Here is a 459208-nt window from a genome sequence, read left to right on the forward strand (position 1 = left end):
GGTCCTGCCGGTCGCCGAACTGCCCAAGACCCGCTCCGGCAAGATCATGCGCCGCCTCCTGCGCGATGTCGCCGAGAACCGCGAACTGGGCGACGTCACGACGCTGACCGACTCCTCGGTCATGGCGCTCATCCAGACGCAGCTCCCCACGGCGTCCTCCGAGGACTGAACCGGGCCTGAACGCCGGTACGTGACACCGGTGAATGAACACCGGTGAATGAACACCGCTGCGAGGGGCACCCGGCACTGCCGGGTGCCCCTCGTGCTGTCCGCGGGCACCGGCAGGGCGGGGCAGAGGCACGGAGGCAGCCCGCCCGCCGCGCCACGGACACCCGGGGGAACTCCACGCCCAGCCGGCCGGACGACGCCGGATACCGTGCGCGACCACACGGTGCAGTGGCGGATTCCGCCGACGGGGGCGTGCCACGCGTCCGCTTCCGCCGGACGCGCCGGACGCGCCCGTCGAGAACGTACTCACGCGGGCATACGCGCCCTTTCGGGCGACGAGCGTTACGATCCACTCGAGCGCGCACACGCGGGAATCGCACCCGCGCCGTGCCCACGACGAGCCGCACGCACAACGAACGGCGACACAAACGGCGGGCAAGCACAGCGCCAAGTGCCGGGACAACTTCATAGGACATCTTCATAGGGGCGCCGGGAAGTCTGGTCGGCAGGTGAATCCGCCATGCCATCACTGCCGTAATCCGACCCGGAGGTTCTCTCGTGGCCCCGCCCGCTCCCCCGACCGACCGCCGCGGCACTCTCTTCGGCAGGCTCTCGCTGCCCGAGCGGAACTACCTCGCCGAGGCGCTGCGCACCGAGACGGTCGGCGGCGTCATCCTGCTGGCCGCCGCCGTCGCCGCGCTGATCTGGGCCAACACCTACGACGCGGGCTACACGGCGGTCAGCGGCTTCCACTTCGGCCCGGAGTCCCTCGGCCTGCACCTGTCCGTGGCCCACTGGGCGGCCGACGGGCTCCTCGCCGTCTTCTTCTTCGTCGCGGGCGTCGAGCTGAAGAGGGAGTTGGTCGCCGGTGAACTCCGTGATCCCCGCGCGGCGGCCCTCCCCGTCGCGGCGGCGCTGTGCGGCATGGCCGTCCCCGCGGTCGTCTACGCCCTGACCGCCGTGCTCGGTGGCGGGACCGCCGCAGGCTGGGCCGTGCCCACCGCCACGGACATCGCGTTCGCGCTCGCCGTCCTCGCGGTCATCGGCACGTCGCTGCCGGCGGCACTGCGCGCCTTCCTCCTGACACTCGCGGTCGTCGACGACCTCTTCGCCATCCTCATCATCGCGGTCTTCTTCACGGAGGACATCGACCTCCTCGCCCTCGGCGGCGCGTTCGCCGGCCTCGTCGTCTTCCATCTGCTGCTGCGCACCGGTGTGAGGGGCTGGTACGTCTATCTTCCGCTGGCGCTGGTGGTGTGGGGGCTGATGTACAACAGCGGCGTCCACGCCACGATCGCGGGCGTCGCCATGGGCCTCATGCTCCGCTGCACCCGGCGGGAGGGCGAGGCCCGGTCCCCCGGGGAACGCATCGAACACCTGGTCCGCCCTGTGTCGGCCGGGGTCGCGGTTCCGCTGTTCGCGCTCTTCTCCGCCGGTGTCGTCCTGAAGGGCGACGCCCTCGCAGGTGTGTTCACCCGGCCGGAAACGCTCGGAGTGGTGCTCGGTCTCGTCGTCGGCAAAACGGTGGGCGTCTTCGGCGGCACCTGGCTCGTCACCCGTTTCACCAGGGCGCGACTGAACGAGGACCTGGCCTGGGCCGACGTCTTCGCGGTGGCCACCCTTGCCGGCATCGGTTTCACCGTGTCACTGCTCATCGGGGAGCTGGCGTTCGCCGGCGACGAGGACATGATCAACGAGATCAAGGCGGCGGTCCTCATCGGTTCCCTGATTGCCGCCGTACTCTCCGGTGTACTGCTCAAACTCCGGGTACGCAGATACAGGACCCTGTACGAGGCGGAGGAGCTCGACGAGGACGGATCGGGGGTCCCCGACGTGTACGAGCAGGACGACCCCGAGTACCACCTGCGCATGGCCGCGCTCTTCGAGCGGAAGGCCGCGGAGCACCGCCGCCTTGCCGAACGGGCGGGGGCAGCGAGCAGTGAGCCGGACAGTCCGGCATGATCTGACATCGGATGTACGCAAAAGGAGAGGGAGTCAGGGATGAGCGACCCCGGCAACTACGCGGGCAGCACCGACCGTAGTATCGGCCAGCTGTTCGCTTCGGCGACGGCCGAGATGTCCGCGCTGGTGCACGACGAGATCGCGCTGGCCAAGGCCGAGGTGCGCCAGGACGTCAAGCGCGGCGTGATCGGCAGCGTGGCGTTCATCGTCACAGGCGTGCTGATCCTCTTCGCCATTCCCGTACTGAGCTTCGCCGCGGCCTACGGGATCCACAACCTCGGTCTCGGCCTCGCGTGGTCGTTCCTCATCGTGGGCGGTGCGTTCATCCTGTTGGGCGTGCTGCTCGCCCTCTTCGGTCTGGCCAAGTTCAAGAAGGTCAAGCCGCCGGAGAAGTCCATCGCTTCGGCCAAGCAGACCGCTGCGGTGCTGCAGGGCGTCAAGCCGCACCCCCGCCCCGCCGTGACCACCGTGGCGATCGAGCAGACGAAGGGCAGCTCGATCGCCGACCGGGCGATCGAGGGCCGTCCGGTCCTGGACAAGCCTGCCGCTGTGACACGCTCATCCACATGACCGACCCCGATTTCAGCGCATCCGGCCCGGTTGGCCCGTTGGGAGCGGCCGCCAATTCCGGTGGCCCCGTCCGTATCGATGGGCCCTGGACCCACCGCGACGTGGCGGCGAACGGCGCGCGCTTCCACATCGCCGAGCTCGGTGACGGGCCGCTGGTGCTGCTGCTCCACGGCTTCCCGCAGTTCTGGTGGACCTGGCGCCATCAGATGACCGCACTGGCCGATGCCGGCTACCGCGCGGTGGCGATGGACCTGCGCGGGGTCGGCGGCAGCGACCGTACGCCCCGGGGCTACGACCCGGCGAACCTGGCGCTCGACGTCACCGGGGTCATCCGCTCGCTCGGCGAACCGGACGCGGCGCTGGTGGGCCATGACATGGGCGGTTACCTCGCCTGGACGGCGGCCGTGATGCGCCCCAAACTGGTGCGGCGGCTCGTCGTGTCGTCGATGCCGCACCCACGCCGCTGGCGCTCCTCGATGCTCTCCGATCTCGCCCAGTCGCGGGCCGGGTCGCACGTGTGGGGTTTCCAGCGCCCATGGGTGCCGGAGCGTCAGCTCGTCGCCGACGACGCCGCGTTGGTTGCAAAGATGATCCGCGACTGGTCGGGGCCGCGCACCCCGGACTTCCCCGACGACGCGACGGTGGACGTGTACCGCCGGGCGATGTGCATCCCGTCGACGGCGCACTGCTCGATCGAGCCCTACCGCTGGATGGTCCGCTCCCTGGCCCGTCCGGACGGTGTGCAGTTCAACCGCCGGATGAAACGCCCGGTGCGCGTGCCGACGCTGCACCTGCACGGTTCGCTGGACCCGGCGATCCGGACGCGCAGTTCCGCGGGATCGGGAGAGTACGTCGAGGCGCCGTACAGGTGGCGACTTTTCGACGGTCTGGGGCACTTCCCGCACGAGGAGGATCCGGTCGGTTTCTCGACCGAACTCATCAACTGGCTCAAGGACCCCGAGCCCGACCGGTGACCGATCCGCACGTCTGTCTGACGAACAGCCACTTGCCTGCCGCATAAGCCAATTGGCTGACTCGCACGCGATTACCGACCATGGGTCAGGGGCAGACGTCGGGGTATGGGCTGGACGCGCGACTTCAGTGACGCAGCACGCAACCGCCGCTCGACCGCTCCTGCTGGTCCGAGCATTCACGAGGGGGGCGGCTCCCGGAGCCGGGTGCACGATGTGAGCGAATTCCACGATCTCCGACTGGGGATTCCGCGCATTCTCACGCGCCGGGCGCGCTGGGTGTCCGCGCGGCTCCGTCATACCCGCGGGTGACGAACGCACCTGGATGACACACCGCAGGCGCGGGATACCGGACCGGTCGGTTCCGGATCCTGGGCGCGGGGGTGCGCCGACACACACCTGCTGGCGGCGCGGCCGCCGCACGTGCCGACGGCCGGCCTCCCCGCCCGCGATTCCTCCACGGCGCACACGCGGCGCTTTCCTGCATCCGCACGTGCCCTCCCCGGATCCGGGGAGGGCATACGGGCCCTCAGAGGGCGCAGCCCTGGCTGTCGACCTGCTGGGACGAGGTCTTGCCGAGGTCGATGTCCTGGCGGATCTCGTCGGCCGTCAGTGCGTACCCCGTGTCCGGGTCGTCGAGGGACTTGGCGAACACCACCCCGTAGACCTTGCCGTCGGGGGTGAGCAGCGGTCCGCCCGAGTTCCCCTGGCGCACGGTCGCGAACAGGGAGTACACATCGCGCCGCACGGTGCCCCGGTGATAGATGTCGGGGCCGTTGGCGTCGATGCGGCCCCGGATGCGCGCGGAGCGGACGTCGTATGCGCCGTTCTCCGGGAAGCCGGCGACGATGGCGCTGTCGCCGCTCTCCGCGTCGTCGTCCTTGCCGGTGAAGCGGAGCGGCTCGGCGTCGAGATCGGGGACGTCCAGTACGGCGATGTCGCGCTGCCAGTCGTAGAGGACCACCTTGGCGTCGTAGAGGCGGCCTTCACCGCCGATCTGCACGGTCGGCTCGTCGACGCCGCCGACCACGTGCGCGTTGGTCATCACCCGACGTCCGGAGAACACGAATCCGGTCCCTTCGAGGACCTTCCCGCAGCCCGGTGCCATGCCGACGACCTTGACGATGGACTTCTTCGCGCGGGCGGCGACCTCGCTGCCGGCCAGCGCCGGATCCGGAGGCTCGACCTCCGTGATCGGCTCGTTGGCGAAGGGGCTGAAGACCTGTGGGAAGCCGTTCTGCGCGAGGACGGAGGAGAAGTCGGTGAACCAGGTGGACGCCTGAGAGGGCATCACCCGGGAGACCCCGAGCAGCACCGAGGAGCTGCGGACCTCCTTGCCCAGGGTCGGCAGGGACGTACCCGCCAGCGCGGAGCCGATCAGCCACGCGACAAGCAGCATGGCCACCACGTTGACCAGGGATCCGCCCGTGGCGTCCAGGGCGCGGGCCGGCGACCACGTGATGTACCGCCGGAGCCGGCTGCCGAGGTGCGTGGTGAACGCCTGGCCCACCGAGGCGCACACGATCACGATCACGACCGCGACGATGGCGGCCGTGGAGGAGACCTCGGACCCGTCGGTCGCCTGGTCCCAGATGACCGGCAGCAGGTAGACGGCCGCCAGGCCGCCGCCCAGGAAGCCGATCACGGACAGGATGCCGACGACGAAACCCTGGCGGTAACCGATGACCGCGAACCACACGGCGCCGACGAGCAGCAGGATGTCGAGCACGTTCACCGTCTATAGCCTCGCAGATTCGTCACCTGGCCCGTCCGGTCGGACGGGGTCCGGGCCAGGCCCGGACCGCGCAGCACGGGAGTCAGCCTGTCATGCGCGCCAGTCGAGCGGCACCTGCTTGGTCCTGTCCCAGGGGCGTTCCCATCCCGCGTAATGCACAATCCTGTCGATCAGACCGGCTGTGAAGCCCCATACGAGTGCGGATTCGACCAGGAATGCCGGACCTTGGTGACCGCTCGGGTGGACCGCCGTCGCCCGGTTGGCGGGATCCGTGAGATCCGCCACGGGGACGGTGAAGACCCGTGCCGTCTCCGCCGGATCGACGGCGTCCACCGGGCTCGGAGTCCGCCACCAGCCGAGGACCGGCGTGACGACGAACCCGCTCACCGGGATGTAGAGCCGGGGAAGCACTCCGAAGAGCTGGACGCCACCCGGATCGAGGCCCGTCTCCTCCTCGGCCTCGCGCAGCGCGGCCCTGAGCGGTCCGGTGGTCGTGTGGTCGCCGTCCTCGGGATCGAGTGAGCCGCCGGGGAAGGACGGCTGGCCGGCGTGGGAGCGCAGGGAGCCGGATCTCTCCATCAGGAGCAGTTCCGGACCGCGCGGGCCTTCGCCGAAGAGGATCAGGACGGCGGACTGGCGTCCCGCGCCGCTGGCCGGCGGCAGGAAGCGGCTGAGCTGCTGGGCACGAACGGTCCGCGCGGCGTGGGCGACCGGGTCGAGCCAGCCCGGCAGCCCTTCCGTGGTGACGGCGATCGCGTCGTCGCTGGCCGTGTCCGTCTCCTCTGCGGCCGCCTGGCCGGCGGCCCGTGTCTTTTGTGCGTGCGTCATGTGCACCCCCGCCGGTCCAACGCGTGCCGTCGGTCGATTCGTTCCGCAGGTGCCCCGTCCGGCGGGTCCGCCGAGGCCGGACTCACCCGGCTCCCAGGGGCGGAGCGGGGCGGCCCGGGTAGTCCGGGGGCGGGCTGAGGCGCTGCCCCGGGTAACCGCCCATCTCGTACTTCAGGAGCTTCTTCGCCTTCTCCGGGTCCGTCTCGCCCACACCGTAGGAGGGACAGAGCGAGGCGACGGGGCAGGCGCCGCACGCCGGTTTGCGGGAATGGCAGATGCGGCGGCCGTGGAAGACCACACGGTGCGAGAGCATGGTCCACTCGCTCTTCGGGAAGATCGCGGCGATCTCCGCCTCCACCTTCTCCGGGTCCTCCTGCTCGGTCCACTTCCAGCGCCGGACCAGCCGGCCGAAGTGGGTGTCCACCGTGATGCCGGGAACTCCGAACGCGTTGCCGAGGACGACGTTGGCCGTCTTGCGTCCGACGCCGGGCAGCTTCACCAGATCGGCGAGGCGCCCCGGCACCTCACCGCCGAAATCGTCCCTGAGGGCCGCGGACAGACCCATCAGGGACCGGGCCTTGGCCCGGAAGAAACCGGTCGGACGGATGACCGCCTCCAGTTCCTCGGGAACGGCCGCGGCCATGTCCTCCGGGGTCGGATAGGCGGCGAAGAGCGCGGGGGTGGTCTGGTTGACCCTCAGGTCGGTGGTCTGGGCGGAGAGGACCGTGGCGACCAGGAGCTCGAAGGGGTTGCGGAAGTCGAGCTCCGGGTGGGCGTACGGATAGACCTCGGCGAGCTCGCGGTTCATCCGCCTGGCGCGGCGGACCATCGCGAGATGCGACTCCTGCTTCGCGGGCTTGGCCGCCGATGCCCCGCTCTGCCCTTTTGCTGCATTTCTGCCACTTCGTGCACCCTGTTCGCCCACGGCGGAATTCTCGTCTCCCGACACCCCATCAGCCCCCTTGGCCTGCGCTGTCACCGGCGTTCCGGACACCCGGCCAGCCTAGAGCCCGCCGCCGACATCCGCCCCGGTCACCGCGCATCCGCGCCCGATCGGCCCCCTGCCGTAGGGTCCGGCACGCCCGTGCGTCAAACTGGTTTGTGATCGATCGCACTGTTTTACCGTCCGGCATCATGGAAACCACGCTTCCCTGAACAGGCCGACAAGGAGAGAACTCGTGGACGACGTTCTGCGGCGCGCCCCGCTTTTCGCGGCGCTCGATGACGAGCAGGCCGCGGAGCTCCGCGCCTCGATGAGTGAGGTGACCCTCGCGCGCGGCGACGCGCTGTTCCACGAGGGCGACCCGGGCGACCGCCTGTACGTGGTCACCGAGGGCAAGGTGAAGCTTCACCGCACCTCTCCCGACGGGCGGGAGAACATGCTGGCCGTCCTCGGCCCCGGTGAGCTGATCGGCGAGCTGTCGCTCTTCGACCCCGGCCCGCGCACGGCGACCGCGACCGCGCTCACCGAGGTCAAGCTCCTCGGCCTCGGCCACGGGGACCTCCAGCCCTGGCTGAACGCGCGTCCCGAGGTGGCCACCGCGCTGCTCCGCGCCGTCGCCCGCCGACTGCGCAAGACCAACGACCAGATGTCCGACCTGGTCTTCTCCGACGTGCCGGGCCGTGTCGCCCGCGCGCTCCTCGACCTGTCGCGCCGTTTCGGCGTGCAGTCCGAGGAGGGCATCCACGTCGTGCACGACCTCACCCAGGAGGAGCTGGCCCAGCTGGTCGGCGCCTCCCGCGAGACGGTCAACAAGGCGCTCGCGGACTTCGCGGGACGCGGCTGGCTGCGCCTGGAGGCGCGTGCCGTGATCCTGCTCGACGTCGAGCGGCTGGCCAAGCGGTCCCGCTGACGCTCCGGCGCGTGCGCGACACCCGGACGGGCCACCCGGCCGCCCGTCCGCCGGCAAGCCCCGGGAGCGGCCGTGACCGTCGAGGAAGGCCCCACCGCACGGTGGGGCCTTTTCCGTGCAGCCGACGGTCAGATCAGGCCGTGTTCCGTCAGGTAGTCCATCTGGGCCCGCACCGACAGCTCCGCCGCGGGCCACAGGGAACGGTCCACGTCGGCGTACACGGCCGCCACGACCTCGGCCGGCGTCCGGTGCCCCGTCTCCACGGCCGTCTCGACCTGCGCCAGGCGGTGGGCCCGGTGCGCGAGGTAGAACTCGACCGCACCCTGGGCGTCCTCCAGCACGGGCCCGTGCCCGGGGAGGATCGTGTGCACGCCGTCGTCGACCGTCAGCGACCTCAGCCGCCGCAGGGTGTCCAGGTAGTCGCCGAGCCTCCCGTCCGGGTGGGCGACCACGGTCGTACCGCGCCCGAGGACCGTGTCGCCCGTCAGCACGGCCCCGTCGGCCGGCAGGTGGAAGGACAGCGAGTCCGACGTGTGCCCCGGGCTGGGCACCACCCGGAGTTCGAGTCCGCCGGTCGTGACCACGTCGCCCGCCGCGAGCCCTTCGTCGCCCAGGCGCAGCGCCGCGTCCAGGGCCCGCACCTTCGTACGCGTGAGCTCCGCGAAGCGGGCGGCCCCCTCCGCATGGTCGGGGTGCCCGTGCGTGAGCAGGGTGAGCGCCACACGTCTGCCCGCCCGCTCCGCTGTCTCGATGACGGCCCGCAGGTGTGCGTCGTCGAGCGGCCCCGGGTCGATCACGACGGCGAGGTCGGAGTCCGGTTCCGCGACGATCCAGGTGTTCGTCCCGTCCAGGGTCATCGCGGAGGGGTTCGGGGCCAGGACGTTCACGGCGCGGGTCGTGGCGGCACCGGAGAGCACCCCGCCGCGTGGCTGCCCCGGCAGCGCGGCCGCGTCGCTCATACGGGTCCCCCGCCCGGGGTCGCGGCCGGCGAGGCGGGTGCCGGCCCGTCCCCCGCCGGCACGTGCTTGGTGAACTCCTCGTGCCCCGGCCAGGTCAGCACCAGCTCGTCACCCTCCATGCGGGCCTCTGCGAGTACGGGAGCGAGGTCCTGGGATTCCGCGGCCTTCAGCGCCTCCCCGGCCGTCCCGTACGGCCTCAGCGCCCGCAGGGTGGCCACGGTGGGCGGCATCATCAGCAGTTCGCCCCGGTCGTAGCCGTCGGCGGCCTCACCGGGGCTGATCCAGACCGTGCGGTCAGCCTCGGTGGAGGCGTTGCGGGTGCGCTGTCCCTCGGGAAGCGCGGCGACGAAGAACCAGGTGTCGTACCGGCGCGGTTCGAACGCCGGGGTGATCCAGCGCGCCCACGCCGCCAGCAGGTCCGAGCGCAGCACCAGGCCCCGGCGGTCGAGGAAGCCGGCGAAGGACAGCTCACGGGCGACGAGAGCCTCGCGGTCGGCCTCCCAGTCGGCGCCCGTGGTGTCGCTGACGACCGTGCCGGCGCTCGGTCCGGCCAGCAGGACACCCGCCTCCTCGTACGTCTCCCGGACCGCCGCACAGACGACTGCCTGCGCCTCGGCGGCCGTGCCCACACCGAGCCGCTGCGCCCAGCTCTCCAGGGACGGCCCCGCCCAGCGCACGAGCAGGTCGTCGTCGCGCGGGTCGACCCCGCCACCCGGATAGGCGTACGCGCCTCCCGCAAAAGCCATCGAGGTGCGCCGTCGCAGCATGTGGACGGCCGGCGACGCCGCACCCGGGCCGGACGGGTCGTCCCGGAGCAGCATCACCGTGGCCGCCCGCCGAGGCGTGACGGCCGTCAGCTCGCCGCTGGCGAGGGCCCTGATGCGGGCGGGCCATTCCGGTGGGTACCACTGACCGTTGGGCATGGCCGGAGGCTATCCGGAACCGCGCCGATGTTCGAGGGGTGCCGGGCACCGCCGGCCGCCCCGTACACGCGTGATCCCGCCCGGTCGGAGGACCGGGCGGGATCAGGGACATGCGACGGATCAGGCCTCGGTGAGCTCGACCTGGATCTCGACCTCGACGGGCGCGTCCAGCGGCAGCACCGCCACACCGACGGCGCTGCGGGCGTGCACACCCTTGTCGCCCAGGACGGCGCCCAGCAGTTCGCTGGCGCCGTTGATCACGCCCGGCTGCCCGGTGAAGTCGGAGGCGGAGGCGACGAAGCCCACGACCTTCACGACGCCCGCGATCCGGTCCAGGTCGCCGGCGACCGACTTCACGGCCGCCAGGGCGTTCAGCGCGCAGGTCCTGGCGAGCTCCTTGGCCTCGTCCGCCGTCACCTCGGCGCCGACCTTGCCCGTCACGGCGAGCTTGCCGTCCACCATCGGGAGCTGGCCGGAGGTGTACACGTACGCCCCGGACCGGACCGCCGGCTGGTAGGAGGCCAGCGGCGGCACGACGTCGGGGAGCGTCAGGCCGAGTTCGGCGAGCTTCGCCTCGACGGCGCCCGCCACTAGCCCTTCTCCCGCTTCAGGTAGGCCACGAGCTGCTCGGGGTTGTTCGGGCCGGGAACGACCTGGACCAGCTCCCAGCCGTCCTCGCCCCAGGTGTCCAGAATCTGCTTGGTCGCGTGCACGAGAAGGGGCACGGTCGCGTATTCCCACTTGGTCATGAGCCGACTGTAATGCCTGGCACATGCGGCCTCGTGCGTAGCCTGCCTGCCGACTGGTTAGGCTCGAAGACGTGAGCAGGTTCCAGGTCGTCAGCGGCAAGGGCGGGACCGGTAAGACCACGGTCGCCGCCGCACTCGCGCTCGCCCTCGCGACCGAGGGCAGGCGCACCCTCCTGGTCGAGGTCGAGGGCAGACAGGGCATCGCCCAGCTCTTCGAGTCCGAGGCCCTCCCCTACGAGGAACGCAGGATCGCGGTGGCGCCCGGCGGCGGCGAGGTCCACGCCCTCGCCATCGACGCGGAACGCGCGCTCCTGGACTACCTCCAGATGTTCTACAAACTGGGCAGCGCCGGCCGGGCGCTGAAGAAGCTCGGCGCGATCGACTTCGCCACCACCATCGCCCCGGGGGTCCGGGACGTCCTGCTGACCGGCAAGGCGTGCGAGGCCGTGCGGCGCAAGGACAGGCAGGGCAGGTTCGTCTACGACCACGTGATCATGGACGCCCCGCCCACCGGGCGCATCACCCGCTTCCTCAACGTGAACGACGAGGTGGCCGGGCTGGCCCGGATCGGCCCGATACACAATCAGGCACAGGCCGTGATGAGGGTCCTGAAGTCGCCCGAGACCGCGGTCCACCTCGTGACGCTCCTGGAGGAGATGCCGGTCCAGGAGACCGCGGACGGCATCGCGGAGCTGCGGGCCGCGGAACTGCCCGTGGGCCGGGTCGTCGTGAACATGGTGCGGCCGCACCTGCTGGACGAGGACGCGCTGCGCACCGCGTCGGGCGGCCGCCGCAAGGAGATCGCGAAGACGCTCACCCGCGCGGGCGTGACGGGTTCCGCGGCACTCGTGCGGCCCCTGGTCGCACAGGCGGCCGAGCACGCCCAGCGGGTCGGCCTGGAACGCGAGCAGCGTGCGGTACTGGCCGGGCTGGGACTGCCCATGTCCGAGCTCCCGCTGCTGGGCGAGGGCGTGAGCCTGTCCGGGCTGTACGAGCTGGCCGAGGAGTTCCGCAAGCAGGGCGTCGGAGACGGGTCGGCGGACGAGGCGGGGCAGAAGCCCGGGGCCGGCGGGCCACGCGCAACGGGAGAAGGGGCGGAGTCATGACGCTGGACACGGACATCGCACCGGGACTGGACACCGACGCGCTCCTGGACGATCCCGGGATCCGCATCGTCGTGTGCTGCGGTTCCGGGGGCGTGGGCAAGACCACGACCGCGGCGGCCCTCGGCGTGCGGGCGGCGGAGCGCGGCCGCAAGGTCGTCGTCCTCACCATCGACCCGGCCCGGCGCCTCGCGCAGTCGATGGGTATCGACCGGCTGGACAACGTCCCCCGCCGGGTCGAGGACATCGAGGGCGAGGGCGAACTGCACGCCATGATGCTCGACATGAAGCGGACCTTCGACGAGACGGTCGAGGCGCACACGGACGCCGAGCGGGCCCGCGCCATCCTGGAGAACCCCTTCTACCAGTCCCTGTCGGCCGGCTTCGCGGGCACGCAGGAGTACATGGCGATGGAGAAGCTGGGGCAGCTTCGGGCACGCGACGAGTGGGACCTGATCGTCGTCGACACCCCGCCGTCCCGGTCCGCCCTCGACTTCCTGGACGCGCCGAAACGCTTGGGATCGTTCCTGGACGGCAAGTTCATCCGGGTGCTGATCGCCCCGGCGAAGATGGGCGGCCGGGCGGGGATGAAGTTCCTCAACGTCGGGATGTCGATGATGACGGGAACGCTCGGCAAGCTGCTCGGCGGGCAGTTCCTGCGCGACGTACAGACCTTCGTCGCGGCGATGGACTCCATGTTCGGCGGATTCCGTACCCGGGCCGACGCGACGTACAGACTGCTCCAGGCGCCCGGTACGGCGTTCCTCGTGGTGGCCACGCCCGAGCGGGACGCGCTGCGCGAGGCCGCGTACTTCGTGGAACGCCTGGCCGCGGAGGAGATGCCGCTGGCCGGCCTGGTCCTCAACCGGGTGCACGGCAGTGAGGCCTCACGGCTCTCGGCGGAGCGGGCTCTGGCCGCCGCAGAAAATCTTGAGGGCGGCGGCATTGTGGATCAGGCGGCCGGGAAGGCTGGCCTTGGTGACACGGCGGACCCGGCGGCCGCAGTCACGCCCGAAGCCCCTGAGCCACCGCTCTCCCCCGAGCCCGGCAACGAGCCGCACCGACACGAGCCGACGCAGGACGACGGGACGTCCCGCGAAGGCGAATCACGCGGCGGCGCATCGTCCGCCCCGTCCACGCACAGCAAAACAGACCGGCACGACACGACCGCCACGGACGACGTGTCCGTCGAGCAGCTGACGGCAGGCCTGCTCCGGCTGCACGCCGAACGGATGCAGGTCGTCGCGCGCGAACAGCACACACGTGACCGCTTCACGACGCTCCACCCCGAGGTCCCGGTGACCGAGGTGGCCGCGCTGCCGGGTGACGTGCACGACCTCTCAGGCCTCAGGGCCATCGGGGAACGGCTCGCGACCGGTTCCGCCCCGGCCGGAGCTGCTTAGGGCCTTCGCCGGGCCTCCCCTCAGGGAAGCCCGCGTGGCACTACCCCACAGCGGCGAACGTCTCGTGCAGTTCGTCGTCGTGCAGGCCGTCGTCATGCAGTCCGTCGTCCAAGCCCACCCCTGCGGGCATCAGGCCGCTGGACCGCTCGTACTCTCCGCGCGCGGTCTCCAGCAGACGGCGCCAGGACGTCACGGTGGGCCGCCGGCGCAGCAGTGCGCGCCTCTCCCGCTCCGTCATCCCGCCCCACACGCCGAATTCGACGCGATTGTCCAGCGCGTCGGCCAGGCACTCGGTCCGCACCGGACAACCGGTGCACACCGCCTTGGCCCTGTTCTGCGCTGCCCCTTGTACGAACAGTTCATCCGGATCGGTAGTGCGGCAGGCTGCCTGCGCACTCCAGTCGGTTACCCAGCCCATGCCGGCGCCGTCCTCTCCCGAATCGAGGCTCCCCCACGGCGGTAGCGGCATATTCACCGCTGCCAGTTGAGGACGTTACGGAAGGTGGCGACAGCACAACACCCCCTTCGGGCCCAATCTTGAATGGCCCGAACGGACTATGCGTACGCGGCAGATCACCCAGAGGAGTGACGCAAGGACATGCGCGACTATCCCGACAGAATCGGGACAGGATACCCAATTCGCAACGGACATTCAGCGACACACAAGGCGAATTCGGGAGCGCCTCCGGCCGTGGCTGAAATCCGTAAAGGGCCGTGCATGGGGGTTGATACAAAATCGGACTGCTGTGACAGTTGAGAGCAGCTTAGGCCAACGCCTGTGCGCCTGTCCGGCGAATGGGAACCTGGGCGCCTCGCATTGCCACGCCGTCATGCCCGCGTGGCCCGCCCGTCCGAACAGGCAACTGCCGCGAGGCCCCGGCACCGCCCGCCGGCCGGTCCGTGAGCAGGGAAATCGGCCCGGCCCCGCCCGCATGTCACGGTCTGGTACTCGAACGCTCCGAGGAGCCCCTGCCCCTGCGGATCACCGCTGACTACGGATTAGGCTGCCCCCATGCCAAAGAAGCGCTCAGGCGGGGGTCTCACGACGACCCAGCAGGCCGCCAAGTTCCTCGGTGTCGCCGCACTCTCCGGAGCCGTACTGGCAGGCATCGCACTGCCGGCCGCCGGAGCCCTGGGGCTCGCAGCCAAGGGAACGGTCGAGGGATTCGACGAGATCCCCTCGAACCTCAAGACCCCACCGCTGAGCCAGCGGACGACGATCCTGGACAACGAGGGCGGCATGATCGCCACCGTCTACTCGCGTGACCGTACGGTCGTCCCGCTCAAGGACATCTCGCCGTACATGCAGGACGCGATCGTCGCGATCGAGGACTCACGCTTCTACAAGCACGGCGCGGTCGACCTCAAGGGCATCCTGCGCGCGATGAACCGCAACGTGCAGGAGGGCGGAGCCGCGCAGGGTGCGTCGACGCTCACCCAGCAGTACGTGAAGAACGTCTTCGTCGAGGAGGCGGGCGACGACCCAGACAAGGTCGCCGAGGCCACCCAGCAGACCCTGGGCCGCAAGGTGCGCGAGCTCAAGTACGCGATCCAGGTCGAGGAGGAACTCGGCAAGAAGAAGATCCTGGAGAACTACCTCAACATCACGTTCTTCGGGCAGCAGGCCTATGGTATCGAGGCCGCGTCGCAGCGCTATTTCTCCAAGCACGCCAAGGACCTGACACTGGAGGAGGCCGCGATGCTGGCCGGTCTCGTCCAGTCGCCCACCCGTTACGACCCGGTCAACGACTCGGAAGAGGCGACCAAGCGTCGTAACACCGTCCTGCAGCGTATGGCGGCGGTGGGCAACATCTCGCAGGACGAGGCCGACAAGGCCATCGCCGCCCCGCTCAAGCTGAAGGTCAAGCAGCCCAAGAACGGCTGCATCACGGCCGTGGAGGGTTCCGGCTTCTTCTGCGACTACGTGCGCAAGACGATCCTGACGAACCCCGCCTTCGGGAAGACGGACGAGGAGCGCACCAAGCTGTGGAACCTCGGTGGCCTGACCATCAGGACCACACTGTCCCCGCGGGCCCAGGAGGCGGCCAACGAGGCGTCCACCCTGAAGGTCAACAAGACCGACAAGATCGCGGCCTCGGTGGTGCAGGTCCAGCCCGGCACCGGCAAGATCCTTTCGATGGGCCAGTCACGTCCGTACGGCCTGGACCAGAAGAAGCACGAGACCGTGCTCAACCTGGCCGTCAACAACAAGATGGGCGGCAGCACCTACGGCTTCCAGGTCGGCTCGACCTTCAAGCCGATCACGGCCGCGGCGGCACTGGAGAAGGGCGTCAGCCCGGCACAGACCTTCTCGACGGACTGGAAGATGTCCGTCCCGAAGAACAAGTACACCAACTGCTCCGGAGCGCAGGGCGGCGGCGACTGGTCCGTCCAGAACGAGCTGGAGGAGGAGAAGGGCACCTGGGACATGACGAGCGCGCTCGGCAAGTCCATCAACACCTACTTCGCGCTGCTGGAGCAGAAGGCCGGACTGTGCGAGACGGTCACCATGGCCAAGAAGGTGGGCTACGAGCGCGGTGACAGCAAGCAGCTCGTGGAGGAGCCCGCGATCACGCTCGGCAGTGAGGTGAGCACGCCGCTCTCCATGGCAGCGACCTACGCCGCGTTCGCCAACCGGGGCACCTACTGCACGCCGATCGCCATCGAGTCGATCAAGGACGCCAACGGCAAGAAGGTGCGGGTGCCCAAGTCCGCCTGCACGTCCGCGATGAGCGAGAAGACGGCGGACACGATCAACGCCATGCTCAAGGGCGTGGTCGAGGACGGCACGGGAACGCTGGCCGGCCTGTCGGACCGCGACAACGCGGGGAAGACGGGAACGACGGAGGAGCGCAGGGACGCGTGGTTCGTCGGCTACACCCCGAACCTCTCCACGGCGGTGTGGGTCGGATCCGACGGCGCCAAGAAGGTGCCGATGTACAACATCACCATCGGCGGCCAGTACTACGACAAGGTCTGCGGTGGCTGTCTGCCCGGACCGATCTGGCGGACCGCGATGACCGGTGCGCTGGAAGCGTCCGAGACCCCCTCCTTCAACCAGGTCGCGCTGCCCCGCGGCGAAGAGAAGAAGGACAAGGACAAGGGACAGGACAAGGGCCGCGGCGACGGTGACGACGGCGGCAAGCCGGACCCCATCGGCGGCATCACCCTCCCGCCCGGCGTCATCGGCGGGAACCACGGTGGCGGGAACCACGGCGGCGGACGGGGCGGCAACGGTCCCTGACCTGCTGCGGACCCGCTGACCACTGCATGAGGAAGGGGCACCCCCGGGCGGGGGTGCCCCTTCCTCGTTCCCGGGAGCCGCAGTGGCTGCCGTCCTTCACAGGGGCGGCACCGCGCTTCCGGTCCCGGCCGCTCAGCCCGCGAGCAGCTTCTTCACCGCGGCGGCCACCCGGCCCCCCTCGGCGAGCCCCGCCACCTTCGGGCCGACGATCTTCATGACGGCACCCATGGCCCGCGGGCCTTCGGCGCCGGCGCTCTTCGCCTCCTGGACGGCCTGCGCGACGATCACGTCCAGTTCCTCGTCGGTGAGCGGCTTCGGCAGGTACCTGTCGAGCAGCTCACCCTCCGCCTTCTCCCGCTCGGCCTGCTCGGTCCTGCCACCCTGCGCGAAGGCCTCGGCCGCCTCGCGGCGCTTCTTCGCCTCCTTGGCGATCACCTTCTGCACCTCGTCGTCGGAGAGTTCGCGCGCCGTCCTGCCGCTGACCTCTTCCTTCGTGATCGCGGTGAGGGTGAGCCGGAGGGTGGACGAGGTGAGCTCGTCACGCGCCTTCATGGCCGTGGTGAGGTCTTCCTTGAGCTTGGACTTGAGCGTGGTCATGCGGCGATTGTGACAGGTACGGGGCACCCGCCGCCCGCCGGTTTTCGTCCGCCCCCTCCGTGTCTGCGACGATGGGCGCATGCGCGCACGCTACGGAGTACCCCTGAAAGCAACGGCAGTCGGCGCAGCGGTCGGCGCCGCCGGTCTCGTGTACGCCGCCGGATTCGAGGCACGGTCGTTCCGGCTCCGCCGGATCGCGATTCCCGTACTCCCGCACGGGGCACGCCCGTTGCGCGTACTCCAGATCTCCGACATCCACATGGTGAGCGGTCAGCGCAAGAAGCGCGCGTGGCTGCAGTCGCTGGCGGGCCTGAGGCCGGACTTCGTGGTGAACACCGGCGACAACCTCTCCGACCCGGAGGCGGTACCCGAGCTGCTCGACGCGCTCGGCCCGCTGATGGAGATCCCCGGGGTCTACGTCTTCGGATCGAACGACTACTACGGGCCGAAGCTGCGCAACCCCGCGCTCTACATCCTGGAGAAGATGCAGGGCAAGCACGGGCTCAACGGCAACGCCCCGGCGGTCAACGTGGTCCACAACCCGTGGGAGCCGATGCGGGACGCCTTCGACGACGCGGGCTGGCTGAACCTGACCAACACCCGGGGACGGATCAAGGCCGACGGCCTGGAGATCGCCTTCACCGGCCTGGACGACCCGCACATCAAGCGGGACCGCTACGCCGAGGTCGCCGGCGGCCCCGAGACGGGCGCGGACCTGTCGATCGGCGTCGTCCACGCCCCCTACCTCCGCACCCTGGACGCCTTCACGGCGGACGGCTACCCCCTGATCCTGGCGGGGCACACCCACGGCGGCCAGCTCTGCATCCCCTTCTACGGAGCCCTCGTCACCAACTGCGATCTGGACACGGACCGGGTGAAGGGCCTCTCCGCCCACACCGTGGGCGAGCGGCGCGCCTACCTCCACGTGTCGGCCGGCTGCGGCACCAACCGCTACACCCCCGTCCGCTTCGCCTGCCCGCCCGAGGCGACCCTGCTGACTCTGACGCCCCGGGACTGAGAACGGCGGCCGAGCCGTAATACCGGATTTCGCCTCCGGGCGCCGGTGGGCTAAAGTAATCGATGTCGCCGGGACAATCGGTGGACATCGGGGTGTAGCGCAGCTTGGCAGCGCGCTTCGTTCGGGACGAAGAGGTCGTGGGTTCAAATCCCGCCACCCCGACAGCTGAAACACCAGGTCAGGGGCCTGATCCGCTTAGCGGGTCGGGCCCCTGACTCGTTCCTGGGGGCGTCTTGGGAGCCGTTTGGGAGCCGATCTCTGGATCCGGCTCCCCGCCGGCTCCCAGAGGGTGCGCGTGGAGGCCAACTGTGGAACGGGGCTACCCCAGGGCCGTACCTGTCGCTCGGCGCGCTCGGCTCATGCCGCTCGGCCGTTAATAGACACGAGGAATCATCTCTTCATAGCTGTTGGCCGAGCGCGCCGATTCCGCTCTCCGACCGTCAGGGAGGGACTGCGGCTCAGCTGCCAGCGCGCCGATACCCCACGGGCCTCTCACTCACCTTCACGATCACCCCGGCATCAGCAAGATCGCGAAGCATCTGGCGTGCCCGCTTCTTCCCGATCGCCACGTCAGCGGGACGGTATCCCGCTCCGAACAGGGCCGCCAGGACGCGTTCGGCATCCCATGTCCCCTGGAGGACCTGGATGGCCTCGCTAAGGATCTCAGCGTGCGTTTGGGTACTGCTCACATGTCCTCCGCAGTTGCCTACAAACTCACCCCCAAAAATAATCGCCAGTCGGGCACTCAGGTTGCCCATATGGCGCATTCACTCGCGACAGGGTGGACGGGCAGCGCACACGGTCGGCGCCGGGAGACGAGGTGGGCCTGCTTTCCGGAGCGAACGGCACCTACCTCGCTTGTGACGTTGCTATCGTCGTCAGCGCCATCGAGTGAGTCCGAGTCCTTTCTGGATCGGCCCGTTGGCACCCGCTCGACTGGTGACCGCATACAGGTCGGCGACCTCTTGAGGAGCCCGGCCATCCACGAGAGGACTTCAGTGAGCGGTCAGCTCCCACCGATGCCTGAACAGCTTCCCGAGCGACCCAAGAGCGTCAGGAACCCGTGGAAAACGGCCACGTTCTGCCTGGCTGGCGCGCTTATGGTGACCGCTGCAGCACTCGCCTACACCGCTACGGGAAGCCAAGGGGACGCTCCCAACGCCTCAGCCGATCCGTCGCCCTCGATCTGGCAGGACGATCGCCCCAGCGCCGACACTGCCCCCGTCGAGACGACGTCCCCCATCCCGAGTCGACCGGCCGATTTCAAGATCGGAGACGAAGCGCGCAACGGCGGCGCCGTCGTCACGGTCACCAAGGTCCGGGAGGCTGAGTCGATCAACGTGGCCGGTGGAGTCAAGAAGGCGGGAGGCGACGCCAAGTACGTGATCTTAGAGACCGTGGTATTTAACGACTCCAAGGCCAGCATGGACCTGACCTGCTCGCTGCCCATCGTGAATGGCCTGCTGGACGAGCAAGAGCGGCGCTACGACACCATCGATGACCTGTACGAAGTGACAGGAAATCCCGAGTGCAACGAGCAGCTCCAGCCCGGCTTCAAGGATGAGATGCAGTTTGTCTACCGGGTCCCGAAGGGCGCGAAGATCATCGCCTGGGAGTTCTCCGAGTACGATCTCGCCTCGGACCGGGAGCCGTCGATCATCGCACTGGCCAGCGCCTGAGGCTTCAGGGGGCTGGATGCAACATGGGCAGCCTGTGCCGACATCGAGCACAGCTGGCGTTTACCCCCGGCCTGGCTGGCCTCGGCTTTTCTGCCGTGCTAGCGCGGCTTCCCAAACGACCGTGTGAGCGATTGTGGTAGCCGCAGTGTCACTGTACGTTGCCGCGTACGGATTGGTTTGGCTCGGAGGGGGCGGAATGCCGGAGTACGGCCGCGCAGACAACGAGTGGGGCATGCTGGTGGAAGCGGGGCGGGGATTTCTCGTCGAGCGCGCGAAACTTGGCAGGCTCACCTCATACACAGAGCTCAGCGTCACAGTGGCCCGGAGAACCGGCTGCCGTGCCTTCGATTTCGAGCGTGCTGATGAGCGGGCGGCCATGGGGGAACTGCTGGGACGGATCGTGGTCCGAGATCAGGAGATCACCCCCTCCGACCCTCGTGTCATGCTCTCGGCCCTGGTGAACTATTTGGGTGCCAACGACGCTGGACCGGGTTTCTATCAGTTGGCCAAGGACCTGCAGCTCCTGCCCATGAGTGCGTCCTCGGACCAGAAGTTCGAGTTCTGGATCAAGCAGGTGAAACAACTCTACGAACGCCATGGGGCCAAGCCAGCCGTGGCCTGAGCACGTCGCGCCATTGCAGCGCGTGCTCAGCAGCGTACTAACGGTCGGTCACAGGCTTGGCTCCTTTCGGACGAAGAGAACGGCGCCGACCTGCGTGTCAGCGCTGGCGCCGGTTCCCTTCGGCTTCGAGGGACGCCCAGCATTGCCCTCAGGGGCGCCGTCCCCGAAGCGCTTACGGGGAAGGACCGTGGCGGCGAAGTGTTCTCCTGGCTGGTCTCGCCCCGAGGCCGGTTCGACTTCGACCACCACAATGCCTGCGGCGTCGACCGCGAGCATGGCGCCTATTGCGGCGAAGTCGGCAACCATCCGGGCGTGCGCAACCGTCCTTCGGGTATGTCACACCCGAGCCCCGAACCGTCCTTGACCTCGCTTAGTTGGGTGCCCTGCGGTCACGGCACCACCCCGGAGGACCCGGTCGGCTGCCGCGGTGCCCAAGTCCCCGGCCATACCGCATGCCTCGCCCACCTGGGCGACCCCGAACGCGACGCCTACCTGTACAGCCTGACCCCCGGCGCCGCCATCGACCACAGCGGCACCACCTTCACCGAACCGCTTCTGGACGCCCTCCTCAATGCCCTCCGCGACCCCACCACCGGATACCCCCGCCTCGGCGACGCCCGGTTCATATCGACAACCTTCCAGGGCGACGCCGAGTTCGATTTTGCGAGTTTCCAGGGCGAGGCCGTGTTCCGGTCGGCGATCTTCAAGGGCGACGCCGTGTTCGGGGCGGCGACCTTCCAGGGCGTCGTCGGGTTTCGGTCGGCGACGTTCCGGGGTGACGCCGTGTTCGAAGCGGCAGCCTTCGAGCGCGACGCCGAGTTCAGAGTGGCGACCTTCCGGAGCGACGCCCGGTTCTCGGGAGCGACCTTCCGGGGCGGCACGTGGTTCACGGGCACGACCTTTCAGGGCAACGTCGAGTTCGTGCGGACGGCCTTCGAGGGCGGCGCCCAGTACGAAGGTGCGACCTTTCGGGGCGACGCCGAGTTCGAAGCAGCGGCCTTCCAGGGAGACGCCTCGTTCATAAAGGCGGTGTTCGATCGGGCGGCCAGTCTCGGTCCGTTGGTGTGCGCCGGGAGAGTGATGTTGTCGGGGGCGGTATTCAGCGGCCCGGTGAACCTCTCGTTGGCCGCGCGCCGTCTGGAGTGCCGACGGACCCGCTGGTCGTCAACGGCCGAGATACGTCTGCGCTACGCCACGGTGGACTTCGCCCACGCGGTCTTTGAGTATCCCCTCACAATCGCCGCAGAGGCCGAGCCCTTCGTTCTCTCCTATGGACAGCCGTTGGCAGAGCAGACTCTTGCCGCCACGCCCGACGACGGGGTGCGGGTGGCCTCGCTGAGGGGGGTGGATGCGGCCCATCTGGTCCTCGCCGACATCGACCTGTCGGGGTGCCTGTTCGCAGGGACCGTGCACTTGGACCAGATCCGGCTGGAGGGCACGTGTTCCTTCGACAGGGTCCCGCCCCGCACGCACGGGCGGCGCTGGTACCTGCTGCGGTTCACCGCCCGCCGCGCCCTCGCCGAAGAGCACCACTGGCGCGCGAGCCGCGACGCGGCTGTCCGGGGCTGGAACGTGGCAGTGCTCGGTGCCGGACACATTGGGCCGGCGCAGCTGGCGCCGGTGTACCGGGCGCTGCGCAAGGCGTTCGAGGACGGCAAGGACGAGCCGGGGGCTGCGGTCTTCTACTACGGCGAGATGGAAATGCGCCGCCATGACCACACCGGCACCACCCGCGCCGAACGGGGACTCCTGCGCGGTTACTGGCTGCTGTCCGGCTACGGTCTGCGTGCTTCCCGAGCTCTGGGCTGGCTTGCCGCCGCCATGCTCGTCACCATCCTGCTACTTATGGGCTTCGGGCTCCCGAAAGACTCCCCGAAGCAGGAAGCGACCGGCACCGTGCCTCCTGCTGGCGGCAAGGTCACCTTCGAGATCGGCAAGACTGATCCCCAGAATCCCACAGCGGACAGGTACACCGGCGAGCGCTTCGACAAGGCCCTGAACGTCACGCTCAATTCGGTGGTGTTCCGTTCGTCGGGCCAGGACCTGACCACCGCCGGCACCTACATCGAGATGGTCTCCCGCGTCACCGAGCCCGTCCTTCTGGGCCTGGCTGCCCTGGCTGTCCGAAACCGCGTCAAACGCTGACCCAACCCGCCCACGGCCCTGGGCCGACGCAATGCCGCAGCCGCCGAGCACGGAAAAGCTGGTGTGACCGAGCCCGCCATGAGTCGCCGCACGGAGAATTTCAGTGCCCAGGTCACAGCCCTGCCCACTGAGCTCTTCCGTGCGGTCCGGCACCTCACCGTCCAGACTTCGCCTCAGCTCGTGCTACTGGCGTACGCGCAGGAGGCCGTTGAGCCCGGGCACAGGCGACGTAGGACACATGGCCAGCCGCGAGTCGAGAGCTGCCTCCCACTGCTCTGTCATCCCGGCCATAAGCCGCTTGCGCATGCCCGGCGTAACGTGGGCATAACGCGCCGACACAGAGCCGTCAATGTGGCCCATGCGCTGGTCCATCAGGACCTTCTCGGTGCCGAGGTCCTCCATCACGGTCCTGTGGGTGTGGCGCAGTCCGTGGGGTGTGAGGCCCTTCGCGATCGGGAGCCAGCAGGCGTCGGCCCGGTTGCCGGCGCCACGTCCCCGTACGGGGACGCCGGGCCACGGCTCGCCGAGCAGAGGCACGGGGCGCGCCTCCTGCGGGGCCTTCTTCGGGTACCAACCTGATACTGCCGGGGTGAACAGCCAGGTCCCGAAGCCGTTTCTGCGCCAGTGCGCCGCATGTTCCGCCACAACTCCGCCACGCACGAACCCGAGGTCGCTGACGGCCCTCTCCACCCGCATTCGGGTGGCCTCGGCGACGCGATCAGGGTGGTTGAGGACGTTGGACACCGTCCCAGTGGAGACCTCGGCCCGGCGTGCGACGTCGACAAGTTTCGCGCCCTGGTGCCCTCCGGTACGAGCCGCGCCCTGGCCACGGAAGACGTAGGTCCTGCCGTGGCAGGGGCAGGGCGTCGGCTTCGTGCGGGCGACGTGGTTGGCGACCAGGGCGGACAGCCAGTCCATCGAGTCGAGGGTGCGATAGCTGTCATCCTTGGGCGGGCAGCGCACCATCTCACCCGAGTCGAGCTCGTAGAGCTGCCACTCGACACGGACGGATCCGGCGCGAACGAACTCGGTCTCCAGGCCGACGACTTCGCCCCAGCGCATGCCGGTGTATCCCTTGAGCACCACGGCGACGAACTCGTCGTCGCGGCCGGACAGCAGGGCTGCCCGTTCGGCGGTGAGCAGGACGCCGAGCGGATCGGTGACGACCTTCTCCGGGCCTCTGTCACGAGAGCGGCCCGCGCGCTTGCCCCGCCCGCGTCGCCTGGTCGCCGGGTTCGACGTGATCAGACCTTCGTCGATCGCGTCCTCGAAGATCAGGTGGAACGTGGAGCGCCAGGTCTTCACGCTGGAGGCCGCGTACAGGGCCCTTTCCTTCTTCTCCCACCGGTCGACGTCCGAGCGCAAGATGCCGGCGAGCGCATGGTCCTCGAAGTCGGGGAGGAGGTGCTCCTCGATGTGGCGCTTGTAGTTCTGCATGGTCGAGGCTGCCAGATCCTGGGCCTCGTACCAGCGACTCGCGTACTCGCCGAACGTCTCCTGCCCCAGGGCGGGGTCGCGCCAGTCGCCACGTCGGTACTTGTTCTCGGCCTCGCTCGCCGAGCGTTGGGCCTCGCCCTTGGTGGCGAACTTGATCGTCTTGCCTTGCTCGTCGACGACCGTGAGGTGCTTGCCGGGAGCGGTCTTGTAGCGGGCACGCCAGTAGTTTCCGCGCTTCTCCGCGAAACCCAAGTGCGTTTCCTTCCTCTTCGGTGCGGTGTTCTACGCGGCGGTGTCGAATGCGGCTCGGTCGGATCGGCGCGGCGGCCTGGCGCGCAGGCGGCCGGAGGGTGCACCCGGCTCGGGTGCGCTGGAGCGTCGGGCAGGGGCCACAGGCGGGGCGTCGGGGGACGGTGGCCGCGCAGCGACGGTCGGTCGCTCCTCGTGGAGACGGATGATCTCGGCGAGATGGGCGGCGGTGAAACGGTAGGCACGACCCACTCGGGCGAAGGGGATCTGGCGACGGCGGGCGCGGTCCTTAACCCACCAGGCAGAGCAGCCGAGCACGGCGGCAACCTCGTCGGGGCGGTAGAGGCGGGCCGGTGCGACCTCGGCGCCTGTTTGCTCAGCCACGTGAGATCGCCTCCTTCGTGGTCCTACGGCGGAAGGGCGACAAGGCAGGGGGAATGGCCTCTTGGCGCAAGGGGGTTCCTTCTCTGGCGCGGCGGTGTGACCCGTGACGCGCTGGTTGATCGCTTGGTACGGGCGAGGTGATGTGAGCGGACGCTGCCGGGTGTTGGCCCACCCGGACAGCGCTGCGAGGGCTTCGCTAACTCGTCTCGGCGAGCAGCGTGAGCGGCGAGACATCGAGGGCGGCTGCGATGGCGACGAGGTCGTCGACGTCGCAGCGGCGCTGCCGGCATTCGATGCGGGACAGCATCGTGATGGTCATGGGACGGCCGAGCGCAGTCACCCGTTCGGCCAGCTGGCGCTGAGCGAATCCGCGCGCTGCGCGGGAACGGGTTATGGCTTGGGCGGTCAGCACGCCGGCCGGACCAATTCCCAGGGGGATTTCAGGCATGCGTCTGTTGTAGCTCCGCATTGCCGGTTTGGGTAACCGGCGATCTGCTGCTATGTTCCACGTCTTTTTTGTCAGATCTGGTCCCCCGCATCCGCGAGCGACGCAACATAGACCGGAATTCGGCGCTGTCCAAATCCCTGTGCTCGTCCGGAAGGAGCGCCGCCTTCGACTGCCCTGGCGTGGGTTGTTGCATCACGCGGTCATGTCAGACCGATCGCTGATGCAGGCAGACAGCGATTCACCAGTCGCCCCATTTGTGCCGCTTCTAGGTCAACCGCTAATTCGGGTCTACCGTTATAGGGAAGCCGCGCACGACGGCGTTTCGCCGAGAGCTGTTTGCTTTCTCGGCGGAATGCTGGACTTGTGCGGGGAGGGTGTGGCTGTCTTGGCCATGCAGCCGGAACACCTGGCGACTCCGGGAACATGAAAACCCCCGGCGGGCCAACGCCGGGGGTCAGGGAGCCCCTACCGATATCGCCCGTACCTGAACGATCAAGACGGTGGCGATCACAACGCCACCGGGTGAGGAACCGTCTATGCCCCAACAAGCTACAGCCCTCGCGGCCGTAGTCGCATCCTCGTCGCCGAAGTCGCCCGCTCTGCCCACGAAGGCGGGGCGATAGGCATGGCGCGGATACGCACGATCAAGCCGGAAGCCTTCATCTCCGAGTCGCTCGCTGCGGTGAGCGTCCACGCCGAGCGGACCTTTTTCGGCCTCCTCACCCAGGCAGACGACCACGGCCGTTTCCGGGACCAGGCTGCTGTCATCGCCGGCGCCCTGTGGTCCCTCCGCCCCGAACACGGCCCTCTGGAGGTCGAGGACGACCTCACACAGCTCGACGGCGCCGGTCTGGTCTGCCGGTACGAGGGTGACGACGGCAAGCGCTACCTGCACATCGTCACCTGGGCTCGTCACCAGAAGATCAACCGGCCGAGCGGCAGCCGCTGCCCGGCCTGCCCGCGCCATCAGGGAAGCCGATCTACCGAGCCGGCCTCGCCTGTTCACGGTGTCCTCCGTGAACAGGACGCGAGCCCTCACCGTGGAGGACCTGAGGGGTCCGGTGAATGCAGCGAGCCGTCCGTGAACCGGGAAGTTGCAGGTCAGGGCAGTTTCAGTGAACCCTCACCACAACGCCGGGAGATGGTGGTGAGGAATCAGGGTCCGGATCTAGGACCTAGGATCCTGGATCTAGGATCACCTCCGGTGGGGAGCGCAAGCGCCCCCGCGCCACCCGCCATCTCGGGCGCGATCTCGGCCAGGGACTTGGTCGGCGAGTACGTCGCATCCTGCGAGCACCGGCCGCCCAGCGACGTACTGGGTCGCCTCGGCAAGGTGGCCGGCAAGCTGCTCGGCGAGGGCATCTCGGCCGAGCACATCCGCGCCGGGATGAGCCGCATGCGGGCCAAGGGCCTGTCCGCGAACCTGCTGCCGAGCCTGGTCAACGAGGCCATGAATGCTCCTCAAGCAGCTGCTGCCCCGCACCGCGCGTGGACCAACCCGGCGTCCTCTGACGTCGAGGCGGCCTACGGAGGCCAGCTGTGACCACAGCCACCACCAGCCGGGAGCCGCAGCGCATCAGCTCCCTGGCAGCCCGCCTCGACACGATCCTCGCCGACCGGGGCATCGACGCGACCGCCGCACCCGCCGAGGCGCCTTCGGAGCGGGTGACCGCACTGGAACTGGCCGAGGCACGCATCCCACCTCGCTACCGCGACGCCCTCGCTGGTCACGAGCAGGTTGCCGCCTGGGTTGACGAAGTGGCCCTCGCCGCACGGCCCGGCCCGAGCGGCACCCGGGGCATCGCGCTCGGACCGTCCCTGCTGATCGCCGGCCCCACCGGCACCGGCAAGACGCACCAGGCGTACGGCGCGGTGCGGTCGCTGCTGACCGCCGGTGTGCGCCTGCGGTGGGAAGCCGCCACTACGGCCGACCTGTACGCCCGCCTGCGCCCACACGCCGGCCACGACGCCGAGCGAGACCTCGCCACTCTCAGCACCTGCCCGCTGTTGATCCTGGACGACCTCGGCGCGGCCAAGCAGTCGGAGTGGACCGAGGAGATCACGTACCGGCTGATCAACCGCCGCTACACCGACCTGCTCCCCACGCTCCTCACGACCAATCTGCCGACCGCCGCGCTGCGCGATGCCGTCGGCGACCGCGTCGCCTCCCGTCTCGCCGAGATGACCACCACCGTCGTCCTCACCGGCGCAGACCGCAGGCGCCAGCCCCGCGCCTGACCGCACGGCGTCGACCACCTCACCCCTTCCTCACTCCGCTCGCCCGCGTCCACGCCTGCCCAAACGGCGCGGCGGGCCACTTTGGAGACCCCTGCATGACGCAACTCGCCCTGCCCGCACTCGGACACTGGACCTCAACGTCTCTCACGCTTACCGCCCTCCTGGGCACTTCCACGATGCTGCTGGTCGGCTTCCTGATCTGCCGACGCACTACCCGGAACCGCAGCAAGCACCAGCCCGGAACGCCTGCGGTCAGGGTCGCCGCACTGGCTGCGGTCGGCTGTACCGCCTACAGCGCCGACACCAGCTGGCGGTTCGCCGCCGACTACCTGGACATGAGCGGTACCACCGAGCGCATCGCGATGTTCGCCGCGGCCGAACTCGCCCTCTTCGCCACGGCGCTGCTCGCCCGGCAGAATCTGCACGGGCCCAAGCAGGCACCCGGCCTGCCCGGAACCCTGACCTGGGTGATCACCGCCGTGCAGGTGATCCCCGCGTACGCCGAGTCAGGCGTGGTCGGCGGCACAGTGCGAGCCTTCGTCGGCCCCATCATGGCCGCCCTGCTCTGGCATCAGGCCATGGGCATCGAACTGCGCATCCGCACACCCGAGGGCGCTTCCCACAGCGTGCTCGCCCGGGTCGGGCGCGAAGCACGTGAGCGCCTTCTCTCCCGCCTCGGTATCGCCGCACGCGATCGTGATGCCGCGCAGATCACACGCGACCGGGCCACTCGCAAGGCCGTCGCCCTGGCCTCCCATCTTGCGGAGCGGACCCAGAAGCAGCGCGCCGGCTGGCGAGGTCGGCGCACTTCACGACGGCTTTCACAGGCCATCGCCCAAGCCGCAGTGGGCATCGACCAGCAGCAACGCGAACTGCTGCTGCAACAGCTCGCCGTCCGCCGTCACGCGGCAGCGCTGGCCACCATCGAACTCGAATCGCCCTGGACTGCTTCCACGCTGGATAGGGGCGCGACGCATCGCGGCGAGACGACGACGCTCCGGCGCGATCAGCCGAGTGCCGACTACGACTTGCCGGGCGAGGAGACCACGGAACACCGCACCTCTGGTCTTCGCTCCGAGCTCCTGCCTCCTCGATCCGTGCAGGACCGACTTCCCCTGCACGATTCGGCCCCCACTCGCGAGATCGCCGAGCCGACCCCAGAGGTCGACGTCCCCGCCGCGCAACGCTACGGACGTCCTCCCGGCGCCGAAATGGAGGAACTGCTCGCGATCGGCCGCAGGGCCATCGCTACGCACGGAACAGCCACGCGCGCCGTGCTGCGGAACGCCATTCGCGCGGCCGAGCTCACCATCTCCGAAGACCGGCTCACCGAACTCAAGGCCCTCCTGGCCGCAGAGCCGGACACCAAGAGCGGCATCCCGACGGGCTGACCGGATATCCGGTCAGCCCCCCCGGACGCCCGCACGGGGGCCCGTGGACCAGCCACTCCGTCTGGTCCACGGCCCACCTGATTCGCACCCCTACGCCAGACACGCACGGCCCTCCCCCGCGCTCTCCCACTCGGACCAGCGGGAGGCGGGGCTGCTGCCCGTCCGACGGCCTGGTGCGCTCTCCCCATCCCCTACCAGGAGCTGATCTCCATCCAGGACTCGTACCCCAACAGCCTCGTGCATCAGAACGCGACCCACCCCACGCCAACCCAAAGCGGAGCAAGTTGGAGGTTCGGACACTCCCCCGCAGGGGGAGCGTCCGAACCCGCACCCGCCCCGGGGGTGGCGGGGTCCGACCAGCGCCAGGGGGCGCCGGACGGAAAGGCTGCAACCGGGGGCGGATCGCAGCCGACTACGGCCGTCCGCAAGCGTCGGCCCAAGGGAAAATCGCGACCGCGCGACAAGAAGCAGCGTCCCGCCCAGAGCGTCCGCCTCAACGAACGCGAACACACAGCCATCCAGGCCGGCGCCGACGCCGTCGGCATGAGCGTCGCCGGGTTCCTCGCCCACTCTGCCTTGGCCGCCGCCCGCGACCAGACCCGCACCGCCGCAGCCATCGCCGCCGACCAGGACATCCTCACCGAGCTCTTCGCCACCGGACGCAAGCTCGGCTGGGCCGGCAGCAACCTCAACCAGATGACCAAGGCCCTCAACTCCGGCGGCGATATCGCCCGCATTGAGGAAACCCTCGCCGCCGTCCGCCACGCGGCCACCGCGACCAGGGCGGCCGTCGAGCGGATCAACAACCGGTAGAAAGACGAGACCGCTTGATCCCCCGCATCCACAAGCAAGGCAGCAGCACTCGCGGGCTGCTCAATTACCTCTACGGCAAGGGCACCCGCGAGGAGCACGTCGACCCGCACCTGGTCGCTTCCTTCGACTCCATGGCACCCGACCCCGGCCGCGACCCCTCCGCAACGAAAGAGGATCTCCAGCGGCTTCTCGACCAGCCACTGCACCTGCTCGACGAAGGCCAACGACCCGACCAGCACGTGTGGCACTGCTCCGTACGCGCAGCAGGCACCGACCGCATTCTCAACGACGAGGAGTGGGGTGACATTGCCCGCCGCATCGTGGCCGCCACCGGCATCGACCCCGGAGGCGTGGACGACGCGGGGTGCCGGTGGGCCGCCGTCCGTCACGCCGACGACCACATCCACATCATCGCCACCCTCGTACGCGAGGACGGCCGCCGCCCCAACCACCACCGCTCCGGCCAACGCGCACAGGCCGCTGCCCGCCTCATCGAAGCCGACTACGACCTGCACCGTGTCGCCCCCGGCGACGGCACGGCGCCCAAGCGCCCCACCAGCGCCGAGCGCCACAAGGCCGAACGGCAAGGGCACGAGCGCACAGCGAGGGAGAAGCTACGCGAGACCGTACGCACTGCCTCGGCCGGCGCTGCCTCCACGGATGAGTTCTTCGACCGTCTGGCCGCCGACGGTCTGCTGATCCGTAAGCGGATCGCACCGTCGGGCGACCTGCTCGGCTACAAGGTCGCGCTGCCTGACGACCGCAACAAGGACGACGAGCCGGTCTTCTACGCCGGCTCCACACTCGCCCCAGACCTGTCCCTGCCTCGCATACGCGAACGCTGGGCCCTTCACGCGGAGGCGGTCACCGAGGGTGAGCGTGAGCCGGTGCAGCCCGCTCTGCCACCGGTGACTCATCCCGCGTTCGCTCGGCGCCGGGCTGCTGCTGCGACCTGGCAGGCTCTGCTGATCATTGATCACGGTGACGACGGCATGGCAGCAGCGCAGATCGCTGCGGCGGGAGAAGTCCTGGACGCACTCGCCAAGACCTCTGCCGTCCACACGCGTGCTGAACTCCGGCAGGCTGCCTTCGCGTTCGAGCGGGCCAGCCGCTCCCACATCCATGCCGTACGCGGGCATGACCACGCCCTGCGACAGGCCGCCCACGATCTCGCCCACAGCGGCCCCGCCCTCGGCCGCGGCGAAGACGGAGCCACCACGGCGATGGTCATCGACATGGCCATTTTTCTCGCCATCACCGCGGCCAACTGGCACGCCAGGAAGCACCACGGCCAGCAAGCCGCCGCGGCCCGGCAAGCCGCCGAGCACCTGCGCGCCGCCTACCAGGCTGCCGCAGCCCACCCCATCGCAGCCCTCCGCCAACGTGGCCAGCGTCTGACGCCGCAGATCCGGCAGCGGCACGCCGATCTCCTGCACCACGCGCTGCCGGAGCTCGCGGATCGAATCCAGGGCGAGGCCGGCTGGCCCGCCCTGTCCGCCACACTCGCCGACGCCCGGCAGGCAGGCCACGACCCGGCCGCGCTGCTCGCCGAAGTCACCCGACGTCGCGAGCTCGACACCGCTGACTCCATCAGCGACGTCCTCGTCTGGCGCCTGCGCCGAAGCGCCCATCTGCCTGCCGCGCCCGAAAGCCCTCCGGCGACGACCGCCCGAAACAGCCGCCGCGCCTCGCCGTCAAGCCCCGCCACACCACCGGCGGCCAGGGCAGCGAACCACTCCAGCCGTCGGCCCTGACCCGGAAAGCGGGCGCAACATAGCCGACGATCGCCGGCTAGCCAAACCGCCGATTCTCCAGACCATTGATGTACCCCAACCGATCCGCGAGGAGCGCGACACCTGTATGGCCAATCCCGACTTCAATCCCTGGATTTTCGCCCTTCTCTGCGACTCGGACTTCCAGCCCCGAAAAAAGACCGGGACGTGGTCCCACCGCGACGGTCGCCCGTTCAGCAAGGAGGAACAAGCCCTTGCCGACAGTGCAACCCGCGCCGAAGTCGAAGAGCTGAGTGCGCAGCGCACGCGGTACATGAAGTACGTGCGTGAGATATGCGACGCCCCTGACGTCACACAGCGCTTTCTTGGCCCGTTCATGGAGCGGCTCACCGAGAAGAAGCTCGGAAACGCAGTCGAGCTCATGAGCGAGGACGAAATGGCGGAGTTCAATCGCCTGCTCGCCCTCGCGGACGAACCGATACGTCCGTTCACCCCTTACGCCTTCTGACACCGGGTGTGTCACTCACCGGCCGGAGCAAGAAGCTGACCAGGCGGAGCCTCGCCCTCCCGGTAGTCGCAGTCAAGGAAGGTCACACAGGAACCGTCTCTCCCCGATGCCCACGAGCTGACACCGCATCCAGCACATGCGCCAGCCCGCCCCGGTAATTGTCCGCCAGACACAGAAGCTGCCGCTGCGGCGCGAAGCCGGGCCTCCCGAACGGAGGCCCGGCTTCATCGCGCGGGAGTACTGCTCAGCAGGCAGGGGCACACAGGAGCCGGTCCCGTGAGCTCTCCGGCAACACCCGGCGTAGAACCGGTGCGGTGGAGCTGAGCGATGAGGCGAACGCGGCAACGAGGCCGTGCGGCACGCTGGAACTGAACGACGCAGCCCACAAGCACGGAGCACCCGCGCCGAGCTCGGCCCACGCCTGCCAACCCGCCACCCCCGGCACATCGCCCTCAACGATCAGGGCACAGGGATCGGCATCCTGGATGAGCGGTGGCAGCTCCCCAAGGCCGAGGCGTGCGGTGAAGGTGGGATGCATCGCCGCCGCATGCGGTTGGTCGGCGTCGCGGAGCCAACCATGCACGGACGCCGCATCGAGAACGGTCTCGGGGCCGGCGGCCGCGTCGGTCGGCTCACCGCATACATCGAGCGCGAGAAGGAAGTCGGCGATGGCCTCGCCGGGGATGCCGGAGGTGAAGTAGGCGGACCAGTCCGCGAGCGACCTGCTCGCATCCGAGCGGGCAGAGATCTGCCACGCGATCGGCAGCCCACCGAGGTGAAACGGTTCGTCCGACAGCGTCCACTGAGCCCACCGACGGGCGTCGGGACTGATGTGCAGGACGGTGCTGCGCAGGACCTGGCGGTCCTCCCGCGACTCCTCGAGCTCACGTCGCCCGCGGACGGTTGTCAGGCTTGTCCAGCCGAAGCCGGCGAGAGTGTCCGCGACGACGTCGTAGAGACATCCGTCGTCGCCGGCCAGGTGCCGGGGGCCGACCCAGTACGCAGGCAGTGCGCCCTGGTTCGGGGTGGACGGGTTGAGCTGAGGGTTGGGATACAGGGCGCCTCCAAGGGCTGGGTGCGGGGCTACTGACATCGTTTTGCTTTCGCACAGTCGGCTGACGGGCTCGGAGCGCCACCCGTCCATGAGCCAGGCAGCGCCGGGTCGGCTGACGCCGACTGCCCTGCCTACCGAGGAAGGGCGGTTTCCAGCACGCGCGTCACAGTGGCGGCGACGATGTCGGCCGGCGTCTCGGCGTCGAAGGAGATGCTGTAGCCAGGCACCTTCGTGGTGCCGGTGACGGCGATCTTCCAGCCTTCGCCGTCGCCCCCAGGGCGGCCGAGCGGAAACCAGCCCAAGTAGAACCGGCCGTCCTTCGAATTGACGTGGACGTCAGCGCGGTCATCCACAACCATGTGGAAATCCTCGGCAGAGAACTGATCCATCACGAGAGTGGGCTGGCCCGGGCCAAGCTGCCAGGTGCGCACTTTCAGGGACTCGGCGGCGGTGGAGAAACCGGAGCTCGTGGATGCGAAGGTCACGACGAATACCTCTCTGACCTGGGGTTCCGGAAGGTCGTCTACGTTGACATCCGTCTGCGCTCGCTGGCCAGTCCTTCGCGACTCTTTCCTGTCTGCCCCCGGCGAACTTGTTTTCTGACAGTGACCCCAGTCGCTCCGTCATCCAACCCGGTCGAGGCCGACAACGCCGCTGGCGTCGCCCGCCGCAGATCAGCCGACCGTGTCAGAGCCCGGTCGCATACTGACGCCCATGCAGATATCGGCGTACACACTCAAACGAGCCTGGCACCAGGTGGTCGCGGGCTCCGACGTGCTCGACGACGCGATGCTCCCGCCCACCGGCACCTCACCCGACCAGTACGAGCAGCACGTGGGCGAGCGGCACGGTCGTCTCTTCCTGGTCCTGGACGAAGATGGCACGGTGCGCGGCCACATCGGGCCCTACCGGGAGGTCTTCGTCACACAAGACCTGGATCAGGTGCTGTACTTCGCCGCCGAGGACGCGGTCCGCGCACTCGCCGAGCACATCGCGGCCCGGGCACCGGGCCGCGGCCCGGTGACCAATCTCGTCTCCGGGCAGGCCGAACTGCTGGACCGCATAAACCCCGCCTGGGGCAGACGATTCCGCAACGGCGGCATGGACAGTACACAGCCCTCCGCCGCGTGCGGACGCGACCCGCTGGAGCGCCTCGCCTGGATCGCCGGCAGTTGGCGCGAGCAGGACCCCTACACCCATCTCGCCTTTTTCCGCGGCGAGAACATCAGCGCCGAACAGATCGCGCTGCTCCACGGAGCCGACCCCGCACAGATCGCCGCCGGGACCCGTCTCGCGGATCTGCGCCGCATGGACGGCGGGACCTTCGACTACTGGGACATTGTCTGGGAGACCTGCTGCTTCGGGCAGGCCGGCGGCTGGGCGTTCCTGATGTACCACGAGACCCCCGGCCTCAGGCCCGATCCTGAGGCTCTCGCCCGGCTCGGCGTCACCGAGACGGTGCACCTGACCGCCACCTCCGCGAAGGCCATCTACACCTTCGACTACATGCGTGACGGCCGCCGTATCGACGACGACTGGGGCGTCCTGGAGCTGATCTGGTACGACCGCGGCCGCGCCCCCTACTTCCGAGGCGGCCAGCTCGACTGCCTCAACCAGGCCATACGCCGCGCCGAACTGGACCATCCCGAACTCACCAGCGAGTTCGAGCTGTACTTCCACGCCCTGGAGGACGCTTTCGGCCTCCAACTGCCCCGGCAGGACTTTCAGGACGGAATGGTCCGGGCCGCGCAGTGGGAACGCCGCAACAGTTGACAGTTCCGCACTGCGAGCTGCAGCGATTGCTCCCGGGCAGCCGGGCCTGAGCCAGTGATCAAGAGGGAGGGTTAGCCGCTGGGCGTGGGGCAATGGTGGAGACGATTCGGCGCTGCGGTGGCGACCGGAGTCGTGATGAGCACTGTCATGACGTGGGTGGGCGACATGACCTGGGGATGGGACTTCGCGGCCCGATGTCTGCTCATCTCGGCGGCTTACGCGGTGATGGGGCCCTTGGTAGCGCGGTCTCGGCGGAATGCTGAGGAGCAGGATCGCCACCACATGCGGGCGGTTCAGGAAGCGCGGCGCGATCGGCGATGACCCACGCCCTCGGGCAAGCCAGTCGCAACAATCGCGGTCATGACGTCGATGCCGAGTATCTTCCGCCAGGCCCTGCAGACTGCACTGGCCAGCCAAGAAACGGTGATCTCCCTGCTTCGCCATCAGACTGGCGCCGGCGCCCCTGAAGAAATCCCTGTGCGCACGGTGGACAGAATGCCGATAGTTGCTGCATGGATGCGATCGCCGCCGCGCGTGCCGTTGTAGAGGAAGACCACCCCGACGCTCAGGCTGCGTTCCTGGGCGGCAGCGTTGTGACGGCCCGCCGCACGCCGATGTCGGACCTCGACATCGTGGTGATCCTCCACGGATCCCCGGCCCCATACCGGGCAAGCTTCCGGAGCGGTGAGTGGCTGGTGGAGATGTTCGTGCACACCGAAGCGACGTGGCACTCGTACGTCGACCGGGAAGTGCGCAAGCGCCGGTCGCCGCTGCTCTGGATGTGTTCCGACGGGCTGTTGCTCTTCGACACCGATGGGGTCGGGGCGCGCATCGCCACTGAGGCTAGGGCGCTGACCTCTGTGGGACCGCCCAAGATGTCGGCTGACGAGATCGATGACTGCCGCTACGCGATCACCGACCTCCTCGACGACCTCGCCGGGAGCCCGGACCAGAGCGAACGGCTGTTCATCGCCACCGAACTGGTGCGACGGGCTGGCGAACTGGCTCTGAACGTCAGCGGGTCGTGGTGCGGAGGCGGGAAGTGGCTGGCCCGCCGTCTCAAGACGGCGGCGCCGGGACTCAGCGAGCGCCTGCACGATGGCCTACGTGACGTCTTGGCAGGGCGGATTGAGACTCTTGTGGCCGCCGTGGACGAGGTACTGAATCAGGCTGGCGGACGACTCTGGGTCGGCTACAAGCGTGGTGGAACTCTGTGAACGAGGTCAGCACGCGGCAGCAGGGGCGCATCGGAAGGTCGAGCGCCGCGCACCCATGGCCCTGCCTCGCGGAGGGGGATCAGGAAGGCAGGACTGCATCAAGGTGTTCCTGCACGGGCTCGAACAGGCCGTAAGGCACGTACTGCGGGATGTCTCCGTGGGTTACCCAAGCCACCTCAGCTACCTCCTCGGTGGACGTGACGTGGGCGACTCCACCCTCCACTTCACAGGCCGTATAGGAGATCAGTCGGCCCGTCATGGGGTGAATCCGCTCACCAAGCAACTTCACCGCAGCCACGTGCAGTCCTGTCTCCTCACGGGCCTCCCGCACAGCGGCTTCCTCTCGCGACTCACCCGGCTCAACCTTGCCGGCCGGGAACTGCCAGGAGAGCTGGCCCTCCCCGACCCGGCGGCGCACCATGAGGACTCGTCCCTCTTGGACGATTACAGCTGCGGCGACGCTCGGTACCTTCGCCATGCTCTGTGTCATCACGTTCACCCTTCACGGACGCCAGGACTTTCATCACAGACGTATCGAGGAGAGCCCTCGCTCAGCTGAGGGAAAGGAGCTTCCGAGTCGCCTCGGCGCACCCCCACGACAGCGTGACGCCGGCGCCTCCATGCCCGTAGTTGTGCACGACCAGGACTCCGTCCTGCCGCTCCGCCTCCACGCGGACCATGGAACGGGTCGGCCGAGCGCCGATCCGCTGCTCCAGAACGCGGGCATGGCCGAGGCGGGGTTCGACCTCGGCGCACCGGGCGAGGATGCGGGCCGCCGCTGTGTCGTCTGGGGCAAGGTCGCCTTCGTCGTCGATGGCCGTGCCGCCCAGGACGACGGTCTCTCCATGCGGATAGAAGCACAGCAGATCCGGCGAAGTGCCGGTGTCCTCGGAGAAGAACTCGGTCAGCCCCGGGTTGGCGACGACTACGTGCTGGCCACGAATCGGCCGCAGGTCTGAATCCACGGCCAGGTCACGGGCGCCCAAGCCCGCGCAATTGACGATCAGAGGGGCCGGGCCGACGTCCGCGAGCGAGGTCAGACGTCGCTGCTCGACCGTTCCACCGCCCGCTCGCAGCCGGCGCAGGAGATAGTCGAGATAGGCGGGCATGTCGATCAACGGCACCGTGAACCGGTAACCGGCCGTGAACCCGTGCGGCAGTTCGGTCGACTCGCACGGTCGGAACCCGGGCAATGTGGTTGCCCAGTCCGGTGGGGCCTCGGCAGTACGGGATGCCTCGATGCCGCTGGTGAGCCGGACGCCTGTGGCCTGGTCCTGGGACAGCTCCCGGAAGACTTCCAGGGACCGCTGTCCCCACCGGTCGACCTCGTCCTTCGGCTCGACCAGGTATGGGCCCCACATCGCGCCGGCGGCCAGCGAGGTGACACCGGGCACCTGCTCGGCGATCACGTGCACCGATACCCCGGCCTCGGCGAGAACAACGGCGGAGGTCAGCCCTGCCACCCCAGCGCCGACAACGACAACGCGCTCCCCTGCGGTCATGATCTCGACCCTAACGGCCGGGTGGCGTCGACGGAGCATGTCGGGCGAGTGCGTCTTCGAGGACCGGCAGGAAGCTGCGGACGTGCGGGTTTCGCTGGCGGCGGCGTAGGTCCGCCGCAAGCTGGTGGAGCAGCGCCGCGCTCCTAGGTGAACGTACGGCGTCAAGGCGGTCAGCCGCGATCTGGCCGATCTCGCAGGCCGCCTCCAGGTCTCCGTAGGCGCTGTGTCCCAAGGCCAGCCAGGCTCCTTCGAACATGGCCCTGCGCTGGCTGGGGTCGCCACGCGGAACGTCGTACGCCCCGGAACGGAGCATCTCGGTCCCTTGAGCGAGAAAGCGACGGCCCTTGGTGCCGCCGTCCTCCTTCTGCCGGGCGCGCCCCATCTGAACGAAGCCATAGCCGGCTTGGCAGTCGAGGTGGTTGTCGGTGAGGAAGTACATCCAGCGGGGCTCCTCCCGGCTGCCGTCTCGACTCGCGATCAGTTCTCGGGCAGAGCTGCGGGTGTGGGCGAAGTCGTTGTCACGGCCGGCGGCCGCATACGCGTAGGCGAGGCGGGAAAGGACGGATGCCCGGGCGGCAGGCGGGGCGGCTTCGCTGGCGCGGCGGGCTGCCTCTCCGAGGGCGATGGCATCCGCCGGATGTCCCCGGCTCGCCGCCTGGAAGGAGAGGTCGCCAAGAATGTGCGCGCACAGGGGCAGGTCGTTGACCTGATGTGCGGCTCGCAGCGCAGTGGCGAAGTAGCGCTGGGCCAGACCGTGATCTGCCGCGTCGAAGGCCATCCAGCCGGCGAGCTGCCCGATTTCCGCCAGCGCGCGGATGAGCCTGCTCGCCACAGCGGGCGGATGCCCGCCCTCGTGAATCAGTAGCCCCACAGCGCGGAACTGGGCACCGACGTAGGGGAGATGCCTCGCGCCTCCGTGTTCGTCGTCAAGCAGCTGGAGCATGGGCAGGTGCTGCTCGACCTGGTCGACGAGCGGATCAGCGCCGGGCGGCGGGGCCATCCGGGACGTGTACTGGCCTCGCCCTGCGGTTCCGTCGAGGTACTGGGCGACGATCGCCAGAAGCCCCGCGCCTGAGATCGCGAGGAATCGGCGTCGGTCGACAAGCCCTCCCATCACCCAGTCCTCCACGATCGCCTCCATGCCCTGCACGGTCCAGGGCCGTGCGAGATCCGTGTCCGCCGGGACGAGCGCCGAGGAGTCGCCCGCGCGGCCTTGCCACAGTTCGGCTACGGAGACAGCTCTACCCAGTTCCTGGGAGAGCACATAGGCAGCCATCATCGGTAACGGCGAACGCGGCAGCGAGCCGCCGTCCCTCCAGTGGTACGGCGCGGACTCGGCGACGGTACCCGCTCCGAACACCCTGTTGAGCTTTCGCGCGAGCGCCTTGGGACTCCATCCGAGTTCGTCGAGGCACCGCGACAGCTCGGCGTTGGGTCCCCCTGCTTGTTGCCCCACGTTCGCCCACCTCACGTCCCCAGCGGTTCGTCGACCGCCCCACGCTCCTCATGGTGATGCAGACCGCAGCCGAATCACCTGCGTCTCGTGGAAGTTGACCGAGTTGACCCACTGATCGGGTGCTGCCCGACCGGTCTCCTCCGGTGTTCTTGAGTCACGACGGAAGGCGCCGCCTTCGACGCCGGCGGAGAGAGAGGTGGGCCTTGAGACACCACACGAGCACCTCCCGAGACCGTCCGGGCAGCGTGTTGGAGCGCGGCACCGGGCATCCGGGCTCAGCGCCACTACCCAAGCACTCCGATCGCGGCGGCACGACCACGCTGATCACGGATCTGCCGTACGGACTGAGGGCGGCCGATGTCGCTCGGAAAGCCGTCGCGGTGGCACTCCACGGCACCGAGGCTGATCTCCTCGACGACGCCCGACTCATCGGGTCGGAACTCGCAACGAACGCCTTCGCCTCGGGAAACCCACCCCTGGTCCTGTGCGTAGACGTCAGGAGCTCGGCCGTCGACGGCCTGGAGGTCGAGATCACCGTCACCGACGGAGGCTGCCCTGACCTGGCACCTACGTCTCCCCCGGGTCCCCAGGAGGAAGCCGAATCGGGACGAGGCTTGGTCATCGTCGACGCACTGGCCGATGCCTGGTCCTTGAGTATTGGTGCCCACGGAACCCGTGCCTGGTGCCGGCTGAAGCGCCTGGCCAGCCCGTCGCCTCCCGGTACGCACTGATGCTCACGTCCACGAGACCCGTCTTCCAAGGAGGCACCACACGGTGCGCATCGACCATGCGACCCCGCCCTCGCCCACTGACGCGCCGGCGGCCGGTCGCCAGCCCCGCGTCGTCGTAGCTGTCCACGAGGGCGTCTACGGTGCCGCGTCGGGCACCGGCTTCAGCAACCGCGCCTTCCTGACAGCCCTCGCCCGCATCCTGCCTACGGGCCGCCTCTCCGTGATCACCCCGCACGTCCCCGAAACAGCGGGAGCGCACGATCGGCGGTGGACCTGCGAGGTCCAGCAGATGCTGAAGAAGGCCGAAGCCCAGGTGATCACGATCCCTGCGGTCCCTGCGCCGCCGGGCTCGGTCCACGGCGCCATGCAGCTGTGTGACCTGGCCGGCGAGGCTGCCTTACGCGTCGCCCATCGCACCAGCCGCTGCCTGCTCGTCGGCCTCGACGCCCCCCTCCTCGGCCTCGCCCCGTACACGTCCCCCACCATGGACCTGCTCCTCGTCCCGCGCTCCGCAGCGGCCCTCACGCGGCCAGGAGACCGGTCGCGGATCCGCTGGGAACGTGAAGCCCTACGAGCGGCGATCGCCCGAGGAGGGCGGATCGGGGCCATCTCCGCCCACATGCGAGTCCACCTCGTCGCGGGCTGCGGTGTCCCTCGGGCGAGCATCGTGAACATCCCGAACGGACTGATCCGGGAGGAGCTGACCAGGCCGACGGTTGTTCGCCCCTTGCCGTTCAAGGCCCGAGGCGGATTCCTGCTTGCCATGGGGCGCGCGGTGCCCACCAAGGGGTTCGAAGACCTGCTGGAAGCGCTGCACGTCCTGAAGGAGCGTGGGGTTCGTATTCCGCACCTGCTCCTGGCGGCCGTCACTTCGGAGGGGCACGAGCGCCTCACCTCTCATCAGAAGGACCTAGCGGCAGGCATCCGCGCCTACGGCTTGGACGCGACGCTCATCACCCGCTTCAGCCCCTCCGTCCGCTCCTGGTTGCACAGTCCGGCGCTGCGCGCGGTCGTCGTTCCCTCACGCGAGGAGCCCTTCGGACGGATACCCCTGGAGGCGTTCGCAGCAGGCGCCGGGCCAGTGGTCGCGACCAGCGCCGGCGGTCTGGCCCAGACCGTCATTGAGGGCGTGACCGGCTTCACCTCCGCACCCCGGGACTCCAAGTCCCTGGCATCCGCCCTGCACAGGGCCTTGACCGTCCTGCCCCGAGAACGCGAGCGGCTCCGGAACGGCGGAACCGCTCTGGTGCGTTCGCGCCACGATTACGAGGCCAGCATCGGCTCCGTCATCGGCCGCATCGCCCCGTGGGTTCTGGCTCCGTCGTCCACCGGGGAAGGCGGGACTCGATGAGCAGGCCGGTGGTGCTCGTCAGCCTGGAATCCCCGCACTCCTTCTGGCGGCTGTCCGCCGAACACGAGCGTTCCCTACGTATCGCCTTCCCGGGTGTCGACTTCCGTACGGCCGGAGAGGAGGACGTGCCGTACCGGCTGGCCGAGGCACACGTCTACCTCGGCTGGCGGTTCGAGCCGTCGTGGCTCACCAACGCGCCCCACCTGAACTGGATCGCTTCCCCGGCCGCCGGCACCGACCATCTGCCCGTCGCCGAGGCTCACGCCGCCGGGGTGACCCTGACCCGCTCGTACGGGTTCCATGGCCGACCCATGGCCGAGCACGCCATGGGGCTGATCCTCGGCTTCTCCCGCGGGTTGTTCATGAGCCAGCGCGTCCAGCGAAACCGGACGTGGTGGAAGGACGACCTCGCCGCAGAGTTCTTCGACCTTGCCGGGTCGACGATGACCATCGTCGGCTGCGGCAGCATCGGAGGCCATCTCGCTCGCGCCGCCCGCGCTTTCGGCATGAACGTGATCGGAGTGCGCCGGACACCGCCTGCGGTACCCAGGGCCGGGATCACCTGGATGCTCGCCTCGGCGGTCCACCAAGCCGTCGCCGTCGCAGACGTGGTGGTCAACCTGCTGCCCGCCACCCGCGCCACGGACCGCCTCTTCGACCACCGCCTCTTCACCGCCTGCAAGCCCGGAGCGCTGTTCCTCAACCTCGGTCGTGCGACAACCGTCGACCAGCAGGCCCTCCTGGCCGCCCTCAACGCCAGCCACCTACGCGGCGCCGCCCTGGATGTCTCGGACCCGAAACCGCTGCCGGCTCGCCATCCACTCCGGCTCCACCCACGGGTCGTGCTCACACCGAAGAGCTCGACGCTCTGCCGCACGTACATGAACGAGGCGGTCGACTTCTTCGCCGCCAACCTGCGCCGATACCTCGCCGGTCAGCCGCTCAACGGCCTGGCCGAAGTGCCCGACGCCCGCTCTTCCCTCGCTGGAGGCTGACCGATGCCCACCACCCGCCACGACCTGGCCGCCGCTTTCGCGGCGACCGGCCGCAACCACCCCTACCTGGCCTTCACCCTGAACTCGCTGTGCAACCTCGACTGCGTTTTCTGCAAGCCCCGTTGCATGCCGGACTACGGGCACAAGGACCGTCCTCTGACAACCACCGACTACGCGGCCATCGCCGCCGAAGCCGGCACCTGGAAGATCCGGAAGGCGCACTGCTCCGGAGGCGAGCCGACCCTGAGGGCGGACATCCTCGACGTGATCGCGGGACTCGCAGACGGCCTCGGGTCCGGTGCCGCGATCGGCATGACGAGCCACGGCAACCTGCGCCGCGGGCTGAGCGTCGAGAAGCTCCGTGACGCCGGCCTGACGTACCTCAACCTCAGCCTGCACAGCCTCGACCCGGAACGGTCCGCCACGATCATGGGAGGCGGCGACCCACGCACCACCCTGAGCACCCTCGACGACGCCCTCGCCCTCGGCCTGCAGGTGAAGGTCAACTGCGTTCTCCAGCGCACCTACCTGGACGACGCCTTCGCCGTGGCCGAGCTCGCCCGCGAGCTGCCTGTCGCCGTCCGCCTGATCGAACTCCAGAACATCGGGCCCGCGCAGGCGCTGTTCGACACCGAGTTCATCAGCGAGGCGGACGTCCGCGACCTTCTCCACGAGTGGTTCGCGGGCGCGGGCGAGGTCTCTCGTGACCAGCTCGGGGTCCGTAGCCCCGGGCAGTACCTCCGCCCCGACGGCTGGGCGGGCTCGATCGGCTTCATCTCCAACTCCAGCTGCGCCACATGCTCCGACGCCAACCGAATCAAGATCACGCCCACCGGTGTGGCCCGCCCCTGCATCCTCCACAACCGTGACATCCCCCTGAAGCCCCACCTCGCCGACGACACCCTCGATGACGCCTTCGCCCACCTCTTCCAGGCCATGCTCGACCGCAACACGAACGACGCCTGGCAGGGCTTCCACTACGTCGACTACGACCTGCGCTGGGACCGGATGGAGCGCCCCGAGGGCGCCCCGGTCCTGCCCCTGCTCCCCGTCCTGACCACGGGCGCGGCTCAGTCCTCCTGCACCCGAGCCTCCACCGGGGAGCGGTGATGGTCGTGGCCGAAGCGCCGCCCCTCTACCTGGGACTCGGAGCGCTGTACGAACGCGAGCTGGACGCCCATGACGTCGGGGCCGTGATGCTCACCCACAAGTGGCAGTCGGCCGATCTGCTGAGTCCCCACTCGGACATCGACGTGCGTGTCCTCCTGCCGGAGTCGCCAGAGGACTGGGAGGATTGGAACCACCACCTGGCCTCCGCGCACAGGTCCGCGGTCCGCCGGGAGGTCTCCCACGGACGGCTTCTGGAGCATCCGCCCGGATTCGCGTTCACCGTGGCCGAGGCGGACGGACGACTCATCTCCGCACCCGAGCTCGCGACATGGTCGCTGGTCAGCGGGAGCGCCCGGGACTTCCAACGCTGGAGGTCCCGAGCCCAGATGGCGCCCTGGTGCGAGGTCGACGAACGCTTCTACCGAGGAATCCTCCAGGCGCGGCTCGGCGGCCGGTACCAGCTGGCAGCGGACAGTACGGACAACGTGGTCGAGGACATCACGGCGTACCGGCGCCACTGCGTGGCCTGGCACTACCTCGCCCCCTGCTGGTTCGCCGCTGCCGCGCTCGCGACACGGACCCGCTGTCCTGGCAAGACAGCCGCGCTCACCCAGTGGCGCCCGGACGGGCTGGACGCCTACGCCGAGTTGTTCCTCCGGCACTCAGAGAGCGGACCCAACGGGCGACCCCGTAGCCCGCGCCACCTGCTCCGCGCGGCACATGTCTCCCTGGAGGCTGCCATGCGCCGCATTCCTGATGCGAGCCATACTCCCGACACGGGCAAGGAGTCCACGGGGACCGACTGGGTCATGACCGCCGGGATGCTCCGCGTACGCGTCGCCCGCTGGCTGTACTACCTCGATCCGCCGTCCGGCGTCGCGACTGAGTACTTGATCCGGCGGGAGGCGAAAGAGCTTCGTTCCGCCGCCCAGACCCTGTACACGCTCGCGGAGGACGGGACCAGTCCCGCCCAACGTCTGGCCGCCCGGATGGCCGGACTGATCCCCACCGGCCCCACGACCGCCGACACCCTGCGCGCCACCCTCGCCCACTGGCATCGGCAGAAGCCCATCGTGCGGGACTTCCTCAGCCTCACGCCCGAAGACGTCAACCCCTGACACAAGGAGCCTCGCCATGCCCGCGCGCGCGTCTCATCCCCGCGTCCTGAAAACAGCGAAGATCAAGATCACGACGAAATGCAACCGGTCCTGCGACTTCTGCATCTTCGCCGACGGCGCCCAGGGCGAGAACATGTCCCTGGATCTGTTCTCCACCATCCTGGCCCGGCTGGAGACCATCCCGTTCCAGCAGCTGCACATCAACGGCGGCGAGCCCACCGTGCACCGCGACTTCCCCGCGCTCAGCGACGCTGCCCGCACTCGCCTGCCGGACAAGGTCATGGTCCTGGGCACGAACGCCATCACCCTTGCTCGCAACCAACGGATCATGGAAGCCACCCTCCGCTCGTACGACCAGATCCTCATCGGCTGCGACGACGAGCACGAGAACTACGCCGAAGTACACGCCGTCGTGCCCCGACTCCGTGAAGCCGGCAAGACCGTTGTCATCAACAGCGTTCTGGAAGGCATCAGTTCCTCCCGGCTGGTGGAGCTCGCGAGCCTGTGCGACGCGTACGGCGCGATCCACGTCACCAACCACGTGCACCACGTCGACGTCGGCCAGCCGTCGAACGAACTGCGCGGCATCTGCGACCGCTACCTCGACCAGCACCTGATGATCGAGATGGACGGGTCCTGCTACCGCTGCTTCAACGCCATGGCGAAGGACGACAGCGAGTTCAGCATCTGGGACCAGGACTTCGCGGCCAAGGTGTTCGCCCCGCGAGCCCACCACTTCCGGTTCTGCCTGCGCTGCCACGAGTACGCCGACTCCGGCGCCGCCCCCTACCCGCCCGCATTCCGACCGCCTGACCCCAGACCGGAGGTACACGACCATGTCCGCAGTCCTCGGGCTGAACTTCCATCACGACACTGCCGCCGCCTTGATCGTCGACGGCCGCCTCTACGCGGCCGAAGAGGAACGCTGGAGCGGTGTCAAACACAATCACCCCACCCGCAAGGGCACGCTCGCCGCACCGGCCCGAGCACTCCAGTGGTGCCTGGAGGCCGCCGGCATCGAACCGCAGGACATCGACGCCGTCTGGGCCGCCTCCATGCGCCCCAATCCCGCCGCCGGCTGGTGGCTCACCGAGGAACGGGAAGAGCTCGCCGCCCTCCTGCCCGCCCCGCTCGATGAACGCCTCCGCCTTCTGTCCCATCACACCGCCCATGTGCTCTCCGGCTACCTGCTCTCCGGACACGATCACGCGGCGGGCCTCGTCATCGACGCCGGCGGCTCCGCCCTCGGCGCCGACTTCGGCCCGGGCAGGGAACGCATCACCGGCTACGACCTGCGGCCGGATCGCATCGACCGCCTCCACCAGAGCATGCCGGCCGTGGTTCCCGGCCCTGTCGGCCCTCGCCGTGTCCACTCCTCCCTCGGGCACTTCTACCGGAACCTCGCCCGGAGGGTGATCCCACCCGGCGACGAGCCCGAGGGCAGCATGATGGCGCTCGCCGCATTCGGCGACCCCCAGCGCTATGGGCCGCAGATCCGCGAACTCGTACGGCTCAGCGACGACGGCGAGGTCCGCGTCGACCATCCTTGGGGCTCGGCGGACAGCACCACACCTCTGCTGCTCCGCGGCCACGTCTGGACCGCCGCCAACGCCTTGGAGCAGCCCGAACACGAACGGGCCGACCTGGCCGCCGCGGTCCAGGATGTCTTTTCCGAATCGGTCGTCCACATCGCACGCCATCTGCGGCGGCTTACACGGGCCTCGTCGCTGGTGTTCTCGGGCGGATGCGCCCTGAACTCCCACCTCAACGGCCGGCTGGCCGCCGACAGCGGCTTCGACAGCCTCTTCGTGGCGCCGGCGCCACACGACGCGGGCACCGCCGTGGGCGCCGCCTTGTACGCCTGGCACTACCAGCTCGGGCAGGAGCGCCTTCCGGTACCGACCGATGCGGCCTGGGGCCCGAACCCTGGCACGCTAATGCCTGATGCGGTGCCATCCGGCTACCGCGCTCTGACTGGCCTCGGGGCGGGCCTGGCACCCGCAACAGCCACGCTGCTCGCTGAGCACCGCATCGTCGGCTGGGTACAGGGGCCGCTCGAATTCGGGCCCCGGGCCCTCGGCCACCGTTCAATCCTCGCCCACCCGGGCCACGCCGCCACCCGGGACCGGCTCAACGCGATCAAGCGACGAGCCGATTACCGCCCGTTCGCCCCGGCCGTCCTCGCCGAGCACGCCACAGAGTGGTTCATGTCGGAGGGTGACCCCTTCATGAACCGCGTCGCCCACGTCCGCCGCTGCCGAGCCGACCGGATAGCGGCAGTCACCCACCACGACGGCACCGCCCGCGTCCAGTCCGTGGCCGCCGACCACCAGGGCCTGCACGAACTCCTTGAGCAGTTCCACGAGCACACCGGACTGCCGCTGCTCTTGAACACCTCCTTCAACCGCAAAGGCACCCCGATCCTGCGGACCTCCCCGCAAGCCGTACAGGCGGCAGCGGACCTCGGCCTCGACGCTCTCGCCGTCGGAGACACCCTCCTGATCGCCGACCACGTCTCCGACCCCCGTGCGCAGTCCCAGCCGTTCTTACGAGAGGGGTGACGGAGATGGCCGCCACCGATCTGCCACACATCCTGACCACGCTCGGCGCCACCGCATGGTCCGCCAGGGCAAGTTCGCGCGCCCGTGTGGCCGCCGGCCTGGCCCTCACGATCTACGCCGGCCATACGCGGGATCAGGGCACCCCGTACCTCCAGCACCCACTCGCCGTCGTCGCGATCCTGCGGCACGAACTCGGCGTTACGCAGCCCGAGACTCTCCTCCTCGGCCTTCTGCACGACGCCCTGGAGGTCGATCCGAGCTCAGAGGCCCTCGTCACCCACCAGCTGGGGGCGCCCTTCGCCGAGCGCCTGCGTGCGATGACGCCCGACCACCGGCTCGAACAGCGCCCCAAAGCTCCCGGTGACGAGACCCGATGGCGCACGAAGACGGCGGCCCTCCCCGCAGAGGAACTCCTGGTACGGCTCGCCGACCGCATCCACAACCTGCGCGACCTGGCCGCCTCGCCGAACCAAGAGCGCCGACGGAAGTTCGTACGGAACCTCAGCGACTTCCACCTCCCCCTCGCCGGCGCCGCACGCCACCTCAGCCCCTACCTGGAAGCCGCGCACACACTGCTCAACGCCGAGTACGTCCACCATCAGCAGGAGGCACGTCCGTGAGACGGATCGCGTACTCGATGGAGCCGGTCGGCCGGACCGGCGGCCGGGTATACCTTCGGATGCTTCACGAGGCAACCGCCGACGACGTGGAATGGCGCACGGTCCCGGACCACAAGCGCACCTACCGCATCCGCCGCTGGCGGAAGCTCCGCCACCTCGCGCAGCTGGGCCCAACCGTCCGAGCGCTGCATTCCGCCCCAGGTACCTTCGTGTGGGACGACATCAGCCTGCTGATCTTCACGCCGGAGATGCGGGCCCGCACCGTGTTCCTCCTGCACCACTACGAACCGTTGCAGCACGACTCCGCCCCCGTCGAGGCCATGCTCTGGGAGCGGCTGTTCCGGGTGCTGCCGCAGTGTGCGGCCGTGGTCTGCGTATCCCCGTACTGGGCTGACTTCCTCCGCGCCCGCGGCGTCCGCAACATACGGGTGATCTACAACGCCTTCGACATGGCCGAGGTCGAGCGGGCGCGGGGCTTCGTCCGGGCCGAGTGCCGCGCCGAATTCGGTCTGGCCCCGGAGACGATCGGCGTGTACGCGGGCAAGGCCGTCCACTGGAAGGGCACCGAGGAAGTCGCAGCGGCCCTGACCGGCGTACCCGGGCTACGGGTGATCACCAGCGGTAGCAACACCATCGGCCTTGACGCCGCGCACTACGACGTAGAGCGCGAGCGGTACCTACGGCTGCTGCGGGCGTGCGACGTCGGCGTCTTCCTGCCCCGCATGCAGGAGGGCTGGAGCCGCTGCGCGGCCGAAGCCCTACTACTCGGCCTGCCCTGCCTGATCCGGCCGATCGCGGGCCTCGGCGACCTCGCCGCTCTGACCGGCCAGCCCACGCCGGACCTCGACCGTCTGCCGGCGCAGGTCCGGGAACACGCTGCGGCACGCCGGACCGAAGCCAAGACAGCGTACGAGACCCTGGCTCGGTTCGACCTGAACTACTTCGGAAACGCCTGGGGCGACCTTCTCGCACAGGTCGCCTGACCAGAGCGACTACGCCCGGGCGGCCAACTTCTCGGCCGCGGCGTCCAGACGGGCCAGCACGCGGTCCCGGCCGAGCAGCTCCATGGACTCGAACAGCGGGAGTCCGATCGTTCGGCCGGTGACCGCGACCCGGATGGGCGCCTGGGCCTTGCCCAGCTTCAGCCCGTGCTTCTCTCCCACGGCGAGCGTGATGGCCTTCAGACCGTCCGCCTCCCAGCCCGCGACGGTGGCGAACTCGGCACGAGCGTCGGCCAGGATGTTTTCGGCGCCGGCTTTCATGGCCTTGTTCCACGACGCCTCGTCCTCGACGGGCGCGTCGAGGAACAGGAAGTCCACGTAGCTGGTGATCTCCGACAGCAACGCCAGCCGCGTCTGGGCCAGCGGCGCTACCGTCTCGAAGAGAGCCTGGTCGAACGCCTCCGGCTGCCACGGCGCGTACGGGGCCACGAGCCACGGCGCACAGGCTGCGGCGAACTGTGCGGGCGCCAGAGCACGGATGTAGTCGCCGTTGAAAGCCGTCAGCTTCTTCACGTCGAAGAACGCCGGGGCGGTGTTGACGTCCTCGATCCGGAAGAGCTGCTCCAGCTCCTCGTACGGCATGAGCTCCCTGTCGCCGCCCGGGCCCCAGCCCAGGAGCATCAGGTAGTTCACCATCGCCTCGGGAAGGAAGCCCTCGGCGAGGTAGTCCTCCAGCGCGACCTTGTCCCGACGCTTGGAGAGCTTCTGCCGCTTCTCGTTCACGATCACGGGCAGGTGCGCCCACACCGGCGGCTCGGCGCCGAGCGCCTCCCACAGCATCTGCTGCTTCGGCGTGTTCGACAGGTGCTCCTCGCCGCGGATGACCTGCGTGATGCCCTCGTCCAGGTCGTCGACCACGTTCGCGATCAGGAAGACGGGGGACCCGTCACCACGGGCGATCACGAAGTCCTCGATCGCGCTGTTCGGGAACGCCGGCTCCCCGCGGATCAGGTCGACCACGACGGTCTCGCCCTCGTCCGGTGTCTGGAACCGCAGCGCCCGGCCTTCCTCGAAGGCCAGCCCGCGGTCCCGGCAGAACCCGTCGTACCCGAGGTGCTCCGACCCCGTGCGCTCCTTCAGCTGCTCCCGGGTGCAGTCGCAGTAGTACGCCTTGCCCGCCGAGTACAGCTGCTGGGCGGCCTCACTGTGCCGGGCCGCGTTGTGCGACTGGAAGTACGGCCCCTCGAAGGCATTGTCCTCACCATGGATGCCGATCGCCGCGAGCGCGCTGATGATGCCGTCGATCCACTCCGGCTTGTTCCGGGCTGCGTCAGTGTCCTCGATCCGCAGGACGAAGGTGCCGCCGGACTGTCGTGCCACGGCCCAGTTGTAGAGGGCGGACCGCGCCCCGCCGACATGGAACATGCCGGTCGGAGACGGGGCGAAACGAACGCGAACCGGGGCAGTAGACATGCGATCCAGAGTACCGATGCTCGACCGGAGCCCCGAACCACTCATGCCTTGGTTCGAATGGTGAATCAGTGCGCTCGACTTCCCAGAGGGACCTACTCCGCGGTATGGTTTTACAATGTCTGAGCAGCGAAAAGAACGATCTCCTGACCGCACGGCGGTTGAGCTGTTCGCCGGCGGAGGCGGCCTGGCTATGGCCGTTGGGCGAGCGGGGTTTCGGCCGCTCCTCTATAGCGAGGTCGCCACCCGCGCCTGCGAGACGCTTGAGGCCAACGGCGCCAAGGAACGGGGTGACGAGGAATGGATCCCCGACCCCGGCGGGCCCGTACCTCTCATCAGGGGCGACGTCCGGACGCTCGACATGAACTACCTGTGCGGCAAGGTCGACGTGCTGGCCGGCGGCCCGCCGTGCCAGCCGTTCAGCCTGGGAGGAATCGCTAAGGGCGACGAGGACAAACGGAACATGTTCCCGGAAATGTTCCGGGCGGTCCGCGAGATTAAGCCCAAGGCCGTCATCTGCGAGAACGTCGTCGGGCTTCGACGCAAGTCCTTCGAGCCCTACTTTCAGTACATTCTGCGGGAATTGTCTTACCCCTACCTGAAGCGCGACCCGGACAGCACGTGGCAGGAGCACGACGCCCTCCTGCGCGCCTACGACGCGGGATTGAGGGACGGTCGCGTCCTTGATCCGTCCGGGGGCCATGAGCTGTACGACGTGGTGGCCACAACCGTCAACGCGGCGGACTACGGCGTACCGCAGATCAGGAACCGGGTGATCATCGTCGCGTTCCGTCGAGACCTCGGTGTGGACGTCGAGGAGTTCAAGCGGAGCGTCAAGCGCACACACTCCTACGAGGCTCTGATCCACTCAATGCGGAAGGGCGACTACTGGGAGCGGCACCGTGAGCTTCGCGGTCACGCAGTGCCCGACCACGTGCGTGTCCGCGCTCTCGCCGGGCTCCCCAAACAGGTCAATCTCGAAGCCGAGGAAGCTTCACTGCTCCCGTGGCGAACCTTCCGTGACGCCCTCGCCGGAATGAACGGCGAGCCGCCGCTCACCCAGGACCTGTGGAGCCGCCTAGACCGAGAGGAGCGCTATCTGAACGGCGTGACGAACCACATCGGCTGGCCCGGGGCGCGCATCTACAAGGGACACACGCCGAACGAGCTCGACCGGCCGGCGAAGACCGTGAAGGCCGGTGTCCACGGAGTACCAGGCGGGGAATCGGTGATGCTGACCGATGACCGCGTTCGTGATGCCTCCGTACCGGACGGCTGGACGTACAGGCATCGCTACATGACCGTACGAGAGACGGCCCGCGTGATGACCTTCCCTGACAGTTGGGTCCTCGAAGGCCCGCGGGGAGAGCGGATGCGTCAGCTCGGAAACGCCGTTCCCGTCCTGTTGGGTGAGTTCTTCGCGAAGGCAGTGGCCAAGGCCCTGGACAACGCGCGGAGCCTGAGGTGACCTCCGGGAAGGCGGCCCCCCACCAGGCGCGCTGGAAGGACAAGCCTCCACCCACGAAGGCGTGGAAAGGGCGGCCCGGCAGGACGAGAGCCCAGGCCACGGCGGAGCAGGACAAGGCCGCTGGCGGCCCTGACCGACGCTGGGTAGATCTGGGGGACGGGCGCCGGGCGCGTGCCTCCGTCGAACTGAAGGTGCTGACGAAAACCCGACGGATCCGAGCCTATTTGCGCTGGTCCGACAGAGGGTCCACTCGCAAGCCGATCTACCTCGGAGAAGTCGAGCACGAGGCCCGTCGCGAGAACCTCGCCGAGGCTTGGCGCAGAGCGATCAAGGGCGGCCACGTGCTGCCCGAGGAGGAGACGCCGGCGTCCTCCTGGGCGGCGAGCCGCTCAGTTCGCGCCTCCATGCGGGGCAATCGGTCACGCGACACGGCTCCAGAAAAGCTCCTACGGAAGCACCTGCACGAGCGGGGGGTGCGATACCGAGTCTCGCACCGCCCGATGGCTGGCGTGCGGCGAACCGCTGACGTCGCCTTTCCAGGCGCGAGGGTGGCCGTGTTCGTGGATGGCTGCTTCTGGCACGGCTGTCCGCTTCATTGCCGGTGGCCGGGAACGAACGAGGAATTCTGGCGAGACAAGATCGAGGGGAATCGCGCGAGGGACTCCGAGACCAACCGCCTGTTGGAGCAGTCTGGGTGGCTGCCTGTACGGGTCTGGGAACATGAGGACTCGTCAGAGGCGGCCGACAAGATCATCGCTCTTGTGAAGGTCCGGCGGCGCGTCACGGCCTCCGAGAAGCGCGCCTCACAGGTCACCGTCAACCAGAAGGTCGGCGATGGCGTCCTCAGCGCGCCGCAGCATGATGCGACCGTCGCCCGCGCTATAGGCGAGCAAACTACTACCGCAAGCAAGGCCGGCCTCCGCCAGTAGCCCGATGGGCAACTCGACCCGACCGCCCTCGTCGATGGTTACCTCGGCTGGCTCTCGGATCATGAGAACCAGTCTGGCATGACCACGGGCGGATCGTCGGCGATGCATCGCCGCTGGTGCACGGGCTGATTCCGCAGATCCCCAACTGATTGTCAGTGGGCGTCAGTAGAGTAAACGCATGCTGACGCGAGGTAACTCGGGGGGCGAGTCGCGGGCAACGCGAAGCTCAATCCCCACTGGTCAAACGCACTTCATCAAGCACGACGTGGCCACCTGGGGAGCGACGACGCATGTCTGACGGCCAGTACATCAACGTGATGCCGCACCCCCGCATCCTCGGTGTCCTGGGCGACATCGAATTCGCGGCCTGGCAGTGCCTCGCCGAGCTTGTGGACAACGCCTTCGACGTGTTCCAAACCTCTCCCGAGACGGGCGGCGAGAGGCCAACCGTGAGCATCTCACTGCCGACCGCGCAGGACTCCCGGTCCACGGCTGAAGTGGTCGTCCAGGACAACGGCCGAGGCATGAGCCTCGACGAGGTGCGCAAAGCGATCAGCGCCGGCTGGAGCGGCAACGGTCGGCACGGAGCGCTGGGTCTGTTCGGCATGGGATTCAACATCGCGACCGCTCGTCTCGGCCGCAAGACCGTCGTCCGTACCGGGCGGGCTGGCGACACCTACTGGACCGAGGTCACGCTTGACCTTCCGCAGATCGAGGCGTCGGCCGCCTACCAAGCTCCATACCGCCAGGTGCCCAAGGCGAACCTCGATGAGCACGGGACCGTCATCACCATTAGCGACCTCAAGGGGGAGCAGTTCGAGGCGCTTCGTCGCCCCAACGCCCTCAGGGTGATCAGGGAGAAGCTGGGCGATGTGTACAGCTATCTGCTCACTGAGCGAGGCTTCCGGCTGACGATCAACGGCAAGAAGCTGCCTCCCCGGACACTCTGCGTCTGGAGCGAAAAGCGCACCGTCACGCGCCGAGGCGTGGAGATCAGCGCCATCCAGCCCATAGACGTCTCTCTCTCGGACAAGAAGGCGTGCATGGCCTGCGGGTATTGGAACCCGCTCGACGTTGATCACTGCCGCGAGTGTGACCAGGACCGGCTTGAGGTCCGCTCGCGCCGAATCTGGGGCTGGCTCGGTATCCAGCGCTACGTGCACCGCACGGACTATGGCGTCGACTTCCTGCGCAACGGCCGGAAGATCCTTCTCAAGGACAAGCGGATCTTCTACTGGACTGATGAGGACGGCCTTGGCGAACCGGAACTCGAGTACCCGATCGACTCCAAAGCGGCGACTGGCCGCATCGTCGGGGAGATCCACTGCGACCACGTCACCCCGAACTACCAGAAGACAGCGTTCGAGTTCGAGACCGCCGAGTGGCACCAAGTGCTGCGTGCCATTCGTAAGGAAAGTCCGCTACGTCCGGAGATCGCCAAGCGTCGCCAACTTCCGGAGAACGACAGTCCGCTCGCACTCCTGTACTCGGGCTTTCGCCGACAGGATCCCGGCCTGAACTACTTGGTGCCCGGAAACGGCAAAGAAGCCATCCACGAGAAGACCATTCAGTGGGCGAAGCTGTTTCGGGACGCCCATCCCGACTACCAGAGCGACGAGATCTGGTACGAGGCGGCCCACAGCCACGACCATCCGCACCAGGACGAATCGGGCCCTGACTCGGACAGCGGCACGGACGAGCTCCTGCCCGGCCTGGGACCCGTATCTCCTGGCGAGGACGACGCGCAGGACGTTCCCCGGACTGAAGATGCGCCCCCGGCCGACGATCCGGCGCCGGTAGAAACCTTCGCCCAACGGCTGCAGCGTTACCGCGATACCGCAGACCAGTTCCCCGACCTCGCTGGCGAATACCTGATTCCCGAAATGGGTCGGATCGAACTGAGGGTCTGGGCTGTACGGGGCCAGCGACTCACCAATGCCAAGGATCAGGAAACGCCAGCCTTCGCCATCATGCTGCGTTCCCCGCAGCTGGAGGTCTTCGTCGACTCCGATCACCAGCTCTATCGGGAGCACGGGGCCGACATGCGTGACATGGCGCTGCTGGAGGCAGCCGAATACATGCGCGTCCGGCAGAACGACAACTCCACACCTCTGTCGCGATTGCTCCTCCTGTTCAAGGAACGCTCCTCCAGCCCTCGCCTCACACCAACCGCGATGGCCGACGAGGCCGAGCGGTTGTTGGAGCGGATCCGCACCCTGATGGCGCCGGTGATCGCGGAGACGCCTGCTGTTCACTGGCTGCAACTGCGAGCCCACGAGAGGGAGGCCGCCGAGGAGCGTTTCGCCTTGGAGTCGGAGCCCGGCCTCGACTGGAACGAGGCGGTAAACAATGGAGAGTTCATCCGTTTCACTCCCGCCAGTGCCGTCCTGCGCGTCATCAGCGAGTCGCCGGCGCTCTTCATGGACGGAAAGGTCTTCCGACGCTCCTATGCCGCGCTGTCGGCCTCGGACGCCCGCGACTTGATCGTCGAGCGCTTGATGAACCCCCTGAGTGATCTGGCGCTGCTCGCGCAGCACCGACCGAAGGTCACCCCTGAAGAGTTGGGGCGCATTCGGGTCAGCTGCCGCTTGATCGCCCGTGACCTCGCGGACGACAGCTGACGATGGGAGAGGCGATGCACAGCTTCCTGGATCCGGGCCCTCTTCTCGACGCCGGGCCGCTGCAGTTCCCAAGGCGTGTCGAGCGGCTCCTGTGGCATCTCGGCTTCACGGACGTCGCCGTCATCGATGGCTCCGGTGACGAGGGTGGCGACGTCCTCGCTCGCCGCAAGGGCGAGCTCTGGGTCTTCCAATGCAAATGGAAGCGCCGAGGAGTTGTCGGCGCTGACGCTGTGGACGAGGTCGACAACGCGCGTGACCACTACAGCGCGCATCAGGCCGTCGTCGTGACAAACAGCCGCTTCAGCTCAGACGCCCGGCGCCGGGTCGACGTTCTCTCGCGTATCCGCCCCAGCATCCACCTCTGGGAAGGCGGTCACCTCGCCCGCAGCTTTGATGGGGTCCCACCCCGCTTCGGTGAGGTGACGCCTCGTCCCTACCAGGCCGAAGCTCTGTGGGCCTTGGGCAAGGACCTAGACTCACACGGCCGCGCCATGCTCATTCTCGCTACCGGGCTTGGCAAGACCGTGGTCGGCGGCGAGGTCGTTGCGGCGCACCTCCGCCGGCATCCCGCGGATCAGGTTCTGGTCGTCGCTCACGCCAAGGATCTTGTCCAGCAGCTGGAGCGCGCCCTTTGGCGACACCTCCCCAAGAGCATCCCGACCCGTCTCCTCACCGGGGACACTCGACCGGACAACCTGTCCGGAGTGACGTGCGCCACAGTCGGCTCCGCCCTGCCAGCTGCCCGCTTCGGCTACCGGCCAGCACTTGTCATGGTTGACGAGGCTCACCACGTCGGCGAGGACGGTCAGTACGACGAATTGCTCGACGTGCTGTCCGATGCGAAGCAGTTCGGAGTCACGGCCACACCCTGGCGAGGGGACTCGCACGACATCAGCCACCATTTCGGGCCAGCGAGCTTCACACTCGGTATCGAGGAGGGCATGAAGCGGGGTTACCTGGCACAAGTGGATTACCAGTTGTTCGTCGACAACCTTGACTGGGACGTCGTGAGAGCGGCTAGCGAGCACGAGTACGGTCTGGGTGACCTCAACGCCCGCCTCTTCCTGCCACAGCGAGACGAGTCCATCCGCGATGAGCTGGCTGCCGCCTGGGCGGCAACGACGAACCCACGAGCCATCGTGTTCTGCCGCACGGTCGCGCACGCGGAGCGACTGGCCGAACTACTGCGTCGTACCCCCTTGTGGTCCGGCGCCCTGGCTCTCCACGCCGACCTGACCAAGCGTGAGAGGCAAAGCCGCCTCCTAGCGTTCCGTAACGGCGATGTCCCCATCCTCACCTCAGTTGACATCCTCAATGAGGGAGTCGACATCCCCGACGTCAACATCCTCTGCTTTGCCCGGGTGACGCACTCCCGGCGCATCTTCGTCCAGCAGCTGGGGAGAGGGCTCCGACTGCGGGAGGGCAAGGAGCGCGTGACAGTGCTCGACTTCGTAAGCGATCTACGCCGGATCGCAGCGGCCCTCAACATGAAGCGAAGTCTGGAGGGGAGTGAGGTCGAAGTCCTGGACCAAGTGGCGCCCTCACAGATCGAGTTCAACGACCAACGGGTTGCGACCCTTATGGAAGAGTGGATCAGAGACGCGGCCTGTCTCGAAACCGCGTACGACGAGCACCGCTTGCAGTTCCCCTCCGCCCTCGCCGCCTTGGAGTAGACGCCTTGCCGCAGCTCAACCTTCCGGAATCTCTTCGACGTCGCATCCTGCTCGACATGTACAGCACCGCCGACGTGCTGGATTGGGAGTTCCTGGGCAATCCCGGGAAGACCGCTCAGTACCGCCGATGGTTCGATGCCTCCGGCATTGGCGGGGAGCTCCGAAGGTTCGCCAGCGATCAAGACGTTCGGGTGTGGATCAAGGACGTCCCGATGAAGGAGTACGCCAGGGCCCATGAAGGTATCGGCAACTTCGTCCCGTACGTCCGTCGCCGTTTTCGCGGGGCGGACGAGATCGTCCAGTTCTTCTGCGGAGCTGAGTGGTCAGTGGTGCGGGACTCGGTAGAGGGCAAGCCCAACCACTGTCTCGCCACTGATGGCAAGGCCACGCGCTACATCTGCTGGGGTAAGGCTGGGGTCTTGAAGGACCTCATCTGGGCGGCGCTGAACGAGGGAATCGACTCACCCACCCGCCCCGGCATCGTGATCACAACCAGGGACGGCGAGACCATCCCCCAACGCGCGCGCGAGCGTCATGCCCTGCTGGCCAATCGCTGTGGGGTCGATCTCGCTCACCTGCACCGCACCATGATCGATAACCCAGACCTCATCCAGATGTCATAGATAGAGATCCTCCGGATCACCACAGTCGCCCAACTCCACAGGCCACAGACCTATAGCAGGCAGCCAGCGCTCGCCAAACCTGGTTGGCAGGGCGAGCGCCGGGGTGATGGCATTCGACGTTACGGCTTGTGGTGTGGGGAGGGGGCGAGGAAGCCGTCCGGGCCGAAAAGGGCAGTTCGGTTCAGGTAGCGATTGAAGTGGTCGCACGCCGGCTCGCCCAGGTGCAAGCACGCGGGGCATGCGCCGCCATTACGTTCGCAGGCTGGATCCATGGCACACCGGGATTCGGCTCCAGCGATGCTGCCGAGCAGCATGTCTAGATCGTTCTCAAAGACGGCTTGCAGACCGCCGAGAACGAAATCGCCTCGGCTGGCTGCGAAGACGAAAAATCCATTGTGCCGAGGGATAAGGTATTCACCCAATCCTTCTCGGTCGACACCAGCAAAGACGGCGAGTTGTCGGATAGCCCGGTGCGCGTAGGAGTGGATGAGGGTGAGAAGGTCCCGGCCGGCAGGTGACGCGTCCTCCGGGTCGCTGAAGCGAGAAGGCGGGGTCACGTGAGCGGCAAGGACAGTGCGGGCGGTGCGCTCGTCACGTGCTGGCGGTAGCACGTGCTCGCGTTGACGCAAGGCGGTATGAACTAGGAGTGGATCGAGCCGAAAGAACAGCGCCTCAGTGGATCGTAGGTCAGCATAGATCCGTCGTCCACTCTTTCCCGTAAACAGGCTCAAACGAGATGTACCAGGCTCTCCACCACCTCGCGTATACCCATATACAGCCTTGAGGACTGGGAAGTCTGTAAACAGATCTACCCCCGAAAGACCAGCGCGCCGCAGAGCTGCGGGATAATCGACTTCATAGCGGGTCCGAACGGCGAGCGGGGTGACAGGGCTGATGAGGTCGGCGACGCGCTGGCGGGATCCCCTCTCGGTCGCCGCCAAGGCGACATCTACGGCCTCCCGTTCAGCAGCTTCGATTTGCACGCTGTGGGCGTTGGCGAGTTCACCGAGGTCTTCCTCGGCACCCAGTTCACCTGCTGCGCCAGCGACAGCGGCCATCTTCTCGGCAACCGCACGGGTCAGCCCAGCAGCGACGAGCTGGTCGACTAGGGAGGTCTCCGTCTGGCGCCCCGCGCCCGGTTGGGAGTCCTCAAAGCCACCCAAGGCCCAGGTCAAGGCACGACGCGGTCCCCCAGACTCGGTGACACGACGCATCGCGGCGCGACTAGCTGGGTTAATCTGTGTGAATGCCTGGGGCGTATAAACGCTGGCAGATCGGTGGACGTTGTAGCGCAGGTACTCGGCGTTCTTGGCCTCGGAGTACCGACGCCCGCAAGGACACTTGCGCCACGCGAAGCCCTTCTGGATTTCCCTCTGGCACACCGGGCATTCAAAACGGATGCGCGCGGCGTCCATGCTCGACTGATGGGGCATGCGGACCTGTCGGTGCTCCCGGCACAGAGGAATCGATGGTTGTTCCAGCAGTCCGCAGTCATGGAATCCGACGAAGTGCAGTTGCCGCCAGTGTTTGTTCCCGCACTGGCAGGTCTTGGCGTCGCCGGTCTCAACACGTCGGCACGCCCTGCACACCCAAACCAAAGGAAAGCGCTCGACGCGCACTCCCTGTTCGGAATTGACTCCGACAACTTCGACAGGTCCGCCCGCGCGCAGGTAATTGACTGCGGTAGCGTCCAAACCGCGGCCCACCCAGCCCTCGAGCTCGGAGATCAGCCGTCCCCTGACGATCGTGTCCTCGACATCAACGGGGCGCGGGTCCTTCCATTCGGTTGTGCGCCAGATTCCGCCCTTGAGGTCAGCGGTCTGCTGCGGGAGAAAGTTGTAGAGGATCTGGGATCCGCTGCGCTGGTCCTTCATCGATATGCCTTCCCTGCTGGTTAGTCGTCGCTGACGGGGATCTGGGCTTCGACATCGCGCAGGGAACGCATGGGGGCGCGCGCAAGCAGCTGATTGGGCCACTTGGCTCCGTCTCCGGGGTTCTCGAGGCGCATGAAGTACGTCTCGAGTTGCCGGGACACGTCGGCGAGGGCCAGATGGTGTTGATCGGGGACTCCCAGGGCGGCGGCGCAAGCGCTGGCCTCCTCCTCGGCGGACAAGCCGGACTGGGTGGTGTACTTGCGGAGCAGGTCTACGGTGGTCAGCCGTCCGCCAGCTGAACGAGGTTCGTGGACGAACAGACGGCGAGATTCGATTGCCGCGCTGGTAGTCAACTCCAGTACACGCCGGCTGGCGCGTGTGATGGGAATGGGTTCCACGAAGCGGTCGCCCTGTTCGATGAAGGGCCGGAACTGGGAAAAGATGGCTGAGTCCCGTTCGCGGCCGATCTTGTGAATGACGTAGACCAAGCCGGGATGAGCGCGTCCTACGCGAGCCGTAGCCTGGATGAACTCCGCAGTTGTCAGTGGCACACCGAGCACCGTCATCACGTTCAGTCGGTCGACGTCCACGCCGTGCGAGATCATCGAGGACGCGGTGACGACGTGCAGGCGGTCCAGGAAGTCGGACTCCGGGCCCAATAGGCGCTGTAGGGTTTCGCGAACTTCTTCGAAAGGAGTCTGCCCTGTGAGTTGGGCAGAGTTGAGTGGGCTGACGGGAACCTGGGTTCCGAGGGAGCGTCGGGCTGCCTCGACATCACGCACGGTATTGCCGTACACGACATGAGTGCCGTAGAGGTTCAGGAGCATGGGGACGTGGACGAGGTCGACGCCGGCCTGAGCGCAAACGGCATGGGGATCGTCGAGTAGGCGGCGTACGGACTGCTGGAGGATGGTCGTGGTGCGGTCTGAAACCCACTCGAGTGTGACCCCGCGCGGCCACACCGCGACGAATCTGCGCAGCAGGCGATCCGTCTCACGAGACCAAAAGGACTCGCTAGCGGAGGGCCCCGGAACCGGGAAGACGCGGCCTCGTCGGTTGTACAGGACCTCAACCTGGCGCTCGAACCCAGTGAGAGTCGCCGAGGAGGCGACAATTTTCGGAGCTCGGCCTGTGAGTTCCGTCTGCAGGGCGTCCAGCAATGACTCGTAGTGAGAGTCCACCGCGCCAAGGGAGTCCCGGAGCAGGTGCAGTTCGTCCTGCAATCGGAAAGAGGGGGCGAATCGCGCACGGTCCCGAGCTGCCACAGGGGTGGCGTCACCCGGGCAATCGGGGACCAGACAGCCGGTTGGCCGTTTGGCTCGCTTCGCGTAAGTGAACCCATGGCCCGGACGGGAACAGCGTCCGGCTGGCCCCTCGAAGAATCCCCGCATGCCTCCCTGCATGGCGATCAGTGCGGCCTTGTCCAACGTGCCGATCACGACGGTGGGCAGGAAGCGATAGATCTCCTGGTCGACGACGTACACCGGTAGCGGCTTGCCTTCGCTGGGGCACCCGGTTGCGACGCACAGGTGGCGCAGGGTCCAGTCACCGCGGTGGAACTTCATGCGGATCTCCTTGGACCCGCAGAACGGGCAAGCGGTAAGGACCTGGTAACGGTCCGCCATACGAGGTTCGTCCACGTCGATGGGGTTGTAATCGGTTGGCGCGGTAGGGACTTCGTTCGGCGTCGCGCCAGCGCCGATGAAGTAGCCCAGGGAAATAGGATCTCCACCGATCGCGCATTCGCGACGCACCAGCTCTGCTGCGGCCAGGGCATCCGCAAAGCGCTGAGTCTGCTGGAGGGATAGCATGCGTAGCGGGAATCGACTCCAGGCCGTGATGCCTGCGAGCTTCCCGCGCAGCCGATCGTAAAAGGCGGCTAGAACGAGCAGACCGAGATACGTCTCGGTCTTGCCACCACCGGTGGCGAACCACACGATCTCAACCAGCTGCCAGTCCTCACCTTCATTTGTCAGGGAGGGCAGCACTGAAAGGATGAAACCGATCTGGAACGGGCGCCAGCCGGCGTAGCGCCCACGGGCCGCACGGCGCATGGCGCGATTCATGAGCTGGAAGGCTTGGCGTAGATCGGCGTCCCGTGCCAGAACAGCCACGCCCGCACGTAGCCGCTGGAGTTCGGCCGTATGCTCCGCAGCGGCTCCCACGGCTTCTTGAAGCATCTCCGGCTTCCAGGATTCCTCCTTGGCGCGGTGTTGCAAGGCTTCCGAAGACCAGTGCTCAAGCCCCCATGCCTCGTACGCCTCTACCAGCCGCGCGAGGGTGGCCACTGGCTCTTGGACGAGCTTCTCGAAGGCCAACGGTAAGAGCCGTGCGTCGGTTCGGTCAAAGGTGTATTCAGGGCGGTATCGATCGACAACCACCTGATCGGTCGTTCTGAGTTCTCCGGCGGACCGGACATTAACGCCGCAGTTGATGCCGATGGCTGGTAGGCGCCGGTCGTAGCGAAAACTCTCGGGCAGGGATTCGAGCAGGAAGGGAGTGGTCAACAGATCGAGGACTGTCAGTTCCACCTCGAAGAGATGGCGCTCGCCTCGCTGACGTGAACCCTCAGGCGTGGTGTTCACAAGTTCCACAACGAGCTCAAGACTGCCGCGCCAAGACTCGTCTGTTACGCGCACTTCCGCACACGAGCCCACCGCCCCCGCGGCATCAAGGGCTTCGGCGATCTGGAGCCCGCCGAAGGCCGCACCCGCCGCGCCCAACGGGACTTGGATTGGCAAAATTACGTCAATCGACGCCGTCTTCTCCCACTTCTCGCCTCGTCTCTCCGGACCCCGCACCTGGTTCCAGGCCAGCGCCCGCACGCGCGCCCGCAAGGACCATGGCCCCTCTCCCTCCGGCCGCAACCGCAGGCCAATTGCGCACGGGTCCATGCGCCGCTCCCTGCGTACTGCGGCTGCCTCACCCTCCGGAGCCAGTCGCCCCAACCAGTAGACCCCGGCAGGGTCTGCGTCCAGGACGTCGTCCCGATCACCCCGGCCCTCTGCGGTTACCTGGCTGTCGAGCCAGTCCACGAACCGGCTCTCTGCATCCACTGCGTCCTGCGTCACGCCGCCTCCATTGCCAAGAACTCCAACATCAGCCGCTTAAGGCGGCAGTTATCCCGGAGACGCTCGAGCAACTTCTTCTCCAGTTGCCGCACCCGTTCACGAGTGCAGCCGAATTCCTTGCCCAGCGCCTGAAGTGTCATGGGGTCCTCGCCGTCTAGGCCGAACCGCCCCTCCAGTAATCGCGCCAAACGCGGGTCGGTATCCGTGAGAATTTCGCCGATCATCTCAAAGATCTGGTCTTTCAAGAGTCGCCGAATAATCTCGTCCTCCGGCCGTTCCACCCTGGATGCAAGTACCAGATCACCGAGCGTGGCACCACCCTCCTCGCCTACCGGAATATCCAGGTGGATAACCGGGGCAGAGTAATCCAGCAATGCGCGGACACTCTCCGGCTTCTCCCCCAACCCCTCGGCCAGTTCCGCGACGGTGGCAGAGCGACCATTTCGCTCCTCGAAGCGGCGCGCGTACTGCTCCACGCGGCGTAGGTCGTCACGGACGTGCACCGGCAAGCGCACCACGGAGCCGGTATTCGCGATAGCTCGGGTTACCGACTGCCGAACCCACCAACTCGCGTACGTCGAGAACTTGTACCCCATGGCCGGATCAAACTTTTCCGCCGCGCGGTTGAGACCGAGAACCCCTTCCTGGATCAAATCATCAAGTTCCAGGTCGCCAGCGCTCGGCAGGTAGCGCCTCGCGATGCCGATAGCAAGGCGTACGTTGTGCCGGACCAGATTTTTTCGAGCTGCCTCGCCGTCACGAATCAGCTCAGCCAAATCACCGGACGCCTCCCAGCCGGCCGCAGACTCTTCCGCCCGCAGGCCCATCTGGATGCGTCGCCCCAGTGCCACCTCTTCCTCGGCCGCCAGGATCCGGTGGCGCCCCAACCACTCCGGGTAGGAATCTGGCTGTTCTCGACCACTGAACGCCGTGGATTTGACGTCCGTCTCGGTCCCGCTGCTGGCCGAAGTGTTGTTCTGCGGCTCTTCGCTCAACACCCTGTGCTCACGCAGGGTGGCCAGGACACGGCCTAACTGCTGCGGATCGATACCCCGGCGGCTAGCCACCTGCACCACGTGAGTGCGCTCAAGTCGGCCGAGGCGCTCACTGTCCTCCAGCAACGCCTCGACGCATGCTTCGATCACGTCTTCCACGCTGAAGACGCCCTCCCCTTGAATTAAAACGAGTTCCCTGGACGCCGAGCGAAGCTGTTCCCCGCCCCCTGAGCCCAGTGAAATAAAGCTAGGACCGCAGACCAACCGAGCGCAAGCGGAAGTTCCAATTATGGCTACTCAACGCCTTTTAACGTCGACTGCCGGAATGCTACCGAGGAAGGCCAGTATGAGAGTTAGGACCGACTCGTTGACTCGCCGCCTTCGGGCCGCTAGATTTGCCGCACAGGCTGAAGCCCGACATTAGATCATGCGTTCGAAAAGTGTCGAATCAACGCCAGCAACCTTCGCCGTGTACGAGCTCGAAGCCGCTCGTCGCATACGGAACTCCCTGCTCACTAACACATTCACTTTTTGCTGTTCCGCTATCGCGCGTGGCCATAAAGTCCGCGATCGGCGTCCGCCGAGGCCAACTCGCCCTTTGCAGACTTGGGCACTCCCCTCAAAGGCAGGGAGGGCTCATGTATCTAGCAACGCAGAATGAACGTGGGGTCGGCAGCCATTGGGAGAGGACGCTGGGAGCCATCTGGGAGCCGACCCGCTCCCCGAGCCCCTTCCAGGCCACGCGACACCAGCCGATACCACTCATCTGACCTGCGAAAACGGCATCGAGATTGGCAGGCTCACTGACCGACCCTCATTCGGGACGAAGAGGTCGTGGGTTCAAATCCCGCCACCCCGACAGCTGAAACACCAGGTCAGGCGCCCTCTGCAAGCAGAGGGCGCCTGACCTTTTCTCGTGTGTGTGCGAGCTAGTCGGCGGGCAGGCCCGCGCGCATCGCCTTCGCGGTGGCGGTCGAGTCGTATCCCTCGGGGACGCCCTCGACCATGATGATGTCGCCCTCGATGTGCCGTGAGCGCAGGGGGGCGATCGCCTGGTAGGCGGGCGAATCCCACCAGGCCCGCGCCTCGGAGATGCCCGGGAAACCGATCAGGACGACGTGCCCGGGCCAGCTGCCCTCCTTCACCTCGTGCGGGGTTGCGTGCACCAGGAAGCGGCCCCCGTACGGCTCGAAGGTGCCGGCGATGCGCTCGATGTACTCGATGACCTCCGGGTGGGGATCGGCTTCCGCGAGGTGGGCTATGGCGTATGCGGGCATGGCGTCCTTCCGGCGGGGCGGGCTTCGTACACCAGGATCATGGCATTCGGTCCGGCCGGGGTCGACCTGCTTTCCGGGCTGCGGGAACCACGGCCCTCCGGCGCACGAGCCCTCACGGCCGGCCGCACGAACGACGTGTGGGCCCGCCCCCGCCCCCGCCCGAATGAGGGGGAGCAGGACCGGGCCCACACGAGCCGGTCATGGCTTTTGCGGCGGTGCCGCGTCCTCGGCCGTCGGCGCCGAGGGGTGGATCAGGCGGCGGCTGCCGCGGCGCCCTGGGCGACCTGGCCGAGCACCTCGGTCAGCGAGGTGACGACCTCGGCGTCGTCCGCCGGGTGGAGCTCCGCGAAGCGGGTCACGGAGCCCGGGATGGAGAGCTTGACGTCCGCGAGGACGGTCGCACCGGCGACGCCGAGGGCCTTCCGCGCCTCGTCCTGGGCCCACACGCCACCGAACTGGCCGAAGGCGGTACCGACCACGGCGACCGGCTTGGCGGTCAGGGCGCCGGCGCCGTAGGGACGCGACAGCCAGTCGATGCCGTTCTTCAGGACGGCCGGCATCGTGCCGTTGTACTCCGGCGAGAACAGCAGGAACGCGTCGGCCTGACCGGCCGCCTCGCGCAGCCGGGCGGCCGCGGCGGGCACGTCGCCCTCGACGTCGATGTCCTCGTTGTAGAACGGGACGTCCGCGAGGCCTTCGTAGAGCACGACCTCGACGCCCTCGGGCGCGTGCTTGGCCGCTGCTTCTGCGAGCTGGCGGTTGTGGGAGCCGGCGCGGAGGCTGCCGACGAGAGCGAGAATGCGTACAGACATGGGGGAAGCTCCTGGGGAGACCGAGACTGCAGAAATAAGCGGACCGTAGTCCGTTTAGAGTTGTACCACCCTAAGCGGACCACGGTCCACTTCCGTTTCCGGCGCTACCCTTGGAGCCATGACCGCCCTCCTGCCCCCGCTTCCCGGGCCGCCCGACGCCGGGGAGACGCGCACGAGCCTCACGCTCGCGGCCACAGGGGAGACCGAGCACCTCCGGGCGGACGCGGCGCGCAACCGCACCCTCCTGCTGGAAGCCGCTTCACGGCTCCTGGCGAAGAGCGGCGCCTCGGACCTCACCATGGAGTCGGTGGCCACCGCGGCAGGGGTCGGCAAGGGCACCGTCTTCCGGCGCTTCAAGGACCGCACCGGCCTCCTGATCGCACTCCTCGACCACCGCGAGTCACTGCTCCAGGCGACCTTCCTCTCCGGGCCTCCCCCCATGGGGCCCGACGCCCCGGCCGCCGAGCGGCTGCACGCCTTCGGCCCGGCCGTCATGCGTCACGAGCGGGACCACCACGAGCTCATCCTGGCCTCCCGCAACGATCCCCTGCGCACCTTCGCCATCCCCGCGTACCGGCTGCGGCTCAGCCACGTCGCGATGCTGGTGCACGGTACGGGCGTGGCCGGGAACCCGGAACTGCTCGCCCACTCGCTCCTCGCGACGATCGACACCCCGCTGGTCCACCATCTGACCTGCGAACGCGGCGTGCCGCTCGCACAGTTGGAACAGGGCTGGCACGACCTCATCACCCGGCACGGCGTGGCACGCTGAGGGGGCTCAGCGGTCGGCGCGCACCTGCACCAGGGCGTGCGTGCCGCTGGTACGCCATGCGCGGCCGGAAGCCTCCAGGCGTTCCAGCGTGCCCTCGTCCAGGCCCACGACGACGTCGGACTTCAGTGTCCGCAGCGCCGCGACGGAACCGGGGAAGTACCCGGTGACGTCGGCGAACGGGGTCGTCGGCGCCCAGAGCCGGTCGCCCACGAGCCGGCGGTAGTTGAGGTCGCCCTTCAGGATCGTCAGCGTGGCGGCGGCCAGCTCGGCCCGGAGATCCCCGGGCATCGACTCGTACGGGAACGGCGCGCAGAAGAAGGCATGGGTGCGCACGTCGGCCCGGCCCTCTCCCATGGCCTTCCACAGACGTCTGCCGATCACACCCGCTTCACCGGGGGCTCCGCTCAGGCGGCGGAGGCAGTCGACGACGTCGGCCGTCATCGCGTCGGAGACGTAGTACGGACGGGGCTTCACATGGAGCACCACCCGCTCCGCGTGCCGGTGCTCGAGCAGATGGTCGAGGAGGATCAGGTCGGGGATGAGCTCGCGTCCGGTGTTGTCCGCGATGACCGCGACGGTGGAGCCCCCGTCGGCGGGCAGCAGCGACCACAGGTCCTGCGTGTCGTCGGCCACCAGGCTGTGGTCCGGCTCTCCGAGGGGCGGCTCGTCCGCGGACGAGTGGAAGCCCAGGTCGGCGCGGTTCCCCCACAGTGATGCCTGGAGGAGGGCCGCGGCCCGCTCACCTGCGGGGAGAGTGGCGAGGTCGTCCAGGGATCTGAGTTCCTCGTCCACCGTGGCACCGTGCAGTTCGGCCCGTTTGAACGGTGCGAAGGGGTCGATTCCCTGCCACGGACCCTCGTCGAAGTACCCGACGGCCTGCAGAAGTCTGCGGTAGAAGTAGCTCTCCGCCCAGAGGAACGGGGCGTCGAACCACGGGCGCCCGAAGTGCTCACGACCCTGTTCCAGCCAGAACCCCCGGTCCGGACTCGCGGGACCCGGCGGTTCGACGACACCGTGGATGATCTCGTGCCGCAGGTCGTCGAGGGCACGGTGCGGGCCGGGGCCGTAGGGGAACGCCTCCCGCACCTGTTCGATGAGCGCCGGATGGCGTTCGGCAAGCACGCTCCGGGCGAAGGTGCCGGGCTCCCGGCATGTGATCACCGGTGGCAGCCCGGAGTCGTGCGTGGTCCCGGAATCCGCTCGCTCATCGCCCATGCGTCCAGTCTGCCCGCCCGGGGTGCCGGGCCCCGGCTGCGGGTGCCCGTGTCTGCCGACCGCTGTCCGCAGCCCCGCCCGCCTGGCGCGTCACACGGCCAACGGCCCCGGGTGGACCAGCACATGAGCCCACCGGGGGCTGGTTACGATATGTGTCGACTCAGATGATTTAACCAAGAGAGGGAACCCGCACCCATGCCGGCCGAGACATTCGAGTTCCAGGTAGAAGCGCGCCAGCTCCTGCAGATGATGATCCATTCGATCTACTCGAACAAGGACGTTTTCCTCCGCGAGCTCATCTCCAACTCTTCGGACGCGCTCGACAAGCTGCGACTGGAAACTCTCCGCGACGACACGCTCGTAGCCGACTCGTCCGACCTCCACATCGCCATCGAGACGGACACGGAGAAGCGCACGCTGACCGTGCGCGACAACGGGATCGGAATGTCGCACGACGAGGTCGTGCAGCTGATCGGGACGATCGCGAATTCCGGTACGGCCGCATTCCTCCAGGAGCTGAAGGAGGCCAAGGACTCCAGCGCCTCCGAGGAGCTCATCGGCCAGTTCGGTGTCGGGTTCTATTCGAGCTTCATGGTGGCCGACGAGGTCACCCTGCTGACCCGGCGCGCGGGCGAGGAGACCGGCACCCGCTGGCAGTCCGGTGGCGAGGGCACGTACACCGTCGAGCCCGTGGACGACGCCCCGCAGGGCACTTCGGTCACGCTGCGGCTCAAGCCGGAGGACACCGAGGACAAGCTCTTCGACTACACCTCGCCCTGGAAGCTCAGGGAGATCGTCAAGCGCTACTCGGACTTCATCACCTGGCCCATCCGCATGGCGGCGGTGTCGGGCGAGGAGGACGCCGAGCCCACGACGGAGACGGTCAACTCGATGAAGGCCCTGTGGGCCCGGTCGAAGGACTCCGTGACGGACGAGGAGTACAGCGAGCTCTACAAGCACATCAGCCACGACTGGACCGACCCTCTCGAAACCATCCGCATGCAGGCGGAAGGGACCTTCGAATACCAGGCCCTGCTCTTCCTCCCGTCACACGCACCGCAGGACCTGTTCATGCAGGACCACAAGCGGGGGGTGCAGCTCTATGTGAAGCGCGTATTCATCATGGATGACTGCGAAGCCCTCATGCCGACGTATCTGCGGTTCGTCAAGGGCGTCGTCGACGCGCAGGACCTTTCGCTCAACGTCTCGCGCGAAATCCTGCAGCAGGACCGCCAGATCGAGATGATGCGGCGCCGCCTCGTCAAGAAGGTGCTCTCGACCGTCAAGGACATGCGTTCCAAGACGCCCGAGAAGTACACGACGTTCTGGAAGGAATTCGGCCGGGTCCTCAAGGAGGGCCTGTTCCAGGACTTCGAGAACCGGGACGCGATCCTGGAGATCGCCTCCTTCTCCTCGACCCGGGACGAGGAGGAGCAGACCACCCTGCGCTCGTACGTGGAGCGGATGAAGGAGGGGCAGGAGCAGATCTTCTACATGACGGGTGAGTCGCGCTCCGCGATGGAGAGCTCGCCCCACATGGAGGCGTTCCGCGCCAAGGGCTTCGAGGTCCTTCTGCTGACCGACCCGGTCGACGAGGTCTGGGTCCAGTCCGTGCCGGAGTTCGACGGCAAGCAGTTGCAGTCCATCGCCAAGGGCGAGGTCGACCTGGACAGCGACGAGGAGAAGAAGGAGATCGAGGCCGAGCGCGAGAAGCAGCAGCAGGAGTACGCCGGACTCCTCAGCTGGATGACGGAGCAGCTGGGCGACACCCTGAAGGAGGTGCGGCTCTCCTCCCGCCTCACCGTCTCCCCGGCCTGCATCGTGTCGGACACCCACGACGCCACCCCGGCTCTGGAGAACATGTACCGCGCCATGGGCCAGGAAGTGCCGCGCACGAAGCGGATCCTGGAGCTCAACCCGTCCCATGGGCTGATCAGCGGGCTGAAGAAGGCTCACGACGCGCGGGGCGAGAACCCGGACGCGTCCGCCGAGCTGGCCGAGACGGCCGAACTCGTCCACGGGCTGGCCCTCCTCTCCGACGGTGGCGAGCTGAGCGACCCCTCCCGCTTCAGCAGGCTGATGGCGGACCGGCTGGAGCGCACGCTGTAGCCGGTCCGACCGTCCAGACGCGAAACCGCAGCGGCCGCCAGGACTCCTGGCGGCCGCAGTCGTGTGCGGACCCGGCGGCACGGACGTCGGTCGGCAGCGCGCTCCGAGGACGGGACCGCCCCGGAGACGGAACAAGCCCCGGCGGGCGCGGGACGCGGGCGGTTCCCCCTTGGGCTCCGACTCCGACTCCGACTCCGACTCCGGCTCCGGCTCCGGCACCGGCTCCGGTGAACGCGGTACGGGAACGCCCACCGCCTGACCACTCGAACGTACGGCCACCCGCTGAGCGTGACGCACAGCAGTCACGGAGAGTGGCGAAACCCCTCGGGACTTCACCACTTCGAGGGCCCGTCGGAGGTTTATCTACGCGCGGAGCATCGACCCCCGAACGATCATTCGGGCATATCAGACGACTTCCAGCGAGGCCACTTACCGACGGGTACCGGGAGCTGCTAAAAACATGCTCGCCCCACGAACTCCCCCCTCGTCCCCCACATTTCGAAGGGCTGGCAGCCATGTCAGTACGAACCTTCCGGGCCTCCGTCTTCACTCTCGCGATCGCCGCCGCAGCCGCACTCGGCCTTGCCGCACCCGCTTCCGCCGCAGGGGCCGACTACGTAGCTCTCGGTGACTCCTACTCCTCCGGAGTGGGCGCCGGGAGTTACACGTCGGAGAGCGGCAACTGCATGCGCAGCACCAACGCGTATCCGTACCTCTGGAAGAACGCGAACAACCCGTCCTCCTTCAAGTTCGTCGCATGCTCGGGCGCGACGACGGCGTCCGTGGCGAGCGGTCAGCTGAGCGCGCTGACATCCTCGACCACGCTCGTCAGCGTCACGGCCGGCGGCAACGACGTCGGATTCGCGGACGTCATGCAGACGTGCGTCCTGCAGAGCGAGGCCACCTGTGTGAACCGCGTGAACACCGCGGTCTCGCAGATGCAGAGCTCACTTCCGGGCGCGCTCGACTCGCTCTACGCGGGCATCCGTTCACGCGCCCCACAGGCCCACGTGGTCGTCCTCGGCTATCCGCGCTTCTACAAGCTGTCGGGCAGTTGCATCGCCGGGCTCACGGAGACCGAACGCGGCTCGATCAACAACGCGTCGGACGTGCTGAACGGGGTGCTCGCCAAGCGCGCGGCCGACGCGGGGTTCACCTACTCGAGCGTGGTGGACGAGTTCACCGGGCACGAACTCTGCTCGGGAGACGCCTGGATCCACAGCGTGTCCATCCCCATCACCAACTCGTACCACCCGAAGGCGGTCGGGCAGTCGAACGGCTACCTGCCGGCCTTCCGCTCCGCGGCATAGCGCGCAGCAGGCAGCACGGTTGTCCTGCGGTGGCGCCACCGGTCCGTGCCGGGGGCGCCACCCTCGCGGTTCCTCCGGGCCGGTGCGGGTGCACCGGGTGCACCACGCCGGGCTCCCCTCGGCGCGGGGGTCCGGTGCAGGCGGTCCGATGCAGAGTGGTCCGTCGCAGAGTGGTCCGGCACGTATGGATCCGGTGCGGACGGGCCCGGTGCACACAGGTCCGGCGCATGGGGCCCGCTGGGCTCAGTACCGCTCGACAAGGTGCTCCCGGCCCGTCGGCGGCTCGTACGGCTCGGGCCAGAAGTCCGTCACCTCCGTGATCCGGCCGGAGGGGTCGAAGGCGAAGAAGTGGACAGCCGGTATCTCTCCGCCCGCCACGGTGAAACAGGTCCGGGCCGCGGCCTGACGGCCGTCCCCGTCGGCGACGATCCGCTCGACGCGGACGCGCCAGTCCCCCGGATACTCCCGGTTGAACCGGACGTACCGGTCCCTGCCGAGAACACGCTCGCGGGTCTGCGGCAGGTCGTACACCACGTCGGCGGAGAGGGTGGCGGCGAACGCCTCCCAGTCACGGGCGTCCGCTGCCGCCCAATACGCCTCCACCGCCGCGCGCAGCCCGGGGGCTCCCGGCGTCGTGCCGGTTCTGTCGGCCATCTCAGTCATGGGTCCGAGTGTGGCGCCCGCCACTGACAATCGGCCCGGAACACGGATCTCAGCGCTCGATCGGCCGCGAGGCCTTGACCGAATACAGCATCGGGATGCGGGGCCGGCCGGCCGGGAAGCGGTAGTACCCGTCCGAGTGCCGCTCGAGTACCGGATACCTCGGGAAGAGCGAGGCGTCGTGCTCGTGCAGGAAGTCGATGCGGAGCCCGGCCGCCGCGAGCGCCGACACCACATCACCCACCGGGTGTTGCCATTCGACGCTGCGGTTGTGGACGGTCCGGGCGTCGAGGTCCGCGTAGGTGCCGGGTGTCTCGTCCACCCACGGATCAGGGCTGAAGTAGTCGTACGCGACCCGGGAACCGGTCTCGTCGTCCAGGCAGTCCGTCAGCGGGTGGAACTCCGCGACGTAGAGGAATCCGCCGGGGGCGACCAGCGACGCCACGGTCTCCGCCCACCGCCGTATGTCCGGCAGCCAGTTCAGGGCTCCGAGCCCGGTGTAGACGATGTCGTACGCGGAGTCCGGAACCGCTTGTGCCGCGTCGTACACATCGGCGGCGACGAACGTCGCGCGCTCCGGCGTCAGATCCAGCGTGCGGGCCAGGCCGCGGGCGGTCTCGACCGCGGGTTCGGAGAAGTCGAGGCCGACGACCTGTGCGGCGCCGTGGCGGGCCCAGGACAGCGTGTCCACGCCGATGTGGCACTGCAGGTGCAGGAGCGTCCGGCCGGTCACGTCCCCCACCTCTTCGAGCTCGAACGGGCGCAGGGCGTCCCGGCCGGCCAGGAAGGCGTCCAGATCGTAGAAATCGCCGGCCGCGTGGATGGGCACGCGTTCGTCCCAGCGCGCACGGTTGGTCTCGTGCCAGTCGTCGGGTGTGGGTGCGTACATGCCGCGAAAGTTACCCACAGGGCGGGGGTGCGCGCGAGCGGTTATCCACAGGCCGCCCGGCGTCGCGGTCACATCGGGTTGGATGGGGGCATGAGCGACACACAGAACGACGCGTCCGTGCCCGACCGGGAGAAGGAACCGCCGCAGTGGGAGCAGCGCTTCCGCGCCGCCCGGGTCTCGCTGCCCGACTGGGCCGAGGACGCCCCCGACCGCGCGCTGTTCGTGTCGAACGCCACCGGCACGTACGAGCTGTACGCGTGGGACCGGGCGACGGGAAAGCAGCGGCAGGTCACCGACCGGCCCAACGGGACGACCGACGGCGTGCTGACGCCGGACGGCGAAGCCGTCTGGTGGTTCGCCGACACCGACGGCGACGAGTTCGGCGTGTGGATGCGCCAGCCCTTCGACGGCGGCGCGGACGAGGTGGCGGCGCCCGGCCTCGAAGGCTCCTACCCGGCCGGGCTGGCGATAGGGCGGGACGGGACGGCGGTCGTCGGCCGCTCGACCGACGAGGACGGCACGACCGTGCACCTGGTGCGCCCCGGAGCCGAGCCCGTCGTGATCTACCGGCACCGGGAGTCCGCGGGTGTCGGCGATCTGAGCCACGACGGGGATCTGATCGCCCTGGAGCACACGGAACACGGCGATGCGATGCACTCCGCGCTGCGGGTGGTGCGTCCCGACGGTTCGACGGTCGCCGAACTGGACGACACCGAGGGCGGCACGAAGGAACTGGGCCTGGCCGTGCTGGGTTTCGCCCCGGTCTCCGGCGACACCCGGCTGCTCGTCGGACACCAGCGGCGCGGTCGCTGGGAGCCGATGATCTGGGACCCGGTCGCCGGGACGCAGACCGATCTGCCCATCGATCTGCCGGGTGACGTGGGTGCGGAGTGGTATCCGGACGGCTCCGCCCTGCTGATCGAGCACAGCTTCGAGGCGCGCAGCGAGTTGTGGCGCCACGAGCCGGGGTCAGCGGAAGCGGTCCGGGTCGAGACCCCCGCGGGCACGGTGTCGGGCGCCACGGCACGGCCGGACGGCACGGTGGAGTACCTGTGGTCGTCGGCCGAGCAGCCGCCCTCCGTCCGTTCTACGGCGGGTTCGGTCGTCCTGGACCCGCCCGGGGCGAAGGCACCCGCGTCGGTGCCCGTGCGGGATGCCTGGGTCGACGGCCCCGGAGGCCGCATCCACGCCCTGGTGCAGACTCCGGCCTCCGGTGACGGGCCGTTCCCCACGGTCTTCGAGATACACGGAGGCCCCACCTGGCACGACAGCGACGCCTTCGCCTCGGGGCCCGCCGCATGGGTGGACCACGGATTCGCCGTCGTGCGGGTCAACTACCGCGGCTCGACCGGATACGGCCGTGCCTGGACCGACGCCCTCAAGCACCGTGTCGGGCTGATCGAGCTGGAGGACATCGCGGCGGTCCGGGAATGGGCGGTGGACTCGGGCCTCGCGGATCCTGACCGGCTGGTGCTGGCCGGTGGCTCATGGGGCGGCTATCTGACCCTGCTCGGCCTCGGCACGCAGCCGGACGCCTGGGCACTCGGACTGGCCGCGGTCCCGGTCGCCGACTACGTCACCGCGTACCACGACGAGATGGAGGCCCTGAAGGCGATGGACCGCACTCTTCTGGGTGGCACCCCGGAGGAGGTACCCGAACGCTTCGAGGCCTCGTCCCCCCTGACGTACGTCGACGCGGTGCGCGCGCCCGTCTACATCTCGGCCGGCGTCAACGACCCGCGCTGCCCGATCCGGCAGGTGGACAACTACGTCGACCGTCTCGCGGCCCGTGGCGCCGTCCACGAGGTGTACCGGTACGACGCGGGTCACGGCTCGCTCGTCGTTGAGGAACGCATCAAACAGGTCAGGCTGGAGCTGGACTTCACCCTTCGGCACCTAGGGGCGGCGGCGGCCGGCCTTGCCGGGGAGGACGGGGGGCCGAAGGCGTAAGGTCCGGATAAATGGTGCACCCCGCTCCGGTCTCCCGGACGGCGGAACCGTACCGTGGAGGGGTGTACCGGTTCCTGCTGACCCCGCGATGGTGGGGGATCAACCTCTTCGTCGTGCTGGCCATACCGTTCTGCGTGTTCATGGGCACCTGGCAGCTCGGCCGCTTCGAGGACCGCGTCCAGACCCATGAGGAGGCCGAGGAACGCCCGGACCCGGGTACCCGCGCCGCGAAACCGCTCGACGATCTACTGCCGGTGAGCACGGAGACCTCCGGTCGCCCGGCCGTGGCGACGGGGACGTACGAGGACCAGTTCCTCGTGCCCGGGCGCAAGCTGGACGACCGCGGCGGCTTCTACGTGCTGGATCTGCTGCGTACCGACAGCGGCAAGGCGCTGCCGGTCGTCCGGGGCTGGCTGCCTGGTTCGCCGGGCAGCACCGGGATCCCGGCGGCACCGTCCGGGCGGATCACCGTGACAGGTGATCTGCAGGCGTCCGAGAACAGCGGCACCAAGGGCGTGGACCTCACGGGTGGGCTGCCCGAGGGGCAGCTCGGCATGATCAGCGCCGCTTCCCTGGTGAATCTGGTCCCGTACGACGTCTACGACGCATGGGTCACCCTGCCGGACGGCGATGCCGGTGACCCGGGTGGGGCGAGTGGCGGCATGAAGCCGGTGCCCGCCGCGGCCGCGCAGGGCAGCGGGCTCGACCTGAAGGCCTTCCAGAACCTCGGCTACACCGGCGAATGGTTCGTATTCGGCGGCTTCGTGCTCTTCATGTGGTTCCGGCTCATGCGCCGCGAGGCCGAAGCGGCGCGGGATATAGAACTGGGCCTCGCAGCCGACGCCGACCGAGGCTCCGGCTGAGGCGCCGAAGGGGGCGCGCGGGCACCGGCTGGGTGAGGTGCGGGTGGTGTCGGGAACGGCACTGAGCGCCCCGCCCACCAGGTACGCCACTGAGCCCTGCTCCTGCTCCACACGACGCCGCATCCCCGACACAGGTACATCTCGCGCGCCGGGGCCCGAGGCGTGCCGTGCGGCGCCGGAACGTCTCGGGTTCCCTGCGTACCTCACACGGGTACGCAGGGCCCGCAGCGTGCCCCGCCCCGGTAGAGGTCCAACCCGGGGCTGCGCGCCACGCCCTGGCTCGTGTGCACAGACGCGGCGCCGTCGCGGTCGGCGAAACGGTGCGGTGCGGCCTGGCGGTTCGTTCGGCCCGGCCCGGCCCGGGCGAACGAAGACGAAGCGGCCCGCCGGAACCCGGGTGGGGTTTCGACGGGCGCGGATCGTGACGGCCTGCTCATGACGCCCGATCGTGGCCGACTACTCATGGCCGGCTGCTCATGTCGGGTGCGCGCGGTGCGTGCGCGGGGTGCTACGAGGCGTCCAGGACGCCCGTCCGGTAGATCGTGCCGGCGCAGGCGTTGGAGATCGTGGTCTCGGCGGTCGGCGCACCGGCCTCCGGAGTGTGCGTGACCGCGATGCTGCCGTCCGCCGGCCCCTCGTCGGCACTGCCGAACTGCGTCGAGGTCTCCGCCGCGCCGGCGGTGGTCCCGGTACTGTCGCCACCGCTTCCGCCGCCGTCCGTGGGCGTCGGGCTGGGCGAACCACCGGTGGTCGGGCAGGTGTCCGACGGCACCCAGGCGAAGCGCACCTCGTACGCCATCGCGGGCTTCAGGACCACGGTCCCCGGCTCCAGTGAGGGATCGGGCAGTCCGGACGCCGGGTCCCCCGCGATGTGCTGGACGACTTTGATCTTCATCGGGTCCGCGGCACCTGCCGCCTGGAAGCCGACGGTGCCGTTGGTGGTGACCGAACAGGAACTGCCGGACGCGTTGGAGATCTTGAACGCCCCGTAGACGGTGCCGTTCACACCGGCTGCGCCCGCCTCGGCCGAGGCGACACGGAGCTGACCCGGGTCACAGACGCCGGCGGCAGCGGCCTTGTCACCCGGGGTGTCGCCGAGGCCGGCGGTCCCACTGCCCTCGGTGTCGGGGCCGGAGCCCTCGGACGGCGTCGCGGAGTTGCCGTGTTCGCCCCCGCTCCCCTGGGTCCGGGAGTCCTCGGGACGGGCCGGCTGCGGGCCGTCGGGCCCGTCCCCGGCGTCCTCGCCGCTGCCGCCCTGCGCCTGCTGCCCATGACCGGCTATGGCCGGGCTGGCCGTGGCCGAGCCCTCCGAATTCGCGACGTGGACGAAGGCGGGAACCGCCGTACCGATGAGCAGTGCCGCGGCCGCCGCGCCCACCAAGGCCTGGCGCCGTCTGGCGCGTCGCGCCGGCACCGCCCGCTTCAGGTGATCAAGGGTTCCGCTCGACGGTTCGAGGCCCTCTACAGCGCCGCGGAACATGAGCCGCAGCTCGGCCTCGCCCATGTCCTCACCGTCGTGGGCGCCGCCGAAGAGGTCGCCCGGCATCCCGGCTGACGAGCCCTGGACGGACGAGCCCGTGACGGATGGGCCTGCGGCGGACGGGCCTCCGGCGGACACACGGCCCGTACCGCCTCCGGCCGAACTGCCTGAGCCGGCACCGGCGCCGGACCCGGAAGCAGCACCCGCCTTGCCCCCGAACAGCTCGGTCAGCGTGCCGCCGCCGCCCGGGGCACGCCCACCGCGATCGGCTTTGCGATCGGCACCGTCCTCGTCACCCTCGGGCGCGAGACGTCCGGTCTCCGCGAGACCGCCGCCCCCCGCACAACCGGGGGCGACGCCACAACCCTCGTCACCACCCGGCGCAGCGCCTTCGGCTGCGGCACCTGGGGCCGCTTCGGCGCCGTCGGCGCCGGCCTCGCCGGTCTGCGTCTGCTCGCCGTCCCGCTCGGACTCGCTGTGCGGGGTGTCGTCCGGCCCGTCGTTCACAATTCCGTTTCCAGTCCGGTCATCGTCGTGCCTGTGCTCGGGCCCGCTCATGCCTGCGCCTCCATCACCAGGCGCAGTGCCGCGATTCCCCGGGAGCCGTACGCCTTCACCGAGCCGAGCGATATACCCAGCGCCTCGGCGACCTGTGCCTCCGTCATGTCCGAGAAGTAGCGCAGCACCAGCACCTCGCGCTGACGGCGCTGCAGCCCCTTCATCGCCTTGATCAGCGCGTCCCGCTCCAGCTGGTCGTACGCACCCTCCTCCGCACTCGCCATGTCGGGCATCGGCTTGGAGAGCAGCTTCAGCCCGAGGATGCGCCGGCGCAGCGCGGAGCGGGAGAGGTTGACCACGGTCTGCCGGAGGTACGCGAGGGTCTTCTCCGGCTCGCGCACACGGTTGCGCGCGGAGTGCACCCGGATGAACGCTTCCTGCACCACGTCCTCGCAGGACGCCGTGTCGTCCAGCAGGAGGGCGGCGAGGCCCAGCAGCGAACGGTAGTGGGCGCGATAGGTCTCGGTCAGATGATCGACCGTCGTTCCTGCCGCCACGGTCTCCTCAGCGCCCTCGCGCTGCGAAGGCAGCCGGGCGGAGCGCGCAGCGGGCATGGGCGCAATCACCGGCATACCGCCGGGTGCGCGGGGCCGCCGGAGCGGGCGCACCGAAGCGCCCCGCAACGGGCCCACCACTGTGATGTCGAGAACCTCTGCCACGCCAGTTGGACACCCATCCCCCCGTCAGGGTTGTACGCCAACGGCACCGCGTTCGATGCTGTGCGACATGCCCTCATTCGTACCTGCTCTTCCCCAAATGCCCCGAAAACGCATCCAGCCACACAAGAAGTGACGAGGTAGACGCGCCGCATCCGACCAGCGGTTGCAGATGCCGGGGAGATCATCGTCGGATACGACAACGCCCCAGCTCAAGAGGTTCAGACCAGCGATTTACCCACAGGGCGCACACAGATCCTACAAAAGAGGTTCGATCAGGTCCGGGGATATTCTCCCGCCACGGATTCCGCGATCTGGGCCACGTTCAGGGCCGCACCTTTTCGGAGATTATCTCCGCAGATGAACATTTCGACCGCGCGCGGATCGTCCATCGACTGCCGCACCCGGCCCACCCAGGTCGGATCGGTGCCCACCACGTCGGAGGGGGTGGGGAAGTCCCCGGCCGCCGGGCTGTCGAAGAGCACCACGCCGGGCGCGGTCGCCAGGACCTCGTGCGCACGGTCGACCGCGACCTCGTTCTCGAAGCGGGCGTGCACGGACATGGAGTGCGTCGCGATGACGGGGACGTACACGCACGTCGCCGTGACCTTCAGTCCGGGCAGGCCCAGGATCTTGCGGCACTGGTCGCGGATGGCCAGTTCCTCGGACGACCAGCCGTCTCCGGCGTCGGTCCCGGCCCACGGGACCACGTTCAGCGCCACCGGGGCCGCGAAGGGGCTCTTCTCCGTGTCACCCACGGCCCGCCGCACGTCGCCGGGCCGTGTGCCCAGCTCCGTGCCCGCCACCAGCGCGAGCTGCTCGCGCAGCGCGGTGACGCCGTCCCGTCCCACGCTGCTCACGGCCTGGTAGGAGGAGACGATCAGTTCCCGCAGCCCGAACTCGGCGTGCAGCGCGCCGACCGCGACGATCAGCGACAGCGTCGTGCAGGTCGGGGACGCGACGATGCCGCGGGGCCTGCGCCGCGCGGCATGTGGATTGATCTCGGGTACGACCAGGGGCACCTCGTCGTCCGTCCGGAAAGCCGCCGAGTCGTCCACGACGACGGCACCCCGGGCCGCGGCGACCGGCGCCCACCTGGCCGACACCTCGTCCGGCACCAGGAACAGGGCCACGTCCACACCGTCGAACACGTCTTCGGAGAGGGCGAGGACCTCGGTCTCCTCGCCGCGCACGACCAGCTTGGTACCGGCCGAGCGCGGGGAGGCGACGAGTCTGACCTCGCCCCAGACGTCCGCGTGCTCCGAGAGGATCTGGAGCATGACGCCGCCGATCGCCCCGGTCGCTCCCACGACCGCGAGCGAAGGGCGGCGCACGGTCATCGGCCGGTGCCCCCGTAGACGACGGCCTCGTCCGAGTCGCTGTCGAGACCGAAGGCGGTGTGCACGGCGCGCACGGCCTCGTTGACGTCGTCGACCCGGGTGACCACCGAGATCCGGATCTCGGATGTCGAGATCAGCTCGATGTTCACGCCGACGTTCGACAGCGCCTCGAAGAAGCCCGCCGTCACGCCGGGGTTCGTCTTCATGCCCGCGCCGACGAGGGAGATCTTCGCGATCTGGTCGTCGTAGCGCAGGGACTCGAACCCTATGCCGGCGCGGCTGCGCTCCAGGGCGTCGATGGCCTTGCGGCCGTCCGCCTTGGGCAGCGTGAACGTGATGTCCGTCAGACCGGTCGACGCGGCGGAGACGTTCTGCACCACCATGTCCATGTTGATCTCGGCGTCGGCGATGGCGCGGAAGATCGCGGCGGCCTCGCCGGGCTTGTCGGGCACACCGACGACGGTGACCTTGGCCTCGGAGACGTCGTGGGCGACTCCCGAGATGATCGCGTGCTCCACCAGCTGGTCCCCTTGCGGCTCGTTGCTGACCCAGGTCCCGCGCAGTCCGGAGAAGGACGAGCGGACGTGGATCGGGATGTTGTAACGGCGGGCGTACTCGACGCAGCGGTGCAGCAGCACCTTGGAGCCGGACGCCGCCAGCTCCAGCATGTCCTCGAAGGAGATCCAGTCGATCTTCCGGGCCTTCTTCACGACCCGGGGGTCGGCGGTGAAGACGCCGTCCACATCGGTGTAGATCTCACAGACCTCGGCGTCGAGGGCGGCTGCCAGCGCGACTGCGGTGGTGTCGGACCCGCCGCGGCCGAGGGTCGTGATGTTCTTGCCCTCCTGGCTCACCCCCTGGAACCCGGCGACGATGGCGATGTTTCCCTCGTCGATCGAGGTCCGGATGCGGCCGGGCGTCACATCGATGATGCGCGCTTTGTTGTGGACCGAGTCGGTGATGACGCCGGCCTGGCTGCCCGTGAACGACTGGGCCTCGTGACCCAGGTTCTTGATCGCCATCGCCAGGAGGGCCATGGAGATCCGCTCCCCGGCGGTCAGCAGCATGTCGAACTCACGCCCGGCCGGCATCGGGGACACCTGCTCGGCGAGATCGATCAGCTCGTCCGTCGTGTCGCCCATCGCGGACACCACGACAACCACCTGGTTGCCGTTCTTCTTGGCGTCCACGACTCGCTTGGCGACGCGCTTGATGCCTTCGGCATCGGCTACGGAGGAACCTCCGTACTTCTGCACGACAAGGCCCACGTGCGCTCCTCGCTCAATAATGGTGCGGTCGGCTCAGTTTAACGAGCAGCCCGGAATCGACCTGTCGATACCGGATGGTGAGATGTCCCGCCCACCACACGGACCGGCATGCCGCTCCGAACTGCTCGTAGCGGGCTGTTGCCCTGCTTCGTCGAACCGCACGCCTCTTTGTGTCCCAGGACACAGCGGCAACGACGTCGGACAGGACGTCTGGAACCTCACGGGGAAGCCCTGCGTACGGCCGCGGAACGCCTCCCGCGGAAGCCTCCCGTACGGCCCGCCCGAACGCCTCCCGTGGAGCCGTCCGGGCCATCCCGTACGGCCGCGGAACGCCTCCCGGACCGCTACAGAACCGGCCGCAGACCCAGCGGCCCGGCGATCTCCGCGGCCATCACCCGGCCGGCCTCCTCCGCCAGGTCGCCGTCACCGGGGTCCTGGTCGGTGTCCAGGCCGTCGAGCTCCTGGAGCGGCTGGTTGAGCCGGATGTGCGCGATGAGGGACTGGAGGGCGCGCAGAGCGGCCGACGCGGTCGAGCCCCAGTTGGAGAAGTACGAGAACTGCCACCACCACATGGCCTCCGCCGTGCGGTCCGCCTCGTAGTGGGCCAGCCCGTGGCCGAGGTCGGTGACCAGGTCCGCCAGGTCGTCGGAGATGCGGTGCGGTACGGGGGCCTTGCGGGGCTCGTACGGGTCGAAGACCTCGGAGTAGACGTCGATGGGCTCCAGGAGCTCCGCGAAGCGCTCACGCAGCCCGTCGGCGTCCGGTTCGGGTCCGAGGTCCGGCTCGTAGCGCTCGTCCGGGAGGATGTCCTGGTAGGCCCCGAGCCTGCCGCCCGCCAGGAGGAGCTGGGAGACCTGGAGGAGGAGGACCGGGACGGCCGTCTCGGGCTCGTCCGCCTTGGACACCTCGGTGACCGCGACGATGAACGTCTTGATCTGGTCCGCGATCTGGACCGCGAAGTCGTCGGGGTCCTGCGTGACGGAATTCAGCGTGGCGTCAGACATCGAGGGGACCTCCCGTGGGCACGGTCGCGAACGGTGGGTAGAACATAGCGCCGCCGAACATAAAGCCGCCATCAGATGCCGGGTCACACATCGAGCAGCCGCCTCCCCTCGAAGGCACGGCCGAGCGTCACCTCGTCGGCGTACTCGAGGTCGCCACCGACCGGCAGTCCGCTCGCCAGCCGGGTCACCCGCAGGCCCATCGGCTTGACCATCCGCGCGAGGTACGTCGCCGTGGCCTCGCCCTCGAGGTTGGGGTCCGTCGCGAGGATCAGCTCGGTGATCGAGCCGTCCGCGAGCCGGGCCAGGAGTTCCCTGATGCGCAGATCGTCGGGGCCGACGCCCTCGATGGGGCTGATCGCGCCGCCCAGCACGTGGTAGCGGCCCCGGAACTCGCGGGTCCGCTCGATCGCCACGACGTCCTTGGGCTCCTCGACCACGCAGATGACCGAGCGGTCACGGCGCGCGTCGCGGCAGATGCCGCACTGCTCCTGCTGGGCGACGTTGCCGCAGACCTCGCAGAAGCGGACCTTGTCCTTCACCTCGAGGAGGGCGTGGGCCAGACGGCGTACGTCGGTGGGTTCGGCCTGCAGGATGTGGAAGGCGATCCGCTGCGCGCTCTTGGGACCGACGCCGGGCAGCCTGCCCAGCTCGTCGATGAGTTCCTGAACCACGCCTTCGTACAACGGAACGCCTTTCCTGTTTTCGCTGCTCGTACCGTAGACGGTACGTCCGTGCGGCTAGGGGTTCAGAACGGGAGCCCCGGCATACCGCCGCCGCCCAGTCCCTGGGCCAGCGGGCCCAGCTTCTGCTGCTGGAGCTGCTGGGCGTTCTCGTTCGCCGCCTGGACCGCGGCGACCACCAGGTCCGCCAGCGTCTCGGTGTCCTCGGGGTCCACGGCTCCGGGGTCGATGACCAGGGCCCGGAGCTCACCGGACCCGGTCACGGTGGCCTTCACGAGGCCGCCGCCGGCCTGACCCTCGACCTCGGTCCTCGCGAGCTCCTCCTGGGCCGCTGCGAGTTCCTGCTGCATCTTCTGGGCCTGCTGGAGCAGCTGCTGCATGTTGGGCTGGCCACCACCGGGAATCACGGTCACTCCTGGCACTTCGACGACGGATTGTTTCGGTACGCCGAGCCTACGTGCTCACCGGACGCCGCGCCCCACCCGCCGGGGAGCAACTCTTTCGAGTGAGTCCGGAAAGGGGCCTGCGGTGCTCCTATACCTGACCAGAGGCCGTGCACACCCGGGAATCCCGCGATTTCGACCCCATGCCCCACCATTCGGCGGTAGGAAGAGGACGCGTATCCGTACGCACACGCACACCGTAGGTAACGCAGAGTTACACGGGTGGGGCCCGGTCATATGCCGGAGATCCGTCCCTCCCGTGACCGACAGCCGTGCCGGTCCGCGTCGTCACGCGCCGAACGCAGAGTGCAGAGGAGTGCCCCGGTGAGTCAGCCGGAGATGCAGCCCGACGGGCAGCCCCGCAAGGAGTCCGGCGCTGGATCCGGCGCGAGTACCGGAACCGAACGGTCCACCTTGCGCCGGAGTCCGGGCCCCCGGGACCTGACCGGCCGCGCGTTCCCCCTCGGCGACTGGGGCGACCCCGCCGAACGGCTCGACGAGCTCTACCGCTGGGTCGAGGCGGGAGCCCTGGAGACCGCCGACTGGTATCTGCGGGACAGGGTCCGCAAGCGGCGCACGGCGCGGCTCCTGCGCGTGGGCACCGCGATCGGGGTGGTCGCCGGCGCGGCGCTGCCCCTGCTCGACCTGACGGGCGAGCTGCACGGCTCGGCGGGCTGGGGCTATCTGTCCCTGCTGCTGGGAGCCGCCTGCATGGCCTGCGACCGGTACTTCGGGCTGACCTCCGGCTGGATAAGGAATCTGGCGACGGCCCAGGCCGTGCAGCGCCGCCTCCAGGTCCTGCAGTTCGACTGGGCCTCGGAGTGCGTCCGGGAGATGCTCGGCCCGACCGAGGGCACGGCCAGCGAGGCCGCGGAGCGGTGCCTGGGCGTGCTGCGCCGCTTCTCGGAGGACATCACCGAGCTCTGCCGCATGGAGACGGCGGACTGGATGGTGGAGTTCCGGGCCGGACCCGCGCCCATGGGCATGCAGTCGCTGGTCTCGGGCGGCACCGGTGGCCGGCCTGAGCAGGGCGCGCCCCCGAGCCGCCTCACCATGCAGTCGGTGGCCCGCCCGAACATGCCGCGCCAACGCCCCCCGGAGCCGCCCCGCTGACCGAGGCGGCCCCGGGAGTGCGAACGGGCGGCCTCGGGGCCGCCGGCCGGTGCGCTCAGCTGAAGATGATCATCGAGCCCTGCGCGAGGCTGCGGGTGGCCGCGGCGTGCAGGCCCAGCCAGACGTGCCGCTCCCGGGCGAACGGGCTGTCGTCGTACGGCGCCGGGGAGGCCGGTTCCTCCAGCGTGGTCGGGCCGGCGGGCGGGAGCGGGGCGGCCGGCGGATTGGCCGGGTCGATGCCGAGCGCCGGGCCGACGAATTCCAGTTCCCTCAGCAGCCCGTGGGACGATCCCAGCGGACCGCCGCCCTCCAGCAGCTGATCGTTCGACAGCGGGTGCGGGAAGTCCAGCGGGACGTACGCCCCGGCGTGGTCGTAGTGCCAGACCAGGTGCGACTGCTGCGCGCTCTGCTCGAACATCTCCAGCAACTGCTCGTAGTCCCCGCCCAGTTCGTCGACGGGCGTGACCGCGAGGCCGCTCAGCTGCAGCAGATAGGCCCGGCGCAGGAAGTGCAGGGCGTCGTAGTCGAAGCCGGCGACCGGGGCGACGTCCCCGGTGAGGCCGGGCATGTAGGCGTAGACGGGGACGGGCGGCAGGCCCGCGTCGTTCAGCGCCTTGTCGTAGACGGCGATCTCTTCGGCGAACGGGTTGTCGGGGCTGTGGCACAGCACATCGACGAGGGGGACCAGCCACAGGTCACAGGCCACGAAGTCTCGCTCTCCAACGGGTTCGTGCGATGGTCGGGACAGCGTAATGCGACCGGGACCCCACGCACAGGGTCCGGGGCGGCGGCACGGTCCGGACCGGTGTGTCCGGGCCACGGCGGGCCCTGTTCCCCGGCGGCCCGGCTCCCGGTGCGGTGGCCGGATGCCGCGGCCCGGGCGCGGAGGACTCCGGCACCCCGGTCAGCCTCGGTGGCCCGGGTGCGGGGGGTTGCCGGCGGCGAGCCGGTCGGCCCAGTTGCGCCCGTGTGCGTAGTAGGCGTCCAGGGCCGCGCGTACCGCCGGTCCGTCGGCGGCCGTGATCGCCTCCACCAGTTCCTGGTGGCCGTTCCACAGCCAGTCGCAGACGTCGGCGTCCCCCCGGAGGTAGGGGACGGCGAAGACCCACGCCTGCATCCTGATGCGCTGCAGGAACTCGTTGATGTAGCTGTTGCCGATCACCGCGCCGAGCTCCCGCCAGAACCGCAGGTCGTAGCCGACGAGGATGTCGAGGTCGCCGCCGCGCGCGGCCCGTGTGGCCTCCTCGGCCCGGCGGCGTACGGAGACGAGGGCGGGCCGGTGGACGGCGAGCACGGTGGCCGCCGGGGTCGCCCCGTCGAAGATCGCGCGGAACACCCCGTCTATGACCAGGGCGCGCGCCTCGACCATCGCCCGGTAGTCGGCGACGGTGAACTCGCGGACCCGGAACCCCCGGTGCTGGTCGGATTCGAGCAGCCCCTGCGCGGAGAGGTCGAAGAGCGCTTCGCGCACGGGGGTCGCGGACACCCCGTACTGCTCGGCGATCTGCTTGACGGTGAATTCCACCCTCGGCTGCATACGCCCCGCGAGGACCTCGTCACGCAGCGCGTCGGCGATCTGCTGGCGCAGGGTACTGCGGGTCACACCTCCGCTCGCAGGCACGACGCCCCCTCCCGATCTCGGCTTGGGTCACCATAAGCCAGGCCCGTGTCCGCTTCCGGGCACGGGGGAGGGGGTCGTTCCGGTGCCCTCTACACGGTGTGTTCGTCGGCCACCGAGAGCGCGGCGTCCAGGAGGGAGAGGCCCTCCTTCGCCTCGGCCTCGGTGATGTTGCAGGCGGGCACGACATGGGTGCGGTTCATGTTGATGAAGGGCCAGAGGCCGCTCTTCCGGCAGGCCGCGCCGAAGGCCGCCATCGGGGCGTTCGCCTCGCCGGAGGCGTTGTACGGGACGAGGGGTTCGCGGGTCTCCCGGTCGCGGACCAGTTCCAGGGCCCAGAACGCGCCGAGCCCCCGCACCTCGCCGACCGACGGGTGGCGCTCGGCGAGTTCCCGCAGTCCGGGGCCCAGCACGTGCTCGCCCAGGTGCGCGGCGCCCTCGACGATCCGCTCCTCCTCCATGACCCTGATCGTGGCGACCGCCGCGGCGCAGGCCAGCGGATGGCCGGAGTAGGTGAGTCCGCCGGGGTACGGACGGGTGTCGAAGGTGGCGGCGATCTCGGCGTTGATGGCGACACCGCCGAGGGGCACGTAACCGGAGTTGACGCCCTTCGCGAAGGTCATCAGGTCCGGCACGACGTCGTAGTGGTCGGCGGCGAACCAGCGTCCGGTGCGCCCGAAGCCGGCCATCACCTCGTCCAGGACGAAGACGATCCCGTACCGGTCGCAGATCTCCCGGACGCCCGCGAGGTAGCCGGGCGGCGGGGGCATGATGCCCGCGGTGCCGGGAATCGTCTCCAGGATCACCGCCGCCACGGTCGCAGGTCCCTCGAAGGCGAGCGTGTCCTCGAGGTGCTGGAGCGCGCGGGCGCACTCCTCGGCCTCGGTCTGCGCGTGGAACGGGGAGCGGTAGAGGAACGGCGCCCAGAAGCGGACGACGCCCGCCGAGCCGTTGTCGGAGGCCCAGCGGCGCGGGTCGCCGGTGAGGTTGACCGCCGTGGCGGTGGCGCCGTGGTACGAGCGGTAGGCGGACAGCACCTTGGGGCGTCCGGTGTGCACGCGGGCCATGCGGACGGCGTTCTCGACGGCCTCCGCGCCGCCGTTGGTGAAGAAGATCTTGTCCAGGTCGCCGGGGGTGTGCCCGGCGATCAGACGTGCGGCCTCCGACCGCGCCTCGACGGCGAACGCCGGCGCGAACGTCACGAGTTTCCCGGCCTGCTCCTGGATCGCGGCGACGACCGCGGGGTGCTGGTAGCCGATGTTGGTGAAGACGAGGCCGCTGGCGAAGTCGAGGTAGCGGTTGCCTTCGTAGTCCCAGAAGTACGCCCCCTCGGCACCGGCGACGGCGAGCGGATCGATCAGTCCCTGGGCGGACCAGGAGTGGAACACGTGCGCGCGGTCGGCGGCCTTCACGGCCGTGCCCGCCGCGGTGTCGATGTACGGGGCGCGAGGGGTGTCGGAGCTCATGCCGCGAGCGTATGCGTTCGCGGCCGCCGTCATCCATGACCACTCTGTACGTCATGGGCCGCCCGGTTCGGCAGGGTGTCGCGTTCCCGGAGCGGCCCGGCCGAACAGTTGACAGCATTCTGTCATCATGACAGCCTTCTGTCATAAGGTCTTCCGTTCAGCCACCGGGGGTCACCATGACCGGCACGACCGTCCACCTCGCCGTCTACGACACGTTCGCCGACTGGGAGCCGGGCTTCGCCACGGCCCACCTCACCCGGCACGGCCACACCGTGAGGACGGTCGGCCTCACCACCGAACCCGTCACGACCATGGGCGGGCTGCGCGTCACACCCGACCTGGCGCTCGACGAACTGAGCCCCGGGGACAGCCGGCTGCTCGTCCTCACCGGCGCGTCGCTCTGGGACACCGGCACGGCCCTGGCCCCCTTCGCCGGCGCGGCTCGCACCTTCCTGGACGCGGGCGTGCCGGTGGCCGCCATCTGCGGGGCGACCGCGGGACTGGCCCGCGAGGGCCTGCTCGACGACCGGCCCCACACGAGCGCCGTGTCCTTCTACCTCGCGGCCACCGGCTACGCGGGCGGCGCGCACTACGTGGAGGCCGACGCCGTGACGGACCCCGCCACCGCCTCGCGCGGCGCCCTGATCACGGCCGGACCGACCGAACCGGTCGCGTTCGCCCGCGAGATCCTGGGCCTGCTCGGGGTGTACGGACCGGAGAAGCTCGACGCCTTCCACCGCCTCTTCCACGACTCGGACCCGAGCGCGTACGAGGTGCTCGAAGGATGAGCGGGAAGGACGGCGGGAATCCCGACCGCTTCAGCCGGACGGCGATCGGGGTGTTCCGGCTCAACGGCAGGTTCCTGGCCGTCGCCGAGGAGCTCGCCGGGCCGGCCGGACTCACCGCGGCCCGCTGGCAGGTGCTCGGCGCGGTCCTGGCGGAGCCGCTCCCCGTGGCGGGCATCGCGCGGTCGATGGGCATCACCCGTCAGAGCGTCCAGCGGATCGCCGACCTGCTGGTGGACGGCGGTCTCGCCGAGTACGTCGCGAATCCCGCCCACCGGCGCGCCAAACTGCTCCGGCCGACCGCCGAGGGGCGGGCGGCGGTGAGCCGGATCGGCCCCGGCCACGCCGAGTTCGCGGCCCGGCTGGCCGGGGAACTGGGCGAGGAGGAGTTCGCACGGACCGCGGCGACGCTGGAGCGCCTGTCCGAGGCGATGGACGCGCTGGCCTCCCGGCCCGCCGGACCGCCGGAGCGCTCCGGGGACTGACGACGGTGAACGGGGGTGTGCGCGCCGCTATTCTCGACCACGGTCCGCCATGACCGTACGGGGGAGGAAGCGCACCATGGAGAAGCTGGGACCCGGCGATCCGCAACGCATCGGCACCTACCGCCTGTTGCGCCGCCTCGGCTCCGGCGGGATGGGGCAGGTGTTCCTGGCCCGCTCGGACCGGGGACGTACCGTCGCGATCAAACTGGTCCGCCCCGAACTCGCCGCCCAGCAGCAGTTCCGCGACCGTTTCCGCGCCGAGGTGCAGGCCGCGCGTCGCGTCGGCGGGGCCTGGACAGCGCCGGTCCTGGACGCCGGGGTCGACGCCGCGGTCCCGTGGCTCGCCACCGGTTACGTCGCCGGCCCCTCGCTGCACCGCATCGTCTCGGGGCGGCCCGGCACCGCGGTGTCCGACTCGGGGGCCTACGGCCCGCTGCCGGAGCGCTCCGTCCGCGCCCTCGGCGCCGGACTCGCGTGCGCGCTCCAGGACATCCACACCGCCGGGCTCATCCACCGTGACCTGAAGCCGTCCAACGTCCTGATGACGATCGACGGGCCCAGGGTCATCGACTTCGGCATCGCCCGGGCCCTGGAGACCACTGCGGAGGGCGGTCTCACCCGCACGGGTTCGATGATCGGTTCACCCGGCTTCATGGCACCCGAGCAGGTGCGGGGCGAGCGGCTGACGACGGCGTGCGACGTGTTCTGCCTCGGCTCGGTGCTCGCGTACGCGGCGACCGGCAGGCTGCCGTTCGGCTCCCCCGACGACGGGGCGCACGCCCTGATGTTCCGGATCGCGCAGGAGGACCCGGACCTCGCCGGGGTACCGGATGACCTGCTCGGCCTCATCCGGGAATGCCTGGCCAAGGACCCCTCCGGCCGGCCCACGACGGACGCCGTCCTGGAGCGCATGGGTGACACGGACACGGCGGAGCCGTGGCTCCCCGGTGCGCTGATCGCCCAACTCGGGCGTCACGCGGTGGGGTTGCTGGACTCCGAGGATCCGGAGGAGGACCCGGCGGAGGATCCGGCCGGTGACGTGGTCCCGGGCGAGGGCGAGGTCCCGCCCCTGACCGGCGGAGCGCCCGGCGGCCCCGCACCGGCGGGCCGGGCGGCCGACGGACCGGCGGCGAGCGGTGCGGCGGGGACCGGGCCGGACGCGGCCGGCGGGGTCGGCGGGGTCGGCGGGGTCGGCGAGGTCGGCGCTGGATCCGTACCGCTCGTCGTGGCGCCGGTGTCCACCCCGGCCGGACGTCCGCCCACGGCACCGGAGAGCGCGGGGCCGTCGCCGGAGCCCGTCGCCGGTCCCCCGCGGCCCACTCCGGCGCCAGGACCGGGCACGCACCCGGACACACGACCCCCGGGCGGTGCGCGGGGGCTCCCCACCCTGGTCGGCCCGGACCAGCGGCCCGCCGCCCCGCCGCCGGGGCCCTCGTACGGCTACCCTCCGCGGCCCGTCCAGGGGCATGGGTACGGCGGGCCGCATCCGCCGTACGCCACGCCCCCGGCCCCCTTCTCCCCGGTCGTGCCGGGACGCCGCCGCGGGGCGGGTCCCGCCCTGACACTCGGCGTGGTCGCGGTGCTCGTCGCCGCGGGCGTGGGCTGGGGCGTCTACACCTTCATGCGAGGCGACGGCGACGCCGCGGCCTCGCCCACCGGCGCGGTGTCACCGTCCGGTTCGGCGGCGGGGTCCGGCGGGGCCTCCTCGTCCGGCTCCTCCGCGGACGGCAAGGGCCCGAACGCCGACGGCACGATCCCCTCCGGATACCTCGGCACCTGGACCGGGACCATCGGCGGCGGCGCCGACTCGTCCACCCGCCGGCTCGTCATCCGGCAGGGCGGGGCGGGCGACACCGTGCTGTCGCTCACCGCCGAGGGCCCGCTCGACGGCGGGGGCTCCTACCACTGCGTGTTCCAGGCGGAGTTGGAGAGCGATCCGGCACCGGGCTCACCGGTGCGCATCGGGCCCTCCGAGGTCACGTCCGGAAGGCCGGTCTCGTCCTGCACTCCGGGCAGGCCCACCGTCCTGACGCTGCTGCCCGACGGCTCGCTGCGCCGGGAGATCACGGACACCGGCGAGAGCCTGACGTACACGAAGGCGGGCTGAGCCGGTCCGCGATCACGCCGGGACCCCGGTCAGACGGCCAGGTCCGCGGCCCGGAACGCGAGCCACAGGTCGTAACGCGCGCTCGGCGTCCGGAGCAGTGATCTGTGCAGCAGGGCCTCGATCCGGTTGAGCCGCTTGCGCGCACCCGGCACGGAGATGCCCAGTTCGGCTGCGGAGACGCTCAGTTGGGCCTCGCAGCGCAGCCACGTCCGCAGGGTCTCCTCCCCCGTGGGCCCGGCCTGTCCGAGCAGCCGCAGCTGTGCGGCGGCCCAGTCCCGCACGCCCGGGGTGCGCAGGACCGCATCGAGGTCCTCCGGGGGCGCCTCGCCGTCCCCGCCGCTCGGGCGGTGGAGCGTGGGCGTGGCCCTGATGCGCAGGGCCAGGTCGACGGCGGCCTGGTCCGCGACCCGGTTCAGGTCCACTCCGAGGACCTCGCCGATCAGCTTCAGCCGCGCGGCCAGCGTGTTGCGGTGGATCTTCAGGTGGTGGGTGGCGTGGGACGAGAAGGCCAGCCAGGACGCGACGGTCGCCGCCAGTTCCTGGCTGCCCGGATCCTGCGGGCGGCGCGGCAGGTGGGTGAGCAGCGGCGCGAGCAGGGCGTCCGCCCAGCGCGCCCCGGCGGCGCCGACGAGCAGCGCGGGTTCCTGTCCCGCACCGAACCTGGCGTGCCTGCCGGGTGTTCCGCGGGCGACGGCGAGGGCGTGGAAGGCCTGCTGGTAGGCGGTCGCGGTGTCGGGGAGCCGTACCGTGTCGCTCACGCCGACGACGCAGTCGTCCACGATCCCGGCCACCTCCAGGTCGAGCGGGCGGGCGCCCTCCGGGCCCCCGGGACCGTCCTCTCCCCCGGGATCGTCCTCTCCCCCCGGACCGTCCTCCCCGCCGGCCGGCATGATCAGGATCAGGTGGCGGGCGTACACCGGGCAGCGCACGATCCACGTCCGGCCTCCCGACGCCTCCGCGCATATCCGGGCCACCTCGTCCCGCTGCCCGCCCGAGCACTCGACGACGCAGACGCGGACCGGATCGGGGAGCTTCGGCAGCAGGGCGCCCGCCACCTGGCGGGCGATGGAGAGCTGTCCCGTCATCAGGAGGTGCAGCACGGCCTCACGCCCCCGGGACTCCGCGAGGTCCACCCGGCGCCGTTTGCGCTCGACGCTCTCCGCCGCCCAGGACAGGGCCAGGGGCATCACCGCGTCGGCCAGCAGCGTGGACAGACCGGGGAGGACGGGTTTCGGCGCGAGCAGGGCCAGGACCGCCCCGTGGTCGTCGGACGCCCCCGCCAGGGGGAGCAGCAGTGCCGTGCTCCCGTCGGTGTCGAGGGAGTACGAGCCCGCACCCCGTGCCGTCATCTCCCGCGCCGCGCGTGAGGCGAGTCCGGCCGCCTCGTGGCCGGACCACCGCGTGTTCCCGGCCACGGCCCGCAGGACCGTGCCGTCGGCGCCGAGGATCCCGGCCCAGCCCCCGGCCCTGAGTGCCAGTCTGCGCAGCAGCTCGGCCGTCCCGCCGGTGCGGGCCAGCCGGTACATCAGCAGTACGTCGTCGGCCCGTTCGAGCGCACCCACGTGTCCCCCGTTCGTTGTCCGAAACGTTGCCGTACCCCGAAACCGGAGTGCAGAGTACCGGGACGGCTGTGCGGTTTGATACCCGTTCCCGGCCACACGGTGCGATGTGCACCTCCCCGTTCCGGGCCCCGCCCGCCTAGAGTCCCGAGGGTGTTCCGGAGTGCTCCGAGGACGTCGGGGGACGTCGGGGCGATCCGGGCCGGGGGGTCGGAGGGCGTCGGGGGGCGTCCGCACGACACGGCGGCAGCGGCTCACGGGGGTGGTCGCTGTCGTCGGCCTGCGGCGACTGTCAGTGGTGCCGCCTAGCGTGGGTCTCGACCGTGGAGTACGCCGGACGAGAGGCCCCTGCCGTGGAATTCCGCATCGAACGCGGCGCGTTGACCGATGCCGTGTCCCGGGCCGCCCGGGTGCTGCCCGCCCGCTCCCCCGTGCCGGTCCTCGGAGGTCTGCTCCTCGACGCGGGACCGGGCGGACTCAGCGTCTCCGGCCTGGACTTCGAGGCCTCCGCCCGCATCGAGACGGTCGCCGACACGCTCCGGGCCGGCAAGGTGCTCGTCATGGGCCGCCGGCTCCTCGACATCTGCAAGGTGCTTCCCGAGGGGCCGGTCGAGTGCGCGGTCGAGGGCTCGCGCTTCACGGTCGCCGGGGGCGGTTCACGCTTCGGCCTGTCCGTCCTGCCGCTCGACGACTACCCCGCCCTCCCTCCGCTGCCCGAGCTGCGAGGGACCGTCGACGCGGCCGAGTTCGCCTCGGCTGTCGGCGATGTGGCGGTGGCCGCCGGACGGGACGACACCCTGCCGGCCCTGACCGGGATCGGACTCGGGCTCGACGGGTCCACGATGACGCTCGCGGCGACGGACCGGTACCGCTTCGCGGTGCGCACCCTGCCGTTCGCGGGGAAGGCTCCGGACGTCACGGCCGACGTCCTGGTGCCGGCCCGTCGGCTCACCGAGATCGCCCGGTCGCTGGGCGGCGCCGGCCAGGTCAGCGTGGCCGTCGACGCGGGGTCGATCGGCTTCGAGTACGCCGGGACACGGACCACGGTGCGCCTCCTGGACGGCAGGCTGCCCCGCCACGACAAGCTGTTCGCGCTGTCGGACCCCGCTGTGGCCGTGCTCGACCGGGAGCCCCTGGTGGATGCCGTCAGACGGGTCTCGGTCGTCGCGGACGGCGGCAGCCCCCTGCAGATGACCTTCACCCCGGGACCGGACGCCTCGGTGCTCCTGCAGGCCGGCTTCGAGGACGACGTGGCGTCGCAGCGGCTGCCGGCGGCGCTGGAGGGCGCCGCGGGAATGACGGTCGCCTTCAACCCCGCCTACCTCATGGACGCGCTGTCGTCCTTCGCCGGCGCGAGGGTCCGGATGCGGCTGATGGGGCCGGGCCAACGGGCCATGATCACCGGAGGGGAGGGCACCGGCACACCCACGCATCAGCACCTGCTCATGTCGGTCAAGCCCGCGATGCTCTGAGGCCGCCCGGTGCGGGCGACGGTCGCGACGCAGGCCCGCGCCCTCCCTCGCGCCCGTCACCGCAGCCACCCCGTCCGAAGCGCGTCCGCGGCTCACGCGGGGAGCGCCGCCGCCTCCCCGACGGCGGCCAGCAGCCAGATGGGGAACTCGGGATCGGCCTGGCCCACGGCGAGAGAGAGCCACCGTGTGCCCCCGGGGACACGCCAGACCTGCATGCTGCCCGCCAGATTGCAGAGCTGGCCCATCGGCTCCGGAACGAGGCCGCCGTACCCGCCCTCACCGCCCGGGCCGCCGTCACCGGTGCCGTCCCCGTCGCCCGGATCGTCGTCCAGGAAGGGCCACAGGTCGACCGTCTCCGGCTCGCCCCACCGCTCGGTCAGGGCGGTGGCCAGGGCGCTGAAGTCGGCCTCGATCTCCTGCTCCGCCGGTTCGACCAGCTCCGGGGACCTGTCGTCCCAGAAGTCCCGGCTCGCCCGCAGGATCAGCAGGTGATGGCCGGGGCCGCTGCTGCGCACGCCGCTGTCCTCGCTCTCCTCCCCTGCCGGGTAGGGCCGGGCGAGCAGGTCGTCGATCAGTGCGAGGTGGGGCCCGGTGCCGGTGGGCGGGGTGTCGGCGCTGTCCGTGTCCATGGTCCGTGATCCTGCCAACCGCCCTTCCCCGAACGCGAATCGGGGGCGCACCCGGCGACTGCCGGACGCGCCCCCGTTCCCCGTTGTGGGGCCGGGCTCAGCAGCTCAGGTTCGAGCCGGGGGTGGTGCCGAGGATCTGGGTGAACGCCTTGTACTTGTCGATGCGGCTCTGCACCTGGGCGGGGTTGCCGCCGTTGCACTCGATGCTGCCGTTGATGGACCGGATGGTCTCGCCGAAGCCGGCGCCGTTGACGATGGCGTTGTGCGGGGTCATCGTGCCGGGGCCGGACTGCGTGTTCCAGTACCAGAGGCCGGTCTTCCAGGCGACGGAGGCGTTCTGCTCCACCTGCCACGGGTTGCCGAGCAGGTCGATGCCGAGGGCGTCACCGGCGGCCTTGTAGTTGAAGTTCCAGCTGAGCTGGATCGGGCCCCGGCCGTAGTACGCGGCCTGGCCGGCCGGGCAGCCGTAGGACTGGCTGGTGTCGCAGTAGTGCGGGTAGTTGGCCGTGTTCTGCTCCACGATGTGGACCAGGCCACCGGTCTCGTGGCTCACGTTGGCGAGGAAGGCGGCCGCCTCCTGCTTCTTGACCGTGTCACTGCCGCTGTTCGCGAAGCCCGGGTAGGCGCTCAGGGCCGCGGTGAGGCCGCTGTAGGTGTAGAAGGAGTTCCGGCCCGGGAACATCTGGTTGAACTGGGCCTCGCTGACGACGAAGCCCGAGGGCTGGCCCGGGTCCGTACCGCCGTTGCCGCACGTGCCCTGGTCGGCCCAGACGTCGGCCGTGCCGGGGCGTTCGTTCTGCGTCCACCACTTCGCGGACCAGTTGTGTCCGTTGTACGAGGCGGAGCCGCCGCCCCAGTAGACGGCGGAGGCGTTCCAGGCGGGAGCGCAGGCAGCGGCGGCGGCCGTGGTGGCGGGAAGAATGACGAGCGTGGCGATGACCGCGCCGAGCGCGGCAATCAGGCTCATGACACGTTTGAACACGTGATCACTCCTTCGGCGCGGCGCTCGCGCCGAGCGGGCGCCGCCATGGGGGGGTTGCAGCCACTCAAGCGTCGATGGTCTGGACCTGTCAAGGTCTAGACCAGAACTCGTCCTTCCGGTTTGAAATCCCCCAACTCCGTTTTCAGTCAGCCCTGTTGGGATTCCTGAACACCGGAAGAACTTCACCCGAAGGACCCGCGCACCCCGCCCCACCCCCTTCTCCCCGGTCGTACGGTGACGCGAACACACACATCGCGCCGCGCCGCACGTCACGAGGGAGCGCGAGAAGTATGGAGTGGCTCAGCCCCGAAAACGTCGTCGCGGTGCTCACCGCGGTCCTGGGCGTCCTGACCTCGGCGGGGGTGCTCTGGTACGAGCGCCGTGTCCCGCGCCGCAAACGCATCGGCTACCGCGTGCAGATGGACACCCCCATAGGGAGCGGTATCAGCCACGGCAGGGCCAATCTGCGGGTCGGACTCTTCGACGACACACCGGGCATGGCCGACGCGACCCTCGTCCTGCTGCGCATCGAGAACGACGGCTCGCAGTCGATCGCGGACGACGACTACACCCGGCGCGGCGATCTCCCCGGCCTCACCGCCGAGTTCACCGGCCGCACCGTCCGGGGGATCGCGGTGACCCATTCGCCGGGCGCCGGCCACCTGATGGACCACTTCACCCCGGCCGACGCCGTCCAGTACAGCGGCTCCCTCATCCGGCTGCCCCGCGTCCCGCTCAACCGCAACGAGCACTTCAAGCTGCTGGTGCTCCTCACCGGGTCCGACGTGGGCGGACCGATCAGCGTCTCCGGCGGCATCCGGGACGGCGTGATCGTCCGGAACACGGCCGCGCGACCCGACGAGAAGCCCCCGCTGTTCGGCCGGGCGTCCAGGATCATCACCGTCGCACTCACCGTCTGCGTCGTCGTGCTCGCCGGCATCATCGTCGTACGGGACGGGACCCCGCCCCCGATGGGCTGTGCCAGGGGCACCCTCACCGTCACGGGCTCCACCGCGTTCCGGCCGGTGGTGGAGGAGCTGAGGAAGAAGTACGAGGAGGAGTGCGAGGGCTCCGCCATCGTCGTCGACACCCGCGGCAGCAACGCCGGCGTGCGCGCGCTCGAAGCCGAGGGGTCGAAGCCCGGGGCGGCCGGCTCCCCCTCCCTCATCGCCCTGTCGGACGGCCCGAAGCCGCCCGGCTTCCGCGAGCTGCACGGCAGGCGGGTCGCGGTGTCGCTCTACTCCCTGGTCGTCAACGACACCGTCCCGGTGCGCGATCTGTCCCTCGACGAGATCAGACGGATATACGGCGGCGGGATCCGCAACTGGAAGGAGATCGAAGGCGGGCCCGACCTGGAGATCCTGCTGGTCAGCCGGGACGCCAACTCGGGCACCAGGGAGGTGTTCCAGCGGCGTGTCCTCGGTGGCAGCGAGCTTGCCGCGTCGTCTCGCGACTGCGTCACCAAGGACTATCCCAAGGCTCCCGTGACCCGGTGCGAACTCGACGGCACGGACCAGGTCCTGTCCGAGGTCGCCGCGCTCGACGGTGCCATCGACTACACCGAGATGCGCGCCGGCGAGGTGCCGGCCGGGACGCACCAGGTGTCCATCGACGGCATCTCCCCGTCCGTCGGGACGATCGCCACCAGCGGCTATCCGTACCGGGAGACCGAGTACGCCTACACCTACGGCTCCCCGCCCGCGAACTCCCTCGCGGCCGGCTTCCTGGACTACCTCGACACCTACGGCGAGGAGGTCATGCGCGTCAACGGCCACCTGCCGTGCGCGACCCCCGAGGGGATGCGGCTCTGCGGCGAGGACTGAGCCCCGCCCGGGCCCGGCCCGAACGGCCGGGCCGGGGGAGCACGACGGCGGCCGGCCCCTCCTCCCGGAAGGGCCGGCCGCCGTCGCCTCGTTCCCGCCGCCGTCCGGGCCGGATCACGCGGTGCGCGCGTTCCTGCCCGGACACGGGTCCTAGATGAAGGAGTTGATCTCGATGGTCTCGGTCCGGCCGGGGCCGACGCCGATCGCGGAGATCGGGGCGCCGGACATGTCCTCCAGCGCCTTGACGTACGCCTGCGCGTTCTTCGGCAGGTCGGAGAAGGTCTTGGCCTTGGTGATGTCCTCGGACCAGCCCGGAAGGTTCTCGTAGATCGGCTTCGCGTGGTGGAAGTCGGTCTGGTTGTACGGGAGTTCCTCGACGCGCTTGCCGTCGATCTCGTACGCCACGCACACCGGGATCCGCTCCCAGCCGGTCAGCACGTCCAGCTTGGTGAGGAAGAAGTCGGTGAGCCCGTTGACCCGGGTCGCGTAGCGCGCGATCGGGGCGTCGAACCATCCGCAGCGCCGGTCGCGGCCGGTGGTGACACCGCGCTCGCCGCCGATCCTGCGCAGCGCCTCGCCGTCCTCGTCGAGAAGTTCCGTCGGGAAGGGGCCGGCACCGACGCGGGTGGTGTAGGCCTTGAGGATGCCGATGACCCGGGTGATCTTCGTCGGGCCCACGCCGGCGCCGGTGCAGGCGCCGCCCGCGGTCGGGTTCGACGAGGTGACGAAGGGGTACGTGCCGTGGTCGACGTCCAGCAGGGTGCCCTGGCCGCCCTCGAAGAGGACGACCTTGCCCTCGTCGATGGCGTCGTTCAGGATCAGCGTCGTGTCGGCGACGTACGGCTTGATCTGCTCCGCGTACTGGAGCATCTCCTCCACGATCTTTCCGGCCTCGATCGCGCGCCGGTTGAAGACCTTGGCGAGCAGCTGGTTCTTCTGCTCCAGCGCCGCCTCGACCTTCTGCTCCAGGATCGACTCGTCGTAGAGGTCCTGGACGCGGATGCCGACGCGGTTGATCTTGTCGGCGTACGTCGGGCCGATGCCGCGCCCGGTCGTGCCGATCTTGCGCTTCCCGAGGAAGCGTTCCGTCACCTTGTCGACGGTGACGTTGTACGGAGTGATCAAATGAGCGTTGCCGCTGATCAGGAGCTTGGACGTGTCGACGCCACGCTCGTTCAGGCCGCTCAGCTCGGAGAGCAGGACCGCCGGGTCGACGACGACACCGTTACCGATGACCGGGGTACATCCCGGCGACAGGATTCCGGAGGGGAGGAGATGCAGTGCGTACTTCTGGTCGCCTACGACGACCGTGTGGCCGGCGTTGTTGCCGCCCTGGTAGCGCACCACATAGTCGACGGATCCACCGAGGAGGTCGGTGGCCTTCCCCTTGCCCTCGTCACCCCACTGAGCACCGAGCAGCACAAGTGCGGGCACAGGCGTACACCCCTTCCGGGCGGGGCATGTCCAAGGCCAGGGGGCGTACGTAAAGGTCGTACCTGCCGCACGACGATGTACGGCAAAGCCTGAGCCGTCGAACCGGGTGCCCCGGAATAGACGAAGCCCCTGGCGCAATAGCGCAAGGGGCTCTTGCACCAAGATGCTACCCGAGGAAGGACCGAGGTGTCGGCTGCAGAGCCCCCCGGCGACGGCGACCACCAGCTACTCGTGCTCATCGACCCCCTTGCCCGCCGCTACGACGGCGAATCCGTGCGCATCGCGAAGGACGTGCTGAGCGCCGGAGCGCACGCCAAGATCTGCCTCCCGGACAGCCCGGACGAATTCGCCCGGGCCCTGTCCAGGCGGGGCGCGAGACGGCCGGTGGTCGTCGGCGACGACCACGCGCTGCTGCGGGCCGTGTCCCAGCTCCACCGGGAGCGGGAGCTCTCCGACGGGGCCCTCTCCCTCGTCCCGGTCGGCGCCGCGCACACGCTGGAGCTCGCGCACGCCCTCGGCGTGCCCCGCGGCGCGGTCGCGGCCGCGCGCGCGGTCCTCGACGGGGCGGTCCGCAGACTGGACCTCCTGGTCGACGACAGCGACGGTGTGGTCCTGGGAGACCTGCGCATCCCCGCCGTGAGCCCCGCGCCGGACGCGCCCCACACCATGTGGGACACCTGCCGCACGCTGATGGCGTCCCTGGTCCGCCCGGCACCGCCCTCCCCGGCCACGCCGCCCGGCGCGCACCGGCTCCGCGTCGAGGCGGACGGCGTCCTGCTGAACGACCTGGACCGGCCGGTCGACGGCGTCTCGGTGACCACCCAGGGCGACGGCGGCGTCGCCGGCGTGGTGATCCACACGACCGCGGGGGACACCGTCACCGCCGAGGCCAAGGCGGTGACGGTCGCCGGCCCCGACTTCCGCTACCGCGCGGACATACAGACCGCGGGCCCGGTCAGGACCCGTACCTGGACGGTGCGCGCGGGGGCCTGGGGGCTGGTGCTGCCCGCGAACGGCTGACCCGCGGCCGGGTCGCACTCGCACGGGCCGGAGCCGTCACGACGCTGATCTTCCGGAGCACCTCGCGGCGCACCGGTCAGCACGTGAACGGCTCCTGCTAGGGCGAGGGCCGGGACCTCACCGTCCTGTGGACGGAGCTGCCGCCCTGCCGCTCGCGGGGGCCGTCGTCCCGTCGGCGGTCCGGCTCCCGGCGCTGCGCCTGATGACCGGCCGGGGAACGCGCGGGAGCCGGGTCGTGGTCGCCGCGACGTGCACGGCCGGAGTGCTCCTGCTGTCCGCGTGGGGCCCGAACGGCTGGGCGAATACGGCCCCCGGCACCGTACGGCTCTCCGGCCCGCCCGTTCAGACCTCGACCAGCAGCTCCTTCAGCCCCCGGATCACGTAGCCCGGCTTCCACTCGGGTTCCGCCGCGAGCCGCATGGCCGGTGCGCGGCGGAGCAGTTCGCCGAAGGAGGCCGCCATCTCGAGGCGGGCCAGCGGGGCACCCAGGCAGTAGTGGATGCCCGCGCCGAACGAGATGTGCGGGTTGTCCGCGCGGGACAGGTCCAGTGTCTCCGCGTCGGCGAAGCGCTCCGGGTCCCGGTTGGCCGACGCGAAGAGCAGCGCGACCTGCGAGCCGCGCCGGATGACGGTGCCGTCGATCTCGATGTCGTCCAGGACCCAGCGGGCGAACATGGGCACCGGCGTGTCGTAGCGCAGCAGCTCCTCCACGGCCGTGGGCAGCAGGCCGTGGTCGGCGCGGAGGGAGGCCAGCTGCTCCGGGTGCCGGAACAGCATCCACCACCCGTTGGCGGTGGCGTTGACCGTGGCCTCGTGGCCGGCGTTGAGCAGCAGCACACAGGTGGAGATGATCTCCTGCTCGGTGAGCCGTTCCTCGTCGTCGTGGGCGGTGATGAGCGCGGTGATGAGGTCCGTCCCCGGGTCCGCCCGCCGCGCGGTGATCAGCTCCCGCAGGTACGCGGAGAACTCCACCGAGGCGCGCACGGCCGCCCGCGCCGTCTCCGGAGGCGGGTTGAGTTCGAACATCCCGCAGATCGCCGCCGACCAGGGCCGCAGCAGCCCCCGGTCGGACTCCGGCACCCCGAGCATCTCGGCGATGACGGCGACCGGCAGCGGTTCGGCGACCTCCGCGAGGAGGTCACCGCCGCCGGCCGCCACGAAGTCCTCCACGAGTCCGGCGGCCAGCCGCTCCACCGTCGGGGCGAGCGCCTCGACCCTGCGGGGCGTGAAGGCCTTGGCGACGAGCCGCCGGATCCGGGTGTGGTCCGGGGCCTCCAGGTCGAGGATCCCGTTCCCGTTGAGCGTGTGGAACGGCTCGTGGGCGGCCGGTGGCGCGGTGACGCCGAACTCGTCGTGGCTGAAGCGGTGCAGGTAGGTCCGCCCCAGCCGCCGGTCGCGCAGCAGCGCCGAGACGTCGGAGTGGTGCGGGACGAGCCACTGTCCGGTCGGCTCGAAGTAGTGCGCCCGGCCGGTGGCGCGCAGCGCGGCGTAGGCGGGGTACGGGTCGGCGACGAACGCCGGGGACCAGGGGTCGAAGGACACGTGCATGGGGCGACGCTATCCGGGGGTGACCAGCCGCGCCTCGTACGCGAACACGGCTGCCTGGGTCCGGTCCCGCAGCCCCAGCTTCACCAGGATGCGGCTGACGTGCGTCTTGATCGTCGACTCGGCGACGACGAGGTGCGAGGCGATCTCCAGGTTCGACAGCCCCTGGGCGATCAGCACCAGCACCTCCGTCTCCCGCTCGGTGAGGTCCCCGATCCGTGCCATGGCGGGAGGTCTCGGCGCCTCCGCGATCTTCGAGAACTCGGTGATCAGCCGTCGGGTGACGGTCGGGGCGAGCAGCGCCTCGCCGGACGCCACCACGCGCACGCCGTCGGCGAGCTGCCGGGCCGAGGCGTCCTTCAGCAGGAAGCCCGAGGCTCCGGCGCGCAGCGCCTGGTAGACGTACTCGTCCAGGTCGAACGTGGTCAGGACGAGCACCTTGGCGTCCGCGTCGGCGGCGACGATCTCGCGGGTCGCCTCGATGCCGTTGAGCTCCGGCATGCGGATGTCCATCAGCACGACGTCGGGCCGGAGCGCCGCGACCTGGGAGACGGCCTGCCGGCCGTCGACGGCCTCGCCGACGACCTCGATGCCGGGCATCGCGTTGAGGAGCACGGAGAAGCCCTCGCGGACCATCATCTGGTCGTCGACGATCAGTACCCGGATGGGTGTGGCGTTCATGCCGCCCCACCGGACCCGACGCGGTCGTGCTCCACCGGCACGGGGAGGAACACGGCGACCTCGTAGCCGCCGTCGCCCGTCGCTCCCGCGGTCATCTCGCCGTTCAGCATCGCCACCCGCTCCCGCATCCCGGTGATCCCGTGCCCGGCGCCGGGCGAGGGCTTGACCAGCCCTCGCGCCGGACCGTTGACGACCCGTACGCCCAGCCCGCCGAGCACGTAACCGATCTCGACCTTCGCCGCGGCGCCCGGAGCGTGCCGGAGCGTGTTGCTCAGCGCCTCCTGGACGATCCGGTAGGCCGACAGCTCGACCCCCTGCGGAAGCTCCCGCACGGCGCCGGTGACCGTCTTCTCCGTCTCCAGTCCGGTCTCCCTGACGTTGTCCAGCAGCCGGTCGATCTCGGCGAGCGTGGGCTGCGGGGCGTCGGGCGCCTCGTAGTCCTCCGCCCGTACGACGCCGAGGACGCGGCGCAGCTCGGTGAGGGCCGCGACGGCGTTCTCCCGGATCGTGACGAACGCCTGCTCCAGCTCGGGCGGCGGATTCTCCACCCGGTACGGGGCCGCCTCGGCCTGGATCGCCACGACGGACATGTGGTGGGCGACGACGTCGTGCAGCTCGCGGGCGATGGTCGTGCGCTCTTCCAGGAGCGTGCGCCGGTCGCGTTCGACGGCGGTGACGGTGCGCTGGACGGTGACCTCGCGCTGCGCCTCGCGGCGTGTCTGCACGACCGTCACGACGAGCAGGGCGATCGCGGACGTGAAGGCCATGGCGCCGTTGCTGGAGCTGGGGTTCCAGGGGCCGATGGTCTCCATGAAGGAGCCGGCGAAGAGGGTGATCACCCACATCCAGGCCGCCGTGCGCGGCCGGGTCCGGGCGGCGACGACGATCAGGACGCCGAGGTGGCACGCGAAGGCGTTCGGCGACCAGGGCCAGTCACCGCTGCCGACCACGGCCATCACCGGGGCCGAGGCGATCGACACCCAGAACGCGAGGACGGGGCGGGCCATCGTCATCAGCAGGGTGGCGGCGGGGAGGAACGCGGTGATGGCGGTCGCGATCCCGAAGGGCGAGTAGGTGTTCGTCTCGAAGACCCCGGCCAGCAGCGAGATCAGCGCGACCGCCCCGATCACCGCGTGCGGCGTCCAGACCGCCCACGCGCGGACGGTCGCCGGAAGCCGCCGGATCACCGGGCCGCCCGTCCCCAGGGGGCCCAGCGGCCGGTAGTCGAACACGTTGTGGAACAGGTCCTGCCGCAGGCCGCCTATCGCCCCTGCGGCCAGCCGGTACTCCGGGCTTCGCGTCTTGGTCTCGGTCACCCGTCCAAGGTAGGCGCCTGCCCGGTCCGCGGTCGTCAGCAGTGATGCGGATCCCTCGCCGTCCGTCGCAAGTACTACCAGGCCAGCTGGGCGATCTCCTCGGCCACCACCGCGCAGGCGTCCGCGGCCGGATCGATCAGCGGAAAGTGCCCGACACCGTCGAGCAGCGTCAGCCCCACCACCTCGCCCGCCTTCGCCGCGGCGTCCACGAAGGTCTCGCCGACGGCCGCCGGGACGGTGGTGTCCTCCACCCCCTGGACGACGGTCGTCGCGATGCCGGTGGGCAGCAGCAGAGCGGGGTCCACGTGCGCGCTCCGCGTCTCGAAGTCCCCGCCGTCGCCCAGCAGCTGGTGCAGCGCACCGGAGCACACGTCCAGCTCCACGGCGCTCGCGAAGTCGGCGATCGGCGCCAGCGCGACCACCCCGCGCAACGGGGGTGACGTGGGCAGCCGCCACGGCGAGCCCTCCGGCAGCACGTGCCTGGCCGCGGCCCAGAGAGCCAGCTGCCCGCCCGCCGAGTGCCCGGTGACCACGGTCCTGCGCACATCGGCCTGGGGCAGCTCCCGGGCGGTCAGCCCGGGCAGCGCGTCCATCGCGGCGGCCACGTCGTCGAAGGTCTCGGGCCAGCGTCCCGCCACGGGTGCGTCCCCGCCCTGCCGGGGGATCCCGCCGCCGCGCCGGTACTCGACGCTGGCCACCGCGAACCCGCGCCGGGCCAGGAAGTCGGCGAAGGGCGACACGTGCTGCCGGTCGTACGGGGCGCGGTACGCCCCGCCGTGCAGCACGACGACGAGCGGTGCGCCCTCCCGGCCGTCGCGCGGGGCGTAGAAGTCGATCACCTGGTCCGGATGGCTGCCGTAGGCCGCGGTCCGGTCGGGGGCGACCGCCGGATGCCCGAAGGCCGACTCGGCCTCGGCGGCGTCCCGTTCACGCGCGGCAGAATCCGACATGATGCTCCAACCGTCCTACGCCTGTGCCCAACTGGACTGACCTGCGGGGACGGTACCAGTACGGGGACCCGCCGCAGCACCGTCCCGGGGGTCCGGGACGGTGCTGCGGCGGACGCTCAGACCGCCAGCACCTCGGCGAGGATCCGCGCCGCCCGCTCGGCGTCCGCGAAGCCGACGTACAGCGGGGTGAAACCGAAGCGCAGCACGTCCGGGCGGCGGAGGTCGCCGACCACTCCGCGCTCGATGAGCACCCGCATCACGGCCTCGGCGTCGTCGCACCGCAGCGACACCTGGCTGCCGCGCTCCGCGTGGGACTCGGGGGTGGCGGAGCGGACGCGGCCCTCGGGGACGTAGGCGGCGACGCACTCCAGGAAGAAGTCCGTCAGCGCCAGGGACTTGGCCCTCACGGCCTCCACCGTGACGCCCTCCCACACCTCCAGCGACGCCTCCAGCGCCAGCATGGAGAGGATGTCCGGGGTGCCGACGCGGCCCCGCACGGAACCGTCGGCGGGCTCGTAGGCGGGCGTCATCGCGAACGGGTCGGCGTGCGACGTCCAGCCCGGCAGCGGCGAGTCGAAGGCCGTCTGGTGGCGCTCGGCGACGTACAGGAAGGCCGGCGAACCCGGCCCGCCGTTCAGGTACTTGTACGTGCAGCCGACGGCCAGGTCCACACCGTGCGCGTCGAGGCCGACGGGCAGGGCGCCGGCGCTGTGGCACAGGTCCCAGACGGCGAGCGCACCGGCGTCGTGGACCGCGGCGGTCAGACCGGGCAGGTCGTGGAGCCTGCCGGTGCGGTAGTCGACGTGGTTCAGCAGGACGACGGCGGTGCGGGGTCCCAGCGCCTCCCGCACGTCGGCCGGGGCGACCGGCACGATGCGGTGGCCCGTCATCCGGGCCGCCGACTCGGCGATGTACCCGTCCGAGGGGAACGTCGTGGCGTCGACCAGGATCTCGTCGCGGCCCTCGGAGGCGAGGCGGCTCGCGGCGACGACGGCCTTGAAGACGTTCACGCTGGTCGAGTCGCCCACCACGACCTGTCCTGCGGCGGCGCCGACGAGCGGGGCGATCCGGTCGCCGATCCGCTCCGGCGCGGTCCACCAGCCGCTCTCCGTCCAGGAGCGGATGCGCAGGGAGCCCCACTCGCGGGTGATGACGTCCTGGACGCGCCCGGGCACGTGGCGGGGCAGCGCGCCCAGCGAGTTGCCGTCGAGGTAGACGGTGTCGTCGAGGACGAAGAGGTCGCGCAGCGGGGCCAGCGCGTCGGCGGCGTCGAGCGCCTCGGCGCGCTCCTTGAAGTCAGACATGGCTGCGGGCCGTCCAGAGCTCGGGGAACACGTTCTTCGTCGCGCGCTTCTCCAGCCAGGCGACACCGGCCGAGCCGCCCGTCCCGGTCTTCGAGCCCATGGCCCTCCGGGTGGCGGTGAGGTGGTCGTTCCGCCAGCGCCAGACCAGCTCGCCGACGTCGGTCAGGACCTCGCCGAGCCGTACGAGCTCGTCGTTCTGGTCGGGATTCGCGTAGATCTCCGCCCAGGCCGCCTCAACCGCGGCGGAGGGCTCGTACCTCTGCGAGAGGTCGCGTTCGAGCACCGACCGCGGGACGGCGTAGCCGCGCCTGGCGAGCAGGGCGAGCGTCTCGTCGTACAGGCCGGGCTGGTGGAGCGCCTTCTCCAGCTCGGCGTGGACACGGGGCGCGCCCCGGTGCGGCACGAGCATGGACGCGGACTTGTCACCGAGCAGGAACTCCATCCGGCGGTACATCGCCGACTGGAAGCCGGAGCCCTCGCCGAGCGAGCCGCGGTAGGAGTTGAACTGGGCCGGGGTGAGACCGGCCAGGGGCTTCCAGGAGGCGTTCAGCGCCTCCAGTTCCCGCAGTGAGCGCTTCAGCGCGTCGCGGGCGACCGGTATGCGGTCCTCGCGCAGGGCGTGCGCCGCGGTCTCCCACTCGTGGACGATGACCGTGAACCACAGCTCCATGACCTGGGTGGTGACCAGGAAGACCATCTCGCCGGGATCGTCCGAGCGCAGGTGCTGGAGGTGGGTCAGGACATCCGCCTGGACATAGTCCTCGTACGGAGTCGTTCCCGCGAAGTCCAGGTGCGGGGTGTCCGCACCGGTGGCTTCCGGGTCGGGGTGGTTCGCCGACATTTCTGTCTCCTCGACACGAGCTTCCGGGTAGCGGTCCGCCCCTTCCTTCGAGGTGATGGAGCTCCGGTCCCCTGTTCGGCATCCTAACGGCCTTCCGGGGGACCTGCCGGGTCCCGCGGGCCGGCCGCCCGCGGGACCCGGGATCCAGGAGCCTCAGCTCAGGATGTCCGCCGCCGTCTGCGAGGAGTCGCGCAGGAACGTCGAGCAGCGCTCGTACTCGTCCTGCTCACCGATCGCCTGCGCGGCGCGCGCGAGGGCGTGCAGGGCCCGCAGGAAGCCGCGGTTCGGCTCGTGCTCGAAGGGGACGGGGCCGTGCCCCTTCCAGCCGGCCCTGCGCAGCGCGTCGAGGCCGCGGTGGTAGCCGGTGCGGGCGTACGCGTAGGACTCGACGACCCGGCCGCCTTCGAACGCCTCGTCGGCGAGCTGTGCCCAGGCAAGCGACGACTTGGGGTACTTGGCGGCGACGTCGGCGGGTGCCGCGCCGCCCGCGAGCAGCTCGCGCGGCTCCGGGTCGTCGGGCAGATGGGTCGGGGCGGGGCCCCCGAGCAGGTTCTCGTGGATCGACATGGCTCAAGTGTGCCTGGATTCCGGTTCCGGCTCCAAGGGCGGGGCCACGACACCGCAGTGCATCGTGCACGCCGGCTGCTGCTCGGGCCCCGGCGTCGCGACCTTCCGCAGCGACCACCAGGCGACCGCCGCACCTGCCACGAGGAGCCCCGCGCAGATCGGCATCGCCCGCCGGAACGTCGAGGCGAACTCGCCCGCCTCCCGGTACGCGTCCGGGCTCATCCCCGCCAGCAGGGGCAGCGCGGCGACGGCGATGAGCCCCGCGGCCCGCGCGGCGGCGTTGTTGACCCCGCTGGCGAGACCGGCCCGGCCGGTGTCCACGGCGGCCAGCACACTGGCGGTGAGCGGCGCCACGAGGGAGACCAGGCCGACGCCCAGCACCAGCACGGCGGGCAGGACGTCCAGCGGGTACGAGGCCCCGGGTCCGACCCGCAGCATCAGGAGCATGCCGGCGGCCGCCAGCAGGGAACCGACGGTGAGCGGGATCCTGGGCCCGATGCGCCGGCCGATCTCCCCGGAGGACGCCGAGAACAGCAGCATCAGCACCGTCGTGGGCAGGAGCGCGGCCCCCGCTTCGAGCGCCGAGTAGCCGGCCACCACCTGGAGCTGGATGGCCGACAGGAAGAAGAACCCTCCGAGGGCGGCGTACACGCAGACCGTGACGACGTTGACGGACGTGAACTGCCGGGACGCGAAGATCGACGGCGGGACCATGGGGTCGGCGCGGTGCCGCTCCACGCGGACGAAGGCCGCCGCCAGGACCACACCGGCGACCGCCCCTCCGACGACCTGGGCGGAGGCGCCCTGCCCCGGGACCTCGATCAGCGCGTAGGTGATCAGCGCGAGCGCGAGTGCGGCCAGCGCGGCCCCGAGCACGTCGAAGCGGCCGTGCGCGCGCGGGTCCCGGGACTCCGGCACGTGCCGCAGCGCGACGGGCACGCAGACAGCGGCGAGCGGCAGGTTGATCAGGAAGATCCACCGCCACCCCGGTCCGTCCACCAGCCACCCGCCGAGGAACGGCCCGACCGCGGCCCCGACCCCGCCGAGCCCGGACCAGAGGCCCACGGCACGGGCCCGGTCGTCCGGGTGGAAACTCGCCTGGATGATCGCCAGCGACCCCGGCGTCAGCAGCGCGCCCCCGACGCCCTGCAGTGCCCGCGCCAGGATCAGCATGGGCGCGTTCGGCGCGATCCCGCACAGCAGCGAGGCCGCGGCGAACCAGATCACCCCGATGACGAACACCCGCCGCCGCCCGAACCGGTCCCCCAGCGCGCCCCCGAGCAGGATCAGCCCGGCGAGGGTGAGCGTGTAGGCGTTGACGGTCCACTGCAGGCCGGCCAGGTCGGAGCCCAGGTCCTCGCCGATGTGCGGCAGGGCCACGTTCACGACCGTGGAGTCGAGCAGGGCCATGCTCGAACCGAGCACGGTGGTCAGCACGACCCACCGCCCCACGGGCGAGGCAACCCGGATCCCGTCGGCGTCCGCATCAGTCATGACAGCAGCATCGCGGCTCCGACCCTCCGAGAGCCACCGCGACACCGCCGGGCGCGCCCGGTCCCAGGACCTTCACACCGTCCCCCGGGGCGCACGAGAACCGGTGCCCGCCCGTCCGGTCTCTCAGACGCCCCGGGGTTGCCGGAATCCGAGGATCCGGGAATCCCGGCTCACCGCACCGCCGCGATACCCCGCACCAGTGCCGACACCCCTGCCTCGACCTTGCTCCGGGCGCATCCCACGTTCAGGCGCAGGAAGCCGGGCGCCCCGTACACCGCGCCCGGCATGATCGCGACCTTCTCCCGCTCGATCAGGACCCGTTGCAGCGCGTCGTCGTCCACGCCCAGCGGGCGCAGATCCACCCACGCGAGGTAGCCCGCCTGCGGGGGCTCCCACGCCAGTTCGGGGTACGCCGCGTTCAGCCGCTCCGCGACCAGGGCGAGGTTGTCCGCGACGTAGGCGCGCAGCGCGTCCAGCCAGTCCGCCCCCTGCCGGTACGCCGCTATGTGCGCGGTCAGCGCCAGCACGGCCGGGGAGGCGAGACCTTCGCCCGTCTCCATGCGGCGCAGGTACTCCTCCCGGTCGGCGGGGTCGCCGATCAGGCCGTACGAACCGGACAGCGCCGGGAAGTTGAAGGACTTCGACGCGGAGGTGATGACCGCCCACCGGCCCTCCCCGGCGCCCTCCGCCGCGAAGTCGTCCGCGACACGCGAGTACGGCACGTGCACATGCCCCTCGTGCACGAAGTCGGCGTGGATCTCGTCGCTGATGACCGCGACCCCGTGCCTGCGGGCCAGCACCGTCATCTCGCGCAGCTCGGCCTCCGTCCACACCCGCCCCGTCGGGTTGTGGGGCGAGCAGAGCACCAGGACCCTGGCGTCCTCCCGCGCCAGCTCACGCTCCAGGGCGTCCACGTCCCCGACGGGCACCCCCCGCAGCTCCCGCCCGAGCCCGGTGATCGCCTTGCGGAAGCCGTCGTACGTCGGAGTGTGGGCGACCACGCCGTCGCCCTCGGCCGTCCACATCTGCAGCAGCTGGGAGAACTGGTTGAGCACGGACGGGCCGTAGACCAGCCGGCCGGTGTCGATCTCGGCGCCGTACCGGGTCGCGTGCCAGTGCGCGACGGCCGACCTGAAGTCGTCCTGCTGCCACGTGGTGTAGCCGAGAACGCCGTGGTCGAGGCGGGCGCGCAGGGCGGCCAGCACCTCGGGCGCGGTCTCGAAGTCCATGTCGGAGATGGTGAACGGCAGCAGCCCGTCCACCCCGAACCGCTCGGCGACCCCGTCCCATTGGACGCACCAGGTGCCCCGGCGGTCGATGACGGTGTCGAAGTCGTAGCGCGCAGGCGCGGTCACAGGGGGTCTCCATCCTTCGGACACGGGGCGGGCCCGGCCCCCCGAAGGGTGACCGGGCCCGCCCGTACGTCCGAGACGTACTTACTTCAGCTTGGTGCCGGCGGAACGCAGGTTGGAGCAGGCCTCCGTGACGCGCACGGCCATGCCCGCCTCGGCGGACTTGCCCCAGCTGCGCGGGTCGTAGACCTTCTTGTTGCCGACCTCGCCGTCGACCTTCAGCACACCGTCGTAGTTGCTGAACATGTGGTCCACGATCGGACGGGTGAAGGCGTACTGGGTGTCGGTGTCGAGGTTCATCTTCACGACGCCGTTCTCCAGCGCGGTGGCGATCTCCTCGGCCGTGGAGCCCGAACCGCCGTGGAAGACGAAGTCGAACGGCTGGCTGCCGGCGGGCTTCCCGTACTTCGAGGAGACACCCACCTGGAGGTCCTTGAGGAGCTCGGGGCGCAGGACGACGTTGCCCGGCTTGTAGACGCCGTGGACGTTGCCGAAGGACGCGGCCAGCAGGTAGCGGCCCTTCTCGCCCAGGCCGAGCGCCTCGGCCGTGCGCAGCGCGTCGTCGACCGTCGTGTAGAGCTCGTCGTTGATCTCGTGCGTGACGCCGTCCTCCTCGCCACCGGTCGGAGTGATCTCGACCTCAAGGATGATCTTGGCGGCGGCGGCCTTGGCCAGCAGCTCCTGGCCGATGGCCAGGTTGTCGGCGAGGGTCTCGGCCGAGCCGTCCCACATGTGGGACTGGAACAGCGGGTTCAGACCCTTGGCGACGCGCTCGGCGGAGACGTCGAGCAGGGGCCGCACGTACCCGTCCAGCTTGTCCTTGGGGCAGTGGTCGGTGTGCAGCGCGACGGTGATGTCGTACTTGGCGGCGACGATGTGCGCGAACTCGGCGAGGGCCACCGCGCCCGTCACCATGTCCTTGTTGTACTGGCCGCCCAGGAATTCGGCACCACCGGTGGAGATCTGGACGATGCCGTCGCTCTCCGCCTCCGCGAAGCCGCGCAGCGCAGCGTGCAGGGTCTGGGTCGACGTCACATTGATGGCCGGGTAGGCGAACTTGCCTGCCTTCGCCCGGTCGAGCATCTCGGCGTAGACCTCGGGGGTTGCGATGGGCATCTGTCCGCTCCTTGGGATGTGCGGGTGTGCAGTGCTTGGTCCCTGACCTGGGGGCGACGTCATCGTCGCCCCCATCTTCCCAGACTCTCGCTCCGGCTCCACCCTGCCCGTCGGACAGGGCGCCCCGTTTCACGTGAAACGGGGCGCCCGGCGAAGAATCAGCAGGTCAGGACAGGTCGAGGTCCGCCACCGAGTAGACGCTGACGTACGGCAGGCCGGCCTCGGCGATCGCCGGAGCGGCACCCCGCTCCACGATCGTGGCCACGGCCACGACCTCGCCGCCGGCCTCACGGACCGCCTCGACGGCGGTGAGCGGCGAGCCTCCGGTCGTCGACGTGTCCTCGACGACGAGGCAGCGGCGGCCCTTGACGTCCGTGCCCTCGATCCGGCGCTGCATCCCGTGGGCCTTCTGCGCCTTGCGGACGACGAACGCGTCCAGGCTCTCCCCGCGCGCCGCCGAGGCGTGCAGCATCGAGGTGGCCACCGGGTCGGCGCCCAGCGTCAGCCCGCCGACGCAGTCGTAGTCGAGTTCGGCGGTCGCGTCGAGCATCATCCGGCCGACCAGCGGCGCGGCCGTGCCGTCCAGCGTGATCCGGCGCAGGTCGATGTACCAGTCGGCTTCCAGCCCCGAGGAGAGGGTCACCTTGCCGTGCACCACGGCCTTGTCCTTGATCTGCTGGAGCAGCTCAGCGCGTACGTCAGTCATGTCAACGAGGGTAAGCGCTGCCGTACGCGCTCAGAGCCGGGCCCAGTTCCAGGTGGTCGTGATCTCCAGCGGCTCGATCGGAGTGACGAGCCGGGGCGCCGTGTTCAGCCCGTTCGGCGGCCCGGACTGCGGCTCCACACAGACCGCCTCGGCCTGCTCGTCGTAGATCACCACCCACTCGTCCCGGCTCGTGACCGTCAGCTCCAGCTCTCCGGGCCAGGTGAGCTTCACGTCGACCCCGTCGGGCATCCCGAAGCAGTCGTCCCAGGGGCCGGGCCGGGGGTCGATCCGGCGCCCTGTCGGCAGGTGGTCGTCGCCGCGCTCCTCCTGCCAGGCGGCGTCGAAATCGACCCGCACGTCCTGGCCCCCGGTGTTCCGGCGGAACCAGGGGTGCCACCCGGCCTGGGCGGGGAACGAGTCCCCGTAGGTCTCGATGCCGAGGCTCAGCATCAGCGAGTCCTCGGTCAGCCCGAACGTCTGCGTCACCCTGCCCCGGTACGGCCACGGGTCGGCCAGATCGTAGAAGAAGGCCGCCTCGGACTCGTCCTGGCGGGCGCGCTTCCACTCGGTGTCGCGCCCCGTGCCGTGAATGGCGTGCGGCGGGGAGTTCAGGGGCAGCTGGTGGAGCTCGCCACCACTGCGGAACAGGCCCTCCCTGGTGCGTCCGCACCAGGGCACCATGGGGAAGCAGCCGTACCGCTCGCCCTGGCGCAGCAGTTCGGTGCCTCCGATCCGCAGGCTGCTGATCCGGCAGCCATGGACGGGGTCGACGGTCAACTCGGCGTCGCCGGCGGTCAGCCGGACGTTCTTCCCAACATCGCTCACGCCCCGACACTACTGGCGCCGCACCGCCGTCAGCGTCTTCGGCCCGCATCGGGGCGGGCCGGGCGCGCGGGCGCGACCCGCGGCGGCGGGGTCTACGGCCTGCGCCGCCGCAGCGCCCTTCCGACCACCACCGCCGAGGCGATCGCGAGCGCGGCCGCGGGCGCCGCCCAGCGCAGCGTGATGCCGACGGCTCCCGCCTCGGGCGAGGGGACCGGGGCGTACCGGCCGCGCGGCGGGGCGTGGTCGACCTCCTCGGTACTGCGGCCGATCATGGTGCGGCGGGCGTGTGCGGCCTCGGCGGGCGGCTCGTCGGGCACGGTGAACTCCAGTTCCGCGGACGGGTCGAGCGACGGTGGTGGCACGGGCGTGTCGAACAGGGACTCCCCGTCGATGGACGGCGGCTCCGGCGGCGACGGCTCACCGCCCTGCGGCTCCGCGGGTGACGGCTTGCCGGACTCCTGCCCGTCGGACGCCGTCCCGTCGGGGGTCGCCTCGTCGGGAGTCGCCTCGTCGGGGACCGCCTGGCCGGAGGTCCTGTCGCCGGAGGTCTCGTCGTCGGGCGTCTCGTCGTCGGGGGTCTTGTCGTCGGAAGCGTCCACCGATCCCTCGGACGCCCCTGTCCCCGTCGCCGCGCCCGCGGACGGCGGTTCCTCCCCCACCGGCGCACCGTCCCGCGCGGCCAGCGTCTCCGTCACCAGCTGCTGCGTGAACCGGTCCAGCAGCCGCTGCGCCGCCGCGACCGCACCCGCATCGTCCAGGTCCACGATGCGGCCGTCACCGCTCGCGCTTCCGGAGTAGGTGACGGTCGTGCCGCCGTCCGACTCCGCGAGGGCGATGGTCAGGGTCAGCTCGGCGGAGCCCGCCCCCCGGGCCTCCACACCCTTTCCCGTCACGGAGAAGGTGTCCCCGTCCTCGGGGACCCGCAGGGTCAGGGCCCCGCGATAGGTGATGGTGTGGCCACCGGCACGGAACTTCAGCCGTCCCGCGAGCGGTCCCGCCGCCGCGTCGGCATCCTGCTGGAGTCCCGGCACGCAGCGCGCGACGCGGGCGGCATCGGCCAGCGTCCGCCGAAGGGACGCGACCGGAACCGGAACGAACACCTCATGCTCCATACCGCCCGAGCCTACTCAGCCGTGGCCGTCCCGTCAGCGCTTCCTCGCCCCGCGCACCGTGCCCGGACGCGTCGTCGCACCGCGTTCACGGCTCCTCCCAGTACCGCGGGTGCACCAGCGTCGACGGCCGTTCCGGACCCCGCCGGGCGCACTCGGCCGACCGCCCGGCCTCGGCCAGCTCCCGCGCCCCCAGCGTCCTCAGCGCGGGCGCCCCGGGGTCGAGACCGAGCGGCCCGACCTCGCGGGCCGCCGCCAGCACGAAACCCCAGTCCTTCGGGGCCCGCGCACCACCCGCGGCCCGGTCCGGCCCGCTCGCGGAGCCCTCGCCCCGTCCCGCCACGAGATACGGCCGGGTCGTCAGGCCGCCCGCGCGCACCGACGCCTCCACGGTGCGGAACGTCGAGGGCCTGCTGCCCACCCGCCCCGTGTGCACCACCAGCCGCCCGCCCGGTGCCAGAGCCTCACCGACCAGCCCGTAGAACTCCGCCGAGTAGAGCTTCGTGCTGGCGGTGATCCCCGGGTCGGGGAGGTCCGAGATCACGACGTCGTAGCGTTCGCCGGTGGCCCGCAGCCAGGTGAAAGCGTCACCGGTGACCGCCGTGAGCCTCGGGTCCTCGAACGCGTGCCCGTTCAGTCCGGCGAGTGCGCGGTCCGTACGGGCCAACCGGGTGACGGCCGGATCCGGATCGACCACCGCGACCGACGCGACGTCCGGGTAGCGCAGCACCTCACGCGCGGCGAGCCCGTCCCCTCCGCCGAGGATCAGTACCCGGCCGTGGGGCCCGTTCATCGCCGGGTGCACCAGCGCCTCGTGGTAGCGCCGGTCGTCGCGCGAGCTGACGCGCAGACGGCCGTCGAGGTAGAGATCCAGCGAGCCTCGGTCCGCGCCGGTGAGGACGACCTCCTGGACCCCCGTCCGCACGGCGATCCGCACCCCGTCCCCGTACACCGCGCGCCGCGCCGCCCGTTCGAAGTCGTCGGCGAGGACCGTCGCCGTGGCGAGCAGAGCGATCACCACGACGTTGACGACGACGAGCAGCCGGCGCGACCGTGCGCCGAGGTCGTGCCGGAAGACCCAGAGCACCAGCGCACCGCCCGCCGCCGCGTTGACCGCTCCGGTGAACAGCGCCCCGGTGAGCTGCCCCATCATCGGGAGCAGCAGGAAGGGGAAGGCGAGTCCGCCGACCAGCGCGCCCACGTAGTCGGCGGCGAAGAGGTCCGCGACGGCGCCGCCCGCGTCCTGCCGGTCGACCCGCTGGATCAGCGTCATCAGCAGCGGGATCTCCGCGCCGATGAGGGTCCCGATCGCGAGCGAGAAGCCCACCAGGGCGTAGCGCGACTCCCCGAGCCAGGCGAAGGAGGCGTAGAGGACGAGCGCCGAACTGCCGCCGACCAGCGCGAGAGCCGCTTCGATCAGTCCGAAGCCGACGGCGGCGCACGTGCGTAAACGTTTCGCGAGGAGCGATCCGATGCCCATGGCGAACACCATCACCGAGAGCACGATGGAGGCCTGCTCGACCGAGTCGCCGATCAGATACGAGGCCAGCGCGACCAGTTCCAGCTCGTACACGAGGCCGCAGGCCGCGCAGACGAAGACCACGGACAGCACGAGGAACCGCCCGGTCCTCGGCCGTACGGGAAGCCCCGGCGCACCGCTGCGCAGTGGCGTCTGCTGGTCGATCATGAAACGAACGCTACGTGACGGAAAGGTCGCCGCTTGTCACCCACACGGGTGTAAGTGACGTACGTCCGGCGGGCCGCGCACCGGACCGCGCACCCCCTCCGCGACACGGGCGCCTCGCTCCGCGCCCCCTCACGAAACGGACGCCCCGACCCGCGCGCCCACCCGCGTCCGGGTCACCACGAGCTGGCCCTCCTGCGGATAGGCGTGCCAGGTCCGCCAGTGCACCTGCCCCCGGGTCCGCTGCGCGAGCATGGCGGTGAACGCGTACGGGCTGCCGGGGAACGTCCCCGCCAGTCCGTGCGGATGATCGGCGACCAGCGCGAGCAGCTCCTGCGCACGCCCCGCGAACGAGCCCTCGGAGAGCGTCTCGACGCGCGCCGCGAACTCGTACTCCCAGTCGCCCATGCGCTCGGCGACGCCCAGCGGGAGGGGCGCGCTGCTGCCCGGCAGACACGCCACCGTCTCGGAGCAGGTGCGGCGCTCCTCCTCCAGCAGCACCTGGTGGGACGCGCCGAGGAGCCTCATCTGCACCTTCGCGCCCCCCAGTTCGAGGTCCAGCACGGCGAGGGCGGGCAGCGGCTCCCGGCCGAGCGTCCAGGCCAGGTCGGCGGCACGGGTGTCGGAGTAGGCGGTCTGGAGGCTGGTGAGCATGGATCGGCTCCGCAAAACACACAGGGACACGTGGACAGGGGTACCCCGGTGCGGTGCACGTGGGGGGAGGGGAAGCCCGGCCCGACTCGGGTCCGATGGCTGAATGTTCTCTACATCGATGCAATCACGAAGTACGTCGCGCTCACAGCGCTTTTACCCAACTTGCCGTGCTTTCCATCCCTCAGGGGGCAGCACGGTTCAGGTGTTCCCCGCGGCCCCAACCAAAAGGTGCCCAGCGGGAGTTCACCCGCCGGGCACCTCGGCTCACCGGCCCCGTCCCCCGCCCGGGGCCGGCGGGGCCGTCTCAGTTGCCACCACCGCCGCAGCCACCACCTCCGCCCCCGCAGCCACCGCCCCCTCCGCAGGAGTGCCCTCCGGAATGGCCGCCGCACGAGTGGCCGCCGCCGCTGTCCCCGGCCCACCAGCTGCCGGAGGACCCGCCGTCGCCGCCGTACCCGGAACCCTTCCTGCCCTTGCGCCCGGCACGGCCCGCCAGCGGCTTCTTCCGGCCACCCGACCCGGAGGCGAGCGCCACGATCCCCACCACCACGACCGCCAGGAACACGATGAAGACGAACAACTCCACCGACCTCACATCCTTCTGTCCCCCGAAGCGAGGTCCCCGCTTCTCGACTGCCCGCTGGATTCCCGTACGCCGCGCGCCCCAAAGCGGACTTGAGCAACTCCAGAGCTTCGGCACAGGATGGCGTCCATGACACAGGGACGACCGCTGCTCAACCGCCGCCTCGCCGAGTTCGGCACGACGATCTTCGCCGAGATGTCGGCGCTGGCCGTACGGACCGGATCGATCAATCTCGGCCAGGGCTTCCCCGACACCGACGGCCCCGAGGCGGTCCGCGAGGCCGCCGTCCGGGCCGTACGCTCCGGCCACGGCAACCAGTACCCGCCGGGCGTCGGCGTCCCCGAGCTGCGCAACGCGGTCGCGGAGCACCAGCAGCGGTACTACGGGCTGGCCTACGACCCCGACGCCGAGGTGCTGGTGACCACGGGCGCCACCGAGGCGGTCGCCGCCTCGCTGCTGGCCCTCCTGGAGCCGGGCGACGAGGTCATCGCCCTGGAGCCGTACTACGACTCGTACGCGGCCTGCATCGCCCTGGCGGGCGGGACCCGCGTCCCCGTCACGCTCCGGCCCCACGAAGGCGCCTACCGGCTCGACCTCGACGAGCTCCGGGCGGCCGTGACACCCCGTACGCGGCTGATCCTGCTCAACACCCCGCACAACCCCACCGGAACCGTCCTCACCCGTGAGGAACTCGCCGCCGTGGCCGCCCTCGCCTGCGAGCGGGACCTCCTCGTCGTCACCGACGAGGTCTACGAGCACCTCGTCTTCGAGGGCGAGCACATCCCCCTCGCGTCGTTCCCCGGCATGCGCGAGCGCACGGTGACCGTCAGCAGCGCGGGCAAGACGTTCGCGCTGACCGGCTGGAAGATCGGCTGGATCACCGCGAGCCCGGAGCTGGTCGCCGCCGTCCGCTCCGCCAAGCAGTTCCTGACCTTCGTCTCCGGCGGGCCGTTCCAGTACGCCGTCGCCGAGGCGCTGCGGCTGCCCGACAGCTACTTCGAGGGGCTGCGCGAGGATCTGCGTGCCAAGCGGGACCTGCTGAGCACCGGCCTCGCCGAGGCCGGCTTCGAGGTCTACAGGCCCGCCGGGACCTACTTCGTCACCACCGACATCCGCCCGCTCGGCGAGAGCGACGGCTTCGCGTTCTGCCGGGCGCTGCCCGGGCGCTGCGGTGTCGTGGCCGTCCCGAACGCCGTCTTCTACGACCACCGTGAACAGGGGGCGCACTTCGTCCGCTTCGCGTTCTGCAAGCGCACGGAGGTACTGGAGGACGCCGTGTCCCGGCTCAAGGGCCTCAGGGCGGCCTGAGGAACGGCGAAGGCCCGGCCCGGGGCGGCGGCCGTACCGCCGCACCCCGGTCCGGGCCTCCGCGGGGACGGGATCAGGCCTCCGTGGACTCCGTGCCCTCGGCGCCGTCCTTCTTCTCGGCGGGCTCCAGGCCCAGGTGCTCGACGAGCCACTTGTCGAACTCGATCGAGGCGCGCACCCAGCTGACCGTCGAGGAGACGAAGTGCTCCAGGCTGACACCGGTGCCGATGAGCATCTGCGCCTCACCGATCAGCCGCACGGAACCGGCGACACCCTCCTCGCCCTCGTGGGCGTGGGTGTAGACCTTGGGCCACAGGGTGCGGCGGTTCCAGTCGTCGATCGCGTCGAGGAGGACGGGACGCTGGTCCAGGGCGTGCGGACGGTCGTAGAACGTCCGCACCGAGAAGACCTGCTGCTCGTCCTCGCCGCGGAACATGAAGTACGTGCGGAACTCCTCCCACGGCGCGGCGAGGTCACCCTCGTCGTCGACGACGTACTTCAGCTCCATCTGCTCGAGAAGCTGCTTGACGAGGTCCTGGTCCGGGACCACCGGGCCCTCGGGGCCGGACTCCTGGGGTTCGGGCTGGCCCCCGAAGTTGGGGATCGAGGACGGGTCGATAGACATCGCTGGGTACTCCTGTGGATCGCACGTGTTTGCCTGCCTTCGACCCTAGCCGCGATCGAGGCCCGCAGTCCTACGCGCTCAGGGGAATCGTCCCCGCACTCGCCTCCCTGGCGCGCGCCCACGCGACCGCGACCACGACCGCGCAGACCGTCCCGACGAGCCCCGCCCCGCCGATGGTCCTGGCCGACGACCCGGACAGCTCCGTCACCAGGCCTCCGGCGGCGACCCCGATCCCCTGCATGGCGGTCAGTCCCGACCTGGCCAGTCCGAGCGCCTGACCCCGCTGACCGGCCGGGGTCAGCATCACGAACGTCGCCCCCGCGGTGATCTGGTAGGCCGAGCAGATGCCCGACACCAGCAGCACCAGCAGGGCGACCGCGACACCGGGGCCGGCCCAGTAGACGAGCAGCGGGAGGTTCGCGCCGATCGCCAGCGGCCCGAGCAGCCGCCGCCGGCGCTCCGCGCCCACGGCCGCCCGTCCCAGCAGTGCGGCACCCAGGACCATGCCCGCGGGGTGCGCGGCGAGCAGGAGCCCCACCGAGGCGGCACTTCCGCCCGCCTCCTCGGCGAACGGTGCGGCAAGCCCCTCCGGCAGCACGATGAACCCGGCGAGCCAGCCGAGCGCGACCAGCGACCGCAGCCGCGGGTCCGACCAGATCAGGGCCGCCGCGGCGCGGACCTGGAGGTGCATCCGCTGCGGCCGCGCGCCGGCTTCCGCGTCCACCGGCCGCGCCTTGACGCCCAGCCGGATCAGGACGGCCGAGATCAGGAACGTGGCCGCGTTCAGGCCCAGCGAGAGGTGGCTGCCCAGCCACACGACCAGCACGCCGCCCGCGGCGAAGCCGACCAGCTGCCCGGCCTGGTGGGTGATGACGATGACCCGCTGGCCGCGTTCGTAGAGGCGGTCGCCGAGGACGGCCGGCATGAGCGCGCCCTGCGAGGCGCCGAACGGGGCCTCGCAGAGCTGCGCCAGCACCAGCAGCCCGGCCAGCAGCGGCAGCGGCGTACCGGGCAGGGCCATCAGGCCGACGAGTACGGCGCGCACGAGATCGCAGCCGACCATGACCGTGCGCCGGGGGAACCGGTCGGCCAGACCGGTCAGGAGCACCCCGGACAGCAGGGCGGGCAGGGTCGTGAGGGCGTAGGTCGCCGCCGTCCAGCCGGCCGACTCGGTGCGTTCGAAGACCAGCAGCGACAGCGCGACCCGTGCCAACTGGTCACCCAGGACCGATTGCGCATATGCCGCCCACAGCAAACGAAATTCGCTGAGGCGAATGAGACCGCCGCTTCCGAAATCCTTCGACTCCGCACCGATATCGCCAGGTATCCGCTCCGTCATGCGCGTACCTTACCGTTTCCCGAATTCGGAACCGCTCCGACCGACAACGGAGAAAAGGGTCCGGAGTGCCCCGATATCGCGCCGGACGCAGCACGCCGCTCTCATCGGATCCCGGCTGCGATAGAGGGTGACAATATGTACCGGCGGGGTACAAAAACCGGTGACGCGAAGGACACCGCCCACCATTCGGCCACGAAAAGTAAAATTTCGGCTCGATTTCATGGGCCATCCCGACGGAAGGCGCATGGCCGATGCACGCATAAATGCGGACGGGGCCGCACACACGTGTGTCCCCGGCCGGGGACGTGAAGTCCGCAGGCCGGGGACACGAGGGCGTCTAGAGCGTCTTGGCGGCGGTGGCGGTTCCCACGACCAGGCCGTCGCCCGCCCGGTCCACCCGGACCGTGTCGCCGTCCTCGACCTCGCCCGCCAGGATCTCCTTCGCGAGCCGGTCGCCGATCGCCGTCTGGATCAGGCGGCGCAGCGGCCGGGCACCGTACGCCGGGTCGTTGCCCTCCTCGGCCAGCCAGGCCAGGGCCTCCGGGGAGACGTCGAGCTCGATCCGGCGGTCCGCCAGCCGGGCGGCGAGCCGGGCCACCTGGAGGCCCGCGATGTGCGCCAGCTCGTCGCCGGACAGCGCGGAGAAGACGACCAGGTCGTCGAGGCGGTTGAGGAACTCCGGCTTGAACGAGGCCCGCACGACCTCCAGGACCCGGGCCTCCTTCTCCTCGGGCCCGGACGACGGGTCGACCAGGTACTGGCTGCCGAGGTTGGACGTCAGGATCAGGATGGTGTTGCGGAAGTCCACCGTCCGGCCCTGGCCGTCGGTGAGCCGTCCGTCGTCGAGCACCTGGAGCAGGACGTCGAACACCTCGGGGTGGGCCTTCTCGACCTCGTCCAGCAGCACGACGCTGTACGGGCGGCGGCGTACCGCCTCCGTGAGCTGGCCGCCCTCCTCGTAGCCCACGTAGCCGGGCGGGGCGCCGACGAGCCTGGCGACGCTGTGCTTCTCGCCGTACTCGCTCATGTCGATCCGGATCATGGCCCGCTCGTCGTCGAACAGGAAGTCCGCGAGCGCCTTGGCCAGCTCCGTCTTGCCCACACCCGTCGGGCCGAGGAAGAGGAACGAACCGGTCGGCCGGTCGGGATCGGCGATCCCCGCGCGGGTGCGGCGCACCGCGTCCGACACGGAGCGCACGGCCTCGGTCTGGCCGATGAGGCGCCTGCCCAGCTCGGACTCCATGCGCAGCAGCTTCTGGGTCTCGCCCTCCAGGAGGCGTCCGGCCGGGATGCCGGTCCAGGCGCCGACGACGTCGGCGATGTCGTCCGGGCCGACCTCCTCCTTGACCATGGTGTCGACGGCGGCCTCCTGCTCGGCCTCGTCGGCTTCCGCCAGCTCCCGCTCCAGGCCGGGGATCTCCCCGTACAGCAGCTTGGAGGCGGTGTCGAAGTCGCCGTCGCGCTGGGCGCGCTCGGCCTGGCCGCGCAGTTCGTCCAGGCGCTCCTTGAGCTCACCCACGCGGTTGAGGCCCTGCTTCTCCTTCTCCCAGCGGGCCGTCAGACCGCGCAGTTCCTCCTCCTTGTCGGCGAGGTCGCGGCGGATCTTCTCCAGGCGCTGCTTGGAGCCCTGGTCGCTCTCGTTCCTGAGGGCCAGCTCCTCCATGTGCAGACGGTCGACGGACCGCTGCAGCTCGTCGATCTCCAGCGGGGAGGAGTCGATCTCCATGCGCAGCCGCGACGCCGCCTCGTCGACGAGGTCGATGGCCTTGTCGGGGAGGAACCGGGAGGTGATGTAACGGTCGGAGAGCGTCGCCGCGGCCACGAGCGCGGAGTCGGCGATCTGGACCTTGTGGTGCGCCTCGTAGCGCCCCTTGAGCCCCCGCAGGATCGCGATGGTGTCCTCGACGGACGGCTCGGCGACCAGGACCTGCTGGAAGCGGCGCTCCAGCGCGGGGTCCTTCTCGATGCGCTCGCGGTACTCGTCCAGCGTGGTGGCGCCGACCATGCGCAGCTCGCCGCGGGCGAGCATCGGCTTCAGCATGTTGCCGGCGTCCATCGCGGAGTCGCCCCCGGCGCCCGCGCCGACGACGGTGTGCAGTTCGTCGATGAAGGTGATGATCTGGCCGTCGCTCTCCTTGATCTCGGAGAGGACGGTCTTGAGGCGTTCCTCGAACTCGCCGCGGTACTTGGCGCCGGCGACCATCGCGCCGAGGTCCAGCGAGACGAGCCGCTTGTTCCTCAGGGACTCCGGGACGTCGCCCTTGACGATGCGCTGGGCGAGACCCTCGACGACGGCCGTCTTGCCGACGCCGGGCTCGCCGATGAGCACCGGGTTGTTCTTCGTACGGCGGGACAGCACCTGGACGACGCGGCGGATCTCCTGGTCCCGGCCGATGACCGGGTCGAGCTTGCCCTCGCGTGCGGCGGCCGTGAAGTCGGTGCCGAACTTCTCCAGCGCCTTGTACTGACCCTCGGGGTCGGGAGTGGTCACCCGGCGCCCTCCCCTGCTCTTCTCGAATGCGTCCAGCAGCTTCTTCGCGCCGGCACCCTGCCCGTCGAGGATCTCACCGGCGCGGCCGCCCTTCGCCGCGATGGCGATCAGCAGGTGCTCGGTCGAGAGGTAGTCGTCGCCGAGCTCCTTTGCGCGCTGGTCGGCGTCGGCGAGGACGGCGAGCAGTTCGCGGCTCGGCTGCGGCGGGGCGACGGTCGACCCGGTGACACTCGGCAGCGCGCCGAGGAGCCGCTCGGTCCCGTCGCGCACGATCACCTGGTCGGCCTCGACGGAGGCCAGCAGGTCGGTGATGTTCGCGTTGTCCTCGCCCGCGAGCAGCGCCAGCAGCAGATGCGCGGGGGTCAGATCGGCGTGGCCGTCCTTGACGGCCCTGCTCGTGGCGGCGTTGAGGGCGTCGCGGCTCTTGTTGGTCAGCTCGGCGTCCACGGGCGTCGTCTCCTCCTCGGTGATGGTCCTGCACCCTGACCCGGTCAACGGGTACAAAGTTGAGTCTATTCCACTCAAGCCTGAGGATGCGCCCCGCCCGGGCGCGAATCCCCGATGTCTCTAGGCTGAACCCATGCCTGACGTACGCAACCCCGGCCCCGAGTACCTCGCCTTCTGGCGGGAGCGCCACGTGTGCACCCTGACCACGCTCCGCCCTGACGGCACACCGCACGTGGTGCCGGTCGGCGTGACGTACGACCCGGAGACCCGGACCGCCCGCGTCATCACCGGCCGCGGCACGCGGAAGGCCGCGAACGTCCTCGCCGCCGGACCGGAGGGCGCACGGGTGGCGGTCTGCCAGATCGAGGGACGCCGCTGGGCGACGCTGGAGGGCACCGCTGTGGTCAGGACGGACCCCGACGAGGTGCGGGACGCCGTGCGGCGCTACGCGGAACGGTACGAGCGCACCCCGCGGCACAACCCCGAGCGGATCGTCATCGAGATCGCCGTGGACAGGGCGCTCGGAAAGGGCTGAGGAATTCCGAGAAATTCCGAGGAATTCTGAGGAATTCGACGCCTCGTTCTTCCTTTCCACCCGGAATCATTCCGGACAGCACAACGGCGCCATCGTGTTCAGGTCACGATGGCGCCGTTGTGTGGGGGAAGTGCCGGAACGATTTGGAACGACGGGGGAATCGTTCAGGCACTGCGGGGGGTGGCGGAAATGGTCTCTGGTTCGAACAGCTCGTGGTCCCGCTGATCAAGATTGACGAAAATCATGCCGTACCGCACGGCGCAGCGAACGGGCTGTGGGGCACCGCGCGGCCGGCGGAGACAGCGATAGGCGCGGATTTCGTCGTCCGCCTCCATCACCACGACGACCGGCTCTCCGAACAGGGTGACCATCAACGAATCCCCCGGGCGGGTGAGCGCCGTGAGCAGATCGATGAAATGCCACCCTGAGCGGTATGCCGTAGCCATCTCCCGCCGGAAGGTTCGGTCGTCCGGAGGCGTGGTCATGCGCCTGCCGCACCCTTCGGAGTGCTCCAGCTGATCTCGCCCGGGACCGCCGCGGGCGTACCCCAGCTGATCTCACCGGGCGCGCCTGCCGCCTGCACGGACCAGCTGATCTCGCCGTCGGCCGGCATGCCCCAGCTGATCTCGCCGGGCGCCGACCCCGCCTGTACGGACCAGCTGATCTCGCCGGGCGCCGCCGCCCGCTCCGACCAGCTGATCTCGCCGGATCCTGCCGCCCCGCCCGCCACGCCAAGGCCCAGGGCCGCGACGAAAGCGGCGGCAAGCACCGAGCGAAGCATTCGCTTATCCATAGTCGGCTTCGTCCTCACTTGTGGATTCCTCTCCCCCGCATCCACGACGATGTCTCACCAGGACCCCACAACGCCACTGGGACGATGCATCATGTTCCTGCATGTTCAGGAACATGGGGGGTGGAGATATGACCACAAGCAGCACAATAGGGATACATCCTCACGGGGTCACCGACCTGTGCGAGGAGGGAAAGCGCCTCTACGCCAGCGCCCTGCGTTCCGGCCGGATTTCGCGCGCCGAGGTCGACCCCGCCCCCTGCCTGATGGACTTCGCGCTCCTGCACCCCGATCCGGACGACACGACGTGGCTCAGGCCCGTCCCTCCCTCCGCCGCGCTGGCCCAGCGTCTGCATCCTCTGGAACGGGAGATCAAGGAACGCCGACGCCGCTCCGTCGAGCTCGCGGAGTCCTTCGAACCGTTCATGGACATCAGCGCCCAGGACCCGCCGACCACCCACGCCATCACGGTGCTGGAGGGCGGCAACAGGATCAACGCGGCGCTCGACCTCGCGACCGCCGAGTGCCGCACGGAGGTGCTCACCGTCCAGCCCGGCGGCGACCGGGGCGAGGACCGCCTCAGCGAGGGGCTGGAACGCGCCCTGTCGGTCGTGAACCGCGGCGTCAGCATGCGCACGCTGTACCAGCACACCGTCCGGCACAGCCAGGGCACACTCGCCTACGCCGCGCGCCTCGCCCAGGACAAGGTGGAGATCCGCACCCTGGAGGAACTCATCGAGCGCCTCCTCGTCTTCGACCGGACCGTGGCCTTCATCCCCGCGCAGAACGACGACCAGGTCGCCCTCGAACTCCGTCACCCCGGGCTCGTGAACTACCTGGTCAAGGTCTTCGAACAGCTGTGGAGCCGCGCGTCACCGCTGCTCGGGGAGGTCGGTTACGACCCGCCGACCAAGGGCATCAGCGGTGTCCAGCGCTCCATAGCCCAACTCCTCGTCGAGGGACACGTGGACGACTCGATCGCCCGCCGCCTCGGCATGAACGTCCGCACCTGCCGGGCCCACGTCGCCAAGCTGTCCGCCACGCTCGGCAGCACGAGCCGCGCCCAGCTGGGCTACCTGATCGCTCGGTCGGGAATCCTGGACGAGGACTCCTGACGGCCCGCCCTCCCCGGACACCCCGGCGTCCGGGCCCACGACGCGTCACGGGGGCCGGACGGCGCCCCTCACGGCACACGCGAAGGGGCCCGCCCGGGAGGTCCTCGAACTCCCCGGCGGGCCCCTTCACGGCCTGCTCAGTCCTTCGGCCGCTTGGGCCGCCACACCACCAGCGCACCGCTCTGCTGGACGTCCTGGTACGGCACGAGGTCACGCCGGTAGGAGGCGTGCACCTGGGCCTCGCGCTGCTGCATGGCCACGGCCGCGCCGTCCACCGCCGCCGAGAGCTCGGCGACGCGCTGCTGGAGCGCCGCGACCTGGTTCTCCAGCTCGATGATGCGCTTGATGCCGGCGAGGTTGATGCCCTCGTCCTGCGACAACTGCTGCACGGTCCGGAGCAGTTCGATGTCGCGGGCCGAATAGCGCCGCCCGCGCCCGGCCGTGCGGTCGGGAGAGACCAGACCCAGACGGTCGTACTGGCGCAGCGTCTGCGGGTGCAGACCCGAGAGCTGCGCCGCGATCGAGATCACGTACACCGGTGATTCGTCGGTCAGCTGGTACGGATTACGTCGACGACCGTCCATCTCAAGCTCCCTTCGCAGCCTGGAACAGCTCCGCCCGCGGGTCCTCCCCCGCGGTCGCCTTCCGGTACGCCTCCAGCGCGTCCTGCGCCTCGGTGCCGAGCTCCGTGGGCACGGACACCTCGACGGTGACCAGGAGGTCGCCACGGGTGCCGTCCTTGCGCACGGCGCCCTTGCCACGGGCCCGCATGGTACGCCCGTTCGGCGTGCCGGCCGGGAGTTTCAGGGTGACCGGGGGCCCGCCGAGGGTGGGCACCTTCACCTCGCCGCCGAGCGCCGCCTCCGGGTAGGTGACGGGCACGGTGATCGTGAGGTTGTCGCCCTTGCGGCCGAACACCGGGTGGGCGTCGACGTGGACGACGACGTACAGGTCGCCGGCCGGCCCGCCCCGCTCACCCGGGCTGCCCTTGCCGCGCAGCCGGATCCGCTGGCCGTCCAGCACGCCCGCGGGGATGCGGACCTGCATCGTGCGGGCGGACTTGGCCCGGCCGCTGCCCTTGCAGACGTCGCAGGGGTCCTGGGCGATGAGGCCACGGCCCTTGCAGTCCACGCAGGGATCGGTCAGCGAGAACCCGCCGCCCGTCCCGCGCGACACCTGACCGGTGCCGACACAGGTGGGGCAGACCCTCGGGGTGCCGTTCTTGTCGCCGGTGCCCGAACACGCCTTGCAGGGCGCCTGGCTGGACATCCGCAGCGGGACCGTGGCCCCGTCGACCGCCTCGGTGAAGCTCAGCGTCACCTCGGACTCGATGTCCTGTCCGCGGCGCGGCTGGACACGCGTGCCCCCGCCGCCCCGGTTGAACAGCCCGCCGAAGACGTCGCCCAGGCCGCCGCCGCCACCGAACCCGCCGGCTCCGGCACCCGCCTGTCCGCCACCCGGCGCGCCTCCGAAGAGGTCGCCCAGGTCGAAGTTGAAGTTGCCGCCCGCGCCTCCGGGACCGGCCCGGAAGCCTCCGTTGCCGAAGAGGGCGCGCGCCTCGTCGTACTCCTTGCGCTTCTTCGGGTCGCCGAGGACGTCGTTCGCCTCGGAGATCTGCTTGAAACGCTCCTCGGCCTTGGCGTCACCCTTGTTGGCGTCGGGGTGGAACTCCCGCGCCAGCTTCCGGTACGCCTTCTTCACCTCGGCGTCGGTGGCGTCCTTCGGGACGCCGAGGACCTTGTAGTAGTCCTTCTCGACGAAGTCCTTCGTGCTCATCGACGTCCCTCCTTCCGGACGACAGGCCGTGCGGCCGGCCCCTCGGCCGGCCGCACGCCCCGTCGGTGTTCACCGCAGTGGTCGGACACGATGTCAGACCTCCTCGGTGCCACCGCTCTCCTCGTCGTCTGACTTCTCTTCCTTCGCCGCCCCGGGCGTGGCGCCCGGCTGCGGTTCGGCCACGGCCACCCGCGCGGGGCGGATGGTGCGCTCCCCGATGCGGTACCCGGGCTGCAGGATCGCCACGCAGGTCGTCTCGGTGACGTCCGGCGCGTACGAGTGCATCAGGGCCTCGTGGATCGTCGGGTCGAAGGGCTCGCCCTCCTTGCCGAACTGCTGCAGGCCCAGCTTCGCGACGACCGTCTCCAGGGATTCGGCCACCGACTTGAAGCCGCCCACGAGCTCGCCGTGCTCCCGGGCCCGGCCGACGTCGTCGAGCACGGGCAGCAGCTCGCTCAGGAGGCCCGCGACCGCGACCTCCTTGACCTGCACCCGGTCGCGCTCGACGCGGCGGCGGTAGTTCTGGTACTCGGCCTGCAGCCGCTGGAGGTCGCCCGTGCGCTCGTTGAGCGCGGTACGCACCTGGTCCAGCTGAGCCGTCAGGGCCGCTGTCCGCTGTACGTCCCCGGCCGGGGCCGCCGCCTCCTCCTCGGAGGGGGAGGCGGCCTTCGGCTCGGCGTCGTCGGCACCGGCGCCGGAGGGGACGTCAGGCTTCTCGTCGAAGCCCGGAGTCTCCTCGGTCACACCGCACCGCCCTTGTTGTCCTTCTCGTCGTCCACGATCTCGGCGTCGACGACGTCGTCGTCGGCGCGGCCCTGACCGTCACCCGGCGCCTCGGCGCCCGGCGCCGCACCCTCGGACTGGGCGTTGGCGTACATCGCCTGGCCCAGCTTCTGGGAGACGGCCGCGACCTTCTCGGTGGCGGTGCGGATCTCGGCGGTGTCCTCGCCCTTGAGCTTCTCCTTCAGCTCGGTGAGCGCGGTCTCCACCTCGGCCTTGACGTCGCCGGGGACCTTGTCCTCGTTGTCCTTGAGGAACTTCTCCGTCTGGTAGACGAGCTGCTCGCCCTGGTTGCGGGACTCGGCGGCCTCACGGCGGCGGTGGTCCTCGTCGGCGTACTGCTCGGCCTCTTCGCGCATCCGGTTGACCTCGTCCTTCGGCAGCGAGGAGCCACCGGTGACGGTCATCTTCTGCTCCTTGCCGGTGCCGAGGTCCTTGGCAGCGACGTGCATGATGCCGTTGGCGTCGATGTCGAACGCGACCTCGATCTGCGGCACACCGCGCGGGGCCGGCGGCAGACCGGTGAGCTCGAACATCCCGAGCTTCTTGTTGTACGCCGCGATCTCGCGCTCGCCCTGGTAGACCTGGATCTGCACGGACGGCTGGTTGTCCTCGGCCGTCGTGAAGATCTCGGAGCGCTTGGTCGGGATCGTGGTGTTGCGCTCGATGAGCTTGGTCATGATCCCTCCCTTGGTCTCGATGCCGAGGGACAGCGGGGTGACGTCGAGGAGCAGGACGTCCTTGACCTCGCCCTTGAGGACACCGGCCTGGAGCGAGGCGCCGATGGCGACGACCTCGTCCGGGTTCACACCCTTGTTGGCGTCCTGGCCGCCCGTGAGCTCCTTGACGAGCTCGGCGACGGCCGGCATACGGGTCGAGCCACCGACGAGAACGACGTGGTCGATCTCGGAGAGCTGGATGCCCGCGTCCTTGATGACGTTGTGGAACGGGTTCTTGCAGCGGTCCAGGAGGTCCGCGGTCAGCTGCTGGAACTGCGAGCGCGTGAGCTTCTCGTCCAGGTGCAGCGGGCCCTCGGCGGACGCCGTGATGTAGGGCAGGTTGATCGTGGTCTCGGTCGAGGACGACAGCTCGATCTTCGCCTTCTCCGCGGCCTCGCGGAGACGCTGGAGAGCCATCTTGTCCTTGGACAGGTCCACGCCGTGCCCGTTGGCGAACTGCTTCACCAGGTAGTCGACGACACGCTGGTCCCAGTCGTCACCACCGAGGTGGTTGTCACCGTTGGTGGCCTTCACCTCGACGACGCCGTCGCCGATCTCCAGGAGGGACACGTCGAAGGTGCCGCCACCGAGGTCGAAGACGAGGATCGTCTGGTCGTCCTTGTCCAGGCCGTACGCCAGCGCGGCGGCGGTCGGCTCGTTGACGATGCGCAGGACGTTCAGACCCGCGATCTCGCCGGCCTCCTTCGTCGCCTGACGCTCCGAGTCGTTGAAGTACGCCGGGACGGTGATGACCGCGTCCGCGACCTTCTCACCCAGGTACGCCTCGGCGTCGCGCTTCAGCTTCTGCAGGATGAAGGCGCTCATCTGCTGCGGGTTGAAGCTCTTGCCGTCGAGGTCGATCTTCCAGTCCGTGCCCATGTGGCGCTTGACCGAACGGATCGTCCTGTCGACGTTCGTGACCGCCTGGCGCTTGGCGACCTCGCCGACGAGCACTTCGCCGTTCTTGGCGAAGGCGACGACGGACGGCGTGGTCCTGGCGCCTTCGGCGTTGGTGATGACGGTGGGCTCGCCGCCTTCGAGAACGCTGACGACGGAGTTAGTCGTGCCCAGGTCGATGCCGACCGCACGTGCCATTTCAATTCCTCCAACTGACTACTTGAGTGGATCTGGCTCAAGGATGCATGACACCCACCCCGGAGTCAAAGGACCTGAGCCGCTTACGCTCAACTTATGTGCTCACACACCTCGTGAGCTGGTGTTTTTATCGGGATCCAACACCGCTCACCCTGTCCCGCCGCAGTCATCGGCCGCGCCCCCGCCCGGCGAAACCGCGACACCCGCGAGGCGTCCCACGCCACACAACCCCCTGCCACCATCGCACCGTGGGATCGTTCTGTCACAAAATGCAGCGAGACGGTCATAACGACGCGTCACCGATCCCGGGCAGGTGCAGTGCGCATGCGGAACGTGAAGCAGATGGCGGCACGCAGGATCCGGCACGTCGCGAGCTCGGCACCGGCCGGGGCGGCGCGCCGCGCCGCCGGTCAGGCCACCGCCGCCCTCGCCGCCCTGACCGTCAAGCGGACGCTGGACCTGCTGCTCGGCTCGGCCCTGCTGCTCCTGACCGCCCCCGCACTCGCGGTCGCCGCCGCGTGCCTCACCGTCCGCTCGCCACGCGGGCCCGGCGGCGTGGTGCGGCGCGAGACCCGGGTGGGACTGGGGGGCCGCCCCTTCGAGCTGCGCTCGCTGGCCACCCGCCGGTGCCGGTTCGACCTGCTGTCCAGGCTGCCCCACGTCGTACGGGGGGAGCTCTCCATGGTGGGCCCGCCACCCCTGACCCCGGACGAGGCCGCGCTCCTCGGAGCCGCGGCATCGCGCTGGCGGCACACCGTGCGGCCCGGCCTGACCGGCCTGGCGCAGGTGCGCGCCCGGTCCCGGATGCCCTGGGACGAACCCGCCCTCCTGGACGCGCACTACACGGAGCATCATGGAGCGGGGCTCGACCTGGCGATCCTGGCGCAATCCGTGCGCATCCCCCTGCGCACGGGCCTGAGCGCCCTGAGGCTGCCGGGAAAGGCTCACCTGAGCGACACAGATCACCGCCTGCCCGGCTACAGCAAGGCGGAATAAGTGGATAGTGTCAGCACAGACTGATTAAGTTACTGCTTAGTAATCACTTGTACGCGCTGGATCCCACCCTCGCAGGCCCGAGGAGCCCCTACATGCAACTCGCCGCGATCATCGTGTCGCTGGTGCTGACCGTCGTCGGCGTTGCGCTCATCGTCCGAGCCGTCGCGCAGATCTACCGGTTCGTCCGCCTCGGACAGCCGGTACCGGCAGGCAGCCGCACCGACGACCCCAAGCAGCGCACGATCACCCTGGTCAAGGAATTCCTCGGCCACACCCGGATGAACCGGTGGGGAATCGTCGGCTTCGCCCACTGGTTCGTCGCGATCGGCTTCCTGACCCTGCCGCCGACGCTGCTCCAGGCGTACGGACAGCTCTTCCAGGCCGACTGGGTGCTGCCGATCGTCGGCGACTGGCTGCCCTTCGAGCTCTACATCGAGTTCATCGGCATCATGACCGTCCTCGGCATCGTCACCCTGATGGCGATCCGGCTGCTGAACCTGCCCTCCCGGGCCGGCCGCAAGTCCCGCTTCTCCGGCTCCAAGGCCTGGCAGGCGTACTTCGTCGAGTACGTCATCCTCGTCATCGGCCTGGCGATCCTCACCCTGCGCGGCCTCGAGGGCGCGATCCACCACGTCGAGGGCTACGAGGCCGCGTACTTCGTCTCGTATCCGCTCGTGCTCGCCTTCAAGGGCCTGGCACTCGGCACCCTCCAGAACCTCATCTACCTCACCGCGGCGGTGAAGATCGGCGTCTCGCTGATCTGGATGATCACGGTCTCGCTCAACACCAACATGGGCGTGGCCTGGCACCGCTTCCTCGGCTTCCCGAACATCTGGTTCAAGCGGAACGCCGACGGCGCGGTCGCGCTCGGCGCCCTGCAGCCGATGACCAGCGGCGGCAAGGAGATCGACTGGGAGGACCCGGGCGAGGACGACACCTTCGGCGTCTCCCAGGTCGAGCAGTTCTCCTGGAAGGGCATCCTCGACTTCTCCACGTGCACCGAGTGCGGACGCTGCCAGTCGCAGTGCCCCGCCTGGAACACCGGCAAGCCGCTCTCCCCGAAGCTCCTGATCATGTCCCTGCGCGACCACGCGCACGCCAAGGCGCCGTACCTGCTGGCGGGCGGCGGCAAGGACATGGAGGGCAACGAGAAGGCCTCCGAGGAGCAGCTCAAGGACGTGCCCGCCGCCGCTCTCGCGGAAGCCGAGCGCCCGCTGATCGGCACCGCCGAGGAGAACGGCGTCATCGACCCGGACGTGCTCTGGTCCTGCACCACCTGCGGTGCGTGCGTGGAGCAGTGCCCGGTCGACATCGAGCACATCGACCACATCGTCGACATGCGCCGCTACCAGGTGATGATCGAGTCCGCGTTCCCGTCCGAGGCGGGCACGATGCTCAAGAACCTGGAGAAGAAGGGCAACCCCTGGGGGCTCGCCAAGAAACAGCGCGTCGAGTGGACCAAGGAGGTCGACTTCGAGGTCCCGATCGTCGGCAAGGACGTCGAGGACCTCGGCGAGGTCGACTACCTCTACTGGGTCGGCTGCGCCGGCGCCCTCGAGGACCGCGCCAAGAAGACCACGAAGGCCTTCGCGGAGCTCCTCCACATCGCGGGCGTCAAGTTCGCGATCATGGGCGGCGACGAGAAGTGCACCGGTGACTCCGCCCGCCGCCTCGGCAACGAGCCGCTGTTCCAGCAGCTCGGCCAGGAGAACGTCGCGATGCTGAACATGGCGTTCGGCGAGTCCCTCGACGAGGACGGCCGCGTGGACGACTCCACCAAGAAGGCGAAGTCCGCGAAGAAGATCGTCGCGACCTGCCCGCACTGCTTCAACACGATCGCGAACGAGTACCCGCAGCTCGGCGGCGAGTACGAGGTCATCCACCACACGCAGCTCCTCCAGCACCTGGTGGACGAGGGCAAGCTGATCCCGGTGACGCCGGTCGAGGGTCTGATCACGTACCACGACCCCTGCTACCTGGGCCGGCACAACAAGATCTACACGCCCCCGCGCGAGATCATCGCGAAGGTGCCGGGTCTGCGGAACGAGGAGATGCACCGCCACAAGGAGCGCGGCTTCTGCTGCGGCGCCGGCGGTGCCCGGATGTGGATGGAGGAGCGGATCGGCAAGCGCATCAACAACGAGCGCGTCGACGAAGCCCTCTCCCTCAACCCGGACATCGTCTCCACGGCCTGCCCGTTCTGCCTCGTCATGCTGACCGACTCGGTCAACGGCAAGAAGAACGACGGCAAGGCGAAGGAGTCGATCCAGGTGGTGGACGTCTCGCAACTGCTGCTGGAGTCGGTGAAGACACCCGCCGACCCGGCGGACGAGCCGGAGACGGCCGACCGTCCGGAACCGGAGCCGGTGAAGTAGCCGGCGCTCACCTGCCGCACGGAAGCGGCCGGACCTGCCTCGGGGGCAGGACCGGCCGCTTCCGTGCGTCCGGGGGCCCTCCACGTTCCGGGCCCCGGAGGCCGCCCGGGGTGGGGCGGACCCGCGTCCAGGGGTGGGGCGGGCCCCCCGGGGGCCCCTTAGGGGATGTCACAGCTAGGCCGCAAAGGCGCCCCTGTTCCCCCGGCCCACACACCGCACCCACATGGACCAGGTACGTTCGATGTGTGGCTGGATTCAGGATCGGACGCGGCCGGGACAACCGCACACCGCAACAACACCCGCAGCAGCAACAGCCGTACGGCGCGCAGGCACCATCGCCGCCGTACGGCCGTCAGTCGTGGCCCCCTGCAGGAGGCGGCGCATCGCGCGGCGGCCCCCAGGGCGGCCCGTACGGCGGCGGGCACGGCGGCAACGGACACGGGGGTGGTCACGGGCACGGAGGCGGGCACGGCGGACACGGTGAGCCGGAGTACTTCGGCGACCCGTACCAGCAGCCCGCGCAGCACGACCCGTACGCCAACGCACCCGGGCACACCCAGGCGTTCAGCATCGACGAGGACGCGTACGGCGACGGGACCTACCGGGCCGGCCAGGCCCCCGCGCAGCCCTCGGGCCCGCGGCTGCCCTGGAAGCAGTTGCTGAGCGGCATCGTGATGCGCCCCGGGCCGACGTTCTGGCAGATGCGCGACTACCCCGTCTGGGGCACCGCGATCGCCGTCACGTTCGTCTACGGGCTGCTCGCGCTCTTCGGCTTCGACCAGGCCCGCGACGAGGCGATCCACGCGGAGGTCTCCACGGCCGCCCCGTACGTCATCTTCACCGGCATCGGCTTCGTCGTCGGCGGCCTGGTCCTCGGCGCGGTCACCCATACCCTGGCCCGTCAGCTCGGCGGCACCGGCTCCTGGCAGCCGACCGTGGGCCTGTCGATGCTCATCATGTCGATCACGGACGCGCCCCGCCTGGTGTTCGCCCTGTTCCTGGGCGGCGAGAACTCCCTCGTCCAGATCCTCGGATGGGTCACCTGGCTGGCCGCCGGAGCGCTCTTCACCTCCATGGTGAGCAAGTCGCACGACCTGCCCTGGCCGAAGGCGCTGGGCGCCTCCGCGATCCAGCTGATCGCGCTGCTGTCGATCATCAAGCTCGGCACGATCTGACCCAGGAACGACTCGAAGCACGCACGATTCGAAGCACGAAAAAGAGGGGCTCCCGATACCAGGCCTGGTATCGGGAGCCCCTCTTCTTCATCTCGTGTCCCGCTTGCGTCGCGCTCATTCCCCTACGAGTCGAGAATCTGCCCCTCGCGACGGACCACGGGCTTGTCCACGCTCCACGGGAAGTTGATCCACTGATCGGTCTTCTTCCACACGTATTCGCACTTCACGAGCGACTGCGACTTCTCGTAGATGACCGCGCTGCGCACCTCTGCGACATGGTCGACACAGAAATCCCGGACGAGCTTCAGCGTCTTGCCGGTGTCGGCGACGTCGTCGGCGATCAGGACCTTCTTGCGCGTGAAGTCGATCGCGTTCGGAACGGGCGCCAGCATGACGGGCATTTCCAGCGTGGTACCCACACCGGTGTAGAACTCGACGTTCACCAGGTGGATGTTCTTGCAGTCCAGGGCGTACGCCAGACCGCCCGCGACGAACACGCCACCCCGCGCGATGCTCAGCACGACGTCCGGCTCGTAGCCGTCGTCGGCGACCGCCTGCGCCAGCTCGCGCACGGCGGTCCCGAAGGCCTCGTACGTCAGATTCTCCCGCGCCTCACCAGCCATGCCGTATCACACCTGAGTCCGATGGAAATTCATGAAGGAACGCGAGGCCGTCGGCCCGCGCTGGCCCTGATAACGCGATCCGTAGCGCTCGGATCCGTACGGGAACTCGGAGGACGACGTCAGCCGGAACATGCACAGCTGCCCGATCTTCATTCCCGGCCAGAGCTTTATCGGCAGCGTCGCCAGATTCGACAGCTCCAGCGTCACGTGACCAGAGAAACCGGGGTCGATGAAGCCGGCCGTCGAATGCGTCACGAGCCCGAGCCGCCCGAGCGAACTCTTCCCCTCCAGCCGCGACGCGAGGTCGTCGGGAAGAGAAATGACCTCGTACGTCGAGGCCAGGACGAACTCCCCCGGATGAAGGATGAACGGCTCGTCGGCCTCCGGCTCGACCTGACGGGTCAGGTCGACCTGCTCGACGGAGGGATCGATATGCGGATAGCGGTGGTTCTCGAACACCCGGAAGTAGCGGTCGAGCCGCACATCGATGCTCGAGGGCTGCACCATCGAAGCGTCGAACGGGTCAATGCGAACCCGCCCGGCATCGATCTCGGCCCGGAGGTCCTTATCTGAGAGAAGCACGGTCCGAGGATACGCAGAACGCGCGGGTCCGCCCCAACCGGACCGCCCCGCGCGCCTGCCCCACCTATGTCCCGGTACCGCCTGCCGCCCCTACCGCCGCTCGAACGACACAGGCACCGCTTGCCGCAACCGCGCGCACCGCGGGCAGCGGATGAGCCGCCCGGGGCCGATCCGGTCGGGCCCGAGCTGCTGCATCGGGAACGACGGGGTAGCGAAAACATGCCCTTCGGCACAGCGGACGACGGTGCGCTCCATCGACTCCATCAAGTCCCTTCCCCAACACGCCATGGACGAGATCGCCACATTAGGGGATGAACGGGACGCCGCTCCACGCGGCACTCCGACGGCCCACGCTACGCCCTCAACTCCGGTCACCCACAACCGCATCCACACTCCGGAACAACACCCCGGCCCCGCGGCGAGGGCGCCGGGGGCCTGGGATGGGGTACAGTGTGGGCGTTGCACTGCCGATCATCGGCGCGCTTCGCGGGTGTAGTTTAATGGTAGAACATGAGCTTCCCAAGCTCAGAGCGCGAGTTCGATTCTCGTCACCCGCTCCATGAAAAAGCCCCAGGCCAGCGGCCGGGGGCTTCTTGCTGCCTAGACCTCTCGGGGGGGCAGTGTCGACCAATGACACCTGCCGGCCCGCCTCAGCGGTCCGCACTTGCCGACGGGACGGCGCCCAGACCCGTACCGGTCAAGGCAACGCGGGCCACGTTGCCGCACAGCCTGCCTCGCGCGGTCCAGTCTCGCCGGCACGTCCCGGCTCGGGCCCTGTCGATTGCACTTCAATGACGGCCCAGCCCTCGAAGGCGCGTCCATCCTCACCCCGGCTGAGCTCTGACAGCCCTATGCACAGACCAGCCAGCTCCTAAACGAGGGCGCCTCAACGGCGGCGCCGCCTGGTGACCGGGGCTCAACGCTGTCTCCGCGTCACGTCACCCCCAACCCCGCACGGTCCGCACGCAAGGGCTGGCTCGCACTCCACTCCGCAGCCCGGATTCGCGGTGCGCAGGTCCGGATGCGGTCTCTTCTGTGGCGTCGGCGTCAGGGAGGGGAGCCCCAGTAGTCATGCCCAGTCCAGTCTTTCGACGGTTCACGTTGTGGCAACGTCGTAGCCCCCTAAGACGTCGGAGATGAAACACCGGGTGTTATGGGGGCTGAGTGCTCGGGCCTGCAGGCGGGCGTGGATGACCTCATAGTGCTCCAGGTCGGATCGTTTTCCAGGTAGATGTCGCTGTTCGAACCTTCGAGGTAGATGACACCTGCTTCCGGGTAGTCCGCGAAGTTCAGGAGCGAGAACTGTCCTGCGACCCCCGGTGGAGCACCCGCGCCGGAAGGGAGGACCTGCACGGTGATGTGCGGCTCGGCACTCAGTTCGTTCGGGTGCTTCAGTTGTCCATGCATCAGCCCAAGGCTGCCAACAAATCGACGTAGCGTTGATTCGTCCAGGATGACGCGTAGGCGCAGTGGGTCGGCGGGGTCGTACACCCGGTGCCGGCGGCGCAGTCGGACCTTCAAGCGGTTGGATCCCTGCTCAGCAGTGACCAGCGGGATCGTTTCCTCGATGACTGTCCTCGCGAAGGCGGGGGTCTGCAGCGGCCGGGGATGACCATGGGCGCGAAGCAGTGGATGGACTGGGACCCCGGTCACGGGTGCGCGGCTACCACGCCCACGCCCCCGGTGAGGCCCCGCGATTGGACACGCCGAACCGCTGTTGGACGGATCCGGTGCCCACCGGCCGGTCCGGGTCCGAACTGCTGGACGGTCGCGTGTCACTGGGACGATCTCGTTCCCGGATCACCCAGCAGATCGCCGTCGGGGCACCGGGGCGGTTAGAGGCGGCACGCGGTCCGGTTATCACCACCCCCACTTCGCAGACCCTCGACGCCGACGGAGGAGACCACGGCCCGCCACCGCGCCGCTGCGGACGAGCTGGGCCGATGCGGACCGCAGGACGGACCGCTCGGCGAGTGGGGGGCCACCGCCTATCACAATGAGTAATGGATGAGGCGCGTACTGTTACTCCGCAAGGGAGATTCCGCGGGCGTCCGCGGTTCCGGGAGGCTGATGTGGCACGTGATCGCATGAGACTGGCTGAGGTGCTGGCGGCGGCGGAAGATGCCGCTCCGGCTGACTCCATCGATGTCGTGGCGCGCAATTTGCGAGACCGGTTCGGCGCCCGATACGTCTCGTTCCTGTTCGTCGACGTCGTCGGCCGACGACTGCTGCGGGTGAACGACACCGCGGCCACGCCGCAGGAGCGCCGCGCCGAACAAGTGCCCCTCGCCGACAGCAGCCTCTACGACAAGGTCCTGCGTGCCCAGCGGCTGGTACAGGCTCCGGAAGGGCAACAGGGGTGGCGGGTGCTTGCACCGGTCACCAACCGCGGCGACACCATCGGTGTCCTTGAGCTGTTCCTCGATCACGTCACCCAGGACGTACTGGAGCAGGTCGAGGCGGCTGCGCACGCGTTGGCGTACATCGTCGTCACCGACCGCCGCTTCACCGACCTCTACTACTGGGGCAATCGCACCACCTCAGTCAGTCTGGCCGCGGAGATCCAGCGCCAACTCCTTCCTTCGGCCGCCTCCCTGGAGGCCACCGCTTTCGCCCTCGCCGGCGCATTGGTCCCGGCCTCCGACATCGCAGGCGACACCTACGACTACAGTCTCGACAACGACACCCTTCACATGTCCGTCACCGACGCCATGGGCCACGACGTCAACGCCGCACTCACCGCTACCCTCCTGGTCAACGCGTCCCGCGGCGCCCGCCGCGCCGGAACCGACCTCGCCGAACAGGCCCGCCAGATCCACCAGGCCCTCCTCGACCACGGGCAACCCGCCTTCGCCACCGGACAACTGCTACGCATCGCTCTGGACGGGACCAGCACCAAGTTCGTCAACGCCGGCCACCCCCAGCCATTCCGGCTGCGCGACGGGACGGTCGACGAACTGCCCTTGGCGGCGGACATGCCCTTCGGTATCACCTTGCAGGGCACCTACCATGTGCAAGACCTCGACCTGCGCCCCGGCGACCGCCTCGTGCTCCACACCGACGGGATGCAGGAGCGCCAAGCGAACACCGTGGATCTGCCCGACCTCATCCGTGCCACAGCCACCGAGCACCCGCGCGAGGCCGTGCGTGCTCTGGTCGCCGCGGTCGCCGATGCCTACCACGGCCACCCCCCGGAAGACGACGCCACAGTCCTGTGCCTGGACTGGCACGGCCCCCACTAGCGAAGCCTCTCGAAGCCGCGAGCCGTCATCTCGCCCGCCCGCGCAGATCGGAGGGCGCGCCGTGCTGTCGCCCCCGACCCAGGACGGTAGGTCCCCTGCGCCCCCTGCCCACGTCAGCAGCATGCCTGGGCGGGCCGCCGGCCCTGTGTCGAGCCCGCCGGTCAGCCGTCTTCGGCCGCGGTTGCGGGATCCGTCGATTTATTGGTGCGGCGGTACTCGGCGTTGATGCGCTGTGCTTCCTCGAGCTGGTCTTCGAGGATGACGATGCGGCAGGCGGCCTCGATGGGGGTGCCCCCATCGACGAGTTCGCGGGCGCGGGCGGCGATACGCAGTTGGTAGCGGGAGTAGCGGCGATGACCGCCCGCGGAGCGCAGGGGGGTGATGAGGCGGGCTTCGCCGATGGCACGGAGGAACCCTTGGGTGGTGCCGAGCATGTCGGCGGCCCGGCCCATGGTGTAGGCGGGATAGTCGTCGTCCTCGAGCCGGCCGAAGGAGTCGTCTGCTGTCATTGCACCTCTCTCGTGGAACGCGTGGAGGGGCCTTGGTGCCATACGGCACCAAGGCCCCGAAGGAACTGCTACACCATCTGCCGGCCCTGTGACTGCACCGGCCTTCTGTTTCCGCGTACCCGACTCGAATGCTGTGGTCGGGGATGCGGGGATCGCGGTTGCTTGACCGGAGACCACCTCACTGTCGATGTCCTGCGGTACCCGGGCTCAAGGCTTCCGCCCGGGCGATCCTGATGGCGCCTGATTCCTCCGTTCTTCCCTCTGGGATCACTCACTTGCCTACTGCTGATGCTGCTCAGTGACCTGTGTCAGCGCCACTCTCCGGCAGCCAGCCCCGTCGCCCGTCCTGCGTGTGCTCTGGCTTGGAACCCCACTGCCGAACCTCCCGGTGCGCGCGCCCGCAGCCGACGCCTTCACCGAGGTACCACTCACTGACTTCACTGCTGGTACTGCGGTACTGCTCGCGGCGGCCCCTGATCACCTGCGGGCCACCCGGTCCGGTCGCCAGTCCCGTCGCCGTGCTACACAAACTCTGGCTCCGCGACTCCACCACCGGCCCGTCCTGCGCATTGCAACTGCGGGTCCTTCTCCCTAGCAGTTCATCCCTGCTGGGCCCGTCTGTCCGTCTGGCTACGAGAGAAACCATAACCACACCACCACCCAATGTCTACTCCAGCCGACATAGATTTTCCCGTGTTTGGGTGAGAGGTAACCTGCCGCAGATAGGCGTGGAGATGCCAGCGAATGTGCTGCATCGTCCGCACAAGCCGCGCTGCCGCTGGGACACCGCTTCTGCTCTCTGCACCGTGACCCGGCCGGCTGGCCAGTCGTTACCTCGTCGCAGGTGCCCGACCACCCCTCGGTCGGCGGACCTTCCGGCTGCCCGCACACGGGGGTGCGGACAGTCGACCACCAGGAGCAGCACCCAGTAGACGGGTGGCAGGATTTCCAGCAACGTCCGCTCCGGCCGGATCGAACTCCGCCTACGGCGCTCCGCCGGACCATGCGACCGGAGATCTTCTTTTCGGCCCGACCAACCGCCTTTGCGCGTAGCCCGGATGCGTCGTCCCTGTGGTGCACCGGTTCCACTGCGGCGAGCGTAATGGGGTGGCTCGTAGATGTCTACGGGCCTTCTCGCGGTGAGGAGCATCGATGTCGGAACGCAATACCGTCCTGCGCAGCGTCCATGATCTGGGTTTGGCCGCCTGGTTCGGCGGGTCCTTGATGGGTGCCGTCGGCCTGAACGGCGCAGCTCGGAGTGAGGGGCGCACGACGGATGAGACTTCCAGGATCGCCAGTGCCGGCTGGGCGAAGTGGACGCCGGTGAACGCCGTGGCGATCGGCGCGCACCTGATCGGCGGTGCCGGCCTGCTGGCAGCCAACGCCGCCCGTGTGCAGACCCAGCAGGGGGTCGCCGCCTCGACACTGGCCAAGACTGTGCTGACCGGTGCGGCGCTGGCCGCGACCGCGTACAGCAGGGTGCTGGGCAAGAAGCTCGAACTCGCCACGTCCGACGATCCGGATGACCTGGAGAGGGCGGTCAACCACCCCGTCGGCCTGGACAAGGCCCGCAGTCACCTGGCGCTGATGCAGTGGACCATTCCCGCCCTGACCGGTGCCATCGTCGTGCTCAACGCCCTGCACGGAGAACAGCAGCGCCCCCTCCAGCAGAAGATCGGCATGCTGCAGAGGGCCACGTCTCAGGTGCCCATGCCTCACTTCACTCCCTACTGCTGAGCACGCTCACACATCGATCGCGCGTAGCCGGAGTCGGACCGACAGCAGCGTGTTACGGCACGCCTGCCACTGCTGGGTGCACAGCGCGACGCTACGCCTGCCGAGACCGCACCCAGGAGCGCGCCACGGTCGCCGAGGGCGCGCTCCGGCAGTCGTGTCGCCCTGCTGACGTCCGGCAGCGATGACATGACCAAGATCTGCGGCAAGCAAGTCCGCAACAACCCCTCTGACCAGCCGGCCCGCCCGGAACACGCGGCGCACTGCCAGCCCTCGTGCCCCATCCGTGCCCAGCAGAGCGGACAACAGCGGTCAGATATGGCTCCCAGAGACCGGGAGCCATCCACCTGCCCCGCACAAAATCGCAGGTCAGAGCCCATACAACAACCTAAGAACCGTTGATTCCCAAGCTCAGAGCGCGAGTTCGATTCTCGTCACCCGCTCCATGAAAAAGCCCCAGGCCAGCGGCCGGGGGCTTCTTTGTTGTCTGGACCAGTTCAAGGCTCTCGCACCAGATCCGCACCGGAAGGCCCTTGATCAGCCTTCTTACGGGCGGACCGCACGAGGTCATCCAGGCCGCTCGCGACCTCCTGCTGTCGCTCAAGGTCCGAGTGCTGGTAGATCAACGAGGCCTTCGCCGACGACTGGCCGGCACGGACCACGGCAGAAACAGCGGATACGTCAGCCATAGGCCTGTTCTTCGACCTGCTGGACAAGTTCAAGCGCGGTCAAGGGACAGCCGGTCGGCTTACATCAGCTGCTGACACCAACAGGTGCGGCCACCGCCGACCGACGCCGAATGTCGTCGGACGGCCTGCTCAGAACTCCGGGCCATTGGGCTGAGGTCAACGGCTGCCCATGATCGACCTGATAGGGATGAGGCCACAGGTTCAAATCCTGCGGCCCGGCCCGAAAGGGTATCCCTAAGGGCTGCCCCGTAATCCCCGGCGGGCGCGCGACGACAGCTACGGCGCCTCGCCGCGTTGTCGGAACGCCCGAATACACCCAATATGCGGACGTCCCTCCGCCTTGCGATGCACCGCATCCGACGCCGCGTGCCGATCCACCAGGGATCACGGGACAGCCCTTAGCCAGCAATGCACACCGGGATACTGAACCTTGTTCCGCACTCTGGACAGGTCGCATGCCCGAAGAGATGGGTCACCCATGCGGCAACTTGGTCATGACCGGCGTCACGCGCCATCTTGTGGATTCGGCCGCCGACCCCGGTCAGCTCGTCCGGCCTCGCCGGATGCAGTTCGGCATCACTCTGGTCCGCGTATTCGCCCAGCAGAATGCAGATGAGCGCCTCGCACTCTGAGCACTCGGCCTCGAACTCCTCAAAGAGCAGTTCAAGCTGCTGAGACCAGATCGGCACACCTTCGAAGGCGAGTAGGCCCTGCACGAGGTACACGAACGTTTCCGGTTCGTCGGCCGGGACGTGAGTCAGGCAGGCGCGGGTCACAGACACCAATTCAGCGACCTGGGGCGCGTAACGGCCACGCAGCGCCGCATCGGCCTCGGCGACGATCAAGCCGCCCATGAGTACCGCCTGCTTCCGCTCGCCGGGGGCGCGACCAGACGCAATGTCCGCGAGGACTGGCAGGGCGGCGTAACTCGCCTCGTACACGGTGCCTTGGTGGCAAAGCGCCGACCAGAGGTCGTGCCAGACCTTCTCGTCCTCCTGGCCGCCGTTGAGACGGGCGAAGAGGCCAGGTATGTCGTCTGCGGGCCCGTACGCATGTCTGAGCTGCGACCAGTCCGCCGCGGGGTGTGTCATGCGTCCGTATTCTGCCTGGCGCAGGCAGGTACAGCTCCAGCCAGCCGCGCACTCGCCACATCACCCCGCCCCACACCGGGAACGACGAACGAACAAGCCGACGGTCACACGATCCGCCGGACAGGGCCCAGCCGGGGCCGTTGCGTGCCGGGTCCGTTCCTAAGCAGGTGTCGAGCAGGTTGGGCCGTCACGCCCCACGTTCTCCGTGACGTAGAAGCCAAGCGCCGTGTTTTGGCGCGGCACGTGCTCAGCCCCGCAATCGACGACCCAGAGCTGCCCTGGGATAACCGAAACGACTCCCAGTACGACGGCGAAGACTGGCCCTGTCCCGACCTCCTGGACCTAGCCCTGCCACACGCCAGCCATCCGGACCACCGGGACCAGTGGTGGCCGCACCAGATGCGCACCAGGTAGGCCAGGAATCAGCGGTCAACCCGCGGTCAGGCGGCCCACCCCTGCCCACTGCGATCCCGTCTGTTTTCGCAGTTCAGCAGGCCTTACAGAGCGAAGCCACTCGTGATTCCCAAGCTGATTCCCAAGCTCAAAGCGCAAGTTCGATTCTCGTCACCCGCTCCATGAAAAAGCCCCAGGCCATCGGCCGGGGGCTTCTTTGTTGCCATAAGCCCGATCAGGCACCCCGAGCCCGCTCTGCATCCGACGTGCCCGTTGACATCCTCCGGCCGCCGCACCCCACGGCTACGTATGTCAACTATGATAGTTGCTATATGCTTCAGCATATGGAGACGAAGACGTACACAACCATCGACCTGCGCAAGGGGATGGGCGAGATCCTGGATCGGACTCGGATCGCCGGCGAGGCCGCCGCCATCACCCGCAAGGGGAAGACGGTCGCCTACCTGGTGCCGGCCGAATGGTTCGAGCAGATGGCCCGCGGGCGCCAGCCACACGAGGACCGACACGAGGCGGCCTGACCCACCCCCACGCCAAGGAGCACGAACCATGCCCGCCCACGCACTCCACTTCGATGAGCACGAGGGGGAACCCCTTCGGCTGCCGCCCATGCCCGAACACACGCCTCAAGCACTTCGGTTGGCGATTCAGGAACACACTCCGCACCTCCTCCCGGACTTTGAGGCGCACTGGAAGCGCGTCATCGGCGACGCCTTCAACATCACGCCCGTGCCCGCCTTCATGCGCCTGTGGTGGACGCAGTACGCCATCGTGCGGGATCCCGTCCTCGACTCGCACCTTCGCGACCTCGAAGCCCGCGCTGCCAAGTCCGAGGACCCCGAGGAGTCCCTCCGACTCCTGGAGGAGTACAGCCGTCTCCGGCACGAAGCCGCTGAGAGGAAGCCCGGAGAGTGATCGACGAACCACTCCGGCCGCCTTGGCAAATGGACTGGACGAAGCAGGCGCGGCACGACTTCCAGAACATGCCCGCCGAAGGCAGTGACCTGATCATGAGTGCCCGTGCGGAACTGATCACAGCCGAAGACCCGTACTTCCGGGGGATCGACGCCGATGCCTCGCTCCCACACTGGATGACCGTCCGGCCTCTGGCCTCCACAAGCCCCGGCGGCGCCCACATCGTGGACCTGGCCGGCGGACGCGGCTGGCTCATCTACACCTTCATGCGGCACCACGCCGATCCCCAGATCGTCGTCACCGAAGCCTTCTGGGCCTGACGTCTGCGCCACCGGAGCGTCTGCAGCACAGGTGGCTCCCGTTCCAATTTCCGTCACCCGCTCCGGCATGAAACCTCAGACTGCTGCCCCACAGTCGACGTGCCCCATCCGTGCCCAGCAGAGCGGACAACAGCGGTCGGATACGGCTCTCAGAGACGGGGGCCTATCCGCCTGCCCGCTGCAAAACCCCAGTTCAGGTCCCCTCTGGCAGCCCAAGAGCCGTTGATTACCAAGCTCAGAGCGCGAGTTCGATTCTCGTCACCCGCTCCACAGCACGACTCATCGAAGCCCCAGGCCAACGGCCGGGGCTTCTTTGCTGTCCGGGCGAAGGCAGCAAAACCCGGCGAGTTCCGCCGCTCCCTGGGGCGAGTCCAGTACGGAAGAGATGAGAGGAACCACAGTCGAGCCGAGCATCAAGCAAACAAGCCGCGGCAGAGCGCAATCGACGAGTGGATCTGGGCACTCCGTGCCGGCCACCCGCCCTCGTTGCGTGCCACCGCTCATTGGGTCGGCATGCCTCCATAGGGGCTGTTGACCACGATCGACGTAGACCCTTCAAGGAGGTAGGGATGCTCGGGGAAGTAGTCAACGTGGAGGTGACCACCGTCCTCGGCGGTAGCCATAGCCCTCAGGTTGTTTGCCAAGATTGCCCTGCCGCCCGGATCGCCACGGATCACCAAGACGTGTCGTGACGCGTCGACTTCGATCCGCACCCCGGAGTTGGAAGACTTCCTGGCTTCGATACCGGCCAAGGCGCCTGTGGCTGCCGATGAGGTGGATCCCATGAACCCGTCGCCCTTGGCCACTGCGTTCGCCAAAGCAGCCAACTCCTCCGCTGACGCGGTGAGATCCACTTCGCCGAAGACAGGATCCAGAACGAGTCGCACCGGTGGCACTCCCTTCATGGTCGAACTTCCATCATGCCGCTGGATGCCCTCCCGGCTCCGCCCCTGTAGGCACGGGAAGGCCCAAGGACATGAGTCGAGCCACGCACGGCCTTTCCTGATGAGGCAGGAAGCAACGCCTGAGCCTCGTTGCGCATACTCCTAGCGAGTGGCACTGACAACAACGGTCCGGCGCCACGGGTTCGAGATCAGCAGAACCGGGTTCCACCGCCGGCGGCCCGCCGCGGTCCCGTCCCGGCCTGTCCCGGCGGTCGGGGAGCGCCGGCGTGGGCGGATTCCAGGGGAGCGGCGGGCAGAGGGCCCACCAGCCAGGGGCGGTCGGTCCCGGCATGGGAAAGGCCCGGTGTGCGGCCCCGAGGGAACCGGGTAACGTCTTTGACGTGTTCTTCCAGGCGCCGATTTTCGAGTGAGAGCGTGATGGGCCCCTGCTGACGTCCCTCGGCGTCGCCGCGCCCGTCCTCCATCGACGGAGCCGTAGATCACCTCACACCATTCAGGGAGAACCCGTGACTGACAGCAAGAACATCAACAACCCCGTGGGCATGGGCGGCGGCCAGCGTAAGAGGCAGTCCCGCGCCGAGCGGCAGAACAACGGGCCGCACCGCAACCACGACCGTCAGAACGCCGCCGACCAGAAGGCGGAGCTCGTGCGCAAGATGCGCGAGAAGACGGGCACGGCGGGCGGCTCGGAGCAGACGGGCGACGACGCCTCGCAGAGCTGACGCCATGCTGCCGCCAGGAGGCGGCCGGCACGGCACAGGGCAGGGCTCGGACCTCGACGCGCGGTCCGGGTCCTGCTGCCGTATCGGGGCACGGCTCCCGGCACGCGGTGCCGGTTCCGCTCAGCTCGGCTCGGCTCGGCTCGGCTCGGCTCGGCTCGGCTCGGCTCGGCTCGGCTCAGCTCAGCTCAGCTCAGCTCAGCTCAGCTCAGCTCCGGGCAGTGTGCGCGGTCCTCTCGTACGCACCCGCGGAACGCAGTCATCAATCCGGGGTGGAACCGGGCAGGATCCGGACGACGCGCGGCGGACGCAGAAATTGCCGTTCGTGCGGAAACGAAATGCGAATTCCTGTCAGCGCGCAGGAGAAGAAATCGGCGGCCTCAGCCGACGACGTGAACGAGCGTCCCCTTCGCGGCAAAATCCCACAGCGCCGTTCCGTCCGCGACGCTCTCACGAATCGCGCCGGTCTTCACCGTGCTGTCGGGGGCGGGCGAGGCCCCGTCCACGGCGTTGGAAAAGGCTGATCGCGCCCCGAAGTAGACCGCGTGCCGGATGGGTACGCCGTCGCTGCCGATGCCCTCCGCACGGCGGAAGGCCACCGGGTACTTCCCTTCCGCCGGGGGCACGTTGCCCGGCCACACCGTGAAGGTGCGGACGGCGGACTCTTGCTCGGAGACCAGCCACACCCTTTTCTGGGAGAGCGAATACACGACCCGACGCCCGGCTCCGGAGTCACCGGGAACCGGGTATGTCTTGGGCTTGACGACAGAGGGGCGCGGACGGGGCTTCGGGCTCGGCTTGGAGTCGGAACTCGCGGTGCCTTCTGCGGGTATGTTCCGGTAGGCCTGCACGGACAAAAAGGAGATCGTGGCGAGGGCGGCAACCAGCAGAACGACGATCCAGACACCGGAGGATATCCTGCGGGTCGCCATCAGAATGCTCCTCTATGTCATGCTCTGCCCTATACGGGTCAGCGTTCGCGATCATCAGCTTATCGGAGCCCCGGAACCGCAGTGGCGCACCGCCTGACGCTGCCCCTGCGCCGCATCGAGTGGGCGTTGCCCCTCCGATCCCCGGCTCTCCCTGTGCCTGCCAGGACGTTCGTCCGAGGTTCGTGTGGGGTGAGAACTCACGGTGATGCCGCCGGCCCGACGGTTCTCAGGGTTGTGGATCTGCCACGTTGCCGCCCAGGTCCCCAGGCAGGTGCGCCACCGGCCAAGACCGGCTCCGCGTATGCGGCGGCCGCTACGGGCGGCAACGTGTCGTCGGACCGCCCTCGGGTCCCGGGCCGCCTCTCCAGCAGCCACATCCACGCCGTCTCGATGCCCGGGGCCTCAGGCATGTCCGTACGTTCCTTCGTCCGAGGGGGCAGCTGATCCCCTCGCTCCACCTTCCGCGATTCCCCGTCCGTACGAGCAGCGGGCCCGCGCTGCGCCGCGCCCCAGCGCGCCGTCCCGCCGTCGCTCCGCCGCCCCCGTGGAAGGCGTACCTCCCACGGGGTGGCCGAGCGGGCCTGAGCAATCAACTGGATTTGCGCCGGGGCAGATGACGAGGCCACGCGCACCTCAGCCTTCGTCAACGCCCCGTGCCCGGTTCCCGCCCCCGCCCGCTGCCCGCTGCCCGCCCCACGTCGCATCGCGTCAGAGCCAGGAGTCCCAGATCCCGTACGCCGTCGACCGCGTCTCGACCTCGGCGCCAGAGGCGTCCATGCGTACGACGCGGTAGTAGTACAGGCCGAGCCGGTCCGCGTTCACCGTGGTGTCCATGTGGAACGAGGCTCCACCCGTCGCTCCCTCGGCCAGGGTGACGTAGGCGGCGGCAGCCGGGTCCCAGCGTTCCACGCGGTAGCTCGCGAACCGGGAGCAGTCCCCGAGGCCGGAGCTCGCCGAGCAGCCGACGTACAGCTCCGGGTACTGGTCCTCACGGACGTCCGTCTCCGTCCAGCCCGGGGGCCGGGTGTCGGGGAGGGAGACCGAGACCTCGGCGGGGTGGAGGACGTCGAGCGGGTTGTCGTCGTGCTGGAGCCGGTCGTCCGTGGCGGCCACCTTGTAGACGTGGGTGGCGCCGTCGGCGACCGTCGGGCAGAGGATCTCGGTCCCGGCCAGCGAGGTGCCCTTCCAGCAGTTCTGCTTCCAGACCGTCTCGCCGCTGTCCGGGTCCGTGACGCCCTGCCACACGTGGTAGCCGCGGACATCGGTGTCGGCGGGCGGTGTCCAGGTCAGCCGGACGCCGAGCGGGACGCGTTCCGCGGTCAGGTCCTTCACCGGGGCGGGACGCTGCGTGTCCGGGGTGGTCTCCGTGGCGGCCGGGCCCGGCTGCGAGACATGGCCGTAGCGGTCGGTCGTCACGACCCGGTACTCGTACGTCGTCTCCGAGGCCCCCTGGACGTCCCAGCATCTGCCGTCGACCTGCTTCCGGGCCGACAAAGGGGCGTCGCCGCCCGTCCAGGTCCAGTACGTCTCCGGGTCCTCCAGCGGCTCGTCCCAGGGGGTGAACGGCTTGCACTTGTCCACGATGCGCGTCTCGCCGGTCGCGGTGTCGGTCCGGACGATCTTGTACGTGGGAAGCGGCGTCTCGTCGACCGTCCACGGGTCGACGCTGCTCCACGAGATCATCACGCCCTCGTCGAACCGGCCGGCGGTGGTCCGGAACGGGGCGATCGCCTCCGGCCGGTCGGCCATCCTCAGCGTGGTCTCCACCGGCGCGGCGGCGTTGCCGGCAGTGTCCACCGAGCGCACCGCGTAGCGGTAGCTGTCGGTGACGGCGGCCGACTGGCGGGGCACCACGTCGGTCTGCGTCGTGGTGCGCGTGGCCAGGGCGTCGACGTAGCCGCCGGTCGCCGGGTCGTACTGGACCACCTCGTACGAAGCGGCTCCGGTCACGGGCGCCCACACCAGGTGCGGAACGCCCGACCGGTACTCCACGCGGACGTCCCCGACTGCGGGCGGCGGGGTGCGGTCCGAGGTGGTGAACGTCGTGGCGGCGGAGTACGCCGACCAGTTCCCGGCGGCGTCCCTGGCCCGGCCGCGGTAGGTGACCTTGCTGCCGTCGGCCGGCTGGCCGGTGTCGCAGATCGCGCCCTTGGCACCGGAGTAGACCGTGTTCCAGCGGTTCTGGGCGACGTCGAGCCTCTGCATCTCGTACAGGACGATGTCGGCGGCGTTCGCGGCGGTGGTGATAAGCTCCGGGGCCGCGTAGGGCTGGTCGGACGGGCACCCGTCCATTTCGAGGAACGGTGCGGCGGGCGGCGTCCTGTCGACGGTGGTGACGGGGAGGTCGGCGGTGCCGCCCGATGCGTTGCCCGCCTTGTCGACGGCGCGCACCTCGTAGTAGTAGACGGCCCCGGTCTTCGGCAGGGTGCTGTCGGTGTACGAGATCCCGGTGGCCGTGGCGAGCTGCTTGCTGCCGTACGACGCGCCCTTCAGCCGCCGGTAGACCCGGTAACCCGCGAGGTCCATCTCCTTGTTCTTCGACCAGGTGAGCCTGCCGGCACCGGTGGCGGTGTCACGGCTGACGGTCATGCCCGTCGGGGTGAGCGGCTTGACCCTGTCGACGTCGGCCGAGGTCCGCGGGGCGTAGCCGAACTTCACGTTCGCGGTGCCCGTCCAGTTCACGAAGTCGACGCGGAGCGTGTGCCTGCCGCTGGGGACGGTCACGTTGACCGTCTTCCTGACCGTGGCGGAGACGTTCTTCCACAGGTCGACCTTGCGTACGTTGTCGACGTAGACGCGTACGCCGTCCTGAGCGGACGCCGTGAAGCTGAACGGGCCGCCGGAGCCGAAGTCGCGCGCGACCGACCAGCGCACTCCGAAGTTGTTGGACGGTACGCCGGAGACGGGTGCACCCGTGCCCCAGTTCTGGTCGATCGCGGAGTCGCAGTCCGTCTTCTTCGGCGTGCCCGCGAACGTCGTGTTCGCGAAGAACTGCCGTGTGAACGTCGGAGAAGCGCAGCTCACCACCGCGGAGGCGGGTGCGGCGGTGGCGTAGAGGACTCCGCCTGCCGTGGCCAGGACCAGGGCGGTGGCGGTGGTGCGTCTGGCGGGGTTCATCAGGTCCTTCGGTGGTGTGCGGCGACGGATGTCGATCAGGCGTCGCCGAACAGGACTCACACCCACTGCAATTGGTTGTACGAGCCCCGACGGCCGGCTCATGAGGGTTCCTCGTGGCCGCCGGCAGGGGCGGGGGCGGGGGCGGCACAGGGGTGGGGGCAGGGTCGGCACCGGGGTGGGCGACCCCGCTCACCTCACCTCACGGGGAACCCGCAGACGTATCCCTGCTCCCTGAGCCAGGGCAGTACCTCGCCCAGAGCGTCCAGTGTCTGGGAGCGATCGCCGCCCGCGTCGTGGAAGAGGATCGTGGGGCCGTCGGCGATCTCACGCTTGACGGTGGCGACCATGACGTCCGAACCGGGGCGCTCGAAGTCCTTGGTGTCGACGTTCCAGCCCAGGGGCCGCATCCCGTGCGATGCGGCGAGCTTTCGGCTGTACGGGGTGAAGGCGCCGCCCGGGGCCCGGTAGTACTGGGGCCGTACGCCGCCGGACGCCTTGATGATCATGCGTTCGGCGTCCAGGATCTGCTGCGACTGGTACGCCTCGGGCTTGGTGTCCATGGTGGTGTCGTGCGAGACCGTGTGGTTGCACAGCCGGTGCCCGCCCGCGACGACCGCCTTGACGAGGCCGGGATACGCCTGGGCCTGTGTGCCGACCATGCAGAAGGTGGCCTTCACGCCGTTGTCCTTCAGCAGTTGGAGCACCTGCGGGGTCCAGGACGGGTCCGGTCCGTCGTCGATGGTGATGTTGACGCCCCGCGGGCCGCGGTCCGAGGCGTGCGCGATGTCCATCGCCACCTCGGCCACCCGGGTGTCCGGAGCCGATTCACGCGCCTGCGGCGGTCCTGCGACCTGTTCGGCCTGCGCGGTCCACACCGAGGCGGCAGCGGCCAGCACGGTCACCCCGAGTGCCGCTGCGAGAAGCCTGCCGTTCCATCCCCTCTCCTTGTGCCGTGCCATGTCCCCGCCCCTTTGCCGTCTCCGCCGATGCCGTGCACCCATGAAGACACACGAACGGCGCTGCGGGCTCCCTCTGTTACGGGTCCCGGACGATTCCACAGGAGGGCGGCGACAAACACAGGGATTCCGCGACGGACGCGAGGCGCGAAGGGGCGGCGGACGTACTCCGACCTGCGGTTGCGGGCCGGACGGGGGCGGCGGACACCCTGCGGCCCGTGCTCGGCGCCATCGGGTTCCCGCCGCACCCCCACCGGCCGCGCGTCCCTGGCCCCCGGACGCCCGGGCTGCCGCGTACGCCGGGGCCTGCATGTCCCGGGCCGGGACGCCCCACCGGCCAGCGCGTCCCGGGCCTCCGGACGCTCCCGGGCTACCGCAGCGCGTATGCCGCGGCCTGCGCGAGCGTGCTCGCCGCCTCGGACCGCTCCGCCTTCGTCGATTTCCTGTCCGCGAGCACCTTGGCAGCGGCGGTGAGGACCTTCTTGGCGGGCCTGCGCGGTGTGGTCTGAGCCAGGGCACTGGCCGCGGCGCTCTTCTCGGCCTTCGACCGCTTCTCGGCCCGGACCGTCCTGCCGGCGTCCGAGGCCGGTTGGGCTGTGGTCGCCTTCGCCCCGCCCTTGCCCGCCTTGCCGGGGGTCTGGGACAGCGCGCTCGCAGCGGCCCTCCTGCTGCTCTTGGACGCGCCGCCCTTGGCGGCCCGGCCCGCCGCCGAGGCGGCCTTCGGGTGGGTGGTGCCGGATGCCTTCGTCTTCGCCATGGCGCTCTCCCTGCTCGTCCGTAGGTTCGTTCGTGCCCCTCGGGTACCCGAACTTCCCTGCGTGCAACGGCTGTAGGGAGATTTCCGGAGTCGCGGGCACCGCGGCTCCCCGGTACGGGCTCCCGCCCGCCCTGTGGACCACCGTGCTGCGCGGCCGGCGCCAGCCGCGCCGGGCGCCGATCTCCGTGGAGCACCCCACCCATGCGGAAAGCCCGGCCGGGAGAACCCGGCCGGGCTTCCTGCTGTGGCGCATGACAGCCCGTGGAGGACCGACGGATGTCACCGAGCGTTCCCGCCCGGCCGACTACGGAACGGCTCGCACCTCCGGGGGGGTCCCCCGGCGGGCGGCAGGTCAGATCGTCGGGGTGTCGTCGACGATCTCCTGATGCGGCTCGACGATGAACTTCCAGCCCTCGCTGGGCTCCAGGAAACGCACGCGGGTCGGGTAGATGTCCAGGGCGCGGCGGTCGCGGTTCTGGCTGCCGTTGTTCTTCCGCCCCCGGGCCGGCTCCTCGTAGAGGTCGACCTTGACGTCCGGCACCGCGACGGCTTCCTCGCTCCAGCGCTGGACGACTCCCGCGCCGAAGGCGTCCCGCGCGGCGGAGTAGAGCGAGTCCAGCGATTCCTTGGTGCCGTTCGGTACGAAAAGGGCGAGGTTGAGGAGGACGCCGGCGCTCTGCAGGACCTCGATCTCCTGCCCTGCCCCGTCGGCGATCCAGATGCCGGCCTCTTCGGTGTTGTCCGGGAGGACGTGAACCGTGTCGCCGAAGACCGTCCTCGCGACGAAGGAACCGCCCTCGAAATTCTTGCCCGGCTCCGTGAGGAAAGCCGGGGCGTAGCAGTCGAGAGGAAGGCCTTCCGTCCCCGCCGAGACGAAGATGCCATCCTGCAGGCCCAGGCCCGAAATCTCCTCGGCCGTCAGACGCCGAGCCGTAACCTTCTCGGTATTCACGCCGTTCCCCTTTTAATTGTGACGTCCGGTGAATGCGTTAATACTCTACCACGCAAAGGATCACCCCCTTCCCATTACGTGCACCCCGGCCCCTGCGACGCTTCCGGCCGATCGAGCGACCGAAACCTCCAGGGTGAGCACCGGACAACCCCCCTGCACCGTGGGCGAGTCGGACCTCGCGGGGCCCCGTGCGCCAGCACCCGGGAAAGGGCATCCGTATTCACGCTCCATTTCAAGTGAAAGGGCGCGAAAACCCATCTCGCCCCCGCTCGCGGGAACCCCTCCCGTCTGCCACCGATTATGGGCGACGGACTCGCCCTACCTCGACCGAACGACAGGGAACGGAACCTCCGGATAATCTCCGGCCGATACCTCTCACAAAATAAGGATGTGGGGCATTTTCCGGTTCGGCGAATATTTACCGAATGCGCACGGCGGCACGCACGGCGACCTCATGAAGAGCGACGGAATTCACGTTCGTTCATTACTCCGTCATACGGCGGCGCAGGCGCAGGACGGACATGGCCCCTCCCTCGAGGTGTGCCCGTGTCGACGGGCGTCGTGGGCACGCTAGTACGCGGCACCGACAACTCCCCGCCCAGGCACCTCGTATGAGCCCCCGACGCGTACGGCGAAGGTCACGGCGGCGCCGCGCCGCGCTCCTTCGCCTGGGTGAGGACCTCGTCCAGGTCCTTCAGCCGGTCGAGGCCCTTCACCGCGCGGGCCGTGCGGTGGTTGGAGGAGAGGCGGGTGCGGTGGCGGTCCATGAAGGCCCAGTAGCCCGTGGTGTAGGGGCACGCCCGGTCGCCCGTGCGCTCGGTGGGGCGGTAGGCGCACGGCCCGCAGAGGTCACTCATCCTGTGGATGTAGGCGCCGCCGGAGGTGTAGGGCTTGGTCGTCATCAGCCCGCCGTCGGCGTACTGGGACATGCCCACGACGTTGGGCAGCATCACCCAGTCGTAGCCGTCGACGAAGCAGCGGTGGAACCAGTCCGTGACCGCGGCCGGGTCCCAGCCGTCCTGGAGTGCACGGCTGCCCAGCACCATCAGCCGGGGGATGTGGTGGGTCCAGCCGGTGTCCCGGACCTGGGCGAGCACCGTGGAGAGGCAGTTGGCCGTGACCGCGTCCGCGTCGAGCTCCAGGAACCAGTCGGGCACCGGGGCGGTGTGACGCAGGGCGTTGCGGGTGCGGTAGTCCTCGCCGAAGTGCCAGTAGAGGTGCCAGACGTACTCGCGCCAGCCGGAGATCTGCCGTACGAACCCCTCGACGCTGTTCAGGGGCGCGTTGCCGCTCCGGTAGGCCCGCTCGGCGCGGTCGACGCATTCGGCGGGGTCGAGGAGGCCGAGGTTCATGGGCGCGGACAGCAGACTGTGGCTCATCACCGGGTCGGCCGCGAGCATGGCGTCCTCGTAGCGGCCGAAGTCCTCCAGCCGGTGCGTGACGAAGTGGCGGAGCGCCGACATCGCCTCGCGCCGGGTGGCGGGGAAGCGGCGCGGGCCGTCCCTGCCGACGAAGCCGACCTCCCCGTCGCGCTCCCACCGGTCGAGGTCGCGGCGCACCTCGTCGTCGATGTCGTCCTCGTGCGGCTGCCACGCCGCCCGGACGTCGAGGGTGTCCTGCCCCCGGGGCGGTGGCTCCCGGTTGTCGTGGTCGAGGTTCCAGGTGCCGCCCGCCGGTTCGCCGCCCTCCATCAGCAGGTCGTGGCGCTCCCGTACCCAGCGGTAGAAGCCCTCCAGACGCAGGCTCCGCCCGCCGCCGTGGCCCGCCCATTGCTCGAAGTCGTCCCGCGCCACGAGGAATCCCCTCGCGGGCAGGATCTCGATGTCGTCGTACGCGCCGAGGAAGGCGAGCGCCGCGCGGGAGGTGGGGTGGCAGACGGTCAGCCGGCCACCGGAGGACCGCTCCGCCGTGCCGTCGGTGTCCGCCTCGCGAGCGGCACGCGGCCGCCGGGCCGCGCCGATCCCCACGGCCCGCTCCAGCCCTTCGGCGTACGTCTCCGCCCGGATGTAGGTGACCCGGTCGCCGAGTTCGGCGGCTCGGTGGCGCATGGCCGACAGGACGAGATGGGCCTTGGCGCGGTGGAAACGGCGTCGGCGCAGTACCGAGCGCGCCTCGATCATGACCACGGGGGCGTGGGCGTCGGGGCCGCCGTGGCGGGGGTCGAGGAAGTGCGGGCCGAGCTGGTCCCCGAAGATCCAGTGGGGGCGTGGCGCCATGGGTCCGCCTCTCACGGCCGGGGCCCCGCCGCACGGTACGCCGCCGGGTGACGGCCGGGCGGGACGCGGGTGCGGGCAGCCGCGGCGGACTCCGGGGCCGCGGCCCGGCGGTGCTCTCGCCGGGGCTCTCCGCCCGGCCGATGCTGCCAGCATCCACCTGCCGTACCGGGCCGACACTCCGCCGTCGTACCGGACGATCGGCCGCCCCGAGGTGACGGCCGGCCCGGGGGCCTCGTCGTCCCGCCGCGCCGCACCTCCGCGGCGGCTGGACGTGCCCCCGGGCGCGCGCGTGATGATGTGGGCCTGGACGACGGGCAGTTGACGTCACGAGGCGGTGGGGGAATTGGCGGACATGATCGCGCAGCTGCGGGACGAGCTCAGCCGCGCCATGGCGGCCGGCGAGGGTTCGGGTCTGCGGTTCAAGGCGGAGCGGTGGAGCTGGAGCTGACGGTCGGGTGGAGAGGAGTCGCGAGCCGTGGGTGAAGGTGCGGTTCTGGGTGCCCCCGCCCTGTCGGTTCCGGCGCCGGACGCGCGGGCGGCGGCTGACGCGCTGGTCCGCGCCGCCGAGGGCGCCGGGCGCAATGTCGAGAGGGTCCGGCCGGCCTGGCTCGTCGCGGAGGCGGAGCGCCTGCGCGGACGCGCCTGACGCGTACGGGCGGGACGGGGACGGGCCTGACGCGTACGGGCGGGACGGGGTGGACGGGGACGGGCCGGACCGGGGGCGCGTACGGGCCGGAACGCGGGGCGGGTTCTAATCCCCCCCGTCCCGCCCGGGCCAGGTGTACGCTTTTCAGGTCCTGTCGTCTCCGATAGAGGTGGACGTTGCGCATCTGAGGTCCGCGAACATCGCGCGGTGCGGCCCCTGCCGTAGCCCGTCACGCCTGCGTCGGCTTTCTGCCGCCCGTGACCCCGCGTGGATGCGACCTCGGTGCATGAACCGTCCTCGTACGTCCCAAGGACCGCTCAGCCCCCTTCTCCGGCCGGTCGCCGCGTGTTGCTCGCATACGAATCCCCCGTTCACATGCTTGCGACTGCGAGGATCACATGTCCCATCCCACCGCCCCCGCCGCGTCCCTCAGCACCTCCGCCCTGTCCTTGCGGTGGCCGGACGGCACCGAGGTCTTCGAGGGGCTGTCCCTCGGCATCGGCCGGGGCCGCACCGGCCTCGTCGGGACCAACGGTGCCGGGAAATCCACCCTTCTGCGGCTGCTGGCGGGGCAGCTGCGACCCTCCGCCGGGTCCGTGACCGTGGGCGGGCGCCTGGCCTACCTGCCGCAGAACCTCACCCTGGACACGGAGCTGCGCGTCGAGGCGGCCCTGGGCATCGCGCAGCGGCGTGCGGCGCTGCGCGCGATCGAGGCCGGCGACGTCGCCGAGCGGCACTTCGAGACGGTCGGCGACGACTGGGACGTCGAGGAACGCGCCGTGGCGACCCTGGGGTCGCTGGGCCTGGGCGGGATCGGCCTCGACCGCACCGTCGGACAGTTGTCGGGCGGTGAGACCGTGCTGCTGCGGCTGGCCGCGCTCCTGCTGGAGCGCCCCGACGTCCTGCTGCTCGACGAGCCGACCAACAACCTCGACGTGTTCGCACGCCGCCGGCTGTACGACGCCGTCGACTCCTGGCGCTCGGGCGTGCTCGTCGTGGTCAGCCACGACCGTGACCTGCTGGAACGGGTCGACCGCATCGCCGATCTGCGCGCCGGCTCGGTGACCTGGTACGGCGGCGGCTGGTCCGCCTACGAGGAGGCGCTGGCCACGCAGCAGGAGGCGGCCGGGCGCATGGTGCGCGCGGCGGAGTCCGACGTACGCCGTCAGAAGCGCGAGCTGGAGGAGGCGCAGACCAAGATCGCCCGGCGGCAGCGGCACAACAAGAAGATGGATGCCCAGCGGCGCGCGCCGAAGATCGTCGCGGGCGGGCACAAGCGGTCCTCCCAGGAGGCGGCGGGCAAGCTCCGCGGCCTGCACGAGGACCGGCTCCACGAGGCGAGGGAGCGGCTCGACACCGCGTCCGAGGCGATCCGCGACGACGACGAGATCCGGGTGCGGCTCCCCCGCACCGCCGTGCCCTCCGGTCGCACGGTCCTGAGCGTGCGGGGGCTGCGCCCGCGGCACGGCAGTCTGCGCGACGGCGGTTTCGAGGTCCGGGGGCCGGAGCGCATCGCGCTCGTCGGACGCAACGGCGCGGGCAAGACGACCTTGCTGCGCACCCTCGCCGGGGAGCTCGCGCCGCTCGAGGGCGAGGCCAGGACGTTCGTGCCGCTGCGCTTCCTGCCGCAGCGGCTGGACGTGCTGGACGACGCGCTCGGGGTCGCCGCGAACGTGGCCCGCATGGCGCCCGGGATCACCGACAACGAGATCCGCTCGCAGCTCGCGCGCTTCCTCTTCAAGGGGGCGGGCGCCGAACAGCCGGCGGGCACCCTGTCCGGCGGCGAGCGGTTCCGTGCGGCGCTCGCGGCGACGATGCTCGCCGCACCGGCCCCGCAGCTGCTGATGCTGGACGAGCCGACCAACAACCTCGACCTGGCGAGTGTGCGGCAGCTGACGGGCGCGCTCGACGCCTACGAGGGCGCGCTCCTGATCGCCGGGCACGACCTGGCGTTCCTGGAGTCGGCCGGGATCACCCGGTGGCTACTCGTCGGCGAGGAACTCACCGAACTGGGCACCGACGAGGTGCGCGCGCTGTTCGGCGCACCCGGCGCGATCGGGTGACCGGTGGTGTACTGGAAGGGGCGGGCGCTCCACCGGCCCGCACCTTCCAGTGACCGGCTACCGATCCGGACCCGCCATGCACCACACCCACGGTCTTCGCAGAGCCTCCCGTGCCGTCGCCGGCGCGGCCGTCCTCGTCCTCGCCGCCGGCGGCGTGGCAGCGGCGGGCGGGCAGCCCGGCGCCGCACCCGTCGCGTCGGCATCGACGGTGGCCACCGCCGGGCCACCCGAGGACCGGACCGATCCCCGGACCGCGACCGCCGAGCTCACCATCCCGGCGATCGGCGTGACGGACCTGCCCGTGGTGCCGTACGAGGGCACGACGGACGACGCGCCCGGCACCCGCGTCCAGGACCGCGGCGTGGCCGCCAGTCCGTACGGCGTCGACGGCGGCGTCGGACCGGGTGAGGTCGGGAACTACCTCGTGACGGCGCACCGGCTCTCCGCCGGAGGCCCGCTCCACGACCTGCCCGCCCTGCACAAGGGGGACAAGGTCCTGGTCGAGGAGGGCGGCACGGTGTACGAGTACCGCATCACCGAGAGCCGGATGACGTCCTTCCGCTCCGCGCACTCGCTCGCCGAGCAGCGCGCGGAGGTGCCGGGCAAGCCGGGCGAGAAGCCGACGCGGGCGATGATCACGCTCTCCACCTGCGCGACTCCGGAGGACGACGCGGCCGGGAACTTCTGGCGCGACGCCCAGCACAACCCGGAGCACCGCATCGACAAGATCGGCGTCCTGGTGTCCTCCCGGCCCTCATGAACCGCCGCGCAGGTCGGCGGGCAGTTCCAGCCAGCGTGAGGTGCCCGGATCGATGACGTGGGCGCTGCCGTCCAGCCGTACCCGCACCCCGGGCCGTTCCGAGTCGGGTACGGCGATCCGCAGCCGCTCGGCCCGCAGGCGCAGGTCGACGTCCCAGTGCCGGCGGAACCGGAGCCGCATCCGGAACTTCGACAGCTGCGGCAGCGTGGCCGGCGACAGCCACAGCGCGTCGTCCCGGGTCTCCAGGCCCGTCATCCCCCGCTGGACGAAGTCGAGCGTGCCGGCCATCGCCCCCAGGTGGATGCCCTCCTCGGTCGTACCGCCCTGGATGTCGGCCACGTCGCCGATCAGCGCCTCCTCGCAGTAGCGCCATGCCTCGTCACGGTTGACCCGCGCCATGACCCAGGCGTGGACGAGGGAGCTGAGGGTCGATCCGTGGCTCGTGCGCCCGGCGTAGTAGTCGACGGTCTTCAGCCACGTCCCGTCGTCGAGGTCGTGGCCGAGCCGCTGGAAGAGCGCGGCCAGTTCCCTGGGGGAGAAGAGGTAGCCGAGCATCAGCACGTCGGCCTGCTTGGACGCCTGGTAACGGTTGACGGTGTCGCCCTCCGCCTCCAGGATGCGGTCGAGCCGGCGGATGTCCCCGTACCGCTGCCGGTAGCCCTCCCAGTCCAGCTCGGCCAGGTCCCCGTATCCGGCGAACTGGCTGATGACGCCGTCGTGGTGGGGCACGTGCAGCTTGCGGGACACGTCCTCCCAGCGCTCCAGCTCGTCGGGTTCGAGCCGGATGGTGTCGAGCAGCTGTCCGCGGCGGGTCCCGGGCAGTTCGTGGAAGATCTCCCCGGCCCGGGCCAGCACCCAGGACGCCGTCACATTCGTGTACGTGTTGTCGTCCAGGCCCGCGGACACGGCGTCCGGGTAGGCGTCGTGGTACTCGTCGGGCCCGACGACACCCCGGATACGGTACCGGCCCAGCGAACCGTCCCACTCGGCGCTGTCCGCCCAGAAGCGCGCGATCTGCAGCATCATCTCGGCGCCCTTGGAGTAGAGGTACTCCGTGTCGCCGGTCGCCTGGCAGTACTGCCACACGTTGTAGGCCACTGCCGAGCCGACGTGGTGCTGCAGACGCGAACGGTCCTCCAGCCAGCGCCCCGAGCGGGGGTTGAGGTGCAGCTCCTGGGTCTCCTCACGCCCCTCGTCGGCGCTCTGCCACGGAAACATCGCCCCTCTCCTGCCGGCGGCCTCCGACGCGGCGCAGGCCGCCGGGAGCCTGCGGTGCCGGTAGTCGAGGAGCCCGCGTGAGACCTCCGGCAGATGCAGGTTCAAGAACGGCAGGACGAAGAGCTCGTCCCAGAAGACGTGGCCCCGGTAGGCCTCTCCGTGCAGCCCGCGTGCGGGCACCCCGACGTCGAGCTCCGCGGTGTGCGGCGAGAGGGTCTGCAGCACGTGGAAGAGGTGCAGCCGCAGGATCCGCCCCGGCTCGCCCCGCACTTCGAGCTTGGCCTGCTGCCACAGGTCCGCCCAGGCCCGCCGGTGGGAGGCCAGCAGGCCTTCGTACGCCGGGGCGTCGCCCACCGCGGTCACCGCGGCGCGCAGCGGGCTGCCGATCGCGGGGTCGCGCGAGGTGTACAGGGCGACCGTCTTGTCGACGACCGCGTCCGACTCCGGGTCCAGGGGCAGCAGCAGCGTCTGCTGGACGGCGCGTGGCTGCTGCAGGGGTTCCGCCCGGTGGTCCCCGTTCCGCTCGGGGCCGCAGGACGCCACGGTGCGGGCGGCGAGCGCGATGCCGATGTCCGACTCGACGGTCCGGCAGCGCAGCCACACCACGGAGTCCGGCTCGGTGCCCGTCTCCCACCCGGTGAGGTGGCGGTCGGCCAGCTCCCGGTAGCGTGCGACCCCGCTGTTGCGGATGTCGCCGTCGATCCCCGCCTCCACCTCCAGCTCGCCCGTCCAGCCCTCGGCCCCGAACACCGTGTGCAGCGCGGCGAGATGAGGGTCGCCCATGTGCACCAGGCGCTCCTGCACCACCGTCAGCCGGCGGCCCCGGGTGTCCTCGTAGACCGACCTGCGGGTCAGCGTCCCGCCGCGCAGGTCGAGCGTCTGGCGGTGTTCCACCAGGTACGCGTGGTCCGGGGTCAGCCAGGGGCCCGGCCGGGACCCCTCCGGACGGATGCGGTAGCGCAGCGGCAGCCAGTTGGGGAGGTTGACCATGTCCTCGTTCTCGACCTGGCGGCCCTGGACGGACGAGGTCAGCCGGTTGTAGCAGCCCGCGACGTACGTGCCGGGGTAGTGCGTCCGGGCGGCCGGGGTCTCCGGCGCGGCTCCCCGGGTGGCGAAGTAGCCGTTGCCCAGGGTGCACAGGGCCTCGCGCAGGCGTTCCTTCTCCGGGTCGTAGCCCTCGTACTCCCAGATCCAGCCCCGTGCCATCAGCCCTCCTCCGCCGTCACGCACACGTCCGGTCCGGTGTCCGCCGGGTCCGTCCCCACGGTCTCGACGACCATGCCGTCCGTGCCGGGTACCGCGGCGTGGAGGCGGAGCAGGACCGCGGCCGGTGACGGAGCACGTGCCATGACCGGTGTCCTTTCGTCGAGGCTTCGCCCTCATGGGACAGCACCCTGTTTCACCCGGACGCCTGTGGCATCACCGGGCAGGACGTCACAAAAGTTTCGATGCGCAGGTAACGGGATTACCGTGCATACATGGCCAGAACCGAGCGTCAGACCGGCCGGCAGGCGGAGTACGCGTGTCCGGCCTGCAAGCAGCCCGTCGAGACCGTGATCGAGCGCCACAAGACCCTCGGGATCTTCGTTCCCCACTGGGGCCCGGGACCGTGCCGCAACGCCGACTGCCACAGACACACGGCGGAGACCGGAGCGAAGGACGCGCCGGGCAGGGCGCGGGGGTCGCACGCCGTCGGTCGCTGAGCCTGCCGTGCGGGGCGGCGGGCGGAGCGCGCGGAGCCTGCGGACGGGGCCGTGCGTACAGGACGGTCCGTCGTGCGGTGTCCGGGAGGTGCAGCGTGCGGTGCGCTGTTCATCGTGATACCTGCATCCCTCGGTTGACGGAGGAGCGTCGTGACGACGTGGTCGCCGCGGCCGGGACGTGGCACACCGTGACCGTGACGGGTCAGGCGTTCAGACGCAGGCGCTGACCGGGGAAGATCAGGTGCGGGCCCTGGTCCAGGACTTCGCGGTTCATCTCGTACAGCGCGTGCCAGCCACCGGACACGTCCGCGCGCTCGGCGATCGAGGAGAGGCAGTCGCCGGACTGGACGACGTAGGACTCGGAGTCGGCGAGGTCTTCGGAGTGGTGCTTCGCGGCGGTGCCGCTGCCCGACGGCGAGGAACCGGTGGAGTGGTGGTTGCCGCTTGCGTGCGAGGAGCCGGCGGTACTGCCGCTCACGCCGCTGTTCCCGTGGTGGGAGGAGCCACCGGAGGAGCTGCTCGAACTGCCGCTCGACTGGCGCTGCGGGGCGCTCTGTGCGCTGTCACCGCGGTCGGAGCCGCCGGACGACGAGGAGTGCGACGAGCCGTTCGCGCCGAGTCGTCCGCAGGTGGGCCAGGCGCCCATCCCCTGCGAGCGGGCCACGCGCTCACCGACCGCGATCTGCTCGGACCTGGTGGCGAGGTCGGCGCGCGGCGCGTACTGGCCGCCGCCGTAGGCCCGCCAGGTGGAGGGGGCGAACTGCAGCCCGCCGTGGTAGCCGTTGCCGGTGTTGGTGTTCCAGCGGCCGCTGCTCTCGCACTGGGCGATGCGGTCCCAGTCCGTGCCCGCCGTGACGGTCGGCGCGATGACGGCCTGCGCGGGGGCGGCTTGCGCCGGGGCCGCCTGGACGGGGGCCTTGGCGGGGGCGTCCGCCGCGCTGCGGCCGGCGAGGCCCAGCACGCTCAGGAGGACCAGCAGAAGGGCGAGCACCGATTCGACGGGCCGCTTGGCGAGGGGTGATGCCGGCATGACGGTAGTCCTCCGCTGTGCTCCGGAAGGTGTACAAGGGCACGAACAGATAAGCCGCCGATATTCTTTTCTCGTGTCTTTGACGCGTCCGACGTCAGCACATTCACTCGGGTGGAGGCCCTTTCATGGCACTGTTCGGCAACGCGCACACCGTCGACCTCGAGACGGCGCAGCGTGACTACGCCCCGCTCCTGGGGCAGGGCGAGCAGGTGCAAGCCGCATACCGGCTCATCCGCGACACGATCCTGTTCACCGACCGCAGGCTCGTACTCGTCGACAAGCAGGGCGTCACGGGCAAGAAGGTGGGCTACCACTCGATCCCGTACCGGAGCGTCACGCACTTCACGGTGGAGACGGCCGGGACGTTCGACCTCGACGCCGAGCTGAAGATCTGGCTCTCCGGCAGCGAGGTCCCGATCCAGCAGACCTTCACCAAGGGCGTCGACATCTACGAGGTGCAGGCGCTGCTCGCCCAGTTCGTCACCAGGTAGCCGGGGACGATGTCCGCCGTCTACGGCTTCGGCTGGCGGAGCCGGGCCATCTCGGCACGCACGGCGGGCAGTTGAGCGTAGAGGGCTTCACCGGGACAGTCCGTCCGATAGGTGTCCCGGTGACCCGAGACGGCATGGAGATAGACCTCCTCGCCGCGGTCGTACAGGCTGTCGTCGTTCGTCGAGACCATCCGCACGTGACCCCGCGGATCGACGCTCCGGCTCAGCTTCCACGCGCCGACCTTCGCGATCCCCTCGATGAGCGCCTTCGGCACGGGTACGCCCGGGCCGAAGGTGCCCAGGGCCGCGATGCCCACGCTGTGCGCGTTGAATCCGGTGGCGTGCGCACCGCGCACCGAGCGTCCTACACCGCCGGCACGGCCCTCGTAGATCGTCCCGCAGCGGTCCACGACGAAGTTGTAGCCGATGTCGTCCCAGCCCTCGCCCCGGACGTGCGCCTCCTCCATGGCCCGCAGCATCGCGGGGGCGTCGGCACAGTCGTAGCCGTTGGGGTGCCCGGTGTGGTGGACGAAGACCGCCTTCACCGAGCCGGTGTACACCGCGTGCTCCTTCACCAGGTCCTCGTCCGCGTGCCACTGCGCCCGCGTGACGATCACGGGTCGCGGGGCCCCCGCCGGGGCGGCGGGCTTCGCCGTGGTCCGCTCGGGCGCGACGAGTCGCACCGGCGCGTCCCTGAGGACCAGGAAGGCCAGCGGGACGGCCATGGCGCCCACGACTGTTCGGCGAAGCCACATAGGGCCACCATGCGGGCTGACCAGCCACTTCGCAGGAACGCGCACCCGATCGGGTGACGTGGTGCCGCCACGGCCGCAGCCGCCTGGGGCGGTCAGGAGACCGCGACCGCCCGGCTCTCCTCGATGATGCGTTCCGCGCGGTGCGGGGAGATGTCCAGCCTGGCCAGGACACCCGGAACGGCGTTGTTCGGAAGGATCAGCTCCAGCAGCGCGGAGATCTCGGCGACCAGGTCCGGCGGCTCGGCCATCGACTCGGTCACCAGCTGGACGCCCGTCCACGCGCCGACGAAGAGGCGGGAGGTGGCGACGGGGTCCACGTGCGGCAGGAGTTCGCCGCGGTCCTTGGCCTCGGTGAGTATCTCCGTGCCCAGGGCGATCCAGTCGGGCCAGCGGGTACCGAAGAGGCTGCGCGCCCGGGGGTCGACGGACAGCCGGATCGAGGCGCTGAGCAGGGGTTCCCTGGGCAGCCGGTAGGCCAGCAGAAGGGCCGTGTCCACCCATTCCTGCAGCTTGAACGTCTGCGGGGTCACCCCGTCGGCGGTCACGGCCTCCTCGAGGACCCCCCGGGCGAGCTCCTCCTTCGACGTGAAGTGGAAGTAGAGCGCGCCCCGCGTGAGGCCGGCCCGATCGAGGATCGAGGCGATGGTGGCAGCGTCGTAGCCGTGCTCGTCGAAGACCTCGGCGGCCGCCTCGAGGAAGATTCTGCGCGTGCGGATCGCCCGTTGCTGTCGTGCCAACTCGCGCTCCCCTTGACCTTGCCTGACGACTGTTCAAAAAGTACCGGTGGGCCGGTATCATATCAGCGCTGGTACGCCAATTTTGCGCCACGTACGGGGGGAACCGTGCCGGACATACCTGTTGCCCCGTATACCCCGGAGGGTGTGGCGGGGGGCCGGCACGGGGTTTCGAAGGAATATGTGCATCTCGTCCGCGAGGACGCGGTCTTTCTCACCGGCTGGCAGCGCCTGAAGGATGGCGAATTCTCGCTCACCGCGAGATGGCCGGAGCCTCCGGACGGACTTCCCTACGACCCCCGCGTGCTCACCCAGACCATCCGCCAGAGCGGTCTCGTCGTCGCGCACGCGTCGTACGAGGTGCCGCTCGCCTGCCAGACGCTGCTGCATTACTTCGACTTCACCGTCGTCCCGGGTTTCCGTGCCGCCCCCGGGAACTCCTCTCCACTCAGCGTCGGGATAACCGTCACCGATCCCAGGAAGCGCGGGCGCAGCGTCAGTTCGCTCGGCATGGACGTCCGCCTCCTCCAGGGCGACAGGGTGGTGGCGCGGGCGGACTCGGAGTTCGGATGGATATCCCCGGCCGCCTACCGCAGGCTCCGCGGACACCACCTCACCGACGGGTGGAACGAGTGGACGGTGCCCGCGCCGCTCGACCCCCGCACCGTCGGGCGGACCTTTCGCAGTGACGTGGTCCTCGCGCCCGGCGACGGCTCCCACCGCTGGCAGCTGCGCAACGACGCGGACAACGTCCTGCTGTACGACCACCCCGTCGACCACGTGCCGGGGCTCGTCCTGATGGAGGCCGCGAGCCAGGCGGCGAACGCCGCCCTCCATCCGCTGACCTTCGAACCGACCACCGTCACCAGCGCGTTCGAGCAGTACGCCGAGTTCGACCGCCCCTGCTGGGTCGACGCCGAGGTGGTCCCCTCGGCCACCCCCGGAGAGATCTCGGTCCTGGTCACCGCGACCCAGTCCGGGCAATCGGTCTTCCGGGGGCGGCTGAGCGGCCCCTGCGGCTGACAACCGCAGGGCGGGGATCACTGGTTGATGAAGCCGCCGTCCACCGCCATGACCGTGCCCGTGAGGAAGGGGCACCGGTCGCTGAGCATCCACGCCACGGCGTTGGCGATCTCCTCGGGCTCGGCCGTACGCCCCTGCGGCGTACGGCTGTTGACCATCTCCTCCAGTCCGGGGTTGCGTCCGAACCAGTCCGCGGTGATCTCGCTGCGCGTGGTGCCGGGGGCAACGGCGTTGATCCTGATGCCCTGTTGGGCGTACTCGTCCGCCGCGGCCCGGGTGAGTCCGACGACCGCGTGCTTGGCGGCTATGTAGGGGGCGGCGGCCGGGATGGCCACCAGACCGCCCACGCTGCTGTTGTTCACGATGGAACAGCCGCCCGTGTTCGGCAGCATGGCCGCTATCTCGGCGCGCAGGCTGTTCCAGACGCCGCGGACGTTCACGTCCATCACCGCGTCGTAGACGTCATCGCCCATGAGGTGCAGGGGAGTACGGTCGCCGCCGAGGCCGGCGTTGTTGAACGCCGAGTCCAGGCGCCCGTAGGTGTCGACCGCGAAGCCGACGGCTCTGGCCGCGTCCTCGGCCACCGTGACGTCGCAGACCACGTACGAGGCTTGCGCCCCCTTGTCCTTCAATTCGTCCACGATCGCGGCCAGTCGTTCCTCCCGGCGGGCGGCCAGGACGACCGTCGCACCTTCCTGGGAGAACACGCGTGCCGCCGCCGCTCCGATGCCGCTGCTCGCCCCGGTGATCAGGACGACTCTGCCGTTCAGTAGATCGCTCATGCGCGCAGTCTGGCAGGCCGGCGGGGTCGCGGCCATGGCCTGCCGGGCACCCGTCCCGCCGGCTCCGCGGACCGGCGGACGCCCTCGGCCCGACCCGCACTGCATGACCGCGGGGCGTGTGCCCCCTCTCCGGCTCCGTCCCGTACGGTCCGGACAAGGCATGAAATCAACCGCAAACAAACCGCTTGTCCTGTTTTCTTCATCCCCTGCGGCCGCACTCCGTGACCGGTCATGGCCCGCAGTCCGGAGTCAGGACGGCACCACCGGCCGGCACCCGCGGCAGCGTGCGGCAGGCTCACCGTCCGGTTCTACCGCTTCGGCGGACCCGGCGTCCTCCCGCTGTTCACGGTCGGTGCGGGCCGGGAAGCCCTGGCCGGAGCGCGCCGGCGGCGTTGATCAAGGGCTGTCCCGTCATCCCTGGTGGATCAGAGCACGGCGTCGGATGCGGTGCATCGCGAGACGGAAGGACGTCCGCATACTGGGCGCATTCGGGTATTCCGACGACGCGGCGAGGCGCCGTAGCTGTCGTCGCGCGCCGCCGGGGATCACGGGAGAGCCCTTAGGGTGACCGGATGCCCTCCCCGACCTCGCGAGCCCCGGAACCGGCGGACACCGAAGCCGAGTCACCACCTGCGGCCCCGCGCCGGCCCGCCCGTGATCCGTACTTCGACAACGCGAAGTACCTGGCCATCGTGCTGGTCGCGATGGGGCACGCCTGGGAGCCCCTGCCCGGAAGCGGACGCCTGGTCGAGACGCTCTACACCGTCGTCTACACCTTCCACATGCCGGTCTTCATCCTCATCGCCGGCTACTTCTCGCGCGGCTTCGACCTGCGTGCCGACCGGGTGTGGAAGCTCGTCACCAGCCTGGTGGTGCCGTACGCGGTGTTCGAGATCGCGTACACCGTCTTCGAGCGGCTCACGGGGGCTCCCGACTTCCCGCTGAGCCCGATGACCCCGTACTGGTTGCTGTGGTTCCTGCCCGCCCTGTTCCTCTGGCGCCTGACCACACCGTTCTGGCTGACGGTTCGGTGGCCCGTGGCGATCTCCCTGGTCGTCGCGGCCATGGGGGCGGTGACCAGCAACATAGGCGGAGATCTGCAGCTCCAGCGGATCCTGCAGTTCCTGCCGTACTACGTACTGGGCCTCCAGCTGCGGCCCGCCCACTTCGACTTCGTGCGCCGCCGTGCGGTGCGCATCGCATCGGTACCCGTGTGTCTGGTCGCGCTGGCCGCCGCCTACTGGGCCGTGCCGCGCACGACCACTTCGTGGTTCTTCCGCAGGTACGGCGCCGAGCAGCTCGGCGAACCCGCCTGGACCGGCGCCGTGGTGACCCTGTTCCTCTTCGCCTGCGCGCTGGTTCTCAGCGCCTGCTTCCTCGCCTGGGTGCCGAACCGCGGCCTGTGGATGACGGCTCTCGGCGCGGGCACGCTCTACGGCTATCTGCTGCACGGGTTCTTCATCAAGGGCGCGATCCGCCTGGATCTCTACGACGCCTCCGTCGTCTCCACCCCGATGGGCCGGCTCCTGGTGTCCGCCGCCGCCGCCGCGCTGGTCACGCTCCTGTGCGCACCGCCCGTACGGCGCGTCTTCCGCCACGTCGTCGAACCCCGTCTCGGCTGGGCCAGGAAGCCGGAACCGGCCGCCTGACCGCCATCACCCTCAGCCCGTCACGTGCGTCCCCCGAGGACCGTGGCGTGCTGCCCACAACGCACCGCACCCCCGGCCCGTGAACGGCGCGGGGGTGCGGTGCGGTGCGGCCGGGTCCGGCCGTGCTCAGACGTCCTCGGGGCCACCGAGCAGGGCCGACGCGTTCTCCAGCGGCGTGAGGGGCGCCGCGGGCGCGGGCACCTCCGCGGGGCGGCAGGTGAAGCCGAGGCGCGACAGCGCCCTGGTCACCTCCGCCGCGCTGAAGTCGCGGCGGTCCTGCCGGGTGATGATCTCGCCCACCTGCTTGACGGGGTAGACCCGACGGGCGATGACCACCGCGTCACCGGTGACGGGCTCGGGCTTGACGCCCTTCATCGAGGCCTCGACCTCGTTCTTGAACAGATCGAAGGGGAAGCGGGCGATCACACAGCGCATGGTGCCTCAACAAGGTCGGAGAGATTGCCAGAGGGGGCCGGTCGGCCGTCCGTACTACGCGGCCTTGTTGGCCCGGCGCTGTGCCGCCGCGGCACGTGCCTGCGGGGTGGCCGTGTTGGCGTTGGAACGGCGGCCCTGTCCGGGGCGCGCGCCTCGCCTGCTCCGGGGACCGGAACCGCCGCCCTTGCGCTCCGTCACCGGCGAGCTGATCACGACCGGGACGCCCGAGGGCGCCTGCGCCCCGGTGATGCGGCTGAGCTCGGCCTCGCCGGAGCGGACCTGGGCGATCTGCGGGGTGATCCCGGCGTCGGCCATCAGGCGGGTCATCTCACGGCGCTGGTTGGGCAGCACCAGCGTGACGACACTGCCCGACTCCCCGGCGCGCGCGGTACGGCCGCCACGGTGCAGGTAGTCCTTGTGGTCGCTCGGCGGGTCGACGTTGACCACGAGGTCCAGGTTGTCGACGTGGATGCCACGGGCCGCGACGTTGGTGGCGACCAGTACGGTGACGTGACCGGTCTTGAACCGGTCCAGGGTGCGGGTGCGCTGCGGCTGCGACTTGCCGCCGTGCAGCGCGGCCGCTCGCACACCGCTGTTCAGCAGGTGGTCGGTGAGCTTGTCCACGGCGTGCTTGGTGTCGAGGAACATGATCACCCGGCCTTCGCGGGCGGCGATCTCGGTCGTCGTGGCGTACTTGTCCGCGCCCTGGACGTAGAGCACGTGGTGCTCCATCGTCGTCACCGCACCGGCCGCCGGGTCCACGGAGTGGACGACGGGGTCGTGCAGGTAGCGACGGACCAGCAGGTCGACGTTGCGGTCGAGGGTGGCCGAGAACAGCATGCGCTGGCCGTCGGGGCCGACCTGGTCGAGCAGCTCGGTGACCTGGGGCATGAAGCCCATGTCGGCCATCTGGTCGGCCTCGTCGAGGACGGTGATCGCGACCCGGTCGAGCTTGCAGTCGCCGCGCTCGATGAGGTCCTTGAGGCGGCCCGGAGTGGCGACCACGACTTCGGCGCCGCCGCGCAGCGCGCTGGCCTGGCGACCGATCGACATGCCGCCGACGACCGTCGCGAGCCGGAGCTTGAGGGACCGTGCGTACGGCGTCAGGGCGTCGGTGACCTGCTGGGCCAGCTCACGGGTCGGGACGAGCACCAGGGCCAGCGGCCGACGGGCGTCGGCACGCTTTCCGGCGGTCCGGGCGAGCAGGGCCAGACCGAAGGCCAGCGTCTTGCCCGAACCCGTACGGCCACGGCCCAGGACGTCCCGGCCGGCGAGCGAGTTCGGCAGGGTGGCGCCCTGGATGGGGAACGGCACGGTCACGCCCTCGGTGGCCAGCGCCGCCAGCAGGGGCTCCGGCATGTCCAGGTCCGCGAAGGTCTCGGCGGCCGGCAGCGCGGGGGTGATGGTCACCGGCAGGGCGAATTCGCCCGTGACGGCGGAGGAGCGGCGGCCCGGGCCACCGGACCGCCTGGGCGCGCCGGAGCGGCCCTGGTAGCCGCCGGAGGCGCCCTGCCTGCCGGAGCCCGCCGAACGGAATCCGTTCGCCGTGCGGCTGCCGCCCGCGGACCCGCCGGAGCGCGTACGCGAGAATCGTTCGTCAGTGCGAGATGTGCGATCGCGGTTCAATGCAGAACCTTTCCCTCGAATGGCACGTATCGAGGGATTCTTTCCGGGCGGCTGCAGCCATGTACGGCGCCAAGAATCGCAAGAACGAGCCGATGAAATATCGAATAACGAAGTCCGTCCGCCGGATGACCAGGCGGAATCGGCACCCCATATGACTGCAGATGAATCGGTGCGCGGGTTATGCGCGACACCCGGAATTACCTCACGGCCGCGACGGCGGTGGTCACGGCCGGAAAAACACAACGAGCTGGGGCCCGCACCCCAAGGTGCGGGCCCCAGCTGCGCCGTACGCCCGAGTGATCAGGCGGGGGTGATGTTCTCGGCCTGCGGGCCCTTCTGGCCCTGCGTGACGTCGAAGTTCACCTTCTGGCCTTCCTGCAGCTCACGGAAGCCGGAGGAGGCGATGTTCGAGTAGTGGGCGAAGACGTCCGCGCCGCCACCCTCCTGCTCGATGAAGCCGAAGCCCTTTTCCGAGTTGAACCACTTCACGGTACCGGTAGCCATGTCATATCTCCTTCGGGGCGTTGCCCGTGGGCCCACACTGTGCGAGCCCTACGTCGCCGCAAATGATTGCCCCGTCCGGAAGAGACCGGAAATACAAAAGCGCGCCCACCGGAGTGAAAACGGCGAGAGCACTTGAAGTTTTGGGAACCACAACTGCAACTGAGATCAACAGTAGCACGATTCGGGCACAACCGAGCTGTACGCCATATCACTGCCGCGGCGCTCCACCGCACACGACATAAACCCTCACCGGCCTTTGCGCGTATTTCTGTGCCCGCCGAAACAGATATGCGCCGGTGTGCCGGTCAGGAATCGGCGCCACCGCTGCCGGCCGCGGGCCGCCGCAGCACCTCGTTGAGGCGCAGGGCCTCCTCGAGCTGGTCCTCCAGGATGACGATGCGGCACGCCGCTTCGATCGGCGTGCCGCTGTCGACCAGCTCACGGGCGCGTGCCGCGATCCTGAGCTGGTAGCGCGAGTAACGGCGGTGGCCGCCCTCGGAACGCAGGGGCGTGATCAGCCGGGCCTCACCGATGGCGCGGAGGAAACCCGGGGTCGCACCGATCATCTCCGCGGCTCTCCCCATGGTGTACGCGGGGTAGTCGTCGTCATCGAGACGGTCCGTGGCATGCGACGGGGACTCCGGGGGCATCTGCACCTCTTCTGCTGGGCACCGGGCCTCGATATGGCCTGGCTGCACAAGAAACCCTAGGCGCACGAATAGGTCATGTCTATTGCCACCGGAGCAGGTTTCCTCCACTCCGGCGGCGCCTGCTCGCCGCCCGGTGCCGGACGGCACGGCGGAGCGGCGGTCCGGGAACCCGCGAGCGGCCCAACAGCGCTGACCGACCGGTCAGTTGTCCGGCGCCCCGCGAGCGGTCATACTGCTCCGGTAGCCCTTCACGCATCCCCCGTCGTGAAGGGCTACTTCACGTGGTCCCGGCGATGGCCGGGCGGCCCCGATTGCGGACGCGTCCCCCAGCCGGTTACGTGGACAGGGGGCCGTGCAGTGATGCCACCGGAGGCCGCAGATGCCCAGGACACCCACGAACTCCAAGGCCGGTCTGATCCTCAGCCTGGGCAGCAGCGCGTTCGCCGTCATCCGCTCGGTCAAGCAGATCCGCAGGACGCGCGGCGACCAGGACCGGCTGACGACGGCGAACGCCGTGGCGGGGCTGCTGCCCCTCGTCACGTCCGCCCTGCTCATCCTGCGCCGGCTGCGCGGACGTTCCCGGCAGCAGGCCTGACCGGTAGCCGGACCGCGGCACCGGAGGCCCGGGGACGACCCTCACGAAGGTCCGGAAACGGAGGCCGCCGCCCGCACCGGCCAGGCGGGCGCACCTTCACCCGTCCGCGTCCCGAGCCGCTCCAGCACCCGGCCGCGCAGCAGCTCGTACTCCGCGCGCAGCCGCACGATCTCGGCGGGCCGCTCGATCACCACGCCGCCGGAGACGCGCTCGTGCGCCTCGAACTGCTCCCGCGTCAGGTCGACCTCGACGCCCATGCCCAGGCGGTTCCACCAGTGGAAGTCAACGCGCTCACCGTCCACCCGGACCTCGCCCCGGATCAGCTCACCGCCCAGGAGGTCGTGCAGCACCAGGGCGGTCACGCCGCACTGGTCCCGCGCGGGATTCGCCGCGTTCCAGCGGGGCCGGTGCTCCGGAGTGGTGGTGTCCGCGCCCCAGCTCGCGCGTACGGCGGCCTCGATGTCGGCGATGAGCAGAGGTTCCATGCGGGGGATCCTCGCACCCGCCACCGACAACGCCCGGTGCGGCGGGGGTTCAGTGGCCCCGGCTCCGGGACACGAGCACGGCGATGTCGTCCTCCGCCGCGTCCGCGAACCGGTCCACGACCTCGTCCAGCAGGTCCTCCAGCCGTCCGCTGACCGGCATCGTGAGCCGGGAGAGCCGCTGGATGGAGACGTCGATGTCCTCGCCCCGGCGTTCCACGAGGCCGTCGGTGTACATGAAGAGCACCGTCCCCGGACCGCACGGCATGACCGCGGTCCTGTACCCGCCCATGCCCGTACCCAGCGGCGGCCCCACGGGTACACGTGCCACGCGCGCCCGGGGCTCCCCGGGGTCGATGAAGACGGGCGGCGGATGTCCGGCGCTGGCCACCTCGCAGATCCCCCGGCGCCGGTCGACGACCACCACCAGACAGGTCGCCGCCCGGTCCAGACCGGACTGTTCGACCGCCTTGTCGAGCCGTTCGAGGATGCGGTGGGGTGGCTGGTCGTCGTCGGCCATGATCCGCAGCATCGAGCGGTAGTTGCTCATGGCGACGGCTGCCTCCACGCCGTGGCCCATGACGTCGCCCATCACCTTGAGGTGGCGTCCCCCTTGCAGCGGGATGGCGTCGTACCAGTCCCCGCCGACCACCGCGCCGGCGCCGGCGGGCAGGTAGAGGGAGGCGATCTCGATGCCGTGGCCCGGCCCCCGCGGCTCGGACAGCAGGGACCGCTGGAGCTCCCGGGCGACGTGGTGCTCGTGTGTGTAGCGATACGCGTGGTCCACGTCCACGGCGGCGCGGCCCGCCAGGGTCCGGGCGACGACGACGTCCAGCCCCTCGGTGAAGGGCGGCGAATCGCCCGCCCGCAGGAGGCTGAGTGCCCCGAGCGGGCGTCCGCGCGCCGTGAGCGGCACGACGACCGCGGAGTGCAGACCGATGGCCCGGTAGGCGGCGAACCGCTCCGGGGTGAGCAGCGAGCGGATGAACCGCTCGTCGCCCGCCAGGTTCTCGATGACCGGCTGGTCGGCCGCCAGGCAGCGGGGGACGGCGGTGCCCTCCTGGTACTCGACGTCCTCCCCCGCTCCGCCGAAACGGTCGACCAGGTCGGCGAGTTCGGGGACCGCGGCCACCCCGGCCCGCCGCAGCCGCAGCACCCCGGGCGGTGGCTCGCGCCGCGGGTGGCCGTCCTCGACGGGCACCGTCTCGACCACGGCGACGTCGGCCATGACCGGCACCACGAACTCGGCGAGTTCCTGGCACGTCGCCTGCACGTCGAGTGTCGTGCCGATGCTGACGGCGGCGGTGTCCAGAAGGGTCAGATAACTGCGCGCGCGCTCCAGCTCCTCGTGCTGGGTGCTGGTGGCCGTGATCTCCTGGGCGACGGCGACCAGGCCCCGGACCCGCCCGTCCTGTTCGAAGCGGTGGCAGGCGACCCGCCAGTACCTGCACGGCGCGTCGAAGTCCGCCCAGGTGCGCCCGCTGGTGGTGAACTCGCGGGACCGTCCGTCGGCCAGCACCTGGGCCATGAGGTCGGTCCGCCCGTCGACCTCGGGCAGTACCTCGGCCGGCGTCCTGCCCAGGTGCGCGGCGGCCGGCACGCCGTTGACCCGTTCGAGTGCGGCGTTCACGTAGACGTAGCGCAGCGCGGTGTCGAACACCGCCACCCCGGCCGGGCTGCCTCCGACGAGCCCGGCGAGCCCGGCCGGCGCTGTCGCGTCGGGGGGCGGCGGGTCGGCGTGCTCTTCGGCCTGCAACGGAGCCTCCAGACGGATCGTGGCCCGGCGGGTGCGGGGCCGTCGGCCCTCACGGGCGCTCCGGCACCCGGCTCCTCATCGTCTGCCGCCGCGCGCCGCCCCGCATCTCCGTGGCAGCGGCGCACCGGCGTCCAGCCGGTCCAGCGACAGGGTGCCCTCCGAGACGGCGGCCCCGGGAGGCAGCTCCAGGGCCGCCTCGACCCGCTCGGGTACCGGGGCCAGGCCCAGGAGACCGCTCACGAGCAGTCCGGCGAGGTGGTGCCAGGCCGGGGCCCGGCGGATCATCGCGTGGTCGCTGCCGGGGATCGTCACCAGGCAGGTGCGGGCGCCCGCACGGCGGGCCCTCGCCGTGAGCGACTGGGACGCCAGGGGGCTGGTCACCCGGTCCCGGGTGCTGTGCAGCAGCACGACGTCCCGGCCCGCCAGCTGGGTCACCGGGTCGCCCGGCGGGCACCAGGGGGCGAGGCCGACCACCGAGCGGACCAGGGGGTGGCCGGCCGCGTGCAGGGCTGCACGGGCGCCCATCGAGTGGCCGAGGAGGACGACGGGGATGTCACCCGCCTCGCGACGGAGGTCGTCCAGGACGCGCACGGCGTCGTGCAGGGGGTCCTTCCGGGCGCCGTTCCAGCCCCGGTGCGTGTAGCGCACGCGCTGCACCCGGACCCCGCGGTCGCCGCGGACCGCGTGCGCCACCGCGCGCGATATCGGCAGCATGCGCAGACCGGGCAGGTTCAGAGCCCCCGGCGCGGGTGCGGCCAGGCCGGTCTCGTAACCGCCGTGGAGGATGAGCACCGCTGCCGAGGGCGGTCGTTCGGCCACCTGTACCTCCTGGGCGGGTGCGGGGCCGGCACCCCGCGTTCTCCCTGTATTCGGTGCCGGACGGCCCGCGGATGGGTCGGACGTGTCGATGCGGGGGAAGTGCCGTTCACTGTACGAGGCATGGACCCCGTCCCGTACACCGACACAAGGAGCCTCCGACATGGCGTCAGGACCCCGAACCGGCCAGCAGGCACCCGACTTCACCCTCCCGGGCGGGGTGCTCACCGAGGGCGCCTTCGCCCGGTCCGACTACACGCTCTCCACCGCCCGCGGGCGGGCCGTCGTGCTCGCCTTCTACCCCGGTGACAACACGGCCGTCTGCACGAAGCAGCTGTGCTCGTACTCCTCGGGCTTCGAGACCTTCGAGGGACTCGACGCGGAGGTCTGGGGAATCAGTCCACAGGGTGTGGACAGCCACGAGCACTTCGCCCGCGGTCACGGCCTGCGCATGCCGCTGCTGGCCGACGAGGCGCGGGAGACGGCCCGGGCGTACGGAGTCGCGGCGCCCGGCATCGGGGTGCGCCGTTCCGTCTTCCTGATCGGCCCGGACGGGGTGCTGAGGTGGAAGCACGTCGCCCTGCTCGGTGCCACGTTCCAGTCGATGGACACCCTCGCCGGGCAGCTTTCCGGCATCGCAACTCCCTGAAGACTGCCGGACTCCGGCAGTATCCCCGCAGGGTCCGGCATGGGACCATTCAGGCAGTTCGACGGAAACGTTTCGGGGGAACAGCGACACCGGGGGAGTGATCGCTTGACCGTTTTTCTCGGTCTCGGCATTGCGGGAATCGCGCTTCTGACCCTGTCCCTGATCTTCGACGGGATCCTCGAAGGGCTCCTCGGTGATGCCTTGGGCGGCCTGCTCAACGGCTTCTTCGACGGCCTGCTCTCGCTGCCCGTCATCGCCGGATTCCTCTCGATGCTCGGCTTCGGCGGTGCGATCGTGCTCGGCACGACCGGTGCCGGGATACCGGTGGCTCTCGCCGCGGGCGCCGGTGCCGGGCTCGTCGCGGCCTGGCTGACCTGGAAGTTCAGCCAGGCCCTGATGAGGGATCAGACCACCGCCACGCCACGGGGCGACGATCTCATCGGCACCTCGGGGTCGGTGGTCACACCGATCCCGGCCGACGGCTACGGCGAAGTGCTGCTGCGACTCGCGGGCCAGACCGTCAAGTTCTCCGCGAAGAGCGCCGTGCCGGTCGAACGCGGCGCCGAGATCTGGGTGGAGGCCACACTCTCCACCACCTCGGTCACCGTGCGCCCCGTCGAGCGCTGACACCACCGAGCGAGCCCGCCAGTCCGGAACTCGCGCAACCGAACAACTGCCGTCCCGTCGGGGGGCAGGGGGGACACCTTTCATGAGTCCAGTACTGATCGCCATCGTCGGCGTCGTCGTCCTAGTCGTGCTCCTGGCCCTCGCCGTGATCACCCGGTACAAGGTCGCGGGCCCGAGCCAGGCCTTCATCATCACCGGGCGGCGCGGCAAGAAGTCCACCGATCCGGTGACCGGCCGCACCAGCATCGACAACAGCGGCCAGAAGGTCGTCGTGGGCGGCGGAGTCTTCGTCGTGCCGTTCGTCCAGCAGAAGTTCACGCTCGACCTCTCCAGCCGGCACATCCCCGTCGCCGTACGGGGCGCCGTCACGCTGCGCGGCGTGAAGTCCAACCTCGAAGGCGTCGCGATCGTCAAGGTCGGCGGCAGCGAGGACGCGATCCGGGCCGCGGCCCAGCGCTTCCTCCAGCAGCAGAACGGCATCGTCGGCTTCACCCAGGAGGTGCTGTCCGGCGCGCTGCGGGCCATCGTCGGCCGTATGTCCGTCGAGGACATCATCCGCGACCGTGCCGCGTTCGCCGGGCAGGTCGCCGAGGAGGCCGAGGCCAGCCTCTCCGGTCAGGGCCTCATCCTGGACGCCTTCCAGATCCAGGACATCACCACCGAGGGCTCCTACCTGGAGGACCTCGGCCGCCCGGAGGCCGCGCGCGCCAAGCAGGAGGCCGACATCGCCGAGGCCATCGCCCGGCGGGCGTCCGAGCAGGCCCGGCTGAAGGCGGCCGAGGAGATCGCCATCGCCGAGCGGACGTTCTACCTGAAGCAGGCCGAGATCAAGGCCGAGACCGAGGCCGCGGCGGCCAAGGCCAACGCGGCGGGTCCGCTCGCCGAGGCCGCCCGCCAGCAGGAGGTGCTCGCGGAGCAGGAGAAGGTCGCCGAGCGCCAGGCGGCCCTGACCGACCGCGAACTCGACACCAAGGTCCGCAAGCCCGCCGACGCGGCCCGCTACCGCGCGGAGCAGGAGGCCGAGGCCCGCCGCATCGCACAGGTCAAGGAGGCCGAGGCCGACGCGGAGCGGTCCCGCCTGACCGGTCAGGGCGAGAAGCTGCACCGCTCGGCGCTCGCCGACGCCGTGCGCATCGAGGGCGAGTCCGAGGCCGCCGCCATCGCGGCGAAGGGTGCCGCCGAGGCCGAGGCCATGCAGAAGAAGGCTGACGCCTTCAAACAGTACGGGGACGCGGCCGTCCTGCAGATGCTGGTCGAGGTGCTCCCCCAGGTCGTCGCCAAGGCGGCCGAGCCGCTCAGCGCGATCGACAAGATGACCGTCATCTCGACGGACGGCGCCAGTCAGCTGTCCCGCACGGTCACCGACAACGTCGCGCAGGGGATCGAGCTCCTCAACTCCACCACGGGTGTGGACCTGGGCGCGCTGCTGAAGAACCTCCAGGCCAAGGCCGCGGGCACCGCTCCACTTGCCGCGGTCCCGGCGCCCTCGGCCAACGGCGAGAAGATCGAGATCAAGGACTGACTCCGCGGGCCGGGCCGCGGTACCGACCCGGTGCCGCGGCCGGCCCGGCACGGCCGGGCGGCAAGACTCAGCCGCCGACGACGGTGACGCCCCGCGCCGCGAGGATCCCGCGCTTCCCGGGGACCGTGATCATCTCCGTGCCGGAGACACGGGTGAGGCTGGGCAGCAGCGCCAGGTCGTCGAGCGAGTGGATGCCGAAGAGGGCGTCCTCGCCGTCCCACACCGGGGAGCACTCGTCGTACACCGGGGCGCCGCCGTCGACGACGAGTGTCTCCACGCCCGCCAGGAGTTCCTCGCCGATCTCCAGCGCCTCGAAGAAGGCGCGGGACTCGTCCAGCACCGTGTACTCCAGGCCGTTGCCGAACACGTGGGCGTGCAGATCCGCGATGCCCCGCGCTCTCGCCCGTGCGTCGATGCCGGCGCAGGGGTGGGCGTCTCCTCCACGTACATGAGCTGCTCGACGACGAGCAGCTTGAAGTCGGAGTCCTCGAAGTCCTCGAAGTCCTTGAAGTCCTTGAAGTCGGCCACGGCGGACGATTACGGCGCCGCACCGACGGCTCCGCCGTGCCCGGGCCCCGTTCCCCGCCCCCGACAGCCGGAGGCCGGGTCCGGTTAGGGTAATGAGCAGCTAAAGAGATGATCAAAAGCGTGCCCTGCCGCCGCGCGCTCCTCGGGAGGAAGCCATGGGAACCCACCGCACATCGCTGCCAGGAGTCGGCGTCCAGTACGACTACACGACGGAGTCGGGGCAGCACATCTCGGTCGTCGTGCACCACGACGGACGCCGGTTCCTCGGCTTCTACGAACAGGACGATCCTGATTCGTGCGTGCTCTCCGTGCCCCTGACCACCGCCGAGGCCACCGGGCTCGCCCACCTCATCGACGCGGCGCCGATCGACGCCGTACGCACCGAGGGCATCGACCTGGTCACCGAGCACATCCCGCTCGGGACCCGTTCGCCGTACGGCGGGCGGCTGCTCGGGGACACCCGGGCACGGACGAGGACGGGGGCGTCGATCGTCGCCGTCCTGCGGACGCACAGCGCGCACCCGTCGCCCGGACCGGACTTCCGGCTCGCCATCGGGGACACGCTCGTCGTCGTCGGAACCCGTGAGGGCGTGGACACGCTCTCCGAGATCATCGCGGAGGGCTGACCGTGCACGACACGACCGCACTGCTGGTGGAGCTCGGCTCCGTCATCCTGGGACTCGGCATCATCGGACGGTTCGCCGGGCGGATAGGGCTCTCGCCGATCCCGCTCTACCTCCTCGCCGGACTCGCGTTCGGGGAGGGCGGCCTGCTGCCGCTCGGCGCGAGCGAGGAGTTCACCGCCATCGGGGCGGAGATCGGCGTCATCCTGCTCCTGCTGCTCCTCGGGCTCGAGTACAGCGCCTCGGAACTCGTCACCAGCCTCAAGACGCAGTACCCGTCCGGAGTCGTCGACTTCGTGCTCAACGCGACGCCCGGTGCGATCGCCGGTCTGCTGCTCGGGTGGGGGCCGGTCGGCGCGGTCGCGCTGGCCGGGGTCACCTGGATCTCGTCGTCGGGTGTGATCGCCAAGGTGATGACCGACATGGGACGGCTCGGCAACCGGGAGACGCCCGTCATCCTGGGTGTCCTCGTCATCGAGGACCTCGCCATGGCCGTCTACCTGCCGCTGCTCACCGCGATGCTGGCGGGCGTCGGTCTGGCCGGCGGCAGCATCGCGCTGCTGATCGCGCTCGGCACCGTCGGGTTCGTGCTGTACCTCGCGCTGCGCCACGGCAGGCTCATCAGCCGGGCGGTGTCCTCCGACAACCCGGAGATGCTGCTGCTCGTCGTGCTCGGGCTCACCGTCCTGGTCGCCGGTGTGGCGCAGCAGCTCCAGGTGTCGGCGGCGGTCGGCGCGTTCCTGGTCGGCATCGCCCTGTCGGGCGAGGTCGCCGAGGGCGCCCGCAAGCTGCTGACGCCGCTGCGGGACCTGTTCGCCGCCGTCTTCTTCGTCTTCTTCGGCCTGTCGACCGATCCTGCGGAGATCCCGCCCGTGCTGCTCCCGGCGGCGCTGCTGGCGGTGGTGACGGTCTTCACGAAGATCGGCACGGGCTGGTACGCGTCCCGGCGGGCCGGAATCGGTCCGCGCGGCCGGTGGCGCGCGGGCGGCACGCTGGTCGCGCGCGGGGAGTTCTCGATCGTCATCGCCGGTCTGGCCGTGGCGACGGAACCGCGGATCGGGCCCATCGCGACGGCGTACGTCCTGATCCTGGTGATCGCCGGGCCGCTCACGGCGCGGTGGACGGAACCGGTCGCCTCCAGGCTGCAGGCGGCGCTGGCCGGCAAGCGGAAGAAGCCGGCCGCGGCGCGCGACGAGCCGATGCCGTCGCACGACGACCTGACGCCGGAGCACGCGGGGCGCGACTCCGACTGAGAGTCCCGTCCGGGGCGTCCGCCGGATCGATCCTGCACGGCCCGCACGGCCCCGGGGCAACCGCCCCCGGGGCTGTCGGCGTCTCCACGGGCCCGGCGCGTGTCCCCCGGTGGCCGGTTCCCGCCCCTGCCGCCGAGGTACGGCGGACCACCACGCCCGCGGTTTCTACACGGCTGTAGAGTTCGACTGGTTCCGCATCACAGGCACGCTACGTATGGAGACGTCATGGCCCTTTGGGATCGGATCAAGGAATCCGCGTCGACGATGCAGACGCAGCTGGAGGCGAAGAAGAACGACCTCAAGAGCGGGGCGTTCCGGGACGCGAGCATGGCCATGTGCGCCCTCGTGGCGGCCGCCGACGGCTCCATCGACCCGTCCGAGCGGCAGCGCGTCGCCTCGCTGATCGCCGGCAACGACGTGCTGCGGAACTTCCCGGCGGACGACCTGCAGCGCCGCTTCAACGAGTACGTGGACAAGCTGACCGCGGACTTCGCCTTCGGCAAGGTCAGCGTGCTCCAGGAGATCGGCAAGGCCAGGAAGAAGCCCGCCGAGGCCCGCGCCGTCATCCAGATCGGCATCGTCATCGGCGGCGCCGACGGCGACTTCGACAAGTCCGAGCAGGCCGTCGTCCGGGAGGCGTGCTTCGCGCTGGACCTGCCGCCGCACGAGTTCGACCTGTAGGACCGCGCCACGGCGTACGGTCCGAAGCCACGGGCCGTACGCCCTCGGACCGTACGGTCCGAAGCCACGGGCCGTACGCCGCGGACCGCCGGGCGTCAGAGCTCCTTGGCGGGCCAGTCCAGCAGCCTGGCGCCGATCACCGCCGTCTGCAGCTTGTAGCGGTGCATCGGGTCGGCGGGGTCCGAACCGGTCAACTGCTGTATCCGCTCCAGCCGGTAGGTCAGGGCGCGCACGCTCAGCGACAGCCTCCGGGCCGTCTCGGCCGCCACACACCCCGCCTCGAAGTAGACGGACAGCGTCCGCAGCAGGGGTTCCGCCCCGCCCCTCGCCTCCCGCAGCGGGCCCAGCTCACTGCGCACCAGGTCGGCCATCGCCTGCCGGTCGCGGGTCAGCACCGGATAGACCAGCAGGTCGCTCGCGTACAGCACCGGGTCGTCCAGGGCCATCCGCTTCGCCAGGTCGAGTGCGTCGAGCGCCTCGTCGTACGAGTGGACGACCCCGCCGGGACCGCGGTGCGGGCGGCCCACCGCGACCTGGCCGCCGTCGGTGGCGGCGTGCGCCTGCTTCGCGAAGTACCTCAGGACGTCGGGCTGGCTTCCGGGGGCAATGCACACCATGCGCCCGTCCTTGGTGGTGGCCAGGATCTTCCGGCCGCCGAAGCGGCCCAGCAGAGCCGCCTCCACCCGGCGGGGCACGGTGTCCGACTCGGTGTACGCCTCCGGGCCCGCGGCCACGGCCACGGCGTGGGCCCGCGAGAGCCGCAGCCCGAAACGGGTGGCCCGCTCGGCGAGCCGTCCCATGTCACTGCGCCCGTACAGCAGGTCGTCGATGAACTCCCGCCGCGCGGCCTCCTCCCGCCGCACGGTGAGCCGCTGCGCCCGCTCGAAGCCCTCCGCGAAGGCGTCCACCGCCTGTTCCACGGCGGCCAGCACCGCGTCGCTGCCGGCCGGACCGGTGAGCGGCCAGGCCGCGCGGGTCTCCGCGAGATGGATACGGACCAGGGCGCGCAACTGGTGCCCCGCCTCCGCGGCTTCCCGGCCGAGCGTGCGCCGGGCCTCCAGTTCGTCACGCGTGAGCCGGCGCCCGCCGGCCGCCACCTCGGACAGGATCCGGGTGTAGTCCTCCAGGAACTTCCCGGGGATCTCGGGCTCCGCCACGTCTCACTCCTCGTCACGTCACTCACAGTTCATCCCGTCCAACGCACACGGGACGATGCCGGTGCCCGGCAGCGTGACCCGGGGAACCCTGCCGGAACACGGCAATGCGCCGGGCGGCCCCGGCTGACACGATCGGTCCAGCAGCACACGGGGGAAACAACGGGGGATCACGGGGGACCACGGGGGAAGGAACCGGTTGCCGCGGGGCCGAGCACGGCCTCGTGGCGCCGGCACCCCGGCGTCCCGTCCGCCACCCGGCCTCCTGGACCGTACAGCCGCGCACGGCGTCGCAGGGGGTGGCCCGATGACCGATCTCGTTTCCGCAGCGATCACCTTCCCGGCCGTGGTCTTCGGCGCGGCCCTGGTGGTCGTCGTCGGCTTCTGGCTGCTCGTGCTGGCCCGGGCGGTCGGGCACGACTCCTTCGACACCGACCTCGACGCCGAGGCCGTCGGCTTCGCCGGGGTGCCGGTCGCCGTCTCGGTGTCGCTGTTCGTCGTCATCTCCTGGGTCACCGGCCTCGCCGGATCGGTCCTGGTCGTGCGCGGGGGCACCACGGGCACGCCGCGCGCCGCTCTCCACCTCGTCGTGCTCACCGGCGCGCTGCTGATCGCCTGGGGCGCGGTACGCCTGCTCGTACGCCTCATCCGCCGGTGCCTCCCGGTACGGCCCGGCCCCTCGCGGCAGGACTTCGTCGGCCGGACCTGCACGATCCGCACGGACTTCGCCGCCTCCGGCTTCGGCCGGGCGGAGGTGGCCGCGGCCGACGGATCGACCGCGCTCGTGCGGGTGCGGCGGCCGGTGGGGCGCACCGCGCACGCCGCCGTACTCGCCTCCGGCAGCACCGGCCTCCTCCACGCCTACGACGCCGACGGCGAGTTCTTCTGGGTCGCACCGCACGAAGCGGCGCTCGCCCCCCGCTCTCTGCCGGACCGCGCCGCCTGACCCGCCCGTCCGCCCTCCGGGTCCGCCACGCGAAGATCACCGACCCGCCCGACCGAACCGGAGGGAGCACGGCATGCTGGGATACGTGTCACCACTTCCGCAGCAGCCCCAACGCCCGCCCCTCACCGGCCACATGGTCGTCTGCGGCGACGACGCCCTCGCCCGGCGGCTCGCCGTCGAGTTGCGCTACGTCTACGGCGAGCGGGTCACCCTCCTGCTCCCGCCGGGCCGCGACACCAGCCGTCCGGAGCTGCCGCTGACCCAACGCGCCCGGGCGAGCGCACTGTTCGGACGCATGTCGGCGGCCATGAACCGCAACGGGACGGCCGGCGGGGGCGACGGCGACACCAACGCCGGGGTCGAGGCCGTCCGCATCATCGAGGCGCACGAGCCATCCGACGAGGTGCTGGAGGAGGCCGGCGCCGACCGGGCGGCCGCGCTCGCGCTCGTCTACGACGACGACGAGCTCAACATCCGGGCCGCCCTGACGGCCCGCCGGCTCAATCCCCGTCTGCGGCTCGTCATCCGGCTGTACAACCGCAAGCTCGGGCAGCACCTGGAGACCCTTCTCGACCAGGCCGCCGCCGTCTCCATGCCGGGCCTCGACCATGCGGCGCTCGACGCCTCCACGACCGTCCTGTCCGACGCCGACACGGCCGCCCCCGCGCTGGCCGCCACCGCGCTGACCGGCAGCAGCAAGGTCATCCAGGCCGAGGGTCTGCTGCTGCGCGCGGTCGAGCGCACGCCGCCCCGGCCCGGCGAACGCGCCGACCCGGGGCTGTGCACCCTCGCGCTGCTGTCCTCGACCAGCCAGGACCCGGCGGGCGCCGAGGGTTCCGACAGCAGCGGCGACGAAGGGCCACAACTGCTGCCCGACCGGGCGACGGTGCACGCGGCGACCGGCCGCGGCACGATCGTCCTGGAGGCGATCAGCCAGGCGGGCCCCGACCGCGCGCCCTCCCGGATGGGCGGCAGGGGCGCCCCGCTCGGCCAGGTCTTCTCACGCAGGCTGCGCTGGTCGGCGCTGGGCGTCGCGGCGGCCGTCGTCGCCCTCGCCGTGGCCTCGGTGATCACCACCGGCGACAGCCCGTTGCACGCCGCCTACCTCACGATGCTCGACCTGCTGGCCATGGGCGACCCCGCCGTCGAGGACGGCGACCCCGCGTCCCGCCAGATCATCCAGCTGCTGTCCGGGACGGCCGGCCTCCTGCTGCTGCCCCTGCTGGTCGCCGCCGTCCTGGAGGCGTTCGGCTCGCTGCGCAACACCTCCGCGCTGCGCCGCCCGCCGCGCGGGCTGTCGGGCCACGTGGTCCTGCTGGGCCTCGGCAAGATCGGCACGAGGGTGCTCGTGCGGCTGCGTGAGCTGGACATACCCGTCGTCGTGGTGGAGGAGGACCCGGAGGCCCGGGGCATCCCGCTGGCCCGCGGCCTGCACGTCCCGACGGTCCTGGGCGACGTCACCCAGGAGGGCGTCCTGGAGGCCGCCAAGATCCGCCGGGCCCGCGCCCTCCTCGCCCTGACCAGCGTCGACACGACGAACCTGGAGGCCGCGCTGTACGCCCGGTCGGTGAAGCCCGACCTTCGGGTGGCGCTGCGCCTGTTCGACGACGAGTTCGCGACCGCCGTCTACCGCACCCTGCGCACGGCGCACCCGCAGGCCCTGACCCGCTCCCGCTCGGTGTCCCACCTGGCCGCCCCGGCGTTCGCGGTGGCGATGATGGGCCGCCAGATCCTGGGGGCGGTGCCGGTCGAGCGGAAGGTGCTGCTGTTCGCGGCGCTGGAGGTGGCGGGCCATCCGCAGCTGGAGGGCAGGACGGTCGACCAGGCGTTCCGGGCGGGCGCCTGGCGGGTCCTGGCCCTGGACGCGACCCCGCCGGCCGACCGCATCCCGGACCTGGCCGCCGCGCCGCCGTTCGACCCGCTCGGACCGGGGCAGGTGGCCTCCGGCCTGGTCTGGGACCTGCACCCGGGCTACGTGCTGCGGGCCCAGGACCGGGTGGTGATCGCGGCGACGCGGCGCGGTCTGGCCGAACTGCTGCGCAGGCAGCGGTCGGTGATCCGGCGCTGAGACCCGGCGGCGTCGGCCGGGCGGTGCGGACTCCCGGGCCGACGCCCGCCGGTGGTCCCCTCCAGATGCCCGCCGGTGGGTCCCCGCCAGGCGCCGACGGTGGGTCCCCGCCCGGTGCCGAACGGTGGGCGGGTCCCCCCTCCCACCGCCCGGGCGGTGCGAGGCGCGGGCGGTGCGAGGGACACCGGGAGTTCAGCCCGGCGTGCCCATGGCCTCGCGCACCTCGCGCAGGGTCGCGTCCGCCACGGCGTTCGCCCTCTCGTTGCCCGCGCGCAGTACCTCTCGTACGTACCCCATGTCCTGGGCGTACGCGGCCCGCCGGGCCCGGATCGGCGCCATGCGGGTGTTGACGGCCTCCGTCACGGTCCGCTTGAGGGCGGACGAGCCGCCGTCCCCGATCTCCTCGGCGACGTCGTACGGGTCGCGGTCGAGGCAGAGCGCGGCCAGCAGGACCAGGCTCGACACCCCGGGCCGTCTCTCCGGCTCGTAGGTGATGCGGCGTTCGGCATCGGTGGTGGCGCCCTTGATCAGCCGGGCGGTCTCGTCGGCGGTCGCGCTCAGGGTGACGGAGTTGCCGCGGCTCTTGCTCATCTTGGTCGCGTCGGTGCCGAGTAGCAGGGGTGCGGCGGAGAGCAGCGCGTCGGGTTCGGGGAAGACGTGGCCGTACCGCTCGTTGAAGCGCCGGGCGATCGTGCGGGTGATCTCCAGGTGCGGCAGCTGGTCCTGGCCGACGGGCACGAGGTTGCCCTTGCAGAACAGGATGTCGGCGGCCTGATGCACCGGGTAGGTGTACATGAGCCCGCTGACGGCGGCCTGCCGGGAGTGCGCGATCTCGTCCTTCACGGTGGGGTTGCGGCCGAGTTCCGCGACGGAGACGAGGGAGAGGAACGGCAGCATCAGCTGGTTGAGCGCCGGGACGGCGCTGTGGCTGAAGACCGTGCTGCGGGCGGGGTCGATCCCGATGGCGAGGTGGTCCAGGAGCAGCCCCTCGACGTGCTCGGTGAGCCGGTCGGCGACGTCCCGGTCGGTGAGGACCTGGTAGTCGGCGACGAGGACGAAGACGTCCACGCCGAGGTCCTGGAGCCGTACCCGGTTCTGGAGGGTGCCGAAGTAGTGCCCGAGGTGCAGGGCCCCGGTGGGCCGGTCCCCGGTGAGGACGCGGAACGCGCCGGGGTCCCGGGCGAGCCGCTGTTCCAGCTCTGCGCTGCGGCGCGCGGCCGGGGCCGCGGGCAGGTCGGTGGTGATGGTCACGGGGGTTCTCCTCGCCGGTGGTGTACGCGTGGAGGACGGCCCGTCGCGGAGCGGTGGGGCAGGGGAAAGGGCCGTCCGTGTGTCGAACGGCCCTGGTTCCGTGCTGGTGCAGGCGGCCGCTCCTAGGAGGAGCGCCACCAGGTGCGGCACGGTACGGAGGTCATGGCCCGACTGTAGCCCGGCCCGGCGCCGTCCCGCTCGCTCCGGCGGCCCGGCGGGGCCGCGCCGCGCGGAGCGACCGCCTCCCGGAGTCCCGGGGCGGGACCCGGTGTGAGGGCGCCGGTGGTGCGTCGCGGGGTGGACCGCGAAGAGGCCGGAATAGAGCAGGGGGGTGTCCCGTTGTAGGGTGTGTTCACATAGTTCAACGTTCAACCAAAGATACTTGGAGGCGGGCGCCATGCAGTTCGGGATCTTCACCGTCGGGGACGTCACCACCGACCCCACGACCGGTACGACGCCGAGCGAGAACGAGCGGATCAAGGCGACCCTGGCGATCGCGCTCAAGGCCGAGGAGGTGGGCCTGGACGTCTTCGCCACGGGCGAGCACCACAACCCGCCCTTCGTCCCGTCCTCGCCGACCACCACGCTCGGCTACATCGCCGCCCGCACCGAGAAGCTGATCCTCTCCACGTCCACCACGCTGATCACCACCAACGACCCGGTGAAGATCGCGGAGGACTACGCCACGCTCCAGCACCTGGCGGACGGCCGCGTCGACCTGATGATGGGCCGCGGCAACACCGGACCGGTCTACCCCTGGTTCGGCAAGGACATCCGCCAGGGCATCCCGCTCGCGGTCGAGAACTACGCCCTCCTGCACAAGCTGTGGCGCGAGGACGTCGTCGACTGGGAAGGGAAGTTCCGCACCCCGCTGCAGTCCTTCACCTCGACCCCGCGCCCCCTGGACGGCGTCCCGCCCTTCGTCTGGCACGGCTCCATCCGCTCTCCGGAGATCGCCGAGCAGGCCGCCTACTACGGCGACGGCTTCTTCCACAACAACATCTTCTGGCCCATGGAGCACACCAGGAAGATGGTCGACCTCTACCGGCGCCGGTACGCCCACTACGGGCACGGCACCGCGGAGCAGGCCATCGTCGGCCTCGGCGGCCAGGTCTTCATGCGGAAGAACTCGCAGGACGCGGTGCGGGAGTTCCGCCCGTACTTCGACAACGCCCCGGTCTACGGCCACGGGCCCTCGCTGGAGGACTTCACCCAGCAGACACCGCTGACCGTCGGCTCCCCGCAGGAGGTCATCGAGCGGACCCTGTCCTTCCGTGAGGACGTCGGCGACTACCAGCGCCAGCTGTTCCTCATGGACCACGCGGGACTGCCGCTGAAGACGGTCCTGGAGCAGCTCGACATCCTGGGCGAGGAGGTCGTGCCCGTGCTGCGCAAGGAGTTCGCCCGCCTGCGCCCGGCCGGTGTGCCGGACGCCCCCGTCCACCCCGCGGTCGCCGCGGCCCGCGCCGCCGCCACCGCCGACCCGAAGGAGCTCTGAGGACCGTGCTCGCCACCGCCCCCCTGAAGATCGTCGCCGTCGCGGCCGGGCTCAGCAGCCCCTCGTCCACCCGGCTGCTGGCAGACCGGCTCGCGGAGTCCGCGCGCGAGCAGCTCGCGGCCGGCCAGGACCGGCGGGTCGAGGTCCAGGTCGTCGAACTGCGCGATCTCGCCGTCGACATCGCCAACCACCTGGTCACCGGCTTCCCGCCGGCGGGCCTGAAGGCGGCGCTGGACGCGGTGACCGGGGCGGACGGCCTGATCGCCGTGTCGCCGGTGTTCACCGCCTCGTACAGCGGGCTGTTCAAGTCCTTCTTCGACCTGGTCGGGAACACCGAGCTGACCGGCAAGCCCGTCGTGATCGCGGCGACCGGCGGAACGCCGCGGCACTCGCTGGTCCTGGAGCACGCGATGCGCCCGCTCTTCGCCTACCTGCGGGCGGTCGTCCTGCCGACGTCCGTGTACGCGGCGTCGGAGGACTGGGGCTCGCAGGGCGACGAGTACACCGAGGGCCTGCCGTCCCGCATCCGGCGCGCGGGTGGCGAACTGGCCTCCGCCGTCACGGGGCACGCCGTCTCGGGCGCCCGCCGCGAGCCGACGCTCGACGACGGGGAGGACGCCCTGGTCCCGTTCGAGCAGCAGCTCGCCGCGCTGCGGACCGGCTGACCCCGCCGCCGGGGGCCACCACGGCCCCCGGCGGTTGTTTTGACTAGAGTCGTTGCCGAATGACGGAAATGTTCGAGCAGCGGGAGGCAGACATGGGCAGGATCGTCGTCGGGGTGGACGGGTCGGACGCGTCGCTCAAGGCCCTGCGCTGGGCGGTGCGCCAGGGTGAACTGACCGGTGACACCGTCGAGGCGGTGAACAGCTGGGAGTACCCCGCGACCAGCTGGGCGTCCATGATGCCGGGCCTGCCCGAGGACTTCGACCCGCAGGCGGTGGCGACCGCCGCGCTCGACGAGGCGCTGGAGGAGGCCCTCGGCGCCGACGGCGCGGCGGCGATCGAGCGGATCGTCGTGATCGGCAACCCGGCCCAGTCGCTGCTGGACCGCTCCGAGGGCGCGAACCTGCTCGTGGTCGGCGCCCGCGGCCGCAGCGGCTTCAAGGCGACGCTGCTCGGCTCGGTCAGCCTCCACGTCACCCAGCACGCGGCCTGCCCGGTCACCGTCGTCCACGACTGACCCACGGCGGGCCCCCGCGGCGGACTGTCCGGGGCCCGCACACGTGCACGGCCGCCGGACGGAGTCCGGCGGCCGTGGCGTTCCCGCTCACTCTCCAGGTCATTCCTCGCGCGTGTAGATCATGTAGAACATCGTGACGAACATGCCCGCGCCGACGACGAGCCCCAGGCCGCTCGACGAGAAGACGCTGTTGCCGTTGAGGCTGAAGAGGTAACCGATCGCACCCCCGGCCAGCAGCGCGTACCCGGCGGCCCGCAGCTCGCGGGGAAGCGCCCGCCGGATCATGACGAAGGCGTAGCAGAGCACGGCGTAGGCGACCCCGGAGACGACGCCGAGCACGATCTGGCCGTCGGTCGTCGTCCCGCCGTCCCGCTTGATGTAGAAGGCCCAGAAGCCGAGGATGATGCCCAGCGACACCGGCACCGCCCAGGCGAGCGGGCTGTGGCCCTCACGCGCCGGGGTGCGGGCATGCTGTCGGCGACGGGTCGGCATCGTCGCGTGTGTGGCCATGGCGCACAGCTCCTTACCTCGCCCCCGTCCCGGTGTCCCTCCAGCGCACACCCGGAGCCGCCGGGCGGCAACTCGAACGGCCCACGGCCCGGAGCGTCCCGTCGCCGGACGGGCTTGGCTGGTCGTTGTGCGGACCTACCTCTCAGCGGCCCTGTCGGCGGTGCTCCTCGTCCTGCTCACCCTGCTGGTCCCGGTCAGCGCCTTCTCGGCCTGGGTCGACCTCGAGCTCGACGACACCGACCGCTATCTCGCAGCCGTCTCCCCGCTGGCCACCGACCCGGACGTCAGGGCCACGGTGGCCACGCTCGTCACGGACGAGGCGATGAAGAGCATCGACGCGGGGCCGCTGCAGGACACGGTCGAGGACTTCCTGCACGAGGCCGCCCTGTCGTTCACCACCGCCCCGGCCTTCCGGCGGGCCTGGGACAGCGCCAACCGCACGGCGCACCGGGCCGTGAGCTCCGCGCTGCACGGCGACGACGGGCAGGCCGTGACCATCGACCTCGCGCCGGTGATCGCCGAGGTCAAGCAGCAGCTCGTCACCGACGGGGTGCCCTTCGCCGACGGCATCCCGGTCAGGGAGACCTCGATCACCGTGCTGTCCGCCGACCGGGCCGACGAACTGCGGTCCTCGTTCCAGTGGCTGCGGTACTGCAGCGTCTGGCCCACCGTCGGGACGGTGGTGCTGCTCGTCCTGGTGCTGGGCCTCACGCTCGTCCGAGGCGGTGCGCGGACCGCCCTCACGACGGCTGCCGTGGCCGGGGCCGGGCTCCTGCTCGGCGCTGTACTCCTGCGCATCGCTGTGGCCGTCGCCCGGGCCAGGGTCCTGGACCAGGTCCCGGGCACCGACAGGGACGCCGCCGCCGCGGTGTACGACGCGCTGACCGCCTCGCTCCGGACGACGGTGTGGACCGCGCTCGGCGTGGGAGCGGTCATGGCGGCCGGGGGACTGGCCGGGCGGATCGTCGCGGCCCGTCGGCGGCGGCACGCCGCGTGAGGGGCGAGGGCGCGGAGGCGTGACCGCGTCCGTGGCAGGACGGGCTTGGTGGCGGTGACGGTGTCCGTGCGGGGACGGGCTCCGTGGCGGTGACGGTGTCGTGGCGGGACAGGCTCCGTGGCGGTGACGGGATCGGCGGCGGAGGGGGATCGGCGGCCCCGCACGGCTGCTGATCCCGCGCTCCGGCCCCGACGTGCGCGGGCCCGTGGGCCGGGCGAGAGTGGGAATCGTGAGAGCAGGGGGGCGACTGAGAGGTCTGCCGTATGCGAGCCATCGCTGTCAGCGCGTTCCGTGCGGAGCCCTGTCTCGTCGAGGTGCCGAAGCCCGACCCCGGGCCCGGCGAGGTGCGGGTGAAGGTCGAGTACGCGGCCCTGAACCCGCTCGACTGGCAGACCGCGGACGGCGCCCTGGAGGGGACCTCCCCGCACGTCTTCCCGCTCGTCCTGGGTACGGACTTCGCGGGCCGCGTGGACATGATCGGCGGCGGCTGGAACCGCTTCCGGGTCGGCGACCCGGTCTTCGGGCGCGTGACGGCACCGCCCGTCGGGCTCTGCGGGGCGTACGGCGAGTACCTCTGCGTTCACCAGGACTCCCCGGTCACGCTGGTCCCGCGCGACATGCCGCTCAGGACCGCGGCCGCCCTGCCGTCCGCGGGGGCGACCGCCGCGCAGATCGTGTCGAGCACCGCCGTACGCAGCGGGCTGAGCCTGCTGGTCATCGGAGCAGCCGGAGGCGTCGGGAGCTTCCTGACCCAGCTGGCTGCCGCGCGCGGCATCGGGGTCGTCGCCGCGGTGAGAGGGGACGAACGGCGGCGGATGGCGGCCCTGGGCGCCACCACCTCCGTCGACACCGTCAACGGCACCGCGGCGCTCGAAACGGCGGTACGCGAGCTGTATCCCGGCGGTGTCGACGCGCTCGTCGACCTCGTTTCCACCGATCCGGCCTCCTTCGGCCGCCACACCGCCCTGCTGCGCGAGGGGGGAGTCGCCGTCACCACCCGCGGGGTCGCCGCGCCGGCCGGCGTGGCCTGGGCCGACTTCCGGCTCGCCGTCACCCCCGGGCTCCTCGACGAACTGGCCGCGCTGGTGGCGGACGGGAAGCTGGAGGTCCCCGTCGACATGGAACTGCCCCTGGAGAAGGCACCGCAGGCGCTCGTCCAGAACCGCGCGGGCGGAGCGCGCGGGAAGACCGTGTTCGCGGTCTGACGAGGCCGACCGGCTTCGTCGGACCGCGTCCGCCCACAACCACGTCATCCGACAGGAAACGGACCGGGAGAGGCTCATGGCCGACCAGGACATCTTCGACAACATCGACGGGCTGATCAGCGAGGAGCGGGCCCTGCGCACGCGCTCGACCGCCGATCTGGGCCTCTCCGCGGAGGAGAGGTCACGGCTGCGCGAGGTGGAGGTGCAGCTGGACCAGTGCTGGGACCTGCTGCGACAGCGGCGGGCGCTCAGCGAGTTCGGCGAGGACCCGTCGAAGGCGCGGGTGCGCCCCGCCGACGAGGTGGAGGGCTACCAGGGCTGAGGGCTGTCCCGTGATCCCTGGTGGATCAGCGCGCGGCGTCGGATGCGGTGCATCGCAAGGCGGAGGGACGTCCGCATACGGGGTGTATTCGGGCGTTCCGACGACGCGGCGAGGCGCCGTAGCTGTCGTCGCGCGCCCGCCGGGGATCACGGGACAGCCCTCAGCGCTTCCCGCCCGGATCGTGCGGGGCCCGCTCCCGGACCGGACGAAGGCCGGGGGGGCGGCGCTCCCGCCCGAACGACCGCGTGCCGGGGCTTCACGTCCCGGCACCCCGCGTCAGCTCCTGCCGGGGCGGGCATCCGGGTCCGGGTCCGGGCCGCGGCCCTGGAGGCGTTCCATCTCGCGGCGGTCCCGCTTGGTCGGCCGTCCCGTGCCCCGGTCCCGCACCGGCACCTGCAGCGCGATCTCGCGCGGCGGCGGGGGCGGGCTGTTGTCGACGAAGCACTCCGCGGCGACCGGCGGCCCCACGCGCTTCCTGACGATCCTGGACACGACGACGACCCTGTCCCGGCCAGCGTGCCGCAGCCGTACCTCGTCACCCGCGCGCACCGTCGTCGCGGGCTTCGCGCGCTCACCGCCGACCCGCACGTGTCCCGCGCGGCAGGCGGCAGCGGCCTGCGAACGGGTCTTCGTCAGCCGTACCGCCCAGATCCAGGCATCGACCCGGACGCTTCCCTCCGCCTGCGGCGCCTCACCGGAAACCATGCGTCCGACTCTAATCCGGTGGGGCGCCGTTCACGACGGCTCCCGCATCGGATGCAGAAATCCCTTCCGTCCTCGCGCCGGATCGTGGCGGCCGACGCGCGGACGGTCCTGGTCCCTCGTACCCCGTCGCTGCGGCGCTCCTCCAGGACGACGGCCACGGAGAGTCCGCGCGCGGCCCGGGCCGTCTCGGCCTGCCCACAGGGCGGGTTGGCCGGATCGTTTCCAGCGGGTCAACGCGGAGTGCCCGCCCGGGGCGGAGACGAGGAGAGACGAGGAGCAGCGGCAGATCGCGCACGAGCTCCATCGAAGTCCGGGGCACCACCGCACTGTCGTCGCGGGCACCGCCCCAACTCGTGGTGCGGCCGTGAGGGCCCCGGGGAGCTTCCGTGTGCCCCCCGGGGCCCTTTCGGGTCCCGGCCCCGGTTCGGGCGGCGCGCTGTTGACACGGGGGCGGGCCGCGCCACCGAACGGCCGGATCCGGCCGCTAACCTTACGTATCCGCCCTGGCCAGGGATCAATTCCCGCAGTACGGACATTTATCGCACCCAACTCATGCGAAAGGCCTCGCCCATGGGCATTCGGAGCTTGCTGCGCAAGGTGTTCGGCCGGACGGAGCAGGACGAGCCGGCCACGGCCACCGTCCCTCCCCAGGCCGAGCGCACCCAGCCCGCGGAGCCGGAGACCAGCACTTCGGCGGCCGAGCCCGCGAAGGCCTCGGTACCGGCCCCCGCATCCCCTCCCCCGGTGGAGCACGACGACGGCGGTGCCTCGGACCTGGTGGCGGCGGCTTTCGACAAGGCCACCGTGGCTCCCGCCCCCGCCCCCCGGGTCCCGGCCCAGGGGTCCGCCCCGGAGGACCACTCGGCCGCGGAGTCCCACGACACGCAGCGGGCCGAGGACACGGCGCCCGAGGAGCCGGAGGCGGCGGCCCCGGTGATCGCGGCGGACCCGGAGACGGGAGTCGTTGCTCCGATCCTGATCGACATGGACCCGGAGCCGGAGCCGGAGCCGGAGCCGGAGCCGGAGCCGGAAGCCGAGACGGAGCCGGCCGCGAAGGCCGAGGCCGCGCCTCCGGCCCCCGCTGCGACTGCCGCTGCTGCTGGATCCGATGCGGCCACCGACGCCGGCACCCACGAGCGCGCCGCAGAGCCGGAGAGCCCCGCCGGGCAGGCGAAGGCCGCGCCCGTGGACGAGACGCCGGTGGGCGAGACGCCCGGGGACGACGAGCGCGCCGCAGAGCCGGAGAGCCCCGCCGCGCAGGCGACCGCCGAGGCCGCTCCCGTCGCGGAACCCGCGTCTCCCGTCGTACCCGCGCCGTTCGTCGACGCCGCACCCGCCGAGCCCGAGGTCACGGCCGTGGTGCCGGCCGAGGAGCCCGAAGCCGCTGCCCCCGCGCCCGCGCCCGCGGCCGAGATCCTGCCGGCACCCGAGCCCGTGGCACCCGCGCCCGTCGCGGCCCCCGAGCCCGTGGCAGCCGCGCCCCTGGCCGAGCCGGAGCCCCTCACCGAGCCCGCGCCTCTCCCGGCACCCGCGCCCGTCGCACCGACCGCGCCGGCCGCCCCCGTCGCCACGGCGGTTCCCGCCGGCAAGCCCGCCGTCACCCTCGCCCGGGTCAGGACCACCGCCCCCGAGCTCGTCGCCCCGTACAAGGCGGCGCAGGCCGCGCTCAAGGCGCACGGGCTGACCGGGCTCCGGGCCACCGTGTACCTCGTGCTGGACCGCTCCGGTTCGATGCGGCCGTTCTACAAGGACGGCAGCGCCCAGCACCTCGGCGACCGCGCCCTCGCGCTCGCCGCGCACCTGGACCCGAGTGCCACCGTGCCCGTCGTGTTCTTCTCGACCGACATCGACGGCACCGGGGCGATCGACCTGACCGCGCACGAGGGCCGGATCGACGAGCTGCACGCGGGTCTCGGCCGCCTGGGCCGGACGAACTACCACCGGGCCGTCGAGGAGATCGTCACGCACTACGAGAAGTCCGGGGCCACCGGACCGGCCCTGGTGATCTTCCAGACCGACGGCGCCCCGGACGCCCGGCAGGCGGCCAAGCAGGCGCTGGTCGACGCCGCGCGGCTGCCGCTGTTCTTCCAGTTCGTCGCGTTCGGCGACGAGGACGCGAAGGGCTTCGACTTCCTGCGCAGGCTGGACCTCCCGAACGTCGGCTTCCTCCACGCGGGCCCCGCCCCCCGCGAGGTCCCCGACACGGCCTTCTACCGGAGCGCCCTCGCCGGGCTGCCCGCCTGGGCCGCCGCCCGCGAGGTCGTCGCGGAAGGCTGATCCGCCGGCCTCCGCGCGGTCACGGCGGTACCCGCCTCAGGGCCGGGTACCGCCGTTGCCGTGTACGCCGCCGGCCGGCGCGGCCGGGCGCACGGCCGGGAGGCCGGGGCCCGCCGCAATCGATGTGAGTGGATCTCCCACGGACCGTTAGGATTTCGACCATGGCGGCCACTGGATCCGAGAAGCAGGGGGCGACGGCGTACTACGTCTCGACCCCCATCTACTACGTCAACGACGCTCCTCACCTGGGCCACGCCTACACGACCGTCGCAGGCGACGTGCTCACCCGCTGGCACCGCCAGCGCGGCGAGAAGGTGTGGTACCTCACCGGCACGGACGAGCACGGTCAGAAGATCATGCGCACGGCCGAAGCGAACAACGTCACCCCCCAGGCCTGGTGCGACAAGCTCGTCGAAGAGGCCTGGAAGCCCCTCTGGGCGCACCTGAACATCGCGAACGACGACTTCATCCGCACCACGGAGAAGCGGCACACGGACCGTGTGCAGGAGTTCGTGCAGGACCTGTACGACAAGGACCAGATCTACAAGGGCGGGTACGAAGGCCCGTACTGCGTGGGCTGCGAGGAGTACAAGCTCCCCGGGGACCTGATCGAGGCCGAGGACGGCACGAAGCTGTGCTCGATCCACAAGAAGCCGGTGGAGCTCCTCAAGGAGGAGAACTACTTCTTCAAGCTGAGCGAGTACGGCCCGAAGCTCATGGAGTTCTACGCGGCCAACCCGGACTTCATCCAGCCCGAGTCGGCCCGCAACGAGATCGTGAACTTCGTCAAGCAGGGCCTCCAGGACCTGTCGATCTCGCGGTCCACCTTCGACTGGGGCGTCCCGGTGCCGTGGGACCCGAAGCACGTCATCTACGTGTGGATCGACGCGCTGCTGAACTACGCGACGGCCGTCGGCTACGGCGCCAACCAGGAGAAGTTCGACGGCACCTTCCCGGCGAACGTCCACCTGATCGGCAAGGACATCCTCCGGTTCCACTCGGTGATCTGGCCCGCCATGCTGATGGCACAGGGCCTGCCGCTGCCGGGCAAGGTCGTCGCCAACGGCTGGCTGATGGTCGGCGGCGAGAAGATGTCCAAGTCGAACCTGACGGGCATCAAGCCGCAGGACCTGACCTCCCACTTCGGCGTGGACGCCTACCGCTGGTACTTCCTGCGCGCCATCGCGTACGGCAGCGACGGCTCGTTCTCCTGGGAGGACTTCAGCGCCCGCTACACCTCCGAGCTCGCCAACGACTACGGGAACCTCGCCTCGCGCGTCGCGGCCATGGTCGGCAAGTACTTCGGCGGCGCGCTGCCCGAGGCCACGGCGCCGGGTGACGCGGAACGCGCGGTCCAGGAGGGCCTGGCCCGGGCCGTCACCGCGGCCGACCTGAAGATCGGCGAGGAGCTGGACTTCCAGGGCGGCATCCTGGCGGTCTTCGACTTCGTGAAGCAGGTCAACGGTTACATCACCGAGCAGGAGCCCTGGAAGGTCGCCAAGGACACGTCGCCGGAGGGCCAGGCCCGCCTCGCGACCATCCTGTACACGGCCGCCGAGTCCCTGCGCGGGGTCTCGGTCCTGCTGAACGCCGTCATGCCCGACACCTCGCAGAAGCTGTGGGAGTCCCTGGGCGCCGAGGCGTCCCTGGGCGCCTTGGCCGAGCAGCGGGTGCAGGACGCGGGCCGCTGGGGACAGCTGCCCGCCGGCGCGACGGTCACCAAGGGTGCGGTGCTGTTCCCGCGCCTGGAGGAGAAGCCCGCGTAACACCGCGTACGCACCGCCTTCCCGTGCGACGGAGGAGCCCGGGACCCGTGGATCGGGTCCCGGGCTCCTCCATGCGCCCCGGCGGGCCCCCGCTCACCTCTCCAGCGCTGCGGCGTCCCCCATCACGATCACGGGGTACTTGTCGGGGTCGAGCGTGAGGAGCAGTTCCCGCATGCGGTCCTCGGTGAGCGAGACGCAGGCCTGCGTGGGGCCGCCGTGGTCCACATGGACCCAGATGCCGCCGCCCCTCTCCTCACCGAGGGGCCGGTCGCGGTCCAGCGGGGACGTGCCCGGGGTGCGGTTGTAGTCGATGGCGATGACGTAGTCGAAGGAGCCCTCCAGCGGCTCGCCCAGGAAGCCCTCGCCGCTCACGGCGAAGCGGGGCTCCTCGTCGTAGGGCAGCAGGGTGCCCGGGTCGGGCAGCCGGCCGCCCGCGTCGGAGAGGCCGAAGACCCCGATCGGCGAGCGGAGGTCGTTGGCGAGGTGGTGGTCCGTCCAGCCCTCCATGCCGTTGTGTGCGGGCCAGGGACCCGCGATCGGTCTCCACCCGCGTGCGGGGTCGTCGCGGCTGTAGAGCACGGCCGTGGAGCGGTTGGAGTCGGGACCGAGGCCGGTCACGACGAGTGCCTGCCTCGCCGTGTCGGGGATGCGGTCCCTCGTCCCGGGCCCGGTTCCCGGGATGTCGGCCGGGGGCATGAGCGGCTCCACGGCAAGGGGCTCGGGCGCGGCCTGCGGACCGGCCGCGCCCTTGGGCTCCGGGGTGGTGGTCCGCACCGCGCCGGCCGAGCAGCCGATCACGAGCAGGAAGAGAAGGACGAGCAGGACGTACGGACGGCGCGCGACGGACACGGTGCGGGGCTCCTCGGTGGCGGGGCGGACGAGCACTTCCGGGTGCCAGTCCTCGCCGGGCCCGCAGGCACCGAATCCGAACCGGGACGCTCCGGATGTACCCGGTCCGTGTACCCGGGGCCCGGGAAGTTCCCCACCCTCACCCGTACGCAGGAGCGAGCCCGGTGCCACCACGGCTCCGTGCCCCGGCGGTGAGGTCCTGCCCGGGCGCCCCGTGCGCGCGAGGGGCGCCCTGGCGTACGGAAAAGCCCCCGGCCGGTGACCGGGGGCTGTTTCACGTGGAACCGAAGCGGAACCGCGGCGCCTACTTCGCGCCGGTGTCCCTCGCCACAGAGTCCTTGGCGTCGGCGGCCTTGGCTCCGCCCTTCGCCGAGGCGACGGGCTTGCGGAGCTGGATGTTCAGCTCACGCAGCCGCGTCTCGTCCAGCTCGCTCGGAGCGCCCATCATCAGGTCCTGGGCGTTGCCGTTCAGCGGGAAGGCGATCGTCTCGCGGATGTTGGGCTCGTCGGCCAGCAGCATGACGATGCGGTCGACACCCGGGGCGATGCCGCCGTGCGGCGGGGCGCCGAGGCGGAAGGCGCGGAGCATGCCCGCGAACTCCCTCTCGACGGTCTCCGCCTCGTAGCCGGCGATCGCGAAGGCCTTCAGCATGACCTCGGGCTCGTGGTTCCGGATGGCGCCGGAGGACAGTTCGATGCCGTTGCAGACGATGTCGTACTGCCAGGCCAGGATGTCGAGCGGGTCCTTCTCCTCCAGGTCCTTCATGCCGCCCTGGGGCATGGAGAAGGGGTTGTGCGAGAAGTCGATCTTCCCGGTCTCCTCGTCCTTCTCGTACATCGGGAAGTCGACGATCCAGCAGAAGCGGAAGACGTCCTCCTCGAATCGGCCGGCGCGCTTGGCGGCCTCGACGCGGACGACGGACATGATCTTGGAGACCTCGTCGAACTCGCCCGCGCCGAAGAAGACCGCGTGGCCGGGAACGAGGGACAGACGCTCGGTGAGGGTCTTGACGTCCGCCTCGGTGAGGAACTTGGCGATGGGACCGGCGAGCGTGCCGTCCTCGCCGACGCGGATCCAGGCGAGGCCCTTGGCGCCGTGCTCGACCGCGTAGGCGCCGAGGCCGTCGAAGAACTTACGGGACTGGCCCGCCGTGTCCGGCACCGGAAGGGCGCGGACGTGCTTGCCGGCGAAGGCCTTGAACTCCGAGTCCGCGAAGATGTCGGAGATGTCGACGAGCTCCAGCTGGGCCCGCAGGTCCGGCTTGTCGTTGCCGTACTTCAGCATCGACTCGCGGAACGGGATGCGCGGGAACGGCGAGGTCACCGGGCGGCCGTTGCCGTACTCCTCGAAGAGCTCGGTCATGAGCTTCTCGATCGGCTGGAAGACGTCCTCCTGCTCGACGAACGACATCTCGACGTCGAGCTGGTAGAACTCGCCGGGCGAGCGGTCGGCGCGGGCGTCCTCGTCGCGGAAGCAGGGCGCGATCTGGAAGTAGCGGTCGAAGCCGGAGATCATCAGCAGCTGCTTGAACTGCTGCGGCGCCTGCGGGAGCGCGTAGAACTTGCCCGGGTTCAGGCGGGAGGGGACCACGAAGTCACGGGCGCCCTCGGGGGAGGTCGCGGCGAGGATCGGGGTCGCCATCTCGTTGAAGCCGAGGGCCACCATCTTGGAGCGGATGGACGCGATCACGGACGAGCGCAGCATGATGTTGCGGTGCATGCGCTCGCGGCGCAGGTCGAGGAAGCGGTACTCCAGGCGCCGCTCCTCGTTGACCCCGTCCTCGGCGTTGATCGTGAAGGGCAGCGGGGCGGCCTCGCCCAGCACCTCGACCTCGGTGACCTCGATCTCGATCTCGCCGGTCGGGAGCTCCGGGTTGACGTTGTCGGCGCCGCGCGCGGAGACCTTGCCGTCGATCCGGACGACGGTCTCCTTGGTCAGCTTCGCCAGGGCGTCGTTGCCCGCGGTGCCGGGGCGGGCGACGAGCTGCACGAGACCGTAGTGGTCGCGCAGATCGATGAAGAGGATGCCGCCCAGGTCTCGGCGATTGTGCAGCCAGCCGCTCAGCCGGACGTCGGTGCCGACGTCAGAGGCGCGGAGCTCGCCGCAGGTGTGGGACCTGTACCGATGCATCGTCGTTCATCCAGTCTTCGCGGTCGGGGTGGATTGACACCCCAGGCTACCGCCCGTAGGCGCACCACTTCATTGGCATTGCTGCCGCACGGTCCTCCGGGACGCGCGTACGAACGTCCCGGGGGTCCTGCCGGGCGGCCGTCCCTCGGTGGCGTCCACGGAGAACATCTTCCTAAAGTGGGGCAATGCGTACCGAGGAGATCCTGGCTGCGATCGGGACGGGTCTGTGGAGCTGGGACAGCTCCTCGGGCACGGTCTCGCTCGACGCCGAGGCCGCCCGGTTGCTCGGACTGCCCGCCGAGCCCGTGGTGCGCCCCGGCGAGGAGGTGCGCCCCCGCTTCCACCCCGCCGACTGGGAGGAGATCGACGGGGTGGTGAACTTCGCGATCGCCGAGGACACCGTCGCCGAGGCCCGCATGCGGATCGTGGACGAGGCCGGCAGGGTCGTACGGACGGTGCGCACCCGTTCCAAGCCGGTGCCGGTCGACTCCCCCGGCCGCCACACGTACGTGCTGATGGGCATCCTCCAGGAGGTCGCGCAGCCCCCGGAGACCATCGCGTCCCACACCCCGCTCACCGGGGACTGGCGCCGCTCCCGGGAGGCGTTCCTGCTCGACGCGGGGCGGGCGCTGGCCGAGGCGGGGTCCACGGCGGAGGTGCTGCGGGTCGCCGGTTCGCTGTCCATGCCCGGCTTCTCGCCGGACGGGCTCGCCGTCTTCGGCGTCTCCGGCGACCACTTGACGGTCGTCGGACACCACGGGCACAACATCGGCGCCGAGAAGCCGTTCATCGACATGCCCCTGGAGACGGACTACCCGGCGGCCGAGGTCGTGCGGACCGGACAGGCGATCTACCTGTCGTCCCCCGAGGAGTACCGGAAGCGGTTCCCGGCCACCTGGCCGCTGGCCCGCGACTTCGGACGCCGGTCGTGGGCGTTCCTGCCGCTGGTGTCGTCGGGGCACACCACAGGGGCGTGGATGGCCGGGTTCCGGCACAGCGTGGCCTTCTCGCCGGACGAGCGCTCGGTGCTGACCACGGTGGCCAGGATGCTCGCGCAGGCCCTCACCCGCGCCGGCGCCGCCGAGACGGAGCGGGAGCTCTCGCTGGGCCTCCAGAAGGCGATGATGCCCTCCCTCGGTCCGGGCGTCGACGGCATGACGATCGCGGCGCGCTACGTCCCCACGGGAGGCGGCCTCCAGGTCGGCGGCGACTGGTACGACGTCATCGCGCTCCCGAACGGACGCATCGCGCTCGCCATCGGCGACGTCCAGGGCCACGACGTCCGTGCCGCGGGCCTGATGGGCCAGTTGCGGATCGCCCTGCGCGCCTACGCCGCCGAGGGCCACCGCCCGGACGCCGTGCTCTCCAGGGCATCGCGCTTCCTGTCCGGCCTGACCGACGCGTACGAGCCCGCCGACGGGGAGGACGGATCCGACGCGACCCGCTTCGCCACGTGTCTGTACGCGGAGGCCGACCCGGAGACCGGCACCCTCGACATCGCCCGGGCCGGCCACCCGGACCCGGTCGTGATCAGCGTCGACGGCACCGCGGTGATCCGGCAGACCGCGGGAGGACTGCCCCTCGGCATCGAGACGGACGCCGACTACCCGACGACCCGGGTCGTGCTGGGACCGGGCGAGACGATCATGCTGTGCACGGACGGGCTCATCGAGACCGGCGGGCACGACATGGCCACCGGCTGGACCAGGCTCCGGCCCGTCCTGGAGAAGCCCGCGGAGGACCTGGAGGAGCTCGCCGACGCCCTCGTCCAGGCCGTGCACGGCCCCGGCTCGCACTACACGACCGGGCCCCTCGTGGACCGGCGCGAGGACGACATCGCGGTGCTCGTACTGCGCCGGGAGGCCGCCCGGACCCGGAAGCCGCCCGGGCGGCGCTCGGCGATGACGATCGCCCAGGCCGAGCCCGAGCGGATCGCCGCGGCCCGGCAGCAGGTGCGGGAACTGCTGCACGACTGGGCGGACGCGGAGCAGGTCGACTCCGCGGAGCTCATGGTCTCCGAGATGTCCACGAACGTGCTGGTCCACACGGACGGCGACGCCCTGCTCCTGGCGGAGGTGACCGGCCCGCGCGGCGAGCGGAGGCTGCGCGTGGAGGTGGCCGACGCGAGCGACGAGCTGCCGCACAAGCGGCGGCCCGGCGAGATGGCGTCCAGCGGCCGCGGGCTGGTGCTGATGGAGATGCTGGCCGACGCCTGGGGCGTCGACCCACGCGGCGAGGGGAAGTCGATCTGGTTCGAGCTGTACGAGTCCGAGGATCCGCCGGAGCTCGGCCGGTCCGCCTCATGAGCCCCCGGCGGCCTCGTGTCCCAGGGGTTCCGTGCCGTCGCCGTGGTGCGTGCGCAGCACCCCGATCACGCTGAAGAGCGCGGCGCACAGCGGCACCGCCAGCAGGAGGCCCAGCAGCCCGGCGACGCCGGCCCCCGCGGTCAGGGCGATCATGATCATGGCGGGATGCATCTGGACGGTCCTGCTCTGGACGACGGGCTGGAGCACGTGCCCTTCCAGCACCTGGACGGCGAGCACCACGCCCAGCGCCCACAGGGCGATCGCGAACCCCCGGTCGGCCAGTGCGACGAGCACCGCCACACCGCCGGAGAGGACGGCGCCCAGGTAGGGGATGTAGGCGGCGACGAAGACGAGCGCGCCCAGTCCCACCGCGCCCGGAACCCGCAGGATCAGCAGGCCCACGGTGATGCACAGGGCATCGATCAGGGCGATGACCGTCGTGCCCCGCATGAAGCCCTCGACGGCCTCGAAGGCCCTGCGCCCCATGGCCTCCACGAGGTGGCCGGTGCCACGCGGCGCGAGGCTGTGGGCGAGCCTCGCGGCACGGTCGGAGTCCCGCAGGAAGAAGAAGGTCAGCAGCAGGGCCAGGACGGCCGTCGTCACGAGCGACCCGAGCAGTCCGATCCCGCTGAGCAGTCCGCCCGCCGCGCTCGCGCCGAACTTCTCGACGAGTTTCCTGGCGTTGTCCTCGAAGTCGTCCACGTCGGCCGCACCGCCGATGTCGAAGTGGTCGACGACCCACTGCCCGGCTTCCTTGAGGGAGTCCACGATCTGGTCGCCGGTGTCGACGAGGGCGGTGACCACGATGTATCCGGCGCCCCCGACCACCGCGACGAGCGCGGCGCAGGTGAGACCTGCGGCCAGGGATCTGTTCACCCCGCGCGCGCTCAGCCATCGGTGGACGGGCCCGAGCAGCGCCGTACCGAGCAGCGCCAGCAGGATCGGCGTGACCGCGGTCTTGAGGGCGACGCAGAGCCAGATCGCCACCGCCGCGACCCCGGCGGCCAGGAGCAGGACACCGCACCATGCGGCCGTCCGCCGCGCGACCTCGGGCAGGAGGGGCTTCCGGGTAGGCACCCGCCCACCCGATCACGGGCCGGGACCGGTGTCCCTCCCGCAGCGGCGTACGGGTGACGGACCGTCACCCGTACGCCGCTACGGGGCCTTTCACATGCCGTGGACGGCGGGGACCTTGCCGAGGCGGCCGGCCTGGAAGTCCTCGAAGGCCTGCTTGAGCTCGTCCTGGGTGTTCATCACGAACGGCCCGTAGTGCGCCATCGGCTCACGGATCGGACGCCCGCCGAGGAGCACGACCTCCAGGTCCGGCGTGTTGCCGTCCTGGTTCTCGTCGGCGCGGACGGTCAGCGAGGACCCCTTGCCGAAGACCGCGGTCTGCCCGGTACGCACGGGGCGGCGCTCCGCGCCGACGCTGCCGCGTCCTGCGAGGACGTAGGCGAGGCCGTTGAAGTCCTCGCGCCAGGGCAGGGTCACCTCGGCACCGGGCCGGACCGTGGCGTGGACCATGGTGATCGGGGTGTGCGTGATGCCCGGTCCCTCGTGGCCGTCCAGGTCACCGGCGATGACCCGCAGCAGCGCGCCGCCGTCGGGGGAGGCGAGGAGCTGGACCTGTCCGCCGCGGATGTCCTGGTAGCGCGGGGCCATCATCTTGTCGGCCTTGGGCAGGTTCACCCAGAGCTGGAGGCCGTGGAAGAGCCCGCCGGACATGACGAGCGCCTCCGGGGGCGTCTCGATGTGCAGGAGGCCCGAGCCGGCCGTCATCCACTGGGTGTCGCCGTTCTCGATGGCTCCGCCACCGCCGTGGCTGTCCTGGTGGATGAAGCTCCCGTCGATGATGTACGTGACGGTCTCGAAGCCGCGGTGCGGGTGCCAGGGAGTGCCCTTGGGCTCACCGGCCGCGTACTCCACCTCACCCATCTGGTCCATCATGATGAACGGGTCGAGGTGCCGGTAGTTGATCCCGGCGAAGGCGCGCCGCACCGGGAACCCCTCGCCCTCGAAACCGCTCGGGGCGGTCGTGACGGTGAGCACGGGGCGGGCCACGGCGTCGCCCGGAGCTGCGATCTTGGGCAGGGTCAGCGGGTTTTCGACGGTCACTGCGGGCATGGGAGCCACCTCCGGAAGTCTTCTGCACCCAATTTAGTTGAACGCTGAACATCTTGCAAGCGCACGCGCGCCCCGGTCGCCGGAGACCGGCGCTCCGGTCCCTCGCCCGGACAGACCGAGGGCCCGCACCTGCTCGGTGCGGGCCCTCGGGCCACCTCGTGCGCGGACGCCCGTCAGCCGTACATGCGGCGCATGGCGAAGTCCACCATCTGCTCGACCGCCTTGGCGTCGAAGACCATGCGGTGATCACCCTCCATGTCCAGGACGAAGCCGTACCCGGTCGGGAGCAGGTCGATCACCTCGGCGCCGGTGATCACGAAGTACTTGGACTCCTTGCCCGCGTAGCGCCTCAGCTCCTTGAGCGTGGTGAACATCGGGATCACCGGCTGCTGGGTGTTGTGGAGGGCGAGGAAGCCCGGGTTGTCACCGCGCGGGCAGTAGACCTTCGCCGTGGCGAAGATCTGCTGGAAGTCCTCCGCGGACAGGGATCCGGTCGTGAAGGCCCGTACCGCGTCGGCCAGGGAGGGCGGCGAGGGCTCGGGGTACAACGGCTGCTCGCCGTAGCCGCCGCCCATCTGCTGCTGTGCACCCGCGTGCTGGTCGTAGCCATACATGCCGCAAAGAGTAATCGGACACATCTGTGCCTCGGGGGGTTGCGTCTTATTACTGACGGGTAGCATCATCGTGGGGGTCAGGTGGGACACCCACGCCAGGCCGTCCGTCGCCCGATCCTCACTCCTCCCCGGGGCGCTGCGCGCCACTGCTATTGATTACGGAGCCTTCCCATGGGGCACTACAAGTCGAATCTCCGCGACATCGAGTTCAACCTCTTCGAGGTCCTCGGGCGCGACAAGCTCTACGGCACCGGCCCGTTCGCGGAGATGGACGTCGACACCGCGAAGAGCATCCTGGACGAGGTCACCCGCCTCGCGGAGAACGAGCTGGCCGACTCCTACGCCGACTCCGACCGCAACCCGCCGGTCTTCGACCCCGAGACCAACACCGCGCCCGTCCCGGCCTCCTTCAAGAAGTCGTACCAGGCGTTCATGGACTCCGAGTACTGGCGCCTGGGCCTGCCCGAGGAGATCGGCGGCACCACCTCCCCGCGCTCCCTGATCTGGGGCTACGCGGAGCTCCTGCTCGGCGCCAACCCGGCCGTCTGGATGTACTCCTCCGGCCCGGCGTTCGCCGGCATCCTCTTCGACGAGGGCAACGAGGCGCAGAAGAAGGTCGCCGAGATCGCCGTCGAGAAGCAGTGGGGCTCGACGATGGTGCTGACCGAGCCGGACGCCGGTTCGGACGTCGGCGCGGGCCGCACCAAGGCCGTCGAGCAGGAGGACGGCTCCTGGCACATCGAGGGTGTGAAGCGCTTCATCACCTCGGGCGAGCACGACATGTCCGAGAACATCCTCCACTACGTCCTGGCACGCCCCGAGGGCGCCGGCCCCGGCACCAAGGGACTCTCCCTCTTCCTGGTCCCGAAGTTCCACTTCGACTGGACCACCGGCGAACTCGGCGCGCGCAACGGTGTGTACGCGACGAACGTCGAGCACAAGATGGGCCTCAAGGCCTCCAACACCTGCGAGATGACCTTCGGCGACCAGCACCCCGCCAAGGGCTGGCTGATCGGCGACAAGCACGACGGCATCCGCCAGATGTTCCGCATCATCGAGTTCGCCCGCATGATGGTCGGCACGAAGGCCATCGCCGCCCTCTCCACGGGCTACCTCAACGCCCTGGAGTACGCCAAGGAGCGCGTCCAGGGCACCGACCTGTCGCAGTTCATGGACAAGGCGGCCCCCAAGGTCACCATCACGCACCACCCCGACGTGCGCCGCTCCCTCATGACGCAGAAGGCCTACGCCGAGGGCATGCGCTCGCTCGTGCTGTACACCGCCTCGGTCCAGGACGCGATCCAGGTCAAGGAGGCCGCCGGCGAGGACGCCAAGGCGCTCAACGGCCTCAACGACCTGCTGCTCCCGATCGTGAAGGGCTACGGCTCGGAGAAGTCCTACGAGCAGCTCGCGCAGTCGCTCCAGACCTTCGGCGGCTCCGGGTACCTCCAGGAGTACCCGATCGAGCAGTACATCCGCGACGCCAAGATCGACACCCTGTACGAGGGCACGACGGCCATCCAGGGCCAGGACTTCTTCTTCCGGAAGATCGTCCGCGACCAGGGCGCCTCGCTGAACGCCCTCTCCGAGGAGATCAAGAAGTTCCTCGCGGGTGCCCAGGGCGACGAGGAGCTGTCCGGCTCGCTGGACCACCTCGCCAAGGCCGCGGTCGACCTGGAGGCGATCGTCGGCACGATGATCACCGACCTCACCGCGACCGGTGAGGACGTCAAGAACATCTACAAGGTGGGCCTCAACACCACCCGCCTGCTGATGGCCTCCGGTGACGTCGTCGTCGGCTACCTGCTCCTCAAGGGCGCGGCCGTGGCCTCCGAGAAGCTGCGCAACGCCTCCCCGAAGGACGCCGCCTTCTACCAGGGCAAGATCGCCGCCGCGAAGTTCTTCGCCGCGAACGTCCTGCCGGGCGTCTCCGCCGAGCGCGCGCTCGCCGAGTCGGTCGACAACTCGCTGATGGAGCTGGACGAGGCCGCTTTCTAGCCCCGCCGTTCCACGTCCGTCACGCAGTACAGGTGCGGCCCGCCCCCGTAGCAGGGGGCGGGCCGCACCTATGATCCCGGTGACTACCGAGGGGGATGAGGTCATGGGCACCACACCGATGAGGACGGCGGGCATACGGTGGGCGGCCACCGGGGCGGCCGCGCTGCTGCTTGCCGGCTGCGGAGCCGCCGAGGACGCGGCGACGGCCCTGGACAAGGCGCAGGTCGCCTCGGTGCTGCCGGACGAGGACGCGCTGCCCGGGTGGGGCATCACGAAGAAGCCGTCGGCCGCCGCCATGGACGAGGTCGGCCCCGGGGCCGTCTGCCTGTCCGCGAAGAACGAGGGCTGTGAGGACTCCGCCTTCCTCGGCTCCGTCTCCTTCCAGCGGGACGACGAGAACGCGCGTGCCAGCTTCTGGATGGTCGCGTACAAGGACGAGAAGGCCACCGAGGCCGCGTACGACGTCCTGTGGAAGCAGACCGCACGCACCGCGGGCAAGGACGAGGCCGACCTGGGTTCCCCCGGCGCGGAACGCGACGCCGCGGCCGGCCCCATGGGCTACGACGGGGCGTACGCCGTGACCGGGCAGATCCGGGTGGGGACGGCACTGCTCTGGGTCTCGTCCGACGCCCGGAGCGAGAAGGCGCTCGACAGGGATCTCGTGAAGGACCTCGCGGCCCTGTTCTCCGACCGCGCACAGCAGGCACAGAACGGCGAGGAGCCCTCCGCGCGGCTCTGACGGCTCCGGGACGGGCGCTTTACGGACGGCTGCCGCGGGCATGGCGGCCGTCCGCCGTGAACCGTCCCGGGCGGCCGTCGTTAAAGTGAAGAACATGAGCTCTTCCCTCCGCTTCGACCGCGGGCACACCGACGACCTGATGGCCTTCCTGATGGCCAGCCCCTCCCCGTACCACGCCGTGGCCACCGCGGCCGCGCGGCTGGAGAAGGCCGGTTTCCGGCAGGTCGAGGAGACGGCCGCGTGGGACGGCTCCACGGGTGGCAGGTACGTCCTGCGGGGCGGCGCGATCGTGGCCTGGTACGTGCCGGAGGGGGCAAGTGCCCACACCCCCTTCCGGATCGTGGGGGCCCACACCGACTCCCCCAACCTCCGCGTCAAGCCGCTGCCCGACACCGGGGCGTACGGCTGGCGCCAGGTCGCCGTCGAGATCTACGGCGGAACCCTCCTGAACACCTGGCTCGACCGCGACCTCGGCCTGGCCGGGCGGATCTCGCTGCGCGACGGCACCCACCGGCTCGTGAACATCGACCGCCCGCTGCTGCGGGTGCCCCAGCTGGCCGTCCACCTGGACCGCTCCGCCAACCCCGACGGCCTCAAGCTGGACCGCCAGAAGCACATGCAGCCGATCTGGGGACTCGGCGACGTCGAGGAGGGCGACCTCATCCGCTTCGTCGCCGAGGAGGCCGGCGTCGACCCCGCCGAGGTGACCGGCTGGGACCTGATGCCGCACCCCGTCGAGCCGCCGGCCTACCTCGGCCGGGACCGCGAACTGCTCGCCGGGCCCCGGATGGACAACCTGCTCTCGGTGCACGCCGCGACGGCCGCACTGGCCGCCGTCGCCGGGCAGCCGGACGAGGAGATCCCGTACATCCCCGTCATGGCCGCCTTCGACCACGAGGAGAACGGCTCCCAGTCCGACACCGGTGCGGACGGTCCGCTGCTCGGCACGGTCCTGGAGCGCTCCGTGTTCGCCCGTGGCGGTTCGCTGGAGGACCGTGCCCGCGCCCTCGCCGGCACCGTCTGCCTCTCCTCGGACACCGGCCACGCCGTGCACCCCAACTACGCCGAGCGGCACGACCCGACGCACCACCCGGTCGCCAACGGCGGCCCGATCCTCAAGGTCAACGTCAACATGCGGTACGCGACCGACGGCAGCGGCCGCGCCGTGTTCGCGACGGCCTGCGAGAAGGCGGGCGTGCCGTGGCAGACGTTCGTCTCCAACAACGCGATGCCGTGCGGCACCACGATCGGCCCCATCACCGCGGCCCGGCACGGCATCAAGACCGTCGACGTCGGCGTGGCCATCCTGTCGATGCACAGCGCGCGCGAACTCTGCGGCGCCGACGACCCCTACCTCCTGGCCAACGCGCTGGCCGCGTTCCTCGCGGGCTGAAACACGTCCCAACCGCCTTCCCGGACATGCTTGTTGCCGGGCCGGGTACGCGGTCCGTACACCGGCCCGGATTCACCGGGCCGTCGAGGAGGCGGAAATCATGGGACTCGGAGGATGCATTCTCCTGATCGGTGCCGGGGCGATTCTGGCGTTCGCCACGGACTGGGAGATGGACACCGTCAACGTCGACCTCGTCGGCTGGATCATGATGCTCGTCGGCCTCGTCGGGGTCTTCGTCTACGTGAGCATCGCGCGGCGCCGCCGCATGGTCGTGCCGCCCACCACCACGGTCGTCACGGAGGACGAGCGCCGCTACCAGTGACGGCGCGCGGAACGCACCCCGCCTGCCCGGAACGGCCCCCCGCCCGGGCGAGCGGGACCACTCATGCCGTGAGGTCCCGCCCCGCATCCCGGGGACGGGACGCACGGCCCGTCAGGCCTGCTCGTCCATCCCGGCCAGCACCAGCGGAAGCCGGGACGTACCTCCCGCGGTGACGCTGACGGGAACGCCCCAGTCCTGCTGGTGCACGTGGCAGGCCGGGTACTCGTTCGCCGGGTCGTCGTCGCAGGAGGCCGCCATCGCGGAGACGTGGAGGACGCCCTCGGTGAACCCGTCCGCGAGGACCAGGTCACGGCTCAGGTCCGTCCCCTGGCCCGCGCCCTCGGCCAGGAGTTCCGGCGGGGTCGAGGAGACCAGGAGTCGCGTCGAGGGCCCGTAACGGACATCCAGTTTCTGCCCGGCGGGCGCCTGGAAGACCACGTCCAGCCGCAGCGTGCCGGCGGCGACCTCGGTGGCCGCCCGCTGCGTGCGGTGCGCCCGGTCCGCGACGCGCACGGCCTCCTCGGGCAGCCGCAGCCGGGTCAGCCGGTGCCGGGCGGACTCGACGACGACCAGGTCGCCGTCCACAAGGACCGCGTCGCTCGGCTCCCGCAGGTCCGTCGCCAGCGTCGTGACCTCACCGCTCTCCGGGTCGAACCGGCGCAGCGCGTGGTTGTAGGTGTCGCTGACGGCCACGGAGCCGTCCGGGAGGGCCGTGACGCCCAGGGGGTGCTGGAAAAGCGCCTGGCCTGCCTCCCCGTCACGGTGTCCGAAGTCGAAGAGCCCCGTGCCGACGGCCGTGTGCACGGCGCCGTCCAGGTCCACGTACCGCAGGGCCGAGGTCTCCGAGTCGGCGACCCAGAGCCGGTCCCCGGCCGCCGCGAGACCGGAGGGCTGCGCGAACCACGCCTCGGGACCGGGCCCGTCTACCAGACCCTCGTTCGTCGTACCGGCGGCGACCCGCACGGTCCCCTGCTCGGGGTCGTAGGTCCACAGCTGGTGCACGCCGGCCATGGCGATCCACAGCCGGTCGCCGAACCAGGCGATGTCCCACGGCGAGGACAGGTCCACCTCGGCGGCCGGGCCGCTGGTGGGGGAGCCCTGCCACCACTGGCGACCGGTCCCGGCGAGCGTCGTCGTGACGCCCGTCGCGAGGTCGAGGGCCCTGATGGCGTGGTTGACCGTGTCCGCGACGGCGATGCGGCCGTCCGGGAGGAGGGCGAGGCCCTGGGGCTCGCTGAACCGCGCGTCGGACCGGCCGCCGTCGGCGAACCCGCGCTCGCCGCTGCCGTAGTGCCCGCGCACGGTCTCACCGTCGGCGTCGAGCTCGACCAGGCGGTGGCGCGTGGTGTCGGAGACCAGGAATCCCCCGTCGGGAAGGACGAGTGCCTTGCCGGGGAAACGCAGATGGGTGGCGACCGGCTCCGGTGCCACGTACGGGCCGTCGCCACGCCGCAGCGTGCCCTTCTCGGTGTGCTCGGCCTCCAGCTCCTCGATCAGCTTCCCGATGGCGTGCGCGTGCCCCTCACCGGCGTGCTGGGCGACCACGTAACCCTCGGGATCCACCACGACGAGGGTCGGCCACGCCCGCACGGCGTACTGCTTCCAGGTGGCGAGCTCGGGGTCGTCGAGGACCGGGTGGTGCACCCCGTACCGCTCGACGGCGTCGACCACGGCCTCGTGCTCGGCCTCGTGGACGAACTTCGGCGAGTGGACGCCGATGATCACCACGGTGTCGCGGTGCTTCTCCTCCAGCTCGCGCAGCTCGTCGAGCACGTGCAGGCAGTTCACACAGCAAAAGGTCCAGAAATCCAGGATGACAATGCGTCCCCGCAGGTCAGCCAAGGTGTACTGCCGGTCGCCTGTATTGAGCCAGCCGCCCTTGCCGATCAGTTCGGGGGCGCGGACACGTGCACGTGCTGTCATGCCAACAGTCAACAGCACCGTGCCCTGCGCGCATTCCGGTCAGGCGTCGGGGAACCTGTGATCCATGAGACTTCTCGTACGTGAGCGGCTGTTCGGCGTCGGCGACGACTACTGGATCGAGGACGCGGACGGGCGCAAGCTCTTCCTCGTCGACGGCAAGGCCATGCGGCTCCGCGACACCTTCGAGCTGAAGGACACGGACGGCCGGGTGCTGGTGGAGATCCGCCAGAAGCTGATCAGCCTGCGCGACACCATGCTCATCGAACGGGACGGCGACGAGCTGGCCAAGGTCAAGCGGAAGCGGCTCTCGCTGCTGCGCAACCACTACCGGGTGACCCTGGTGGACGGCACGGAGCTGGACGTCAGCGGCAAGATCCTGGACCGCGAGTTCGCCATCGACTACGACGGCGAACTGCTCGCCCAGATCTCCCGGCGCTGGCTCACCGTCCGGGACACGTACGGCGTCGACATCGTGCGGGAGGACGCCGACGTGCCGCTGCTGATCGCGGTCGCGGTGTGCGTGATCGTGCTCGCCGACAAGGAGCACGAGGACTGAGCACCGGCGCGGCACCCGGGCCCGGTTTCACGTGAAACCGGGCCCGGGTGCCGCGTCCTCAGCGCGGCGGCGCGAGACCGAGGCGGCGGTCCTTCAGGGCCGGGAACTGCTCCCGGGTGGTGGCGGTCCTCGCCGGGTCGAACTCGACGGTGAGCACCTCCTCGGCCGCTCCGGCCTCGGCGAGCACCTCGCCCCAGGGGTCCACGACGATGCTGTGGCCCGCCTGCTCGACTCCTCCGTTGGTGCCCGACGAGCCGACCGCCAGGACGTACGCCTGGTTCTCGACGGCGCGGGCCTGCGCCAGCAGGGTCCAGTGCGCGCGCCGGCGCTCAGGCCAGCCGGCCGGGACGACCAGGATCTCGGCGCCGGCGTCGACGAGCCCCCGGAACTGCTCGGGGAAGCGCAGGTCGTAGCACGTGGCGAGGCCGAGGGTGGTCTCGGGCAGTGCGACGGTGACGAGTTCCTCGCCCGCTCCCATCATCACCGCCTCGCCCTTGTCGAACCCGAACCGGTGGATCTTGCGGTACGCGGCGACGCGCTCCCCCTCGGGGGAGAGGACGAGCGAGGTGTTGTAGAGGGTGCCGTCATCGGCGCGCTCGACGAAGGAACCCGCGTGCAGCCAGACGCCGGCCTCGGCGGCGGCCTTCGCCATGACGTCGTGCGTGGGGCCCCGCAGCGGTTCTGCCGCGTCCTCGAACGCGGTGTAGGCGAACGCTCCGACAGGCCAGAGTTCGGGCAGGACGACCAGGTCCGCGCCCCGCTGGGCCACGACCAGTGAAGCCGCGCGCTCTCTACGGGAATTGATCGATTCATCCGGGTTTGCAGCGATCTGGATGAGGGAGGCGTGCACACTACCACCGTCCTGGCATGGAAGCCGTCAACGCGGGCCTACGATCGTCACACGAAAGCACTGCCGGGGTGCCTGCTCGCAGCGTAACTTAGCGAGCGAACCTCCCACGCAGCCCGCAGACAGCGCCGTCGCTGCCGGCCCTCCCGTCGGCAGTCCCTGCTCGCCAGCCCATGCACCGCAGAACCGCACGAGGGGTCCCGTGACCGTCCATCCCAGCCTCCAGACCTACGCCGACGCCTGGACCCACTCCGTCGAGTCGATATCCGAGCTGGTCAAGCCACTCGCCGAGGGGGAGTGGAACCGCCGAACCCCCTGCCCGGGCTGGTCGGTCCGCGACATCGTCTCGCACGTCATCGGCATGGAGTGCGAGCAGCTCGGCGACCCCCGGCCGATCCACACCCTGCCGCGCGACCTCTACCACGTGCAGAACGACAAGCAGCGCTACATGGAGATGCAGGTAGACGTCCGGCGTCACCACACCGCGCCGGAGATGACCTCGGAGCTGGAGTACACGCTCATCCGCAGGATGCGTCAGCTCCGCAACGAGTCGCGCGACCCCGGGACCATGGTGCGGGCCCCTCTCGGTGCCGAGCAGACCCTGGAACTCGCACTGCGCATGCGGGCCTTCGACGTATGGGTGCACGAACAGGACCTGCGGACGACGCTGGGGCAGCCGGGCAACCTCGACTCCCCCGGCGCCCTGCTCGCCAGGGACGTCCTGCTGATCGGGCTGGCGAAGGTGGTCGCCAAGGACGCGGGCGCGCCGCCGAATTCCGCCGTGGTCTTCGACGTGCACGGCCCGGTGGAGTTCCTGCGCACGGTGCGGGTCGACGGCGAGGGGCGCGGCTCGGTCGACGGTGCGCCGTCCCTCGGTCCCGCCGCGACGCTGGCGATGGACTGGGAGACGTACTACCGCCTGGCGTGCGGCCGGGTGCGTCCGCACGCCGTGGAGGACCGGATCAAGATCGACGGGGACCAGGACCTGGCGGCAGAGATCCTGCGGAACTTCGCCGTCACCCCGTGACGCCCGGCCGGCGACGCGCCCGTCCGGCTGTGGACGGGGCGGGCGCACCGCCGGGCCGGCCGCGCGGGCACCGGCCCGGCGGTCAGGCGGGTACGTGCACGGCCTCCACGCGGCTGACGACGTGGTGGTCGCGTTCCCTGTGGGTCGCCCTGCCGTGCAGCCGGAGGATCTGCACGACGCCGAGCGCCTCCAGGACGAAGACCGAAGCGAACGCGACGCGGTAGTCGTCGCCCGTCGCGTCCAGCAGGACGCCGACCGCGAACAGTGTCGTCATCGAGGCGATGAACCCGCCCATGTTGACGATTCCCGACGCGGTGCCCTGGCGCTCCGGCGGGTTCGCGGGCCGGCCGAAGTCGAAGCCGATCATGGACGCGGGGCCGCACGAGCCGAGCACGAGGCACAGCGTGACGAGCAGCCACATCGGCGCGTGGCCACCGGGGTAGAAGATCGTGGAGCCCCAGAGCAGCGCCGTCATGGCGACCGTGCCGAGGGCGAGCGGGGCGCGTGCCGCGTGGTGGCGGGCGATCACCTGGCCGTAGACGAGTCCCACGACCATGTTGGAGAGCACCACCAGCGTGAGCAGTTCGCCCGCCGTGCCCCGGCTCAGTCCCTGGGCCTCGACGAGGAACGGCATGCCCCACAGCAGCAGGAAGACCATGGCGGGGAACTGCGTGGTGAAGTGGACCCACATGCCGAGCCTCGTGCCGGGTTCCCGCCAGGCGGCGGCGATCTGCCTGCGCACGTACGCGGCGCCGGCGTGCTCGGCGGGCGGAGGCTCGTGACCTTCGGGGTGGTCCTTGAGGAAGGCGAGCAGGAGCATCAGCACCAGTACACCGGCGGCGGCGCTGCCGACGAAGGTGGCCGTCCAGCCGTAGCCGTGCAGGGCGCGGGCGATGAAGAGCGTCGACACGAGGTTGCCGGCCATACCGAAGAGCGCGGCGACCTGGCCGATCATCGGCCCTCGGCGGGCGGGGAACCACCGGGCGCCCAGCCGCAGCACGCTGATGAAGGTCATCGCGTCACCGCAGCCGAGCAGCGCACGGGACGCGAGCGCCATGCCGTACGAGGGCGAGAGCGCGAAGCCGAGCTGTCCGAGCGTGAACAGCACGGCTCCGAGGGTGAGGACCTTCTTGGTGCCGAACCGGTCGACCATCAGTCCCACGGGTATCTGCATGCCCGCGTAGACCAGCAGTTGCAGGATGGAGAAGGTCGACAGGGCGGAGGCGTTGACGTCGAACCGGTCGGCGGCGTCCAGCCCGGCGACACCGAGGCTGGTGCGGAAGATGATGGCGACGAAGTAGACGGCGACGCCGATGCCCCAGATCCAGGCGGCCCGGCGGCCACCGGGCGGATCTCCGGGCAGCGACAGGGCCGGGGCGGCGGAGCTCATCGGTCATCACCCCGGACCAGCACCCTGACCCGGCTGACGTGGCGGCGTACGACCTGCGCGGCGCCTTCGGCGTCACCGGACCTGATGGCCTCCAGCAGTTCACCGTGTTCGGTGATGTTGGCGGCGATCCTGTCGGGGTGTGCCTCCATCACGGCGACGCCCATCCGCAACTGCCGGTCACGGAGCTGGTCGTAGAGGCGCGAGAGGATCTCGTTGCCCGCGTTCTTCACGATCTCGGCGTGGAAGCAGCGGTCCTTGACGGACACGGCGGCCAGGTCCCCCGCCCCGGCGAGTTCCCGCTGTTCCTCCAGGAGTTGTTCCAGGCGGGCGATCAGGCCCGGGGAGGCCGGCACGGCCTTGCGGGCCGCGAACTCCTCGACCAGCAGCCGTGTCTCGACGACGTCCGCGATCTCCTGGGCGGAGACGGGGAGCACGAGGGCCCCCTTCTTCGGGTAGAGCTTGATCAGCCCTTCGGCCTCCAGTCGCAGCAGCGCCTCCCGGACCGGGGTCCGGGAGACTCCCACGGCCTCGGCGAGGTCTCCCTCGGTGAGGAGCGTGCCGCCCTCGTAGCGGCGGTCGAGCACCGCCGTCTTGATGTGCGTGTAGACGCGCTCGGCGGCGGGGGGCGACTTGGGGTCCGTCTTGTTGCGGACGGCGGGCGGCACGAGGGAAGCGGCTGGCATGCGCACAGCATAGATACAACATAGGTGCGTCCGCCGAGGCGTCCGCGATCCGGACCCGCCCCCTCTCCGGCGCGGCCTGTCCCGGCCCTGGGAGCGCCCGCCTTCCGCCCCCGGGGCGCCTGCCGTCCGGCCGCTTCCGGTCCCCGGCCGGTGCCTGCCGAGCGGCAGGCGCCGGCCTCGGCGGCCCGGGCGTGTCCGAACTCCACACTTCCGGCACACCGAGGGGGTTCGGGCGAAGGCTTCGGTTCGTATAATCCGTGCAGCCGGAATCGATCTCACCCGTACGTGAGCACATCCATTCGGCACCCTCGCGAGTCTCACCACCAAGCGGCACTCTCACGTGACCGCATTTCAGGTGTATTTGGAGCGTTTGACTTGAAAACCGGTCTTAAGGGCATAAACCGCGCAACCGTTGCCGCCACCGTGGCCCTCACCGCAGGTGCCCTCCTCGCGGGCAGCACGTCCGCCTCAGCAGCCCAGGCAGCGACCCTGCCGACGCCCACGATCACCGCCAAGGGCGGGTTCGTGATGAACAACGGCACCGCGAAGACGCTTTACAGCAAGTCGGCGGACACCCGCCGGTCCACCGGTTCCACCACCAAGATAATGACCGCCAAGGTGGTGCTGTCCCAGAAGAACCTGAACCTCGATTCCAAGGTGACGGTCCAGAAGGCGTACAGCGACTACATCGTCAAGAACACCGCCTCGTCGGCTCGTCTGATCGTCGGCGACAAGGTGACGGTCCGTCAGCTCCTCTACGGTCTGATGCTGCCGTCGGGCTGCGACGCCGCCTACGCGCTGGCCGACAAGTTCGGTTCCGGCACCACGCGTGCCGCCCGGGTGAAGTCGTTCCTCGGCAAGATGAACGCCACCGCGAAGTCGCTGGGCATGACGAACAGCCACTTCGACTCGTTCGACGGCATCGGCAACGGCTCGAACTACTCGACGCCGCGCGACCTCACCAAGCTCGCCAGCTCCGCGATGAAGAGCTCCACGTTCCGCGCGATCGTGAAGACGAAGTCGACGAAGCAGAAGGTCACCACGAAGACCGGCGGCTACCGCTACATGTCGTGGACCAACACCAACCTGCTGCTGGGCAGCTACAGCGGCACGATCGGCGTGAAGACCGGCTCCGGCCCGACCGCCAAGTACTGCCTGGTCTTCGCCGCGACCCGCAACGGAAAGACGGTCATCGGCACCGTTCTCACCGCGACGTCCTCGACGACCCGCACGACCGACGCGAAGAAGCTCATGGACTACAGCTTCAAGAAGTAGTCCGGTCCGCACACGCGCGAAGGGGCCCGCCGCATCCTGCGGCGGGCCCCTTCGCGCGGCCGGTCAGGCCCAGGTGATCAGACGCTTCGGCTGCTCCAGGATGGCCGCGACGTCCGCGAGCACCTTGGAACCGAGCTCGCCGTCGACCAGACGGTGGTCGAACGACAGCGCCAGCGTGGTCACCTGACGCGGCTTCACCTTGCCCTTGTGCACCCAGGGCTGGAGCTTGATCGCGCCCACCGCGAGGATCGCGGACTCGCCGGGGTTCAGGATCGGCGTACCCGTGTCGACGCCGAAGACGCCCACATTGGTGATCGTCACGGTGCCGCCCGCCATGGCCGCGGGGGCCGTCTTCCCCTCGCGCGCCGTGGTGACCAGCTCGCCCAGCGCCCCGGCGAGCTCGGGCAGCGCCATGGCGTGCGCGTCCTTGATATTCGGCACGATCAGGCCGCGCGGGGTGGCGGCCGCGATGCCCAGGTTCACGTAGTGCTTCTGCACGATCTCCTGGTTGGCCTCGTCCCAGGCGGCGTTGACCCCGGGGTTGCGCCTGATCGCGACCAGCAGGGCCTTGGCGATGATCAGGAGCGGATTGACCCGCACCCCCGCCATGTCCTTGTCCTCCTTGAGCTCCGCCACCAGCTTCATCGTGCGCGTGACGTCGAGCGTCACGAACTCGGTGACGTGCGGCGCGGTGAAGGCACTGCCGACCATGGCCTGCGCGATGGCCTTGCGCACCCCCTTGACCGGGATACGGGTCTCACGGCCGGCCGCGTCCGCGGGCACGGCGACCGGTGCGGGGGCGACGGGCGCCGCCACCGGCTGCGCGGGGACCTCGGCGGGGGCCGGGGCGGCCGCCGCGTGGACGTCCTCGCGGGTGATGATCCCGCCCTCGCCGGTCGGGGTGACCGTGGCCAGGTCGATGCCCAGGTCCTTCGCCAGCTTGCGCACGGGCGGCTTGGCGAGCGGACGGGTCTCCGGAACAGCCGCGGCGCGGCCGTTCATCTCGGCCTGGACCGCGGCGGCGGCCGGACCCGGGACCTCGACGCCCTTGCGGGCGCGGCGCTTGGTGGAGGACTCGGCCACGCCGTAGCCGACCAGCACCGGCTGCCGCCCCTTGGGGGCTTCCGGCTCGGCTTCCGGCTGTGCCGGGGTCACGGGCTGCTGGACGGTCTCCGCGGGGGCCGGGGCGTCACCGCTGCCGGGCGCCACGTCCACCGCGATGATCACCTGGCCGACGTCCACGGTCGTGCCCTCGGGGAAGCGGAGCTCGTGCACCACCCCGTCGAAGGGGATCGGCAGCTCCACCGCCGCCTTGGCGGTCTCCACCTCGCACACGACCTGGCCGTCGGAGACGGTGTCGCCGGGCTGGACGAACCACTTGAGGATCTCGGCCTCGGTGAGGCCCTCTCCCACGTCCGGCATCTTGAACTCGCGGAAACGAGCAGACGTATCGGTCATCGTCGTCACGATCCCTCTCCTCAGTACGCCAGCGAGCGGTCGACGGCGTCGAGCACCCGGTCGAGACCCGGCAGGTACTCGTCCTCGAGCCTGGCCGGCGGGTAGGGGGCGTGGTAGCCGCCGACCCTCAGCACCGGTGCCTCGAGGTGGTAGAAGCAGCGCTCCGTGATCCGGGCGGCGATCTCGGCGCCCGATCCGTAGAACACCGGCGCCTCGTGGACCACGACCAGGCGGCCCGTCTTCTCGACCGACGTCTGCACGGCGTCGAAGTCGATCGGGGACATCGACCGCAGGTCGAGCACCTCGACGGACTTGCCCTCCTCCTGCGCCGCGGCGGCGGCCTCCAGGCAGACCTTCACCATCGGGCCGTACGCGGCGAGCGTGAGGTCGGAGCCCGCACGTGCCACGACGGCCTTGTGCAGAGGGAGGGGGATGGACTCGGTGTCGAGGTCGCCCTTGTCCCAGTACCGCCGCTTGGGCTCGAAGAAGATGATCGGGTCGTCGCTCTGGACGGCCTGCTGCATCATCCAGTAGGCGTCGCTCGCGTTGGACGGCGAGACGACCTTCAGGCCCGCCACGTGTGCGAACAACGCCTCGGGGGACTCGCTGTGGTGCTCGACGGCACCGATGCCCCCGCCGTACGGGATGCGGATGACGACCGGCATCTTGATCTTGCCGAGCGCGCGGGCGTGCATCTTGGCGAGCTGCGTGACGATCTGGTCGTACGCGGGGAAGACGAAGCCGTCGAACTGGATCTCCACGATCGGCCGGTAGCCGCGCAGGGCCAGGCCGATCGCCGTGCCCACGATGCCGGACTCGGCGAGCGGGGTGTCGATGACACGGTCCTCGCCGAAGTCCTTCTGGAGCCCGTCCGTGATGCGGAAGACCCCGCCGAGCTTGCCGACGTCCTCACCCATGATGAGGACCTTGGGGTCGGTCTCGAGAGCCTTGCGGAGCGACTCGTTGAGCGCCTTCGCGATGGACAACTTCTGGGCTGCCATGACTAGTTGCCCTCCTCGGCGAACGATGCCTGGTAGGCGGCGAACTGGGCGCGCTCCTCGTCGACGAGCGGGTTGCCGTCGGCGTAGGTGTGGTCGAAGATCGCCATCCGGTCGGGGTCGGGCATGGCCCGCACCGCCTCACGCACCCGCTTGCCGAGGGTCTCGCTCTCCTCCTCCAGCGCGGCGAAGAACGCCGCGTCGGCGAGGTCCTGCTTCTCCAGGTACGTACGCAGCCGCAGGATCGGGTCCTTGGCCTCCCACGCGGCCCGCTCCTCGTCCGCCCGGTACTTGGTCGGGTCGTCGGAGGTGGTGTGGGCGCCCATGCGGTAGGTGAACGCCTCGACGAGGGTGGGCCCCTCGCCCCGGCGGGCGCGCTCCAGGGCCGACCTGGTGACGGCCAGGCACGCCAGTACGTCGTTGCCGTCGACCCGGACACCGGGGAAGCCGAAGCCCTGTGCGCGCTGGTACAGCGGCACGCGCATCTGCTTCTCGGTCGGCTCGGAGATCGCCCACTGGTTGTTCTGGCAGAAGAACACGACGGGGGCGTTGTAGACGGCGGAGAAGGTGAAGGCCTCCGCGACGTCGCCCTGGCTGGAGGCACCGTCACCGAAGTACGCGACCACGGCCGAGTCCGCACCGTCCTTGGCGACGCCCATGGCGTAGCCGGTGGCGTGCAGCGTCTGCGAGCCGATGACGATCGTGTACAGGTGGAAGTTGTTGGTGGTCGGGTCCCAGCCGCCGTGGTTCACCCCGCGGAACATCCCGAGCAGGTTCGTCGGGTCGACACCCCGGCACCACGCGACACCGTGTTCCCGGTAGGTCGGGAAGACGTAGTCGTCGTCGCGCAGGGCGCGGCCCGAGCCGATCTGTGCGGCTTCCTGGCCGAGCAGCGAGGCCCACAGGCCCAGCTCGCCCTGACGCTGCAGCGCGGTGGCCTCGGCGTCGAAGCGCCGGGTCAGGACCATGTCCCGGTACAGGCCGCGGAGCTCGTCCGGGCTCAGGTCGATCTCGAAGTCCGGGTGCTCGACGCGCTCACCCTCCGGCGTCAGCAGCTGAACCAGCTGGGGCTCGGAAGTCTGTGGCGTCTTCGCGGCGCTGGTCCGCTTGCTGCTGCGTCGCGGTTTGCGCGCGGCAGTGCTCTCCACGGTCACGTGCGTGCTCCTCCGTCGGTCCGGCCCCCGGGATGGCCGGGGAACCAGTGCGGCTCGCCTGTGTCCGGACCCGTGCACGGGGTGGGTGCCGCTGGCCGGGAACAGGCGTGACAGGTGCCCCGGCGAGCGTCCTGTCATAAGCACGTTACCCAGTGCACCGCACAACTGCGAAACACCTTGTGACCTGCGATTTTGCTTGGATTTCCAAGTAAATCGCAAAAACCGCGAAGTCTTGCTGGTCACAGCACTGGAAACAGCCTGGCAGGCGGCCGGAACAACGGCACGTTATCCCGCGCCGCTAGTGCCAGGGAAGGGCGGACGAGAAAGGAGTGTGTGAGACTTCGAATGTGCGCGAAGAAGGAAAAATCACGGTATTCCTGCTCGATGATCACGAAGTGGTGAGGCGCGGCGTCCACGAGCTGCTTTCCGCCGAGGGGGACATCGAAGTCGTCGGCGAGGCCGGCACGGCGGCGGACGCACTCGCCCGGATCCCGGCGACCCGCCCCGACGTGGCGGTCCTCGACGTACGGCTGCCCGACGGCAGCGGTGTGGAGGTCTGCCGCGAGGTCCGCTCGGCGGACGACCGCATCAAGTGCCTCATGCTCACCTCGTACGCCGACGACGAGGCGCTCTTCGACGCGATCATGGCGGGGGCCTCGGGGTACGTCCTGAAGGCGATCCGCGGCAACGAGCTGCTCAGCGCCGTCCGGGACGTGGCCGCGGGGAAATCCCTGCTCGACCCCGTCGCCACCGCCCGCGTGCTGGAGCGGCTGCGCGAGGGGAAGAACGGCAAGGGGGACGACCGGCTCGCCGGTCTGACCGAGCAGGAGCGCAAGATCCTCGACCTGATCGGCGAGGGCCTGACGAACCGCGTGATCGGCGAGCGGCTGCACCTCGCCGAGAAGACCATCAAGAACTACGTCTCCAGCCTGCTCGCCAAACTGGGGATGGAGCGGCGGTCGCAGGCGGCGGCCTACGTGGCGAGGCTCCAGGCCGAGAGGCGCTGAGCGCCGGCGCGACCGGGACCTTCGTCCCCTGCCGCGGGGGCCCCGGACCCTTACCCCGCGGCGGCGGCGTGGCGGAGAGTGGAGCGCATGCTCTTCTCCAGCCCCCGTGCCGCCGGGCCCGTCGCCCGGCCGGCCTCCGCCACCGGTTCCGCTTCCGGTCCGGTCCGCGGCCCCTCCGGTCCGCCCGGCCGCGAGCGCGGCCCCGCCCCCGTGTCCGGCTTCACGCACGGCAGGTCCCGTGCCATCGAGCTGCTGGCCAGTGTGTGCCACGGCCGCATCGCCATGAGCATGCGCGCCCTGCCGTTCCTGGCCGTGGCCCGGCACCTGGTGGTCGAAGGACGCGTCGTCCTGCGGATGCACAGGGGGCTCGGCTTCCACGAGTCGTGCGACGGCAGCGTCGTGGCCTACGGGGCGGACAACCTCGACGCCTCGGCGTCCGGTGCGGACGGCCGGTGGTCGGTGCAGTTCACCGGGCCCGCGGAGATCGTCCACCCCGCCTTCGACCAGCGTGAACTCTTCGGTTCCGGCCCGTCGGAGGTCAACGGCGAGCGCTTCGATCCGGTGTACCTCCGTATCGATCCGCAGCTCGCACGGATGCACACTCTGAGCTACAGCGCAAGTCCGTAAATCCAGCCACGCAGCGTCACCTAACATGTGGCGAGTGCTGCGCTCATCTGTGACCCTTCCACCTGTTCCTCCGGTCGGCGAGGTGCTGCGCCGCTACCCCGCCGCCGGTGAGCCCCTCGCCTGCGAACCCCTGACCAAGGGCCTGCTCAACCACGGTTACCGCGTGTCCACCACCCGGGGTTCGTACTTCCTCAAGCACCACCTGGACAAGCACCACCTCGACGACGCCAGCGGTGACCACGACACGATCGTGAGACAGCACCGGGCGACACAGCAGTTGCACTCGCTCGGTGTGCCCGTCGCGCCGCCCCTGGCGGACACGCACGGTGACACCGTGACCGTCATCGACGGGCAGCGGTACGCCCTGCACCACTGGGTGGACGGCCTCCACCGGGACGGCGCCCAGTTGACGACCGCCCAGTCGCGGCGGCTCGGAGCACTGCTCGGCGCCGTGCACAACGGCCTCGAACAGGTCATGGGCGACGACCGGCCGCCTTCCGTGCGGGGACAGAGCCCCCATCCCGCCGACACGTTCGCGCTGATCGACGAGCTGCTGACGGCCGCCGGGGGCCTCGGCCCCCGGGACGCCTTCGACGAACTCGCCGTGCACCGGCTCGTCGAACGCCGTGCCCTGCTGGAACAGCACGCGCACCGCAGGCCGCCCACGCCCGGGGGTTCCGCGCGGGGCTGGGTGCACGGTGACTTCCACCCGCTGAACCTGCTCTACCGGGGCGCCGACCCCGTCGCGATCGTGGACTGGGACCGGCTCGGCGTGCAGCCGCGTGCGGAGGAGGCGGTGCGGGCGGCCGCCATCTTCTTCGTACGGCCCGACGGGGAGCTCGAGCTGGAGAAGGTGCGGGCGTACGCGCGCGCCTACCGGCGGGCGGCCGGTGCCGGAGCCGCCGAGATGACGGCCGCGGTGCACAGGGTCTGGTGGGAACGGCTCAACGACTTCTGGATACTGCGCTGGCGCTACAGCCTGCACGACCGCAGGGCCGACCCGCAGTTCCCTGCGGTGTCGGCCCTGGCGGTGTGGTGGACGCGCGAGTACGAGGCGGTCGGCGAGGCCTTCACCGGGTGAGGCCCCGCCCCCGCGGCCGTCAGGTGCCGGCGGTGGTGCCCGTCGTCGTGCCCGCCGCGGCGCCCGCCGAGGTCCCCGCGGGGGTCCCGGCCGTGGCGCCGTCCGTGGTCCCGCCGTCGGGCTCTCCGGCGCTGCCCTCGTCGGTGCCGCCCTCGGTGGTGCCGCCGTCGTCACTGGTGCCGCCGTCCGTCGTGGCGCCACCGTCGGTCGTGCCCGGGGCGGACGACGAGGGCGTCTCGGTCGGCTTCCGGGTCGGCTCGGTCGGATCGTCCGACGGCTTGTACGTCGGCTCCCTGGTGGGCCACGTCTGACCGCTCGTGGAGTCCTGGGGCTCCTCGGACTCCTCCGTCTCCTCGTCCGTGGGATCGGGCGACTCCGGCGACTCGGTCGGGGAGACCGAGGTGGAGGGGCTGGACGGGGTCTTCTTGTTCTTGTCGTTGTCGTTCGCCGCGTTGACGGCGAAGGCGACGCCCGCACCGATCGCGATGAGCGCGAGCAGGACGAAGAGCCACATCTTGTTGCGGCCGCCGCCGTTGTGGTGCCCGCCGGCGTACGCCCCGTCGTCCGGGTTCATGGGCGGCAGGATCGGGCCCTGCGAGGTCTCCCCGTGCATCGGGTGACCCATCGCGGCGGTGCCGCCGCCGATGTTCATCGCCGTCGTACGGCCGCCTTCGTGCACGGTGACCGGACCCGTGTTCCACGTGCCGGTGTGCCCGCCCTGCACCTGCAGCATCTGCAGGCTGTACTGGACGAGGCCGCGCATCTCCTCGGCGCTCTGGAACCGGTCGTCCGGGTCCTTGGCCAGGGAGCGCATGACGAGGCCGTCCAGCTCCGGCGGGACGGCTCCGGCTGCCTCGGAGGGCGGGAGCGGCATGTCCTGCACGTGCTGGTACACGACGGAGAGCGGCGTCTCACCGGTGAACGGGGGCCGCAGGGCCAGGAGTTCGTAGAGCAGGCAGCCGGTCGCGTACAGGTCGGAGCGGTGGTCGACCGCCTTGCCGAGCGCCTGCTCGGGGGAGAGGTACTGCGGGGTGCCCATGACCATGCCGGTCTGCGTCATCGTCGACTGCGCTCCGTGCAGCGCGCGGGCGATGCCGAAGTCCATCACCTTGACCGCGCCGGAGTGCGTGATGATCACGTTCGCCGGCTTGATGTCACGGTGCACGATGCCGTGCTGGTGCGAGTACGCCAGGGCCTCCAGCACACCGGAGACGATGATCAGCGCCTGCTCGGGCGGCGGCGCCTCGGCCTCCAGCAGCAGGTCGCGGATGGTGTTGCCCTCGACCAGCTCCATCACGATGTAGGGCACGGTCGAGCCCCCCACGACGTCCTCGCCGGAGTCGTACACCGCCACGATCGCGTGGTGGTTCAGCCCCGCGACCGACTGTGCCTCGCGCGTGAAACGCGCCTTCGAGACGGGGTCCTCGGCGAGATCGGAGCGCAGCAGTTTCACCGCGACCGTCCTCCCCAGACGGACGTCCTCCGCGGCGTAGACCTCGGCCATGCCGCCGCGGCCGAGCCGGTGCGTCATGCGGTAGCGGCCGTCTCCGACCACACCGCCGACACCCCAGGAGTCGGTGCCATCCGAAACTCCGCCGCCGTTTGCTTCGGATCCGGGTGCCATCAGTCCTCGCCGTCGTATCTGTCCGCGCGTCCGCGGGTTCTCACGGTGCCTTGCTGCATTGCCACGTCACGCTACAGCCTCCGTGGGGCCCGGCTCGTCTCGAGAGTGACGGGCCATCCAATCGGCTGGCGCGCCGCCTGCGCAAATTCCATGTTCATCGTGTAACGCTTCCGAGACGCTTCTTGTGCGTAGGGTCACGGAACGGGCACCCGGCTTGACGTGTCGTACCCCTCGGGCAGACTTGGCGCGTACGAGGGATCACGCGTCCGCCGGGCGCCGAGGGGGATGCAAGTCATGAGCCACGACGGCGCACAGGGGCGGTACGCGGGCGGTTCCGTGGCCGGCGGCCGCTACCAGCTCCGCGACCTGCTCGGCGAAGGCGGGATGGCGTCCGTCTACCTCGCGTACGACTCCGCCCTCGACCGCCAGGTCGCCATCAAGACGCTCCACACCGAGCTGGGGCGTGAGCAGTCCTTCCGCGAGCGTTTCCGGCGCGAGGCCCAGGCGGTCGCCAAGCTCCAGCACACCAACATCGTCTCGGTGTTCGACACGGGCGAGGACGAACTCGGCGGCGCCCTCATGCCGTACATCGTGATGGAGTACGTCGAGGGGCAGCCGCTCGGCTCCGTACTCCAGTCGGACATACGGCAGTTCGGCGCGATGCCGGCCGACAAGGCGCTCAAGGTGACGGCCGACGTGCTGGCCGCCCTGGAGACCAGCCACGAGATGGGCCTGGTCCACCGCGACATCAAGCCCGGCAACGTGATGATGACCAGGCGCGGCGTGGTCAAGGTCATGGACTTCGGCATCGCCCGGGCCATGCAGTCCGGCGTCACCTCGATGACCCAGACCGGCATGGTCGTCGGCACCCCCCAGTACCTCTCCCCCGAGCAGGCGCTCGGCCGCGGCGTCGACGCGCGCTCCGACCTGTACTCGGTCGGCATCATGCTCTTCCAGCTGCTGACGGGGCGCCTCCCCTTCGACGCGGACTCCCCGCTCGCCATCGCGTACGCGCATGTGCAGGAGGAGCCGGTCGCACCGTCGAGCATCAACCGGTCGGTCACGCCCGCGATGGACGCCCTGGTCGCCCGTGCGCTGAAAAAGAACCCGAACGAGCGCTTCCCCAGTGCCGCGGCCATGCAGGACGAGATCGCCCGCGTGCTCAGCGCGAGCGGTCCCGCCGGTGCTCCGGCGATCGTCGGCGGCAGCGGCCCGGCGAACAGCGGCTCGGGGGTGGGTTCGGCGGTCTTCCCGCCCGTCGGCCAGACCACGCCGCCGCAGCACAGCGTGCAGACGCCCTACCAGCCGCAGCCCCACCAGCAGCACCAGCCCGGCCCGTACGGCCCGCCGGCCCCCGCCCCCACGCAGGGATACGGCTACCCGCAGGCACCCCAGCAGTACGGGGCGCCCGCGCATCTCGGGCAGGGGACGCCGCCTCCGTACAGCATGTCGCCGCAGACCGCGGCGGGCCGCAGCGGCGGGTCCGGCCGGAACATGCCGGTCGTCGCCGGCGCGATCGTGGTCGCCCTCGTCGCGGTCGGCGGGCTGATCGCGTTCCTCACCATGGACGGCGACGCGGACAACGGCAAGGGCGGAGACCCGGGCTCCAGCGAGTCCGCGGCGGCCGGCGAGCACAAGCCGCCGGAGCGCAACCGGACGATGGACACCGAGGACTGCACCGACGCCTCGGAGGACACCGACGACCCGGCCAAGGTCCAGGCCCCGAACTTCGTCTACAAGGACATCATCTCCGCGAAGTCCTGTGCCGCGGCGGCCGGTTGGACGGTCAAGGTCATCGAGGTGGAGGGCAACACCTACGCCGAGGACCAGGTCGTCGACCAGTTCCCGACCCCGGGGGCCGCGGTGGCGGAGCGTGGCGCCCACTTCGAGCTCCGTATCGCGACGGGCGACCCGGCCTGATCCGCCGGTAGCCGGGGGTCGGGGGCGGTCCGGTCCGGCCTGCGGGGTGCCGGGCTCACGGGGGTTCCCGCTGAGCGCGCGCCGCGCTTCGGCGGAGCCGGGCCGTTCATGCAGCTCAGCAAGCGTGGGGCCGGTCGGCGTGCGGCCATCGGCCGCGCTCCGAGTGCCGGACACATCAGCCCATGTGACGCTGATCTCATGCCTCCAGGACTCCTGGTCTCGCGGCCGTCACGCTATGCGGCCTGTCTGGTGTTGGCGGCCGGGGCGGCGCTCGGGCCACCCACCTGGGCCCACGCATACGACGGCGCCTCCTCGTCCCAGCGGATCCGTCCGGGATCCGCGGCGATCACAGCACCTGCGGCCGTCACGGCGCGCGCGGCAGCCGGGGCGCACGTGGCAGTCGGGGCGCACGTGGCAGTCGAAACGCAGGCGGCGTTCGTCGGACCCGGCACGGCGGTGGACGCCTCCCGAGCACCCGGACCTTCCGGAGCAGGCACGGTGTCCGTGATGTTCGGGCGCCCTTCGGCGTCTCCGGGCGGGAGCGCCTCCGCCGAGGAATCACCACTCGCGGGGCGGCAGGCCGGGGAGGGCAGGGCGCGGCCGGGCCGGTCGCTGTCACCCGTCGAGATCGCGGACTCCGAGGCGGCGGCGGACGAGATGCCGCCGGACTCGGACCCGGCCGGGGTCCCCGAGTTCACGCCGCCGCCGGACGCGTTCCCCGAGCCCGGCGAGACGGCGAGGCAGAAGCGGGCGCTGGACGTGGCCGCCGTGCGGCAGGTCCGGGACGTGTCGCTGGGCAGCGGGATCGCACTGGTCGGGCTGGGCCTGGCCTTCCTGGCGCTCCGCATCCGCCGGACGGCCTGACAGCGGTCCCGGCCTGACGGGGTCCCGGCCTGACCGGGGCCCCGGCCAGACAGCGGTCCCGGCCTGACGGGGTCCCGGCCTGACCGGGGTCCGGGCCTCACAGCGGTCCCGGAGCGGCCGACCGCACCGGCAGCCACACGCACCCCATGGCCGGACCTCCGGCCTTCCCGGCAGGTCGGAGAGGCCGGAGGTGCGGGCGAAGCCCCGGCTCGAACCCTCCCCCAAGATCTTGCGCTGATCAACATACTGGGTATACATACTCAGTATGTCGATCCGCCACGGGCTGCTGGCCCTCCTTGAGCAGGGGCCGCGGTACGGCTCCCAGCTCCGCACCGAGTTCGAGTCGCGCACCGGCGCCACCTGGCCGCTGAACGTCGGCCAGGTCTACACGACCCTCAGCCGCCTGGAACGGGACGGCATGGTCACCCAGGACGGCAAGGACGACGCGGGCCACGCCCTTCACGCGATCACGGACGCCGGCCGGACCGAGCTGCGCAGCTGGTTCGAGACGCCCGTGGACCGCAGCAGCCCGCCCCGCGACGAACTGGCCATCAAACTCGCGATGGCGGTCGGCGCTCCGGGCGTCGACATCACGGCGATCATCCAGTCGCAGCGCAGCCACACGCTGAAGGCCATGCAGGACTACACGCGGCTCAAGGCACAGGCACTCGCCGAGGATCCGGCCGACCGCGACGGAGTGGCCTGGCTGCTCGTCGTCGAGCAGCTGATCTTCCAGGCCGAGGCGGAAGCGCGCTGGCTGGACCACTGCGAGTCCCGTCTCGTCCGGCTGGCGGCGGCCGCGGCCACCGAACCCGCCCCGGCCGGCGGCCGGGGCTCCGCCCGCACCGCCGGACCCCGGCGCCCCGTCCGGCGCTGAGCGCCGAACGGGAGTCCCGTAACGGCGGACTCCCGGGCCCGGCCACGCCACCGGCCCGCCCCTCCACCAGACACACAGCCCGACCCACCGGGCGCACCTCGCACCGAGCACCTCGCCCGACACAGGCGGCGCGCCGTCGCGCGCCCCGTCGTTCCTGGCCTCGCCGTTCCTAGGGGGGAACACCTCACCATGCCCTCGTCCGTCACCTCGCCGTACGCCGCTCCGCCGGCGGACGCGCCCGTACTCGAACTGCGGTCGCTCACCCGCACCCACGGCTCCGGCGTCGCCGAGGTCCACGCACTGCGCGGGGTCAGCCTCTCCGTGCGAGCCGGCGAGCTCGTCGCCGTGATGGGGCCCTCCGGCTCCGGAAAGTCCACGCTCCTGACCCTGGCCGGCGGTCTCGACACCGCGACCGGCGGCCAGGTCGTGATCGAGGGCCAGGACATCTCCGCGCTCGGCCGCAAAGGCCTCGCGGCGCTGCGCCGTCGCAGCGTCGGCTACGTGTTCCAGGACTACAACCTGATCCCGGCCCTCACCGCCGCGGAGAACATCGCCCTGCCACGCGAGCTGGACGGAGTCTCCGTGCGCAAGGCCCGCAAGGAAGCCCTCGCCGCGCTGGAGGAGATGCGGCTCTCCGGGATCGCGGACCGTTTCCCGGACGAGATGTCCGGCGGCCAGCAGCAGCGTGTCGCCATAGCCCGGGCCCTGGTGGGCGACCGTCGTCTGGTCCTCGCGGACGAGCCGACCGGTGCGCTCGACTCCGAGACCGGCGAAGCCGTCCTCGCCCTGCTGCGCAGGCGATGCGACCAGGGAGCGGCGGGCATCATGGTGACCCACGAGCCCCGCTACGCGGCCTGGGCGGACCGCGTCGTCTTCCTCCGTGACGGGTCGGTCGTGGACCAGACCCTCTCCTCCGGCGCCGAGTCGCTGCTGGCCGGAGAGGGCGCCGCGTGAGCTTCCTGAGCGGGTGGCGTGCCGCCCTGCGGATCGCGCGCCGTGACGCCCTGCGCGCCAAGGGACGCAGCGCGCTCGTCGTCGCGATGATCGCCCTCCCCGTACTCGGTGTGACCGCTCTCGACGTCACCCACCGCAGCTCCACGCCCACGACCGCCGAGAAGCTGACGGCCGACATGGGTTCGGCGGACGCCGTGTTCAGTTCGGCGGACGTCGGCCCCGTACCCGTCGAGCAGCTGCCCGATCCCCGGACCTACGACATCCCGCCCGGCTCGCCGAAGACGCCCGGGGGCGCGGCGGAGCCGGTCGACGTACCAGGTGCCCTGCCGGACGGCTCCCGGTACATCACGGAGCAGTTCGTCCCCGCCACGTTCACCACGCGGCACGGCCTCATCGCAGTCGAGACCACCGAGTTGCGCACCTCCGACCCGATGGTCCGCGGCATGCTCGACCTGGTCGACGGGGACTATCCCAAGGGCAAGGGCGAGGTCGTCGCGACCGAGCACTTCCTCGAATCGACGGGCCTGCGCATCGGATCCCGCACCACACTGCGCGGCCCCGAGCAGACGTACACGATCACGGGCACCGTCGAACTGCACAGCGTGCTGGGGGCCGACAGGCTGTACGCCGATCCCGGCGCGGTCATCGCGCCGTGGACCGAGGCGGCCGCCCGCGACAAGAAGATCGTCCCGCCCAGCCTCGGAGGGAAGAAGTGGCTGGTCCAGGGACCGGCCGGCGTCGGCATCACCTGGCCCGACGTGCTCGCGGCCAACAAGAAGGGGGTCCTGGCGTTGTCCCGGCAGGTCGCCCTCGACCCGCCGCCCGACACCGAGGTGCCCTTGGCATCCCGCGCGGGCGGCGGCATCCCCCAGAACTCGACGGAGCTGCGCGCGGAGGCCGTGACGGTCATCGCCATGGCGATGCTGGAGATCGTGCTGCTGGCGGGCCCCGCCTTCGCGGTCGGCGCGCGCCGCTCCCGCAGGCAGCTCGGGCTGGTCGGTGCCTGCGGAGGCGACAGGCAGCACGTGCGGGCGGTGGTGCTGGGCGGAGGCGTGGTGCTCGGCGGGTCCGGCGCCGTCGTCGGAGTGGCCGCCGGGCTCGGGCTGACCGTCCTGCTCCGCCCGTGGATCGAGGACTGGGCCGGGATGCGCTTCGGCTCGCTCGACATCCGTCCGTGGGAGCTGCTCGCGATCGCCCTGCTCGGACTCGTCACCGGGGTTCTTGCGGCGCTGGCCCCGGCGATCGTGGCCGGACGCCAGTCCGTGCTGGAATCGCTCACCGGGCGCCGTGGTGCGCGCCGGAGTTCCCGTGTCCTGCCCGTACTCGGGTGTGTGGCGCTGGCGGGAGGTGCGACGATCGCCGTCGCCGGGGGCACCACGGGCGACGCGAAACTGGTCGCAGGCGGCTCGATCGTCGCGGAGCTCGGGATGCTCGCCTGCATCCCGGTGATCGTCGGGCTCCTGGGCCGGCTCGGCTCCCGGTTGCCGCTCGCCCCCCGGATGGCGCTGCGCGACGCCGCCCGCAACCGGGGGCGCACGGCACCCGCGGTCGCCGCCGTGATGGCCGCCGTCGCCGGCACCGTGGCCATCGCCACCTATACGGCCGGGGTGACCGCCGAACACGACTACGACCACGTCCCCATGCTCACGCCCGGCACGGCCGCGCTCCTGGAATCCGGGGAGCCGGAGCCCGGTCGGCTCTCCGTCGCCCGGAACGCCGTCGAGCACAGCGCTGCCGTCCGGGCCGGCCGTGCCGACTTCGCACGCGTATGGGCCGGATCCGACTGCTCCGTGTACTACCTGGAGGAGAACGACTGCGGCACGATCCAGTTGGTCAAACCGACCGGCGAGGGACACGACTGCCCCCTTGAGGGTCCGGGAGCCCGGAAGCTCGCCGAGCGGCTCTCCGCAGACGCGCACAAGAAGCTGATGAGCACACCCGCCTGTGTCGACGCCCGTCCCGGGGCGGGCTCGTTCGACACGGACGAGGCCGGGATCCTCGTGGGTGGCGCAGCGGTGCTGACCTCCTACGCGAAGCTCGACGACCCCGCGGCGGCCGAGGCGCTGGCGAACGGCACACCCGTCCTGCTCAACCCGGCGTACGCGGAGCACGGCAGGGTCACCCTCAAGGCCGTGCACACCTACAGCAGGCACGACAAGGAGAACCACAGGCTGCACCCCGGCGGGGCGAGGACCACCACGAACCGGCTGAAGGTGTACGTGGCGCCCGCGAAGTACGCCGCCACCCCGGGCATCCGCATGATCATGCCCCCGGGGACCGCGGAGCGGATCGGCCTGCACACCCGGGACCACGGCAGCTTCTACACGGTTGACCGCCCCCCGACGGCCGCCGAAAATCAGGCCCTCGAGGCGGCGTTCTCGCAGATCGGATACGGCGCTTTCCTCATGACGGAGCAGGGGCCGAGCTCCCAGGACGAGGACGTCGCCCTGATGATCCTCGCCCTCTTCGCGGGCGTGGTCACCCTGGGCGCGGCCGCGATCACGACCGGTCTCGCCAAGGCGGACGCCGACGCGGACCTCACGACGCTCAGCGCGGTGGGCGCACCTCCTGGTGTGCGGCGGTCCCTCTCCGGTTTCCAGTGCCTGGTGGTCGCGCTCACCGGGGTGCTGCTCGGCACGGTGGCGGGGATCGTGCCCGCGGTGGCGCTGCGTCTCGTCGACCTGCGCGAGGCGATGCAGCTGATGCGGAAGAACCCGATGGATTCCGCGTACACGCCCATCGTGCTGCCCTGGCAGACCATCGGCCTGCTGGCCCTGGTCGTGCCGGTCCTGGCGGGGCTGCTGGCCGCCGCCTTCGCGGGTTCCCGGGCGGCCGCCACCCGTCGCGCGGGATGATCCGAGGCGGCTGACCGGTGCCTCCGGTGCCCCCGGAGAGGGTGATCTTCCCTTTCCGGGGGCACCACCATGTGATGAGGCGTGTGTGCGAGACAATGGCGTCATGGAGATGCCGAGGAATGAACGGTCGCAGGAGCACCCCCAAGTCCTCGTGGTGGGGCAGGACGGAATGGCCATCGGCGGGGGCGGCGGAGGCGACGAGTCGCGCGAGGTCCCGGTGACGGAGATGGTCGAGCAGCCCGCCAAGGTCATGCGCATCGGCAGCATGATCAAACAGCTTCTGGAAGAGGTCAGGGCGGCTCCTCTCGACGAGGCGAGCCGGGTCCGGCTGAAGGAGATCCACGCGAGCTCCGTCAAGGAACTGGAGGACGGCCTGGCTCCGGAACTCGTCGAGGAGCTGGAGCGCCTTTCGCTGCCGTTCACCGAGGAGTCCGTGCCCTCCGAGGCCGAGCTGCGGATCGCGCAGGCCCAGCTGGTCGGCTGGCTGGAGGGTCTCTTCCACGGCATCCAGACGGCGCTCTTCGCCCAGCAGATGGCGGCCCGCGCGCAGCTGGAGCAGATGCGCCGCGCCCTTCCGCCGGGCGTCGGGAGCGACGACGAGGAAGCGGTCGTCGACCCCCACGGGCCCGCGCGCTCCGGCCCGTACCTGTAACCCCCGGTCCCCCGTACGCAGCACCGGGTCCGCTGCGCCGCAGCACCAGGTCCGCTGCGCCGCAGCACCGGGTCCGCTGCGCCGGAGCGGCAGGACCTCCGTGCCGGGGGGCTCGGACCGCCGGGCCACAGCCGCTTCGACCTCGGCCGGCCACAGGGCTGGGACGGCCGCGCCCTGGCGCTCGGACCACCGTGCCGTAGGGCTGGGGTGACTGCGCCCTGGCGCGCGTCCACCGTCACCCGCGGTACGCGCCGGGGCCCGGCACACGTGATGCGTGCCGGGCCCCGGCGTTCGTAGTACGGAGCCTCCAAGCGCTCCGGAGACTCCGTGGGCTCCGCGTGCTCCGCGTGCTCCGCAAGGGCGGGGGCGCCCCGGCTGGGGAGTTCCACGCAGGGGGCCCTCAGATGCTGATGGCCTCCGTCGTGGGGCCCTCAGGCATTCGGGGCGGCCAGGAGAATCTTGCCGATGTGGCTGCTGGACTCCATCAGCCGGTGGGCCTCCGCCGCCTCCGCCATCGGCACCGTGCGGTCCACCACCGGGCGCACGACCTCAGCGGCGATCAGCGGCCACACGTGCTCGCGTACGGCGGCGATGATCGCGGCCTTCTCCGCCAGCGGACGGGCGCGCAACGAGGTCGCCGTGACGGCGGCCCGCTTGCTCAGCAGGGCGCCCAGGTTCAGTTCGCCCTTGGCGCCGCCCTGCAGGCCGATGATGGCGAGACGGCCGTTCACGGCCAGGGCCCGCACATTGCGGTCCAGGTACTTCGCTCCGACGATGTCGAGGATGACGTCGGCCCCCGCACCGTCCGTCGCCTTGCGCAGTTCGTCGACGAAGTCCTGCTCGCGGTAGTCGATGAGGATGTCGGCGCCGAGCTCCTGACAGCGCGCCAGCTTCTCGGGTCCGCCGGCCGTGACCGCGACCCGGGCGCCGATGGCCTTGGCGAGCTGGATGGCCATGGTGCCGATACCGCTGGACCCGCCGTGGATCAGCACGGTCTCACCGGGGCGCAGGTGCGCCACCATGAAGACGTTGGACCAGACCGTCGCGGCCACCTCGGGAAGTGCGGCGGCCTCCACGAGGTCCACTCCCTCGGGAACGGGGAGAAGCTGACCGGCCGGCACGGCGACCTTCTCCGCGTATCCGCCGCCCGCCAGCAGTCCGCACACCTCGTCGCCCACGGACCATCCGGACACGCCGGGGCCGAGCGCCAGGACGCGGCCCGCGCACTCCAGGCCCGGATAGGGCGACGCACCGGGAGGCGGGTTGTAGAAACCCTGCCGCTGGAGGACATCGGCGCGGTTGACCGCGCTGGACACGACCTCGACGAGGACTTCACCATCGCCGGGCACGGGTTCGGGGACCTCGGCCCATACGAGCGCTTCGGGACCGCCTGGTTCGGGGATCGTGATCGCATACATGGCGGCGAGGCTACTCCGTGCGGCCGCCCCGGCGAGGGCGGAACCGTCCGCGCCGTCCGCGGGGTCCAGGGACCGGAGACGGCTCCGTCCGCGCCGTCCGCGCCGTCCGCGAGGTCCGCGCCGTCCGCGAGGTCCGCGAGGTCCGCGAGGTCCGGGGACCACAGACCGGCCCCGTCCGGTTCTTCCTCGGCCTCCGCACGGCTCGTGGCGGTACGGCGGCACAGGCCGGCCTCCGCGCGGCTCCCCTGCCGACGCCATCCACCGTCACGCCCACCCCGCCCACACTCGGGTGGCGCGGCGGGCGTGGTCCGTTACGGCCGCGACCCGGACTGCGGGGGGTGAACCGTCTGCTGGACGTGGATCGGTGAGGCGCGCACGATCGTGATCACCCGGTCCGTCAGCTGAAGCGGGCTGGCTGCCGGATCGTCGTACCCAATGAGCCTGTGTCCCCGCAGGACGCTGACCACCAGGTCCTCCGTCTCGCGGACGTTCTTCCCCACCTCGGCCTTTATGACCGGCCGCTCGACCAGATCCAGCCCGCTGCCCTGCTGGATGAGGTCCTCCATCACCGTGCCGGCGCTCGGGCTCAGCACGGACAGGCCGAGCAGTCGGCCTGCGGCGCTGGCGCTGGTGATCACGGCGTCCGCACCGGACTGCTTGAGCAGCGGCGCGTTCTCCTCCTCACGCACTGCGGCGACAATCTTCGCTCCGCGATTGAGCTGCCGGGCGGTCAGCGCGACCAGCACAGCGGTGTCGTCGCGCTGGGTGGCGATTATGATCTGCCGGGCCTTCTGGACCTCGGCCCGCAGGAGCACATCGCTGCGCGTGGCATCGCCCAGCACTCCGACGAAACCTTCGCTGTTGGCCGCTTCGATCACCTTGCCGGCCGGATCGACGACGACGATCTGGTCCTTCTTCAGGCCGGTGGCGCACAGCGTCTGGATCGCTGAGCGGCCCTTCGTGCCGAAGCCGACGACGACGGTGTGTTCACGCAAGTTGCTTCTCCAACGCTTCAGCCGGAAGTCCTCCCGGGTCCGCTCCGTCAGGACCTCGAGAGTGGTGCCGACCAGGATGATCAGGAAGAGCACGCGCAGCGGTGTCACCAGGATGACGTTGACCAGCCGCGCCGGATCGCTGTACGGGACGATGTCGCCGTACCCGGTCGTCGACAGCGTCACCGTCGCGTAGTAGACGGCGTCGAGGAAGTCGACCTTGCCGTCCGCGTTGTCGTGATAGCCGCCGCGATCCGCCCAGACGATGAAGACCGTCAGAGCCAGTACCGACAGAGCCATCGCCAGCCGCTTGGCCACCTGGCGCAACGGCCTGTCGTTCACCTGGCGGGGCAGAAGCACCCGCGTCGGGACGACGTGCTCGTCCGCTCGCCTGGCCATCGCGTCCTGGCCGGGAAGTTTCACGTGAAACACCCTTCCGTCCACGGCGACGCCGAGGCCCACGGTAGATCGAGGATCTCCACCTCGGTGCCGGACCGTACCCCGCCGGGCGGCACCACGGCCAGCCCGTCCGCCGCGGCGATCCCACGCAGCATGGCCGGGCCGTTGTAGTGCAGGGGCAGAACACTGTCGTCACGATGGACCACGGGGATCAGCCGGGTGTCGTGCGGGTGCCCGTGAACCTCTTCATGGACCGGCGCACGGTAGGGGTCCTGGGCGGTCCGGCCGGCGATGCCCCGGAGCAGCGGCTCGGCCAGGGTGAGCAGTCCGGACACGGCGGCGAGAGGATTGCCCGGCAGGCCGACCAGACACTGCCCCTGCCCGGGAAGCCGCGCCAGAAGCATGGGGTGACCTGGGCGCACGGCCACCCCGTCGACGAGGAGTTCGGCCCCCATCCTGGCCAGGACCGGGTGGACGTGATCCACGGGCCCGGCGGCCGTACCGCCCGTGGTGAGGATCAGATCGGCGTCCGAGGACGCGAGCGCACGGTGCAGTGCCTCCGCGTCGTCCCCCAGCCTCAAGGGCTCGGCGACGTCTGCTCCCAGGGCGCGAAGCCAGGGAGCGAGCATGGGGCCGAGAGCATCGCGGATGAGTCCTTCGCGCGGAAGGCCCGCGGTGAGGAGTTCGTCACCGAGCACGAAGACGTCCACACGCGGCCTGGGTACGGCGACGAGGGCGTCGTACCCCGCAGCGGCTGCCAGTCCGAGCACAGGCGGGGTCACCACCGTTCCGACGGGCAGGAGCTCGTCACCGGAACGGCACTCCTGGCCCCTGGGCCGGATGTCCTGCCCGGGTACGACATCCCGGGTCGCGTGCAGCAGCCCCTTGGCCTCGTCGGCGTGGGCGTGCTCACTGCGGATCACGGCCGTGGCGTCGGCGGGGATGCGGGCACCCGTGGCGATCCTGAACGCCTCACCGTCGGGCAACCGCCCGACGGCCCCACGCCCGGCGAGCAGCCCCTCACCCTCCTGTACCGCCCACGGCCCGGGCCCCGCGACGACCCAGCCGTCCATGGCCGAGGTGTCGAACGGCGGCAGGTCGGTGAGCGCGACGACGCGCTCCGCCAGGACATGCCCGAGGGCACGGTCCAGCGGAAGCCGGTGGGCGGCGGGAGGAGTGGCCCGTCCCAGACGCTCGGCCAGGGCACGCGCTTCGGCCCAGGGGGTGGCCCGGTGCCCGTGGGCCCTGGCCGAGGCGGCAGCCCCTCGCGCGGGCGGCGACACGTGGCGGTGCGCGGCGCCGAGGGCCGGGGAGGCGGCCGGGCCGATGGGGTCCGGACCCAGAAGGTCCGCCGTGTCCGGGCCGGCCGGCCTGGCCTGCCTGGCCTGCCCGCTCGGCACGGGCGGTGCGGTCGGAGCGGGCGGAGCGGACGATGCGGGCGGTGCGGTGTGCGACGTGGCGTGCCGGCTGTGCATGCTCGGTGCGGTCTGCGACGTGGCGTGCCGGCTCTGCGTGCTCGGCCTGGCCTGCCCGCTCGACGTGACCGGCTCCGGCGAGCCCGACGCCTGAACGCCGGGTACGGGTGGGGGCGGAGTCTGCGTGCTGGGGGCCGATGCTCCGGGAACCGTTCCCCTGGAAGCCGCAGCGGCGCTCCGTGACGAATCGCCCGGGGTGGCAACGGCGGGAGTCGAGGCGCCAGGGATTGCGGCGCCGGGGATTGCGGCGCCCGGGATCTCGGCGCCCGGGATTGCGGCGCCCGGGGGAGGGGTGGCGGGGCTCCCGGCTCGTCCGGACGAGGCAGGTACCGATAGCCGGTCGCGCGAACGGTCCGCGGGCTGCGCCTCGTCGCCCGAGCAGCCCGACACCGGGTGGGTCGCCCCGGAGCAGCCTGACACCGGCTGGGTCGCCTGCGGATGCCGGGCCACGAGAGCGAGCGCCTGCGCGACGGCACGCTCCTCCTCGGCATCCCGCGCCGCCTGGAAGGCCCGCTCCTCCTCCGCGGTCCGCCGGGTGGGTGCCGTACGGTCCCCTCCGGCCTCACGCTCCGGCCGATCCGCCCGATCCGGGCGGGAGCCGCTGCTCGGCCGGGCGTCGCCGTCCCGCTCCGGATGGAAGCCGCCGGCCGGCCGGGCATCGCCGTCCCGCGTGGTCATGGCGTTCCGGGCTCGCTGTCCGGTGCCGACTCCTCCTCCCACCGGAGCGCGAGGGCCGCCGCCTTGCGGGACGCCTCTGCCACTGCTTCCGCGGCGGCCTCGGGGCTCTTCCCGCTGCTCGCCACAGCCGCCGCGTATCCCACCAGGAACGTGGTCAGGGGCGCGGCGGGCCGGGCAACACCGTGGGCGGCGTCACGAGCGAGGTCGAGGAGGGCGCCGGTGTCGACGTCGAGGTCGATGCCCAGCTCGTTCTTGACTGCGGTGATCCATTCGTCCAGCACGGTTCCATGCTCCCTGATCCGCGCTCTGGCGGCAGCAATGTCTTCCCAGGTGTCGCAGTCGAAAGAGGCGAGCGGTCCCGCCTCCACCCGGGCCAGGTCGAGCTCTGTCGTCAGCAGGCGCAGCGGAAGTCCCGCGAGGCTGCCGTGTTCCGTGGCGAGCAGGGCCAGCTCGCGCCGCAGCGGCTCGGCTCGGTAGACGGCGACCAGCGGCTGGTCCCGGCCGTCCTGGTCGGTGCACATGGCGCCCTCCCGGGCGCCTGTCTCAGCCGCGGTCAGCAAGGAACGGACAGTCTCCTCCCCCAGAAAGGGCAGATCCGCTGAGAGCACCAGGATGTTCGTCGCCGTCGTCTCCCGGACTCCGGCACCCAGTGCCGCCAACGGGCCACCGCCCTCAGGCACTTCACGCGCCCATGTGACGGGACGCGTGGTCGGCCTCCGGCCGCCGACCACCACCGTGGAACCGGCGTCGGCGCACACGGCGAGCACCCGGTCGAGCAGGGCGCGGCCGCCCACACGAAGACCCGGCTTGTCGGCCCCCCCGAGCCGCTTCGCGGCTCCCCCGGCAAGAACGATGGCGTCATACGCGGTCATGCACCCGAGTATGCGGGTGCGACACGGACAGTGGTCCCCCCGGGGACGGGAAACGTCACCGGAGGGAGCTTCCGCAGGCGGTCCGGACGGAGCGCCCCGCACCCACTGCCGCTACAGCGTCCGCAACAGCACCGCCGGCTGCTCCACGCAGTCCGCCACGTACCGCAGGAACCCTCCCGCCGTACCGCCGTCGCAGACCCGGTGGTCGAAGGTCAGCGAGAGCTGTACGACCTGACGTACTGCCAGTTGCCCCTCGTGCACCCAGGGCTTGGCCATGATCCGGCCGACGCCGAGCATCGCCGCCTCGGGGTGGTTGATGATCGGCGTGGAGCCGTCCACCCCGAACACGCCGTAGTTGTTCAGCGTGAACGTCCCACCGGTGAGCTGGGCCGGTGTCAGCTTGCCCGTCCGCGCGGACTCGGTCAGCCGGGCGATCTCCGCTCCGATCGACTCCGCGTTCCGGGTGTGCGCGTCCCGTACGACCGGCACCATGAGGCCTCGCTCCGTCTGCGCGGCGAAGCCCAGGTGGACAGCCCGCAGTCGCACGATCTCCCGGGCCTCGGTGTCCACCATCGCGTTCAGCTCGGGGAAGCGGGCCAGCGCGGCCGTACAGATGCGGGCCAGCAGCGCGAGCACCGACACCTTCGGACCGGCGGCGGGACCCCCCGCGGCGTTCATGGCCGCCCTCGCCGCCATCAGCTCGGTGGCGTCAGCGTCCACCCAGCACGTGGCGTCGGGGATCTCGCGCCTGCTGCGGGCCAGTTTGTCGGCGACCGCGCCGCGGACCCCACGCAGGGCGACCCGCGCGCCCTGCGGCGCCTGCCGTGACGCCTCATCGGGGGCGGCCGCGGGCGCCACGTCGCCAGCGGACTCCACGCTCCTGATGGCGGACTCCACGTCACTGCGCAGGATCAGTCCGTCCCGTCCCGTGCCGGAGATCGTCCGGAGATCGAGGTCGTGCTGCCGCGCCAGCTTCCGCACCAGCGGCGAGATGACCGCCACGGGTCCCGTCGGCGCCGTGGCCTGCGCGGGAGCGGAAGCGGGAGTCTCAGCCGAAGCCGGGACGGGAGCGGAAGCCGCAGCGGCGACCGAAGGCACTGCCGAAACCGGAGCGGGGAGCGGAGACGAGCCAGGACCGGAGGCGCCGACCGAGGACGGCACCTGCGCCGGCCTGATCCTGCGGCGCCGCGCGGCCGGTGCGCCCGTGCCGTAGCCGACGAGCACGTTGCCGGAGCCCTCACCGCCCGCTGCGCCCGCTCCGTCCGCGCCGTCAGCGGCGCCTGCCCCGGACGCGACTCCGGCCGGGCCGGCCGTTCCGTCCACGGCGGGACCCGCCGAGCCGACGGCGACCGTCAGCAGCGGGGCGCCGACCGGGAGTTCAGTGCCCTCCGCACCGAAGCGCGCGGTCACCACGCCTCCGTACGGACACGGCACCTCCACCATGGCCTTGGCCGTCTCGACCTCGACGACCGGCTGGTCGATGGCGACGACATCGCCCACCTCCACCAGCCACCGCACGATCTCGGCCTCGGTCAGCCCTTCGCCCAGGTCGGGGAGCTTGAATTCGAGTACCTGTGCCATCAGCTGTCCGCCTCCCACTGAAGACGAGCCACAGCGTCGAGCACCCGGTCCACGCCCGGCAGATGGTGCCGCTCCTGCATCGGCGGCGGGTAGGGGATGTCGAACCCGGCGACACGCAGGACCGGCGCCTCCAGATGATGGAAGCACCGCTCGGTCACCCGTGCCGCGATCTCCCCTCCCGGTCCTCCGAAGCCGGAGGACTCGTGGACGACCACCGCACGCCCCGTGCGCCGGACCGATGCCGCGACCGTCTCGTCGTCGAACGGCACCAGCGACCGCAGGTCGACCACCTCCAGGTCCCAGCCCTCGGCCGTGGCCGCCTCGGCGGCCTCCAGACACACCGGGAGGGAGGGACCGTACGTGATCAGGGTCGCGCTGCGCCCGGTTCGCCGGACCACGGCCCGGCCGATCGGCTCGACCTGTGCCGGCGCGTCCGGCGACCAGTCGGCCTTCGACCAGTAGAGGCGCTTGGGCTCCAGGAAGACCACCGGGTCGTCGGACGCGATCGACTCCCTCAGCAGCCCGTAGGCGTCGTCGACCGTGGCGGGCGTGACGACGTGGAGTCCCGGCGTCGCCATGTAGTACGCCTCGGAGGAATCGCTGTGATGCTCGACCCCGCCGATCCCGCCGCCGTAGGGCACCCGCACCGTGATGGGCAACGGCATGGCGCCGGCCGTGCGGTTCCGCATCTTGGCGACATGGCTGATGAGCTGCTCGAACGCGGGATAGGCGAAGGCGTCGAACTGCATCTCCACCACCGGGCGCAGCCCGTACATCGCCATGCCCACGGCGGCGCCCAGGATCCCCGCCTCGGCAAGAGGGGTGTCCGTGCAGCGGTCGTCGCCGAACTCCTTCGCCAGACCGTCGGTGACGCGGAAGACGCCTCCGAGCGTGCCGACGTCCTCACCCAGGACGTGCACCGACGGGTCCGCCGCCATCGCGTCCCTCAGAGCGCGTCCCAGCGCCTGCGCCATCGTGGCCGGTTTGGCCCTTCCGGTCCGTTCGCCGGCCGTCGCCGCAGCGGTGCTCATCGCCGTCCCTCCACGCCGTTCTCCTCCAGCGGGGGGTCGTGCTCGGCTGCGAGCTCGCCCCTCAGCATCTCGGCCTGCTCACGCAGCTGCCCGGTCCGCTCCTCGTAGACATGGGCGAACAGGTCCATCGGGTCGAGCACCGGGTCGGCGTTCATCTGCTCCCGCAGGCTTTCGGCCATGCGCTCCGCCGTCTCCCGCACCGTCGCGATGCCTTCCTCGTCCAGCAGCCCGCGCCCTGTCAGCTCCCGCTCCAGAAGCCGGATGGGGTCGTGCTCGCGCCAGGCCTCGACCTCGGCGTCACCGCGGTAGCGGGTGGCGTCGTCGGCGTTCGTGTGGGCGTCCATGCGGTACGTGACCGCCTCGATCAGCGTCGGTCCCTCACCTCGCCTGGCCCGTGCCACCGCCTCGCCCAGGACCTGGTGCACGGCGGCCGCGTCGTTGCCGTCGACCAGCCGTCCCGGCATCCCGTATCCGACGGCCTTGTGGGCCAGGGAGGGCGCGGCGGTCTGCTTGGCCAGGGGCACCGAGATCGCGAAGCCGTTGTTCTGCACGAGGAAGACCACCGGGGCACGCCAGACGGCCGCGAAGTTCAGCGCCTCGTGGAAATCGCCCTCGCTCGTCCCTCCGTCGCCGACCATGGCGAGCGCCACCACGTCGTCGCCCTTGAGGCGCGCGGCGTGTGCCAGGCCGACGGCATGGGGCAGCTGGGTGGCCAGGGGGGTGCACAGCGGGGCGATGCGGTGCTCGCGCGGGTCGTACCCCGTGTGACGGTCGCCCCGCAGCAGCGTCAGCGCCTCGACGGGGTCCAGGCCCCGCGCCACGGCGGCGAGGGTGTCGCGATAGCTCGGGAAGAGCCAGTCGCGCTCCTCCAGCACCATCGCGGCCGCGATCTCGCACGCCTCCTGGCCCGTGCTCGACGGATACACCGCGAGCCGTCCCTGCTTCGTCAGAGCCGTGGCCTGCACGTTGTACCGGCGGCCGCGCACGAGTTCCGCGTAGAGCCGCAGCAGCAGCTCGGGGTCGGCGTCGGCAGCGGCGTCGGTGCCGAGCACGCGGTACGGCTCGGGGTCCGGGAGCAGCGGCGCGGGATCGGTGAGCGGCTTCCAGGCCGGGGGCGGCGTGGGCCTGTAGGCGGCTGCGCCGGGCAGCTCTTGGACCGTCATGACAAGCACCTCCTGGCATCGAGATATATCGAGGGGTGTCGAAATCCGCAGGAATGTCGGAGCGTGGGCGAGGCGACGATGTGGTGTGCCTCACCAACCGATTGTTCGGTCGCGGCGGCAATTTGGCTACAGCCACCTCCAGCCTGTGGACAAACGGTTCTCCACAGCCTGGGATAGGAGCAGGTCGTCCACAACAGGGAGGCGCGGGCAGATGGCAGCTGAACAAATGGCCGACCGGGAGACCGATCCCGGCCGCACCCCGCCCGCGCGACCGCTGGACTCCACCGACCGGGCGATCCTGCGCATCCTCCAGACGGACGGCCGGGCCTCGGTACGCGCGGTCGCCGAGCGTGTCCACGTGTCGCGGGCCAACGCGTACGCGCGGATCAACCGGCTGGTCGAGGACGGGGTCATCCGCGGTTTCAGCGCCCGCGTGAACCATGAACGGGCGGGAGAGGCGGCCTCCGCCTACATCACGCTCAAGATCGTCCAGAACTCGTGGCGCACCGTGCGCGAACAGCTCCAGGCCCTGCCGGGCGCCACGCACATCGCGCTGGTCAGCGGCGACTTCGACGTCCTGCTGCTCGTGCACACCCCGGACAACCAGGCTCTGCGGGAACTCGTCCTCACCCGGATCCAGGCCATACCGGAGGTTCTCTCCACCCGCACCCTGCTGGTCTTCGAGGAGACCGATCTGGGGCCGCGCCCCGACCGCCCCGCGGAACTCGCCTGAGGCCCGCCACCGGCGCTTGCAGACAGAAAAGGTCTGCCGGCCCGGAGGTCAGCCGGCGCGCATGCCCTCGAAAGCGAGCCGGACGACCGTGTCGGCGAGCTGGTCGGCCTCCGGCGAGCCGCCCTGCTGCGGCCGGTACCACTCGACCAGCGAGTTCACCATGCCGAAGAGCAGCCGGGTGGCGAGCCGTATGTCCACGTCGGCGCGCAGGTCACCCTCCGCCACCGCGGCCTTGAGCAGCTCGGACACCCGCTGGTCGAACTCGCGCCGCCGCTCCAGGGCCCAGCGCTCGGTCCTGGTGTTGCCCCGCACCCGCAGCAGCAGAGTGACGTACGGCAGCTCGTCCATGAGGACCTCGACCGTGCGGCGGGTGACGTACTCGACCCGGGCTATCGCGCGGCCCCGGTTCGCCCCCGCCTCGTCGAGAATGCCGAAGAGCCCGTCGAGGGCCCGGCTGACCGCCCGCCGCAGCAACTCCTCCTTGCCCGCCACATGGTGGTAGATGGAGGATTTCGAGATGCCCGCCGCCTTGGAGAGGTGCTCCATGGACGTGCCGTCGTAGCCGCGCTCGTTGAAGACGCGGACGGCAACGGTGAGAAGCGTCTCCGGGGTGTACGTGTCCCGCTTGGGCGTGGTCATGTCCGCGATCCTCCCCCATGAGTTGTCCACAGGTTCTCTGGGGCCCCTTGTCCCGACCGATCGTTCGGTTACTCTAACTCCGTCCGCACACACCCGCCCGGCTCGACGAGGAGTTGGTCCGTGATGGCCCCCGCGCTTTCCCCCGAAAAGCTGTCCGAGATCCACCGCCCGACGCTCGACCAGGCACTCGACGCGATCCGCACGCGCGCGTACTGGTCCCCGCATCCCGAGCACCCGAAGGCCTACGGCGAGGACGGCCTCCCGGGCAGCCTCGGCGCCGCCGAGGGCAAGGCCGCGTTCGACGCGGTGCTCAACACCCGCATCGACCTCGGGCAGCCCGGCACCGACGGCTGGACCGGTGGGGAGACCTCGCCGTACGGACCGGAGCTCGGCGTCGAGTACCCGCACGCCGACCCGGACGTCCTGCTTCCCGCGATGCACGCCGCCATGGGTTCCTGGCGTGCGGCGGGACCCGAGACGCGGGCGCTGGTCTGCCTGGAGATCCTCGCGCGGATCAGCGGGCGTACGCATGAGCTGGCGCACGCGGTGATGCACACCAGCGGGCAGGCCTTCGTGATGGCCTTCCAGGCCGGCGGTCCACACGCACAGGACCGCGGCCTCGAGGCGGTGGCGTACGCCTACGCGGAGCAGACGCGCACGCCCCGCACCGCGGACTGGTCCAAGCCGCAGGGCAAGCGCGACCCGCTCCAGCTGCACAAGTCGTTCACAGCGGCCGGACGAGGTGTCTCGCTGATGATCGGCTGCAACACCTTCCCCACGTGGAACGGCTACCCAGGCCTCTTCGCGTCGCTCGCGACCGGCAACCCCGTGCTGGTCAAGCCGCACCCGCGGGCCGTCCTGCCGCTCGCCCTGACCGTCCAGCTGGCACGCGAGGTACTGGCCGAGGCGGGATTCGACCCCAACCTCGTCGCACTCGCCACCGAACACCCGGGCGAGGGCATCGCCAAGACCCTTGCCCTGCGGCCCGAGATCAAGATCATCGACTACACGGGCTCCACGGCCTTCGGTGACTGGCTGGAGGCCAACGCCCGGCAGGCTCAGGTCTACACGGAGAAGGCGGGCGTCAACACCGTCGTCATCCACTCCACGGACGACTACCGGGGCATGCTCTCCAACCTGGCCTTCTCGCTCTCCCTCTACAGCGGCCAGATGTGCACGACCCCGCAGAACCTGCTGATCCCCAAGGACGGGATCAGCACGGACGCCGGTGACAAGCCCTACGAGACCGTGGTGGCGGACATCGCCGACGCGGTGAGCGGTCTCCTCGGCGACGACGCCCGCGCCAACGGACTGCTCGGCGCCCTGGTGAATCCGGACGTGAAGGCCCGCCTGGAGGCTGCATCGGGTCTGGGCGACGTCGCCCTCGCCTCACGCCAGGTGGCCAACCCCGACTTCCCCGACGCCGTGGTGCGTACGCCGGTCGTGGTGAAGCTCGACGGCACCGAACCCGACGATGGGGCGGCGTACCTGTCCGAGTGCTTCGGCCCGGTCTCCTTCGCCGTCGCGGTGGAGTCGGCCGAAGCCGCCCTGGACCTCCTGCGCCGCACGATCAGGGAGAAGGGCGCCATGACCGTCGGCGCCTACACCACCTCGTCCGAGATGGAGCGCGCGATCGAGGACGTCTGCTTCGACGAGTCGGCCCAGCTCTCGCTGAACCTCACCGGCGGGGTGTTCGTCAACCAGACCGCCGCGTTCTCCGACTTCCACGGCTCGGGCGGGAACCCGGCAGCCAACGCGGCACTGTGCGACGGCGCGTTCGTCTCCAACCGGTTCCGGGTGGTCGAGGTCCGCCGCCAGGCCTGAGCGGTTCGCCGGCTGGTCGGCACGCGTCCTCACCTGCCGGGAGAGCGGCTCCCGGCAGGTGCGTGCGGCAAAGGGAAGCGGGCCCGGAACGAAGGGCCGGTGGGGCGGGCGGGATTGCGCTCCACCGGCCACGTGACCCGTACATCCCGGGTTCTCCGAATCAGTGGCCCTGCGGGCCTGGGGACGGGATGTCGGCGTACCGCTGCACCCAGGCGTGCATGGCGATGGCTGCGGCGGCTCCCGCGTTGATCGACCGCGTGGAGCCGAACTGCGCGATCGAGCACACCATGGAAGCGTGCTTGCGCGCCTCTTCCGTGAGCCCCGGGCCCTCCTGTCCGAAGAGGAGCACGCACCGGCGCGGAAGCTCGGTCCGCTCCAGCGGTACGGCCCCTGGCAGGTTGTCGATCCCGATGATCGGGAGGCCCTGGGCCTGCGCCCACGCGGTCAGGTCCGCCGTGTCCGGGTGGTGCCGCACGTGCTGGTAGCGGTCGGTGACCATCGCTCCCCGGCGATTCCAGCGCCGGCGCCCCACGATGTGGATCTCCTTGGCGAGGAAGGCGTTGGCGGTGCGAACGACCGAGCCGATGTTGAAGTCATGCCCCCAGTTCTCCACCGCCACGTGGAAGTCGTGCCGCCGGAGATCGAGATCGGCGACGATCGCCTCCCGCGTCCAGTAGCGGTAGGCGTCGCCCACGTTGCGCCGGTCCCCGTTCGCGAGGAGCTCCGGGTCGTAGCGGTCCCCCTCGGGCCACGGCCGCGGATGCGGCCCGACACCGATCTCGTCGCCGTAGCCGTCGTCGTACTGGGCCGGCTCCGCGGACGGGTCGGTCGCCGGTGTCGAGAGGGGGTCTTCTGCACTGCCGGTCTCGCTGGTCACCCGACGAGCGTATGGCCCTTGCCACCGCCGCCGCGCGGTGCCTCCCCCTCGTCCATGGCGGGACCTCGCTGCGCGGGCACGGTGTGCCCGTCCTTCGAAGGCCGGGAGAACAGCCGTCCCCGGCCCAGCGTGACCATGCGCCCCAGCCAGACGAGGAAGACCGTCGGCAGGAAGACCGCGTCCGCGGCGATCATCGCCATCGAGAAGAAAGGCAGTCCCAGCAGGACGGCGATCCCCGCGTGCTCACCGATCATGAGCACCAGCAGCACGTTCTTGACGCGGCGGTTGAACAGCGTGAAGGGAAAGGCGACCTGCACGATGACCGTGGCGTACGTCATCACCATGACCATCAGGGCGCTGGAGGCCACGATGCCGGAGAGCCCCGGCCAGGGCGCGAAGTAGTCCAGCTTGAGCGGGTAGTAGATCGCGGTGCCGTCCTGCCAGCGGGATCCCTGGATCTTGTACCACCCGGCCGTGGCGTAGATCAGGCACACCTCCGCCATGATCACGAGCAGGGCGACGTTGTGAGCCAGGTTGGCCAGGACGTCGAGGAGGGTGCGCAGCTCGTGCCCCGGCGCGTAACGGCTCAGAGCCCACCAGGCGCCGTTGCCGAGCCAGAGGACCCACAGGACCGCGGGCAGCCACCAGGTGCCGCCCAGCCCGCCCAGCCCGCCCAGCACCGTGGCGATGATCAGTACCGCGCCGAGGACGCCCCACAGAAGCGGTCCCACCACGTCTCGGGGCGGCTGGAGCCCCTCCGCGAGGCGCGCGGCACGCCGCGTCGCGCGGCGGGCGTCGACCGACCAGACCCGAGCGCAGCGCGTGAGCACGAGGTAGATCGCCATGAGGTGGATGACGTTGTCGCCGCCGTCGCCCATGAAGATGCTGCGGTTCTGGAGGGAGAGCACCCCCACCATGAACAGGACGGACGCGAGCCGCGTTCGCCAGCCGATCAAGAGCAACGCGGCGGACACCAGTGTGAGCGCGTAGACGAACTCGAACCAGATCGCGCTGTCCGACCACATCAACACCGTGAAGGCGCCGTTGCTGGAGAGGAGACCGCGCGCCATGTCCCAGCTCCACGGTCCGTCAGGGCCGTAGAGCTCGCGACGGTGGGGCAGTTCCCGCAGCAGGAACAGCAGGCAGGTCGCGGAGATCCCGATCCGGACGACGGCGCTCTGGTAGGCGCCGAGGGGCCCCTCGGTGACGCGCTGGACGGCCCGGGACACCGAGCTGCCCGCGTTCCCGGGGATGCGGGTGGCGGTGGAGGTGCTCACTTCTGCGCCCTCCCGTCGCGCAGTGCCTGTTCCGTCGTGTCCGTACCAGGCAGATCGGCCGGCTTGACCGTCCACCACGGGAGCACCCGGTACTGGGGATCGGTGTTGATCTTCTCGTCGCTCCACGACGGGGCTCCCAGGGAACGCACGGATGATCGCACCTGTATCCGCTCGACCCTGCCGGCGAGGTCGTGGTCGGCCAGGCGCAGCATGACGATGCGGCGGATGTAGCGCTCGGACAGGTCCCCGCGGAGGCCGTTGGAGCGGTTCTCGCTGTCGTGGGAACCGGTGAAGAAGTCCCAGGCGCGACGGAGTTCGTTCTGGTCGACGTGGCTGGGCAGGACGTTGCCGTGTATCGCCTCCCCGTCCTCGCGCGAGAGGTCGATCCAGCGGGTGGTGCTGTACCCGTCGTCACCGTCCACCTCGGCCCGCACCTGGACCGCGATGTTCTGCTGGAGCGGATTGGGTGCGAACAGTTTCCAGTTCTGCTCGAACTCGGGGTAGACCCAGTCGTCGACGACCGCGCCGTGCTGTTTCGTGAGCGTGTTGGACGGCGCGACGTGCAGGAAGATCATGGCGATGTGTCCGCAGGCCAGGACGCCCATGACGGCCAGCGCGATCGCGGCCGCGACCTGGTACGGAAGGGAGAGGCCCGCCATGCCGATTCCGCCCGGACGCCGTACCGGCTCCTCGGGCGGAGAGCTTTCGTCGGCGGACGTCTCCGCGGTGGGCGACGCCTGACGCTCGTCGCGGGCGGCACCGCTTGCTCCGGACAGCGGTCGCGGGGGTTCGTCCATGCCCGGACCGTGCTCCTGACGGGTTGCAGCCGCGGAGACGGGCTCGGACAACCGGTCCGACAACCCGTCTGTCGACGCCCGGGCCTCGGGCCTGCCGCCGGGGGCCGGTATCCCCGCGTGCGGGTCGTGAGCCTCCGGTCCGGGGACGTCGTGGTCCAGGGCAGGGGCACCTCCCGGATCCCCGGCGCCGTCCGCGTTCGGGCCGGTACCGGACCCCGCGTCCGGCTCACGGTCGCGAGCGGGGTCAGGGTGCCTCGTCACGCCGGACCTGGAACGCTCGTCGTCGCTTCCCGCGCGCCCACCGAGCTCCGCATCCATGCCGCCCCGTTCGCCGTCGATCACCACTCAGTTATCCACAGGGTTGACACCCTACGGGCCCCCGACTCACCATTGAAGCCAAGGAACCGAACGATCGGTCGGTAGGGAGCCCGGGATGGCGGCAGTGACTGCGGACCAGACGACGCAGAGGACAGCGGGCACGGCGGACCCGGTGGACGAGGTGCGCACCGCGGCCTTCGACGCCGCGGTTGCGGCCGACGACCGGATCGAGCCCCGGGACTGGATGCCCGACGCGTACCGGGCCACGCTGGTCCGCCAGATGGCCCAGCACGCGCACTCCGAGATCATCGGGATGCAGCCCGAGGCGAACTGGATCTCCCGGGCCCCCTCGTTGCGCCGCAAGGCGATCCTGATGGCGAAGGTCCAGGACGAGGCGGGGCACGGCCTGTACCTGTACAGCGCCGCCGAGACGCTGGGGACCAGCCGCGAGGAGCTGCTCGACAAGCTGCACGCCGGCCGGCAGCGGTATTCATCGATCTTCAACTACCCGACGCTGACCTGGGCCGACGTCGGCGCGATCGGCTGGCTGGTGGACGGCGCGGCGATCACGAACCAGGTCCCGCTCTGCCGCTGCTCCTACGGGCCGTACGCGAGGGCGATGATCCGCATCTGCAAGGAGGAGTCCTTCCACCAGCGCCAGGGTTACGAACTGCTGCTCGCCCTCAGCCGGGGCACCCCGGCGCAGCACGAGATGGCGCAGGACGCGGTGAACCGCTGGTGGTGGCCGTCCCTGATGATGTTCGGCCCGCCCGACGACTCCTCGTCGCACTCCGCCCAGTCGATGGCCTGGAAGATCAAGCGCCACTCCAACGACGAGCTGCGCCGGCGCTTCGTCGACATCTGCGTCCCGCAGGCAGAGGCCCTGGGGCTCAGCCTTCCGGATCCCGACATCAGGTGGAACGAAGAGCTCGGACAGCACGACTACGGGGCGATCGACTGGACGGAGTTCCAGGAGGTCCTCAAGGGCAACGGGCCCTGCAACGAACAACGGCTCGCCCAGCGGCGCACCGCCCACGAGGAAGGCGCGTGGGTCCGCGACGCAGCGGCGGCATACGCAGAGAAGCACGCGGTACGGACCGGAAACGCCGGTGCCACCGCCCAGCCCGTGGAGGCGACCGCATGAGCAGCTCGACCGACTGGCCGCTGTGGGAGGTGTTCGTGCGATCCCGACGCGGGCTGTCCCACACCCACGCGGGCAGCCTGCACGCACCGGACGCCGAGATGGCCCTGCGCAACGCCCGCGATCTGTACACCCGCCGCTCGGAGGGCGTCTCCATCTGGGTGGTGCCCTCCACCGAGGTCACCGCCTCGTCGCCCGACGAGAAGGACTCCTTCTTCGAGCCCGCCGGGGACAAGCCGTACCGCCACCCCACCTTCTACGAGATCCCGGAAGGGGTGAAGCACCTGTGACCGCGGCTCTCGCCCTCGGCGACGACGCGCTGGTGCTCTCGCACCGGCTGGGGGAGTGGGCGGGACACGCCCCCGTGCTGGAGGAGGAAGTGGCGCTGGCCAACATCGCCCTCGACCTGCTCGGGCAGGCGCGGCTGCTGCTCTCGTTCGTGGGTGACGAGGACGAGCTCGCCTTCCTCCGCGAGGAGCGGGCCTTCCGCAACGTCCAGCTGGTGGAGCAGCCCAACGGCGACTTCGCCCACACGATCGCACGACAGCTCTACTTCTCCGTCTACCAGCACCTCCTGTACGAGCGGCTGGCCACCGGAGGCGGACAGTTCGCGGACCTCGCAGCCAAGGCGGTCAAGGAGGTCGCCTACCACCGGGACCACGCCGAACAGTGGGTTCTCCGGCTGGGCGACGGAACGGCCGAGAGCCACGACCGCATGCAGCTAGGTCTGGACGCCCTGTGGAAGTTCACCGGCGAACTGTTCGAGCCCGTCGAGGGCGTGGACATCGAGTGGCAGACCCTGCGTGACGCCTGGCTGGCCGCTGTCACCGCGGTGGTGGAGCGGGCGACCCTTTCTCTGCCCTCGGGCCCGCAGAGCGGCGCCTGGGCCGCGGGAGCGGGCAGGCAGGGTCTGCACACCGAGCCCTTCGGCCGGATGCTCGCCGAGATGCAGCATCTCCACCGCAGTCACCCGGGGGCGTCATGGTGATCGCCGAAACCCCGCTGGAGGCGGAGCTGCACCGCCTGGCGGGCTCCGTGCCGGATCCGGAGCTCCCGGTCCTCACCCTCGACGAACTCGGCGTGCTCCGCGGGGTGCGGGCCGAGAGCCCGGACCGGGCCGTCGTGCACCTGACGCCGACCTACACCGGTTGCCCGGCCATCGAGACGATGTCCGCCGACATCGAACGGGTCCTGCACGACCACGGCGTGGCCGAGGTGTCCGTCGTCACCGTCCTCGCCCCGGCCTGGTCGACGGACGACATCAGCGACGAAGGGCGCCGCAAACTCAGCGAGTTCGGGATAGCCCCGCCCCGCCCCGGCGGCACTGCGGGTGGCCCGGTACCGCTGACGCTCTCGGTGCGCTGCCCGCACTGCGGCTCCACGGACACGGAGTTGCTGAGCAGGTTCTCGTCCACAGCGTGCAAAGCGCTGCGCCGGTGCGTGGCGTGCCTCGAACCGTTCGACCACTTCAAGGAGTTGTAGATGTTCCATCCGCTCCGGGTCAGCGCGATCGAACGGATCACGGACGACGCGGTGGCCGTCACCCTCGCCGTACCGCCCGAGTTGCGCGAGACCTTCCGCCACAGGCCCGGCCAGCACCTGAACGTGCGCTACGGCGTCGGCGGCGAGGAGATCCGCCGGTCGTACTCGATCTGCGCTCCGGCCACCGAGGCGCCGGCGGAACCGTCTCTGCGGGTGGGGATCCGCATGGTCGACGGGGGCGCGTTCTCCACGTACGCCCTGAAGGAACTGGCCGTCGGTGACCTCGTCGAGGCGATGGCGCCGATGGGCCGCTTCGTCCTGGAGCCTCGCCCCGGGTACTTCGCGGCGATCGTCGGCGGCAGCGGCATCACCCCCGTGCTGTCGATCGCCGCCACATTGCTGGCACGCGAATCCACGGCTCGCTTCTGCCTGATCCGGAGCGACCGGACGGCCGCCTCGACGATGTTCCTGGACGAGGTGGCCGACCTCAAGGACCGCTACCCGGGCCGCTTCCAGCTCGTGACCGCCCTGTCTCGCGAGGAGCAGGCCGCGGGCCTCCCTTCGGGCCGGCTGGACCGCGAGCGGCTCACCGGTCTGCTGCCCTCCCTGCTGTCGGTGCCCGATGTGGACGGCTGGTTCCTGTGCGGACCCTTCGGCCTGATCCGGGAAGCGGAGGGCGCGCTTCTCACGCTCGGGGCGGACCGGTCCCGCATCCACCAGGAGATCTTCCACGTCGCGGATGAGGGGGCCGGAAGTCCACCGGCGACCCGTACGACCGCTCCGGCGGAGAGCAGGCTCACAGCGACGCTCGACGGGCGTTCGGGAAGCTGGCCTGTCCAGGACGGGGAGTCACTGCTGGACACGGTGCTGCGGAGCCGCGCGGACGCGCCGTACGCCTGCAAGGGGGGTGTCTGCGGCACCTGCCGGGCATTCCTGGTGTCGGGCGAGGTACGCATGGACCGCAACTACGCGCTCGAACCGGAGGAGACGGGAGCCGGGTTCGTTCTGGCCTGCCAGTCGCACCCGGTCACCGCGGAGGTGGAGATCGACTTCGACCGCTGAGGTCCCGTCCGGCACCTGACCCCGCACCGCCCTGCAGGCGAGGGGCAGCCGCCGGGGCGACGCGCGAGGGCCGCGGCCCCAGGGTGCCTGTGGCCGGGCGGCCCGGCCCCAGGCGGCTGTGGCCGGGCCGCCGTACAGCCCGGGCCCCGGCCGACAGAAGCAACTCGGCACATACGACCCGTAAAACGCGCACCCGACAGACGCAGAACGTCAGACACGAACCCGACAGACGCGAGCCCGACAGACGCGGGCCGTTGGGAGCCGGCCGCCACGGACGGACTTGAACAGGCCGGCCGCCGAGGGGCGGCGGGCAGCCACAGACGGGCCCCGCATGGACCGGCTGCCGAGCACGGGCTGCCGAAGCACGGGGACCGCCATCCCGCGCTCGCGGCGGCAGGCCAGCCGCGGAGGGAACGGCCTTCAGAGGACGAAGGCCGAGCTCCCGCCATCCGTGACCATCGGACGGCCCGCGCCGTCCCAGGCGAGCATGCCGCCCTCAATGTTCACGGCGTCGATGCCCTGCTGCACGAGGTACTGGGTGACCTGCGCGGATCGCCCTCCCACCCGGCACATCACGTGCACACGACGCCCCCCGTCGGCTGCCTCGGTCAGCTCACCGAAGCGGCCGACGAAGTCACTCATCGGGATGTGCAGCGCCCCCTCGACGTGTCCCGCTGCCCATTCGTCGTCCTCCCGGACGTCCAGCACCAGGCCGTCCGACGGGACCGCGACAGCATCCACCGAGGGCAGCGGAGCGAAATTCATGGGTCTTGCCTTCTCTCGTACGTACGCGCCAAGTCAGTCGAAACGCTACTGCACCAGGCCCGCGAGCTCTGCCTCACGCTGGGCCACCTCGCCCAGGAGCTTTTCGCCGATGTCGTCCAGGAGACGGTCGGGATCGTCCGGCGCCATCCTCAGCATCGAGCCGATCGCGCTCTCCTCGAGCTCCTTGGCCAGAACCGTCAGCAGCTCCTTGCGGCGGCTGAGCCAATCCAGCCGGGCGTATAGCTCCTCGCTCTCGCTGAGCCGCAGTTCCGGTGCCACCGGCCCGGCAGCCCACTCGGCAGCCAGTTCCTTGAGCAGCTCCACGTCACCGCGTCCGTAAGCCCCGTTGACCCGGGCGATGAACTCGTCGCGCCGCGCGCGCTCCTTCTCGTCCGGTGCCAGATCCGGATGGGCCTGACGCGCGAGCTCGCGGTAGAGCTTGCGTGCCTCCTCGCTCGGCCTGACGCGCTTGGGCGGCCGGACGGGCTGCCCCGTGAGCATGGCCGAGGCCTCGGGCGAAAGGCCGTCCGAGTCCATCCAGTCGTGGAAGAGCTCGTCGACCCCGGGCATCGGCATCACGATCGCCCGTGCCTCCTGCGCCCTGAGCACGTCCTCAGGGTCGCCGGTGATCGCTGCCCTCGCCTCCGCGATCTGGGCATCGAGCTCGTCCAGCCGCGCGTACATCGGGCCCAGCTTCTGGTGGTGCAGCCGGGAGAAGTTCTCCACCTCGACCCGGAAGGTCTCCACCGCGATCTCGAACTCGATCAGGGCCTGCTCGGCCACGCGTACGGCCTTCGCGAGCCGCTCCTCCGGCCTGGGCGCGGCGGACCCGCCTTCAGGAACCTCGCCACCCGCACCGGCGCGCGCGTCTCCGGTCGGATCGGCACCCGCCCCGTCGGCCGTGGTGCTGTCCCCCTGCCCGTGGTCGCTGTCCGCCCGGAGGCCGTCCTGCGACGCTTCCTGCGCCTGCTGCGGCTCGTCCTGCCGGTGCTGCTCCTGCCGGTGCTGGTCCTGCCGGTCTTCGTCGTTCCGGGTGGTCGGCACCCCGGCGGCTTCGTGGGTCACCCGTCCAGCGTATGGCCACGGCCGGCGCCCCGGGCACACGAGGTCACGGCACCGGCCGGTCAGACACCGAGCTCGGCGGCTATGCGACCGGTTCCGACGGCCCTGACGAGCTCGGCATGATCCGCCTCGGTCCGGTCCGCGTAGGTCACGGCGAAATCGGCGACCGCCTCGTCCAGCTCGGAGTTCTTCCCGCAGTAGCCGGCGAGCAGCCTGGGGTCGGCGGTGTGCGCGTGGGCCCGGGCGAGCAGCGCCCCGGTCATCCGTCCGTAGTCGTCCACCTGGTCCGCCGCGAGCGCGGCCGGGTCCACGCTGCCCTTGCGGTTGCGGAACTGGCGCACCTGATACGGCCTGCCGTCGACCTCGGCCCAGCCGAGCAATATGTCGCTGACGACCTGCATGCGCTTCTGTCCGAGCACCACCCGGCGCCCTTCGTGCTCCACGCCCGGCACGTCGAAGCCCACCTGCGGAAGGTAGGGGGAGAGGGCCGAGGGGCGGGCCTCCTTCACCTGCAGCACCAGGGGCTCACCCCGGTGATCGAGCAGCAGCACCACGTAGGACCTGGTCCCCACGCTGCCCGTGCCGACGACCCGGAACGCCACGTCGTGTATCGCGTAGCGCGCCAGCAGCGGCACCCTGTCCTCGGAGACGGTCCCGAGGTATCCCTCGAGCCCCGCCGCGACCGCAGCGGCCTCCGCGTCCGGCACACGTCGCAGTACGGGCGGCGCATCGACGAAGCGCCGGCCGCCGTCCTCGCAGTCCTCCGTCGACCTGGCGGCGAAGCGGGCACTCGTGTTGTTGCGAGCTTTGGCCGACACCCGGTCCAGCGTGCCCAGCAGGTCCCGGGCATCCGTGTGGGAGACGAGTTCCTCGTCCGCGATGGCGTTCCACGCGTCGAGGGCGGGCAGCCCGGCCAGCAGTCGCATCGTGCGGCGGTACGCCCCCACCGTGTCGACCGCGCCTTGCCGGCAGGTGTCCTCGTCGGCCCCGGCTTCCCGCCCGGCCAGCACCAGCGAAGTGGCCAGGCGCTTGAGGTCCCATTCCCACGGGCCGAAGACGGTCTCGTCGAAGTCGTTGAGGTCGATGACCAGGTTGCCCCGCGCGTCGCCGTACAGGCCGAAGTTCGCCGCGTGCGCGTCCCCGCAGAGCTGTGCTCCGACACCCGTGACCGGTGTGCCCGTCAGGTCGTGGGCCATCAGCCCGGCCGAACCGCGCAGGAACGCGAAGGGCGTCGCCGCCATCCGCCCCACACGTATCGGCGTCAGCCCCGGCACCCGGCCCAGGTTCGACTCCTCCACAGCCTGCACCGCGCCCGGCCGTCCAGGTGGCAGGGCCAGGGAACTGTGAGCGGAGCGGGGCACTCGGAGCCTCAGCGCCTTGCCTGCCGCCTTGCGGGACGCCGCACCCGGGCCGGACGACCGCCCGCCCGTCGCGGCACGTCGCGCGAAACCGGGCACGAACGGGATACGCGGGTCTTGCCCTGTCCGCTGTTCCGGCACCGTCGCCTCGACCTCACCCATGGAGCGCCGCCTCCCCCGTCTCGTGCACCCGTCACGCCCAACATCAACTGCGGATGACGGTACAGCTGTTGCGCAACGGCCGTCCGTCCCTGTGGACAACGCGCAGCGGCCTGTGGAGAACCACCGCTGACCGGCCCGCCCGGACGCCACAGCCAGAGCCGCTCCGGAGAGACGCGCTGCACCGGCGGACGCCCAGGACCTATGGCACCCTCGGCCCGGAAGGCCGCGGTCTCAGACGCCCATCGCCTCGGGCGCGGCGACCTCAGACGGCCACCGCCTCCTCCATCTCCTCCTCGACCATCTCCTCCTCGACCGCCCCGGTAGCCACCGAGGGGACCACTGAGGCATGACGTGCGGCAGCAGCCGTCCGCTGCCGCTCGGCGGCATCGCGGCGGCGCTTGGCCTCCGCGAGACCCGCGAGCCCCACCACTGCCAGCCCCGCGGCGAACCACAGCGCCAGCACGAGCACATGGCCACCCAGCGCGTGCCCGCCGAAGTACACGTGGCTGCGCACGCCCTCGACGAAGCCCGCACCGTTCCAGAAGGCGTGGAGGGACCCGAAGAAACCGGGCTGGAGCTCGGGCCGGAAGATGCCGCCGGAACTCGTGAAGTTGAGCATGACGAAGAGCAGCATCACGCCGAGCGTGGTCCATCGCTTGAGGAAGGTGTGGAGTCCCACTCCGATCAGCAGGATCCCCGCCGAGTAGAGCCACGCCATCGCCCATAGGCCGCCGAGCCCCTGATCGACGAGCCCGAACACCGGCCCGGCGAACGCGGCCCCGATCGCACTCACCGCGAGCGAGGTTCCGAGCGCGAGGCCGGCCCTGACCCGCAGAGCGAGCACCGCACCCGCACCGCCGATCACCGCCACCGACGCGTAGGACCCGATACTGACGGCCACCAGCAGGAAGAAGATCCCCTGTCCGGTCGGATCGCCGTCTGCGGTGGGCGCGACGTCCGTCACGCGGAGCGGGGAGCCCTGGCCGGCTGCAACTTCGGTGAACACCTTCTGGACGACTGTGGCGCTCGTGTCCGACGAGGCACTCGCCACGAGCAGTTCGGGGCTGCTCCCCGGCAGGTAGGCGCCGAAGCTCCGCTGGGTCCTCAGGTGGTCCACAGCGGTGGCGCGGTCAGCCACCGTGTTCACACTCAGCGCGCCGTCACCCTTGCCCTGGAGGGATTGCGCGAGCACCTGGGCACTCGTTCCCGAGCCGACGACGTCCACCCTGAGGGCGTGCGGCTCCGGGGCGTGGAAGGCGCCCAGGTAGGCGAGCCCCATGCCGATGCACATCAGTAGCGGTGTGACGAGATGGCTGAGGACGTGGCGCAGGGCGGCGCGGTCGGAGCCGGCGCCCGTTCCCGCGGAGCCGGTGCTCTCACGTGCGGTCATGGCGGTCTCCCCTCGAAAGGTTGGCTTTTACAACTCCAATCTAGTTGTAACATACAATTAATCCATGAAAGGTGTCACCGTGGCGAACGCCCCCTGGGGACGCGAGGAATCCCTGGACCTCATCCAGCGGGAGCTGACCGCTTTCGCTCGCCGCGCACGGGCGGCTGCCGCACGCCTCCACCCGGACCTGCCGCTGGTCTCCTACACACTGCTCGCCCACATCGATCACCGGAACGGCTGCCGTGCGACGGATCTCGCGGCGCATTACATGCTGGACAAGTCGACGGTCAGCCGACAGGTCGCCGCCCTGGAGAAGATGGGTTTGGTCGAGCGTCATCCGGACCCGGACGACCAGCGCATCCAGGTACTGCGCCCCACAGCGGCAGGAAGTGCGGCGCTCGCCTCGACCCGCGCCAGCCGCCGGGACGCCTACCGGGAGCGACTCGGCTCATGGACGTCGGACGATCTCGCCCGGTTCGCCGACTACCTCCTGCGCTACAACTCCGCGGGCGAGGACCAGGCCCCGTAACAGGGACGCGGCGACACGGGCCGACCCGTCAGCAGCGCCCCGACCCCGGCAGATAGACGTCCGCCCACTGCCCCAACTCCTTGAGCGCGGGCTCCATCGCGGCCCCTGCCTCCGTCAGGCGGTACGCGACCCGCAGCGGGGGACCCTCGTCGACCTCACGCACCACCAGCCCGGCCGCTCCCAACTCCGCGAGCCGGTCCGAGAGCATGCGTTCACTGATGCCCGGGATGGCGCGGCGCAGATCCGCGAAGTGCACCGTCTGGCGCATCAGCACCGAGACGATCGGCCCGGTCCAGCGCTTCCCGAACAGTTCGAAGACGCGCGAGATCCCCACATCGACCCGCCGACAGGCCTGTTCACCGTGATCCGCCATGCCTCCAGAGTACTGCGCCGCCGTGATGGACTTACGAAAAGTAAGTAGCTGTGTTATCAATAGCTACATACAGAAAAACAGGCACGCTCGGCGGTGATCGTCCGCCTTCTTCGATCACGCCACGGGCACCGCACCCATCCCCGCTCCCTATGGAGAACCCCATGGCCACCTTGCTGCACCTCGACTCCGCCGTCTTCCCCCAGGGCTCCGCATCCCGCGACGTGACCGCCGCCTTCGTCGCCGCCTGGCGCGAACAGCACCCTGACGGCCAGGTCGTGTACCGCGATCTCGCCGCCGACCCCTTGCCGCACCTGGACGCCGCGGCGACCGTCGCCGGCGCGGACGACGCGCTGCGCGGAGAGCTGGCCGCGGAGCTGGCGAACGCGGATGCCGTGCTCATCGGCGCACCGATGTACAACTTCTCCATCCCGTCGACCCTGAAGGCCTGGCTGGACCAGGTCATCATCGTGGGCCACAACTCCGGCCCCGGGGGGCCCGTCACGGGCACCCCGTTCACCGTCGTGGCCAGCCGCGGAGGTTCGTACGCCCCGGGCACCCCGCGTGCGGACTTCGAGTTCGTCCAGAACTACCTGGAGAAGGTCCTCACAGGCATGCTGGGCGCCGAAGTGGACTTCATCGTCCCGGAGTTGACCCTGGCCCACTCCAAGCCCGAGATGGCCGAGCTGATCCCTCTCGCGGAAGCGTCCCGCGCACAGGCCTTCACGGACGCCTCGGAGAAGGCGAAGGCTCTCGCAGCACGCCTCGCCGCCTGACGCGGCTGACCCGAGTGCCGCCCCGTCCGCCATCCCGCACAGCGCGTACGCCCCCGCCGGGATGGTGGACGGCGCCATTTCCCGGGTGCGGCCCCGGCCGGCCTTCAGGCCACCCCCTGCGCGCCCGCGATCGACCCACAGAGCCCGCCGCGAGAAGACTCACAGACCAGGCCGCACGAAACGGCTCCTTCCCTACGGAAGCGACGTTTCACGTGAAACACACCTCGCCTCAACCGTCGCCCCCTGACCGCGCGCTCGCTTGATCCCGGACACGCACGGACACAGCGGCAAGATGCTCGAACCTCCCGCGACTCCGCCGACGCCGCGACCCCTACGTCTCCGCGACACCCGTGACTTTCAGACGCTCGTGAAGCCGTGCCCCTCGAACACCCGTGAAGCCGTGCCCCTCAGGCACCCATGAAGCCCCGGACACCCGCCGGGGCCCGGACTCCCGCAGAAGCAGCCCTCGCCCCCGCGGAGACAGCTCTCGCGCCGCCCCCGGCCGGCACCAGCGACTCCCCTGCTCTCCCGCCGGAAACCTGAAGCAGGCCGGCCACCGGGCGGCCCCCGCCCCGGAGCCCGCCGTGCGCCCCGACGGCAGGTTGAGCCGGATCGCCTGCATCCGCGCCCGGCCCCGCGCGCACAACGCCCTGCCCGCATAACGAAGAACCCCCGCACCGGATCTCTCCGGTGCGGGGGTTCTGTCGAACCAACCTGGCAGTCGCAAGCGCCTACCCGTTGTGCGCGAGGGGGGATTTGAACCCCCACGTCCCTAAGGACACTGGCACCTGAAGCCAGCGCGTCTGCCGTTCCGCCACTCGCGCATGAGTGGTGTTTCCAGACTCTCTCACTGTTCGGTGCGAGCGCCTGGCGACAAACGGAAGATTAGCACGCTGGACTGGGTGGATTCACATCCGTTGTTTCGGCCGACCCACGGAGGGAACCGGGAACGCGGGAAGCCCGCCCCCACTCCTCCTGAGTGCACCCGGAGTGCGGGACACTGTCAGGAGGCCACCTCTACGATCCGTGTGAGGGGTGACACTCATCCACTGTGCAGACAAGGGGAACCAGCCGATTTCCCGACGCGTGGATACGATCAGTAAGCAGTACAGCGATGACGACACCGGAGGAGGTGCCCCATGGGAGTCATGAAGCGTTTCGAGCAGCGTCTCGAAGGTCTGGTCAACGGCACCTTCGCCAAGGTCTTCAAGTCCGAGGTGCAGCCGGTCGAGATCGCGGGAGCTCTCCAGCGCGAGTGCGACAACAACGCAACGATCTGGAACCGCGAGCGGACCGTCGTACCCAACGACTTCATCGTCGAGCTCAGCACCCCTGACTACGAGCGCCTCAGCCCGTATTCGGGACAGCTCGGCGACGAGCTGGCGGGCCTCGTGCGCGACTACGCCAAGCAGCAGCGGTACACCTTCATGGGGCCGATCAAGGTCCACCTGGAGAAGGCGGACGACCTCGACACCGGTCTCTACCGCGTCCGCAGCAGGACCCTGGCGTCGAGTTCGTCACAGCAGGGCCAGCAGTCCGGCCCCGCCCCCGACCTCCCGCCCAACCGGCCCGGCGCCCCTCAGGGCCGCGGCGGTTACGGATACCCGCCGTCCGCAGCCCCTCCCATGCCCGCGGCCCCGCCGCCGGGCACGGGCCGGCCGGGCGGGCCCTCCAGCGACTGGCGCTCGCCGGCCGCCTCCGGCCCCGCGCCGGACGCCCAGGTCAGACGCTGGATCGAGATCAACGGCACCCGCCATCAGATCTCCCGCCCGACGTTGGTGATGGGACGAAGCACCGACGCCGATGTGCGGATCGACGACCCCGGCGTATCGCGCCGGCACTGTGAGATCCGGACCGGAACGCCCTCGACGATCCAGGATCTCGGGTCCACCAACGGCATCGTGGTGGACGGGCAGCACACCACCCGCGCTACGCTCCGCGACGGCTCGCGGATCGTCGTGGGCAGTACCACCATCGTTTACCGGCAAGCCGAAGGGTGAAGCGGGGGCAATGTCAGAGCTGACCCTTACGGTCATGCGGCTAGGTTTCCTGGCTGTTCTGTGGCTATTCGTAATCGTGGCCGTCCAGGTCATTCGCAGCGACCTGTTCGGTACGCGTGTCACGCAGCGCGGCTCACGCCGCACCGCCAGTGACACCCGCCCGCAGCAGGCCCGCCAACAGCAGGCGGCGCCGCCCCAGCAGCGCCAGCAGCCCGGGCGCCAGCGCCGGGGGGCTCCCACGAAGCTGGTGGTCTCCGAGGGCACCCTCACGGGCACAACGGTCGCGCTCCAGGGGCAGACCATCACCCTGGGCCGGGCTCACGATTCGACGATCGTGCTGGACGACGACTACGCGTCCAGCAGGCATGCCAGGATCTACCCGGACCGTGACGGCCAGTGGATCGTCGAGGATCTCGGGTCCACCAACGGCACCTATCTCGACCGGACCCGGCTCACCACCCCGACACCTGTTCCGCTGGGCGCGCCGATCCGCATCGGCAAGACCGTCATCGAGCTGCGGAAGTAGTACGACAATGAGCGAGCGGAGCGAGCGAGCCGCTGCGGTCCTGACGATGGACCCGGCGCGGCTCCCGACCGGAGGGTGGGCAGTGTGGCTCGAGACCGGCTGTACCCCGAACCGACGGGCGAGGTGCGCATGAGCTTGTCCCTGCGCTTCGCCGCCGGATCGCACAAGGGCATGATCCGGGAAGGCAACGAGGACTCCGGTTACGCGGGCCCCCGTCTTCTCGCGATCGCCGACGGCATGGGCGGCCAGGCGGCCGGTGAGGTCGCCAGCTCCGAGGTGATCTCCACGCTCGTCCAGCTCGACGACGACGTGCCCGGCTCCGACATCCTCACGTCACTCGGTACGGCGGTGCAGCGGGCCAACGACCAGCTGCGCGTCATGGTCGAGGAGGACCCCCAGCTGGAGGGCATGGGCACGACGCTCACCGCCCTGCTCTGGACCGGTCAGCGCCTGGGCCTCGTGCACGTCGGCGACTCCCGCGCATACCTCCTGCGCGACGGTGTCCTGACGCAGATCACCCAGGACCACACCTGGGTGCAGCGCCTCGTCGACGAGGGCAGGATCACCGAGGAAGAGGCCACCACCCACCCGCAGCGCTCCCTGCTGATGCGGGCCCTGGGCAGCGGCGACCACGTCGAGCCCGACCTCTCCGTCCGTGAGGTCCGCGCCGGCGACCGCTACCTGATCTGCTCGGACGGACTCTCCGGCGTCGTCTCGCACCAGACGATGGAAGAGACCCTGGCCAGCTACCAGGGCCCGCAGGAGACCATCCAGGACCTCATCCAGCTCGCCCTGCGCGGCGGCGGACCCGACAACATCACCTGCATCGTCGCGGACGTCTTCGACGTCGACGGCAACGACACCCTGGCCGGGCAGCTCAACGACACCCCGGTCGTCGTCGGCGCCGTGGCGGAGAACCAGGCCGCGCACGCGCACGACGGCAGGGCCATGGAGACGCCGGCGGGACGCGCGGCCGGTCTCGGCCGCACCGTGCCGCCCCCCGCCGGGGGCTTCGGTCCTCCCGGCAGCGGCGACGACATGGGCTACGGCGCGGGTCCGGACGACGCCTTCGACGCGTACACCGACGACGACTTCGTGAAGCCCCGCGGTGGCCGCAGGTGGCTGAAGCGGTCGTTCTACATCGTGCTGGCGCTGGCCGTCATCGGCGGCGGCGTGTACGGCGGTTACCGCTGGACCCAGACACAGTTCTACGTGGGCGCGCAGGACGACAACGTCGCCCTGTACCGCGGCATCAGCCAGGATCTCGCCTGGGTGTCTCTTTCGAAGGTCGAGGAGAACACCCAGATCGAACTGAAGTACCTCCCGCCCTACCAGCGCAAGCAGGTCGAGGCGACGATCGCCGAGGGCAGCCTGTCCGATGCGCGCAAGAAGGTCGGCGAACTCGAAGCCCAGGCCTCCGCCTGCAAGAAGGACGCGCAGCGCCGTGCGGCCGAAGCGGACACCAATGCCGCCAAGGACCAGGACGCGGACAAGACGACCGACAGCACTTCCGCCAAGTCCCCCGCCAAGGGGACCAAGCCGACCGCTACTCCCACTCCCGGCCCCAGCCTCTCGGAGGAAGAGAAGAAGCTGGTCCCGCAGTGCGGTAAGCAGTAAAGCCGTAGGGGGCCTTCAGCACCATGAGCGTTGTCACCAACACCACCACCATCGGCGCGATCGACGCGCCGAGCCGCCGTAACACCGAGCTGGTCCTTGTCGCGTTCGCCGTCCTGATCTCGGTGTTCGCGTACGCCAACGTGGGCCTCGCCATCAACGGCGAGCTGCCCGCCGGCATGCTCGGGTACGGGCTCGGCCTCGCCCTGCTGGGTGGCGTCGCGCACCTCGCCGTACGCAGATTCGCGCCGTACGCGGACCCGCTGCTGCTCCCGTTGGCGACCCTGCTGAACGGTCTCGGCCTGGCCATCATCTGGCGGCTGGACCAGTCGGAGCGCTTCCAGCAGACGCCGAACTTCGTGGCGGCCGCCTCCAAGCAGCTCCTGTTCTCGGCCGCCGGTGTGGCCCTGCTGGTCATCGTCCTGCTGGTGCTGAAGGACCACCGCATCCTGCAGCGGTACACCTACATCTCGATGCTGGCCGCGCTGTTCCTGCTGATCCTTCCGATGTTCTTCCCCGCGGTGAACGGCGCCAAGATCTGGATCAAGATCCCCGGCGTCGGCACGATCCAGCCGGGAGAGTTCGCGAAGATCATCATCGCGGTCTTCTTCGCCGGCTACCTCATGGTCAAGCGCGACGCCCTGGCCCTGGCGAGCAGGCGCTTCATGGGCCTCTACCTGCCCCGCGGCCGCGACCTGGGACCGATCCTGATGGTCTGGGCCTTCTCGATCCTGATTCTCGTCTTCGAGACCGACCTCGGTTCCTCGCTCCTGTTCTTCGGCATGTTCATCGTCATGCTCTACGTCGCCACCGAGCGCACCAGCTGGATCGTGTTCGGCCTGCTGATGTCGGGGGCGGGTGCCGTGGGTGTGGCGACGTTCGAGCCGCACGTGCAGCAGCGTGTGACCGCCTGGCTCGACCCGTTCGCGGGCTGGGGCAAGCTGGCGGCGAGCGAGCAGATGGCGAAGTCGCTGATGGCCTTCGGCTCCGGCGGCACCCTCGGCACCGGCCTCGGCCAGGGCAACTCCGACCTGATCGGCTTCGCGGCCAACTCCGACTTCATCCTCGCCACCGTCGGCGAGGAGCTGGGCCTCGCCGGGATGATGGCCGTCCTGCTCGTCTACGGCCTCGTCGTCGAGCGCGGGGTCCGCACGGCGCTCGCCGCCCGCGACCCCTTCGGAAAGCTCCTGGCCATCGGGCTGTCGGGCTCCTTCGCCATCCAGGTCTTCGTCGTCGCCGGCGGTGTCATGGGGCTCATCCCTCTGACCGGTATGACGATGCCGTTCCTCGCCGCGGGCGGTTCGTCCGTCATCGCCAACTGGGCGCTCATCGGCATCCTGATCAGAATCAGCGACACCGCCCGTCGCCCCGCACCTGCACCCGCACCGTCCCCGGACGCCGAAATGACCCAGGTGGTCCGACCGTGAACAAGCCGCTCCGCAGGATCGCGATCTTCTGCGGCGTACTCGTGCTCGCCCTGCTCGTCCGCACGAACTACATCCAGTACGTCCGCGCCGACGAGTTGAACGGGAACGAGCACAACCGCCGCGTCCAGATCGAGCGCTACGCCCACGAGCGCGGCAACATCATCGTCGACGGCGAACCCGTCACGGGCTCGGTCGAGACCAAGGACAGCGACTTCAAGTACAAGCGGGTCTGGAAGGACGGCCCCATGTGGGCGCCCGTCACCGGCTACTCGTCGCAGGCCTTCGACTCGACGCAGCTGGAGAACCTCGAGGACGGCATCCTCACCGGCAACAGCGACCAGCTGTTCTTCGACCGCACGCTGTCGATGTTCACCGGCGAGAAGAAGACCGGCGGCAACATCGTCACCACCCTGGACGCCGCCGCCCAGAAGGCCGCCTTCAAGGGCCTCGGGGACAAGAAGGGGGCCGTCGCGGCCCTCGACCCGCAGACCGGGGCCATCCTGGCCCTCGCCAGCACACCCTCGTACGACCCCTCGGTCTTCGCGGGCAACTCGCTGAAGGACTCGGACGCCCGGCAGAAGCTCCTGAACGACAAGGACAAGCCGATGCTGAACCGGGCCCTGCGGGAGACCTACCCGCCCGGCTCGACGTTCAAGGTCGTCACCGCCTCCGCCGCGCTCGAGAACGGTCTCTACACCGACATCGACGCGAAGACGGACTCCCCGCTGCCCTGGCGCCTCCCGCAGTCGACCAACCTCCTGCAGAACGAGGGCAGCATCCCCTGCAAGGACGCGTCCCTCAGGGAGGCGCTGCGCTGGTCGTGCAACACCGTGTTCGGCAAGATGAGCCACGACCTCGGCAACGAGAAGATGATGGAGCAGGCCGGCAAGTTCGGCTTCAACAAAGAGGTCTTCACACCGGTCCGCGCCGACGCCAGCATCTACCCCAAGGACAACCAGCCGCAGAACGCCATGGCGGGCATCGGCCAGGCGTCGAACCGCGCCACACCGCTGCAGATGGCCATGGTCGCGTCCGCGATCGCCAACGACGGCAAGCTCATGCAGCCGTACATGGTCGCCCAGCGGCAGGCCCCCAACCTGGACGTCATCTACACGCACGAGAAGGAGCAGCTCAGCCAGCCCCTCTCCGCGGAGAACGCCCAGAAGGTCCAGCAGATGATGGAGACCGTGGTCAAGACCGGCACGGGAACCAACGCCCAGATCGACGGCGTCACCGTGGGTGGCAAGACCGGTACGGCCCAGCACGGCCTCAACAACAGCGAGAAGCCGTACGCGTGGTTCATCTCGTACGCCAAGACCGACAGCGGCTCCCCGGTCGCCGTGGCCGTGGTGGTCGAGGACGGCAACGCCAACCGGGACGACATCTCCGGTGGCGGTCTGGCCGCGCCCATCGCCAAGAGCGTGATGCAGGCGGTACTCGACGGAAAGAAGTGACACTCGTCACAACTTCTGTCCACACCCGCGCATTGGCATACCGGTCGGATATCAGCTGAAGGGTGCGGGCCGATCGCACCGGCCGTGCCCGGTAGCGTATGCGCGAACAGCGCACCGCCGGACCACACACGGGTGCGGTCGGGACTGACGGAGAGGGCTGGATCAGTTATGGAAGAGCCGCGTCGCCTCGGCGGCCGGTACGAGCTGGGCTCGGTGCTCGGCCGTGGTGGCATGGCCGAGGTGTACCTCGCCCACGACACCCGGCTCGGCCGCACCGTCGCTGTGAAGACGCTGCGGGCCGATCTCGCCCGCGACCCGTCCTTCCAGGCACGGTTCCGCCGTGAAGCCCAGTCGGCCGCATCGCTCAACCACCCCGCGATCGTCGCCGTCTACGACACGGGCGAGGACTACGTCGACGGGGTCTCCATCCCCTACATCGTGATGGAGTACGTCGACGGGTCGACGCTCAGGGAACTCCTGCACTCCGGCCGCAAGCTGCTGCCCGAGCGGACCCTCGAGATGACGGTCGGCATCCTCCAGGCCCTGGAGTACTCGCACCGCGCCCAGATCGTGCACCGTGACATCAAGCCGGCGAACGTCATGCTGACGCGCACCGGCCAGGTCAAGGTCATGGACTTCGGCATCGCCCGCGCCATGGGTGACTCCGGCATGACCATGACCCAGACCGCCGCGGTCATCGGCACCGCCCAGTACCTATCCCCGGAGCAGGCCAAGGGCGAGCAGGTGGATGCCCGATCCGACCTGTACTCCACCGGGTGCCTGCTCTACGAGCTGCTCGCGGTCCGGCCTCCGTTCGTCGGTGACTCGCCTGTCGCGGTCGCCTACCAGCACGTGCGTGAGGAGCCGCAGCCCCCCAGCAACTTCGATCCCGAGATCACGCCCGAGATGGACGCGATCGTCCTGAAGGCGCTGACCAAGGACCCCGACTACCGGTACCAGTCGGCCGACGAGATGCGCGCCGACATCGAGGCCTGCCTCGACGGCCAGCCGGTCGCGGCCACCGCCGCCATGGGGGCCGCGGGCTACGGCGGCTACAACTCCTACAACAGCGACCAGCCCACCACCGCGCTCCGTTCGGCGGACGCGAGCGGCGCCCAGACGTCCATGCTGCCCCCGGTCAACCCGGACGACGGCGGTTACGGCTACGACGACCGCCCGGACCGGCGCCGGCAGAAGAAGAGCAACACCTCGACGATCCTCCTGGTGGTCGCCGGCGTCCTGGTGCTCATCGGCGCCATCCTGATCGGCCGTGCGGTCTTCACCGACAACAACAGCGGTGACGGCGGCAAGATCGACGTCCCGAACATGGTCGGGTCGACGGTCGAGGCCGCGCAGGGACTCGCGGACAACTCCGGGGTCGTGCTCAGCATCGGCGCGAAGGAACCCTGCGCGGCCCAGGAGAAGGGCCAGATCTGCAGCCAGACGCCAGCGGCGAGCGGGGAGATGAACAAGGGCGAGACGGTCACGGTGGTCGTCTCCACCGGCGCGCCCAAGGTCGAGGTCCCGGACGTCGTGGACGACAACGAGGAGGACGCCCGCAAGGCTCTGGAGGACAAGGGCTTCACGGTGAACGTCAAGACGGCCGAGTCCGACAAGACCCCGGACACGGTCATCTCGCAGAACCCCGAGGGCGGCTCGAAGGCCGAGAAGGACTCCGAGGTCACGATCACGGTGGCCAAGAAGTCGACGCAGAACGTGCCCGGAGTGGTCGGCAGGTCGTTCGAGGAAGCCGAAGCCCAGCTGAAGGGTGTCGGGTTCCCGAACGTGTCGCGGACCGATGTCGACTCGGATCAGCCCGCCGGAACCGTCATCGAGCAGAACCCGCCCGCGAACAGCAAGCAGGCCAAGGACGTGCAGATCGTCCTCAAGGTCTCCAAGGGCCCCGCTCAGCCGGAACAGGTGACCATCCCGGGTGACCTCCAGGGCAAGCGGTACCAGGACGCGAAGGCCGCGCTCGAAGGCCTCGGCCTGGTGGTCGCGCTGGCCCCCAACTCGTCCGACAAGCCCAACGCCATCGTGATGCAGTCCGATCCCGCCCCCAACACCCCGTTGGCGAAGGGAAGCACCGTCACCCTCACCACCATCGGGGGCGGCGGCGACGGAAACATCTTCGGTGGCCCCTCCGGACGCTAGGGACACCGCCTCACGCCGCACGGCAGGGCCCCGGTCACCTCGAAGGTGACCGGGGCCCTGCCGTCGTTCTCGGCACCGTCCAGGCGGGCTAGCGCAGCTCCGCCGGCTTCGTACGGTCCCTGTCGACCTTCTCGGTGCGCACCAGCTCGCCCCACACGATGTAGCGGTAGTTCGACGTGTAGACGGGCGTGCACGTCGTCAGCGTGATGTAGCGGCCGGGCTTCTTCACGCCCGACTCCTCGGGGACGGCGGCGATCGCGTCGACGTTGAACTTCGAGGTCTGGGGCAGCGTCGCGTAGACCTTGTAGACGTACCAGGTGTCCCTGGTCTCGAAGACGACGGCGTCGCCCTTCTTCACCTTGTCGATGTTGTGGAACTTGGCGCCGTGTCCGTCGCGGTGCGCCGCGAGGGCGAAGTTGCCCGTCGGGTCGGAGGGGAGGGCCGACTTCACGGGATCGGTGTAGTAGCCGGCCACTCCGCTGTTCAGCCTCGTCGTGCCGGTGCCCTTCCCGACCAGCACCTCGCCGTTCTTCATGGCGGGTACGTGGAGGAATCCGATGCCGTCCCTCGTGTCCAGGGCGCCCGGTCCGCCCGCCCAGCGGTCCCGCACGGTGTTGCCCTGCTTGTCGGCCTCACGGTCGGCGAGGACGTTGGTCCACCAGAGCGAGTAGACGACGAACAGCCCGAGCACCAGGCCGGCGGTGATCAGCAGTTCGCCGAAGAGGCTCACCGCCGCGGCGACGGGATGGCGGCCGCCGCGTGGCGCGGGCGGGGGTGGCACGTCGACACGCTCGTCCTGCTCGGTCCCAGCTGCCACCGCACCCGCCCCTGTCGTGATGTCGTCCAGCCCGCTTCAGCCGACGAGCGCGTCGGGCTTCCCCTTGCTCCGCGGGCGTTCGTCGACCATCTTGCCCCACACGATCATTCGGTACGTACTCGTGAATTCCGGCGTACAGGTCGTCAGTGTGATGTACCTGCCGGGGCCGGTGAACCCGGAACCCGGGGGGACTTCGTCGATCACCGCCACGTTCGAGGGCGACGTCTGCGGAAGGATGCTGGTCATCTCGTACGTGTAGTAGGCCTCCTGGGTCTCGACCACGATCGGGTCACCGGGCTTCAGCTTGTTGATGTAGCGGAACGGTTCGCCATGGGTGTTGCGGTGACCCGCCACCGCGAAGTTGCCCTGCTTCGCCGACGGCATCGCGGTCTTCAGCTTGCCCTCGCCGTAGTGACCGACCATGCCCCGGTCGAGGACCTTCTCCTTGCTGATGCCCTCGGCGATCGGCGCGACGACGTCCAGCTTGGGGATGTGCATGATGGCGAACCCCTGGCCCGGTTCGAAGGCCCCCGGACTGCGCTCGCCACTCGCCCAGTCGTCCTGGATCTTGTGCGTCTCCCGGCCGGCGATCTGGTCGGCCCGGACGTTGGTCCACCACAGCTGGTAGGTGACGAACAGGAGCATCAGCACGCCGAAGGTGATGAAGACTTCTCCGACGACGCGGCTCGCCACCACGGCGGGGCTCTCCTTGGCCGCACGGGCCGCGCGACGAGCCTCCACGCGTGACATCGGGGCCCCGGACGCCGCCGTCCCGGATGCCGCGGGCGGCCCGGGTTCCGGCCGGCGTCTTCCGCGCCCCTTGGCGGCCCGCCGGCGCTCGGCCCGGCCACCGGTGGCCGTCGTCCCGTCCGAGACGGCCGTTGCCGCGGCCGTCGCCGAGTCGGTGGCCGCCGCGGAGTCCGTCGCTTCCGGGCCCTGTGCCCGCCGGATGTCGGCGGTCCGCAGGGCTATGGTCTCGTCGCCGCCGGCCGGCCGCGCCTGGGGCGGGACCCCGGCCCGGCCGGGCGCGGGGCGCCGTGGCGACGACGGCGCGGCCGGCTTCTCCGCGGTGTCCCGCGAGGGTTCCGCCACCGCGGTCGCGAGACCGGGCAGTACGGCGGTCCCTTCGGCGGGGCCCGCCGTGGGTCCCGTGCCCGGCCGCTGCTGCCCGTACCAGTCCCGCTGGTAGCCCTCGGGGTCGTACCACTCTCCGGGGGTCTCCACGGGCGTCCGGGGCGCCGTCCTGGGCGTCTCGGACGCCCCGGGCGGCTCCTCGTCGGCCCCCGCGGTCTCCGGGCGGGGCCAGTTCGAGGCGTGCTGCTCCGGCAGGGGGTCGTTCAGCGGATCAGCGAGCTGTTCCACCGCCGCCTCGAACGTGCCGTCGGGCTCGTACGCTCCCCGCGCGTACGAGCCTTCCTGCCCGGAATCGGGGCGGAACGAGGTCACGCCGCTACCTTGCCCACCACTGGGGCGAGCCCCACCGATCTCGCGACGGCCCCCACGTCGCCGCACCGCTCCAGCCAGTTGGCGAGCATCAGGTGCCCGTGCTCCGTGAGCACCGACTCGGGGTGGAACTGCACGCCCTCCACAGCCTGTTCACGGTGGCGCAGCCCCATGATGATGCCGTCGACGGTGCGTGCGGTGACCTCGAGTTCGGGCGGGATCGTCGCGGGTTCGGCGGCGAGCGAGTGGTACCGCGTCGCGGTGAAGGGGGACGGCAGTCCGGCGAACACCCCCTGGCCGTCGTGCAGTACGGGGGATGTCTTGCCGTGCAGCAGCTCCGGAGCCCGGTCCACGACACCGCCGTAGGCGACGGCCATCGACTGCATGCCCAGGCAGACACCGAAGACCGGGACGCCGCTCCGCGCACAGTGGTGCACCATCTCGATGCAGACACCGGCTTCTTCGGGTGTTCCCGGGCCGGGGGAGAGCAGGACTCCGTCGAACCCGTCGTCGGCGTGTGCCGTGGTCACCTGGTCGTTGCGGACGACTTCGCACTCCGCGCCGAGCTGGTAGAGGTACTGGACGAGGTTGAAGACGAAGCTGTCGTAGTTGTCGACGACGAGAATGCGTGCGCTCACTGACCGGTCCCCGCTCCGCCCGTGCCTTGGCCGTCCACCGTCACGTCACCGAACGGCAGCAGAGGCTCCGCCCACGGGAAGACGTACTGGAAGAGCGCGTAGACAACCGCCAGGGCCAGCACGAGCGAGATGAAGCCCCGTACCCATGTGTTGCCCGGCAGATGCCGCCAGATCCAGCCGTACATGCTGTTGCCTCCGTTCGGTACGGCACCAGACTAAACGGCGCGGGCTCAGGCGTGGGTCAGCTGTGGAAAGCCACCGGGACGGGTCCGTCACACGCACGTCGTACGGGTCCGCCCCGGCGCGTCGCACGGGGCGCCGGCGCCGCTGGGGCCCGGCCGGGCGGCCTACCGCACCGGCTGCGCGTAGTGGAGGTCGACGGTGCCCGCGTAGCCGGGGAGCGTCAGCCTGTCGCTCTCCTCGACCTTCCATCCCAGCCCGTACGCCTTCACGTACAACTGGTAGTTCTGGATCGCCGTGGAGTCGTCCAGCGCCTGCCTGAGCCTCCCCCGGTCCCCGACGGCCGTGACCTTGTACGGAGGCGAGTAGACCCGGCCCTGCAGGATCAGGGTGTTGCCGACGCAGCGCACCGCGCTCGTGGAGATCAGGCGCTGGTCCATCACCCGGATCCCCTTCGCGCCGCCCTGCCAGAGGGCGTTGACCACGGCCTGGAGGTCCTGCTGGTGGATGACCAGGTCGTTCGGCTGCGGGTCGGGATATCCCGGGTTGGCCGTGGCGTTGGGCGGCGCGTCGTTCAGCGTCACCGAAAGCGCCTCCCCGGTGACCGCCGTGGTGCCCGCGGCCTTCTCCAGGGCGTCCAGTTCGGCGTCCTGGGCGCGGGTGCGTCCGTCGTCCCGACGGGCGAGGGTGTCGATGTCCGCGCGGACGGATGCGGTCGATTCGTCCAGTTCCGCGTTCTTCTCACTGCGCTGCTGGATGAGATCGGAGAGTTTCAGCAGCGAGGAGTCGGTGCGGATGTCGGTCCCCTTGGCCGCGTTGGCACTGGTGACGAAGATCAGTCCGGCCAGCGCGAAGACGGCAGCCGTGAGGCCCTGGACCGGCCGGCGCGAGATGCGCCGGGCCGGGCCTCGAGGAGAGTCGTCAGAATTGCTCAACGTACCCTTATCTCCTTAGGCGCCACGGAAGCACTACGCTAACGGACGCCCCGGGGAGGCAGCATTCCCCCTCGCGCCCCGGCGCCAGCCACAGATCCCTGCGCGGTCACGCAGCGCATCGACAGGAGAGTCCCTCGTGCCGAAGTCACGTATCCGCAAGAAGGCAGACTTCACGCCGCCGCCGGCGAAGCAGTCGACGAGCATAAAGCTGGGCAACCGCAGTTGGGTGGCGCCGGTGATGCTGGCGCTCTTCCTGGTCGGTCTGGCCTGGATCGTGCTCTTCTACGTCACCGAGGGCGACATGCCGCTCAGCGCGCTGGGCAACTGGAACATCGTGGTGGGCTTCGGCTTCATCGCCGGTGGCTTCGGCGTCTCCACGCAGTGGAAGTAGCTCTGCCCTGAAGTTACCCACAGAGTTATCCACAGGCGGGGGAAAAGGTCAGACGATCTGTGGATAACTTCCCTCGCTGTTGACGCCGGTGTGACTACACACTTACGCACTGCGAGAGGGCGCGCCCCTTGTCCTGGCTGGTAAAACCCGGTCCAGCGACAAGGGGCACACCTGTTCGCCACGTCGTGCACAAGATCAGGCACGTTCTGTGGACAACCGCACCCCCGAAGCGCCGATTCCGCTCAGGTCAGCGCTGCGGTCCTCGCCAGGACGACGATCACGACCACGAGCAGGACCAGCGCGCAGGCGCCGTACTGCACGAGATTCCGGCGCTCGCGCGGTGCGTGGATCATGGCGATCGCGATCAGGGCTCCGGCGACGAGTCCCCCGACGTGCGCCTGCCAGGCGATCCGGCCCCACGGGTTGAAGGTGAAGATCAGGTTCACCACGAGCAGCGCGACGACCGGACGCAGGTCGTAGTTCATCCGCCGCATGAGCACCGCCGTGGCGCCCAGGAGACCGAATACGGCGCCGGAGGCCCCGAGCGAGCCCTGTGCGGGGCCTGCGATCAGGTAGGTGAGCGCGCCGCCCGCGAGCCCGGAGAGCAGGTACAGCGCGAGGTAGCGGACCCGGCCGAGTGCCGCTTCCAGAGGGCCTCCGAGCCACCACAGCCCCAGCATGTTGAAGGCGATGTGCCACACCTCCACGTGCAGGAACATCGACGTCACCAGGCGGTACCACTGCCCCTCGGCCACGCCCTCGTACCCGGCGGACGGGTCGTCCGTGGTGGCGCGGCCGAACAGCAGGAGATCGTCGAGGAACTCCGGCCTCGCCCAGACCACGACGAAGACGATGAGGTTGAGGGCGATCAGAATCTTGGTGATCAGCCTCGGGTCGGCCGCGACACCGCCGCCGGCCAGGGTCCGCGGCCGCGCGGCCGCGGTGTGATGGCCGGTCCCGGAGCCCTGGCGGACACATTCCGGGCACTGGAATCCGACCGATGCCCCGATCATGCAGTCCGGGCAGATCGGGCGCTCGCACCTGGTGCAGCGGATCCCGGTCTCCCGATCCGGGTGCCGGTAGCAGGTGGGAGGGCCGCCCGCAGCCGCGGACCCGTCCTGGCCTTCCGGCGGCTGCTGCTTCTCCATCGGTCACGGCCCCTTCGGTCCTCGTCCGGGGAGGCGGCGCACATGTGACCACCTGCTCGCCCGTTATGTAGCAGTACGGACGAGCAGCGCGGTTGGTTCCCGCACGGGTGGCCCGCCTGCCGGACGGTGCCTCCGTGCGGCCTGCCCGCCCGCTTGCCCGGGCGGTGACTCCGGCGGGACGCGATCGTCGGTCAGCGGGTCTCGACGACGACCGACTCGATCACGACGTCCTGGAGCGGCCGGTCGGTACGCGGGTTGGTCGGAGCGGCCGCGATGGCGTCCACGACCTTCCTGCCCGCCTCGTCGGCGACCTCGCCGAAGATGGTGTGCTTGCCGGTCAGCCAGGCGGTGGGCGACACCGTGACGAAGAACTGCGATCCGTTGGTGCCCGGCCCCGCGTTCGCCATCGCCAGCAGGTAGGGCTGGGTGAAGGCGAGATCGGGGTGGAACTCGTCGGCGAACTCGTACCCCGGGCCCCCCGTTCCGTTGCCGAGCGGGTCGCCGCCCTGGATCATGAAGCCGCTGATGACGCGGTGGAAGACGGTCCCGTCGTACAGCTTGTCCGTGGACTTCCGGCCGGTCCCCGGGTCGGTCCACTCACGCTCGCCCGTGGCGAGCTCGACGAAGTTCCTGACCGTCTTGGGCGCGTGGTTCGGCAGAAGCCGGATCGCGATGTCGCCGTGGTTGGTCTTCAAGGTGGCGTAAAGCTCCTCGGCCACGATCTGCCTTCCGTAAGTCCTCGCTGGTGACCCCCGATCCTCGCACGGCACACCCCCTCACCACCCCGGTCACCGCGCTGCGCCGGGGCCGCGCTCACCGTGTCGCCCGTTTTCCCCCACGCCTCTCCGGTCGGCCGCGCACGCGGGTGCGGCCATGTGCCCGACAGCGTGGAGCGCGCCGACACGAACCGTGGCAACGTCGCCGACACGCTCCCCCTGCACCGAACTGACCGAGAATGCCGACATGACCCGGATGCCCGTCCCGCATGGCGCTCTGTGCCTCAGCGGGCATGATTTCGAATTGGGTGGATAGGCGGAGTACCTACCCGCCACCAAGGAGGAGGATCCCGTGACCCGCATCGACAGCGTGCGCGCCGCAACCTACTCGGCGAAGGACAGCGCGCAGCACGCCGCGGAAGTGGTGGCGCCGTACGCCGACACAGCCAAGGAACAGGCCGCGCACTACGCCCAGGAGGCCCGCGCCCGCCTCGCGCCCAAGATGTCGAAGGCAGCCGCGCAGGCCCGCGTCCAGTACGACGCGTACCTCGCGCCTCGCATCGAGCAGGCACTGACCCACGTGCCCCCCAAGGTCGACGAGGCCGCGCACAAGGCGGCTGTACGGACGCGCAGTGCGGCCCGGACGGCGGCGGACTACACCGTGCCCCGTGTCGAGTACGCCGTGGCGGCGAGCCGCCCCATGGCGGAGGAGGCCACCGCACGCAGTACGGCCGCCCTGGCGGCGCTGCGCGGGCAGGTCACGGCCAAGGAGATCCACAAGCTCGTCAGGAAGCACGAGCGGCGGGCCAAGGCCGGCCGGGCGGCCAAGGGCCTCCTCGTGCTCGGTGTGCTGGCCGGCGGAGCCCTCGCCGCCTGGAAGTGGTGGGACAAGCAGGCCAACCCGGACTGGCTCGTCGAGCCGCCCGCCCCCACCGAGGTGGCTGACGATCGCGCTCCGCTGACCTCGGTGGACGGCAGCAGCACTTCCGTCCTCGACCCCGAGGTCCGCGTCAAGCAGGACGAGGCCGAGTCCGGCTCGGACCGTGCGGACGGCCGGGACGACAACCGCTGACCGACGACGCCGGCCCGGATCCCCGGGAAACGGACGTCTGCGAGGGGCGCCGGAGACCTCAGTGTCTCCGGCGCCCCTCGCCGTTTCACGTGAAACGGAGACGCGTACCGGTGGGATCCGGTGTCAGGCCGTGACAGCCCGGCACACCGGCCGCTTCCGCGGACCGATGAGCCTGAGGGGCACGTCTCGACGGGCGTGGGGGCACGTCTCGATGAGCCCGGGGGCAACGTCCGCCCACGACCGTGCCGATCCACGAGAAGAGCCCGGGCCACCTGCTTTCCGCAGGTGGCCCGGGCTCTTCGGATGTGGAGCCTAGGAGATTCGAACTCCTGACATCTGCCTTGCAAAGGCAGCGCTCTACCAACTGAGCTAAGGCCCCGAAACGAGGGCATCGCAGCGCACATCCCTGCCACGAGGTCCGTCGCAGAACAGAGTACCGGGTGACCCCCTGAAACCTGCAAAAGGATTGGGACTCCCGGTCTGGAACCGCTCTCCGTAAGATGCACGACGAGGTTCGCAGCAGCGAAGCCGCAGCGATGGGGAGACGCAATGGACGCAGCGCAGCAAGAGGCCACGGCTAGAGCCAGAGAGCTCCAGCGCAGCTGGTACGGGGAGCCGCTGGGAGCGCTCTTCCGCAGGCTGATAGACGACCTGGGCCTGAATCAGGCCCGGCTCGCCGCGGTGCTCGGGCTGTCGGCCCCGATGCTCTCCCAGTTGATGAGCGGCCAGCGCGCCAAGATCGGCAACCCCGCCGTGGTCCAGCGGGTCCAGGCGCTCCAGGAGCTGGCGGGCCTGGTGGCGGACGGCAGCGTCAGCGCGGGAGAGGCGACGGACCGGATGGAAGAGATCAAGAAGTCCCAGGGCGGCTCCGTCCTCACCAGCACCGGCCAGACCGCCACCACCGGCGGAGCTCCCACCGTGCGCCGCGTGGTCCGTGAGATCCAGTCGCTGCTGCGGTCGGTCGCCGCGGCAGGAGACATCATCGACGCGGCCGACTCCCTCGCCCCCGCACACCCCGAACTGGCAGAGTTCCTCAGGGTGTACGGGGCCGGACGCACCGCCGACGCGGTAGCGCACTACGAAGCCCACCAGAGCTAGGGCCCTTCACCAGGAGCAGGCCCCAGGGCCCGGAACTGCCACGGGGAAGCACAGCCCGTGGCAGTATCCCGACAGCCGGGGCACGAACCGATACGGAACGGGAGCGGGCACAGCGCTATGGGTGAGGTCTTCGCCGGGCGGTACGAGCTTGTCGATCCGATCGGACGTGGCGGGGTCGGCGCCGTCTGGCGCGCGTGGGACCACCGGCGCCGCCGGTACGTGGCGGCGAAGGTCCTGCAGCAGAGCGACGCGCACACGCTGCTGCGTTTCGTCCGCGAGCAGGCACTGCGGATCGAACATCCGCATGTGCTCGCGCCCGCCAGCTGGGCCGCCGACGACGACAAGGTCCTCTTCACGATGGATCTGGTCAGCGGTGGATCGCTGGCCCATGTCATCGGCGACTACGGCCCGTTGCCTCCCCGCTTCGTCTGCCTGCTCCTCGACCAGTTGCTGTCCGGACTGTCCACCGTGCACGCCGAGGGGGTCGTCCACCGGGACATCAAACCGGCCAACATCCTCATGGAGGCGACCGGCACGGGGCGTCCGCATCTACGGCTGTCGGACTTCGGCATCTCGATGCGCAAGGGAGAGCCACGGCTGACCGAGACCAACTACGTGGTCGGTACGCCGGGTTACTTCGCACCGGAACAGATGATGGGGGCGGAGCCGGACTTCCCGGCCGACCTCTTCGCCGTCGGCCTGGTCGCGCTCTACCTGCTGCAGGGACAGAAGCCCGACGCCCAGGCGCTGATCGAGTACTTCGCCGCCCACGGCACCCCCGGTGCCCCGCAGGGCGTGCCCGAGCCCCTGTGGCAGGTTCTCGCCGGTCTGCTCCAGCCGGACCCGCAGGCCCGCTTCAGGACGGCCACAGGGGCGCGCAAGGCGCTGACGGCAGCGGTGGAGATGCTGGCGGAGTCCGGGGCGGACGCCGAACCGGTCGAGGTCTTCGACCAGATCGGTCCCCTGCCGGCGGGGTTCGGCCCCGACGGACCGGAAGCCCCCGCCGACGAACCGCAGGCACCGCCCACACAGCCGCGCGCGGGCCGGGCGACGCCGCCGCAGCACCCTGCGCAGGCGTACGTGCCCGCACAGGACAGCGGGCAGCAGGCACCGTCCTCCCTGCCGTCCTCGATGTCGGAGACGGGCAGTTTCCACCTCGCGCCCCCGCCGCAGCAGGTGACCGCCCCGCAGCAGCCCCCCGCCTCCCCGTACGGGCCCTACGCGCCCGGCTCGGACCTCTCGCAGGCGGCGACGGCCGCCGTGCCCTACGGCGCCGCCCCGACCCGCTCCTACACGGCGCAGCACCCCCAGGCTCCCCAGGACTTCACACCGAGCACGGCCGCTCCGCACGCGGCTCCCGCGAGGCGGCCCGGCCCGTCCCCGAGAGTCGCTGTCCCCGTACTGCTGGTGGCCCTTATCTGCTTCGGGGTGGGCATCTGGGCGCTGACCCAGATCTGACCGGACACCAGCCGGGGACGCACCAGGCTGGAACCTTCCGGACCCGGCACAGGCCACCGGGCGTGTGCCGCCCTTTCACGGCCGGCTACCAGGCGGGGGGCTGTCCGCCCGTCCGGTGCCCGCCGGCGGCCGCGGTGGCGCCTGCCTCCCGCCGCCTGGCGAGGAGCGTCCACAGCCCGAGTCCGAGCACGAGCACGGTGCCCGTACCGATGCCTCCCGCGGCCACCATCTTCATGGTGTCGCTCCTGTCGGCGTCGGAAGCGCTCTGGCCGCTCCTGGCCATGTCCCTGTCGTCGTCGCCGACCCCGAAGATCCCGGCCTCCCCTCGATAGGGCGACGGCTTGCCGTCGTTGACGACCTTGACCTTGAGCGTCAGTCCGATCGGGTCGTCGCCGTAGTGCTCCGCGACCTTCGGGGAGAGCGTCACCGAGAGGTAGTACCAGCCTGCGAAGCGCATGGCGCTGACCCTGGCCGCCGAGGCGTGGCGGTTCTCGTAGGCCACCGGCGGCAGAGGCTGCAGGGAAACGGAGTTGGGGGCTCCGGAGTACGACAGGGTCGCGCCGTCCACATGGCCGTGGGCCGGGTTGTCCAGGGACACCGCCAGGGCGTTACCGAGGAACTCGGTCGACCGGCTGCTGTTGCTCAGCGCCGCCGTGGCGAAGATCTGCTGCCCCCAGTCCACGGGCACCCGGTAGAAACGGGTCTGCCCGGGAGCGATGTCGTCCACCCATTCCCCCGACTCCAGCCCGGTGGCGTCGGCGAACCCCGTTCCCCCGGAGCGCTTCTGCGTGCCCGAGGGCGGCACCGGGGACGCGGAGGGCCAGTTCTCCGGCGCCTCGGTGGGCTGCGATCCGGCGTCCTTCACCGTCGGCTCGTTCTCGAAACGCAGCTCGAGGTCCCAGCCGGAGGGCGCGGAGGTCGCCTTGCTCTCGCGCTCGATCAGGACGTTGTACGTGCCGCTCGCCGCGCAGGTGGTGACGCCCTTCTTCAGGGTCCTGTGGGCATAGGCGGCGATCGGCCGGGGGAACTCCGCCGGCCCGAAGTCCGCGTCCTGCGAATCGCACCGGTTGTCGTCGAGATCCCTGATGCTGATCGTGATGCCGTCGCCGTAGGCCACCTGCCCGGCCGTCTTCGGCACGACGACCGCGGACACGTAGGCGTCGGTCGCGTCGTCGAGTTCCACGCGGTAGTAGAGCTTCTGGTCCTTCTCGATGGAACTCCGGTACACCGCACCGGGTTTGAGTTCCACCGCGTCGGCGTTCGTCTCCGCACCCCGGACCGGCGTCGCCGCGGGATCGAAGCTGTACGCGGCGGGGGCGTCCGCCGCGCGCGCCTGTCCCGGCAGCGCGACCACCGCGCACATCACCCCGATCGACGCCAGCGTCACCCGGCCCCTGTTGCGCTGCCTCTTCACGCGCTTCCCCTCGTCGTGTGCGTGCCGGCCCCGCGCCGGCGGCGTACGAAGGCGGGAGCGGCGAACGGACCGGCCGCGGCGCCCGCGCCGGGCTCGGTCGCGATGCCCGTCCATCCTGCCCCGCCGGCACCACCGCTGTCAGCGGTCACCGTCCTGTTGCCGCCGTCGCGGTACCGGCCCCCGGTCTCCCAGGCGGCCGGCGGCGGCGCGACCCATCCCCCGTAATTGCAGATGCAACCACATGATTCGCTCAAGCGAACCGTGAACCCCTGGGCGCGGCCGCCATCACGTCCACCACGGCAGCGCCGCCCGGACAGCACAAAGCCCCGGCCGCTCGGCGGCCGGGGCTCCTAGCAGACTGTTCCGTCTCACACACCCGGACCTGCGGGCACGGAGTCGGTCGCCTCCGTCCACAGATCCTGCTCGGCGCGATCCGCCTGGATCTGGCGGTACACGAGGAGCCCGCCGATGGCGGCCAGTGCGACCAGGAGAAGCTTCTTCACCGCGCGACCTCGTCTTTCCTTGGCGTATAGGGGACTTCTGCCGCCCGACTATACACACCGGCCGATACCGATCGGTGACCTGCCCGCGCCCCCGCAGGAGGCCGTCACGGGCCCTCCCCGCACCCCGGAGACAGGTTGTCGAGGCCGGTTGAACCATAAGAGTGGTGTTCATCAGAAGATCGGCGCAGCGGGGGCGTCGCTGCCGGAATCCGCGGTCCACATCCACATCATCGGAAAGGTAAGCAAACCGGACCACCTGAAAGCGAGGGGCCATGAGCACCTTCAGGGTCAAGAGCATCTGGACCGCCTTCATCACCGCCTTCTTCGCGCTTCTCGCCTCACTGGGCCTCGCCACCGCCCAGGCCGCGGCCGCGGAGCCGACGACCACGAGCCACGAGCACACGGGGGCGGCCGCGGCAACAGCGACCACCCCGTCGGTCCGATGGACCCTTCCGCGTGACAGGGCGCTGCCACCCACGATGAAGCAGCGCATCCGCGCAGAGGCCCACGGCTCCTCACCCGCCACCCGGCAGCTGGCGGCGGACACCTCGGAGGCCGCACACGCGACCGGCAGCACCCGCTCGGCCCGCGACGCGGCTCCTGCCGGGGACTCCACCCCGCTGCCGCCCTGAGGGCGGCACCGACGCCACCCAGGCCCCTGTTCCGGTCCACACCGGCAGGGGCCTTCCCGTGTGCCCGGGTGGGCCCTCCCGCGCCCCGTCGGCCGCCACCCAGGGGAGAGGGCGATGCCCGGGCGGGGTGGCGAGGGCCCCGCGAGGGTTACCTTCCGGAGCCGGCCACCGGACCGTGACCGCCTCCGGACTCGGGCCGGACGCCCGCCCGCCCGACCCACCGTCACCGCTCCTACGCGCCTCGGAGCACCGGGACCGCGACCCCGGCCCGTCATCCGGAAGCCGTCGGTCGTACCGCGAGAGAAGCGCCCTCAGGCCGGAAGAGGCCACATACGCCGAAGGCCCCCACCGTTACCGGTGGGGGCCTTCGTGCTGGTGGGGCTAACAGGATTTGAACCTGTGGCCTCATCCTTATCAGGGATGCGCTCTAACCAACTGAGCTATAGCCCCGCCGCGCTGCTGCGCTGACTTCTGAAGATTAGCGCACGTCGGGGCCAGTCCCAAAATCGATACCCGGCGCCCTACTCGTCCTCGGCGAGAGTGAGCTCAACGCCACCCACGAAGCCGGCCGACAAGTTGTAGATGAAGGCGCCCAGCGTCGCCAGCGCGGTGGCCAGCACCACATCGATCACGGCGATGACCGACGTGAAGATGAGGACCCGCGGAAGCGACAGGAACGACTGGAGGTCGAAGCCGTTGCTCTCGTTCGAGCCGGTCGCCTCACTGATCGTGCCGCCCACGGTGGAGAAGACGCCCATCGCGTCCATCACCATCCACAGGACCGCGGCAGCGACCACCGTGCAGATGCCGAGCGCGATGGAGAGCAGGAAGCTCACCTTCATCACCGACCACGGATCGGCCTTCGCCACCCGCAGACGGGCCTTGCGGATGCGCGGAGTCGTCCGCGCCCCCGTCCGAGGCTTACGCATCGCCTGTACGCCGCCCACGCCCTGCGCTCCGCCCTCTGTGCCGCCACCCTGCGTCCCGCCCGCGGGGGACGGGTACGCCTGCGGCGGGTGATAGGGCCCCGCCTGGCCCGCTGCGGGCTCCCGCTCACCGGGCAACGGCCCGGTCGCGTACCCCTCGTACTGCGGCTGAGGTCCCCGAGTGTCCGTCACAGTGCCCCCTTGGGAGTGCGTGGCAGGGCCACGGGCGCTGCTCGCCCCTGCTCCGGAAGCGGCCGAACCAGCGCCCGTGGCTCCACTCACGCTCTACTCCTCGTGCTCCCCGGCCGAAGGCGCCGTGCCTTCGACAGTGCCCTCGACCACGGTCTCGGCATCGGCCTCGACCGTGGCGCCGTCGGCCACATCGGTCCCGTCGACCTCTTCGGCCTCGCGACCGGCCTCGGCGTTGCGCGCGATGCCGACGACGGCATCACGCTTGCCCAGATTGATCAGTTGGACGCCCATGGTGTCACGGCCCGTCTCCCTGACTTCATTGACCCGCGTACGAATTACACCACCGCCGAGCGTGATGGCGAGGATCTCGTCCGCCTCCTCCACCACCAGCGCGCCGACGAGGGAACCACGGTCCTCCACGATCTTGGCGGCCTTGATGCCCAGACCGCCGCGACCCTGGACGCGGTACTCGTCCACCGCGGTCCGCTTCGCGTAACCGCCGTCGGTGGCAGTGAACACGAACGTACCCGGCCGGACAACATTCATCGAGAGCAGTTCGTCTCCCTCACGGAAACTCATGCCCTTGACGCCCGAGGTGGCGCGGCCCATGGGACGCAGCGCGTCGTCCGTGGCGGTGAACCTGATCGACTGGGCCTTCCTGCTGACGAGCAGCAGGTCGTCCGCGGCCGACACGAGCTCGGCACCGATCAGTTCGTCGTCCGCGCCGCTCTCCGTCTCCCGGAGGTTGATCGCGATGACGCCACCGGACCGCGGCGAGTCGTAGTCCTTGAGCGAAGTCTTCTTCACCAGGCCGCCCTTGGTGGCGAGGATCAGATAGGGCGCCGCCTCGTAGTCACGGATCGCCAGGATCTGCGCGATCTGCTCGTCGGGCTGGAAGGCCAGCAGGTTCGCCACGTGCTGACCGCGCGCGTCGCGGCCGGCGTCCGGCAGCTCGTACGCCTTGGCCCGGTACACCCGGCCCTTGTTCGTGAAGAACAGCAGCCAGTGGTGCGTCGTCGACACGAAGAAGTGGTCGACGATGTCGTCTTCCTTGAGCTTCGTACCGCGGACACCCTTGCCGCCGCGCTTCTGCGAACGGTAGTCGTCCGTCTTCGTGCGCTTCACGTAGCCGCCGCGGGAGATCGTGACGACGATGTCCTCCTCGGCGATCAGGTCCTCGATGGACATGTCGCCGTCGAAGGGCACGAGCTTGGAACGCCGGTCGTCGCCGAACTTGTCGACGATCGCCGCCAGCTCCTCGCTGACGATCTGCCGCTGCAGCTCGGGGGAGGCGAGGATCGCGTTGTACTCGTTGATCTTCGCCTGGAGTTCGTCGTGCTCCGCGGTGATCTTCTGGTGCTCCAGCGCGGCCAGCCGGCGCAGCTGCATCTCCAGGATGGCGTTCGCCTGGATCTCGTCGATCTCCAGGAGGCCCATCAGGCCCTCGCGCGCGATCTCGACGGTGTTGCTGCGCCGGATGAGCGCGATGACCTCTTCGATCGCGTCCAGCGCCTTGAGCAGGCCGCGCAGGATGTGCGCCCGCTCCTCGGCCTTGCGCAGCCGGAACCTGGTGCGCCGGACGATGACCTCGATCTGGTGGGTCACCCAGTGCCGGATGAACGCGTCGATCGACAGCGTGCGCGGCACCCCGTCGACCAGCGCCAGCATGTTCGCGCCGAAGTTCGTCTGGAGATCGGTGTGCTTGTACAGGTTGTTCAGCACGACCTTGGCGACCGCGTCACGCTTCAGCACGACAACCAGACGCTGGCCCGTACGCGAGGACGTCTCGTCGCGGACGTCGGCGATCCCGCCGACCTTGCCGTCCTTCACCAGGTCGGCGATCTTCTGCGCCAGGTTGTCGGGGTTGGTCTGGTACGGGAGCTCCGTGACCACCAGGCACTGACGGCCCTGGATCTCCTCGACCGCCACGACGGCGCGCATCGTGATGGAGCCGCGCCCGGTGCGGTACGCCTCCTCGATGCCCTTGCGGCCGACGACCAGCGCGCCCGTCGGGAAGTCCGGGCCCTTGATGCGCTCGAGCAGCGCGTCCAGGAGTTCCTCGTGCGAGGCCTCAGGGTGCTCCAGGTACCACTGCGCACCGGCCGCGACCTCGCGGAGGTTGTGCGGCGGGATGTTGGTCGCCATGCCGACCGCGATGCCCGCGGAGCCGTTGATCAGCAGGTTCGGGAAGCGGGCCGGCAGAACGACCGGCTCCTGGTTGCGCCCGTCGTAGTTGTCCTTGAAGTCGACGGTCTCCTCGTCGATGTCCCGGACCATCTCCATGGACAGCGGCATCATCTTGCACTCGGTGTACCGCATCGCGGCGGCCGGGTCGTTGCCCGGGGAACCGAAGTTGCCGTTGGAGTCCACGAGCGGCATGCGCATCGACCAGTGCTGCGCCAGTCGCACGAGCGCGTCGTAGATCGAGGAGTCGCCGTGCGGGTGGTACGTACCCATGACGTCACCGACGACGCGGGCGCACTTGTAGAAGCCCTTCTCGGGCCGGTAGCCGCCGTCGTACATCGCGTAGAGCACCCGGCGGTGAACGGGCTTCAGGCCGTCCCGCACGTCGGGCAGCGCGCGCGACACGATGACGGACATCGCGTAGTCGAGGTAGGAGCGCTGCATCTCCGTCTCAAGCCCCACGGGCTCGACACGCATGCCCACGCCCGCGAGTGCGGGCTCCTCTTCAGGGGTCACAGGGGTGTTCTCGTCGGCCATTGCTGGTCAAAGTCCTTTCGAGCTGCGGCGTGCTTGTACGGCCGACTCAGATGTCGAGGAAACGGACGTCCTTGGCGTTGCGCTGGATGAACGAGCGCCGCGCCTCTACGTCCTCGCCCATCAGGACCGAGAACAGGTCGTCGGCCTGCGCCGCGTCGTCCAGCGTGACCTGTCCGAGCACCCGGTGGTCGACGTCCATGGTCGTGATGCGCAGCTCCTCGGCGTTCATCTCGCCGAGGCCCTTGAAGCGCTGGATCGAGTCTTCCTTGATCCGCTTGCCGTTCTGCTTGCCGAGCGCCACCAGGGCGTCCCGCTCACGGTCCGAGTACGCGTACTCGAAGTCGTCGCGGCCCCACTTGATCTTGTAGAGCGGCGGACGTGAGAGGTACACGTGTCCGGACTCCACCAGTGGCCGCATGAAGCGGAACAGGAAGGTCAGCAGCAGGGTGTTGATGTGCTGGCCGTCGACGTCGGCGTCAGCCATCAGAATGATCTTGTGATAGCGGAGCTTCTCGATGTCGAAGTCCTCGTGGACCCCGGTGCCGAAGGCCGAGATCAGCGCCTGGACCTCGGTGTTCTGCAGGATCTTGTCGATACGGGCCTTCTCGACGTTCAGGATCTTGCCGCGGATCGGCAGGATGGCCTGGTACATCGGGTTGCGGCCGGACTTCGCCGAACCACCGGCGGAGTCACCCTCGACGATGAAGATCTCGCACTTCGTCGGGTCGTTCGACTGGCAGTCACTCAGCTTGCCGGGCAGCGAGGCGCTCTCCAGGAGCCCCTTGCGCCGGGTCAGGTCCCGCGCCTTACGGGCCGCGACGCGCGCCGTGGAGGCCGCGATGCCCTTGCGGATGATGTCGGCGGCCTCGTTGGGGTTCCGGTCGAACCAGTCCGTCAGCTGCTCGTGGACGACCTTCTGGACGAAGGTCTTCGCCTCGGTGTTGCCCAGCTTGGTCTTCGTCTGGCCCTCGAACTGCGGCTCGCCCAGCTTCACCGAGATGATCGCCGTCAGACCCTCGCGGACGTCCTCACCGGTGAGGTTGTCGTCCTTCTCGCGGAGCAGCTTCTTGTCGCGCGCGTAGCGGTTGACCAGCGAGGTCAGCGCCGCACGGAAGCCCTCCTCGTGCGTGCCGCCCTCGTGCGTGTGGATCGCGTTGGCGAAGGAGTAGACACCCTCGGTGTACTGCGTGTTCCACTGCATGGCGATCTCGACGGAGAGCAGCCGGTCCTTGTCCTCGGCCTCGATGTCGATCACCGACTGGTGAATGAGGTCGCCCTTGCGGGAGTTGAGGTACTTGACGAAGTCGACGATGCCGTTCTCGTAGTGGTACGTGACCGTGCGGGCCGGCTCCTCATCGGGCACGTCGACGGCCTCGGCGCTGTCCGCGCCCGCCGTCGCCTTCGCCGACTCGCGCTCGTCCGTGAGCTTGAGAGTGAGGCCCTTGTTCAGGAACGCCATCTCCTGGAAGCGGCGCGAGAGGGTCTCGAAGCTGTACTCGGTGGTCTCGAAGATGTCCCCGTCGGCCCAGAAGGTGACCGACGTGCCGGTCTCCTCGGTGGCCTCGTGCTTGGCCAGCGGGGCGGTCGGAACACCGAGCTTGTAGTCCTGGGTCCAGCGGTGGCCGTCCGTCCTGACCTCGACGGATACCCGGGTGGACAGGGCGTTGACGACGGACACACCGACGCCGTGCAGACCACCGGAGACGGCGTAGCCGCCGCCGCCGAACTTTCCGCCCGCGTGCAGGACGGTGAGCACGACCTCGACGGCCGGCTTGCCCTCGGACGGCACGATTCCGACCGGGATGCCACGGCCGTTGTCGACCACGCGCACCCCGCCGTCGGCGAGGATCGTGACGTCGATGGTGTCCGCGTGCCCGGCCATCGCCTCGTCGACCGAGTTGTCGACAACCTCTTGCACGAGGTGGTGGAGACCGCGCTCACCGGTGGACCCGATGTACATACCGGGTCGCTTGCGGACCGCGTCCAGGCCCTCCAGCACGGTGATCGCGCTGGCGTCGTACGAGGCGGTGACCTCGCCGTGCTCACCGGCTGTGGACGGGATGTTCTCGTTGGGGTTGCCGGAATCGGCCACGAAGCGCCCTTTCTGGCACAGCACAGGCCGTTCTCCGGCTGGCGGGAGCGGCTGCGTCGTTCGGCGTGTATCGACGACTCCCGCGAGGAAGCGGGATTGTCCATCAGTCTACCGGTAGCGCTGACATGAATGGGGGTTTGCCGGTGCCTGAGTACGCATGTGCCGCCCTGAACCAGTCGCTGACGACTCCCCATATTCAGGAAGGGGGCCCGAGAGGCTCACGGCGGCATTGCGCGCTTCGGGCTGTCAACCTCCCGCTACGGTGAGGGACGCCTCACGCTCCCCCCGAAAAGCAAAAATGGACATAGACGGTCAAAGCGGAAGCGTCGTGTCCATGGCAAAGCGGGACAGAAGGCTGATCACCGGCCATCGGACGTCCGCCGTCGGAACAGGTGCCTGCGGCGAGGGACGGGAAAGGCCTGCTCAGCCGTAGGTGTCGCCCGGACCCCTGCTCCCCGGGGCGCGGAGGGGACCGAACCTGCGCTGCGGGCCCCCCGGCCCCTGGACCTTGATCATCCGGACCGTGCCCTGCCCGAGATCCGCGTTCAGCCGGGCGACCAGCTGCGGCGCCAGCAGCCGGAGCTGCGTCGCCCACGCCGTCGAATCGCACTGCACGGTCAGAACCCGCTCGCCGGGATCCTCGTCGTAGCGCAGCGGAACACAGTGATTGGCCAGATCGTCACCGACGATCTGCGGCCAGCGCCCCATCACCCCGCCGACCGCCGCGGGGGTCTCCCAGCCGCGCTCGGTGATCAGCCGGTTGATCGCCGAGCCGAGGGCCAGCGGATCACGGCCGTCGGACCGCGCTCCCGACCGCAGCCCGCCGCCACGCCTGGCCTGATTCCTCTGCTGCACGGCGGCACCCCGCGCCCGGGCCTGCTCCTTCGCCGCGCGCAGGGCCACCCGTGCCAGGTCGACGCCCGACACCTCGGGCTGCTTCGCGGGGCCCGGGACGGGGGCACCGGTCTCGTCCGGTCCGCTCACAGCCGCTCCACCGCTCCCGCCGAGACCGCGTACCGTGCTCCCGCCAGCACACCGGGGACGTCGTCGTCCACCGCCGCCGTCACCAGCACCTGCTCGCCCTGCGCTACCAGCTCGGCCAGCCGTTCGCGGCGGCGCGCGTCCAGCTCGGCGAAGACGTCGTCGAGCACGAGGACCGGCTCGTTCCCCTCGGTGCGCAGCAGGTCGTACGAGGCCAGCCGCAGCGCAAGGGCGTACGACCACGACTCCCCGTGACTCGCGTACCCCTTCGCCGGCATTCCGCGCAGGCCCAGCACCAGGTCGTCCCGGTGCGGCCCGACCAGCGTCACGCCACGCTCGATCTCCTGCTTCCGCGCCTGCGCCAGCGCGGCCGTCACCTGCTCGTACAGCTCCTCGCGGGTGCGCGCCGGCTCCACGTCCGCACCGATCGAACTCCGGTACTCCAGCGACACGGGACCCCCGCCCGGGGCCACGTCCGCGTACGCCTTGTCCGCCAGCGGCTGGAGGGTGGCGATCAGATCGAGCCGCTGCGCGAGGAGTTCGGCCCCCACCTGGGCCAGATGCTGGTCCCACACGTCCAGGGTGGACATGTCCATGGACCGGCCGCCGTGCCTGCGGGCCATGGCGGCGGACTTCAGCAGGGTGTTCCGCTGCTTCAGCACCCGTTCGTAGTCGGAACGGACACCGGCCATGCGCGGGGAACGCGCGGTGATCAGCTCGTCGAGGAAGCGGCGCCGCTCACCTGGATCGCCCTTCACGAGAGCGAGATCCTCCGGGGCGAACAGCACCGTCCTCACGATCCCCAGGACGTCACGCGGCCTGACCTGCGACGACCTGTTGATGCGTGCGCGGTTGGCGCGGCCCGGATTGAGCTCCAGTTCGACCAGTTGCGAGCGCTCGCCCTGGGTGACCGCCGCCCGCACGACGGCGCGCTCGGCCCCCATCCGGACCAGAGGCGCGTCCGATGACACCCGGTGGCTGCCCAGTGTGGCGAGATATCCGACCGCCTCGACCAGGTTGGTCTTGCCCTGGCCGTTGGCCCCCACGAACACGGTGACGCCCGGATCGAGAGGCACCTCGACCCGGGCGTACGAGCGGAAATCGGCCAGCGAGAGATGCGTGACGTGCATGGTCGCCGACCCTTCCGACTGCTCTTCCGTGTGCTGCTGTACCGCTCGCCGCCTGCTTCCGGCGGCTACTTCTTGTTCTCGACCGCGTGTCCGCCGAACTGGTTGCGCAGCGCGGCGATCATCTTCATCTGCGGGGAGTCGTCCTGCCGCGAGGCGAAGCGCGCGAACAGCGACGCGGTGATCGCCGGCAGCGGCACGGCGTTGTCGATGGCGGCCTCGACCGTCCACCGGCCCTCGCCGGAGTCGGCGGCGAAGCCGCGCAGCTGGTCCAGGTGCTCGTCGTCGTCCAGCGCGTTGACCGCGAGGTCGAGCAGCCAGGAACGGATGACCGTGCCCTCCTGCCAGGAGCGGAAGACCTCGCGCACGTCCGTGACGGAGTCGACCTTCTCCAGGAGCTCCCAGCCCTCGGCGTACGCCTGCATCATGGCGTACTCGATGCCGTTGTGGACCATCTTCGCGAAGTGGCCGGCGCCGACCTTGCCCGCGTGGACGGAACCGAACCGGCCCTCCGGCTTGAGCGCGTCGAAGATCGGCTGGACCTTCTCCACGTGGGCCGCGTCGCCGCCGTACATCAGGGCGTAGCCGTTCTCCAGGCCCCACACACCGCCGGAGACACCGCAGTCGACGAAGCCGATGCCCTTGATGCCGAGCTCGACGGCGTGCTTCTCGTCGTCGGTCCAGCGGGAGTTCCCGCCGTCCACGACGATGTCACCCGGGGAGAGCAGCTCGGCCAGCTCGTCGACGGTGGACTGGGTCGCGGCACCCGCCGGGACCATGACCCACACGACGCGCGGACCCTTGAGCTTGCCCACAAGCTCTTCGAGGCTGTGGACATCGGCGATGTCCGCGTTGCGGTCGTAACCGATGACGGTGTGGCCTGCGCGGCGGATGCGCTCGCGCATGTTGCCGCCCATCTTGCCGAGGCCGACGAGACCGAGCTCCATCAGAGATTCCTTAAGCGTTGTGCCGATTCGTACCCGGGTCCGAGCCTACGCCCGCCCCGGACGGCACGGCGGGGGGCGGCGGGGTGGGCACGCTCGGCGCTGAGCCTGCCCACCGGAAGCCGCGGTCAGGGGAACGGTGCCCGGATCAGCCGGAGAGGCGGACGGGCATGATCAGGTACTTGTAGGCCTCGTCGGCCTCGGCGTCCACGGCGGGGCGGCCGCTCAGGAGCGCGGGCTTCGTCGACGTCGTGAAGGAGAGCTGGGCCACCGGGGAGTCGATGGCGCTCAGTCCGTCCAGCAGGAAGGTCGGGTTGAAGGCGATCGAGATGTCGTCCCCCTCGAGCACCGCGTCGACCCTCTCCACAGCCTGTGCGTCGTCGCTGGAGCCCGCTTCGAGGATCAGGACGCCCTGCTCGAAGCTGAGACGCACCGGGGTGTTCCGCTCTGCGACGAGGGCCACACGCTTGACGGCCTCGACGAACGGCGCGGTCTCGATGACCGCGACCGAGTTGAACTCGGTGGGGAAGAGCGTCCGGTACTTCGGCAGGTCGCCTTCGAGCAGACGGGTGGTCGTACGCCGGCCCGCGCCCTCGAAACCGATCAGGCCCTCGCCGGCGCCCGAGCCCGACAGCGCCAGGGTGACCGTGTCCCCGCTGGTCAGTGCCTTGGCGGTGTCCAGGAGCGTCTTGGCGGGCACCAGAGCCACGGCCGAGGCGTCCGGGTTCTCGGGCTTCCAGAGGAACTCGCGGACCGCGAAGCGGTAGCGGTCGGTCGACGCGAGGGTGACGGTGTCGCCCTCGATCTCGATCCGTACGCCGGTCAGCACGGGCAGGGTGTCGTCGCGGCCCGCCGCGATCGCGACCTGGGCGGCGGCGGAGGCGAAGACCTCACCCGGGACGGTCCCCGTGGCGGTCGGCATCTGCGGAAGGGCGGGGTACTCCTCCACAGGCAGTGTGTGGAGTGTGAATCGCGAGGAGCCGCAGACGACCGTCGCCCGCACTCCGTCGGTGGAGATCTCGACGGGGCGGTTCGGCAGGGCGCGGCAGATGTCGGCGAGCAGCCGGCCGGAGACGAGGACCGTGCCGTCGTCCTCGATCTCCGCGTCCACGGAGACCTTCGCCGAGACCTCGTAGTCGAAGCTGGAGAAGCTGAGGGCACCGTCCTCGGCCTTCAGGAGAAGGCCCGCGAGAACGGGAGCCGGAGGCCGGGCCGGGAGGCTGCGGGCCACCCAGGCCACTGCCTCCGCGAGTACATCGCGCTCCACCCGGATCTTCACCGGAACCGCCTCCTGCTGTTGCTCGCTCGCCCTGCTGGCCTTCGTCGTCTGACCGGGGCTCCCCGCCGATGGGCTGGGGAGGCCGCCGGGGTCCAGTCTGACGTACGGCGCCGACAGCCGTTGCTGCTCGGGGTCAAGTCGCACCAAGAGGTTCGCCGCGCTCGTCGCTCGAGTTGTGCACAGGTCCCACTTCGAAGCTGATTCCTGGCTAACTCTGAGTGGTAGTAGTAGTAGGTCCTGTGGAAACCGTGGATAACGTCATTTGCGCAGGTCAGCCTCGGTTTTTTGTCCACCGACCCTGTGGGTGGCACCGGTGGACAACCGGGCACTTCTGTGGACACACGAAAGTTCTGCACACCCGATGCACAGGGCGGGGTGACTTCTCCCCAGGGCCGTCCCCAGGTTTACCCCCGTTCCCCACAGCCGAACCTCGGGCCCTGGTGTGACGCCTTTCACTCTTGGCAGTGAAGGCGGGTGTCGGGTTGCCGAACAGTGGACAGGCGTGTGGAGAAGCTGGGGACAAGAGCGACTGGCCTGTGGGGTGTCGGTGGACAACTGAAGCGAGGCCCTGTGGACGAAAAATCTGTCCACAGGCTGTGGATCATCGTTGACCACAATTCCCCAGGCACTTGACCTGGCCTGATGGAGTATCGACAGCCGGGCCTGTGGACGCAATATGGACAACTTCGCAGTCCCCAGGCTGTGGACGCCAGAAACCCAGATCATCTGTGGAGAAGCGCCCTGCGCAGGCCCGTATTCGAACACTCCGCGCCGTTGTCGTCGGCTGGGGCGCGGACAGGAGGGGGTCCGGTGAGCCCTCCAGACGGTCACGGCGGCCTCTCGCGCCGCCCCGGAGGACCGGTTCCGTGCGCGTCTCGACGGCTCCTGACGAAGAAGAGGGCGCCTCCCGAGACCTGGAGGTCTCGGGAGGCGCCCTCGGGCGCGCTGCTGTGGGGCCCTGCCGCCGGCCCCTGCCCTAGCCGTTCTTGATGCGGTTGGTGAGCTCGGTGACCTGGTTGTAGATGGAACGCCGCTCCGCCATGAGCGCGCGGATCTTCCGGTCGGCGTGCATGACCGTGGTGTGGTCCCGCCCGCCGAACTGGGCTCCGATCTTCGGCAGGGAGAGATCCGTCAGCTCACGGCAGAGGTACATCGCGATCTGCCGTGCCGTCACCAGCACGCGGCTGCGCGAGGATCCGCAGAGGTCCTCCACCGTCAGCCCGAAGTAGTCCGCGGTCGCCGCCATGATGGCCGGGGCGGTGATCTCGGGAGCCGTGTCCTCGCCGCCCGGGATCAGGTCCTTGAGCACGATCTCGGTCAGGCCGAGGTCCACCGGCTGCCTGTTGAGGCTCGCGAACGCGGTCACGCGGATGAGCGCGCCCTCGAGCTCGCGGATGTTCCGCGAGATGCGGGACGCGATGAACTCCAGTACCTCCGGCGGTGCGTTGAGCTGCTCCTGCACCGCCTTCTTGCGGAGGATCGCGATGCGCGTCTCGAGCTCGGGCGGCTGGACGTCCGTCGTCAGCCCCCACTCGAACCTGTTGCGCAGACGGTCCTCCAGGGTCACGAGCTGCTTGGGCGGCCGGTCCGAGGACAGCACGATCTGCTTGTTGGCGTTGTGGAGCGTGTTGAAGGTGTGGAAGAACTCCTCCTGCGTCGACTCCTTGCTCGCGAGGAACTGGATGTCGTCGACCAGGAGGATGTCCACGTCCCGGTAGCGCTTGCGGAAGGTGTCGCCCTTGCCGTCGCGGATCGAGTTGATGAACTCGTTGGTGAACTCCTCGGAGCTCACGTACCGCACCCGGGTACCCGGGTAGAGGCTGCGCGCGTAGTGCCCGATGGCATGCAGCAGGTGCGTCTTGCCGAGTCCCGACTCCCCGTAGATGAAGAGGGGGTTGTACGCCTTCGCGGGTGCCTCCGCCACGGCGACGGCCGCGGCGTGCGCGAACCGGTTGGACGCGCCGATGACGAAGGTGTCGAAGAGGTACTTCGGGTTCAGCCTCGCGTGCGGCTCGTTCGTGCCGGGCGGCGGGGTGGACGGTGCGCCCATCGGACCGCCCCCGGCCCGGCCCGTGCCCGGCCCGCCCTGGCGGTGCTGCGGCTGCTGGTCCTGCAGATCGCGGCGGTCGCGGTCGTCCCGCTGCTGGTCGTATCCCTGGTGTTCGGGAGGCTGCGGACGGTAGTCGTGCTGGGGCTGCTGGGGGCGCGGGCTCGCGTAGGGGTCGCGCTCCTGGTAGCCACCGTGCCGGGGCTGCCAGGCGAGGTCCTCCTGGGCGCGGGGCCAGGCACCGGGCTCGGGACGGTGCTGCTGGTAGTCCGGGTACGCGGGGCGGGCCGTCGGCATCCCGTCGTCCGAGGACCTGGAGCCGTAGCCGTCGTAGCCGTCGTAGCCCTCGTTGCGCGACGGCTCGTCGCGCGGGGGCCCCTGGTAGCGGTGGGGCTGGTGCGACGGGTGTATGGGGGGTGCGGGCGGCGCCGGCGGCTCGCCGGCGGAGTCGTCGACGGTGATCGCGATCCTGATCGGCCGCCCGCACTCACGCGTCAGCGTCTCGCTGATCAGTGGGGCGAGCCTGGTTTCGAGGACGCGTTTGCCCCACTCGTTGGGCACGGCGAGCAGCGCGGTGTCGGCGACGAGCGCCAGGGGCTGGCAGCGCTCGATCCACTGCTTGTCCTTCGGTTCGATGGCCTGCTGGCCCTCCCCGAGGAGTTGTTCCAGCACTCGTGGCCACACTGCGGCAAGATCGGCAGGTACGTCAGCCACAAGGCACGCTCTCTCGCATGTCCCACGAATGTGTGCTTCTCGGGACGGGATGGGTCGGGTCGGGTGAGGCCCGGCAGGGAGGAAGGAAAAGAACCGGAGTTCAGCCACGGTAGTCAGGGCGACCCGCGCGGTTCAAGTTGTTGTCCACAGGCTGTGTACAGCATGGGGTGTGACGGAGCCGGTTTGACCGGATGGCGCAGCCGCGCGTACCGTGACCAGGTCGAGTTGTCGATGGCTGCTGCCGCCTGCCTCCGATGGGCAAAGATCACGATCTGTGATTGTGAAGCGGTGCACTAAGGCGTTTACGCGAGTTCCTCGTGGGCGCACGGTGACAGCCAGGCGATGTCCCGCCAATACACGATCATTTCTGGAGCCCCCGAGTGAGCAAGCGCACCTTCCAGCCGAACAACCGTCGTCGCGCCAAGACCCACGGCTTCCGGCTGCGTATGCGTACCCGTGCCGGCCGCGCGATTCTCGCGAACCGCCGTGGCAAGGGCCGCAGCAGCCTGTCGGCCTGATCGCTTACAGGTCCATGACGTGCTGCCTTCCGAGAATCGGCTGAGGCGGCGCGAGGACTTCGCGACCGCGGTACGACGAGGGCGTAGGGCAGGACGCCCGCTCCTCGTCGTCCATCTAAGCAGCGGTGTAACGGACCCGCACGTGACTGGGGAGAGTGCTCCTCCGCCGCGTGCGGGTTTCGTTGTCAGCAAGGCGGTGGGCGGAGCCGTCGTCCGCACCGCGGTGAAGCGCAGACTTCGCCACCTGGTGCGCGATCGGCTGGCTCAGCTGCCCCCCGGTAGCCTTGTTGTCGTACGAGCGTTGCCCGGATCGGGTGACGCCGATCATGCACAGCTGGCCCGAGACCTGGATGCCGCCCTCCGGCGGTTGCTGGGAGGGGGCGCGCGATGAAGTACCCGCTGCTGGCTCTCATCAAGCTGTACCAGTGGACGATCAGCCCGCTCCTCGGGCCCGTCTGCCGGTACTACCCGTCGTGTTCCCACTATGGATATACGGCGATCGACCGGCACGGAGCGATCAAGGGAACAGCGCTGACCGCATGGCGCATCCTGCGTTGCAACCCGTGGTCACCCGGTGGCGTGGATTACGTACCGCCACGCAGACGTCCGCGGTGGCACGAACTGCTGCGCAGCTCTTTGCGCGGCAAGGGCGGGGACTCAGCCGCCGAAGTGCCTTCCGGGGGGTCGGTCTCCGAACCCCCGAGCCCGGCCAAAGAGACCTCGTCCAAAGCTCAAGGAGCCTGATTAGTGGACACGATTGCCAGTCTGTTCAGCTTTATCACCACGCCTGTCTCGTGGGTCATCGTCCAGTTCCACAAGCTGTACGGAGCGATCTTCGGGGACGACACGGGATGGGCCTGGGGCCTGTCCATCGTGTCCCTCGTGATCCTGATCCGGATCTGCCTGATCCCGCTTTTCGTGAAGCAGATCAAGTCGACCCGGAACATGCAGGTGCTCCAGCCGAAGATGAAGGCGATCCAGGAGCGCTACAAGAACGACAAGCAGCGTCAGTCCGAAGAGATGATGAAGCTGTACAAGGAGACGGGTACCAACCCGCTCTCCTCGTGTCTTCCCATCCTGGCGCAGTCCCCGTTCTTCTTCGCCCTGTACCACGTGCTCTCGGCCATCGCCTCGGGCAAGACGATCGGTGTCATCGACCAGCCGCTCCTGGACAGTGCGCGTAAGGCGCACATCTTCGGTGCTCCGCTGGCGGCCAAGTTCCTGGACAGCGAGGAGAAGGTGCAGGCGCTCGGCGCCTCCCTGCTGGACGTGCGCGTCGTCACCGCGATCATGATCGTGATGATGTCCGCGTCGCAGTTCTTCACGCAGCGCCAGCTGATGACGAAGAACGTCGACCTCACCGTGAAGACGCCGTACATGCAGCAGCAGAAGATGCTGATGTACATCTTCCCCGTGATCTTCGCCGTCACCGGCATCAACTTCCCCGTCGGTGTCCTCGTGTACTGGCTGACCACGAACGTCTGGACCATGGGGCAGCAGATGTACGTGATCAACCGGAACCCCACTCCGGGCAGCAAGGCGCAGGACGCGTACCTGGGCAGGGTGCTGAAGAGCGTGACGGCGCACGGCGACGTGCGGGGCAGGACGCGGCGCAACACCGTCAAGGCCATCGTCGCCAAGGGCCCCGACCGCAACGACATCGAGCGCAAGTTCATCACCGGCCTCGGGAAGCTGGGTCTCGCGGCCCAGGAGGACGGCACGGTCGCGAAGAGCGAGGCTGCGGTACTCGAGGCCGAGGGCGGTACTCCGGCCAAGCGGCAGCAGCCCAAGCGTCAGACGAAGGCCAAGCGCCACACTGCCGCCTCGCACCCCGGCGCGGCGAAGGACTCCGACTCCGGCGGCTCGGAACCCAAGACCTCGCTGGAGAAGCAGGACGCACCGCAGGAAGACAAGCCGAAGTCGACGGGCAAGCCCGCCGCGTCCGGCTCCTCACGCCAAGCCAAGTCCGGACAGCGCAAGGGCCCGCAGCGGCCCAAGCACCCGTCCAAGAAGTAAGAAGGAGTCCATCCGTGACGGAAGGCACCACCACCACGGCCGCTGAGGGCAGCGACGCTCTGACCCGCCTCGAGCAGGAGGGCGAGATCGCGGCCGACTACCTCGAAGGCCTGCTCGACATCGCCGACCTGGACGGCGACATCGACATGGATGTGGAGGCGGACCGGGCCGCGGTCTCGATCATCAGCGACTCGGCGCGTGACCTGCAGAAGCTCGTGGGCCGCGACGGTGAGGTGCTTGAGGCGCTCCAGGAGCTGACGCGTCTGGCCGTTCACCGCGAGACCGGTGACCGCAGCCGCCTGATGCTGGACATCGCCGGCTTCCGGGCACAGAAGCGTGAGGTTCTCGCCGCGCTCGGAGCCAAGGCCGCGGACGAGGTCAAGAGCTCCGGCGAGCCGGTGAAGCTCGATCCCATGACGCCCTTCGAGCGCAAGGTCGTGCATGACGCGATCGCCGCGGCGGGTCTGCGGAGCGAATCCGAGGGCGAGGAGCCGCAGCGCTTCGTCGTCGTCCTTCCGGCCTGACCGGATCCTTGTTGTGTCGGCCCCGTCTGTTCGCAGGCGGGGCCGATCTTTGTCAGCCTGATAGTCAGCCACCCAGGGTGGGGCGGGGACGTCGTTCGGATCCGGTCGCACAGGTGCGCGGCCGGGTGGGCACATTGCTTGGCATGATCTGAGTGAGAACCCGATGAGTGCGGTACGGAAGGACGGTCCCCGTGACAGAGGAAGCAGAGCTCCCTCAGGCGCCCGAAGAGGCGCAAGCGGTATTCGGAGAGTTCTTCCCAGAGGCTGTCCGGTACGCGGAGCTTCTCGCTGACGCGGGCGTCAAGCGAGGCCTGATCGGCCCTCGTGAGGTTCCCCGCCTGTGGGAGCGGCACCTTCTGAACTGTGCGGTGCTGTCCGAGGTGGTGCCCGAGGGCGTCACGGTCTGCGACGTGGGGTCGGGGGCCGGGCTTCCCGGCATTCCGCTGGCTCTCGTGCGCCCGGATCTGAAGATCACGCTGCTGGAGCCGCTGCTGCGCCGCACGAACTTCCTCCAGGAGGCCGTCGAACTGCTCGGCCTGGACCACGTGACGGTCGTGCGTGGCCGCGCGGAGGAGGTACTGGGGACCCTCCAGCCGGTGCACGTCGTGACAGCCCGCGCGGTCGCCCCCCTCGATCGGCTCGCGGGGTGGGGTGTTCCTCTGCTCCGCCCGTACGGAGAGATGCTGGCGCTCAAGGGCGGTGCCGCCGAGGAGGAGATCCAGGGCGCACGCGCCGCTCTGAGCAAGCTCGGCGTGGTGGAGACCGAGGTGCTGCACGTCGGTGAGGGCCTGGTCGATCCGACGTCCACGGTGGTGCGCGTGGTGGTCGGGGAGAGTCCGGGGGGTGTGAGGTTCGCCGCAAAGCGAGCCAAGGCGGCGCGGGTCAGCCGTACGCGCCGGCGTCGCTGAGAAACGTCTTGAGGGGGTGCGGGACAGCGACCCCTGACCCTTTTTGCTGTTTTATGTTCTGCTTCGTGTCGATGCTCCATGCAAGCAGCGATCTGTGAGGGCTGCGGAGTGTCGGGGGCGTGCCGTTGGGCTGCGCAGGCATCGTGTTTCACGTGAAACGTCGCTCTCTGCTGCAGGGGATCATCGGCCGCGGTCGTGCGGCTGCCACGCCACGCGGCCGCGTCCCCGTACGGGTCGCCAAGTTGTCCACAGAACCGGATTCATCCACAGAACAGTCGGCCTCGCTGGTTCACGACCCCGAAAGCATGGCAGGCTCTGTTCATTGCGAGCCTGAAGTCGAGGAGAGTGAATCCTTGCGGTCCGACGCCAACATCGCGGGACCGATGACCGATCCGGTCCCCGGTCCCCGTACCGAGTCCCTGGGGGACGGTGTTTCACGTGAAACACCGCCTCCGATGGACGACACCCCCATTGGTCGCGCTGCCCAGCTGGCGGTCGAGGCGCTCGGTCGCGCCGGCGAGGGGCTTCCCAGGCCAGACCGGACACGCGTCATCGTGGTGGCCAACCAGAAGGGGGGAGTGGGCAAGACGACCTCGACGGTCAACCTGGCCGCTTCGCTGGCGCTCCACGGCGCCCGTGTTCTGGTGGTGGACCTCGACCCGCAAGGGAACGCCTCGACGGCTCTGGGGATCGATCACCATGCCGAGGTCCCCTCCATCTACGACGTCCTGGTGGAGAGCATGCCGCTCTCCGAGGTGGTGCAGCCGGTCCCGGACGTCGAAGGTCTCTTCTGCGCCCCAGCGACCATCGATCTCGCCGGTGCGGAGATCGAGCTCGTGTCGCTGGTGGCGCGGGAGAGTCGGCTGCAGCGGGCCATCCAGGCCTACGAGCAGCCGCTCGACTACATCCTCATCGACTGCCCGCCCTCACTCGGTCTCCTCACGGTCAACGCGCTCGTCGCCGGTGCCGAGGTGCTCATCCCGATCCAGTGCGAGTACTACGCGCTGGAGGGGCTCGGACAGCTGCTGCGCAACGTCGACCTGGTCCGTGGGCACCTGAACCCCGATCTCCATGTGTCCACAATCCTGCTGACCATGTACGACGGACGAACCAGGCTCGCTTCCCAGGTCGCGGAAGAGGTGCGCACGCACTTCGGCAAGGAAGTGCTGCGGACGAGCATTCCGCGTTCCGTGCGTATCTCCGAGGCCCCGAGCTATGGGCAGACGGTGCTGACGTACGATCCGGGCTCCAGTGGGTCCCTGTCGTATCTCGAGGCGGCCCGTGAGATCGCGCTGAGGGGCGTGGGAGTCCACTACGAGGCCCAGCACGCCTCTTCGGTCGAGCATGCCCGCACGGGCATGTCGAACAACCAGCAGAGCAACTCGGAGGGCATGCAGTGAGTGAGCGTCGTAGAGGGCTGGGGCGTGGGCTCGGTGCGCTGATTCCCGCGGCTCCGCAGGAGAAGCAGGTTTTCGGAACCGATGGCGCGGCCTCTTCGTCCGTGCTGACGGCCGAGCGCGGAGTGGCGGCCGCGAAAGTGGCGGCTCTGCCCACGGGAGCCAAGGTTCCCGAGCCGAGCGCGCCGATTGCCGACAGGGAGTCCGTCGCGGAGCCGGTGAACGTCGCGGGCGCGTACTTCGCCGAGATTCCCCTCGCCTCGATCGTTCCGAACCCCAAGCAGCCTCGCGAGGTGTTCGACGAGGACGCTCTGGCGGAGCTGGTCACCTCCATCAAGGAGGTCGGCCTTCTCCAGCCCGTCGTCGTACGCAAGGTCGCCGATGACCGCTACGAGCTCATCATGGGTGAGCGCCGCTGGAGGGCGTGTGGCGAGGCGGGGCTGGAAGGCATCCCGGCCATCGTTCGTGCGACCGACGACGAGAAGCTGCTCCTGGACGCGCTTCTGGAGAACCTGCACCGGGCGCAGCTCAACCCCTTGGAGGAGGCGGCGGCGTACGACCAGCTGCTCAAGGACTTCAAGTGCACCCACGACCAGCTGGCCGATCGCATCGGCCGGTCCCGGCCGCAGGTGTCCAACACGCTGCGGCTGCTCAGGCTCTCCCCGTCGGTGCAGCGGCGGGTCGCGGCGGGTGTTCTCTCCGCGGGTCATGCGCGGGCCCTGCTGTCGGTGGATGACTCGGAGGAACAGGACCGGCTGGCCCATCGCATCGTTGCCGAGGGACTGTCGGTGCGCGCGGTCGAGGAGATCGTGAACCTTCTGGGATCCGAGCCCACGAGTTCGGCCAAGCCGAGGGGCCCTCGCGCCGGCGGGCGGGTCTCTCCGGCTCTCACCGATCTGGCGTCGCGCCTCTCGGACCGTTTCGAGACGCGGGTGAAGGTCGACCTGGGGCAGAAGAAGGGCAAGATCGTCGTCGAGTTCGCTTCGATGGAGGATCTGGACCGGATTCTCGGCAGCCTGGCTCCCGGTGAGGGACGCGTGCTGGAGCGGAGCATCGAGTCGGAGCAGGACGAGGCCGACGAGGGCTGAGGTGACGTCAGGCAAAGGGCGGGCCGGGTTCCGGAACTTTCCGGAACCCGGCCCGCCCTTTGCCGTTCCTCGGTATCCCCATCACGTCTGGGTGGATACGATGCGTTCTGGTATGGCGTATCCACCACCGTGATCCACCTCAGAGGAGGCGGGGGCCGTGCGATCAGTGAATCGCAGCCACCTGGTATCAGTCGGTTTGGGGCTTGGTGCTGTCGGGGGGTTCGTGGGCAGCTTGGTCCGAGAACGCAGTGCGCTCGCGGCCGCACGTGATGCGGCGGGCGAAGGAAGCGAGGAACCGCCTACATGGGGCGTCGGTTTGTACCGCTCACACTGGACAACCTTCCGGATCTCCCCAAGCGCTGCCGCTCGTGCGTCTTCTGGGAACTTGATCCGGTCAGCGGGCAAGCCGCGATAGAGGCCGGCAGGGCCGAACCGGAGAAGGAAGCCTGGATCTCCGCTGTCCTGCTCGAGTGGGGTTCATGCGGCAGAGTCGTCTACGTGGACGATGTGGCGGTGGGGTACGTCCTCTACGCCCCGCCCGCGTACGTCCCACGATCGACCGCCTTTCCGACCAGCCCTGTCTCCCCCGATGCCGTGCAGCTGATGACGTCCCTGATCGTGCCGGGATTCCAGGGCCAGGGTCTGGGCCGCGTGATGGTGCAGACGGTGGCCAAGGATCTTCTGCGACGCGGGTTCAAGGCGATCGAAGCCTTCGGGGACGCGCGATGGAAGGAACCCGCCTGCATGCTCCCGGCGGACCATCTGCTGGCTGTGGGATTCAAGACGGTGAGACCCCACGCCACGCACCCGCGGCTGAGACTTGAGCTCCGTACGACGCTCTCCTGGAAGGAGGACGTCGAACTGGCACTGGACCGATTGCTGGGCGCCGTACAGAAGGAGCCCGCGCTTCGACCGCTGTGAGTTCCGAGCGTGCCGGCGGGTGTCAGTTCCGAGCGTGCCGGGTGGTGTGAGTTCCAAGAGTGCCGGGTGGTGTGAGTTCCAAGAGTGCCTAGATGCCGATGGGCTGGTGCGGAGGAATGCAGAACGGGCCCACCCCGGAGGGTGGGCCCGTTTCACGTGAAACAGCGCGGCGCCGCTACTCGCTGATGAAGGGCTCGAGGTCGCGGAGGATCGCGGCCTTGGGCTTGGCACCGACGATGGTCTTGGCCACCTCGCCGCCCTGGTAGACGTTCAGCGTGGGGATCGACATCACGCCGTACTTGGCCGCGGTGGCCGGGTTCTCGTCGATGTTGAGCTTGACGATCTCGATCTGGTCGCCGTGCTCCGCTGCGATGGCCTCGAGCGACGGGGCGATCTGGCGGCACGGTCCGCACCAGGCGGCCCAGAAGTCGACCAGCACGGGCTTGTCGCTCTTCAGGACATCCTCGTCAAAGGAGTCGTCGGTTACGTTCTTCAGGGCGCCGGCCACGGCTGCCTCCTTGAATTCGCGGGGTGTGGGGTTGGGGGAAAAGTCAGACTGCCGGGGTCTTCTCCGGCTCGGCGGGCTGCTCGTCGGAGAGCGCAGCGAGGAAGCGCTCTGCGTCGAGGGCTGCCGAGCAACCGGTTCCGGCGGCGGTGATGGCCTGGCGGTAGGTGTGGTCCACGACGTCACCTGCTCCGAAGACGCCCTTGAGGTTGGTACGTGTCGAGGGGGCCTGAACCTTGAGGTAGCCCTCGTCGTCGAGGTCGAGCTGACCCTTGAAGAGCTCCGTGCGGGGATCGTGGCCGACGGCGATGAAAAGGCCCGTCACCGGAAGCTCGGTCGTCTCACCCGTCGTGGTGTTGCGCAGGGTGAGGCCGGAGAGCTTCTGGTCGCCGTGGACCGCTGCCACCTCGCTGTCCCACGCGAACTTGATTTTCGGGTCTGCGAAGGCGCGCTCCTGCATGGCCTTCGAGGCGCGCAGGGAATCGCGGCGGTGGACGATCGTGACGGACTTGGCGAAGCGGGAGAGGAAGGTCGCCTCCTCCATCGCGGTGTCGCCGCCGCCGACCACGGCGATGTCCTGGTCCTTGAAGAAGAAGCCGTCGCACGTGGCACACCAGGAGACACCCCGGCCGGACAGCGCGTCCTCGTTGGGAAGGCCGAGCTTGCGGTGCTGGGAGCCCGTGGTGACGATGACCGCCTTGGCGCGGTGGACCGTGCCGGCGGTGTCCGTGACCGTCTTGATGTCGCCGGAGAGGTCGACGGAGACCACATCGTCGGGGATGAGCTCGGCACCGAAGCGCTCCGCCTGGGCGCGCATGTTGTCCATGAGGTCCGGGCCCATGATGCCGTCCTGGAAGCCCGGGAAGTTCTCCACGTCGGTGGTGTTCATCAGGGCACCACCGGCGGTGACGGCACCTTCGAACACCAGCGGCTGCAGAGAGGCGCGAGCGGTGTACAGGGCGGCGGTGTAACCAGCCGGCCCGGAGCCGATGATGATCACATTACGGACGTCGCTCACGGGTTCTTCCTCGTCTCTGCGGACTGCCTGCTGCCTGCTGGGGTCGGTTCCTCGACTCTCACCCCACCCAACGGATCCTACGGGGCATGCATTCCCGAAGTTTTCGCCCGGATCCCGGCGGAGACCTCAGGGGCGAGCGTAGGAATGCGTGAGCAGCAGTTGTCCCTTTGTGGCCGGGGCGGAACCCACGCACGTGGCATCGACGACATAAGCGGTGACGCGGCCGGGATCAGTCGCGTGAGGCAGGACGACGAGGAATGCGGCGGTGCCCTCGAAGCTGCCCTCTTCCGCGGCCAGAGCGGACGCGTCGCGGCCGGTCCCCTCCTGGACACAGGACGGGACGACCACGGTCGCTGCGCGCAGAGGAGTACGGGGGGGAGTGCCCTCGGGGGCCACACCCTCCGGCGACGACTTGGTGTCCAGGGACGGTGTAGCCGCATCGGCGTCGGGAGATCCTGTCGCTGCCGCCTCGCTCAGCAGCGTACGGACCTGTCCCCCCAGTGTGCCCTCGGAGAAGTCTCCTCCACTCGACTTTGCGGCGCTGACACCCGAGTCGGCCGCTTTGCTGGCCGACCCCTCGCTGTACTGGGCGGCCTGCAACAGGAAAATGCTTACGCCTACGGCCGCAGCGCCGAAAGCAGTTCCCAGGATCACGGTGCGACGGCGTCGCCGTGCCGGGCTCCTGCCGGGACCGGTGGCGCCACGAGGGCGCCCTGCAGGACGGGGAGCCGCCGCGCCTTCTGTCGGGTGGTCGTATGTTTCACGTGAAACAGTCGCCGGGGCCGTTGCGGTCCGGGCCGGAGCGGCCGCTTCCTTCGCCAGGGCGGCGTCGATACGCGTGGCGACGCTTTCAGGCATCGGCTCATCGAGCGGAGGGTTGCCGAGCAGGGCCCGGATCTCCTCCAGTGAGGCGTGGACCTCGGCGCACTCGCCGCAGTCGGAGAGGTGCCGGCGGAGAGCTGTCGCTCGGGACGGCGGGAGCAGCCCCTCTGTGAGGTCGGAGATCTCCGAGACGTCCGGGTGCTGAGCCGTGTCGGCCGTGGATGTCATGCGAGCCCGCCTCCCTTCACAGCCGCGGGACTGCTGTCACCGGCATCTTTTGGTCCTGATGGCGATGGGACGGATGTCCCCGGCGTCCGGTTCCTTCCCGCGACGCTGCCCTCGTTGTGCGCTCTGTCACCGCTGCTCGCTCCGTCGCCGCGCAGGTGCGTGAGCAGAGGAAGGAGCCGGGCCCGGCCTCGGGCGCAGCGACTTTTCACGGTGCCCGTCGGAACGTCCAGGATGCGAGCGGCCTCAGCGACGGGGTACGCCTGCATGTCCACCAGGACGAGAGCCGAGCGCTGTTCCGCCGGCAGGGTGGCCAGGGCCGCCAGAAGCTCGCGGTGGAGGTCCTGTCGCTCCGCAGGGGCCTCAGCGGACTCGTGCGGCTCCATCAGCTGGTCCAGCCGCTCTGTGTCGTCAACCGGTGCCGTCTTGCGGGAGGCCGCCTTGCGCGCACGGTCGAGGCAGGCGTTGACCGTGATCCTGTGCAGCCACGTGGTGACGGCGGACTGCCCACGGAAGGTGTGCGCGGCCCGGAAGGCGGACACGAGTGCGTCCTGCACCGCGTCGGCTGCCTCCTCGCGGTCCCCCAGCGTGCGCAGCGCCACGGCCCAGAGCCGGTCGCGGTGCCGGCGTACGAGCTCACCGAAGGCGTCAGGGTCGCCTGCGACATGCTGGGCCAGTAGATCCTGGTCGCTGGTGTCGGCGAAGCCGGCGGCGTCCAACGGTGAGCCCCCTCCCCTGGTGCTGCTGTCAGCTGGTGACCTTGATGTCCGCGACCTTGCCCCGGAAGTTCCCACCGTCGCTCGGAGGCAGTTTGGTCAGCCAGACCAGAAGGTACCGCGCCTGCACCGGCTTGTCGGGCTTGAGGGACACCTTTGTTCCGGTTCCCTCGGCTGCCTTGGTGAAGCCGTCCGGCATGGAGGGCACGGACGCGCCGTCGGTCGTTCTCAGCTCGACCGACGTCTCTCCGCCCAGGAAGGACACGTCGACGTTGCCGACCTGCTGGACCCCGCCCAGGTCGAGCACGACGCCGACGCCGTCCTTGAGCTTGCCGAAGTCGGCGCTGTAGTAGCCGTCCGTGTTCCAGTAGGAGGTGGCGTCCCCGTCATAGACGTTCTTTATCGACGCCGGTTTCTCGGACCCGTCCGAACCGAGCGGGTCGTAGTCCTGAGCTCCCACGATCTTCACGGGCTTGCTGGGCTCGACGGCGTTGTTGTCGTCGCCGGAGTCCGTCGTGTCGGTCTGTGTGGGGTTCGGCTCCGTCTGGTGCTTGTCCCTGTCGAGCAGGGTCTCCGCGAGCTGCCAGCTGCCGAGCCCCAGGGCGGCGATGAGCAGCGCGGACACGGCCCACTTGAGCACCTTGCCGGTGCGGCTCTGCAACGGCGGCGGAGGTACGGCGATGACCGGCTGGGTGGCGGAGGTGGGCCGGGCCGACGGGCGCCCGTACGTGCCCTGCTGGTAGGTCGTGCGCTGGTACTCCGGCGGTGCGGTGAAAGCCGACTCCGGGGGGAGGATGCGCGGCATGGCGGCGACGGCCTTCGCCAGCTCGTCCGGGGTCGTGCAGGGCTGCTCCTGGCGGGACGCGGTGGCACCGTCGTTGGCCAGGGCCCGCATCGCGATCTCGGACAGTCCGCGGTGGACACCCGCCCGGACCTGGTCCGGGGGGATGAGGCCCAGGTCCTTGGGGAGACCGGTGAGACCGTAGGCGTCGCTCTCGTAGGGCCAGCGACGGGTCAGAGCGGCGTAGAGGAGTGCGCCGATGGCCTCGGTGTCCGCACGCAGGGGCTTGTCGGCGGTGATGCCGCGAAGGGCGGCGTTCACGGCCAGCCCACGGATGCGGTACTGCCCCGTGGAACTGCGCAGTACGGCTCCGGGCGTGAGGCGCAGGTGCGACAGGCCCTCGCGGTGGGCCGCTGCCATGGCCTGGGAGATCTGGCTCACGAGCTGGTAGGCGTCGTGTGCCTCCAGCGGTCCGGCGGCCAGCAGGGCGGTGAGTTCGGTGGCGTCGGGGAGCCACTCGTGGACGACGTAGACGAGGTCGTCCTCCTCCACGGCGTCCAGCACCTGGACGAAGCGGGGATCACCGAGCAGGGCCGAGGACCGGGCTGCGGCGAGCACGGAGCGGGCGCGGGGATGATCGGCCGGCAGCAGGTGCACGCCGACCGCACGACGCAGCTTCTCGTCGACGGCGCGCCAGCTGCTGAATCCGTCCAGCCGGGTGACGCATTCCTCGAGCCGGTAGCGTCCGGCCAGCTTGTGACCGCTGTGCAGGTCGGGCGTCGCGGGGACGCTGGCCGGTTCCTCGCGGCCGTCGTCCTTTGTGCCCGCGCCCTCTGAGTCCTGGGTTCGTGCCGTCCCGTCGGTCGTGGCCGCGTCCGCCTTGGCGGTCAGCGGCTCGTCGCCGCTGTTGTCGGCCACGTCGACAGCGGCCGTGCTACGTTCCGCCACCGTCGTTCCTGCCTCCCCATCCGTTGCGTGATGCCCGCCCGCTCGGCATCACGCCAATTGTGCCCACACTCCGGCGCTATGCACGACACGCGGTGTCCCGCGATGGTTGTGCGGTCCGGCGCGCAATCAGCGTCCGAGGCGTCCCCGGACCATGCCGACCATGCCGTTGAGCTCCTCGATGCGCATCTTCTTGGCTGCGGCGAAGAAGATGCCCAGGAGGACCACACTGCCGCACACCAGCGCCACCACGGAACCGCCGGCTCCGTCCCCGAGGGCCGCGAGAAGCGCGAAGCCCACGGCGCCGCCGACGACGGCCGCGGGAAGCGCCGCCAGGCACAGACGGGCGTAGGTGCGCACCACCCGGGCGCCGTCGAGCCCGCCACCGAGCCTGCTGCTCAGCCGGCGCCAGGCGATGCCGACGCCCACCGCGTAGGCCAGCCCGTACGAGGCCGCCATACCCACGACTGCCCACTGCGCCGGAAGAACCACGTAGCAGAGTGCGGACGCAGCGGCGTTGACCGCGGCGACGATGACCGTGTTGTAGAAGGGCGTGCGGGTGTCCTCGTACGCGTAGAAGCCGCGCAGTACGACGTACTGGACGGAGTATGGGATCAGGCCCAGACCGAAGGCCATGAGGATGAAGCCCATGGACCGTGCGGCCTCGGTGCCGCTGGAGGCGTACAGCAGGGTGCACATCGGCAGGCCGAGCGCGAGGAACGTGAAGGCGACCGGGACGATGGCGACGGCCGAGTTGCGCAGGCCCTGCGAGATGTCGTCGCGGACCGCCCCGGGGTCGTTGTCGTGGGCGGCCCGGGAGATGCGGGGCAGCAGGGCGGCCATGACCGACACCGTGATGATGGCCTGCGGCATGCCCCAGATCAGCTGGGCGTTGGAGTACGCCAGGAAGCCCGCTCCGTCCTTGCCCGAGAGCTTGCCCGCCGAGGTGGCCAGCTGTGTGACCACGATGACGCCCGCCTGGTTGGCGAGCACGAAGAGCACGGTCCACTTGGCGAGCTTGACCGTCTTGCCGAGCCCGTGTCCCTTCCAGTCGAAACGGGGACGGAACCGGAAACCTGCCTCGCGGAGGTACGGGATCATGGCGAGCGCCTGGACGACCAGTCCCAGGAGCGTGCCGATGCCGAGCAGCCGGACGCCGTCCGGAGGAATCGTCTCGACGCCCATCCGGGATTCGGCCGAGCTGCCGTAGACCCAGATGAACAGGCCGAACGTGCAGATCATGACGATGTTGTTGAGGACCGGGGTCCACATCATCGCGCCGAACTTCCCACGGGCGTTGAGGATCTGGCCCATGACGACGTGGATGCCCATGAAGAAGATGGTCGGCAGGCAGTAGCGGGCGAACGTCACGGCCACGCTGTCGGCCGCGGGGTTGTTCGCGATGCTGCTCGACATGAGGTGGATCAGCCAGGGAGCCGCGAAGACGGCGGCCGCGACGATCGCACCCAGGGCCACCATCACGAGCGTCAGCAGCCGGTTCGCGTAGGCCTCGCCACCGTCGGCGTCGTCCTTCATGGACCGGACGAGCTGGGGGACGAAGACGGAGTTGAGCCCGCCGCCCACGGTCAGGATGTAGATCATCGTGGGCAGGGTGTACGCGATGGTGAAGCTGTCACCGAGCAGAGCGGCACCCAGCGCGGCGGTGATGACGAGGCTGCGTACGAAGCCTGTGAGCCTGGACACCATGGTGCCGGCGGCCATGAGGGCGCTCGACTTCAGTATCCCGGCTGCCTTGCCCCCGGATTTCGGCGGCACGGCTGCCGGAGCGGCTTCCGGTTCGGCGGGAGTGCCCGGAGGGCGGCCCGATCCCTCCTGGTCGCGGAAGAGGTGGGCGAAGGCGTCCTGCTCCTCACGGTCGTCCGACGCCTGCGTGACCAGGTCGTCCACCCCCACGTACTGGGTGGTCGCGGGGTTGTCACCGTAAGGAAGGTGCCGGGAGGGGCCTGCGGGCTCCGGTGGCGGTGTCTGCGCCCAGATCCGGGGGTCGGGTGCGTACTGGGCCGCGGGAGGCTGCTGGTAGAGCGCCTGCGGCTCCTGGTAGGTCCCGGGAGGCGGTGGCGGGTGGGAGGCACGGTCGTAGAGCGCCTCGGCCACCGGATCCTGCGCGGCGAGGTCCTGGGCGCGGTACGGATCGTGGTCGTAGGCCTGCTGCAGGTACGGGTCGGGGCTCTCCCCGTCCTGGCCGGGGCCGGGTGGCACCGGCGGACCGCCGGAGGACCCAGCTCCGCCCGCGCCCTGGCCGCGGTCACCGTCGTACGGCGCGTTCATCGAAACCCCACCTCATTGTCCGCGGCCGACCGGCCCCGACAGACGTCGCTCAACGGTCCACTTTCTCACCCGGGCCCGACGGGGCACCGCTTTCCGGACCGGTGTCCGGCCGCGGGTCACTCGGCTGCTCGGGTTCACCGCCGCCGCCCTCCGCCGTGTCATCGGCGGCTGCGCGCTTGCGGTGGGTGTACATCCGGATGCCCGCCAGGACCAGCAGAAGCAGCCCGCCGGCGATGACGAGCAACACGGTGGGCGTGACTTCCGAGACCTTCACGGTGAACGTCATCGCGTCGCCGTACGGCACATTGTCCGTCGTGAAGAGCCGGGCCGTGACCTGTGCCTGGCCGTTGGCATTGGCGGACGCGTCGAACTTCACGGACTGGCTGTGCCCGCCGCCGATCTCGATCGGCTTCTCGGCGACCGCTCCGCCCTCGTTGAGCTTGAGCCGGGTGGCATTGCCCGAGGTCAGACGGAGCACCAGGTGGTCGACACCCTGGACCAGCTTGTTCTGCACGGTCACGGGGATCGTCGCGCTGCGCCCGGACAGGGTCACGTCCGACTTCGTGATCAGCTGCACCTCGTCGGTGAGGCCCTGCAGGTAGGTACGGACGGAATCGCGGTACCGCTGCGCCTCCAGGGGCTTCCCCCGCCAGGAGGTCGAGACGGCTCGGTTGATCGCGTTCCCGAAAGGAGTCACCACCCGGTCGGGCTGGGTGAGGATCACCTGGAAGCTGTCCAGCGAGTTCTGCGTCGTCCTGATGTCCTGGAACGCCTGCGTGGGCAGTTCCTGGCTGCGCAGCTTCTTCGGGTACTGGGACGCCCTGGGCACCCGGGTGGTGGCCTGGGCGTCCGGCTTCTCTTCCGCGGCCGCCACCAGGTCGAGCGGCCGGGTCCAGCGCTCGGGGGTGAGTGCCTGCAGCGCGCGTGCCATGGTCTGGGCCTGTGCGGCGGTGGGAGCGCGCTGGGGGGCGACGACGATGCTGCGTTCGCCGTCGGAATCCTGTTCCGTCAGTGCGAGCGTCTGGGCCAGGAACTTCTGGACGGCGAGCGTCGAGGTCCCGGCCTTGGCCAGGTCGCCCGTGAACGCCGTGGACAGCCGGTGGTCGGCGACGACGGCGGTGGTGCCCCCGCCGATCGGACGGGCCGATGTCGGCGTGTAGGGGAGCCCGCCCGTCTCGTCGAAACTGTCGCTGCGGGCGATCACCTTGTGCGCGCCGGCGGACGTGGCGACGTCCACCACGGAGGGGTCGATCGCGCCGTCCAGGGGCCAGGCGAAATCGGTCGACGGTTTGACGTGCAGAACCGTCTCCACGGTCTTGCCGGCCACCTCGGTCGCCGTCTGCAGATGGCTGAGGGTGCCCGAGACGTTCTTGCCGCGGTGGGCGATGGAGGCCAGGTCCGGGTCGGCGAACGGCAGAGCCACCACTTTTCCGTCCTTGACCGCCCCTTCCAGGTCGTTGAGCCACTTCTTGGCGATGGCCTGGTTGGTCCCCGCGACGGTCTTGTCACCGACTCTGACGCGGTAGTTCTTGGTCATCGCGTCGACCGAGGCCAGCAGGTCGGGGTCGATCACCCAGGTCACGGGAAGCGGACTGCCCAGCGACACCAGCTGTTCCAGCCGGCCGCCCGGAGCGAGTTCGAGGGCCAGGTCGTCGTTCGAGAAGACGGGCGTCTGCTGTTCGTCCGAGCCCGTCTCGGCCGTGACGTGCGCGGACGCGATCAGCGGCCACAGGAAGGTCAGCCTGGTCCTGTCCTTGCTGTCCTCGGGCTGCCAGGGGAGGAAGGTGCGCTGGATGCCGAGCACCTGGTCGTAGGCGTAGTCGGAGGTCTTGCCGGTGAGGGACACCCCGAGCTGGTAGACGCCTTCGTCGTCCAGGTCCAGCTTGTCCACCGGAACCGAGAGCGTGAAGTCCTGGCTGACCCCGGGGCCGAGCTCGGAGACCTTCACCGCGTACTTGCCACCGAGCTTGGCGGGGTCGCTGCCGGGCAGGTACCCGGTGCGCTTGGCCGCCTCGTCGATCGCGCCCCTGCCGGAGAGCGCCGGTCCGACCCGCAGGTCGACCTCGGCGTCGGTGACCGGCTTCCTGCCCTTGTTCGTCAGCGTCCCGGAGATGCTGAGGGTGTCGCCCTCGACCGGTGCGCTGGGAGAGAGCGTGTCCAGGGACACATCGACGGTGCGTGATCCGGTGGGGGCCTTGGCGGCCTCCCCGGCCTGCGCGGAAGGCGCCGCGGGGCCGGCCAGGAGGCCGGTGATCAGCGGTGCCCCGGCGATCAAGGAGGCTGTGCGCCGGAGCCACCGGCGGGCAGGGGAGGGTTTCGTCCCCTGGAAGTCTGCCGCCTCGGCCACGCGTACCCGTCCCTCTTCGTCGGTTGGATGCCGGTCCTGCCGGTCTCTGCGTCCACGCATGGTAACGATGAGCCCGCGGGCTGAGTGCCGGGGTCCATGCCACATGATCGTGAGAGTGTCGCAGGGTCGCCGGAAACGCGGACGCCCGGGCCGGTCCGTGCACGTACCCTTTTCTGTTGTGCCGAACGCCAACGAAGACAGCCCCCGTGCCCTGAGCCAGGTGCAGCACCGCGCAGTCAGCGAACTGCTGCGGGTCTCCCCCGTCGCCGACGACCTCGCCCGTCGATTCCAGGAAGCCGGATTCGGTCTCGCCCTGGTCGGAGGATCCGTCCGCGACGCGTTGCTCGGCCGGCTCGGAAACGATCTGGACTTCACGACCGACGCCCGCCCTGAGGACGTACTCAAGATCGTCCGGCCGTGGGCCGACTCGGTCTGGGAGGTCGGAATCGCCTTCGGCACCGTCGGTCTGCAGAAGGACGGCTATCAGATCGAGGTCACCACCTACCGGTCCGAGGCGTACGACAGGACCTCGCGCAAGCCGGAGGTCTCCTACGGCGACTCGATCGAGGAGGACCTCGTACGGCGCGACTTCACGGTGAACGCCATGGCTGTCGCCTTGCCCGAGAAGGAGTTCATCGACCCGCACGGCGGGCTCGACGACCTCGATCAGCGTGTGCTGCGCACCCCGGGTACACCCGAAGCCTCGTTCTCCGACGACCCGCTGCGCATGCTGCGCGCAGCCCGGTTCGCCGCTCAGCTGGACTTCGACGTCGCTCCCGAGGTCGTCACGGCGATGACCGACATGGCGGAGCGCATCGAGATCGTCTCTGCCGAGCGGGTCCGTGAGGAACTCAACAAGCTGCTCCTGTCCGGGCACCCCCGCAAGGGACTGGGGCTCCTCGTGGAAACCGGTCTGGCCGACCGGGTGCTCCCCGAGCTCCCCGCGCTGCGCCTGGAAAGTGACGAGCATCACCGTCACAAGGACGTCTACGAGCACTCCCTGACGGTCCTGGAGCAGGCCATCGACCTCGAGGAGGACGGGCCCGACCTCGTCCTGCGACTGGCCGCCCTGCTGCACGACATCGGCAAGCCGAGGACGCGGCGTTTCGAGAAGGACGGCCGTGTCTCGTTCCACCACCATGAAGTGGTGGGAGCCAAGATGGCCAAGAAGCGGATGGCGGAGCTCAAGTACTCCAACGACCTGGTCAAGGACGTCTCGAAGCTGGTGGAGCTTCATCTGCGCTTCCACGGCTACGGTGACGGCGAGTGGACCGACTCCGCCGTACGGAGGTACGTACGGGATGCCGGGCCCCTGCTGGACCGCCTGCACAAGCTGACGCGGTCCGACTGCACGACGCGGAACAAGCGCAAGGCGAATGCCTTGTCGCGCACCTATGACGGGCTTGAGGAGCGCATCGCGCAGTTGCAGGACCAGGAGGAGCTGGACGCGATCCGGCCGGATCTGGACGGGAACGAGATCATGCAGATCCTGGGCGTGGGGCCCGGGCCGGTCATCGGCAAGGCCTACGCCTTCCTGATGGAACTGCGGTTGGAGAACGGGCCGATGGGGCGTGATGCCGCGGTTGCCGCTCTGAAGGAGTGGTGGGCCGCTCAGGACTGATGGGGTCGCGTCCACCAGGTCCACCACACCCATGCGCGTCCGGCGCTGTCACGGGTCATGTTTCACGTGAAACATGACCCGTGAAACGGTGGTCACGCGGTTGAGGGGTGCTGTTTCACGTGAAACAGCACCCCTCACTTGTTGGTGGGGGTCGGTGCCGATGTCAGCTGTGCACGACGTCGCCGCAACAGTGCTGCCGAGGTCGCGGCGTAGAGGGCGGCCACGGTGACCACCACGATGACTGATCGGCCGTCTGCTGGAAGCGCGAGGGCGGACAGGGCGGCGGCCGCCACGAAGGCGACGTTGAACAGGACGTCGTAGAGGGAGAAGATCCGGCCGCGGTATGCGTCGTCCACCGATGTCTGCACCTGTGTATCCGTTGCGATCTTCGCTCCCTGGGTGACGAGTCCGAGGATGAACGCCGCTGCCACCATCGGGGCGGGGGTGAACGACAGCCCCAGCGCAGGTTCCAGCAGGGCCGCCGCTCCGGCGCACCCGCCCATCCAGCCGAACCGGCCGAACCGGCCGACGGCCCATGGCGTGACGAGGGCGGCCACGAAGAATCCCGCAGCCGACGCGCCGAGGGCGAGACCGAGCAGGGCGAGGCCGTCGGACTCGCTGTCGGACCAGGCGTACCGGCAGAGCATCAGCAGCATGACGGTGAGCGCCCCGTAGCAGAACCGCAGCACCGTCATCGCGGTCAGCGCCCGGGCCGCGTCCTTGCGTTCCGCCAGATGGCGCAGCCCGGCCAGCAGGCCCGACGCCGTGGCGCTCAGCGCCTCGCGCAGTCGTACACGGTGTCGGCTCCGGTCAGGCCCGAGGAGGGTGCGAGGCAGCGACAGGGAGACCACGGCCGACAGGAGATAGAGGAGAGCGCCCAGCAGGACGACTGCGGCGTCGGACCCGTCGGTCAGCAGCCGGATGGCCAGCGCGAGACCTCCGCCCGCTGTGGCGGCCAGCGTTCCAGCGGTCGGGGAGAGCGAGTTGGCGATGACGAGCCGGTCGGTGTCCACCACGCGGGGCAGGGCCGCCGAGAGGCCGGCCAGGACGAAGCGGTTCACCGCGGTGACGCAGAGGGCGGACACGTAGAACAGCCAGTCCGGGACCGGGTTCAGGAGCAGCAGGGCCGTGCAGCAGGCCAGGCCGGCCCGCAGGAGGTTGCCGTAGAGGAAGACCTGGCGGCGTGGCCAGCGGTCGAGCAGCACTCCGGCGAAGGGGCCGATCAGCGAGTACGGGAGCAGCAGTACGGCCATGGCGGAGGCGATGGCCCCCGGCGTCGTCTGGTTCTCCGGCGAGAAGACGACGTAGGTGGCGAGCGCGACCTGGTAGACGCCGTCGGCGCACTGGGAGAGAAGCCGTACGGCCAGCAGGCGACGGAAGTTCCTCAGGCGCAGGAGCACGCGAAGATCACGCACGACAGGCATGTGGGCAAGGGTCACACACATGAGGGGTCCCCGGGCGGATTGCCCGGGGACCCCTCACAGAAGCGAACAAGCGTCGCCCGGGTCGGTCAGCGCTCGACCTCGCCGCTGATGAACTTCTCGACGTTCTCGCGGGCCTCGTCGTCGAAGTACTGGACCGGCGGGGACTTCATGAAGTACGAGGAGGCCGAGAGGATCGGGCCGCCGATGCCGCGGTCCTTGGCGATCTTCGCCGCGCGGACGGCGTCGATGATGACACCGGCGGAGTTCGGGGAGTCCCAGACCTCGAGCTTGTACTCCAGGTTCAGCGGGACGTCGCCGAAGGCGCGGCCCTCGAGGCGCACGTACGCCCACTTGCGGTCGTCGAGCCAGGCCACGTAGTCCGAGGGACCGATGTGGACGTTGTCGGCGCCGAGCTCACGGTCGCGGATCTGCGAGGTGACGGCCTGCGTCTTCGAGATCTTCTTGGACTCCAGGCGCTCACGCTCGAGCATGTTCTTGAAGTCCATGTTGCCGCCGACGTTCAGCTGCATCGTGCGGTCCAGGATGACGCCCCGGTCCTCGAAGAGCTTCGCCATCACGCGGTGCGTGATGGTGGCGCCGACCTGCGACTTGATGTCGTCGCCGACGATCGGGACACCGGCCTCGGTGAACTTGTCCGCCCACTCCTTGGTGCCCGCGATGAACACCGGCAGGGCGTTGACGAATGCGACCTTGGCGTCGATGGCGCACTGCGCGTAGAACTTCGCAGCGACCTCGGAACCGACGGGCAGGTAGCAGACGAGGACGTCGACCTGCTTGTCCTTGAGGATCTGGACGATGTCGACGGGGGCCTCGGTGGACTCCTCGATGGTCTCGCGGTAGTACTTGCCGAGCCCGTCGTGGGTGTGGCCGCGCTGGACGGTCACGCCGGTGGTGGGCACGTCGGCGATCTTGATGGTGTTGTTCTCGCTGGCGCCGATGGCGTCCGCGAGGTCGAGGCCGACCTTCTTCGCGTCGACGTCGAAGGCGGCGACGAACTCGACGTCACCCACGTGGTACTCGCCGAACTGGACGTGCATCAGGCCGGGCACCTTGCCGGCCGGATCGGCGTCCTTGTAGAACTCGACGCCCTGCACCAGTGAGGCGGCGCAGTTGCCCACGCCGACGATGGCTACGCGAACCGAACCCATGCCGATTGCTCCCTGTGTGTTCTCGGTGTTCCCCGGTACCGCACGCGGTTCTGCGGGGATCTCACTTCGTGTCGTCGGACGGATCCGGCCGGGATTGGTCCCCGTGCCGGGGCAGGCCGCCCGTCTCTCCTGATGTTTCGTGCTGAGGGGAGCCCTCGGGCGAGGATCGTCGCCGATCCTTTCCCGACCGCTCGCTCTCGATGAGCTCGTTCAGCCAGCGCACCTCGCGCTCCACGGATTCCATGCCGTGTCGCTGCAGCTCAAGCGTGTAGTCGTCGAGTCGTTCCCGGGTGCGGGCCAGCGAGGCGCGCATCTTCTCGAGCCGCTCCTCCAGCCTGCTGCGACGCCCTTCGAGCACGCGCATCCGCACGTCCCGTTCCGTCTGTCCGAAGAAGGCGAAGCGAGCCGCGAAGTGCTCGTCCTCCCAGGCGTCGGGGCCGGTGTGCGAGAGCAGCTCCTCGAAGTGCTCCTTGCCCTCCGCCGTCAGCCTGTAGACGATCTTGGCGCGCCGTCCTGCCAAGGAGGACGCGGGAGCGACCCCGCGGCCTGTGGCGGGCGGCGACGCCGGGAGGCTCATCGGCTCCTCGATCAACCAGCCGCTCGCGACCAGCGTCTTGAGGCAGGGGTAGAGGGTGCCGTAGCTGAAGGCGCGGAAGATCCCCAGCGACGTGTTGAGACGCTTCCGCAGCTCGTACCCGTGCATCGGCGACTCACGGAGCAGGCCGAGCACGGCGAATTCGAGGATGCCTGAGCGTCTGCTCACCTTCGCCGTCCCTCCTTCGCCCTGCGTCCGCGGGGCCGATGGACCCACCTTATGCCGTGCTGATGTATCGAGTCGATACATCAGCACGATAGATCGGTCCGCGATGTTCGACAAGGGCATGGTTCGTGACCGGCGTCACATCGGCGATTCATAGGGATCGACTTGCGTGATTTGGGGTGAAGTTCGGTCCCCAGAGGTTTTTGACCGTGCGTAGTCTGTGCGGCATGCAGACCACCGGGAACCACGAGACGGCGCGTCGCGTCCGTTATCGCGGACTGCCGGATGTATCGCGGCTGAGCCTTCCGCAGGGCTTGTCCGTAATTCGGGGGGACCGGATCTCAACTGCCGCTTCCAGGCACTCTTGCCTGCCCGAGGAGTAGTCGTTCGATGAGCGAGCACCGTCGCAAAGCGTCCCAACCGCAAGGTGGCGGGCGCGCAGCGGCCAGACGAGCCGCCCAACAGCCTGCTGGACGCCGCACCGATGCGTCACGCAGAGCAATGTCAGAGTCACCCTCCGACGCGCATGGCGAGGAGTCGTCGTACGGCGGCCGCGCCGAGGCGCGCCGCGCCGCCCAGCGGGGCGGGAGCAGGCGCCGCGGAGGGGGTGACAGCAGCGGTCCGGAAGGCCGTGGCAGGGGGCGTGCCGATTCAGGCAAGAAGCGCCTCATCGACTACCCGCGCGCCGGCAAGTACGGTGCACGCCGCTGGGTTCCGTCGTGGAAGCTGTTCTCCGGCCTGACCTTGGGCTTCCTCGGCGCCATGATGGGCGCCGCCGGTATCGCCTACGCCCTGGTGGTCCCACCGGAGCCCAAGGACCTCGCCACCGCCCAGAACAACGTCTACTACTGGGCCGACAACACGCGGATGGTCGCCACGGGCGGTGACGTCAACCGGCAGGAGATCGAGTACGCCCAGATTCCGGAGGCGATGAGGAACGCCGTCATCTCCGCGGAGAACAAGTCGTTCGAACACGACAGGGGCATCGACCCCATGGGCATCGCCCGCGCCTTCTACAACATGGCGAAGGGGGGTGACACCCAGGGCGGTTCGACGATCACCCAGCAGTACGTCAAGAACTCGATGCTGTCCCAGGACCAGACTCTGAGCCGGAAGTTCAAGGAACTCTTCATCACGCTCAAGGTCGGCAAGACGCAGACCAAAGAGAAGGTCATGAAGGGGTACCTCAACGTCTCCTATTACGGACGTGGTGCTTACGGACTGCAGGCCGCGGCGCGTGCGTACTACAAGAAGGACGCCCAGGAGCTGGACCCGAGCCAGTGCGCCTTCCTGGCGACGCTGCTCAAGGGCGCGAGCTACTACGACCCCGCCGGCGCCCCGGAGGTGGATCCGGTGAAGGCCACGGAGAAGGAGAACACCCGGCGGGCCAAGGAGCGCTGGGAGTGGATCCTCGACGAAGAGGTCAAGGACGGCCGGATGAGCGCGGCCGACCGCGCCAAGTACACGACCTTCCCCATGCCGGAGAAGCCCCAGACGGACGCCAAGCTGGACGGCCAGACCGGATACCTCGTCGACCTCGCCAGGAAGTACTTCCTCGCGCACAACGATAGGCACATCACCGGCAAGGAACTCGCCCTGGGCGGCTACGAGATCCACACGACGTTCGACCAGAAGAAGGTCGGGCAGCTCGAGAAGGCCATCAACACGGTCTACAAGGCCAAGATCGACCTTAAGAAGCGCCCTGACAAGGACACGCACGTCCAGTTCGGCGGCGCTTCGGTGGACGCCAAGACGGGCGCCATCGTCGCCACGTACGGCGGCCAGGACGCGACGAAGCACTACACCAACAACGCCGACGCGACCGGTGCCCAGGTCGGCTCGACGTGGAAGCCGTTCGTGCTGGCAGCAGCCATGCAGTACGGGAAGCGCGACCCGAAGCTGCCTGCCGACCAGGGCAGTTCGGACCGCGAGCTCGTGTCGCAGAAGAGCATCTACAACGGCGACAACAAGTTGAGGATCACGGACTACAAGGGCGAGGTCTGGCACGGCGAGGACCAGGCCGAGCTGCTCCAGACCAACGACGGCGATCGCAGCTACGGCCCCATCACCCTGCGCTACGCCATGGAGCAGTCCGCGAACTCCCCCTACGTCCAGCTCGGCATGGACGTCGGCACCGACAAGGTCAAGCAGGCGGCCAAGGACGCGGGACTGCGTGACGACGAGTTCATGGCCGACTCGAACGTGCCCTCGTTCTCCATCGGTACGTCCTCTCCGAGTGCCATCCGCATGGCCGGTGCCTATGCCACCTTCGCCACCAGCGGCAAGCAGAGGGACCCCTTCTCGGTCACTGAGGTGAAGCACAGGGGCGACGTCATCTACCAGCACGAGACAGTGACCAAGTCGGCGTTCCCCAGCGCCATTGCGGACAACGTCACCGACGTGCTGAAGAACGTCGTCGAGCACGGGACGGGTACCCCCGCCCAACTGCCGGGACGCGACGTGGCGGGCAAGACGGGTACCACCGACGGCAACAAGTCGGCCTGGTTCGTCGGCTACACCCCGCAGCTGTCCACCGCCGTCAGCATGTTCCGGCTGGACGACGACGAGACGAAGAAGGACCGCAAGTTCCTGGAGATGTACGGCACCGGCGGCGAGAAGTCGATCCACGGTGCCTCGTTCCCGGCACAGATCTGGCACGACTACATGGCCGAGGCCATGCAGGGCAAGAAGGTCATCGCCTTCCCGAAGCCCGAACCGTACGGCGAGAAGGTCTACGGCGGCGGCGCCAGCCCCAGCCCGACGCCGAGCCCGACGCCTTCGCCCTCGGAGACCACCAAGGCCCCCGAGACGCCGTCGCCCACCCCGACGACCCCGTCCCCCACGCCGAGCGACACGTGTGCGCCGCTCGACTGGGACTGCAAGAACGACGGCGGAACGACTCAGGGCCAGGACGACGGCGGCACCACCGACGGGACCACGAACGCGGGAACCACGGACGGCAGTGCCAACGCCGGGACGAACCAAGGCACGACACAAGGCAACACGCAGGGCAGTACGCAGGGCAGCACGCAAGGCAGCACGCAGGGCACGACCAACGGCAGTTCGAGCAGCAACGGTCAGCTCTTCGGAGGCGGCGGATAGGGCGTCGGCGGGCGGTGGACACCACCATCGCCCGCCGGTGAGCCCCTCGGGGCCCGCCCGACGCGTACGAGAGGGGCCGCCCGCACCCGCCAGGTGCCGGCGGCCCCTCGTGCGTCCTGTGGGCGGTCCACGCCCGCCCACAGCGCCGTACGGCAGGATGTGGGGCATGCCAAGCGCAGAAGCCACGAGCGTGGACCAGGAGCCGTCCGTCGTACCGCCCACGCGACAGGACGAGATCGCCGCAGCGGGCAGCGAACTGATCGGCGGGCCGGCGGGTCGCTGGGCACGGTTCGGTTCCGGACCGCTCACGCCGGTGCGTGTGATCGCCCTCCTGGCGATCGGGATGTTCGCACTGGGCATGGTGCAGAAGATCCCCTGCTACGACTGGGCCTGGTTCCGCGGCACCAGCTCGCAGTACACGCACGCCTGCTACTCCGACATCCCGCACCTCTATCTCGGGCGCGGCTTCGCCGACGGGCTCGTGCCGTATTTCGACCGGCTCAGCGGTGACATGGCGTACCTCGAGTACCCCGTCCTGACCGGCCTCTTCATGCAGATCGCGTCCTGGCTGACGCTGACGCCGTCCTCGGACCCGATCCAGCAGCGCGAGCAGATCTACTGGATGGTCAACGCGGGCATGCTGATGATCTGCGCCGTGATCATCGCAGTGTGCGTCGCCCGTACGCACCGGCGCCGCCCGTGGGACGGCCTGCTCGTCGCGCTCGCCCCTGCCCTCGCCCTCACCGCGACCATCAACTGGGACCTGCTCGCCGTCGCGCTGACGGCCGCGGCGATGCTCATGTGGTCCCGGAGCAAGCCGCTCGCCTTCGGAGTCCTGATCGGCCTGGCGACAGCCGCCAAGCTGTATCCCGTGCTGCTCCTGGGGCCCCTGCTGGTGCTGTGCTGGCGGGCCGGGAAGTGGCGCGAGTGCGGTTCCGCCGTCCTCGGCGCGGCCGCGGCCTGGCTGGTGGTGAACCTGCCGGTGATGCTCTACGCCCCCGAGGGCTGGAAGAAGTTCTACACGTTCAGCCAGGAACGGCAGATCGACTACGGCTCCTTCTGGCTGGTCATCACCCAGCGCACGGGCCGGCCCATCGATGTGGACACCGTCAACACCGCCTCCGTGGCGCTGATGATCGTGCTCTGCGCGGGCATCGCCGGACTGGCACTGGCGGCCAGGCGCAGGCCCCGGTTCGCACAGCTCGCGTTCCTGGTGGTGGCCGCGTTCATCCTGACGAACAAGGTCTACTCGCCGCAGTACGTGCTCTGGCTGATCCCGCTGGCCGCGCTCGCCAGGCCCCGCTGGCGCGACTTCCTCGTCTGGCAGGCCTGCGAGGTCATGTACTTCCTGGGCATCTGGTTCTACCTCGCCTACACGACGAGCGGGGACAAGCACCAGGGGCTTCCGCAGGAGGGCTACCAGGTCGCGATCCTCCTGCACCTGCTGGGCACGCTCTACCTGTGCGCCATGGTCGTCAGGGACATCCTGAGGCCGGAGAAGGACCCCGTGCGGCGCGACGGGGCCGACGACCCGTCGGGCGGGGTGCTCGACCGCGCGCCGGACAAGGTCGCGCTCCCGGGCCCGGCCGGCCGCCGTGCGGCCGGAAACACCGCACCCGCGGTCGAAGGACCGCGGGTGGAGTGGGGCACCGCCGGCCGGACGGCGTCCGACTGAGCGAGGGCCGGGGCTACCGGTCCACGAGGCGGTCGAACTGGGTGGTCGTGTGGCGCAGGTGGGCCACCAGTTCGTCGCCGACCCTCGGCTCCTGGGCGTCCGAGGGGACGAAGAGGATCGACACCTGCATGTGCGGCGGCTCGGCGAACCAGCGCTGCTTGCCCGCCCAGACGAACGGCGACAGGTTGCGGTTCACGGTGGCCAGCCCCGCCCGTGCGACGCCCTTGGCGCGAGGCATCACCCCGTGCAGGGCCTTCGGAGCCTCCAGGCCCACGCCGTGCGAGGTCCCGCCGGCGACGACCACGAGCCACCCGTCGGACGCGGCCTTCTGCTGGCGGTAGCCGAACCGGTCGCCCTTGACGACGCGGGTGACGTCGAGCACGGCGCCGCGGTACTCGGTCGCCTCGTGATCGCCGAGCCAGAGCCGTGTGCCGATGCGCGCGCGGAAGCGGGTCTGCGGGAACTGCTGCTGGAGGCGGGCCAGCTCCTCGGCACGCAGGTGGCTGACGAACATCGTGTGCAGGGGCAGCCGGGCGGCTCGGAGGCGGTCCATCCAGGTGATGACCTCCTCGACGGCGTCCGAACCGTCCGTGCGGTCGAGGGGGAGGTGCAGGGCGAACCCTTCGAGACGCACGTCCTCTATCGCCGCGTGCAGCTGGCCGAGCTCCTCCTCCTTCACGCCGTGGCGCTTCATCGAGCTCATGCACTCGATGACCACCCGCGCACCCACCAGAGCGTGCACGCCGTCCACGGAGGAGACGGACCGGATGACGCGGTCGGGCAGCGGCACCGGCTCCTCGCCCCTGCGGAAGGGGGTGAGCACCAGCAGGTCGCCGCTGAACCAGTCCTTGATGCGGGCGGCCTCGTACGTGGTGCCGACGGCCAGGGTCTCGGACCCGAAGCGGATCGCCTCGTCGGCCAGCCGCTCGTGACCGAAGCCGTATCCGTTGCCCTTGCAGACGGGGACGAGCCCCGGGAACTGGTCGAGCACGGATTTCTGGTGCGCCCGCCAGCGCGCGGTGTCGACGTAGAGGGAGAGCGCCATGGCCGGCCCGGAACCTTTCTGGTGGCTGCGGTGTAAGTGAGATGAGGGAGAGGAGCTGGTGGTGATCGTGACCGGGGTGCGCCTAGCGGCGCGACATGTACATATCGAGCGCCTTGTGCAGCAGCTTGTTGAGGGGGAAGTCCCATTCGCCGACGTACTCGACGGCTTCCCCGCCGGTGCCCACCTTGAACTGGATCAGGCCGAAGAGGTGGTCGGTCTCGTCCAGCGAGTCACTGATGCCGCGAAGGTCGTAGACGGTCGCGCCCATGGCATACGAGTCGCGCAGCATGCGCCACTGCATGGCGTTGGAGGGGCGGACCTCGCGCCCGATGTTGTCGGAGGCGCCGTAGGAGTACCAGACGTGGCCACCGACGACGAGCATCGTGGCTGCCGAGAGGTTCACTCCGTTGTGCCGGGCGAAGTACAGCCGCATGCGGTTGGGGTCCTCGGAGTTGAGCACCGTCCACATCCGCTGGAAGTACGAGAGCGGGCGCGGCCTGAAGTGGTCGCGCACGGCGGTGATCTCGTACAGCCGCTGCCACTCGGCGAGGTCTTCGTAGCCTCCCTGGACGACCTCGACGCCGGCCTTGTCGGCCTTCTTGATGTTGCGTCGCCAGAGCTGGTTGAAGCCCTTCAGGACGTCCTCGAGGGAGCGGTTGGCCAGCGGCACCTGGAAGACATAGCGCGGCTGTACGTCACCGAAGCCGGCACCGCCGTCCTCGCCCTGCTGCCAGCCCATCTTGCGCAGCCGGTCGGAGACCTCGAAGGCGCGGGGCTCGATGTGGCTCGCCTCGACGTCGCGGAGCCGCTTCACGTCGGGATCCTGGATGCCCGACTTGATGGCGGCCGAGTCCCAGCGCCGGATGACCACGGGCGGGCCCATCTTCACGGAGAAGGCGCCCTGCTGCTTCAGGTGGGCGAGCATCGGCTGCAGCCACTCGTCCAGGTTCGGGGCGTACCAGTTGATGACCGGGCCCTCGGGGAGGTAGGCGAGATAGCGCTTGATCTTGGGCAGCTGGCGGTAGAGCACCAGGCCGGCGCCGACCATCTCGCCGCTCTTGTCGAACCATCCGAGGTTCTCGGAGCGCCACTCGGTCTTCACATCAGCCCACGCCGGGACCTGGCAGTGACTGGCCGAGGGGAGGCTCTGGATGTAGGCCAGATGCTGTTCTCGGCTGATGGTCCTCAGGGTCAGACTCATGCTGGGGCGCTCCTCGGCAGGTGTGTCCCCATCGGTCAGGGGCTCCGGCTCTCGCGCCGAAGCCTACTGTGGCCGACGGGCGCCCGGCCCGGCCCCGTCGGGACCGAACCGGGCTGCCGCCTCGCCGCATGGCCTGCTGGAGCCCCGCGAGGGGTGGCCGAGCGGAGTCGGCCGAGGTTCTGCCGGTCAGGTGATGACGCCGCCGAAGAGGCCTCCGTGCGCCATCCCCAGATAGAAGCCGACGGCGGAGGACCCCATGCCCATCACGAAGCCGAACCGCTGCCAGGTGGTCCTGGAGTGGAACTGCCCGTACGCGCCCACCAGCAGGCCGATCAGGCCCGCCCACGAGCTGAGCAGGTGCAGGCTGTAGAACTGCGCCGACACGAAGGCGAGGACGCCCAGCACCCCTGTGACCGCCATCAGCCCTTCCTGGAGCGGATGGGGCCTGCCGTCCGTGGCGAAGAGCGAACCGGTGGCGGGACGGGCGTTGGCGACGCGGCTGGGAGCGGTTCGGCCACCGGGGGACCGCATTGTCTGCGCCATGGAGCACCTCCTGGCAGAAGAGCGGTGCGATGTTGTGCCGATCACACCGCGACTGTCTCGATTGTGCGCCCTGAACACCGGATTTCAACCGGAAGCCCGTCTGCGGGTACTCTGTACGGTCTGCACCCGTGTCTGCCTTGAGCCAGCACCGCAGCTCCCCTCGATCATCGAAGACGGGCGCTGTCAGTGGCGGCTGTTTTACTCGGAGACACTGTTGCTTACGCATCACGACCCTCCTGCCACGGAACGACCGTGGCCGCTGAGTCCAAAGGAGGTGGGTTCCACATGCGTCACTACGAAGTGATGGTCATCCTCGACCCCGATCTCGAGGAGCGAGCTGTCTCCCCGCTGATCGAGAACTTCCTCTCCGTCGTCCGTGAGGGCAACGGAAAGGTCGAGAAGGTCGACACCTGGGGCCGTCGTCGTCTCTCTTACGAGATCAAGAAGAAGCCTGAGGGCATCTACTCGGTCATCGACCTGCAGGCCGAGCCTGCGGTCGTCAAGGAGCTCGACCGACAGATGAACCTGAACGAGTCGGTCCTCCGGACCAAGGTCCTCCGTCCCGAGACCCACTGAGCATCTAGCTCAGCGGTTCCCGGGTTCGAGTAGCAAGCAGCCAGAAGCAATCCCCGCCGAGAGGTTCACCCATGGCAGGCGAGACCGTCATCACGGTCGTCGGCAATCTCGTCGACGACCCCGAGCTGCGCTTCACCCCGTCCGGTGCGGCGGTCGCGAAGTTCCGTGTCGCGTCCACTCCCCGCATCTTCGACCGGCAGACCAATGAGTGGAAGGACGGCGAAGGCCTGTTCCTCACCTGCTCGGTCTGGCGTCAGGCGGCGGAGAACGTCGCGGAGTCGCTTCAGCGAGGCATGCGCGTCGTCGTGCAGGGCCGGTTGAAGCAGCGGTCCTACGAGGACCGTGAGGGCGTCAAGCGCACGGTCTACGAGCTGGACGTCGAGGAAGTCGGCCCCAGCTTGAAGAGCGCCACGGCCAAGGTCACCAAGACCAGTGGTCGCGGTGGCCAGGGCGGCGGCCAGGGTGGATACGGCGGTGGCCAGCAGGGCGGCGGCAACTGGGGCGGCGGTTCCGGTGGCGGCGGCCAGCAGGGCGGCGGCGGTGCTCCCGCCGACGACCCGTGGGCCACCAGCGCGCCGGCCGGCGGTCAGCAGGGCGGGGGCCAGCAGGGCGGCGGAGGCGGTTGGGGCGGAAGCTCCGGCGGTTCCGGCGGATCTGGTGGTTCTGGCGGCGGCTACTCGGACGAGCCTCCCTTCTAGGGCTGCTCGTACCCCCACTTCTTGATCACACAGGAGAAACACCATGGCGAAGCCGCCTGTGCGCAAGCCTAAGAAGAAGGTCTGCGCGTTCTGCAAGGACAAGACCCAGTACGTGGACTACAAGGACACGAACATGCTGCGGAAGTTCATTTCCGACCGCGGCAAGATCCGTGCCCGCCGCGTCACCGGCAACTGCACGCAGCACCAGCGTGACGTCGCCACGGCAGTCAAGAACAGCCGTGAGATGGCGCTGCTGCCCTACACGTCCACCGCGCGATAAGGGAAGGGTGACCGAATCATGAAGATCATCCTCACCCACGAGGTCACAGGCCTCGGTGCCGCAGGTGACGTCGTGGACGTCAAGGACGGGTACGCCCGTAACTACCTGGTTCCGCGTGGCTTTGCCATTCGCTGGACCAAGGGTGGCGAGAAGGACGTGGCGCAGATCCGCCGCGCCCGCAAGATTCACGAGATCGCGACGATCGAGCAGGCCAACGAGATCAAGGCCAAGCTCGAGGCCGTCAAGGTCCGGCTGGCTGTTCGCTCTGGCGACGCCGGCCGCCTGTTCGGCTCCGTCACCCCGGCCGACATCGCTTCGGCGATCAAGTCTGCCGGTGGCCCGGACGTCGACAAGCGTCGCGTCGAGCTCGGCTCGCCGATCAAGACGCTCGGCGGATACCAGGTGTCCGTCCGGCTGCACCCCGAGGTTGCCGCGAAGCTCGGCATCGAGGTCGTTGCTGCCTAAGGGCACAGCTCAGCAGAGCTAGGTGAAGGGCCGCACCCAAGGGTGCGGCCCTTCGTCGTTTCACGTGAAACGGTCAGGGTGGATCGTTTCACGTGAAACGGGCACAGGCTCAGGGCGCACCCTCGCCCTGAGCGCAGCCGCGTACGGCAACCGGGGTGCTCGGTGAGTAAAGGGCTGACGGTCGATTTCGCGTGAAATAGGGGGTGGATGCCCTGTTTCACGTGAAACGGGGCATCCAGACGCCGCGAAACCGTTAACGAGTGGCGCCGGTGACGATCCAGCGACCGGAACGCGTGCGCAGCCAGAGTGTGATCAGCCGGACCGCCATCATCAGCGTCATCGCCCACCAGAGCGCAGTGAGACCGCCTCCGAGGGTGGGGACGAGGAGCGCGAACGGAGCGAAGACCACCAGGGTAAGGATCATGGCCGAGGCGAGGTACCGGCCATCCCCCGCGCCCATGAGCACTCCGTCCAGCACGAACACCACACCGCAGATCGGCTGGGAGAGTGCCACCACGAGCAGTGCGGGCAGCAGGGTGTGCTGCACGTCGCTGTCGCTGGTGAACAGGGGGACGAACAATGGTCGGGCGAGCACGATCAACAGGCCCAGCACCACTCCCGAGGCGATGCCCCACTGGATCATCCGGCGGCAGGCATCCCGGGCCCCCTCGGTGTCGCTCGCTCCCAGGTACCGGCCGATGATGGCCTGGCCTGCGATGGCGATTGCGTCGAGCGCGAAGGCGGTGAGGCTCCAGAGCGACAGGATGATCTGGTGCGCGGCGATATCCGTATCGCCGAGTCGCGCCGCCACCGCTGTGGCGATCAGCAGGACTGCCCTCAGCGAAAGGGTGCGGATCAGCAGGGGGACGCCCGCTTGGGCGCTGGCACGTATGCCCGCCAGGTCCGGCCGGAGTGAGGCTCCGTGCCGACGGGCTCCGCGCACGACGACGATCAGGTAGGCGAGCGCCATGCCTGCCTGGGCGATGACCGTCCCCCATGCCGATCCTGCGATCCCGAGGCCGGCCCCGTAGACGAGGACGAGATTCAGGGCACCGTTCGCCGCGAAACCGCCGACCGCGACGTAGAGGGGTGTGCGGGTGTTCTGCAGTCCGCGCAGGACGCCGGTGGCCGCCAGAACGACGAGCATGGCGGGGATGCCCAGGCTGGAGATCCGTAGGTAGGTGGTGGCATACGGTGCGGCGGTGTCGGACGCGCCGAAGACATCCACCAGCCATGGAGCCAGGGGGAGAGTGAGGGCGACGACCGCCGCGCCGATGAGGAGGGCGAGCCAGATGCCGTCCATGCCCTGACGGATGGCGGAAGCGAGATCCCCCGCACCGACGCGGCGGGCGACGGCAGCGGTGGTGGCGTAGGCGAGGAAGACGAAGATGCTGACCGCGGTGGTCAGGAGAGCCGCGGCGATGGCCAGACCGGCCAGTTGAGGAGTGCCGAGATGGCCGACGATGGCGCTGTCGACCATCACGAACAAGGGCTCCGCGACGAGCGCGCCGAAGGCGGGTACGGCGAGTGCGATGATCTCGCGATCGTGTCTGCGGCGGGACGGCCGCCGGTCGGCGGGGGCCTGGGTCATGGGGGTCAATCTAATCTTCCACAGGTAAGAGATGCAAGCGTCCTGTGCTCCTTACTCAACTCAGCGCAACGACCTCCGCCGGGAGCGGGTTACGGTGATCTTGGGCCGCTGGCAAAAGTTTTTCTCTCCCACAGCCCGTGGATGGAGAAATACCAGGTCACAGGGGGTGTACAGGAACTGGTATGAGTTTGTCCACAGTGCTGTCCCCCGGTCCGTGCACAGGTTCCGCCGAGTTCTCCACAGCATCTGGTCGGTCGTCCACATGCCCTGTGGATAACCAGATTGGCTGACGGTGCGGACGGGCCTACCGTGGTGCGGCGCCCGCACTCCGTCTCGGCTCGGAAAACCGCAGAACCAGACGCGCCGGAACCGGAGTCGGGCGTCCTGTTTGTCGGTGCCGTGACGTAAGAAAGAGTGGCACGGCTAGGTCCGCGACGCGGACGGGAGGAGGTGGCCCGGTGAGCATTCCCGAGCCTTTGGACGATCCCTGGGCCGATGTCGGTCCCAGTGACCGTCTGCCCGTGTCCCGTCAGCGCCGCGGAGAGGGCAAGGGGCGCGACGAGCAGCACGAACGCGGTCGTGAGAGCGGCTGGGACGGGGGATCGGCCGGCTTCGAGCGGGTGCCTCCGCAGGACCTCGACGCGGAGCAGTCGGTGCTGGGCGGCATGCTCCTCTCCAAGGACGCCATCGCCGACGTCGTGGAGATCATCAAGGGCCACGACTTCTACCGGCCGGCCCACGAGACCGTCTTCACGGCGATCCTCGACCTCTACGCCAAGGGCGAGCCGGCCGACCCGATCACCGTCGCGGCCGAGCTGGTCAAGCGCGGGGAGATCACCAAGGTCGGCGGAGCCCCGTACCTGCACACGCTGGTCCAGTCCGTCCCCACCGCGGCCAACGCCTCGTACTACGCGGAGATCGTCCACGAGCGGGCCGTGCTCCGCCGCCTGGTCGAAGCCGGTACGAAGATCACGCAGATGGGATACGCCGCCGACGGCGACGTCGACGAGATCGTCAACTCGGCCCAGGCCGAGATCTACGCCGTCACGGAACAGCGCACCAGCGAGGACTACCTCCCGCTCGGCGACATCATGGAAGGCGCTCTCGACGAGATCGAGGCCATCGGGTCCCGAAGCGGCGAGATGACGGGCGTGCCGACGGGCTTCACCGACCTCGACGCCCTGACGAACGGCCTGCACCCCGGCCAGATGATCGTCATCGCGGCCCGTCCGGCCATGGGCAAGTCCACGCTCGCCCTGGACTTCGCCCGCGCCTGCTCGATCAAGAGCAATCTGCCGAGCGTGATCTTCTCCCTGGAAATGGGGCGCAACGAGATCGCGATGCGCCTGCTGTCCGCCGAGGCGCGCGTGGCGCTGCACCACATGCGGTCGGGCACGATGACCGACGAGGACTGGACGCGGCTGGCCCGGCGCATGCCGGACGTCTCCGCCGCTCCCCTCTACATCGACGATTCGCCGAACCTGTCCATGATGGAGATCCGGGCGAAGTGCCGTCGTCTCAAGCAGCGCAACGATCTGAAGCTGGTGGTCATCGACTACCTCCAGCTGATGCAGTCCGGTGGCGCCAAGCGCGCCGAGAGCCGTCAGCAGGAGGTCTCGGACATGTCCCGAAACCTCAAGCTCCTGGCCAAGGAGCTGGAACTGCCGGTCATCGCGCTCTCCCAGCTGAACCGTGGCCCCGAACAGCGCACCGACAAGAAACCGATGGTCTCCGACCTGCGTGAGTCCGGTTCCATCGAGCAGGACGCCGACATGGTGATCCTGCTGCACCGGGAGGACGCGTACGAGAAGGAGTCGCCGCGTGCGGGCGAGGCCGACCTGATCGTCGCCAAGCACCGTAACGGTCCGACGGCGACGATCACCGTGGCGTTCCAGGGCCACTACTCGCGGTTCGTGGACATGGCTCAGACCTGAGGCACCGATCTCCGAAACCTCCTGATCCGCGCCGTACCCGTGAACCGGCGGAGCCGGTCCCGGCGGCGGGACCCGGCATGCGGAGGGTCAACTTCCCGACGGGTCCGGGGCTTCGTCCCTGTCCTGGGACTCGTCCTGGCCTCGGCCGACCGCGGCCAGGGCGCGGTCCAGGATCTCCTGGACGCCGCCGAGGGCCGAGACCGTGGTGAGGAGGCCCTGGGCCCGGTAGTGGCCGACGACGGGTGCCGTCTCGCTGCGGTACACCTCCAGCCGCCTGCGCACGGTCGCCTCGAGATCGTCGTCCCGCTGGTACAGCTCACCCCCGCAGACGTCGCAGCGCCCTGCCACTTCGGGCGGGCTGTACGCGACGTGGAAGATGTGCCGACGGTCCTGGCTGCACAGCCGCCGCCCCGCGACACGCCTCACCACCTCGGCCTCGGGGATCTCCAGGTCGAGCACGGCATCCAGCTCCGACCCCGAGGCGGCCAGGATGCCGTCCAGCGCCTCCGCTTGGACAAGGTTGCGGGGAAAGCCGTCCAGCAGGAATCCCCGCACGGTGTCCGGGCGCGCGAGGCGCTCCTCGACCACCTCGATCGTGAGCCGGTCCGGCACCAGAAGGCCGGCCAGCATGTGGGTCCGGGCGTTCCGTCCGAGCGCGGAGCCCTGGTCGACGTGCTCGCGCAGCAGGTCACCGGCGGAGATGTGCTGGACCGACAGACACGCGGCGAGGTGCACCGCCTGCGTGCCCTTTCCGGCCCCGGGGGGCCCGGTCAGAACGATGCGCATCGATGAGGTGTCCCTTCGTCATGCGTGAACAGGTCCTGGGATCGATGTGGCCGGGTGCCACGGCCAGGCGGACGCGCCGGCTCCCCGTACGGCGCCACACGAACATCCCGAGACCGACAGGAGTCCGGCGCCGTCCGGCAGCCGACCGGTCGCACTCCTCGCTCATGGCTGGGCACCCGGGGAGCATCCCAGCCCGGCAGGCCGGCCCACAACCGGCTTACGGGCCGATCACAGCAGCCGACGCCCCCTGCCGCACGACAGCGGGCGCTCGGCGAGGGGTCCGCTGCGGCACCTCAGGAGGAGGAATGCTCTCCGGTGGTCCAGGCTGACGCGAAACGGTTCGCCGGGTGATCGCCGTACGGGCCATCCTTGGGCATGAACTCTTCCGAATCCTTGCTGCCCGGCACCCGGCGTGCGCTGCTCCACCGTGTGGCCACCGCACAGGCCGAGGGGCGCACCCCTTCGCTCGTCGCCGCAGTGCAGCGAGACGGCCGGATCGTGTGGAGCGGTGCGCGGAGCTGCGTGGATGGCCACGCTCCGGACGACGACACGCAGTTCCGGATCGGCTCCATCACCAAGACGTTCACCGCGGTACTGGTGATGCGGCTGCGTGACGAGGGCCTGCTGGACCTGGACGACCCTCTGGAGAAGCACCTGCCCGGTACGGACGCGGGCCAGGTGACCGTGTTCCAGCTGCTCGGCCACAGCGCTGGTCTGGGAGCCGAGACGCCCGCTCCGTGGTGGGAGAGGACGCCGGGCGACACCCGGCCGGGACTGGCCGACGTGCTGGGCGAGAAGCCGTTGATGCACCCCGCGGGCCACGGCCATCACTATTCCAACCCCGGTTACACGCTGCTCGGTTCACTCGTGGAGAAGCTCCGGGGGGAGCCCTGGACCGAGGTCCTGCGCCGCGAGATCCTGGAGCCTCTCGGCATGGACCGTACGAGTCCTGAGGCCCGGGCTCCGCACGCCGGGGGCTGGGCCGTCCATCCCTGGGCGGACGTCATGCTGCCGGAACCGGCCGAGGATCTCGGGCTCATGGCTCCGGCCGGACAACTCTGGTCGACCACCACCGATCTTCTCCGCTTCGCCTCCTTCCTGGTCCGGGGCGACGAGAGGGTGCTGCGGGCCTCCTCGGTCGCGGAGATGCGTGCCCCTGCCGCGCCGCCCGAGGAGGGGGAGTGGGCCGCTGCCTACGGTCTCGGTCTTCAGGCAGTCCGAAGGAACGACCGCACGCTTCTGGGCCACTCGGGGTCGTTGCCGGGCTTCGTCGCCGCTCTGTGGTTCAGCGTCGAGGACGATGTGGCCGTGGTGGTGCTGTCCAATGCGACCTCGGGTCCGCTCACGGGTTCCATCGCCGCGGATCTCCTGCAGATCGTCGCGGACGCGGAGCCGAGGATTCCTGAACCGTGGCGCCCCCTGCCCGAGTTCGACGAGGACCTGCTCGCGCTCACGGGCCCCTGGTACTGGGGCACATACGTCTACGGCCTGAAGCTGCTCGCCGACCGGGGACTGGAACTCCTGCCGTTGCGCGGGCCCGGCCGTTCCGCCCGGTTCCGGGCGCGCCCCGACGGGACGTGGACCGGCCTGAACGGCTACTACGCGGGGGAGACCCTCCAGGTCGTGCGTACGGCCGACGGCACGGTCGACCACCTGGACCTCGGGTCGTTCGTCTTCACGCGGGAGCCGTACGAGCGGGGCGCGGACGTGCCCGGTGGGGTGGACGAAGGGGGCTGGCGAGGTCTCGCGACCTGAGGGCCGTGGCCGGCGTTTCACGTGAAACGGAAACGCCGGCCACCTCGCCGTGGGCCATACCCTCTTGGGCGATCACGCCTCGGGATCCGCTGCAGCGCACGAGACTTCCCGTGTGCGGCGAGCGGGAGGATCAGCCCGTCAGCTCGCGTTCCAGCGGGGTGCGGAAGCGGGGGGTGATCCTGGCCGCGCCCACCCAGGCCGACAGACGGACCGCCTCCGCCTCGATGAGCCGGGAGGCTTCGGCCCCCACGTCGGACAGGAGGCGCCACACCAGCTCACCGTCCGGGCGCTGGGCCCATCCGCCCACGATCGTGCCGTTCCACCACACCGTCGGGCCGACGTTGCCCGCCCGGTCGAAGAGCGCGGCACGGTGTCCGGCGGGCAAGTGGAAGCCGCGGTCGGCCCAGCCCATCGCGCTGGGTCGAGGCCGGGCAGGAGGCCGGCCCAAGGCTCCGGAGGCGGTTCCGGGACGTGATCACCCGGGGCGACCAGGCCCACGGCGCCGCTGTCGAGCAGTACCTCCTTCGCACCGGCGGCGGTCAGCGCCGCACGCGTGTCACGGACGCCCCAGCCGGTCCACCACTTCAGATCTCCTTCGGTCGCCGGACCGTAGGAGTACAGCCAGCGCCTGGCGATCTCCGCCCGGGCCGCGGCGGGTTCCGACGCGGGCCACGGCTCGGCGGCGGTCCAGCGGAACTGGCTGGACGTCCATGAACCACGCGGCCGGTCGCGTCGGATCCGGCCGTCCGCGGCGAGCAGCCTGATGACGCGCGAGGCGACTCCCTGCACCGTCTCCTGCCGGGTGCCCGGGAAGACCGTGATCTTCGTACGAAGGGCCGGTACGGCAGCGGAGAGCTCGCTTCCCGTCGCCCGCCCCCGGGCGGCCAGGGCGGTGAGCGTCTCGGCCTCCGTGCGGGCGAGCCACCGCCCGTCCAGGCCGTTGCCGTCCTCCCGCAGATGCTTGAGGAGCCTGTGGCGCTCCTTGGCCGCCACCGCGCGCGCGTTCGCGGCATCGACGAGGGGTGCGAGGTCCGTGGACACGGTGAAGAGGGTGTTCCGCATCGAGAGCAGGCGGACGAGCGTGACCTCGTCGTACAGCGCCCGCTCCACGACGGCGGCCCCGGGTTCGGACAGGCGTGCGCACACGGAGAGGTGGAGCGTCGCGGCGTCGGTCGCGTGCAGGGCCACCAAGGCGTCCGCCACGGCCACGACCGAGTCGGAGCGCCCGGACGCTGCCAGCAGATGACGTCGCCCCAGTCTGCTTCTGCGCTGCTCGTCGTCGATGCGGTACATGCGCGTGCCCTCTCGGAGGCGGGGAGTTTCCGGGCCCTGAGGCGTCAGAGTGCGAGTTTGAACCCCACGTGGCTCGCCGTGAAGCCGAGCCGCTCGTAGAAGCGGTGGGCGTCGAGGCGGGTGGCGTCCGAGGTGAGCTGCACCAGCTGGCAGTCCTGGCGGCGGGATTCGTCGACCGCCCATTGGATCAGCTGGGTGCCGAGACCGCTGCCCCGCTCGTCGGCGTGGACGCGGACACCCTCGATGAGGGAGCGGGTGGCCCCGCGTCGCGACAGTCCGGGAACGACGGTGAGCTGCAGCGTCCCCACGACACGGCCCTCGCGCACGGCCACGACCAGATGCTGGTTCGGGTCGTCGGCGAGCCGCCGGAAAGCGGCGTGATACGGGGTGAGGTCGTGCGGGGACTCGCGCCGTGCCCCCAGCGGGTCGTCGGCGAGCAGGGCCACGACGGCCGGGATGTCCGTGGGCGCGGCAGGGCGTATGTCGAGATCGCTCATGATCGGCAGAGTACGCAAGTCACCGGGCCACGAGGGGTCCTTGAGCGCAGCGGGTTCCGAGGGATGCGGACCTGACGGATACGGACCCGAAGGCGGACCCGGGACCGTCGCCCCCCGGTGGGCGCTCCGCGACCGGCATGCCGGCGTATGCACCCGCGCGCGACCGACTGGTTCCGCGTCCAGAACCGGTCCCGGAGCGTGCCACCCCGCGCGCGCCGGTACTCAGGCAGGCACCCTGAGCGCGCGCCGGTACTCAGGCAGGCACCCTGAGCGCGCGCCGGTACTCAGGCAGGCACCTTGTGCGCGCGCCGGCACTCAGGCAGGCACCTTGAGCGCTTCGACCGTCCTGACGAGCGGAGCGAGCTCCGGGTTCTCCGCGGCCTCGTCCAGAGCGGCGCGCAGCGCGGTGTCGTTGGTGGGCCTCGCCTCGCCGAGAAGTTCGAGACCCGCGTCGGTGACGTCCGTGTAGATGCCCCGGCGGTCGGTGTCGCAGAGGTAGCGGGTGAGGAGGCCACGGTCCTCGAGCCGGGTGACGAGCCGGGTGGTGGCGCTCTGGCTGAGCACCACGGCGTCGGCGACCTGCTTCATCTGCAGGTGTCCTCCCGTGCCGCTGTGCTGCCGGCTCAGGACGTCGAGCAGCGAGAACTCCCGCGCGCTGAGGCCGTGGCCGGACTGCAGGGCCCGCTCGATCCGCGCCTCGATCTTTCCGTGGAGCAGGGAGAGGGCGCACCAGCTCTGGGCCAGGGCCGTCAGTGCGGGATCCGTCGCTGTCATGGGTCTTCCCTCCGTGCGGGAGCTGCGTCCCTCAAGAGTAGGGCACATCCGCAATAGCCCGCGTTTGCAATTAACCTGCGCTTGCAATTATTGTGAGCGCTCGTAAAGCGCAGACGCAATCTCTTTGGAAGGTGGCCTTCATGCCGCTCGCGCTCCTCGCCCTGGCCATAGGGGCCTTCGGCATCGGGACGACAGAGTTCGTGATCATGGGGCTCCTCCCCGATGTCGCGGCGGACTTCCACGTCTCGATCCCGACCGCCGGCTTCCTGGTCACGGGCTACGCACTGGGTGTGGTCCTGGGGGCTCCGCTGATGACGGTGCTGGGCACCCGGGTGACTCGCAAGCGCATGCTGATGGTTCTCATGGGCCTGTTCATCGCGGGCAACGTCGTCTCCGCGCTCGCTCCGACCTTCGGTGTGATGCTCACGGGGCGGGTGATCGCCTCCCTCGCCCACGGAGCCTTCTTCGGCATCGGATCCGTCGTGGCCGCCGATCTGATGGCGCCGCAGAAGAAGGCCGGCGCCATCGCGATGATGTTCACCGGACTCACCGTCGCCAATGTCGTCGGTGTACCGCTGGGGACCTACATCGGGCAGAACTTCGGCTGGCGGCTCACCTTCCTGGTCGTCGCCGGGCTGGGGGCCCTCGGGCTCGCCGGGGTCGCCAAGCTCGTTCCCGAGCAGCCGAAGCCCCAAGGCGTCAGGATCCGGCACGAACTGGCCGCCTTCCGCAACGTCCAGGTGCTGCTCGCCATGGCGATGACGGTCCTCGGCTTCGGAGGTGTGTTCGCGGCGATCACCTACATCACGCCGATGATGACCGAGACCGCCGGGTACGCGACCTCGTCCGTCACCTGGCTGCTGGTCCTCTTCGGGCTCGGCATGGTCGGCGGCAACCTGCTCGGCGGCAGGTTCGCGGACCGCCACCTGATGCCCATGCTCTACGTGTCCCTGGGCGCGCTCGCCGTGGTCCTGGCCCTGTTCACCCTGACCGCGCACAACAAGGTCGCGGCAGCGGTCACCATCGTCCTCATCGGCGGTCTGGGCTTCGCCACCGTCCCGCCGCTGCAGAAGCGCGTCCTCGATCAGGCGGCGGGTGCGCCGACCCTGGCCTCGGCCGTCAACATCGGCGCCTTCAACCTGGGGAACGCGCTCTCGGCCTGGCTCGGAGGCATCGTCATCGCCGCCGGCTTCGGTTACACCGCGCCCAACTGGGTCGGCGCCGTACTCGCCGGCTCGGCGCTCCTCCTGGCGGCGTTCTCCGGCATGCTGGAGCGCCGCACGGTCACCCGGGACCCGCTGCTCAGCCGGTCCCCCGAGACTGCCGCAGCAGGCGGCCACGGCGGGTCGGGCCCCACGGCTTCAGTACCGATATCGCGGTCATGAAGAGGTACGTGGCCGTGGCCACCGAGGGTGCGATGACGAGATCGATGTCGGCCGCACCCCGGGCCGCGGCCTCGTCGATGCCCGCGCGGAGCGAGAAGACCGACAGCCCCGCGGTGATGAGCGTCAGCCAGAACTTCACCCAGACCCACCGGTGCCTGGCCAGCCCCCATGGGGTGCCGAGCGCCAGGACCAGCCCGCTGACACGGGAGAGCACGGCGACCGGCACCACGAGCCAGTCCGCGAGCACCTTCATGGCCCGGGTGGCCGCCGCCGCCATCGTGGTGTCGTCGGTGAGGAACGCGGCGAGGCCGAGGGCCAGCAGGCACAGGGTGAGGCCCAGCCAGCCCACGGACACCGCCACGTGAGCGACGAGCATGCTTCGGCGTACGGGGCGCTTGAGTGGTTTCACGTGAAACACGGTCCCAAGCACGGGGTGCCGGGTCATCCGGCGGCGGGAGTATCCGCGTCTACTGGCCTCGGCGTACGCGGGGACCTCCAGCCGCGCCACACACGGCGGACCCCGCCCGCGACGCACACACGAACGTGGCCGGCGCGCCGGGCGCTCGGGCCGCGACCGGCCTCACCCGCACCGCATACCCTCGTCGGGTTCCGGCCGCGGTGAGGAGGGTTCAGCCCAGGTCGGAGGCGTGCAGGGCTCGTACTCCCTCGATGTTGCCGTCCAGGTAGTGCCGCAACGAGAGCGGCACCAGGTGTACCGCCGCGATGCCGACCCGGCTGAAGGGCACCCGCACGATCTCGTACTCCCCGCACGGTTCCTCGATCTCCGGACCGTGACGGAGCGAGAGGTCCATCGACGCCAGGCGGCATACGAAGAAGTGCTGCACCTTCACGCCTTTCACGCCGTCGCCGACGATGTGCTCGACGGTGTCGACGAAGCACGGCACGACGTCGACGATCTTGGCACCGAGCTCTTCGTCGATCTCGCGGTGGAGCGCCTCGACGACGGAGGAGTCCTCCGGCTCGACCCCGCCGCCCGGCGTGACCCAGTACGGGTCGACTCCGGGCTTCGTGCGCTTGATGAGGATCAGGTCATTGCCGTCCAGCAGGACGGCTCGGGCTGTGCGCTTGACCACAGGACGTTCGGTCATGGCAAGAGCGTGGCCCGGGAAGGCCCGTCTGAAACTCCTGTCGGCGGACCGGTCACCAGTCCACGGCAGCGCGCATCAGCCACTCGTGCGCCCGCGCGATGTGCGGGAGGCCGAGCGTGCCGGTCCTCGCGATGAGGAAGTACGTGCGGAGCGGCGGTACGGGGGGATCGAGCAGGGCGACGACCTCGCCCCGCTCCAGCGCGTTCTCGCAGAGATAGCGGGGCAGCACCGCGAGACCCGTGCCGGCCGCGGCGCATTCCAGCACCGCGCGCAGGTCGGGAACGATGACCGCGGCGGACGCCGCGGGGCGGCTGTCGAACACGGACGCCCAGTAGCGCGAGACCAGGGGAAGGCTCTCGTGCACTTCGACGACGGGCAGCTGCTCCAGAAGAACGGGTCCCTTGTGCTTCAGTGCTCCCGGCCCCAGGCGCCCGGCCCAGCGTGGTGCCGCGATCAGCACGTGCTCCTCGTCGCAGAGCGTCGTGGAGGTCAGCGGACCGCCTCGCGGGCGCGCCGTGGTGATGGCCAGGTCGTGGTGCCCGGCGGCCAGGCCCTCCAGCGCGTCCTCGGCGTCGGCGAGGAACGTGCCGCGCAACGCGAGCCCTTGTGCGACCAGGGGCGCCAGGGCGGGCATGGCGCGCAGCGAGGTGAACTCGGGAGGCCCTGCCAGGTGCAGCGTCCCCAGGCCCGACTCGTCGTCCAGGCCGGCTTCGACTATGTCGACCAGTGCGTCCAGGTGCGGAGCGGCCCGGTGGGCGAGTTCGTCGCCCACGGTGGTCGGGGTGACGCCGCGCGCCTTGCGCAGGAAGAGGGGGCGGCCCAGTTGCCGTTCGAGCGTGCGGATCTGCGAGGTGACGGCGGGCTGGGACAGGCCGAGCAGCGACGCGGCCCTCGTGAACGAACCGGCCCGGTGCACCGTGACGAACGTGCGCAGCAGTGCCAGGTCCATGCCCGCCCCCTCACCCGTTCCGTCCGTCCGACCGCCACCACTATAAATATGTCGATAGGTCGCTGCCGCTACTGTGATTGGACACTGACGCACAGTCAACTAGCCTTGTCGAAGCGGTTCTTCCTGAAGGAACCGGGGCGGTCCGAGTCACGAGGGGGGAGACTCGGACCGCTCGTCCTCAGCAGGACCGGTCCGGTGGACGGGGACGCCCAGTCCCGGGCCGGTCCTGTCGGGCCATCGGCGGGCGGTCAGTGAGCCGCGACGTCCAGCGCGTTCTCGACGTCGGCGAGGAGATCCGCGGGGTCCTCGGCGCCGACGGAGAACCGCACGAAGCCGGCGGCCACGGCGTCCCCGCCCCAGCGGGCCCTGCGCTCGGCCGTGGAGCGGACGCCCCCGAAGCTGGTCGCGTCGTCGACCAGCCGCAGCGCGGCCAGGAAGCGCTCCGCGGTCTGTTCGTCCGCCAGCTCGAAGGAGACGACCGATCCGAAACGCCGCATCTGCCGCACGGCGGTCGGGTAGGACGGGTCACCGGGGAGCCCGGGGTAGCGCAGTCCCGTCACGTCCGTGCGCTCTGAGAGCGCCTGGGCCAAGGTGAGAGCTGTCGCGCACTGGCGGTCGATCCGCAGCTGCAGCGTCGCCAGGGAGCGGTGGGCGAGCCAGGCCTCCATCGGACCGGGGATCGCGCCGACCACCTTGCGCCAGCGCCGCACCTCGGCGGCCAGGCCCGGGTCCCGGCAGGTCACGTGGCCGAGCAGGATGTCCCCGTGACCGGTCATGCCCTTCGTGTCGCTGGCCACCGAGAAGTCCGCCCCCAGTTCGAGGGGGCGCTGCCCCAGAGGCGTCGCGAGTGTGTTGTCGACGGCCACCAGCACTCCCGCCGCGTGGGCCGCTTCCACCAGTCTGCGCACGTCACAGACGTCGAGGCCCGGGTTGGACGGCGTCTCGATCCACAGCAGCTTCGCGCCCTGGAGGATCTCCAGCTGGGCGTCACCGCCGGTCGGCGCCGTCCGGACCTCGACGCCGTACGCCTCGAGCTGTTCCCTCACCAGGGGGAGTGCCTGGTAGCCGTCGTCGGGCAGGACCACCACGTCTCCCGTGCGCGCCTGGGACAGCAGTACCGCCGAGACGGCGGCCATGCCCGAGGCGAAGACCGTGGTCTCGACCTGCTCCCCCGGGGCCTCCAGCTCGCCGATGGCCCGCTCGAGGTGGGTCCAGGTCGGGTTCGTGTCCCGGCCGTACGTGTAGGCCCCGACGGGCTCGCCGGACAGGTGGAAGTGCGCGGCGAAGACGGGACCCGGAAGTGTGGGCTCGTACTGCTCCGGTTCGGGCAGGCCCGCTCGTACGGCGCGTGTCCCGTCGCCCATGGTGCTCATGTTCGTTCCCTCGTCTCTCCCTGGTGTCCACCGGTCCGCTCCGACTGTGCCATCAGGCGCGAACTCAGTCCTCGTCGGGGAGGACGACGTTCAGCGCCCACGACACGACCGAGATGATCAGGCCGCCCAGGACGGCGGTCCAGAAGCCTTCGACATGGAAGTTCAGGTCGACGACGCCGGCCAGCCATGAGGTCAGCATCAGCATGAGGGCGTTGACGACCAGAGTGATCAGCCCGAGCGTGAGGATGAACAGGGGCAGGGTGAGCAGCTTCACCACCGGCTTGACGACGAAGTTCACCAGGCCGAAGAGCAGGGCCACGAGTATCAGGGCGAGCACTTCGCGCCCGGTGTCGTCGCCGGTCAGCGTGATGTCGTGGACCAGCCAGATGGCCACCGCCAGCGCACCCGCGTTGGCGATCGTCTTGACTACGAAATTCTTCATGTGTCTGATCGTGGCAGACGTGATCGGTGCCGGGCACCGACAGGACAGACGAGTACGGGCACGAGGGGCGGACGCACGATGAAGGCATTCAGGCTGGACGAGCTGGAGGCGGAGCGTGCCGCCAACGACGGTGCCTACCTGCAGTTCGTCCGGGAACGCAACATGTCCGTCGGTCTGTACGCGCTCGACGCGGGGGCGCTCGACCCCCAGCAGCCGCACGAACAGGACGAGGTGTACCTCGTCGTGAGCGGCCGCGCCTCGATCACGGTCGGCGTGGAGACGACACAGGTGGGCAGGGGGAGCGTGGTGTACGTGCCGGCGGGGACGGCCCACAGGTTCCACCACATCACGGAGGACCTCCGCGTGATGGTGGTCTTCTCGCCTCCGGAGGGGTGACCCCTGTCGTTCGCGCCTCCGGAGAGGTGCCCCCCGGAAGCCAGAGCGGCGGCTCTGTTCCGCAGCGCTCCCCGCCGCCTCCCCTCAGGGAGCGGCGTCCCGCGGCCGCCTCGATTCCCTAGGGGATCGTTCAGGGGACTCCAAGGGCTCCCGGCCCCCCGCCGGTGCCCCCGGCGCCTCTAGCATCGAGGCAGGAACTCACGGAGACGAGGTAGCGGCGATGGCGGTGCGGGAGATTTTCGCGGGGATGCCCTGGTGGGTGAAGTGGGTCGCGGTGCCTCTGATCGCGATCGTCGTGTTCGGCGGCCTGATCGCCAGCGTGATCGGATTCGTCATCGGTCTGCTGTTCAAGGCGCTGGTCTTCGTCGTCCTGGTGGGCGGCCTGATCTTCGTCGTGCGGAAGTTCATGGCCTCGTCCTCGCGCAGCGACTGGTAGGAGGACCGCGGCGGCCGGCCGGTGCGGCAGCCGGACCCCGGCCCACCGGCGGTCCGGGGGGGCGGACGGGCGGCCACGGGCCGGGCATTAGCCCAGCGGAGCTAAGTCCGGGACGAAAACCTTCCCGTGGCAGATCGTGCCGATACAGTGACGTACCGCTGCCGCCAGCTGGGAAATGACGGCTCGTCACCATCCTGCCCAGTGGTTTGTGCGACCGTCCCGGTCCTCAGGACCCCAGTTTCGCGGCAGGCCCGTGGGGGCGGCCCCCATGGGAGGGCTGACAGCCCGTCACCATGCCTGGGGGCGACCTGTGACCACGGCATCGAGCACCGCTGTTCCGACGTTGATCGGTTCGGTCCAGCGGGCGTTGCGACTTATGGAGGCTGTGGGCACCCACCGGGACGGGGCGCCGGCCAAGCAGCTCGCCCGGGAGGCCGGTCTTCCCCTCCCCACGGCCTACCACCTGCTGCGCACCCTTACCCATGAGGGTTATCTCCGCCGGGAGAACGGTGTCTTCCTCTTCGGTGCGGCCGCCGAGCGGCTGGGCGGTGGGCCCGCCACCCCGCGTCCCGGGGTGATCGTCGACTCCCTCGCGCACTGGGCGGAGGTCGTCGGCGCACCGGTGTACTGCGCGTTGTACCGGGAGGGTGAGATCGAGATGATCGCGGTCGCCGACTCGCCCGCGGCGCCCGCGGTGCGGGAGTGGGTCGCGTTCCGCGAGGCGGGTCACGCCCACGCGATCGGGCAGTGCCTGCTGGGCCAGCTCGACGAGCGCGCGCGGGAGGATCATCTCGACCGGTATCCCGTCCGGCCGCTGACGCGTTACTCCGTGAGGGACCGTCAAACGCTTCTGGCCCGGCTCAGGGCGATGAAGCATTCGGAACCGGTCGTCGAACGCCAGGAGTACGCCATCGGAACGGTGTGCGCGGCCATCCCGATCACCGTCGGATCCGCCGTGGCGGCCATGGCTGTATCTCTCCCCTTGCAGCAAGAGGAACGGTTGCTCGCTGCAATCGAACAACTACGCTGCGAAGTGACCACCCTCTTGCGCTCGTTCGTGTTCTCTATCAGTATCTGAAAAATCACTCCTTGTGATCTGCTAGCGCGTGCACCACGATGGCGTCAATAGGGCCATGGGGGATCATTCCTGGCCAGATTCATCTACTGCGGGGTTGAACGATGCGCGAGTCGGTTCAAGCAGAGGTCATGATGAGCTTCCTCGTCTCCGAGGAGCTTTCCTTCCGTATTCCGGTGGAGCTCCGGTACGAGGTCAGCGATCCGTATGCGATCCGGATGACCTTCCACCTGCCCGGTGACGCCCCCGTCACCTGGGCGTTCGGCCGCGAGCTGCTGCTCGACGGTCTCAACAGCCCCAGCGGTGACGGCGACGTGCACATCGGCCCGACGGAGCCCGAAGGGCTCTCCGACGTACACATCCGGCTGCAGGTCGGCGCGGACCGCGCGCTGTTCCGGGCCGGCACGGCACCTCTTGTGGCCTTTCTGGACCGGACGGACAAGCTGGTGCCATTGGGACAGGAGCACACGCTGAGTGACTTCGACGGCAATCTGGAAGAGGCTCTGGGCCGCATCCTGGCCAAGGAACAGAACGCCGGCTGAGCCGGAGAGTCCGGCCGGCCATCGAACACCGACCACCGCGGACCACTGTCCGCGCCCCCGGATCACGCTTTGCGGCGTCGTCCTCTCCCGGTCCGCGCGGAAGCCGGAGCGCCGGCTTCCGCGAGCCCCGTGCGGTCCGCGGAGACCACCAGGGCCGCGAGCACCGTCGTCACCGGGACCGAGGCGACCAGCCCGATCGAACCGACCAGGGTGCGGACGATCTCCTCCGCGACCAGTTCGCTGTTGGCCACGGTGCCCACGCTGCTCTGGGCGATCGAGAAGAGCAGGAGGAGCGGAAGGGCCGCGCCCGCATAGGCGAGCACGAGGGTGTTGACGACCGAGGCGATGTGGTCGCGCCCGATCCTGATGCCCGCGCGGTAGAGCCGCCGGACGCCCATCGTCGGGTCGGCCTGGTGCAGTTCCCATACGGCGGACGTCTGCGTGACCGTCACGTCGTCGAGCACACCGAGCGAACCGATGATCACACCGGCCAGGAGCAGGCCGCTCATGTCGATGTCCGGGTACAGGCCGTGGATGAGGCCGGTGTTGTCGTCCGTGTTGCCGGACAGGTGCGCCCAGCCGATGAAGAGCGAGCCCAGCAGTCCGATCAGCACCAGTGAGATGAGGGTGCCGATGACGGCCACCGACGTACGGGCCGTCAGCCCGTGGCAGGTGTAGAGGGCGATCAGCATGATGGCGCTGGCCCCGATCACGGCGACGACGAGCGGATTCGAGCCCTGCAGGATCGCCGGCAGGATGAACAGCGTCAGCACGGCGAACGAGACGGCGAGCGCGATCAGCGCCATCAGCCCGCGCATTCTCCCCACCACGACCACGGCGAGAGCGAAGATCCCGGCGAGCAGGGCCATGGGGACCGTGCGGTCCACGTCCGTCACCGAGTACTGCAGATCGCGGGGCGCGTCGGGGGCGTAGGCCACGACCACGCCCTGGCCCTCCTCCAGCTGCCGGGTGGCGTCCGGCTGGATGACCTCGACGAACCTGCGGCCCTTGTCCTTGCCGGTCGTCACCTCGACCGTGGCCTTCTTGCACTGCCCCGACTGCTCGTTGACGGCCTCCCGCCCCGAGGGCGTCGAGGTGTCCCCGGTCGGCGGGACCTGCGAGGCGTTGACGTCCGCGCAGTCGACCCTGTCGACCTGGACGACCCTGCCCTCCTGGGTCTGCCGGTCGAAGCCGACTCCCGTGCGTTCGTGGGCAGGTGCGCCGCCCGGCCAGAACGCGACGAGGCCGACGAGCACGGCCGTGGCGAAGGGAATCACCACGGCGGCGATGACCTTGCGCAGGTGCTTCGAGACGGGCGCGGCGGGGCCGTGGCTGTGCGTATGGGCGTGGGCATGACTCTGCGTGCTGCCTGACGCGGGGCCGTGCGGATCGGGAGCGCTTCCGAGGGACGTCACACCCCGATCATCCCAAGAACGGAGGAGGCCCTCTGGCCAGCACGCCAGCAGGGCCGCTAGCGTGGAGCCGAATTTGCACACGCGGGAGCTCGGAGCACCGGGCTGAGAGGGCGCTGACCTCCGTACATCCGTACGGGACGGCTGCGCCGACCGCCGAACCTGTTACCGGGTAATGCCGGCGTAGGGAGTAGGTCTGATGACCACAGCGGACGCACGCACGCCTGCCTCGGAGCGGAACGCGCAGCAGGCGCGGAGCACCGAGGCCGGGAAGTCCATCGGCTGGCACAAGGGATACGTCCAGGGCTCGCGCCCGGACCTCCGGGTGCCGGTCCGTCAGGTGCACCTCACCAACGGCAAGGACGTGACGCTGTACGACACGTCCGGGCCGTACACCGACCCCACCACCGAGACCGACGTCCGCCGCGGGCTCTCCCCCCTCCGGGAGAACTGGATCATCGCGCGCGGAGACACCGAGGAGTACGCGGGCCGCCCCGCGCGCCCCGAGGACGACGGACTGAAGCACACGTCACCACGTGGTGGCCTGCGGAACCTGGACGCGGTCTTCCCCGGCCGCCCGCGCCAGCCCCGGCGGAGCCGCGACGGCAGTCCGGTCACGCAACTCGCCTATGCCCGCAGGGGCGAGATCACCCCGGAGATGGAGTACGTCGCGATCCGCGAGAACGTCGCCCCCGAGGTGGTACGGGACGAGATCGCGGCGGGCCGGGCGGTGCTGCCGGCCAACGTCAACCATCCGGAGATCGAGCCGATGATCATCGGCAAGCGCTTCCTCGTGAAGGTCAACGCCAACATCGGCAACTCCGCGGTCACCTCCTCCATCGAGGAGGAGGTGGACAAGATGACCTGGGCCACGAAGTGGGGCGCCGACACGGTCATGGACCTCTCCACCGGGCGGAACATCCACACGACCCGCGAGTGGGTGCTGCGCAACTCCCCCGTCCCGATCGGCACCGTCCCGCTGTACCAGGCCCTGGAGAAGGTGGACGGCCGGGCCGAGGAACTGACCTGGGAGATCTACAAGGACACGGTCATCGAGCAGGCCGAGCAGGGCGTCGACTACATGACCGTGCACGCCGGTGTCCGGCTGCCGTACGTCCCCCTGACGGCCCGCCGCAAGACCGGCATCGTCTCCCGCGGTGGCTCGATCATGGCCGCGTGGTGCCTGGCGCACCACAAGGAGTCGTTCCTCTACGAGCACTTCGAGGACCTCTGCGAGATCCTCGCGGCGTACGACGTGACGTACTCGCTCGGCGACGGCCTGCGCCCCGGGTCCATCGCCGACGCCAACGACGAGGCGCAGTTCGCCGAGCTCCGGACGCTGGGCGAACTGAACACCGTCGCCAAGCGGTTCGGTGTGCAGACCATGATCGAGGGCCCGGGGCACGTCCCGATGCACAAGATCAAGGAGAACATCGACCTCCAGCAGGAGATCTGCGAGGAGGCCCCGTTCTACACGCTCGGCCCGCTGACCACCGATGTCGCGCCGGCGTACGACCACATCACCTCGGGCATCGGGGCCGCGATGATCGCGTGGTGGGGGACGGCGATGCTCTGCTACGTCACGCCCAAGGAACACCTGGGGCTGCCGAACCGGGACGACGTGAAGACCGGCGTCATCACCTACAAGATCGCCGCGCACGCGGCGGACCTGGCCAAGGGGCATCCGGGGGCCCAGGAGTGGGACGACGCGCTGTCGGACGCCCGCTTCGAGTTCCGCTGGGAGGACCAGTTCAACCTGGCCCTCGACCCCGACACGGCACGGGAGTTCCACGACGAGACGCTGCCGGCCGAGCCCGCGAAGACCGCCCACTTCTGCTCGATGTGCGGTCCCAAGTTCTGCTCGATGAAGATCTCGCACGACATCCGGCGCGAACACGGGGACCAGCAGGCCGAGATCGAGGCGGGCATGGCGGAGAAGTCCAAGGAGTTCGCCGCCGCCGGCAACAGGGTCTATCTGCCCCTCGCGGACTGAGCCGGGACCCATCCCGCGGGCTTCCCGGCGGGTGGGTTCTCCGGTGATTCGGCGGCGTCGTCCTGGGTCGTTCCGGTCCCTCGACGGCGCCGCCGAGCCGCGTCTCGCCGTGTGCGTTAGGTGGCGATAGCTGTCTGTGTGGCCTATTTGTTTCGCTTGAACCCCAACTGACGCTGTTTCATCAGGTGTTCGGAGTCGATAAGGACACGGTAATGCAGCAGCTGGATGTACGTTTCGGCGGCGGTCTGCCTGTGCTTGACCGTGTCCTTATCTGTGCCTTACCTTCCGCTGTGCTTGGCCGAAAAAGTGTGCGTCCCAACGGGGGGCGCCAGGGGAGGGAATGCACCATGAGCTGGTACCTGGCTGTACTCAAGAACTACGCGGGCTTCAGCGGACGGGCGCGCCGCAAGGAGTACTGGATGTTCGCCCTGTTCCACATCATCGTGGCGCTGGTCCTCGTAGGGCTCGGCGCGGTGATCGACTCGCAGATCCCGTACCTCATCTACATCGTTGCGTTGATCATCCCGACCCTGGCCGTCACCGTGCGCCGTCTGCACGACACGGGCCGCTCCGGCTGGTGGTTCCTGATCTCGTTCGTCCCGCTGGTGGGCGGCATCGTCCTGCTCGTCTTCACCTGCCTCGAGGGTGTGCGTGACGTCAACGAGTACGGCGCCGACCCGAAGCTGGCCCCGCAGGCCGTCTGAGCTTCGCGGACAGCGGGGTAGTGCCGGTTGATCCGGGCACACCCGCGCAGCAGATGTGGAGAGGCCGGGGCGGCAGCGAGCCGCCCCGGCCTCTGCCGTGTGCGGCCCCGGTGGCTTGTCGGAGCGGCCGGGGAACCGGATCACTCCGGCTGGTGTTCGGGGCCGCCGAAGTCGGGGCTGGTGAAGTCCGGGCTCGTGAACGTGGGGCGCGGACCGGCGGAGGGGCCGTCCTCGGGTCCGGTGAAGTCCGGCCTGCTGTAGCCGATCTTCGGCATGCGGTGGGCCGAGCGGTGCGGGGTGCGGGAGGCCGGCCCGGCGGTCGGGTCGGCCAGCGCGTCCCGCAGGAAGGGGAGGATGCCGCGCTCCAGCAGGGCGTGGCGCCATGCCTCCCTGGCCCGCGCCACCTCCTCGGGCAGCTCCTCCTCCTCGTCGTCCACGGCGGGCAGTGCGGTCGCGCCGTTGCGCAGCGCGGTGACCAGCAGGCCGATCGCGGCGACGAGGATGGCCGCGGCCGCGACGGCTGCGAAGAACCAGCCCGCCGTGACCATCGGACCGGCGACGGCCGCGGAGCTGACGGCCTTCAGGAGGTAGCCGATCAGCAGGAATATCAAGGCCGCCGTGCCCGCGAGGACCGGGGCGAGCGCCGCTATCACCGCGAGGGTCCCCGCGCCCTCGGGGTCGGCCCCGTCCGTGGCGGTGGTGAGGACGGTGTCGGCGTCCGCCGGGTCGGCGGGGCCGCGCAGCTCGCCGCGGACCTTGACGTAGTGGTCGTACTCGGTGGCGGCCGCGGTCGTGATCAGGGCTGTGGCGTTGAACGCCATGGTCCGGAGCTGTTCCGTGTTGAGGCGCTCGCCCACGCCGTCCAGATCGGGGCGTTCATGAGCGTGGCGCAGCGCGTCGGCGAGGATCCGCTCGTATTCGGGGCGGTCCTCGGCCAGCAGGTGCGGAGCGCTTTTCATCTGCATCCCCCGATGCTCCGTAGGCCCGACCGCCGCGTGGACCGGGCGAGCGGGCGAAAACGGAGGAGAGCCTGCTACTGATACGCCGATGGTAGAGCGCATACGGCGTGCGGTGACAGAGGGTTTCCGGAAATAGCCCGGCCGCCGACGGTGTCGGGTGGTGACGCGCCGCCCCCGCGAAAGGTCATCCGCGCAGGGGGAGTTGCACGACCAGCAGCCTTCCGGCCATGGTCACCCCGCCGTCCATGGCGATGGCCAGGCCCTCGGCGTAGACGTGCGGCCCGTCGATCACCGGGCGGGGTGCCTCCTCGCCGTCCTCGGACCCGACCTCGCCGAGCAGGTACGGGATGGGGCTGTGACCGTGGACGACGCGCTGGCCGCCGTAGGTCGTCATGAGTTCCCGGACGGCCTGTGCGCCGCCCTCGTCGCGGAAGGCGAAGCGCTTGGTCAGCTTGCGGAAGAGGTCCCAGCACTCGTCCGCGTCGTTCCGCGTGAGGATGGCGTGGACGGTGTCGTTGACGTCCTCGATGGTGGAGCCGTAGTCGAGGTAGGCCGTGGTGTCGGAGTGCATCAGCAGGTGCCCGTCCTCCTCGACGACCGCGTCGAGCCGGGCCATCCACTGGAGATGGACGTCCTGGAGCCGCTCCATGTCCGTCTTCTGGCCGCCGTTGAGCAGCCAGGCGGCCTGGAACGTCGCGGTGCCGGCGCCGGAGTTCACGGGGGTGTCGCCGAACTTCTTCGCGCCGAGCAGGAGCAGCTCGTGGTTGCCCATGAGGGCCTTGCAGTAACCACCCGCCGCCGCGGCCTCCGCCGAGAGGCGCATGACGAGGTCGATGACACCGATTCCGTCGGGACCGCGGTCGGTGAAGTCGCCGAGGAACCACAGCCTGGCGTTGCCCGCCGCCCACCGGCCCTCGGCGTCGATCAGACCCTGCTCGCCCAGAGCGGCCACGAGCTCGTCGAGGTAGCCGTGGACGTCGCCGACGACGAACAGGGGGCCGAGCTCCGCCTCCGCGGTCCGACGGGCGTCCGGGACGGCCTGGCCCTGGAGGGTGTCGCCACGGGTGATCACGGGAAGATCGCGCTCGGTCGGGGTGTACCCCTCCGGCGGTTCGTCGCCCACCACGGCGTTTCCGGGATGCGGGGCAGGCGCCTGCGCCTGTGCATACGGCGGTACGCGGAAGTCGCGCAACGTCGCTGTCCGCACCACGGGTTCCTGACCGGCCCCCTGAGTCATCGACCCCTCCACCACCGTCGCGCCGCCGTACACCTGACGGGCCCTGCCTGGTAGAGGTGGTCCGCGGTGTCGTGCGCCCATCATAGGAATGCGGATCGTGCTCTGTGACGCACCAGGGGTGGTGAATCCGGACGCACTCGCGGTTCACCGACCATTTGGTCCGGATTAATCCGATCAGTCCCCGGCGGGTGAGCGCGGAGGGCTGACCGTGGTGCGGGGCGGCCGCCGTTGCGAGGAGGTCCGGACGATGAGTTCCGTCGGTATCACCTGCTCCACCGGGCCGTCGTGCTCGACCCCTTCGATGGCGTCGATGAGGAGCTGGACGACCGCCGTTCCGATCCTGCGGGGCTTCAGGGAGAGCGTGGTGATGGGCGGCTCGGTCGAGGCGTACACGGTGGACTCGCTGCAGCACACCAGCAGGAGGTCCTCGGGGACGCGCAGCCCGTAGCGGCGTGCTGCGGCGAGCAGGTCGGTCCCGTTGGGGTCGAAGAGCCCGTAGACGGCGTCGGGCCGGTCGGGGCGGGCCAGGAGGCGGTCGGCGGCGACGGCTCCGGCGCACGGGTCGTGGGCCGGGTAGGACTCGTAGACCGGATCCTGCCCGACGCGCTCGCACCAGTGGAGGTACGCGGTGGTGGACAACCGGGTGTAGGTGTCGGTCGTCGTACCGGTGAGCAGGCCGATGCGGCGGGCTCCGGCGGCCGCGAGGTGGTCGAGGAGGTCGAGGACGGCGGCCCGGTGGTCGTTGTCGACCCAGGCCGTGACGGGGAGCGTTCCCGCCGGGCGGCCGTCCGAGACGACGGGCAGGCCCTGGCGCACGAGTTCGGTGACCACCGGGTCCTGGTCGGAGGGGTCGATGACGACCGTGCCGTCCAGCGCGACGTTCGACCACACGTCGTGGCGTGAGGTCGCCGGCAGGATCACCAGCGCGTAGCCGCGGGCGAGCGCGGCCGACGTCGCGGCCCTGGCCATCTCCGCAAAGTACGCGAATTCGGTGAAGGTGAAAGGTTCATCCCCGTACGTGGTCACGGTCAGACCGATGAGCCCGGACCTGCCGGTACGGAGGGTGCGGGCCGCGGCCGACGGGCGGTAGCCCAGCCGTTCGGCGACCTCGCGGACATGGCGGCGGGTGGCATCCGGAAGCCTGCCCTTGCCGTTGAGCGCGTCGGACACGGTCGTGATGGAGACTCCGGCCGCCGCGGCTACGTCCCGGATACCCGCCCGTCCCGGTCGGCCGCTGCGCCGGGGCGTCTCTGTCCGGCTCACCTGGTGCTTCCCTGCTGCTGTCATGGCGAGCCGATAGTAGGGCTCGGACGCCGGGTTGGGCCGGTCGCATATGCACGCGTTGACAGGCACGTTTCTGCATGATCATAGGGCAGTAAATGCCTTGCTATGTAAGGGCGTTGGGGCTCGTTTAGTCGATGTGTCATGCATCGACGGGCATGAACCTGGCCAGTGGTCCAGGTCTCGAAGAGGTCTCAACTCACCTGTTCGAGGGATGCGCGCCACGGAGTGAGCGACGGGCGCGCGCCAGGTTGCCGAGTGCTCCCCCCTGCCGGCCGTGCCGGGAGCGGGTGGGGAGAGGGCGTCCCGTCGGGCTCGGAGAAATCCCTTCCGGGCCATTCGCACGGATGCCCAATCCTCATAAGGTGAGCAGTATTGATGTGTACGGACGGTCGAGGAGGACCTGCGGTGAGCGAGACGAGCCCCAAGCTGCGCGCCGAGCTGGACGGCGTCCCTGCGTATGTGCCGGGCAAGCCGGCGGCCGCCGACGGACCGGTCGCCTTCAAGCTGTCCTCCAACGAGAACCCCTATCCGCCGCTGCCCGGAGTGATGGAGTCGGTGCTCGCGGCGGCCGCCGGTTTCAACAGGTACCCGGACATGGCGTGCACGCGCCTGATGGACGAGTTGGCCGACCGCCACGCCGTGCCGGTCTCGCACCTGGCCACCGGCACCGGTTCGGTGGGGGTCGCCCAGCAGCTGCTCCAGGCCACGTCGGGGCCGGGCGACGAGGTCATCTACGCCTGGCGCTCCTTCGAGGCGTACCCGATCATCACCCAGATCAGCGGCGCGACGTCGGTCAAGGTGCCGCTGACGGCCGGTGACGTGCACGACCTCGACGCCATGGCCGGCGCCGTCACCGACCGGACGCGGATGATCTTCGTGTGCAACCCGAACAACCCGACCGGCACCGTGGTGCGCAGGGCTGAGCTGGAACGATTCCTCGACCGGGTGCCGAGCGACGTGCTGGTGGTGCTCGACGAGGCGTACAAGGAGTTCATCCGGGACGTCGAGGTGCCGGACGGCATAGAGATCTACCGGGACCGGCCCAACGTCGCGGTGCTGCGGACCTTCTCCAAGGCCTACGGCCTCGCCGGCCTCCGGGTCGGCTTCGCCGTGGCCCACGAGCCGGTGGCGGCGGCGCTCCGCAAGACCGCGGTCCCGTTCGGTGTGAGCCAGGTCGCGCAGGACGCGGCGGTCGCCTCGCTGCGGGCCGAGGATGAGCTGCTGGACCGGGTCGGATCACTCGTGGGCGAGCGGTCCCGTGTGTACGACGGTCTCGTGCGGCAGGGCTGGACCGTCCCGGAGTCCCACGCCAACTTCGTCTGGCTGCGGCTCGGGGAGCGCACGCTCGACTTCGCGTCCGCGTGTGAGCGGGCGGGAGTGGCCGTGCGGCCCTTCGCCGGTGAGGGAGTGCGCGTCACGATCGGGGAGGCGGAGGCGAACGACGTCTTCCTGAAGGTGACGGAGTCCTACCGCTCCGAGTAGCGGCCGAACACTCGGCCCCGGTGGCCCCGCACCTCGACGATCGAGGTGCGGGGCCACCGGCGTCTCCCCCCGCTGTGCGGGGCCTGCCCGGAGCGGTGTCGTTGTCCGGTTTCGGCCGGTCCGGCCCGTGCGGCCGGAAACCACCCCCCGCGCGAAGCACTCGAAGATGTGTGCGCCATACTGGCTTGTGAATGTGAACGCGTTCACAAGCGCATCCCCTTTCCTCCCGTGATCGGGTGGATTCGGACCGAAGGACGGCTGTGATCGCGGCGACGTAAGGAGAAGCGGCGTGGACATGGCTCTGGCACCGGAGACTCTGGCGCGATGGCAGTTCGGGATCACCACCGTCTACCACTTCCTGTTCGTCCCCCTGACGATCTCTCTCGCGGCGCTCACGGCCGGCCTGCAGACCGCCTGGGTGCGCACGGACAACGAGAAGTACCTCAGGGCGACGAAGTTCTGGGGCAAGCTCTTCCTGATCAACATCGCGATGGGTGTGGTCACCGGCATCGTCCAGGAGTTCCAGTTCGGCATGAACTGGTCCGACTACTCGCGGTTCGTCGGTGACGTCTTCGGCGCTCCGCTGGCCTTCGAGGCGCTGATCGCCTTCTTCTTCGAGTCCACCTTCATCGGGCTGTGGATCTTCGGCTGGGACAAGCTGCCGAAGAAGATCCACCTCGCCTGCATATGGATGGTCTCCCTCGGTACCGTCCTGTCCACGTTCTTCATCCTGGCGGCCAACTCCTGGATGCAGCACCCCGTCGGCTACCGCATCAACAAGGAGCGCGGCCGCGCCGAACTCACCGACTTCTGGCACGTGCTCACGCAGAACACCGCGCTGGCCCAGTTCTTCCACACGATCACTGCGGCCTTCCTCGTCGGCGGCGCCTTCATGGTCGGCATCGCGGCCTTCCACCTGATGCGCAAGCGGCACATCCCCGTGATGCGCGCCTCGCTGCGGCTCGGACTGGTCACCGTGGTGATCGCCGGCCTGCTCACCGCCGTGAGCGGCGACGTGCTCGGCAAGGTGATGTTCAAGCAGCAGCCCATGAAGATGGCGGCGGCCGAAGCCCTGTGGGAGGGCCAGCACGGGGCGCCCTTCTCGCTCTTCGCGGTGGGCGACGTCGCCGAGGGGCACAACGACGTCGAGATCTCCATCCCCGGCGTCCTGTCCTTCCTCGCGGACGACACCTTCACCTCGTACGTCCCCGGCATCAACGACATCAACAAGGCCGAGCAGGAGAAGTACGGCCCGGGGGACTACCGGCCCAACATCCCGGTGGCCTTCTGGAGCTTCCGCTGGATGATCGGCTTCGGCATGGCCTCCTTCAGCCTCGGCCTGCTGGGCCTGTGGCTGACGCGCAAGCGGTTCATGCTCCCGGAGGCGCTGCGCACCGGAGAGGACGAGGTACCGAATCTGGTGCTCTTCAAGAACACGGTGCTGAGCCCGAAGTTCGCCCGGCTGTACTGGATCACCGCCCTGTGGACCATGCTCTTCCCGCTGATCGCCAACAGCTGGGGCTGGATCTTCACCGAGACGGGACGCCAGCCCTGGGTGGTCTACGGCGTGTTCCAGACCCGCGACGCGGTCTCCCCCGGTGTGTCGCAGGGCGAGGTCATCACCTCGCTGATCGTCTTCACGGCGCTCTACGCGGTCCTCGCCGTCGTCGAGGTGAAGTTGCTCCTGAAGTACGTCAAGGCCGGGCCGCCCGAGCTCACCGAGGCCGACCTCGACCCGCCCACCCGGATCGGCGGCCACGACCAGGACGCCGACCGGCCGATGGCCTTCTCCTACTGAGACCAAGCGGAGCTGAGAGATGGAACTCCACGACATCTGGTTCGTGCTCATAGCCGTCCTGTGGACCGGCTACTTCTTCCTGGAGGGATTCGACTTCGGCATCGGGGTCCTCACCAAGCTGCTGGCCCGCGACCGCAAGGAGCGCCGCGTCCTGATCAACACGATCGGGCCGGTCTGGGACGGGAACGAGGTCTGGCTGCTCAGCGCGGGCGGAGCGACCTTCGCGGCCTTCCCGGAGTGGTACGCCACGCTGTTCTCCGGCTTCTACCTGCCCCTCCTGGTCATCCTGCTCTGCCTGATCGTGCGGGGCGTGGCCTTCGAGTACCGGGCGAAGCGGCCTGAGGAACGCTGGCAGACCAACTGGGAGCACGCGATCTTCTGGACCTCGCTGATCCCGGCCGTGCTCTGGGGCGTGGCCTTCGGCAACATCGTCCGGGGCGTGAAGATCGATGCCGACATGGAGTACGTCGGCAACCTCTGGGACCTGCTCAACCCGTACGCCCTCCTGGGCGGCCTGGTCACGCTGTTCCTCTTCACCTTCCACGGGTCGGTGTTCGCCGCGCTCAAGACCGTCGGGGACATCCGCGCCCGGGCCCGCGGGCTGGCGCTCAAGCTGGGTCTCGCCACCGCGGTGCTCGCGCTGTGCTTCCTCGCGTGGACACAGGCGGACAACGGCAACGGCCGGAGCCTGATCGCGATGATCGTCGCCGTGGCGGCCCTGGTCGCCGGCATCGCCGCCATCGCGGCGGGACGGGAGGGCTGGTCCTTCGCCTTCTCCGGGGTGACCATCGCGGCCGCGGTGGCCATGCTCTTCCTGACGCTCTTCCCGAACGTCATGCCGTCGTCGCTGAACGACGCCTGGAGTCTGACGGTCACCAACGCCTCCTCCAGCCCGTACACGCTCAAGATCATGACCTGGTGTGCGGGGATCGCGACTCCCTTGGTGCTGCTGTACCAGGGCTGGACGTACTGGGTCTTCCGCAAGCGCATCGGTACGCACCACATCGCCGACGCGCACTGAACCGGTGCCCGCACCGCTGAAGCCGGTGCGGGCACCGGTTCCCGCCCCGCCCGTGCGCCGTACCCGCGCGGGCGCGCCGAACCCGTCGATGCCGACGGCATGAGCTCACTGGGGAGCTGTTTCACGTGAAACCGATCGACCCTCGCCTTCTCCGCTACGCCCGTGCCACCCGCTTCTTCCTGGCGGCCGTGGTGGCACTCGGACTGCTCGGAGCGGCCTTGGTGATCGCCCAGGCGATGCTTGTGGCCGAGGTGGTGGTGGGCGGTTTCGAGGACGTGCTGACGGCGGCCGGGCTCCGGACACCGCTGCTCCTGCTGGTCGCCGTCGCGCTGGGGCGGGCGCTCGTGGCCTGGTTGACCGAACTGGCCGCGCACCGGGCGAGCGCCGCGGTCAAGTCGGAGCTGCGGGGGCGGCTCATGGACCGGGCGACGGAACTGGGACCGGACTGGCTGGGCGGGCAGCGGACCGGTTCACTGGTGGCGCTGGCCACCCGGGGGGTCGACGCCCTCGACGACTACTTCTCGCGCTATCTCCCGCAGCTCGGGCTGGCGGTCGTGGTGCCGATGGCGGTTCTGGCCAGGATCGTCACCGAGGACTGGGTCTCGGCGGCGATCATCGTGGTGACCCTGCCCCTCATCCCCCTCTTCATGATTCTCATCGGATGGGCCACGCAGTCCCGCATGGACCGTCAGTGGCGGCTGCTGTCCAGGCTCTCCGGTCACTTCCTGGACGTGGTCGCCGGACTGCCGACGCTGAAGGTCTTCGGCCGGGCAAAGGCGCAGGCCGAGTCGATCCGCACGATCACGTCGCAGTACCGCACGGCGACGCTGAAGACCCTTCGGATCGCCTTCCTGTCCTCCTTCGCCCTGGAGCTGCTGGCCACTCTGTCCGTCGCGCTGGTGGCGGTGACGATCGGTATGCGGCTCGTCCACGGGGAACTCGACCTCTACACGGGGCTGGTCGTCCTCATCCTGGCTCCGGAGGCCTACCTGCCGATCCGGCAGGTAGGCGCGCAGTACCACGCGGCGGCGGAGGGGGTCTCGGCGGCGGAGGAGATCTTCGCGGTGCTGGAGACCGAGCCCGTGGCCGGTGGCACGCGGGATGTCCCGGTGTCGCTGCGGCTGGAGCTGGAGGAGGTGACGGTCCGGCACCCGGGCCGCACCGAGCCCTCGCTGGACGCCGCGTCGCTCGTCGTCGAGCCCGGGGAGACGGTCGCCCTCGTCGGTCCCAGCGGGGTCGGCAAGTCCACCCTCCTCAACGTCGTGCTCGGCTTCACGGAGCCCGACGAGGGCTCGGTGAAGGTCGGCGGAACCGACCTGAGGTCCCTCTCCGCGGAGCGCTGGCGTCGGCAGATCGCCTGGGTCCCGCAGCGGCCGCACCTGTTCGCGGGGACGATCGCCGAGAACGTACGGCTCGCCCGCCCGGACGCGGACGACGACGCGGTCACGGCGGCGCTGCGCGATGCGGGGGCCCACGACTTCGTGGAGGCACTGCCCGACGGCCGGGAGACGCTGCTGGGCGAGGACGGATCCGGACTCTCGGCGGGCCAGCGGCAACGACTCGCCCTGGCACGGGCGTTCCTCGCCGACCGGCCGCTGCTGCTGCTCGACGAGCCGACGGCGGGCCTGGACGGAGACACCGAGGCGGGCATCGTCGACGCGGTGCGAAGGCTGGCGGCGGGCCGCACCGTGCTGCTGGTCGTCCACCGGCCGGCGCTGCTCTCCGTCGCGGACCGCGTGGTGACACTGGCCCCGAGGCGGCGGCCGGCCGACGGGGGGCCGGGCCCGGGCAGCCTGCCGTCCGTCGCCGCCGCCTCCGCCGGTCCGCCCGCCGGGAGGGATGCTGAGCGACCGGGGGAGCCCGTCCTGCTGAGGGACACGGCGGCGACGGCCGGCGGCCGGGTGCTCGCCCGGGTGCGCGAGGCAGCCGGTTCCCAGTACCGGAAACTCGGCCTGGCCGCGCTGCTGGGCAGCCTCGCGGTGGGGTCGTCGGTCGGACTCATGGCTGTCTCCGGATGGCTGATCTCCCGTGCCTCAGAGCAGCCCCCCGTGCTCTATCTGATGGTCGCCGTCACCGCGACCCGGGCGTTCGGCATCGGCCGTGCCGTCTTCCGCTACGCCGAGCGGCTGGTCTCGCACGACGCCGTTCTCAGGATGCTCGCGGAGCTGCGGGTCGCCGTGTACCGCGGACTGGAGCGCGTCGCGCCCGCCGGGCTCCGGACGACCAGGCGGGGCGACCTGCTCTCCCGCCTGGTCGCCGACGTGGACACGCTGCAGGACTACTGGCTCCGCTGGCTGCTGCCGGTGGGCACCGCCCTCGCGGTGGGGGCCGCTGCCGTCGGGTTCACCGGGTGGCTGCTGCCCGGGGCGGGTGCCGTCCTCGCGGTGGGGCTGCTCCTCGCCGGTGTCGGCGTGCCGTGGCTGAGCGGTGCGTGCGCCAGGCGGGCCGAGCACCAACTGGCGCCCGCGCGTGCGGCACTGGCCGTCCGCGTCGCCGACCTGCTCGGCGGGACGGCGGAACTGGCCGTCGCGGGCGCGCTGCCCGGCCGCAGGCGGCAGGTGCGCGGCGCCGACGCTCTGCTCACCCGGATCGCCTCGCGGGCCGCGACCGCGACCGCGCTCGGCGGGGGGCTGTCGGCGCTGATCTGCGGACTGACCGTCGTGGCGTCGGCGGTCGTGGCGCTGCCCGCCGTCCACGACGGGCGCCTCGCGGGCGTCGAGCTCGCCGTCGTCGTCCTCACCCCGCTCGCCGCGTTCGAGGCGGTGGCGGGGCTGCCGCTCGCCGTGCAGTACCGCCGGCGGGTCGAGCGGAGCGCGGAGCGCGTCTTCGAGGTGCTGGACGCACCCGTGCCGGTCGACGAGCCCGTCGAACCCGCGGAGGCACCCGCGATCCCGTACCCGCTCGTGGTCCGGGGGCTGTCGGCCCGCTACCAGGGCGCGGAGCGCGATGCCCTGGATTCGGTCGGCCTGACGCTGCTCCCAGGGAAGCGGGTGGCGGTGGTGGGGCCGTCCGGTTCCGGGAAGACGACGCTCGCCCAGGTGCTGCTCCGCTTCCTGGACGCCCGGGAGGGGACGTACAGCCTCGGCGGGGTCGAGGCGACGGCGATGGACGGTGACACGGTGCGTACCTTCGTCGGACTGTGTGCGCAGGACGCCCATGTCTTCGACAGTTCCATCCGCGAGAACCTGCGGCTCGCCCGCCCCGGGGCGACGGACGGTCAGCTGCGGGACGCGCTCGCCGGGGCCCGGCTGCTGGACTGGGCCGATTCGCTCCCCGACGGCCTCGGCACACCGGTGGGCGAACACGGGGCGCGGCTCTCGGGAGGCCAGCGGCAACGGCTGGCCCTGGCCCGGGCCCTGCTCGCGGACTTTCCCGTACTCGTGCTCGACGAGCCCGCCGAGCACCTCGACCTGGAGACGGCGGACGCGCTGACGGCGGACCTGCTGACGGCGACCGAAGGACGCACGACCGTGCTCATCACGCACCGGCTGGCGGGTCTGGACAAGGTGGACGAGGTCCTGGTGCTGGACGCCGGGCAGGTGGTGCAGCAGGGCACCTACGCCGCCCTGGCCGCTCAGGACGGACCGCTGCGCCGCATGATCGCGCGCGAGGAGCAGCCGGTGGTGGCCGGGCCCGACCGGACGCGGACGCGGGACGCGGCATTCGTACGGAGTTGAGGGCCGCCCCCGCGCTCCGCCGACTTTCCGGATCTTTCGGTGCTTATTAGGCTCGGGTCATGCCCGACCCGGATCCGAAGGACTCCGCCGAAGCCGCGCGGCCCACACCCGGCAGCCTGCGGGAGCTCTCCGCGGAGCTGACCGCGCGTGTGCCGCACCTGCTGGAGGCCACCAGGTCCGTGGGGCCGGGCCTCGAACTCCACTCCACCCTCGAACGCATCTGTGAGACCGCGGCCGAACTCGCCCACGCCCGCTACGCGGCCATCGGGGTCGTCGACAAGCCGGGTGAGAGCCTGTGCGACTTCATCACCTACGGGGTGTCCGACGAGACGGCGCGGGCCGTCGGACGGCCGCCCGACGGGCACACCGGCCTGCTGGGCGCACTGATCCGCGAGGGCGTCTCCATCCGGCTGGAGGATCTGGAGGCCGACCCGCGCTTCGAGGGCTTCCCGCCCGGCCACCCGAGGATGCGGACCTTCCTCGGCGTCCCCATCCGGGTGCAGGGCGAGATCTTCGGCAACCTCTACGTGATGGGGAAACGGGACGGCGACGCGTTCGGCCACGACGAACTGCACATGCTGCGCGTGCTCGCCACGGAGGCCGGGATCGCCATCGCCCACGCGCGGACGTACGAAGCCGCCCGGCAGCGCGAGCGGTGGATCGACGGATCGGTCGCCGTCACCACCGCCCTGCTCTCCGGCGGGGACGCCGACGAGGCGCTGACCGTCGTCGCCGAACAGGCCCGCCGCCTGGCCGACGCCGAAGCGGGCATCGTCCTGCTGCCCGCGGAGGGCGGCGGTCTGGAGATCGTGGCGGTCGCCGGGAACAAGCCGTCCGCCTCCCTAGGTGTGATCATTCCGCCGCACAGTCCGGTGGTGGCGGCCCTTCTGAGGGGCGAGGAGGTCTTCATCAGCGACCCCGCCACCGACCCGCGCATGATCACCAGGATGGCCGACCAGTTCGGCCCGCACATGCTGCTCCCCCTGCGCAGCGGTGGGCGGGTGCTCGGCGCGCTCGCCGTGCCGCGCGCCCGGGGAGGCCGCGCGTTCTCGCAGACGGAACGAACGCTGGCGGGCCATTTCGCCGCTCAGGCCGCCCTCGCGCTGAAGCTGGCCGAAGCGCAGAGGGACCGGCAGAGGATCGCGGTCTACGAGGACCGGGACCGGATCGCCCGGGACCTCCACGACCTGGTCATCCAGCGGCTGTTCGCCACGGGGATCATGCTGGAGGAGGCTCAGAGCCGGTCACGGGTCCCCGCCGTGCGGGAAGGCGTCGGGCGGGCGGTCGACGAGCTGGATGTGACCATCCAGGAGATCCGCACCGCCATCTTCGCCCTGCAGCAGGAGGCGGCCGAGGCGCCGTCGGGTCTGCGGACCCGTGTGCTGAGGGAGATCACCATGGCGGCGGTGCCGCTGGGCTTCGAGCCCACGCACCGGTTCCTCGGCCCCGTCGACTCCCTCGTGGGAGAGCTGGCCGGGAAGAACCTGATCGCGGCGCTCCGGGAGGCGCTGTCCAACACCTTCCGGCACGCGAGGGCCACGCACGTCGACGTGAGCGTGGACGCCACCGCGGTGCTGCCCGGCGGACAGGACGCGGTCCGGCTGTCGGTCGCCGACGACGGGGTGGGGATTCCGGAGGGGGGACGGCGCAGCGGTCTGCGGAACCTCGCCAGGCGCGCGGAGTCGCTCGGCGGCGCGAGCTGGTTCGAGGCCGGGCCGGGCGAGGACGGCGGCGGTACGACGGTGATCTGGCAGGTCCCGCTCTGAGCGGAGACACGACCGTGCGGCGTCCGGCCCCCGCTCTCAGCGGAGACACGACCGTGGCGGCGTCCGGTCCGTCGGCGTGCATCCTCGGCCTGTCAGGGAATGGCGAGGATCCACGTCGGGACCGTCGGCGGGTCGCGGGGATCCCGTCGGACCCGGCGAGAAACCGTCCCGGTCTGCCGGCGGGTGGCGAGGATCCGCGTCGGGACCGTCAGCGGGTGGCGAGGATCCGTTCGGGACCGTCAGCGGGTGGCGAGGATCCGCTCGATGACTGCCGCCACGCCGTCCTCGTTGTTGGTCAGCGTCACACCGGTCGCGGCCGCACGGGCGGCCGGGTGCGCGTTGCCCATGGCGAACGAGGCTCCGGCCCAGCCGAGCATCTCCACGTCGTTCGGCATGTCCCCGAACGCGACCACCTCGTCCGCGCTGATGCCGCGTTCCGCACAGCAGGCGGCGAGGGTGTTGGCCTTGGACACTCCGAGACCGCTCACCTCCAGCAGTGCGGTGGGGCTGGACCGGGTGAACGACGCGCGGTCACCCGCGGCCTCCCGCGCCAGCAGCAGGAAGTCGTCGGGGGTGAGCTCGGGGTGGTGGGCGAGGACCTTCAGTACCGGCTTGCCCGCGCCCGGCGCCTCCTCGTGCAGGAGCTTCTCCGCGACCGCGACCGTGGCACCCGGGTCCATATGGAAGGGCGGGTAGGCCGGCTCGTAGTGGATGCCGGTGGTCAACTCGACGGCGAACGAGACGCCGGGGGCCGCCTCCCGCAGGATGCGGACGACCTCCAGGGCGACCGGCCGCTCCAGCGGGTGGACCTCGATCAGCCGGCCGTCGTCGTGCAGGTCGGCGACGGCGGCGCCGTTCGCGCAGATGGCCATGCCGTGGCCCTGGACGTGGGCGCTGACCACGTCCATCCAGCGGGCCGGCCGGCCGGTGACGAAGAAGACCTCGATCCCCGCCGCCTCTGCAGCCGCGAGCGCGGCCACCGTGCGGTCCGACAGGGTCTTGTCGTCACGCAGCAGTGTGCCGTCCAGGTCGGTGGCGATCAGCCGGGTCACGGCGGGCAGCGGGTAATCGGTAGCGTCGGTAGCTGAGGTCACGGGGTCATTCTCCCGCACGACGGTGCACGGGCGTGCGCAGGGTCGCACATCTGAGTGCGCGAGCCGCTGATCAGCGGTACATGCTGCTGGCATATGTCATCGGCTTCACGGTGCTCCCGTGGCCCGACGCGGGCGCGCGTGATCTCAGCTGAACTGGGCCGCGGCCTCCGTCGCGATGCGCTCGAACATCTTCATGTCGATGTCGAAGACGCTGTCCGCCACGGGCCAGTGGACGACGATCTCGGTGAAGCCGAGTTCGTAGTGCTTTCCCGCGAAGTCGACGAAGGCGTCGAAGGACCGCAGCGGGCTGCCGGGGGTGAAGCCGGTGAGCAGGATCTTGTCCAGCTCCGCCGCATCCCGCCCGGCCTCCTCGCAGGCCGCTCCCAGTCGGTCGATCTGACCGCCGACGGCCGCCAGGGACTGCTCGGCGGTGCCGCTCTCGAACAGCTTCGGATCTCCGGTGGTGACCCAGGCCTGGCCGTACCGTGCGGCGAGCCTCAGCCCGCGCGGGCCGGTCGCCGCCACCGCGAAGGGCAGCCGGGGACGCTGCACGCAGCCGGGGATGTTCCGGGCCTCGGAGGCGGAGTACAGACGGCCCTCGTGGGTCACCGAGGGCTCCCTCAGCAGCCTGTCCAGCAGCGGGACGAACTCCTCGAAGTGGTCGGCGCGCTCCCTCGGCGTCCAGGGTTCCTCGCCACTCCCGCGCAGTGTGGTGGCGTCGAAGCCGTTGCCGCCGGCACCGATGCCCAGCGTGATCCGGCCGTCGGACACGTCGTCCAGCGTGATGAGTTCCTTGGCCAGGGTCACCGGGTGCCGGAAATTGGGCGAGGTGACGAGGGTGCCCAGGCGCAGCCGCTCGGTGGCCGCCGCGGCGGCGGTCAGCGTGGGGATCGCCCCGAACCAGGGGCCGTCCCGGAAGGTCCGCCAGGCCAGGTGGTCGTAGGTGTACGCGGCGTGGAAGCCCAGTTCCTCGGCTCGCACCCATAGGGCCCGGCCGCCGTCGTGCCAGCGGTTGATGGGCAGGATCACGGTGCTCAGTCGGCGCGCGGAGGTCATGGAGCAGACTCTACGGTCATGGCCGCGGGAGCCGTGGGGGCCCGTCAGTCGCGCAGCCGCAGGAAGTCGGGCGGCACGCAGTCGGTGAGCCAGACCCCGTTGGCGCTGACGTGGAAGAGGCGGCCCGCCCGGTGCATGGCACCGGCGTCCACCGCCAGCACGACCGGCACGCCGCGCCGCGCCCCGACGCGCACCGCCGTCTCCCGGTCGGGCGACAGGTGGACGTGGTGGCGGGCCATCGGGCGGAGTCCTTCCGCGCGAATGGCCTCGAGCGACCGGGCGACCGTGCCGTGATAGAGGTACGCGGGCGGTTCGGCGGGAGGCAGGCCGAGATCGACCTCGACGGTGTGGCCCTGGTTCGCCCTGATGAGGGGGCCGGCGACCATGAAGCGCTTCTTGTCGTTCACCGCGACGACGTGGTCCAGCTCCTCACGGGTGATCGTGAAGCCATGCCGTGCGCAGGCCTTCAGCAACTCGTCCACGGCCACCCAGCCGTTCGGGTCCAGGCTGATTCCGATCCGGTCCGGCTGATGCCGCAGATGCTTCGACAGGTACTTGGACACCTTCACGGTGCGTCGTTCGTCCATCCCGCCAGAGTGGCGTCCGGCGTCCCGTGCCGCACCCGGATTTCACCGGATGTCTTTCGCATTCTTCGACGTCAGCAGGTTTGATCCACAGCCAACTTGCCTTATCCACAGACTCTTTGACGCTTCTGTGGACAACTGGGTTCCGCTATGCGGTGTTTGTGCAACTCTGTTCTCTTCAAGGGTGGATGTGCCGGTAATGGGCCATTTGCCCTCCAATGCGCCTCTCCCTGGCGGCCATTCACCAATGGGCCCGCACCCACGTCCTCTTGTGACGGGCCGCCCCATGTCCCGCTCGATAAAGGCCACATGGAGCGCAGTGGAGATCAACACCGATCGGACTCACAGTGGGGGATTCAGCCGTGCCACTCCCCGCAGCAGCCGAGGGCTGATCCTGGAGAGCAGCCGTGTGCCTCGGGCCTCGGGAGTCACCGGGACCACGGCGCGGTTGCGTACGACGGCGTCCAGGATGGCCTGAGCCACCTTCTCCGCAGGGTAGTTGCGACGGGCATAGAGCGTGCTGGTCCGCTCCCGGAGCCTGTCCTGCTCCACCTCGTCCACACCGGCGAAACGTGCGGTCGCCGTGATTCCGGTGTTGACGAAGCCGGGACAGACGGCGCTGACGCCGATCGACCTCTCGGCGAGTTCGGCGCGCAGGCACTCGCTGAGCATCAGCACGGCGGCCTTCGATGTGCTGTAGGCGGGAAGCATGCGGGAGGGCTGATAGGCGGCCGCCGAAGCGATGTTGACGATGTGGCCGCCCTGGTCCCGGTCGGCCATCTGCTTGCCGAAGAACCGGCAGCCGTGGATGACTCCCCAGAGGTTGACGTCGAGTACCTTGCGCCAGTCCTCACTCGTCGTCTCCAGGAAGGAACCCGCCAGTCCCACACCCGCGTTGTTCACCAGTACGTCGACGACGCCGTACTCGGTGGCGACCTTCTCGGCGAGCTTCTCCATCGCCTGCTCGTCGCCGACGTCGGCCACCTCGGCCCAGGCCGTCGGGGCGCCGACGAGCCGTGCGGTGGCGGCAGTTCGGGCGGCTCCCTCCGCATCGCGGTCCACGACCACCACGCGCGCGCCGGCCTCGGCGAAGGACAGGGCCGTCGCGCGCCCGATACCACTCGCCGCTCCGGTCACCAGGACCAACTGACCGCCGAACCGGGCGGCATGGGGCCCGTGGGGCATGCTGCCCGTCACGGTCTCGTTCACGGACGACGGGGTCGCCGACGCCGGGCCCCTGCGTTCTCGGGCCGCCACGAAGTCGCTGATCCAGGTGCTCAGCTGATCGGGCCGGGTACGCGGCACCCAGTGCTTCGCGGGCAGAGTGCGGCGCACCAGATCCGGCACCCAGGCTTCGAGGCCGTCGTGGAGTGTCGGAGAGAGGAAGGCGTCACCGGTCGGTGTGATCAGCTGGACCGGCACGTGTGCGTAGGCGTCGGGACGGGGGTGGCGCAGGCGTGGGCGGATGTTGTCGCGGTAGAGCCAGGCCCCGTGTGCGGCGTCCCGTGGGAGGGAGTCGGTCGGATACCCGTCCGCGGGCACCTTCTCCATCCGCCGCAGGATGCGGGGCCACTGCCTGCCGAGCACCCCCTGCCAGGCCAGCTCGGGCAGGGCGGGCGTGTGCAGGGCGTACACGTACCAGGACTTCGCTCCCTGGCCGAGCAACTGTGCGACCCGGCGCGGGCTCGGGCGCGACACGCGCTGCTTGATCCAGTGTCCGAAGTGGTCGAGGGAGGGGCCGGAGATGGACGTGAACGAGGCGATGCGGCCCTTGGTCCGCTCGACGGTCGCGAATTCCCAGGACTGGACGGAGCCCCAGTCGTGGCCCACCACATGGACGGGGCGGTCCGGGCTCACCGCGTCCAGGACGGCAAGGAAGTCGTCGGTCAGCTTCTCCAGCGTGAAGCCTCCCCGCAGCGGGCTGGGCGCCGTCGACCTGCCGTGTCCGCGCACGTCGTACAGCACGACGTGCCAGTTCTCGGCAAGGCGGGCGGCGACCTCGGACCAGACCTCCTTGCTGTCCGGATAGCCGTGCACGAGGACGATGGCCGGCCGTGCCGCGTCGCCCGACTCGGCTACGCACAGCTCGACTCCGCCCGTTCGCACCCAGCGCTCGCGCGCGCCTCGCAGATCCACGCCGCCTCCTCGTCCGTGCCGGTGTCGCGGTACGCGCCCGTAACGTGACACCGCTGAATGTGGCAACCGACCGGTGATCGCGTCAAGGGATGCCCCGGACCTGTGGAAAACGGCCCGGCGCGGGCGGACACCGCGGCCTGCGGTCCGGGCGGGCCCGTGACACCGTGGGGCGACGTGCCGCGACCGACGGCGGGAAGCACCCTTGATCAGCCATGATTCCGTCGCCGTGCGGTCGGTCCGGGTTCGGGCGTCCTCCTCCGAGGGGTCCCCCTACGGGTCCGTACGCCTGGAGTCGGACATGGATGCAACCGTCAGGTCTGACGACTCCAGTGGCGCCCGCCACTACCTTCGAACACGTGACTGTGATCGCAACCGAAAGCCTGAGCAAGCGGTTCCCCAGGGTGACCGCGCTTGACCGGCTCTCCTTGGACATCGGACCGGGCGTGACCGGTCTGGTGGGTTCCAACGGGGCCGGCAAGTCCACACTGATCAAGATCCTGCTGGGTCTGTCCCCCGCCACCGAGGGCCGGGCCGCGGTGCTCGGGCTCGACGTCGCCACCGAAGGCGCCGCGATCCGGGAACGGGTCGGCTACATGCCCGAGCACGACTGCCTGCCGCCCGACGTCTCGGCCACCGAGTTCGTCGTCCACATGGCGCGGATGTCCGGACTGCCGCCGACCGCGGCCCGCGAGCGCACGGCGGACACGCTGCGGCACGTGGGGCTGTACGAGGAGCGGTACCGCCCCATCGGCGGCTACTCGACCGGCATGAAGCAGCGGGTCAAGCTGGCCCAGGCCCTGGTCCACGACCCGAAACTGGTCCTCCTCGACGAGCCGACCAACGGCCTGGACCCCGTCGGCCGGGACGAGATGCTCGGACTGATCCGCCGGGTCCACACCGACTTCGGCATCTCGGTGCTGGTCACGTCGCACCTCCTGGGGGAGCTGGAGCGGACCTGCGACCACGTCGTCGTCATCGACGGCGGGGCGCTTCTGCGGTCCAGCTCGACCAGCGACTTCACGCAGACCACCACCACGCTGGCCGTCGAGGTCACCGACAGCGACGAGCACCCCGACGGCACGGACGCCCTGCGCCGGGCCCTCACCGGGGCCGGGATCAAGCTCGTCGGCCATGACGGCCTCGACGCCGAAGGGCTGCCGGGAGCGGGACACATCCTCCTGGTCGAGGCCACCGGCGAGGAGACCTACGACCTGGTCCGCGACAGTGTCGCCGGACTCGGTCTCGGACTCATCCGCATGGAACAGCGACGCCACCGCATCGCCGAGGTCTTCCGCGCCGGGGAGTCGCCCGTGGCGGTCCCGGCAGCGGCGTCCGGCGCCGGACAGCAGAAGGGGAGCGGTCGCGATGAGCACTGAGACCGGGACCACCGCCGGGAGCGACACCTCCCGCATCCACAACATCGGGTACCGCTCCTACGACGGGGTCCGGCTGGGCCGGTCCTACGCCCGGCGTTCGCTCTACTCGCAGTCCCTGCGCGGCTCGTTCGGACTCGGCAGGTCCGCCAAGTCGAAGGTTCTGCCGATGCTGCTGTGCGGGGTGATGTGCCTGGTGGCGCTGATCCTCGTGGCCGTCGCCATCGCCACGCCGAGCATGACGAAACTGCCCATCAAGTACACGGACTTCGCCCTCTACCTGCAGGCCGTGATCGGACTCTTCCTCGCCTCCCAGGCGCCGCAGTCCGTGTCCCGGGACCTCCGGTTCAAGAGCGTGCCCCTGTACTTCTCGCGTCCGATCGAGCGCGTCGACTACGTCCTCGCGAAGCTCGCGGCGATGGCGTCCGCCCTGCTCATCCTCACCGGACTGCCCCTCCTCATCCTGTACGTGGGCGCACTGCTGGCGAAGTTCGACTTCGCCGACCAGACCAAGGGCTTCGGGCAGGGGCTGGTCTCCGTGGCGCTGCTCTCCGTGCTCTTCGCCGGCCTGGGGCTGGTCGTCGCCGCACTCACCCCCCGCCGGGGCTTCGGAGTCGCCGCGGTGATCGCGGTCATGACCATCACCTTCGGCGCGGTCTCCACCGTCCAGGCGATCGTCTGGGAGACGGGCTCCCCCGACGCCGTGACCTGGCTGGGGCTGTTCTCCCCCATCACGCTGATCGGCGGCGTGCAGACGGCGTTCCTCGGCGCAACCTCCGCCTTCCCCGGCGGGGAAGGCCCCGGGGCGGCGGCCGGAGCCGTCTATCTGATCGTTGTCCTCGCGCTGGTCGCCGGCTCGTACGCCGTACTCATGCGCCGCTACCGGAGGGTCGGGCTGTGACCACCATCGAGATCGACCACACCTCGCGCTGGTTCGGCAACGTGGTCGCCGTCAACGACGTCAGCATGACCGTGGGCCCCGGCGTGACCGGGCTGCTCGGCCCCAACGGAGCCGGCAAGTCCACGCTGATCAACATGATGGCCGGGTTCCTCGAACCGTCGACCGGCACGGTGACGCTCGACGGCGCGCCGATCTGGCGCAACGAGGCGGTGTACCGGGCCATCGGGATCGTGCCGGAGCGGGAGGGGATGTACGACTTCCTGACCGGCCGTGAGTTCGTCGTCGCCAACGCGGAGCTGCACGGACTGGGGGACGCCGCCGCGGCGAAGGCGCTGGCCACCGTCGAGATGGAGTACGCCCAGGACCGGAAGATCTCGACGTACAGCAAGGGGATGCGCCAGCGCGTCAAGATGGCGTCCGCCCTGGTCCACGACCCTTCCGTGCTCCTGCTGGACGAGCCGTTCAACGGCATGGACCCACGGCAGCGGATGCAGCTGATGGAACTGCTGCGCCGAATGGGCGCGGAGGGCCGTACGGTCCTCTTCTCCTCGCACATCCTGGAGGAGGTCGAGCAGCTCGCCTCGCACATCGAGGTGGTCGTCGCGGGCCGGCACGCCGCCTCCGGCGACTTCCGCAGAATCCGCCGGCTGATGACGGACCGGCCGCACCGCTATCTCGTCCGGTCCAGCGACGACCGGGCGCTCGCCGCGGCGCTCATCGCCGACCCCTCGACGGCGGGGATCGAGGTCGACGTCACGGAGCGCGCCCTGCGCATCCAGGCGGTCGACTTCGGACGCTTCACGACGCTGCTCCCCAAGGTCGCGCGCGAGCACGGCATCCGGCTGCTGACCGTCTCCCCGTCCGACGAGTCCCTCGAATCGGTCTTTTCCTATCTCGTAGCGGCCTGAGTAGTGGCCTGAAAGGAGCTGTGAAGCGTCATGTACGACCCCACAGTCGCCCGGCTCACCTACCGGGCCCTGCTCGGCCGGCGCCGGGCCGCCATCCTGTTCGTCCTGCCCGTTCTGCTCGTGGCCATCGCCGTGGCGGTGCGGGCGTTCGCCGGAGCCGACGACGGCGTGGCCTCCGGGGTGCTGGGCGGCTTCGCCCTCGCCACGATGGTGCCGCTGATCGGCGTCATCGCGGGGACCGGTGCCATCGGGCCGGAGATCGACGACGGTTCCATCGTCTACCTGCTGGCCAAGCCGGTGAAGCGGCCCACGATCATCTTCACCAAGCTGATCGTGGCCGTCGGCGTGACGATGATGTTCTCGGCCCTGCCCACCCTGATCGCGGGCCTCGTCCTCAACGGCAACGGCGGGCAGATCGCCGTCGCCTACACGATCGCTGCCCTGGTCGCCTCGATCGCGTACAGCGCGCTGTTCCTGCTGCTCGGCACGGTGAGCAGGCACGCGGTCGTCTTCGGCCTCGTGTACGCGCTGGTGTGGGAGGCGCTCTTCGGCAGTCTGGTGCCGGGCGCGCGGACGCTCAGTGTCCAGCAGTGGTCCCTCTCGGTGGCCGAGAAGGTCGCCGGTGACGGGCTGGTGACCTCGGACGTCGGTCTGCCGCTGGCGACCCTGCTGCTGGTCGGTGTCACGGTCGTCGCGACGTGGTACGCCGGACAGAAGCTCCGGGCGCTGAAGCTCGCCGGCGAGGAGTGAGAGCCGGATCCCGTGCAACCCCCGCCCTGTGGGCGGGGGTTGTTCCATGTGGGGCGCGGATCGCTGTACGTGTCCGCGGGCCGCCCCGCTCGTTGAGCGGGGTGCGTGGAGGCAACTGGAATCCGTGGCGTCGAGCTTTCGTGAATCAGGGGAACGCCGGCACCGGTGAGGCAGTGCCCGCCGGCCGGTCATCGAGCAGGTGGCAACCGTGAGCGCCCTCCGCCCTCTCAGCCCGGGGACAGGGCCGTTCCTGCCGTTCCCGCGCACGAAAGGCATACCCATGCCCACAGAGGTCGCCCTGCTCGAATCCCCCGCGCTCCGGGTCGAGCAGATGGGCCGCGTCGAGGTCCTCGACAAGGTCAAGAGCCTGGTCATGCTCCCCGATGGAATTCACGTCCGCACAGAGGACGTGGCCCACTACTTCGAAGTATCCACAGCCTCGGTCAGGCGGCTCACCGACCGGCATCAGCAGGAGCTGCTCAGCAATGGAATGCGCGTGCTCCGAGGCTCTGAAGTGCGAATCTTCCACAGCGACACGATGTCGCCATGGAAGGGCGACCGGCCCGGAAGTCATCCACAGGTGGGCACGAGGCTGCGGCTGTACACCCGTCGGGCGGTCCTCAACGTTGCCATGCTTCTTCGCGAAAGTGATGTCGCCCGCAGCGTCCGGACGCACCTGCTCGATGCCCAGGAGGACCTGAGGACGTCCTATGCGTCCCTGGACCGGCGGGTCACCCGGATCGAGGGCTGCCTCGTCGACGTGGGAAGCGCGCTCCAGGAGCTGGCCCCCGTGCTGGGGCGCATGTCCCAGCGGCTCGACTCGCTCGACCACAGGGCCGATCGCAGCCATCAGGTGGTCGGCGCCATCAGCCTCCGGCTCACCGACGTGTCACTGGGCGTCGTCCGGCTCGAATCCCGTCTGGGCGACCTCGTCGAGCGACTCGGTGATGCGGCGACTCGGTGACGCGGGAGGCCGCGACGCCTGAGGCCGGCCCGGCCGCGCGGGCCACCGAGGAGAAAACGGGTGGTCCCCGGAGGTGTGGCTCGGGCACAGTGAGGGGACGGCGCAGAACGACGGCGCACACGGTGACCGGGAGAGGAGCGTGGCGATGACCAGCAGTCCGAGTCCGTCACGTTCCCGGCAGGGTGGTCCGGGGCCGGTACCGCGGTAGCCTCATCGGCTGCGCGGCGGTGCGCCTTCGCAGGACCCCCGGGTGGCCCTTCATGCGCATCGCGCGGCCACCTCCCGGAGGATTGGCCGAGTGGTAAGGCAGCGGCTTGCTAAGCCGTCGTCGGGGCACATCCCCGCGCGCGTTCGATCCGCGCATCCTCCGCAGCATCCGGGACCGGCGCCACGCGGCCGCCCGCCGGTCCCGGGAGTACCCCGTTCAGGCTTCCTCGTCACAGTGCCCGCTCCTCGGCCCGATGTCCCTGATACGACTCGGATTCCCCTCCGGGTCGAAGGAGTCGTGGAAGGTGAAGGCGCGCGGCGCGGGGCCGTGGACGCCGAGGTGGTCCAGCCGGGAGACCCCGTCCCGCCAGGTGGGCGTCACGCCGTCGGGGACCCACCAGAACACGTGGTTCGGGTGCTCCGTCCTCTCGAACCAGTCGTAACGCCTGTTCAGCGCCTCACGGTGTAGGCCCGTGTAGATGGCGTCGAAGGCGGCGCGCAGGCCGGTCCAGAGGGAGAGGGGCGTGGCCAGGGCTGTGGTCTCCGGCGTGTGGCCCTTGTCGTACCAGGAGGGTGCGGCGAACTCCCCCCACGCACCCCAGTCGGCGTCGAAGAGCTCGCCCGGGCGACCGTCCACCGCTTCGGCCCGCGCGAGGTATCCGGGGTGCCGGCCGATCTGCCGGTACACGGCCTCGCCCAGGTCGTAGAACTCGCGGGTGAGAGGCGTGGGATCGGCGAGGGGCGACTTGAGAACGCCGAATGTGTACAGAGCGAGTTGGGGCATGCGTCTCTCCCTGGTCGGGGCCTGGTGGAGGAACTCCGGTGCGGTGTGAGGGCGATCGCCGAAGACCAGGCGAAGGTAGCCGCCTCTTCCCTCCCTGTCGAAGTTGCGCTTTCTCCGCCCAAGTGGCCTTCTGGGCGGACCACTTGCCGGGCGGAACGGTGAGTACCGCTGCCGGCCGCCGGGGCCGGGGCGGCGCACACGGCAGACGACACACGGCAGACGGCACACGGCCCACGGCACATGACAGGGAGGCGCCCGGCCGAGAACTCCGGCCGGGCGCCTCCCTGTCATGTGCCCCTGTGTTTCCTAGTGCACGTCGCCCTGGCCGCGCGAGGCGGAGCGCAGCAGTTCCTCCAGCACGACCGCGATGCCGTCGTGCTCGTTCGACGCGGTGATCTCGTGCGCCACGGCCTTCAGCTCGTCGTGCGCGTTGGCCATGGCGACCCCGTGCCGGGCCCAGCCGAACATCGGGATGTCGTTCGGCATGTCGCCGAAGGCCAGTGTGTCGGACGCCTTGAGCCCCAGCCTGCGGGCGGCCAGCGAGAGGCCGGTCGCCTTGCTCAGCCCCAGGGGAAGGATCTCCACCACACCGGGTCCCGCCATGACCACGTCCACCAGGCTGCCGACGGCCTGGCGCGCGGTCCGTGCCAGTGCGTCGTCGTCGAGCTCGGGGTGCTGCAGGTAGATCTTGTTCAGGGGGGCGGCCCACATCTCGGCCGGGTCCTTCATGTACTGGGCGGGTACCGGCCCTTCCTGGACCCGGTATCCGGGGCCGACCAGCACCTCCCCGTCGAGCCCGTCGCGGCTGACCGCCAGGGCCAGCGGACCGGCCTCCGCCTCGATCTTGGACAGCGCGAGCCCGGCGAGCTGCCGGTCGAGCGTGAGCGAGGTCAGCAGCCTGTGCTCGCCCGCGTGGTAGACCTGCGCGCCCTGCCCGCACACCGCGAGCCCGTCGTAGCCCAGGTCGTCCAGGATGTGCCGGGTCCAGGCCACCGCGCGGCCCGTGACGACGATGTGCGCCGCACCGGCCGCGGTGACCGCGGCCAGCGCCTCCCGGGTCCGCTGGGAGACGGTGTGGTCGTCACGCAGCAGGGTGCCGTCGAGGTCGGTCGCGACGAGCTTGTAGGGGAACGTCACTTGGAGACCGGTTCCAGCAGCTCGCGCCCGCCCAGGTACGGCCGGAGCATCTCGGGCACGCGGACCGATCCGTCGGGCAGCTGGTGGTTCTCCAGGATCGCCACGATCGTGCGCGGGACGGCGCAGAGCGTGCCGTTGAGCGTCGACAGCGGCTGGACCTTCTTGCCGTCGCGCATGCGGACGGAGAGCCGGCGGGCCTGGAAACCGTCGCAGTTCGACGCGGAGGTCAGCTCGCGGTACTTGCCCTGGGTGGGGATCCACGCCTCGCAGTCGAACTTTCTGGACGCCGAGGCACCCAGGTCGCCGGTCGCGACGTCGATCACCTGGAACGGCAGCTCCAGACCGGTGAGCCACTGCTTCTCCCAGTCCAGGAGCCTGCGGTGCTCGGCCTCGGCGTCGGCCGGGTCGACGTACGAGAACATCTCGACCTTGTCGAACTGGTGCACGCGGAAGATCCCGCGGGTGTCCTTGCCGTAGGTGCCCGCCTCACGGCGGAAGCAGGGCGAGTAGCCGGCGTACCGCAGGGGCAGCTTGTCGGCGTCGATGATCTCGTCCATGTGGTACGCCGCGAGGGGGACCTCGGAGGTGCCGACCAGGTAGTAGTCGTCCTTCTCCAGGTGGTACACGTTCTCCGCGGCCTGGCCGAGGAATCCCGTGCCTTCCATGGCACGCGGGCGCACCAGCGCAGGGGTCAGCATGGGCACGAAGCCGGCCTCGGTGGCCTGGGCGATCGCCGCGTTGACCAGGGCGAGTTCGAGCAGCGCGCCGATACCCGTCAGGTAGTAGAAGCGTGACCCGGAGACCTTGGCGCCGCGCTCCATGTCGATGGCGCCCAGGGCCTCGCCGAGCTCCAGGTGGTCCTTGGGTTCGAAGCCCTCGGCGCCGAAGTCACGGATCGTGCCGTGCGTCTCCAGGACGACGAAGTCCTCCTCGCCGCCGACCGGCACGTCCTCGTGGACGATGTTGCCGAGGAGCAGGAGAAGTCGCTTGGCCTCGGCGTCCGCCTCGTCCTGCGCGGCGTCGGCGGCCTTGACCTCGGACTTGAGCTGTTCGGCCTTCTTGAGGAGCTCGGCGCGCTCCTCGGGGGTGGCCTTGGAGACCAGCTTGCCGAGCGACTTCTGCTCGGAGCGGAGTTCGTCGAAGCGGACGCCGGACGACCTGCGCAGCTCGTCGGCGGAGAGCAGGGCGTCGACGAGCGCGACGTCCTCTCCACGGGCGCGCTGGGAGGCGCGAACACGGTCGGGGTCCTCACGGAGCAGGCGAAGGTCAATCACCCCACAAGGCTACCGGTGCGGGGATCCGCCCCTCGAACCGATATCACCGAGCGCGGCGCTTTGCCCGAATTGCCGGAATCGACAATCCTGGAGGCAATCATGGAGGCTCCAGGGCCGGCACGCGTCGATAAACGGCCCCATTGCCCCGGAAAGGTAATGGCCGGCCCGTGATGTTCCGTATCGGCGTTGTGTGCGGCGGGAGTTGAGGGCGCCCCTCCGGGGCCGCTTGTCCACAGGCGGGCGATGATCCATTTAGTTATCCACAGGCTGTGAAGAAGATCTGTGGACATCGGAAGAGATCGTTCCGAAAGCGGCATGACGGGACAAGGATTCGCACCTCAAACCTGATCCGTGCACTCATTCGGGTGGGTATTCGTCGTTCCCATGCGTTGATCAAGGGAATTAGGCCGACACGGGCGAGGTATGACCCTGCGGGTGATCTAGGTCTCCTGAGACGATTTGTCGACCATGTCGCTTTGCGGTGTCGACTTGTCCCCAGGTTGCAGGTGCCCCCTGTGGATAACTCTGTGTGCAACGAGCCGGTGGCGTGTGCGTGGGGCACCGACGCCCGTGATCGGGGCCTGCCCGGCTCCTCAGACTCTGCCGTCCTGGCTGCGCGCCAGCCAGTCGGACGCCTCCGTGAAATCCGTGTCCGACGTCCCGGCCCGCAGGGCGCCGATGTCCTGGGGCGTGACTCCGGCCCGTGGATAGGAACCCAGGAACCGCACGTTGGGGCAGACGCGCTTCAGCCCCATGAGCGCCTCGCCGACCCTGCGGTCGGCGATGTGCCCCTCCGCGTCCACGGCGAAGCAGTAGTTCCCGATGCCCTCCCCGGTGGGCCGGGACTGGATCAGCATCAGGTTGACCCCGCGTACGGCGAACTCCTGGAGCAGTTCGAGCAGGGCGCCCGGGCGGTCGTCTCCGAGCCAGATGACCACGGAGGTCTTGTCCGCCCCCGTCGGCGCCGACGGCCTGGCCGGACGTCCGACCAGCACGAAGCGGGTCTGGGCGTTCTCCGCGTCGTGGATCTCTGTCACCAGGGGTTCGAGTCCGTAGGTCGCCGCCGCGAACTCGCCGGCGAAGGCCGCGTCGAAGCGTCCCTCCTGGACCAGCCGGGCCCCGTCGGCGTTCGAGGCCGCCGACTCCCACACCGCGTCGGGCAGACGGGCCGCCATCCAGTTGCGGACCTGGGGCTGCGCGGCCGGATGGGCGGTGACGGTCCTGACGTCCGACAGCTTCGTCCCGGGACGCACCAGCAGCGCGAACGTGATGGAGAGGAGGACCTCGCGGTAGATCATCAGCGGGGCGCCCGTGGTCAGCTCGTCGAGCGTCGCGCTGATACCGCCCTCGACGGAGTTCTCGATGGGGACGAGAGCCGCGGCCGCCTCTCCGCACCGCACCGCGTCCAGTGCGGCCGGCACGGAGACCATCGGCACGAGCTCCCGGGTGGCGGCCTCGGGCAGGGTGCGGAGGGCGACCTCGGTGAAGGTGCCTTCGGGGCCGAGGTAGGCGTAACGCGTGGCTGACATGCGGTCACCCTAGTGGCCCACGCCGGCCGCCTCACGCCTCCAGCAGCCGCTGTCCCACGTACTCCCCGGACGTCGCGCCGCCGGGGACGGCGAAGAGACCACTGGCCTCGTGACGGATGAACGGCGAGAGCGCGTCCCCCCGGTCGAGCTTGCGCTGCACCGGGATGAACCCCTTGAACGGGTCGGCCTGCCAGCAGACGAACAGCAGTCCCGCGTCCGGGGTCCCGTCGTCCGAGATGCCGTCGTGGTACGAGAACGGCCGGCGCAGCATCGCGGCGCCCCCGTTCTTCTCCGGGGAGGAGATCCGCGCATGGGCGTTGCCCGGTACGAGCAGCTCGCCGTCCGGCCCCGCCTTGTCCAGGTCCATCGCCGTGGTCTCCGAGCCGCCGCTGAGCGGAGCGCCGTCGGCCTTGCGCCGCCCGATGATCTGCTCCTGCCGCTCCACCGTCAGCTCCTCCCAGTCGTCGAGGAGCATCCGGATCCGCCGCACGACGACGTACGAACCACCCGCCATCCAGGAGTGGGCCGAGGGGCCCGAGGACGGCACGAAGATCCGCTCGTCGAAGTCGCTCTCCGCCGGTTTCGGGTTGTTCGTGCCGTCGACCTGGCCCATCAGGTTGCGCGCGGTCATCGGCCGGTCCGTGGCCCCGGGGGTGCGGTTGAAGCCGTTCATCTGCCAGCGCACGCGGGCGGCCGTTCCGGCCTCCTTCTGGAGCGCGCGCAGCGCGTGGAACGCGACCAGCGCGTCATCGGCGCCGATCTGCACCCACAGGTCCCCGTCGGACCGCTTCGGATCGAGGTGGTCGGAGGAGAAGGCGGGCAGCGGGTCCAGGGCCGGCGGCCTGCGGTCGGTCAGATTCGTGCGGTCGAAGAAGGTGCGCCCGAAGCCGAAGGTGACCGTCAGGGAGGAAGGGCCCGCGTCCAGCGCCACCCCTGTGTCGTGTCCGTGGCCGTCCGCCGGCTCGCCGGCCATCAGCGCCGCGGCCACGGCCGACCAGCGGCGCATCAGGGCGGCGGCCTCCCCGCGCCCGGAGCCCGGGGCGAGATCGAACGCGATCAGATGCCCGCGGGCCTGAAGCGGAGTGGTGATCCCCGCTTGATGTTTCCCGTGAAACATCGCCTCGGTCGCGCCGACCGTGGTCAGCGCCGTCGGTCCGTCATCGCGGGTCGCGGCATAACCACCCGCTCCACCTGCCGCACCGAGGACCAGGCCCGCCGCGCCCGCGGCTCCGGCGCCGCCGATCAGCCGCCGCCGGGAGAGGGCTCCCGGGCCTCCTGACGCGTCGCGGCGGGCGTCGGCGGGACGCCCCGCCACTGACCTGTCCTTCTTCGTGTTCACCTTGCTCAGCCGATCTTCACGTTCTTGTGGACGGTCGCCTGGTCGATGTCCGACGTCCGCACGGTGACCGAGACCTTCCAGTCGCCGGCCATCGGGATCTGTACGTTCGCGGCCGTCCAGTGCCCCTCGGTGAGGCGTTCGGGGACCACCGGGAGGGGGCCGATGTCCTTGGAGACCAGGGTGAAGGCGAGCTTCACCTCGGGTACGTCCATGGGAAGGCTGCCGGGGGCCTCGATCCAGAGGTGCACGTTGTTGGACCCGGTTCCCCCCGGCGATATGTCCATGCGCACGGTGCCCTTCCCGCCCCGGCCGCCGGTGTCGAAGGGGAGGCTCGCGGACACCTGTCCGCCGGTCACCGGCGTGGCCGCCGCCGTGGTGCTGCCGCGGGCCGCCTCCTCCTCGGTACGGCCGGGCTCGGTGGACGTGAGGATCGTCGTCACCACGAGCAGCACCACCGCGATGCCGGTCTCCACCAGCACGGAGCGGCGCAGCCCGGAGCGTTCCGGGTCGGCGTCCCGGGCGCGCTTCTCCTTCGTCGCGGTCAGAGCGGCCTGCTGCCGGGAGAGCTGGGCTGCCCGCTCCGGATCGACGTCGTCCCCGCCCGTGCCGCCCCCGGCGGTCGCCCCGGCCGGGGCGACGACCGTGGTGACCGCCGCATCCGAAGCGGCCGTGGCCGTCCGGGCGTCCGACGCGTCGGCGGAACCCGCGCTCCCGGCGGCGGCCGTGCCGTCCTGCTCGTCCTGCGGGCTCCCGGCCGTGGCCGGAACCGGGTCGCCGGATGCGGCCCCCGCGGTCAGCCGTGCCGTCCACCGCCGTGAGATCCACGCGACGCCCACCAGTACGGCGACGAGCGCCACCTTCAGCAGCAGGAGCTGTCCGTAGCGGGTGCCGGTCAGGGCGGACCAGGAGCCGACCTGCCGCCAGGACTGGTAGATCCCGGTCGCGGCGAGGACGACCACGCTGCCGAACGCCATCCGGGAGAACCGCCGTACGGCACCGCTCGTGATGTCCGGCGCCCGGTACAGGGCGACCAGCAGCGCGGCGAGACCGCCCAGCCAGGCGGCCACGGCCAGCAGGTGGAGCACGTCGACCGGCATGGCGATGCCGGGCTGGACGCCCGTCGACGCGTGCTCGGCCAGGGCCCACGTACCGGCGATGCCCGACGCGATGACCGCGCCGCCGATCGCGAGTCCGAAGGTGAGGTCCTGCTTCTCCTTCCCCTCCTCGCGCTTGGCGTACGCCCCGAAGAGCACGGCGATGAAGAGGGCCGAGGCGCCCAGGAGCAGCAGCCGCGAGACCAGCGCGGCTCCCGGCTTGGTGTCCAGCACCGCCTGCAGTCCGTCGAGGTCGAAGGCGTCGGCGAGCTTGCCGGAACCGGTGTAGGGGCTGCGCAGGAGCAGCATCGCCAGGGTGGAGGCGGTGAGGGTGATCCAGCCGCGTACGACGAGCCGCTGCAGGGGCCGGGAGCCCGCCCCGCGCCGCCAGCACGCGAGCACGAAGGCGGATCCGCCCGCGAGCAGGATGAATCCGGCGTACGCGGCGTAGCGCGCGATGCCGTACAGCGCCCCCACGAGGCCCCCGCCGGCCCCCGAGGAGGGCAGGGCCACGGTGGTTTCGGAGGGTGCGCCGACGGAGAAGGTGAAGGCTCCGGACACGGGGTGGCTGTCCGCGGAGACGGCCTGCCAGGCCACGGTGTAGGTGCCGTCGGGCAGGCCGTTGTGGAGTGCGACGCCGTAGCGCACCGCACCGCCTGCCGTGAGGTCGCGTGGCGCGCCGTCGTCGGCGCGCTTGCCGTCCGGGTCCAGGACCCGGATCGAGTCGTCGCCCATGGCGATCTGCTCGGAGAAGGTGAGGGTGACCTCCTCCGGGGCGGTGGCGACCACCGCCCCGTCCTGCGGGTCGCTCCCGGTGAGGGCGGCGTGCGCGGACGCGGGGCTCGCGCCGGCCAGGACCAGGCCGTACAGCAGGCCGATCAGGGCGGCGAGGAGCGCGACCGCGGCGAGCGGCCGTCGTGCCGGGGAGGGACCGAAGTGCGGGGCGGTGGCTGTCATGTCAGTACCTCACTGCTTCTTCGGGTTGTAGGTGGTCTCCTTCACGGGAATGTCGACCTTGATGGGGTCGGCCTTCTCGAAGTGCAGTTCCACGGAGACCGTCTCGCCCTGCTTGGGCCGCTGCTTCAGGTCCGTGAACATGATGTGGTTGCCGCCGCGTTCGAGGTCGAGTTCGCCGTTGGCGGGCACCTCGAAGGACGTGACCATCCGCATCGTCTGATTCCGCGTCTCGTGGATGGAGACGTGGTCGGAGAGCGAACTGGTCACCGAGGTGAGCCGGTCGGTGGCCCCGCCGCTGTTCCTGACGAGGAGGAATCCGGCCGCCATGTCGCTGACGGGCTGCGGCATGAACGCCCCGGTGACCTCCAGACGCGGGGGACCGTCCGACGAACACGCGGTCAGGGCCAGCCCGGTGGCGAGCGTCAGCGTCCCCGCGACGGCCTTGCGGCGCCTCACGGGGTCGCCCCCTCGACGAGCTTCGGCAGGTCCTTCTCGTAGTCCTCGGCCGTGGTGTCCTCGCCGTAGAGCACGTAACCCTGGTCGGTCTTCGGGGAGAAGGCGATGACCTGGGCACCGTGCATCGAGACGACCGTGCCGTCCTTCTCCTTCTTCGGCGGGTCGATGCCGATGCCGATCTGCCGCGCTCCCGCCTGGATGGCCGCGAAGTCGCCGGTGAGGCCGGTGAAGCCGGGGTCCTGGGCCTTGAGCCAGCTGCCCAGGGAGGCCGGGGTGTCCCGTTCGGGGTCGGTCGTGACGAAGACGACCTGGAGTGCGTCCTGCTGGGCCTTGGGCAGGGCGCGCTTGGCGAGCGCGATGTTGCTCATGGTCAGCGGGCAGACGTCGGGGCAGTTGGTGTAGCCGAAGTAGATGAGGGTCGGCTTGCCCTTGGTCCGTGCACGCAGGTCGTACTTCTCGCCGTGCGTGTCGGTGAGGACGAGGTCGGGCTTGGTGAACGGCTGGTCGAGCACGGTCCCCGGCTTGGACGGGGGCTGGGCGGAGACGTCGGCGACGGACTTGTCCGCCGGGCCCTCGCCGCTGCCGCATGCCGACAGGGTCAGTGCGGCCACGGCGGCGAACGCCGCGGCCAGCACCGTCTTCTTGCTGTGCATGGAGCTGATCCCTGATCTGTCGTACGAGTGGGTGTTCCTGTCGGATCAGGCGGCGGTGCGGCGACGGCCCGCGAGGACGCCGAACGCCACGCCCGCGACGCCGACGACGATGCCGACGATGCCGAGGACCCGGGCGGTGCTGTCACTGTTCGACGAGGACGCGGTCTCGGTGGCCGCCGTCTTCTCCTTCGCCTCGGCGGCGTGGTCGTCCTTCTTGTCGTCCGCGGCGGCGCCGTGCGCGCCTTCCACGGGAGCCGTCAGGGCGAGGACGGGAGCGGGGTTCTCGGGCTCCTCCCCGCCCTCGGTGGGCTCCTCGATCCAGCGGACGACCTCCTTGTTGCTGTACGTCTGGAGCGCCTTGAAGACCAGCTGGTCGGCGTCCTCGGGCAGCTGTCCGACGGAGAGCGGGAACTGCTGGAAGAAGCCCGCCTTGATCCCGTCGCCCTCAGCGGTCCAGGTGACCTTGGAGACGGCCTCGTTGATCTTCTTGCCGTGGACGTCGAGCGGCTTGGCCAGCTTGCTCTTGGTGACGTCGATCTTCCATCCGGCCACCGGCTGCGGGCTGACCGACGCAAGGGGGTGGTCCGCCGGGAAGCTGACCTCGAGCTTCACGGTCGAGGCGTTGTCGCGCTCGTTGGGGACCTTGAAGTTGACGGTGGCGTAACCGCCCTTGGCGGCCGCTCCCTGCGGCTGCACGCTGACGTGCGCGGACGCGGTACCGGCGAGCAGTACGACGGCGGAGGCGGCGACGCCGCCGGCGATGGCGATGCGGGAAACGTTCATGGCAGTGATCACTCCACAGGACGAGGCGAAAGGTGTTCCGGCGCGCGGACGCACGACGGCATCACGACCGCCTCTTCACCGGGTCCGGCGGAGGAGGTCGTGTCAGGCTGCGCGTACGTATACGGGCGGCGGCCCGCGCCTGATCACCAGGTGCTGCAGAGGATCCCCGGTCGCGGGCACATGCGCGTCAGTGCCGGTGCGGGGGAAGGGCGGCACGGCCGTGAGCTGCCCCGGGAGCCCCGCGCGCAGGGCGCGCACCAGGGCCATCGCCGCGCGCAGCGCCCGGAGCCGGGCCCCGGCGGCGAGCTGCCTGCCGCCCCTGGCCGAGATCCCGGCCAGCCGGAAGAGTGCGATCTCCCCGCGCCGCAGCAGCCAGCCCGTGGCGACCGCGGCGAGCAGATGGCCCAGGAACATCGGCAGGCTGGGCAGCCCGGTCGTCATCGACGCCATGGACACCGGGTCGGCCCCGGCGGCCAGGTGGGCGTGCCCCTGGGTCACGGTCGCGGGGTCGATCCCGGCGGTCGTCACGATGCGGTGGGCCTCACCGGCGCTCAGCCGCGTCGGACCTTCGCCGCATACGAGTCCTGCGGCGAAGCGGACCAGCGAGTCGTCCGCCGCGGCGCCGGGCGCGTGCCGCCCCAGCCCGAACAGGACGTGGAGGGCGACCTGGCCGGCCGCGAGAGCGGCGGTGATCGACAGGAGGGTCCGCTCGCGTCCGGCGAGTGCGGCCGCCACGACGAACACCCCGGCGAAACCGGCCGCCAGGGGCCATCCGGAGACGCCCGTGCCCGAGGCCATCCCGTGTCCGGCCGCGGCGAGCACGACACAGACCGCGGTGAACACCGCGGTCCTCAGAAGCCGCATACCGGCTCCGGCTCGTGCGACGGGGATAGACATGGCCGGGTCATCATCGCACCCGGCCCCCCGGTCCCGTACGGCAGGTCCGGAAGGTCGGCATCCGTCCTCATCCGGGAGTGATCGGGGGGTGTTGCACCTGTTCACGCACGCTCCGCGGCCCTCGTCCGGCCGGGTATACACCGACGAGCGGAATATCCGCATCCGCCGAATGAGCGCTGTCACAGGGGATTTGTGCTTACGGAGGGTTCTCCCCGGCAATACGTAACGGTATGTCGAGCCGCAGCCAGGAGGCTGGAGCATGAGCATGTGGTGGTCACTGCATCTGCGGCGCGAGGCTGCGAGCGTCCCGCTCGCCCGGCGTTTCCTGCTCGGCACCATGGAGACCGCCGGGGTGGACCCGGACATCTCCTACGACCTCTCCGTCGCGCTCAGCGAGGCCTGTGCGAACGCCGTCGAGCACGGCGGACGTGACGACGCCGACGGGGTGGCCGGCCACGAGCGGTCCGGCCACGCCTGCGGGCAGTACCGGGTCACCGCCTATCTGGACGGCGAGAAGTGCCGTATCGAAGTCGCCGACTCGGGACCCGGCTTCCCCGCGCGGCGCGCGCTTCGCCCCGCGGCGCAGCCGGCCGCAGGCCACTCGGACCAGCAGTCGTCCGCCGTCCGTCCACCGTGCGACGCGCCGCCGGCGTGGACCGCGGAGCACCCTCCGGAGACCGCGGAGAGCGGCCGGGGACTCTGCCTGATCGAGGAGCTCGCCGATCACGTCCACTTCGGCAACCGCCCGGGGCGGGGCGCCGTGGTGAGCTTCGACAAGATCCTGAAATGGCGGGAGGGCGCGCTGCTCATGGTGTCGTGAGCAGCGCGCCCTCCAACAGCGCGGGCGGAGATTCCCGCGCCCGCCCGTGTCAGCCCTTGAGCCCGGCCATCCATGCCTCGACCTCGTCGGCCTGGCGCGGCAGCGAGGCGGACAGGTTCCGGTTGCCGTCCTCGGTGACGAGGATGTCGTCCTCGATCCGGACACCGATGCCCCGGTACTCCTCGGGCACGGACAGGTCGTCGGCCTGGAAGTACAGCCCCGGCTCGACCGTGAGGCAGACCCCGGCCTCCAGCGTGCCGTTGACGTAGGAGTCCGTGCGCGCGGCGGCGCAGTCGTGGACGTCCATGCCGAGCATGTGCCCGGTGCCGTGGAGCGTCCAGCGGCGCTGCAGACCCAGCTCCAGCACCTTCTCCACGGAGAGGTCGCCGAGCAGGCCCCACTCGACCAGCTTCTCGGCGAGCACCCGCTGCGCGGCGTCGTGGAAGTCGCGGTAGGCGGCGCCGGGCTTCACCGCCGCGATGCCCGCCTCCTGGGCCTCGTACACCGCGTCGTAGATCTTGCGCTGCAGCGGGGAGAAGGTGCCGTTGATGGGCAGCGTCCGCGTCACGTCGGCGGTGTAGAGCTCGTCGGTCTCCACGCCGGCGTCGAGCAGCAGGAGCTCGCCGGGGCGGACCTCGCCGTCGTTGCGCACCCAGTGCAGCGTGGTGGCGTGCGGACCGGCGGCGCAGATCGAGCCGTAGCCGATGTCGTTGCCGTCGACGCGGGCGCGCAGGAAGAAGGTGCCCTCGATGTAGCGCTCGCTCGTGGCCTGGGCCTTGTCGAGGACCTTCACGACGTCCTCGAAGCCGCGGGCCGTGGCGTCGCAGGCCTTCTGGAGCTCGGCGACCTCGAAGTCGTCCTTGACCAGACGGGCCTCGGAGAGGAAGACGCGCAGTTCCTCGTCGCGCTCCGCGGTGACCTTGTCGGTCAGGGCGGACTCGATGCCGGCGTCGTGCCCCCGGACGTTGCGGACCGGGCCGGTGGCCTCGGCCAGCGCCGCCGCGAGCTCGCGGACGTCCTTCGCCGGGATGCCCAGCAGCTGCTCGGCCTCGCTCAGGGAGTGGCGGCGGCCGACCCACAGCTCGCCCTGTCCGTTGAGCCAGAACTCGCCGTTCTCACGGTCGGAGCGGGGCAGCAGGTAGACCGTGGCCTCGTGCCCGTCCTCGGTGGGCTCCAGCACCAGGACGCCGTCCTGGGTCCGGTCACCGGTGAGGTAGGCGTACTCGGTGGAGGGCCGGAAGGCGTACTCGGTGTCGTTGGAGCGGGTCTTCAGATTGCCCGCGGGCACCACCAGGCGCTCGCCCGGGAAGCGCGCGGAGAGCGCGGCGCGGCGGGCGGCGGTCCGCGGGGCCTGGGCGATGGGCTCCAGGCCGTGCAGCTCGGTGTCGGCCCAGCCGGACTTCATGTTCTCGGCGAGCTCATCGGAAATGCCCGGGTACAGGCCGTTCTTCCGCTGCTTGATCGGCTCTGTCTCCGCTGTTTCCGGGGTCTCCGGGGTGAGCTCCTCAGACACGATTTGTCCTCCTTTTATGACACTGGGCCGTGCCCATCGTACGGGCGTACGGAAGGGGGCACAGGTGCGGAGGAACTATTACGCGTCCGGGGCGGCCGTCAGTCGAAGCGGGCGGCCAGCAGGACGACGTCCTCGCCGGTGTCGCTCCTGCCCTGGTCCACCGGGAGTACGGTCCGCAGGATGTGGTCGGCGACGGCCCCCGGGTCCTGGCGGGCGGGCCTCGGCACCGCGGCCGCCGCCGCGCGGAGCCGTGCGAACGCGCGGTCCATGGAGTCGCCGGCGCGGCGCAGGAGGCCGTCGGTGTAGAGCAGGAACGTCTCGCCCGGCGCTGCCGTGAACTCCACGCTCGGCGCCTCCCAGCAGGACAGCATGCCCAGGGGCGCGGACAGCGTCGTCTCCACGAATTCGGCGCGCCGGTCGCCGATCACGAGCGGGGGCGTGTGCCCTGCGCCGGCGAACACGACGGCGCGCCGTTCGGGTTCGCAGTACGCGTAGAGGGCGGTCGCCGCCCGCGCGGGTTCGGTGAGCCGCAGCAGGAGTTCGAGGTCGGAGAGTACGGCGACGGGGTCCTCGCCCTCCATCACGGCGTAGGCGCGCAGCCCCGCTCGGAGCCGCCCCGTCGCGGCCAGGGCGGCCGGTCCCGACCCGCCGACCGAGCCGACGGCCAGCCCGAGCGCGTCGTCGGGGAGGGGCAGTGCGTCGAACCAGTCGCCTCCGCCGCCTTCGCCGGTGCGGTGGCGCACGGCCAGCCGTACGCCGGGCACGCGGGGCAGCCGGGTGGGCAGGAGTTCCTCGGCGATCACGGCCGTGTCCGCCCTGGAGCGTTCCAGTTCCAGCAGGCGGGCGAGGTGTGCGGACGCGTAGCGGGCGTACACGCCGGCGAGATGGCACTGGCGTTCCAGCGGCTGGGCGGGTTCGTCGTAGAGCCAGACGGCCACGCCGAGCCGCCCGGTGGCGTCGGTGCCGAGGGGCAGGGCGTAGCTCGCGGCGTAACCGAGGCGGGCGGCGACCTCGCGGCAACGGGGGTCCAGGCCGACGTCACCGAGGATGTCCGGGCTGGCCAGCGGCTTGTCGGTGTCGGCCAGGCCGTCGAGGAAGCGGCCGTACGGGGTGGCGCTGCGGGGCACGGTCTCGATGTGGCCGAGCTCCGCGTGGGCGAGGCCGAGTCCGATGGTGCGGACCGGGCCCGCACCGTCGGCGGGTTCGAGGACGAGGAGCCCCCGGGCGGCGCCGACGAGGGCGGCGCCGGCGCTCAGGAGTTCGGGCAGGGCGTGGTCCAGGGAGCCGGTTCCGGCCAGCCGCTCCGTGAGCTCGTGCAGGGTGGTCAGATCGGAGACCCAGCCGGCCAGGCGGTCCTGGAGGAACACCCCGGGTGCGGGGGCTACTTCTCTCAGCGGCGCGTCAGTGTGCGTTGAAACGGGAACCATGGGATCGATTCCGGCCACTTTCGGCAGGTGGGGGGCGCTCATGAGGGCCGGCTTTCCGACCTGTGCGTTCTGTCGAATAGCATCGCAAACCCCCATGTCGTTCTGCGCCGCTATCAGTGCATCCGCATGGACACGTCCCCACATCTACACGCACAAGTGAGGCGATGTCCAGCATTGTCCCCAGCGGATTTATGGTGTCCGTGGCGTCTGTCAAGTTGGCCAAAAAATGCACCCCTGGGCGGCTATTTGCGATCGACTGGGCCTGCTCGACAGCGGGAACCCTCGGGGTGAAGTGCCGGAGGGAGCGTCATCCCGGGCATGCTGGGTACGTAACCGTGGATGGCCAGGGGCAGTTGCGATCGCCCCGGAACCCGACAGCGAGCCCGGACGTCCTCACCGATGACGGCCGCCCGCCCACCCCTGAGTGGCGGGGCAGCACAAGGGACGGCACGCGCGATGCGCACGCCGACCGCGCGATGTTTCAACTGGACTCGGCTCGGCTCAACCCGGCTCGACTCGGCTCAGCCCCATTCTGTTCGGTTCCACTCTGCTCGGCTCGGCTCACGTTCGGCATCGGCGGTTCGTCCGTGCCCGAAATCCCGATGAGCAAGCACGCACGGCGAAGAGACGCACACGTGGTGTGACGCACACGTGGTGTGATGTGGACCTCGGCGTTCAACGGAAAGGAACGAGCGCTCATGCGCGAGATCCTCGGAAGGCGACGCAGGCGCCGGCCCCGGCGCAAGGAAAGCTCCGCCCAGCTCGACGCGGCGCTGACCTGTGCCACCGTCTGGAAGTGGCCCGTGCTCCCGGGAGTGGGGCTGGCCGCGGGCGCCGTGCGCGGCGAACGCGGTCGCGGCTGCGCCTGTCCCGACCCCGAGTGCGCCGTGCCCGGCGCGCATCCCTTCGACCCCGGTCTCCTCGCGGCGACCACCGACGCGCGCATGGTGCGCTGGTGGTGGACCAACCGTCCCGGCGCTCCCGTCGTCCTGTCGACCGGCGGTGCGGCCCCCTGCGCGCTGAGCCTTCCGGCCGTGGCCGGCGCCCGTGCGCTGACCGCCCTCGACCGCATGGGTCTTCGGCTCGGGCCCGTCGTCGCGACCCCGACCCGGTGGTCGCTGATGGTCGCCCCGTACACGCTGGAACGCCTCGGGGAGCTCCTGCACGCCATGGACCGGGTGCCCAGCTCCCTGCGGTTCCACGGTGAGGGCGGGTACGTGGTCCTGCCCCCGTCCGAGGTGGGCACGGGGCAGGTGCGCTGGGAGCGTCCGCCGGCCGCGGGGGACGCGGCACCGTGGCTTCCCGATGTGGAGACGGTCCTGGACGCGCTCGTCGAGGCGAGCAACAGCGCCCCGGACGGCGGCAGCCGGCTCTCGTACTGACCGGCGAGGCCTTCCCGACGGCACACCCGCGGTCGGGCACGGCACCGTGCGATACGCGGACGCGGGACACGGAACGGATCGGGCGGCTCACCCGCGAGAGCGTGGGCCGTCCGCGTACCGCGTGTGGCCGGAGGAGGCTTGCGCGCCCTGTCGTCCCGTTCCGCAGGGCGAGAAGGCTCTCACACCGCGCTTTCTGACGCTCTTTCCGCGGGGAGCGGAGACGGTGCGCGCGGTGGTGGCGGTCCGGATGTTTTCCGGGGTGCTGCCGGTGCATTCGCGGCGCGGGCGGAGATCCAGGAATTCTGTCCGAAAGCCAACGGCCCGGGGCCATCGGCTCTGTGGGGGCGCACATCGGCGCGCGGGCCCGGACCTGGCCCGTGCACCGGGCCCGAAGAGCTGTCGGACCTGTGCCGCCGCGGGCGCGAAGGGGCCGAAGCCGGTGGCGGGCCGGGGTGGTTGCCGCAGGCCCCGGGGCCACCGTGCGCTCCGGCGTGCGCCGTGGCCGCCCGGGCCCGGAAACGAGGACGTCCGGCCGCTGGCGACGGGGGATGCACCAGCGACCGGACTTCCAGAACCGTAACAAGAGATCTGCCGTGAGCAAATTCGATCTCGTCTATTCGGTCAGCTATTCACCGACGGGCACGGGGAGTTGTGACGGGAGTCACCGACGGGTCCCCGCGTCGCCCCTGTCAGCTGAGCGTCACCTGGCGGTTGGTGAGTCCGCCGCGGGCCCGGCGCTCGTCGGCGGTGAGCGGGGCGTCGGACGCGAGGGCCTCCGAGAGCCGCTCCGCGAACTGCGCCGCGGGCTTCTCGCACTCCTCGGCGCCCATCGCGCTCGGCAGGTCCCACACCGGGACCATGAGCCCGTGGGCGCGGAACGAGCCGACGAGGCGGGTTCCCTCGCCGAGCGAGGAGGTGCCCGCGGCGTGCAGACGGGCGAGGGCGTCGAGGAGCTGCTCCTCGGGGTGCGGCATGACCCAGCGCAGGTGGTTCTTCTCCGGCGTCTCGCACCAGTAGGCGGCGTCCACGCCGGCGAGCCGGGTGGTGGGGATGGCGGCCGCGTTGGCGCGTTCCAGGGAGGCCGACACCTCCGCCGTGGCGTTCTCCGCGTCCGGGACCCAGAACTCGAAGCCCGTGTGCACGACGGGTTCGAACGCCGCGTCGGGGTCGAGTACGTCCTGAAGGCGCGGGCCGTCCGCCGGGACACGGCGGGCTGCGACCGGTGAACCGGGCTCGGCCTCCAGTGCCCGCTGCAGGGTGTCCGCCAGGTCGCGGCTGAGGTCGCCGGACGAGGTGTCGTTCTGCAGGGCCAGCAGGACGGAGCCGTCGTCACGGCGCAGCGCGGGCCAGGCCATCGGCAGTACGGTCGCGAGCGTCACGGAGGGCACGCCCTCGGGCAGTCCGCCCGTGAGCGTCAGGCCGACGGTGGCGGCGGGGACGAGCTCGCGCAGGGCGATCCAGTCGCACTCGCCGGCGAGTCCTTCGAAGGGGCGCTGGACCAGCTCGGTCACGGCGTGGGCGGCGGCGCGCCCGTGACACGCCTTGTAACGGCGGCCCGAACCGCACGGGCAGGGCTCACGTGCCCCGACGACCGGGATTTCACCATCCTTGAGCTGCGGCTTCCCGGCCTTGGACTGAGGGCGCTTCTTGGCCATGGTGGACGTTCTCCCGATTGCGACAGTGCGGTCTCGGGCGCGAGCCTAGCCGTCCCCGTCATCACCCGGGGCCCACATGTCGCGGTGCCCGGCCGCCCGTCCGTCCGCAGACGGCCCTCGGGCTCGCCGACCGGGCCGGGCCGCGGAGCTCGCGGCCGGTGTTCTCGCGGGGCCGTCGGCCGATGATGTCGCGGAGCACCCGGACGACATCGTCGCGGAGCAGCCGGCCGACGTCGTCGCGGAGCGGCCGGCCGACGTCGTCGTGCGGGGTTCTCAGCCGGCGTCGTCGAAGGCGTCGAGAGCGGCGGCCAGTTCGAGTCCGTCCAGTGAGCCGAGCCCTCCCAGCGCGGTGAGCCCCTCCAGGCCGTTCGGCCCGCAGGGCGCGTCACGGCGTGCGGCCGCCGTACGGCCGGGGCCGGTTGCGCTGAACCCGCGACGCCCGTGAGCCGCCGGGACCAGTGCCCAGACGGTGACCTCACCCGCCGGGTCGTCCCGCACGCCCCATTCCCGGGCGAGGGCGCTGATGATGTTGAGCCCGCGCCCGCCGCGGGCGGTGACCGAGGGCGTCGAGGGGACGGGCCTGGTCGGTCCGCCGCCGTCCGTGACCTCGACGGTCAGGTCGCCCTCTCCGTCCACGCGCCACGCGGCCCGGATGTCGCCGTCGCCCACCTCCGTGTGCGTCCCCAGCGGTCTGCCGTGCCGGCAGGCGTTGCTGAGGAGTTCCGAGAGAATCAGTACAGCGTCGTCGACCACGGTGTCCGAGACCCCGTTGCTGCGCAGTTGCTCGCGCATACGGTGCCTCGCCTGACCCACACCCGCCGGGCCATGGGGTACGGCCATGCTCGACGACGTCGGCACTTCCTGTGCCACCACAAACGCCACCCCCGAGACCTCCTTTGCCCCACGCCAGGGATTGGATGCCCTCCTGGGATGCGCCGGAAACCGGCCAAAGCCCTGGCAGTGATGCACTCGTAACGATCGAATGCGGAGTGAATGCGCCGGGGCACACCGTGTAACTGATGTTAAGAACGGCCAAGTCGCGACAGGACCTGTTTGGGGCGGTTCGTGATGATTGCTTCCACTCCGAGGTTCACGCAGAGGTCGACGTCCTCCGGCTCGTTCACCGTCCAGACGTGCACCCGGTGACCCGCCCGGTGCAGGCGTTCGATGTACGCGGGGTGGTTGCGTACGATCCGCATCCCGGGGCCCGCGATCCGGGCCCCCGCCGGGAGCCGGCCGTCGCGCAGTCTGGGGGAGACGAACTGCATCAGGAACACGGTCGGCAGCGCGGGGGCTGCGGCCCGCACCCGGTAGAGGGAGCGGGCGGAGAAACTCATGACGCGCACGGGGGGCGGCCCCTCGGCGGGCGGCCCGTCCAGGCCGAAGCGCTTGAGCAGGTGGAGCAGCCGCTCCTCGACCTGACCGGCCCAGCGGGTGGGGTGCTTCGTCTCGATGGCCAGTTGGAGCGGCCGGCCGGCCGCTCGTGTGTCATGGGTCAGTTCGAGAAGACGTTCGAGCGTGAGGACGGACGTGAACTCACCCGGCGCCGGATCCCAGTCCGGGGACTCCTCGTGGTCCTTCCAGGAACCGAAGTCGAGCGCGGCCAGATCGGCCAGCTCCAGGGCGGAGACCGCCCCCCGGCCGTTGGACGTGCGGTTCACCCTGCGGTCGTGGACACAGACGAGCTGCCCGTCGGCGGTGAGGCGTACATCGCACTCCAGGGCGTCGGCCCCGTCCTCGATGGCCTTCCGGTACGCGGCCAGCGTGTGCTCGGGAGCGTCCTCCGAGGCGCCGCGGTGGGCGATGACCTGGATGGGAGCCTGTTCGGAGGGTAGGCGTGCGTGCGTCACGGCGCCATCGTGCCACCGGGACGCGGCGAGTGCCGACACCTTGTTGCGTACGACCGTTTTGCCTGATGTAAAGATTGGTGTGCGGATGCACAGGTCCTGCTTACAGTGGCCTGACGTGCTGTGGGAAAAGCTGACCGCAGACACGTGCACAGCGGATCTCTTGCCGAACGCCGAGTGGAACCGAGGAGTAAAGAGCTGTGAGCACCGAGAACGAGGGCAACGAGGGCACCGCGGGTCCGTCCGTACCGTCTGTTCCGTCCGCACCTCCCGTGCCGGCTGCCGCTCCTGAGGGCACCCCGCAGGAGGGTCCGCCCGCGCCGGGGGCCCCGCCCGCCACGCCCGCGGACGCGCCGACGACGCAGGTTCCGGCCGCGCACCAGCCAGAAGCCGGGCAGGCTTCCGCCGGGCACGAGCAGTACCCGCAGTACCCCTACACCCCGCCGGCACCGGAGCACGCCCCCTCCGGCTCCGGTGCCTGGCCGCCGCCCGCGCCCGCCATCCCCTCGTACGCCGACGGCGGCAGCCCGCCCGCCTGGGGTGCGCCCGCGCACGCGGCGCCCGAGCACCCGCGCAAGCGCCGCGCGGGCGGCCTGGTCGCCGCGGTCGCCGTGGCGGCCCTCGTCGCGGGCGGCGTGGGCGGGGCCCTCGGTTACTGGGCCGCCGACAGCAGCGACTCGGGCTCCTCCTCCGGATCGACCACGGTCGCCGCCTCGAACAGCCCCAAGGACTTCAAGCGCGCCGCGGGCACGGTCGCGGGCGTCGCGGCGCGCGCGCTGCCCAGCGTGGTCACCATCGACGCGCAGTCCGGCGACGGCGAGGGCGGTACGGGCACCGGCTTCGTGTACGACAAGGAGGGCCACATCCTCACCAACAACCACGTGGTGGCCTCCGCGGCGGACAGCGGTCAGCTGACCGCGACCTTCTCCAACGGCAAGAAGTACGACGCCGAGGTGGTCGGCCGCGCCCAGGGCTACGACGTGGCCGTGCTGAAGCTGAAGAACGCCCCGGACGGACTGACTCCGCTGGCCCTGGGCGACTCCGACAAGGTCGCCGTGGGCGACTCCACCATCGCGATCGGCGCACCGTTCGGCCTGTCCAACACGGTCACCACGGGCATCATCAGCGCCAAGCACCGCCCGGTGGCCTCGGGTGACGGGTCCAGCAGCAAGAACTCGTACATGAGCGCCCTGCAGACCGACGCCTCGATCAACCCGGGCAACTCCGGCGGCCCGCTCCTGGACGCGGGCGGCGCGGTGATCGGCATCAACTCCGCCATCCAGTCCACCAGCGGCGGCGGTGTCGGCCAGTCGCAGGCCGGCTCCATCGGCCTCGGCTTCGCCATCCCGGTCAACCAGGCGAAGAACGTCGCCGAGCAGCTGATCAAGACCGGTGAGCCGGTGTACCCGGTGATCGGCGCGACGGTCACGATGGACGAGAAGACCGGCGGCGCCGTCATCTCGGAGGAGGGCGCGGGCGGCAGCCCCGCCGTCACCCCGAACGGCCCGGCGGCCCAGGCGGGCCTCAAGGCCGGCGACGTGATCACCAAGTTCGACGACACGGTGGTCGACAGCGGACCGACCCTGATCGGCGAGATCTGGACCCACAAGGCCGGCGACAAGGTGACGCTCACCTACAAGCGCGACGGAAAGACGGCGACGGCCGAAGTCACCCTGGGCGAGCGCAAGGGCGACAGCTGACCCGATAGGCTGTTCCACGCATCGAGCCGGACCCGGGACACCGGGACCGGCTCCGAAGCGGGGTGGGTTGCCCGAGCGGCCTAAGGGAACGGTCTTGAAAACCGTCGTGGCGCGAGTCACCGTGGGTTCAAATCCCACACCCACCGCAGCAGGTCAGCGAAGTAGCAGGTCAAAGGGCGGGTCTCCGGTACGGAGGCCCGCCCTCTGCGTTCGCCCTGGTCCACCACGTACGCACGGTCCGGGAGGACGGCGCGGCCAACCTGGGGCCAGGGGTGTCCCGATGGCTCAGCGCCGCGTTCGACGGTGCCGGCCGACCCCGACAGCACGCGGTGCGCCCATCGCTCGGGGGTGCACGCGTGGTGGAATGCGGGGGGTGGTGGCCCCGGTTCCGACGGGGCCACCACCCTTTTCGCTCCTCTGTCCGGTCAGGCCGGTTCCGCTGGGCTCAGCGGTAGCAGGTGGTGATGAGGATCGTGTCACCGGAGTGGACGACCGTCGGGGCGTGCGGCGAAACCGCGGCCACGGCATCCTGCTGCTTCGCGCAGTCGGACATCTTCACCCGGGTGAAGGCGGGCGTGAGGCCGTAGCGGACGAGCGCCGCCCTGGCGGCCGTCGAGCTCGCGCCGGCCAGCTGCTGCCTGACGATCTTTCCGTTGCTGTTGCGGACGAGCACGGTCGTGCCGTCGCCGGCGGTGCTGGTCGCGGCGGTCTGCACCTGGGTGTGCGAAGCGCCGCCCGTGGCGCTGGTGGCCAGGGCCGTGCCCGCGCCGCAGGCCACCATCAGGGCGGCGGCGATGCCCGCGGTGGTGATGGCCTGCTTGCGGCGGGCCCCGCGCCTGATGACGGCCGTGTCGAAGTGCGGCGTCTCGGCGGTCTTCACGAAGTCGTTCATGGCGTTCACCAGTTCCTGTTCGAAGAGTCCGCAGCCGGAAGGCTGAGAGTCGGGTGATCTCATCGGATTCCTTCCGTCGGCTGCGGTGGTGAAGGGCTGGAGAGTGCGGGGAACTGACCTCTGAGCTTGTCGATCCCGCGAGCGAGCTGCGACCGCACGGTGCTGGGCGAGATCTTCAGGTCCGCCGCTATCTCGTCATCCGGCAGGTCGTGGAAATACCGCAGGACCACGACCGTCCGCATGCGAGTCGGCAGGCCCTGGAGGGCCCGGACCAGCTGGTCCCTCGTGTCCACCTGTCCGTACTGGTCCCCGGGGGCGGCAGGTTCGCCGCTGTCCTGGTGCGGGGCCGTGCGACGGAACCTCCGCCACCTGTCGTTGACCAGGTTCACCATGATCCGCCGCACGTAGGCCTCGGGAGCGTCCTTGGCGGCGATGGTGCGCCACTTGCGGCAGGCCCGTTCCAGGGTCTCCTGGACCAAGTCCTCCGCGGCGTCGCGGTTCCCCGTCAGGACGAGGGCCCCGCGGAACAGTACGGCGGACCGGGCGACGACGAAGTCGTGGAAGTCGTACGCCGACTCGGCTTCTGCCGGCCCGGACTCACGGACTCTCATACGGATAACGCGCTCGGTTGCCAGATCCACATCCCCATCCCTTCCTGTCACCCCTCCCCAACGGGATAGCGGCTCCGTGTGCTGCACGCACATCGTGAGACCTGGGTCACAGGCCCCCGCCGCCGGCTGGTGCGGGGGTGGGAGTGGGTCCGGCAGTCCGTCGGGCGTCCTCGGGGGAGCCGACCTGCCGCGAGCCGGCCATGCGCGGGCCACCGAAGGCCCGGCGGGAGACTGCCACTTCGAACCATGCGTCACGCAGGCCGCGCGTAGCCCCAGGGTGGTCTTTCCCGATCCGAAACCGCCGGCGATCAGGATCTTCACCGCCTGGGACAGGCTGTCGGGGGTCCGGGCCGAGGAGTCCTCGGACAAGACTCTTGGCATAGCCGTCATACCTTTCGGTTCTTCTTTGGTCACCGGGCCCAGGGCCGGTGGGTCGCCTGCTCCAGAGCGCTCGGAGCCCATCGAGCACCTCCGTATGAGATCCAGGCTCGGGCACCCGTGCGGATCCGCCGGTTCCCGGATCCGTATGGCGTTCACGTCGAGGAGGTCTCCGAGCAGAACCCGGATCACCCCCACCGCAGGTCCAGCGAGGCGGCGACCTCGGTGACGGACAGCGGCCGGCGGCAGAGCGTTGAGGATGGCCGCGGGCTCGGGTTCCGTCATCAGGCGCCGGTCCGGCGCGGTGCGGGGGCCTGATGGACGGAGCCGTGCGATCAGGCCGTCCGCCGCGGTGTCGTGAGCCGGGCCGCCGAGGCTATCGCCGCACGCGCCTCCTGCGCGCTGAGGCCCGTGCTGACCGCCGCGTCGGTGAGGGCGTCCGCGAGCGCGTCGCCGAAACCGTGTTCGTACGCGCGGCAGGCGGCCCAGAACAGGCGGGTGTTGCGCTGGCCCTCGTGCGCCGCGCGGACGAACCGGACCAGGCCCTGGCCCTGTCGGGCGGGGGAGTTCCGGCTCGTGGGGTGGTGCGGGCGCGGGGGCGGCCTGAGCAGGTGCAGGAGGGCGCTGGGGCAGGGGGCCGGCGCGAGGTGGGCGGTGCCGGTGGCCAGCAGGTATCGGCCGTGCGCGGTCACCGAGCCCGGCCCGACCAGGTAGCCGCCTGCCCCGCGTACGTCGATGCCGGGGGCGAGGCGGCCGGCGGAGTTGGGCACCGTGACGCCCGGGGGGCCCGTCAGCCAGAGGTGCCGGCCGCCGCTGGGCGTGAGCACCGTGACGGTGGCCGGGATGGTGAACAGGTGCTCGAGTGCCAGGTGCCGGAGCGCGGCGACGGAGTCGTTGCCGTGGGTGGTGTCGATGTCCAGGTCGATGCCGATGAGGCGGTGCGGGGGGCGTCCGCAGGCGATGCCGTAGCCGGTGGCCCGGGGCGCGACGGCGAAGAGCGCGCGGACGGCGGACGGGTCGGTGGTGGCGTCGTGGACGCCGTGGCCGGGCAGCCCGCATTCCCCCCGGCAGCGCACGGGCGGGACGTCGCCGTGGTGCGGGGAACGCAGGGCGGGGAGCTTGGTGGCGGACAGGGGGAAGACGGGGAGCCCGCGCTCGGCGGCCGAGAGCGCATGGGCCAGGGCCAGGGTGGCGGTCTGCCGGTCGGTGATGGCCATGCGCCCATTTTCGTACAGGCGTTCGAAGAAGGGAAGGGGGCGCGTGCGGGGGCCGATAGCGCCGGGCCGTGCGGGGTTTGACCGGCGTCCCTCATCCGTGCGGGGGAACCGGCGGGCCCCCGCGGTTCGCCCGGGAGGCGGTGGGCAGTTCTGCACCGCGACGTCGCGACCAGCGCCGGAGCGGTCGGCCGGCCGCTCCGGATCCAGCCGTACCAAGCCGTTTTCCGGTTCCTGGAGGAATTCACATGGCACGTACCCGTACCGCCCGCGCCCTCACCGTCCTCGCGGCCGCGCCGCTGGCCGTCGCCCTGTTCGGCGGAGTCGCCGCGGCGGACAACGGCGCCTTGGCGAGCGACGGATCGAATGCCGGAGTGGCGACCATCGGGTCCGGCGGTGTCGGTGGCGACAACTTCGGCAACTCGTCCACCTCGCAGCAGCAGGCCGTGGGCGCGGGTGCCTCGAACCACAGCAACTCCGCGCAGGTGATCGGATCGCCCTTCGCCTACATCGACCAGTCCACCACCTTCGTCTACGTCACCTTCTCGCCGCTCTGGGTGAAGTGACCGGGGGCCCGTGCGGCGGTGGGCCGCCACCGCCGCACGGGCAGGTCCCGCCCCGGGGGGAGCGGGCGTCCCCGGGGTGAGGACCCTGAGGGCGGTGGAGGCGCCCTCCACCTTCAGGAGGTGGAGCCCGCCCCACCCCTACAACCTGAGGCGGACGTCGCTTCGGGACCTGGGGCCGATCCCCTCGCGGGCACCCGCTCCTAGCGTGGAGACATGACCACGCCAGTCTGTGCCGGTGCCTCCAGGGCGGCCGCCGCATCCGCAGGACACCGCCGCTATCCGTCGTTCTCGTCGTACGTACGGGCGCGGGGGCCCGTGCTGCTGCGCACCGCCCGGTCCCTCACCGCGAACCCGAGCGACGCCGAGGACCTGCTGCAGACCGCCCTCACCAAGACGTACGTCGCCTGGGAGCGGATAGAGGACCACCGGGCCCTCGACGGCTACGTGCGCCGCGCACTGGTGAACACCCGCACGTCGCAGTGGCGCAAGCGCAAGGTCGACGAGTTCGCCTGCGAGGAGCTGCCGGAGAAGGAGGCGCCGCCCGCTCCCGACCCCGCCGAGCAGCAGTCGCTGCACGACGCGATGTGGCGGGCCGTGCTCAAGCTGCCGGACCGCCAGCGCGCCATGGTCGTCCTGAGGTATTACGAGGACCTGAGCGAGGTGCAGACCGCCGAGGTGATGGGGGTGTCCGTCGGCACGGTCAAGAGCGCCGTCTCCAGGGCCCTGGGGAAGCTCCGCGAGGACCCGGAGCTCACCCCCGTACGGTGACCCCGCCCCGCCCGCGGCGGCCCCCCGCCGCTTCCCGCGCGGCGCCCCGCCCCGCCCGGTCATGCCGGCCGACATCGATTCGTACTCCCGGAAGTAGTGACATACCGCTTGGTATGTGAGCAGAATCAGCGCACCCTTACCGCCGCGTAGCGCCCACCGGGAGGACGCCGTGCTGAGCACCATGCAGGACGTACCGCTGACTGTCACCCGCATCCTGACCCATGGGATGACCATCCACGGGAAGTCGCAGGTGACGACCTGGACCGGCGAGCCCGAGCCGCACCGGCGCAGTTTCGCCGACATCGGCGAACGCGCCACACGCCTGGCGAACGCTCTGCGCGACGAGCTGGGCGTGGACGGCGACCAGCGCGTCGCGACCCTCATGTGGAACAACGCCGAGCACGTCGAGGCGTATCTGGCGATCCCCTCGATGGGCGCCGTGCTCCACACGCTCAACCTGCGCCTCCCCGTCGAGCAGCTGATCTGGATCGTCGACCACGCCGACGACAAGGTCGTCCTCGTCAACGGTTCGCTGCTGCCGCTGCTCGCACCGCTGCTCCCCCACCTGCCGTCGGTCGAGCACGTGGTGGTCTCCGGGCCCGGCGACTGCTCCGTGCTGGAGGGCGTCGCTCCCCGGGTGCACGACTACGAGGACCTGATCGCCGGGCGGCCCACCACGTTCGACTGGCCGGAGCTGGACGAACGCCAGGCCGCCGCCATGTGCTACACCTCCGGCACCACCGGCGATCCCAAGGGTGTCGTCTACTCCCACCGCTCGGTCTACCTGCACTCGATGCAGGTCAACATGGCCGAGTCGATGGGTCTGACCGACAAGGACACGACCCTGGTCGTCGTGCCCCAGTTCCACGTGAACGCGTGGGGACTGCCGCACGCGACCTTCATGACCGGCGTCAACATGCTCATGCCCGACCGCTTCCTCCAGCCGGCGCCGCTCGCCGACATGATCGAGAAGGAGCGGCCCACGCACGCGGCCGCCGTCCCGACCATCTGGCAGGGGCTGCTCGCCGAGGTCACCGCCAAGCCGCGCGACCTCAGCTCCATGGCCAGCGTCACCATCGGCGGCGCCGCCTGTCCGCCGTCCCTGATGGAGGCGTACGACAAGCTGGGCGTACGGCTCTGCCACGCCTGGGGCATGACGGAGACGTCTCCGCTCGGCACCATGTCCAACCCCCCGGCCGGGCTCACCGAGGAGCAGGAGTGGCCGTACCGCATCACGCAGGGCCGGTTCCCGGCGGGTGTGGAAGCACGTCTGGTCGGTCCGGGCGGGGAACACCTGCCGTGGGACGGCGAGTCCGCGGGTGAGCTGGAGGTCCGCGGTGCCTGGATCGCCGGCGCGTACTACGGCGGCGCGGACGGCGAGGACCTGCGGCCCGAGGACAAGTTCAGCGAGGACGGCTGGCTGAAGACGGGGGACGTCGGCGTGATCAGCGCGGACGGCTTCCTCACGCTCACCGACCGGGCCAAGGACGTCATCAAGTCCGGCGGCGAGTGGATCTCCAGCGTCGAACTGGAGAACGCGCTCATGGCCCACCCGGACGTGGCCGAGGCCGCGGTCGTCGCCGTCCCGGACGACAAGTGGGGCGAGCGGCCCCTCGCGACCGTCGTGCTCAAGGAGGGCGCCACGGCCGACTACGGGGCACTGAGGACGTTCCTCGCCCAGTCCGTCGCCAAGTGGCAGCTGCCCGAGCGCTGGACGGTCATCCCGGCGGTGCCCAAGACGAGCGTGGGCAAGTTCGACAAGAAGGTGATCCGCCGGCAGTACGCGGCCGGCGAGCTGGACGTCACGCGGCTCTGAGCGGAAGCGGCCGGGCCCGGGCCGCGGTACAGGACGGGGGCGGTACGGGTCCTCCCGTACCGCCCCCGTCCCTCGTGCCGTGCCCGCCGTGCCCGTGCCCGCCGTCCGCCGTGCCCGTGTCCGCCGTGTCCGTCGTGCGGTGGACGGTCAGTTCGTGCCTATCTTCGCCAGCAGGTCCACGATCCTGGACTGCACCTCGTCGCTCGTCGAACGTTCGGCGAGGAAGAGCACGGTCTCGCCCGAAGCGAGCCTCGGAAGCTCGGACTCGTCCATACCGGCCGACGTGTAGACGACCAGCGGGGTGTGGTTCAGCGCGCCGTTCGCCCGGAGCCAGTCGATGATCCCCGCGCGGCGGCGGCGTACCTGCATGAGGTCCATCACGACCAGGTTCGGCCGGATCCGGGTGGCCAGCTCGACCGCGTCGTTGTCGCCCGAGGCCCGGGCGACCTGCATGCCGCGCCGCTCCAGCGTCTCCGTCAGCGCCAGCGCGATCGGCTCGTGCTCCTCGATCACCAGGACGCGCGGGGGATGCTGGTCGCTGTCGCGCGGGGCGAGCGCCTTGAGGAGTACCGCCGGGTCGGCGCCGTACGCCGCCTCCCTCGTGGCCTGCCCCAGGCCTGCCGTCACCAGCACCGGAACCTCGGCCGCCACGGCGGCCTGACGCAGCGACTGCAGAGCCGTACGGGTGATCGGGCCGGTCAGCGGGTCGACGAACAGCGCGGCGGGGAACGCCGCGATCTGGGCGTCGACCTCCTCCCGCGAGTGCACGATCACCGGGCGGTATCCCCGGTCGCTGAGGGCCTGCTGGGTGGAGACGTCGGGCGCGGGCCAGACGAGCAGCCGGCGCGGATTGTCCAGGGGCTCCGGGGGCATCTCGTCGTCGACGGGTTGCGGCTGCGGCCGGTTGGCCACCTCCACGGCCCCACCGGGGCCGTCCAGCGGCTCCGGCCCCTCCGCACCCTCGTCGGGTGCGCCTATCGCGTACGAACGGCCCTCGGACGCCGGAGCGGACAGCAGACGGCCGGAACCCGAACCCTGCGTGGTGCTCCCCTGGGCCCCCGCGGGCTGCGGCGGCACCGGAGCCGGGGCGTCCTGCGCGGCGGGTTCTGCCTCCGGCGGTGCGGTGAGCTTGCGCCGGCGTCCGGCGCCGCCCAGCGTCTGGTTCTGCTGGTGCGCGAGGTGCTGAGCGAAGGGCACGCCCTGGCCCAGTGTCCGCACGCTGAACGCACGGCCCTGGGTCGAGTCGGACGACGGCATCGGCTCCTCGGCGGGCAGCGGCCTGCGCAGCCCGTCCGGAGCCCGGGTGCCGCCGTCGGCCGGAGCAGCCGTCCCCGTCGTGTGCGCCGTGGCGCCCGGGGCTTCCCACGGCTCGTCGCCGGGCGTCTCGGCGCCGTCCTCGGGCACCAGCCCCGCCAGGCCCTGACCGGACGTGCCGGACTGCGCCCAGTCGGGCTGCGGCGGGACGACGGGCAGCGGCTGCCCGGGGGCCGCCTGGGCCTCGGGCGCCTCGGCGGGGCGTGCCCTGCGGCGGCCGGACGGCAGGGGGTGGGGCTGCGGCGGGGTGTGATCGGCGTCCGGCTCGTTCCGTACGGCGTCGTGGCGCTCGCCCGGCGCGACGCCCACGGGCGGAGCCTGCACGTCGGGCCGGGTCGTCCCGGGGCGGCGCAGCTGCGGTTGGGCGGGCCGGCCGTCCGGGCGGGCGGGTGCGGGGGCCTGCACGGTCTGCGGCACCGCCTGAGGAGGTGCCACCACGGGGCTGCCCGTCGCCATGGGCGGGACACGGTCCGCGGCTGCCGGGGGCAGCGCGAACGGGGTACGCGGCCCTGTGGGCTCGGCGGCGGCCGAGCGCTCCTGCGCGGCCGAGAGAGCGCGCCGGGCACGCCGGCCGCCGGACTGCTGGCCCTGCCCGGCATCGGCGGAGGCGAGAGCGGGCAGGGCGGCCTGCTCGGCGGAGCCCTGACGCCCCGTCCGGCCGGATGTGGGGTTCGGCACGCCCTGCGGCGGCACGGTCTGCCCGAGCTGGGGGCGTCCGCCGACTCCCTGCGCGCCCTCGGCGGAGGTCACCACGGACCCCTCCGAGGCGCCCGCCGACGCGGCCGGGGGGAGGGCCAGTGCCTCCCGGGCGCGGTCCTCCTGGACCGGGGCTGCGGCCTCCGCCGGGCTGGGACGGCCGCGCCTGCGACCGGAGCCCCCGCCCTGCTGAGACGGGGTCATGTCCGTCTCGGGCTGCGGCTCCTGCGGTGCGGAGGGCTCCCTGCGGGCCCTGCGCCGTCCGGTGGGCTCCGCGGCCGCGGTGTCCCCGTCCGGTGCGGGACCCTCGACGGCGCTGTCCAGGAACGCGTCCGTGGAGGCCCTGCGCGCCCGGCGGCGTCCGCCCTGGGCGGGCTGCGGTGCGGGTTCCGGCGCGGGCGCGGGGGCGAGCTCGTGCGCGGATTCCGGGGCCGGACCGGGCGTGGGTTCCGGGGCCACGGGCCCTGGAGTCACGGGTCCCGGGGCGGCGGGCTCCTCCATGACCGGGAGCGGCACCGGCGCGATCGTCCCCGCGCCCGCGCCGATCGGCACCTCCAGGACGTAGGCACTGCCGCTCATGCCCGGCATCTCGTGCGTCTGGAGCACGCCGTCGTGCGCCCGTACGATCCCGCGCACGATCGGCACGTGCACCGGGTCACCCCCGGCGAACGGACCGCGCACCTCGATCCTGACCACATCGCCCCGCTGGGCCGCCGCCACGACCACGGTGGAGTCGACGTAGCCGCCCCCCGGGACCAGCCGTGCCTTGCCCGTGGAGTCGACCCCGGCGACGTCCGCGACGAGATGGGCGAGCGCCGTCACCAGGCGTCCCGCGTCGACCTCGGCCTCGATCGGCGGCGCGTGCACCGCGAACTGCGCACGGCCGGGACCGATCAGCTCGACCGCGCCGTCGATGCCGGCGGTCACCACGGAGTCGAGCAGCACCAGCTGCTTGCCGAGCACCTCGGTGCCGCTGTCCAGCCGCTGGTAGCTCAGGACGTTGTCGACGAGCGTCGTCATACGCGCGTAGCCCGCGGCGAGGTGGTGCAGGATCTGGTTGGCCTCCGGCCAGAGCTGGCCGGCCGGGTCGGCCGCGAGCGCCGAGAGCTCGCCCCGCAGCTCCTCCAGGGGGCCCCGCAGCGACTCGCCCAGGACGGCGGTCAGCTGGGTGTGACGCTCGCCGAGATCGGCCAGGCGCTCGGTCTTGTCCTCGAGTTCGGAGGCGTAGCGCTCGGTGCGGTCGGCGGTCTCGGCCGCGTGCTTCTCGTTCAGCGCCTCGACCTCGGCGCGGTGCTTCTCGGTGAGCTCGGCGATCTCGGCGGCGTGCTGTTCCGTGAGGCCGGACACCTCGCCGGTGTGCTGCTGCGTCAGTTCCTCGAACGGCCTGCGGTCGGTGAACGTCATGACGGCGCCGACCAGCTGGTCCCCGTCGCGTACGGGTGCGGTGGTCAGGTCGACCGGCACCTGCGCCCCGCTCTTGGACCAGAGCACCTGTCCGCGCACCCGGTGCTTGCGGCCGGACCGCAGGGTGTCCGCGAGAGGCGACTCGTCGTACGGGAAGGGCTCCCCCTCCGCCCGCGAGTGCAGGATCAGCGTGTGGAGTTCCCTGCCGCCGAGGTCGCTCGCGCGGAAGCCGAGGATCTGCGCGGCGGCGGGGTTGACCAGGACGACCCGGCCGTCGGTGTCCGTGCCCACGACGCCCTCGGACGCGGCACGCAGGATCATCTCGGTCTGCCGCTGCGAACGGGCGAGCTCCGCCTCGGTGTCGACGGTGCCGGAGAGATCGCGTACGACGAGCATGAGCAGCTCGTCGCCCGTGTAGCTGGAGTGGATGTCGTTGTAGCCAGCCTGCCCGCTGTCCAGGGAGGCGCTGGTGACCTCGGCCGGGTACTCGGTGGAGTCGGTCCGGCGGGCGACCATGCGCGTCGGCTTGGTCCGGCCCTGCTCGTCCGCGGCGTCCGGCGTGCGCATCGACCCGGGGATCAGCCTGGAGTCGAACTCCGGAAGCAGGTCGAGCAGTCCGCGTCCCACGAGCGCGGTGCCCGGGGTCTCGAACATCTCGAGGGCGATGGTGTTGGCGTTGACGACCGTGCCGTTGCAGTTGACGAGCAGGAGCCCGTCCGGGAGGGCATCGAGTATGGCTGCGAGGCGAGCAGCGCCTCGGGATGGCCTGCTGCTCACGAGACGCTTCCTCCCTGAATACCGCACCTTGCCGACAGCGGGCCCCATCCTGCCCCTCGGGCCTCAGGCTGTCACTGGAGGAGTCTAAAGGCAGGGAGCGCGTGAGGGGCGGCGGATGAGGGGGAGCTCTCACCAAGGTTCTGTGCACACGGTGTACGCCGGTGGTCCTCGACGTGCCCTCGCGCGCCCCTTCTGACGTGCCCGGATACGGCTCCGCGCATGCCGGAACCGAGCGGCCGAGGGCCCGGAAAGCGGCGGTCCCGCACCTCGGGGCGACCGATTTCACGCCCCGTTGTGCGCCGCCGCGGCCGGCCGAAGTCCCGGCGCACGCCCCGCCGAACCGGCTACGGGGGCGCGGCGGGCCGGTCGCGCGGCGGGTGCGGAACGACGGCCGGAGGGGGCGAGATCTTCGTCGGGACGTCCGGGACGTCCGGGGCGGAGCCCGACGGGTGCCGCTCGTGCCGCTCGTGCCGTCAGGGTGCGCCCCTCGTGGAGAGAACTCGTGCCGTACGCGTGGGGGAGAGTTCGTACGCGCGAGGGGCGCCTGGGACGGGTCAGGTCACCTGGCCGACGGGAGCACCGGCACGAGGGCGTTCCAGCGGGAGATCTCGCATCCGTTGGCGCGGCTGAAGCGGGCGTCCACCTTCTGCCCCTGCCAGGTCCCCTCGACCCGGGCGGCGGCGGGTCCGCCCATCTGCTGGGTGCACATCGCGTTGCGGTCCGTGGCGGTGAAGGGGTTGTCGCCCGACTCCGCCGCCTCGTCCAGCAGGTCGCAGGCCCGCTGCGCGGCGGGGTGGCTTCCGCCCGCGGGGTCGCACTCCAGCTCGAAGACACCGTCGGCCGCGGGGTTGCCGGATTCGGAGACCGTGACCGTGAGCTTGGTCTGCGTGTCCGCGGCCGGCCAGTCCCCCTGAAGGATGGGGAGAGGGGGCAGGGGCACCAAGGGGGCCGCGGCGCTGGCGAGGGGAGTGGCGGCGGTCAGCGCGGCGACGGACACGACGGCGGTGAGGGTGAGACGGCGCAGCATGCGGGGCTCCATTGCTCTGGCGCACCCGGGGGCGCGCCGGTCTGCTCCGGCACGCACCTGGACTGCGGGCGCACCGGGCACACGGGTCACGGACGGAGGGCGGAGCCCTCGCCTCTCTAACGCTCCGTACGTCCGCACGTTGCGCAACTCCTGGGGGGCCGACCGGAACGGCCGCCCATGCCGCGGTCGCCGCGGTGCGGGCCGGGGCTGCGGGCCTCCGGGAGGTGACGGGTGCCCCGGTCGTCCCGGACCGGCGGGCCCGCGACATCTGCCCGGGGCGCTTTGCCTCGCCACCCGCCTGCCTAGTACCGTGAGCAGCGATTGGTGACAGCGCGCTCGTCTGTGTCATCATCTGCACGCACCACTCGCGCTCGCGCGGGGTGTGCTGGAGGCGTCGCCTAGTCCGGTCTATGGCGCCGCACTGCTAATGCGGTTTGGGTCTTAAAGCCCATCGAGGGTTCAAATCCCTCCGCCTCCGCAAGATCCGAAGCCCCGTGCCACCGGCACGGGGCTTCGGTCGTTCCCTGGCCGTCTGCTCGCGGTACGAGGGGGTGCGCGGGTGGGACGGCGCGACGGAGGTAACTGCTCCAGATGGGTGTTTTCGCAGGTCAGGCGTGGTGTGCCTAATGGATTTCGCGTGACGGCGCAGGTCATGTAATGTTGTTCTCGCAACGCCGACCGGGGAGAAAAAAACCGGGAAGCAAGGTCACCGGCCAACACCGCGACCACGCACTCGTAGCTTAACGGATAGAGCATCTGACTACGGATCAGAAGGTTGCAGGTTCGAATCCTGCCGAGTGCACAGCAGGCCAGAGGCCCTCAGGAGAGATCCTGAGGGCCTCTGTCGTGTGTCGTGACGGCAGTGATTGACGGCAACCGCTTCGAAGGGCCGCTGCCGGACCGATCAGACGGCTACGAGGACACCGGCCGCGCCGCCGTCATCGTCCGGCCCATTGCCGTCACCCCTCAGCGCGTCCCCGACGCGGTCGAAGGCGGAGCGCTGGGAGTCCAGGCGAGGTTGACGGCAGCGCCCAGGCTGCAACGTGACCGAGACCGTGACGCACTGGGGAAGCGTGGCCGGGGCCGGCGGGTGGTTGCTGGAGACACACGTGGCGGGTGCTTGTTCGGCGCACCCGCCGTCGTGGCTGACTTTCTGTGGCTGAAGTCGCCACGGCACGGGGCAGCCGACCAGAGAAGGTGTCGCGGTCCGGAGCTACGCGGACATGGCGTAGGTGAAGCCGAGGGAGGTGAGTCCTTCGGCCTGGCACAGCTGGTCGGAGGGTCCGCCGATCTCGGTCTGGAGGAGTTGGTAGGCGGCGCCGTGGGACTGGCCCCAGTGCATGGCTGCCCGCCACAGGACGCGTCCCAGGCCCTGGCCTCGGGCCTCGGGGAGGACGGCGAAGTACTGGGGCATGAGCTGGGGGCGTCCAATGGCGTCGGGCTGGATCTCCATGGGGCCGATCGCGCCCACGATGCGGTCCTCGATTGCGGCGGCGAGAACCGGGCCGCATCGGCCGGCCTGCATCTGGGCGTGGAGGAAGGACAGGCCGTCGCCGGCCATGGCCTCGGCGAACGGGGCGAAGGTCTCCTGCGCGGCGGTCGGCCAGGCGGTGATGGGCCGGACCGGGCCATCGGGGGCGGGGCAGGAGCCGGTGGTGAAATCCTTCAGCTGGATGCGGGTGCCGCGCGGATACGTGGTCTCGGGGCCGAGGGGGCGTACGACCCGGGCGCCTGCCACGCCGTACCCGGCGGCGAGCTTCGCGGCTAGCTCTGCGGCCTCATCCACGACGCCGTCGGGGAGCCCGTAGGCGAAGACCTTCAGAGTGCCGCGTCCGCGCCGGGTCAGGGTGGGGATGAGGGTGCGCTCAGGCTGATGCACCACGTCCTCGCGAAGGACTTGCTCGTCCTTCTCGCCGCCCCAGCGCCGGTCCTTGTCGTAGGGCAGGAAGCCACCGGTGTAGGCCGCTCGCAGGACGCCCTCAAAGATTCCGACGGTCAGGGCGTCGGGGTGGACAGGACCGAGAGTCGGCACGATCGGCGCGGTCAGTTGGGGCCGGAGCCAGTGCCAGCGGAAGAACATGAGCGGCACCCTAATGGTGAGCCGGGCAGGGCTCAGGCCCCGACGCGAGCACGTCGGGGCCTGAACGGAGTTGACCGGATCGTGTTGGTCAGTGGGGGTTGTCGTCCCCGGCGTCGCAGGAGCACTCCGCGCTCTCCACGATCACGTCGAGGTCCTGGACGGCGGTGATCGACGCGGTCGCGACGGGCGGGGCCGTGCGGCGGGCCGAGGTCGGCGGGCCGGGGAGGATGGTCACCGGTACGGGCGGGGTCATGAGGCGTTCTCCTTGTCTCCATGCTGGCAGTAGCTGTGCAGCGGCGCCTTGGCCTCCTGGTAGTGCTTGGCCAGGGGGCGGCAGACCCGGCAGGTGCCGGACAGGGCGCAGCCCTCGCACCCACCGGTGCGAAGCATGAGGCGGTCGGCGATGGCGCCGAGCCGGGTGAGGCCGTCGATGCCTTCGGCCATCAGGTCGATCTGGTCATCGCGGCCGACCTTGCAGATCGAGACCTTGGCGTGCGGGTCGGCGTGAAAGAAGGTGTGTCCGGCGTTGCAGCCGGCGAACGGCTTGCGCTGGCGCAGATGGGCGGCGGACTGGGCGAGCAGCGGCTCACCACCGCCGTAGATCGTGGGCGTCATGTTCGTGTACGCGTGGTTCTCGACGTTCCACTCGTCGGCGAGGGCGGCCATCTCGTCGGCCTCGGAGGCGTTGTCCTCGGTCACCACGACGTTGATCCGCAGCGGCAGGCCAGCCTTACGGGCGGCGTCCATGCCGCGCCGGAACGCCTTCCACGCACCGCGGCGCTGGGTGAGCGTGTCGAAGGACTCCTCACTCGCCCCGTACATGCTGACCACCAGGCGGTATGGCGGGCAGTCCCGGAAGAGCTTGAGGAGGTCCGGCCGCCAGAGCAGCGAGCCGTTCGTGGAGATGGTGAGCATCATCCCGGCCTGCCAGGCGTACCGGTAGGCGCCCTGGAAGTCCGGGTCCATGGTGGGTTCGCCGCCGGTGATCTGGAGCCAGAGGACGCCGGCCTCGCGCATGATGTCGAGCAGCCGCACCTTGTCGTCCCAGCCGAGGCCGGAGAAGGGCCGCTCGCCGAGGTAGCAGTGCTTGCAGCCGAAGTTGCAGCCGAGGTTGATCTCCCAGGAGGCCCGGCAGTAGCCGTACGGGGACGGCTCGCGCACCAGCACCGTGCCCTGTGCGGGTCGGCTGACCAAGTCCAGGTCCCACAGGTCGGTGGCGGTCTGCACCGCCCAGGCGGGAAGCGACTCACCGCCGATGGCGGCTTGGCGCAGACCCTCGAAGTGGTCGGCGGAGATGCGGGCGCCGGCCCGTGCTCCCGGCTTGAGGAGAAGGTGTCCGTCGAGGAACGGGGAGGCGATCAGAGCGTGGGCCATCGGTGGCCCTCCTTCCGGATCACGGAGCGGGACAGCACGCGGGACTCCTGGCGGCCGGAACGGCAGTGGATCTCGCCAAGCCCGTTACAGGTGCCGCAGGTCTTGCCGGACGAGTTGGCGCCGCTGCCACCGCAGTCCCCGCACTGTTCGTTGCGAGGTGAGCGAGGGCGCTGGGGCTTGTGCGGGCTCGCGATCAGCTGGTGCACGAGACCTCCTCCATCGCGTCTTCCCAGGTGTGCTGTTTGGTGTGGTCGGCGAACAGACAGCAGCCCTCGCCGTCAGGCCCCGGGGCGGTCACCGGGCAGTCCGGCAGTGCGACGAGTTCCGTCTCGTCTGTCCCGTGCCAGCGGAGCCACAGCGCGGTCCCGTATGCCCCGGCGTCGGTGAGGAGACCGAAGTGCTCACCCTCGTCGTGCGCGGACAACTGACACTGCACTGCTCTGTCGATGTACGGGGCGGCCGACTTCTCCCGCGCTTCCCGTGCCAGTTCGAGGGGCACCCGGTGCCAGTGCGCGCACCGCATCACGACACCATCCGGAAGGACGCGACGGCATTCCGTTCCTGCTGCGAGCACCGGGGGCAGACGCACGGCGGGTAGCTGCCCGGGTTCTCCGGGACTATCGGGTCTTCGCCCACGTGTACCTCCGTAAGAGGTCCCCACGTCTGGCCGGAGTCGCGGGAGACCCGCAAAGTCATCCGTACGTCGTCCTGTCCGTTCGCCATGGTCAGGAGCATCGCGATCCGCGGGTCCGGCCAGAAAGGCCAAGCGGATTACCCAACTTGGGTAACATCACCCTCGGTTGACCAAGTGCAGCGATCCGTAGTCCTCATGCCGGAGCGTGCCCGATGCCCGAGCCATCTCGCTCGAAGGAACTCCCGGTCAGCCTGCTCACGGACCCAGTGATGATCGAGGCATGCCAGGCCAGAGACTTCGGCCGCATCTTTCAGCTGGTCAAGGCACGAGCAGGCATCTATCCGTCGATGGTCGCGCGTCGCTGCGACCTGACCCCGAGCCGCGTGGGCGAGGTGATCGCCGGACGGCGGCAGTTGCTGCACATGGGCGTGATCGAACGGATTTCTGACGGACTGCGCATCCCCGGACACATGCTCGGCCTTGCCCGTCGTTCCTGGGAGACGCCGCCCAGCCTGACGGTCACGCCCCGCGAACCGGCCGAGGTGCCGACCTCAGCCGTGAAGCCGCTGGTCGCAGGACTACCAGGAGCGGACGTCGACAGCATCCTCGCCCTTGCTGCCGAGCGGGATCTCAGCGCTTCGACGCTGGACGCGCTGCACTCGTCGATCGCGGACTACTGGCGCCGGGACGACGAGCACGGCGGCGAGACCTTACGGCCGGCAGTCGTCGGCCAGCTCCGCTACGTCGTCGACCTCCTCAAGGAGCAGCGACCGGCTCCTCTACGGGACGGCCTGCACAGCATCGCGGCCGAGCTGGCACGGCTCACCGGATGGACCTACTTCGACGCCCGCCAGTACCACCAGGCACGCGCCTACTTCACCGAAGCCCTCGGCCTGGCCAAGGCCATTGACGACCGCCAGTTCATGGCCAACGTCCTCGCCTGCATGAGCCTCCAGGCCACCTACCAGGACAAGCCCGGCGACGCCCTCGCACTCGTCACGGCAGCCCAGGACCAGGCTCGAACGGCCGCGGGGACGACACCGCGCGTGCTGGCCATGCTCGCGATGCGCGAAGCCTTCGCCCACGCCACCCTCGGCAACCACGGCGCGACCCACACCGCGATCTCGGAAGCCCACACCCAGTTCGGACGGATCGGCGCCAGCGATCCGGACCCGGCATGGGTCGCCTACTTCGACGAACCGAAGCTGATCGTGGACACCGGCATCGCGCACGGCCGCCTGGGCGAGGCCGCCCTCGCCGAACCCCTCATCGCGGACGCCCTCCGCCGAGAGCACCAGACGAACCACCGAGGCCGCGCCTTCCACGCCTTCTGGCTCGCCCGCACCCAGCTCCAGCGCGGCAAACTCGACGAGGCGTGCCACACGGCCATGGACGCCCTGGTCCCGGCGGCGGCCGTCAGCTCACAACGAGTCGCCGGCCACCTCCGGGAGTTCTACGAACAGCTGGAGCCCTTCCGCCGCGAACCGGCTGCGGTGGCATTCGAGTCCCGGCTTAGGGAAGTGCTGCCCCGTCAGATCAGCGGATCGCCTCGTCCATGAGGACATAGAGCAGCCCGACAAGGGACCCGCTGCTGACGACCTCGCGACGGTCGATCATGCCCCGCACGTCGGCCAGCGGGATCCACTCGATCCGGTCCGACTCATTCTTCTCGGTCGGCGGACCCTCGTACGTCGCCCCGTCGGCCCGGAAGACGTGGTGCTGGGAGTCGGTGATGCCGTTGGCCGGCTCGGCGTAGATCAGCGGCTTGATCGGGCCGGGGCGCCAGCCGGTCTCCTCCAGCACCTCACGGGCAGCCGCGTCGGCCGGCGTCTCGCCCTCCTCGACCAGGCCCATGGGCAGCTCCCACGCCCAGGCGTCCGTGATGAAGCGGTGCCGCCACATCATCAGCACCTCGCGTCGCTCGTTGACCACGGCAGCCACGGCCAGGTGCCGGAGCTTGACGACGTGGTGCTCCCAGCGGTTCCCGTCCGGCGTCTCGACGTCGGTGAGCCACACGTTCACCCATGCGTTCTCATAGATCGGACGTTCCCCGTGGATCTTCCACTGCATCGCTGCGGCCCCTCTCGATCGGCCTCCAGCATTGCAGAGCGAGGCTCGAAGACAGCAGACTTCGGCGACTTAACGTCAACCTGACCAATAGAGGAGGACATCCCTACTGCAGAAGAGGCGGCAAACCGGTATTCAGCTCGGCCTCGCGCCGCTCAGGGGCCGGAGTTCCTGGCTGCCCCGGGATCGCCGTAGTAGGCATGGTGACCGTCTCCTTAGGTCCGAACATCAGGCTGGACGACTGCTGGGTCCGCCGGTCGGAGACGACGATCCCGCCGCGCCACTTCCCCATGGGGTCCTGGTACCGGAACTGCAGCTTCTTCAATCGCTGCCCGAACTGCTCCCGCAATGGCTGGTAAGCGTCATCACAGTGCACGTTCCAAGTCACGTCGCTCAGGTAGGCATGGCACGCGATGGGGAACAGCAGGGAGGACACCACGAGGTCGGCGACTTGGAGGAGCGTGTGGGTGTCGCTGTGGCCGAAGACCGGCGACTCGATGACCCCGCGGAGGCTGTCACCGCCCGTGCGGTACTTGCGGGTGGTCACGCAGTGCACATTTGGAGCATTTTTCACCTTCGTGCGGCTGTCGAGGACCATCATGCCGCGCGAGTGCTCGTGGGCGAGCTGAGCCTGGAAGGTCTCGTTCAGCGCGGCAACGGATGCCGGGTAGACCCCGGACTCGTCAAACGCCAGGCCCTCCTCTTTGATCCACACTCGGGCGAGGATCCGGGCTTCGTGGGATTCCAACGTGTCGAGCAGTGAAGCCACCAGCTCCATGGCCGCACGCCGCCAGCCGTGATTGCCCACACGGAGGTTCTTGCGCACGTCTGATCCCTTGATCTCGTGCTGGATCACCTCGGAGAGCTGGTCCGCGTACCGCAACTGCGGCCGGTAATGCTTCTTGACGGCAAGGAAGGCCCAGGTGAGGGACTTGACCTGGGCCCGGGGCACGGTGAATCCGCCGACGACGAGGACCGGAGGGGCGTCCGGCCTCACGGGATCGAGCGTTTGCCCGTTGCCCGCCTCGTCGATGTAGCACAGATGCACCGAGCCTCCCTGGGACACGTCTGTGGCCGCCCCCGAAGGGACGGCCACAGGGTCTGCGCAGCCTTATGCGCGATATTTTGCTTGCTGAGTCCGATCCTGCCGAGAATGGCTACGGCCGGTCAAGCCGAGAACACGTTTGGTGGTATGGATTTCAGTCAACCTTGACGGGCGAAGCCAAGGAAGGCCGCCGAGGCGGTGGGCGCGACGGTGACGCTGTGGGGCGGCGGGCCGGGTAGACGGTGCGTGGGGGCGGAGGCCGACGTCTTCAGGCGCAGGTTGGTGCAGTCGGACTTGTCAAGTCTGGCTGGCGTGTGGTTCGGGGGCCGTAGGATCCTCTCTGTGATTACGGGCGAGCTGAAGAGCAAAGTGGGGCGCGTCTGGGACGCGTTCTGGTCGGGTGGCATCTCCAATCCGTTGGAGGTGATGGAGCAGATCACGTACCTCCTCTTCATCAAGCGGCTGGACGAGATCCAGACCCGCAAGGACCGCAAGGCGACCGCAACGGGTAAGCCCGACCCGGACCCCTTCTTCTCGGACGACCAGCAGGATCTGCGCTGGCAGAACTTCAAGGTCAAGGACCCCGAGATCATGTACGGGCTCGTTGCTGACGGTGTCTTCCCGTACTTGCGTCGCATGGGCGGGGACGAATCGACGTACTCCCACCACATGAAGGACGCCCGGTTCACCATTCCGGGGCCCAACCTGCTGGCGAAGGTTGTTGACCTGCTCGACGGCATCTCCATGGACAGTAGTGACACCAAGGGCGACATCTACGAGTACCTGCTCGCGAAGATCGCCACGGCTGGCCAGAACGGCCAGTTCCGCACGCCGCGTCACATCATCGACCTGATGGTCGAGATGACCCAGCCGGGGCCCCGCGACGAGATCTGCGACCCTGCGTGCGGCACGGCCGGCTTCCTGGTGCAGGCGGCGGCATACGTGCAGCGGGTGCACCGCGACGCCCTGCTCGGGGTGGAGCAGCGCAAGCACTTCAACGAGTCGATGTTCCATGGCTTTGACTTCGACCCCACGATGCTGCGCATCGGCTCGATGAACATGCTGCTACATGGCATTGAGAACCCGGACATCCGCTACCGCGACTCGCTCGGGGAGAACGCGGCCGCCGAGGCCGAGCGCTACTCCCTGATCCTCGCGAACCCGCCTTTCGCGGGGAGCCTGGACTACGAGTCCACAGCGGTGGACCTCCAGCGCATCGTCAAGACAAAGAAGACGGAACTGCTCTTCCTGGCTCTGTTCTTGCGGCTCCTTAAGCCCGGTGGTCGGGCGGCCGTCATCGTCCCCGATGGGGTGTTGTTCGGTTCGACCAAGGCGCACAAGGAGCTACGCCGCATCCTGGTAGAGGAACAGCAACTCCAGGCAGTGGTCAAGCTCCCGAGCGGGGTCTTCAAGCCGTACGCAGGTGTGTCGACAGCGATCCTGTTTTTCACGAAGACGGACTCGGGTGGCACGGACCACGTCTGGTTCTACGACGTTCAGGCGGATGGTCTGAGCCTGGACGACAAGCGCAACGCGCTGCTGCCAGAGGAGCGCTTGGGCGTCCGCCCGCAAGGCGACCCGCTGACGCTGGACGAACGTCTCAAGAACAACCTCCCCGACGTCCTGGCACGCTGGCAGGAACGGGATGGCGCGGAGAGGAACCGGGCGAGGACTGAGCAGAGCTTCTGCGTGCCTAAGTCGGACATCGCGACCCAGGGATACGACCTTTCCCTAAACCGCTACAAGCAACTCGTCCACGAGGAAATGGTGACGCGCACGCCGAAGGATATTCTAGCGGATCTGGAGCAACTAAACGAGGAGATCGTCAAGGACACAGAGGGGCTGAAGGGAATGCTGACGTGAGCCAATGGAGTGAGGCAGCTTTGGGTGAGGTTGCCGAAATCGCTCGTTCTGTGGTCGAGCCCCGCGATCTCCCTCCCGAGACTAAATACCTGGGGTTGGAGCACCTTGAACGCGGTGGACGGATTATCGGTGTTGCCACCGTAGGATCAGAGGAAGTGTCCAGCTCTAAATTTAAATTCAACGCCGGAGATATCCTCTATGGGAAGCTCCGGCCGTATCTTGGGAAGATTGCGGCGCCTGAATTTGCCGGTGTTTGCAGTACGGATATTCTTCCGGTGCGCCCGGGGCATCATCTGGAGCGTAGGTACCTCCTACACTTCCTGCGGCAACCCAGAATGGTAGAGCTGGCAAACTCTCGAGCAACGGGTGCCAACCTTCCCCGCCTAGCGCCAAAGGAGCTGGCGAAGATTCAGATTCCGCTTCCGGCCCTTGCGGAGCAGAAGCGCATCGCCGCCGTCCTCGACCAGGTAGACGCGCTCCGCGCTAAGCGCCGAGAAGCGATCGCCCTCCTTGGTGTTCTCGCCCAGTCGATCTTCCTTGATATGTTCGGTGATCCTGCAAGAAACCCAATGGGATGGGAGCAGCGTAGTTTCGGAGACCTGATCTTGGATGGTCCGCAGAATGGATTGTATAAGCCTGCGGGAGATTACGGTGACGGCGTTCCCATCCTGAGAATCGATTCTTTTCAGGCGGGAGAATTGAAGCCCGCATCGCAATGGCGGCTAGTCAACGCGAGTCTGCTAGAACAAGAGCGTTACGGGCTCCGACAGTCCGATATTATCATCAACCGCGTGAATAGTCGTAGCCATCTCGGCAAGTCTGTGATGGTTGGAGAGGTTCCTAAGGGCTCCGTATTTGAATCAAATATGATGAGAGTTCGCGTCGATCCTTCTCTTGCGCGTCCTGTCTTTATTGAGCAGTATCTGCAGTCGGGATTTATGCGAAGGCGCATCCTTGAATCGGCAAAGGATGCAGTGAATCAGTCGAGCATTAATCAGCAAGACGTAAAGGTGCTGCCAGTATTCGTACCCTCGATGAAGAGCCAATGCCGCTTCGAGGAGTCGCTCGAACAGATTCGAGGGGGTCAGCGAAAGCATCGCGCCCACCTCGCGACGCTCGAAGAACTCTTCACATCCCTTCAGCACCGTGCCTTCTCCGGCACTCTCTGGGATCATGAAGCCACCGGCGAAGCGGCGTAAGTCGCTCTCGCCGTACCCGGTGCGCAGCACCAACCGCGCACTACCAGCACCACGTGCCGCCCTTGCGGCTGGGCAGGGGAGCCTGGCCCAAGGCGGTTCTGCCTTAGCAACCAGACGGATATATCGGCCTCGTGTCGGCCTGGGGATGCGGAGCCGGGCCCGCTTGGCAAGACCGTCACAGGGGAGAGGGACGCCGCACCGCCATGGGTAGCGACCAGAACGGTCAGAACAGCCAGGACAGCCACGGCCAGGGAGGGGCTGACTACGGCAATAGCGCCCGTGACCGCGCCGCAGCCGATAACGTCGGCCGTACCGCGACGGGCAACTTCGCCTTCCTCCGCGCCGAGTGGCCCGCCCTCTATGACGAGGCGATCCGTGCCGAGCGGCTGATCCACCACGACCCTCGTGCCGCCTGCTTCTATGCTCGCCGTGCCATCGAGATCACGGCCCGCTGGATGTACGACAAGGACAGCAGCCTTAGCGAGCCCTACAAGAAGGACCTCGCGGCGATGCTCCACGAGCCGAGCTTCCGGCAGCTCGTCGGGCCGATAGTCAACGCCAAGATGGACCTCATCCGCCGGCACGGCAATAACGCCGTGCATAAGGCCGCCCCGGTCCCGAAGGTCGTTGCCGAGGCCAGCGTCAAGGAGCTGTTCCACTCCCTCTACTGGTTCGCCCGCACATACACCCGCCAGGCTTCGGCTCTGCCGCCCGCCGGGTTGGAGTTCGACACCAGTGCCGTACCGCGCCCTCTCTCCCCCCAGGCCCGCGCGCTGAAGCAGGCCGAGCTCAAGGCCAAGGAGGCGGAGGACGAGGCACGCTTCAAGGAGCAGGCCGAGCAGCTCGCGGCCGAGCGTGCCCAGAACGCGGACCTCGCCCGGCAGCTCGAAGAGCTCAAGGCGCAGATCGCCGCCGTGAAAGCCGCCAACCAGTCCGTGCGGGACACCCACGACTACGATGAGAAGGCGACCCGGGACGCCTTCATTGACCTGCTCCTCAAGGAAGCGGGCTGGGACCTCCTCACCCGGGGCAAGGACACCGAGTACCCGATAGCGACCGGGATGCCTACCAAGACGGGCAGGGGGTTCGTCGACTACGTGCTCTGGGGCGACGATGGCAAGCCCCTCGCTGTCGTTGAGGCCAAACGAACCCAGCGGGACGCCCGTGACGGGCAGCAGCAGGCGAAGCTATACGCCGACGCGCTTGAGAAGCAGTTCAACCGCCGCCCGGTGATCTTCTACACCAACGGATACGAGACCTACCTCTGGGACGACGCCGCGTGGGGCAAGGACCGCGGCTACCCACCCCGCCGGGTGCAGGGCTTCTTCACCAAGGACGAGCTGCACTGGCACATCCGCCAGCGCGCTGGACGCCTCTCCCTCACGACCACGCCGGTGAACGAGAAGATCGCCGGCCGCCCCTACCAGCTCCGCGCGATCAAGCGGGTGGGCGAGACCTTCGAGAGGGACCGGGGCCGTCAGGCGCTGCTCGTCATGGCGACCGGCACCGGCAAGACCCGTACCACCGTGGCCCTCGTGGACCAGCTGATGAAGGCGGGCTGGGCGCAGCGGGTGCTGTTCCTCGCCGACCGGCAGGCGCTGGTCACCCAGGCGATGAAGGCGTTCAAGGAGAACCTGCCCAACACCCCCGTGGCCAGCCTCCTCGACGACAAGGCCGCCTCTGCCCGCGTCTACCTCTCCACCTACCAGACGATGATGAAGCAGATCGACGTTATCGACGGTGCGGGCCGCCGGCGCTTCGGTCCCGGCTACTTCGACCTGATTGTCATCGACGAGGCGCACCGCTCCGTGTACGCGAAGTACGGTGAGCTGTTCCGCTACTTCGACTCGCTGCTGCTTGGCCTGACCGCCACACCCAAGGACGAGATCGACCACAACACGTACAAGCTGTTCGCCATGGAGGACGGGGTCCCGACCGACTCCTATGACCTCCATGAAGCCGCCGCCGAGGGTTATCTCGTCCTTCCCAAGGCGGTGAAGGTGCCGCTGAAGTTCATGGAACATGGCATTCGCTACGCCGACCTTTCGGAGGGGGAGAAGGCGGAGTGGGACGCCAAGGAGTGGACCGAGGACGGTGACATCCCGGACGTGGTGGGCCGGCACGAGATGAACAAGTTCCTCTTCAATGAGGACACTGTGGACAAGATGCTAGAGACGCTGATGACGCGCGGCCACCGCGTCGAGGGCGGCGACCAGCTCGGCAAGACGATCATCTTCGCGAAGAACAACGAGCACGCCCGGTACATCGAGGAGCGCTTCAACGCGAACTACCCACAGGGTGCTGGCCACACGGCGCGCGTGATCACGTACAAGGAGACGTACGCTCAGTCCCTCATCGACGACTTCTCCAACCCCAAGAACCCGCCGAATGCCCCCGACATCGCCATCTCCGTCGACATGCTCGACACCGGCATCGATGTGCCCGAGGTGGTGAACCTGGTCTTCGCCAAGCCTGTCTTTTCCAAGACCAAGTTCTGGCAGATGATCGGCCGCGGCACCCGCCTGCGCTCTGCCCTCTACGGCCCCGACCCCGACAACCCCGAGCACAACAAGCGGAACTTCTACGTCTTTGACTTCTGCGGCAACATCGACTTCTTCAACAGTCAGCTCGACCGGTCGGAGGGGCGCAGGGCCGTCACCCTCACGGAAAAGCTCCTCCAGCGCCAGCTCGACCTCGTACGAGTCCTGGACAAGCGGCAGCAGCCCGATCCGGCACGGGACGCCGGCCCCGACGCGATCGGCACCGAGGCGGAGATCCGCTGGTCGCTGGCCCACCGGCTGCACCACACCGTCACCGGCATGAACCTGGACAACTTCCTGGTCCGTCCTCACCGCCGGGAGGTCGAGGTCTTCAGCGACTTCGGCAGATGGCACCGGGTGGATGATGACGCGGACACCTCGGTCCGTGAGCACTTGCTCGGCCTGCCCAGTGAGTTCCGCCCGGATGACGAGGAGACGGGCGAGGAGGCCAAGCGGTTCGACCTGATGGCGTACGGTCTCCAGCTCGCCGCGCTGGAAGGCGGTAAGGAGTTCGCCAAGCTGCGCGCGAAGATCCAGGACATCGCTTCCAACCTGCTCACCAAGACCAATATCCCGGCAGTCGGCGAGCAGGCCGAGCTGCTGGAAGCGGTGGCGGGCGACGAGTGGTGGGACGGCGTCACGCTCCCGCTGCTGGAGGACATGCGGCGCCGTATGCGCCGACTGGCGCGTCTCACCGACCCCAAGGTCAAGCGGAACGTCGTCTACACCGACTTTGCTGACACGCTCGGCGACATCACCGAGGCCGAGATCCAAGGAATGCCCCAGGGTACGGACGAGCAGCGCTTCAAGCAGAAGGCCCGCGCCTACCTCCTGCGCCACGAGGACCAGCCGGTGGTGCGCAAGCTGCGTCTCAATGAGCAGATCACCGAAGTCGATCTCGCGGACCTGGAAGAGATCTTCCTGTCAGAGGCCATCGCCTCCCCGGAGGACCTCGACGAGGTGCAGTCCTCCGGCGGCCTCGGCCTGTTCGTGCGCGGGCTGTGTGGGCTGGATCGGCAGGCCGCACAGAAGGCGTTCGAGGTCTTCTGCACAGGTAAGCAGCTCAGCTCCCGCCAGATCGACTTCCTGGCGTTGATCATCGATACGGTGGCAAAGCGCGGAATCCTGGGCTTGGGCGACCTCTACGAGGACTCGTTCGCCGATCTTGCCCCGGGCGGCCCCGACGACCTGTTCAGCGGTGAGGAACTCGAAGTTCTCAACGTCATCTTCATGGAACTGGAGCGGACGGCCAGGCCCACCACCTTGGCGGCATGAGCTCGGCATCGCGGCGATCGCTCTGCTGCGAGGCGGTGCCACTGTTCCGCGCTGACGGCAACCCTGACGGCAACGACGGCACACAGAGGCTGTTGATCACGACGATCAGCGACCAGCCGTTGGGATTGCGGAGCCCCAGCCCAACAGCCTGCCCGATCCTACGGATCAGAAGGTTGCAGGTTCGAATCCTGCCGAGTGCACATAGATCGAAGGCCCCCTGGACATCGTCCAGGGGGCCTTCGACATCAGCGGGTGACGTCCACTCGGTCCGCAGCTGCCCGCCGCGTCGTCTGCATCCCGACCGCATCTGGGCGTCAGTCGTCCATCAGCTGAGGTGACGAGCAGGGCAGCCCATGATCAGTGAGCCTTTTCAGCTACTTCGGGAGGAGGCGCTCACTCGGCTAGGGTGCGCCGCATGACCGACGACAACCCGGCCTGTCCCGAGTGCGGCCGGCCCATGGAGTCCGGCGGTTTGGTCCTCGGGAAGCGTGAGGACGATGACCGGCGGACCTGCCGGACACTGTGGAGGTGTGCCGGTCGGCATGTCTGGTGGCGCTGGGCCGACCTGCCGGAGGAGCCGCTGGAGACCTGCCCGGTGCCCGAGCTGTTCCGGTGACATCCAGCGCTGACATCGAACAGCCTTGGACTCGGGCGGCGCACAGCAGTCCTTGACTCGGTCGTCCGGCGGACAAGGCGGGTGGGCGAAGGCCAAGGCAGACGTCGGATTCGCGGGCCGTCTGGCGACGGCTCGGCCTGCCGCAGACGGACCGGCGAGTGCTCCTGCTTCCGGTCGATGAGGCGGCCCGGAGCGGCCGGTACGGCCGTTCCCGGACGATCCGGCCGGAGCTGCGGACAGAGGGATGCGGGTTCGCAGAGCACTAGTTGGCGCCCGCGCGGGCGGCCTCCGCCACGAGTTCGCCCGGCAGTCCCGGCGCCGCGCACGCGCGGTCGATCAGCAGTTTCCGGTACGAGGGGTTCGCGAGTTGCGGGGCCAGCGTGATCAGGGTCCGCAGGTCGTCGGGGGAGCCGGACAGGCGCGTGCGGTAGGCGGCGGCCGCCGCGCGCAGGGTGACTTCGCGCGGTTCGTGGCGCAGGCCCCGTTCGGCGAGGTCCGCGGCGGCGGCGTAGTCGCCCTGGTCGGCCCGCAGATCGGCAAGGTCCAGATGGACGGACCAGTTGGCGGGGTCCAGGGCCAGGGCGCTCTCGAAGGCCGCCGCTGCCTGGTCCAGGTCGCCCATCGCGCGCCAGGTGCTCGCGCGGGCGACCGCGGTCCACATGACCCGTTCGACGGCGTCGGCCCGGTCGCACAGGGTGAACGCCAGTTCGTGGCGGCCGCAGGCGCGGGGTAGTCGGGCCATGGCGGCCAGCGACTCCGGTACGGGGCTCCGGCCTGACACCCTGTCGATGGCGCGGAACCAGGGCGTGAACCGCTCGCGCATCTCGTCGGTGTCGAGGTTCTGGCCGTAGTCCAAGGTCCGCAGACACGCCTCCGCCAACGCCTCCGCGCTCACCGAGTCGAGGAGGCGGGCGTCGCTGAACCAAGGAGCCGTGCCCCACGCTACCTCGGGCCGCGCGCCGGTGACCGAGCCCAGGGACATGACCGCGTCGTCCATGTCCCCGTCGAGGAACTGGAAGTAGGCCTGCGCCAGTACGGAGGTCAAGGACCCGTCTCCGGCCAGACCCTGCTCGATCTCCGAGCGGCGGTCCCGCCACAGCTCGGCGAGGGCCTCATAGGGCTCGGGGACTGCCGGCGCCGGGGCTGTCGCCCCCGCCAGGAACTTCACTGCGCCGACCGGGCTTCCGCCGCAGTGCGCCATGACCCGGGCGAAACTCACGCCTGCCGCGACCGACGGATCCGTCTGCGCCTGCGCCTGCGCCTGCGCCTGCGCCTGCGCCTGCGACGGTGACTCGGGCTCGGACGGTGACTCCGGCTGCGCTTCTGACTTCGACACCGACAGAGAATATCCGTGGCCAAAGGTTCTCTGCTGCGTTCCGCTCCTGGTGGGAGGCATCGAGGAGCGACTGCGCCGCATCCGTTGCCGGTGCCTGCCTCGACGCCTCCCACCGGCCGAACGACCGACCGCGAACGACCGGCCGACCGCGAACGACCGGCCGACCGCGAACGACCGACCGCGACGGACCGGCCGTCCGCGAACGACCGTCCGTGACCGACCGTCCGTGACCGACCTGGTCAGGCCGGCCCGGTCAGGCCGAGGCCTCGGCGGCCGAGCCCTCCACGGGCGCGCCCTCCCCCGTGACGTGACCTCCCGCGGTGAGGCCCGCCGTGATGCGGCGGCGCCGGACCGGGAGGCCGATCGTCGGGTTGGCCACGCCCCAGGCCGCGCCCTTGCAGACCAGTTCCTTGTAGAGGGCGGCGGTGCGTCCGGTCAGGGCCGCCCGGACGGACCGGTCGTCGGCGGTGACGTACTGGATCAGGCCTTCCCTGCGGCCCAGGGAGATGCACTGGTTGAAGTAGCGCAGCGGGGTGTTCGGGAGTTTCGTTCCGGTCAGGCGTGCCGCGATGGCGTCGGCGGCCTGCCATGCGGTCGGTGTGCCCGTCGCGCACGACATGCGCAGCGGCTTGTCGGCGGGGCCCGTCGCCATCGCCGCGTCGCCGATGGCGTAGACGTCGGGGTGCGAGACCGACCGCATCGTCCCGTCCACGACGATCTGGCCCGTGCCGGTGACCTCCAGCGCGGTGTCCCGCGCGATCGGGTGGACGGCGAAGCCGGTCGTCCACACGGTGACCGCGGCGGGGATCTCCTTGCCGTCGGCCGTGGTGACGCTGTCGGTCCCGACGGCGGTGACGGCCGTGTGCTCGTGCACGGTGATGCCGAGCCTGTCGCAGACCTTCCACACGTGCCCCCTGCCCTTGGGGGAGAGCCAGTCGCCGAGTCCCCCTCGGGCGGCGAGGGCGACGTCGAGGTCCGGCCGGGCCTCGGCGATCTCGGTCGCGGCCTCCAGGCCGGTGAGGCCGCCGCCCACGACGACCACGGTCTGTCCGGCACCGAGGCCGGCCAGGCGTGCGCGCAGCCTGAGTGCTCCGGGGCGGCCGGCGATGTCGTGGGCGTGTTCGGCGGTGCCGGGGACGTCCTGGGTGTTCCAGCTGCTGCCGAGGGCGTACACGAGGGTGTCGTACGCGAGCTCCTCGGGTCCGCCGGTCGTGTCGCTCACGGCGACGGTGCGGCGGCCGACGTCGACGCCGGTCACCTTCGCGAGCCTCAGCTCGACGCCGGTGCCCGCGAACATCTCGGCGAAGGGCCGGGATTGGAGGTCCTGGCCGGCCGCGACCTGGTGCATCCGTACCCGCTCGACGAAGTCGGGCTCGGCGTTGACGAGGGTGATGGCGACGTCGTCGCCGTGCAGTCGCCTGGCGAGGCGGCCGGCTGCGATGGCTCCGGTGTATCCGGCTCCGAGGACGATGATCCGGTGCTTCATTTCCCTGCTCCTGTCTCGCGCGGGTTCGCCCCTTGAACCGGACAGCCCGCAGATTCCTGACAGGACCTGGGTGTGAACCAGCTCACACGGGGGTCAGAAGGCGATGAGCAGGGGTTCCCCGTGGTCGGAGGCGGCCCATCGGAGGGTCGCGCGTTCGAGCTTGTCGGGGTTGACCTGGCTGCGGAACGCGGCGATGCCCTCCGTGGTGAACTCCAGGCACATGACGCCGATGACCCGGCCGTCGATGACGACCACGACGGCGGGGGCGTTGTTGGCGTCCGAGACGTAGACCTCGGGGGAGCCGCCGACGATCGCGCGCTTCGCCTTGCCGGGCTTGAACATGCCCCGCATGAACGTCGCGACCGCGCGGGCGCCCTCGAACGCCTTCGCGCGGGCCGGGACCTTCCCGCCGCCGTCGCCGATCGCGATGGCGTCCTGGGTGAGCAGCCGCACGAGTGGCTCGGTCCGGCCGCTGGTGGCGGCCGTCAGGAACTCCTCGACGATCCGACGGGCGGCGGCCTCGTCGATCTCGGTGCGGGTCCGTCCGTCGACGACGTGCTTCTTGGCGCGGTGGAAGATCTGCTGGCAGGCCGGCTCGGAGATGTCGAGGATCTCCGCGATCTGCCGGTGCGGGTAGTCGAAGGCCTCCCGCAGGACGTAGACCGCCCGCTCGTTGGGGGTGAGGCGTTCCATGAGGGCGAGGACCGCGTACGAGACGGATTCGCGCTGCTCGGCGGTGTCGGCGGGGCCGAGCATCGGGTCGCCTGCGAGCAGGGGCTCGGGCAGCCACTGGCCCACGTACGTCTCGCGCCGGGCGCGCGCGGAGGTGAGCTGGTTGAGGCACAGGTTGGTGAGGACCTTCGTCAGCCAGGCCTCGGGGACCTCGATGCGGCCGGTGTCGGCGGCCTGCCAGCGCAGGTAGGTGTCCTGTACGGCGTCCTCGGCGTCGCTCGCGGAGCCGAGGAGGCGGTAGGCGATGGCCTGCAGGCGGGGCATGGAGGCTTCGAACCGGGCCGTGTCGTTCGCGGTCAGCGCCATGGCCCGGATAGTAGCCCGCGCGTCACCCAGGGGGCGGGTGCCCGTGGCACGCACCGTGCGGCGCTGCGGATCCGCGGCACGGCACCGTACGGCGCTGATCCGGGCCCGCCCCGTACCCCTCGGAGCCTTCCTCCGGCGGCGGGTGGCCGCGGACCGGCAGGCGGGGTGAGGGGCGCGGCGGGAGGGACAATGGGGCTTCGAGGCGTGCACGGTCCGGGTGGCCGGGCGATCCGCACGCCCGCCGCGCGAAGCCGACCGGGGGTGCCATGAGTGGCTGGCGGTGCACCGGTCTGAGCTGGCCCGCAGGCGCGCCCGTGCTCGGCTGGGCGCGGAGCGGCGGAGCGGTGCGGGGGCGGACGAGCACCCTGGCGTACGGGGCGGAGCTGGGGTTCCGGGCCGAGGGCGAGCGGACGTGCGTGGGGGCGCGCGGGAACGCCTGCCCCGTGTCGGCCGTCGTGCCGGTGCGGAGCACGGGTGCGCGGTGCGCCGAGTGCGCGCGGCTGGACCGGGCACACTCGGTGGCGGCCGACACGATCGCCGACGACCCCCGGACGTACCGCGTCTATCTGGCCTGGTTCGGGCCCGGCATGGTGAAGGTCGGGATCACCGGGGAGGCGCGGGAGGCGGCCAGGCTGCGCGAGCAGGGGGCCGTGGTCTTCAGCTGGCTGGGACGCGGGCCGCTGATGGCCGCCCGGCGCACGGAGGAGCTGCTGCGTTCCGCGCTCGGTGTGCCCGACCGGATCCCGTACGCCCGCAAACGGGCGGTCCGCGCGGTCCTGCCGGGTGCGGCGGAACGGGCCGCGGAGATCGAGGGACTGTACGGGCGGGCTGCCGCGCTGGAGGGCGCGGGCTGGCCGGAGGCCCTGGAGCGGCTGCCGTTCGAGGCGGTCGACCATGCCGGGGTGTTCGGGCTGGCGGGTGCCGGGCCCCCGGGGCGGGTGGTGACCGGGCTGGTGGACGGGGGTGTGGTGGCCGGGCGGCTGGTCGCGGCGGCCGGCCCCGATCTGCATCTGGAGACGGCGGACGGGGACGTCGTCGTCCTGGACACTCGGCTCATGACCGGCTGGGACCTGGTGGCCGCCGACGCCCGGGCGGGGGTCAGCGCACCGGCCGTGGCCGTGGGGGGCGGTGGTGTGCAGGACGGCCTGTTCTGAGATCGTCGCCGGGGGCGTTCCCGGAGACGTACGAGGCGGGTGGGTGTGGTGGGGCGGACGAGCGGTGACGGACGTGACCGTGAACGCGAGGACGTGCTGCGCTTCCAGCGGCGGCTCGGGCTGCCCGGGATCATCGACGTCCACACGCACTTCATGCCGGATCAGGTGCTCCGCAAGGTCTGGGCGTACTTCGACTCGGCCGGCCCGCTGACCGGGCTGGAGTGGCCGATCACCTACCGGCACGACGAGGACGAACGGCTCGCCCTGCTGCGCTCGTTCGGTGTCCTCCGGTTCACCTCGATGCTCTACCCGCACAAGCCGGGGATGGCGGCCTGGCTGAACGGCTGGGCGGCCGGGTTCGCCGCCGAGGTGCCCGACTGCCTGCACACCGCGACCTTCTTCCCGGAGGAGGACGTGGAGACCTACGTGCGGGAAGCGGTCGGGGCGGGGGCCCGCGTCTTCAAGTCGCACCTCCAGGTGGGTGCGTACGACCCGAACGACCCGCTGCTGGAACCGGTCTGGGGACTGCTGGCGGAGGCGGGCGTCCCGGTCGTGATGCACTGCGGCTCCGGGCCGGCGCCGGGTGCGTACACCGGGCCGGGGCCCGTCTCCCGGGTGCTCTCCCGCCATCCCCGGCTGCGGCTGATCGTGGCGCACATGGGCATGCCGGAGTACGCGGACTTCCTGGACCTGGCCGACGCGTATCCCGAGGTGCGGCTCGACACGACGATGGCGTTCACGGACTTCACCGAGGACTTCACCCCTTTCCCGGCGGGCGAACTCGGGCGGCTCGCGGACCTGGAGGACCGGATCCTGCTCGGTACGGACTTCCCGAACATCCCGTATCCGTACGTCCACCAGCTGCACGCCCTGGAGCGCCTCGGGCTGGGCGACGACTGGCTGCGGGCCGTCTGCCACGGGAACGCGGACGCGTTGTTCCGGTGAAACCGGGGCCCGTGAGCCCGGTGTCCGTGCGCCTCGCCCACGGGGCCTCGCTTTCGTGAGCCCGCCGCCTGCGGGCCCTTCGCAGGCCGGGCCCGGCGGGGCGGTCCCACGGGCCGGCCTGTTTCTCAGGAAATTCACAGGTGGGCGAAAGGTCCCTCTCACCGCCGTCTCACAGGCTTGGGCCATGACGACGACCTCGCCCCAGGGGCGTACCGAACTGCTCAGGCCGGACCGCACCCCTGTCCGTGTGCTGGTCGTGGACGACGAGGCGCCGCTGGCGGAGCTGCTCTCCATGGCGCTGCGCTACGAAGGGTGGGAGGTGCGCAGCGCGGGGGACGGTGCGGACGCCGTCCGGACCGCGCGCGATTTCCGTCCGGACGCGGTGATCCTCGACGTGATGCTCCCCGACATGGACGGGCTGGCCGTGCTGGGCCGGCTGCGGCGCGAACTGTCGGACGTGCCGGTGCTTTTCCTCACGGCGAGGGACGCGGTGGAGGACCGGATCGCGGGGCTCACGGCGGGCGGGGACGACTACGTCACCAAGCCGTTCAGCCTGGAGGAGGTCGTGGCGCGGCTGCGCGGGCTGATCCGCCGTTCCGGCACCGCTTCCGTCCGCAGCGAGTCGACGCTCGTCGTCGGTGACCTGGTGCTGGACGAGGACAGCCACGAGGTGAGCAGGGGCGACGACTTCATCCATCTGACGGCGACCGAGTTCGAGCTGCTGCGCTTCCTGATGCGCAACCCGCGCCGGGTGCTGAGCAAGGCCCAGATCCTCGACCGGGTCTGGAACTACGACTTCGGCGGCCAGGCGAACGTGGTCGAGCTCTACATCTCCTACCTGCGCAAGAAGATCGACGCCGGGAGGTCCCCGATGATCCACACCCGGCGCGGGGCGGGGTATCTGATCAAGCCGGGGGAATGACGCCGTGGCCGGGAGGGAGAGGTCCGGCGGGCGCCCCTGGACGCTGCGGACCCGGCTCGTCGTGTACGCGGTGACGCTGATCGCGGTCGTCGCGGCGGTGATCGGCTCGGTCACCGCCATCGCGTTCCACAGCTACATGTACGGCAAGCTCGACGGCCAGCTGCGCGACATCTCCCTGATGGCCCAGGCGCGCCCGCCGGGCAGCGGCAGGATCACGCCGGGCGGCCCGGAGGACCGGGAGCCGCTGGACTTCGTCGGCCGGGGCGGCGGACAGCCGTTCAACACGTTCGGGGCCGTGGTCGCGGACGGTTCCGTCACCCTGTCGAAGGTGGTGAAGAAGAGCGGCAGCCCGGGCGCCCAGCAGGTCACCGAGGAGCTGACCGGCGCGCAGGCGAAGGTCCTGGACGCCGCCGGGGTGAGTGCGGGCGGCGGGCCCCGCGACGTCGAACTCCCGGGGCTCGGCGGCTACCGCGTGCAGGCCGTGCCGCACGGCGGCTCCACGTCCGTCCTGGTGGGCATCCCGACGGCCGAGGTGGACAAGGCCGTCGCGACCCTGATCCTGGTCGAGGTCTGTGTGACCGGCGCCGGGCTCATCGCCGCCGGGATCGCCGGTGCGGCCATGGTCGGTGTGGCCCTGCGCCCGCTGCGCCGGGTCGCGGCCACCGCCACGCGGGTCTCCGAACTCCCCCTGCACAGCGGCGAGGTGGCCCTCTTCGAGCGGGTCCCGGACGCCGAGGCCGATCCGCGTACCGAGGTGGGGCAGGTCGGTGCGGCCCTCAACAGGATGCTGGGGCACGTCGGTCTGGCCCTGGACGCCCGGCAGAAGAGCGAGACGCGCGTGCGGCAGTTCGTCGCGGACGCGAGCCACGAGCTGCGCACCCCGCTGGCCTCGATCCGCGGTTACGCCGAACTGACCCGGCGGGGGCGGGAGAGCACCGGCCCCGACACCCGGCACGCCCTGGGGCGCATCGAGTCCGAGGCCGAGCGGATGACGGGCATGGTCGAGGACCTTCTGCTGCTGGCCCGGATCGACGCCGGGCGGCCGCTCTCGTACGAGAGCGCCGATCTCACGGCCCTGGTCGTCGACGCGGTGAGCGACGCGCGCGCCGCGGACCGCGCGTCCGGCGGGGCACCGCAGGGCTCCCACCGGTGGCGGCTGGAACTGCCCGGGTCGCCCGTGACGGTGTCGGCGGACACGACGAGGATCCAGCAGGTCCTGGTCAACCTGCTGGCCAACGCCCGTACGCACACACCGCCCGGGACCACCGTCACGGTGCGGGTGAGCGCTGCGCGGGGGAACGTGCCCTGGGCGGTCCTGGAGGTCCGGGACGACGGACCGGGCATCCCGCCCGGGCTGCTGCCGCGGGTCTTCGAACGGTTCGCGCGCGGCGACGCCTCGCGCTCCCGCCACGCCGGTTCGACGGGCCTCGGCCTGGCCATCGTGCAGGCGGTCGTCACCGCCCACGGCGGCCTGGTCGAGGTCCGTTCGGCGCCGGGTGACACGGCCTTCACCGTCCACCTGCCGGCGGACGCGGAGCACGGGGGCGAGCGAGGACCCGGGGACCCGAGCGCCGGCTGCGCCCCGGTGCGCGGCGCGGGTGTCCCCACCTCCGCGGCACCGGCCGACGGGTCCCCCGCGGGCCCTGGGACGTGCGGAAACGGTGTCGGTGGCCCGGACGCCGGGCACTCACAGGCGGGCCACAGGCTCAGCACACGGATGTGACAGCGGGGTTGGCGAGTGTCGTCCCATGCGAACCGACACCCCGTGGAGCACCCTGCCGGCCCGGGAGCATCTCCTGGCCGCGGCGGTCGGCGCTCCGGTACCCGTACTCGATGTGGTGATCCCCGTGTACAACGAGGAGAAGGACCTCGAACCGTGTGTGCTGCGCCTGCACGACCACCTCACGCGGACCTTCCCCTACGGCTTCCGTATCACCGTCGCCGACAACGCGAGCACCGACCGGACCCCCCGGGTGGCGGCGGCTCTCGCGTCGCTCCTCCCCGAGGTCAGGTCCCACCGGCTGGAGGAGAAGGGCCGGGGCAGGGCGCTGGGGACCGTGTGGTCCCACTCCGACGCCCCGGTCCTCGCCTACATGGACGTGGACCTCTCCACGGACCTGAACGCCCTGCTCCCGCTGGTCGCCCCGCTGATCTCCGGCCACTCAGACCTGGCCATCGGCTCGCGGCTGTCCCGCAGTTCGCGGGTCGTGCGGGGCTCGAAGCGGGAGTTCGTCTCGCGGGCGTACAACCTCGTCCTGCGGTCCTCGCTGGCCGCCGGGTTCAGTGACGCGCAGTGCGGCTTCAAGGCCATACGGCGGGAGGTCGCCGAGAGGCTGCTGCCGATGGTCGAGGACACGGGCTGGTTCTTCGACACGGAGATGCTGGTGCTCGCCGAGCGGGCCGGGCTGCGCATCCACGAGGTGCCGGTGGACTGGGTCGACGACCCCGACTCGACCGTGCACCTCGTGCGGACCGCGGCGGACGACCTCAAGGGGGTCTGGCGGGTGGGCAGGGCCCTGGCCACCGGGGCGCTGCCCCTGGACCGGCTGGCACGGCCCTTCGGGGACGACCCGCGCGACCGGGCCGTGCCCGGCGTCCCGCGCGGACTCGCCGGGCAACTGGTCGGCTTCTGCGTCGTCGGCGCGCTCTCCACCCTCGCCTACCTCGCCCTGTACTCCCTCTTCCGGATGGGTCTCGGCCCGCAGACCGCCAACGGCGCGGCCCTCCTGGTGTCCGCCGTCGCGAACACGGCGGCGAACCGGCGGCTCACGTTCGGCGTACGCGGCCGGGGCGGCGCCGTCCGCCACCAGGCGCAGGGACTCGTCGTCTTCGCTATCGGGCTCGCGCTCACCAGCGGTTCGCTCGCGGGTCTGGGCGCCGCCTCCGGTCAGGCGTCGCACAGCACGGAACTCGCCGTACTGATCGCGGCCAACCTCGCTGCGACGGTGCTGCGCTTCCTGCTCTTCCGCGCCTGGGTCTTCCCCGACCGGCGCCCCGACGGCCGGGACGACCGCAGGGGTCCCGCCCACGCACCGAGGAGCGCCTCATGACCGCGGCCACACACCCCGACCACCTCCAGGCGCCGCCCGGCGCGCCGGCCGGGACCGCGGCGCACGCCGGCGGCCGGGGGCAGTCGCCGGCGCGCCGCCTGGTCCGCGGCAGGCCGGAGGACCCGCGGTGGGCGAGGCCGGCCTTCCTGGGCCTGCTGCTGGTCGTCGGCCTGGCGTACCTGTGGAACCTCAGCGCGTCCGGCTACGCGAACTCCTTCTACTCCGCCGCCGTGCAGGCCGGCAGCCGGAGCTGGAAGGCCTTCTTCTTCGGCTCGCTGGACTCGGCCAACGCCATCACCGTCGACAAGCCCCCTGCCGCTCTCTGGCCGATGGCTCTGTCGGTGCGGATCCTCGGTCTGGGTTCCTGGGCGATCCTCGCGCCCCAGGTGCTGATGGCGGTCGCCACGGCGGGCGTCCTGTACGCGGCCGTACGCCGCCGCTTCAGCGCCGCCGCGGGGCTGATCGCGATGGTGGTCCTCGCCCTCACCCCGGTCGCCGCCCTCATGTTCCGCTTCAACAACCCGGACGCGCTGCTCGCGCTCCTGATGACCGTCACCGTCTTCTGTGTGCTGCGCGCGATGGAGGGCGGCAGGACGAAGTGGCTGGTGTGGGCGGGCGTCGCCGTGGGCCTCGCCTTCCTGTCGAAGACGCTGCAGGCGTTCCTGATCCTGCCGCCGCTGGCCGTGCTGTACGCGGTGTTCGCGCCCGGCTCCGTCCGCCGACGGATCGGCCAACTGGGCCTGGCGGCACTGGCGACGGTCGTGTCCGGCGGCTGGTGGGTGGCGATCGTCGAGCTGTGGCCGGCCTCCTCGCGGCCGTACGTCGGCGGTTCGCAGAACAACTCCTTCCTGGAGCTGACCTTCGGCTACAACGGACTGGGCCGGATCAACGGCGAGGAGGCCGGCAGCGTCGGAGGCGGCGGTGGCGGAGGCCGGGGCGGCGGCTGGGGCGAGACCGGAATCGGGCGGATGTTCGACTCCGAGATCGGCGGCCAGATCTCGTGGCTGCTGCCCGCGGCGCTGATCCTGCTGGCCGCCGGGGTGTGGCTGACGTGGCGGGCGAAGCGGACCGACACGGCGCGCGCGGCGTTCCTGGCCTGGGGCGGTTCGCTGCTGATGACGGCGCTCGTCTTCAGCTTCATGGCCGGCATCTTCCACCAGTACTACACCGTCGCCCTCGCGCCCTACGCCGCCGCGCTGACCGGTATGGGAGCCACGGTCCTCTGGGAGGAGCGCGGCAGGTGGTGGGCCGGGGCCGTGCTCGGGGTGACCGTGGCCGTGACGGCGGTCTGGTCGTACGTCCTGCTGGCGCGTACGCCGGACTACGTCCCCTGGCTGCGCTGGGGCGTCCTGATCGGCGGTCTGCTGGGCGCGGTGGGGCTGCTGCTCGTCGCCCGGCTCGGGCGGGCGCTCGCGCTCGGCGCGGTGGGGCTGGGCCTCGCGGCCTCGCTCGCCGGGCCGGCGGCGTACACGGTCAGCACGCTGAGCACCGGGCACGAGGGTTCGATCGTCACGGCGGGCCCGGCCGGCGCGAGCATGGGCGGTCCGGGCGGCGGCCGGGGTGGCGGCTTCCCCGGCGGCGGGGACGGCGGCGGCCCGCAGTCCCCCGGGCAGGGTGCCCAGCAGGGCGGCCGGGCCCCGGGCAACGCGCAGGCCGGCGGCTTCCCGGGCGGTGGGACACCGGGCCAGGGGGGCGGCCGGGCTCCCGGCGGACAGCGAGGAGGAAAGCAAGGCGGACAGCAGGGCGGACAGGCCCCCGGCGGCCGTCAGGGCGCCATGCCCGGCGGGGCGGGCGAAGGGGGCGCGGGTGGTATGGGCGGCCTGCTCGACGGTGCCTCCGTCGACGCCGAGGCCGAGGCGCTCCTGAAGGAGGACGCCGACGCCTACACGTGGGCGGCGGCAGCCATCGGCGCGCAGAACGCGGCGAGTTACCAGCTAGCGACCGGTGACCCGGTGATGGCCATCGGCGGCTTCAACGGCAGCGACCCGTCCCCGACGCTCGCCCGGTTCAAGAAGTACGTCGAGGACGGCAGGGTCCACTACTTCATCTCGGGAGGCATGGGCGGCGGCATGGGTGGCGAGGGCACCGCGTCCCGGATCTCGTCGTGGGTCGAGGACACCTTCGAGGAGGTCACGGTCGGCAGCGCCACCTTCTACGACCTGACCTCGCCCAAGAGCGGGCAGTAGGGGCCGACGGCGGGAGGGGGCGGGGTGCGGCCCGGGGCGAACACCCCCCGGGCCACACCCCGTTCGGCGTCGGGGGGAGGGGGTGCGCGGTGGGGAAGGCAAACGGGTTGTACACCGTACAGGAGTCCTTTACGGTGTACGAGACCGCTTCCCGCACCCCCGGCGAGCACCGCGCGGCGCACCGGGACGTGCATCACCCGCGCACCGGGACGTGCATCACCCGCGCACCGCCCCATGCACCGGAGACAGGAGTCCGCATGACGGCCACCGCCGCCGAACAGCACGATCCAGCCCTCCGGGGCGCCCACGCGCAGCGCTGGCTGATCCTCGGCGTCATCTGCCTCGCCCAGCTCACCGTGCTGCTCGACAACACCGTCCTGAACGTCGCCATCCCCTCGCTCACCGACGAGCTCCACGCCTCCACCTCCGACGTGCAGTGGATGATCAACGCGTACTCGCTCGTCCAGTCCGGTCTGCTGCTCAGCGCGGGAAGCGCCGCCGACCGGTACGGCCGGAAGAGGATGCTGATCGCCGGCCTGGCGCTGTTCGGCGTGGGCTCGCTCGTGGCAGGGCTCGCGCAGTCCTCCGGCCAGCTGATCGCGGCCCGCGCGGGCATGGGAGTCGGCGGCGCGCTGCTGCTCACGACCACCCTCGCGGTCGTGGTGCAGATCTTCGACGACACCGAGCGCGTCAAGGCGATCGGTATCTGGTCGACCGTCAGCTCCCTGGGGTTCGCCGCCGGACCGCTGATCGGCGGCGTGATGCTCGACCACTTCTGGTGGGGCGCGATCTTCCTGGTCAACATCCCGGTGGCGGCCGTCGGACTGATCGCGGTCGCCCGGCTGGTCCCGGAGTCGAAGAACCCCAGCGGTGACCGCCCCGACCTCGTCGGCGCGCTGCTCTCCACCCTCGGCATGACGTCCGTCGTGTACGCGATCATCTCCGGCCCGGAGCACGGCTGGGACTCCGGCCGGGTCCTGCTGACCGCCTTCGCCGGGGTCGCCGTCCTGACCGGGTTCGTCCTCTGGGAACTCCACGTCCCCCACCCGATGCTGGACATGCACTTCTTCCGGGACCAGCGGTTCACCGGGGCGGTGGCCGGCGCCGTCCTGGTCGCCTTCGGGATGACCGGATCGCTGTTCCTGCTGACCCAGCACCTCCAGTTCGTGCTCGGCTACGAGCCCTTGGAGGCGGGTCTGCGCACGGCCCCGCTCGCCCTCACCGTCGTGGCACTCAACCTCACCGGTCTCGGTGCCCGGCTGGTCCCGAGGTTGGGGACGCCCGCGACGATCGCCACCGGGATGGGGCTGCTGTCGGCGGGGCTCGCCGCGATCGCCCTGCTGGGGCGTCACGGGTACGGCGGCATGCTGCTCGGGCTCGTCGTCATGGGCGCGGGCATCGCCCTCGCCATGCCCGCGATGGCCAACGCGATCATGGGCGCCATCCCGCCGGAGAAGGCGGGCGTGGGCGCGGGGGTGAACGGCACGCTCGCCGAGTTCGGCAACGGCCTCGGCGTCGCGGTGCTCGGCGCCGTGCTCAACTCCCGCTTCGCCGCGCTCGTACCGGGCGCCGTCGGAGCGGCCTCGCTCCCGGCGGCCCTGGCGTCCGCGGAGGGGCCCGGGGAGCGTGCGGACATCACGGACGCCTTCGCCTCCGGCCTGGAGACCAGTCAACTGGTGGGCGCGGCGGCCGTCCTGGCCGGCGGTCTGCTCGCGGCCGCTCTGCTGCGGAGGGCGGAGCGCACCCGGACGGACTGAATCCCCCAGGTGGCGGGCATAGCATCGGACGGGGGTGCCGGTACGCGGTCAGTGCCGCCGGATGAAGAGGAGTGTGCGCCATGGGGTCCGCGGAAGACCGTGTGAAGAGCCCTTCGCGGGTCAGTGTGTGGCTGGACCGGCGTACACCGTCACGCTCCCGCAAGGCGGACCAGCCGGCCGGCCTCGACCGCGACAGGATCACGTCCGCGAGTGTGAGGCTGCTCGACGCCGACGGTCTGGCGAAGTTCTCCATGCGCCGCCTCGCCGCCGAGCTCGACGTGACGGCGATGTCCCTCTACTGGTACGTCGACACCAAGGACGACCTGCTGGAACTCGCCCTGGACACCGTCTTCGGCGAGATCCCGCCCACCCGCGAGGACGCCGACTGGCGCGACCGGCTGCGCGAACTGGCCACCAGCTACCGCCGGATGCTGGTCCGCCATCCCTGGGCCTCGGCGCTCGCCGGGAGCTTCCTGAACATCGGCCCGCACTCGATGCTGTTCTCGTACGCGGTCCAGGACGTCATCCGGGCCACCGGGCTGCCCCTCGAACGCCGGACGGGCGGGATGTCCGCCGTCTTCCAGTTCGTCTACGGATTCGGCACGATCGAGGGGCACTTCGTGCAGCGCACGGCCGAGTCCGGGCTCAGCCAGGACGAGTACGTCGAGCGGGCGATGGGCTCGATCCGCGCGGACCCGGAGCTGAACCGGGCGATGGCGCCCTCGGAGAGCCTGATGCAGGCACGTGGCGGCGGCACCGTGGAGGAGATGCGCGAGAGGGACTTCGGGTTCGCGCTCGACCTCCTGATCGCCGGTATCGAGGCGATGTGCGAGCGGCCGGTGCGGCCCTCGTAGGACCGCCCCGACACCCGTGGCCACCTGAGGCACCGACCGGGTGACGGAAGGCGCCGTCAGTAGCCCCGGCGCGTGTCCACGGCGAGTGCGGGCACGCGGCCTGCGGTCACGGCCTCCCAGCAGGCCGCGAAGTCCGCGACGACGTCCTCGTCGGCCGTGACGCCGGACGAGTGCGAGGTGATCACGGTGTGCGGCAGCACCCAGGCAGGGTGGTCGGGGCCCGCGGGTTCGTCCGGCAGTACGTCGAGCACGGCCCGCCGCACGGTCCCGCTGTCCAGGGCGTCCCGGAGCGCGGTCATGTCGACCGTCGCACCCCGGCCCACGTTGATGAACGAGGCACCCCGCATCGCGCTGAACCGCGCGGCGTCGAAGAAGCGTTCCGTCGCGTCGGTCAGGGGGAGCGTGGACACCACCCACCGGGCGTCCGCGAGGGCGGCGTCCTCGTCGGCCGACCCGGCCGGGACGACCCGGTCGAAGTCCGCGGGTGCGGCGCGCGCGGTGCGGCCGACGCCCACCGTGCGGATCCCGCACGCCCGCAGGAGCCCGGCCACGCGCGATCCGATGCGGCCGGTGCCGTGGACGACGGCCGTGTGCCCTGCGGCGAGTTCGGAGGGGAGGCGGCGCCATTCGGCCCGCGCGTGCTGGGCGGTGTGCTCTGCCACCGCCTGGCACTCGGCCAGGATCCAGCCCAGCGTGTACTGCGCGATCCGCTCGCCCATCCGGCCGACCGTCCGGGTCAGCAGGGCGCCTTCGGGCCAGGCCCCGGAGGCCAGCAGGGCGTCCGTGCCGGCGTTGACGCTGTGGAACCAGAGCAGCCGCGAGGTCCGCAGGCCGTCGGGCAGGACGTCGCCCACGTACACGAAGGGGTCGTCGGGTCCGGCGCCGTCCCCGGGTCCGGCCGGCCTGCCGGTGACGCGTTCCAGTTCGCGGACCACGGACGGGCCGACGGACGGCGAGGTGAGCAGGCGGGCCCGTGACAGCGGGCCCCCAGAGGGCGGCTTCATCGGCGTACGGGTCAGCTGCCGCCGGCCAGGCGGGCGGGGAAACCACCGGTGGCGACGGGGCCCCAGCGCTCCGGGGTGATCCGGATGATGGACTTACCCTGCTTGACCATCGCCGCGCGGTACTCGTCCCAGTCCGGGTGCTCCCCGGAGATGTTCCGGAAGTACTCGACCAGGGGCTCGACCGAGTCGGGTGAGTCGATCACCTCGGCCGAGCCGTCGATCTGGACCCACGGGCCGTTCCAGTCGTCCGACAGGACGATGACGCTCACGCGGTCGTCGCGCTTGGCGTTGCGGGTCTTGGCCCGTTCGGGGTAGGTCGAGACGACGATCCGGCCCTCGTCGTCGACGCCGCAGGTGAGCGGCGACCCCTGGGGGCGGCCGTCGGCCCGGGTGGTCAGCAGGATCGCCCGGTGCCTGGGGCGCACGAAGTCCAGCAGGTCCGCGAGTTCCACGGCGGTGTTGGTCGCGATGTCGGGTGCCATACGGCCCAGCCTAAGGGCTGTCCCGTGATCCCCGGCGGGCGCGCGACGACAGCTACGGCGCCTCGCCGCGTTGTCGGAACGCCCGAATGCACCCAGTATGCGGACGTCCCTCCGCCGTGCGATGCACCGCATCCGACGCCGCGCGCCGATCCACCGGGGACGACGGGACAGCCTTTAGGCGGTGGCCGCGCGGTCCCGCCCTGCGCCCGGCGCCGCGTCCCCGTGACGGGAGCGGGCGGGGGCGGGACCGTGCCGGAGGGCGGCCCGAGGTGGCCCTGCGGGCCCTACGCCGGGACGGCCTCGCCCTGGACCGCCTGGATGTCGAGTTCGATGCGCAGCGTCGTGCCGATCGCGGAGATCCCCGCCTGCAGCACCTGGTTGTAGTTCATGGCGAAGTCGTCGCGGCGCAGTTCCGCCGTCGCGTGGAACGCGGCCCGCACGCCTCCCCACGGGTCGGGTCCCGTGCCCAGGTAGCTGAGGTCCAGATCGACGTCGCGGGCGACGCCGTGCATCGTCAGCACGCCGTTCACGGTCCAGCGGTCGGGGCCCGCGGGGGTCAGGGCGCGGGACCGGTAGGTGATCTCGGGGAAGACCTCCACGTCCAGGAAGTCCGCCGAGCGCAGGTGCTTGTCCCGCATGGCGTTGCCCGTGTCGATGCTGTTCGAGGCGATGTAGGCGTCGACCCGCGAGCGCTGTACGTCCTCGGCGATCTCGATGCGCCCGCCGAACTCGGTGAACCGGCCGTGGACGCTGGAGATCCCCAGGTGCTGGGCGACCGCGGCCACGGAGGAGTGCACCGGGTCCAGCGACCAGGTGCCCGGCGGCGGCAGTTCCACGCCGCCCTGCCGGGCCAGCACCACGGTGCCGGCCTCCACCCGCCCGCCGGCCGTGACGAGTGCGGTGGAGGCGGCCGGGGCGTAACCGACCGCCGTGACGATCACCGTGTACGCGCCGGCGGGCAGGAGGTCTTCGGTGCGGACGGCCCCGTTCTCGTCGGCGGCGGCCCGCAGGATCTGGGTGCCCGTCATGTCGGTCACCGTGACGACCGCGTGCTGGACCGCCCAGCCGTCCCGTGTCCGTACCTGTGCGCGAAGTCCCATCCCGTTTTCTCTCCTTGCTCGAATCACTGGTGAGGCAGCGACTCCGATGAGTCGGGCCCCGGGCGGGACCGGCAGGCCGTCCCCTGCCTGCCGGCCCCGCCCGGGGCCCTTTTTCCGCCGGCGGCTCAGCCTCTCCGCTCGAAGTGCTGTTCCGCCAGGGGTCTTTGTGGATCTTCCGTGAGTTACGCGCCCGGGTGGGCGAGCTCGATGTCGTGGCCGTCGACGCCGTTGCCGGCCACGGTCAGCGCACCGGCCACCGGCGGGTAGCCGGTCGCGATCACGGAGTACTCGCCGGCGTCCAGGTCGGTGAAGGCGTACACGCCGTCCTCCCCGGTCGTCGACGTCGCCACGACGTTGCCCGCCGCGTCGATGAGCGTCACGCGGGCGTCGGTCAGGGGCGTCCGGCCGGAGCCGGCCCTGACGACGCCGCGCACCAGCGCACCGGACCGCAGGGCGGCCTCGACCCGGGTGACGCCCTGGCCGCCGATGTCCACCGGCAGGGCCAGCGGGCGGAAGCCCGCGGCCGTGACAGCGACGGTCACCGAGCCGGGGATCAGCTCACCGAAGGTGAACTCACCCGCGTCGCCCGAGACGCCCGTGGCCAGCACGTCGCCGCGCACGTCGGTCACCACGACCATGGCGCCCTGGACGGGCGCGCCGCCCTCGACGGTCCGCACGGACCCGGAGAGACCGCTCGTCCCGGCGAGGAGGATGTCGTAGGCGACGGCCTCGTCGCCGACCACCACGGTGGACGCCTGGGGCTGGAAGCCGTCGGCGGACGCGATCAGGACGTAACTGCCGGAGCCCGGCGCGTCCAGGACGTAACCGCCGTCGGCCTGGGCGACGGAACGCCCGAGCTGGCGGCCGCCCAGCGAGATCAGCGTGACGGCGGCCTGGGCGACCGGTGCGCCCTCCGCGCCGCGCACCACACCGCGTACGGGTGTGCCCTGGACCGTCGGCTCGGTGGCGGCCGTCGCCGCGACCGGGGCGTCGGCCCGGGGAAGCGCCGCCGTCGCCTGGAGGGCAGGCGCGGTGGCGGCCTCGACGGCCTCCGGCACCTCCGCGGTCTCGGGCTTGTCGTTGCCCGCCCTCGTCTTCAGCGCGACCTCCTTGATGAAGAGGGTCAGCACGAACGCGACGAGCGCGGCCGGCGCGGCGTACAGGAAGACGTCACCGACACCGTGACCGTAGGCGGCCTCCACCACCGTACGGAACGGTGCGGGGAGCTTGTCCAGGTCGGGGATGCCCCCGCCGCCGGTGCCGCCGTGGCCCATCGCGGCGCCTTCGGGACCGAGGTCGGCGAGCCCGTCCTTGACGTACCTGGTGACGCGGTTGGCGAGGACGGCGCCGAGCGCCGAGACACCGATCGCACCACCGAGGGAGCGGAAGAAGGTGACGACGGAGCTGGCCGCGCCCAGGTCGGCCGGGGCCACCTGGTTCTGCGTGGCGAGCACCAGGTTCTGCATCATCATGCCGATGCCGAGGCCCATGACGAACATGAAGACCGCGATGTGCCAGTACTCGGTGTCGTAGCGGATCGTGCCGAGCAGCCCGAGGCCGGCGGTGACGAGGAAGCCACCGGTGACCAGCCATGCCTTCCAGCGGCCCGTCTTGGTGATGACCTGGCCCGAGATGGTCGAGGACAGGAAGAGGCCCGCGATCATCGGGATCGTCATGACGCCCGACATCGTCGGGGACTTGCCGCGCGCCAGCTGGAAGTACTGGCTGAAGAACACGGTGCCCGCGAACATCGCGATGCCGACGAACAGCGAGGCCACGGAGGCCAGCGTGATCGTGCGGTTGCGGAAGAGGCGCAGCGGGATGATCGGCTCGCTGGCCTTCGACTCGATGAGCAGGAAGATCCCGATGAGGACGACGGTGCCGCCCAGCATCGTCCAGGTCTGCCAGGAGACCCAGTCGTACTTGTCGCCCGCGAAGGTCACCCAGAGCAGGAGCAGCGAGACCGCCGCGCTGATGAAGAACGCGCCCGACCAGTCGACCTTGACCTCGCGCTTGACCACGGGGAGCTTCAGGGTCTTCTGGAGCACGAAGAGGGCGATGATCGCGAACGGCACACCCACGTAGAAGCACCAGCGCCAGCCCAGCCAGCTGGTGTCGGTGATGACACCGCCGAGCAGCGGGCCGCCGACGGTGGCGACGGCGAAGACCGCGCCGAGGTAGCCGCTGTAACGCCCGCGCTCGCGCGGGGAGATCATCGCGGCCATCACGATCTGGGCGAGGGCGGAGAGACCGCCGACGCCGATGCCCTGCACGACGCGGCAGGCGATGAGCATGCCGCTGCTCGTCGACAGACCGGCCACCACCGAGCCGCCGACGTAGATGAGCAGGGCTATCTGGACCAGCAGCTTCTTGCTGAACAGGTCCGCGAGCTTGCCCCACAGCGGGGTAGTGGCGGTCATGGACAGCAGCGCGGCCGTCACGACCCAGGTGTAGGCGCTCTGGCCGCCACCGAGGTCGGAGATGATCTCGGGCAGGGCGTTGGAGACGACCGTCGACGACAGGATCGCGACGAACATGCCGAGCAGCAGCCCGGTCAGCGCTTCCATGATCTGCCGGTGTGTCATCGGCGTGCCTGCGGGGGCCTCGACGGCCCCGTGCTTGGCGTGGCCGCCCCGCACACCGGATGGTGTGGTCGTAGCCATGTGTTTCCTTCTCTTTGCTTCTGTTACACGGGTGTACGGGTGTGCGAATCGGCCGGGTGCCCGGTGCGGCACTCGCCGCTGTGCCTCCCGGGGGCGCAACCCCCGGAGCCGCGGCAGGAGAAGCTGTCGCGCAGCCGCGACAGCAACGTGTTCAGCTGCCCGACCTCGTCGTCGGACCAGTCGACGAGGTGATGGGCGAACATCTCGGTCGTCCGCCGTGTCAGCTCGTCGAGCACCTCGTGCCCCGCGGGGGTCAGCCGCAGGATGCGGGACCGTTTGTCCGCCGGGTCCGGGGACCGTTCGATCCAGCCGTTCTCCACCGCGTGGGTCACATGTCTGCTGGTCACGGACATGTTCACGGCCAGGAGCTCGGCCAGCCGGGTGATCCGCATCTCGCCGTACCTGGCCAGCAGCGTCAGCACGGTGGCCGAGCCACCAGGACACTCGGCGGGCAGGATGCGGGCGAGGCCCCGTTTGACGGCTCCGACGGCGCTGAGCTGCCGGGCCAGTTCTTCGTACTGGCTCCGTGCCGCCACCGGCCCTCCATACATCTCGCAGGGACATCTTGTTGCTTAGGGCAACGATAGGAGCAGATGGTTGCCGCAGGCAAACGAAATCGGCCTTGCATAAGTAAAGGAACGCAAAAGCCCGTGCAGGGGGCAGGTCAAGCGCCCAGCGCACGCGGGGGTGGCCCGCGCCGGATGTGTTCCTCGTCACAGACCCCGGGTCGTCCTCCGGCCGGTGTGTGCCGCGCAGCGCCCCTGGCCAAAGGGTGAAGAGGCCGTGGGCGCGAGGGAGGGGTATCACCCGCCGCATCCCCGGGGGTTGGGCGAAAGGCCTGCGTTCGCTAGGGTCCTGGGCCATGGCACATAACCCCCACGCCCCGCAGCCGGGCCCCGAGGGCACTCACGACCCGGCGGGCAGCACGCAGATGTTCCGCGCGTTCGTCGACGACGGCGAGCCGCAGGGCAGGCAGCAGCCCGCCGCCACCTCGTCCGGTCCGAGGACCGGAGTGATCGCGGCCGTCGTGGCGGTCGTCCTCGTCCTCGGTGCGGTCGCCTGGCTCGCGCTCGGCTGACCGGACTCCGTCCGCCGCGCCGCCGGCCCTCCGTGTCGCCCGGTTCCCGGGTCGCCGGAGGACGCGCCGTGCGCGCCCCCTTCTCACGCAGCCGCTCCCGCCCCGCTCGCCGGTGCGGGAGCGGCTGCGTTCGGGCGTCGTACGTCAACGGGTGCGTCCGGCGGGGGCGTACGCCACCAGGGAATGCCGAACTCGCGTCCCCGCGGGGGCCGGTGGAGATTCCGCGGGACCTGGTGAGGCCGCGACCTCGCGGGCCGGCGGGGTCCGGTGGCCGTAGGGGCTCAGCCGGACGTGGTGAGGCCGCCGGGCGAGGAGCCCGGTGCCCGGGCGGCCGTGGACCGTTACGCGTCGGCCCGCCGGGGTCAGTCGGCGACGAGCCCTTCCCTGAGCTGGGCGAGTGTGCGGGTCAGCAGCCGTGAGACGTGCATCTGCGAGATGCCGACCTCCTCGCCGATCTGCGACTGCGTCATGTTGGCGAAGAACCGCAGCATGATGATCTGCCGCTCGCGCGGCGCGAGCTTGGCGAGCAGCGGCTTGAGGGACTCGCGGTACTCGACGCCCTCCAGCGCCGCGTCCTCGTAGCCGAGGCGGTCGGCGAGCGAGCCCTCGCCGCCGTCGTCCTCCGGGGACGGGGAGTCCAGCGAGGACGCCGTGTAGGCGTTGCCCACGGCCAGGCCGTCGACCACGTCCTCCTCGGACACCCCGAGGGCCTTGGCGAGTTCCGGGACGGTCGGTGAGCGGTCGAGTTTCTGGGCGAGCTCGTCGCTGGTCTTGGTGAGGGCGAGGCGCAGCTCCTGGAGCCTGCGGGGCACCCGCACCGACCACGAGGTGTCGCGGAAGAAGCGCTTGATCTCCCCCACGACCGTCGGCATCGCGAACGTCGGGAACTCCACGCCCCGTTCGCAGTCGAACCGGTCGATCGCCTTGATCAGGCCGATGGTGCCGACCTGGACGATGTCCTCCATGGGTTCGTTACGGCTGCGGAACCGTGCCGCCGCGTACCGCACGAGAGGGAGGTTGAGCTCGATGAGTGTGTCCCGCACATAGGCCCGCTCCGGGCTGTCCGTTCCGTCGGGGCCCGAAGCGGGACCCAGCGCGGCGAGCCGCAGGAACAGGGAGCGGGACAGGGTGCGGGTGTCGATGGCTTCCGACGAGCTGGTGAGCACGTCAGGTGCCGGCACGCTCTTCGTGAGCGTGAGCACCTTCGAGCTGCCCTGTTCTGCGGACATGCCACCCCCTTGAGGTCGCGGACGGTCGCGGTGGCCACGACCATCGGAGGAACGCAGCCTCCACCTGAATACCGGAGGTAGGGCTGCGGCAAACGCGGTTCGAGCAGAATGTCACATGTCGGCAACACGCTGTAGTGACATGTCGACAAGTCAGCGGCGAAAGTGCGCAGGAAACAGGGGGTGTGGGGCTTTTACGCCTGCGGAACAGATCTTTCTCCGGTCTACCCGTTCAAGCTATGCCTCGATCCTGTTTGCGGATCGCAGACGGGCGAAGCTGCGGGCCAGAAGCCTTGACACGTGCATCTGGGAGACGCCGAGTTCGGCGCTGATCTGGGACTGCGTCAGGTTGTTGTAGTAGCGCAGGAGCAGGATCCGCTGCTCGCGCTCGGGCAGCTGCACGAGCAGGTGGCGTACCAGGTCGCGGTGTTCGACCCCGGCCAGGGCGGGGTCCTCGTAGCCGAGCCGGTCGAGGAGGCCGGGCAGTCCGTCGCCCTCCTGGGCCGCCTCCAGCGAGGTCGCGTGGTACGAGCGGCCCGCCTCGATGCAGGCGAGGACCTCCTCCTCGGAGATCTTCAGCCGCTCGGCGATCTCGGCCGTGGTGGGGGAGCGGCCGTGAGCGGTCGTCAGGTCCTCGGTGGCGCCGGTGACCTGGACCCAGAGTTCGTGCAGGCGGCGCGGCACGTGCACGGTCCGCACGTTGTCCCGGAAGTAGCGCTTGATCTCGCCGACCACGGTGGGCATCGCGAACGTCGGGAACTGGACGCCCCGTTCCGGGTCGAAGCGGTCGATGGCGTTGATCAGGCCGATGGTGCCGACCTGGACGACGTCCTCCATCGGCTCGTTCCGGCTGCGGAAGCGGGCCGCCGCGTAGCGCACGAGGGGCAGGTTCGCCTCGATGAGCGCGGTGCGCACGCGGTGGTGCTCCGCGGTACCGGGTTCGAGGTCCTTGAACCGCGCGAAGAGCACCTGGGTGAGCGCCCGGGTGTCCGCGCCCCGGGTCCTGGCGGGCGTGGTGGGGTCGGGGGTCTCGGTCTGGATGTCGTCCGTCTGGACGTTCTGGGGCGGGACTTGAGGCGCTGTACTGGCCGGCACGGTGTCGCCACCCCTTTGCGGTCAACTACGGTCAACTCATCCGTCAAAAGCGGTCATAGCATCACAAGACATGTCCACTGTGTGCAAGCACCGCATAGAGTCGTGTTGAGGGCGTTTTGGTTTAAACATGGCGAAAAGCCCCTCTCCTGAAAGGGAGGGGCCTCGCGTGCCTGATCGGGGAGCGCGTCAGAAGGGGTAGTCGGCGATCACCCAAGTGGCGAACGCGGTCCACTGACCGGCGGCGGCCTGGTGTGCGGGATGCCCGACGTACCGCTTGAGCGCGTCCTCGTCCGCGACGGCCGAGTTGATGGCGAAGTCGTAGGCGATCGGCCGGTCGGTGATGTTCCAGGCGCACTCCCAGAACTCCAGCTCCGGGATCTGCCCGCCGAGCTCGCGGAACGCCTGGGCTCCGGCGACGACCCTCGGGTCCTCGCGCTCGACGCCCTCGTTCAGCTTGAACAGGACCAGGTGGCGGATCATGGGGGTTCTCCTACTTCACGAGCTCGGACATGAAGTCTCCGACGCCCTGGGCGGCACTGGAAATGCCCTCGAACCCCACTTGCACGAGGTCGGCGGCACGTTCCGGGGACGTGATGATCGTGTACAGCACGAAGACCACAATCAAGTAGAGCGCGATCTTCTTCGCTTGCACCACAGTCCCGCCTCTCCCCTTCGATCACCTGTGCAGTCGGGAGATTGTAGCCGCACGTATGGTCGTATCCGGTGGCTGTTTTCGATCACTGATACGCCTTTTAGGGACCAAGGACTGGTCGAATCGGGCCCTTTGACCCCGGATGGGGTGTACGAGAGGGAGGAGGATGGAAAGCAGGCCCGCCGGTTGAGCAGGAATGTGCGGGCCGAGGAACGGGACCTCCCCGAGGTCCCCACCGCGTACGTCCCCCGACCGCGGTGAGGGCCCTGGTGTCCGTTCTCATCGGGGGAAGCGGCTTGTCCCCCCGATGCCGCTTCCCCCGACCTGCTCCCCCTCCGCGACACACGAAGGGCCCGGCACCGCGCCGGGCCCTTCGCCGTACGTCCGCCGGATGCGGGTCAGTCCTTGCGGAGGCCGACCGTCCCGGCCGCGCCGTCCGGGGTGCCGGCGGGCTCACCGCCGCGCGGGCCGGGGACGGTGACCGGCGTGCCGTCGGCGGCAGCGTCCTCGGTCGCCAGGCGCTCCATGCCGCTCGTCGTCTTGAGGGGCTTCTCCTTGATGAAGAGGACGGCGAGGAGGCCGAGGAAGGCGAACGGGGTGGCGACGAGGAAGAGGTCGCCCGTCGCGATCCCGTAGGCGTGCTCGATGACGTCCTTCATCGGCTCGGGCAGCTTGGTCATGTCCGGCACCGCACTGCCGTGGCCTCCGCCGGCCACCGGGATGCCCTTCTCCGTGAGTCCCCTGGAGATCTCGTCCGCCACCCGGTTGGCGAGGACCGCACCGAGCACGCTGGTCCCGACGGTGCCGCCGAGGCTGCGGAAGAAGGACAGCACGGAGGTGGCCGCGCCCAGTTCGTGAGCGGGCACGTCGTTCTGCGCGGCGAGGACGAGGTTCTGCATCAGCATGCCGACCCCGATGCCCATGAACGCCATGTAGACGCTGAGCAGGCCGAAGTGGGTGTCGGCGTCGATGGTCGAGAGCAGGCCGAGGCCGGCCGTCATGACCACGGCACCGGCGATCAGGTAGATCTTCCACTTGCCGGTCGCCGAGATGATCTGCCCGGCCACGGTCGAGGAGACCAGGAGTCCGCCGATGAGCGGAAGGCTCATGAGCCCCGCGACCGTCGGGGACTTGCCCAGCGAGATCTGGAAGTACTGGGAGAGGAACACGGTCCCGGCGAACATCGCGATGCCGACGAAGAAGCTCGCCAGGGTCGTGAGCGTCACCGTGCGGTTGCGGAAGATGTCCAGCGGGATGATCGGCTCGGCGGCCCTGGACTCGACGTAGACCGCTGCGGAGAGCAGCACCACGCCGGTGGCAACCAGCGCGGCGGTCTGCCAGGACGCCCAGTCGAAGGTGTTGCCCGCGAGGGACGACCAGATCAGCAGTGCGCAGACGCCCGCGACGATGAGGAAGGCGCCCAGCCAGTCGATCCGGACCTTCCGGCGCACGGTCGGCAGCTTCAGGGTGCGCTGGAGCAGCACGATCCCGGCCAGCGCGAAGGGCACGCCGACGAAGAAGCACCAGCGCCAGCCGAGCCACGACGTGTCGACGAGGACGCCGCCGATCAGGGGACCCGCGACGGTGCCGACCGCGAAGACCGCGCCGAAGATGCCCGCGTACTTGCCGAGCCTGCGCGGCGGGATGATCGCCGCCATCACGATCTGCGCCAGGGCCGTCAGGCCACCGGCGCCGACACCCTGGATGACGCGGCTGACGATCAGGGTGCCGACGTCCTGGGAGAAGCCCGCGACCAGGGAGCCGACCACGAACAGGCCGAGCGATAGCTGGAGCAGCAGCTTCTGGTTGAAGAGGTCGGCGAGCTTGCCCCAGAGCGGCACGGTGGCCGTCATCGCGAGCAGCTCGGAGGTCACGACCCAGGTGTAGGACGACTGGCTCGCGCCGAGGTCCGCGATGATCCGGGGCAGGGCGTTGGCGACGACCGTGCCCGCGAGGATGGCGACGAACATGCCGGCCATCAGGCCGGACATGGCCTGCAGGATCTGCCGGTTGGACATGGAGGCGGGCACCTGTCCGGGTGCCTCTGTTGCGGTCACGGGGTCCTTCTTCGATGCGGGTCTGAACAGGTTCGGTGGGTGCGGAGGGGACCGGGACTACTCCGGTCGCGGGAGCCCTTGAGCGAGGTGGGCGAAGACCTCCTGGAAGGCGTCCGTCAGCGCGGTCCCCCCGGGGTGCTCGCACCAGTGCTCGAGGGCGACCCGCAGCGCGGTCTGGGTGACGGCGGCGAGCAGCCGGGGGAAAAGACCGGAGCCCGCGGACGCCGTCGCGCCCGAGGCGTCCAGCCAGTCGGTGAGGGCGGCGGCGAGGGCCCGCTCCTCAGCCACATGGGCCTTCAGGCCGCGCTGGATGAGGTGCGGCGAGCGCTGGAGCACCTTGGACTGCAGGGTCCACAGCTCCTGGCGGTCCTCGAAGCCGGCGAGTTCGGCGACGAGCGCTTCGCGCACGACGTCGAGCGGCGCCCGGCCGGCCGGGGCGTGCCGTACGGAGTGCCTGATCCGTTCGCCGATCTCGTCGTCGACGAGGACGAACGCGTCGTCGTGGCTCGGGAAGTAGTTGAAGAACGTCCGGGGTGACACGCCGGCGGCCTCGCTGATGGCCTCGACCGTGACGTTCTCCACGCCGTGCTCGGCGGCGAGGCGGATGGCGGCTTCCGCGATGGCATGGCGCGTGGCCTGCTTCTTGCGCTCCCGGAGCCCGGGTTCGGAGGTCGTCGTCTTCGGCACAACGTGCATCGTAGGCAAAGATGCACATCGTGCAAAATTATTACCCGAGGTATACGCACCACCCCTGCGTCCTGGAGAGCTGGGGACGCACGGAAGGGACGGTCCGAGCCATCCGGCCAGGCGTCCGGGGGCGCCTTGTCGCCGCTCGCGGTCTTCTCAGTCCGGCGCCGGTCGGTCATGCTGGCGGGCACGCATCGGCCGGGGGGCCGGTCCGGAGGCGGAGTCGGGGGAGTGGCCGTGTCGCTCGATCTTGCGGTGAATCTGGCCGCCTCGCTCATCGCGTTCGTGACCGGATGGCTGGCCCGCAACGCGCTCATGTACTACCGGGGCAGCCGGCCCGTCGCGCGCCTGTGGCGCATCGACGCCCGGAAGCCCGTGACAGCGGTGGTGGGCAGAGTCAACGGAGGCAAGACGCTCTGGGAGGCGGACGCGCTGGCGGCCATGAACATCCGCCTGAGCCTCGCCCGCGAACTCAAGATCCATTCGATCGGCACCGTGAGTTCGGCCTCCTTCAGGATGGCCGCACACGCGGAGGACAACGTGGTCGTCATCGGCGGGCCCGCGATGAACGAGGTGTGGGAGACCTACGCGAGCAGGCTGGACGTGCCGTACGACTTCCGGATCGTCGAGGACAGGTACCGCATCGTCGCCCGGGAGGGCGACGTCTCGTACGGCGAGACGAGGAACGCCGAGGTCAAGCAGGACCACGCCTTGGTGATCCTCGCCCCCAACCCCTTCGAGCCGGGCAGTCGCGTGGTCATGCTCGCGGGTTGCGGGTACCTGGCCACGCTGGCCGCGCCGGTCGTGTTCTCGCCCGACTTCGCCAGGACGCTCAACCGGCGGTTCGACACCTCGAAGCCCTTGGCGCTGATCCTGTCCGTGGAGGACGTCCGCGGCTACATGCCGAGACCCGAGATCGTCGCGGGGAAGCAGTTCGCGCAGTCGACCCGTCGCGGAACAGGGAGCCTCCGGTGAGCAACTGAGACGGGAACTGAGACGGGACGCAGAGAAGGGACCGACCCAAGCGGGTCGGTCCCTTCATCCATCTGCGGTAGCGGAGGGATTTGAACCCTCGGTGAGTTTCCCCACACTCGCTTTCGAGGCGAGCTCCTTCGGCCGCTCGGACACGCTACCGAGAGAGAGCTTAGACCATCCCGGGCCCAGGTCCGAAATCGGTTACGCGAGACGGCGCCGGGCGGTGGTGCGGACCGGTCAGCGGTCGCGGAAGAAGGCCGTCAACTGGCTCGCGCAGGCGTCCTCCAGGACGCCGTGGATCACCTCGGGGCGGTGGTTGAGCCTCCGGTCGCGTACGACGTCCCAGAGCGAGCCGGCGGCGCCGGCCTTCTCGTCGCGGGCGCCGTAGACCACCCGGGCGACGCGGGACTGGACGAGTGCGCCCGCGCACATGGTGCACGGCTCCAGGGTGACGACCAGGGTGCAGCCGGTCAGCCGCCAGGCACCGAGCGCGGCGGCGGCCCGGCGCAGGGCGAGGACTTCGGCGTGTGCCGTGGGGTCGCCGGTCGCCTCGCGTTCGTTGTGGCCGGTGGCGAGCGGGGCGCCGTCCGGGCCGAGGACGACGGCGCCGACCGGCACATCGCCGGCCGACGCCGCCTGCGCGGCCTCGTCCAGGGCATGGCGCATGGGTGCCTTCCACGGATCCCGTACGGGATCGGGCGGAGGCGGTGAGGAGGGGTCGGGTGGTGGCGCGTTCACCCGCGGACCCTAGCGGACGGCCTCCAGGACCTCGGCCGCTCCCAGCGCGTCCGCGATGTCCGCCAGGGCGTCGGTGCGCAGGGTCAGCAGGCCCTTCTCGGACAGCCCGAGGTCGGCGAGCACCCCGAGTTCCCCGAGTGGCCCCGCCGGCACGGCGTCGGGGTCGTGGTCGAGGTCGGAGGCCGTGACCTCGTCGTCGCGGTCCTCGGGCCGGTCGGGCTCGCCGTCCTCCGTGCCGTCGAGGTCGACGAGCTCCTCGAGTGCGGCGATCTCGTCCTCGGCCCCTGGTTCGCGGCCGAGCAGTTCGTCGGTGAGCAGGATCTCCCCGTACGAGGAGCGGGCGGCGGCGGACGCGTCCGAGACGTAGATACGGGGGTCCTCCTCACCGTCCACCCGGAGGATGCCGAACCAGGCGTCCTCCTGCTCGATGTAGACGAGGACGGTGTCCTCGTCCACCGAGGCCTCACGGGCCAGGTCCGTCAGGTCGGACAGGGTTTCCACATCGTCGAGCTCTGTATCGCTCGCTTCCCACCCGTCTTCGGTGCGCGCGAGCAGTGCGGCGAAGTACACCGGGACTCTCCCACTGGTCATAGGCGAATCGGTCCGACGGGAGGGCAGCCGGTGCTCCGGCTGCTCTGGGCCCCGCCCAATCGGCATCGTGGCAGAAACGAGCGCGATGCGAGACCTCTTCGACCGTTGCGTCGGCCATCAGTTCCTGGAGGACCGGCCGGCGGGCGGTCTCCCGGTGGTCGTTTCCGGACGGCCGGGCGGTCTCGGGAGGGGGTCTCACCAGCGGAACGTACGCATCCGCATCTGTTGGCGCATACGGGCCGCACGGGCTCTGCGCGGCTGGACGCGGTCGCGCAGCTGCTTCGCCTCGTGGAGCTCGCGCAGGAACTGGGCCCTGCGCCTCCGGCGCACAGCGTCACTCTCCTGCGCGTCCGCCGCGCTCTCCTGCGCGTCGGGCAGGTCGCGCGCGTCGCGTCCGGTCCGCCGCTGGTTCCGCTGCTCCCCGTCGGGCAATCGACACACCACCCCAAGCCTGGGTCCGTATGCCCCCACCTTCCCCCCGAACAGGTGGTTGATGCCAGCGCGGACTGGCGGAAAGCGGGTCCGGGGCCCGGCTACTGTTGACGGCATGCGGATCCACGTCGTCGACCACCCGCTGGTGGCACACAAACTCACCACACTGCGCGACAAGCGCACCGACTCCCCGACCTTCCGGCGGCTCGCCGACGAGCTGGTCACCCTCCTCGCGTACGAGGCCACCAGGGATGTGCGGACCGAGCAGGTCGACATCGAGACCCCGGTGACGCCCACGACCGGCGTGAAGCTGTCCCACCCGCGGCCCCTGGTCGTGCCGATCCTGCGCGCGGGTCTCGGCATGCTGGACGGCATGGTGCGGCTGCTCCCGACCGCCGAGGTCGGCTTCCTGGGCATGATCCGCAACGAGGAGACGCTCCAGGCGGAGACGTACGCCACGCGGATGCCCGAGGACCTCTCCGGCCGTCAGGTCTACGTCCTCGACCCGATGCTGGCCACCGGCGGCACGCTCGTCGCGGCCATCCGGGAACTGATCAAGCGCGGCGCCGACGACGTGACGGCGGTCGTCCTGCTCGCGGCGCCCGAGGGCGTCGAGGTGATGGAGCGCGAGCTGGCCGGAACCCCGGTCACCGTGGTCACGGCCTCGGTCGACGAGCGGCTCAACGAGAACGGCTACATCGTGCCGGGCCTCGGCGACGCCGGTGACCGGATGTACGGCACGGCCGACTGACCCCGGATGCGGGTGCCTCCCGGCGCCCGGGCCTCCTGGACTCTCAGCAGGAGGACGGCGCCGGGGCGGGCTTCGTCAGGGCCACGAGCGCCGTCGCCGCCGCCGCGGGGGTGCTGAAGGTCGTGAACTTCGTACCGATGATCAGATCGATGTCCGCCGTGCTGCGGGTGTCGGTCTTCTGCGTGGCGCCCGGCAGTTGGGTGGCGAGCACGGGGAACGAGCCGTTCATGGCGGTCGGGCCGCCGAGCAGCATCCCGGTGCCGGGCACCTTCTTGTCGTAGGCGGCCGGGGCGTTGTCCACCTTGCCGATGACGAAGCCGCGCTTCTTCAGCTCGTCGGCCGCGGCCTTGGCCAGTCCGCTGCGCGGCGTCGCGTTGTAGATGTTGACCTTGATCGCGGCCGGCTTCGGGAGCACCTTCGCCTGTGCCGAGGCCTTCGGGGAGGGGCAGGCGCGCGGGTGGGACGCCGCGTTCGCCCGCCCGTCGCCGCCGGTGAAGACGTCGACGATCTGGAGAGTGCCCCAACCGGCCAGGCCGAGGGCCACCGCGGCCGCGGCCGCCGAGAGAACCAGCTTGCGGCGATGACGGGGGCGGCGCATACGGGGATAGGTGTTACCCGTGATGCGGTACTTTCCGCCCATGCCGGGAGGGGTCAGCATGCTCATGGGCGCAGCGTAGTGCGACCCGGTGATGATGCCTACTAAACGATCAACCTATGGCACCCGTCCGAGCATAAAAGCACCCGAAAGGCGCCGAAATGCTCCACGGGTGGGAGTGGCGTGGTCAGCCCAGTTCGAGGACGCGGGCGTGCAGCACCTGGCGCTGCTGCAGCGCGGCGCGTACGGCGCGGTGCAGCCCGTCCTCGAGGTAGAGGTCGCCCTGCCACTTCACGACGTGGGCGAAGAGGTCGCCGTAGAACGTGGAGTCCTCGGCGAGCAGGGTTTCGAGGTCCAGCTGGCCCTTGGTGGTCACCAGTTGGTCCAGGCGGACCGGACGCGGCGCGACATCCGCCCACTGTCGGGTGCTTTCCCGGCCGTGGTCGGGATATGGCCGCCCATTTCCGATGCGCTTGAAGATCACACGGAAAGCCTACCGGGCCGGGGCCTCCGGGCGCAGCCACGGGACGGGACTGCGATGGCGGGCACCGCGGGATCATTCGGCCGAATACGGCGCACGGCCCGGTTCCGCTCCGGTGTGTCACGCTGCGGGCGGTGGGTGTGGCCCACCGCCCGCGGTCGCCGGTCCGGGCGGCTCCTACTCGGTGACACCGTGGGCGTGGCCCTCGCGGAGCCCTCCGCCGCCGGCGGGCTCACCGGTGGCGGATGCCGCGGGGGCGGGGCGGCTCAGGGAGCGCAGGTCGTGGGCGTAGGTGCCCACGGCGTTGGCGATCACGTCGATGTTGGTGTCGAAGTGGCCCATGTCGACGTTGTCGAGGTCGTCGCAGGCCGCGTGGTAGCAGGGGTCGTACGCGATGCCCGCCGTCCCGCCGAAGGTCTCGGCCTGGGCGGCCGTCTTGATGCCCTCGGCGCCGGTGTCGGTGCCGCCGGACGGGATGCCGGCCTCGATGAACGGCCCGTAGTCGGAGCGTCCGGTGAAGTCCGTGCCGGTGTGCGGCTTGTTCTTCCGGTCCAGGAAGTCGTTGATGTCGCGCTCCAGTTGGGCCGATCCCTCGGGGCCGGGGCCCTCGCCCACGCCGTCGGAGTCGTCACCGTCGAAGACGAACTGCGCGCCGTTCGGGGACGCGATCATGTCGAAGTTGAGGTAGAGCGCGATCTGCTCGCGCTGCGCGTCGGAGAGCTTCGCGACGTACGCCTCGGAGCCGAGCAGCCCGTTCTCCTCGGCCGACCACCAGGCGAAGCGCACCTTGTTGGCGGGGTCGCGGTGCGTCTTGGCGAGTTCCAGGGCGACTTCGAGGAGACCGGCCGAGCCGGAGCCGTTGTCGTTGATCCCGGGGCCGTCGGTGACCGAGTCGAGGTGGGCGCCGAGCATGACCGTCTTCGCGGCGTTCCCGCCGCGCGTCTCGGCGACGACGTTACGGGTCGTGCGCTCCTCCTGGAGCTGGCGGATCTCGAAGGAGACCTTCACCTCGCCCTTGTCCAGGTCGGCGACGAGCTTCTCGCCCTCGGCCAGCGTGAGACCGCCGGTGGGTATCTTTCCCGCGGCGACCTCGCCCAGGGTGCCGGAGAGGACTCCCTCGGTGTTGTTGTAGATCACCGCGCCGGCCGCGCCCGCGGCGCCGGCCGCGTCCTGCTTCTGGGCGAACGAGCAGCCGCCCCGCTTGATGAGGGCGATCTTGCCGGTGAACGCCGCCCCGGCGTAGTCGGCGGCCTCGCAGCCGGTGGTGTCGTCGACCGGGACCGCGGCGAGCGCGGCGGTGATGCCGCCCTCGGGTGTGGAGCGGGTGTAGGTCATCGCCTTGATGCCGATGTCGCGGGGCCTGGGCGAGACCACGGAGAGCTTCTGGGCGAGGGTCTCGGTGTAGATGAAGTCGAAGGCCTGGTAGCCGACCCGGTAGCCGGCCTTCTGGAGCAGCCGGTAGACGTAGGCGGCGGAGGCGTCGTGGCCGAGCGAGCCGGCCGCGCGGTGGCCGTCCGCCGAGTCGGCTATGGCCTGGAAGCGTTCCAGGTGCCGGAACGCGTCCTTGGCGGACGAGCGTTCGACCAGCTTCCGGGAGAGCTTGGCGGCCTCCTTGGCCGGGTCGTTCGAGGGGTGCCCGTGGTGGGGCGACGCGGCGAGGAGGAGTGGTGTGGCCAGGGCGGTGGCGGCCACAACAGCCATGGCTCTGCGACGAGTTGCGTACACAGGAGTCCTTCCGGTGCGAACGGGTGTGCAGGAAAGCTAGCGAGCCCGCCGGTTCCTGTGAACCGGTGGGACGGTTCCCGGCCCGAGCATGGCCTGTCGGCGACGGCGCGGCCCCGCGCACGGCCGCCTGTAGGCGAGGCGCGGTTCCCGGCCCCCGGTGGTCCGCACGGCCCGGGCGTGATCATCCGGATGTCCCGGCCGCCTTGGCCGCAGCCTTCGCCCGCTGCTTGTACGCCCGCACCTCGACGAGGGACTCCGGCCCGGTGATGTCGGCGACCGAGCGGTGCGCCCCCTGCTCGCCGTACGCGCCGGCGGCCTCCCGCCAGCCTTCCGGCCGTACGCCGAACTGCTTGCCCAGCAGCGCGAGGAAGATCTGGGCCTTCTGCGGGCCGAAGCCGGGCAGCGCCTTGAGCCGTCTCAGCAGGTCCGCACCGGTGGGGGCGTCCTCCCAGACCGCTTCGGCGCGCCCCTCGTACTCGGCCACCAGGTACTGGCAGAGCTGCTGCACCCGCTTGGCCATCGAGCCCGGGTAGCGGTGCAGGGCGGGCTTCTCGGTGAACAGCCCGGTGAAGGCCTCGGGGTCGTAACCGGCGATCGCCCCGGCGTCCAGATCGTCCGCGCCCATCCGCCGGGCCAGGGTGAGGGGGCCGGTGAAGGCCCACTCCATCGGCACCTGCTGGTCCAGCAGCATGCCGACGAGGGCCGCCAGCGGACTGCGGGCCAGCAGCGCGTCCGCGTCGGGCTGCTGGGCGATACGCACGGTGCGGTCTCCGCCGCTGTCGCTCTTGCTCATGCTTTCGATGATCGCGAGAGTGGCCGGGATCGGCGAGTCGGTGGCGGGTCCCGGGGCGGGTGCACGGACTACCGCCGGAGGTGCCGGGGCGGATGCACGGACCACCGCCGGAGGTGCCGGGGCCCTACCGGGAGCCGTCCGTGCCGGGCCGTACAAGCCGGGATGCCCGCATCCGCAGGTACCGGGCCTCGGGTTCGCTGAGCGTGTGGTCCGCGGCCCGCCGGTACGCCGTGCGCGCGGCCTCCCCGTCCCCGGCCCTCTCCAGCAGATGGGCCCGCACGGCGTCCAGCCGGTGATGGCCCGCGAGCCGGTCCTCCAGGGCCGCCACGGCGGCCAGGCCGGCCCGCGGCCCCCGGACCATGGCGAGCGCGACCGCCCGGCCCAGCTCCGCCATCGGCTCGGGGGCCAGAGCCACCAGGACGTCGTACAGGGCGAGGATCTGCGGCCAGTCGGTGTCCTCGGCGCGGTCCGCCTCGTCGTGCAGCGCGGCGATCGCCGCCTGCAGCTGGTACGGGCCGGCGGGGCCTTCGGACAGGGCCTCCTCGACCAGGGCGGTGCCCTCCCGGACGGCCGCGCGGTCCCAGCGGGAGCGGTCCTGCTCGTCCAGCGGCACCAGCTCGCCGTGGGGTCCGGTGCGGGCGGCACCGCGGGCCTCGGTGAGCACCATCAGGGCCAGCAGTCCGGTCACCCGGCCGTCCCGGGGCAGCAGGGCGCGCACCGCACGGGTCAGCCGGATCGCCTCGCGGGCCAGGTCCGCGCGGTGCAGGGTGCTGCCCGAGGTCGCGGTGTACCCCTCGTTGAAGATCAGGTAGAGCACCTGGAGCACCGCCGCGAGCCGCGCGTCCCGGTCGCCGGGCCCCGGCTGCCGGAACCGCTCCCCTCGCACCTTCCGCTTGGCCCTGCTGATCCGCTGGGCCATCGTCGCCTCGGGCACCAGATGGGCGCGCGCGATCTCGGCCGTGGTCAGGCCGCCCACGGCGCGCAGGGTCAGCGCGACCTGCGCGGCGGGCGACAGCGCGGGGTGGCAGCAGAGGAAGAGCAGGGTCAGGGTGTCGTCGTCGGACGGCGCCCGGTCCACCCCCGGCGCCGACGACGTGCGGGTGTCGCGGGACGCGAGCGCGGCGGCCCTCTCCTCGCGCCGGCGGCGCGCCGAGTCGCTGCGCAGCTGGTCGGTCAGCCGCCGTGAGGCGGTCCTGATGAGCCAGCCCCTCGGATTGCCCGGCACCCCCTGGGACGGCCACGTCCGGTACGCGTCGAGCAGCGCCTCCTGCACGGCGTCCTCGGCCGTGTCGAAGTGGCCGTACCGGCGCACGAGCGCTCCGAGGACCTGCGGCGCGCACCGGCGCAGCAGGTCCTCCGTGTCGCTCGGGCCGTGGTCCACCCGTCACCTCTCAGCCGGTGGCGGACGTGAGCTCGCCGCCGTCGTCCATGATCGGCCGGATCACCACCGGGTACACCGGGGCGCCCTCGGGCTGCGGGCAGAGCGCGATGCGGGCGGCGATCTCGGTCACCCTGTCCAGGCTCTCGCAGTCGAGCACCCAGTACCCGGCGAGCAGTTCCTTCGTCTCCCCGTACGGTCCGTCCGTGATCACCGGCCTGCCGTCCGGGCCGGGAAGCACGGTGCGGGTCATGGCGGGTGCGGCCAGGCCGTGGCCGGCCACCATCTCGCCGGACTCGGCCAGATCGTTGTTGACGTCCTCCATGAAGGCGAACATCGCCTTCAGGTCCTTCTCGCTCCAGGCCGGGCTCGCGGCCGACGCCGTGCCGCCCATCGCCTCGTAGTCGGCCTGCGAGCCCTGAACCATCACGAGGTACTTCATGGTGTGCTCCTCGGATCCGCTCCGCCGCCCCGTGCGGGCGGCTCTCACAGGGGACGTCGGAGCCGGCCGGGGGGTCTCGACACCACGCGGGCGTTTTCCCGGAATCACTCCGCCGCGCGGGGCCGGAGACGGCCCCCGTAGAGTTCGGCTGCGTTGTCCGACGAACACCCCGAGGTACCGGCCGTGTCCCCCGCATCCCCTCCGCCCCGCGCCCCGGCGCCCGCGTCCGCCGTGAGTGTCGTGGGGATCGGCGCCGACGGCTGGACGGGTCTCACCGGACAGGCCCGCGCCGTCCTCGCGGACGCCGAGGTCCTGATCGGCGGCGAGCGCCAGCTGCGGCTGCTCCCCCCGGACTGCACGGGGCTCCGTGTGCCCTGGCCCTCGCCGCTGCGGCCGGCCGTGCGCGGGCTGCTCGCCGCGCACGCGGGCAGCAGGACCGCCGTCCTGGCCAGCGGTGACCCCATGTTCTACGGCATCGGCCGGGCCCTGGCCGATGAGCTGGGCGCCGGGGCGCTGCACGTCCTGCCGCACCCGTCCTCCGTGTCGTACGCCTGCGCCCGGCTGGGCTGGCCGGTGGAGGACACCGAGACCGTCACCCTGGTCGGCCGGCCGGCAAGCCGGCTCGCCGCCGCGCTGCACCACGGGCGCCGGGTGCTCGTCCTGTCCGCCGACGCGGCCACTCCCGCCGCCGTGGCCGCCCTGCTGCGGGACCTGGGCTTCGGGCCCAGCCGGATGCGGGTGCTGGAACAGCTCGGCGGCACGGACGAGGACTGCCTGGACGGCACCGCCGGCACCTGGGAACACCCGCCGGGCGACCCGCTCAACGTGATCGCCCTCGACTGCGTGCGCGCAGCGGACGCCCTCCGTCTCGGAGCCGTCCCCGGGCTTCCCGACGAGGCCTACGAGCACGACGGGCAGCTGACCAAGCGCCACGTGCGGGCCGCCACCCTCGGCGTGCTCGCGCCCGCGCCCGGCGAACTCCTGTGGGACATCGGCGGCGGCTCCGGATCGATCGCGGCCGAGTGGATGCGCACCCATCCCTCCTGCCGCGCCGTCACCGTGGAGCGGGACCCCGTGCGCGCCGGGCGCATCGCCCGCAACGCCGGACGGCTCGGTGTGCCCGGGCTGCGCGTGGTCACCGGACGGGCGCCGGACGCCCTGGCCGGGCTGCCCGCGCCGGACGCCGTGTTCGTCGGCGGCGGGCTCACCGCACCCGGACTGCTGGACGCCTGCTGGGACGCGCTGCCCCCCGGCGGCCGGCTGGTCGCCAACACGGTCACGCTGGAGTCCGAGGCGCTGCTCACCCAGTGGTACCGGCTCCACGGCGGCGACCTGGTCCGCCTCGCGGTGGCCCACGCGGTTCCCGTCGGCGGGTTCACGGGGTGGCGTCAGGCGATGCCGGTCACGCAGTGGTCCGTACGGAAGCCGGCGGCCGCGCCCCCTCAGGACCTCCGGACCGCCCCAGACCCCTCGCACGCTCCAGGAGACGACAGATGACCGTGTACTTCATCGGTGCGGGCCCCGGTGCCGCCGACCTCATCACGGTGCGCGGCGCCCGCATCCTCGCCGCGAGCCCGGTCTGCCTGTACGCGGGCAGCCTGGTGCCGCGCGACCTGCTCGCGGAGTGCCCGCCGGACGCCCGGCTGGTGGACACGGCGCTGCTCGACATCGACCAGATCACCGCCGAGCTGGTACGGGCCCACGAAGGGGGCCACGACGTGGCCCGGCTGCACTCCGGCGACCCCTCGGTGTTCAGCGCCGTGAACGAGCAGATGCACCGGCTCGACGAGGCCGGTGTGCCGTACGAGGTCGTCCCCGGCGTCCCCGCGTTCGCGGCCGCCGCGGCTGCCCTCAAGCGCGAGCTGACGGTGCCCACCGTCGGGCAGACCGTGATCCTCACGCGGATCGCGCAGCGTGCCACGGCGATGCCCGAGGGCGAGGACCTGGCGACGCTGGGCCGCAGCGGGGCACTGATCGTGCTGCACCTGGCGGCGCGCTACGCGGACCGGGTCGTGGCCGAACTGCTGCCGCACTACGGCGCGGACTGCCCCGCCGCGGTCGTCGCCATGGCCTCCCGTCCGGACGAGATCGTCCTGCGCGGGACGCTGGAGACCATCGCGGACCAGGTGAAGTCGGCCGGAGTGATCCGTACCGCGGTGATCATGGTCGGACGGACGCTGGGCGCCGAGCAGTTCCGCGACAGCCACCTGTACTCCCCGGCGCGGGACCGCCACACCTGCTGAGGGCCGGGGCGCACGGTCCGCCGGATCAGCGGACCGTGCTGCGCCCCACGACCGTGCCCGCCCGGTCGACGCAGATCACGTCCACCGCCACCGGCGCCCCGCGCAGCACCGAGAGCGCCTGGTCCCGGGCCTCGGCCGCCACCAGGTCGCCGAGCGGCACCCCGGCGGCGACGCACAGCTGAAGTGCGGCGAGCCCGGTGTTGGCCACCTCGATCTCCGCCGCCAGTGCCTCGCTCGCGCCACCCCGCCGGGCCAGCCGCGCGAGGAAGGGCTTGTCGACCTGGGAACGGGCGGAGTGCAGGTCCAGGTGACCGGCGGCGAGCTTGGACAGCTTGGCGAACCCGCCGCAGATCGTCAGCCGCTCCACGGGGTGCCGGCGCACGTACTTCAGTACCGCGCCCGCGAAGTCGCCCATGTCCAGCAGGGCGATCTCCGGCAGGCCGTACTCCGCCACCACCGTCTTCTCCGAGGTCGAGCCCGTGCACCCCGCCACGTGCCGGTGCCCGGCGGCCCGTGCCACGTCCACCCCGCGCCGGATCGAGTCGATCCAGGCGGAGCAGGAGTAGGGCACCACGACGCCGGTGGTCCCCAGGATCGAGATGCCGCCCAGGATGCCCAGGCGGATGTTCCACGTGAAACGTGCGATCTCCTCGCCGTCGTCCACCGAGACGGTGATCTCGACGTCTCCGGTGCCGCCGTGCTCCCGCGCCACCCGTGCGACGTGGTCCCGCATCATCTGGCGGGGGACGGGGTTGATCGCCGGTTCCCCGACGTCGAGGGGCAGCCCGGGAAGCGTCACGGTCCCCACGCCGGGGCCGGCCCGGAACACCACCCCGGAACCGGGCGGCAGCAGCCGTACGGTCGACCGTACGAGGGCGCCGTGCGTGACGTCCGGATCGTCGCCCGCGTCCTTGACCACACCCGCCGTGGCCCGCCCGTCCGCCAGTTCCTCCACCGCGAGGGCGAAGGCGGGGGTCTGGCCCTTCGGCAGGGTGATGGTCACCGGATCGGGGAACTCGCCGGTCAGCAGCGCCGTGTACGCGGCCGTCGTCGCCGCCGTCGCGCAGGCGCCGGTCGTCCATCCGGGCCGCAGACCGGTGTGCTTGAGTTGGGCGGCGCGCCCGCCCTGCGCCTCACCGCTCATATGGATGGACCGATCCGATGCCCTTGCACGTACTCGTCCTCGGCGGCACGACGGAGGCCCGCCGCATCGCGGAGTCCCTGTCGGCCGCGGACGGGACCCGGGTCACCAGCTCGCTGGCCGGCCGGGTCGCCCGGCCGAGCCTGCCACCGGGCGAGGTCCGGATCGGCGGCTTCGGGGGCGTCGAGGGCATGGCCGACTGGCTCCGCGCACACCGCGTGGATGCGGTCATCGACGCCACCCATCCCTTCGCCGGAACGATCAGTTTCAACGCGGCCTCCGCCGCCTTTGCCGTCCATGTTCCCCTCCTGGCCGTGCGCCGGCCCGGCTGGGTGCCGGTGGAGGGCGACCGGTGGCACCTCACCGACTCCCTCGCGGGAGCGGCGCGGCTGCTGCCGGAGCTGGGACGACGGGTGTTCCTCACCACCGGACGCATGGGACTCGCCGCCTTCGCGGAGCTGGACGCGCTGTGGTTCCTGATGCGCTCGGTGGACGCCCCCGAGGCACCGTGCCCCCCACGGATGGAGATTCTGCTGGACCGGGGGCCGTTCTCCCTGGAGGACGAGCGCGAACTGATCCGGCGTCACCGCATCGACGTCCTCGTCACCAAGGACAGCGGCGGCGACGCGACGGCCCCCAAGCTCACGGCCGCCCGGGAGGCGGGAATCCCCGTGGTCGTGGTCCGGCGCCCGCCGGTCCCGGCCGGGGTGCCGGTGGCCGCGACCCCGGAGGAGGCCCTGGACCTGCTGCGGACCGTCCTCGGGGATTGCTGAGCCGGCGGCCGGCCCGCCGGCCGTGGCCGGACCGTGGCGACCGGTCGGGATCACGGCCCGGTCAGTCCGCGGGACCCTGTCCATCCGCGTCCCGCGGGTAGCGGCGCGGCGTCCAGACGATCTGCCGGCCGTCTCCCCGCCGGACCCAGCGGGTCTGCGAGGACCCCACGATCAGGATCGTCCGCATGTCCACCTCCAGCGGATCGAGGTCGGCCAGCCGCACCGTGCGCACGCTCTCCGACGGGCCGCCCACATCGCGGCCCAGCACGACGGGCGTGTCGGGGGAGCGGTGTTCGAGGAGCAGGTCGCGGGCCTTGCCGACCTGCCACGTGCGGCTGCGGGAGCCGGGGTTGTACAACGCCATGACCAGGTCGGCCGCCGCTGCCGCGCGCAGCCGCTCGGCGATGACCTCCCACGGCTTGAGCCGGTCCGAGAGCGAGATCGTGGCGTAGTCGTGGCCGAGCGGCGCCCCCGCGCGGGCGGCGGCGGCGTTGGCCGCGGTCACTCCGGGCAGCACGCGCACCGGGATGCCGGAGTAGGCGTCCTGCGAGGCGGCCTCCAGGACGGCCGTGGCCATCGCGAAGACCCCGGGGTCGCCACCGGACACCACGGCGACGCGGTGCCCCCGGCGTGCGAGGTCGAGGGCGAACTCCGCGCGCTCGGACTCCACCTTGTTGTCGGAGCCGTGCCGCTGCTGGCCGGGACGGACCGGCACCCGGTCCAGATAGGTGGTGTAGCCGACCACGTCGTCGGCGGCGGCGAGGGCGCCCCGCGTCTCGGGGGTCAGCCACAGCGGTCCGGCCGGTCCGGTGCCGACCACGACGACCTCGCCGGAGCCCGGGGCCCGCTCGGGGCGGGGCGCGTCGATCCGGCTGGGCAGCACCGCGACCGCGAAGTAGGGCACGGAGTCCGCGTCGGTGTCCGCCAGGTCCCCGGTCCGCTCGCCCGCCATGGTGGCGCGCTCGACGTACCGCGCCTCGGCGAGCCGCCCGGACGCCTCGAACGCGCGCCGCACCGCGGGGAACGTCCGGCCCAGCTTCATCACGACCGCCGAGTCCGTGGCCGCCAGACGCGCCGTCAGCTCCTCCTCGGGCAGGGTGCCGGGCAGGATCGTCAGCACCTCCTCGGCCTCGACGAGCGGGGTGCCGAGCCGGGCGGCGGCGGCGCTGACCGAGGTGACACCGGGGATGACCTCGGTGTCGTAGCGGTCGGCGAGACGCTTGTGCATGTGCTGGTACGAGCCGTAGAAGAGGGGGTCGCCCTCCGCGAGCACGGCGACGGTGCGTCCCGCGTCCAGGTGCGCCGCGAGCCGGGCGGCGGCCTGCTCGTAGAACTCGTCGAGCGCGCCCCGGTAGCCGCCGGGGTGGTCCGTGGTCTCCGTCGTGACCGGGTAGACCAGGGCTTCCTCGATGTGGTCGGCGCGGATGTGCTGCGCCGCGATCGAGCGGGCGATGGAGCGGCCGTGCCGGGCCGAGTGGTAGGCCACGACGTCGGCCTCGCCGATGATCTGCACGGCTCGCACGGTCATCAGCGCCGGGTCGCCCGGGCCGAGCCCGACGCCGTACAGCCGTCCGGTGCCTGCGGTCCCCTGCTGCTCGGGCATGCTCACTCCTCCTCGCTGGCGATGGCGTTCACCGCGGCGGCCGCGATGGCGCTGCCGCCGCGCCTGCCCCGCACGACGAGGTGTTCGAGCCCGGACGGGTGGGCGGCGAGGGCGTCCTTCGACTCGGCCGCGCCGATGAAGCCGACCGGCACGCCGATGACGGCGGCGGGGCGCGGGGCGCCCTCCTCGATCATCTCCAGCAGGCGGAAGAGCGCGGTGGGGGCATTGCCGACGGCGACGACGGCCCCTTCCATCCGGTCCCGCCAGAGTTCAAGGGCGGCGGCGCTGCGGGTGGTGCCGAGCTTCGCGGCGAGCGCGGGGACGGCCGGGTCGGACAGGGTGCAGACGACCTCGTTGTCCGCGGGCAGCCGCTTGCGGGTGACGCCGCTGGCGACCATGGCGACGTCGCACAGGATGGGCGCGCCGGACCTGAGGGCGGCGCGCGCGTCGGCCACGGCGTTCGGCGAGAAGGCGAGATCGCGTACGAGGTCGACCATGCCGCAGGCGTGGATCATGCGGACGGCGACCTGGCTCACGTCGGCGGGCAGCCCGGCCAGATCCGCCTCCGCGCGGATGGTGGCGAAGGACTGGCGGTAGATCGCCGGTCCGTCCTTCTCGTACTGGTGCACAGTGCTGTCGCTTTCTTCTTCTACGTCTTCTGCGGGGAACGGGGTGGGTCGAACGGGGTTGACACGAAATGGTGGTGATGCGCCGTCAGCCGCCGGAGCCCCGGGCCGAGGCCACGGCGGCGGCCAGCGCGGCCGGGTCGTCCCGGACCGTCACCGGCCCGTCGGCCCGGTCCCCCCGCACGTGGGAGATCCGGTGTCCGTCCGGGGTGGCGACCACGTCGATCCACTCGCCGCGCGGGTGGCCGCACCGGCGTGCGCAGCCCGACCAGTACACCGGGAGCCGTCCGGGCGGTCCCACGGCGGCCCCCGCCTGGGCCCGCACGTCGGCCAGCGACTTCGCGCAGCCGGGCCGCCCGATGCAGGCGCCCACCCCGGCCCACGGAGAGCCGGGTCCAGTGATCAGGCCCGCCTCGGCGAGGGTGCCCGCCAGGGCGTCCGCCGCGCCGGGCGCGACGCCGGTGACGACCACTCCGCGCCACGGCGTGAGCCTCATCCCCCCGGCGCCGGAAAGCAGTTGCCACTGGGTCAGGTCCAGCCGCCCGAGCGGTACGCCGACGGACAGCGCGGTCGCGCGCGGGCCGCCCGGGACCGGGCCCGGCTCGGGGGAGCGGGCTTCGAGGGGCCGGGGGTGGCGGCCGGGCGAGGTGGTGACGCCGGCCTGCCCCAGACGTCGTACGACCTCGTCGGGCAGTGCGGCCTTCGCGTCGTCCGGCAGGTCCGCGACCCGCCAGGCGCCGGTGCCGTCGGCCGCGTCCAGGAACGCCCCGGCGGCGGCGAGCAGGGCGCGGGGCCCTTCGGCGGCCGGGAGGCGGAAGACGGTGTCGGCGGACCCGACGCGCAGTGCGGCGCCGGCGCCGAGGCCGATCAGGGTGAGATCCGCGCCGAGGGCGTCGACATCGCCCCGGCCGTCGTCGAGGGCGAACAGGAAGCGCCCGGAGAGGCGCGTGGCACGGTCGCTCCCGCAGAGGAGGCGGTCCAGCTCCGCCAGCCAGGGGCCGACGTCGGCGGCCCCGCCGCCGTCAAGCCCGGACAGCGGGGAGGCGACCACGTTGCGTACGCGTTCGTGGCGCTCCGAGGGAAGCAGCGCGGCCGCGTCCAGGAGCCCGGCCAGCTCCGCGCCGCAGCCGGGGGTGAGCCCGCGCAGCTGGACGTTCCCGCGCGAGGTGAGATGCAGCTCACCGTCGCCGAGACGCCCGGCGGCCTTTCCCAGGGCCCATGCCTGTCGGGGTGTCAGCACCCCGCCGGGTATCCGGATCCGCGCCAGCGCACCGTCGTCCGCCCGGTGCAGACGCAGGGCTCCGGGGCAGGCGTCATCACTGCTCCGGGCACGCGCGTCGCCCGGCGAACGGGGCGTAAGGGGGGAGGCGGACATGGCGGCGAGCATACCCACCGTGACCGGGGCGGGTCCCTGCCGTCACTGTGACCTACGGGACACCCGCCGCGGCCCCGGCCGGGGTGGGGGCCGTCTGGTCAGCACCCCCCACCCGCCGCCTACTATGCCTAGCGGCGGTCCGTCGGGTCCGCCATCGCCAGACGGCGACAGGGGAGGAAGCCCGGTGTGATTCCGGCGCGGTCCCGCCACTGTGAGCCCGGCCCACCGGCCGTGCGAGTCAGGAACTCCCTTCCCGAACCCCCGGTCTCCGTGCCGGGCAGGGGAGACCCGACGACACTGCCCGGGGCGTGGACACCCCGAGGAAGGGCCGACGCCGCATGATCCTGCTCCTGTCGACGTCCGACACCGACCTGCTGAGCGCGCGCGCCTCGCAGGGACCGGTCAGCTACCGCTACGCCAACCCTTCCCGGCTGGCCCCGGACGGACTTCCGCAGCTGCTGGAGGGCGCCGACCTCGTCGTCGTACGCCTCCTCGGCGGTGTGCGTGCCTGGCAGGAGGGCCTGGACGAGGTGCTGGCGACCGGCCGCCCCGTCGTCGTGCTGACAGGTGAACAGGCCCCCGACGCCCAGCTGATGGCCGCGTCGACCGTGCCCATCGGCATCGCCGCCGAAGCGCACGCCTACCTCGCGCACGGCGGCCCCGCCAACCTGGAACAGCTGGCCCGGTTCCTCTCCGACACCGTGCTGCTCACCGGCCACGGCTTCGAGCCGCCCGCCCCGGCCCCCGCGTGGGGCCCGCTGGAGCGGACGGCCAGGGACGTCACCGGCCCGACGGTCGCGGTGCTCTACTACCGCGCCCACCACATGAGCGGGAACACCGGCTTCGTCGACGCGCTGTGCACGGCCGTGGAGGACGCGGGCGCCCGCCCCCTCCCGCTGTACGTCGCCTCGCTGCGCACCCCGGAGCCCGAGCTCATCGACACCCTCCGGGCCGCCGACGCCATCGTCACCACGGTCCTCGC

At 70.4% G+C, this 459208-nt stretch carries 407 protein-coding genes, 10 tRNA genes, 2 pseudogenes and 1 riboswitch (2 of these 420 running past the window's edge); of the genes and pseudogenes, 191 read left to right on the forward strand and 228 right to left on the reverse strand.

The genetic code is table 11. The annotated features are described in order from the left end of the window. The 5 genes from acs to OHT61_RS14850 all read left to right on the forward strand — a co-directional run. Positions 1-169, forward strand: partial view of an acetate--CoA ligase gene (gene acs / locus OHT61_RS14830; protein WP_329038641.1) — the 3' portion only. It extends 1799 nt beyond the left edge of the window; 169 of the gene's 1968 nt are visible here — the last part of the coding sequence; its start codon lies off the left edge, out of view; the stop codon is at positions 167-169. A gap of 557 nt (positions 170-726) precedes the next feature. Then, positions 727-2130 (forward strand): Na+/H+ antiporter NhaA, encoded by a 1404-nt coding sequence (gene nhaA, locus OHT61_RS14835; protein WP_329038643.1) that lies wholly within the window; start codon positions 727-729, stop codon positions 2128-2130. A 39-nt stretch (positions 2131-2169) separates the two neighbouring features. Continuing rightward, positions 2170-2700 carry a phage holin family protein gene (locus OHT61_RS14840; protein ID WP_329038645.1) on the forward strand — a complete coding sequence of 177 codons (531 nt, stop codon included), beginning with the start codon at positions 2170-2172 and terminating at the stop codon, positions 2698-2700. After that, entirely contained in the window at positions 2697-3674 is a 978-nt protein-coding gene (locus tag OHT61_RS14845; RefSeq protein ID WP_329038648.1) for an alpha/beta fold hydrolase, read from the forward strand. Before OHT61_RS14840 ends, OHT61_RS14845 begins: the two co-directional genes overlap by 4 nt. Before the next feature lie 105 nt (positions 3675-3779). Then, positions 3780-3983: a hypothetical protein gene (locus OHT61_RS14850; protein WP_329038650.1), complete on the forward strand. Its 204-nt coding sequence runs from the start codon at positions 3780-3782 to the stop codon at positions 3981-3983. A 217-nt stretch (positions 3984-4200) separates the two neighbouring features. On the opposite strand, the gene OHT61_RS14855 is transcribed toward OHT61_RS14850, so the two are convergent. The 3 genes from OHT61_RS14855 to nth form a co-directional block, all read right to left on the reverse strand. Then, positions 4201-5406 carry a MarP family serine protease gene (locus OHT61_RS14855; protein WP_329038652.1) on the reverse strand — a complete coding sequence of 402 codons (1206 nt, stop codon included), beginning with the start codon at positions 5404-5406 and terminating at the stop codon, positions 4201-4203. Positions 5407-5496: 90 nt separating this feature from the next. Then, entirely contained in the window at positions 5497-6234 is a 738-nt protein-coding gene (locus tag OHT61_RS14860) for an NUDIX hydrolase (RefSeq protein ID WP_329038654.1), read from the reverse strand. A gap of 82 nt (positions 6235-6316) precedes the next feature. Continuing rightward, on the reverse strand, positions 6317-7159 hold the full coding sequence (gene nth, locus OHT61_RS14865) for an endonuclease III (protein ID WP_443049615.1): 843 nt from the start codon (positions 7157-7159) through the stop codon (positions 6317-6319). A gap of 253 nt (positions 7160-7412) precedes the next feature. Between nth and OHT61_RS14870 the strand changes: the two genes are divergently transcribed. Continuing rightward, positions 7413-8087 (forward strand): Crp/Fnr family transcriptional regulator, encoded by a 675-nt coding sequence (locus OHT61_RS14870; protein WP_014046869.1) that lies wholly within the window; start codon positions 7413-7415, stop codon positions 8085-8087. 128 nt (positions 8088-8215) lie between these two features. Here the strand turns inward: OHT61_RS14870 and OHT61_RS14875 are convergent, their stop codons facing one another. From OHT61_RS14875 to OHT61_RS14890, 4 genes are all read right to left on the reverse strand, one after another. Further along, positions 8216-9046 (reverse strand): MBL fold metallo-hydrolase, encoded by an 831-nt coding sequence (locus tag OHT61_RS14875; RefSeq protein ID WP_329038657.1) that lies wholly within the window; start codon positions 9044-9046, stop codon positions 8216-8218. Further along, positions 9043-9969 carry an NUDIX hydrolase gene (locus OHT61_RS14880; RefSeq protein ID WP_329038660.1) on the reverse strand — a complete coding sequence of 309 codons (927 nt, stop codon included), beginning with the start codon at positions 9967-9969 and terminating at the stop codon, positions 9043-9045. Before OHT61_RS14880 ends, OHT61_RS14875 begins: the two co-directional genes overlap by 4 nt. Positions 9970-10089: 120 nt before the next feature. Beyond that, positions 10090-10560 (reverse strand): RidA family protein, encoded by a 471-nt coding sequence (locus OHT61_RS14885; RefSeq protein WP_329038662.1) that lies wholly within the window; start codon positions 10558-10560, stop codon positions 10090-10092. Next, a complete protein-coding gene (locus OHT61_RS14890; protein ID WP_019888269.1) occupies positions 10560-10718 on the reverse strand; it encodes a DUF4177 domain-containing protein in 159 nt (52 codons plus the stop codon). The genes OHT61_RS14885 and OHT61_RS14890 overlap by 1 nt, the downstream gene beginning before the upstream one ends. 71 nt (positions 10719-10789) lie before the next feature. On the opposite strand from OHT61_RS14890, the gene OHT61_RS14895 reads away from it, so the two are divergent. Together OHT61_RS14895 and OHT61_RS14900 are read left to right on the forward strand one after the other, a co-directional pair. After that, entirely contained in the window at positions 10790-11824 is a 1035-nt protein-coding gene (locus OHT61_RS14895; protein WP_329038663.1) for an ArsA family ATPase, read from the forward strand. Then, complete coding sequence (locus tag OHT61_RS14900; protein ID WP_329038665.1) at positions 11821-13224, forward strand: ArsA-related P-loop ATPase; 1404 nt, start codon at positions 11821-11823, stop codon at positions 13222-13224. Before OHT61_RS14895 ends, OHT61_RS14900 begins: the two co-directional genes overlap by 4 nt. A 40-nt stretch (positions 13225-13264) precedes the next feature. Here the strand turns inward: OHT61_RS14900 and OHT61_RS14905 are convergent, their stop codons facing one another. After that, positions 13265-13642: a WhiB family transcriptional regulator gene (locus tag OHT61_RS14905; protein WP_329038666.1), complete on the reverse strand. Its 378-nt coding sequence runs from the start codon at positions 13640-13642 to the stop codon at positions 13265-13267. 594 nt (positions 13643-14236) lie between these two features. On the opposite strand from OHT61_RS14905, the gene OHT61_RS14910 reads away from it, so the two are divergent. After that, positions 14237-16468 carry a transglycosylase domain-containing protein gene (locus OHT61_RS14910; protein WP_329038668.1) on the forward strand — a complete coding sequence of 744 codons (2232 nt, stop codon included), beginning with the start codon at positions 14237-14239 and terminating at the stop codon, positions 16466-16468. A gap of 132 nt (positions 16469-16600) precedes the next feature. Here the strand turns inward: OHT61_RS14910 and OHT61_RS14915 are convergent, their stop codons facing one another. Further along, a complete protein-coding gene (locus OHT61_RS14915) occupies positions 16601-17065 on the reverse strand; it encodes a GatB/YqeY domain-containing protein (protein WP_329038670.1) in 465 nt (154 codons plus the stop codon). 79 nt (positions 17066-17144) lie between these two features. On the opposite strand from OHT61_RS14915, the gene OHT61_RS14920 reads away from it, so the two are divergent. The 5 genes from OHT61_RS14920 (at position 17145) to OHT61_RS14940 (ending at position 22529) form a co-directional block, all read left to right on the forward strand. Continuing rightward, positions 17145-18083, forward strand: a complete 939-nt coding sequence (locus tag OHT61_RS14920) for a metallophosphoesterase (protein ID WP_329038672.1) — start codon at positions 17145-17147, stop codon at positions 18081-18083. 88 nt (positions 18084-18171) lie between these two features. Next, positions 18172-18245 (forward strand) — tRNA-Pro (locus tag OHT61_RS14925). A gap of 857 nt (positions 18246-19102) precedes the next feature. Next, a complete protein-coding gene (locus tag OHT61_RS14930) occupies positions 19103-19762 on the forward strand; it encodes a DUF4352 domain-containing protein (protein WP_139061987.1) in 660 nt (219 codons plus the stop codon). 196 nt (positions 19763-19958) lie between these two features. Continuing rightward, entirely contained in the window at positions 19959-20384 is a 426-nt protein-coding gene (locus OHT61_RS14935) for a hypothetical protein (protein ID WP_181008098.1), read from the forward strand. 333 nt (positions 20385-20717) lie between these two features. Next, positions 20718-22529: a pentapeptide repeat-containing protein gene (locus OHT61_RS14940; protein ID WP_329043265.1), complete on the forward strand. Its 1812-nt coding sequence runs from the start codon at positions 20718-20720 to the stop codon at positions 22527-22529. Between the two features lie 183 nt (positions 22530-22712). Here OHT61_RS14940 and OHT61_RS14945 read toward each other — a convergent pair whose 3' ends face one another. From OHT61_RS14945 to OHT61_RS14955, 3 genes are all read right to left on the reverse strand, one after another. Further along, on the reverse strand, positions 22713-24218 hold the full coding sequence (locus OHT61_RS14945; RefSeq protein ID WP_103538260.1) for a LacI family DNA-binding transcriptional regulator: 1506 nt from the start codon (positions 24216-24218) through the stop codon (positions 22713-22715). Positions 24219-24248: 30 nt separating this feature from the next. Continuing rightward, entirely contained in the window at positions 24249-24599 is a 351-nt protein-coding gene (locus tag OHT61_RS14950; RefSeq protein WP_329038681.1) for a helix-turn-helix domain-containing protein, read from the reverse strand. 196 nt (positions 24600-24795) lie between these two features. Next, the gene (locus tag OHT61_RS14955; RefSeq protein ID WP_032791520.1) at positions 24796-25047 is read right to left on the reverse strand and encodes a helix-turn-helix domain-containing protein; all 252 of its coding nucleotides are present in this window, start codon (positions 25045-25047) and stop codon (positions 24796-24798) included. 625 nt (positions 25048-25672) lie between these two features. On the opposite strand from OHT61_RS14955, the gene OHT61_RS14960 reads away from it, so the two are divergent. From OHT61_RS14960 to OHT61_RS14985, 6 genes are all read left to right on the forward strand, one after another. Then, the gene (locus OHT61_RS14960) at positions 25673-26590 is read left to right on the forward strand and encodes a hypothetical protein (RefSeq protein ID WP_329038688.1); all 918 of its coding nucleotides are present in this window, start codon (positions 25673-25675) and stop codon (positions 26588-26590) included. Beyond that, positions 26587-27285, forward strand: coding sequence for an ATP-binding protein (locus tag OHT61_RS14965; protein ID WP_329038689.1), 699 nt, complete (start codon positions 26587-26589; stop codon positions 27283-27285). Before OHT61_RS14960 ends, OHT61_RS14965 begins: the two co-directional genes overlap by 4 nt. Before the next feature lie 95 nt (positions 27286-27380). Continuing rightward, on the forward strand, positions 27381-28676 hold the full coding sequence (locus tag OHT61_RS14970) for a hypothetical protein (protein ID WP_329038690.1): 1296 nt from the start codon (positions 27381-27383) through the stop codon (positions 28674-28676). Positions 28677-29219: 543 nt separating this feature from the next. Further along, positions 29220-29489: a plasmid mobilization relaxosome protein MobC gene (locus OHT61_RS14975; protein WP_329038692.1), complete on the forward strand. Its 270-nt coding sequence runs from the start codon at positions 29220-29222 to the stop codon at positions 29487-29489. A gap of 14 nt (positions 29490-29503) precedes the next feature. Beyond that, a complete protein-coding gene (locus OHT61_RS14980; RefSeq protein WP_329038693.1) occupies positions 29504-31243 on the forward strand; it encodes a mobilization protein in 1740 nt (579 codons plus the stop codon). 106 nt (positions 31244-31349) lie between these two features. Beyond that, positions 31350-31730, forward strand: a complete 381-nt coding sequence (locus tag OHT61_RS14985; RefSeq protein WP_329038695.1) for a hypothetical protein — start codon at positions 31350-31352, stop codon at positions 31728-31730. A gap of 244 nt (positions 31731-31974) precedes the next feature. On the opposite strand, the gene OHT61_RS14990 is transcribed toward OHT61_RS14985, so the two are convergent. Continuing rightward, entirely contained in the window at positions 31975-32823 is an 849-nt protein-coding gene (locus tag OHT61_RS14990; RefSeq protein ID WP_329038697.1) for a DUF317 domain-containing protein, read from the reverse strand. Positions 32824-32915: 92 nt separating this feature from the next. Beyond that, positions 32916-33269 carry a DUF317 domain-containing protein gene (locus OHT61_RS14995; RefSeq protein ID WP_329038699.1) on the reverse strand — a complete coding sequence of 118 codons (354 nt, stop codon included), beginning with the start codon at positions 33267-33269 and terminating at the stop codon, positions 32916-32918. A gap of 229 nt (positions 33270-33498) precedes the next feature. Here OHT61_RS14995 and OHT61_RS15000 point away from each other — a divergent pair, with 229 nt between their 5' ends. Both OHT61_RS15000 and OHT61_RS15005 read left to right on the forward strand, forming a co-directional pair. Then, the gene (locus OHT61_RS15000) at positions 33499-34557 is read left to right on the forward strand and encodes a hypothetical protein (RefSeq protein WP_329038701.1); all 1059 of its coding nucleotides are present in this window, start codon (positions 33499-33501) and stop codon (positions 34555-34557) included. A gap of 512 nt (positions 34558-35069) precedes the next feature. Next, positions 35070-35774, forward strand: a complete 705-nt coding sequence (locus tag OHT61_RS15005) for a nucleotidyltransferase domain-containing protein (RefSeq protein WP_329038703.1) — start codon at positions 35070-35072, stop codon at positions 35772-35774. A 79-nt stretch (positions 35775-35853) separates the two neighbouring features. On the opposite strand, the gene OHT61_RS15010 is transcribed toward OHT61_RS15005, so the two are convergent. The 3 genes from OHT61_RS15010 to OHT61_RS15020 form a co-directional block, all read right to left on the reverse strand. Next, positions 35854-36264 carry an NUDIX hydrolase gene (locus OHT61_RS15010; protein WP_329038705.1) on the reverse strand — a complete coding sequence of 137 codons (411 nt, stop codon included), beginning with the start codon at positions 36262-36264 and terminating at the stop codon, positions 35854-35856. 61 nt (positions 36265-36325) lie between these two features. After that, positions 36326-37276, reverse strand: coding sequence for an FAD-dependent oxidoreductase (locus OHT61_RS15015; protein WP_329038707.1), 951 nt, complete (start codon positions 37274-37276; stop codon positions 36326-36328). Between the two features lie 10 nt (positions 37277-37286). Continuing rightward, a complete protein-coding gene (locus OHT61_RS15020) occupies positions 37287-38732 on the reverse strand; it encodes a carph-isopro domain-containing protein (protein WP_413251789.1) in 1446 nt (481 codons plus the stop codon). A gap of 380 nt (positions 38733-39112) precedes the next feature. Here OHT61_RS15020 and OHT61_RS15025 point away from each other — a divergent pair, with 380 nt between their 5' ends. The 9 genes and pseudogenes from OHT61_RS15025 to OHT61_RS15065 all read left to right on the forward strand — a co-directional run bounded on the left by OHT61_RS15025 (position 39113) and on the right by OHT61_RS15065 (position 48201). Then, a complete protein-coding gene (locus OHT61_RS15025) occupies positions 39113-39463 on the forward strand; it encodes an ATP-binding protein (protein ID WP_329043269.1) in 351 nt (116 codons plus the stop codon). A gap of 43 nt (positions 39464-39506) precedes the next feature. Next, complete coding sequence (locus tag OHT61_RS15030) at positions 39507-40814, forward strand: glycosyltransferase family 4 protein (RefSeq protein ID WP_329038708.1); 1308 nt, start codon at positions 39507-39509, stop codon at positions 40812-40814. Beyond that, a complete protein-coding gene (locus OHT61_RS15035) occupies positions 40811-41809 on the forward strand; it encodes a D-2-hydroxyacid dehydrogenase (RefSeq protein WP_329038710.1) in 999 nt (332 codons plus the stop codon). The genes OHT61_RS15030 and OHT61_RS15035 overlap by 4 nt, the downstream gene beginning before the upstream one ends. Positions 41810-41812: 3 nt before the next feature. Further along, positions 41813-42919, forward strand: coding sequence for a radical SAM protein (locus OHT61_RS15040; RefSeq protein WP_329038712.1), 1107 nt, complete (start codon positions 41813-41815; stop codon positions 42917-42919). Continuing rightward, on the forward strand, positions 42919-44037 hold the full coding sequence (locus OHT61_RS15045; RefSeq protein WP_329038715.1) for a hypothetical protein: 1119 nt from the start codon (positions 42919-42921) through the stop codon (positions 44035-44037). Before OHT61_RS15040 ends, OHT61_RS15045 begins: the two co-directional genes overlap by 1 nt. 16 nt (positions 44038-44053) lie before the next feature. Then, a pseudogene (locus OHT61_RS32520) lies at positions 44054-44374 on the forward strand (radical SAM protein); the annotation flags it as partial. 499 nt (positions 44375-44873) lie between these two features. Beyond that, positions 44874-46598 carry a carbamoyltransferase family protein gene (locus OHT61_RS15055; RefSeq protein WP_329038717.1) on the forward strand — a complete coding sequence of 575 codons (1725 nt, stop codon included), beginning with the start codon at positions 44874-44876 and terminating at the stop codon, positions 46596-46598. Positions 46599-46603: 5 nt separating this feature from the next. Then, positions 46604-47218, forward strand: a complete 615-nt coding sequence (locus OHT61_RS15060; RefSeq protein ID WP_329038720.1) for an HD domain-containing protein — start codon at positions 46604-46606, stop codon at positions 47216-47218. After that, complete coding sequence (locus tag OHT61_RS15065) at positions 47215-48201, forward strand: glycosyltransferase (RefSeq protein WP_329038722.1); 987 nt, start codon at positions 47215-47217, stop codon at positions 48199-48201. Before OHT61_RS15060 ends, OHT61_RS15065 begins: the two co-directional genes overlap by 4 nt. Positions 48202-48210: 9 nt before the next feature. Here OHT61_RS15065 and gltX read toward each other — a convergent pair whose 3' ends face one another. Then, positions 48211-49584 carry a glutamate--tRNA ligase gene (gene gltX, locus OHT61_RS15070; protein WP_329043271.1) on the reverse strand — a complete coding sequence of 458 codons (1374 nt, stop codon included), beginning with the start codon at positions 49582-49584 and terminating at the stop codon, positions 48211-48213. A 163-nt stretch (positions 49585-49747) separates the two neighbouring features. Here gltX and OHT61_RS15075 point away from each other — a divergent pair, with 163 nt between their 5' ends. From OHT61_RS15075 to OHT61_RS15095, 5 genes are all read left to right on the forward strand, one after another. Further along, positions 49748-51097, forward strand: coding sequence for a DNA cytosine methyltransferase (locus OHT61_RS15075; RefSeq protein WP_329038724.1), 1350 nt, complete (start codon positions 49748-49750; stop codon positions 51095-51097). Next, positions 51094-52026: a very short patch repair endonuclease gene (locus OHT61_RS15080; RefSeq protein WP_329038725.1), complete on the forward strand. Its 933-nt coding sequence runs from the start codon at positions 51094-51096 to the stop codon at positions 52024-52026. The genes OHT61_RS15075 and OHT61_RS15080 overlap by 4 nt, the downstream gene beginning before the upstream one ends. Before the next feature lie 290 nt (positions 52027-52316). Then, positions 52317-54647, forward strand: coding sequence for an ATP-binding protein (locus OHT61_RS15085; protein ID WP_329038726.1), 2331 nt, complete (start codon positions 52317-52319; stop codon positions 54645-54647). Positions 54648-54661: 14 nt separating this feature from the next. Continuing rightward, positions 54662-56320: a DEAD/DEAH box helicase gene (locus tag OHT61_RS15090; RefSeq protein ID WP_329038728.1), complete on the forward strand. Its 1659-nt coding sequence runs from the start codon at positions 54662-54664 to the stop codon at positions 56318-56320. 56 nt (positions 56321-56376) lie between these two features. Further along, positions 56377-56943 carry a hypothetical protein gene (locus tag OHT61_RS15095; RefSeq protein WP_329038731.1) on the forward strand — a complete coding sequence of 189 codons (567 nt, stop codon included), beginning with the start codon at positions 56377-56379 and terminating at the stop codon, positions 56941-56943. A gap of 119 nt (positions 56944-57062) precedes the next feature. Here the strand turns inward: OHT61_RS15095 and OHT61_RS15100 are convergent, their stop codons facing one another. The 5 genes from OHT61_RS15100 to OHT61_RS15120 form a co-directional block, all read right to left on the reverse strand. After that, complete coding sequence (locus tag OHT61_RS15100) at positions 57063-58817, reverse strand: hypothetical protein (protein ID WP_329038732.1); 1755 nt, start codon at positions 58815-58817, stop codon at positions 57063-57065. A gap of 20 nt (positions 58818-58837) precedes the next feature. Then, positions 58838-61888, reverse strand: coding sequence for a DEAD/DEAH box helicase (locus OHT61_RS15105; RefSeq protein WP_329038734.1), 3051 nt, complete (start codon positions 61886-61888; stop codon positions 58838-58840). Next, a complete protein-coding gene (locus tag OHT61_RS15110; RefSeq protein ID WP_329038736.1) occupies positions 61885-63042 on the reverse strand; it encodes a sigma-70 family RNA polymerase sigma factor in 1158 nt (385 codons plus the stop codon). Before OHT61_RS15110 ends, OHT61_RS15105 begins: the two co-directional genes overlap by 4 nt. Before the next feature lie 770 nt (positions 63043-63812). Continuing rightward, positions 63813-64160 carry a DUF1330 domain-containing protein gene (locus tag OHT61_RS15115; protein ID WP_329038738.1) on the reverse strand — a complete coding sequence of 116 codons (348 nt, stop codon included), beginning with the start codon at positions 64158-64160 and terminating at the stop codon, positions 63813-63815. A 251-nt stretch (positions 64161-64411) separates the two neighbouring features. Further along, complete coding sequence (locus tag OHT61_RS15120; protein ID WP_329038739.1) at positions 64412-64972, reverse strand: NAD(P)H-dependent oxidoreductase; 561 nt, start codon at positions 64970-64972, stop codon at positions 64412-64414. A 118-nt stretch (positions 64973-65090) separates the two neighbouring features. Here OHT61_RS15120 and OHT61_RS15125 point away from each other — a divergent pair, with 118 nt between their 5' ends. Further along, positions 65091-65744, forward strand: a complete 654-nt coding sequence (locus OHT61_RS15125) for a TetR/AcrR family transcriptional regulator (protein WP_329038740.1) — start codon at positions 65091-65093, stop codon at positions 65742-65744. A gap of 6 nt (positions 65745-65750) precedes the next feature. On the opposite strand, the gene OHT61_RS15130 is transcribed toward OHT61_RS15125, so the two are convergent. Then, a complete protein-coding gene (locus tag OHT61_RS15130; protein ID WP_329038741.1) occupies positions 65751-66959 on the reverse strand; it encodes a damage-control phosphatase ARMT1 family protein in 1209 nt (402 codons plus the stop codon). Between the two features lie 195 nt (positions 66960-67154). Between OHT61_RS15130 and htpG the strand changes: the two genes are divergently transcribed. Continuing rightward, positions 67155-69068, forward strand: coding sequence for a molecular chaperone HtpG (gene htpG / locus OHT61_RS15135; RefSeq protein ID WP_329038742.1), 1914 nt, complete (start codon positions 67155-67157; stop codon positions 69066-69068). A gap of 515 nt (positions 69069-69583) precedes the next feature. Further along, complete coding sequence (locus OHT61_RS15140) at positions 69584-70378, forward strand: SGNH/GDSL hydrolase family protein (RefSeq protein ID WP_329038743.1); 795 nt, start codon at positions 69584-69586, stop codon at positions 70376-70378. A 243-nt stretch (positions 70379-70621) separates the two neighbouring features. Here OHT61_RS15140 and OHT61_RS15145 read toward each other — a convergent pair whose 3' ends face one another. After that, complete coding sequence (locus tag OHT61_RS15145) at positions 70622-71041, reverse strand: nuclear transport factor 2 family protein (protein ID WP_329038744.1); 420 nt, start codon at positions 71039-71041, stop codon at positions 70622-70624. Positions 71042-71090: 49 nt separating this feature from the next. Further along, positions 71091-71927, reverse strand: a complete 837-nt coding sequence (locus OHT61_RS15150; protein WP_329038746.1) for a class I SAM-dependent methyltransferase — start codon at positions 71925-71927, stop codon at positions 71091-71093. Between the two features lie 90 nt (positions 71928-72017). Here OHT61_RS15150 and OHT61_RS15155 point away from each other — a divergent pair, with 90 nt between their 5' ends. After that, on the forward strand, positions 72018-73877 hold the full coding sequence (locus tag OHT61_RS15155; RefSeq protein WP_329038748.1) for a S9 family peptidase: 1860 nt from the start codon (positions 72018-72020) through the stop codon (positions 73875-73877). A gap of 62 nt (positions 73878-73939) precedes the next feature. Further along, positions 73940-74740 (forward strand): SURF1 family protein, encoded by an 801-nt coding sequence (locus OHT61_RS15160; RefSeq protein WP_329038749.1) that lies wholly within the window; start codon positions 73940-73942, stop codon positions 74738-74740. 508 nt (positions 74741-75248) lie between these two features. On the opposite strand, the gene OHT61_RS15165 is transcribed toward OHT61_RS15160, so the two are convergent. The 7 genes from OHT61_RS15165 to OHT61_RS15195 form a co-directional block, all read right to left on the reverse strand. Beyond that, entirely contained in the window at positions 75249-76778 is a 1530-nt protein-coding gene (locus OHT61_RS15165) for a hypothetical protein (RefSeq protein ID WP_443049446.1), read from the reverse strand. After that, entirely contained in the window at positions 76775-77350 is a 576-nt protein-coding gene (locus OHT61_RS15170; RefSeq protein WP_329038752.1) for a SigE family RNA polymerase sigma factor, read from the reverse strand. The genes OHT61_RS15165 and OHT61_RS15170 overlap by 4 nt, the downstream gene beginning before the upstream one ends. Positions 77351-77709: 359 nt before the next feature. Beyond that, on the reverse strand, positions 77710-78774 hold the full coding sequence (locus tag OHT61_RS15175) for an aspartate-semialdehyde dehydrogenase (protein ID WP_329038754.1): 1065 nt from the start codon (positions 78772-78774) through the stop codon (positions 77710-77712). Then, on the reverse strand, positions 78771-80042 hold the full coding sequence (locus OHT61_RS15180) for an aspartate kinase (RefSeq protein WP_329038755.1): 1272 nt from the start codon (positions 80040-80042) through the stop codon (positions 78771-78773). The genes OHT61_RS15175 and OHT61_RS15180 overlap by 4 nt, the downstream gene beginning before the upstream one ends. Before the next feature lie 344 nt (positions 80043-80386). After that, positions 80387-81046 (reverse strand): DUF5063 domain-containing protein, encoded by a 660-nt coding sequence (locus OHT61_RS15185; protein ID WP_329038758.1) that lies wholly within the window; start codon positions 81044-81046, stop codon positions 80387-80389. A gap of 83 nt (positions 81047-81129) precedes the next feature. Then, a complete protein-coding gene (gene recR, locus OHT61_RS15190) occupies positions 81130-81729 on the reverse strand; it encodes a recombination mediator RecR (protein ID WP_327117161.1) in 600 nt (199 codons plus the stop codon). A 62-nt stretch (positions 81730-81791) separates the two neighbouring features. Continuing rightward, positions 81792-82133 carry a YbaB/EbfC family nucleoid-associated protein gene (locus OHT61_RS15195; protein ID WP_329043274.1) on the reverse strand — a complete coding sequence of 114 codons (342 nt, stop codon included), beginning with the start codon at positions 82131-82133 and terminating at the stop codon, positions 81792-81794. A gap of 360 nt (positions 82134-82493) precedes the next feature. Between OHT61_RS15195 and OHT61_RS15200 the strand changes: the two genes are divergently transcribed. Beyond that, the gene (locus tag OHT61_RS15200) at positions 82494-83282 is read left to right on the forward strand and encodes an SLATT domain-containing protein (protein WP_329038761.1); all 789 of its coding nucleotides are present in this window, start codon (positions 82494-82496) and stop codon (positions 83280-83282) included. A 55-nt stretch (positions 83283-83337) separates the two neighbouring features. On the opposite strand, the gene OHT61_RS15205 is transcribed toward OHT61_RS15200, so the two are convergent. The 3 genes from OHT61_RS15205 to OHT61_RS15215 form a co-directional block, all read right to left on the reverse strand. Next, a complete protein-coding gene (locus OHT61_RS15205) occupies positions 83338-83988 on the reverse strand; it encodes a hypothetical protein (protein WP_329038763.1) in 651 nt (216 codons plus the stop codon). Positions 83989-84186: 198 nt separating this feature from the next. Beyond that, a complete protein-coding gene (locus OHT61_RS15210; RefSeq protein WP_329038764.1) occupies positions 84187-84903 on the reverse strand; it encodes a GntR family transcriptional regulator in 717 nt (238 codons plus the stop codon). Positions 84904-84992: 89 nt separating this feature from the next. Beyond that, complete coding sequence (locus OHT61_RS15215; RefSeq protein ID WP_329038766.1) at positions 84993-86366, reverse strand: aspartate aminotransferase family protein; 1374 nt, start codon at positions 86364-86366, stop codon at positions 84993-84995. Positions 86367-86542: 176 nt separating this feature from the next. Between OHT61_RS15215 and OHT61_RS15220 the strand changes: the two genes are divergently transcribed. The 3 genes from OHT61_RS15220 to OHT61_RS15230 all read left to right on the forward strand — a co-directional run bounded on the left by OHT61_RS15220 (position 86543) and on the right by OHT61_RS15230 (position 89743). Continuing rightward, positions 86543-87154 (forward strand): DJ-1/PfpI family protein, encoded by a 612-nt coding sequence (locus OHT61_RS15220; protein WP_329038768.1) that lies wholly within the window; start codon positions 86543-86545, stop codon positions 87152-87154. Then, on the forward strand, positions 87151-87636 hold the full coding sequence (locus OHT61_RS15225; RefSeq protein WP_329038770.1) for a MarR family winged helix-turn-helix transcriptional regulator: 486 nt from the start codon (positions 87151-87153) through the stop codon (positions 87634-87636). The genes OHT61_RS15220 and OHT61_RS15225 overlap by 4 nt, the downstream gene beginning before the upstream one ends. Positions 87637-87712: 76 nt before the next feature. Next, entirely contained in the window at positions 87713-89743 is a 2031-nt protein-coding gene (locus tag OHT61_RS15230; protein WP_329038772.1) for a protein kinase domain-containing protein, read from the forward strand. A 29-nt stretch (positions 89744-89772) separates the two neighbouring features. On the opposite strand, the gene OHT61_RS15235 is transcribed toward OHT61_RS15230, so the two are convergent. Further along, positions 89773-91269 (reverse strand): helix-turn-helix domain-containing protein, encoded by a 1497-nt coding sequence (locus OHT61_RS15235; protein ID WP_329043275.1) that lies wholly within the window; start codon positions 91267-91269, stop codon positions 89773-89775. Between the two features lie 386 nt (positions 91270-91655). Between OHT61_RS15235 and dnaN (OHT61_RS15240) the strand changes: the two genes are divergently transcribed. Further along, positions 91656-92774, forward strand: coding sequence for a DNA polymerase III subunit beta (gene dnaN / locus OHT61_RS15240; protein ID WP_329038774.1), 1119 nt, complete (start codon positions 91656-91658; stop codon positions 92772-92774). 92 nt (positions 92775-92866) lie between these two features. Here dnaN (OHT61_RS15240) and OHT61_RS15245 read toward each other — a convergent pair whose 3' ends face one another. Together OHT61_RS15245 and OHT61_RS15250 are read right to left on the reverse strand one after the other, a co-directional pair. Next, entirely contained in the window at positions 92867-93403 is a 537-nt protein-coding gene (locus tag OHT61_RS15245) for a hypothetical protein (RefSeq protein WP_329038775.1), read from the reverse strand. Positions 93404-93500: 97 nt separating this feature from the next. Beyond that, a complete protein-coding gene (locus OHT61_RS15250) occupies positions 93501-94385 on the reverse strand; it encodes a glycoside hydrolase family 19 protein (protein WP_329038776.1) in 885 nt (294 codons plus the stop codon). 290 nt (positions 94386-94675) lie between these two features. On the opposite strand from OHT61_RS15250, the gene OHT61_RS15255 reads away from it, so the two are divergent. Beyond that, positions 94676-96208, forward strand: a complete 1533-nt coding sequence (locus OHT61_RS15255) for a substrate-binding domain-containing protein (protein ID WP_329038778.1) — start codon at positions 94676-94678, stop codon at positions 96206-96208. A gap of 150 nt (positions 96209-96358) precedes the next feature. On the opposite strand, the gene OHT61_RS15260 is transcribed toward OHT61_RS15255, so the two are convergent. After that, positions 96359-97642, reverse strand: a complete 1284-nt coding sequence (locus tag OHT61_RS15260) for an adenylosuccinate synthase (protein ID WP_329038780.1) — start codon at positions 97640-97642, stop codon at positions 96359-96361. A gap of 186 nt (positions 97643-97828) precedes the next feature. Between OHT61_RS15260 and OHT61_RS15265 the strand changes: the two genes are divergently transcribed. After that, positions 97829-98662: a diacylglycerol kinase gene (locus OHT61_RS15265; protein ID WP_329038782.1), complete on the forward strand. Its 834-nt coding sequence runs from the start codon at positions 97829-97831 to the stop codon at positions 98660-98662. A gap of 127 nt (positions 98663-98789) precedes the next feature. Next, the gene (locus tag OHT61_RS15270) at positions 98790-99047 is read left to right on the forward strand and encodes a hypothetical protein (protein WP_329038784.1); all 258 of its coding nucleotides are present in this window, start codon (positions 98790-98792) and stop codon (positions 99045-99047) included. On the opposite strand, the gene OHT61_RS15275 is transcribed toward OHT61_RS15270, so the two are convergent. The 16 genes from OHT61_RS15275 to OHT61_RS15350 form a co-directional block, all read right to left on the reverse strand. After that, the gene (locus OHT61_RS15275; RefSeq protein ID WP_329038786.1) at positions 99005-100210 is read right to left on the reverse strand and encodes a cytochrome P450; all 1206 of its coding nucleotides are present in this window, start codon (positions 100208-100210) and stop codon (positions 99005-99007) included. The genes OHT61_RS15270 and OHT61_RS15275 overlap by 43 nt on opposite strands. A 9-nt stretch (positions 100211-100219) precedes the next feature. Next, entirely contained in the window at positions 100220-100888 is a 669-nt protein-coding gene (locus OHT61_RS15280) for a response regulator transcription factor (RefSeq protein WP_329038788.1), read from the reverse strand. Then, a complete protein-coding gene (locus tag OHT61_RS15285) occupies positions 100885-102204 on the reverse strand; it encodes a sensor histidine kinase (protein ID WP_329038790.1) in 1320 nt (439 codons plus the stop codon). Before OHT61_RS15285 ends, OHT61_RS15280 begins: the two co-directional genes overlap by 4 nt. A 74-nt stretch (positions 102205-102278) precedes the next feature. Next, on the reverse strand, positions 102279-103154 hold the full coding sequence (locus OHT61_RS15290; protein WP_329038792.1) for an alpha/beta hydrolase family protein: 876 nt from the start codon (positions 103152-103154) through the stop codon (positions 102279-102281). A 116-nt stretch (positions 103155-103270) separates the two neighbouring features. Beyond that, positions 103271-104458 (reverse strand): kynureninase, encoded by a 1188-nt coding sequence (gene kynU / locus OHT61_RS15295; RefSeq protein WP_329038795.1) that lies wholly within the window; start codon positions 104456-104458, stop codon positions 103271-103273. Further along, positions 104451-105299, reverse strand: coding sequence for a tryptophan 2,3-dioxygenase family protein (locus OHT61_RS15300; RefSeq protein ID WP_329038799.1), 849 nt, complete (start codon positions 105297-105299; stop codon positions 104451-104453). Before OHT61_RS15300 ends, kynU begins: the two co-directional genes overlap by 8 nt. A gap of 153 nt (positions 105300-105452) precedes the next feature. Beyond that, positions 105453-105866, reverse strand: coding sequence for a DUF3151 domain-containing protein (locus OHT61_RS15305; protein ID WP_327117123.1), 414 nt, complete (start codon positions 105864-105866; stop codon positions 105453-105455). Positions 105867-105869: 3 nt separating this feature from the next. Next, positions 105870-107360 carry an MFS transporter gene (locus OHT61_RS15310; RefSeq protein ID WP_329038801.1) on the reverse strand — a complete coding sequence of 497 codons (1491 nt, stop codon included), beginning with the start codon at positions 107358-107360 and terminating at the stop codon, positions 105870-105872. A gap of 170 nt (positions 107361-107530) precedes the next feature. Continuing rightward, positions 107531-108715: a MalY/PatB family protein gene (locus OHT61_RS15315; protein WP_329038803.1), complete on the reverse strand. Its 1185-nt coding sequence runs from the start codon at positions 108713-108715 to the stop codon at positions 107531-107533. Between the two features lie 81 nt (positions 108716-108796). Further along, positions 108797-109828: a class II fructose-bisphosphate aldolase gene (gene fbaA, locus OHT61_RS15320; RefSeq protein WP_329038805.1), complete on the reverse strand. Its 1032-nt coding sequence runs from the start codon at positions 109826-109828 to the stop codon at positions 108797-108799. Positions 109829-109994: 166 nt separating this feature from the next. After that, the gene (gene pyrE, locus OHT61_RS15325) at positions 109995-110534 is read right to left on the reverse strand and encodes an orotate phosphoribosyltransferase (RefSeq protein ID WP_329038807.1); all 540 of its coding nucleotides are present in this window, start codon (positions 110532-110534) and stop codon (positions 109995-109997) included. Positions 110535-110564: 30 nt separating this feature from the next. Next, positions 110565-111359 (reverse strand): aldose epimerase family protein, encoded by a 795-nt coding sequence (locus OHT61_RS15330; RefSeq protein ID WP_329038808.1) that lies wholly within the window; start codon positions 111357-111359, stop codon positions 110565-110567. 92 nt (positions 111360-111451) lie between these two features. Beyond that, on the reverse strand, positions 111452-112471 hold the full coding sequence (locus tag OHT61_RS15335; protein WP_329038810.1) for an SRPBCC family protein: 1020 nt from the start codon (positions 112469-112471) through the stop codon (positions 111452-111454). An 85-nt stretch (positions 112472-112556) separates the two neighbouring features. Further along, complete coding sequence (locus OHT61_RS15340) at positions 112557-114155, reverse strand: polyamine aminopropyltransferase (RefSeq protein ID WP_329038813.1); 1599 nt, start codon at positions 114153-114155, stop codon at positions 112557-112559. 129 nt (positions 114156-114284) lie between these two features. Further along, positions 114285-114806 carry a DUF2617 family protein gene (locus OHT61_RS15345; RefSeq protein ID WP_329038815.1) on the reverse strand — a complete coding sequence of 174 codons (522 nt, stop codon included), beginning with the start codon at positions 114804-114806 and terminating at the stop codon, positions 114285-114287. 304 nt (positions 114807-115110) lie between these two features. Further along, positions 115111-115392: a hypothetical protein gene (locus tag OHT61_RS15350; RefSeq protein WP_329038817.1), complete on the reverse strand. Its 282-nt coding sequence runs from the start codon at positions 115390-115392 to the stop codon at positions 115111-115113. A gap of 126 nt (positions 115393-115518) precedes the next feature. On the opposite strand from OHT61_RS15350, the gene OHT61_RS15355 reads away from it, so the two are divergent. Next, positions 115519-116697, forward strand: a complete 1179-nt coding sequence (locus OHT61_RS15355; protein WP_329038819.1) for a pyridoxal phosphate-dependent aminotransferase — start codon at positions 115519-115521, stop codon at positions 116695-116697. Between the two features lie 73 nt (positions 116698-116770). Here the strand turns inward: OHT61_RS15355 and OHT61_RS15360 are convergent, their stop codons facing one another. The 3 genes from OHT61_RS15360 to clpB all read right to left on the reverse strand — a co-directional run bounded on the left by OHT61_RS15360 (position 116771) and on the right by clpB (position 121599). Further along, a complete protein-coding gene (locus tag OHT61_RS15360; protein ID WP_329038821.1) occupies positions 116771-117322 on the reverse strand; it encodes a YbjN domain-containing protein in 552 nt (183 codons plus the stop codon). Positions 117323-117392: 70 nt separating this feature from the next. Then, positions 117393-118661, reverse strand: coding sequence for an MFS transporter (locus tag OHT61_RS15365; RefSeq protein WP_329038823.1), 1269 nt, complete (start codon positions 118659-118661; stop codon positions 117393-117395). A gap of 337 nt (positions 118662-118998) precedes the next feature. Then, positions 118999-121599 (reverse strand): ATP-dependent chaperone ClpB, encoded by a 2601-nt coding sequence (gene clpB / locus OHT61_RS15370; RefSeq protein WP_329043276.1) that lies wholly within the window; start codon positions 121597-121599, stop codon positions 118999-119001. 133 nt (positions 121600-121732) lie between these two features. Here clpB and OHT61_RS15375 point away from each other — a divergent pair, with 133 nt between their 5' ends. Further along, positions 121733-122134, forward strand: a complete 402-nt coding sequence (locus OHT61_RS15375; RefSeq protein ID WP_329038825.1) for a pyridoxamine 5'-phosphate oxidase family protein — start codon at positions 121733-121735, stop codon at positions 122132-122134. A 164-nt stretch (positions 122135-122298) separates the two neighbouring features. Here OHT61_RS15375 and OHT61_RS15380 read toward each other — a convergent pair whose 3' ends face one another. After that, complete coding sequence (locus OHT61_RS15380) at positions 122299-122619, reverse strand: (2Fe-2S)-binding protein (RefSeq protein ID WP_327117093.1); 321 nt, start codon at positions 122617-122619, stop codon at positions 122299-122301. After that, positions 122616-122915: a hypothetical protein gene (locus tag OHT61_RS15385; RefSeq protein ID WP_329038829.1), complete on the reverse strand. Its 300-nt coding sequence runs from the start codon at positions 122913-122915 to the stop codon at positions 122616-122618. Before OHT61_RS15385 ends, OHT61_RS15380 begins: the two co-directional genes overlap by 4 nt. 140 nt (positions 122916-123055) lie before the next feature. On the opposite strand from OHT61_RS15385, the gene OHT61_RS15390 reads away from it, so the two are divergent. Beyond that, on the forward strand, positions 123056-124039 hold the full coding sequence (locus OHT61_RS15390; protein WP_443049449.1) for a helix-turn-helix transcriptional regulator: 984 nt from the start codon (positions 123056-123058) through the stop codon (positions 124037-124039). A 137-nt stretch (positions 124040-124176) separates the two neighbouring features. Here the strand turns inward: OHT61_RS15390 and OHT61_RS15395 are convergent, their stop codons facing one another. The 4 genes from OHT61_RS15395 to dnaK form a co-directional block, all read right to left on the reverse strand. Next, the gene (locus tag OHT61_RS15395) at positions 124177-124623 is read right to left on the reverse strand and encodes a heat shock protein transcriptional repressor HspR (protein WP_327117087.1); all 447 of its coding nucleotides are present in this window, start codon (positions 124621-124623) and stop codon (positions 124177-124179) included. Position 124624: 1 nt separating this feature from the next. Next, positions 124625-125815 carry a molecular chaperone DnaJ gene (gene dnaJ, locus OHT61_RS15400; protein ID WP_329038833.1) on the reverse strand — a complete coding sequence of 397 codons (1191 nt, stop codon included), beginning with the start codon at positions 125813-125815 and terminating at the stop codon, positions 124625-124627. A gap of 93 nt (positions 125816-125908) precedes the next feature. Then, a complete protein-coding gene (gene grpE, locus OHT61_RS15405; RefSeq protein WP_329038835.1) occupies positions 125909-126559 on the reverse strand; it encodes a nucleotide exchange factor GrpE in 651 nt (216 codons plus the stop codon). After that, positions 126556-128409: a molecular chaperone DnaK gene (gene dnaK / locus OHT61_RS15410; RefSeq protein WP_329038836.1), complete on the reverse strand. Its 1854-nt coding sequence runs from the start codon at positions 128407-128409 to the stop codon at positions 126556-126558. The genes grpE and dnaK overlap by 4 nt, the downstream gene beginning before the upstream one ends. A 324-nt stretch (positions 128410-128733) precedes the next feature. On the opposite strand from dnaK, the gene OHT61_RS15415 reads away from it, so the two are divergent. From OHT61_RS15415 to OHT61_RS15425, 3 genes are all read left to right on the forward strand, one after another. Further along, positions 128734-129405: a sugar transferase gene (locus OHT61_RS15415; protein WP_329038838.1), complete on the forward strand. Its 672-nt coding sequence runs from the start codon at positions 128734-128736 to the stop codon at positions 129403-129405. Positions 129406-129497: 92 nt separating this feature from the next. Beyond that, complete coding sequence (locus OHT61_RS15420; protein WP_329038840.1) at positions 129498-131780, forward strand: (Fe-S)-binding protein; 2283 nt, start codon at positions 129498-129500, stop codon at positions 131778-131780. Between the two features lie 245 nt (positions 131781-132025). Next, complete coding sequence (locus OHT61_RS15425) at positions 132026-132955, forward strand: Yip1 family protein (protein ID WP_329038842.1); 930 nt, start codon at positions 132026-132028, stop codon at positions 132953-132955. Positions 132956-133077: 122 nt separating this feature from the next. Here the strand turns inward: OHT61_RS15425 and OHT61_RS15430 are convergent, their stop codons facing one another. Next, positions 133078-133578, reverse strand: a complete 501-nt coding sequence (locus tag OHT61_RS15430; RefSeq protein ID WP_329038844.1) for a phosphoribosyltransferase — start codon at positions 133576-133578, stop codon at positions 133078-133080. A gap of 6 nt (positions 133579-133584) precedes the next feature. Continuing rightward, positions 133585-134160, reverse strand: a complete 576-nt coding sequence (dcd, locus tag OHT61_RS15435) for a dCTP deaminase (protein ID WP_329038846.1) — start codon at positions 134158-134160, stop codon at positions 133585-133587. Between the two features lie 486 nt (positions 134161-134646). Between dcd and OHT61_RS15440 the strand changes: the two genes are divergently transcribed. Then, positions 134647-134720, forward strand: a tRNA-Gly gene (locus OHT61_RS15440). A gap of 562 nt (positions 134721-135282) precedes the next feature. Here the strand turns inward: OHT61_RS15440 and OHT61_RS32525 are convergent. Further along, positions 135283-135939, reverse strand: coding sequence for a DUF5753 domain-containing protein (locus OHT61_RS32525; RefSeq protein ID WP_443049450.1), 657 nt, complete (start codon positions 135937-135939; stop codon positions 135283-135285). Between the two features lie 308 nt (positions 135940-136247). Here OHT61_RS32525 and OHT61_RS15445 point away from each other — a divergent pair, with 308 nt between their 5' ends. Beyond that, positions 136248-137402: a PP2C family protein-serine/threonine phosphatase gene (locus OHT61_RS15445; protein ID WP_329038848.1), complete on the forward strand. Its 1155-nt coding sequence runs from the start codon at positions 136248-136250 to the stop codon at positions 137400-137402. A 161-nt stretch (positions 137403-137563) separates the two neighbouring features. Here OHT61_RS15445 and OHT61_RS15450 read toward each other — a convergent pair whose 3' ends face one another. Continuing rightward, positions 137564-137911: a MerR family transcriptional regulator gene (locus tag OHT61_RS15450; RefSeq protein ID WP_329038850.1), complete on the reverse strand. Its 348-nt coding sequence runs from the start codon at positions 137909-137911 to the stop codon at positions 137564-137566. Between the two features lie 1152 nt (positions 137912-139063). On the opposite strand from OHT61_RS15450, the gene OHT61_RS15455 reads away from it, so the two are divergent. Beyond that, entirely contained in the window at positions 139064-139648 is a 585-nt protein-coding gene (locus OHT61_RS15455; RefSeq protein WP_329038852.1) for a hypothetical protein, read from the forward strand. Between the two features lie 1084 nt (positions 139649-140732). Here OHT61_RS15455 and OHT61_RS15465 read toward each other — a convergent pair. Continuing rightward, entirely contained in the window at positions 140733-141425 is a 693-nt protein-coding gene (locus tag OHT61_RS15465) for a hypothetical protein (protein WP_329038855.1), read from the reverse strand. On the opposite strand from OHT61_RS15465, the gene OHT61_RS15470 reads away from it, so the two are divergent. The 4 genes from OHT61_RS15470 to OHT61_RS15485 all read left to right on the forward strand — a co-directional run bounded on the left by OHT61_RS15470 (position 141387) and on the right by OHT61_RS15485 (position 143071). Next, positions 141387-141839, forward strand: coding sequence for a DUF6221 family protein (locus OHT61_RS15470; protein WP_329038857.1), 453 nt, complete (start codon positions 141387-141389; stop codon positions 141837-141839). The genes OHT61_RS15465 and OHT61_RS15470 overlap by 39 nt on opposite strands. Positions 141840-142162: 323 nt before the next feature. Further along, positions 142163-142357 carry a type II toxin-antitoxin system Phd/YefM family antitoxin gene (locus OHT61_RS15475; protein WP_024490776.1) on the forward strand — a complete coding sequence of 65 codons (195 nt, stop codon included), beginning with the start codon at positions 142163-142165 and terminating at the stop codon, positions 142355-142357. Positions 142358-142385: 28 nt separating this feature from the next. Next, positions 142386-142751 carry a hypothetical protein gene (locus OHT61_RS15480; RefSeq protein WP_329038858.1) on the forward strand — a complete coding sequence of 122 codons (366 nt, stop codon included), beginning with the start codon at positions 142386-142388 and terminating at the stop codon, positions 142749-142751. 29 nt (positions 142752-142780) lie between these two features. Continuing rightward, on the forward strand, positions 142781-143071 hold the full coding sequence (locus OHT61_RS15485) for a hypothetical protein (RefSeq protein ID WP_329038860.1): 291 nt from the start codon (positions 142781-142783) through the stop codon (positions 143069-143071). Between the two features lie 500 nt (positions 143072-143571). Here OHT61_RS15485 and OHT61_RS15490 read toward each other — a convergent pair whose 3' ends face one another. Then, complete coding sequence (locus OHT61_RS15490; protein ID WP_329038862.1) at positions 143572-143958, reverse strand: Imm32 family immunity protein; 387 nt, start codon at positions 143956-143958, stop codon at positions 143572-143574. A gap of 524 nt (positions 143959-144482) precedes the next feature. Here OHT61_RS15490 and OHT61_RS15495 point away from each other — a divergent pair. Continuing rightward, positions 144483-144698: a DUF6243 family protein gene (locus OHT61_RS15495; RefSeq protein ID WP_329038864.1), complete on the forward strand. Its 216-nt coding sequence runs from the start codon at positions 144483-144485 to the stop codon at positions 144696-144698. Between the two features lie 377 nt (positions 144699-145075). On the opposite strand, the gene OHT61_RS15500 is transcribed toward OHT61_RS15495, so the two are convergent. The 6 genes from OHT61_RS15500 to OHT61_RS15525 all read right to left on the reverse strand — a co-directional run bounded on the left by OHT61_RS15500 (position 145076) and on the right by OHT61_RS15525 (position 153625). Beyond that, complete coding sequence (locus tag OHT61_RS15500) at positions 145076-145627, reverse strand: hypothetical protein (RefSeq protein ID WP_329038866.1); 552 nt, start codon at positions 145625-145627, stop codon at positions 145076-145078. Between the two features lie 708 nt (positions 145628-146335). Further along, complete coding sequence (locus tag OHT61_RS15505) at positions 146336-148744, reverse strand: PA14 domain-containing protein (RefSeq protein WP_329038867.1); 2409 nt, start codon at positions 148742-148744, stop codon at positions 146336-146338. Between the two features lie 194 nt (positions 148745-148938). Continuing rightward, complete coding sequence (locus tag OHT61_RS15510) at positions 148939-149703, reverse strand: polysaccharide deacetylase family protein (RefSeq protein WP_329038868.1); 765 nt, start codon at positions 149701-149703, stop codon at positions 148939-148941. 367 nt (positions 149704-150070) lie between these two features. Then, the gene (locus OHT61_RS15515) at positions 150071-150457 is read right to left on the reverse strand and encodes a hypothetical protein (protein ID WP_329038872.1); all 387 of its coding nucleotides are present in this window, start codon (positions 150455-150457) and stop codon (positions 150071-150073) included. Between the two features lie 352 nt (positions 150458-150809). Further along, entirely contained in the window at positions 150810-151409 is a 600-nt protein-coding gene (locus OHT61_RS15520; protein WP_329038873.1) for a hypothetical protein, read from the reverse strand. A 638-nt stretch (positions 151410-152047) separates the two neighbouring features. Then, complete coding sequence (locus OHT61_RS15525) at positions 152048-153625, reverse strand: cryptochrome/photolyase family protein (protein ID WP_329038875.1); 1578 nt, start codon at positions 153623-153625, stop codon at positions 152048-152050. Positions 153626-153977: 352 nt separating this feature from the next. On the opposite strand from OHT61_RS15525, the gene OHT61_RS15530 reads away from it, so the two are divergent. The 4 genes from OHT61_RS15530 (at position 153978) to OHT61_RS15545 (ending at position 157094) form a co-directional block, all read left to right on the forward strand. Further along, the gene (locus OHT61_RS15530) at positions 153978-154073 is read left to right on the forward strand and encodes a trypco2 family protein (protein ID WP_329038877.1); all 96 of its coding nucleotides are present in this window, start codon (positions 153978-153980) and stop codon (positions 154071-154073) included. Between the two features lie 27 nt (positions 154074-154100). Continuing rightward, positions 154101-154271: a hypothetical protein gene (locus OHT61_RS15535; protein WP_329038879.1), complete on the forward strand. Its 171-nt coding sequence runs from the start codon at positions 154101-154103 to the stop codon at positions 154269-154271. A 398-nt stretch (positions 154272-154669) separates the two neighbouring features. After that, entirely contained in the window at positions 154670-156334 is a 1665-nt protein-coding gene (locus OHT61_RS15540) for an ABC-F family ATP-binding cassette domain-containing protein (protein ID WP_329038881.1), read from the forward strand. Positions 156335-156410: 76 nt separating this feature from the next. Continuing rightward, positions 156411-157094, forward strand: a complete 684-nt coding sequence (locus OHT61_RS15545) for a class E sortase (protein ID WP_329038883.1) — start codon at positions 156411-156413, stop codon at positions 157092-157094. Here the strand turns inward: OHT61_RS15545 and OHT61_RS15550 are convergent. Further along, complete coding sequence (locus tag OHT61_RS15550; RefSeq protein WP_329038885.1) at positions 157089-159518, reverse strand: glycoside hydrolase family 65 protein; 2430 nt, start codon at positions 159516-159518, stop codon at positions 157089-157091. The two genes, OHT61_RS15545 and OHT61_RS15550, sit on opposite strands and share 6 nt — an antisense overlap. Further along, positions 159518-159661: a hypothetical protein gene (locus tag OHT61_RS15555; RefSeq protein WP_329038887.1), complete on the reverse strand. Its 144-nt coding sequence runs from the start codon at positions 159659-159661 to the stop codon at positions 159518-159520. The genes OHT61_RS15550 and OHT61_RS15555 overlap by 1 nt, the downstream gene beginning before the upstream one ends. A 129-nt stretch (positions 159662-159790) precedes the next feature. Here OHT61_RS15555 and OHT61_RS15560 point away from each other — a divergent pair, with 129 nt between their 5' ends. Continuing rightward, positions 159791-160015: a hypothetical protein gene (locus tag OHT61_RS15560; protein WP_329038889.1), complete on the forward strand. Its 225-nt coding sequence runs from the start codon at positions 159791-159793 to the stop codon at positions 160013-160015. Between the two features lie 202 nt (positions 160016-160217). On the opposite strand, the gene OHT61_RS15565 is transcribed toward OHT61_RS15560, so the two are convergent. Then, entirely contained in the window at positions 160218-161045 is an 828-nt protein-coding gene (locus tag OHT61_RS15565) for a transglycosylase family protein (RefSeq protein ID WP_329038891.1), read from the reverse strand. A 125-nt stretch (positions 161046-161170) separates the two neighbouring features. On the opposite strand from OHT61_RS15565, the gene OHT61_RS15570 reads away from it, so the two are divergent. After that, positions 161171-161536 carry a PH domain-containing protein gene (locus tag OHT61_RS15570; RefSeq protein ID WP_329038893.1) on the forward strand — a complete coding sequence of 122 codons (366 nt, stop codon included), beginning with the start codon at positions 161171-161173 and terminating at the stop codon, positions 161534-161536. 20 nt (positions 161537-161556) lie between these two features. Here the strand turns inward: OHT61_RS15570 and OHT61_RS15575 are convergent, their stop codons facing one another. Both OHT61_RS15575 and OHT61_RS15580 read right to left on the reverse strand, forming a co-directional pair. Beyond that, positions 161557-162291: a peptidoglycan recognition protein family protein gene (locus OHT61_RS15575; RefSeq protein WP_329038895.1), complete on the reverse strand. Its 735-nt coding sequence runs from the start codon at positions 162289-162291 to the stop codon at positions 161557-161559. Positions 162292-162383: 92 nt separating this feature from the next. After that, positions 162384-163028, reverse strand: coding sequence for a ScbR family autoregulator-binding transcription factor (locus OHT61_RS15580; RefSeq protein ID WP_329038897.1), 645 nt, complete (start codon positions 163026-163028; stop codon positions 162384-162386). A 144-nt stretch (positions 163029-163172) separates the two neighbouring features. Between OHT61_RS15580 and OHT61_RS15585 the strand changes: the two genes are divergently transcribed. Further along, a complete protein-coding gene (locus OHT61_RS15585; RefSeq protein ID WP_329038899.1) occupies positions 163173-164048 on the forward strand; it encodes a ScbA/BarX family gamma-butyrolactone biosynthesis protein in 876 nt (291 codons plus the stop codon). A gap of 17 nt (positions 164049-164065) precedes the next feature. On the opposite strand, the gene OHT61_RS15590 is transcribed toward OHT61_RS15585, so the two are convergent. Beyond that, entirely contained in the window at positions 164066-164830 is a 765-nt protein-coding gene (locus OHT61_RS15590; protein WP_329038901.1) for an SDR family oxidoreductase, read from the reverse strand. 572 nt (positions 164831-165402) lie between these two features. Between OHT61_RS15590 and OHT61_RS15595 the strand changes: the two genes are divergently transcribed. Continuing rightward, entirely contained in the window at positions 165403-166479 is a 1077-nt protein-coding gene (locus OHT61_RS15595) for an acyltransferase family protein (protein WP_329038903.1), read from the forward strand. Between the two features lie 126 nt (positions 166480-166605). Here OHT61_RS15595 and OHT61_RS15600 read toward each other — a convergent pair whose 3' ends face one another. The 4 genes from OHT61_RS15600 to OHT61_RS15615 all read right to left on the reverse strand — a co-directional run bounded on the left by OHT61_RS15600 (position 166606) and on the right by OHT61_RS15615 (position 169694). Beyond that, a complete protein-coding gene (locus OHT61_RS15600) occupies positions 166606-166914 on the reverse strand; it encodes an SCO5918 family protein (protein WP_329038905.1) in 309 nt (102 codons plus the stop codon). A 54-nt stretch (positions 166915-166968) separates the two neighbouring features. Next, complete coding sequence (locus tag OHT61_RS15605) at positions 166969-168540, reverse strand: DEAD/DEAH box helicase (RefSeq protein ID WP_329038907.1); 1572 nt, start codon at positions 168538-168540, stop codon at positions 166969-166971. A gap of 300 nt (positions 168541-168840) precedes the next feature. Beyond that, positions 168841-169044: a cold-shock protein gene (locus tag OHT61_RS15610; protein ID WP_327117007.1), complete on the reverse strand. Its 204-nt coding sequence runs from the start codon at positions 169042-169044 to the stop codon at positions 168841-168843. Positions 169045-169349: 305 nt separating this feature from the next. Further along, on the reverse strand, positions 169350-169694 hold the full coding sequence (locus OHT61_RS15615) for a MerR family transcriptional regulator (protein WP_329038910.1): 345 nt from the start codon (positions 169692-169694) through the stop codon (positions 169350-169352). Positions 169695-170073: 379 nt separating this feature from the next. Between OHT61_RS15615 and OHT61_RS15620 the strand changes: the two genes are divergently transcribed. Continuing rightward, positions 170074-170289 (forward strand): hypothetical protein, encoded by a 216-nt coding sequence (locus OHT61_RS15620; RefSeq protein WP_329038912.1) that lies wholly within the window; start codon positions 170074-170076, stop codon positions 170287-170289. 41 nt (positions 170290-170330) lie between these two features. On the opposite strand, the gene OHT61_RS15625 is transcribed toward OHT61_RS15620, so the two are convergent. The 3 genes from OHT61_RS15625 to OHT61_RS15635 form a co-directional block, all read right to left on the reverse strand. Continuing rightward, positions 170331-170774 (reverse strand): YunG family protein, encoded by a 444-nt coding sequence (locus OHT61_RS15625; protein WP_329038913.1) that lies wholly within the window; start codon positions 170772-170774, stop codon positions 170331-170333. A 49-nt stretch (positions 170775-170823) separates the two neighbouring features. Beyond that, positions 170824-172527: a SpoIIE family protein phosphatase gene (locus OHT61_RS15630; RefSeq protein WP_329038915.1), complete on the reverse strand. Its 1704-nt coding sequence runs from the start codon at positions 172525-172527 to the stop codon at positions 170824-170826. A 75-nt stretch (positions 172528-172602) separates the two neighbouring features. Continuing rightward, a complete protein-coding gene (locus OHT61_RS15635) occupies positions 172603-173346 on the reverse strand; it encodes an alpha/beta hydrolase (RefSeq protein WP_329038917.1) in 744 nt (247 codons plus the stop codon). Positions 173347-173506: 160 nt separating this feature from the next. On the opposite strand from OHT61_RS15635, the gene OHT61_RS15640 reads away from it, so the two are divergent. From OHT61_RS15640 to OHT61_RS15650, 3 genes are all read left to right on the forward strand, one after another. Next, a complete protein-coding gene (locus OHT61_RS15640) occupies positions 173507-173992 on the forward strand; it encodes a peroxiredoxin (protein WP_329038918.1) in 486 nt (161 codons plus the stop codon). Between the two features lie 105 nt (positions 173993-174097). Then, positions 174098-174619, forward strand: coding sequence for a hypothetical protein (locus tag OHT61_RS15645; protein ID WP_329038920.1), 522 nt, complete (start codon positions 174098-174100; stop codon positions 174617-174619). Positions 174620-174701: 82 nt separating this feature from the next. Further along, positions 174702-176141: a flotillin family protein gene (locus OHT61_RS15650; protein WP_329038921.1), complete on the forward strand. Its 1440-nt coding sequence runs from the start codon at positions 174702-174704 to the stop codon at positions 176139-176141. Positions 176142-176208: 67 nt separating this feature from the next. Here OHT61_RS15650 and OHT61_RS15655 read toward each other — a convergent pair whose 3' ends face one another. Next, positions 176209-176508: a DUF6892 domain-containing protein gene (locus tag OHT61_RS15655; protein ID WP_329038923.1), complete on the reverse strand. Its 300-nt coding sequence runs from the start codon at positions 176506-176508 to the stop codon at positions 176209-176211. A 316-nt stretch (positions 176509-176824) separates the two neighbouring features. Between OHT61_RS15655 and OHT61_RS15660 the strand changes: the two genes are divergently transcribed. From OHT61_RS15660 to OHT61_RS15670, 3 genes are all read left to right on the forward strand, one after another. Further along, positions 176825-177295, forward strand: coding sequence for a cation:proton antiporter regulatory subunit (locus tag OHT61_RS15660; RefSeq protein WP_327116989.1), 471 nt, complete (start codon positions 176825-176827; stop codon positions 177293-177295). A gap of 2 nt (positions 177296-177297) precedes the next feature. Next, positions 177298-178545: a cation:proton antiporter gene (locus OHT61_RS15665; protein ID WP_329038926.1), complete on the forward strand. Its 1248-nt coding sequence runs from the start codon at positions 177298-177300 to the stop codon at positions 178543-178545. A 225-nt stretch (positions 178546-178770) separates the two neighbouring features. Then, positions 178771-179226, forward strand: coding sequence for a tellurite resistance TerB family protein (locus OHT61_RS15670; protein WP_329038928.1), 456 nt, complete (start codon positions 178771-178773; stop codon positions 179224-179226). A gap of 95 nt (positions 179227-179321) precedes the next feature. Here the strand turns inward: OHT61_RS15670 and OHT61_RS15675 are convergent, their stop codons facing one another. Next, entirely contained in the window at positions 179322-180383 is a 1062-nt protein-coding gene (locus OHT61_RS15675) for a PucR family transcriptional regulator (RefSeq protein WP_329038929.1), read from the reverse strand. 304 nt (positions 180384-180687) lie between these two features. On the opposite strand from OHT61_RS15675, the gene OHT61_RS15680 reads away from it, so the two are divergent. Further along, on the forward strand, positions 180688-181326 hold the full coding sequence (locus tag OHT61_RS15680) for a hypothetical protein (RefSeq protein WP_329038931.1): 639 nt from the start codon (positions 180688-180690) through the stop codon (positions 181324-181326). A gap of 73 nt (positions 181327-181399) precedes the next feature. Beyond that, a complete protein-coding gene (locus tag OHT61_RS15685) occupies positions 181400-183394 on the forward strand; it encodes an NAD(P)-binding protein (RefSeq protein ID WP_329038933.1) in 1995 nt (664 codons plus the stop codon). Between the two features lie 192 nt (positions 183395-183586). On the opposite strand, the gene trpS is transcribed toward OHT61_RS15685, so the two are convergent. Further along, positions 183587-184645: a tryptophan--tRNA ligase gene (gene trpS, locus OHT61_RS15690; protein WP_329038935.1), complete on the reverse strand. Its 1059-nt coding sequence runs from the start codon at positions 184643-184645 to the stop codon at positions 183587-183589. Between the two features lie 397 nt (positions 184646-185042). Here trpS and OHT61_RS15695 point away from each other — a divergent pair, with 397 nt between their 5' ends. From OHT61_RS15695 to OHT61_RS15705, 3 genes are all read left to right on the forward strand, one after another. Then, positions 185043-186143, forward strand: a complete 1101-nt coding sequence (locus OHT61_RS15695) for an LLM class flavin-dependent oxidoreductase (RefSeq protein ID WP_329038937.1) — start codon at positions 185043-185045, stop codon at positions 186141-186143. Between the two features lie 5 nt (positions 186144-186148). Further along, positions 186149-186808 (forward strand): FMN reductase, encoded by a 660-nt coding sequence (locus OHT61_RS15700; RefSeq protein ID WP_329038939.1) that lies wholly within the window; start codon positions 186149-186151, stop codon positions 186806-186808. 92 nt (positions 186809-186900) lie between these two features. Beyond that, positions 186901-187323, forward strand: coding sequence for a universal stress protein (locus OHT61_RS15705; protein ID WP_329043277.1), 423 nt, complete (start codon positions 186901-186903; stop codon positions 187321-187323). 99 nt (positions 187324-187422) lie between these two features. Here the strand turns inward: OHT61_RS15705 and OHT61_RS15710 are convergent, their stop codons facing one another. After that, positions 187423-187833: a hypothetical protein gene (locus tag OHT61_RS15710; RefSeq protein ID WP_329038941.1), complete on the reverse strand. Its 411-nt coding sequence runs from the start codon at positions 187831-187833 to the stop codon at positions 187423-187425. Positions 187834-187960: 127 nt separating this feature from the next. Here OHT61_RS15710 and OHT61_RS15715 point away from each other — a divergent pair, with 127 nt between their 5' ends. From OHT61_RS15715 to OHT61_RS15725, 3 genes are all read left to right on the forward strand, one after another. Further along, entirely contained in the window at positions 187961-188830 is an 870-nt protein-coding gene (locus tag OHT61_RS15715) for a hypothetical protein (RefSeq protein WP_329038943.1), read from the forward strand. Between the two features lie 263 nt (positions 188831-189093). Continuing rightward, entirely contained in the window at positions 189094-190035 is a 942-nt protein-coding gene (locus OHT61_RS15720) for an NADP-dependent oxidoreductase (RefSeq protein ID WP_329038945.1), read from the forward strand. A gap of 76 nt (positions 190036-190111) precedes the next feature. Continuing rightward, positions 190112-190357 (forward strand): DUF2630 family protein, encoded by a 246-nt coding sequence (locus OHT61_RS15725; protein WP_329038946.1) that lies wholly within the window; start codon positions 190112-190114, stop codon positions 190355-190357. Positions 190358-190633: 276 nt separating this feature from the next. Here OHT61_RS15725 and OHT61_RS15730 read toward each other — a convergent pair whose 3' ends face one another. Then, positions 190634-191062: an RNA-binding S4 domain-containing protein gene (locus OHT61_RS15730; RefSeq protein ID WP_329038948.1), complete on the reverse strand. Its 429-nt coding sequence runs from the start codon at positions 191060-191062 to the stop codon at positions 190634-190636. Positions 191063-191632: 570 nt separating this feature from the next. On the opposite strand from OHT61_RS15730, the gene OHT61_RS15735 reads away from it, so the two are divergent. Together OHT61_RS15735 and metG are read left to right on the forward strand one after the other, a co-directional pair. Continuing rightward, positions 191633-193339 carry a VWA domain-containing protein gene (locus OHT61_RS15735; RefSeq protein ID WP_329038950.1) on the forward strand — a complete coding sequence of 569 codons (1707 nt, stop codon included), beginning with the start codon at positions 191633-191635 and terminating at the stop codon, positions 193337-193339. Positions 193340-193500: 161 nt separating this feature from the next. After that, entirely contained in the window at positions 193501-195105 is a 1605-nt protein-coding gene (metG, locus tag OHT61_RS15740; RefSeq protein ID WP_329038952.1) for a methionine--tRNA ligase, read from the forward strand. Between the two features lie 93 nt (positions 195106-195198). On the opposite strand, the gene OHT61_RS15745 is transcribed toward metG, so the two are convergent. Together OHT61_RS15745 and aspS are read right to left on the reverse strand one after the other, a co-directional pair. Continuing rightward, on the reverse strand, positions 195199-195954 hold the full coding sequence (locus OHT61_RS15745) for a hypothetical protein (RefSeq protein WP_329038955.1): 756 nt from the start codon (positions 195952-195954) through the stop codon (positions 195199-195201). Between the two features lie 304 nt (positions 195955-196258). Continuing rightward, on the reverse strand, positions 196259-198085 hold the full coding sequence (aspS, locus tag OHT61_RS15750) for an aspartate--tRNA ligase (protein WP_329038957.1): 1827 nt from the start codon (positions 198083-198085) through the stop codon (positions 196259-196261). Between the two features lie 185 nt (positions 198086-198270). On the opposite strand from aspS, the gene OHT61_RS15755 reads away from it, so the two are divergent. After that, positions 198271-200391 (forward strand): ATP-binding SpoIIE family protein phosphatase, encoded by a 2121-nt coding sequence (locus tag OHT61_RS15755; RefSeq protein ID WP_329038960.1) that lies wholly within the window; start codon positions 198271-198273, stop codon positions 200389-200391. Here the strand turns inward: OHT61_RS15755 and OHT61_RS15760 are convergent. The 3 genes from OHT61_RS15760 to OHT61_RS15770 all read right to left on the reverse strand — a co-directional run bounded on the left by OHT61_RS15760 (position 200386) and on the right by OHT61_RS15770 (position 203129). Further along, positions 200386-201468, reverse strand: a complete 1083-nt coding sequence (locus OHT61_RS15760; protein WP_329038962.1) for an AI-2E family transporter — start codon at positions 201466-201468, stop codon at positions 200386-200388. The genes OHT61_RS15755 and OHT61_RS15760 overlap by 6 nt on opposite strands. A gap of 90 nt (positions 201469-201558) precedes the next feature. Further along, entirely contained in the window at positions 201559-202515 is a 957-nt protein-coding gene (locus OHT61_RS15765) for a pirin family protein (RefSeq protein WP_329038964.1), read from the reverse strand. A 173-nt stretch (positions 202516-202688) separates the two neighbouring features. Further along, positions 202689-203129, reverse strand: a complete 441-nt coding sequence (locus OHT61_RS15770) for an SseB family protein (protein WP_329038966.1) — start codon at positions 203127-203129, stop codon at positions 202689-202691. A 171-nt stretch (positions 203130-203300) separates the two neighbouring features. Between OHT61_RS15770 and OHT61_RS15775 the strand changes: the two genes are divergently transcribed. The 4 genes from OHT61_RS15775 to OHT61_RS15790 all read left to right on the forward strand — a co-directional run bounded on the left by OHT61_RS15775 (position 203301) and on the right by OHT61_RS15790 (position 207581). Then, complete coding sequence (locus tag OHT61_RS15775; RefSeq protein ID WP_329038968.1) at positions 203301-205127, forward strand: acyl-CoA dehydrogenase; 1827 nt, start codon at positions 203301-203303, stop codon at positions 205125-205127. Positions 205128-205230: 103 nt separating this feature from the next. Continuing rightward, entirely contained in the window at positions 205231-205866 is a 636-nt protein-coding gene (locus tag OHT61_RS15780; protein WP_329038970.1) for a hypothetical protein, read from the forward strand. Positions 205867-205960: 94 nt separating this feature from the next. Next, positions 205961-207259, forward strand: a complete 1299-nt coding sequence (locus OHT61_RS15785) for a M18 family aminopeptidase (RefSeq protein WP_329038971.1) — start codon at positions 205961-205963, stop codon at positions 207257-207259. 100 nt (positions 207260-207359) lie between these two features. Beyond that, the gene (locus tag OHT61_RS15790; RefSeq protein ID WP_031090542.1) at positions 207360-207581 is read left to right on the forward strand and encodes a DUF6458 family protein; all 222 of its coding nucleotides are present in this window, start codon (positions 207360-207362) and stop codon (positions 207579-207581) included. 111 nt (positions 207582-207692) lie between these two features. On the opposite strand, the gene OHT61_RS15795 is transcribed toward OHT61_RS15790, so the two are convergent. Next, positions 207693-209504, reverse strand: a complete 1812-nt coding sequence (locus OHT61_RS15795; RefSeq protein WP_329038975.1) for an NHL domain-containing thioredoxin family protein — start codon at positions 209502-209504, stop codon at positions 207693-207695. A 64-nt stretch (positions 209505-209568) separates the two neighbouring features. Between OHT61_RS15795 and OHT61_RS15800 the strand changes: the two genes are divergently transcribed. Next, the gene (locus OHT61_RS15800) at positions 209569-210060 is read left to right on the forward strand and encodes an LURP-one-related/scramblase family protein (RefSeq protein WP_329038977.1); all 492 of its coding nucleotides are present in this window, start codon (positions 209569-209571) and stop codon (positions 210058-210060) included. A gap of 58 nt (positions 210061-210118) precedes the next feature. Here the strand turns inward: OHT61_RS15800 and OHT61_RS15805 are convergent, their stop codons facing one another. Continuing rightward, positions 210119-210910: a carbon-nitrogen family hydrolase gene (locus OHT61_RS15805; protein ID WP_329038978.1), complete on the reverse strand. Its 792-nt coding sequence runs from the start codon at positions 210908-210910 to the stop codon at positions 210119-210121. A 199-nt stretch (positions 210911-211109) separates the two neighbouring features. Here OHT61_RS15805 and OHT61_RS15810 point away from each other — a divergent pair, with 199 nt between their 5' ends. Then, positions 211110-211934 carry a maleylpyruvate isomerase family mycothiol-dependent enzyme gene (locus OHT61_RS15810; protein WP_329038981.1) on the forward strand — a complete coding sequence of 275 codons (825 nt, stop codon included), beginning with the start codon at positions 211110-211112 and terminating at the stop codon, positions 211932-211934. Positions 211935-212016: 82 nt separating this feature from the next. Here OHT61_RS15810 and OHT61_RS15815 read toward each other — a convergent pair whose 3' ends face one another. Beyond that, positions 212017-213324: an MFS transporter gene (locus OHT61_RS15815; protein WP_329038983.1), complete on the reverse strand. Its 1308-nt coding sequence runs from the start codon at positions 213322-213324 to the stop codon at positions 212017-212019. Continuing rightward, positions 213321-214007, reverse strand: a complete 687-nt coding sequence (locus OHT61_RS15820; protein WP_329038986.1) for a GntR family transcriptional regulator — start codon at positions 214005-214007, stop codon at positions 213321-213323. Before OHT61_RS15820 ends, OHT61_RS15815 begins: the two co-directional genes overlap by 4 nt. Positions 214008-214382: 375 nt before the next feature. Here OHT61_RS15820 and OHT61_RS15825 point away from each other — a divergent pair, with 375 nt between their 5' ends. Continuing rightward, complete coding sequence (locus OHT61_RS15825) at positions 214383-215282, forward strand: D-alanyl-D-alanine carboxypeptidase family protein (protein ID WP_329038987.1); 900 nt, start codon at positions 214383-214385, stop codon at positions 215280-215282. Between the two features lie 63 nt (positions 215283-215345). On the opposite strand, the gene OHT61_RS15830 is transcribed toward OHT61_RS15825, so the two are convergent. Genes OHT61_RS15830 through pdhA (OHT61_RS15840) form a run of 3 tightly spaced genes read right to left on the reverse strand, consistent with a single transcriptional unit; the run spans position 215346 to position 218892 of the window. Then, entirely contained in the window at positions 215346-216749 is a 1404-nt protein-coding gene (locus tag OHT61_RS15830; protein ID WP_329038989.1) for a dihydrolipoamide acetyltransferase family protein, read from the reverse strand. An 11-nt stretch (positions 216750-216760) separates the two neighbouring features. Then, on the reverse strand, positions 216761-217741 hold the full coding sequence (locus tag OHT61_RS15835) for an alpha-ketoacid dehydrogenase subunit beta (protein WP_329038990.1): 981 nt from the start codon (positions 217739-217741) through the stop codon (positions 216761-216763). Between the two features lie 2 nt (positions 217742-217743). Next, entirely contained in the window at positions 217744-218892 is a 1149-nt protein-coding gene (gene pdhA, locus OHT61_RS15840; RefSeq protein ID WP_329038992.1) for a pyruvate dehydrogenase (acetyl-transferring) E1 component subunit alpha, read from the reverse strand. 347 nt (positions 218893-219239) lie between these two features. Between pdhA (OHT61_RS15840) and OHT61_RS15845 the strand changes: the two genes are divergently transcribed. From OHT61_RS15845 to OHT61_RS15855, 3 genes are all read left to right on the forward strand, one after another. Further along, the gene (locus OHT61_RS15845; RefSeq protein ID WP_329038994.1) at positions 219240-219899 is read left to right on the forward strand and encodes a response regulator transcription factor; all 660 of its coding nucleotides are present in this window, start codon (positions 219240-219242) and stop codon (positions 219897-219899) included. Positions 219900-219986: 87 nt separating this feature from the next. After that, positions 219987-220526, forward strand: a complete 540-nt coding sequence (locus tag OHT61_RS15850) for a pyridoxamine 5'-phosphate oxidase family protein (RefSeq protein WP_329038996.1) — start codon at positions 219987-219989, stop codon at positions 220524-220526. A gap of 82 nt (positions 220527-220608) precedes the next feature. Continuing rightward, a complete protein-coding gene (locus OHT61_RS15855; RefSeq protein WP_329043278.1) occupies positions 220609-221607 on the forward strand; it encodes a phosphotransferase in 999 nt (332 codons plus the stop codon). Between the two features lie 19 nt (positions 221608-221626). On the opposite strand, the gene OHT61_RS15860 is transcribed toward OHT61_RS15855, so the two are convergent. Beyond that, complete coding sequence (locus OHT61_RS15860) at positions 221627-223231, reverse strand: protein kinase domain-containing protein (protein ID WP_329038997.1); 1605 nt, start codon at positions 223229-223231, stop codon at positions 221627-221629. Between the two features lie 294 nt (positions 223232-223525). Between OHT61_RS15860 and OHT61_RS15865 the strand changes: the two genes are divergently transcribed. The 6 genes from OHT61_RS15865 (at position 223526) to OHT61_RS15890 (ending at position 231353) form a co-directional block, all read left to right on the forward strand. After that, entirely contained in the window at positions 223526-225151 is a 1626-nt protein-coding gene (locus OHT61_RS15865) for a protein kinase domain-containing protein (protein ID WP_329038999.1), read from the forward strand. Between the two features lie 411 nt (positions 225152-225562). Further along, complete coding sequence (locus OHT61_RS15870; RefSeq protein WP_329039001.1) at positions 225563-226015, forward strand: hypothetical protein; 453 nt, start codon at positions 225563-225565, stop codon at positions 226013-226015. Between the two features lie 265 nt (positions 226016-226280). Further along, a complete protein-coding gene (locus OHT61_RS15875; RefSeq protein WP_329039003.1) occupies positions 226281-226892 on the forward strand; it encodes a PadR family transcriptional regulator in 612 nt (203 codons plus the stop codon). A gap of 189 nt (positions 226893-227081) precedes the next feature. Continuing rightward, entirely contained in the window at positions 227082-227846 is a 765-nt protein-coding gene (locus OHT61_RS15880) for an ABC transporter ATP-binding protein (protein ID WP_329039006.1), read from the forward strand. Beyond that, positions 227843-230701 carry an FtsX-like permease family protein gene (locus OHT61_RS15885; RefSeq protein WP_329039008.1) on the forward strand — a complete coding sequence of 953 codons (2859 nt, stop codon included), beginning with the start codon at positions 227843-227845 and terminating at the stop codon, positions 230699-230701. The genes OHT61_RS15880 and OHT61_RS15885 overlap by 4 nt, the downstream gene beginning before the upstream one ends. Positions 230702-230804: 103 nt before the next feature. Beyond that, the gene (locus tag OHT61_RS15890) at positions 230805-231353 is read left to right on the forward strand and encodes a bacterial proteasome activator family protein (RefSeq protein ID WP_443049458.1); all 549 of its coding nucleotides are present in this window, start codon (positions 230805-230807) and stop codon (positions 231351-231353) included. Positions 231354-231784: 431 nt separating this feature from the next. On the opposite strand, the gene OHT61_RS15895 is transcribed toward OHT61_RS15890, so the two are convergent. The 3 genes from OHT61_RS15895 to OHT61_RS15905 form a co-directional block, all read right to left on the reverse strand. After that, a complete protein-coding gene (locus OHT61_RS15895) occupies positions 231785-232771 on the reverse strand; it encodes an NAD(P)H-quinone oxidoreductase (protein ID WP_329039009.1) in 987 nt (328 codons plus the stop codon). A gap of 311 nt (positions 232772-233082) precedes the next feature. Continuing rightward, complete coding sequence (locus OHT61_RS15900) at positions 233083-234225, reverse strand: potassium channel family protein (RefSeq protein ID WP_329039011.1); 1143 nt, start codon at positions 234223-234225, stop codon at positions 233083-233085. Next, the gene (locus OHT61_RS15905; RefSeq protein WP_329039013.1) at positions 234183-235562 is read right to left on the reverse strand and encodes a molybdopterin molybdotransferase MoeA; all 1380 of its coding nucleotides are present in this window, start codon (positions 235560-235562) and stop codon (positions 234183-234185) included. Before OHT61_RS15905 ends, OHT61_RS15900 begins: the two co-directional genes overlap by 43 nt. Between OHT61_RS15905 and OHT61_RS15910 the strand changes: the two genes are divergently transcribed. Then, positions 235516-235731, forward strand: a complete 216-nt coding sequence (locus tag OHT61_RS15910; RefSeq protein WP_329043457.1) for a hypothetical protein — start codon at positions 235516-235518, stop codon at positions 235729-235731. The genes OHT61_RS15905 and OHT61_RS15910 overlap by 47 nt on opposite strands. Before the next feature lie 580 nt (positions 235732-236311). Here the strand turns inward: OHT61_RS15910 and OHT61_RS15915 are convergent. The 4 genes from OHT61_RS15915 to pdhA (OHT61_RS15930) all read right to left on the reverse strand — a co-directional run bounded on the left by OHT61_RS15915 (position 236312) and on the right by pdhA (OHT61_RS15930) (position 240962). Further along, positions 236312-237187 (reverse strand): NTP transferase domain-containing protein, encoded by an 876-nt coding sequence (locus tag OHT61_RS15915; RefSeq protein ID WP_329039015.1) that lies wholly within the window; start codon positions 237185-237187, stop codon positions 236312-236314. A gap of 111 nt (positions 237188-237298) precedes the next feature. Continuing rightward, positions 237299-238768, reverse strand: a complete 1470-nt coding sequence (locus OHT61_RS15920; protein ID WP_329039016.1) for a dihydrolipoamide acetyltransferase family protein — start codon at positions 238766-238768, stop codon at positions 237299-237301. Continuing rightward, entirely contained in the window at positions 238768-239799 is a 1032-nt protein-coding gene (locus tag OHT61_RS15925; RefSeq protein WP_329039018.1) for an alpha-ketoacid dehydrogenase subunit beta, read from the reverse strand. Before OHT61_RS15925 ends, OHT61_RS15920 begins: the two co-directional genes overlap by 1 nt. Continuing rightward, on the reverse strand, positions 239796-240962 hold the full coding sequence (gene pdhA, locus OHT61_RS15930) for a pyruvate dehydrogenase (acetyl-transferring) E1 component subunit alpha (protein ID WP_329039021.1): 1167 nt from the start codon (positions 240960-240962) through the stop codon (positions 239796-239798). Before pdhA (OHT61_RS15930) ends, OHT61_RS15925 begins: the two co-directional genes overlap by 4 nt. 211 nt (positions 240963-241173) lie before the next feature. Here pdhA (OHT61_RS15930) and OHT61_RS15935 point away from each other — a divergent pair, with 211 nt between their 5' ends. Next, entirely contained in the window at positions 241174-241695 is a 522-nt protein-coding gene (locus OHT61_RS15935) for an Lrp/AsnC family transcriptional regulator (RefSeq protein WP_329039023.1), read from the forward strand. A gap of 48 nt (positions 241696-241743) precedes the next feature. On the opposite strand, the gene OHT61_RS15940 is transcribed toward OHT61_RS15935, so the two are convergent. Further along, positions 241744-242334 (reverse strand): TetR/AcrR family transcriptional regulator, encoded by a 591-nt coding sequence (locus tag OHT61_RS15940; protein WP_329039025.1) that lies wholly within the window; start codon positions 242332-242334, stop codon positions 241744-241746. Between the two features lie 123 nt (positions 242335-242457). Here OHT61_RS15940 and paaN point away from each other — a divergent pair, with 123 nt between their 5' ends. Then, positions 242458-244158, forward strand: a complete 1701-nt coding sequence (gene paaN, locus OHT61_RS15945) for a phenylacetic acid degradation protein PaaN (protein WP_329039027.1) — start codon at positions 242458-242460, stop codon at positions 244156-244158. A gap of 160 nt (positions 244159-244318) precedes the next feature. Here paaN and OHT61_RS15950 read toward each other — a convergent pair whose 3' ends face one another. The 3 genes from OHT61_RS15950 to OHT61_RS15960 are packed head-to-tail and all read right to left on the reverse strand — an operon-like array spanning position 244319 to position 247109. After that, on the reverse strand, positions 244319-245035 hold the full coding sequence (locus OHT61_RS15950) for a TrmH family RNA methyltransferase (protein WP_329039029.1): 717 nt from the start codon (positions 245033-245035) through the stop codon (positions 244319-244321). After that, entirely contained in the window at positions 245032-246312 is a 1281-nt protein-coding gene (locus tag OHT61_RS15955; RefSeq protein ID WP_329039031.1) for an HTTM domain-containing protein, read from the reverse strand. Before OHT61_RS15955 ends, OHT61_RS15950 begins: the two co-directional genes overlap by 4 nt. Further along, on the reverse strand, positions 246309-247109 hold the full coding sequence (locus OHT61_RS15960; RefSeq protein WP_329039033.1) for a DUF5819 family protein: 801 nt from the start codon (positions 247107-247109) through the stop codon (positions 246309-246311). The genes OHT61_RS15955 and OHT61_RS15960 overlap by 4 nt, the downstream gene beginning before the upstream one ends. 433 nt (positions 247110-247542) lie before the next feature. Here OHT61_RS15960 and paaA point away from each other — a divergent pair, with 433 nt between their 5' ends. The 5 genes from paaA to OHT61_RS15985 are packed head-to-tail and all read left to right on the forward strand — an operon-like array spanning position 247543 to position 251112. Then, on the forward strand, positions 247543-248571 hold the full coding sequence (gene paaA, locus OHT61_RS15965; RefSeq protein WP_329039034.1) for a 1,2-phenylacetyl-CoA epoxidase subunit PaaA: 1029 nt from the start codon (positions 247543-247545) through the stop codon (positions 248569-248571). Further along, a complete protein-coding gene (gene paaB, locus OHT61_RS15970) occupies positions 248568-248858 on the forward strand; it encodes a 1,2-phenylacetyl-CoA epoxidase subunit PaaB (protein ID WP_327116884.1) in 291 nt (96 codons plus the stop codon). Before paaA ends, paaB begins: the two co-directional genes overlap by 4 nt. After that, positions 248855-249556, forward strand: coding sequence for a 1,2-phenylacetyl-CoA epoxidase subunit PaaC (paaC, locus tag OHT61_RS15975; protein ID WP_329039038.1), 702 nt, complete (start codon positions 248855-248857; stop codon positions 249554-249556). Before paaB ends, paaC begins: the two co-directional genes overlap by 4 nt. Continuing rightward, positions 249553-250050 (forward strand): 1,2-phenylacetyl-CoA epoxidase subunit PaaD, encoded by a 498-nt coding sequence (gene paaD / locus OHT61_RS15980; RefSeq protein ID WP_329043280.1) that lies wholly within the window; start codon positions 249553-249555, stop codon positions 250048-250050. The genes paaC and paaD overlap by 4 nt, the downstream gene beginning before the upstream one ends. Continuing rightward, complete coding sequence (locus OHT61_RS15985) at positions 250051-251112, forward strand: 2Fe-2S iron-sulfur cluster-binding protein (protein ID WP_329039039.1); 1062 nt, start codon at positions 250051-250053, stop codon at positions 251110-251112. It abuts the gene before it with no gap. A gap of 420 nt (positions 251113-251532) precedes the next feature. On the opposite strand, the gene OHT61_RS15990 is transcribed toward OHT61_RS15985, so the two are convergent. From OHT61_RS15990 to OHT61_RS16005, 4 genes are all read right to left on the reverse strand, one after another. Beyond that, on the reverse strand, positions 251533-251877 hold the full coding sequence (locus OHT61_RS15990) for a rhodanese-like domain-containing protein (RefSeq protein ID WP_329039041.1): 345 nt from the start codon (positions 251875-251877) through the stop codon (positions 251533-251535). A 45-nt stretch (positions 251878-251922) separates the two neighbouring features. Next, positions 251923-252942 carry a J domain-containing protein gene (locus OHT61_RS15995; protein WP_329039043.1) on the reverse strand — a complete coding sequence of 340 codons (1020 nt, stop codon included), beginning with the start codon at positions 252940-252942 and terminating at the stop codon, positions 251923-251925. 59 nt (positions 252943-253001) lie between these two features. Further along, the gene (locus OHT61_RS16000; protein WP_329039045.1) at positions 253002-254459 is read right to left on the reverse strand and encodes a DUF2252 domain-containing protein; all 1458 of its coding nucleotides are present in this window, start codon (positions 254457-254459) and stop codon (positions 253002-253004) included. A gap of 262 nt (positions 254460-254721) precedes the next feature. Further along, positions 254722-255849 (reverse strand): hypothetical protein, encoded by a 1128-nt coding sequence (locus OHT61_RS16005; RefSeq protein WP_329039047.1) that lies wholly within the window; start codon positions 255847-255849, stop codon positions 254722-254724. A gap of 64 nt (positions 255850-255913) precedes the next feature. On the opposite strand from OHT61_RS16005, the gene OHT61_RS16010 reads away from it, so the two are divergent. Beyond that, positions 255914-256378: a MarR family winged helix-turn-helix transcriptional regulator gene (locus OHT61_RS16010; RefSeq protein ID WP_329039050.1), complete on the forward strand. Its 465-nt coding sequence runs from the start codon at positions 255914-255916 to the stop codon at positions 256376-256378. Between the two features lie 28 nt (positions 256379-256406). On the opposite strand, the gene OHT61_RS16015 is transcribed toward OHT61_RS16010, so the two are convergent. Then, the gene (locus OHT61_RS16015; protein ID WP_329039052.1) at positions 256407-256751 is read right to left on the reverse strand and encodes a winged helix-turn-helix transcriptional regulator; all 345 of its coding nucleotides are present in this window, start codon (positions 256749-256751) and stop codon (positions 256407-256409) included. A 161-nt stretch (positions 256752-256912) separates the two neighbouring features. On the opposite strand from OHT61_RS16015, the gene OHT61_RS16020 reads away from it, so the two are divergent. After that, entirely contained in the window at positions 256913-257524 is a 612-nt protein-coding gene (locus tag OHT61_RS16020) for an FMN-dependent NADH-azoreductase (protein WP_329039053.1), read from the forward strand. A 741-nt stretch (positions 257525-258265) separates the two neighbouring features. On the opposite strand, the gene OHT61_RS16025 is transcribed toward OHT61_RS16020, so the two are convergent. Then, positions 258266-258348, reverse strand: a tRNA-Leu gene (locus tag OHT61_RS16025). Between the two features lie 315 nt (positions 258349-258663). Here OHT61_RS16025 and OHT61_RS16030 point away from each other — a divergent pair. From OHT61_RS16030 to pknB, 6 genes are all read left to right on the forward strand, one after another. Further along, positions 258664-259524 carry a DUF3662 and FHA domain-containing protein gene (locus OHT61_RS16030; RefSeq protein WP_329039055.1) on the forward strand — a complete coding sequence of 287 codons (861 nt, stop codon included), beginning with the start codon at positions 258664-258666 and terminating at the stop codon, positions 259522-259524. 10 nt (positions 259525-259534) lie between these two features. Next, positions 259535-260050, forward strand: a complete 516-nt coding sequence (locus tag OHT61_RS16035) for an FHA domain-containing protein FhaB/FipA (protein WP_329039057.1) — start codon at positions 259535-259537, stop codon at positions 260048-260050. A 129-nt stretch (positions 260051-260179) separates the two neighbouring features. Continuing rightward, on the forward strand, positions 260180-261667 hold the full coding sequence (locus OHT61_RS16040; RefSeq protein ID WP_329039059.1) for a Stp1/IreP family PP2C-type Ser/Thr phosphatase: 1488 nt from the start codon (positions 260180-260182) through the stop codon (positions 261665-261667). Between the two features lie 23 nt (positions 261668-261690). Further along, positions 261691-263091 (forward strand): FtsW/RodA/SpoVE family cell cycle protein, encoded by a 1401-nt coding sequence (locus OHT61_RS16045; RefSeq protein WP_329039061.1) that lies wholly within the window; start codon positions 261691-261693, stop codon positions 263089-263091. Beyond that, positions 263088-264545, forward strand: coding sequence for a peptidoglycan D,D-transpeptidase FtsI family protein (locus tag OHT61_RS16050; protein WP_329039062.1), 1458 nt, complete (start codon positions 263088-263090; stop codon positions 264543-264545). The genes OHT61_RS16045 and OHT61_RS16050 overlap by 4 nt, the downstream gene beginning before the upstream one ends. A 168-nt stretch (positions 264546-264713) precedes the next feature. Beyond that, on the forward strand, positions 264714-266699 hold the full coding sequence (gene pknB, locus OHT61_RS16055) for a Stk1 family PASTA domain-containing Ser/Thr kinase (protein WP_329039064.1): 1986 nt from the start codon (positions 264714-264716) through the stop codon (positions 266697-266699). An 88-nt stretch (positions 266700-266787) separates the two neighbouring features. On the opposite strand, the gene OHT61_RS16060 is transcribed toward pknB, so the two are convergent. From OHT61_RS16060 to OHT61_RS16080, 5 genes are all read right to left on the reverse strand, one after another. Further along, positions 266788-267516: a class E sortase gene (locus tag OHT61_RS16060; RefSeq protein ID WP_329039066.1), complete on the reverse strand. Its 729-nt coding sequence runs from the start codon at positions 267514-267516 to the stop codon at positions 266788-266790. A gap of 36 nt (positions 267517-267552) precedes the next feature. Then, on the reverse strand, positions 267553-268962 hold the full coding sequence (locus OHT61_RS16065) for a class E sortase (RefSeq protein ID WP_329039068.1): 1410 nt from the start codon (positions 268960-268962) through the stop codon (positions 267553-267555). Continuing rightward, entirely contained in the window at positions 268959-269597 is a 639-nt protein-coding gene (locus OHT61_RS16070) for an aminodeoxychorismate/anthranilate synthase component II (RefSeq protein WP_329039071.1), read from the reverse strand. Before OHT61_RS16070 ends, OHT61_RS16065 begins: the two co-directional genes overlap by 4 nt. Then, the gene (locus tag OHT61_RS16075) at positions 269594-269782 is read right to left on the reverse strand and encodes a hypothetical protein (RefSeq protein WP_329039073.1); all 189 of its coding nucleotides are present in this window, start codon (positions 269780-269782) and stop codon (positions 269594-269596) included. The genes OHT61_RS16070 and OHT61_RS16075 overlap by 4 nt, the downstream gene beginning before the upstream one ends. A gap of 162 nt (positions 269783-269944) precedes the next feature. Then, on the reverse strand, positions 269945-270712 hold the full coding sequence (locus tag OHT61_RS16080; protein ID WP_329039074.1) for a DUF881 domain-containing protein: 768 nt from the start codon (positions 270710-270712) through the stop codon (positions 269945-269947). Positions 270713-270848: 136 nt separating this feature from the next. Here OHT61_RS16080 and crgA point away from each other — a divergent pair, with 136 nt between their 5' ends. Continuing rightward, entirely contained in the window at positions 270849-271103 is a 255-nt protein-coding gene (gene crgA, locus OHT61_RS16085; protein WP_329039076.1) for a cell division protein CrgA, read from the forward strand. 242 nt (positions 271104-271345) lie between these two features. On the opposite strand, the gene OHT61_RS16090 is transcribed toward crgA, so the two are convergent. Together OHT61_RS16090 and OHT61_RS16095 are read right to left on the reverse strand one after the other, a co-directional pair. Then, entirely contained in the window at positions 271346-272251 is a 906-nt protein-coding gene (locus OHT61_RS16090) for a rhomboid family intramembrane serine protease (protein ID WP_329039078.1), read from the reverse strand. 191 nt (positions 272252-272442) lie between these two features. Then, positions 272443-272970: a peptidylprolyl isomerase gene (locus OHT61_RS16095; protein ID WP_329039080.1), complete on the reverse strand. Its 528-nt coding sequence runs from the start codon at positions 272968-272970 to the stop codon at positions 272443-272445. Between the two features lie 349 nt (positions 272971-273319). Here OHT61_RS16095 and OHT61_RS16100 point away from each other — a divergent pair, with 349 nt between their 5' ends. Further along, positions 273320-274039 (forward strand): DUF5324 family protein, encoded by a 720-nt coding sequence (locus OHT61_RS16100; protein WP_329039082.1) that lies wholly within the window; start codon positions 273320-273322, stop codon positions 274037-274039. 306 nt (positions 274040-274345) lie between these two features. On the opposite strand, the gene OHT61_RS16105 is transcribed toward OHT61_RS16100, so the two are convergent. Beyond that, positions 274346-274418 (reverse strand) — tRNA-Ala (locus OHT61_RS16105). 170 nt (positions 274419-274588) lie between these two features. On the opposite strand from OHT61_RS16105, the gene OHT61_RS16110 reads away from it, so the two are divergent. Next, positions 274589-275137 (forward strand): helix-turn-helix domain-containing protein, encoded by a 549-nt coding sequence (locus tag OHT61_RS16110; protein WP_329039084.1) that lies wholly within the window; start codon positions 274589-274591, stop codon positions 275135-275137. 117 nt (positions 275138-275254) lie between these two features. Beyond that, positions 275255-276595: a serine/threonine protein kinase gene (locus OHT61_RS16115; protein ID WP_329039086.1), complete on the forward strand. Its 1341-nt coding sequence runs from the start codon at positions 275255-275257 to the stop codon at positions 276593-276595. An 85-nt stretch (positions 276596-276680) separates the two neighbouring features. Here OHT61_RS16115 and OHT61_RS16120 read toward each other — a convergent pair whose 3' ends face one another. After that, positions 276681-278009 carry a hypothetical protein gene (locus OHT61_RS16120; protein ID WP_329039088.1) on the reverse strand — a complete coding sequence of 443 codons (1329 nt, stop codon included), beginning with the start codon at positions 278007-278009 and terminating at the stop codon, positions 276681-276683. Between the two features lie 368 nt (positions 278010-278377). Then, positions 278378-278512: a DLW-39 family protein gene (locus OHT61_RS16125; RefSeq protein ID WP_219818897.1), complete on the reverse strand. Its 135-nt coding sequence runs from the start codon at positions 278510-278512 to the stop codon at positions 278378-278380. Between the two features lie 272 nt (positions 278513-278784). On the opposite strand from OHT61_RS16125, the gene OHT61_RS16130 reads away from it, so the two are divergent. Continuing rightward, positions 278785-279144, forward strand: a complete 360-nt coding sequence (locus OHT61_RS16130) for a DUF6344 domain-containing protein (protein WP_329039090.1) — start codon at positions 278785-278787, stop codon at positions 279142-279144. 373 nt (positions 279145-279517) lie between these two features. On the opposite strand, the gene OHT61_RS16135 is transcribed toward OHT61_RS16130, so the two are convergent. The 9 genes from OHT61_RS16135 to dnaA form a co-directional block, all read right to left on the reverse strand. Next, a tRNA-Ile gene (locus OHT61_RS16135) sits at positions 279518-279594 on the reverse strand. A gap of 71 nt (positions 279595-279665) precedes the next feature. Further along, a complete protein-coding gene (locus tag OHT61_RS16140) occupies positions 279666-280262 on the reverse strand; it encodes a DUF3566 domain-containing protein (protein ID WP_329039092.1) in 597 nt (198 codons plus the stop codon). A gap of 93 nt (positions 280263-280355) precedes the next feature. Beyond that, positions 280356-282983: a DNA gyrase subunit A gene (gene gyrA, locus OHT61_RS16145; protein WP_329039094.1), complete on the reverse strand. Its 2628-nt coding sequence runs from the start codon at positions 282981-282983 to the stop codon at positions 280356-280358. Positions 282984-283029: 46 nt separating this feature from the next. Next, positions 283030-285099, reverse strand: coding sequence for a DNA topoisomerase (ATP-hydrolyzing) subunit B (gyrB, locus tag OHT61_RS16150; protein WP_329039096.1), 2070 nt, complete (start codon positions 285097-285099; stop codon positions 283030-283032). Between the two features lie 399 nt (positions 285100-285498). After that, positions 285499-286059 carry a DUF721 domain-containing protein gene (locus tag OHT61_RS16155; protein WP_329039098.1) on the reverse strand — a complete coding sequence of 187 codons (561 nt, stop codon included), beginning with the start codon at positions 286057-286059 and terminating at the stop codon, positions 285499-285501. Next, positions 286056-287186: a DNA replication/repair protein RecF gene (gene recF, locus OHT61_RS16160; RefSeq protein WP_329039100.1), complete on the reverse strand. Its 1131-nt coding sequence runs from the start codon at positions 287184-287186 to the stop codon at positions 286056-286058. The genes OHT61_RS16155 and recF overlap by 4 nt, the downstream gene beginning before the upstream one ends. Before the next feature lie 65 nt (positions 287187-287251). Next, a complete protein-coding gene (gene gnd, locus OHT61_RS16165; RefSeq protein WP_329039102.1) occupies positions 287252-288130 on the reverse strand; it encodes a phosphogluconate dehydrogenase (NAD(+)-dependent, decarboxylating) in 879 nt (292 codons plus the stop codon). Between the two features lie 145 nt (positions 288131-288275). Further along, the gene (gene dnaN / locus OHT61_RS16170; protein WP_329043282.1) at positions 288276-289406 is read right to left on the reverse strand and encodes a DNA polymerase III subunit beta; all 1131 of its coding nucleotides are present in this window, start codon (positions 289404-289406) and stop codon (positions 288276-288278) included. Positions 289407-290382: 976 nt separating this feature from the next. Further along, on the reverse strand, positions 290383-292167 hold the full coding sequence (gene dnaA / locus OHT61_RS16175; RefSeq protein WP_329039104.1) for a chromosomal replication initiator protein DnaA: 1785 nt from the start codon (positions 292165-292167) through the stop codon (positions 290383-290385). A 380-nt stretch (positions 292168-292547) separates the two neighbouring features. Here dnaA and rpmH point away from each other — a divergent pair, with 380 nt between their 5' ends. From rpmH to OHT61_RS16220, 9 genes are all read left to right on the forward strand, one after another. Next, a complete protein-coding gene (gene rpmH / locus OHT61_RS16180; protein WP_003967884.1) occupies positions 292548-292685 on the forward strand; it encodes a 50S ribosomal protein L34 in 138 nt (45 codons plus the stop codon). A 19-nt stretch (positions 292686-292704) separates the two neighbouring features. Beyond that, entirely contained in the window at positions 292705-293076 is a 372-nt protein-coding gene (gene rnpA, locus OHT61_RS16185; RefSeq protein WP_329039107.1) for a ribonuclease P protein component, read from the forward strand. After that, on the forward strand, positions 293073-293429 hold the full coding sequence (yidD, locus tag OHT61_RS16190; RefSeq protein ID WP_329039108.1) for a membrane protein insertion efficiency factor YidD: 357 nt from the start codon (positions 293073-293075) through the stop codon (positions 293427-293429). The genes rnpA and yidD overlap by 4 nt, the downstream gene beginning before the upstream one ends. Positions 293430-293432: 3 nt before the next feature. Then, positions 293433-294701 (forward strand): membrane protein insertase YidC, encoded by a 1269-nt coding sequence (gene yidC, locus OHT61_RS16195; protein ID WP_329039109.1) that lies wholly within the window; start codon positions 293433-293435, stop codon positions 294699-294701. Positions 294702-294715: 14 nt separating this feature from the next. Beyond that, positions 294716-295225, forward strand: a complete 510-nt coding sequence (locus OHT61_RS16200) for a Jag family protein (RefSeq protein ID WP_329039111.1) — start codon at positions 294716-294718, stop codon at positions 295223-295225. Positions 295226-295416: 191 nt separating this feature from the next. Continuing rightward, positions 295417-296133, forward strand: a complete 717-nt coding sequence (gene rsmG / locus OHT61_RS16205) for a 16S rRNA (guanine(527)-N(7))-methyltransferase RsmG (RefSeq protein ID WP_329039113.1) — start codon at positions 295417-295419, stop codon at positions 296131-296133. Between the two features lie 305 nt (positions 296134-296438). After that, positions 296439-297533, forward strand: a complete 1095-nt coding sequence (locus OHT61_RS16210) for a ParA family protein (protein WP_329039115.1) — start codon at positions 296439-296441, stop codon at positions 297531-297533. Further along, a complete protein-coding gene (locus OHT61_RS16215; RefSeq protein ID WP_329039117.1) occupies positions 297530-298618 on the forward strand; it encodes a ParB/RepB/Spo0J family partition protein in 1089 nt (362 codons plus the stop codon). Before OHT61_RS16210 ends, OHT61_RS16215 begins: the two co-directional genes overlap by 4 nt. 303 nt (positions 298619-298921) lie before the next feature. After that, a complete protein-coding gene (locus OHT61_RS16220) occupies positions 298922-299539 on the forward strand; it encodes a GNAT family N-acetyltransferase (RefSeq protein WP_329039119.1) in 618 nt (205 codons plus the stop codon). Between the two features lie 175 nt (positions 299540-299714). On the opposite strand, the gene trxA is transcribed toward OHT61_RS16220, so the two are convergent. The 6 genes from trxA to OHT61_RS16250 form a co-directional block, all read right to left on the reverse strand. Next, positions 299715-300047: a thioredoxin gene (gene trxA, locus OHT61_RS16225; RefSeq protein ID WP_327116789.1), complete on the reverse strand. Its 333-nt coding sequence runs from the start codon at positions 300045-300047 to the stop codon at positions 299715-299717. Positions 300048-300090: 43 nt separating this feature from the next. Then, complete coding sequence (gene trxB, locus OHT61_RS16230; RefSeq protein ID WP_329039122.1) at positions 300091-301062, reverse strand: thioredoxin-disulfide reductase; 972 nt, start codon at positions 301060-301062, stop codon at positions 300091-300093. Between the two features lie 1046 nt (positions 301063-302108). Beyond that, positions 302109-302828: an RNA polymerase sigma factor SigM gene (gene sigM / locus OHT61_RS16235; protein ID WP_329039124.1), complete on the reverse strand. Its 720-nt coding sequence runs from the start codon at positions 302826-302828 to the stop codon at positions 302109-302111. Positions 302829-302856: 28 nt separating this feature from the next. Next, complete coding sequence (locus tag OHT61_RS16240; protein WP_329039125.1) at positions 302857-304554, reverse strand: protein kinase family protein; 1698 nt, start codon at positions 304552-304554, stop codon at positions 302857-302859. A 126-nt stretch (positions 304555-304680) separates the two neighbouring features. After that, positions 304681-306840, reverse strand: a complete 2160-nt coding sequence (gene murJ, locus OHT61_RS16245) for a murein biosynthesis integral membrane protein MurJ (protein ID WP_329039126.1) — start codon at positions 306838-306840, stop codon at positions 304681-304683. A 49-nt stretch (positions 306841-306889) separates the two neighbouring features. Further along, positions 306890-309187 (reverse strand): DUF6049 family protein, encoded by a 2298-nt coding sequence (locus OHT61_RS16250; RefSeq protein WP_329039128.1) that lies wholly within the window; start codon positions 309185-309187, stop codon positions 306890-306892. Between the two features lie 178 nt (positions 309188-309365). Between OHT61_RS16250 and OHT61_RS16255 the strand changes: the two genes are divergently transcribed. Then, positions 309366-310808, forward strand: a complete 1443-nt coding sequence (locus OHT61_RS16255; protein ID WP_329039130.1) for a CCA tRNA nucleotidyltransferase — start codon at positions 309366-309368, stop codon at positions 310806-310808. Between the two features lie 134 nt (positions 310809-310942). Here OHT61_RS16255 and OHT61_RS16260 read toward each other — a convergent pair whose 3' ends face one another. The 3 genes from OHT61_RS16260 to OHT61_RS16270 form a co-directional block, all read right to left on the reverse strand. Next, the gene (locus OHT61_RS16260; RefSeq protein ID WP_329039132.1) at positions 310943-312232 is read right to left on the reverse strand and encodes an MFS transporter; all 1290 of its coding nucleotides are present in this window, start codon (positions 312230-312232) and stop codon (positions 310943-310945) included. 86 nt (positions 312233-312318) lie between these two features. Further along, positions 312319-313401, reverse strand: a complete 1083-nt coding sequence (locus OHT61_RS16265) for an inositol-3-phosphate synthase (RefSeq protein WP_329039134.1) — start codon at positions 313399-313401, stop codon at positions 312319-312321. Between the two features lie 61 nt (positions 313402-313462). Next, on the reverse strand, positions 313463-314164 hold the full coding sequence (locus OHT61_RS16270; protein WP_329039135.1) for a PadR family transcriptional regulator: 702 nt from the start codon (positions 314162-314164) through the stop codon (positions 313463-313465). A gap of 387 nt (positions 314165-314551) precedes the next feature. On the opposite strand from OHT61_RS16270, the gene OHT61_RS16275 reads away from it, so the two are divergent. Continuing rightward, positions 314552-317263, forward strand: coding sequence for a transglycosylase domain-containing protein (locus OHT61_RS16275; protein ID WP_329039138.1), 2712 nt, complete (start codon positions 314552-314554; stop codon positions 317261-317263). Positions 317264-317429: 166 nt separating this feature from the next. Beyond that, complete coding sequence (locus tag OHT61_RS16280) at positions 317430-318938, forward strand: glycosyltransferase family 87 protein (RefSeq protein WP_329039140.1); 1509 nt, start codon at positions 317430-317432, stop codon at positions 318936-318938. 13 nt (positions 318939-318951) lie between these two features. Here OHT61_RS16280 and OHT61_RS16285 read toward each other — a convergent pair whose 3' ends face one another. From OHT61_RS16285 to OHT61_RS16295, 3 genes are all read right to left on the reverse strand, one after another. Continuing rightward, the gene (locus OHT61_RS16285) at positions 318952-319983 is read right to left on the reverse strand and encodes an alanine racemase (protein ID WP_329039142.1); all 1032 of its coding nucleotides are present in this window, start codon (positions 319981-319983) and stop codon (positions 318952-318954) included. 82 nt (positions 319984-320065) lie between these two features. Next, the gene (locus tag OHT61_RS16290) at positions 320066-321184 is read right to left on the reverse strand and encodes a lipid II:glycine glycyltransferase FemX (protein WP_329039144.1); all 1119 of its coding nucleotides are present in this window, start codon (positions 321182-321184) and stop codon (positions 320066-320068) included. 186 nt (positions 321185-321370) lie between these two features. Beyond that, positions 321371-321727: a hypothetical protein gene (locus OHT61_RS16295; protein WP_329039146.1), complete on the reverse strand. Its 357-nt coding sequence runs from the start codon at positions 321725-321727 to the stop codon at positions 321371-321373. Between the two features lie 285 nt (positions 321728-322012). Here OHT61_RS16295 and rpsF point away from each other — a divergent pair, with 285 nt between their 5' ends. The 4 genes from rpsF (at position 322013) to rplI (ending at position 323746) form a co-directional block, all read left to right on the forward strand. After that, positions 322013-322303: a 30S ribosomal protein S6 gene (gene rpsF / locus OHT61_RS16300; RefSeq protein ID WP_006604399.1), complete on the forward strand. Its 291-nt coding sequence runs from the start codon at positions 322013-322015 to the stop codon at positions 322301-322303. A gap of 71 nt (positions 322304-322374) precedes the next feature. Continuing rightward, on the forward strand, positions 322375-323001 hold the full coding sequence (locus tag OHT61_RS16305; RefSeq protein WP_329039150.1) for a single-stranded DNA-binding protein: 627 nt from the start codon (positions 322375-322377) through the stop codon (positions 322999-323001). 43 nt (positions 323002-323044) lie between these two features. Beyond that, positions 323045-323281 carry a 30S ribosomal protein S18 gene (gene rpsR, locus OHT61_RS16310; protein ID WP_003967857.1) on the forward strand — a complete coding sequence of 79 codons (237 nt, stop codon included), beginning with the start codon at positions 323045-323047 and terminating at the stop codon, positions 323279-323281. Positions 323282-323299: 18 nt separating this feature from the next. Then, positions 323300-323746 carry a 50S ribosomal protein L9 gene (gene rplI, locus OHT61_RS16315; RefSeq protein WP_028441692.1) on the forward strand — a complete coding sequence of 149 codons (447 nt, stop codon included), beginning with the start codon at positions 323300-323302 and terminating at the stop codon, positions 323744-323746. A gap of 253 nt (positions 323747-323999) precedes the next feature. Here rplI and OHT61_RS16320 read toward each other — a convergent pair whose 3' ends face one another. After that, entirely contained in the window at positions 324000-325337 is a 1338-nt protein-coding gene (locus OHT61_RS16320) for an MATE family efflux transporter (protein ID WP_329039154.1), read from the reverse strand. 476 nt (positions 325338-325813) lie between these two features. On the opposite strand from OHT61_RS16320, the gene dnaB reads away from it, so the two are divergent. Beyond that, a complete protein-coding gene (dnaB, locus tag OHT61_RS16325; protein WP_327122297.1) occupies positions 325814-327271 on the forward strand; it encodes a replicative DNA helicase in 1458 nt (485 codons plus the stop codon). A gap of 87 nt (positions 327272-327358) precedes the next feature. On the opposite strand, the gene OHT61_RS16330 is transcribed toward dnaB, so the two are convergent. Continuing rightward, positions 327359-328057, reverse strand: a complete 699-nt coding sequence (locus OHT61_RS16330; protein WP_329039155.1) for an adenylate kinase — start codon at positions 328055-328057, stop codon at positions 327359-327361. A gap of 375 nt (positions 328058-328432) precedes the next feature. Between OHT61_RS16330 and OHT61_RS16335 the strand changes: the two genes are divergently transcribed. Next, positions 328433-329812 (forward strand): serine hydrolase domain-containing protein, encoded by a 1380-nt coding sequence (locus OHT61_RS16335; protein WP_329039157.1) that lies wholly within the window; start codon positions 328433-328435, stop codon positions 329810-329812. Between the two features lie 130 nt (positions 329813-329942). Here the strand turns inward: OHT61_RS16335 and OHT61_RS16340 are convergent. The 3 genes and pseudogenes from OHT61_RS16340 to OHT61_RS16350 all read right to left on the reverse strand — a co-directional run bounded on the left by OHT61_RS16340 (position 329943) and on the right by OHT61_RS16350 (position 332376). After that, positions 329943-331105 (reverse strand): annotated as a pseudogene (locus OHT61_RS16340) (winged helix DNA-binding domain-containing protein). 44 nt (positions 331106-331149) lie between these two features. Further along, the gene (locus OHT61_RS16345; protein ID WP_329039160.1) at positions 331150-331602 is read right to left on the reverse strand and encodes a GNAT family N-acetyltransferase; all 453 of its coding nucleotides are present in this window, start codon (positions 331600-331602) and stop codon (positions 331150-331152) included. Positions 331603-331917: 315 nt separating this feature from the next. Beyond that, positions 331918-332376, reverse strand: a complete 459-nt coding sequence (locus OHT61_RS16350) for a MarR family winged helix-turn-helix transcriptional regulator (RefSeq protein WP_329039162.1) — start codon at positions 332374-332376, stop codon at positions 331918-331920. Between the two features lie 140 nt (positions 332377-332516). On the opposite strand from OHT61_RS16350, the gene OHT61_RS16355 reads away from it, so the two are divergent. Next, complete coding sequence (locus tag OHT61_RS16355; RefSeq protein WP_329039164.1) at positions 332517-333761, forward strand: MFS transporter; 1245 nt, start codon at positions 332517-332519, stop codon at positions 333759-333761. On the opposite strand, the gene OHT61_RS16360 is transcribed toward OHT61_RS16355, so the two are convergent. The 5 genes from OHT61_RS16360 to OHT61_RS16380 all read right to left on the reverse strand — a co-directional run bounded on the left by OHT61_RS16360 (position 333679) and on the right by OHT61_RS16380 (position 337634). After that, on the reverse strand, positions 333679-334170 hold the full coding sequence (locus tag OHT61_RS16360; RefSeq protein WP_329039166.1) for a DUF2269 domain-containing protein: 492 nt from the start codon (positions 334168-334170) through the stop codon (positions 333679-333681). The genes OHT61_RS16355 and OHT61_RS16360 overlap by 83 nt on opposite strands. A gap of 220 nt (positions 334171-334390) precedes the next feature. Beyond that, a complete protein-coding gene (locus OHT61_RS16365) occupies positions 334391-334870 on the reverse strand; it encodes an NUDIX domain-containing protein (RefSeq protein WP_329039168.1) in 480 nt (159 codons plus the stop codon). 52 nt (positions 334871-334922) lie between these two features. Further along, positions 334923-335819, reverse strand: a complete 897-nt coding sequence (locus OHT61_RS16370) for a LysR family transcriptional regulator (protein ID WP_329039170.1) — start codon at positions 335817-335819, stop codon at positions 334923-334925. A 248-nt stretch (positions 335820-336067) separates the two neighbouring features. After that, positions 336068-337192 carry a cystathionine gamma-lyase gene (locus OHT61_RS16375; protein ID WP_329039172.1) on the reverse strand — a complete coding sequence of 375 codons (1125 nt, stop codon included), beginning with the start codon at positions 337190-337192 and terminating at the stop codon, positions 336068-336070. 64 nt (positions 337193-337256) lie between these two features. Beyond that, complete coding sequence (locus tag OHT61_RS16380; protein ID WP_329039174.1) at positions 337257-337634, reverse strand: phage holin family protein; 378 nt, start codon at positions 337632-337634, stop codon at positions 337257-337259. Between the two features lie 78 nt (positions 337635-337712). Here OHT61_RS16380 and OHT61_RS16385 point away from each other — a divergent pair, with 78 nt between their 5' ends. The 4 genes from OHT61_RS16385 (at position 337713) to OHT61_RS16400 (ending at position 340083) form a co-directional block, all read left to right on the forward strand. Beyond that, on the forward strand, positions 337713-338030 hold the full coding sequence (locus OHT61_RS16385; protein ID WP_329039176.1) for a cupin domain-containing protein: 318 nt from the start codon (positions 337713-337715) through the stop codon (positions 338028-338030). A 226-nt stretch (positions 338031-338256) separates the two neighbouring features. Next, complete coding sequence (locus OHT61_RS16390) at positions 338257-338466, forward strand: DUF5326 family protein (RefSeq protein ID WP_327122296.1); 210 nt, start codon at positions 338257-338259, stop codon at positions 338464-338466. 310 nt (positions 338467-338776) lie between these two features. Next, entirely contained in the window at positions 338777-339544 is a 768-nt protein-coding gene (locus tag OHT61_RS16395) for an IclR family transcriptional regulator (RefSeq protein WP_329039178.1), read from the forward strand. Between the two features lie 101 nt (positions 339545-339645). After that, positions 339646-340083, forward strand: coding sequence for an SsgA family sporulation/cell division regulator (locus OHT61_RS16400; RefSeq protein WP_327116726.1), 438 nt, complete (start codon positions 339646-339648; stop codon positions 340081-340083). A gap of 62 nt (positions 340084-340145) precedes the next feature. Here OHT61_RS16400 and OHT61_RS16405 read toward each other — a convergent pair whose 3' ends face one another. Then, positions 340146-341498: a YibE/F family protein gene (locus tag OHT61_RS16405; RefSeq protein ID WP_329039181.1), complete on the reverse strand. Its 1353-nt coding sequence runs from the start codon at positions 341496-341498 to the stop codon at positions 340146-340148. Positions 341499-341694: 196 nt separating this feature from the next. Between OHT61_RS16405 and thiC the strand changes: the two genes are divergently transcribed. Together thiC and OHT61_RS16415 are read left to right on the forward strand one after the other, a co-directional pair. Beyond that, the gene (gene thiC, locus OHT61_RS16410) at positions 341695-343488 is read left to right on the forward strand and encodes a phosphomethylpyrimidine synthase ThiC (protein ID WP_329039183.1); all 1794 of its coding nucleotides are present in this window, start codon (positions 341695-341697) and stop codon (positions 343486-343488) included. A gap of 347 nt (positions 343489-343835) precedes the next feature. Further along, on the forward strand, positions 343836-344192 hold the full coding sequence (locus OHT61_RS16415; protein ID WP_329039184.1) for a DUF805 domain-containing protein: 357 nt from the start codon (positions 343836-343838) through the stop codon (positions 344190-344192). Between the two features lie 140 nt (positions 344193-344332). On the opposite strand, the gene OHT61_RS16420 is transcribed toward OHT61_RS16415, so the two are convergent. From OHT61_RS16420 to OHT61_RS16430, 3 genes are all read right to left on the reverse strand, one after another. After that, positions 344333-345157 carry a hypothetical protein gene (locus OHT61_RS16420; RefSeq protein WP_329039186.1) on the reverse strand — a complete coding sequence of 275 codons (825 nt, stop codon included), beginning with the start codon at positions 345155-345157 and terminating at the stop codon, positions 344333-344335. Between the two features lie 178 nt (positions 345158-345335). Next, the gene (locus tag OHT61_RS16425) at positions 345336-346388 is read right to left on the reverse strand and encodes a metallophosphoesterase (protein WP_329039188.1); all 1053 of its coding nucleotides are present in this window, start codon (positions 346386-346388) and stop codon (positions 345336-345338) included. 174 nt (positions 346389-346562) lie between these two features. Then, complete coding sequence (locus OHT61_RS16430) at positions 346563-347675, reverse strand: LacI family DNA-binding transcriptional regulator (RefSeq protein ID WP_329039190.1); 1113 nt, start codon at positions 347673-347675, stop codon at positions 346563-346565. A gap of 402 nt (positions 347676-348077) precedes the next feature. Between OHT61_RS16430 and hisC the strand changes: the two genes are divergently transcribed. The 5 genes from hisC (at position 348078) to OHT61_RS16455 (ending at position 357416) form a co-directional block, all read left to right on the forward strand. After that, the gene (gene hisC / locus OHT61_RS16435) at positions 348078-349154 is read left to right on the forward strand and encodes a histidinol-phosphate transaminase (RefSeq protein ID WP_329039192.1); all 1077 of its coding nucleotides are present in this window, start codon (positions 348078-348080) and stop codon (positions 349152-349154) included. Positions 349155-349443: 289 nt separating this feature from the next. Next, complete coding sequence (locus OHT61_RS16440) at positions 349444-350952, forward strand: cytochrome ubiquinol oxidase subunit I (protein ID WP_329039194.1); 1509 nt, start codon at positions 349444-349446, stop codon at positions 350950-350952. 19 nt (positions 350953-350971) lie between these two features. Beyond that, complete coding sequence (gene cydB / locus OHT61_RS16445; RefSeq protein ID WP_329039196.1) at positions 350972-351973, forward strand: cytochrome d ubiquinol oxidase subunit II; 1002 nt, start codon at positions 350972-350974, stop codon at positions 351971-351973. Between the two features lie 125 nt (positions 351974-352098). Beyond that, positions 352099-355650, forward strand: coding sequence for a thiol reductant ABC exporter subunit CydD (gene cydD / locus OHT61_RS16450; RefSeq protein ID WP_329039198.1), 3552 nt, complete (start codon positions 352099-352101; stop codon positions 355648-355650). Between the two features lie 59 nt (positions 355651-355709). Continuing rightward, positions 355710-357416, forward strand: coding sequence for a sensor histidine kinase (locus OHT61_RS16455; RefSeq protein ID WP_329039200.1), 1707 nt, complete (start codon positions 355710-355712; stop codon positions 357414-357416). Between the two features lie 239 nt (positions 357417-357655). Here OHT61_RS16455 and OHT61_RS16460 read toward each other — a convergent pair whose 3' ends face one another. From OHT61_RS16460 to OHT61_RS16475, 4 genes are all read right to left on the reverse strand, one after another. Then, a complete protein-coding gene (locus OHT61_RS16460) occupies positions 357656-358528 on the reverse strand; it encodes a Cof-type HAD-IIB family hydrolase (RefSeq protein WP_329039201.1) in 873 nt (290 codons plus the stop codon). Between the two features lie 126 nt (positions 358529-358654). Continuing rightward, entirely contained in the window at positions 358655-359566 is a 912-nt protein-coding gene (locus tag OHT61_RS16465; protein ID WP_329039202.1) for an LLM class flavin-dependent oxidoreductase, read from the reverse strand. Positions 359567-359610: 44 nt separating this feature from the next. Further along, positions 359611-360153: an RNA 2'-phosphotransferase gene (locus OHT61_RS16470; RefSeq protein WP_329039204.1), complete on the reverse strand. Its 543-nt coding sequence runs from the start codon at positions 360151-360153 to the stop codon at positions 359611-359613. 339 nt (positions 360154-360492) lie between these two features. Next, positions 360493-362286 carry an SDR family oxidoreductase gene (locus tag OHT61_RS16475; RefSeq protein WP_329039205.1) on the reverse strand — a complete coding sequence of 598 codons (1794 nt, stop codon included), beginning with the start codon at positions 362284-362286 and terminating at the stop codon, positions 360493-360495. Positions 362287-362588: 302 nt separating this feature from the next. Between OHT61_RS16475 and OHT61_RS16480 the strand changes: the two genes are divergently transcribed. The 6 genes from OHT61_RS16480 (at position 362589) to OHT61_RS16505 (ending at position 367552) form a co-directional block, all read left to right on the forward strand. Continuing rightward, positions 362589-363662 carry an ABC transporter ATP-binding protein gene (locus tag OHT61_RS16480; protein WP_443049463.1) on the forward strand — a complete coding sequence of 358 codons (1074 nt, stop codon included), beginning with the start codon at positions 362589-362591 and terminating at the stop codon, positions 363660-363662. Next, on the forward strand, positions 363652-364560 hold the full coding sequence (locus OHT61_RS16485) for an ABC transporter permease (protein WP_329039206.1): 909 nt from the start codon (positions 363652-363654) through the stop codon (positions 364558-364560). Before OHT61_RS16480 ends, OHT61_RS16485 begins: the two co-directional genes overlap by 11 nt. Further along, positions 364557-365468, forward strand: coding sequence for an ABC transporter ATP-binding protein (locus OHT61_RS16490; RefSeq protein WP_329039208.1), 912 nt, complete (start codon positions 364557-364559; stop codon positions 365466-365468). The genes OHT61_RS16485 and OHT61_RS16490 overlap by 4 nt, the downstream gene beginning before the upstream one ends. Before the next feature lie 30 nt (positions 365469-365498). Further along, positions 365499-366218, forward strand: coding sequence for an ABC transporter permease (locus OHT61_RS16495; RefSeq protein WP_329039210.1), 720 nt, complete (start codon positions 365499-365501; stop codon positions 366216-366218). Positions 366219-366498: 280 nt separating this feature from the next. Then, positions 366499-367182, forward strand: a complete 684-nt coding sequence (locus OHT61_RS16500) for a hypothetical protein (RefSeq protein ID WP_329039211.1) — start codon at positions 366499-366501, stop codon at positions 367180-367182. A 284-nt stretch (positions 367183-367466) separates the two neighbouring features. After that, a tRNA-Ser gene (locus tag OHT61_RS16505) sits at positions 367467-367552 on the forward strand. Positions 367553-367606: 54 nt separating this feature from the next. Here OHT61_RS16505 and OHT61_RS16510 read toward each other — a convergent pair. From OHT61_RS16510 to OHT61_RS16555, 10 genes are all read right to left on the reverse strand, one after another. Beyond that, entirely contained in the window at positions 367607-368173 is a 567-nt protein-coding gene (locus OHT61_RS16510) for a DUF3291 domain-containing protein (protein ID WP_329039213.1), read from the reverse strand. Positions 368174-368479: 306 nt separating this feature from the next. Beyond that, complete coding sequence (locus tag OHT61_RS16515; protein WP_329039215.1) at positions 368480-369310, reverse strand: HAD family hydrolase; 831 nt, start codon at positions 369308-369310, stop codon at positions 368480-368482. Then, positions 369307-370584, reverse strand: coding sequence for a serine--tRNA ligase (serS, locus tag OHT61_RS16520; RefSeq protein ID WP_329039216.1), 1278 nt, complete (start codon positions 370582-370584; stop codon positions 369307-369309). Before serS ends, OHT61_RS16515 begins: the two co-directional genes overlap by 4 nt. 593 nt (positions 370585-371177) lie before the next feature. Next, positions 371178-372113, reverse strand: coding sequence for a prephenate dehydratase (gene pheA / locus OHT61_RS16525; protein ID WP_329039217.1), 936 nt, complete (start codon positions 372111-372113; stop codon positions 371178-371180). A 31-nt stretch (positions 372114-372144) separates the two neighbouring features. Further along, positions 372145-373428 carry an iron uptake transporter deferrochelatase/peroxidase subunit gene (gene efeB / locus OHT61_RS16530; RefSeq protein WP_329043285.1) on the reverse strand — a complete coding sequence of 428 codons (1284 nt, stop codon included), beginning with the start codon at positions 373426-373428 and terminating at the stop codon, positions 372145-372147. A gap of 29 nt (positions 373429-373457) precedes the next feature. Further along, positions 373458-375503, reverse strand: coding sequence for a copper resistance CopC/CopD family protein (locus tag OHT61_RS16535; protein WP_329039220.1), 2046 nt, complete (start codon positions 375501-375503; stop codon positions 373458-373460). Between the two features lie 9 nt (positions 375504-375512). After that, positions 375513-375959 (reverse strand): copper chaperone PCu(A)C, encoded by a 447-nt coding sequence (locus OHT61_RS16540; protein WP_329039222.1) that lies wholly within the window; start codon positions 375957-375959, stop codon positions 375513-375515. Beyond that, complete coding sequence (locus tag OHT61_RS16545) at positions 375956-376612, reverse strand: SCO family protein (protein ID WP_329039224.1); 657 nt, start codon at positions 376610-376612, stop codon at positions 375956-375958. The genes OHT61_RS16540 and OHT61_RS16545 overlap by 4 nt, the downstream gene beginning before the upstream one ends. Before the next feature lie 45 nt (positions 376613-376657). After that, positions 376658-377395, reverse strand: a complete 738-nt coding sequence (locus tag OHT61_RS16550) for a YcnI family copper-binding membrane protein (RefSeq protein ID WP_329039226.1) — start codon at positions 377393-377395, stop codon at positions 376658-376660. Positions 377396-377497: 102 nt separating this feature from the next. Then, positions 377498-378292: a hypothetical protein gene (locus OHT61_RS16555; protein WP_329039228.1), complete on the reverse strand. Its 795-nt coding sequence runs from the start codon at positions 378290-378292 to the stop codon at positions 377498-377500. Between the two features lie 259 nt (positions 378293-378551). Here OHT61_RS16555 and OHT61_RS16560 point away from each other — a divergent pair, with 259 nt between their 5' ends. Beyond that, complete coding sequence (locus OHT61_RS16560; protein ID WP_329039230.1) at positions 378552-379112, forward strand: ATP-binding protein; 561 nt, start codon at positions 378552-378554, stop codon at positions 379110-379112. A 49-nt stretch (positions 379113-379161) separates the two neighbouring features. On the opposite strand, the gene OHT61_RS16565 is transcribed toward OHT61_RS16560, so the two are convergent. Continuing rightward, on the reverse strand, positions 379162-380625 hold the full coding sequence (locus OHT61_RS16565; RefSeq protein ID WP_329039232.1) for an aminopeptidase P family protein: 1464 nt from the start codon (positions 380623-380625) through the stop codon (positions 379162-379164). A 98-nt stretch (positions 380626-380723) separates the two neighbouring features. After that, complete coding sequence (locus tag OHT61_RS16570; protein WP_329039234.1) at positions 380724-382094, reverse strand: PP2C family protein-serine/threonine phosphatase; 1371 nt, start codon at positions 382092-382094, stop codon at positions 380724-380726. 656 nt (positions 382095-382750) lie between these two features. Between OHT61_RS16570 and OHT61_RS16575 the strand changes: the two genes are divergently transcribed. Continuing rightward, positions 382751-383434: a bifunctional DNA primase/polymerase gene (locus tag OHT61_RS16575; RefSeq protein ID WP_329039237.1), complete on the forward strand. Its 684-nt coding sequence runs from the start codon at positions 382751-382753 to the stop codon at positions 383432-383434. Positions 383435-384123: 689 nt separating this feature from the next. On the opposite strand, the gene OHT61_RS16580 is transcribed toward OHT61_RS16575, so the two are convergent. From OHT61_RS16580 to OHT61_RS16590, 3 genes are all read right to left on the reverse strand, one after another. Continuing rightward, a complete protein-coding gene (locus OHT61_RS16580) occupies positions 384124-385089 on the reverse strand; it encodes a DUF5926 family protein (protein ID WP_329039238.1) in 966 nt (321 codons plus the stop codon). A gap of 273 nt (positions 385090-385362) precedes the next feature. Then, the gene (locus tag OHT61_RS16585) at positions 385363-385971 is read right to left on the reverse strand and encodes an ATP-binding protein (RefSeq protein WP_329039239.1); all 609 of its coding nucleotides are present in this window, start codon (positions 385969-385971) and stop codon (positions 385363-385365) included. A gap of 140 nt (positions 385972-386111) precedes the next feature. Further along, complete coding sequence (locus OHT61_RS16590; RefSeq protein ID WP_329039241.1) at positions 386112-386939, reverse strand: glycerophosphodiester phosphodiesterase family protein; 828 nt, start codon at positions 386937-386939, stop codon at positions 386112-386114. A 197-nt stretch (positions 386940-387136) separates the two neighbouring features. On the opposite strand from OHT61_RS16590, the gene OHT61_RS16595 reads away from it, so the two are divergent. Together OHT61_RS16595 and OHT61_RS16600 are read left to right on the forward strand one after the other, a co-directional pair. Next, a complete protein-coding gene (locus OHT61_RS16595; protein ID WP_329039243.1) occupies positions 387137-388636 on the forward strand; it encodes a S1C family serine protease in 1500 nt (499 codons plus the stop codon). A gap of 61 nt (positions 388637-388697) precedes the next feature. Continuing rightward, positions 388698-388782, forward strand: a tRNA-Ser gene (locus tag OHT61_RS16600). A gap of 299 nt (positions 388783-389081) precedes the next feature. On the opposite strand, the gene OHT61_RS16605 is transcribed toward OHT61_RS16600, so the two are convergent. The 3 genes from OHT61_RS16605 to OHT61_RS16615 all read right to left on the reverse strand — a co-directional run bounded on the left by OHT61_RS16605 (position 389082) and on the right by OHT61_RS16615 (position 391734). Then, positions 389082-389591, reverse strand: coding sequence for a hypothetical protein (locus OHT61_RS16605; protein WP_329039245.1), 510 nt, complete (start codon positions 389589-389591; stop codon positions 389082-389084). After that, a complete protein-coding gene (locus OHT61_RS16610; protein WP_329039247.1) occupies positions 389588-390139 on the reverse strand; it encodes a SigE family RNA polymerase sigma factor in 552 nt (183 codons plus the stop codon). The genes OHT61_RS16605 and OHT61_RS16610 overlap by 4 nt, the downstream gene beginning before the upstream one ends. A gap of 713 nt (positions 390140-390852) precedes the next feature. Further along, a complete protein-coding gene (locus OHT61_RS16615; protein WP_329039248.1) occupies positions 390853-391734 on the reverse strand; it encodes a bifunctional DNA primase/polymerase in 882 nt (293 codons plus the stop codon). A gap of 245 nt (positions 391735-391979) precedes the next feature. Between OHT61_RS16615 and OHT61_RS16620 the strand changes: the two genes are divergently transcribed. The 3 genes from OHT61_RS16620 (at position 391980) to OHT61_RS16630 (ending at position 394881) form a co-directional block, all read left to right on the forward strand. Next, positions 391980-392297 (forward strand): hypothetical protein, encoded by a 318-nt coding sequence (locus tag OHT61_RS16620; protein WP_329039249.1) that lies wholly within the window; start codon positions 391980-391982, stop codon positions 392295-392297. Positions 392298-392510: 213 nt separating this feature from the next. Further along, positions 392511-393065 (forward strand): SigE family RNA polymerase sigma factor, encoded by a 555-nt coding sequence (locus OHT61_RS16625; protein ID WP_329039251.1) that lies wholly within the window; start codon positions 392511-392513, stop codon positions 393063-393065. A 169-nt stretch (positions 393066-393234) separates the two neighbouring features. Then, positions 393235-394881: a long-chain fatty acid--CoA ligase gene (locus tag OHT61_RS16630; protein ID WP_329039254.1), complete on the forward strand. Its 1647-nt coding sequence runs from the start codon at positions 393235-393237 to the stop codon at positions 394879-394881. Positions 394882-395028: 147 nt separating this feature from the next. Here OHT61_RS16630 and OHT61_RS16635 read toward each other — a convergent pair whose 3' ends face one another. Further along, on the reverse strand, positions 395029-399072 hold the full coding sequence (locus OHT61_RS16635; RefSeq protein ID WP_329039256.1) for a response regulator: 4044 nt from the start codon (positions 399070-399072) through the stop codon (positions 395029-395031). A 559-nt stretch (positions 399073-399631) separates the two neighbouring features. Next, positions 399632-400099 carry an SSI family serine proteinase inhibitor gene (locus tag OHT61_RS16640; protein WP_329039257.1) on the reverse strand — a complete coding sequence of 156 codons (468 nt, stop codon included), beginning with the start codon at positions 400097-400099 and terminating at the stop codon, positions 399632-399634. A gap of 387 nt (positions 400100-400486) precedes the next feature. Here OHT61_RS16640 and OHT61_RS16645 point away from each other — a divergent pair. Continuing rightward, a tRNA-Ser gene (locus OHT61_RS16645) sits at positions 400487-400577 on the forward strand. 251 nt (positions 400578-400828) lie between these two features. After that, positions 400829-400901 (forward strand) — tRNA-Arg (locus OHT61_RS16650). Between the two features lie 411 nt (positions 400902-401312). Here the strand turns inward: OHT61_RS16650 and OHT61_RS16655 are convergent. The 4 genes from OHT61_RS16655 to OHT61_RS16670 all read right to left on the reverse strand — a co-directional run bounded on the left by OHT61_RS16655 (position 401313) and on the right by OHT61_RS16670 (position 404076). Then, on the reverse strand, positions 401313-402179 hold the full coding sequence (locus OHT61_RS16655; RefSeq protein WP_329039258.1) for a GNAT family N-acetyltransferase: 867 nt from the start codon (positions 402177-402179) through the stop codon (positions 401313-401315). Between the two features lie 88 nt (positions 402180-402267). After that, the gene (locus OHT61_RS16660; protein ID WP_329039259.1) at positions 402268-402432 is read right to left on the reverse strand and encodes a hypothetical protein; all 165 of its coding nucleotides are present in this window, start codon (positions 402430-402432) and stop codon (positions 402268-402270) included. Further along, positions 402429-403553: a radical SAM protein gene (locus OHT61_RS16665; protein ID WP_329039260.1), complete on the reverse strand. Its 1125-nt coding sequence runs from the start codon at positions 403551-403553 to the stop codon at positions 402429-402431. The genes OHT61_RS16660 and OHT61_RS16665 overlap by 4 nt, the downstream gene beginning before the upstream one ends. A 193-nt stretch (positions 403554-403746) precedes the next feature. Continuing rightward, positions 403747-404076 carry a hypothetical protein gene (locus tag OHT61_RS16670; RefSeq protein WP_329039262.1) on the reverse strand — a complete coding sequence of 110 codons (330 nt, stop codon included), beginning with the start codon at positions 404074-404076 and terminating at the stop codon, positions 403747-403749. A gap of 323 nt (positions 404077-404399) precedes the next feature. Between OHT61_RS16670 and OHT61_RS16675 the strand changes: the two genes are divergently transcribed. Then, positions 404400-405746, forward strand: coding sequence for a hypothetical protein (locus OHT61_RS16675; RefSeq protein WP_329039263.1), 1347 nt, complete (start codon positions 404400-404402; stop codon positions 405744-405746). Here the strand turns inward: OHT61_RS16675 and OHT61_RS16680 are convergent. Together OHT61_RS16680 and OHT61_RS16685 are read right to left on the reverse strand one after the other, a co-directional pair. Further along, complete coding sequence (locus OHT61_RS16680) at positions 405724-406257, reverse strand: NUDIX hydrolase (protein ID WP_329039265.1); 534 nt, start codon at positions 406255-406257, stop codon at positions 405724-405726. The genes OHT61_RS16675 and OHT61_RS16680 overlap by 23 nt on opposite strands. Before the next feature lie 103 nt (positions 406258-406360). Next, positions 406361-407302 carry a DUF3800 domain-containing protein gene (locus tag OHT61_RS16685; RefSeq protein ID WP_329039266.1) on the reverse strand — a complete coding sequence of 314 codons (942 nt, stop codon included), beginning with the start codon at positions 407300-407302 and terminating at the stop codon, positions 406361-406363. 339 nt (positions 407303-407641) lie between these two features. Between OHT61_RS16685 and OHT61_RS16690 the strand changes: the two genes are divergently transcribed. The 4 genes from OHT61_RS16690 to OHT61_RS16705 all read left to right on the forward strand — a co-directional run bounded on the left by OHT61_RS16690 (position 407642) and on the right by OHT61_RS16705 (position 414792). Further along, positions 407642-409162, forward strand: a complete 1521-nt coding sequence (locus OHT61_RS16690) for a type I restriction-modification system subunit M (RefSeq protein ID WP_329039268.1) — start codon at positions 407642-407644, stop codon at positions 409160-409162. Beyond that, positions 409159-410361, forward strand: a complete 1203-nt coding sequence (locus OHT61_RS16695) for a restriction endonuclease subunit S (protein WP_329039271.1) — start codon at positions 409159-409161, stop codon at positions 410359-410361. Before OHT61_RS16690 ends, OHT61_RS16695 begins: the two co-directional genes overlap by 4 nt. A gap of 203 nt (positions 410362-410564) precedes the next feature. Further along, positions 410565-414176, forward strand: a complete 3612-nt coding sequence (locus tag OHT61_RS16700) for a DEAD/DEAH box helicase family protein (RefSeq protein ID WP_329039273.1) — start codon at positions 410565-410567, stop codon at positions 414174-414176. A 415-nt stretch (positions 414177-414591) separates the two neighbouring features. Then, complete coding sequence (locus tag OHT61_RS16705; protein ID WP_329039275.1) at positions 414592-414792, forward strand: dehydrogenase; 201 nt, start codon at positions 414592-414594, stop codon at positions 414790-414792. A gap of 262 nt (positions 414793-415054) precedes the next feature. Here the strand turns inward: OHT61_RS16705 and OHT61_RS16710 are convergent, their stop codons facing one another. The 3 genes from OHT61_RS16710 to OHT61_RS16720 all read right to left on the reverse strand — a co-directional run bounded on the left by OHT61_RS16710 (position 415055) and on the right by OHT61_RS16720 (position 418652). Beyond that, a complete protein-coding gene (locus OHT61_RS16710; RefSeq protein WP_329043287.1) occupies positions 415055-415993 on the reverse strand; it encodes a tetratricopeptide repeat protein in 939 nt (312 codons plus the stop codon). Between the two features lie 388 nt (positions 415994-416381). Continuing rightward, positions 416382-417614 carry an NAD(P)/FAD-dependent oxidoreductase gene (locus OHT61_RS16715; RefSeq protein ID WP_329039276.1) on the reverse strand — a complete coding sequence of 411 codons (1233 nt, stop codon included), beginning with the start codon at positions 417612-417614 and terminating at the stop codon, positions 416382-416384. A 93-nt stretch (positions 417615-417707) separates the two neighbouring features. Continuing rightward, positions 417708-418652: an RNA polymerase sigma-70 factor gene (locus OHT61_RS16720; RefSeq protein WP_329039278.1), complete on the reverse strand. Its 945-nt coding sequence runs from the start codon at positions 418650-418652 to the stop codon at positions 417708-417710. Positions 418653-418918: 266 nt separating this feature from the next. On the opposite strand from OHT61_RS16720, the gene OHT61_RS16725 reads away from it, so the two are divergent. The 8 genes from OHT61_RS16725 to OHT61_RS16760 all read left to right on the forward strand — a co-directional run bounded on the left by OHT61_RS16725 (position 418919) and on the right by OHT61_RS16760 (position 429520). Then, positions 418919-419806, forward strand: coding sequence for a DUF2797 domain-containing protein (locus OHT61_RS16725; protein WP_329039280.1), 888 nt, complete (start codon positions 418919-418921; stop codon positions 419804-419806). Between the two features lie 48 nt (positions 419807-419854). Continuing rightward, a complete protein-coding gene (locus OHT61_RS16730) occupies positions 419855-420751 on the forward strand; it encodes an amidohydrolase family protein (protein ID WP_329039282.1) in 897 nt (298 codons plus the stop codon). A gap of 184 nt (positions 420752-420935) precedes the next feature. Further along, complete coding sequence (locus OHT61_RS16735) at positions 420936-421673, forward strand: response regulator transcription factor (RefSeq protein WP_329039284.1); 738 nt, start codon at positions 420936-420938, stop codon at positions 421671-421673. Positions 421674-421677: 4 nt separating this feature from the next. Beyond that, complete coding sequence (locus tag OHT61_RS16740) at positions 421678-423396, forward strand: HAMP domain-containing sensor histidine kinase (protein ID WP_329039286.1); 1719 nt, start codon at positions 421678-421680, stop codon at positions 423394-423396. A 25-nt stretch (positions 423397-423421) separates the two neighbouring features. Beyond that, on the forward strand, positions 423422-424723 hold the full coding sequence (locus tag OHT61_RS16745) for a bifunctional glycosyltransferase family 2/GtrA family protein (RefSeq protein ID WP_329039288.1): 1302 nt from the start codon (positions 423422-423424) through the stop codon (positions 424721-424723). Beyond that, a complete protein-coding gene (locus OHT61_RS16750; protein ID WP_329039290.1) occupies positions 424720-426909 on the forward strand; it encodes an ArnT family glycosyltransferase in 2190 nt (729 codons plus the stop codon). The genes OHT61_RS16745 and OHT61_RS16750 overlap by 4 nt, the downstream gene beginning before the upstream one ends. 257 nt (positions 426910-427166) lie before the next feature. Further along, positions 427167-428666 (forward strand): MFS transporter, encoded by a 1500-nt coding sequence (locus tag OHT61_RS16755; RefSeq protein WP_329039292.1) that lies wholly within the window; start codon positions 427167-427169, stop codon positions 428664-428666. Positions 428667-428746: 80 nt separating this feature from the next. Continuing rightward, positions 428747-429520 (forward strand): TetR/AcrR family transcriptional regulator, encoded by a 774-nt coding sequence (locus tag OHT61_RS16760; RefSeq protein WP_329039294.1) that lies wholly within the window; start codon positions 428747-428749, stop codon positions 429518-429520. Between the two features lie 56 nt (positions 429521-429576). Here the strand turns inward: OHT61_RS16760 and OHT61_RS16765 are convergent, their stop codons facing one another. The 5 genes from OHT61_RS16765 to OHT61_RS16785 all read right to left on the reverse strand — a co-directional run bounded on the left by OHT61_RS16765 (position 429577) and on the right by OHT61_RS16785 (position 435305). Then, positions 429577-430524, reverse strand: coding sequence for an NAD(P)-dependent oxidoreductase (locus tag OHT61_RS16765; protein ID WP_329039296.1), 948 nt, complete (start codon positions 430522-430524; stop codon positions 429577-429579). 11 nt (positions 430525-430535) lie between these two features. Next, complete coding sequence (locus OHT61_RS16770) at positions 430536-431006, reverse strand: PPOX class F420-dependent oxidoreductase (protein WP_329039299.1); 471 nt, start codon at positions 431004-431006, stop codon at positions 430536-430538. 284 nt (positions 431007-431290) lie between these two features. Further along, on the reverse strand, positions 431291-432106 hold the full coding sequence (locus OHT61_RS16775; RefSeq protein WP_329039301.1) for a YceI family protein: 816 nt from the start codon (positions 432104-432106) through the stop codon (positions 431291-431293). 182 nt (positions 432107-432288) lie between these two features. Beyond that, entirely contained in the window at positions 432289-434769 is a 2481-nt protein-coding gene (locus tag OHT61_RS16780; protein WP_329039303.1) for an MFS transporter, read from the reverse strand. A gap of 23 nt (positions 434770-434792) precedes the next feature. Further along, the gene (locus OHT61_RS16785) at positions 434793-435305 is read right to left on the reverse strand and encodes a MarR family winged helix-turn-helix transcriptional regulator (RefSeq protein ID WP_329039305.1); all 513 of its coding nucleotides are present in this window, start codon (positions 435303-435305) and stop codon (positions 434793-434795) included. A 326-nt stretch (positions 435306-435631) separates the two neighbouring features. Between OHT61_RS16785 and OHT61_RS16790 the strand changes: the two genes are divergently transcribed. After that, entirely contained in the window at positions 435632-435847 is a 216-nt protein-coding gene (locus OHT61_RS16790; protein ID WP_329039306.1) for a hypothetical protein, read from the forward strand. Positions 435848-436209: 362 nt separating this feature from the next. Here the strand turns inward: OHT61_RS16790 and OHT61_RS16795 are convergent, their stop codons facing one another. The 6 genes from OHT61_RS16795 to OHT61_RS16820 all read right to left on the reverse strand — a co-directional run bounded on the left by OHT61_RS16795 (position 436210) and on the right by OHT61_RS16820 (position 441573). Further along, positions 436210-437076: an RNA polymerase sigma factor SigF gene (locus tag OHT61_RS16795; protein WP_329039307.1), complete on the reverse strand. Its 867-nt coding sequence runs from the start codon at positions 437074-437076 to the stop codon at positions 436210-436212. 234 nt (positions 437077-437310) lie between these two features. Next, complete coding sequence (locus OHT61_RS16800) at positions 437311-438168, reverse strand: RNA polymerase sigma factor SigF (RefSeq protein ID WP_329039308.1); 858 nt, start codon at positions 438166-438168, stop codon at positions 437311-437313. A gap of 186 nt (positions 438169-438354) precedes the next feature. After that, the gene (locus tag OHT61_RS16805; protein ID WP_329039309.1) at positions 438355-438648 is read right to left on the reverse strand and encodes a Dabb family protein; all 294 of its coding nucleotides are present in this window, start codon (positions 438646-438648) and stop codon (positions 438355-438357) included. 10 nt (positions 438649-438658) lie between these two features. Beyond that, positions 438659-438823 (reverse strand): hypothetical protein, encoded by a 165-nt coding sequence (locus OHT61_RS16810; protein WP_167344453.1) that lies wholly within the window; start codon positions 438821-438823, stop codon positions 438659-438661. Between the two features lie 395 nt (positions 438824-439218). Next, positions 439219-440838: an MDR family MFS transporter gene (locus OHT61_RS16815; protein WP_329043288.1), complete on the reverse strand. Its 1620-nt coding sequence runs from the start codon at positions 440836-440838 to the stop codon at positions 439219-439221. A gap of 96 nt (positions 440839-440934) precedes the next feature. Beyond that, entirely contained in the window at positions 440935-441573 is a 639-nt protein-coding gene (locus tag OHT61_RS16820) for a TetR family transcriptional regulator (RefSeq protein ID WP_329039310.1), read from the reverse strand. Between the two features lie 228 nt (positions 441574-441801). Here OHT61_RS16820 and OHT61_RS16825 point away from each other — a divergent pair, with 228 nt between their 5' ends. Beyond that, a complete protein-coding gene (locus tag OHT61_RS16825; RefSeq protein ID WP_329039312.1) occupies positions 441802-442539 on the forward strand; it encodes a hypothetical protein in 738 nt (245 codons plus the stop codon). 74 nt (positions 442540-442613) lie between these two features. On the opposite strand, the gene OHT61_RS16830 is transcribed toward OHT61_RS16825, so the two are convergent. From OHT61_RS16830 to OHT61_RS16845, 4 genes are all read right to left on the reverse strand, one after another. Next, positions 442614-442698 (reverse strand) — tRNA-Ser (locus OHT61_RS16830). Between the two features lie 78 nt (positions 442699-442776). Continuing rightward, entirely contained in the window at positions 442777-443205 is a 429-nt protein-coding gene (gene tadA, locus OHT61_RS16835) for a tRNA adenosine(34) deaminase TadA (RefSeq protein WP_329039313.1), read from the reverse strand. Between the two features lie 81 nt (positions 443206-443286). Next, the gene (locus OHT61_RS16840) at positions 443287-443847 is read right to left on the reverse strand and encodes a tRNA adenosine deaminase-associated protein (RefSeq protein WP_329043289.1); all 561 of its coding nucleotides are present in this window, start codon (positions 443845-443847) and stop codon (positions 443287-443289) included. A gap of 216 nt (positions 443848-444063) precedes the next feature. Then, complete coding sequence (locus OHT61_RS16845; protein ID WP_329039315.1) at positions 444064-444300, reverse strand: hypothetical protein; 237 nt, start codon at positions 444298-444300, stop codon at positions 444064-444066. Positions 444301-444415: 115 nt separating this feature from the next. Between OHT61_RS16845 and upp the strand changes: the two genes are divergently transcribed. After that, a complete protein-coding gene (gene upp, locus OHT61_RS16850) occupies positions 444416-445051 on the forward strand; it encodes a uracil phosphoribosyltransferase (RefSeq protein WP_014155095.1) in 636 nt (211 codons plus the stop codon). 43 nt (positions 445052-445094) lie between these two features. Here upp and OHT61_RS16855 read toward each other — a convergent pair whose 3' ends face one another. The 6 genes from OHT61_RS16855 to OHT61_RS16880 form a co-directional block, all read right to left on the reverse strand. Beyond that, positions 445095-445691, reverse strand: coding sequence for a LytR C-terminal domain-containing protein (locus OHT61_RS16855; RefSeq protein WP_329043290.1), 597 nt, complete (start codon positions 445689-445691; stop codon positions 445095-445097). A gap of 142 nt (positions 445692-445833) precedes the next feature. Beyond that, a complete protein-coding gene (locus OHT61_RS16860) occupies positions 445834-446130 on the reverse strand; it encodes a type II toxin-antitoxin system VapB family antitoxin (protein WP_003955420.1) in 297 nt (98 codons plus the stop codon). 174 nt (positions 446131-446304) lie between these two features. Beyond that, positions 446305-447828, reverse strand: coding sequence for a M28 family metallopeptidase (locus tag OHT61_RS16865; RefSeq protein ID WP_329039318.1), 1524 nt, complete (start codon positions 447826-447828; stop codon positions 446305-446307). Positions 447829-448033: 205 nt separating this feature from the next. Further along, positions 448034-448645, reverse strand: coding sequence for an HhH-GPD-type base excision DNA repair protein (locus OHT61_RS16870; protein ID WP_329039320.1), 612 nt, complete (start codon positions 448643-448645; stop codon positions 448034-448036). A 124-nt stretch (positions 448646-448769) separates the two neighbouring features. Then, complete coding sequence (locus tag OHT61_RS16875) at positions 448770-450026, reverse strand: RNA polymerase sigma factor (RefSeq protein ID WP_329039322.1); 1257 nt, start codon at positions 450024-450026, stop codon at positions 448770-448772. Positions 450027-450036: 10 nt separating this feature from the next. Next, the gene (locus tag OHT61_RS16880; protein ID WP_329039324.1) at positions 450037-450465 is read right to left on the reverse strand and encodes a YciI family protein; all 429 of its coding nucleotides are present in this window, start codon (positions 450463-450465) and stop codon (positions 450037-450039) included. 183 nt (positions 450466-450648) lie between these two features. Here OHT61_RS16880 and cbiE point away from each other — a divergent pair, with 183 nt between their 5' ends. Then, the gene (cbiE, locus tag OHT61_RS16885) at positions 450649-451962 is read left to right on the forward strand and encodes a precorrin-6y C5,15-methyltransferase (decarboxylating) subunit CbiE (RefSeq protein ID WP_329039326.1); all 1314 of its coding nucleotides are present in this window, start codon (positions 450649-450651) and stop codon (positions 451960-451962) included. Next, positions 451959-452708: a precorrin-4 C(11)-methyltransferase gene (gene cobM / locus OHT61_RS16890; RefSeq protein WP_329039329.1), complete on the forward strand. Its 750-nt coding sequence runs from the start codon at positions 451959-451961 to the stop codon at positions 452706-452708. Before cbiE ends, cobM begins: the two co-directional genes overlap by 4 nt. A gap of 25 nt (positions 452709-452733) precedes the next feature. On the opposite strand, the gene OHT61_RS16895 is transcribed toward cobM, so the two are convergent. Then, on the reverse strand, positions 452734-453852 hold the full coding sequence (locus OHT61_RS16895; protein ID WP_329039332.1) for a cobalt-precorrin-5B (C(1))-methyltransferase: 1119 nt from the start codon (positions 453850-453852) through the stop codon (positions 452734-452736). A 17-nt stretch (positions 453853-453869) separates the two neighbouring features. On the opposite strand from OHT61_RS16895, the gene OHT61_RS16900 reads away from it, so the two are divergent. Then, positions 453870-454622: a cobalt-precorrin-6A reductase gene (locus OHT61_RS16900; protein ID WP_329039333.1), complete on the forward strand. Its 753-nt coding sequence runs from the start codon at positions 453870-453872 to the stop codon at positions 454620-454622. A 61-nt stretch (positions 454623-454683) separates the two neighbouring features. On the opposite strand, the gene OHT61_RS16905 is transcribed toward OHT61_RS16900, so the two are convergent. From OHT61_RS16905 to cobG, 3 genes are all read right to left on the reverse strand, one after another. After that, a complete protein-coding gene (locus OHT61_RS16905; RefSeq protein ID WP_329039335.1) occupies positions 454684-456225 on the reverse strand; it encodes a precorrin-2 C(20)-methyltransferase in 1542 nt (513 codons plus the stop codon). Between the two features lie 2 nt (positions 456226-456227). Beyond that, on the reverse strand, positions 456228-456854 hold the full coding sequence (locus OHT61_RS16910) for a precorrin-8X methylmutase (RefSeq protein ID WP_329039337.1): 627 nt from the start codon (positions 456852-456854) through the stop codon (positions 456228-456230). Positions 456855-456939: 85 nt separating this feature from the next. Next, positions 456940-458238: a precorrin-3B synthase gene (cobG, locus tag OHT61_RS16915; protein WP_329039340.1), complete on the reverse strand. Its 1299-nt coding sequence runs from the start codon at positions 458236-458238 to the stop codon at positions 456940-456942. Between the two features lie 161 nt (positions 458239-458399). Then, positions 458400-458474, forward strand: a riboswitch (cobalamin riboswitch). 90 nt (positions 458475-458564) lie between these two features. On the opposite strand from cobG, the gene cobN reads away from it, so the two are divergent. Continuing rightward, positions 458565-459208: the 5' portion of a cobaltochelatase subunit CobN gene (cobN, locus tag OHT61_RS16920; RefSeq protein ID WP_329043291.1), read on the forward strand. Its footprint extends 2956 nt past the window's final position; 644 of the gene's 3600 nt are visible here — the first part of the coding sequence; the start codon lies at positions 458565-458567; its stop codon lies off the right edge, out of view.

The sequence above is a fragment of the Streptomyces sp. NBC_00178 genome (genome assembly GCF_036206005.1).
Classification (GTDB): Bacteria; Actinomycetota; Actinomycetes; order Streptomycetales; family Streptomycetaceae; genus Streptomyces.

Excerpts from the sequence above, each read along its gene's own strand:
- OHT61_RS14840 (WP_329038645.1), top strand. The coding sequence starts at position 2,170 with ATGAGCGACCCCGGCAACTACGCGGGCAGCACCGACCGTAGTATCGGC.
- OHT61_RS14845 (WP_329038648.1), top strand. The coding sequence starts at position 2,697 with ATGACCGACCCCGATTTCAGCGCATCCGGCCCGGTTGGCCCGTTGGGA.
- OHT61_RS14850 (WP_329038650.1), top strand. The coding sequence starts at position 3,780 with ATGGGCTGGACGCGCGACTTCAGTGACGCAGCACGCAACCGCCGCTCG.
- OHT61_RS14860 (WP_329038654.1), bottom strand. The coding sequence starts at position 6,234 with ATGACGCACGCACAAAAGACACGGGCCGCCGGCCAGGCGGCCGCAGAG.
- OHT61_RS14875 (WP_329038657.1), bottom strand. The coding sequence starts at position 9,046 with ATGAGCGACGCGGCCGCGCTGCCGGGGCAGCCACGCGGCGGGGTGCTC.
- OHT61_RS14880 (WP_329038660.1), bottom strand. The coding sequence starts at position 9,969 with ATGCCCAACGGTCAGTGGTACCCACCGGAATGGCCCGCCCGCATCAGG.
- OHT61_RS14890 (WP_019888269.1), bottom strand. The coding sequence starts at position 10,718 with ATGACCAAGTGGGAATACGCGACCGTGCCCCTTCTCGTGCACGCGACC.
- OHT61_RS14900 (WP_329038665.1), top strand. The coding sequence starts at position 11,821 with ATGACGCTGGACACGGACATCGCACCGGGACTGGACACCGACGCGCTC.
- OHT61_RS14905 (WP_329038666.1), bottom strand. The coding sequence starts at position 13,642 with ATGGGCTGGGTAACCGACTGGAGTGCGCAGGCAGCCTGCCGCACTACC.
- OHT61_RS14910 (WP_329038668.1), top strand. The coding sequence starts at position 14,237 with ATGCCAAAGAAGCGCTCAGGCGGGGGTCTCACGACGACCCAGCAGGCC.
- OHT61_RS14915 (WP_329038670.1), bottom strand. The coding sequence starts at position 17,065 with ATGACCACGCTCAAGTCCAAGCTCAAGGAAGACCTCACCACGGCCATG.
- OHT61_RS14920 (WP_329038672.1), top strand. The coding sequence starts at position 17,145 with ATGCGCGCACGCTACGGAGTACCCCTGAAAGCAACGGCAGTCGGCGCA.
- OHT61_RS14930 (WP_139061987.1), top strand. The coding sequence starts at position 19,103 with ATGCCTGAACAGCTTCCCGAGCGACCCAAGAGCGTCAGGAACCCGTGG.
- OHT61_RS14935 (WP_181008098.1), top strand. The coding sequence starts at position 19,959 with ATGCCGGAGTACGGCCGCGCAGACAACGAGTGGGGCATGCTGGTGGAA.
- OHT61_RS14940 (WP_329043265.1), top strand. The coding sequence starts at position 20,718 with ATGTCACACCCGAGCCCCGAACCGTCCTTGACCTCGCTTAGTTGGGTG.
- OHT61_RS14955 (WP_032791520.1), bottom strand. The coding sequence starts at position 25,047 with ATGCCTGAAATCCCCCTGGGAATTGGTCCGGCCGGCGTGCTGACCGCC.
- OHT61_RS14960 (WP_329038688.1), top strand. The coding sequence starts at position 25,673 with ATGGCGCGGATACGCACGATCAAGCCGGAAGCCTTCATCTCCGAGTCG.
- OHT61_RS14970 (WP_329038690.1), top strand. The coding sequence starts at position 27,381 with ATGACGCAACTCGCCCTGCCCGCACTCGGACACTGGACCTCAACGTCT.
- OHT61_RS14975 (WP_329038692.1), top strand. The coding sequence starts at position 29,220 with ATGAGCGTCGCCGGGTTCCTCGCCCACTCTGCCTTGGCCGCCGCCCGC.
- OHT61_RS14985 (WP_329038695.1), top strand. The coding sequence starts at position 31,350 with ATGGCCAATCCCGACTTCAATCCCTGGATTTTCGCCCTTCTCTGCGAC.
- OHT61_RS14990 (WP_329038697.1), bottom strand. The coding sequence starts at position 32,823 with ATGTCAGTAGCCCCGCACCCAGCCCTTGGAGGCGCCCTGTATCCCAAC.
- OHT61_RS15000 (WP_329038701.1), top strand. The coding sequence starts at position 33,499 with ATGCAGATATCGGCGTACACACTCAAACGAGCCTGGCACCAGGTGGTC.
- OHT61_RS15005 (WP_329038703.1), top strand. The coding sequence starts at position 35,070 with ATGGATGCGATCGCCGCCGCGCGTGCCGTTGTAGAGGAAGACCACCCC.
- OHT61_RS15010 (WP_329038705.1), bottom strand. The coding sequence starts at position 36,264 with ATGACACAGAGCATGGCGAAGGTACCGAGCGTCGCCGCAGCTGTAATC.
- OHT61_RS15015 (WP_329038707.1), bottom strand. The coding sequence starts at position 37,276 with ATGACCGCAGGGGAGCGCGTTGTCGTTGTCGGCGCTGGGGTGGCAGGG.
- OHT61_RS15035 (WP_329038710.1), top strand. The coding sequence starts at position 40,811 with ATGAGCAGGCCGGTGGTGCTCGTCAGCCTGGAATCCCCGCACTCCTTC.
- OHT61_RS15040 (WP_329038712.1), top strand. The coding sequence starts at position 41,813 with ATGCCCACCACCCGCCACGACCTGGCCGCCGCTTTCGCGGCGACCGGC.
- OHT61_RS15045 (WP_329038715.1), top strand. The coding sequence starts at position 42,919 with ATGGTCGTGGCCGAAGCGCCGCCCCTCTACCTGGGACTCGGAGCGCTG.
- OHT61_RS15055 (WP_329038717.1), top strand. The coding sequence starts at position 44,874 with ATGTCCGCAGTCCTCGGGCTGAACTTCCATCACGACACTGCCGCCGCC.
- OHT61_RS15060 (WP_329038720.1), top strand. The coding sequence starts at position 46,604 with ATGGCCGCCACCGATCTGCCACACATCCTGACCACGCTCGGCGCCACC.
- gltX (WP_329043271.1), bottom strand. The coding sequence starts at position 49,584 with ATGTTCCATGTCGGCGGGGCGCGGTCCGCCCTCTACAACTGGGCCGTG.
- OHT61_RS15075 (WP_329038724.1), top strand. The coding sequence starts at position 49,748 with ATGTCTGAGCAGCGAAAAGAACGATCTCCTGACCGCACGGCGGTTGAG.
- OHT61_RS15085 (WP_329038726.1), top strand. The coding sequence starts at position 52,317 with ATGTCTGACGGCCAGTACATCAACGTGATGCCGCACCCCCGCATCCTC.
- OHT61_RS15090 (WP_329038728.1), top strand. The coding sequence starts at position 54,662 with ATGCACAGCTTCCTGGATCCGGGCCCTCTTCTCGACGCCGGGCCGCTG.
- OHT61_RS15095 (WP_329038731.1), top strand. The coding sequence starts at position 56,377 with ATGTACAGCACCGCCGACGTGCTGGATTGGGAGTTCCTGGGCAATCCC.
- OHT61_RS15100 (WP_329038732.1), bottom strand. The coding sequence starts at position 58,817 with ATGAAGGACCAGCGCAGCGGATCCCAGATCCTCTACAACTTTCTCCCG.
- OHT61_RS15115 (WP_329038738.1), bottom strand. The coding sequence starts at position 64,160 with ATGCCCGCATACGCCATAGCCCACCTCGCGGAAGCCGATCCCCACCCG.
- OHT61_RS15120 (WP_329038739.1), bottom strand. The coding sequence starts at position 64,972 with ATGTCTGTACGCATTCTCGCTCTCGTCGGCAGCCTCCGCGCCGGCTCC.
- OHT61_RS15125 (WP_329038740.1), top strand. The coding sequence starts at position 65,091 with ATGACCGCCCTCCTGCCCCCGCTTCCCGGGCCGCCCGACGCCGGGGAG.
- OHT61_RS15130 (WP_329038741.1), bottom strand. The coding sequence starts at position 66,959 with ATGGGCGATGAGCGAGCGGATTCCGGGACCACGCACGACTCCGGGCTG.
- htpG (WP_329038742.1), top strand. The coding sequence starts at position 67,155 with ATGCCGGCCGAGACATTCGAGTTCCAGGTAGAAGCGCGCCAGCTCCTG.
- OHT61_RS15140 (WP_329038743.1), top strand. The coding sequence starts at position 69,584 with ATGTCAGTACGAACCTTCCGGGCCTCCGTCTTCACTCTCGCGATCGCC.
- OHT61_RS15145 (WP_329038744.1), bottom strand. The coding sequence starts at position 71,041 with ATGACTGAGATGGCCGACAGAACCGGCACGACGCCGGGAGCCCCCGGG.
- OHT61_RS15150 (WP_329038746.1), bottom strand. The coding sequence starts at position 71,927 with ATGTACGCACCCACACCCGACGACTGGCACGAGACCAACCGTGCGCGC.
- OHT61_RS15155 (WP_329038748.1), top strand. The coding sequence starts at position 72,018 with ATGAGCGACACACAGAACGACGCGTCCGTGCCCGACCGGGAGAAGGAA.
- OHT61_RS15165 (WP_443049446.1), bottom strand. The coding sequence starts at position 76,778 with ATGAGCGGGCCCGAGCACAGGCACGACGATGACCGGACTGGAAACGGA.
- OHT61_RS15170 (WP_329038752.1), bottom strand. The coding sequence starts at position 77,350 with ATGCCGGTGATTGCGCCCATGCCCGCTGCGCGCTCCGCCCGGCTGCCT.
- OHT61_RS15175 (WP_329038754.1), bottom strand. The coding sequence starts at position 78,774 with ATGACCGTGCGCCGCCCTTCGCTCGCGGTCGTGGGAGCGACCGGGGCG.
- OHT61_RS15185 (WP_329038758.1), bottom strand. The coding sequence starts at position 81,046 with ATGTCTGACGCCACGCTGAATTCCGTCACGCAGGACCCCGACGACTTC.
- OHT61_RS15215 (WP_329038766.1), bottom strand. The coding sequence starts at position 86,366 with ATGAGCTCCGACACCCCTCGCGCCCCGTACATCGACACCGCGGCGGGC.
- OHT61_RS15220 (WP_329038768.1), top strand. The coding sequence starts at position 86,543 with ATGACCGGCACGACCGTCCACCTCGCCGTCTACGACACGTTCGCCGAC.
- OHT61_RS15225 (WP_329038770.1), top strand. The coding sequence starts at position 87,151 with ATGAGCGGGAAGGACGGCGGGAATCCCGACCGCTTCAGCCGGACGGCG.
- OHT61_RS15230 (WP_329038772.1), top strand. The coding sequence starts at position 87,713 with ATGGAGAAGCTGGGACCCGGCGATCCGCAACGCATCGGCACCTACCGC.
- OHT61_RS15235 (WP_329043275.1), bottom strand. The coding sequence starts at position 91,269 with ATGTACCGGCTGGCCCGCACCGGCGGGACGGCCGAGCTGCTGCGCAGA.
- OHT61_RS15245 (WP_329038775.1), bottom strand. The coding sequence starts at position 93,403 with ATGGACACGGACAGCGCCGACACCCCGCCCACCGGCACCGGGCCCCAC.
- OHT61_RS15255 (WP_329038778.1), top strand. The coding sequence starts at position 94,676 with ATGGAGTGGCTCAGCCCCGAAAACGTCGTCGCGGTGCTCACCGCGGTC.
- OHT61_RS15275 (WP_329038786.1), bottom strand. The coding sequence starts at position 100,210 with ATGCACGTGTCCTTCGACCCCTGGTCCCCGGCGTTCGTCGCCGACCCG.
- OHT61_RS15280 (WP_329038788.1), bottom strand. The coding sequence starts at position 100,888 with ATGAACGCCACACCCATCCGGGTACTGATCGTCGACGACCAGATGATG.
- OHT61_RS15290 (WP_329038792.1), bottom strand. The coding sequence starts at position 103,154 with ATGTCGGATTCTGCCGCGCGTGAACGGGACGCCGCCGAGGCCGAGTCG.
- kynU (WP_329038795.1), bottom strand. The coding sequence starts at position 104,458 with ATGTCTGACTTCAAGGAGCGCGCCGAGGCGCTCGACGCCGCCGACGCG.
- OHT61_RS15300 (WP_329038799.1), bottom strand. The coding sequence starts at position 105,299 with ATGTCGGCGAACCACCCCGACCCGGAAGCCACCGGTGCGGACACCCCG.
- OHT61_RS15305 (WP_327117123.1), bottom strand. The coding sequence starts at position 105,866 with ATGTCGATCCACGAGAACCTGCTCGGGGGCCCCGCCCCGACCCATCTG.
- OHT61_RS15310 (WP_329038801.1), bottom strand. The coding sequence starts at position 107,360 with ATGACTGATGCGGACGCCGACGGGATCCGGGTTGCCTCGCCCGTGGGG.
- fbaA (WP_329038805.1), bottom strand. The coding sequence starts at position 109,828 with ATGCCCATCGCAACCCCCGAGGTCTACGCCGAGATGCTCGACCGGGCG.
- pyrE (WP_329038807.1), bottom strand. The coding sequence starts at position 110,534 with ATGACTGACGTACGCGCTGAGCTGCTCCAGCAGATCAAGGACAAGGCC.
- OHT61_RS15335 (WP_329038810.1), bottom strand. The coding sequence starts at position 112,471 with ATGGAGCATGAGGTGTTCGTTCCGGTTCCGGTCGCGTCCCTTCGGCGG.
- OHT61_RS15340 (WP_329038813.1), bottom strand. The coding sequence starts at position 114,155 with ATGATCGACCAGCAGACGCCACTGCGCAGCGGTGCGCCGGGGCTTCCC.
- OHT61_RS15345 (WP_329038815.1), bottom strand. The coding sequence starts at position 114,806 with ATGCTCACCAGCCTCCAGACCGCCTACTCCGACACCCGTGCCGCCGAC.
- OHT61_RS15355 (WP_329038819.1), top strand. The coding sequence starts at position 115,519 with ATGACACAGGGACGACCGCTGCTCAACCGCCGCCTCGCCGAGTTCGGC.
- OHT61_RS15360 (WP_329038821.1), bottom strand. The coding sequence starts at position 117,322 with ATGTCTATCGACCCGTCCTCGATCCCCAACTTCGGGGGCCAGCCCGAA.
- OHT61_RS15365 (WP_329038823.1), bottom strand. The coding sequence starts at position 118,661 with ATGACGGAGCGGATACCTGGCGATATCGGTGCGGAGTCGAAGGATTTC.
- OHT61_RS15375 (WP_329038825.1), top strand. The coding sequence starts at position 121,733 with ATGCCTGACGTACGCAACCCCGGCCCCGAGTACCTCGCCTTCTGGCGG.
- OHT61_RS15380 (WP_327117093.1), bottom strand. The coding sequence starts at position 122,619 with ATGACCACGCCTCCGGACGACCGAACCTTCCGGCGGGAGATGGCTACG.
- OHT61_RS15385 (WP_329038829.1), bottom strand. The coding sequence starts at position 122,915 with ATGCTTCGCTCGGTGCTTGCCGCCGCTTTCGTCGCGGCCCTGGGCCTT.
- OHT61_RS15390 (WP_443049449.1), top strand. The coding sequence starts at position 123,056 with ATGACCACAAGCAGCACAATAGGGATACATCCTCACGGGGTCACCGAC.
- OHT61_RS15395 (WP_327117087.1), bottom strand. The coding sequence starts at position 124,623 with ATGGACGGTCGTCGACGTAATCCGTACCAGCTGACCGACGAATCACCG.
- dnaJ (WP_329038833.1), bottom strand. The coding sequence starts at position 125,815 with ATGAGCACGAAGGACTTCGTCGAGAAGGACTACTACAAGGTCCTCGGC.
- dnaK (WP_329038836.1), bottom strand. The coding sequence starts at position 128,409 with ATGGCACGTGCGGTCGGCATCGACCTGGGCACGACTAACTCCGTCGTC.
- OHT61_RS15415 (WP_329038838.1), top strand. The coding sequence starts at position 128,734 with ATGCGGAACGTGAAGCAGATGGCGGCACGCAGGATCCGGCACGTCGCG.
- OHT61_RS15420 (WP_329038840.1), top strand. The coding sequence starts at position 129,498 with ATGCAACTCGCCGCGATCATCGTGTCGCTGGTGCTGACCGTCGTCGGC.
- OHT61_RS15430 (WP_329038844.1), bottom strand. The coding sequence starts at position 133,578 with ATGGCTGGTGAGGCGCGGGAGAATCTGACGTACGAGGCCTTCGGGACC.
- OHT61_RS15445 (WP_329038848.1), top strand. The coding sequence starts at position 136,248 with ATGAGACTGGCTGAGGTGCTGGCGGCGGCGGAAGATGCCGCTCCGGCT.
- OHT61_RS15450 (WP_329038850.1), bottom strand. The coding sequence starts at position 137,911 with ATGACAGCAGACGACTCCTTCGGCCGGCTCGAGGACGACGACTATCCC.
- OHT61_RS15455 (WP_329038852.1), top strand. The coding sequence starts at position 139,064 with ATGTCGGAACGCAATACCGTCCTGCGCAGCGTCCATGATCTGGGTTTG.
- OHT61_RS15470 (WP_329038857.1), top strand. The coding sequence starts at position 141,387 with ATGTCTGAGCTGCGACCAGTCCGCCGCGGGGTGTGTCATGCGTCCGTA.
- OHT61_RS15465 (WP_329038855.1), bottom strand. The coding sequence starts at position 141,425 with ATGACACACCCCGCGGCGGACTGGTCGCAGCTCAGACATGCGTACGGG.
- OHT61_RS15475 (WP_024490776.1), top strand. The coding sequence starts at position 142,163 with ATGGAGACGAAGACGTACACAACCATCGACCTGCGCAAGGGGATGGGC.
- OHT61_RS15480 (WP_329038858.1), top strand. The coding sequence starts at position 142,386 with ATGCCCGCCCACGCACTCCACTTCGATGAGCACGAGGGGGAACCCCTT.
- OHT61_RS15485 (WP_329038860.1), top strand. The coding sequence starts at position 142,781 with ATGGACTGGACGAAGCAGGCGCGGCACGACTTCCAGAACATGCCCGCC.
- OHT61_RS15500 (WP_329038866.1), bottom strand. The coding sequence starts at position 145,627 with ATGGCGACCCGCAGGATATCCTCCGGTGTCTGGATCGTCGTTCTGCTG.
- OHT61_RS15505 (WP_329038867.1), bottom strand. The coding sequence starts at position 148,744 with ATGAACCCCGCCAGACGCACCACCGCCACCGCCCTGGTCCTGGCCACG.
- OHT61_RS15510 (WP_329038868.1), bottom strand. The coding sequence starts at position 149,703 with ATGGCACGGCACAAGGAGAGGGGATGGAACGGCAGGCTTCTCGCAGCG.
- OHT61_RS15515 (WP_329038872.1), bottom strand. The coding sequence starts at position 150,457 with ATGGCGAAGACGAAGGCATCCGGCACCACCCACCCGAAGGCCGCCTCG.
- OHT61_RS15525 (WP_329038875.1), bottom strand. The coding sequence starts at position 153,625 with ATGGCGCCACGCCCCCACTGGATCTTCGGGGACCAGCTCGGCCCGCAC.
- OHT61_RS15530 (WP_329038877.1), top strand. The coding sequence starts at position 153,978 with ATGATCGCGCAGCTGCGGGACGAGCTCAGCCGCGCCATGGCGGCCGGC.
- OHT61_RS15540 (WP_329038881.1), top strand. The coding sequence starts at position 154,670 with ATGTCCCATCCCACCGCCCCCGCCGCGTCCCTCAGCACCTCCGCCCTG.
- OHT61_RS15545 (WP_329038883.1), top strand. The coding sequence starts at position 156,411 with ATGCACCACACCCACGGTCTTCGCAGAGCCTCCCGTGCCGTCGCCGGC.
- OHT61_RS15550 (WP_329038885.1), bottom strand. The coding sequence starts at position 159,518 with ATGGCACGGGGCTGGATCTGGGAGTACGAGGGCTACGACCCGGAGAAG.
- OHT61_RS15555 (WP_329038887.1), bottom strand. The coding sequence starts at position 159,661 with ATGGCACGTGCTCCGTCACCGGCCGCGGTCCTGCTCCGCCTCCACGCC.
- OHT61_RS15560 (WP_329038889.1), top strand. The coding sequence starts at position 159,791 with ATGGCCAGAACCGAGCGTCAGACCGGCCGGCAGGCGGAGTACGCGTGT.
- OHT61_RS15565 (WP_329038891.1), bottom strand. The coding sequence starts at position 161,045 with ATGCCGGCATCACCCCTCGCCAAGCGGCCCGTCGAATCGGTGCTCGCC.
- OHT61_RS15570 (WP_329038893.1), top strand. The coding sequence starts at position 161,171 with ATGGCACTGTTCGGCAACGCGCACACCGTCGACCTCGAGACGGCGCAG.
- OHT61_RS15575 (WP_329038895.1), bottom strand. The coding sequence starts at position 162,291 with ATGTGGCTTCGCCGAACAGTCGTGGGCGCCATGGCCGTCCCGCTGGCC.
- OHT61_RS15590 (WP_329038901.1), bottom strand. The coding sequence starts at position 164,830 with ATGAGCGATCTACTGAACGGCAGAGTCGTCCTGATCACCGGGGCGAGC.
- OHT61_RS15595 (WP_329038903.1), top strand. The coding sequence starts at position 165,403 with ATGCCCTCCCCGACCTCGCGAGCCCCGGAACCGGCGGACACCGAAGCC.
- OHT61_RS15600 (WP_329038905.1), bottom strand. The coding sequence starts at position 166,914 with ATGCGCTGTGTGATCGCCCGCTTCCCCTTCGATCTGTTCAAGAACGAG.
- OHT61_RS15610 (WP_327117007.1), bottom strand. The coding sequence starts at position 169,044 with ATGGCTACCGGTACCGTGAAGTGGTTCAACTCGGAAAAGGGCTTCGGC.
- OHT61_RS15615 (WP_329038910.1), bottom strand. The coding sequence starts at position 169,694 with ATGCCCCCGGAGTCCCCGTCGCATGCCACGGACCGTCTCGATGACGAC.
- OHT61_RS15620 (WP_329038912.1), top strand. The coding sequence starts at position 170,074 with ATGCCCAGGACACCCACGAACTCCAAGGCCGGTCTGATCCTCAGCCTG.
- OHT61_RS15625 (WP_329038913.1), bottom strand. The coding sequence starts at position 170,774 with ATGGAACCTCTGCTCATCGCCGACATCGAGGCCGCCGTACGCGCGAGC.
- OHT61_RS15640 (WP_329038918.1), top strand. The coding sequence starts at position 173,507 with ATGGCGTCAGGACCCCGAACCGGCCAGCAGGCACCCGACTTCACCCTC.
- OHT61_RS15650 (WP_329038921.1), top strand. The coding sequence starts at position 174,702 with ATGAGTCCAGTACTGATCGCCATCGTCGGCGTCGTCGTCCTAGTCGTG.
- OHT61_RS15660 (WP_327116989.1), top strand. The coding sequence starts at position 176,825 with ATGGGAACCCACCGCACATCGCTGCCAGGAGTCGGCGTCCAGTACGAC.
- OHT61_RS15670 (WP_329038928.1), top strand. The coding sequence starts at position 178,771 with ATGGCCCTTTGGGATCGGATCAAGGAATCCGCGTCGACGATGCAGACG.
- OHT61_RS15680 (WP_329038931.1), top strand. The coding sequence starts at position 180,688 with ATGACCGATCTCGTTTCCGCAGCGATCACCTTCCCGGCCGTGGTCTTC.
- OHT61_RS15685 (WP_329038933.1), top strand. The coding sequence starts at position 181,400 with ATGCTGGGATACGTGTCACCACTTCCGCAGCAGCCCCAACGCCCGCCC.
- OHT61_RS15695 (WP_329038937.1), top strand. The coding sequence starts at position 185,043 with ATGCAGTTCGGGATCTTCACCGTCGGGGACGTCACCACCGACCCCACG.
- OHT61_RS15705 (WP_329043277.1), top strand. The coding sequence starts at position 186,901 with ATGGGCAGGATCGTCGTCGGGGTGGACGGGTCGGACGCGTCGCTCAAG.
- OHT61_RS15710 (WP_329038941.1), bottom strand. The coding sequence starts at position 187,833 with ATGGCCACACACGCGACGATGCCGACCCGTCGCCGACAGCATGCCCGC.
- OHT61_RS15720 (WP_329038945.1), top strand. The coding sequence starts at position 189,094 with ATGCGAGCCATCGCTGTCAGCGCGTTCCGTGCGGAGCCCTGTCTCGTC.
- OHT61_RS15725 (WP_329038946.1), top strand. The coding sequence starts at position 190,112 with ATGGCCGACCAGGACATCTTCGACAACATCGACGGGCTGATCAGCGAG.
- OHT61_RS15730 (WP_329038948.1), bottom strand. The coding sequence starts at position 191,062 with ATGGTTTCCGGTGAGGCGCCGCAGGCGGAGGGAAGCGTCCGGGTCGAT.
- OHT61_RS15735 (WP_329038950.1), top strand. The coding sequence starts at position 191,633 with ATGGGCATTCGGAGCTTGCTGCGCAAGGTGTTCGGCCGGACGGAGCAG.
- metG (WP_329038952.1), top strand. The coding sequence starts at position 193,501 with ATGGCGGCCACTGGATCCGAGAAGCAGGGGGCGACGGCGTACTACGTC.
- aspS (WP_329038957.1), bottom strand. The coding sequence starts at position 198,085 with ATGCATCGGTACAGGTCCCACACCTGCGGCGAGCTCCGCGCCTCTGAC.
- OHT61_RS15755 (WP_329038960.1), top strand. The coding sequence starts at position 198,271 with ATGCGTACCGAGGAGATCCTGGCTGCGATCGGGACGGGTCTGTGGAGC.
- OHT61_RS15765 (WP_329038964.1), bottom strand. The coding sequence starts at position 202,515 with ATGCCCGCAGTGACCGTCGAAAACCCGCTGACCCTGCCCAAGATCGCA.
- OHT61_RS15770 (WP_329038966.1), bottom strand. The coding sequence starts at position 203,129 with ATGTATGGCTACGACCAGCACGCGGGTGCACAGCAGCAGATGGGCGGC.
- OHT61_RS15775 (WP_329038968.1), top strand. The coding sequence starts at position 203,301 with ATGGGGCACTACAAGTCGAATCTCCGCGACATCGAGTTCAACCTCTTC.
- OHT61_RS15780 (WP_329038970.1), top strand. The coding sequence starts at position 205,231 with ATGGGCACCACACCGATGAGGACGGCGGGCATACGGTGGGCGGCCACC.
- OHT61_RS15785 (WP_329038971.1), top strand. The coding sequence starts at position 205,961 with ATGAGCTCTTCCCTCCGCTTCGACCGCGGGCACACCGACGACCTGATG.
- OHT61_RS15790 (WP_031090542.1), top strand. The coding sequence starts at position 207,360 with ATGGGACTCGGAGGATGCATTCTCCTGATCGGTGCCGGGGCGATTCTG.
- OHT61_RS15795 (WP_329038975.1), bottom strand. The coding sequence starts at position 209,504 with ATGACAGCACGTGCACGTGTCCGCGCCCCCGAACTGATCGGCAAGGGC.
- OHT61_RS15800 (WP_329038977.1), top strand. The coding sequence starts at position 209,569 with ATGAGACTTCTCGTACGTGAGCGGCTGTTCGGCGTCGGCGACGACTAC.
- OHT61_RS15815 (WP_329038983.1), bottom strand. The coding sequence starts at position 213,324 with ATGAGCTCCGCCGCCCCGGCCCTGTCGCTGCCCGGAGATCCGCCCGGT.
- OHT61_RS15820 (WP_329038986.1), bottom strand. The coding sequence starts at position 214,007 with ATGCCAGCCGCTTCCCTCGTGCCGCCCGCCGTCCGCAACAAGACGGAC.
- OHT61_RS15835 (WP_329038990.1), bottom strand. The coding sequence starts at position 217,741 with ATGGCAGCCCAGAAGTTGTCCATCGCGAAGGCGCTCAACGAGTCGCTC.
- OHT61_RS15850 (WP_329038996.1), top strand. The coding sequence starts at position 219,987 with ATGCTCTTCTCCAGCCCCCGTGCCGCCGGGCCCGTCGCCCGGCCGGCC.
- OHT61_RS15860 (WP_329038997.1), bottom strand. The coding sequence starts at position 223,231 with ATGGCACCCGGATCCGAAGCAAACGGCGGCGGAGTTTCGGATGGCACC.
- OHT61_RS15865 (WP_329038999.1), top strand. The coding sequence starts at position 223,526 with ATGAGCCACGACGGCGCACAGGGGCGGTACGCGGGCGGTTCCGTGGCC.
- OHT61_RS15875 (WP_329039003.1), top strand. The coding sequence starts at position 226,281 with ATGTCGATCCGCCACGGGCTGCTGGCCCTCCTTGAGCAGGGGCCGCGG.
- OHT61_RS15880 (WP_329039006.1), top strand. The coding sequence starts at position 227,082 with ATGCCCTCGTCCGTCACCTCGCCGTACGCCGCTCCGCCGGCGGACGCG.
- OHT61_RS15890 (WP_443049458.1), top strand. The coding sequence starts at position 230,805 with ATGGAGATGCCGAGGAATGAACGGTCGCAGGAGCACCCCCAAGTCCTC.
- OHT61_RS15895 (WP_329039009.1), bottom strand. The coding sequence starts at position 232,771 with ATGTATGCGATCACGATCCCCGAACCAGGCGGTCCCGAAGCGCTCGTA.
- OHT61_RS15915 (WP_329039015.1), bottom strand. The coding sequence starts at position 237,187 with ATGACCGCGTATGACGCCATCGTTCTTGCCGGGGGAGCCGCGAAGCGG.
- OHT61_RS15920 (WP_329039016.1), bottom strand. The coding sequence starts at position 238,768 with ATGGCACAGGTACTCGAATTCAAGCTCCCCGACCTGGGCGAAGGGCTG.
- OHT61_RS15925 (WP_329039018.1), bottom strand. The coding sequence starts at position 239,799 with ATGAGCACCGCTGCGGCGACGGCCGGCGAACGGACCGGAAGGGCCAAA.
- pdhA (WP_329039021.1), bottom strand. The coding sequence starts at position 240,962 with ATGACGGTCCAAGAGCTGCCCGGCGCAGCCGCCTACAGGCCCACGCCG.
- OHT61_RS15935 (WP_329039023.1), top strand. The coding sequence starts at position 241,174 with ATGGCAGCTGAACAAATGGCCGACCGGGAGACCGATCCCGGCCGCACC.
- OHT61_RS15940 (WP_329039025.1), bottom strand. The coding sequence starts at position 242,334 with ATGACCACGCCCAAGCGGGACACGTACACCCCGGAGACGCTTCTCACC.
- paaN (WP_329039027.1), top strand. The coding sequence starts at position 242,458 with ATGGCCCCCGCGCTTTCCCCCGAAAAGCTGTCCGAGATCCACCGCCCG.
- OHT61_RS15960 (WP_329039033.1), bottom strand. The coding sequence starts at position 247,109 with ATGGACGAACCCCCGCGACCGCTGTCCGGAGCAAGCGGTGCCGCCCGC.
- paaA (WP_329039034.1), top strand. The coding sequence starts at position 247,543 with ATGGCGGCAGTGACTGCGGACCAGACGACGCAGAGGACAGCGGGCACG.
- paaB (WP_327116884.1), top strand. The coding sequence starts at position 248,568 with ATGAGCAGCTCGACCGACTGGCCGCTGTGGGAGGTGTTCGTGCGATCC.
- OHT61_RS15985 (WP_329039039.1), top strand. The coding sequence starts at position 250,051 with ATGTTCCATCCGCTCCGGGTCAGCGCGATCGAACGGATCACGGACGAC.
- OHT61_RS15990 (WP_329039041.1), bottom strand. The coding sequence starts at position 251,877 with ATGAATTTCGCTCCGCTGCCCTCGGTGGATGCTGTCGCGGTCCCGTCG.
- OHT61_RS16000 (WP_329039045.1), bottom strand. The coding sequence starts at position 254,459 with ATGGGTGAGGTCGAGGCGACGGTGCCGGAACAGCGGACAGGGCAAGAC.
- OHT61_RS16005 (WP_329039047.1), bottom strand. The coding sequence starts at position 255,849 with ATGACCGCACGTGAGAGCACCGGCTCCGCGGGAACGGGCGCCGGCTCC.
- OHT61_RS16010 (WP_329039050.1), top strand. The coding sequence starts at position 255,914 with ATGAAAGGTGTCACCGTGGCGAACGCCCCCTGGGGACGCGAGGAATCC.
- OHT61_RS16015 (WP_329039052.1), bottom strand. The coding sequence starts at position 256,751 with ATGGCGGATCACGGTGAACAGGCCTGTCGGCGGGTCGATGTGGGGATC.
- OHT61_RS16020 (WP_329039053.1), top strand. The coding sequence starts at position 256,913 with ATGGCCACCTTGCTGCACCTCGACTCCGCCGTCTTCCCCCAGGGCTCC.
- OHT61_RS16030 (WP_329039055.1), top strand. The coding sequence starts at position 258,664 with ATGGGAGTCATGAAGCGTTTCGAGCAGCGTCTCGAAGGTCTGGTCAAC.
- OHT61_RS16035 (WP_329039057.1), top strand. The coding sequence starts at position 259,535 with ATGTCAGAGCTGACCCTTACGGTCATGCGGCTAGGTTTCCTGGCTGTT.
- OHT61_RS16040 (WP_329039059.1), top strand. The coding sequence starts at position 260,180 with ATGAGCTTGTCCCTGCGCTTCGCCGCCGGATCGCACAAGGGCATGATC.
- OHT61_RS16045 (WP_329039061.1), top strand. The coding sequence starts at position 261,691 with ATGAGCGTTGTCACCAACACCACCACCATCGGCGCGATCGACGCGCCG.
- pknB (WP_329039064.1), top strand. The coding sequence starts at position 264,714 with ATGGAAGAGCCGCGTCGCCTCGGCGGCCGGTACGAGCTGGGCTCGGTG.
- OHT61_RS16075 (WP_329039073.1), bottom strand. The coding sequence starts at position 269,782 with ATGTACGGCTGGATCTGGCGGCATCTGCCGGGCAACACATGGGTACGG.
- OHT61_RS16090 (WP_329039078.1), bottom strand. The coding sequence starts at position 272,251 with ATGGAGAAGCAGCAGCCGCCGGAAGGCCAGGACGGGTCCGCGGCTGCG.
- OHT61_RS16110 (WP_329039084.1), top strand. The coding sequence starts at position 274,589 with ATGGACGCAGCGCAGCAAGAGGCCACGGCTAGAGCCAGAGAGCTCCAG.
- OHT61_RS16115 (WP_329039086.1), top strand. The coding sequence starts at position 275,255 with ATGGGTGAGGTCTTCGCCGGGCGGTACGAGCTTGTCGATCCGATCGGA.
- OHT61_RS16130 (WP_329039090.1), top strand. The coding sequence starts at position 278,785 with ATGAGCACCTTCAGGGTCAAGAGCATCTGGACCGCCTTCATCACCGCC.
- gyrA (WP_329039094.1), bottom strand. The coding sequence starts at position 282,983 with ATGGCCGACGAGAACACCCCTGTGACCCCTGAAGAGGAGCCCGCACTC.
- recF (WP_329039100.1), bottom strand. The coding sequence starts at position 287,186 with ATGCACGTCACGCATCTCTCGCTGGCCGATTTCCGCTCGTACGCCCGG.
- gnd (WP_329039102.1), bottom strand. The coding sequence starts at position 288,130 with ATGGAGCTCGGTCTCGTCGGCCTCGGCAAGATGGGCGGCAACATGCGC.
- yidD (WP_329039108.1), top strand. The coding sequence starts at position 293,073 with ATGAAGTACCCGCTGCTGGCTCTCATCAAGCTGTACCAGTGGACGATC.
- OHT61_RS16210 (WP_329039115.1), top strand. The coding sequence starts at position 296,439 with ATGGCAGGCTCTGTTCATTGCGAGCCTGAAGTCGAGGAGAGTGAATCC.
- OHT61_RS16220 (WP_329039119.1), top strand. The coding sequence starts at position 298,922 with ATGGGGCGTCGGTTTGTACCGCTCACACTGGACAACCTTCCGGATCTC.
- murJ (WP_329039126.1), bottom strand. The coding sequence starts at position 306,840 with ATGAACGCGCCGTACGACGGTGACCGCGGCCAGGGCGCGGGCGGAGCT.
- OHT61_RS16260 (WP_329039132.1), bottom strand. The coding sequence starts at position 312,232 with ATGCCTGTCGTGCGTGATCTTCGCGTGCTCCTGCGCCTGAGGAACTTC.
- OHT61_RS16265 (WP_329039134.1), bottom strand. The coding sequence starts at position 313,401 with ATGGGTTCGGTTCGCGTAGCCATCGTCGGCGTGGGCAACTGCGCCGCC.
- OHT61_RS16275 (WP_329039138.1), top strand. The coding sequence starts at position 314,552 with ATGAGCGAGCACCGTCGCAAAGCGTCCCAACCGCAAGGTGGCGGGCGC.
- OHT61_RS16280 (WP_329039140.1), top strand. The coding sequence starts at position 317,430 with ATGCCAAGCGCAGAAGCCACGAGCGTGGACCAGGAGCCGTCCGTCGTA.
- OHT61_RS16285 (WP_329039142.1), bottom strand. The coding sequence starts at position 319,983 with ATGGCGCTCTCCCTCTACGTCGACACCGCGCGCTGGCGGGCGCACCAG.
- OHT61_RS16290 (WP_329039144.1), bottom strand. The coding sequence starts at position 321,184 with ATGAGTCTGACCCTGAGGACCATCAGCCGAGAACAGCATCTGGCCTAC.
- OHT61_RS16295 (WP_329039146.1), bottom strand. The coding sequence starts at position 321,727 with ATGGCGCAGACAATGCGGTCCCCCGGTGGCCGAACCGCTCCCAGCCGC.
- rpsF (WP_006604399.1), top strand. The coding sequence starts at position 322,013 with ATGCGTCACTACGAAGTGATGGTCATCCTCGACCCCGATCTCGAGGAG.
- OHT61_RS16305 (WP_329039150.1), top strand. The coding sequence starts at position 322,375 with ATGGCAGGCGAGACCGTCATCACGGTCGTCGGCAATCTCGTCGACGAC.
- rpsR (WP_003967857.1), top strand. The coding sequence starts at position 323,045 with ATGGCGAAGCCGCCTGTGCGCAAGCCTAAGAAGAAGGTCTGCGCGTTC.
- rplI (WP_028441692.1), top strand. The coding sequence starts at position 323,300 with ATGAAGATCATCCTCACCCACGAGGTCACAGGCCTCGGTGCCGCAGGT.
- OHT61_RS16320 (WP_329039154.1), bottom strand. The coding sequence starts at position 325,337 with ATGACCCAGGCCCCCGCCGACCGGCGGCCGTCCCGCCGCAGACACGAT.
- OHT61_RS16330 (WP_329039155.1), bottom strand. The coding sequence starts at position 328,057 with ATGCGCATCGTTCTGACCGGGCCCCCCGGGGCCGGAAAGGGCACGCAG.
- OHT61_RS16335 (WP_329039157.1), top strand. The coding sequence starts at position 328,433 with ATGAACTCTTCCGAATCCTTGCTGCCCGGCACCCGGCGTGCGCTGCTC.
- OHT61_RS16345 (WP_329039160.1), bottom strand. The coding sequence starts at position 331,602 with ATGAGCGATCTCGACATACGCCCTGCCGCGCCCACGGACATCCCGGCC.
- OHT61_RS16350 (WP_329039162.1), bottom strand. The coding sequence starts at position 332,376 with ATGACAGCGACGGATCCCGCACTGACGGCCCTGGCCCAGAGCTGGTGC.
- OHT61_RS16355 (WP_329039164.1), top strand. The coding sequence starts at position 332,517 with ATGCCGCTCGCGCTCCTCGCCCTGGCCATAGGGGCCTTCGGCATCGGG.
- OHT61_RS16365 (WP_329039168.1), bottom strand. The coding sequence starts at position 334,870 with ATGACCGAACGTCCTGTGGTCAAGCGCACAGCCCGAGCCGTCCTGCTG.
- OHT61_RS16370 (WP_329039170.1), bottom strand. The coding sequence starts at position 335,819 with ATGGACCTGGCACTGCTGCGCACGTTCGTCACGGTGCACCGGGCCGGT.
- OHT61_RS16375 (WP_329039172.1), bottom strand. The coding sequence starts at position 337,192 with ATGAGCACCATGGGCGACGGGACACGCGCCGTACGAGCGGGCCTGCCC.
- OHT61_RS16380 (WP_329039174.1), bottom strand. The coding sequence starts at position 337,634 with ATGAAGAATTTCGTAGTCAAGACGATCGCCAACGCGGGTGCGCTGGCG.
- OHT61_RS16385 (WP_329039176.1), top strand. The coding sequence starts at position 337,713 with ATGAAGGCATTCAGGCTGGACGAGCTGGAGGCGGAGCGTGCCGCCAAC.
- OHT61_RS16400 (WP_327116726.1), top strand. The coding sequence starts at position 339,646 with ATGCGCGAGTCGGTTCAAGCAGAGGTCATGATGAGCTTCCTCGTCTCC.
- thiC (WP_329039183.1), top strand. The coding sequence starts at position 341,695 with ATGACCACAGCGGACGCACGCACGCCTGCCTCGGAGCGGAACGCGCAG.
- OHT61_RS16415 (WP_329039184.1), top strand. The coding sequence starts at position 343,836 with ATGAGCTGGTACCTGGCTGTACTCAAGAACTACGCGGGCTTCAGCGGA.
- OHT61_RS16420 (WP_329039186.1), bottom strand. The coding sequence starts at position 345,157 with ATGCAGATGAAAAGCGCTCCGCACCTGCTGGCCGAGGACCGCCCCGAA.
- OHT61_RS16425 (WP_329039188.1), bottom strand. The coding sequence starts at position 346,388 with ATGACTCAGGGGGCCGGTCAGGAACCCGTGGTGCGGACAGCGACGTTG.
- OHT61_RS16430 (WP_329039190.1), bottom strand. The coding sequence starts at position 347,675 with ATGACAGCAGCAGGGAAGCACCAGGTGAGCCGGACAGAGACGCCCCGG.
- cydB (WP_329039196.1), top strand. The coding sequence starts at position 350,972 with ATGGAACTCCACGACATCTGGTTCGTGCTCATAGCCGTCCTGTGGACC.
- OHT61_RS16455 (WP_329039200.1), top strand. The coding sequence starts at position 355,710 with ATGCCCGACCCGGATCCGAAGGACTCCGCCGAAGCCGCGCGGCCCACA.
- OHT61_RS16465 (WP_329039202.1), bottom strand. The coding sequence starts at position 359,566 with ATGACCTCCGCGCGCCGACTGAGCACCGTGATCCTGCCCATCAACCGC.
- OHT61_RS16470 (WP_329039204.1), bottom strand. The coding sequence starts at position 360,153 with ATGGACGAACGACGCACCGTGAAGGTGTCCAAGTACCTGTCGAAGCAT.
- OHT61_RS16480 (WP_443049463.1), top strand. The coding sequence starts at position 362,589 with ATGCAACCGTCAGGTCTGACGACTCCAGTGGCGCCCGCCACTACCTTC.
- OHT61_RS16485 (WP_329039206.1), top strand. The coding sequence starts at position 363,652 with ATGAGCACTGAGACCGGGACCACCGCCGGGAGCGACACCTCCCGCATC.
- OHT61_RS16495 (WP_329039210.1), top strand. The coding sequence starts at position 365,499 with ATGTACGACCCCACAGTCGCCCGGCTCACCTACCGGGCCCTGCTCGGC.
- OHT61_RS16500 (WP_329039211.1), top strand. The coding sequence starts at position 366,499 with ATGCCCACAGAGGTCGCCCTGCTCGAATCCCCCGCGCTCCGGGTCGAG.
- OHT61_RS16510 (WP_329039213.1), bottom strand. The coding sequence starts at position 368,173 with ATGCCCCAACTCGCTCTGTACACATTCGGCGTTCTCAAGTCGCCCCTC.
- pheA (WP_329039217.1), bottom strand. The coding sequence starts at position 372,113 with ATGTCAGCCACGCGTTACGCCTACCTCGGCCCCGAAGGCACCTTCACC.
- OHT61_RS16535 (WP_329039220.1), bottom strand. The coding sequence starts at position 375,503 with ATGACAGCCACCGCCCCGCACTTCGGTCCCTCCCCGGCACGACGGCCG.
- OHT61_RS16545 (WP_329039224.1), bottom strand. The coding sequence starts at position 376,612 with ATGCACAGCAAGAAGACGGTGCTGGCCGCGGCGTTCGCCGCCGTGGCC.
- OHT61_RS16550 (WP_329039226.1), bottom strand. The coding sequence starts at position 377,395 with ATGAACGTTTCCCGCATCGCCATCGCCGGCGGCGTCGCCGCCTCCGCC.
- OHT61_RS16555 (WP_329039228.1), bottom strand. The coding sequence starts at position 378,292 with ATGTCTATCCCCGTCGCACGAGCCGGAGCCGGTATGCGGCTTCTGAGG.
- OHT61_RS16560 (WP_329039230.1), top strand. The coding sequence starts at position 378,552 with ATGAGCATGTGGTGGTCACTGCATCTGCGGCGCGAGGCTGCGAGCGTC.
- OHT61_RS16570 (WP_329039234.1), bottom strand. The coding sequence starts at position 382,094 with ATGAGCGCCCCCCACCTGCCGAAAGTGGCCGGAATCGATCCCATGGTT.
- OHT61_RS16575 (WP_329039237.1), top strand. The coding sequence starts at position 382,751 with ATGCGCGAGATCCTCGGAAGGCGACGCAGGCGCCGGCCCCGGCGCAAG.
- OHT61_RS16580 (WP_329039238.1), bottom strand. The coding sequence starts at position 385,089 with ATGGCCAAGAAGCGCCCTCAGTCCAAGGCCGGGAAGCCGCAGCTCAAG.
- OHT61_RS16605 (WP_329039245.1), bottom strand. The coding sequence starts at position 389,591 with ATGAGATCACCCGACTCTCAGCCTTCCGGCTGCGGACTCTTCGAACAG.
- OHT61_RS16610 (WP_329039247.1), bottom strand. The coding sequence starts at position 390,139 with ATGAGAGTCCGTGAGTCCGGGCCGGCAGAAGCCGAGTCGGCGTACGAC.
- OHT61_RS16615 (WP_329039248.1), bottom strand. The coding sequence starts at position 391,734 with ATGGCCATCACCGACCGGCAGACCGCCACCCTGGCCCTGGCCCATGCG.
- OHT61_RS16620 (WP_329039249.1), top strand. The coding sequence starts at position 391,980 with ATGGCACGTACCCGTACCGCCCGCGCCCTCACCGTCCTCGCGGCCGCG.
- OHT61_RS16625 (WP_329039251.1), top strand. The coding sequence starts at position 392,511 with ATGACCACGCCAGTCTGTGCCGGTGCCTCCAGGGCGGCCGCCGCATCC.
- OHT61_RS16640 (WP_329039257.1), bottom strand. The coding sequence starts at position 400,099 with ATGCTGCGCCGTCTCACCCTCACCGCCGTCGTGTCCGTCGCCGCGCTG.
- OHT61_RS16655 (WP_329039258.1), bottom strand. The coding sequence starts at position 402,179 with ATGTTCTTCCGCTGGCACTGGCTCCGGCCCCAACTGACCGCGCCGATC.
- OHT61_RS16660 (WP_329039259.1), bottom strand. The coding sequence starts at position 402,432 with ATGACCCCGCCCGTACCGGTGACCATCCTCCCCGGCCCGCCGACCTCG.
- OHT61_RS16665 (WP_329039260.1), bottom strand. The coding sequence starts at position 403,553 with ATGGCCCACGCTCTGATCGCCTCCCCGTTCCTCGACGGACACCTTCTC.
- OHT61_RS16670 (WP_329039262.1), bottom strand. The coding sequence starts at position 404,076 with ATGCGGTGCGCGCACTGGCACCGGGTGCCCCTCGAACTGGCACGGGAA.
- OHT61_RS16675 (WP_329039263.1), top strand. The coding sequence starts at position 404,400 with ATGCCCGAGCCATCTCGCTCGAAGGAACTCCCGGTCAGCCTGCTCACG.
- OHT61_RS16680 (WP_329039265.1), bottom strand. The coding sequence starts at position 406,257 with ATGCAGTGGAAGATCCACGGGGAACGTCCGATCTATGAGAACGCATGG.
- OHT61_RS16700 (WP_329039273.1), top strand. The coding sequence starts at position 410,565 with ATGGGTAGCGACCAGAACGGTCAGAACAGCCAGGACAGCCACGGCCAG.
- OHT61_RS16705 (WP_329039275.1), top strand. The coding sequence starts at position 414,592 with ATGACCGACGACAACCCGGCCTGTCCCGAGTGCGGCCGGCCCATGGAG.
- OHT61_RS16710 (WP_329043287.1), bottom strand. The coding sequence starts at position 415,993 with ATGGCGCACTGCGGCGGAAGCCCGGTCGGCGCAGTGAAGTTCCTGGCG.
- OHT61_RS16715 (WP_329039276.1), bottom strand. The coding sequence starts at position 417,614 with ATGAAGCACCGGATCATCGTCCTCGGAGCCGGATACACCGGAGCCATC.
- OHT61_RS16720 (WP_329039278.1), bottom strand. The coding sequence starts at position 418,652 with ATGGCGCTGACCGCGAACGACACGGCCCGGTTCGAAGCCTCCATGCCC.
- OHT61_RS16725 (WP_329039280.1), top strand. The coding sequence starts at position 418,919 with ATGAGTGGCTGGCGGTGCACCGGTCTGAGCTGGCCCGCAGGCGCGCCC.
- OHT61_RS16735 (WP_329039284.1), top strand. The coding sequence starts at position 420,936 with ATGACGACGACCTCGCCCCAGGGGCGTACCGAACTGCTCAGGCCGGAC.
- OHT61_RS16745 (WP_329039288.1), top strand. The coding sequence starts at position 423,422 with ATGCGAACCGACACCCCGTGGAGCACCCTGCCGGCCCGGGAGCATCTC.
- OHT61_RS16750 (WP_329039290.1), top strand. The coding sequence starts at position 424,720 with ATGACCGCGGCCACACACCCCGACCACCTCCAGGCGCCGCCCGGCGCG.
- OHT61_RS16755 (WP_329039292.1), top strand. The coding sequence starts at position 427,167 with ATGACGGCCACCGCCGCCGAACAGCACGATCCAGCCCTCCGGGGCGCC.
- OHT61_RS16760 (WP_329039294.1), top strand. The coding sequence starts at position 428,747 with ATGGGGTCCGCGGAAGACCGTGTGAAGAGCCCTTCGCGGGTCAGTGTG.
- OHT61_RS16765 (WP_329039296.1), bottom strand. The coding sequence starts at position 430,524 with ATGAAGCCGCCCTCTGGGGGCCCGCTGTCACGGGCCCGCCTGCTCACC.
- OHT61_RS16770 (WP_329039299.1), bottom strand. The coding sequence starts at position 431,006 with ATGGCACCCGACATCGCGACCAACACCGCCGTGGAACTCGCGGACCTG.
- OHT61_RS16775 (WP_329039301.1), bottom strand. The coding sequence starts at position 432,106 with ATGGGACTTCGCGCACAGGTACGGACACGGGACGGCTGGGCGGTCCAG.
- OHT61_RS16780 (WP_329039303.1), bottom strand. The coding sequence starts at position 434,769 with ATGGCTACGACCACACCATCCGGTGTGCGGGGCGGCCACGCCAAGCAC.
- OHT61_RS16790 (WP_329039306.1), top strand. The coding sequence starts at position 435,632 with ATGGCACATAACCCCCACGCCCCGCAGCCGGGCCCCGAGGGCACTCAC.
- OHT61_RS16795 (WP_329039307.1), bottom strand. The coding sequence starts at position 437,076 with ATGTCCGCAGAACAGGGCAGCTCGAAGGTGCTCACGCTCACGAAGAGC.
- OHT61_RS16805 (WP_329039309.1), bottom strand. The coding sequence starts at position 438,648 with ATGATCCGCCACCTGGTCCTGTTCAAGCTGAACGAGGGCGTCGAGCGC.
- OHT61_RS16815 (WP_329043288.1), bottom strand. The coding sequence starts at position 440,838 with ATGTCCAACCGGCAGATCCTGCAGGCCATGTCCGGCCTGATGGCCGGC.
- OHT61_RS16820 (WP_329039310.1), bottom strand. The coding sequence starts at position 441,573 with ATGCACGTTGTGCCGAAGACGACGACCTCCGAACCCGGGCTCCGGGAG.
- tadA (WP_329039313.1), bottom strand. The coding sequence starts at position 443,205 with ATGCGCCATGCCCTGGACGAGGCCGCGCAGGCGGCGTCGGCCGGCGAT.
- upp (WP_014155095.1), top strand. The coding sequence starts at position 444,416 with ATGCGGATCCACGTCGTCGACCACCCGCTGGTGGCACACAAACTCACC.
- OHT61_RS16855 (WP_329043290.1), bottom strand. The coding sequence starts at position 445,691 with ATGGGCGGAAAGTACCGCATCACGGGTAACACCTATCCCCGTATGCGC.
- OHT61_RS16865 (WP_329039318.1), bottom strand. The coding sequence starts at position 447,828 with ATGGCTGTTGTGGCCGCCACCGCCCTGGCCACACCACTCCTCCTCGCC.
- OHT61_RS16870 (WP_329039320.1), bottom strand. The coding sequence starts at position 448,645 with ATGAGCAAGAGCGACAGCGGCGGAGACCGCACCGTGCGTATCGCCCAG.
- OHT61_RS16880 (WP_329039324.1), bottom strand. The coding sequence starts at position 450,465 with ATGAAGTACCTCGTGATGGTTCAGGGCTCGCAGGCCGACTACGAGGCG.
- cobM (WP_329039329.1), top strand. The coding sequence starts at position 451,959 with ATGACCGTGTACTTCATCGGTGCGGGCCCCGGTGCCGCCGACCTCATC.
- OHT61_RS16895 (WP_329039332.1), bottom strand. The coding sequence starts at position 453,852 with ATGAGCGGTGAGGCGCAGGGCGGGCGCGCCGCCCAACTCAAGCACACC.
- OHT61_RS16900 (WP_329039333.1), top strand. The coding sequence starts at position 453,870 with ATGCCCTTGCACGTACTCGTCCTCGGCGGCACGACGGAGGCCCGCCGC.
- OHT61_RS16905 (WP_329039335.1), bottom strand. The coding sequence starts at position 456,225 with ATGCCCGAGCAGCAGGGGACCGCAGGCACCGGACGGCTGTACGGCGTC.
- cobG (WP_329039340.1), bottom strand. The coding sequence starts at position 458,238 with ATGCTCGCCGCCATGTCCGCCTCCCCCCTTACGCCCCGTTCGCCGGGC.